This is a genomic window from Streptomyces sp. P3 (assembly GCF_003032475.1).
Taxonomy (GTDB): Bacteria; Actinomycetota; Actinomycetes; order Streptomycetales; family Streptomycetaceae; genus Streptomyces.
This window is the reverse complement of sequence record NZ_CP028369.1, coordinates 1947214-2408586: the sequence shown is the minus strand read 5'-3', so window position 1 is coordinate 2408586 and position 461373 is coordinate 1947214. Positions and strand designations below refer to the sequence as shown.

Below are 461373 nucleotides of genomic sequence, written 5' to 3'. Positions count from 1 at the left end.
CGGCCTTCACATCCGTCTCACAAGTCGGCTGATCCTACAGTCCTCCGGCAAGGCCGGTGAAAGGGGTTTCCGGACGTCGGACACGCGAAACGCCGTGGCCCCCACCGGAGTTCGGTGGGGGCCACGGCGTTCACTCACATGAGCCGGCGACTGCCTCGGCGTCAGCCGTTGCGCTTCCAGCGCGGCTTGTCGTCGCGGCGGCCGGCGCCGGGCGCGGTGCCGCGGTGGTCGTCACGACGGCCGTACGGACGCTCGTGGCCACCGGAGCGGAAGCCCGGGCGGTCGCCCTGACGGTCGCGGTTGAACGGACGGTCGCTGCCACGGTGGGTGGACGGACGCTCGTCACGACGGTCGCGGTTGAAACCGCCCGAGGGACGGTCGTCGCGGCGGAAGCCACCGGAGGGACGCTCGTCACGACGGTCGTCGCGGCGGAAACCGCCCGAGGGACGGTCGTCACGGCGGAAGCCACCGGAGGGACGCTCGTCACGACGGTCGTCGCGGCGGAAACCGCCCGAGGGACGGTCGTCACGGCGCTCGAAGGAACGGCCGCCACGGTCGTCACGGTTGAAGCCGCCACGGTCGCCGCGGTTGTTGTCACGGTCACGGTCGCGGTTGAAGCCACCGCGGTCGTCACGACGCTCGAAGGAACGGCCGCCGCGGTCGTCACGACGGTCGTCGCGGCGCTCGAAGGAACGGCCGCCGCGGTCGTCACGGTTGAAGCCGCCACGGTCACCGCGGTTGAAGCCGCCGCGGTCGTTGTCGCGACGCTCGAAGGAACGGCCGCCGCGGTCGTCACGACGGTCGTCGCGACGCTCGTAGTTGCCCCGCTCGTCACGGCGCTGACGCGGCTCGTACGCGGGACGCTCCTCGGGCTGCTCGGAGACCGGAGCCACCGCGGCCTCGGCCGGGGCCTCCACCGCGGCGTCCTGCTCGACGACAGCCTCGGCGGCCGCGACGACGGCCGTCTCCGGGTCCTCGCCGCGCTCACGCGCCACGCGGGCCACCAGACGGTCGGCCTCCTCGCGCAGCTCGGTCGCCCGGCGCTGCGCACGCTCCAGCTCCCTGGTGAGCTCGGAGACCTCACGCTCGGCCTGCTGCGCCGCGTTGCCCGCGGACTCGGCCTGGACCTCCGTCATCGAGCGGGCGCCGGTGATCTCGGCGACCGCCGGGTCGAAGGCCGCGCCGCCCTGGATGATGTGACGCCCCGCGTCGACGCCCGCGTCCTCCATCAGACGGAAGATCTGACGGCGCTGGTGCGGCAGCGAGAGCGAGACGACCGTGCCGGTGCGGCCGGCGCGCGCCGTGCGGCCCGCGCGGTGCAGGTAGTCCTTGTGGTCGCCGGCCGGGTCCACGTTCAGGACCAGGTCGATGCCGTCCACGTGGATGCCGCGGGCGGCGACGTCGGTCGCGACGAGCGCGTTGACGTAACCGTCCTTGAAGTCGGCCAGCGTGCGGGTGCGCGCGCCCTGGGTCATGCCGCCGTGCAGCGCGTCCGCCTTCACACCGGCGTCGCGCAGCTGCTCGGCGATACGGTCGGCGCCCAGCTGGGTGCGGACGAAGATGATGGTGCGGCCCTTGCGCGAGGCGATGGCGGAGGTGACCGGCGCCTTGTCCTTGGGCTTCACGATCAGGATGTGGTGCGACATGGTCGTGACGTTGCCCTGGGCGCTGTCGACCTCGTGCGTGACCGGGTTGCTCAGGTAGCGCTTGACCAGCGTGGAGATCTCGTTCTCCATCGTGGCGGAGAACAGCATCCGCTGGCCGCCGCCGGGGATCTGGTCGAGCAGCTCGGTGACCTCGGGCAGGAAGCCCAGGTCGGACATCTGGTCGGCCTCGTCGAGGACGGCGATCTGCACGTTCTCGAGGGAGCAGGCGCCGCGGTTGATGATGTCGCGCAGCCGGCCCGGGGTGGCGACGAGGATGTCGACGCCCCGCTCCAGGGCGTAGATCTGGTTGCTCATCGACGTACCGCCGCAGACGACCTTCATCTTCAGGCCGAGGACGTCGCCGTAGGGCTGCAGCGCGTCCGCGACCTGCATCGCCAGCTCACGCGTCGGCGTGAGGATGACGGCGCGCGGCTTGCGCTTCTCGGTGTGCCCGCCGGCCAGCGTGGCCAGGGTCGGCAGACCGAAGGAGAGGGTCTTGCCGGAGCCGGTGCGGCCACGGCCGAGGATGTCCTTGCCGGCCAGGGCGTCCGGGATGGTCGCGGCCTGGATCGGGAAGGGGCTGGTCACGCCGTTCTGCGCGAGCTTGCGCACGACGCCCTCGGGGAGACCGAGGTCGGCGAAGGTGAGTTCGGGGGTCTCGACGGAGGCCTCGGCGGCCTCGGTGACCTCGATCGCCGCTTCGTCGATCGACCCGCCGTCGTTCTCGGGCATGACGGCGTGATCAGTACTGGAAATGGACATGCGAATGCGAAACCTTCCGGAGTCTCTTCGGCACGCGCCCGTCAACTCCGTGTTCGCATTGCAAGGACCGCCTCTATGCGGTCAGCCACGGCAAGGGAGAGTACGCGCCACACGGCGCGCTCTGCAGTGGCGCCGGGCAAATGGGATCAAACGATCTACTACCATACGCACCCCGGTCGCGGAAGGCAAACCGAAGCCATCGTCGCAGCTCAGCCGCCCGTCCGAGCCGGCCCGCGGCCCGCGGGGCTCCGCCCGGCCGAGGCCCACGGACCCCGCCAGCCGGTGAACCCCACCGGTCCCGAAACACGCCCTACCAGACGGGCGCGCCGGCCTCCGGCGCCGGTTCCCGGTCCAGCAGCTGGGGCGCCGTCCCCCCGCCGCCCTCGTGCGCCGACGCCGACGGCTCGGCGACCGTCGGCTCCGGCGTGGGGGACGGCGGCTCCGGCGTCGGCACGGGCGGCACCGGGTCCGGGGACCGGGTGGGCGCGGGCGGCTGCACCCCGCTCGGCGTCGGCGCGCCCGGCCTGTCGGTCACCCCGGGCCGGACGGCCCCGGGTGAGGCCGCGGCGCTCCCGCCCGCCGACGGCGAGGCTCCCGCGGACGCCGACGCGCTCGCCCGCCCCCCGGCACCCTTCCCGTGTCCGTGCCTGCCGTCGCCGCCGGCCGCGCCCGCGCCGAACCCGCCGCCCGGGCCCCGCCCGTCGCCGCCCCCCGCCTCACGGCCCTGCCGGCCGGCCGAGTGCGAGGGCTTCGCCCGGCCGCCGTCGTCGTCCCCCACGCTCATACAGCCGGCGGCCGCGGCGACGGCCATCACCGTCACAGCCAGACGGACGGGAAGGTACAAGGGGCGCACAGGGCCACCTCCGGGGCAGACGCAAGAAGTCACGGTGCCCAACTCCCGCCGCCCGCAAGAGGACACGCGCGGGCCGCACGCACCCCTGCGCCGAACGGCTCAGCCGTACCCGAGCGCGTGCGGCCGGGCGTCGTCGATACCGAATCTCGGCGCCATGACAGGGCCCGCCATGGCCACGCAGACGGCGGAGACGGGCACCGTTACGAGCAGGGACACGGCGAGGACCTGCCGGCAGCCGGGCCGAACCGGTACACACCAACGGCCGGGACAGCCAAGACGGCTGAGCACCGGCTGTGTGCCTGGCGGAAGGTCAGGACTCCGTAAGTGCTCCGATCACGTGACCACTCACGGACAATGGGCCTGTGCTGGAGATGACACGCGACAGGTTCGAAGAACTGGTGAGTGAGGCCCTGGACCAGATCCCGCCGGAGTTGACGCGGGTCATGGACAACGTGGCTGTCTTCGTGGAGGACGAGCCGCCCGCCGACGACCCGGAGCTACTGGGGCTGTACGAGGGGACCCCGCTCACGGAACGCGGCGAGTGGTACGCCGGCGTCCTTCCGGACCGCATCACGATCTACATGGGCCCGACCCTGCGCTTCTGCGAGACGTCGGAGGACGTGGTGCACGAGGTGGCCGTGACGGTCGTCCACGAGGTGGCGCATCACTTCGGCATCGAGGACGCGCGGCTCCATGAACTGGGCTGGGGCTGATCTCCCAGCGCCCCTCCCCGCCGCCGGGGGGAGGGCACGAACGGCCCGCATAACCGCGCCCGCACCGGGGCATACGGCACCAATGGCCCGTGTCCGCCTCCCCGCAGCAGCCCTGCGACGCCTCAAGCCCGCCCGGCGCCGGAACACCGTCCCCGAACTCGCCGCTCCTCCACGGCCGTGGCTGCGCGCCTTCGGCATGACCGCCGTCGTCCTTCTCGGCGCCTGGCTCGGGCTGCTGGTCGTCGGGAACGTCCGTGTCCCCGTCGGCCCCATGGACACCACGATGACCCTGCGCCCCTCCCTCACCGGCGGGACGAAGATCAACGTCTCCCCGCTGGGCGCGCTCAGCCTGGACAGCCACCTCGCGCCGGTCCGCCTCGACGTCAACGTCGACCAGCTCGACCCCGCCCGCTCCCAGGCCCTGGTCGACCACCCCGAACGCCTCTCCGGGCTCCAGGACGAGGTCGCCCACGACGTCGAGCACGGCACCATGGACCTCGCGGTCCGCTCCTGCGTCGCCGTCGTCTCCGGCGCCACCGCACTCGGCCTCGCGGTCTACCGCCGGCCGCGCCGCGCCCTCGCCGCCGGCGGCCTGGCGCTCGCCCTGCTGGCCGCCTCGGGCGCCAGCGCCTACGCCACCTGGAACCCCAAGTCGGTGCTGGAGCCCCGGTTCTCCGGTCTGCTGTCCTCCGCCCCGTCGCTCGTCGGCAACGCGCGCAGCATCGTCACCGAGTTCGACGTCTACCAGCAGGAACTCGCCCGCCTGGTCACCAACGTCACCAAGCTCTACGACGTGACCTCCACACTGCCTGCCTACTCGCCGGACCCGACCACCGTGCGCGTCCTACACGTCTCCGACATCCATCTCAACCCCGCGAGCTGGAAGATCATCTCGTCGCTGGTGGAGCAGTACAAGGTCGACGTCATCGTCGACTCCGGCGACACCATGGACCACGGCAGCGCGGCCGAGAACGGCTTCCTGGACCCCATCGCCACGCTGGGCGCGCCGTACGTGTGGGTCAGGGGCAACCACGACTCCCTCGTCACCCAGCGCTATCTGCAGGGCATGAAGAACGTGCACGTCCTCGACGGCGGCCGCGCGGTCAGCGTCGCCGGTCTGCGTTTCGCCGGCATCGGGGACCCGCAGTTCACCCCCGACCGCTCCGCCGCGCCGGGCGCCGCCGAGTCGGAGGAGGCGGCGGGCGCGCGACTGGCCGGGGCCCTGCGCACGCAGCGGGCGGCCGGCGCCCCCGTCGACGTGGCCGTCGTCCACGAGCCCTCCGCCGCCCGTGGCACCGACGGCGAGGTGCCCCTCGTCCTGTCCGGTCACCTCCACCACGAGGGGATGGAGGTCATGAAGAACGGCACCCGGCTGCGCGTCGAGGGGTCGACCGGCGGCAGCGGCCTGCGCGCCGTGGAGGGCAAGTATCCCGACCCGATCGAGGCGTCGATCCTCTACTTCGACCGCGGCACCCGCCGCCTCCAGGCCTGGGACGAGATCAAGCTCGGCGGTCTGGGCCTGACGACGGCCGAGGTCAGCCGCCACCTTCCGAAGGAGAACCAGCCGGGCGCCGCTCCGTCCCCCAGCCCGTCCCCCAGCCCCTCCTCCGGCTCACCCTCCGGCCCGCCCTCCGCCCCCTCCCCGAGCCCTGCCGCCGTCCCCTCGGGGACCTCCTCCCGGAAGGCCCCGTAAACCGTTTTGGCGATACCCCCCGGCATCCCATATGCTCATGACGTCCCCGACGCGCTGAGAAGCGCCCAGGCGGGCCGATAGCCCTCATCGTCTAGCGGCCTAGGACGCCGCCCTTTCAAGGCGGTAGCACGGGTTCGAATCCCGTTGGGGGCACGCAACACCGTGTGCGACACTGTCGTACACAACAGCTTGGTCCTGTGGAGCAGTTTGGAGTGCTCGCCACCCTGTCAAGGTGGAGGCCGCGGGTTCAAATCCCGTCAGGACCGCTGAGGTTTCACGTGAAACCTCGTGGCTGGGTAGCTCAGTTGGTACGAGCGATCGCCTGAAAAGCGATAGGTCGCCGGTTCGACCCCGGCCCCAGCCACCAGAACGAAACCCTCTCCGGGCTCCGGAGGGGGTTTTCGTCATGACGGGCCGGGCGGCCGCGCCCAAAAGCGCTCGCCGCTTCTTCGGCCGGGATGAGATCCTGGATCGCGTATGTCTACGCACCCCGCCCCCGGCGCCTCCGTTCCGGGCACTCCCGCCGCCGACTTCGGCGGCCTCGCATCCCGCCTGGCCGAGCTGTCCCTGCGCGACGCGCACCGCCTCGGGCGCAGGCTCGAAGGCGCGCGCAGGATCCGCAAGCCGGAGGCCCGTGCCGCCGTCCTCGCCGAGATCGGGGCGGAGGTCGCACAGGTCGAGGAACGGGCGGCCCTGCGACGCGGCCGCGTGCCGGCCGTGTCGTACCCCGAGCAGCTTCCGGTCAGCCAGAAGAAGGACGAGATCGCGGCCGCCATCCGTGATCATCAGGTCGTCATCGTCGCCGGTGAGACCGGCTCCGGAAAGACCACGCAGATTCCCAAGATCTGTCTTGAGCTCGGGCGCGGTGTCCGCGGCATGATCGGGCACACACAGCCCCGTCGTATCGCCGCCCGCACCGTGGCCGAGCGCGTCGCGGAGGAGCTGCGGACCCCGCTCGGCGAGGCCGTCGGCTGGAAGGTGCGGTTCACCGACCAGGTGAACCCGGACGCCACCTTCGTGAAGCTGATGACGGACGGCATCCTGCTCGCGGAGATCCAGACCGACCGCGAGCTGCGCGCCTACGACACGATCATCATCGACGAGGCCCACGAGCGGTCCCTCAACATCGACTTCCTGCTGGGCTATCTGGCCCAGCTGCTGCCACGCCGACCGGACCTCAAGGTCGTCATCACCTCCGCGACCATCGACCCGGAGCGCTTCTCCCGGCACTTCGGCGACGCCCCGATCGTCGAGGTCAGCGGACGCACCTACCCGGTCGAGGTCCGCTACCGGCCGCTCCTCGAGGAGGACGCCGAGGACGCCGACCGCGACCAGATCACCGCGATCACCGACGCCGTCGAGGAACTGATGGGCGAGGGGCAGGGCGACATCCTCGTCTTCCTCTCCGGCGAGCGGGAGATCCGCGACACCGCGGACGCGCTGGAGAAGAAGAAGTACCCCCGCGCCGGGGGCGCTGACTGGCAGGGCACCGAGGTCCTGCCGCTCTACGCCCGGCTCTCGCACGCCGAGCAGCACCGGGTCTTCCAGCAGCACACGGGCCGCAGGATCGTTCTGGCGACGAACGTGGCGGAGACGTCCCTGACCGTCCCGGGCATCAAGTACGTCATCGACCCGGGCTTCGCGCGCATCAGCCGCTACAGCCACCGCACCAAGGTCCAGCGCCTGCCCATCGAGCCGATCTCGCAGGCCAGCGCCAACCAGCGCAAGGGCCGCTGCGGCCGCACCAGCGACGGCATCTGCATCCGGCTGTACGACGAGGACGACTTCGTCGCCCGCCCCGAGTTCACTGACGCGGAGATCCTGCGCACCAACCTGGCGAGCGTCATCCTGCAGATGACCGCGGCCGGCCTCGGCGACATCGAGAAGTTCCCGTTCATCGACCCGCCGGACCACCGCAACATCCGGGACGGCGTCCAGCTGCTCCAGGAACTGAACGCGCTGGACCCGGCCGAGAAGGACCCCCGCAGGCGGCTCACCCCGACCGGCCGCAAGCTGGCCCAGCTGCCCGTCGACCCGCGCCTCGCCCGCATGGTTCTGGAGGCCGACAGGAACGGCTGTGTGCGCGAGGTCATGGTGATAGCCGCCGCGCTCTCCATCCAGGACCCGCGCGAGCGCCCGGCCGACAAACAGACGCAGGCCGACCAGCAGCACGCCCGCTTCCGGGACGAGACGAGCGACTTCCTCGCCTACCTCAACCTGTGGCGGTACGTCCGCGAGCAGCAGAAGGAGCGGGGCTCCTCCTCCTTCCGGCGTATGTGCAAGCAGGAGTACCTGAACTTCCTGCGCATCCGTGAGTGGCAGGACATCTACTCGCAGCTGCGCACGGTCGCCAAGCAGATGGGCATTCACCTGAACGAGGAGGACGCGCCCGAGCAGAGCGTCCACGTCTCCCTCCTCGCGGGTCTGCTGTCCCACATCGGCATGAAGGACGTGAAGACCGCCGGAGCGGAGGGTGGGAGAAACACAGGCAAGAACGAGTACCTGGGCGCGCGGAGCGCCAAGTTCGCGATCTTCCCCGGGTCGGCCCTCTTCAAGAAGCAGCCCCGCTTCTTGATGTCCGCCGAACTGGTGGAGACGAGCCGCCTGTGGGCCCGCGTCAACGCGAAGATCGAGCCCGAGTGGGTCGAGCCGCTCGCCGGGCACCTCCTGAAGCGGACGTACAGCGAACCGCGCTGGGAGAAGGACCAGGCGGCCGTGATGGCGGACGAGAAGGTCACGCTGTACGGCGTCCCGATCATCGCCCAGCGCAAGGTCAACTACGGCCGGATCGACCCGGAGACCTCCCGCGACCTGTTCATCCGCAACGCGCTGGTGGAGGGCGACTGGCGCACGCACCACAAGTTCTTCTCCGACAACCGCCGCCTCCTCAGCGAGGTCGAGGAGCTGGAGCACCGCGCGCGGCGCCGGGACATCGTGGTCGACGACGAGACGCTGTTCGACTTCTACGACCAGCGGGTGCCGGAACACGTCGTCTCGGGGGCGCACTTCGACTCCTGGTGGAAGCACGAACGGCACGAGCAGCCCGACCTCCTCGACTTCGAACGCGAGATGCTCATCCGGGAGTCGGCGGAGGCGGTCACCAAGGCCGACTACCCGGACTCCTGGCGGCAGGGCCCGCTGAAGTTCCGTGTCACGTACCAGTTCGAGCCGGGGGCGGACGCGGACGGCGTGACCGTCCACGTCCCCCTCCAGGTGCTCAACCAGGTCACGGACGAGGGCTTCGACTGGCAGATCCCCGGGCTGCGGGAGGAGGTCGTCACGGAGCTGATCCGTTCCCTCCCCAAGCCGATCCGGCGCAACTACGTGCCCGCGCCGAACTTCGCGAAGCGTTTCCTGGACCAGGCGGTCCCCCTGCGGGAGCCCCTGACGACCGCCATGGCCCGGGAGCTCAAGCGGATGGTCGGCGTCCCCTTCGAGGCCGACGACTTCGACTGGTCACGGCTGCCCGACCACCTGAAGATCACGTTCCGGATCGTCGATGAGCGACGCCGCAAGCTGGCCGAGGACAAGGACCTGGAGTCCCTGAAGCTGCGACTGAAACCGAAGGCCAGGCAGGCCATCTCCCAGGCGGCCGCGGCCACCGCCGAGCGGCAGGGCGGCGAGTCCCTGGAGCGCTCGGGCCTGACGGACTGGACGATCGGCACCCTCACCCGCGTCTTCGAGACCCGCCGCGCCGGCCAGCCGGTGAAGGCGTACCCGGCACTCGTCGACGACGGACCGGCGGCGAACACCGTCTCCGTGCGCCTCTTCGACACGGAGGCGGAACAGGCCGAGGCCATGTGGAAGGGCACCCGCCGGCTGATCCTGCGGAGCATCCCGGTCAACCCGGCAAAGTTCGCATCCGAGAAGTTGACGAACGTTCAAAAGCTGGCGCTGTCCGCGAATCCGCACGGGTCCGTCCAGGCGCTGTTCGACGACTGCGCGATGGCCGCGGCGGACCGGCTGATCGCCGACTTCGGCGGGCCGGCCTGGGACGAGGAGTCGTACCGCAAGCTGTACGAGAAGGTGCGCGCGGAGATCGTCGACACGACCGTGCGGGCCGTCGACCAGGTGCAACAGGTCCTCGCGGCCTGGCAGTCCTGTGAGCGCCGCCTGAAGGGCGTGCGCAGCCCCGTACTGCTGGCGAACCTGACGGACGTGCGCACACAGCTGGACGCGCTCGTGAAGCCCGGCTTCGTGACCTGGGCGGGGCTGCGCCGGCTGCCCGACCTGATGCGCTACCTGGTGGCCGCGGACCGCAGGCTGCAGCAGATGCCGACCGGCGCGCAGCGGGACACCGCGCGCATGGAGAAGGTCCACGAGATGCAGGACGAGTACGCGTGGCTGCTGGAACAGCTGCCCGCGGGCCGGCCGGTGCCCCGGCAGGTCCTGGAGATCCGCTGGATGATCGAGGAGCTCCGGGTCAGCTATTTCGCCCACGCGCTGGGCACGGCCTACCCGGTCTCCGACAAGCGGATCGTGAAGGCGATCGACGCGGCGGCACCGTGACGGCTCGCTCACGGAGAGTGAGTTCGACCACCGGGCTCACCCTCCTGTACAGTCCTTCTCGCAGCGCAACGCAACATCAAGTGCCGCAAAAGCAAGGTCCTGTGGAGCAGTTTGGAGTGCTCGCCACCCTGTCAAGGTGGAGGCCGCGGGTTCAAATCCCGTCAGGACCGCAGTGAGAGCCCGGATCTTCGGATCCGGGCTCTTTCGCGTTCCCCCGAGAACCTTTCGCGTCCCCCACGGGCGTTCCGCGTGCCCCACGGGCGTGCCGCGTGCCCCTGTGCCGCGGCGAGCGCCCGGCGACGCCCTTGACGGCGTCACATTCGGCCGGTACCCCAGAACTCAGGGCCCGTTCCCCGCGGCGCCCGCGTGGAGGTGGGGCATGACGGCATCGGTCAGGCACGAGACGCGGGCCCTGCTCCGCGCGCACCTGTCGGCCGCGTCGTCCTACCGGCACCTGACCCGGCACTGCCCGATCTGCCACCGCTTGCTGAAACTGGCGATGGACGGCGCGCCTTGGGGCGCCCAGGCCCTCGAAGGGGCCGCTCCGGGGCCCGTCGAGGACGAGAGCCCCTCCCGCCGCGGCACGGACGCGGCCGGCGCCGCGCACCCGGCCCACACCCCACCCGCGACCGACCCGAAGGGCGCCCCCGATGCCCACCCGGTGTGACGCGGCGAGCCGCGGACCGTACCCACAACCGGACTCCTGTGGCACAGTGAAGTTCAATCGTCTACTAGCGCACGTGACTCACCGGTAACAAGCCCTTTGGTATGTGACGGGTGTCACTGCATGAGTTTTGAAAACCCGGGTTCTTACCACGCTCCTACAACTGGTCAATTTAATATGTGCAATTGCACCACTCCGGAGGATGCCCCCCGGAACCCTCCCAGAGCCTCCCCAGACTCCGACAAGGTCGCTCACAGAGCCACTTGATACCACCCGGGGAGCGACCCCAAGTGCGCTCGAGCGCACAAAAAAGATCGCGCCGGACTCGGCGGAGTCCGGCGCGATCGACGACGTTTCCCTAGGGATGCGGGGCCTGTTGGGGCAGGACCCACGTCGCTTGATGCCAGTTCTCGGGCGTGCGCTCAGGTGGGGGAACCTGACGGATTGCCCGATATGCGGTTGTCAGGCCTCGCTGCGCTGCTGCGGGATACCCGCGAGCAGTGCGCGGACCTCAGCCTCGCGATAACGGCGATGCCCGCCGAGCGTGCGGATCGACGTGAGCTTGCCGGCCTTCGCCCACCGCGTGACCGTCTTGGGGTCGACGCGGAACATCGTGGCGACCTCAGCCGGGGTCAGCAGCGGCTCAGCATCAGGGGTGCGAGCGGTCATGAGCGGCCTCCTCGGGAGAACCGATCGTTCTCGGTTCTTTCCTCTAAATTCTGCACCTTGACCCGCGTTGCCCGAAATGGCGGATGCGGGTCGAGTCGGTTATAGGACGAACGGCTTGTCCTCGGCACTACAACTACACCATCCGTCCAGCCGCGTCGGCCAAACCGATGGAATTGCCCCCCAGGTGTTCATCGGCGACGGAAGCCGATGGACCATGCCATAGCGGACAGTCACACCACTGTGACGATCAGTCACAGGGTGATCGCGAGCCGCCAGGCCCCGCAAAGCACGCAATACCGAGATTCCCCCCACGATGGAACATAAGTAGGCGGACGGAGTCCTCCCCGGACTCCTTGTCCTATTTTGGCACGAGGAGGGGCAACCGGCGCAAGGGCCGTGTACGTGCGCTCCATCACCCTTGCGACAAAAGCCCGGATCGGGACCTACGTCCCGTCAGTTCCGTGAAGTGCCGCCGACCGTACGCTGTTCGGCCTCCGCACGGCCGTGACGTACGTCACTTATGACAGCGTTGTCGTATCTGTCACACCGTCAGTTCACGGCTCGGCCGGTTCACAGCCCGGTCAGTTCGCCGAACGCCGGTCCCGTACCGACCGCCACCGCTCGACGAGCCGCGCGTACGCCTCACCGGCCGCCGCGCCGTCCCCGGTCCGCAGCGCCTCGATGCCCTCGGCCACGTCCCTCGCCGAGTGATCGTCCTCGAGATCACCGGCCGGAAGCACGTGCACGAGACCGCCGTAATCCAGTTCCACAAGCGAACGCGGATGGAACTCCTCCAGCCAGCGGCCCACGTCCAGCAGACCCTCCACGAGCGGCCCCTCGTCCATGGAGTCCTTCAGCGTGCGCAGCGAGCGGGCCACCCGGCGGCGCGCCTGCACCATCGGTGTGCGGTAGCGCAGCACCGGGGCGACCTCCCCGGTCCCCTTCTCGTACGCGCGCTCCTCGTCGGAGACCAGCACGAACCAGTGGAGCGGCACCTGCCAGACCGCCATGCGGATCCACGGGCGGGCGTCGGGGTTGCTCTCCAGCCAGCGTTCGTGGTCCTGGGCGGCCTGCAGGCGCACCACCTCGGGGAGCGCCGCCTCCAGAACCGGCCGGGGCAGTTCCTCGTCGAGTTCCGCCAGCGCCAGCCAGCCGCGCAGCCGGGTGCGCCAGGGGCAGACGCAGAGCACGCCGTCCACCTCGGTCACGAACGCGTCGCCGCTCTCCTGCACCGGTGCCGCGACCGGCGGGGTGGGCAGCAGGCCGGCCAGCGAGCGGCGCAGCTCGTCCTGGTAGGAGGGCAGGTCGGGGCGGCGGGCGTAGCGGGCCCAGTGGGTGCGCTCGGGCTCGGGGAAAGCCGCCAGCGGCTCGTACACGCGCAGATAGACCGCGTACGGAACGATCACCGAGGACACCTTGGGCACGCCTGCTCCCTCCCCCTTCGGCCGACGGGGAAACCCCTGCGAATCGTCCCACGGCGGCACGCCGCGAGAAGGTGATCCCACGCACTGCGAGATCGGCGGGCCGTGCAGGCTCTACGCTCAGAACACAGGTCCCGCCACCCTTACGGTGCCTGTGCCCCGACCGCCGCTAGTTACCCGGGAGTCACCACAGTGACCGACGTATCCGGCGCACCTGCTGATGTACTGCGCACCCTGTTCCACTCGGACCAGGGTGGCCATGAGCAAGTCGTGCTCTGCCAGGACCGTGCGAGCGGCCTCAAGGCCGTCATCGCCCTGCATTCCACCGCTCTGGGCCCCGCCCTCGGCGGCACCCGCTTCTATCCGTACGCGACCGAGGCGGAGGCCGTCGCCGACGCGCTGAACCTCGCGCGCGGGATGTCGTACAAGAACGCCATGGCCGGGCTGGACCACGGCGGCGGCAAGGCTGTGATCATCGGTGATCCCGACACGATCAAGTCCGAGGAGCTGCTGCTCGCGTACGGCCGTTTCGTGGCTTCCCTCGGCGGTCGCTATGTGACCGCCTGCGACGTCGGCACCTATGTCGCCGACATGGACGTCGTGGCGCGCGAGTGCCGCTGGACGACCGGGCGCTCGCCGGAGAACGGCGGCGCGGGCGACTCCTCCGTACTGACCGCCTTCGGCGTCTACCAGGGCATGCGGGCCTCCGCACAGCACCTGTGGGGCGACCCGTCGCTGCGCGGCCGCACCGTCGGCATCGCGGGCGTCGGCAAGGTCGGCCACCACCTCGTCCGGCATCTGCGCGAGGAGGGCGCCCAGGTCGTGATCACGGACGTCCGCGCGGACGCGGTGCGCAGGATCCTCGAGCAGCACCCGGAGGGCGTGACGGCCGTCGCGGACACCGAGGCGCTGATCCGGGTCGAGGGTCTCGACATCTACGCACCCTGCGCTCTCGGCGGGGCGCTCGACGACGACTCGGTGCCGGTGCTGACGGCGAGAATCGTCTGCGGCGCGGCCAACAACCAGCTCGCCCATCCGGGCGTGGAGAAGGACCTCGCCGACCGCGGGATCCTCTACGCGCCGGACTACGTGGTGAACGCCGGCGGGGTCATCCAGGTCGCCGACGAACTGCACGGCTTCGACTTCGACCGGTGCAGGGCGAAGGCGGCGAAGATCTTCGACACCACACTCGGAATCTTCGCACGTGCGAAGGAGGACGGGATTCCGCCGGCCGCGGCGGCCGACCGGATCGCCGAGCAGCGGATGCACGAGGCGGCTCGGGCGCGCGGCTGGTGATCTTCCGGCGGGGCCTCAGGGCGTCCCGTCCGGGGGTTTCGGCGGTACCGGCCGGTGGAAAGTTAGAGAGAACTCTCACTCCTCCCGGCGGGTCGCCCGCCGATAAGTGGTTAAAATCGCCACTGACCAGCGAGGACGGGGCGCTCGAAGGGTGCTGCGCACACGCGCGTGGTACGGGCGACGTACCGTACGGGCGTGGGCTCAGGTACCGTGGGAGCCCTACGACGGGCTCTCCATGGAGAGGCCGTCCTGGATCATGAACGCGTGTCAACCTGGGGCCGTCGAGCCCCGTCGTTGAGGGGGTCGAGCCATGGGGCGCGGCCGGGCCAAGGCCAAGCAAGCGAAGGTCGCCCGCCAGCTGAAGTACAACAGCGGCGGGACGGATCTCTCGCGCCTGGCCGAAGAGCTGGGCGCATCGCCATCGAACATTCCGCCGAACGGTCAACCGTTCGAGGATGATGACGATGAGCAAGACGACGACCCGTACGCACGGTACGCCGAGCTGTACGGGGACGACGACGAGGATGACGGCGAGGACTCCTCGCAACACCGTCGCGGCGCTTGACCTTGTACTGAGCACTCACCCGGTCGGTGACTTCGGTCACCGACCGGGTCTTGTGCTGCCTGCGTGGCCACCCGCCGTCCGGCGGTCCTACGCGGCGTAGTCCCCGACCAGCTCCGCGCCGGTCGGGTGCTCGGCGCGCTCGGTGATCTCGCCGGCGATCCAGGCCTCGACGCCGCGGTCGGCCAGCGTCGCGAGCGCGACGTCCGCCGACTCCTCGGGCACGATCGCCATCATGCCGACGCCCATGTTGAGGGTCTTCTCCAGCTCCAGGCGCTCGACCGAACCGGTCCTGCCGACCAGGTCGAAGATCGGGGCCGGGGTCCAGGTGGAGCGGTCCACGACGGCGTGCAGCCCGTCCGGGATCACGCGGGCCAGGTTGGCCGCGAGGCCGCCTCCGGTGATGTGCGAGAAGGCGTGCACGTCCGTGGTGCGGGTGAGGGCCAGACAGTCCAGCGAGTAGATCTTGGTGGGCTCCAGGAGCTCCTCGCCGAGGGTGCGGCCGAGCTCGTCGATCCGCGCCTCCAGCGACAGGCCGGCCTCGTTCAGCAGGACGTGCCGGACCAGCGAGTACCCGTTCGAGTGAAGGCCGGAGGCCGCCATGGCGATCACCGCGTCACCCGTACGGATGCGATCCGGGCCGAGCAGCCGGTCGGCCTCCACGACGCCCGTGCCGGCGCCGGCGACGTCGAAGTCGTCCTCGCCGAGGAGACCCGGGTGCTCGGCCGTCTCGCCGCCGACCAGGGCGCAGCCGGCGAGCACACAGCCCTCGGCGATGCCCTTGACGATGGCGGCGACCCGCTCGGGGTGGACCTTGCCGACGCAGATGTAGTCGGTCATGAACAGCGGTTCGGCGCCGCACACCACGATGTCGTCCATGACCATCGCGACCAGGTCGTGGCCGATGGTGTCGAACACGCCGAGCCGGCGCGCGATGTCGACCTTGGTGCCGACGCCGTCCGTGGCGGAGGCGAGCAGGGGGCGCTCGAAGCGCTTGAGGGCGGAGGCGTCGAAGAGGCCGGCGAAACCGCCGAGGCCGCCCAGGACCTCGGGGCGCTGCGTCTTCTTCACCCACTCCTTCATCAGCTCCACGGCGCGGTCGCCGGCTTCGATGTCGACGCCCGCAGCTGCGTAGCTGGCACCAGTTGTCTCAGACATGACGGTGAGAACTTTCGTGTCGTACGGCGGGTGTGACGGGCTGTCTACGGACGGCGGATCGCGTCGGCCGCGGCCGTGGCGGCCGGACCGGCGGCCAGCTCCGTCTCCAGGAGCTGCTTGCCGAGCAGCTCGGGATCGGGGAGCTCCATCGGGTACTCGCCGTCGAAGCAGGCGCGGCAGAGGTTCGGCTTGGCGATGGTGGTCGCCTCGATCATGCCTTCGATGGAGATGTACGAGAGCGAGTCGGCGCCCAGGGAGGTGCCGATCTCGTCGATGGTCATGCCGTTGGCGATCAGCTCCGCGCGCGTGGCGAAGTCGATGCCGAAGAAGCACGGCCACTTCACGGGCGGCGAGGAGATGCGGATGTGCACCTCGGCCGCGCCCGCCTCGCGGAGCATGCGGACCAGGGCCCGCTGGGTGTTGCCGCGCACGATCGAGTCGTCGACGACGACCAGGCGCTTGCCCTTGATGACTTCCTTGAGCGGGTTCAGCTTCAGGCGGATGCCCAGCTGGCGGATCGTCTGCGAGGGCTGGATGAACGTCCGGCCGACGTAGGCGTTCTTCACCAGGCCCGCGCCGAAGGGGATGCCCGACGCCTCGGCGTAGCCGATGGCGGCGGGGGTGCCGGACTCCGGTGTCGCTATGACGAGATCGGCGTCGACCGGCGCTTCCTTGGCGAGCTTGCGGCCCATCTCCACACGGGAGAGGTACACGTTGCGCCCGGCGATGTCGGTGTCCGGACGAGCCAGGTACACGTACTCGAAGACACAGCCCTTGGGCTTCGCTTCCGCGAACCGGGAGGTCCGCAGGCCGTTCTCGTCGATGGCGACGAACTCGCCCGGCTCGATCTCGCGGACGTAGCTCGCCCCGCAGATGTCGAGCGCGGCGGACTCGGAGGCGACCACCCAGCCGCGCTCGAGCCGGCCGAGGACCAGCGGGCGGATGCCCTGGGGGTCGCGGCCCGCGTAGAGCGTGTGCTCGTCCATGAAGACGAGCGAGAAGGCGCCCTTGACCTGCGGGAGGACCTGATGGGCGGCCTCCTCGATGGTCAGCGGCTTGCCGCCCTCGTCGACCTGGGCCGCGAGGAGCGCGGTGAGCAGGTCGGTGTCGTTGGTCGCCGCGACGCGCGGGGTGCGGCCCTCCTGCTTGGGCAGGTCGGCGACCATCTCGGCGAGCTGGGCGGTGTTGACGAGGTTTCCGTTGTGACCGAGCGCGATCGAACCGTGCGCGGTGGCGCGGAACGTCGGCTGGGCGTTCTCCCACACGGAGGCGCCGGTGGTCGAGTAGCGGGCGTGACCGACCGCGATATGACCCTGGAGCGAACCGAGTGAGGTCTCGTCGAAGACCTGGGACACCAGGCCCATGTCCTTGAAGACGAGGATCTGCGAACCGTTGCTGACCGCGATCCCCGCGGATTCCTGACCTCGATGCTGTAGGGCGTAGAGCCCGAAGTAAGTGAGCTTGGCGACCTCTTCACCGGGAGCCCAGACACCGAAGACGCCGCAGGCGTCCTGGGGGCCCTTCTCACCGGGGAGCAGATCATGACTGAGTCGACCGTCACCACGTGGCACGCCACCGAGTGTAGGCGAGATCGACCACTGGTCCGAATTGGGGATACCCGCCGGTAACTGGATCACCGGATGGCCGCGACGACCGCGGTCAAGGCGTTTCCACAGGTCAGGGACGAGATTCGGTGATCCACTCGGGGATCGGGTGGACCATCGGAGCGACCCGGTGGGCACCTGATGCGCGGGCATGAGTGAGCTGTCGCACACCAATAGGGGTGGTGGGCGCCGGCCTGGTCTCATTTCCTGGTCAGTCGGACCTGGTCGCCGTCGGTGGTGCCGAGGGTCAGCGTGGCGCCGTCGACCTCGGCGGTGAGGGTCCCGTCGGCGAGCGTGCCGGCCAGTGTGCGCTCGAACGCCATGGGCTGTTTCTCGCAGGCCATCCTCGTCGACCGCGCGTCGCTGAACCGGACGCGGTCGCCCTGGACGGCGGCTTTCGCGGTGAAGTGGTTGCAGCCGTAGTTGCCGGCCGCCTTCCCGTCCTCGATCTCGACGTACGCGCCGGAAGGGGCGCGCTGGACGGCCCCGTCGACGGTGACGCTGTCGACGTTCCACCTGACCCCGGTGACGGGCTGTTCGGCGCGCACCTCGCCGCTGCCGGGCTGCTCGCCGCCCGCCTTCTCGCCTCCGCAGGCCGCGGCGAGCGGGACGAGCAGGACGGCGGCGGTCAACGCCGTGCGGCGCCGGTACGGGTGCGCGTGCGTGGGGCTGTGCCTCTGCCTGGACATACCGGTTCGACGGGGCAGGTGGGGTGGTCGGTTCCGTCCCGGCCAGGGCCACCGCACCGGCGCTGGCACCGGCACCGGCACCGGCACCGGGTTCAGCCCATCAGGGGGAGCAGCGCCGCGAGGTCCGCCCGCTCGCCGCTCGCCGCGACCTTCGCCTGCTGGACGGCGTCCTCCCAGGTCACCCGGCCGGTGGCCAGCCGGATCCAGGTCAGCGGGTCGGTCTCCACGACGTTGGGCGGGGTGCCCCGGGTGTGCCGGGGGCCCTCGACGCACTGCACGACGGCGTACGGCGGGATCCGCACCTCGGTCGCGCCGCCGGGTGCCTTGGCGGCGAGGGCGTCGGCGAGGAGCCGGGTGGCGGCGGCGAGCGCCTGGCGGTCGTACGGGACGTCCAGACCGGGGACGGCCGCGTTCAGGTCGTCGGTGTGCACGGCCAGCTCGACGGTGCGGGTGACGAGGTAGTCGGCCAGGCTCATGGCGCCGGTGCGGGTCGCCAGCAGCCGGTCGCCGGGGACGGCGGCGAGGGCGGCGGCGAAGCGCTCCCCGGTGCGGGCGTAGAGGACGTCCAGATCGGGGTCGGCCGCGGCGAGCTCCCGGGTGCGCTCGCCGATCTCGGCGGCGCGGGCGGCGGTGGCGAACGGCCACTCCAGGAGGGTGAGCTCCGCCTTCGCGGGTTCGTCCCGCTCGATGTTGCGGCTGACGGTCTCCACCGCCATGGTCACGTGCGCGGCCAGCTCCCGCACGGTCCATCCCGGCAGCCGCGTGGGCAGTGCGAGCTGCTCGGGCGTGAGGGTTCCCACGGCACGTCGCACGTTCCCGAACTGGGCCGTCACCGCGGACCGGGTTTTGGCGGGGTCGTAGGTGCGGGCGCGCTTCTTGGCCGGAGGCATGACGGCGAGCCTATGCCTTGTGATGCAAGGCCTGCATCGGCCGGACGCACACGGATCAGAAGGCCCAGGTCGATCACCCGTGAGTGTGCTGGACGGCGAAAGCCGCCCCGCGACGCCGGGCCCGGACAACGCTGGCCTTCGCCTGGAAGGGGGTGCAACATGACGGTTATGGCCGAGCGCACGTCTCAGATGTCGGTGGAGGAGTTCGAAACGATCGCCTCCGCCGCTCCCGAGACCGTCACGTTGGAATTCATCAACGGACGGATCGGAGTCAAGAAGGTGGCGGACGGAGACCACGACACCATCGTCACCTGGCTGGCCCGGCGCTGCATGCAGACCAGGCCTGACCTGGACCTGTACCAGGGCCGAGGGCTCAGGGTGGAGGCATATCGGGAAGGCAGGGTGAAACCGGACGCGGTGCTCGTACCAGAGGCCCACTTTGCGGGCCAGGGCGAGTGGGCCGACCCGGACGGCGCGCTCATGGTCGTCGAAGTCACCTCGTACGACTCGGACACCGACCGACGGGACCGGCACGAGAAGCCGACCGCGTACGGGCAGGCCGGGATCCCCCTGTACCTCCTTGTCGACCGGGACTCCTGCACGGTCACGGTGCACAGCAACCCGGACCGGCAGGTCGGCGGCTACCGCACCATCGAGACCTCGAAGTTCGGCGAGAAGGTGTGCATCCCCGGTCCGATGAACGTCGAGCTCGACACGGAGATCCTCAAGAACTACGTCCGCTGAACGCCCGACAAGCCGAGAAGGCCCCGCCCGGCAACGTGATCCGGTGGGGCCTTCACCGTCGTACGACCGCCTACGCGAGCAGCCCCGGGATCGTCCCCTCATGGGCCTCGCGCAGCTCCTCCAGGGGCAGTTCGAACTCGCCCTGGAGCTCGACCGTGTCGCCGTCCACGACGCCGATGCGGGTGACGGGCAGACCGCGCGCCCCGCACATGTCGTTGAAGCGGAGTTCCTCGGACCGCGGGACGGCCACCACGGCACGGCCCGCCGACTCGGAGAACAGGAGCGTGAACGCGTCCAGCCCGTCCGGGACGACCAGCCGCGCGCCCTTGCCGCCGAGCAGCGCCGACTCGACGACCGCCTGGATCAGACCGCCGTCCGACAGGTCGTGCGCGGAGTCGATCATTCCGTCGCGGGAGGCGGAGATCAGGATCTCGGCGAGCAGCCGCTCCCGCTCCAGGTCGACCTTCGGGGGCAGGCCGCCGAGGTGGTCGTGGACGACCTGGGACCAGGCCGAGCCGCCGAACTCCTCGCGGGTGTCGCCGAGGAGGTAGAGCAGCTGGCCCTCCTCCTGGAAGGCGACCGGCGTGCGCCGCGCCACGTCGTCGATGACGCCCAGCACCGCGACCACGGGGGTCGGGTGGATGGCCGCCTCGCCGGTCTGGTTGTAGAGGGAGACGTTGCCGCCGGTCACCGGGGTGCCGAGCTGCTGGCAGGCGTCGGCCAGGCCGCGGATGGCCTCCGCGAACTGCCACATCACCGCCGGGTCCTCGGGAGAGCCGAAGTTCAGGCAGTCGGAGACGGCGAGCGGCTTGGCGCCGGTCGTCGCCACGTTGCGGTACGCCTCGGAGAGCGCCAGCTGCGCGCCCGCGTACGGGTCGAGCTTGGCGTACCGGCCGTTGCCGTCGGTCGCGATGGCGACGCCGAGGCCGGTCTCCTCGTCGATCCGGATCATGCCCGAGTCCTCGGGCTGCGCGAGGACGGTGTTGCCCTGCACGAAGTGGTCGTACTGCGAGGTGATCCACTTCTTGGAGGCCTGGTTCGGGGAGGACACCAGCTTCAGGACCTGGTCCTTCAGCTCCTCGCCCGTCGTCGGCCTCGGCAGCTTGTTCGCGTCGTCGGCCTGGAGGGCGTCCTGCCAGTCCGGGCGGGCGTAGGGACGCTCGTAGACCGGGCCGTCGTGGGCGACGGTGCGCGGGTCCACGTCGACGATCTTGCCGCCGTGCCAGAAGATCTCGAGGCGGTCGCCGTCGGTCACCTCGCCGATGACGGTGGCGATGACGTCCCACTTGTCGCAGATCTCGAGGAACCGGTCGACCTTCGCCGGCTCGACGACCGCGCACATGCGTTCCTGCGACTCGCTCATGAGGATTTCCTCGGGCGAGAGCGTGGAGTCGCGCAGCGGTACGTCGTCCAGCGTGACGCGCATGCCGCCGGAGCCGTTGGAGGCGAGCTCGGACGTGGCGCAGGAGAGGCCGGCCGCGCCGAGGTCCTGGATGCCGACGACCAGCTTCTCCTTGAAGGCCTCCAGGGTGCACTCGATGAGGAGCTTCTCCTGGAACGGGTCGCCGACCTGTACGGCCGGACGCTTCGACGGCTTGGCGTCGTCGAAGGTCTCGGAGGCCAGGATCGACGCGCCGCCGATGCCGTCGCCGCCCGTGCGGGCCCCGTAGAGGATGACCTTGTTGCCCGCGCCGGAGGCCTTCGCGAGGTGGATGTCCTCGTGCCGCATCACACCGATGGCGCCGGCGTTGACCAGCGGGTTGCCCTGGTAGCAGGCGTCGAAGACGACCTCGCCGCCGATGTTCGGCAGGCCCAGGCAGTTGCCGTAGCCGCCGATGCCCGCGACCACGCCCGGCAGGACGCGCTTGGTGTCGGGGTGGTCGGCGGCGCCGAAGCGCAGCGGGTCCACGACCGCGACCGGGCGCGCGCCCATCGCGATGATGTCGCGGACGATGCCGCCGACGCCCGTGGCCGCACCCTGGTAGGGCTCGACGTACGAGGGGTGGTTGTGCGACTCGACCTTGAAGGTGACCGCGTAGCCCTGGCCGACGTCGACGACGCCCGCGTTCTCACCGATGCCCACGAGCAGGGCGTCGGACTGGGGGGCCTTCTCGCCGAACTGGCGGAGGTGCACCTTGGAGGACTTGTACGAGCAGTGCTCGGACCACATCACGGAGTACATGGCGAGCTCGGCGCCGGTGGGCCGGCGGCCGAGGATCTCCACGACCCGCTCGTACTCGTCCTTCTTCAGGCCGAGCTCGGCCCAGGGCAGCTCGACGTCGGGGGTCTCGGTCGCGTGCTCGACCGTGTCCAGAGGCGTCCGGCTCATGCGTTGACCAGCTTCTTGAGGATCGAGGTGAAGAACGGCAGACCGTCGGTGCGGCCGGACCCGATGAGGGGTTCGACGGCGTGCTCCGGGTGCGGCATCAGGCCCACGACGTTGCCGGTCTCGTTCGTGATGCCGGCGATGTCACGGAGCGAGCCGTTGGGGTTACCCCGTTCATCGGCGACTCCGTCGCGGGCCAGGTAACGGAAGGCGACCCGGCCCTCGGCCTCCAGCTCGTCGAGCGTGCGCTCGTCGGCGACGTACCGGCCGTCCATGTTCTTCAGCGGGATGTGGATCTCCTGGCCGGCCGTGTAGTCGGTGGTCCAGGCGGTCTCCGCGTTCTCCACCCGCAGCTTCTGGTCGCGGCAGATGAAGTGGAGGTGGTCGTTGCCGAGCATCGCGCCGGGCAGCAGGTGGGCCTCGGTGAGGATCTGGAAGCCGTTGCAGATGCCGAGAACCGGCAGGCCGGCCTTCGCCTGCTCGATGAGGGGCTCCATCACGGGGGAGAAACGCGCGATGGCGCCGGCCCGCAGATAGTCGCCGTAGGAGAAACCTCCGCACAGCACCACGGCGTCGACCTGGTGGAGGTTCTTGTCCTTGTGCCAGAGGGCGACGGGCTCGGCGCCCGCGAGCCGGATCGCACGCTGGGTGTCCCGGTCGTCGAGGCTGCCGGGAAAAGTGACGACGCCAATACGAGCGGTCACTTCGCGGCCCCCGCGACGGCTTCTTCCGACTCGACCCGGACGGTGAAGTCCTCGATCACGGTGTTGGCGAGGAAGGATTCCGCAAGATCATGGATGCGGGCGAGGGCGGCCTCGTCGACCGGCCCGTCAACTTCCAGTTCGAATCGCTTTCCCTGACGTACGTCGGAGATGCCTTCGAAACCCAGCCGCGGCAGTGCGCGCTGCACCGCCTGGCCCTGGGGGTCGAGGATCTCCGGCTTGAGCATGACGTCGACTACGACGCGTGCCACTGGCACTCCCGGTGGTGTGGTGCTGAGCAGGCTCCTGCAGGTGTCTCCAACAGGTGTCTTCAGACTACCCGCACAAAATTTCTACGCGAGTAGAGTTGTAGGAATCTACGTGAGCGCCATCACGATCAGGTATCGGACCAGTGCCTTCGTGGAAATTTCAGGGAAAGATCCGGGGTGCGTCCGCGTTCCCTATTGCCCCGGGACACGCGGACAGATTTAGTCGGGCTTCACATTGCAATGCCGGGCACTGTACAAATGAATTGTCAATAGCCGATACTTTGCCCCATAACAGGCGAACAGTCGACATCTCCGTGGCGTCTCGGCACGTCACCGCAGAGCTGTCGCACGAAGGGACCGATATTCGTGGCGCAGAAGGTCGTGGTCACTCTCTTTGACGACATCGACGGCTCGGAAGCGGCGGAAACGATCGCCTTCGGGCTGGACGGCAAGTCGTACGAGATCGACCTGAATGAAGGCAATGCCGAGAAACTGCGTAAGGCGCTCGCGCCCTACGTGGACGCCGGCCGCAAGCGGTCGAGGTCCGGCAAGGCGTACAAGCAGACGGAGGTCGCCCCCGACCCCGCAGCCGTCCGCGCCTGGGCCCAGGCCAACAAGATGGACGTGCCCGCCCGCGGCCGCATCCCCAAGAAGGTCTACGAGGCGTTCACCGACGCACAGTGAACTCCGCTCCGAGTGCTGGGCCGACGGCCGGTCACCCGCCCCCGGCGGGAACCGACTTGCGCTGTACCCCTCCCGGTCGGCTAGAGTCTGGAGCACGCCGCCGGGCGAGGCCGAAAGGCCCAGCTCACGGAGTACACGCGGGTGTAGTTCAGTAGTAGAACATCCCCCTTCCAGGGGGAAGGCGCAGTGTGCAATTCCTGTCACCCGCTCCGCATCGCCGATCCGACCACGCTTGTGGATCAGGTAGGCTGGTGCTCGCGCCGATCGGTGAAAGCCGGTCGGAGGCAATGCGGACGTAGCTCAGTTGGTAGAGCGCAACCTTGCCAAGGTTGAGGTCGCGAGTTCGAGCCTCGTCGTCCGCTCGGGAATCAGACCCCGGTCCACTGGACCGGGGTCTTTTCGTGTGCCCGGGTGCTTACGGCGCCCGGATCGCCGTGGGCGCGCCGCAGCGGTCGTCTGACATTTGTCATACGCACCGGTGACACCTCGCACTGCCGGGCCCTCCCCTTCGCGGGGAGGCTCGGGACATGGACACGAATGAGCACGTGATCGAGGTCACCGGCCTCCGGCGTGTGTACGGGGGCGAGTTCCAAGCGGTCCGCGGAATCTCCTTCCACGTGCGCCGCGGTGAGGTCTTCGCGCTGCTGGGCACCAACGGGGCCGGGAAGACGTCGACCGTCGAACTGCTGGAGGGGCTCGCGCGTCCGGACGGCGGCCGGATCAGGGTTCTCGGGCACGACCCGTACACCGAGCGGACCGCCGTACGGCCGCGCACCGGCGTGATGCTCCAGGAGGGCGGCTTCCCCTCCGAACTGACAGTCGCCGAGACCGCGCGGATGTGGGCCGGCTGCGTGAGCGGCGCCCGTCCGGCCGGGGAGGCGCTGGCGCTCGTCGGACTCGCCGAACGGGCGGACGTCCGGGTCAAGCAGTTGTCCGGGGGCGAGCGGCGACGCCTCGACCTGGCGCTCGCGGTGCTCGGCGACCCCGAGGTCCTGTTCCTCGACGAGCCGACCACCGGCCTGGACGCCGAGGGCCGGCGCGACACCTGGGACCTGGTGCGCGCGCTGCGCGACGCCGGCACGACGGTCCTGCTGACCACGCACTACCTGGAGGAGGCGGAGAACCTCGCCGACCGGCTGGCCATCCTGCACCGGGGCCGCATCGCCGCCTCCGGAACGCCCGCGGAGGTGACCGGAGCCCAGCCCTCCCGGATCGCCTTCGAGCTGCCCGAGGGGTACTTCGTGGGCGACCTGCCGCCGTTGGGGGAGCTCGGCGTGTGCGGCCACGAGGTCGACGGTCGCGTCGTACGGCTGCGCACACGGGAGTTGCAGCGGACGGCGACCGGGCTGCTGGTGTGGGCCGACCGGGCCGGGGTGCGACTGCGCCGGCTGGACGTGCGGTCGGCCTCGCTGGAGGAGGCGTTCCTCGGCATCGCCCGGGAGGCGTCGGACGAGCCCGAAGGCGACCGGGGCCACCCGGGCGGCCGCGGCGGCCGACGCGACCGGGGTACGGAGGTCGCGGCATGACAGGGACGCACGGCATGGGCGAGGCGCGCGGGACCAACGGGACGGGTGATGTGAGCGGGGCCGATGGAAAAGGCAGTGTGGGCGGGACAGGCAGTGTGAGCGGGACGAGTGGAGTGGGCGGGACGGGCGGTATGAGCGGGACGAGAGGGGTGGGCGGCGGGAACCGCCTGGGCGGGACCACCGTGGAGGGCGCCGCCGGTCGGGCCGGCGGGCGGGCGGACACCACCCCCCTGGGCCGGATGGCCGCCCTCGGCCGGGCCGAGCTGACGCTTCTCGGGCGCGGCAGGAGCACGCTCGCCCTGGCCCTGTTCGTGCCGCTCGTGCTGCCGGTCGGCCTCGCCTCGGCGGTCGACGGCATGGACGTGGCGGACGTCGGACTCAGCGTCGGCCTGGTCCTGCTGCCCGCCGCCATCGGCTTCTCGCTGCTGTTCGGCGTGTACCAGACGCTGTCGTCCGTCTTCACCGCCCGGCGCGAGGAGTTGGTGCTGAAGCGTCTGCGCACCGGCGAGCTGAGGGACGCCGAGATCCTGTGCGGATCGGCGCTGCCGGTCCTCACCATGGGGCTGGTGCAGTCTCTGGTGCTGGTGGCCGGCTCCACCGTCCTGCTCGACGTACCGGCCCCGAAGGCGCCCCAGTCGGCCGTCCTGGGGCTGTTGTCGGGGCTCGTGATGTGCGCGGCGCTCGCGGCGCTCACCGCGGCCCTGACCCGGACCGTGGAGAGCGCCCAGGTCACCACGGCGCCGCTGGTGCTGGTGTCGATGGCCGGCTCCGGGATGGCCGTCCCGCTGGAACTTCTCCCCGACCGGCTCGCGTCCGTCTGCGAACTGCTGCCGCTGTCCCCGGTGATCATCCTGATCCGGGGCGGCTGGACCGGGAGCCTGTCCGCCCACGAGGCCCTCGGCGCCCTGGCGACCGTACTGGCCTGGACCGTCCTCGCGGTGTTTGCTGTACGGCGGTGGTTCCGGTGGGAGCCGAGACGCTGAGGAACGGTGGCGCGGTGTTCGGCTGGATTCGAGGGTGGCACGGACGCCACTGGCGCGAACGCAGCAAGGCGGAGCGGGTCGAGCTGCAGAGCGTGCTCACCTGGTACGTCACGACCTGGAGCTTCTCCCTGTTCTGGCTGGCGCTGCCGCTGGTGGGCGAGATCGACCGCAGACCCCTGCCGCTGGCGCTCGGCGGGTCGCTGCTCCTCGTGGGCGCCCTGCAGTGCGTGGAGACGAACCGGCTCACCCGGTCGGCGCTCGACCACTACCTGGGCCGGGCCGAACTGCCGTCCCGCGCGCTGCGCCCCGCAGCCGCCCTGCTGGCCCTGGAACTGGCGCTGGCCCTCGCGCTCGGCGTGCTGGGCGACACCGACGCCGTGGGCGTCAGGCTGTTCGTCGGGGCCGCGTTGCTGCCCTTCGGACTGCTGTACGGGCTCGTCGCCCCCGTCCCGGTGTTCCTGCGCAGGTCCGCCGTGCTCGCCGTGGTCCTCATGGTCGCGTTCGCCTGGACCGCACCGACCCCCGCCGGCATCCTGGCGGTCGGCGTGCTCACCGCGTTCGGGGCGCTGTTCTCGCTGCTGGTCTGCCGCTGCGGCGCCTGGAACCTGTCCGTGCTCTGGGAGGCGGAGCGGGCCCGCGAGGTCGAGGCCCGGCTCGCCGTCGCCGAGGAGCGGCTGCGGTTCGGGCGGGATCTGCACGACGTCATGGGGCGGAACCTGGCGGTGATCGCCCTGAAGAGCGAGCTGGCCGTGCAGCTGGCCCGGCGCGGGCGGCCGGACGCCGTGGAGCAGATGATCGAGGTGCAGCGCATCGCGCAGGAGTCGCAGCGCGAGGTGCGTGCCGTCGTCCGGGGCTATCGGGAGGCCGACCTGGCGGCCGAACTCGCGGGAGCACAGGGCGTGTTGGAGGCGGCCGGGATCGCGTGCGAGGTGACCGGGGACGTCGGGGCGCTGCCCGCCGAGGTGCAGTCGGCGCTCGGCTGGGTGGTGCGGGAGAGCACCACGAACGTGCTGCGGCACGGGGACGCCGAGCGGTGCTCGGTGACCCTGCGCAGGACGGACGAATACGTGGTGCTCACGGTGGAGAACGACGGTGTCCGGCCGGACGCCCCACCGGACACACAACAGGACGGCACCGTCCGGGACGGCACGGGCCGGCAGGACACCACCCACGGCGGCACGGGCCGGCACGACACCGTCCGTGACGAATCCGGATCCGGCGGCGCGGACAGCCGCGTCCCCGGCAGCCGCACGGGACCCGGGAGCGGCTCCGGCTCCGGCGGCGGCACGCGCTCCGGCAGCCGCACGGGACCCGGCGTCGAGGGCCGTGGTGGGTCGGGGCTCGCGGGGCTGCGGGAGCGGCTGCTCCGGGTCGACGGCACCCTGCGGGCGGACTTCGTCGGGAGCGGCGGGTACCGGGTGATCGCCCAGGTGCCGTTGAGCGGGAAGAGTGCTGTGAAAGAGGTCACTTCATGACGGTGCGGGTGCTGCTCGCCGACGACGAGCACCTCATCCGGGGCGCCTTGGCCGCGCTGCTCTCCCTGGAGGACGACCTGCTGATCGTCGCCGAGGCGGCCACCGGACCGGAGGCGCTGGCGATGGCCCGGGCCCACCGCCCCGACGTCGCCGTCCTGGATCTGCAGATGCCGGGCGCGGACGGTGTGAAGGTCGCCACATCCCTGCGCACCGAGCTGCCGGGGTGCCAGGCATTGATCGTCACCAGCCACGGACGGCCGGGGCATCTCAAGCGGGCGCTTGCGGCAGGTGTGCGCGGGTTCGTCCCCAAGACGGTGAGCGCCCAGCGGCTCGCGGAGATCATCCGCACGGTGCACGCCGGGAACCGTTACGTCGACCCGGAGTTGGCCGCCGACGCGATCTCCGCCGGCGACTCGCCGCTGACCTCGCGCGAGGCGGAGGTGCTCGAACTCGCCGCCGACGGCGCGCCCGTCGCGGAGATCGCCGAGCGGGCCGCACTGTCGCAGGGCACCGTACGGAACTACCTGTCGTCGGCCGTCTCCAAGCTCGGGGCGGAGAACCGGCACGCCGCGGTGCGGCTCGCGCGGGAGCGGGGTTGGGTATAGTTGGCCTCGCGCCACGGCACGTTCACGCCGGCGCAGTGCGGACGTAGCTCAGTTGGTAGAGCGCAACCTTGCCAAGGTTGAGGTCGCGAGTTCGAGCCTCGTCGTCCGCTCCATCGAAAGGCCCCGGTCACCGACCGGGGCCTTTTCCGTCACTCCCAGCCGACGCCGGTGAGGCGCTCGTAGGCCTCGACGTACTTCGCGCGGGTCGCGTCCACGATGTGCTGAGGCAGCGCCGGCGGGGGCTGCTCGCCGTGCCGGTCCCAGCCGGACTCGGCGGAGGTCAGCCAGTCGCGCACGAACTGCTTGTCGTACGAGGGCTGCGCGCGTCCGGGCTGCCACTGGTCGGCCGGCCAGAAACGGGACGAGTCCGGGGTGAGGACCTCGTCGGCGATGACCAGGTTCTCGCCCTCGAAGCCGAACTCGAACTTGGTGTCGGCGAGGATGACGCCCCGCTCCCGGGCGATGTCACGGGCTCGGCCGTAGACGGCGAGGGTCGCCCGGCGGAGCTGTGCGGCGGTGTCGGCGCCGACCTGACGGGCCACCTCCTCGTAGGAGACGTTCTCGTCGTGCTCGCCGACGGCCGCCTTGGTGGCCGGGGTGAAGATCGGGGCGGGCAGTTCGCTGCCGTCGACCAGGCCCTCGGGGAGGGCGAGCCCGCAGACCGTGCGCGACACCTTGTACTCGGCGAGGCCCGAGCCGGCGAGGTAGCCGCGGGCCACGCACTCGACGGGGACCATCCGCAGCGACTTGCAGACCAGGGTGCGACCGGCCCAGTCGGCGGGGGCGCCGGCGGGCAGCTCCGTGCTGAGGACGTGGTTCGGGACCAGGTCGGCGAACTGGTCGAACCACCACAGGGAGAGCTGGGTCAGGATGCGGCCCTTGTCGGGGATCTCGGTCGGCAGCACCCAGTCGAAGGCGGACGTGCGGTCACTGGCGACCATCACGAGGTCGCCCGCCTCGTTCTGGTACAGCTCGCGCACCTTGCCGGTGTGCAGATGCACCAGGCCCGGCACCTGAAGGGGTTCGGGCTTTTCTACGAATCCGGACACGGTTCCTCCCCGTGGTTCTGTCTCAGTGGGGTGATTGTCCCGTACATCGGGATCGGCCGAGGACAGCGGGTGGGGCGAGCGGGCGTACGGACGTCAGTCGCGTTTGCAGATGCGGTCCAGGAGGTTGGCCGTGGCGCGCTGGATACGGGGATCCGCATGGCCGGGGCGGTCCAGGGCCGGGGACCAGGCGAAGGTGCCGGAGGCGAAGACCAGGGCGCCTGAAGGGGCACGGTAGAGGGAGGTCTCCTGGTGACGCAGGACGCCGCGGCTGTCGCTGTACGGGGAGTGGGCGAGGAGGATGCGGTCCTCGTGGGGCGGTAGCGCGGTCCGCGGGAAGTAGCGGTCGGCCTCTCCCGCGACCAGGTGCTCGATGCCGTCGCCCTCCCCTGCTCCGGTCGCCTCCCACAGCCAGTGTCCGGCGTTGCGGACGATCAGCGGGTGCGGCTCGGGCACCCGCCCCGCGTACTGAATGCCGATCAGCTGCTGCTCGGCCCGGTCGACCTCACGCCACAGCACGGGCCGCCCGGGCCCCCTGCGTTTGCGGCAGGTGAGCAGACGACCCGGAACGCCCGACGGCGACGGACCCAACTCGACCTGCCAGTACAGGGAGTTGGCGGAGAGGAAGACCAACGAGGTGCCGCTGTCGCGGGCGAGTTCCACGGTGCGGCGCATGCGCGTCGACCAGTACTCGTCGTGACCGGGGAAGACCAGGCCCCGGTAGCGGGTGGGGTCGACGGCGCCGACGTGCAGGTCGCGGGCGTCGGCGTAGGCGACGTCGTAGCCGTAGCGCTCCGCCCAGCGGATGAAGTCGTAGGCGTGGCCGACGTGCAGCGGGAGGCCCGCGCCGGCGTACGGACGGTCGAAGGAGACAGTGGTCGCCGCGTCGGCCTCGCCGAGGAGCCGCCCGTCGTCGTCCCACGCGTGGTAGAGGCTGGCACCGGTGCGGCCGTCCTCGGGATAGAGGTTGTAGGCCTGCCAGGTGACATCGGGGAGGACCAGAAGCAGGTCGGCGGGCTGGTGGTCGCGGACCGTGAAGGGCACGTGCGACCGGTAGCCGTCGACGGTGGTGAGGACGGCGACGTACGCGCCCACGTTCCAGTACGACGGGACCTGCAGCCGCCAGGAGAGCCACCAGTGGTGGCAGGAGACCGTGCGGTCGGCGGTCAACGGCGGAGGCTGGACGATCCCGGAGAGGCGCGGACTCGTGGTGATCTTGGCCGCGCCGTCGCCGTCGTAGTGGCCGATGCGGTAGACGTCGACGCTGAACTCCTGCGGCGGGTCGACCGTGATGTGGAAGTCGAGGGCCTCGCCCGGGGCGACCGCGCCGGTGGAGACGAACCCCTTGATCTGACGGCGGACGTCGTCGGCAGACCGGGGAGCGCCGGAACCGGGCGCGGTGCGCGGGGCGGGGACGCGGGGACCTCCGGCGCCCCGCGCGATGCCGGGGGACGGGTTCGGGTCCACGTACCAGGGGACGACCTGGCCGGTGTCGTCGAAGTACGTCTCGCTGCCGCGCAGCCAGGGGACGGGGCCCTGGCCGAAGGGGTCCGTCACGGCGTGGGCCAGCGCTCCCGACTCCCATCGGCGGGTGTGCTTCGGTCCTGGTCCGGGTCCCATGGTGCTCCCCTCCCCTGTGCCCCTCGGTGGCTCGTGGCGACTCATGGCGGCTCGTGCTCGTCCTCTTGCTCGTCCTCGTGCTCTTGCTGCCTGGTGGTGGCTCCTGCGTGCGTACGTGACGTGAGCGCTGTGCGCGTCGCCGGGTGCGAGACGCCGGGTGGGCGACAGCGGCCGGCCGCCGCCCGTCAGCCCGCCGTCGCCCGTCGTGCGCCGCCCGCCCCTGCGGCTTGTCCTATGTCCCGCGCCCTTGCCATGGGCTCGTTCGATCCCAGCACATCACATAACGCGCGCAGACGGTCACGATTCGTTGCGGATTGGCCGAAAGTGGAAGACGGTGCTCCGGTGCGTCCCGCCGGGCGGGGCACCGTGCCCTTCGCCGCGCTCAGCCCAGCCGCACCGGCTTCTCGGGGCGTATCCCCAGCTCCACCAGCCAGGTCCGCAACGGGACCGCGTCGCCGTCCTCGACGAGGCTGAGGACCCGGGGGGCGAGGTCGGCCACCCGCTCGCCGTCGACCATGAGGGTCGGGCCGTCGAGCCAGTCGAGGCCAGGGGTCGCGCCGACGGTGTCCATCGCGGCGCAGCACACCATCGCCGTGACGTGGTCGGCGAGGAGCTCCCGGTCGGAGCGCGGCGGCTGGAGGGGGAACAGGGGGAGCGCGTCGTCGTCCCAGAGGGCCGCGTCGGGACCCTGCCCGGGGGCCGGAGGACCGACGGGTGCCGCCTCGGCGGTCGCCGCCTCCTCCTTGCCGACCTCCACGCCGATGCGTGCGGCGAGGGCGGCGCTGCGGGGGTTGGGGGCCGGCAGGTCGTCGCCGTCGCCGTCGGCCTCGGCCTCGGGTCGCGGGGACGCGTCCGGGGGCGGGAGCGGCGCGGGAGGGGGACCTGCGGCGAAGCGGGCGGCGGAGTCAGCGGCATCGGTGCCGACATCTGTGCCGGAAGACGTGCCCGGTGCCTCCGTCGGCGGCAGCGGCAGCGCCGGGGACGGGTCCTTCGGCGGGAGCGCGGGCGACGGACGGAGGGGGTCCGCCGGGAAGCGGCCGTCCGCCGGGGTTGCCGGATGGGTCAGGTGGTCCAGGACGCGGGCCAGGGTGGGCCCGCCGGCGTGTGCCGCGGTCGTGGCGTCGGGGGCCCGGCGGACCCCGAGAGCGTCCAGTACCCGGTGGAGGCGGGCCGCGTCGGTACGCCACTTACGGTCCACGACCTCGTCCGGGTAGTCGTCCCAGGCCACCGGCGACCAGTGCGGGCCGGGCTCGGCGGGACCGCCGTGGAAGAGACGGGCGGCGAGCAGCGACGCGGCCTCGTCGACCACGCCGGGCTCTTCCAGCAGGTCGCATGCGGGCCGTTCGCCGAGGCGGGACGCGAAGCCCTCGGCGAGCCGGTCGCGGCGGGACAACTCGGTGAGGGCGGCGACGACTCCCGCGTCCAGCCGGGAGGGCCAACGGCCCATCCGCCAGGCGGGCAGCGCCACCCGCGTCAGGAGCCGGTCCCAGCCCGCGTACGCCAGGCCCACCTGCTCCTGGGCGACGATGCGCAGCCCGTAGTCCACGGCCTGTGCGCGCTCGGCGGCCGCGGCGGCCACCCCGCGCTCCATCTCGCCGACGTGCACCTGGCAGCCGCGCAGCATCAGCCGCGCGGCCCAGCCGACGCCGGAACAGAAGGGGCGCAGGACGGCGCTCCGGCCGGCGCGCTCGGCACAGACGGCCACCGCGGCGTCCAGCCCGCGCACGTACCGCCGGGCGGCGGCTATGTCGGGGTGGGCGGACGGGCCGGTGCCGGCGACGACCGGGGCCAGGACGGCCCGCAGCTCGCCCACCCGCATCCACCACAGGAACGGGGAGCCGATGACGAGCACGGGCGCCGTCGCCGTACGGCGGTGCAGGGTGCCGCGGGAGCCGCCCGGGCCGGCTATCTCGTCGGCCCCGCGGGGCGGCGGCGAGCCATGGGCCCGGTGCGTGCGGTCCTCCAGCCAGCTGTCGCAGTCCGGCGTGAGGGCTATCGCGGAGGGCGCGGGGACGTCCAGCCGGTCGGCGAGGTCGCGGACCAGCCGGTACAGGTCGGGGGCCGCCCGCTCGGCGACGGCGACCGTGGGGCTGACCGCGGGCCGGGCGCGGGCGACCACCAGCGCGATCACCCCGGCCGAGAGCAGGACGACGACCGCGACGGCGGACACCGCCCAGCGCGCGGCCTCCCAGCCCGCGCCCACGAGATGCCCGGCCGTCCCGCCCACGAGCAGGATCACCGCGGCGGCCGCGGGCAGCAGCGCCAGGGCGAGAGCGCGGCTGCGGATGCGCAGCACGGCCAGTGCCCGGGCGCGCGCCGCCTGCGCGCCCATCTCCACACCCATACCGGTCATGACCGGAGCTCACCCCCTCCCTGCAGTCCTGTGTCCCCCGGCTGTCTCGCAGTGCTCACTCCCCCACTGTGGCACCCGCCACCGACATCGCAATGCCGGTGGGCCAAGTGCCGGAACGACGGCCGGGACGCTTGCGCCGCACCCTAGTTGGCGCTCCGGCCCCCGTCAGCCGGATAGCTCAGCGCTCACTCGATGGAATGGCTTTGGGGAAAGGTGTATGACACAGGGCAACGATCAGGCCCCGGGTTCCACGGCCCCTCAGTGAGGGGTTCCGTGGAGGCCCGGGGCCTGGATTCCGGCGGGAAATCGCCTGGTGGGAAGGGTGGAGCTGCCGGAGCAGCCCGCGGCGGAGCGGGGCCGGAGCGTTACGCGCCCGCCGCCCTCTCGGCGATGTCCGTGCGGTGCTGGGAACCGTCGAGTCCGATGCGCGCGACCGCCCGGTAGGCGCGCTCGCGCGCCTCACCGAGATCGGCGCCGGCCGCGGTGACGGACAGCACGCGCCCGCCTGCGCTGACGACCGCGTCGCCGTCCTGCTTCGTCCCGGCGTGCAGCACATACGCGTGTGGGGCGTCCTCGGCGGCCACCTCGGCGAGGCCGGTGATGGGGTCGCCGGTGCGCGGCGCGTCCGGGTAGTTGTGCGAGGCGATGACGACGGTGACGGCCGCGTCGTCGCTCCAGCGCAGGGGCGGCAGGTCGGCGAGGTCGCCGGTGGCCGCGGCCTTCAGGACACCGGCCAGCGGTGTCCTCAGACGGGCCAGGACGACCTGCGTCTCGGGGTCCCCGAAGCGGGCGTTGAACTCGATGACGCGGACACCGCGGCCGGTGATCGCCAGACCGGCGTAGAGCAGCCCGGAGAACGGGGTGCCACGGCGGCGCATCTCGTCCACGGTCGGCTGCAGAACGGTCTCCAGGACCTCGTCGACCAGCTTCGGATCGGCCCAGGGCAGCGGCGAGTACGCGCCCATGCCGCCCGTGTTGGGGCCCTCGTCGCCGTCGAGCGCCCGCTTGAAGTCCTGGGCGGGCTGGAGCGGGACGACGCTCACGCCGTCGGTGATCGCGAAGAGGGAGACCTCCGGGCCGTCGAGGAACTCCTCGATGACGACGCGGTCGCAGGCAGCCGCGTGCGCCGCGGCGGTCTTCAGGTCGTCGGTGACGACGACGCCCTTGCCGGCCGCCAGTCCGTCGTCCTTGACGACGTACGGGGCGCCGAAGGCGTCGAGTGCCTCGGCCGTCTCCTCCGGGGTGGTGCAGACGTAGGAGCGGGCGGTCGGCACGCCGGCCGCCGCCATCACGTCCTTGGCGAACGCCTTGGAGCCCTCCAGCTGCGCGGCCTCCTTCGAGGGGCCGAAGACCGGGATGCCGGCCTCGCGCACGGCGTCGGCGACTCCGGCGACCAGCGGCGCCTCCGGGCCGACGACGACCAGTTCGGCGCCCAGTTCGACGGCCAGCGCCGACACGGCCTCGCCGTCCAGGGCGTCGACCTGGTGCAGCTCGGCGACCTCGGCGATGCCGGCGTTGCCGGGCGCGCAGTGCAGCGCGGTGACGGCGGGGTCGAGGGACAGTGAGCGGCACAGGGCGTGTTCGCGGGCGCCGCTGCCGATGACGAGGACGTTCACGGGGGTCAGCCTAACGGGCGGAGCGCGCGACGCTTTGTGCGGGCTTCCGAAGAGCGGGGGAGTCCGCACTCGTGCGTTCCTCCAGTCACCCCGCTGCAGTCGCCCCGCTACTCGTTGGTGAACTCCTCCACCACTGTCGCGCCGAGCTCGCGCACGATCAGTTCGTAACCGGAGAGGGCCGACTCGTTGAGGTCGGGGTCGTCGTCCTCCGGGGTGTCGTCCTCGGGGGCCACCGGCTCGGGGACGGCCGGGCGGGGCGGGGCGGGTCTGGCGGCGTCGGCCGCCAAGGCCGCCGCCGGCCCGGGAGGGGACACCTGGCGAGCGGGACCGGGGGCCGCGGCCGACGCCGGCGACGCGGCCGACGCCGACGGCCCGGTCGAACCGCCGCCGTAGCCGCCCGGACCGCCGGAGCCGCCCTGCCCACCGGCGTTGCCGGTGCTGCCGTAACCGCCCGGGGCGCCGCCCGCGGCACCGCCGCCACCTCCACCGAATCCTCCGGCGGGCGGGGGCGCCGAACCGCCGGACGGGTCGACGACCGCGTCGATCTTCCACTGCACGTTGAACTGCTCGGACAGCGCCTGTCGCAGTACGTCCTCGCTGCCGCTGCTCGCGAAGTTGTCCCGGGCGCCGGCGCTGACGAAGCCGATCTGCAGCGTCGTGCCGTCGAACCCGGCGACGTGGGCGTTCTGGCTGAGCAGGATCCAGGTGAACCGACGGCGGTTCTTGACCGCGTCCAGAATGTTCGGCCAGAGCATCCGGGGGTCCGGGCCACCGGAGGGCGGCGGGTACCCGGCGGGTGCGGCGGCCGGTGCGGAAGGCGCGGCCGGTGCGGCTGCCGAGGCTGCCGAAGCGGGCGCCGCCGGTACCGCCGCAGGACGGCCGCCGCCTGCCGGCGTGGCCGTGGGCCAGCCGCCGGGCCGCCGCCCGCTGCCCGCCGCGGTGGCGGTCGGCCAGGCGCCGGGGGCGGGCGCGGCGGGAGCTTCCTCCGCAGGCGGCGCGGCCGTCTCCGAAGCCGCCGGAACAGCGGGCTGGACGGCGGGGGCGGGGCCGGCGGATGCGGCGGTCGGGCCCGATGCCGCCGGCGGGGCGGACTGTACGGGCGCCGGCACGTAAGCGCCGGCCCCCTGCGGCTGCCCCTGCCCCGAGCCAGGCGCCTGTGCCGATCCCTGTGCCGATCCCTGTGCCGGTCCCTGGCCCCGGACGGCCGCACGGGCCGCCGCGGCCCCGCCGCCGTGCACCTCCGGCCCCGGTACGTAGCCCATGGCCGGCGTCACGGGTGCCATCGGCGCCGTCGCCGTCATCGGCGCCGTCTGCGGGACGGGTGCGCCCTGCGCCGCCGCCTGCACTCCGCGCTCGATGCGGTCGAGGCGGGCCATGACCGATCGTTCGTCCCCATAGGCGGCGGGCAGCATCACGCGCGCGCAGATCAGCTCGAGCTGGAGACGGGGCGAGGTGGCGCCGCGCATCTCTGTGAGGCCCTCGTTGACGAGGTCGGCGGCACGGCTCAGCTCGGCGGCGCCGAAGACGCCGGCCTGGGCCTGCATGCGCTCGATGACGTCGACCGGGGCGTCGATCAGCCCCTTCTCCGCCGCGTCCGGGACGGCGGCGAGGATGACGAGGTCCCGCAACCGCTCCAGCAGGTCGGCGACGAACCGCCGCGGATCGTTGCCCCCCTCGATGACGCGGTCCACGACCTCGAAGGCGGCGGCCCCGTCGCCGGTGGCGAAGGCCTCGACGACGGAGTCGAGCAGCGAGCTCTCCGTGTACCCGAGGAGGGAGGTGGCCATGGCGTACGTCACACCGGCGTCGCCGGCGCCGGCGAGCAGCTGGTCCATGACGGACATGGAGTCACGCACCGACCCGGCGCCGGAGCGCACGACGAGCGGCAGCACGCCTTCCTCGACGGGGATGCCCTCCTGCCCGCACACCTCGCCGAGGTACTCCCGCAGGGTCCCCGGCGGGACGAGGCGGAACGGATAGTGATGTGTACGGGACCGGATGGTCCCGATGACCTTCTCGGGCTCGGTGGTGGCGAAGATGAACTTCAGATGCTCCGGCGGCTCCTCGACGACCTTGAGGAGCGCGTTGAAGCCGGCCGACGTGACCATGTGGGCCTCGTCGATGATGTAGATCTTGTAGCGGCTGCGCGCCGGCCCGAAGAAGGCCTTTTCCCGCAGGTCACGCGCGTCGTCCACACCACCGTGCGAAGCGGCGTCGATCTCGATGACGTCGATGGATCCCGGCCCGTTCCTGGCCAGGTCCTTGCACGACTCGCACTCCCCGCACGGGGTCGGCGTGGGCCCCTGCTCGCAGTTCAGGCACCGGGCCAGGATCCGCGCGCTGGTGGTCTTCCCGCAGCCACGCGGCCCGCTGAACAGGTACGCGTGATTGACCCGGTTGTTCCGCAGCGCCTGCTGCAGCGGGTCGGTGACATGCTCCTGCCCGATGACCTCGGCGAACGACTCCGGGCGATAACGGCGGTACAGCGCGAGAGACGACACGCGTACGAGGTTATAGGCGACCACCGACATCAGACCCACGCCCAGTGCCTCCGGCCCCGCCCGGTCCGGGCCGGGAACGCAAGCGCCCCCCACGCACCCGCCAGAGCCGACCTACCCTTGCTGCCTTCCGGCCCTGGGGGAGTTCAGTCAGATAGCGCCGCGTGAGGGGCTCCGCACAGGCTACAGGATCCGAGCGGGGGGAACGAGTTCGCGAGCACTCCTCAACGTCTTGTATTGTTTGCCGCGGAGGATTCGCCTAGTGGCCTAGGGCGCACGCTTGGAAAGCGTGTTGGGTTCACACCCTCACGAGTTCGAATCTCGTATCCTCCGCCAGTGCCTCACCGGGCACGATGTCGAAGGGCCCCACCGTTCGCGGTGGGGCCCTTCGTCGTGTGTGGTTGCAGTTTTGGTTGCAGTTGCCCCGTGGGCGATCGGCAGAGCCCGGCCCCAGCGGACTCATGGCACAGCTTGTAGAGCCCGAACGAGAGCCTGGTGCCCTCGAACAGCAGGGCAACCTCGCGCGGTCACCGGAACCGTACGTTCCTCCGGAACATGACACCCGTGGACAGATAGGCTCCCCCCGGAATTGATGCGTAGGCGAACGGCGGGCGCGGTCACGCGGCGGCGAAGGGGCAGGGGCTGTGACGACGACGGTGCACGAGGTCCTGAAGGTGATCCGCGAGACGTCTCAGGACAACCATGAGCGTGGTACGCGCTTCGAGCAGCTCATGGTCAAGTTCCTGCGCACCGATCCCCAGTGGACTGAGCAGTTCAGCCAGGTCTGGCTCTGGGCCGACTGGCCAGGCGCCGCCGCGAACAAGAAAGACACCGGAATCGACGTAGTGGCCCAGGATCGGGAAACCGGCGGCTTCTGCGCCATCCAGTGCAAGTTTTACGAAACTGCACACACAGTGCAGAAGCCGGATATCGACTCCTTTCTGGCTGCCTCAGGCAAGGGCGGGTTCACCCGCCGAATGATCATCTCTACGACTGAGAAGTGGGGCCCGAACGCGGAGGACACCATGGCTGGCCAGCAGCCGCCCGTAACCCGCCTCGGCCTGTCCGACATCGCCGCGAGCCCGATCGCATGGCATCTGCCGTCACAGTCCGGGGTGACCTTCGAGGTCGACCTGAAACTGCACAAGAAGAAGTCGCCACTACCGCACCAGCACGAGGCGATCAACGACGTCTTTGCTGGCTTCGCCGAGAACGACCGTGGCAAGCTGATCATGGCCTGCGGCACCGGCAAGACCTTCACCAGCCTGAAGATCGCCGAACGGTTGCAGAGTGAGCGCGCCCTGGCCGGCCAGAGCGAACACACCACAGTGCTGTTCCTGGTGCCTTCGATCGCCCTACTCTCGCAGACGCTGCGGGAATGGTCCTCAGAGACTCAGGTCACGCTGCGCCCGTTCGCCGTCTGCTCCGACGTCAAGGTCGGAAAGCAGCAGGCCGCGAACGACAGCCAGGACATGGCGACGCACGACCTGGCGCTGCCGGCCACGACCGACCCGGACAAGCTGATCAAGCAGATCGCCAGCGTGGCGGCGGGTCCGGGCTTGACCGTGGTCTTCTCCACCTATCAGTCGATCGACACTATCGCTGCTGCGCAGAAGAAGGGCCTGGACCGGTTCGACCTGGTCGTCTGCGATGAGGCCCACCGTACGACCGGCGTCACCATCGCAGGCGCCGACGAGTCAGCGTTCGTGCGCGTCCACGACGACGGCTACCTCGGCAGCGATCGCCGGCTGTACATGACGGCCACTCCGCGCATCTACAACGAGGACACCCAGCAGCAGGCCAAGGACTCCAGCGCTGCCGTCGCCTCAATGGACAGCAAGGCACTGTACGGGCCGGAGTTCCACCGCCTCGGCTTCGGTAAGGCCGTCGAAGGGGGCTTGCTGGCCGACTACAAGGTCCTGATCCTCGCCGTGGACGAAGGCATAGTCGCCAAGACCCTCCAGCAGGGCTTCGCGGGCGGGGCCTCCGAGCTGAATCTGGACGACGCCGCGAAGATCATCGGCTGCTGGAATGCCATGGCCAAGCGGACCGGAACCTTCGCCGACGGTGCGAGCTTCGGCAAGGACGAAGCCCCGATGAAGCGCGCTGTCGCCTTCGCCCGCTCCATCGCCGACTCCGAGGCCATCGCTGAGAACTTCAACGCCATCGTCGACGCCTACGACGAAGGCGACGACGAAGTGCTGCACTGCGAGGTCGAGCACGTCGACGGCACGTTCAACACGCTGCGCCGCAACCAGCGCCTCGACTGGCTCAAGCAGGACCCGGGGCCCGCGAACGCGCGGATCCTCTCCAACGCCCGCTGCCTGTCGGAGGGCGTTGACGTCCCCAGCCTGGACGCGGTGCTCTTTCTGCACCCTCGCAACTCCGTGGTCGACGTCGTCCAGTCGGTTGGCCGTGTCATGCGCCGCGCCGAGGGAAAGTCGTACGGGTACATCATCCTGCCGGTTGCCGTCCCTGCCGGAATGCCACCGGCGCAGGCGCTCGCCAACAACGATCGCTTCCGCACCGTCTGGCAGGTCCTGCAGGCACTGCGTGCCCACGACGAACGCTTCAACGCCACCGTCAACCAGATCTCACTCAACCAGCAGCCGCCGCAGAACATTGGCATCGGGGTCGTCGGCCCGGATGACGAAGCCATTGGTGATCAGGACGGCTCCACCACCCCGGCCGACGCCCAGAACGCGCAGCAGCAGGAAGCCCAAGGCGCGCAGTACGTTCAGGATGAGCTACTCAAGCTCGAGAACTGGCGCGAAGCGATTTACGCCCGCATCGTCGAGAAGGTCGGGCAGCGCCAGTACTGGGAGCTGTGGGCGAAGGACGTTGCTGCCATCGCCCAGGCGCATGTCACCCGCATCAAGGCTGCGCTGCAGTTGAGCGACAAGCGGGCCGCGTTCGAAGAGTTTCTCGACGAGCTCCGCGCGACCATAAACCCTGGCGTCACCGAGACCGACGCCATCGATATGCTCGCCCAGCACATCGTCACCAAGCCCGTATTCGACGCCCTATTCAGCGGCTACGCCTTCACCGAGCACAACCCGGTGTCCCAGGCCATGCAGAAGATGCTCGACGTCCTCGACGACCAGGGCCTGGAGTCCGAGACCAAAACCCTGAAGGACTTCTACGACTCGGTGCGCGTCCGCGCCAAGGGCATCGACAACCACGCCGGCCGCCAGCAAGTCATCGTCGAGCTCTACGACAAGTTCTTCAAGACCGCGCTCCCGAAGACCGCTGACGCCCTCGGTATCGTCTATACCCCGGTTGAGGTCGTCGACTTCATCGTCCGCTCCACCGAGCAGGCCCTCAACAAGCATTTCGGCCGCTCCCTGACCGACGAGGGCGTCCACATCATCGACCCCTTCGTCGGCACCGGCACCTTCCCCGTACGGCTGCTCCAGTCCGGCCTGATCAAACACGACGACCTGCTGCGCAAGTACACCAGCGAGTTGCACGCTAACGAGATCGTGCTTCTGGCGTACTACATCGCCGCCGTCAACATTGAGGCCGCCTACCACGAACTCGCCAACGAGGGCGACGAGTACCAGCCGTTCGAGGGCATTGTCCTGACCGACACCTTCCAACTCGCCGAGGGCGGCGCCGCCAAGCTCGACGGCATGGATGTGCTGGAGGGCAACAGCGAGCGCGCCAAGAAGCAGAAGGCACAGCCGATCACGGTTGTCATCGGCAACCCGCCCTACTCCGTAGGCCAGGACAGCCAGAACGATAACAACCAGAACCTCAAGTATGAGACGCTCGACGCACGTATTCAGCAGACCTATGCCACTTTGTCCACAGCCACGAACAAGAATTCTCTCTACGACTCCTATATTCGCGCCATCCGATGGGCTTCAGACCGGATCCAGGACGAAGGCGTAGTCGCGTTCGTCTCGAACGGTGGCTATATCGATGGAAACACGGCGGACGGACTCCGAAAGTCCCTGGTTGACGAATTCGACGCAATCTACTGCTACAACTTGCGCGGAAATCAGCGAACCGCAGGGGAACTTGCACGCAAGGAAGGCGGCAAGATCTTCGGCTCGGGCAGCCGGAATACCGTAGCCATTCTCGTCCTCGTAAAGGGTTCCTCCCCCACTGCCAGCAACATCCTCAACTATCGCGATATCGGCGACTATCTTAGCCGCGAAGATAAACTGCGCACCCTCGGCACGCAGAGCTTGGATTCTGTTGAGTGGCAGCACCTGCAGCCGAATGCAGATGGGGACTGGATCAATCAGCGAGACGAACAATTCTCACTCTTCCCAGCCATCGGAGCCAAGGGCAAGGGAGAGTCGTCTCCACTGTTCGAACTTTTCTCTCGCGGGCTGGAGACGGGTCGAGACGCCTGGGTATATAGGTTTTCCAAGCCGCAACTTGGCGAAGACGTGGAATCGTCAGTCGACTTCTACAATAAACAGGTCGCCCAGTTTGCTCAGCATTGCAACGAGAAGGGCGTAGCAGCGCCAGGCATTACCGATGTCGACGCATTCATCGACCGGGACCCCACAAAGATCAGCTGGAACCGAATTGACAAGACTCGGGCAACCAGGCGAAATCTTTACTCGTATGACGGCCAGCACATTCAGGTAGCCTGCTATCGCCCATTCACTAAAGAGTGGGTGTACTTCAACTCTCAGATGAATAGCTACGTCAACCAGTTGCCCAGAATGTTCCCGACACCGGAGCACGAGAACTTTGGCATCTACAACGTAGGCAACGGGTCCGCCGTCCCCTTCTCTGTACTCATGCTGAATGCCGTTCCAGACCTCCACGTGACAGGTGCTGGAAGCGGAGGCCAGTTCTTCCCCCGTTACACTTATCGCCAGCTCGGCCAGGGTGACGATCTGTTCGCCGCAGCCGAGGCTGATGAGGGTTATGAGCGTGTCGACAACATCACCGACGCCACGCTCGCCGCCTACCGCGAGACCTACGCCGACCCCAATATCGTCCAGGACGACATCTTCTTCTACACCTACGCCCTGCTCCACTCCCCGGCCTACCGCGAGCAGTTCGCCGCCGATCTCAAGAAGTCCCTCCCGCGCATCCCCAAGGTGCAGGGCTTCTACGATTTCGCCGCGGCCGGCCGCACTCTCTGCGAGCTGCACCTCGGCTACGAGCAGGCAGAGCCGTACGCGGGGATCGTCGAGCAGGTCTCCGGCGCAACATCGGCGACCCCGCCCAGCGAACTCTTCCGGGTCGGCAAGAAGATGAAGTTCCTCCGGGTGAAGAGCCAGGTCGACCGCACCGCCATCGTCTACAACCCCCGGGTCACCCTCACCAACATCCCGGAGGAGGCGTACCGCTACCAGCTTGGCGCCCGCTCCGCGATCGAGTGGATCATCGACCGCTACTGGGTGAAGACGGACAAAGACTCGGGGATCGTCAACGACCCCAACGACTGGTCCGAGGATCCCCGCTACATCATCGACCTACTCAAGCGCATCGTCACGGTCAGCGTGGAGACGATGAAGATCGTCGATGCCCTGCCCCCGCTCGACATCATCGAGTGACCCGAGTGCCTGCCGCCAGTTGAACGGGGCATGAGCAAAGACCGAGTCTCTGCCCATGCCCCGTGCGTGGCCTGCAGGTTGCATCGCGGGCCAGACCAGCAACGGGATTCACAACAGCATCATCGTGTCGCCGTACTTGCCGGGGTCCTTCGCGCGATCCACAGCCTGTGCACAAGCCTCGGCGTAGGCCGTAGCGACCGCGTCCTTGTCCGTGCCTCGCACCTGGGCCTCGACCTCCTGGCCGGGGCGGCGGGTGGTGTGCCAGCGGACCGGAAGGTCCGTGTAGAGGTCGGTCTCGAACTCCCAGGCCATCACGGACCATTGGGCATCGCGGCCGGTGTTGAGCCGGTCGCCGCCGGACAGGTACACCGCGTGGGCGTGGTGGACGATCCGGCGGTCGGGCATCTTGTCGCGGATGGCCCGCGCACCGCCGGGACCCTTGTCCTCCCACTTCTCCCGGCCCCATTCCTCCGCCTCTGCCGCGTGGTTGGGATGGTCAGCGCCCCACTGCACGGCCACCGCCTCCGCATGCTCGCGGTGCAGGAACGGGATGAGGTGTTCGCCGAGCCGGGCGACGTACACCGTCGGGTCCGCCGGGACGGGGGCCTGGCTCGGGCCGGACACGGGACTTCCGAAGGCCGATGCGGGCGTAGAGGGCGTCGGCCCCCACAGCAGGGCGCCGACCTTCGCGGCGGTCTGCTGGAGCACCGTACCGGTGAGGTGCTGGTAGCGGCGGCGCATCCGGGCGGACTTGCCGGGCTCCCAGCCCATGATGCGGTCGACGACCGCCTCCGGGACGCCGAGGATCAGCAGCACGGTCGCGGCGGTGTGGCGGGCGTCGTGGAGTCGGCCCTCGCGGACGCCGGCGGCCTTCAGCAGGTCCTTCCACCTGTGGTGGTCGGTGTTGGGGTTGAGCGGCTCGCCGGTCGGCGAGGTGAATACGTACCCCTTCTCCACCCACAGGTCACGGGCGAGGGTCCGCTCGCGGTCCTGCTCCTCCTTGTGCCGTCGCAGCAGGGTCAGCAGCTGCTCGGGTACGCCGATCGAACGTTTGCCGGCGCGGGTCTTGGTGTCCTTCGTCTCGCGTCGAGTGTTGATCTTCTGGGGGCAGTAACCGGGCTTGCGGCCGCACTTGTTGCCACAGCCGTGCTTGTAGCGGGGCCGCAGGCGACCCCGGCGCACTACGAGCACGCCTTCCCTGAAGTGCACGTCGTCCCACTTCAGGCCGAGGGCTTCGCCCTGGCGCAGGCCGAGCGCGAGTGCGATGACCCAGCGAGCGTGGTTGCGGTGCTTGCCCGCTTCGAGGAGGAGGTGCTGGATCTCCTCAAGGGTGTACGGCTCGACCTCGTCCTCTTCGACCTTGGGGGCCTTGGCGATGGAGGCCGGGTTGGCAGTGAGGTGGCGGCGACGTACGGCCTCGTTGAGTGCCGTGTTGGCCGTGCGGTGCGCCTGGTGGGCGGTGCCGGCGGCGCTGCCGTTCGCCTGCATCTTCTGGTAGAAGCGCTCCAGGTGCTCGGGCTCCAGCTTCTCCAGGCGGTGGGCGCCCAGGCCGGGTATGAGGTGGTGGTAGACCGCTACGCGGTAGCCGTCGATGGTGTTCTCACCGACGTTGGGCGCGGCGATGTTCTCCACCCAGTGGGTCAGCCAGGTCTCGACCGTCCAGGTCTGGCCGACCTTGCGGACGCCGGTGGAGTCGCGCTGCTTCTCTAGGTCGCGTACGGCCTTGGTGATCTCGGGGCGGGTCTTGCGGCTGACGTGGCGGCGGTCCGGGCTGCCGTCGTCCTTGACGCCGACACTGACGTAGCCGTGCCAGCGGCCGTCCTTGCCGAGGAAGATGGTGGAGGCACCATTGGGCTGGCGGGACTTCGGGGACTTGGTCATTCCGTCCCCTTCAGGCCGCGGTCGTGTAGTCCGCCGAGTCGGAGCGCCTGGCTAGGAAGTCGTTCAGCGCCTCGGCGGGTATGCGGCGCAGCCGGCCGATCTTCACGGAGGAGATCTCGCCGGAGGAGACGTACTCGTACAGCTTGGTGCGGCCGACGCCGATCCGCCGTGCGGCTTCGGCGACGGTGAGGCCGACGAGGGTGGCATCGCCGTGGGAGGCGTCGCGCTGGTTCATCAGAGCGCGCAGCTCAGTCTCGGAGACGCCGAGGAGCTGGGCGATCTGGGTGATGGGCAGGGCGTTTTCGGGCAAGGAGAAGTCCGTTTCCTGGCAGGCGATGGGGCGGCAACCCCGGCCTGGCCGGTTGATCTCGGGATGTGTGCGGTGGGTTCCGTGCCTGGGGGTTTGCGGGGCCCAGGTCGGGCGGCAGAAGCGCTACGCGTCAGGAGCGGAGTCTGCGTGATCAGGGTCGGATTGCGTGCCGGGCGGGGGCCCGTAGATCTCCGCGTTCATCTTCATGAGGCTTTCGGCGATGGCGTTGGAGACCATCGCTTCCGCCTCTTCGCGGATGTCGGGGTGTTCAGCGATGTAGGCGTCGAAGTCGTCACGAGCGCGGGTGAACACGTGCTGGGCGCGCTGGGTCTCCTGGTGGGCGGCGACGACCTTGTCGATGAGTTCCATGGCGCGGCCCTTCGCAGCGAGCTGCGGAGGGCCGGCAAGGTTTCGGAGGTCGACGCCGAAGATCTCGGCGAACCCGATCGCCTCATCGAGATTGATGCGTCGCTTGCGGTTCTCGATTCGCCAGACCGCGGACGGGTTCATTTCGAAGCCGGCCTCGTTCAGGCGGTCGGACAGAGCGGTCGTGCTCCAGCCGCGCCGCTCACGTTCGAGCTTGATCCGTACAGCGGCGTTCTCCTCGCCGCTGAGCAAGATCCCCTCGGGGGTCTCGTCGTCTGCCATCCACCCCCTCCTTCCTGTCGCAGGGAACCCCTGCGATATGCAGGGAATCAAAACTGTACCACACGCTCTGCGTTCAGCAGGGGATTTATGCGATACGCATAGACGGTGATCATCGACACTCTCTGCACTAGGCAGAGATGCATTGCATTTTGCAGATCGTGTGGCATCCTGGTAGTCCTGCCCAGACACCGACCGGAGACCCGACATACAGAAAACCCCTCGGCGCGACACCGAGGGGTTCAAAGCGCAAACCTCTGAAACCGCCATCCCTAGCGATCAACCTGCCTGGCCGGGATTGCCGTCCCATGTGGCCCGCAGGAGAGGAGCTTCATGCCACAGGGTACGCCCCTGACCCCGCAGCCGCCATCCCCCGCCGTCTCCGCTGACGCCGAGCCGCCGACGGACATGCTCCACGCCCCGTTCAATATCGACGCCGAGCGTGCGGTCCTGGGCGCCTGCATGCACAGGGCCGACGTGATCGACGCGGTGCGCCCGATCATGAGCGAGGACGCCTTCTATCGGCCCGCGCACGAGACGGTGTGGCGTGCGCTGCTCGCCCTGCACCGCGAGGGCAGGCCGACCGATCCGATCGTGCTGGCCGAGTTGCTCCAGCAGCAGGGGGACCTGCAGCGTGTCGGTGGCGCCAGCTACCTGCACCAGCTTGCCAGTGCGCTCTACGACGCCGGCAGCGCGGAGCACCACGCCGAGATCATCCGCGAGAAGGCGGACCTGCGCCGCCTGCTCGCCTCCGCCGTGCGGACCGTCCAGCGTGCCCAGGAACCGGGCGCCGACCCCGAGGCGATACGCAGCGAGGTCGAAGCGGAGATGCGGGCTGAGCGCGAGCGCGCCCTCGCCTCGGGTCAGGGACGTCTGAACCGCTTCGCCACCGACGGGTGGTCCTTCGTCACGGAGACCGGCGCAGACGCCGAGCCCCTGTGGGGAACGCGCGAGAAGACGGTCTGGGCACCGGGCGAGAGCCTGATGATCGTCGGCGCTCCTGGGGTCGGCAAGACCACCCTGGCCCACCAGGTGGTATTCGCCCGCCTGGGCCTGTCGGAGACGGTCCTGGAGATGCCGGTCGCGCCCAGCAGGCGGGTGCTCTACCTAGCCATGGACCGCCCCAAGCAGATCGCCAAGGCCATGGCCCGCCGAGTCTTCGACTCCGACGAGAAGATCCTGCGCGAGGGGCTCGTCGTCTGGCAGGGCCCGCTGCCCGCCAGCCTGGACAAGGAACCCGACCTCCTCGCCGACCTCGCCGCCGCACACCGGGCCGACACGATCGTGATCGACAGCCTCAAGGACGCTGTGAGCACGATGGTCGACGACAGCCTCGCGGTCGCCTTCCACAACGCCCGCAACCGCGCCCTGCGAGAGGGCGTGGAGATCCTGGAGCTGCACCACCAGCGCAAGGCCACCGCCGATGCCCCGCGCGGCCAGCGCCCCAGCCTGGACCAGGTCTACGGCTCCACCTGGTACGTCTCCGGCGCAGGCAGCGTCCTGTTCGTCACCGGCAAGGCCGGCGACCCCGCCGTCACCCTGCACCACCTCAAGACCCCCACCGGGGAGATCGGCCCGCTGGATGTCACCCACGATCACGTGCGCGGCACCACCACGGTCGACCCCACCAAGGACCCCGCCGTCCTGCTCCGCAACGCCCCAGGCGGACTGACCGCCCGGGAGCTGGCAGTGACCCTGATCGGCGGGGGCGACCCCGACCGCGCCGACGTGGAAAAGGCACGGCGCCACCTTGGTCGCCTGGTCGACAGCGGCCTGGCCACCAGGGCCGACGGCGTCGCCGGAGGAGCCGGAGGCGGACAGCAGACCCGCTACTACGCCTCCGCACGCCACCTCACCGCCGTCGGCTGACGCCCCAGCGACAGCGCCCGGAAGCGATCACGCGACCGTACACGCGGCCCTCACTCGAACACCGGGCCGTGAACCGCTCACAGCGCTCACGCTCATCGCGAAACCGCAGGTCAAGCGATCACGCGAGCGTTCACGCCGTACACGCACGCAAGCGATCACGCGCGGGGCCCCCTTTAGAAGGGGGCCCGCGTGAACGCCCCCTGCGTGAACGCCCCTCACTCGCACGCCACAAGCCTCACCGCACCACCCTGGAGCCCGCCCTTGCACTCCCCTGCCCCGAGCGCCCCGGCAGCCATACGCGGCAACCGAAGCAGCCACGCCGGCATCGCCCTGCTCCCGCTCAACCCAGCCGCCGAGCACACGCACCCGCTGCGGGTCGCCGCGTGAACCGCCTGGGACGCATCATCCTCGTCGTCGGCCTGGTGGCCGTCGTCCTCATGGCCTTCCGGGTCTCGTGGAACGCGCTGTCCGACGTGGCCGGCGCCATCGGCGCCGACTCCACAGCCGCCCTGCTCTACCCGATCGTCGTCGACGGGCTGATGGCCCTCGCGCTGGTCGCCACGCTCGTGCTGACCGGTACCGACCGCAAGTTCGCGCTGCGGGTCCTGGCGACCTACACGATCGCCAGCCTCCTGTTGAACTACGTGCACGGCCTCATTCCGGCCCTGCACAGCACGTCGACGCAGTGGGGCCGACTGGCCGACTGGGACCCCGCGAACTGGGCTCTCGTACTGCTGGCGACCTCGCTCCCGGTCGGGTCGATCTACTTCGGGTCGGACCTCGTGGCGAAGGTGCTGCACCACAACCCCGAGTCGGCCGACTCTGCCGAAACAGCCTCTGCCCAATCGGTGAGTCGGCAACCTGACGAGCAGGCCGCACGGTCGAGGTCTGACCAGGCCGCATCGGCCCCCGAGCATCCGACCGAGTCGACCCCCATGAAGGTCGCCGAGGCGCTCGTGACGAGGCCGACTGTGGCCGACGGGTCGGTCCCGGCTACCCGACCGCACCGATCGGCCGCTGCGGCGGAGTCGACTGGAGCCGCCCCGCGTCGGGCGACCGGTCGGGTCCCTGCCACCGCCAAGTCGATCGCCGACCGCACCCGCACCGACGCCGAAGTCCTCGGCGAGGCCCGGCGCCTGACCGCCGACTGGAGCGACGACCGGCTGAGCGCCGAGCGTCTGCGCAGCGCACTACGGATCGGGCAGAACCGCGCCCGCGCCCTGCGCGATCAACTGCAGGCCGAGCGCACTGGCCAGGCCGAGCCTCTCGACGAAGCCACCTCGGAGCGACGGAGGGAGCTCGACGCAGCCCCCGTCGGCACCGCCTGATCCGCCGCAAACGCACCGTTCGCCTCACCCATCCGAATCCCCCGGGCCCCGCGCAGAGCAGCACGGGGCACGGGGCCGCACAGCGAGGCAACCGGCACCACCACCCAACGGAGAACCGATCCATGCACGACCCTCACCACGAAACCCGCGCCGCCCAGCAGGCAATAACCACCACCCCTGCCCCAGACAGCACAGCAAGTTGGAGGTTCGGACACTCCCCCGTAGGGGGAGCGCCCGAACCCGACCCCGCCCCGGGGGTGGCGGGGCCCGTCCGGCACCAGGGGGCGCTGGACGGGGAGGCTGCGACCGAGGGCGGATCGCAGCCGGGAAAGGCCGGCCGTACGCGGCGGACCAAGATCAAGGGGAAGGCGCGTCCGCGCGCGAAGAAGCAGCGTCCTGCACAGAGCGTCCGCCTCAGCGATCACGAGCACGCCATCATCCAGGCCGGCGCCGATGCCGTCGGCATGAGTCTGGCCGGCTTCCTCGCCCACTCCGCGCTGGCCGCCGCCCGCGACCAGTCCCGTACCGCCGTCACCATCGCCACCGAACGCGATGTGCTCACGGAGTTGTTCGCCATGCGCCGGCAACTCGGCTGGGCCGGCAGCAACCTCAACCAGGTGGCCAAGGTGCTCAACTCCGGTGCCGATGTGCCCTACCTCAAGGAAGTGCTCGCCGACGTCCACCGCGCGGCCAATGCTGCGAAGAAGGCCGTCGACCGGGTCGCCAACCGCCAGGAGCAGGGGGGTGAGGCGGCTTGATCCCCAGCATCCACCGGCAGGGCAGTAGCACCCTCGGTCTGCTCCACTACCTCTACGGCAAGGGCACGCACGAGGAGCATGTCGACCCGCACCTAGCCGCCTCCTTCGACCATCTGGCCCCCGACCCCGGCCGCGACCCCTCGGCCACGAAGAAGGACCTCGCTCACCTCCTCGACCAACCTCTCCACCTGCTCGACGCAGACCAGCGACCCGAGCAGCACGTGTGGCACTGCTCGGTGCGCGCTGCCCCCGACGACCCGATCCTGACCGACGACCAGTGGGCCGACATCGCCCGCCGCATCGTCGCGGCCACCGGCATCGACCCCGGCGACGGCGCTGGCTGCCGCTGGGCCGCCGTCCGCCACGCGGACGACCACATCCACATTGTCGCCACCCTCGTCCGCGAAGACGGCCGCCGCCCCGACCACCACCGCTCCGGCAAACGCGCCCAGGCCGAAGCCCGCCTCATCGAAGCCGACTACGACCTCCACCGCGTTGCCCCCGGCGACGGCACAGCGGCGAAGCGCACCACCAGCGCCGAGCGGCACAAAGCCGATCGCCTGGGCTGGGACCGCGCTGCGCGCGAGGAGCTGCGCGAGACCGTGCGCCGCGCGGTCGCCGGTGCCGCCTCCACCGACGAGTTCCTCGACCGCCTCAAGGACGCCGGGCTGCTTGTACGCACCAGGGTCCTGCCTTCCGGCGACCTGAAGGGCTACACGGTCGCCTTGCCCGGTGACCGCAACGGGGACAAGGAACCGATCTACTACGCCGGCTCCACGCTCGCCCCTGACCTGTCCCTGCCCCGCATCCAGGCACGCTTCACTACCGACTCCACCCCACCGGGGACCGCCGATAGCGAGCGGCAGGAACGCGCTACCGCGTTCTCGGCACCCGCCGCAGCACGGCGCACGACCGCCCACGCGGCCTGGGCGGCAGTAATCGTCCTCGACCACAGCAGCGACGACGGCGCAGCCGCCGCCCAGATCGCCGCCGCCAGCGAGGTCCTCGACGCCCTCGCCAAGACTTCGGCCCTCCACACCCGCAACGAACTGCGGCAGGCGGCCTGGGATTTCGAGCGGGCCTCCCGCTCCCATACCCGCGCCGAGTTCCGCCACGCGCAGGGCCTGCGCCGTGCGGCCCGTGACCTCGTGTACAGCGGGCCCGCGTTCGGCCGGGGCGAGGACGGGGCCGGCACCGCGATGGTCCTGGACACGCTAGTCTTCCTCGCCATCGCCGCCGCCCACTGGCACGCCCAGCGACAGCACGCCCAGCAGGCCGAGGCCGCCCGCCGAGCCGCAACACACCTGCGGGCCGCCTACCAGCAGGCAGCCGCCGAACCCCTCATGGTGCTGCGCGAACGTGGCCGCCATATCGCTCCATCCCTGCGCCACCACCACGCCACCACGGTGCGCGCCGCCCTGCCAGGGCTCGCCGAGACCGTGCTGGCCGAGCCCGGCTGGGACGCCCTGGCCGCCACCCTCGCCGACACCGAACGCGCCGGCCACAATCCCCGCGCCCTGCTCGCCGAGGCCGCCGCCGGCCGGGAACTGGACACCGCTGATTCCGTCAGCGACGTTCTCGTCTGGCGTCTGCGCCGCACCGCGGATCTCCCGTTGTACGCCCCAGCCCAGGAAGCCACCCGGGCCAACCGGCCCAACGATCACATGTCTGCCGCGCGGACGATGCCAGTATCACCGGCATCGCGGGCACGGCGCCGTTGAGCACGGCACGACGAACGCGTTGAGGGTGCCCGAATAGCTCCTGGTAAACAGATGACGGGCCCGACCGCACCATGGTCGGGCCCGTCACCACCTGCACACTCCGCTCCTTGCTGCTTCCTCCAGCCGGGTGTCAACGGTGGGTGCGTCGGGCTTGTCGGATGTGGTTGATGAGAGCAGCGTCCTTCTGACACACGCACCCGGGGGTGGGAAGCCGGTGGTCGATCATCTGGTCGGGCCGGGGGCCGAAGCGGGTGTCGTACTCGATGCGTCGTGGAGGCCCGGTGACCAGGCCCGTGCTGCGTGCGATCCAGGCGCCGACGACCAGGCAGGCGGCCTGCTGGGCTACGAACGCGGCCGAAGGACGGAACCCGTCGTCCGTTCTACCAGTCAGCTCAGCCGAGTTGATCAGCCCGCACACCGGCCGTCCGAGGAACTGCCCGACGAGCTCCCGCTGTTGATCGTCCAAGCCTTCCAGGTCCCGTTCGGTCAGCGGCTTTTGCCCGAGGGCGATTCGGGACAGCGGGAGCCCGGTCAGTTCATGCAGTCGCTGCTCCGCGCTCTTCCCGGTGTGGTTGGCCTTGAAGTAGCAGCGCAGGCAGGGGCCGGTGGGCAGTGCCTCGTGCAGGGCAACAGTGGTGCCGACCGGGCCGCCGGTGCTGCCGTCCAGGGTGAGATCGGCCTGCAGCCGCTGCAGGTCGTGCCGGGCTGCGACGCTGTCCAGTCCGCCGAGGACGATCCGGGGCCACGGCAGGGTGCCCGCATCGACGGCCTCGATGGACGCCTGGATCGTCCCGTGGAACGGAGTCACCTCGATCCGCCGTAGGCGTGCGTCGATCAACCGCACCTTCGGTAGGCACGCAGTCGCGTCGGCCAGGATACCGATGCTGTACGAGGTGACGTTCGGTTTCTCGAAGACCTCCCTGTCCACCACCGTCAACTCGCCGGAGACCTGCAGCAGGTCCAGGACCAGGGCGATGCCGGTGCCGATCGCACCGCCCCCGCCCAGCAGGACCTGCTCCAGCGCAGGCAACGGGGTAACGACGAACCCGGGTTGCTCACCGGGGAGGACAGGGCAGAAGTCCACCACCGGGGTCACCTGGAACTTCCCCTCCGGCAGCCCGGCAACGACCTTGAACGCCTCGCCGGCCAGCATCGCCGCAGTGAGGACCGCGCCCAGCCCGGTGCCGGGCGCGTTGAGCCGGGGGAAAGGATGACCGGTGTGCCGCAGACGGACCCCGTGCCCGTCCGGCGCGCCAGCCACCGCAGTACCCAGCGGAGGTGCGGTTCCCACGTGGAGATGCAGCGGCGCCCTGCTCTGGGCCTCGCCGATGCGGAGCGGCCGGTCCGGATCGATCCCGGCCGCCGTTTCCACCAGCCTGCGGATGAGTTCGTCGTCGAGCCGTCCCGGTCCGCAGCCGGGGTCCAGACTCAGCCGGACCGGCCACCGGCGCAGGTCCGCCACCAGTACTTCGAGAGTCTCGGCGGCCGCAGGCAGGTGCCCGTCCGCCGTCAGGTGGATCAGGATGCCGTCCATCCGCTCCCGCAGGGTGGTGTCTTCCACGCCGGCGGCCAGGCCGCCCAGGCGTACGCTGCGGCTGTAGTCAGTACTCACGGACACCCTCCTCGTCGAACATCACCGTGCGCATCAGGGACAGCGCCGGATCGACAACCGGAGCGGTGCAGGGCACCCAGTCCTGCTCGAAACGCCACCACCCCCACGACGCCGGGTCGGCGGGCGGCGCTGCGTAGGTCGGGACGACAGCGCTGACGAACCCCGGCACCCGCAACGAGTACGCGCGGTCGGTCCGCGACAGGAAAGCCTTCTCAGGGTGCGAGTGGATCATCGCCCGCACCCGGTAGGACCGTTCCTCGGCGAAGGTGAACAGCCGGTCGTACGCGACCGCGCTCACCGTGAACAGCCCCGGACCCCGCACGATCCCCGCCGTCCCGGCCACCGCCACGACCAGCACGTGCATGTCCGACCGCCCGGTCAGCAGCAGCGCGCCGGTCTCCTGGTCGGCCAGCCCGTGGCGCTGAATCTCCTGGAGTACCGGGTCGACAGCGCCGGCCGGCAGCACCAGCTTCCTCGTGTCGGTGGTCATCCGGCACGCCTCCCGTCAACGCGATCGACGTCGTCCTGCAGGTTCTCCATCACGTACAGGAAGGGATTGCCGGAGCTCCGCCAGGAGTGCGGCCCGCTGCTCCACTCGGGGTGAAGCCTTTGGCCTTCGGCGGTGAACGGCTTGCACACGTCATTGGAGTCGTACCGGTAGCCGTTCGCTCCCGGCCAGGCACTGGATGCTCCGACTCCGGAGACGCCGACCGACTCGACGAAGATGAGGGAGGGCGGCCGGTCGGGGTAGACCGTCCACTCGATCCGGGCGATGAACGCTGCGCGCTCACCGTTGTTCGGTTGCACCTCGGCCCAGAACAGGCCGTCGGGGTCCTGGTCGCGGTGGTGGAGGCGGCCGGCGGTCGAGGAGAGGAACTCCTCGACCGCCGGGACGTCGCCCGCCAGCCGCAGACGGCTCTCGAGATCCACGACTGATTCCCGGGCTCTAGCCGTTGGTGGTCTCGGTGCGCAGCTTCAGGTGCAGGGCCTTGGCGTGCCCGGCCAGCCCGCCCACCGTTGCCTCGGGAGGGACCTCGTGCCCGTCGTGGAACAGGTAGTAGCGGGTGGTGCCGTCGCTGGCGAAGCCGAAGGCGGTGAGGCTGTCGGACAGAACGCTCGTGGCGGTCACTTGCGGGTCGTAGTCGTGCTGGTACGGGTGCTCGGCGAGGGCGGAGGTCACCGTGATCTTGATCTCGCGGGGCTGGGGCATACCGATCTCCTAAGGCGTTCGGGGTGACACAGGAGCACTCTACTGATTCAGCAAAGTGTCAGTGAGTCCAGTGTGATCACCTCGGGTCGATGCAGTCAAGCTTCACCGCCGTATTACTGCGCGCTACGCTGCCCGTATGAGCCCCGACCGGAGCCAGCTCCCCCTCCCGGACCCCGAAACGACAGGACCGGACGCTGTCGAACAGTTCGACATCGCCGAACTCGGACGCCTGCTGAAGGAACACCGCGGCCCCCTCTCTCTCCGGCAGGCCGCCGCCGAAGCGGGCGTCAGCTTCAGCACGCTCACCCGGGTCGAAGCCGGCGCTCAGCCCGACCTCGCCACCTTCACTCGCCTCTGCGCCTGGCTGGGCGTCTCCCCGAGCCGCTTCTTCACCCCGACCGCCACCCGCCAGGTGTCACCCCTCGACCAGGCCATCACCCACCTCCACGCAGACCCTCGGCTCACCGACGACGCGGCGAACAAGATCAGCTCTGTTCTGCGGGACCTCTACGACGCCCTCGCGAAGGAGGCGGTCCCCGCCGTACCCGCCCTTGCCTGCCACCTCCGGGCTGCCTCGGTGCTGCGTCCTGGCGTCCCCCAGCGGCTCGCCGACCTGCTCACCGACATGAACACCGAACTCGAACGACTCGTCGAAGCAGGCGAACTGTGACCCTCCCCCGAGGCTTCAAGGCCAACGCCGAACGAGAAGCCCTCCGACTGCGCCGCGAACTCGATCTCAGCGACACCGATGCCCTGAACGTCGACGACCTCGCCGACCACCTCAAGGTCAAGATCGTCAGCGCCGAGAAGCTCGTCAGCCACACCCGCCTCGAAGAACTCGAACGGGTCCAGGCGTACGCCTTCTCCGCCGCGACCTTCCAGGTCTCCGGCAGGAACATCGTCGTCACCAACCCGCTCCGAACCCCGGGGCGCAGGGCCAGCGACGTGGCCCACGAGCTCTCCCACCTCGTCCTGAAGCATGACCTCACCGAGATCCGCGAAGTCAATGGCATGCCCTTCAGGACCTGCCGCCCCGACGAGGAAGAACAAGCCACTGCCTTTGGCGGAACACTCATGCTTCCCCGCCCCCTGCTGCTCGGCGCAGTCCGCCGCCAGTGGGGGCCGGCACAGATCGCCGAGCACTACGGAGTGACCGAAGAGATGGCCCGGTACCGGTACAACACCACTGGGGTGGCCAAACAGGTCCGAGGCCGCTGACGGCGCCGGAGGTAGGCTCTGTCGGTCTGCCGCTTACCGCCGGGACGTGGCGCGGGAGCGAACAAGTACTTCGGTTGGCGGACTCCGTGGCGCATGCCAGACGGCCGCGAGCGATGAACGATGCGCGCGTACGAGCGGTGTGACGGACCGTCGATATTGAGCGGGTGCCAGGCGGCCCACCGGGCAGCTGCTCAAGGAGGATCGTTCAGCTGTCGTGCGACAGCAGAACGATCAGCAACGTCCGACGTACTTCCGTGACGGCGATGCTCATGCGTTCACCGTTGCCCGCGGGGCCAGCCCCGGCAATGTTGAGGCAGCTGCATGCGATAGCCCCAAAAAGCAGGCTCAGCCCGCGCCGTGAGCCTTGTCGACGGCCTTCGCCACCTGGGCGTCAACCAGGGCCCCGCTGCCAGAGACCACCACGACCACCGTCCCGGTACGGACGGCTGTCTGCTTGACCACGCTGCTGCGTCCGCCGACGGCGAAGGTGAGCAGCTGGCCCCACCTCTCCTCGCCCAGCTTCGGAGCGGGCAGCTTCAGGGTCGTGACCGTGGAAGCACGCTGGTAAGCAGAACTCCCGCAGGGTAATCCGCGAGAAAGTCGCACGTCGTTCTCCCAATTCGGGTGCCCTAACGCGCAGGTTAGTGGTTGGGCGTGGGTCTGTTTAAGAGCCGATGATCACGCGATAAATACGAGTGCGTCGCGGTAGGGGAACACCCCGCGCCTCTCAGGCGCGGGGTGTTGGGTCATTCATCCCTCTTCGTCCTCGGGAGCACACTCGCGAATAAACCACAGGTCGAGGGTGTATCGTTCCGCGACCGGTGACAGTTCCAGCACACGACGAACATCTTCAACGGTGTCGAGTTGCTGGGAGCCTCCCCGGATGTTCTGGTCGTAGTATTCCGCCGCAGCCTGTCGGCCAGTCCACCATGCATGACCGGCGTAGACACCCGGGCGGGGCAACCTGGTCGTGCCGACCGGACCGGAAGCGAGTTGGTTCACAACCAGTTCGCTGGTTTCTGACTCCAAGCAAATACTGATCCAGCCTTCGACGCCCTCGGGGGAATCCTGCGGGTCGTCCCAGACTCGGATGGCGACCTCGACGCGCAAATCGGGCTGCAGAGTGCGGAGATACAGGTGGTAGCCGTTCCCAGCGACCACTTCAGTCTCGGCCCGGTCCCAGGCTTCGGCGTCGCCTTCGTACGCATCGGCGTCATAGACCTCGATCACACAGCGGTCCGGCCGGGCACTCGTGCGGTACTCCGTGATGAGCGTCATGATCGGGAAATCTTCTCCGTGTTACGGGACGATGGTGACATAGAAGGCGTCACCGTCGAGGACGCGGTTCATCGTGTACATGGCGTTCAATCGATTGCCTCCCTTTCCGTTGTCGGTTCCGTCGATGAGTCTGGCCGAGTAGCGCTCGTTATCCTCTCCACGCTCCTTGGTGCTCGCGAAGGGGTATTCATCGCATTCCAGGCCGGTTCCAGAGTAGTCGCCCCACACGTCCTTGCAGGTCTTGATGGCCTGATTCCTGTTGGCATCCCTCTGCGTGGTATCGGTCAGCCGGTGGAGCGGCTCCTGCGCGCCGGGGACGGTTTTACCGGGCCATGAGGGGAATGTCCGCTCCGGGAACTGCTGGGCATCGAGGATGTGGCGAGCGCTCTGGTCGACTTCGGGATCGCTCAGGCTGAGCTGGAGTTCGACGCGGGCGTCGGTGAAGACGGTGCCCTGGTACTTGCCGGCCACCGGTCCGGCGTAGTCGAAGCGGATATTGGAGTGGGCCATGTCCGGTTCGATCCAGGGTACGGCGGTCGGTGAGGTGAGGGTCATCGCCAGGGTGATCCGGCCGGCGACGATCTGTGAGTTGGCCGGGTCGTAGCCGCCGGTGTCCGGCGAGGTGTAGGTGAGGATCCACTGCGGGAGGGCCACCCATTCGGCGAGTGGAGCGCTGCGCAGGGTGTCTGTCGGTGGGGTGATGACGGGGTTGGTGCCGGAGTCTCCGAGGTTGACGGTGTCGGAGTACTGCTGGCTGAGGACCCAGGTGGCGGGGTCGTCGCCGCTGACGGAGACCGGCACGATGTTTTCGATGCTGCTCACGTAGTCCACTCGGCGTGAGCCGTCGTAGGCGAAGCCGAGGACCCACAGATCGAACGTCAGGTGGCCGAGGATCTGCTGGTTGGCATTTTTGAGGGTCAGGTTGACGGGCTGGTGCACGCAGGTCTCGAAGCGGCTCTTGACCCAGCCTGTCTGGGAGTTGGCCTCAGGATGGTCGGCGCATTCAGCGCGGAGGTCATCGGCCTCGGCAGCCAGCGCAGCAGTCGTCCGCTGTCGCGGCGCAGCGTCCGTCGCTGCTTCTGCTTTCGACGTCGGCCCCAGGATGGCCACGAGGGTGGCGAAGGCGGCCAGGACTGTGGTGATCAGTCTTGGACGGACGGCGAAGCCGGGTGCTCGGCCTGCGAGCTGGGGGGCGGCGCAATGGTTTTCGTGGAGTCGTATCAGCTGCACATCGTCCCCCAGCAGGCGTCGAGGAGTCGGCCGGTCACTGCCGAGTAAGTGGCTCGGAAGCCGTGGAACAGGCGATCGCGCTGCTCCAGGCCGTGCGTCGAGGACGAGGACTCCACGGTCCAGACAGCGTCCGTTGAGGCGGAACCGGCGGCCGAGAGTGCGGTTGCGATGCTGTCCGCGGAGGTGATGTCCAACGCTTGAGCGGGCACGCCGAAGGACGCAGCCGCACGTTCCAGGATCTGCTCGCGGCTGGCGCCGGAGACGTTGGAAGCCGACGTCCGGGCTGCGTCTGTGTCCTTCGTTGCCAGCGCGGTCGCGTTGCACTTCTGCACGGTCTGAACACACTGTGCCAGTCCGGGAACGGCGGTCAGGCAGCTGTCAGGGTCCTGCGCCATGCATGCGGCGAGCGCCGTCTGGTCGACCCCGTTATAGGTCCCGCGCGGCACCAGCGGGATGGTTCCTGCTGAGGACTGCCCGTTGGGCACACGCTGTTCGAGGCCGGCCGTGCCGTCGGCTGATTGCAGCGTTGTCGGTCCCGGTTTGGCCACGGCGAGTTGCGTGAAGGTGGTGTTGTCGGTCAGCTGCATGTTGAAGCAGTAGGGCGCGGTGTTGCCCTGACCGCAGAGGCCCAGCGAGGCGACCTGTGCGGTGTTGGCGGTCGCGGCGCGGTACCAGGTCTTGTTCTCGGCCAGGTACTGCACGCGGTTGGCGACCTGCGGAAACGTGAGGTATTGAGGGCCCATCACTTCCAGGCCGATGTCGATCCGGTTCGCATTGCCCCGTGGTACGGCGAGCTGGTCGGTGGTGGTGCCGACCCAGTTGAAGTCGTAGAGCACGTCCCACTGGTCGGTGTTGTCCTGGCGCAGCACCATGTACGTGTGGTTCGTTCCGTCCGGCTTGGATGGATTGGTGCCGGCCGTGATGGCTTCTGTGCGTCCTCCGCTGTCGCCCAGTTCTGTCCAGCGCGGGCCGTAGGTGGATGTCGATGCACCGGTCTTTTCGGCGTAGAGACCGACCTGGACGTAGTTGGCGAAGAGGCCGCCCTCGGTGTTGGGCGTCATCGTGAGGTTGTTGGCAGCTGACACGGTCGTGTCGCCGGTCGAGCCGCTGGTGTACGTGATGGGTACGTTTCGCCAGGTGGCGAAGGCGCCGATCACCGGCTCTCCCGGCTGTGTGCAGGCGACGCCCCAGAAGATGATCCTGGCCTCGTGCTCGATCTGGCAGCTTGTCGTTGGCGGGCTCGCCGCCGCCGGGGACGCGGTGGTCAGCGGCAGAACAACGGCGGCTACGGCGGCGGACAGGGCGGTGAAAAGTCTTCTTCGCACGCGCAACGACCTTCCATTCGATGATCGAATAAGCGATCGAGGTCCTTTCCGGTACATGCAAAGGCCACACACACGTTTCGAAACCTGGCTGAAACTGCGGGATGGTTGCTTCGGCGCCCCGTTGCAGATCGAGGCTGCGCTGCCGTTCACAGATCGCGCGGGGGTTCAGACTTCGCCTTGCTGAGATGCTGAAACGCTCCCTTCGTAGAGGACTCGGCGCCTTGGGCACGTAAGCGATCGCCCGACGTCAAGGCAATGGGGGCAGCAAGCGAGCAGGGCTGAAAACAGTTGGGTGTGGCTCGACCACGCCCTCGTGGGTGGTCAGCTCTGGCAGCTGCAGCCGCTCGCAGCCCTCGTCTCGGCCGCCGTCATCGCGACAGCTTTGCTGTGCGCTCGGGGTGGGGGCGGCTTTGATGTAGCGCATGGCCGTCTGCGGTGATGTCGAACAGCCGCATCAGGTGCAGGGGATAGGCCCTGTTGAGCCTCTTCGCGTCGTCCAAGATGCGGTCCTGGCGCAGCCCGCCCGTCGTCGCGTCGTTAGGGAAGTCCATCCGCATGGTTCCGATGGACACCGGGTGGCTGCTCCTGGTCGAGCGCCGGGTGCTGGCTGACAGGCTGCGAAGGCAGACGGCGAGGTGACGTCCGAGGACAAAGGTGTGGGTGCCGGGGCACTCTGACCGTCCGAGTGCCCCGGGACGGTCGTGGAGGACCTCGGGCGGGAGCTAGTGCTTCCGTGGGAACAGCCCGCTCTGCCATCGGGCGGGCGCGGGACGCACCGCGCCTGGCCTGCTACCACTCGAAAGATCAGCGACGAACCGCACAACGGCGGCCTCTCTGGCATGGGGCGTCGTCAGCTGCAGCGGACGACGGTGAGCCGCCCCTCGGCGCTCTCGGGAACGGTGCGGCGGGGCACCGGGACCGGTGAGGCGAGCGAGGAGGCGAACGCCGCCACCAGCTCATGAGGGACGCCGGCGCTGAAGCTGGCACACCACAGATACGGCGCGCCGATCACGGGCTCCGCCCATGCCTGCCAACCCACCAAGTCAGGCCGTGGCTCGGCGTCCTCAATGAGCGGGGGCAGCAGCTCCAGAGAGACGCAGGAGGAGAACCCGGGGTCCGTGGCGGCGGCGCGGGGGCGGTCCACGTCGCGGATCCAACCCCGGGCGCTCAGCGCGTCGAGGACCGTCTCGGGCCCCTCGACGCCGACGTCGGGCGCCTCACGGGCATCGATCGCCGCGAGGAGGTCTGCAAGCGCCTCGTAGGAAACGCCCGTGGTGAAGTACGCGTTCCACTCCGGCATCGCGGAGGCGGCATGCCGGCGGGCGCTCAGCTGCCAGGCAACGGGCAGACCGCCCAGCTCGAACGGATAGGCCGCGAGGATCCACTCGGCCCCACGCAGCCCGTCCGGGCTTACATACAGAAGGGTGTGACGGGAAGTAGGCCACATGCGCCAGCCGAGGGCGGACAGGGTGTCGTCGATCCGCTCGGCGAGCACACCGTCGTCACCGGCCAGATGACGCGGGGTGACCCAGTAGACCGGGTCCGGCAAATTTGGTCGGGAGTGGTGCGGGAGCAGAGGCGCCTCCATGGGCTCGTGGGATGGAACACTGGTCGGCCAGGATCACCGGCATCACCTCGTTGACCAGGCCATCCGGCAAGATGTTGCAGGTTGACATGGCTGCACAGCTGCGCACCAGTCATTTTGTGATCTTTCCTGTCTGCCTGCGGTGAACTAGTGAATAAATGGACAGACTTACCCAAAGAAGCGAGTCGCGCCCACGCTGCTTTGATGTTTGATCGCCGGCGGCTTTCGCAGTGCGCCCCATGGCGCAGATGCGCCCTTGACCAAGGTCTACGAGGATTGTTCCGTTAGGGAAGTTGGGGCGTTCTACTCGGGGGTTGCCTTCGTGACCAGGTCGGTTGGCAGTGCGTGGTGTCTCGTCAGCGGCACCAGGGGGCAATCGGCAGCTCCCCTGGCTGCTGCCGGGGCCTCGGTATGAGACTCCGGCGCGGGATCGCGATCGCCGTCGTCGCCGGAGGCGGCGCTGTGACCACCATGCTGGTCGGGCTCGTGACGAACGCCGTGTCCGACGAGTCGCGGTGGCCGGGCTGGCTGGGGTGGTTACAGGAGCACGCCTGGTTCTCGTTCGTCGCGTTGGGGGCGGCGATGGCGGGGCTGACGGCCCTGCTCGCCGGGCTCTCCGAGACGCGGCCTCCCACCCCTCCGGGGCGACCGGAGGATGGAGCGGGGCCACCGGGGGCCGCCCAGGTGCTGCGTTCGTTGCCGCGCGACACCGCCGCGTTCACCGACCGGGCCGCGGAGCTGGAGCGGCTGGTGGGATCGGTGCGGGCCTCACAGGAGCGTGGCGAGGGGCTGCCGGTGCACGTGATCGACGGCATGCCGGGAGTCGGGAAGACCACCTTCGCCGTGCACGCAGGCCACCTGCTCTCCGAGCGGTTCCCCGACGGACAGCTCTTCGTGAACCTCAACGGGCATACGCCGGGGCGCACTCCGGTACAGGCCCGCGAGGCGCTCGCCTCGCTTCTCGCGGCCGCCGGCGTGCCGACGCAGCAGATTCCCGTCGGTGACGACGTCGGAGCGGTCACGGAGGCCCGGGCCGCCATGTGGCGGAGCAGGCTCGCGGACAAGAAAGCGCTGCTGATTCTCGACAACGCAGCCAGCTACCGGCAGCTGGAACCGCTGCTCCCCGGTGGGAGCGGGTGCCTGGTACTGGTGACCAGCCGCAAGCGGCTGGTGGCGAACGAGGAGGTGGTCATGTCGGTGGACGCGCTACCACCGGATCACGCGGTCGACCTCTTCGTACGGCTCAGTGGGCGGCCGACCGACGCTCTCGGCCGGGACGTGGTGGACGAGTTGGTGCGGCTGTGCGGATGCCTGCCGCTGGGGGTGTCGCTTCTCGCGGCACGGCTGCGGCACCATCCGTCCTGGAGCGCCGAGGACCTGCGCGGGCGGCTGGTGGCGGCACGGGACCGGCTGGGAGAGCTGCGCGCCGGGGAACGCGACGTCACCGCGACGTTCGATCTCTCCTACCGGGATCTCACGCCGGAACGGCAGCGCTTCTTCCGCCAGCTCGGGTTCTTCCCCGGCACCGATCTCGACCCGCACGTCGGTGCGGCTCTGGGCGAGGACTCGGTCGTGGTGACCCGTCGGCACCTCGAGGCGCTCTACGACGACCACCTGATCGACGAGCACGCGGGGAGTCGCTACCGGCTGCACGACCTCTTGCGCGACTACGCTCGCGGTCTCGCCGCCGAGGGAGACAGCATGGACCACGTACAGGCCGTCCAGCGCGTGGGCACCTACTACCTGGCCGCTCTCGCCGCCGCGAACGGACACACCGTGCGCAGCGGGGCCGCGGTGCCACCGGCGCCGGACGACGCCTCGCGGGTGGAAACGCCGGCCCTGGAGTCGCGGGCGGATGCCCTGAGCTGGCTGGAGACCGAGCGGGCCAACATCCTGGCCTGCGTCCGGCGGGCGAACGGTCTCGCCCTGTACGACCTCGTCGTCCGGCTCGCCGCGGCCATGGCGCCCTTCCTGCGCCAGGCCGGCCCCTGGGACCAGGCCGTCGCGCTCCATCGGACCGCCGCCGAGGCCGCCCGCCGTACCGGCGACCAGCGGGCGCTGGGCGATGCCCTCGCCGAGCTGGGTGTCGTACGCCGCTTCATGGCCGCCTACCCACAGGCGACCGAGGCCCTCAACGACGCTGTGACGGCGTACGAAGCCGTCGACGACCGGCGCGGCAAGGCGGAGGCACTGAACCAGCTCGGCATCGTCTGGTACCTGACCGCGGACAACGAGGACGCGGCCCGCGCCCAGACCGAGGCACTCGCGCTCTACCGTGAGCTGGGGTACCGGCTCGGGCAGGCGAACGCGCTCGCGGATCTCGGCATGACGCACCGGCAGTTGAGCCGGTTCGACGCCGCGGTGGAGGCCCAGAGTGAGGCCCTGGCGATCTACCGAGAACTCGGTGACCGGTACGGGGAGGCGAACTCCCTGCGGGACCTGGGCGTCGTGCACTGCCTCATGGGCGCGTACGACCTGGCCGCGCGGCATCACCAGGAAGCGTTCGACATCTACCTGGAGCTGGACGACCGTGTGCACCAGGCTTACGCGCTGAACGAGTTGGGCGTCGTCCGACGGCTGACCGGAGACATCGAGGGAGCGCGGACGGCACACAGCCAGGCCCTGACGCACTTCACCGAGCTAGGTGAACGGTTCGGCCGCACGACCAGCGTTCGCCACCTTGGCGTCGTGGAGCGTATGGCCGGGGATGCGCCAGAGGCGATCCGGCTTCTGGAGGAGGCCCTGGACGCCTACCGCGAGCTCGGCAGCCGCGGGGGTGAGGCAGCCTCGCTGAGCGAGCTGGGCGCGGCGCGCGGCATCGTCGGCGAGCGCGACGGCGCGATCGAGGCGTTCCAACGCGGTTTGGAGATCCTGCGGGTCCTGGGCGACCCGTGCGGGGAGGCAGAGGTACTCAACCACTGGGGGATGCTGCTGCTCACCTCCGATGAAGCGACGGCCGCGCGTCGGCGCTTTGGTCAGGCGCTCACGCTCGCGCGGGACATCCGCTGCCCGCTGGAGGAGGCGCGGGCGCTGGAGGGCATCGGCCGCTGCGCCTGGACGATTGACGGGCCAGGTCACGGCGTGGACTCGCTGCGAGCCGCCGTGACCGTGTACCGGCGGTTGGGAGTGAGCGCGTCCGTGGACGACATCGAACGGTTGCTGGTGTAGCGGTCCGGCCGGCGCCGACCATGTGGCCGAATTTCCTGTCCCAGGAAGGTAGTTGAGGATGCTACGTTTCCGGCTGATCTGTCGCTTCAGCCCCGTCGCACCGTGCCACCTCCGGCACGTACCTCACGAGGAGCGTCGAATGCCGTCACCCACGTCCGTCAGCGAGCCACGCGCCATCACGCCCGTCGGCCCGGCGTCCGCGGAGCCGACGGTGGCCGGCACCGCCGTCCTGGACCGCGTGGCCTTCCGCGTCCGGCAGCGGCTGGAGGCCGAGGAGGGCGCGACGGCCCGGGTAGGCGACGGTGCCCACGCGGCCTCGCTCATCTGGCCCTGGCCGCTGTGAACACGTCCCCTCGATGACAGAACCCGAAGGCCCCGTTCCTTTCCGGACGTTCATCCTCAAGGTCGCCAACCGCTGCAACATCGACTGCGACTATTGCTTCGTCTTCAACTCCAAGGACCAGGCGGCGCGGCGCCTGCCCGCCCGAATGGACCTCGCTGTGGCCCAGGCTGCGGCCCGGCGGATCGGTGAGCACGCCTCCACACACCGCCTTCGAACCATCCACGTCGTCCTGCACGGCGGGGAGCCGCTTCTCGTCGGCGTCGCGCACATGGCCGGTCTGTTGCTGGCCGTCCGGGACAGCGTGCCGGCCGGGACCCGGGTCCTCTTCGAGCTCCAGACCAACGGGACTCTTCTGTCCGGTGCCTGGCTGGACCTCTTCGAACGGTACGAGGTTGCGGTCGGCGTCAGCCTCGACGGGCCGCCACCTGCGAATAACCGGCACCGGCTGACGCACGCCGGGCGGTCGAGCGCCGCCTCCGCCGTGCGCGGCATCGAACTCCTGCGGTCGCGGCCACACCTGTTCGCGGGGCTGCTCGCCGTCGTGGACCTGGCCAACGACCCCGTGGAGGTCCACGACTACCTGGCGGCGTTCGAACCGCCCGTGATCGACTTCGGCCTGCCGCACGCGACCCACGACGACCCGCCGCACCGCTTCGACCCGAGCGTGCCCGAGTACGGACTGTGGATGAGCAGGGTGTACGACGCCTGGCTCGCCCGGCCCGCGTACAGGCACAGCGTCCGGATGCTGGAGGACATCGTGGCCCTCAGCTCTGGCGTTCGCGGCTCGGTGGAGACGCTCGGCCTGGCCCCGCCGACGAGCGTCGTGATCGAGTCCGACGGCTCCATCGAAGCCGTGGACACCCTGAGGTCAGTCGAAGAGGGTGCCACCTGGCTCGGGCTCGACGTCCTCCGCCACTCCTTCGACGAAGCGCTGTCGCACCCGAAGCTGCTGCACCGGCAGCACGGCAAAGAGGCGCTCGCCGAGCAGTGCCGGGCCTGCCCACTCGTGGACGTGTGCGGCGGTGGCTACCTCCCGCACCGCTTCAGCGAAGCCCAGGGCTACCGGAACCCGTCTGTCTACTGCGCGGACCTGGAGTACCTCATCCGACACGTCCAGGGCTCCCTGCGGCAGCACGGCTGGGACCCGTATGCGCAGGCGGCCTCCTCGCCGTAGACGCGTATGCCGTACCGCCAGGAGGGGATCACGCGTTGGAGCGAATGAGTGCAGCAGTGACAGAAGCTACAGAGGAACGACAGGAGGTGCCGATGAGCGTGACGATCCGCCCTGCGGAGAAGCGGGACGTCCCGGCCATGGCCGAGCTGATCGAGGAGATCGAGCGGTTCTACGGCGCGACCGACACCGACATCCAGCCACTGGAGGAACGCCGGACCCAGGTCGAAGAGGCGCTGTTCGGCTCGCCGCCGCTGGCCTCCGCGCTGCTCGTCGAGGACGAGACCGGGGACCTCGTCGGACTCGCCGCCTACTCGTTCCTCTGGCCGGCCGCCGGCTCCTCGCACTCCCTGTTCCTCAAGGAGTTGTACGTCCGTGGCACGCTCCGACGGCAGGGCATCGGTGCCCGCCTCATGGACGAACTTCGTGCCATCGCCGCGGCGCGCCCCGGGTGCAGCCGCGTGGAATGGATGACCGACAGTGACAACCCGGGGGCACGGGCCTTCTACAAGTCGCTCGGGTTCGCCGAGTTCGACGGGAAGATCGTCTACCGGGTCGACTCCGGCACCGCGTGAGGGGGGTACGAGACCAGTGGAGGCAGAGCGCTGCGACGAGTGCGGCAGCAAGGTCGTCATCGGGCTCGGATGCGAATGTCCGCCGGGCTCGTCCACGTCGGCGTCAGCGGCCCCGCGTTCGGTGAGCACGTTCGTCAAGACGGAGTGGCGTACTCACCCGGAGGACACAATCCTGATCTCCCCGGCCCACTGCGCGCACAGGCCCGGATGGTGCGACCACATGACCGAGGACGACGTACAGCCGCCGCGCTGGGGGTGGATCCCGAATCCTCCGCCTGGGCTCTGGGAGCGGTTGAGCAGTGCTTCTCCGGCGGCCGCCACCGCGGGCAACCCCAGACGGCGGGCCGTGCGACGGTGCACCAACTGCGAGGCGAACCTCGCGCAGAGCTGACCACCGCTCTGTGCATCGCCCTGTTCTCGCTCCGGTAAGCGCGGCCTCACCCGTCAACGGCCGCGCCCGCCGGCGTCAGGATCAGTAGCTGATGACGAGCCGCACGGAGGGCCGGTCGATCACGGCTCCGCCGGCGAGGTGCTCGTCCGCTGTGTCCGCCGGGTAGACCGTGACCACAGGTTCGGCGGTCCGGGCCGGACTCCAGGCGCGGATCTGCGCGCAGATCCGCTCGGCGAGATCGGCGCCGGCTGGGCCAAAGCCGACGGCTCCCAGCCGGAACCGGGGCTCCGCCCCCGGGTCTTCGGCGGTCCGCTCCAAGGTGAGGTACGCGATGGAGTCCCCCTCGACGAGGGCGGGGCTCAGGGCAGGTGACGCGGGCCGGTGGAGGCCGGCCTCCACCGCAGCGGGCTTCGCGGTGATGCGGCAGGTCACTCGCTCGGTGGCGCTCAACCGCAGCCAGACGCCGTCGAACGACTCGACGGGGCCGACCGTCACATCGGTCCAGACGACCGACTTCGGTCGGGTGAGCGCGTCGCGAAGGAGTTCCGGGGCGACGGACTGGTCCTCGTCCCAGTAGAGCCTGACGAGCCGGTCGTCGTCGATGTAATCGTTCCGCTCTCCGTTCTGGCCGATCACCGGGAGGAAGCCGCACATCTTGACGGAATCGGACCGCATCCGCCCCTCCTCGCGTTGGAAGGCCACGGCCCTGGAGAGCCCGCGCCACCGCAGGGGGACCACGAGGCGTCCGCCTACGGCGAGCTGGTCCCACCAGGCGCCGGGGAGGTCCCACATGCCGACCGTGGCGATCATTCGGTCGTACGGGCTGAACTCCGGGGCGCCGAGGGCACCGTCCCTCGTGACCACGCGAACGCCGTCGTATCCGTTGGCGTCCAGCGTCCGGCGGGCGTAGGCGGTCACGTCGGGGGCGATGTCGCATGTGGTGACCTGGCCGGACTTCCCGGTGAGGTGCTTGAGCAGGGCGGCGTTGTAGCCGGTGCCGGCCCCGATCTCGAAGACGTTGTCGCCTTCGCGGACGGCGAGCTGGACCAGCATGAAGTGCACGACGTCGGGTTGGGAGGCGCAGCTCAGCGGGAGTGCGTCCTCGTCGGGGTTCTCCTTGATCGTCACGCTCTTGTTGGCGTACGCCTCCTCGAGGGGCGCGTCGGGGAGGAAGGCGTGGCGGGGTACGGTCCGCATGGCGGTCTCGACGCGTCCGTCGCGGAGGCCGGAGAGGTCCTCTTTCAGGATGGCGTCGACCAGGCGGTTGCGCAGGTCCTCGGGGGAGGCGCCAGTGGCGGTGTTCATCGCGTCCTTTCGGAAGGTGCCCGGCTGTGCTTGCGGCAGGGGCAGATCGTTCTCATTTGTTCTGGTGTGTGGATGCGGTTCGCGGCGTCACCCTGTCAGGAGCAGGCAGCGGTCCCAGGGGGCGGTGATCGCCGTGTTGACGGGGTCGGTGAGTCGGACCAGGTGGATACCTGCCGTGCCGTCCATCAGGCCGGCGCCGTCCGGCAGCCCGTGGTGGTCCAGGTGCTTGTTGAGGCGGACGTTCAGGCGACGTAGATGCGACGCGAGTTCGTCTTCGAGGGCGTCGGCGGCGGCACGGGAGACGGTCTGTATGAGCCCCGCCCAGCCGTGGCAGAGGGATGCGTCAGTGAGCTGGGCGAGCTGCTGGTCGTCGGCCAGACATCCGGCCAGGGCCTGCTCGGCTTGCCGTTGCCGGTCACGGTCGCCGAGGGCGAGGCCGGCGAGTTGCTGGGCGCGGGCGATGCCAGGGGTGCCATAACACCAGGACGGGCGTTTCGGTCCTGGACGCTGGAGTTCGCCGCGTCGGTGTTCGGCTCGGGTGATCAGGTCCGGCCACCAAGCGCGCGAGCCGGTGCCGTTGCGCCACCGGTCGAGCCAGTCGCAGATCCGGGTGATGGCTTGCGTCTGTCCAGGCACCGTGTGGGCGTGGCACAGTGACGTGGCCAGCAGCGCCAGCGGCCCGGCGATGCCGTGGGCGAGGCCGAAGTTGCCGTGTCCGCCGGGCCACCGCGGCGTCGGTCGCAGATCGGGGCTGTCTCCCGTCCACCAGCCGGGCAGACGTTGCGCTTCGATGGTGATCGGTTCCGTCAGCCGCACCAGGTAGGCGAGGACGTCCCGAAGCTCCGTCTTGTGGCCGCGGTGCAGGTGGTACACGCCCAGCCCGGTCAGTCCGCTGATGAGGTCGAACTCGCCCAGGGTAGGCAACGCGCCACGATCGATGCGGGCATGTGCCCGCTTGAGTCGTTGGCCTGTGACGTCGGCGAGGTGTGTGTCCAGGGTCGCCAGAGCGCGCGTGGCGGTGTTTGTGTGCGTGAAGCTGAGGACGTACGCGACGGCCGGAGCGCCCTCGTACAGACCGCATGCTTCGGCGGCGGCCTGGATAGGGCCCTTGAGCATGGCGGCGGCCCATGGCCGGAGTGCTTCCCTCTCGCCTTCGCCGGTGTGGGCCCTGACGGCGTGCAGCAGCGCGACTCCCGCCGCGCCGGAGTACAGCGACTGCCCCCAGCCGGGCCCGGTGGGTGTGGGCGGCGCGTCGTAGTTCATCAGCGGCTCTCCCCCGGCCAGGCAGCCCATGCGACGGCGGACTGACGGGCAAGGCGGCGGCAGATCCTCTCGTCCTCCCGGTCCAGGCCACGCAGGCGGTTGTGGTGCATGTGCAGCAAGGATTCCAGGACGGAGTCGAGGTCCATGCTCTCGGCGAGGTGCTCGCGATACAGCGCCAGGGCCACGGCGCGACGGTGCCACGCTTGGGCGAGCTCTTCGCCCCAGTTTCGGGCCCGAGGCGTGGTGTGGCGGACGAGTTGAATGGCCTGGCCGCTGACGCCTTGCTCGACGCGAGCCGGAGGCGCGGGCCGGTTCGCCAGCCACCGCATGCCCTCGTCGGGGCCGAGCAAGCCGCAGGCGATGTCCACCATGCCGACCGCGGCCAGCGCCCGTCCGTCGACGCCGTCGACTCCGGGACCCTGCAAGGCGGCGAGGGCGTAGGCCGAGTCGGCCGTGAACACCGCCTCGGCACAGCGCAAGGCGGCGGCTGGGCCGTAACGGCCGATCTCGGGAGTGTACGTGTCGAACACGAGCCTGCTGCTGAGCCCCCCGCGGCGCAGCCCGGTGGCCCATCCAGCGACGAGCTCAGCGCAGGCGGCGTACTGTCCGGGGCTGCGGGTGCGGATGCGCAGGCGCAGGTGGTCGAGGTCGTGCGGGGTCCGGTAGCGGACGAACCACCACTCGGGCGTACCTGGGAGTTGGGTCACGAGCCTCGCGAGGTGAGTGCCGAGCAGCTCATCGAGCTGATCGGGGTGGCTGTAGATCTTGGCGTTCAGCCAGGGTGCCTGCACCGCCCCCGGTACGGGCCCGAGGGTGCTGTTGGTGAGCACGGGGAGGAAGCCGGAGAGCGGGTCGGGTATCGGCCGGCGGGTGCTGGTCATCGGCAGGGCGATCTCGTGGACGTGGCCGCCGATCCAGCCGTAGGTCTCCTCGGCCGGCGCCTCCGTCAGCACGGCATGGCCTTCCCGGTCCAGGTGGGCACGCAGGACCGTGACGTGTGCGGGCACGTCGAGTTGGAGCCGACGTGTCCGATCGTCCTCCCGCAGCTCGACGGCACCGTCGCAGTGCCACCGCTTCCGCCACCGGCCGAGGGCGTCAGTCCACTCCCGCATGTCCGCGCCACGGCTTGGAAGGTCGTCGGCGGTCAGGTTCCAACGACTGGGAGAGAGGATCACACGCCCGTAGCGGACGCGCGGCAGGAACGGCAGCCGTGCGCCGTGCGGCCCCCAGTCGAAGCTGGTCCAGGCAGGGCCGAAGGAGCGGGTCAGGTGCGCCAGGAACCTGGCCAGGGGCGGAGGTTGCTTGTCCAGGGCCATGGCGTGGAAGACCTGCGGGTCCACCAGGCGACGGCGGGAGATGCTGACCAGGTACAGCCGGGTGTGCGTGGCCGTGACCGCGAGGTCGTCGACGTCGATGACCGTCGGCGCGGTGTCATCCGGGCTGCGGTGCTCGCCCAAGGGGATCACGTGTGGAAGATAAGCGGGGATGCGGGCGACGTTCTCTGTGTGCGGGTACAGCGGCGGGAAGGAGAGCTGCGCGGTCAGCGCGTTCTCGACGCCCGTGGGAACTTGGCGGTAGACCTCGTCGAGTCCCGTGCCGGTGGCCACCGGAGTGAACCGGGAGGTGAGCGTGCCCGCGGCGCGGGCCGGTGTCACCGTGAGCGTGAAGTCCCCGTCCTCCAGGGTGGACAGGCTGTCGGCGTGCAGGCGCGCGCACATCTCCACGTGGGGTGGTGCCTCCTGCCCGGTCGGCGCATCGCCGGCCAGGCGGTCGATCAGGTCGTCGGTGACGACGATCTCTCTGCTGCCGTCGGCCAGTGCCTGCCAGGCCAGGGCCAGCAGCCGCTCGTCGCGCTCGGAGACTGTCGGGGGCGGTGCGGTCATGCGGCTCCCGGGGTACTCCGCCGGGTAGCCGAGCCCGGACGCCGGGTCGACGACCTCCTTCACCGGCACGAGCGTGCCGGTGCCGTACCGTTCCCAGAACGCGACCTGGTACTCCTTCCACACGCCCTGGCCCGTCGGTCGGCGCGTGAGCCGCAGTAGAGCATCGGCAGCTCTCTCCATCTCCTGCGCGACGCTCTCGGGGATTTGTACCTCGGCGTCCAGCCTCAGGTCGACGGCCAAGGGGTTTCGGCCCGCGTCGGAGAGCCGCCGCAGTCGGCCCGTGAGTTCCTCCCAAGCCGGCCCTTGCGCGCTCGCCGGGCGCCGGTTGTGCTCGTGTACGGAGCGTTGCACCGCTTCCAGCTCGTGCAGAACCTGCGCGACCTGCGGCACCATGCCTGCGTCTGCGACTGCGCCGTGCAGCCGCTCGATCAGGTGGGACAGCGGATCGGTGTCGGTCATCGGCGCGCGCAAGCTGGTGATCAGGAACTTCTCGCGCACCAGCGCGCCGAGCAGTGTGCGGATGTTCTGCGGCTCGGTTCGGGGGAACGCCGCGGCCAACTGCTCGGCGAGGGCGGCGAAGCGGACCGGCCCGCCCGCGAGGCGCTCGATCACGCGTACCGCACTGGTGCGCCGGACGGTGGCCCCCATCGGTCCGCCGTGCGGGACATGCAGCCGCCCGCCGCGACGCGCCGCCAGGTTGTTGAGGACGACATCCAGGCGCTCCAGCAGGATCGGGCACGCCTCCAGGCGGACGATGACATCGTCCAGCCACTCGGTATCCACCCGCGCCACGGCCTGGTGTGTGTCGCCCCACCTCACGTGCGGCGTCGAACCCACGCTCGCTGCGGTGACTCCCGCGAAGAGACCGAACGGGGTTGGTCGCCCGGTGGCGCGCAACAGGTAGCGAACCGTGGCTATGGCGGCGCGCCGGACCTGCTTGGAGCGTGTCGGCTGGCCGGCGCAGATCGCGTCGACCCGAGAGGCGAGATCGCCGCTTGCCTGCCGGACGGCGTCGGCGAACCGCGCATCGGCCCACACCTGCCTCAGCCACCTGCCGCACACCTCCGTGTCGGACGGGTCAGGCCACCATGTCGGCAGACCCGTCAGCGGCATCGCGGCAGCCCGGAGCAGCGCCGCGCCTGTGTGCTGGTAGAGCTTTCCGTCGCTTCCCATCCCCATGCCTCCGCCGTCAGTGCTGTGAACGAGCGGGGTCGGGGGCGGCTGCGCCCCCGACCCCCTGCACGAGCCGCCGTCAGACGGCGCTGGCGCAGGACGAGGCGCAGGACGGCGCACACCCGTCGCCGGTGCCGCACGCCTTGGGGAGCAGGTCGGCGCCGATCTCCGTGACGATCGTCAGGTCGACGTCGAACGGGTCGGCGGACGCTCCGGGGGCGGCCGTCGCAGCGGACGCCCCGGTGGTGGCCGTTGTGATCGGGGTGAGCATGGTTGCGGTCATCGCACTTCCTCTTCTGTCGGAAGGATCCGAACGGTTCGTTGTGCCGCCCGGCCTGCGTATGGATTGCCGCAAGGGCCGGGTTTCTGCGTTCGCACCTTGGGTGCGGCCCCTCTCCGGTTGACCGGATTCCGTGGGGGATATGGATTCGGAGCATCCGGAGAGGGGGGTCGAGGACACGGGCCGGGGCTACCGGAACTGGCCCGCGTAGAGCGTGGTCAACGTTGTGCCGGTCACCAGGACGGGCAGGAACAGAACCTGGAAGGTGCCGAAGCCGAACCGACCGACGTACGTCGCCGGATGCCGCAGCACCCATCCGACCTGGCCGAGCAGCCGCGGGAGCGGCCGTTGCCGTATCCGGGCCATCACGCCGCCGACCTCCGTGCGACCGTGGCGCCTGGGGCATCGACGACCGCCCACGGGGTCGTGATCAGCGCTCCGGTCCGAGCCTGCCAGGCAGCGAGGTTCGACTTGTCCTCATCCAGATGCCCCAGCATCACGAGCAGAGGGGTGACGATCCCGGCCGCCTTCCCCTGCTCGACCGTGGCCAGAGCGGTGTGCCAGCCCTCGCACAGGGCGCGGCTTCCGAACGGTGCCGCCCGGTCGACGTACGTCTCGATCGCCTCCCAGCCGGCATCGGCCACGTAGCGCCGTGCGCTGGCCACGCTGTGGTCGGCGGCCCCACCGAGTGACGCGGGCAGACAGGCGTACAACACCAGGCGCGTGTCCGGGGGCACCTCGTGTGGTGCGGTCTGCCTCGCACTGCCGCTCATTCCGCGTTACCTCCAGCCAGGTGAGCCGAGACGCCAAGGGTCCGGCGCCTCGACGAAGAGCCTCGTCGGGGGCAGTCGGCGGCGGTACGCCGTCAGCACGCCGTTTGTCCGCCGTCCGGCGGCGCGCGAGGAGGCGGAGCCGCGGCGTACCGCCGCGCCTCACGCGTGGCGAGGCTGATCGGTCCAGTGCCAAGCGGAAACGAGAAGCGGCGATGGACGCGGTGGACGAAGAGCGCCTCTGCAGGCGGACGCCAGTACGGCGTCATTGGGTGAAGCTGGCCGATTGCACCGAGCCTTCGGGCCTCGCGCGCAGACACGTACGAGAGCTCCTCGAAGGACGTGCCGCGCCCGAGCGGGTCGACGACGCCGTTCTGATCGCCTCGGAGCTCGTGGGAAACGCGCTCAGACACACAGCCGGCGGACCGGACTACATGTGTGTGGAGGTCTACCGAGACGTGGCGGTACTGCGCATCCATGACGCGGGACGGGATGTCTCCAGAGTCCGGGCACGCTCCGCGGAGGAGTCGGTGAACGAGTTGACGGGCAGTGGTCTCGGACTGCTGCTCGTCGGGGAGTTGGCCTCCGCGTGGTCCGTCCGGCCGACCGCGATCGGCAAGGAAGTGGTCGTAATTCTCGCCCTGGACGCCAGCGGGCTACACGAGCGTGACGTTCCTCCGTACATCCCAGCGGTACGTCCGCCCCTCACGGCGGAGCTTCACCAACTGGACGGCGGACACGGAGAGTTCGACGGCGGGGAGAGCGCGGAGGCTTGAGACCGCCTCCACGACTGGGGCCGCGGGGCGTCGGCGGTTGTTGTACGCGAGGCTCAGGTGCGGCCGGAATGCGGACGTCGGCTTCTTCGGGGGCAGACCGACGCTGCTCCCTGCCTTGGCCAGCGCGTGGTGCAGCCGGAGCAGGGGTTCCCAGGGGCCGAGGGACAGGCGGACGGCGCCTCGGGATCCGGCCAGCGGCATGGCGCGTACGGAGAACGCGGAGGGCAGCAGCGCCTCGGCGTCCTGCGCCAGGCTGTCCAGCTGGCCGGGGGTGACGACGCCGGGCGTTCCGACTCGGGCGAGGGTGATGTGCAGTCCGTCCGTCGGCACCGGGTCGAGGCCGAGGAGGGCCAGCTCCTCCTGGCAGTGCCCGGCGAGAGTTGCGAGCCGCTGATCATCCGGGAAGGTCAGCATCCAGTAGTACGCCCGGCTGCCGTCCGACCAGCCGGGGCGTGCCCAGTGGTCGGTCATCTCGTCGAGTGCGCTGAACGCCGCCCAGTCGTGGGCCGCGGTGACCGCCGGATCATGCGTGTCGGCAGGGGGCTCGGCGGGGAACGCGGCGGGATCGGCGCTGAGCAGGGGCACCCGTCGGACTCCTTCGGCTTCACACTGCCCCGGAGCACGACGACACCGACGGCGTCTACGACGCGGATGACGCCATGGCCAGGGCCGCTGGCTGCGAGCTCCAGGTCCGGAACTCCTCGCCATAATCGCGTACCGCCGAGTGATCACGCCACGGGCCGGCCTGCTCATGCAGGTCACGGGAGCGTTGGTAGACGGAGCTGATCGGCGAGTCCCCGCAAAACCGCAGGGCCTCACGGCCCAGCGCCATCGCGTGGGCGATGTCGGGCGTGCGCTGCTGCAGCAGCGCGGTGGCGACGTCGAGGCGCACGAGAGAGCGGCTCCAAGAGGAGACCGAGTGCTCCACCAGATCGTCGAGGTGCTCGGCGTCGTGCAGTACCTGCGCCGTGTTGCGCAGCGCCACGTGTGACGTGACGGCGTTGGCCAGCGTCCGGGCCCGTCCGTACGGCTCGAAGGAGATGCAGGAGGTCAGCCCGACGGGTACCTCATGGAGGTCGGAGAGGCGGAGTGCCTGTCCGACGGCCTGCTCAACGGCACGCCGGTCGCCGGTCTTGCCGAGGGCCCGGGCCCTGCCGTTGGCGAGCAAGCGGATGGACTGGGCGTGGCGCGGAGCTCGCTCGACGGCCGCGGCCGCGCAGGCGTCCGCATCGTCGTACCGGCCAGCGTAGTAGAGGCCGAAGGAGAGGGTCCCACACGCCCAGAGGTCGGTATCCAGGTCACCGATCTCACGGCTGAGATCCCGCGCTTCGGTGCAGTACGCCTCCGAGAGCGCGAAGTCGCCCGTGTTCACCGCCATGTAGCCGAGCAGGCCGGAGGCGCGGGCAGCGACGCGGAAGAGCTCCCGGCGTGCGCGTGGAGGCTGGCGGCCGTCGAGGAGGGTGTGGGCGAGCTGCCGTACCTGGCGGGCCTGGGGGCGGAGGAGGTACGGCCCGTCCTGTTCGTATCGGCTGGCGATGCCCTCCAGGGAGGAGTCGAGGAAGGCGAGCGTCGCGTCGTCGGCGTTGCTGGCCGTGAGCTGCCGGGTCCGGGTGACGATGTCCAGTGGGTTCTCGTCGTCCTCACGTGGCGGAGGCGCACTCGTCGCCTGCTGGCCCGTGCTCGACCCCTCGTCGCGGTCGTGCACGGAGTCGCCGTTGTACGCCGTGGAGAACAGCTCGGACACGGGTCTGCCCAGCATGTGCTCCAGAACTCGGCAGGCGTCAGGTCGGGGCAGAGTCAGCAACTCTCCGCCGTACCAGCGGTCGAACTGGCGTGGAGAAACCTGGAGGGAGGCCAGGCGGGGGTCTCGGTCGAGCTCTGCCAGCCGGGCGGCGGCCCGCACATACTGGGCGGCGAAAGCCTCGTGCGTCGTCAGGTGCAGTTGCTGGAGCAGCTGCCGGAGCAGCGTTGTCCGTGGCATGGCCCACCCTCCTGGTGCGGCGTGCAGGACCGACGCGAAGGCGCGTGCCGGTAGCGAGGTCGTGGCCTGCGCGCCCATCGGTCGGCTGCGGCGTACGCCCGTACGAACGAGCGCCGTGACTTCTGACAGCATGCCGATGCAACCGTCAACTAGGCAATATGTCTGGTGAAGTTGACCCGTATGGGTTGTAGAGATGTCACCGGTACGGAGAGACTTCCGGCATGGCCTTGAAGAGAAGCCTGGTCCCGCAGTCGGTGTACCGGCGACAGCTCGCGGCACGGCTGAAGGAACTACGTGACGCGACCGGGCTCACCCTCACCGAGGTCGCCGACCAACTGGAGGTCAACCAGGGGTCGCTGAGCCGGATCGAGAACGGCGAGCGCGGTACAACACCGGTCCTCGTCCGGGCACTACTGGACCTGTACGGCGTCGACGACGAGCACCGGCGGGCCGACGTGCTCGACCTCGTACGGGCGGACAAGGAGCAGCAAAAGCCCTGGTGGCGCAAGTACTCGACGGTGCTCACCCCGACCCGCTACGACGGCTACCTTGCGCTGGAGGCCGGCGCGACGCATCTCGCCAGCTACCAGCCGATGCTCGTGCCGGGGCTGCTCCAGAGCGAGGACTACGCGCGTGCCGTGATCTCCCAGATGAGGAAGGACCTGTCCGCGCCGCAGGTCGAGTCCCTGGTCAGGGTCCGCATGGAGCGGCAGAACAGCCGCTTGGGTGGTGAGACCCCAGCCAGGTTCTGGGCAATCCTCGACGAAGCCGTGCTGCGGAGGACGGTCGGCTCCGTCGAAGTGATGCGCGACCAGATGCGGAAGTTGGTGGAGGCGAGCGAGCAGCCGAACGTCACGGTACAGCTGCTGCCGTTCTCGCTCGGCGCGCATCCCGGGCTGTACGGCCCGTTCGTCATCCTGACCTTCCCGCACCCGACGCCGGACCTGGTGTGGCTTGAGAATCCCAAGAACTCCGTGTATCTGGAGTCCCCTGAGGACGTGGCCAACTACACGGACATCTTCGATCAGTTGAAAGACAGCGCCCTCGACCCGTCGGAGACTCGCACCCACATCGCACGCATCAGCAAGGAGCTCGAAGAGTGAGCACGCCCAGCATGGCCGCCACGCACGACGTCACGGCAGCTCCACACGACGTCGATCTCACACACGCGCGGTGGCGGAAGAGCTCATACAGCGGGGGGGCGAACGACTGCGTGGAAGTCGCGGAGCTGGGCGAACACGCCGCAGTGCGAGACTCCAAGGACATCGACCGTCGTCCGTTGCTGTTCTCGAAGTCGGCGATGGGCGCGCTGGTTAGCGGGATCGCCAACGGGTCAATCAGCGAGCGATGACAAGACCAGCGGAACGCCACATCCCGCACTCTCAGGTACGGCCTCGACCCCGCCATGTCCCCAGCCCGCCACGACCTCTACAGCCGACTCCTGACCGCTTCCACACCGACCCTGACCTGCGCACTGCCTTCGACGAGACGGCCGACGGCCTCGGACTTCGGGTGCTGACCGCCGATCGCTCAGCGGGCCTCGTGCTGATCGCCGAACCCACCTAGCCCCTGGCGGTGACGGACACCAGCCACTGGCTCCGCATCCGCGGAACAGCTGATCGGCTGGTGTACGGGCTGGCTCTCGGCGGAGCGACAGCTTGGTGCTATCCGACCCCTCGTGCGGTGCGCGAGCCAGGTACTCGGCGCGTCACCGCCCTGGATGTCGACCGTCTCGTACGCGAACACGCGGCGGCTATCGAGGCAGAAGAGATCACGCTCGACGGCGGGCTCGGCGAGGCATGGCGTGAGTACGCCACCAACCGCAAACAGGTCGCTCTGACATCGAGTGGCCGCCTCAAACGGGACTGCACGGTGCGGATGTGTGAGGACGTGCTGCTGATGCTCGCGGCCTTCGGACTGGTCATGGTCGACAGGACGATTCCGCCTCCGCGCGCTGAGCTGAAGGTGTGGCGGTCCACGGACCGCTTCCGCGCCCACGTCGCGAGCGCCGGAGGCCCTCCGATCACTACAGGTCACGACCCCAGCACACAACCACCATGCCCCAGCTCACGACCACCACCCCCTGGGGCGGTGCGGGATGCCTCAAATGCCCTTCACGGCCAGCGCGCCGCCGATAGCATGAGTGCCTGGTTGCCCTGGGGGAAGGCGTGCCTTGTCCGGAAGAGGAGTGCTGCTCGTCGAGTACGCAGCTTTCGATGACGGTTTGCTCGTCTTCGGGGTGCGAAAGGACTGGGACCGCCCGGAGATGGTGGCGCTGACCGTTGACGAAGCCGAGTTGACGTTGTTCATCGACGCGAATTTCTCTTCGCATCACACCGTGCGAGCCATGTTCGACTACGGCATGGAAGACCAGTGGCATGCCTATGACTTCCTGATCCAGCCGCTGAGTCGCTGGGCCCAGCCGGATGACATCATCTGCCTCATTCCGCACGGCCGGTTGCACTACCTCCCGCTACACGCACTGCGCATCGACGGCGCCTACCTGATCGAGCGCAATCCCGTGGTCTACAGCCCGAGTGCCTCGGTACTGCATCACTGCCGGTCACGCCGTCGGCCGTCCGGCCCCGCCCGGTCCGGTTGGGGCGCGGCGGTGTTCGCCGATTCCCGGTGCAATCTTCCGCAGGCCCGGGTGGAAGCGGCGCGCATCGGCGAACTGCTGGGGAGCGAACCGCTTCTCGGCGATCGGGTCACCCGGGAGAACCTGATACGCGAGGTGACCGGCGCGGACATCATCCACATCGCCGGTCACGCCGAATTCCACCGGGCGAACGCACTGGAGTCCGGCATCCAGCTGGCCGGGACCGATGTGATGACGGCAGCCGACGTATTCGGCCTGGACGCAATCGACACCGACCTGGTGACGTTGAGCGCTTGCGAAACCGGAGTCAGCGAGAATCACCCCGGCGACGAACTCATCGGCCTGACCCGAGCCTTTCTTTATGCTCGGGCGTCATCCGTCTTGGTCAGTTTATGGGCAGTAGCCGATGAATCCACCGCTTTCCTCATGGAAAGGTTCTACACCCATCTGCTCGGACGACCGGACGGACTCAAGGCCGATGCGCTGCGCCAGGCGATTTTGGACACCAAGGACCGGGCGGGCTGGGAATCATTCTTTTACTGGGCTCCGTTCGTCCTGATCGGCGACTGGCGGTGACGGGTGGCGGGGTGACCGGCAACAACGGAAGGCACGTGGGGGAAGACCGATGCAGGGTGATGCGACATTCCAGCCTCTGTTCGACACGGCGCTGGAGATCGACGACGCGGGTTTGCTGGCGCTGCAACGTGGCGGTGAGACGGTGATCGACGACCGGGATCTGGCTCTGTTCCAGCATCGCAACCGCATCGCCCTGGCGCACGGTCCGGTGTCGCCACTGGGCGCACTCCCGGACGATCTCGGCGCAGACCACTTCGACATCCCACTGTTGTGCGTGGTCCATCCGAGCCAGGGCTGCCACTTCCGCTCAACCCGGCTCATCGTGGATCTGAAAGCCACCCCGGGGGCGCTCGTACGCGACATGGCGCCGCGGGACGTACGCGGTGAGTCCCCGGTCGAGCTGACCACCACAGTCTCGACGGGCATGACGTTCGAGGTCATCGCCGGAGCCGGAGGCGAGGCCCGGCGGGAGCGGACTGCCACCCGCACTGTCTACCACCCGCAGATCCTTGCCTCCGGACGGGGATTCGCCCGCGCCTTCTGGGACTTCCGCTCCACTCCCGGCGAACACCTGCACAGCGAACGCGAGTTGCGGCTGCTGGTGAGCGCGCCGCCCGGCGCGCAGCTCCTAGTCAGGTTCAACCTGCTCGCCCAGGTCGCGCTGGAAGGTAGCGGCCGAATCATCCCGCTGCTGCGCAAGCGCCACGAAATAGACCAGACCCATCGGCTCGCGTAAAGGCCGCTGGTGAAAGGACCGAGATGCACCGGATCTGGCACTACATTGTCCTGCTCGCAGGGCTGGCGCTCATCGCCGTCCTCGGCGGCGCCGGCGCCGCGATCGTGGCGGCAGCAGCGGTGGCCGTGAGCGCGGCTGCGCACGGCCTCAGCCGCATGGTGCTGGCGGCGGACATGCGGCGGAGCCGTTCCGGCGCCACCGGCTCGATCCTCGCCCTGACCGTGATCCGACTCCTGGCGCTGGCAGCCGGCGCGGTCCTTCTACTGCTGCGCTCCGGCTGGGCGCCCGCGCTGGTCTACGTCGTCGCGGTACTGGCGTCCATCGCCCTGAAGGAGGACGAGTTCGGCCGCGCACGCCGTGAGGCGATCACGGTACGGACCGAACTGTGCGCCCTGATCGACGCTGGTAGCGCCGGCCGCGTCACCCAAGATCAGCTCACCACCCGCGCGGCCCGGCTGCTGAGGACCGATCTGCCGCACCATGCCTACGGGATCAAGTCCGTGTCGGCCGCGCTGATCAGTTCCGACGGGCTGTCCCCGGCGAAGCATCGCAAGTTGCTGGAACTGCTGGAACGCCACCTGACCGAAGCCGAGGAGTTCCGCGGCCTGCCGTCCCACCTCCACCAGGAGGTACGCGCCGGACTCGGACGCTCCTAGTGGCGCGCCGGATCCACGCCGCCGGGCAGTGGCTTCGGGACCGGCAGGCCGAAGGCGTTGTTCGAGTGATCGCCCGGTCGCCGGACCGCGCCGCCAGTCTGGACCGCTTGGCGGACCGGATCGACGACCGGGTGATCGGCGCACTGCTGAACGAGAGCTACCGGGCCGAAATCCAGCAGGACTGGGACGAGGCGGCAGGGTGGGCCGATCTCGCCAGCCAGGCGAGCCTACTCGGGGGCACCAGCCGGGGCCGGGCCGAAGCACTTACGTGGCAGGGCCGGCTGCTGCTGGACACCTTCGACCGAACCACCGCTCCGGGCCCGGGTAGCACAGGCAGCCCTGGTGGCGCCCTTCCTGACAGTGCGGCCGAGGCGGTCGGTGCCGCCCTGGAGATCTACCGCCGGATCGGGCCCCCGGAGGACCTGCTGACCGCCCAGCAGTTGACGGTGCGGATCCACCGGGCACGGGGCGCGGGAATGGCCGCGCTGGACGGACAGCTGCGATGCGTGCGCATAGCGGCCGACATCACCGATGAGACCCGCGCCACGGCGGTAACCGGCCAGCTCGCCACCATGTACTGGTCCCTCGCCGAGGATGATCTGCGGGCGGGAGCCGAACTCCTGCTGACCGGCGCCGACGACGCACTCGCGCAGGCCCGCGACCGGCGAACATCGGCGGATCTGCTGGACGCCATGGGGCACGCCCACCAGCAATTGGGCGCCGTGGAGCCCGCTTTCACCGCGTGGTCCGCCGCCGCCGGCCTCTACCGCGAGTGCGGCCCGCAGAGCGACGAGTTCCTGGTCCTGAGCAGGATGTTCGACTACGCGGTCGAACAGGAGCAGGTGGACCGCGCGAGGGAATACGGTGAAGCGTCGTTCCGGGCCGTGCCGACCGATATCAAGCCGGAACTACTTGCCGACCGGCTCCACCGGCTCGCATGCATCCATGTGTACCTTGACCGGACAGACGAGGCGATCAACATCCTGGGCAGAGCCGTCGAAGCCAGCCGCGACGTCCCGCACTCGTACGCGTCGACGCTGTTCCTCCTGGACAAGGCGCTACTGGAGGTACAACTCGGACGGCTCGGCGACGGCCGCCGCAACCTGGAGCAGGTCGCGGCGACCGGTCTGGAGTACCTGGCGTGGGTGGCGGACGCGCACCTCACCGATCTCCTCATGAACAGCGGCGACTTGGGCGCCGCAGCAGCACACGCCGACGCGGCTCTCCAACTGACCATAACGAGTATCGGCGCCATGGCCTGCCGTGCCCACTCCCTGCACCGCTCGGGGCTGGTGCACATGAGGGCCGGCGACGCCGAGACGGCCTACCGCCGCTTCAGCCAGCTCATGCCGATCCTGGCCAGGAATCCGGAGCCGACCGCGCTCAGGGGAAGCCGGCTGCAGGATCATCCCGTGATCCCGCCACCACGCGCGCAGTCCGCGTGGTGGGCCCATCTCGCCTGCGAGGCAACCGGACGCAAGGAGGAAGCGGCGGTCTATCTCCGCCTGCATCTGGAGCTGATCAGCCGCGCGGTGGAAAATCCGCAACTGCCCGGCGCGGAAGAACTCTGGGACACAGCCGAATATCAGGAAGCAGCCGCTCAGGTCAGAGAATTCAGCACCGGCATGTCCCTCTATCGCAGCGACCCGGGAGCGGCCTTGGCCTGTTTCGGTCGTGCCGTGGAAAGCACCGTTCTGTCGGACCAGCCCTGGCTCGTCGCGCAGGCCCACCAGCTGTCCGCATCGTGCCATGTCCGCCTCGGGGACGACCGGGCCGCGGCGGCCTCGTTCGGCCGCGCGCTGGAGACCATGCCTCCCGGAACTGAGTTCGAGATCGAATGGCCCAGCCGGGCCGGGCTGGCCGGAATCGCCCTGCGCGAGAAGCGCTTCGAGGTGGCATACAAGCAGCTCATCCGGTGTGTTCGGATCACCGAGGAATCCCGGTCCTCGCTGACCGGAGTCAATGAGCGTGCCGACTTCCTGTCAGCGATGCTGCCGTTCTACGACATGCTCGTGATGACGTGCGTACGCCTGGACAGACCCGAAGAGGCGCTCGATGCGGTACAGCAGATTAAGTCCCGCACCCTGCTGGACCTACTGTCCGTACCAACGCACCGGCCCATCGATCCCACCCTCGGGAAGCGACTCGCCGATCTCAAGCGGGATCAGGAGGACTGGCTGAGCGAATACGGCGGCGAACCTGTTGACCGTCGCGTCGATGTCGACTACCTCCAGTCCCGCGAATACCAGAAACTGGACAACATCGTCAGCCGGCAGAAGGAAAGAGCGAAAGTCGAGCAGGACGTGAAGGACCGCGGCCTGTTCCAGAAGCTCGAAGCGCAGGGAGCCCCGGTTAGCTTTGCGGCCATCAGAAGCATGCTCGACCTCTGAGCCGTCGTAGGCTGTGGAGCCAGGCGCGCCGTACTCGGCCAGGTCGGGGAACGTATCCGGGCGAGGGCGTGACGAGGCCCACCGTGGCCTTGGGGACAGCGAAGGTGCAAGCCGTCGCCCGGTCGGTCTCGGTGCCGCACACTCCGCCGCTTGGCGTTCGCAGTGGCCTTCGTCCGGCCCAAGGGACAGGACTTTGAGACGAACTCCCGTTTGGCTGTCTGGTCGCACCGGACCTGGCGGTGTCACGGAGCTCAGTTCCTCGTCTTCCTGGCCAGGGTCGAGCCTCCGAACACGGGCTGGCTGACCCCTGCCCATCGCCTGCACCGTCAGATCCCAACAAGCAGGACCTGACGGGCACCTGGAACACCCTGGCGACAATCCCGCTCAGGAGCACCTCGGGATGAGCGGGCAGATCGCAGTCGCAAGTGCAGTGGCGGAACGCCGGCCACCCGGCGATGTCAGGAGTCGGCGGGCTCGACAGGTTCCTGTTTCTTCAGCCCGTTCCGCAGCTTCTTCGCAGCAGGTTTCACCTTGTTGTTCCAGAAAGGCTTGACGTGAGGAGCGATGAGGAGAGCGCCCACGACGACGCCTCCGATCACCAGCCCCGTCCACCGGGGCTGAGGGGTTTCCCCACCGTCGTCGCCGTGGTCCGTGAAGGGCTCGTACCCGAAGACGTCTTCCTCTCTGGTGGAAGAGTCTTCTGCTACGGGACGACCTACAGGGGCGGCTGCCATGTCGGCCCTCAGTGCCGCTGCCGTGCCGTCGTTCCAGGTGCGGGTCTCCCAGTACGGGTTGTACTGCGCGTACCCGCCGGTGCCGCGCGAGTGGTATTGCTCCTCGCCGTACTGCTGCCCCTTATCCGTCAGCCCGTAAGCACCGGGGCTCCCGTCCAGGTAGCCATGTTCCTTGAGGAGTTCATTCATCTGACGGGCCGAAAGGCCGAACTCCTGGCCCAGCACCCGCGCCGACTTTCCCATGGATCAGCGCCCCCCTGTCTCCACTCAGCAGCCGCCCGCCCCAAGGCGTTCATGGTAGCCGTGTGGCACTCGGCGATGTCAGTTTCGCCAGGTCCACTCGGGCAAGGTCAGCGGATTCGCCGCAGTGGCCCGCTTCGGCAGGACTCCGTGGGCTGGGGCGTCTACGTCGGCAGGTGTAGCACCCGGTCGTCGTCCGTCACTTCGTACACGTCGATGCGCAGCAGCCTGCGGACGTGCGCGGGGACGCGTTCGACGGCCTTGACGGACGAGGAAGGCACGATGAGGGCGTACCGGCTGTCCGGAACTTCGTTCGTCATCCGGCGCAGCAGCTGTCCGTAGGCGATGTCGGCGTCGGTGCCCGGCTCGCTGGTTCGCCCCTTGGCCTCGCAGATCAGCCGCTCCCTGCCGCGAACCGCCTCGATGTCGGTCCAGCGGTCGGTGGGGGTGACCGGGGTCCAGCCCTGGGCCAGCAACCACGTGCGGAAGGCGTCAGCGACCCGGTCCTCGTCACTCTCACGTGCCAGGATCGCTCGCAGCGCCACGAGATCCGCTTCCCGGTCGCGGCGCAGACGCCCACGGCCGTCCCCGTCGAGATCCGCGGGACGGATTACCACCAGGCGCAGGCCGTGAGCGGGGATCTCGGCGTCACGCCGGGCGTCGTAGAGGGCTCGTTGCTCGCCCCGGTGGACGCCGCTGACGGTGAGCCGATCGGGCTTGTCGAAGTGTGGCACCGGCTGGTCGTGCTGCAACTCCCGGTACTCGATCACGAGCTGATGGCCCGGCCAGTAAGCATCGACGGGCAGTTTCGCTCGCCGCCCACCCGTCCCCGGATCTCCCAGCAGCCAGTCAAACTTGTGCTGCGTCAGGGCCAGTTCACCAAGTACCTGACTGCACAGATCAACGACGTATGCCTCGTCACTGCCGTCTCTGTTGCCCATGGCCGGGCATCATGCCACCCGCCATCGACATCAGAGAGGAGAGAGCCCCAAGTTTTCTATGCAGCAGGCCCCTTACTGTGCCGGGACCGGCGGCGCCGGAACACCTTCATCATGATCTTCACCGACAAGGAAGTTGCTTCACTCCGACCGGAGCCGACGGTCCCTCTACGCCGGCACGGCTACGCATTCACATCGTGCCGCTTGAGATCGGCAGGTACAGGCAGCGGCTCGGAGAGCGCCGTCACGCCCATGCTGGCTAGGAGTTGTCTTCAAATGTCACGCCCACATCAGGAGCGATGCGAGGGTGACGGCTGCTTGGTAGGACTCGGCGGTCTTGTCGTAGCGGGTCGCGATACCGCGCCATTGCTTCAGGCGGTTGAAGCACCGTTCCACCACGTTGCGCCGCTTGTAGAGCTGCTTGTCGAAGGCTGGCGGGCGCCCGCCCCGGCTGCCGCGCCGGAGCCGGTTGCGGACCTGGTCGGCCCGCTCCGGGATGGTGTGGCCGATGCCTCGCCGTCGCAGCCAGGTGCGGATGGCCCGGGAGCTGTAACCCTTGTCGCCCAGGACGTGGGCGGGCCGCACGACTCCCACTCGGCATCAGACAGTTCATGGCGACGTATCACCCGACCATGATCCACCACTCAAGATCATTTGAAGACACGACCTAGCACATTGATCCGGGGCTCGGGGGCTCGGGCCGGTGGCCCCGGTCGAGCGCGGCGTAGCTCCCTTACTCACCGCAGCCTCCCGCGGCCACGCCCTGGCTTCTCTGCCCATCCCTCCCCGGCCGCCGGCCGGGCCGATACAAACCCGTCTTGACCAGGCAGAACAGCTGCACCTCTGGTTGCAGTTTTGGTTGCATTCACCCCCGTCCGGAGGCGTCCGCCGACTGTCCAGCGAACCGCTCCACCGCAGGTCAGAACGCCCCCGACCCACCCCGAACCCCCAGACGAACATTTGGAAAGCGTGTTGGGGGCAACCCCTCACGAGTTCGAATCTCGTATCCTCCGCCAGTGCCTCACCGGGCACGATGTCGAAGGGCCCGCTGCTTGCAGCGGGCCCTTCGACGTTTCCTGTCTCAGCTTCCGTCTCAGTTCGCCTCTGAATCGGTTTCCGGGAGTTCTCAGAGAGCGTCGCCGACTTGCCGCCGACCGGCGAGGCGAAAGACGTACCCCTTGCCCCTCCCAGTCGGCACCGGCCGCGCGATCCGCTCCCGCTCGTGACCGAACCGGCTATGTGACGCACGCCTACGGAACCTTGCGGTAGACCTCGCGACGGTTGCCGACGACCAGGATCCACACGGTGAGCTCCGGTCGGGCCTCGCGCGCCGCAGTCGAGGCAGGCTACAAGCGCCGGCGTCCGCTGGGAGGAACCTGCCCTGATGCGGCACCCGCCGACCATGAGGTACGCCATTCTGGAAACCCGGCGCCGAGCCTCCCGCCCCACTGCGACTCCCCGGTCCGACGAGGTGCACCCCCATGAAGTCCCGATCAACGCTGGCGACACGCATCCACGGCGTCATGAGCCCCGTGCCCGAATGAGGGAAAGATGGTATCGATAGGGATAGTATCTATGACGATACTATCCCTATCGGGAGTCTTGCCATGCGTCGTTTCATCGGGCGGGATCGCGAGCTGAACGTGCTCGGCACCGCCTTGCGGGCGGTCCACGATGCCGTCGGGTCGGCGAAACCGGGGCAATGCGTCCTCATGCGGGGAAGACGGCGGGTCGGCAAGTCCAGCCTCGTCGAGGAGTTCCTCCGGCGTACCGAGACGCCGTACCTCTTCTTCACCGCTGCGGGCGGCACGGCGGAGGACGAACTGACGGAGCTGCTCGACGCCGTCGCCAGATCCAACCTGCCGGAGCGGGAACTGTTCTCCGAGGAGACCCCGGCGCAGTGGAACGCGGCCTTGAGGCTGCTCGCGGAGATGCTTCCCGACGACAGCCCGAGCGTGGTGGTCATCGACGAGGTTCCGTATCTCATGGACCGAATCGACGCCTTCGAGGGCATGCTCCAGCGGGCATGGGACCGGCTACTCAGCCGAAAGCCGGTACTTCTCCTCCTCGTCGGGTCCGATCTGTCGATGATGGAGGCGCTGAACAGCTACGACCGTCCCTTTCACCAGCGGGGGCGGGAAATGATCGTCGGGCCCCTGAACCCCGCCGACATCGGCGAGATGCTCGCCCTGTCTCCGGCGGCCGCGTTCGACGCCGCGCTGGTCACGGGGGGTCTCCCCCTGATCTGCGCGGAGTGGCAGGCCGGGGCCGACGTCTGGGAGTTCCTCCGCGAATCGCTGGACAACCCCATCTCGGCCCTGCTGGTCTCCGCCGAACGCTCACTGGCCGCGGAGTTTCCGCCACAGGCGATGAGCAGGGAGGTACTGCGGGCCATCGGATCCGGAGAGCGGACCTTCACCAACATCGCGCGCGCGGCCGGCGGCATCGCCCACACCACGCTCACCCGAGCCACAGACGTGCTGACCGAGAAACGGGTCGTGGCCGCCGAACTTCCCCTCTCCCTGAGGCCGTCGAAGGAACGCCGCTACCGGGTGGCAGACCCCTACCTGCGGTTCTGGCTCGCGTTTCTGGATCCGCACATGGCGGAGATCGAACGGATGCGGGGGGATCTCACACTGAGCCGCATCCAGGAGCAGTGGACGAGTTGGCGGGGCCGCGCTGTCGAGCCCCTGGTGCGGGAATCCCTCGCCCGTCTCCTGCCGGACGGGCTCCTGCCTGACACCCCGGCGATCGGCGGGTACTGGACCCGCAGCAACGACGTCGAAATCGACTTGGTGGGCGCCGACCGGCAACCGGTGGCCAAGCAGTTGCTCTTCCTCGGCTCGGTCAAGTGGCTGGAGAACTCTGCGTTCGACAGCCACGACCTGGCCGCACTGCAGAAGCACCGGGCAGCGATCACCGACCAGCCGGTACCGCTCGTCGCGGTCTCCCGCAACGGGGTCGGTTGTTCCGGCCTCCAGGCCGTGTACGGTCCCCAAGAACTGCTCGGCGCCTGGCTCAGGACGTGAGCGGGAACTGAACCCCGGTGGTTGCAGTTCTGGTTGCGTTCGCTGCCGTTCAGCACCGTCCACCACCTGCCCTCAGCGCCGCTCCGCCGCAGGTCAGAACGCCCCCGTCCCTCCCCGAACCCCCAGACGAACGTCGAGCGGGGAGCCGAGGGCCTCGTCCTCCGGGTCGTGGCGGGTGCCGCAGCGGCAGGGGGTCCGTCGGTGCGGCGGTTGTGGACCGGGCCGAAGCCGGGGGCGGTGAAGGTGGCGAAGGCGCGGCGGCTCGGCTGTCGTAGTCGGCGGGGAAGTTGCGTCGCCGCCCTGAGCTGCCAGCAGGCATTGCGCCCTGAGCGGCTTTGACACCGAACGCGGTCATGCCCCCGCATCCGTCGATGCCTCGTTCACCCATCGCGGGCTGAACTGCGGCGACTCCGGTTCTCGGCGGAGCCGCGCGGATTCGTCCATGGTCGCGGGACGACGTCGCGGTCAGGGCATGACCATCCGGACCTTGCTGCCGCACAGCCGGGTCATGTCATCGACATCCGACGTGAGGATGGCGACCGGGCCAGGCTGACGCAAGGCCGCTTCGGCGACGGTGGCGTCGATCGCGTACTTGTGTCCGTGCAGACCGGCGCCCTTGAGCAGTTGTGCCGCCGCCTTGGCCGCCGCCTCGGTGACCGGCTCCACCTTGACCCGGGAGAGCGCCCATTGCAGTCGGGGCAGGTTCACCCTGGCGTGACTCACCTCCACGATGGTGTTGGCGCTGACGACAAGGTCCGCTCCCATGTCGTGGAACACCTGGAACATCGCCAGAACCTTCCGGTCCTGCGCCACCCAGGCCGACAACCCGTCGCTGTCCAGGACGACGGTCTCGATGTGCCCGCTCACGCGGCGCTCGCGCCGCCGGCGGCCTGCGTGGTGCCGAAGATCCGCGCCCGCGCCTCGGCCAGCTCTTCCTCGCTGAAGGCCCCGTGTTCGTCTGTGTGGCCGCGCAGGTCGGCCCCCAGAAGCTGGTGCCGGATCTGCCTGGCGACCGCTTCGGCCACGTAGCCGGAGATGTTGTCCGTGATCTTCTTCAGCTCGGCCACCTGCTCGGTGGGGAGTGTCACCGTGATGCGTGTGGTGTCAGCCATACCAGTAAGCATACTGCGGTATGCGCGCCACGTCCTTGCTGTTTCCGGCAGTCGGTCCGGTCAGCGACAGCCGGGGCGCGGTCTCAGAGCCTGGCGCAACCGCCTCACCCTCACCCACCACGGCATCCAGTTGCGTCGGGGCCCCGACGCCCGCCGGTACCCCTACCGCCAGGACGACGACGGCGAATGGTGGCCCGCGGCACCACCCGACGGTGACCCGGTCACCGCGCTCACCGCGGCCCGGTCGCAGAACGGGGAGCAAGGGGGCGATTCCGCGCCGGCCAGAAGGTTCGCGGTGGGGCCCTTCTTCGTCGTCCGCCTCAGTTTCCGTCCCGGTTCGTCCCTGAGTCGATTTCCGGGATCCCTCCAAAAACCGTTCGAGGAGCCGGCTCGCTCCCTGTCGGCCGTCGAACACGGAACGCCACGCGATCTCCGGGTTCCGCTACCGGCACGTGAGGTGCAAGCTGGAAGGGAGACCGCCTCGCGATCCTGGAAGTGGGCTCGGGACATGCGGTCTCGCCACTCCGAGTGGGCCCCACGGGCCCGGCAGGAGGGATGCGAGATGACGGAGCAGGTCACCACCGGTACGCGTTGGCGCCTTGCCGGTGACTGGTTCGACGTGTGCAAGTGCGCCATACCGTGCCCCTGCACGTTCGCACAGGCCCCGACCTACGGCGACTGCGAAGGCGTGCTGGTCTGGCACATCCGGGAAGGCAGCTTCGGCGACGTGCGGCTCGACGGTCTCAACGTCCTGATGCTCGGCTCCTTCGTCGGCAATCCCTGGGCCGGCACGCACACCGACCCGTACGCCGCGGTCTTCCTCGACGAACGTGCCGACGACCGGCAACGCGGTGCGCTGGGAGCGATCTTCGGCGGTGAGGCGGGCGGCTGGCCGGCGCAGTTCGGGGAGATGTTCCACCCCGAGATGCGCGGTATGGACGTCGCCCCCATCCACGTGGAGATCGACGAGGACCTTGCCGCCTGGCGAGCCGAGATTCCCGGCCGGGTCACGGCTGCCGCCGAGGCGCTCACCGGCCCGACGACTCCGGACGGCGCGCGTGTCCAGGTCCACAACGCCCCGGGCGCCGAGGTCGGCCCCGGCCAGGTCGCGACCTGGGGACGGGCCACCACCGACCACGCCGACGCGTTCGGCTTCTCCTGGGAACGCTCGGGGAAGTCGAGCAAGCACTTCGGGTTCGACTGGAGCGGTCCCGACTGACGAAGAGCCGTCGCGTGCTTGTGGCGTTCCGGCCGGGCAGGTTCCCCGTCGACGATCATCGTCGGCTTCGGCGCTCCGGCCTCCGCCTCCGCCTCGGCCCGGGGCGGAGGCGGAGGCGGAGCACGGTGCTCTCGATCTGCGGATCTTCCCCGAGCTGCAGATCCTCACCGGGCCGCCGCGACCGGCGACTCAGGGAGACGAGGACGTCACATGCCGTCCATCGACGGCGTCGCCTCCTGCAGCCCGGGCAGCAGCCAGTCCTGGAACGGTGCGAGCACGGCGAGGACGAGAAACGCGATGCCCACGACCCGCCCGAGCAGCGCACCATGGGACCACAGCTTCTCCACGAAGATCACCACCGCCAGCAGGGCCATCGCCGCCACGTTCATCACGCCGAGCGGGATCAGGACGACCATCAGTCCCGCGCAGCAGCCGACACAGTAGGCGCCGTGATGGCAGCCGACCCGAAGATCGCGCGCCGGCTGCCCGAATCCCGCGTAGCGCACGAGGTGAGCCATGGGGTCGCGGCAGTGCCGCAGACAGACGTGCTTGAGGGGGCCGAGCTGATACAGGCCCGCAAGCAGGAAGGCGACCGCGCCGATCCAGCGTCCCGCGGTCGGATGGTCGTCCACCAGGCCGCCGGTGAAGGCCAGGGCCGCGTAGGCGAGCAGTCCGAAAACGGTCCACACCAGCAGATACCCGCAGGCGAACTGGACGGTACGCGCGGTCCGCGTCCAGCCGGAGGACTGCCGGCCGATCCCACGCGCCCACGTGATGGCCACCGGCGCCATGGACGGCAGCATCATGGCCGCCATCATCGTCACCCACAGCAGCAGGAACAGCGGCAGCGCCATCCCCATCGTGCCGGCCTCGACCCCCATGTCCCGCGCCTGCGCGATCGTGAGCGCCCAGGCGGGCACCGCGATCATGACCACCAGGAGCCAGGCGACCGCGAGATCCCGCGCCGGCAACAGGCCACCGCCCGCTCCGGTCGGCGCGGGCGACCGGGCGGGTACGAAGACGGAACTCCGGAAATGGCGCATCGGCGTGTACTCCTGCGGATAATTCCAGGACAGCACGCATCCCTCTGTGCCGCGACCCGCTCGCCCGGGGTCGGCCTCGCCCCGCGGGGACGAGGGCGGGAGGATGGCCGGCATGCGCATCCGCATCGACGCCGTCGACCTGCCCGGACTCACCCGCCCCGCCTCCGCCGACGGCAGAACGCCCGCCTACCGCAACATCCACGTCGCCGTGCAGCGCCGGGACCGTCCGGCCGAACTCCTCGACCCGCAGCCCGCCGACGCGTCGTCCGCGACCTGGACCCTGGAGTGCACCACGAGCGCCACGCCGGCCGGCACCGAGGTCGCCGGGCCGTACGTGCAGCACCGGCTGGGCCGGAGGTTCGTCTACCTGTCGTGGGGGACGGTCGACGAGGCGGGCGTCTTCACCATGTTCCGCCGCGCCAAGCTCATGCTCGACGTCGTCCCCGCCGACGTACTCGCCGCCGCGGCACGCGAAGGGCTGCTGGTCGGACGGCTCGGCCTGACCGACGCGCAGGGCGGTCCCCTGTGCGCACGAGTCGAGCCCCCGCACATCACCTGGACCGCCGCACCCGACGTCCGGGCCGCCTCCTAGGGCGTGTTTCGAAAGTAGCGTCGTCTGCCCGAAGGGCAGGCCGGGCGGCGTCTGGTGCGTGCGATCGCAAGCATGCCGCCCGTGTTCGGAAAAGCGCTCCGTTCCGTGCACCTGCGGACGCTCAGCCGGGCGGTGCGGTCCCGGTCCCGGTCTGCGCCGCCTCGCCCCCGGTGCTGCCGGGGGCGAGGCCGCAGGTGCCCGACCGGGTCGCGCCGTCCTGTCCCGTCAGGTCCACGGCGGTCCGGCCGTCGACGTCCAGGCCGTAGGCGATCGTGCAGGTCAGCTGGCGCAGCGCGGTGTCGTCCAGGCCGTCCAGGGCGAGGGGCACGCGGGCCGTGGCCCTGCCGTCCTTCGCGGATCCGATCCGGACCGGAACGCCGGGCAGGGCGGCGGGAAGCCGGGTGTCCAGGCCGGCGGCGCGGTCGTCCTCCTGCGGGCCGGCGAGCAGCATCGTGACGATCTTCTCCGTCGCCAGCTGCGCCGACTGCCCGGCGGAGCTCTCGTTCGCCGCACCCGACCCGACGGGCACGGTCAGGATCCGCACCGTCCGTATCACGGGCCGCACCCGGCCGTCGGGGGAGCGGAAGAAGAGCAGCACGTCGGCGCCGCGGGTGAGGAAGGCCTGGACGGTGGCGGGACCGCCCGCCTCGATGACGTCGGTCTCCGGGATGCCGCAGCCGCCGAGCAGCGGAGCACCGAGCACGAGGGCCACCGCGACGGCCGCGGCACGCCGGCGCATCCGCGCAACCCTCATCCGCCGGCCTCCTCCGCGTGGAGCGGTATCTCGACGGTGAAGACGGCGCCGCCGCCCGGCAGGTTCCCCGCGTCGATCGTTCCGCCGTGCAGCCTCACGTTCTCCTGGGTGATCGCCAGTCCCAGGCCGCTGCCGGCCGAGCGGGTACGGGCCGCGTCGGCCTTGTAGAAGCGGTCGAAGATGTGCGGGAGGGATTCGGGGCGGATGCCGGGCCCGCTGTCCACGACCTCGGTGACCAGCACGGGCGGGCCCGGGGGACGCTCCTCGGTGCGCAGGCGCACCGTGACGGGCGCGCCGCCGTGCCGCAGGGCGTTGCCGACGAGGTTGGCGACCACCACGTCGAAGCGGCGGGGGTCGAGGCGGGCCCGGATGCCGCCGGGAAGTTCGACGCGGACCCGGCCGTCGGTCCAGTGCCGGTGCTGCAGCGTCTTGCCGATGGCCTCGGCGACGTCGACCTCGTCGGTGTTCAGCTCGGCCGCGCGGGCGTCGAAGCGGGAGATCTCCATCAGGTCCTCGACGAGCACGGCGAGCTTCCCGGTCTCCGCGCTGACCAGCCGGACGGCCCGCGCGGTGTCGGCGTCCAGGTCGTCGGCGTCCTCGTCGAGGACCTCGGTGACGGCGAGCATCCCGGCGAGCGGGGTGCGCAGTTCGTGCGAGACGTCGGAGGCGAACCGGCGGGCTCGCTCCTCGGCCTCGCGCAGTTCCCGTACCGATCGCTCGAGTTGGGCCGCTGACTCGTTGAACGTGCGTGCCAGGTCCGCCAGTTCGTCGCTGCCGCGCACCGGGATCCGGGTGTCGAGCCTGCCGCTGCCCATGCTGCGGGCCGCCCGGCTGAGTTCCCGTACCGGGCGCAGCACGCTGCGCGCGGCGAGCAGGGCGGGGATCAGCGCGACGACGAGGCCGGGCAGGGCGCCGTCCCGGGCGGCGGTGAGGAGTGCGTCGACGTTGAGCTGCTCGTCGGTCATCCGCATGACGGCGTACAGGACGAGACCGCTGGGCAGCACGCTCGACGCGCTCGCCTTGAAGACGGTGGGCATGGCGATGGTGAGATAGGGGACGCCCTCCTTGACGACCCGCTCGAAGCTGCCGTGCGGATCGGCCGTCGCGGCGCGCCGCAGTTCGGGCGTGATGACGGTGGAGACGGGGTTCTCGCCCGAGGAGGCGCGCAGCGAGCCGTACTCGGCGAACACCACCCAGGGGTGCGGCTTGCCCTTGCGGGCGATGTCACGCAGGACCTCCTCCAGGCCCTCCCTCTGCACCGGCAGGGAGAAGCCCGTCTGCTGGACCTGGTCGCGGAACGACGTGATCGCCGTGTCCTGGGCGGTCTCCAGCAGCGCGTTGCGGGCCTCACGGTAGGTCAGCGCGGCCGTCGTGCCGGCGCTGACGGCCGCGACCAGCAGGAAGGCGAGCAGCAGGCGCGTGCGCAGGCCGAACGCCCTGACCCGCGACCGCTCTTCGGCGGGCGGGCCGCCTCGTCCCGCGTCGTCGTCGCCGCGGCCCGGCCGGCCGCGCCGGAGGCCGGTGATCACAGCGGCCCGAAGCGGTACCCGAAGCCCCGCAGCGTCTGGACGTAGCGCGGGCTGCCGGGCTCGTCCTCGATCTTGCCGCGCAGCCGTGCCACGCACGCGTCGACCAGCCGGGCGTCGGCGTGGTAGCTGTGCTCCCAGACGTGCTCCAGCAGTTGCTGCCTGCTGAAGACCTGCTCGGGGGCGGCGCACAGGTGCAGCAGGAGTTTGAGCTCCGAGGGGGCGAGGGCGAGCGGCCGGCCGGCTTTGGCGACGGTCAGTCCGACCCGGTCGACGGTGAGCGCGCCGTACACCTCGATGGCGGGGCGGCCCGGGTTGCCGTCGTCCAGGCGGCGCAGCACGGCCCGGATCCGGGCCTCGATCACCTCGGTGCGGGCGGGCTTGACGATGTAGTCGTCGGCGCCGGCCTCCAGGCCGATGACCACGTCGAAGTCGTCGCCGCGCGCGGTGAGCATGATGATCGGCAGCTGGCTGCGCTCGCGGACCTGCCGGCAGACCTGCACGCCGTTCATTCCGGGCAGCATCAGGTCCAGCAGCAGCAGGTCGGGGCGGAACTCGGCGAGCGCGGCGAGGCCGGCCTCGCCGGTCGCGGCCGCCCGTACCTCGTGGCCGCGGCGGCGCAGACCGAGTTCGACCCCCTCGCGTACCGAGGGGTCGTCCTCGATGAGGAGCACGCGGGGCATCGGCGGTTCTCCCTCGGTGGTGATCGTCGTGGTCAGGTCCGGCCCGGTCGCCGGCGCAGTCCGCGCAGCAGCGTGTCGAGTTCGGCGAGCCGCAGCGGGCGGGCGAGCAGGGCGAAGGTGAGGACGACGACGACGGCGCCGGCAGTTGCGGCGGCCAGGGCGCCCGCCGACGCCGCGCCGAGGGCCGCCAGGTACCCGAGGGCGGTGGCGGGGACGGCGGCGAGCAGCAGCCGTCCGTGCGCGCCGACGGCGGACGAGCGCAGGGGGTGCGCGACGCCGAGCCGGCGGCTCAGCACCCGGCCGGTCACCGCCCAGCCCGCGCACAGCGCCAGCGAGTACGCCGCCGCCATGCCGGTCACCGCCCAGCGGGCCGGCAGCAGGTGTGCGGCGGCCGCGGACAGTGCCGCGTTGAGGGCGACGATCACGAGGTTGAGCAGGAACGGCGTACGGGTGTCGGAGAGCGCGTAGAAGGTGCGGGACAGGACGTACTGGCCCGACAGGGCGACGAGCCCCGGCGCGAAGGCCATCAGGATCCCCGCCATGGCGACGGTGTCGTCGGCGGTGGTCCTGCCGTACCCGAAGACGAGGGCCATCACCGGCCGGCCGAGCGCGAACAGCGCGCAGGCGGCGGGTACGACGGCCGACGCGCTGACGCGCAGGGCGTGGGAGACGTCGCGCCGCACGGCGGCGGTGTCCCCGTCGGCGGCGGCCGCGCTCATCCGGGGCATCAGCGCGGTCACCACCGAGACGGTGACGATGCCGTGCGGGACGACCCACAGGACGTAGGCGTTGTTGTACGCGCCGTATCCGGGGCCGCCGTCGAGGCCCGCGGTCGTGGCCAGCCGGGTGGTGACCCAGTACGCGGCCTGGTTGGCCAGCACCAGCAGCACCAGCCAGCCGGCCGAACGCAGCGGGCGGGTCAGTCCGCTGCCGCGCCAGTCGAATCGGGGCCGCCAGCGGAAGCGGGCCGCGCGCAGCGCGGGGACGAGGGCGAGTGCCTGGACGGCGATGCCGGCGGTCGTGCCCCAGCCGAGTACGGCGGTCTCGGTCGCGGTGAGCGTGTCACCGCCGCCGAGGGCCAGCGCCAGGTACGTGCCGAAGACGGCCATGACGACGACGTTGTTCAGGACCGGCGCCCACATCATCGCGCCGAACCGGCCCCGGGCGTTGAGGACTTGTCCGAGCAGGGTGAACAGTCCGAGGAAGAAGATCTGGGGCAGGCAGTAGCGGGCGAACGCGGTGGTCATGGCCGCCTGCGGGCCGGTGTAGTCGGTGTACACGTCGACGATCGCGGGAGCCGCCCACACCGCGGTCGCGGTGATCGCCAGCAGCGCGACGACGCAGACGGTGACCAGCCGGTCGGTGTACGCCGCGCCCCCGTCGTCGTGTTCCTTGGCGGCCTTGACCAGTTCGGGCACGAAGACGGCGTTCAGCGCGCCGCCGAGGAGCAGCATGTAGACGATGGTGGGCAGGGCGTTGCCGACGGCGTAACCGTCGGCGGTCGGTCCGATGGTGCCCACCGCCGCCGCGACCACGGCGGACCGGACGAAGCCGGTGGCCCGGGAGACGACGGACCCGGCGGCCATGACGGCGCTGCTGCGTCCCGCGGAGGTCGCCTTCGCCCCCTTCGTCTCCTTCGCCTTCATCGCCTTCATCGCCCCAGGCGTCTGCGTCGCCGTCGGCGTGGTCGGCGCCTTCGCGGTCCCCGCGTCGGCCGTGTCGCCGGGTATCGGCGCCGGGAGCGCTCCCGTCGGCGCCGTCCGCGTGGTCGGCGTGGTCGGCGCCGGTGTCGTCCGCTTCATCGGCGGTTCAGGTATGCCTGGAAGGCGCGGTGGAGCGCGTGGTTGGCGCTGCCGGTCATCGGTGTCTCCCATTCCCCCAGCGTCTCGACGACCTGCCCCCCGGTGCCGAGCTTCCAGCGCAGCAGTCCGTACGCACGTTCGTCAGGATCGAGAGTGGAGGGTACCCCGCGCATGTCGTAGACGTCGGCGCCGAGAGCGTGGGCGTCCAGCAGCATCCGCCACTGCAGGGCGTTGGAGGGCCGGACCTCGCGACGGTGGTCGGCGGAGGCGCCGGTCTGGTACCAGGCGCGCCGGCCGACCGTGATCAGCGTGTGGGCGGCCAGGACCTCTCCCCGGTGACGGGCGAGATACAGCCTCATGCGGCCCGGTTCCTCGGCGTTGAGCGCCGCGTACTGACGCTCGTAGTAGGCGAGCGAGCGGCCCAGCCGGAAGCCGTCTCGCCGCTCGGTGATGCCGAGCAGCCGGTGGAACTCGGGAAGATCGGCCGCGCTGCCGACCACCACCTCCACACCCTCCTTCCGGGCCCGGCGCACATTGCGCCGCCATTCCTGGTTGAGCCCGGACCACAGGTCCTGCGGGGTGCGTCCGGCGAGCTGCACCTGGAAGACGTGCCGGGGCTGGGCGTCGCCGTCCTCGCCGGTCCCCTCGCCACCGCAGCGGCGCCAGCCCCGGGCCCGCAGCCGCTCGGCGACGGCGGTGCCGAGCGGGTCGACCTCGCTGGCGAGGACGTCGCCGAGGCGTCGGCCCGGACCGGTGAGCGGCTTGAGCAGGGCGGCGTCCCAGCGCCGGTAGGCGGGCGACGGGCCGATGCGCACGGCGAACGCGCCCGCGCGGCGCAGGTGTTCGAGGAGCGGGCCGAGCCAGCTGTCGACGTCGGGGGCGTTCCAGTCGGCGACGGGGCCTTCGGGAAGGTACGCGAAGTACTTGCGGGTGCCGGGGAACTGCCGCATCAGCACGAGGGCGACGCCGGTCAGCGCGCCGGCCTCCGGATCCGGTCCCCAGCCGAGGAGTTGGGAACGCCAGCCCTCCTTGACGTCGGCCCAGGACGGGCACTGGAGGAAGCCCGCGCCGAGGGCGGCCCCGTCGGGGGTCGTGAGGAAGGCGCGGTAGGTCTCGGCGGTGATGGGGCGCAACGCCACACCCCGGTCCCGGGCTTGGCACACACGGCTGGGCGGCACGAGCAGCGCTGACACGGTCTGAGCCTCTCCTTCTCCCCGGACCTGTCGCGGGGACACAGCAGATGCTCACAGCGGCCCATGACCGCTCCGCACGGCGAATGTGACCGGACCATGACCATTCCTCACCAGTCGCCGTCACATTGCCCCATAGCCGCTGACCTCGGGTTTTCCGGCTCTACAGTCACGACATCACCGATTCACCGACTCCGTTCCCATCCTTTTTGGAGGTCCTGTTGCCCCGCATACGCGTACTCGCCCACGCCCGTGTCCGGGCCGCCGTCGTGGCCGCCCTGCTGGCTCCGCTCGCCGCCTGCTCGGCGAGCGCCGACCCGAGCGGCCCCGACGCCAAGGGATCGTCGGGCACCCCCGGCCGCCCGGTCGCGATCACCGTCACGCCGACGGGTACGAAGATCGCGGCGGGCCGGCCCGTGACGGTCACGGCCTCGGGCGGCCGGCTCACCTCGGTGACCGTCACCGACGCCGAGGGCCGCCGGCTCGCCGGCAAGGTCGCCGCCGACGGCCGCTCGTGGGTATCCGACCGCAAGGCCGTGCCCGGCGCGGCGTACACGGTGACGGCGGCGACCCGGACCGACGACGGCACCGCGGGGAGCACCGGGGCCGCCTTCACCACGGCTGCGGCGGACAAGGTCAACAAGGTCGACTGGCGGCCGGGCGCCGGCGCCACCGTCGGTGTCGCCCAGCCCGTCTCCCTGGTCTTCGACCGCCCGGTCAAGAACCGCGCCGAGGTCGAGAAGCAGCTGAAGATCACCACGTCGAACGGCACCAAGGGCTCCTGGGGATGGATACGCGACTGGTCGGGCGGCGACCGGGTGGACTGGCGGCCCGAGGCGTACTGGAAGCCCGGGACCAAGGTCACGCTGAACGCCGAGCTGAACGGCATCGACTCGGGACCGGACGGCGGCTGGTTCGTGCGTGACTACACGACCGGCTTCACCGTCGGCGCCCGGCAGATCGTCAAGGTCGACCTCGACAGCCATCAGCTCACCCTCGAGCGGAACGGCGAGACGGTGCGGCGCATACCGGTCTCGGGCGGAACGCCCGGCGGCGACAAGCGCTCCTGGCACGGCACCGCCGTGCTCATGGCCAAGGAGGGCACGATCAACATGAACTCCGAGACGGTGGGCCTGGGCAACGCCTACGACAAGATGGTCGACTACTCGATGCGGCTGACCTGGTCGGGCATGTACGCGCACGCCGCACCGTGGAACGCCCGTTACTTCGGCTCCGCCAACCACAGTTCCGGGTGCATAGGAATGAGCGACGCGAACGCGGCCTGGCTGTACGGGCAGGTGCGGCCGGGCGACCCGTTCGAGATCACCGGCAAGGAGACCAAGGGCGTGGTCGAGCCCGGCAACGGCTTCGGCACGTGGAACCTCTCGTGGGCCCAATGGCAGCAGAAGAGCGCGCTGCGCTGAGGAGCCGCGCTTGGCGCGTCTCCTCGGAACGGCCGTCCGCTCCGCCACTCGCCGTACCACGAATGGCGCCCGGCGGATGCCGCTGGGCGCATACCTCCGGGCGCGTACCGCGGGCGATGCCTCAGCCGGTGCCGGGGTCTCCGCTCGCGCGGCCGGCCCGCAGCGCCGTATGGACGAGCCCGCCCACCGCCGCGCCCACCGCGTACCAGAGCAGGTCCGGGGCGTTGAAGGTGGAGCCGAGCACCAGGCGGGCGAGGGCGCTGCGCCGGGAGAGGTCGGCCGGCACGGAGCCGAGCTGGAGGAACTCCACGGCCCAACTGACGGCCAGCGCGCTGCCGGCGGCCGTCAGGGGCGACACCCGCGGCGCGAGGGCGACGACGAGCGTGAGCAGCAGGACGGTGTACAGCGCGTCCCCGCCGTACTTGGCCACGTCGCCGGCCGCCACGGCCCGGAGCCCGAGCCCCGCGCCGACGGTCAGCACCGCGGCGCCGGCCGCAGCCAGCCTGGTCCGCAGCGGGTCGGCGGCGCCACCGCGGGTCTCGGAGATGCCGGTCACAGGGCCTCATACTGCCTGACGGCCGTACGGTCGTCAGGCCGCCGGCCTGCTGCCGTCGGCGAGCCTGCTGCCCCTGTTCGCCCGGGTCGCCGACCTGATCGGCCGCAAGCGGCTGTTCACCGTCCGGCGCAGCCCGCCGTATGGACGTCCCCGGCGCGGTCCTCGCCACGTTCGGCCTGTTCGGCCTGTTCTACGGCATCTCCACCGGCGGCGACGAGGGCTGGACGCAGCCCGCGGCGTTCGGCCCGATCGTCGGCGGCCTGCTGCTGCTGGTCGCGTTCCTGCTGGTCGAGCGGCGCCACCCGGAACCGCTGGTGCCGCTGTCCGTGCTGAACCGGCCGTCCGTGAAGTGGTCGGGGCTGTTCGGCGTCATCACCTTCGGGATGTGCGCCGGCACGACCGTGCTGCTGAGCCTGTACATGCAGGACGTGCTGGGCTTCAGCGCCCCCTCCGGGCCGGTCTGAGCTACCTCGGTGAGGGCGCTGCCGCCACGCTCGGCGGCATGTACGTGGCCCGGCTGCTCGGCCGGTTCGGCGGGGTGAAGGTGCTGGCCGCGGGCCTGCTCCTCCAGGGCGTCGGCACGGTGGCGATGTTCGCCCCGCCCCAGGACGTGAATTTGGCCGCCCTGCTCGTCACCTCCTCCGTCATGGGGCTCGGCCACGTCTTCGGCGTCGTCTCCTTCATCACCGTGATGACCACCGGCGTCACCGAGGAGGACCGGGGCGTCGTCGGCGGGCTGTCGCAGCTGCCGCGGTACGTGGCCGCGATCGGCGTCTCGGGTCTGAGCGCGATCGCCGCCGCCCGCACCGACGCCCTCTCGTCGGGCGCCGTCCCGTCCCGCGCCGACATCCTGGGCGGCCTGCACGCCGGCATGGTCACCGCCGGTGTCGTCGCCCTCGCCGGCGCCCTGCTCGTCGGCGTCGTACTGGGCAGGCGGACCACGGTCCGGGTGTGTTGACCCGCAGCGTTGTCGACGCGGCCGATGGCGTCGGCCGCGTACGCGGTGCGCCGTCCGCCGCTGCGCACCGCCGACCGGGCTACAGCGGTTTCACCGCGGAGGCGTGTTGCTGCGGCTCCGCCTGCCGGGGCAGCACCGGCTTCGGTTCCCAGGCCACCGTGGTCCGCAGATAGGCGTAGACGACGGAGACCGTCGCCAGGACGAGGAGCGGGCCGTAGAACCACGGATGCCCGGCCATCTCCAGCGGCAGGTAGCGGTACGACAGCAGCAGCGCGGCGAAGACCGTCGTGCCGTACGCGACCAGCCTGATGCCCGACTGCGACCAACCGCGGTCGTGCGCGCGCAGGGCTCCCTCGATCGTGAGCGTGAACACCACCCCGGCGAGGATGTCCGCGCCGTAGTGGAAGCCGAATCCCAGCGTCGCGGCGAGCGTGGCGGCCAGCCAGAACGCGCCGGCGTAACGCAGCGCCCGCGGGCCCTTGCGGGTGTGGATGAAGATCGCGGTGGCCCACGCCGTGTGCAGGCTGGGCATGCAGTTGCGCGGGGTCACCCCGTCGAACGGCATCGGGTGCGGGGGGCTGATCGGCGGGGGCGTCGTCGGCCACAGATCGGCCACCGCCCACTGCAGGCTGGGGTGCGACTGCTGCCAGAGGCTGACCGCGGCCCAGTGTTCGGTGCCGTCGCCGTAGGCGAAGATCGGCCCGACCACCGGGAAGATCATGTAGATGCCCGGGCCGAGGAGCCCGATCGCCAGGAACGTGCGCACCAGGTGATGGCGCGGAAAGCGGCGTTCGACCGCCACGTTCCGGAGTTGGTACAGCGCGACGAGGACCGCGGCCACCGGCAGCTGGCCGTAGACGAAGTCGAGGACGTTGAAGCCGATCGAGCCGGTGGCCGTGACGGCGCGGCCCACGAGCCACGACGGGTTGCCCAGCGCGTGGTCGGCGATCGCCACGTACTGGTCGAGCACCGTCGGGCGGGTCGTGGAGGTGATGAGCAGCCAGGTGTCCCCTGTCTTGCGGCCGGCCATCAGCAGCAGGGCCAGCCCGGCGCCCTTCAGCAGCAGGGCGCGGTCACGGCCGGTGCGGCGCGTGAGCGCGACGACCGCGCAGCCGAGGGTCACCCACAGGGCCCCGTTGCCGAAGGGATGGCCCTCCGTCACCTTGATGTCGGCCGCCCACCGGACCAGCAGGAAGCCGACGTCTATGGCGATCGCGGCGCCGACCGCGATGAACCGCTGCCGCCAGTCCACCACCACCAGCATCAACGCCATGCTGGCGTACAGCAGTCCACCCGATTTGGGCGGGAATATCACCTCGCGCGCCTGGCTGGTGATCGGCCCCGGCAGACCGTAGTGACGCGCGACGATCTCCAGCGTGACGAAGAGCCCGAGCGCCGCCACGCCGACCGCCGCCCACAGGACGGCCTGCGGCCCCTTTATTCGCGAGAACACCCGTGATGACATAGGTATCAATTGTCTGACCAGTGTGTGAGATGCGGGCTGAACAGGTACTTTTCGCGCCGCACGGTATGCCCTTCCGGTAGGGGACAAGGAGGGGCGTTCGTCGCGAGTTCGAACATGTTATCGGAGCGGTGCGCGGACTTCGCCGGAACGCGTTTCGGTACCGACGACCCCGCACCCGGCGACACCGGCGGCGAGTCGGACGTCGCCGTCCGCCGCTCCGGCCGCTCAGCCGCGCGAACGACGCTGCGGCTCGAACGGAGCAGGGCCGCACGGACACTGCCGGACACGCTTCCGACCGGCCGTGAAGCATGAACGGACAGGGCCGCACGGACACTGCCGGACACGCTTCCGACCGGCCGTGAAGCACTGTCCGACGGGCCCCGGCCAAGGCTTCGCGGGCGGCGACCGGAGCGGCGACGGCGAGGCCCACAACGTCACGGCCCGGGAGAGCAATATCTGTTTTTGCGAAATGAGAAATGGGCGCAGCGCCCGAGGAATATTTCTGGGGCCGCGAACGGCCCGAAGTTATTCGCCGCACAGGGTCGATCACGACGTGCTACTGTCGTTGTCAGTTGCAGGTGTGGTTGCCAGAAGGTTTTTCCGACGGCTGATCATCACGGCGACACGGAATCCGCACAGGGCGTATTCCTGACACCGTCTCCGAAGGAGAAACACAATGGCTACTGGCACCGTGAAGTGGTTCAACGCCGAAAAGGGCTTCGGCTTCATCGAGCAGGACGGCGGCGGCGCCGACGTCTTCGCCCACTACTCCAACATCTCTGCCCAGGGCTTCCGTGAGCTGCTCGAGGGCCAGAAGGTGTCGTTCGACATCGCGCAGGGCCAGAAGGGCCCGACGGCCGAGAACATCGTCATCGCCTGACACAGGCACAGACACGTTCTTCGCAGCTGGGGCCCGCACCTGAGGGTGCGGGCCCCGGCTCGTTTTGTTTTCCAGGGCGTTTCCGCCCTGTCATCACCGGCTCGTTCTCGCGATTTTCAGCGCCGTTCACTTTGCTGCGGAAATCCCTTGATACGTGCCCGCATCGAGGAGATCCCGTATGAATCGCGACCGCACGAACCGCGCTTACGGCCGCCCCGGAGGAAGCCGTGGCACCGGCCGTTCCGGTGTTTCGCGCCGCTCCCACGGCTACGGAAACCGGTCGGCCGCGTCGGCCGAGTTCGCATTGCCGAAGACGATGACGCCCGCACTGCCGGCCGTCGAGTCGTTCGCCGAACTCGCGCTGCCGCAGCCGTTGTTGGCCGCGCTGGGCCAGGAAGGCGTAAGCGTGCCGTTCCCGATCCAGGGCGCGACGCTGCCGAACTCGCTGGCCGGCCGGGACGTCCTGGGCCGTGGCCGCACCGGTTCCGGCAAGACCCTCGCCTTCGGCCTCGCCCTGCTCGCGCGCACCGCGGGACAGCGGGCCGAACCCCGCCGGCCGCTGGCCTTGGTCCTCGTCCCCACCCGGGAACTGGCCCAGCAGGTCACCGACGCCCTCACCCCCTACGCCCGCGCGCTGCGCCTGCGCATCGCCACCGTCGTCGGCGGCATGCCGATCGGCCGGCAGGCGCACGCCCTGCGCGGCGGCGCCGAGGTCGTCGTCGCCACGCCCGGGCGCCTCAAGGACCTCATCGACCGCGGTGACTGCGGGCTGGACCAGGTCGCCGTCACCGTCCTCGACGAGGCCGACCAGATGACCGACATGGGCTTCATGCCGCAGGTCACCGCCCTGCTCGACCAGGTGCGCCCCGACGGGCAGCGGATGCTGTTCTCGGCGACCCTGGACCGCAACGTCGACCTGCTGGTCCGCCGCTACCTGACCGACCCGGTAGTCCACTCGGTCGACCCGTCGGCCGGCGCCGTCACCACGATGGATCACCACGTGCTGCACGTCCACGACGCGGACAAGAACCGGGCGACGACCGAGATCGCGGCACGGGACGGCAAGGTGATCATGTTCCTGGACACCAAGCACGCGGTGGACCGGCTGACCGGCCATCTGCTCGGCAACGGCGTCCGCGCCGCCGCCCTGCACGGCGGCAAGTCCCAGTCGCAGCGCAACCGCACCCTGGCCCAGTTCAAGGACGGACACGTCACGGTGCTGGTCGCCACCAACGTCGCCGCCCGCGGCATCCACGTCGACAACCTCGACCTCGTCGTCAACGTCGACCCGCCCGGCGACCACAAGGACTACCTGCACCGCGGCGGCCGCACCGCCCGCGCCGGCGAGTCCGGCACCGTCGTCACCCTCGTCCTGCCGCACCAGCGCCGCGGTATGGCCCGCCTGATGGCCGACGCCGGCATCGACGCGCGCGTCACCCCGGTCCGGTCGGGCGAGGCGGAGCTGAGCCGCATCACCGGGGCACGGACCCCGTCCGGCGTCCCGGTCGTCATCACCGCGCCGGCCGTGGAGCGCCCCCGCCGTACGTCGTCGCCCTCCCGGGGGCGCCGGGACCGCGCCGGCCAGGGCAGGCCGGTAGTCGCGGCGGTGCGCCGCCGGACGCCGCGCAGGCCCGACCTCGACTCGGCCGCCTGAGACCTGTTCCGCGCCGGGGCCCAGGGAGAGCGCTGCCTCCCTGGGCCCCGGCGTACCCACGCCCGTACAGGACCCCGACCCCTCATCGCAGGAGGCACCTTTGACGCCGGCTCAGACGCAGTACCGCACCACCGCGCACCCCGCCCCCGCGACCTTGGCCATGACCGCGACCAGGGAGGACGTCGTCGACGCGCACGCGCCCCGGGTCTGTGACGACATGACGGTCGAGGTCGCCCTGGCCGTCATTGCGGGCGCCCGTGTCGGGTACCTGACCGTGTGCGACGGGGACGACCAGAGCACGGGCGTGGTCACCCTGGCCCGGCTCGCGGCCCTCCGCGGCAGTTCCGCCTACACGGACCGGATCCGTCTGCGGGACGTCCTGGACGGATCGCCGCGATCGCACGGGATCCGGTCGGGCGCCCGACCCGGGGATGCGGGCGAGCACGCCCGGACCCCGGGCGGACTCGCCCTCTCCCACTGATCCGCGCGTGGTCCTTCGTGACCGTCGGCCGCCGCCGCGTCCCTCGGGACGCGCGGACGGGCCGGCGACTCACCGGTCGAAGTAGCTGAAGTCGCCCACGGTCCACGCGCCGACGTCCTTGATCGCGACCCGGTACATGCCTCCCGCCTCGGGGATCCCCAGGTTGCCCTGCAGGATGCGGGCCAGATGGAAGTGCAGGTGCGTGGGCGCCTCACCGCCGGTCCTGCCCTCTCGCGGGTCACGGGCGAAGATCTCGGAGAACGGGCCGAGCCGGTCGGAGTCCTTCAGGACCTCCGCCACCCGTTCCCTCCACACGGCCTCCGGCGCCAGCCGGCCGGTGATGACGGCGCCGCCCACGACCACGGTCAGCGACATCTGATTGCTCGGCTCGGACTCCACCGCGGCGGAGATGGCGACGAGCAGCTCATCGGGGTTCGACATGAGAGCACATTTTATGCAGTCGCCGCTCCGTATACCGCCCCGCGGTCGTGAACACGTGGACCGGGCGACGCGGCCGGCACCGGCCGGGCTGCTGATCGGAGCGGGGCGGGCCGGGGCCGCCACCCGCCCCGCACGCCCACCCGGCCGCGGCTCTTGTCGCAGGTCGGCGGGGTTCCTCCGGAGCAGCGGGAGTGACGCCCAGCGACGGCGCGCCGCGCCTCCCGCGCCGGGCCGACCGGCGGTAACCGAAGGGTCGGCACAGCGGCAAGACCGACAGATGGTGTTGAATTTCCCTCGGGGCCCTGGTGCCGTACGGCGCCGGGGCCCCTCGACGCGTTGCACAGCGAGGTGACATGACAACGGACAACCCTCTCGGTGATCGTCTGGACGACGACGACTACCCCGCATACACGATGGGCCGGGCGGCCGAGATGATCGGAGCCACCCCGGGGTTCCTGCGAGCCCTCGGTGAGGCGCGGCTGATCACCCCGCTCCGCTCGGAGGGGGGACATCGCCGGTACTCCCGCTACCAGCTGCGGATCGCCGCCCGCGCCCGCGAACTCGTCGACCGGGGGACGCCGATCGAGGCCGCCTGCCGCATCGTCATCCTCGAGGACCAGCTCGAGGAGGCCCAGCGCATCAACGCCGAGTACCACCGGGCCGCGAACGGGACGCCCGGCGGCACCGACTGATCGCCCGGGCGCAGCCCTCGAGGGACACACGTCCCGGACGCCGCGACGCCCCCGCGCGGACCGCTCCGCGGGGGCGCCGCCCGGACGTCGACGGCGCCCGGTCCGGATGCGCGTCACGCCGGCGCCTCGACCCCCGGGTCCGTCGAGTCCACCGGGCCGTTCGGGACGGGTGAACCGGTCAGGACGCGTGCCCCGACCGCATCGGGCGCACCGGTCGGGGCGGACGGGCTCGCCGGGGCTCCCGGGTTCGCCTGCTCCCGCACGGCCTCCCGCACGACGGGCCGGCGCCGGGACGGCCCGAGCAGCGGGTGGGCGACGCCCCAGGCCGCGCCCTTGCAGACCAGTTCCTTGTAGGCGGCGGCGAGCCGTCCCGTCAGGGCCCCCCGCACGGCGCGGTCGTCGCCGGTGACGTACTGGATCAGGCCCTCCCCGCGCCCCAGCGAGATGCACTGGTTGAAGTAGCGCAGCGGCGTGTCCGGGAGTTTCCCGCCGGTCAGGCGGGCCGCGACGGCGTCGGCGGCCTGCCACGCCATGGGGACGCCCGAGGCGCACGACATCCGCAGCGGCTTGCCGCCGACGCCCTTCGCCATGGCCGCGTCGCCGACCGCGTACACGTCCGGGTGCGAGACCGAGCGCATGGTGGCGTCGACCACGATCCGGCCGGTGTCGGTGACCTCCAGGGCGGTGGCCCGCGCGATCGGGTGGACGGCGAAGCCGGTCGTCCACACCGTGACCGCGGCCGGGACCGACCCGCCGTCGGCGGTGGTGACACGGTCGGCCTCGACGCCGGTGACGGCGGCGTGCTCGTGCACGGTGACGCCGAGCCGGTCGCAGACCTTCCGCAGATGCCCGCGCCCCTTGGCCGAGAGCCAGTCGCCGAGACCGTCGCGGGCGACGAGGGCCACGTCGAGGTCCGGGCGGGCCTCGGCGATCTCGGTGACCGCCTCCACGCCGGTGAGACCGCCGCCGACCACGACCACGGGCTGCCCGGCGGTGAGCCCGGCCAGGCGCTCGCGCAGCCGGAGCGCCCCGGGGCGGCCGGCGATCTGGTGGGCGTGCTCGGCGACCCCGGGGACGCCCTGGTCGTTCCAGTCGCTGCCGAGGGCGTACACGAGGGTGTCGTAGGCCAGCTCCCCGGCGCCGTTCGCGTCGACGACGGTCACGGCCCTGCGGTCGACGTCGACGCCGGTGACCCTCGCGACCCTCAGCTCGACGCCGGTGCCCGCGAACATCTCGTCGAGCGGCCGGGGCGGAAGATCCTGGCCCACCGCGAGCTGGTGCATACGGACGCGCTCGACGAAGTCGGCCTCGGCGTTGACGAGGGTGACGGCGACGTCTTCCGGGCGCAGCCGCCTGGCGAGGCGGCCCGCGACGACGGCTCCGGCGTATCCGGCTCCGAGGACGATGATGCGGTGCTGCATATCCCTGCTCCTGTCTTGAGCGGATTCGCCTCCTGAACCGGACGGCCCGCCGTTTCCTGACAGGTACGGAGTGTGAAGCACCTCACATCGACGCGGAGGGGAGTCAGAAGGGGACGACCAGGGGTTCGCCGTGGTCTGCGGCCGCCCACCGCTCGGTCGCGCGTTCGAGCTTGTCGGGGTTGACCTGGTTGCGGAACGCGGCGATGCCCTCGGCGGTGACCTCCAGGCACATGACGCCGATGACCCGTCCGTCGACGACCGCCACGACGGCGGGGCCGCCGTTGGCGGTCGCGGCGTACATCCCGGGCGAACCGCCGACCAGGGCGCGCTTGGCCTTGCCGGGCTTGAACAGGCCCCGCATGAACTTCGCGACGGCGAGGGCGCCCTCGAAGGCCCTGGCGCGGGCCGGGACCTTTCCGCCGCCGTCGCCGACCGAGACGACGTCCTCGGTCAGCAGTCGCACCAGCGGCTCGGTCCGGCCGCTGGTCGCGGCCTCCAGGAACTCGTCGATGATCCGCCGGGCGGCGGCCTCGTCGATCTCGGTGCGGGTCCTGCCGTCCGCGACGTGCTTCTTGGCGCGGTGGAAGATCTGCTGACTGGCCGACTCGGTGAGGTCGAGGATCGCGGCGATCTCCCGGTGCGGGTAGTCGAACGCCTCCCGCAGCACGTACACCGCCCGCTCGTTGGGGGAGAGGCGCTCCAGCAGGGCGAGCACCGCGTACGACACCGACTCGCGCTGTTCGGCCGTGTCGGCCGGGCCGAGCATCGGGTCGCCGGCGAGCAGCGGCTCGGGGAGCCACTGGCCCACATAGGTCTCACGCCGTGCGCGGGCCGAGGTGAGCTGGTTGAGGCACAGGTTGGTGAGCACCTTCGTCAGCCAGGCCTCGGGGACCTCGACGCGCTCGACGTCGGCGGCCTGCCAGCGCAGGAAGGTCTCCTGCACGGCGTCCTCCGCCTCGCTCGCCGAGCCGAGGAGACGGTAGGCGATCGCTCCCAGACGGGGTCGTGCCGCCTCGAACCGGTCCACGTCGCTCATGGTCAGGGCCATGACCGGAATTCTAGGCCGAACCGCCTACGGGGACAGCCGCTTCGATGCCGGGCACGTCCGGCCCGGCCCCGCACGCCCAAGATCCACCGAGCCGCCCGCAAAGTCGTCGTGCCGCTGCCAGACTGGACGCGGACGGACGCGTCAGGAGGTTCGGGCTCCGGACGGATGTTCCCCGGGCCGGGTGCGGGAACGGCCCGGTGGGGCGGCGGGCGCGGGCGGCCGGCATGCCGGGGCGCGGTTCCGGCGGCCCGGCCCGCGACGGCCGGGCGAGAGCGAGGCGGAGTGGCCCATGAACGGTAGAGGTGTCGCATCCCGGGGCACGGCGCCGGAACCCGTGCCGGAGGACTTCGCGGTCGTCGTCGACGCTCGTGGGGCGATCACGGCGTGGAGCGCGGGAGCCGAGCGGATACTGGGGTACGGGGCCGCCGAGGTCGTGGGCCGGCCGGCCGCCGGTCTGCTCGCCGCACGACTGCCCGAGTCGGCGCGGCGTCATGTCGCCGCCGGCCGCCGGACGGCCGGTGAGGTGGCGCTGCGGCACCGCGGCGGAGACCGGGTGGTGCTGCGGCTGCAGGGAACGCCGATGGCGGACGCGGGCTCCGGGCGGCTCTGGCTGGTGACGGGCGCGGGGCCGGCGAGCGAGCCCGGGCGGGCCGAGCCGGTCACGGCGGCCCTGTGGGACCTCACGCTCGCACAGCTTCCCGTGCCGGTGGCGGTCTACGACCGCGCGGCACGGATGGTGTCGGCCAACGCGTCGATGTCCCGCGTGATGGGCCTGACCGTCGACGAGATGCGGGGCCGCACCCTGTGGGAGATCGAGCCCACCAAGCCGTTCGACGAGTACGACCGTCTGCAGCGGCAGGTGCTGCGCACCGGCGAGACGGTGTTCCACGAGGCGCACGGCAGGGCCCCGGGCGAGACCCGGGAGCACGCCTGGTCGATGTTCATCTCACCGCTGAAGGACGAGGCAGGCCGGGTGCTCGGGGTCTCGGCGGCCGTCTTCGACACCACCGAACAGCACTGGGCGCGCCGCCGCCTCGCGGTCCTCAACGACGCGGGCGTGCGCATCGGCAGCGCCCTGGACGTGACCCGCACGGTGGAGGAGCTGGCCGACGTGGCCGTCGAAGGGTTCGCCGACTTCGTCACGGTGGATCTGCTGGAGTCCGTCCTGCAGGGCGACGAACCGGAGCCGCTGCGGCCGGACCGGCCCGTCGTGGTGCGCCGCGCGGCGCAGCGGTCGGTGCTGGAGGGCTGCCCGGAGTCGGTGGCGGCCCCGGGCGACGCCGTGCGCTATCCCGTCATGACACCGCCGACGCGCACGCTGACGGCAGGCCGGGGCACCCGGCACACGGCCGGCGAGCCGGGGATACAGGAATGGATCAGGTCCTCCCAGGCCCGCGCCGAGACCGTCTCGAAGTACATGATCCACTCGCTGATGCTGGTCCCGTTGCGCGCACGCGGGGTGACCCTCGGTCTGGTGCACTTCCTGCGGCACCGCACGGGGGACGCCTTCACCGAGGACGACCTGCTGCTCGCCGAGGAGATCGTCGCCCGGGCGGCGGTGAGCGTGGACAACGCCCGCCGCTACACCCGGGAACGCCGCACGGCGCTGGCGCTCCAGCGCAGCCTCCTCCCCGTGCGGCCGCGGGAGCTGACGGCGATGGAGGTGGCGTACCGCTATCTGCCCGCCGGGTCTGGCGCCGACGTGGGCGGCGACTGGTTCGACGTCATCCCGCTGTCCGGCGCCCGGGTCGCCCTGGTCGTGGGCGACGTGGTGGGCCACGGCATCCACGCCTCGGCCACGATGGGCCGGCTGCGCACCGCCGTACGGACCCTCGCCGACGTCGACCTCGCCCCCGACGAACTGCTCACCCAGCTCGACGACCTCGTCCTCAGGCTCGACCGGGAGGAGGGCCCGGAGGCCCGCGGGCGCGCGCAGGACGCGTCGGGGGAGGTCGGGGCGACCTGTGTGTACGCCGTGTACGACCCGGTGTCCCGGCGCTGCACCCTGGCTCGCGCAGGCCATCCGCCGCCCGCCCTGGTCACCCCCGACGGCGGCGTGCGCTTCCTGGACCCGCCGGCCGGACCGCCGCTCGGGCTCGGCGGGCTGCCGTTCGAGTCCGTCGAGGTGGAGCTCGCGGAGGGCAGCCTGCTCGCCTTCTACACCGACGGCCTGGTCGAGGCCGCCGACCGCGACATCGACGCCGGTCTCGCCCTGCTGCACCGGGCGCTGAGCGGCCCGGCCGCACCGTCGGCGTCGTTGGAGGAGACCTGCGACGACGTGCTGCGCACGGTGCTGGGCGACCGTCCCGGCGACGACATCGTGCTGATGCTGGCGCGCACCGCCGCGCTGGACGCCAAGAAGGTGCGTACCTGGCAGGTGGCACGGGATCCCGCGGCGGTGGCCGGGGCGCGCAAGCTGGCGGGCGAACAGCTGGCCGCGTGGGGGCTGACGGAGGCGGCGTTCGCCACCGAACTGATCGTCAGCGAACTCGTCACGAACGCCGTGCGGTACGGCGGCGACCCCATCGTGCTGCGGCTCATCCGCGACACGTCGCTCATCTGCGAGGTCTCCGACGGCAGCAGCACCGCCCCGCACCTGCGGCGGGCCCGGGTCTTCGACGAGGGCGGGCGCGGGCTGCTGCTCGTCGCCCAGATCGCGGAGCGCTGGGGCACCCGTCAGACGCCCGCCGGCAAGACCATCTGGGCGGAGCAGGCCCTGCCGGCCGACCCGGCCTGAGTCGGCCGGCAGGGCCGCCGGGCCGCACCGGTCCGGCTCCTGGACGGTCCCGGAGCCGGTCCTGGTCCTGGTCCTACAGGTAGTCCTCGAGGCGGGCGACGGTGAAGCCCTGTTCCTGGATGTGGCGCAGCATGTTGGCCGTCATCTCGGTCATCGTCGTGCCCTTGAGCTCGGACGGTCCGCGGAAGTGGGCCAGGATGATGTCGCCCGGGTGGAGTTTCCTGTCGCCGCGCTGGTACTGCATGTTCGTGATCTGCATGGACTCGCGCCACAGGACGATCGCCTCGAGGCCGCAGGACGCCGCCGCGGCCCGGGTGTCCTCGTTCCAGTTGCCGTAGGGCGGACGCAGCAGCCTGGGCGTGGTGCCGTACTCGGCCTTGAGCTTGGTCTGCTGGCCGCAGATCTCCTGCTTCTGGGCGCTCGCGCCAAGGGTGCGCAGGTTCGGGTGGGTCAGGGTGTGGTTCTGGACGCCGTCCCCGAGGTGCTGGAGCGGCTTGAAGTAGCCGTAGTCGGCGCGGATGGCGGCGTCCGTCAGGAACATCGTGAAGGGGATCTTCAGTTCCCGCATCATCGTCACGAACTTCGGGTCCTTCTCGGCCCCGTCGTCGAACGTGAGGAAGACGATCTTCTGCTGGGTGGGTATCTCGCTGATCACCGGCACCCCGCCGCCCTCGGCCGGCTTCCGGGACGGCTTGGTCGCGGGCGGCGCGGGGGGCGCGGCGAGCGGTTCGAGCCCCCACTTGCGGTAGGCGGCGGCGATGGCCGCCTTGGTGTCCGGCTCCTTGCCCGCTCGCGCGCCCGCCTCGCCCCGGCCGGGCCGCCCGGACGACGCGGAGGCGTCCGGGGTGGCCGAGGAGTCCGCGCGGGATTCGGTCGTGCAGCCTGTCGCCAGGCCCGCCGTCAACAGAAGGCAGGCCAGCGCCGCCCCCCTGATCCGCCTGTCCACCGCGCGCCCACCCCATGTCGTCCCGTGCGTTCATCTGTTCGTGCTTCGCCCTTCTTGACGGGGAACAGATGTCCGGGGTTCCGCCGTGACCTCGGATGTCACCTACCTCACCGGCCTCGATGAAGCAGGTGCGGCGCCTGTCGGGCAGCGCGTTCCACAGCCGCAACCGGTCGAGCGGCTTGAGGAGGGGCCACTGCTCGGACCGTTCCGCGTCACGGGTGAGTGAGCCTGCGGGCACCGGAGCGGCGGATCGGGCCGGGCCCTCGGCCCGGCCCGATCCGTGCGGTGAGACGGCGCCGGCCGTGCCCGTTACAGCGTCACCTGCCTGCCTCCCAGCGTCACGACCAGGCGGCCGTCCGAGGCGAAGGACCAGCCGAGGGCGCCCGAGTACGAGGCGCACCGGCTGCCGTTGGAGCCCGTCCAGAACTGGTTGGTGCCGTCCGCGTCGCCGACGGTCTTGTCGTTCGCTCCGCTCACCGTGAACCGGCACGAGGTGTTGCCGCGGAAGACCGCCGTCCCGGCGTCCCACGAGTAGTTGCGCTGGGCGTTGTCGACGCTCAGGTTGTTCGACACCGCCATGGAGCCCGGGTTGCTGTTGTAGGTGAACCCGTGCTTGCCGTTGTGGAAGGCGATGCTGCGCCGCACGACGTGGTTCACGGCGATGTCGTCGCCGCCGAGCTTGTAGCCGTTGCGGTCGCCGTTGGAGTTCACGGTCCCGTCGGAGAGGGTGCCGTTGTTGTAGGACAGGGAGTCCTCGACGGTCACCGGGCCGATGGCTCCGGTGTCGGTCTTGGTGTAGAGGTCCCAGCCGTCGTCGATGTTGTTGTGCGAGACGGCGTACCGGAAGACGTTGCCGGTGCCGGTGGTGAGCTTCGCGGCGAAGCCGTCGGCGTCCTCGCCGTCGGAGTCGGCGTTGTCGTGCGACTCGGCGCTCAGGATCAGGTTGCGGGCCGGCCACTGGGCGGCGGGTGTGGTGGAGGCGATCCGGCCGAGCTGGAGCCCCGTGTCCCGGTTGTAGCGGGTCACCGTGCGCTCGATGACGTTGTCGCTGCCGCCGACGTAGATCCCGTTGTCCCCGGCGCGTTCCACGACGAGACCCTTGACGTGCCAGTACGAGCCGAACAGCTGAAGCCCGCGGTTGGCCGAACTCTCGCTCTGCGCCGAGAAGTTCAGAACCGGCGTCTCCCCCGGGTAGGCGGCCAGCGTGGTGCGGGCGGACGCGGTGCCGTTGCTGGTGGCCGGGATCGTGACCGTCGACCCGTAGGCGTACGTGCCGCCGCGCAGGTAGATGGTTCCGCCGGCGGCGACCCGGCTGATCGCCGAGGTGAGGGTGGTCGGCGCGGACTGGGTGCCGGCCGCGCCGTCGATGCCGCCCGGGGCCACGTAGAGCGCGGAGCCCGCCGGCGGCGTCGTGGCGCCCGACACGTCGGCGTCGAGATGGTCGACGTTGGGCAGTCCGGCGGACGTGGTGGGATCGAGCCGGACCGTGTTGGCGCCGGCGACGAGCGACACGGTGAGCGTCTTGGTGACCCACGTCGACCAGGCGCCGGTGGCCTCGAAGGACGGCGTCTGCACGGTGGTGCCGTTGACGACCAGCGCGGCCGGGCGGGCGGCCGCGGCGCCGTTGGCGAAGCGGACGCTCAGCGTCGCCGTGCCGGCCGTAGCGGCATTGACGGTGAACTGGGCGTATCCGCCGGTCGAGTTGGCTCCGTTGCAGAAACCGCTGCCCGAGTACCCGGTCCAGTCGGAGTCGATGGTGCCGGTGCAGACCGCCGGGGAGGCCTCGGCCTCGTAGCGGGTGGTGGCGGCCTGCGCCGTGGTGCCGGACAACGCGACGAGCGCGCCTGCCACCAGGCCGGCGCAGGCGATGACGGGTCTCACAAGCATGTCGTTCTCTCCATCTCCAGGACGGTGCGGGTCGTCTGCCAGAGGTACGGAAAGCGCTTTCCCCGGGGAAGCTAGGGGCGTTGCCCTGAGCACGTCAATAGACGTGTACCTGATTTCTGTTCACATGGATGTACGGCAAGGGTGCCGGGGGCGGCGCAAAAGCCCCATGCCGCCCGGGGTGGGCCACGGCCGGGGCGTGCACGCCTCGCGTGCCGACATCCCTCAACACATTCGCGCAGGAGCATCACACAGGCTGCACACAGTCCTGCGCGCGACTCGTTAGCGTTGCTGGCCGTTCGACCCCCCGTGCGAACGTGATCAGGTCGCGGCCCCGACGGAGCGACGGCACGTCAAATAGGAAGACCGCAGATGGACTACTGCTCCTCGTGTCGTCGGCATCTCAACGGAGCCCTGGTGTGTCCGGGGTGCGGCGCCTACGCCCCGGACATCGCCCCGATCCCGACCCACGGACACACCGTGCGGGCCGGGATCGCACGGCCGACGTCGCCGTACGCGGCCACCGCGCACTTCACCCCCGCGCCCTACGCCCCCGCGTCTTCCGCCCCCGTGCCCGTCACCGCCGCGCCCCTGGCCGGCCCGCTCCCCGAACGCGTTCCGGAACGCGTTGCCGACCGGGCTCTCGATGTCGCCCTCGGTCTCGACGCCGACGCCGATGTCGACCTCACGAGCGAGACGGCCCCGACGGCCGTCGCGGCGGTGTCCGCGGCGCCGCAGGGCCGGGCGGCACGGCGGCGGCAACTGGCCCGCTGGAAGAAGAACCAGCGGCGGGTCGTGGTCGTCACTGCCGTCACGCTCGTCAGCGGGCTGGCGGTCGCCGCCCTGGAGCGGCAGAACGGCGACCGTACCCAGGCGGCCTCGGCGCCGGAGACCCCCACCACGGCCGGCGGCGAGGAACCGACCCTGGAGCACACGGTCCCCACGGTGAGCCGGTCCGACGGCCATCGGAACGCGCCGTCCGCCACCTCCCCCCGGCAGTCGCCTGCCAACGGGCACGCCCGGCAGCAGGACGCGCCGTCGGACCGCCTCCCGGACTCCGCCGCGGCGCCCGCCGGCACGGTGGCGCTCTCGACGCCGGCGTCCTCGGGGCAGCAGCGGGGTCACGGCTCGACGGTCGACGCCTTGTCCGGCGCGACCGGGCAGAAGTCCGCCACCTCGGCCACGGCCGGCGACCAGGGTGCCGCGGACTCGACGTCGGGGTCGGGCGGGGACACGGGCTCCGCCTCGGGCACGGGCTCGAACTCGTCGTCCTCGTCCTCCTCTTCGGGTACGTCTTCCTCGTCGCCCTCGTCCTCAGGGACGGGCTCCGGCACCGCGGCCACCTCGCCGTCCGACGTCTGCCTGCTGGGCCTGATCTGCCTCGGCTGACCTCGTTCGTCGCGGAGGGCCTGCGCCGGAGCCGGAACCAATCACGAGGGCCGCGAGTTTCCACGTCGGTGTAGATGCGCCGTGGTGCTGTCGCTGTTGCCGTGGGCGTTGTCGCGTCTGTTGCGCGGACAGCGGTCCGGCCCGATCGTCTGGAGTTCGCATGGCCCTCTGGGACCGTTTCAAGGAGTCCGCGTCGACGATGCAGACCCAGCTCATGGCGAAGAAGAACGACCTCAAGAGCGGTGCCTTCCGCGACGCGAGCATGGCCATGTGCGCCCTGGTCGCGGCGGCGGACGGCACCGTGGACCCGGCCGAGCGGCACCGCGTGGCGCAGCTGATCGCCACCAACGAGGTGCTGAAGAACTTCGACGCAGCCGACCTGCAGCGGCGTTTCGACGGCAACCTCGACAAGCTGGTCGCGGACTTCGCCTTCGGCAAGGTCAGCGTGTTGCAGGAGATCGCCAAGGCGAAGAAGAAGCCGGCCGAGGCCCGAGCGGTCGTGCAGATCGGCATCGTCATCGGCGGCGCCGACGGTGACTTCGACAAGACCGAGCAGGCCGTCGTACGGGAGGCGTGCTTCACCCTCGACCTGCCGCCGCACGAGTTCGACCTCTGATCCCTACCGGCCACACGCCCGCAACGCCCGCCGCACGGGACCGGACCTCGGGCACCGGACTTCGGGCACCGGACGGGCGTCGGGTGCCGGGCGTCGGGTGAGACGACGTCAACCGGCGTCCGTCGGACGCCGAACGCCGGGCATCGGCAGCGGAAGGGCTCCGGTATCGGAAGGGCTCGGGCGTCGGGCGTTCGGGTGAGTCGGCGTCAGCCGGCGTCAGCCAGGCCCGTCGCCCGGCCGTCCGTGTCCCAGCGGACCTCCAGGACGCGCACCACGGCGTCCCGGTCGAGCGGTCCGAACACGTGCGGGAACAGGGTGCCGGGGGAGACCCCGGGCGGCGGAGCCGGGTCGGCCGCCTCCCACGCGCACCTCGCGGCGAGCCGTTCCTCGTCGAGCACCAGCGCCAGCAGGGGCCGGCGGCCGGTCCGGTAGAACGCGTTGACGACCGCGAGCGTGGTCTCCACGTCGGGCGAACAGTGCACGAACCCGTCCTCGGCGAGAGAGTCGGGCGCGTAGGGCCGGTCGGCTCCGGCGTTCCACTCGTCCGGGTGCACTACGTGATAAATCATGATCCGTTTATACAGCGGCACCCGCCACGACACCCGTACAGCACCCGTAAGCGCGCGGACCCTCTCCCGGCCTATTCGCCCTCCGGGAGTTCCACGATCGCGCCCTTCCCGTCGAGCGTGCGTGTGCCCCCGTACACGTCCCACTTGTCGCCGACCTTCTCCGGGACCTTTCCGGCGGGATAGCGGGCCCAGCCCCCGGCCGGTTCCTCGCCGTCCGGCACACAGTCGCCGCCACTGCTGTTCACCGCGAGCACCGGGTACCGGCCGCGGCCGCAGACGGCCACCTCGATCTGCAGGGAACAGCCGGTGAGCGCCGCCGTGACCGCCACGGCCGCCACGGCCGCTCCGACCGGCACGAGTCCGCGACCAAATCGAACGTGCACTCGAAAGCCACTCTTCCTCACGATGGGCTCCTCTGACGGCCGAAGGTGTGGCTGTGGTGCGCTCAGCCTGCCGCGAGAAGGGCCCTCGCCTCCTGAGTACGGGTACTCACCACGACGCGTCCCGGAACCCGGAAAACTGTTCCGGCTCTTCATCCCGACCTGTGCTACCGTGAGAAAAGTGGCAGTTTCGGTTACCAGAGGCTTCAGAGTGCTCTTTCGACCTTCCGTCGACGGGCACTCTTTTTGTTTTTGGGGCTTTTCTGATGCTGCGACACCGGTTCCGCAAGGTGCGGGCACCGGGCATTGCCCCAAAGGAGATACAGCATGGCATCTGGCACCGTGAAGTGGTTCAACTCGGAAAAGGGCTTCGGCTTCATCGAGCAGGAGGGTGGCGGCCCGGACGTCTTCGCCCACTACTCGAACATCGCCACGTCCGGCTTCCGTGAGCTTCAGGAAGGCCAGAAGGTCACCTTCGACGTGACGCAGGGCCAGAAGGGCCCGCAGGCGGAGAACATCCTCCCCGCCTGAACCGTCGTCTGAGTCTGTTTCAAGCGGACGACAGGACCGGGGCCCGCACTCCTGAGTGCGGGCCCCGGTTCATGGCGTCCGGCAGTTTTCGAGAAAGGCACCGGATGAACCGCAACAGCTCGGTCCGCTCCCGTACGGACCGGCGCCAGGGCGCGCCCTCCCGTACGGCCAAAGCCGGGCGGAGCGGACGCGGGAGCCGACCCGCCGCGTCCGGCGGCGAGTTCGCGGTGCCGGTGACCCTCACCCCGGCGCTGCCGCCGGTCGAGGCGTTCGCCGAACTCGACATGCCCGAGCGGCTGCTGGCCGCGCTCGACGCCGAGGGCGTCACCACGCCGTTCCCGATCCAGGGCGCGACGCTGCCGAACTCGCTGGCCGGCCGGGACGTCCTGGGCCGTGGCCGCACCGGTTCCGGCAAGACCCTCGCCTTCGGCCTCGCCCTGCTCGCGCGCACCGCGGGACAGCGGGCCGAACCCCGCCGGCCGCTGGCCCTGGTCCTCGTCCCCACCCGGGAACTGGCCCAGCAGGTCAACGACGCCCTCACCCCCTACGCCCGCGCGCTGCGCCTGCGCATCGCCACCGTCGTCGGTGGACTGTCCATCGGCCGGCAGGCGAGCGCCCTGCGCGGCGGCGCCGAGGTCGTCGTCGCCACGCCCGGACGTCTCAAGGACCTCATCGACCGGGACGACTGCCGGCTGGACCAGGTCGCCGTCACCGTCCTCGACGAGGCCGACCAGATGGCCGACATGGGCTTCATGCCGCAGGTGACGCGACTGCTCGACCTGGTGCGTCCCGACGGCCAGCGCCTGCTGTTCTCGGCGACGCTGGACCGCAACGTCGACCGGCTGGTGCGCAACTACCTGCACGATCCCGTCGTCCACTCCGTCGACCCGTCCGCGGGTGCGGTGACCACGATGGATCACCACCTGCTGCACGTGGAGGACGAGGACAAGCACGCCACGACGACCGAGATCGCCGCCCGCGACGGCCGGACGATCATGTTCCTGGACACCAAGCACGCGGCGGACCGGCTCGCCAAGAAGCTGCTGGCGGTCGGTGTCCGGGCGGCGTCCCTGCACGGCGGCAAGTCCCAGTCGCAGCGCACCCGCACGCTGACCCAGTTCAAGGACGGGCACGTCCGGGTGCTGGTGGCGACCAACGTCGCCGCCCGCGGCATCCACGTCGACAACCTCGACCTCGTCGTCAACGTCGACCCGCCCGGCGACCACAAGGACTACCTGCACCGCGGCGGCCGCACCGCCCGCGCCGGCGAGTCCGGCACCGTCGTCACCCTCGTCCTGCCGCACCAGCGCCGTGAGATGACCCGTTTGATGGCCGACGCCGGCATCACCCCGCAGACCACCCAGGTCCGCTCCGGGGGCACCGAGCTGAACCGGATCACCGGGGCGCAGACGCCGTCCGGCGTGCCCGTCGTGCTCACCCCGCCGCCCACCGCGGAAGCCCGGCCCGCCCGCAAGAACGCGGCCCGTGGCGGCGGCTCCGAACGCGGCGGCGCCCAGCGCGGCAACTCCGAGCGGAACGGCTCCCAGCGCGGCAACTCCGAGCACGGCGGCTCGGCCTCCCGCCCCCGCCGGCCCGCACAGGGCCGCCGCCGCTCCCCCGCCAAGGGCAGCGGCACGGGCGGACGCTGAGGACACGGCCGGGCCCGGCCGACGCCGGGGCCCGCCGGACTCACACCCCGCCGGACTCACGCCCGGCGTCCTCCGCCAGGGTGTGCGCGACCAGCGCGTTGGCGTGACCGTGACCCATGGCGTGCTCCGTCTTCAGCCAGGAGACCAGTTCCATGTGCCGCGTCAGCGGCGAGGCACGGATCAGGGTCTTTCACTCGGCGACCGGACGGCCGTACTTCTTCTCGATGGACGGGAAGTAGGCGGCGGGCCCCTGCACGGATGCGGTCATCGCGATCGCGTCCCTTCGTCTCGGTCGACCGGGTCTTCCTCTCTTCGACTCGTGGCGGAGCGAAGACTGATCGGTGAGCGAACATGACCTGCGTCACTCCTGCCTGACCGGCGCCCGGCCGGGAGCGACAGGCGCATCCGCCGGCCCGAGCACCTCACCGGCAACCGCCGGGGATCGGGAAGCCGGCCCCGGCTGGTTCAGCGAGCCGGGAAGAGGGCGCGGACCTGCCAGCCGTGGCCGGACGGCAGCGGGCCGGTGCTCAGGTCGCCGCCCAGCGCCGTGACCCGCTCCCGCAGACCCACCAGACCGAAGCCGCCGCCGTGGGCCTCGGCGGGCAGGGGGGCGCCACCGTGGCCGTCGTCGACCACGGTGACGTCGAGCCGCTCGCCGTCGAGCCCCAGGCGGACGGTGACGGCGGAGGCGTCCGCGGCGTGCCGCCGCACGTTCGTCAGCGCCTCCTGGACGACGCGGAAGGCGGCGGCCTGCACCTCGTGCGGGAGGTCGTCCGAGACGGTGGGTGAACGGTGGAGGGCGACCTGCTGGCCGGGTCCGCCCACGAAGTTCTCGACGAGGCCGGTGATGCCGGCCAGGTCGCCGACGGGCCGCCGGTCGGCCTCGGGCGTGTCCCGCAGGACGCCGACCGTGCGCCGCATGGAGGCGAGCGCCTCGGTGGCGGCGCGTTCGATGCCGGCGAGGACGGGGTCGAGCTGTTCGCCCGGCTCCGGCCCCACACGCGTCATCATGCGCGCCACCTGCGTCTGCACGAGGATCCCGGTGACGTGGTGGGCGACGAAGTCGTGCAGGTCCGCGGCGATGGCGAGGCGTTCCTCGCGGCGGGTGTCGTCGACGGCGACGGTGCGGCGGTAGTCGAGCGAGCGCAGGTAGACGGCGAGCGAGCCGACGAGAAGGACGAACACCAGTCCCACGACGATGTAGGCGAGCCCCTCGCCCTCCTGGGACCACGGCGGCCAGAACTCACGGCACGGCGTGGCGAGGAAGGCGAGCGCGTCCAGCGCGGCACACGCGACGACCCGGTTCGGCGGGCAGTGCCGCACGGCGACGAAGAGAAGACACAGCAGGATCGCGAGCTCGCCCGGCCCGAAGGGGGCCAGGTGGCCCTGGACGACAGCGGCGGCCGTGTACAGGGCGGACAGCAGAGCGGGCACGGCGGTGCGCAGCTGCGGGGTGAGCCGTGCGGGGCGGCGCGAGGCGGGCCACAGCACCGCGACCAGGCCGACGGCGAGGAGGACCGCGGGACCCCAGAGACTGCCCTCCGAGTCGGCGATCACCAGGTCCAGGACGCAGGCTGCCAGCAGCGCGCCGACGGCCGCGCCCCGTGCACTGCCTCGTAGCCAGGTTGATCTCATGTCGTTCACGGTAGGCGCGGACGCGGCGGGCGGTATCGGCCGAACGGTCGAGGCGGCGCGGCCGGGGGCGGGGCCGCGGATGCCCGCGCGCGCCGGGAGATCCCGTGTGCCGTATCCGGCGGGGGAACGAGAACGAGCCCCACCCCGTGGAGCACGGGATGAGGCTCGTTCCGATGGAGCGCCGGGCAGGCCTTGCACCTGCATTTCCCCGCAGGAAGCGGGGCGTCTTTCCTTGGACCACCAACGCAGAGGTCGTTCACCGTTTTTTCTCTCCGGTGACCGGCTCAAGATCAATGTTACCCCATTTCCGGAGCCCCGTTGACCAGGAAGAGCCGCGAAGCGGTCAGGCGACGTCCTCGACCTTCAGTTCCGGTCCGACGACCAGGGTGACGACGCCGGCGGTGGCCGAACCGTCCGCCGTGGCCCGCAGGTTGGGCAGCCGGGACGCGAGGACGGCCGCCTTGCCCTCGAGACCCGACGGACAGGTGACGGTCGTCCTGGCCACCGTCCCGGGGGCGTTGCCCGTGCCGGTGACGGTGTAGCCGGCCTGCTTCAGCTTCTCCGCGACGGCCGCCGCGCGCCCCGGGACGCCGGTGCCGTTCAGCACCTGGACCCGCACGCTGGAGGCGTACACCACGTTCTTCCTCGACGCGTCCAACTGCGCCTTGGTGACCTCCTTGTCCTTGGCCAGGGAGGTGAACAGGTCGGCGGCCTGCGGGTACTGCCACACGACGTTGGCCTTGTCGGTGGGCTGGTCGGCGACGCGCCCGTAGTTGGGCACGGTGAGGAAGCTCAGACGGTCGCTCGGGATGCCCTTGAGCTCGTCCGCGAGCCCGTACAGCGGCTTGATGCCCGCCATGTCGGGGTCGGTGGTGAGGGACTTGGTGACCGACTGGAGGAAGCCGTACATGGCGTCGGGGCTCGTGAGCTTGGACTTGGCCTTCTTGGCCAGCGCGTCCATGAACTCCTGCTGGCGCCCGATGCGTCCGATGTCGGAGCCGTCGCCCACGCTGTAGCGGGTGCGGACGTATCCCAGCGCCTTCTCGCCCTTGACGGTCTGGCACCCCGCCTCCAGGTCCAGATGGGCCTTCTCGTCGTGGATGGCCTGCTTCGGGCAGACCTCGATGCCCTCCAGCGCGTCGACCATGCCCTTGAAGCCGGAGAAGTCCACCGTCATGAAGTGGTCGATGCGCAGACCGGTGTTGGCCTCGACGGTCTTGATGGTGCACGCGGCGGCCTCGCCGACCTTGCCGTTGCTGCCGCCGATCGCGAAGGCCTCGTTGATCTTGAAGTGGTGCGGGGAGGACGCCGTGCCGTCGCCCTTCTCGCACCCGGGTATCTCCACCCACGAGTCACGCGGGAAGGACACGACCGACGCCCACTTACGGTCGGCCGGAATGTGCAGCACCATCAGCGTGTCGGACTGCATGGTGGTCAGGTCCTTGCCGTACTTGGCGTTGGCGCCGTCACGGCTGTCGGACCCGACGACCATGATGTTCTTCGAGCCGGGGCTGAGGTTCTGCGGCCGGTCGCCGCCCAGCTTGTCGTCCACCTCGGCGGAGGTGATGTTGTCGTTGAGGTCGTACCAGATCCACGCGGCGGTCCCGCCGACCCCGAGGAGGACGACGGCGCTCACCCCCGCGCCCCAGGCGACGACGCGCCCGCGCCGGGTCAGCCGCGTCCCGCCGGCCCGTCCCGCCGCACCGCTCCCCCGCACCGGCACCTGCCCACGCCTTCTCGTTCCGCTCACCGGCGCTCGCCCCTCCGCCTAGGCCGTTTCCACCCCGTACACCGTGCTCGGATCGCCGGCGTCGGTCACCGCCGGACACCGGAACCCCGCACACACGCAGGAATACGTCCGAGAAGGCGCTGTCGCCTCAGAAGACCCCCGACTTCACACTTTCGGTTGCCTCGACCGCCCGTCCTTCGGCACCGGGCACGTGTGACCGTCGTCCGGCAGGCCCAGCGAGCGCGGCGTCGGCTCACCGTCCTCGGGGCGGCAGCGGAGCGGGCCGCCTCAGCCCGACAGTGCCTCGCCTAAGCGACCGGGGAACTGCGCGGTGCCGGATGTTCCAGGTGGACGACGACCGCGGAGTGGAAACGCTGTACGGCGTCGTCCACGCTGCGAATGAATCCGGACTCGGCATTGCCGCGACCGCTGCCCATGCCCTTGAAGAGGGTGAGCCGGAAGCCGGTGATCCTCGCCCCGTTCTTCGGCAACAGATCGGCCGGTTCCGGGCGGAGCCGCTCCAAGGTGCCGCGGGGGCCGCCGAGACCGTCTTCGACCAGGGTCTCCACATGCAGGTCCGCCGGAGCCTCCGCGAGCCGCCGGACGAGCCGTTTGACCCAGGTCAGCGGATATCCCTGATCGGGCGCGGGGATCTCGACGGACGTGCGCAGCCTGCCGGTGCGCAGATCGGCCCCAACCGCGAGCACCCCGGGCGTCCCCTCGATCCGAAGCTCCGCCTGCAGCTTTCCCCCGTCGCACAGGTCGTCGGCCATCCGCGCCCGGCGCGCCCCCGGATCGTCGCCGCGCCGAGCGCGCTGCACGGGCAGCACCTTCTGTCCGAGCTCGCCGCCGAGCCCGAGACAGACCTGCCGCACGAGCCGCTCCCAGCTTTCGACGACCTCCAGGGCGCGGGCGTCACCCCGGCACAGGGTCTCGTCGTCGATGCCCCTGCGCACGGGTACCCAGGCCGCGCCCATGTTCTGGAAGCCGTGGCAGCCGGAGTTGTCGTGCTGGAGGTAGTGCAGCAGTTCCTGGAGCAGCCAGGCGTGCGCGCTGTTGCCGACACCCTCGTGCCGAATGAGCAGCTGGGCGTGGTGGGCCACCTCGGCCCAGGACAGGTGACGGAGGGCCGCCTTGTGCTTGCGTCGGCCGTCTGTCTTGACGTCGACCAGTGGACTGCCCTCGAGCGCCACGTCGTTGGAGATCGTGATCACGGCCTCGTAGCCGCGCCGGGCGGCGATGTCCATGTAGGCCTGCACCTGCTCGGGCCTCAGGGGGTTGCCGTTGGTCTTCGTCTCGACCAACGCGGTCCACAGCTTGCCCGCTCGCTCGACGCGGATGACCCCGTCCGGTCGGCGCGGGGTGTCGCCGTGCGGCAGCGACACCTCGGTGAACGTCTCCATCCGACCCGCGGGAGCCCCGAACGCCGCGGTGAGCCGCCGCCCGAACTCAGGAACCTGCGCCATCACCGACAGCAGCACGGAGGTGGCCCGCGTCTCGCGGTCCCGGTCGCTCTTCAGCGCGGAGACCGGGAAGAGGCGGGCGCCCTTCCATGACTCGTTCTCCGCGAGCGACTTCTTCGCCGTCTTCGGGAGGGTGATCTTCTTCTTCGCGGTGCGGGGGCGCGCCGCGGCCTTGCCCGCGCCCGGGTCGTCGCCGGCGGGACGCGGGGCAGGCACGGCCGCGATGGAGTCGGGCGGGAGGGAGTCGTTCGGGTGCGGGTCGGCAGTGCGTGGGTCGTAATCGACGGCACGGGCGGTCGGCTCCGAGGAGCCCGCGGTCGTGGAACCTGGACCTTCGCCGAGGTCGGCGGGAGCTGCCCCGTCACCGCCGAGCCCACCGGCCTCGTCGGCATCCTCCGCGGAGAGGTCGGCTGCGTCGTCTTCGATGTCGACCCCGAAGTCGGACGCAAGACCCGCCAGACCGGCTTCATAGCCCTGGCCAACCGCCCGGAACTTCCAGTCCTCCGCACGCCGGTACAGCTCGCCGAAGATGAACGCGCTCACCGGCCCGGCGTCGTCGACGGCGAACCGCAGCAGTTCGTCCCCGTCGCCGTCGGCCAACGTGACTCGAAGAGCATCCAGTTCGTCGAAGCGGGCGCCCTCGTACCGGCTGGCGGCGACGACGATCCGCTCGACGTCGGCCGGTATGGCCGTCAGGTCGAACCCGATGCGGTCCTCACTGCCCTCGCCCGAGGGTGCCTTGCCCAGCAGCTGCACACTGCCGTCCGGGGCGACCGGGTGGTTGTAGAAGAAGAAGTCGGCGTCACTGCGCACCTTGCCGTCGGCGTTCAGCAGCAGCACCGAGACGTCCGCGTCGCCTTCCCCGGTCGGACTGGCCCATCCCAGGCTGACGACCACCGCGTCCGTGTTCTCGCTCAGCGCCGCCAGCCCCACGTTGGCACCTTTGACCATCTCGTGCACAAGCCCCCCTCACGGCCGCGCTCATGTGACGCGCACCACATGTGATACGCGGTCAGACTCTAATACCGGAAGGCCGGATCACGGGACGATCCTGCGGAAACGGCGCACGGCGGCGGCCGTGAGGACCGTCGCCGTGCGGGCTGGGCGGGGTGAGGTGGCGCCGTGCGGGCTGGGCGGGGTGAGGTGGTGCCGGGGGCGTCGGCTCAGAGGCCGTAGCGGGGTTTGAGGTGGCGCCAGAAGTCACGGAACATCCACTTGTCGAACTCGGTGATCTGGGTGGCGCTGCCGGCGTTCATGACGAAGCAGCACTGGCCGGTAGGGGTCCAGTCGTAGAAGTCGTCGAGGCCGAAGGTGTGGCCGACCTCATGCAGGTAGATATGGATGTTCTCCTGGTTGAGGGCCGAGGTGAAGTACTCCTGCCCGACGCGCTGGCCCCAGTCGCCGCCTGCGCCGCCCCCGAAGCCCTTGGTGAGCCAGAGGGACTGGTCGTAGTGGCGGGAGGTGCCACCGGGGCATCTGGAGTAGTTGGCGTCCTGGTGGAAGAACCGGCCGCAGTCGGGGGCGCACTGTGGGGCGCCGGCGCCGTCGAGTTGGTTGGTGTAGACGTCGACGGAGTTGTCCGTCCACTGGAGGGTGGAGCGGTTCTTCACCGCCCAGCCGACGATGTTGACCGGGACGGTGGTGTAGGGCCAGTTGTCGTATCCCCGGCCGTTCTCCACCTGTACGGCCATCCACTTGGCGAACTGTTTCCTCAGGGCCGCGTGGATCCGGTCGCGCAGGGCCGCGCTGACGGGTGCGTCGGACTCCCAGCGGACGCAGTAGTTGATGCTGCCGCGGTTGGCCATGACCTGGTCCCAGCCGTAGTTGCGGAAGCCGTAGAGGTCGGGGTAGGTCGTCGAGACATGGTTCCAGACCTCGTTGAGCGGCTGGACCAGGTTGGCGGGCGGGTTCCACTCGTTCGCGGCTTCGGCTCGCGGCGCGGCGAAGCCGGTGGCGTGGAGGAGGAAGGCGGAGAGCGCCGCCAAGACGGTCAGCAGTCTCGCGAAGGGACGTGGACGTGCTGGATGCCTGCGCATGGTGAACTCCTCGTGTGGGGTACGGGATTCACGTGCTGTGCGGTGCGATCGGTGACGTCGGTGCCATGGTGCGCTGTGCTCGGAGCGACGTTCAGTCGGCCGTTCCGGCCGGCCGTTGCTTCGTGGGTTGCCGCCGGGGGTGGAAAGGTTGCCCGGGAAGGGGGTCCCGTCCGGGTGATTCCGGGGCGAGTACGGGATGGGGAGCGGGCGGGGGCGTCATCCTTTGCCGGTGTTCCGCTCTCCACGCGCCCTCCGTGTCCTGAGCACGCTGCTCGCCGCCCTCGTGCTGCTGACCGGGCCCGCGTGCGTGCCCGTAGGGCGGGGGACCGGGGCGGCGACCGGGGCGTTCGGGGCGTACGTCGGGTACGACGACGCCGGGGTGCGGCGGATCGCCCGACTGGACGAGTGGCTGGGCGTCGCCACGCCCCGGGTCGGGCACGCGTATCTGCCGGGGGACCGGTGGAGCAACATCGAGGGGGCGCCCGGCTACCTGGAGTACTGGGCGCGGTGGCGGCAGGAGCGCTCCGACCGGATGTTCGTGCTCAACGTGCCGATGCTGGAGGGGACCGAGGACCACGTGTCCGACGCCGCCGTGCGGGAGGAACTGCGCCAGGGGGCGCGCGGCGACTACGACGGCCACTTCCGGGCGCTGGCCCGGCGGCTCGTCGGGCTCGGGCTGCCGGACACGGTGCTGGTGGTGGGCTGGGAGATGAACGGGACCACGTACACCCATCGGTGCGGGCCCGATCCGCAGGCCTGGAAGCGGTACTGGGTCAGGATCGTGGAGGCCGTGCGATCGGTGCCGGGCGGGCGGGGGTTCCGGTTCGAGTTCACGCCCAGCCGGGGACGGGACGCCGTCCCCTGGACCGCGTGCTATCCGGGTGACGCGCACGTCGACGTCGTCGGCATGGACGCCTACGACCAGCCCGCCGGCATGTCCTTCGCGGAGCAGGTCGCCGAGCCCTACGGCCTGGCCGCGCACGTCCGGTTCGCGCGGGCGCACGGCAAGCCGGTGTCGTATCCCGAGTGGGGGCTGTTCCGCAATGGTGACGACCCGGAGTACATGCGCGGCATGCTCGACTGGTTCGCCGAACACCGGCCGCTGTACCAGACCATCAGCGACTACTGTCCGCACGGCGTGTGGCGGTGCGCCGACAACCCCCGTTCCTCGGCCGTCTACCGCTCCCTGGTGGGCGCGGGGGCGGGACCGGGGGCGGCGGGGCCGTTCGGCTGAACCTCGGGCGCTCGTCCGGCCGGGTGCCGCCCCCGGACGCACCACCGGTCCGATGATCCCGAAATGGGACGAGAACATCATGCGCGCTTCCCGCGGACGCGGGCGCGCCTCAGCGCCGCGACCGGGGCCGCCCTCCTCGCCCTCCTCGCTTTCCTGCTGACGGCGCTCGCCGCCCCGCCCGCCGCGGCGGGGGGCGACGGACACCGCCACCGGGCCGTCCGTGCCGTCCGCACGCACGAGAAGGCGCGCGAGCGGGTCGACAGGCTGCGCGAGGCCGACGCCCGCCCCGCTGCCGTCGAACAGGCCGAAGAGCGCCGGAAGGCCGTCCGCGCCGACCTGTGGGACCTGCTGTGGGCGGGAGCCAGGGAATCCGGCGACCCCGTCGCCGTCGACCCGTCCGGGCGCGCGGGCCACTGTCCGTTCGGGAAGCGCAGCCGCCCGCCCGAGCGGCGCCCCTCCGCCTGGACGGCCCCGACCCGCCGCTACTGGCTCTCCGCCGGCTACGCCGCGAAGGGCTCCCGCTGGGCCCACCGCCACACCGGCCAGGACTTCGCGGTGGACTCGGGCACCCCCGTGTACGCCGTCGGCTCCGGCGTCGTACGCGTCACCACCTGCGGGGACGGCTTCGGCAACCAGGTCCTGGTGCGCCACCGGGACGGCTACTTCACGCAGTACGCCCACCTGTCCCGCATCGACGTGCGCCGGGGCCAGCGGGTGGTGGCCGGCCAGCGCCTCGGACTGTCCGGCAGGTCGGGCAACGTCACCGGCCCGCATCTGCATTTCGAGGTGCGGATCACCCCGTACCTGGGGTCCCAGGTGCCGCCCCTGCCGTGGCTGCGCCGCAAGGACGTGCAGGTGTCCGGAGCGTCGGCGCTCCGCTGACCCCGGACACTAGGGCGTGTTCGGGCGGTAGGAGGCCAGGGCCCAGATGACGAAGACGTCGATGGCGATCTGGATGACCGCCCAGACCGGTGCGTACGGCAGGAACAGGAACTGCAGGATCAGGCTCAGCGACGCCAGCACGATGCCGCTGATCCGGGCCCACTCCGCCTTCTCCACACCCATCAGCAGCCCCCAGCCGGTCGCCGTGGCCACGATGCCCACGATCAGCAGGACCCAGCCCCAGCCGGTGAGGTTCATCTCGTAGACGTAACTGCCGACCCGGGAGTAGACGTCGTCCTCGGCGATCGCGGCGATGCCCTGGAAGATGGCGAGGACACCGCTGACGAACATCAGCACGCCGCCGAAGACGACCCCGCCGGCGGCCAGTCCGCTGCCGGCCGGGGGCGAGGCCCAGGCCGGCGTGCCGGTGCCCTGGTGGGACGGGTCCCACACCGGGGACCCGTGCGACGACGGCTGGGAGTGCGGCTGGTCGCTCATGGGGATACCCCGTCTCTGTCTCGGCGACTGTCACTCGACCATCCGTCCGGGTGGGGGCCGCCACCACGGGGGGTGCGCCGTTCGGGTGGGCCGGCATGCGGGCGGGACGGTCCGCGCCTTCACTGGAGATTCGGAGATTCCGAGGGCATGGGTCCCCGGCCGACCCGCGACCCGACCCGGACCGACCCGACCCGGACCGGCCCGACCGGTGAACGACCCGCGGCGGACCCGCGAGCGATCTGGAGGCGTGATGGCAGCGAACCGCAGAAGCCGGACGAGGGAGCCCCGTCCGGCGGCGGTGCGGGGCGTGACCCTGCTGACGGGGCTCACCGCGCTTGCCGCACTCACCGCGCTCACCGGCTGCTCGGGGGACGACAGCCCGTCCTCCGTGGCCAGCAAGGCGGCCTCCGCCGCGCAGTCGGTGGGCGCTCAGGCCACCGCCGCCGCCTCCTCGCTCGCCTCGGAAGCCTCGGAGGCCTTCTCGTCGGCGACCGCGGAGGTGGGCCGCAAGCTCGACGGCATCGAGGGCGGCGTGGACGCCAAGGACGACGTGAAGCTCGGCACGCCGACCGCCGACGGCGACCGCAGCGCGGTCGAGGTGACCGTCGAGAACAGCGCCGACTCGACGAAGTCCTTCGCCGTCGAGGTGGACTTCAAGGACTCCGGCGGCAAACTGCTCGACTCCGTGCTCGTCACCGTCACCGACGTCCCGGCCGGCGAGAGCGCCAAGGCCATCGCCCGCAGCCACCGCGCACTCTCCGGCGAGGTGAAGGCGGAGGCGGCCCGGGCGGTGCGGTACTGACGCGGTCCGGGGAGACGTCCGCTCCGCCCTGGCCGCGCCGTCGCCCCGCCCGCGCCGTCGCCCCGGCGGCTCTCGCCTCCTCGGCGGGTAAACGCCTCAGGCCATCCAGAAGAAGACGGCCGTCATGCGCTTCTCCTCGAGCGTGGTGCCGGAGTAACCGGTCGCGCTGTGCACGAGGTTGGCGTTGTAGAGGAGCAGACGGTTGTACCGGTGCGGTACCCGTACGTCCTCCTCGAAGGCGTCCGGCGCGACGAACCGGGTACCGAGGGCCTCGACGAGGTTGTTGTGCGGGGCCTGGACGACGTTGCCGCCGAGCCGCCCGCCCGGCAGTGACTGCCGGTAGAAACTGGTGCCGCAGTCCTTGGGGACGGCCGGGTTGAGATACAGCACCGCCGCGTACCGGCACAGTGCCCGCGAGTCGGAGTGCGGGCGCGGAGCGCTCTCCCCCTCGCCGACGACCTGGACGCAGTTGTGGTTGAGGGTGCCGCCGCCGGGCGCCTGCTGCACCCACAGTTTCCGCGCCCCCGTCGCCCCGCGCACCAACCGCTCCACCCGGTCGAGTTCACCGGGTTCGAGACCGGGCATGGTGCGCAGTCCGGGCCAGCTCTCGGAGGTGTACGGATGGCCCTCGACCCAGTCGTCCCTGGCGAGGCAGCGCGCGCGGATCGCGGCGGCGTCGGGCTCGGGGAAGACGTCGTCGATCACCCAGTAGTCCCGGCCCCTCGTGGGTTTGCGGTAGGGGAGGACCGGGAGCGTGGCGGCAGCCCTGACGGGCCGATGGGGCCGCTGTGGCATGAACATGCGGCGAATCTAGGTCGGAGGATCCTCATGACTCGCCCTCCCGTTCGTCCGGACTCCGCCGTGAAGCGGTCAACGTTTCACCCGGGCGGTCAACGGTTCGCCAACTGCCCATGGGGCGCTGCCTGTCGGCGCCACCCCGCCTCCGGAAGTCCGACGCCCCAGCCCTCGCCCTCACCGCCCTCGGTCTCCGCCGCGGCCCGCGCCTTTCGCTCGCCTTCTTCACGTCATGCACACATCGACCCCGGAATTGTGGCGTCCGTCACAGCAGGGTGGGGCTGTGAGTGCTGAAGTGACCGAATGATCGGTCTCGTCATCCGCGTCCTCCCGTTCTGGGTGCGCGAACCCCTGCTCGTCGCCTTCGGCGTCCTCTTCAGCGGCTTCCTCTTCTACGCGGCCGTCCGGGACAGCGAGTGGAAGATGGCCGCCATCGGCGCGGCCGTCGTCGTCTTCACCGCGATCCGCGTGCACACCATCAACCGCGCCCTCCAGGACCGCCGCCAGGCGAAGGCCATGGACGGTGCGAAGCACGTCCAGCACGCGGAGGGCGTCTAGGAAATCCGGGACGTCCGCGGCACCCGGGGCGTCCGGGCACCCGGTCGCGTCCGGGGCGTCCCGGTCACGCTCCCGCGGCCGGTCCGCAACGCACCGCGACCTCGTCGCCCACCGCTATCCTCCCCGGCCGCCGGACCTGGAAGTAGGCGCCGAAGGCGATGCCGCGGGCGTCCGCCCGGCGGTAGTCCGCCAGGGTGCGCAGAGGTTCCGGACCGGCCCGGCGGCCGGTGCGCTGGTCGACCATGGTGATGGCGCAGCGGATCGTCTCCTCGGTGAAGGCCAGTTCCGTGCCGGCGACGCCGAGGCGGGCGGCGCGGTCCTCGGTGTGGGGGTCGTCCCAGCCGTCCACGACGAGGTTGGGGCGGAAGCGGTTCATCGGGAGGGGGGCGGCTCCCCGGGCGGCGAGGCGGCGGTTCAGGGCGTCCAGACTGGCGCGCGACACGACGTGCAGACGGTGGGCGTTGCCCGCCGGCGGCCGCACGAGGGTGCTCGGGACGCCCAGGAACTCCGTGAGCCAGGCGTGCACGTCCGGGCTGTCGGCCCGCACCGGGTCCCGGCCGGGGGCGCGCAGCGTCACCTCGCCGTCGCTCGGCTCCGGGGAGATCAGCGCCATCCGGGGGTCTCCCCACTGCCAGCGCAGCTCGCCCTTCTCGTCGGCGATCGCGTAGGCGCGGTCGTGCGGCAGACCGGTCGACGTCAGCGTCGCCTCGGTGAGCGTCGTCCCCGCGCAACCTTTCACGGGGTAGTACGTGATCTCCGTCAGCTGTGCGGTGCTCGTCCCCATGGCCGTCATGTCCCCCGTGTCCCGAGTCCCGTGTTCCGTCGTGTCCCGTGTCCCGCCGTTTCCTGCGTGTCCCGCGTGTCCTGCGTCCCCGTGGCCCGTGGCCCGCGGCCCGCATTCCCCCGCCCGTCGCGTCTCAGTCCGTCACCAGTGCCAGGACGAAACCGTCGTACCCCTTCTCGCCCACCGTCTGCACCGCCGTGGCCGTCAACTTCGGGTGCTGCGAGATCAGTTCGGTGAAGGTGCGGACACCCTGGACACGCGGGTCGGTGCTCGCCGCGTCCGTCACCGCGCCCTCGCGCACCACGTTGTCGCCGACGATGACGCTGCCGGGCCGGGTCAGCCGCAGCGCCCACTCCAGGTAGAGCGGGTTGGACGGCTTGTCCGCGTCGATGAAGACCAGGTCGAACCCCTCGTCGCCGAGCTCCGCCGCGAGGAGCGGCAGCGTGTCCGACGCCTTGCCCACCCGCAGGTCCACCACGCCCTCGTACCCCGCCCTCGCGATGTTCGCCGCCGCCGTCTCCGCGTGCCGTTCGTCCGACTCCAGCGTCACCAGACGGCCGCCCTCGGGCAGGGCGCGGGCGAGCCAGAGGGTGCTGTAGCCGCCGAGGGTGCCGATCTCCAGGATGGTGCGGGCGCCCCGGAGGCGGGCGATCAGGTGCAGCAACTTGCCCTGGTTCGGCGCCACCTGATGGGGCGGCAGACCGGCCGCCACACTGCCCTCCCCGGCCGCGCGCAAGGCGTCGTCCTCCTCCACCAGCAGGTCGTTGAAGTAGGCGTCGACGGCGGTCCAGGTCTGCTGCACGGCAGGTCCCCTCTCGATCCAGTGAGTTCCTTGAGGGAACTTACTCGCTCCTCCCGTGCACCGTCCATCAACTTTCTGGCGGAGTGGATGAGTCCGAACGGCTCCGCGTACGTACTTCTTCTCGTCCGGGTCCCCACCGGGCGACGACACGACGGCGGATTCCCCGACGGGCAGGAGGAACGGTGGCACTTTCGCGCAACATGATGGGAACTATTTTCGTGGGGGGCGCCCTCACGCTGACCCTCAGCGCCCTCGCGTACCCGTCGATGCTCGGTCTGGACACCGTGTCGACCTCGGGTGACCGGATCATCGCCAACACGCAGTGGGGACCCCTGACCGAGGGCGACAGAGACTTCGTGGTGAAGGTCCGGGCCGCCGGTCTGTGGGAGTACCCGCTGGGTCAGCTCGGGCTGCAGAAGAGCCAGACCCCGGCCGTGCGCACCGCCAGCAACCACCTGATCGACGGTCACGGCGCACTGGACACCAGCTGCCGCAAGATCGCGCCGATGCTGAACATCCAGCTGCCCAACGTGGCCAGCCCGCAGCAGGAGGGCTTCGTCACCCAGCTGAAGGCGGAGAGCGGCAAGCAGTTCGACACGGACTTCGCCAACATCCTGCGCATGACGCACGGTTCGATCTTCAACACCATCGCCAAGATCCGGTCCACGACGAAGAACACGCTCGTCCGCGCCCTCGCCGACCAGGCCAACGACACCGTGCTGGACCACATCACGGTGATGGAGAAGACCGGTCTGGTCGACTTCGACACCACGCTGTTCAACCAGACCACGCCGCCCAAACTGCCCCAGTCGGACATGACTCCCCCGGTCCCGCCGGCCGGCCAGCCCATGGTCGTCCTCCCTCCGCCGCCGACCGCCACCTCCACGCCGCTGGACCTCAGCGGCGTCGTGAACGGGAACGGCAACGGGAACGGCAACGTCCAGCCCGGCACCAGCCAGTAACCGGGCCGCCGGGCCGCGCCGCCGGGGCGGCTACGCCAGCCAGACCGTCGTGTCCGGGCCCAGCCGTCCGTCGCCGGGCAGCGGCGTGCTGCTCAGCAGCACCTCGCCCGGCGGCAGCGGCACGGGCGCGTCCGACAGGTTGGCCACGCAGCGCCAGCCGTCGTGGCGGGTGAAGGACAGCACGCCCGGCGCGCTCTCCCGCGCCCAGCCGAGCTCCTCGCCTTCGAGCAGCTTGCGGCGCAGGCGCAGCGCCGTGCGGTAGAGCTCCAGGGTGGAACCCGTCACGCCGTCCTGCGCCTCCACCGAGTGACGCGCGAAGGACGGCGGCTGCGGCAGCCACGCCCCTGCCGTGCCGAAGCCGAACGACGGGCCCGTCGTCGTCCACGGCAACGGCACACGGCAGCCGTCGCGCCCCTTGCGGACCCGGCCGCTCTGCTCCCACACCGGGTCCTGGAGGACCTCCACGGGCAGGTCGGCCACCTCGGGCAGGCCCAGCTCCTCCCCCTGGTAGAGATACGACGATCCGGGGAGCGCCAGCATCAGCAGCGTCGCCGCCCGGGCCCGGCGCAGTCCCGCCCGCTCGTCGACGCGTGGGGCGCGGCCGCCGGACAGCAGCCAGGCGTCGTGGTCCGTGCCCGGCGAGAGCACGAGGCGGGAGGCGTGGCGCACGACGTCGTGGTTGGACAGCACCCAGGTGGCCGAGGCGCCGACGGCCCGGGCTGCGGCGAGGGAGTCCGTGACGACCGCGCGGATCTCCTCCGCGTCCCAGCCGGCCTGCAGATACTCGAAGTTGAACGCCTGGTCGAGTTCGTCGGGACGGGCGTACAGGGCACGGCGGTCGCCCGGGACCCACGCCTCGGCGACGGCCGTGCGGGGCGGGGTGTACGCGTCGAGGACGCGCCGCCAGTCGCGGTAGATCTCGTGGACCTCGTCGCGGTCGAAGAAGGGGTGGGTGCCCGGAGCCAGCCGGGCGAGGCCGGCGTCGCCGCTGAGTTCCGGCGCGCCCAGGTCTCGCAGGGGGTCGGCCAGGTCCTTGGCGAGGGCGTGGGCCACGTCGACGCGGAAGCCGTCGACGCCCCGGTCCGACCAGAAGCGCAGTGTGGTGCGGAAGTCCTCGCGGACCTCTTCGCGGTCCCAGTTCAGGTCGGGCTGCTCACGGGCGAACAGGTGGAGGTACCACTGACCGTCGGGGACGCGCTGCCATGCGCTGCCGCCGAACACGGACTGCCAGTCGGTGGGCGGCAGTTCGCCGCTCGGGCCGCGACCGTCGCGGAAGACGTAGCGGTCGCGGGCCGGGGCGCCGGGGCCGGCGGCCAGGGCCTCCCGGAACCAGGGGTGCCGGTGGGAGGTGTGGTTCGGCACGAGGTCGACGATCACCTTCAGGCCGAGCCGGTGGGCCTCGGCGGCGAGGGCGTCGAAGTCGGCCAGGGAGCCCAGGCGCGGGTCGACGTCCCGGTGGTCGGCGACGTCGTAACCGCCGTCGGCGAGCTCGGACGGATAGAACGGGGAGAGCCAGAGGGCGTCCACGCCGAGGGCGGCGAGATGGGGGAGCCGTCCGGTGACGCCCCGCAGGTCCCCGAGGCCGTCCCCGTCGGCGTCGGCGAAGCTGCGCGGATAGACCTGGTAGACGACGGCCTGACGCCACCAGTCGGGACGGTGGGGGGAGAAATCGGTCATGCACGCAAGTCTGTCCACTGTGCCCGAAAGGTGAACGTCGGACTCTTCGGAACAGATCATTCCGTAGATGGGGAACATGTGGTGGAAACTTGAACTCCCTGGGTTTTGACGCAGGTTGACAGGCATCCGACATGCACACGACGATGGGAACACGCTGTGGCCTCTGTGACACGTGTGGCCTTCGTGGCAGCCGTGACCGATGAGCCCGGCGACCTACTCCGCTGCTCTTCCCCGCTGTCCTTCATCTCCGCTGTTCTTCTGCTCCGCCACACTTCTGCTCTTCTGCTCCGCTGCTCTTCTGACGCCTTGGGCTGCTGCCGTCTCCTGATCCGACCGGTCAGCCCCGGCGACTCGCCAAGAACGGGATCCCTATGTCCATAGCGCGAACTGTCACCGTCCGCCGCCTGCTGGGGGCGGGCGCCGTTTCCCTCACCCTGTGCGCCGCCTCCGTCGCCGCCGCCTCCCTCGCCTTCGCGGACACCGGGACGCCCGGCGGCGACGGCTGGAAGTCCGGCGGCCACTACCGGCCGGGGACGGGCGCGGGCACCGAGACGCAGACCGACCGCTGCCAGTTCTCGCTCGACGGAACGCAGTTCTTCGACTCGGTGCGCGTCGACGACCAGAACCTCAAGCCGACCGAGGACGGCAAGATCCACGTCAAGGTCCGCGCCGCCGGCGACGCGACGACGTGCACCGCCTCCCTGGCCTCCTACCTCGCCCACGGCTCCAGCTTCGGCACCTCCGGTGAGCAGGTCTTCGTCGACTTCGACACCGTGACGGTCAAGCCCGGCCAGACCGAGAGCCTCGACGTCGCCGTGCCCGACGCGGGCTGCTTCGCCCAGATCGACCTCTACCGGGGCGCGGTCAAGTTCGACGGCAAGCTCGACGCGAAGGACGGCCTCGTCCACGGCGACCTGCCGAAGGGCCCGAACCGTCCGGTCATCAAGGACAAGTTGATCGCGGCCTGGAACGGCGGCACGAAGGACTGCACGGTCACCGAGCAGCCGCCGCCGGTCACCCCGCCGGTCACCCCGCCGGTCACCCCGCCGTCGGGCAGTGCGTCCGGCACGCCTTCCGGCACGCCGTCGACCCCGTCCGTGAGCGACGTCCCGCCGCCCTCCGACAGCGGCTCGCCGACCCCGTCCGCCTCCGAGTCGACCACCGCGCCCGCCCCGACGCCCAACGGCGGCGGCGGCGACCTCGCGGAGACCGGCGCGAGCAGCGACACGCCCCTGATCGCGGGCGGCGCGGCCGCACTGCTGGCGGGCGGCGCGGCGATCGTCGTCGCCACCCGGCGCCGCAAGGCCACGCGCGCCTGACACGGAGGCCTACGCCGGTCCTGAGCCGGCGTAGGCCTCCAGGTCGCGCCGTCCGTGTCCCGCGACTGGACCGTGGCAGGCCGCCACCACACCGGACACGCGGGTGCGGGCGTCGGCGTGAGCCGAGTGCCGGAATCGGCGACGGCGTCGGTGACCGTGACGGTGACGGACGGTGAAAGCCCCGGCGCCGGAATCGACCCGCGCCGGGTGACCGCACGGCCGTACCGGGTGGCCGGACGGCCGTCGCGCTGCCCTAGACGCCCTCCACCGCGGTCAGCCACAGCTTCACGTACCGCTCCACGTCCACCTCCAACGCCACGTCCACAAGGGGCTGTTCGCGCGCACCCTCGTGGATCTCGGACTCGCCGGGGCGCGGCCTGCGGTCGACGACCGTCTGGCCTCGGGCGGGGCCGGGGGCGAGGGAGACCTCCACCGGGAGGAGCTCGGTGGTCAGGCCCGCCGGGTCGGCCACCGCGCAGAGCGCGCCCGCGTCGCCCAGGCCCCCGGTGGGCGTGGGGTCGCCGGAGCTCGCCGGGTCCCGGTGCGCGAGCAGTGCGCCCGCGAGCTTCAGACGCGGCTCCGGGCTCGCCCGCAGCCGCGCCACGTCCGCCGCCGGGACCAGGACCCGCTGGAAGACGTCCAGGCCGTACATCGTGATCGGCACGCCCGCGGTCAGCAGGATCGCCGCGGCCTCCGGGTCGTGCCACACGTTGAACTCCGCGACCGGGGTGGCGTTCCCCGTGGTCACCGCACCGCCCATGAACACGATCCGCTCGATGTTGCGGGTCACCTCCGGGTGGGTGCGCAGCAGCAGGGCGATGTTCGTCAGCGGCGCGGTGGGGACGAGGGTCACCGGGCGCGGGGAGGCCAGGATCTCCCGGCGCAGCAGGGTCACCGCGTCCACCTCGACCGGACGGCGGGTGGGGGCGGGCAGGCCCAGGTCGCCCATGCCGTCCTGGCCATGCACGTGTGACGCCGTACGGACGGGCTCGATCAGCGGCCGCTCGGCGCCCCGGGCGACCGGGATGTCCCCCGCGCCCGCGTGCTCCAGCACGGTCAGCGTGTTGCGGACCACCCCGTCCACGTCGGTGTTCCCGGCCACACAGGTCACCGCCCGCAGGTCCAGGCCGGGATGGCGTACGGCGAACAGCAGGGCGAGGGCGTCGTCGACGCCGGTGTCGCAGTCGATGATCACGGGAATGGGCTGCTCGGACAGTTCACTCGGCCCGTTCGGCCCGTTCCCCCTGCTCGGCCCGTTCGCCTCGTTCGCCCTGCTCGGCCCGTTCGCCTCGCTCGGCTTGTTCGCCTCGGTCACCAGGGACTCCTTCCGCACCACGGTCGTCCACCACGACCCTATGCGGGAGCGCTCACTCCCACAGGGCGGTACCGCGCGCCGCCGCCCGCTCGACGATCCGCCCGACCAGGTCGCCGACGGGCAGCTCACCGGGCCGGCGGCCGTCGCGCAGCCGCAGGGCGGCCCGCTCCGCGCGGGCCTCCCGCTCCCCGATCACCGCCTGGTACGGCGCGAGCCGCGCCGCCCGCACCCGCGCGCCCAGGCTGCCCTGCTCGGGACCCGCGAGTTCCGCCCGCAACCCGGCGGCCGACGCCCGGCCCACCAGCTCCGCCGCCGCCTCCCGCTGCGCCTGCGACACCGGCAGCACGACCAGCTGCACCGGCGCCAGCCAGACCGGGAACGCCCCGCCGTGCTCCTCGATCAGGTGGGCGACGACCCGTTCCACACTGCCGACGACGCTGCGGTGCACCATCACCGGGCGGTGCCTCGCCCCGTCGGCGCCGACGTAGTGGAGGTCGAACCGTTCGGGCTGGTGGAAGTCGATCTGCACGGTGGAGAGGGTCGCCTCGCGGCCGGCGCGGTCGGTGATCTGCACGTCGATCTTCGGGCCGTAGAAGGCGGCCTCGCCCTCCGCTTCCTCGTAGGCCACGCCGGCGCCGGCCAGGACCTCCCTGAGCAGCGCGGTGGCCCGCCGCCACAGCTCCGGGTCAGCCACGTACTTGCCGCCCTCGCCGGGCAGCGACAGCCGGTGACGGGAGGCGCGGATGCCCAGGTCGGCGTAGGCGCGGGCGATCAGGCCGAGCGCCGCGCGGGCCTCGTCGACCGCCTGCTCCAGGGTGCAGAACACATGCGCGTCGTTGAGCTGGATGGCCCGCACACGGGTCAGCCCGCCCAGCACCCCGGACGGCTCCGAGCGATACATGCCGCCCAACTCGGCGATACGCAAAGGTAGTTCACGGTAGCTACGGGAACGCGAGCGGTAGATGAGCGCATGGTGCGGACAGAGGCTGGGCCGTAGGACGACCTCCTCGGCGCCCAGCTCCATCGGCGGGAACATGTCCTCGCTGTAGTGCGCCCAGTGACCGGAGATCTCGTACAGCTCTCGTTTGCCGAGGACCGGCGAGTACACATGTCGGTAGCCGGCGGCCCGTTCGGTCTCCCGGACGTACTCCTCCAGGGTGTGCCGGACGATCGCCCCGTCCGGCAGCCAGTACGGCAGGCCGGCCCCGATCAGGGGGTCGGTGTCGAACAGGCCGAGCGCGCGGCCGAGACGGCGGTGGTCCCGGTCCTGACCCGGGTCGGGGCTCTCGCCGTCCCTTTCCGGACCGTGCCCGGGGTCGGGGCGGTGCCCAAAGGCGTGACCGGTGTCGGGGTGGTGGCCGCGGTCGGGGCGGTGGCCGGGGGCGGAGTGGTGGTCGTTCATGGGGGCTCCCTCGCTCGGGGCGGGGCGAGGAACCGGGAACGCGAAAGCCCCGGGGCACTCACCCCGGGGCTTCGGACATCCAGTCGTGTTTCAGCGCGCCGGGACGGTCTCCGGCGTCGTCGTGAGGGACGGCTGGGCGCGCTTCATGCCGGCCACGGTAACAACGGCGGATCACGGCACGCCATCCCTTTTCCCACCGCCGCCCACCCGCCCGCACCAACGCCGGTAACCCGTACGGACCGCCGCGCTGGTCACCCCGCTGCACCGATGCTGACGTGGGAGAAAGCACCCCGGCTCGCCCGGCGCGGGCGCCGTCGCCGGCCCCGGCGCCCGCGCCCACCCCTGGAGGCACCCCCGATGACCCGCCCTCCTCTCCTGGCCTCCACGCTCCTCCTCACCGCCGTCACCGCCCTCACCTCGGGCTGCGCCACCCTCGGCCTGGAGCATCCGCCGACCGCCGCTCCGGCCACCCCCACCGTCGAGCGGTCGTCGGCGAAGCCGTCCGCGCCGGCCGCCTCGAAGGGACTGACCAAGGCTCAGGCGCAGGCCGCCCTCATCACCGATCGGGACCTCGGCGCGCCCTGGACCCCGACCCGCGGCGCCGCGACCTGGCGGGACGGGATGCTCAAGGTGACGGCGTCGCCCGCCGACTGCCAGCGGCTCCTCGACGACCTCTACGCCGACGAGCTGCTCGGCGGACCGGTCCGCGCGGTCGTCGCGCTCGACGATCCGGACTCCGGCGCCCAGCTCCGCTACCAGCTCACCGGCAGCCGCCCGACGGACGTGGACCACAGCCTGGCCCGGCTGAGGACGCTGCCGCAGACGTGCGCCCGGTTCACCGCCAAGGCGGCCGACGACGCCGTGCTGGACGTGCAGGTCTCCGAGCTGCCCCTGCCGGAGGTGGGCGACGTGCGGCAGGGCCTGCGGGTCACGCTGACGCGCTGGGCGGGCGCAGGCGAGAACGCCGGGGAGAGCGCCGGCGGCGACCCGACGGTGCTCACCCTGGACGTCGCCGCCGTACGGGCCGGTGAGGACGCCTTCGCCCTCACCAACGGCGGTCTCGACGACGCCCCCAACGCCGCGACCCAGGCGGCCGTACAGCTGGGCGTACGCCGGCTGGAGGACGTCAGGAAGCAGGGGCAGGTGCGGATCTGACCAGGGCGGGGAGCAAGCGGGACCATGCGGGAGCAGCCGGATCGCGCGGGGGACCGGACTCCAAGCCGGGCCGGGAGCGGGCTGCGAGGAAGCGTGGAGCAGGCGGGCGGCAAGCCGGGAGTGGGCGGGAGCGAAGCTGCCGGCAGGCCGGAAGCAAGCAGGGAGCAGGGCGCAGAAAGCTGGGAGCAGGGAGCAGGGAGCAAACAGAGAAGAGCGGGCTGCGAGCCGGGTGGGGCGCGATGGGCGCTCCGGGGCGGTGATCCGCTCAGAAGTCCGGGTCGTCGTCGAACCGGGTGCGGTGCTCGACCACGTCGTGCGCGAGTTCCAGCACCGTGCGGTCCCCCGCGAAGGCGTGCCCCCGCAGGAGCGCCAGCGCCTCGTCCGCGGGGACGCCGAGCTGGGCCATCAGCATGCCGACGGCCTGGTACACCTCGCCGTGGTCGGTGGCCAGCGGGCTGAGCCAGAGGCCCTCGTCGCCGCCCGGGCCGGCCTGCTCGTCCCGGGGCAGCGCCAGCAGCGCCGCCGTCACGACGTCGGCCACCACCCGGGCGGTGCGCACCTCCCCGACGGCGAGCTCGCCGGGAACGTCACGGTAGAGGTCGAGCGTGCCCACGCACACCGCGCGGTCGCCCAGCGGCAGCGCGTACACCGACCGGACCCCGGCGGCCGCCGCCTGCTGCGCGAACACCGGCCAGCGGCCTGCGTCCCGCCTCGAGGTCAGGTCGGGAGCGACCACCACGACTCCGGTCTCGGCGGCCTCCAGACCGGGCCCGTCCCCCAGCGTGACCTCCATCTCCAGCACGTACGCCGCGCTCTCCCCACTCGCTCCCAGCGGCACCGGCATCCCCTCGCCGCGCAGCGACACGCTCGCGCCGCTCACCGGCAGCAGCTTCAGCACGGCGTCGCACAGCCGCTGCGGTACGTCCTGGGCGTCGGCGTCGCTCGTCTCCCGGGCGACGACGCCGACGATCCGGTCCCACTCCTGGTCGGTCACGCCGTCACCTCCGTCCGCCGGGCCGCCCGCCCGGCCGGCCGTCCGCCCGGCACGTGCTCCGCCCGCCGAGTACCCCGGGCACACTGCGAAAACTCGGAGCCGCGGGGCCGACCGGCGGGGGAGCCGGGAGGCGGCAGGGCGGGAGGACCAAGAAGCTGAAGGACCAGGAAGCGGGAGAACCAGGAAGCGGGGGCAGGAAGCGGGCGGGCGAGGAGGCGAGCGGGCGAGGAGCTACAGGGGTGGCTGTGCCGGGGCGGGGCCCAGCGTCGTCGTCCCGGGCGACGTGCGGTGGCCGAGGCCCGTGCGGTACGCGTCGAGGGCCGCCTCCACCCGCCCCGTGCGGCGCAGCAGGTCCCCCAGCATCCGGCACAGGTCGGCGAGGTCGCCTGCCGCACCCGCGCGCTCCAGCAGGCCGAGCGCGCGCACATAGTGCTCCTCGGCCGCCTCCGTGTCCCGGACGTCCTCGGCGATGATGCCGAGGAGGCGGTGGGCGCCGGCCGCGTGCACGGCGCCACGCTCGGGGGAGAGGTCGTCGAGGACCTCCCTCAGCAGCGCGGCGGCCTCCTCCGACCTGCCACGGCGGTGCAGCACGTCGGCCAGCTCGACGGCGACCTGACTGCGGTGGAGGGCGGCGCGCTGCGCCGGGAGCATGGCCTGGGCCTGCCTCAACTCGCCCTCGGCGCGCTCCAGTTCACCGTTCTGGGCATGGACGTGGCCGCGCATCCAGTGACAGCCGGCGAGTTCGGTGCGCAGTTGGAGCCGGCGGTACAGCTCGGCGGCCTTGGCCAGCGAGGCGTCGGCCTCCGCGAGACGCCCCTCGGCGAGCAGCGTACGGGCCACCGACCGGTGCATCCGGGCGACCAGCGCGGGGTCGGCGACCTGCGGCGCGAGCGCCAGGGCGAACTCGGCCGCCTGCGCCGCACGGGCCGCCGCCCCCATGTCCATGTACGGGCCGATGACCGAGGCATAGAGGAGCAGGAGAGCGTCAGGGTCGTGCAGTCCGCCCCGGTTGAGCTCGTCGAGGGTGGACTCCAGCAGGTAGACGGCGTACCGCAGTTCGCCGGCGAGGTAGTGGGCGACGGCGCGGCCGCGCAGGGCGGGGACGCGCGCGGGCAGCGAGGCGCCGGCGAGACAGCGCTCGGCCCGCTCGAAGAAGTCGCGGGCCGCGTCCAGGTCCCCGGTGTCGATCCCGCACTCGCCGAGCCCGAGCAGCGCGGCGGCCTGCTCCTCGTCCAGCCCGTGCTGCTCGGCCTCCGTGAGCAGCGCGCGGTACCGCCGCGCCGCCTCCTCGGCCTCCCCGGTGGCCAGCGCGTGCTGGGCCTCGGTGAGCCGCAGCCGCAGATCGGTGACGAGGCGTGCGGGCCGGCCGGTCGCCAGTTCCTCGAAGTCGACGCCGAGCCGCCCGGCGAGGTGCTTCAGCGCCTCGTCGGAGGGCCGCACCCGGCCCGCCTCCAGCGTGGAGACATAAGCGGGGGTGTAGGTAGGCTCGGCCAGCTGGCGCTGGGTCAGTCCCCGCTCGACGCGCAACCGTTGCACCCGGCGTCCGACGACCTCCGGTTCGTCCCGCTCCACCACTCCCGGCTCCCCCGAGCGCCTTTGCGCCTCTTGCCGTCGGAGCATCCCAGCCCCTAGGTTAAACAGCGAGTTAAGCACGCTTAACCGCGTGCTGACGTGAGTATCGCAGTCGCCGACGTTGCGAGGTAGCCGTGTCCGGAACTCCCTCCGCGCACCCTTCGGCACGCCCCTCCGCACGCCCCTCCGCGCCCTATGCGAGAGCCCTCGCGGCCGCACTGCTGACCGTCACCGCCCTGGTCGCCGCCGCCAACGCGGGCCCGGCCGCCACCACCGACACGGCTCCGTCCCCGTCGACGGCCCAGCAGGACGCGGCCGACCACCGCTGACACCGGGGCCGGGCGAGAAGCGGTTCACCCAGGGGTCGTCTGCAGCTGCCGCAACTGTCGCTGGACGTGGTCCAGCGCACCCTCACGCCGGCCCGGGACCCGGGCCCGCAACTCCGCGATCGCCCGCCCCAGCGCCCGGGCCCGCGCCACGTCGGGGATCCGCCCCCACTGGTGGTGCGCCCGGTCGGCCGCCGCCTCCACGGCGGGCGCGTCGGCCGACTGCCCGGCTTCCAGCCGGGCGAAGGCGACCGTCATCCAGGTACGGCAGCTGCGCTCGGCGTCCCCCGCGAACATCGCCAGGTCCGCGCGCACCTCGGCCCAGTGCAACGCCTCCTCGGACCCGGACCCGTACGACGCGGCGGCTGCGTGCTCCAGCCCCGCGGCGAGAACGTCCGCGTCGGCGTGCCGTCCGGACCGGACGGCGGTGGAGATGGCGGCGTGCGGATCGAGGTCGCGCCTCTCCCGCCCACCCCGGGACTGCCCCTCCCCACCGGGCACCGGGGAGGGCATCCGGGGGCGGGGGGTCGCGGGGGACACGGTCGCTGGGGCTGTGGGCACCCGGAGCTCGACGTGCGCGGCGGGGACGGGGGGTACGGCCTGCGGTGCGGCGGCCTGCGGTGCAGGGGCGACGGCGGCGGGCACCACGGACACGTGTGACCCGGCGTGAACAGAGCGGACGGGCTCGGGCACGACGGAGGCGGAGGCAGTGGGCACAGCCGAGTCGGCGGGCGCGGCGGACGCGGAAGCGGCGGGCACCGGGTGTGCCGCCGGTCCGGCCGAGGCGGTGGCTACAGCCGAGTCGGCGGGCGTGCCGGAGACGGGCGCGGCAGAGCCGACGGGCAGCCCCGGGGTGCCCGGCGCGACCGAGCCGACCGGCGCGACCGAGCCCACCGGAACGACAGGCACGGCGGGGGCGACAGGCACGGCGGAGCCCGCCAGGGCGACCGAGCCCACCGGCGCGGCGGGGACGACGGAACCAGCCGGTACGCGGGGGACTGCGGGAACACCGGGGGCTGCGGGGACAGCAGTGGCCGGCGGCGCGACGAAGGACGTGGGCCGGACCCCGCTCTCCGGGGCGACCGGCGCGACCGGGCCCCCTGGCACGACCGGGCCCCCTGGGACCGGGGCTACCGGGGCTACCGGGGCTACCGGGGAGGCTGAACCCGAGAGCACCAGGTCGCCGACCTCACCGTCCCCGGCGATCCGGGTCAGCGCCGCCTGGTGCAGCCGTTCGATCGCCGGACGGCCCCCGCTGCGCAGTATCGTCGCCACCGCCTTCATGTACGTCGGCGCGGCGACCTCCCGCCGGCCCGGTGGCGGCCCGATCCGTCCGTAGACGGCGGTGGCGGGCCCGCAGTCCAGCGGGTTGGCGCGCAGCCACTGCCAGGTTTCCGGGTCCGCGCGGAGATCGAGCACGGCCGTCGTGGACCCGGCCGCCCGCAGCCGCAGCTCCTCCCGGAACCAGTGCCAGGGGAACCCGGTGTAGCGCACGGTGGAGGGCGTCGTCCGGGCGAGCGCCAGATGCGGCAGCCGCTGCCGCCGGTCGAGCTGCAGCTGCCCCGCCACGAACAGGGTCAGCGGGCCCGGTGCGGCCGCGGCGGCCCGCAGCCGGGTGAGCACGGCCTGCGGCTCCAGCGGATCGGCGAGTTCGACGACGTTCGCGGTGTCGGCGCCGGCCAGCACGGGAGGCGGCACGGCCGCCAGCACGGGGAGCACGGAGGCCGCGTCGACCAGACACCCCTTGCCCCTGGGCGAGGCCGCGAGCAGCAGCACGGTTCCGGGCATGGTCCCCTCCCGCATGTCCCCTCCCCTGTCGATCACGTACCTCAGCACCGTAACCGCTGCTGCTGCGAAGGGGGGCCTCAGGACTGCAAACCTCCCCATACGGGGCCTTCGTCGCCCGCCGCGGACCGGCAGGCCCGGCCCGGCACGGGAGCCGGCCTGCAGTCCGGCGCGCCGGTCCGGCGCACGGCCCGGCGCACGTACTCCGTGCACCCGACTTGCCACCGCTCCCGGCCAGGTGTGCCCTGGAAGGCAGGGGCGAGGAGAGAGGAGTCCTCTCATGGCTCATGCGGCACCCGCGTCAGGCGTACGGACCCGGTCGGCACCGACCCGCACACCCGACGTATTCAGCGAACGGACCCACCGGGCCGCGGAATGGACGACAGCCGTGGGACTGGGTCTCGTCTACGGCTACTGGGTCGCGGCCAACAACCGCGCCGGAGGCCCCATCACCGGCTGGAACCTCCTGCTCGGCTTCGTGAGCGCGTTCGCGTTCGCGGCGCTCTGGACGGGGGTGCACGCCGTCGCCCCGCGGTTGCGGCGCGAACTGCACGCCCTGCTGTGGGCGGTGTTCGCCGGCTGCGCCTTCGGCTTCCTGTACAGCGAGACCGGCGCGAGTGTGCTGCGGTCGACCGGCTGGGCGCTGGCGGTGGCGGCGTCCACCTTCGCGGCGCTGTTCTTCCGCTTCTACACGCGCGAGGACGTGGACGGAAACCGCATCCGCTAGGAGGTCCGCAGGAGGGGCGGACACACTCGCGCCCGGGCCCCGGCGGTGTTCCGCCGGGGCCCGGGTCTTCCCTCATCCCTCCACTCATCGGCCGGCCGGTACCCACTCCCAGCCGTCCGACGAGGCTTCTGACGTCCCGGAGGCACTGAAGCTCCAGGTGCCGGAGAAGCTGAACGACCCGGAGCCCGACACACTGAACGAACTGTCGGTGAACGGGTCGTCCCAGTTCGTCCAGTCGCCGTCCTTCCACCGCGGGCACGGGTCGGCGCAGTCGGGCACGTGAGCGCGACCGACGTCCACGAAGGCGGCGCTCGCCCAGCCCTGGGCGCCGTAGAGCCAGTACCAGTCCGGGTCGCCGTTCACGCTCTGGCCCTTGACCCTGCACTGCACCAGGTCCTGGCTGCCGGGCGCGAGCGCCGCCACGACCGGCGCGTGGGCCGTGGGTTCCTGTCGCACGTTCAGCTCGGTACGCGAGACGACGGTGCCCCGAACCGGATCGTCGCCGCCGCCGCTGGTGGGCGGGGCCGGCGCGGCGGTGGCGCCGCTCGTCGCGACGGCGAGGGAGCCGCCGGCGAGCAGGGCCGCGGCAAGGGTCCGCAGGGCCACAGTGGTGCGCATGATCGGCCTCCTTCTCCCCAGAACCAGGAAACACCCGTTCGGGTGAACCCTCCACCGGAGGGCATGACCGGGACGCCACCCGTACGGCCGTCATGGGCTCGCGCTCCCCACCCCGGGCCCGTTGCCTGAAGGCGTGTCCCGAAGCCTGCGGACCGCTCTCTCGGCCGCCCTCATCGCCCTGTGCTGCCTGCTCGTGCCGTTCGGCGCACTCGCGGCCTGGGTCGCGTACGGCCTCACCGACACGCGCAGTTACGTCACCACGATGGCGCCGCTGGCCTCCGACCCCGGCGTCCGGGACGCCGTCGCCGACACGGTGAGCGACGAAATGGCGCGCGAGGCCGGGATGAACCCGCTCTTCCTGCGCGACGCGTTCCGCTCGTTCACCGCGACCCGCGCCTACCGCACCGCGTGGGACGCGGGCAACGAGGCGGCGCACACGGCGGTCATGCGGGCGCTCCAGGACGACCGGGCCGGCCGCGACGGACGTCCCGTCACCGTGGACCTGGCGACCGTCACCACGCCCCTCAAGCAGCGACTGACGCTGGATCACGTGTCGTTCGCCGCACGGATCCCCGTCGAGCACACGCAGGTGGCACTGCTCCCGTCCCACGACCTGGCCGCACTCCGGAGGGGCTACCACGTGCTCGACATCGCAGGCTTCTGGCTGCCTCTGGCGGCCGTCGTGTTCGGCGTGTCGGGCATCGCGGTGGCGTCCTGCCGCCGCCGGGCCGTCACGGCGACCGCCCTCGGCACCGCGCTCGGCGGCGCGTTCCTCGGCCTCGCGATCGCCCTCGGCCGCCGTCTGACCCTCGACGACCTCCCCGACGAGGCGCACCGGCCGGCCGCCGGCGCGGTCTACGACGCCCTCACCGCCACCCTGCGCACGGCCTCCTGGCTGCTGCTGGCGCTGGGCCTGACGGTGGCCGCCGCGACCTGGCTCAGCCGCCCCGAATCCCCCCTGGCCCGTCTCCTGCGACACCGGCGACACCCCGTGGCCCCCGCCACGACGTCCGCCCCGGCACCGCCTCCGGAGCCGACACACGTCAGGGTGTGACCACCCGGGGCGTAGTGGGCCCTGCCCCGACCGGAGGGCGACACGGCGCGGGGCGACGCGCACGCGCGGAAACCCGCACCGGGGCGGCACGGGCAGGGCGACGCGGCTCGCGGCGACGTTCGAGCCGCGGGCCGGGGACGGACACGTCCGCGGCAGGCCGGTCCGGTCCGGTAACCCGTCCGGTCCGGTATCCCTTCCGGTCCCGTAACCCGTCCGCTCCGGCAACCCGCCGGTCCGGTATCCCGTCCGGCCAAGCCCGATCCGATCCGATCCGATCCGGTTCGATCCGGTTCGATTCGGGTCGGGTCGGGTCAGTCCGGTTCGATCCGACTCGGTTCGGTCCGGCTCAGCCCATCCCGCTCGCCGCAGGACGGCCCGCCCCAGGACCGCCCGCCGCAGGACCGCCCGCCGCGACGCCGGCCAGCACCCGCAGCGCCCGCGCGAGTTCCCGCTCCGGGGGCGAGGCGAGTCCGAGCCGGACGGCGTCCGGGGTGCGGTGCGGGTCCACCGCGAAGGCGGTGCCGGGGGTGACGGCGATGCCGTGGGCGGCGGCCGCGGCCGTGAAGGCGTCCGCCCGCCACGGCGCGGGCAGCTCCCACCAGGCGTAGTAGGCATGTGGATCGGTGCGGACGGCGAACCCGTCGAGGTGCTCGCCGAGGATCGCCTGCCGACGTGCGGCGTCTTCCCGCTTGCGCTCGACGAGCTGCCGCACCACGCCCTCCCGCGCCCACCGCACGGCCGCCTCCACGGCGAACCGCCCCGCGCTCCACCCGCCGGACCGGACCGCGGCCGCCACCTCCCGGGTCCGGTGCTCCGGCACGACGAGGAAGCCGACGGCCAGTCCCGGCGCGACCCGTTTGGACAGCCCGTCCACCACGTGGACGAGCCCGGGTGCGTGTACGGCGAGCGGCACGGCGTCCGGGTGCAGGAAGGACCAGATGCGGTCCTCGACGACGGGCAGCCCCAACCCGACCGCGAGCAGCCCGAGTTCACGCCTGCGACCCTCGCCCGTGGTCGAGGACGTCGGGTTGTGGAGCGTCGGCTGGAGGTAGAGCGCGGAGAGGGGAGCCGTGCGGTGGGCGGCGGCGATCGCGTCGGGCCGCACGCCTTCCGCGTCTCCGTCGAGCGGCACGAGCACCACGCCCAGCCGCGCGGCGATCTCCTTGACCAGCGGATACGTCAGCTCCTCCACCCCGACCCGGCCGCCCGGCCGGACCAGCGAGGCGAGCGCGGCGGCGATGGCCTGGCGGGCGTTGCCCGTGAAGAGGAACCGGTCCGGCTCCGGCCGCCAGCCGGGGACGGCGAGCAGCCGGGCGGCGGCCTCGCGGGCGGCCGGCGTGCCGTCGGCGGCGCCCGGACCCAGCGCCTCGGCCAGCACGTCGGGCCGCAGCAGCGGCGCGAGCACCGGGGCGAGCAGTTCCGACTGGCCGGGCGCGGAAGGGTAGTTGAGCTCGAGGTTGACGGGTGCGACGGTGGCCGTCTCGACCAGCGCCCGCCCCTGCGCGGGCGGCGGCGCGGCCCGCACGAAGGTGCCCCGTCCCACCTCGCCCACCACCAGCCCGCGCCGCACGAGTTCGCCGTACACCCGCCCGGCCGTCGACGGCGCGATGCGGTGCCGTCGGGCGAACCACCGCTGCGGGGGCAGCCGTTGGCCGGGACGCAGCCGTCCGGCGGCGATGTCGTCGGCGATGCGGTCGGCGATCGACCGGAAGTCGGTCATCGGAACACGGACCTTCCTCGAGAGGGCGCCGGCGAGCCGATGACGCCATCGACGCCGCAGGCTCTCATTGCACCGAGAGCAAAGATCTTATTGCACCGAGCGGCGGGACCGACCTACCGTCGCCGCATGGCACCCTTCCTCGCATACGAGGACAAAGGAGCGGATACGCCTCAGGCGCTCCCCCTCGTCCTCGTCCACGGCCACCCCTTCGACCGCACCATGTGGGCCCCGCAGATCGAGGCGTTCTCCTCCTCCCGCCGGGTGATCGCCCCCGACCTGCGCGGCTACGGCGCGTCCCCGGTGGTCCCCGGAGTCACCCCGCTCTCCCGCTTCGCCGAGGACCTGGAGGAACTGCTCGACGACCTGAAGGCGGAGACCTTCGTCCTGGCCGGTCTGTCGATGGGCGGCCAGATCGCGATGGAGTGCTGCGCCCGCTTCGGCGACCGCGTCCGCGGCCTGGTCCTGGCCGACACCTCCCCCGCCCCGGAGACCACCGGCGGTCGGCTGGCGCGCAACGACATGGCGGACCGTCTGCTCGCCGAGGGCATGCGCGGCTACGCGAACGAGGTGCTGGAGAAGATGGTCGCCCCCACCGCGCACCCCGAGGTAAAGGCGCACGTCCACCGCATGATGACGTCCACCGACCCGGAGGGCGCCGCGGCGGCCCTGCGCGGCCGGGCCGAACGCCCCGACTACCGGCCCCTGCTGACCCGGGTCGCCGTGCCCGCCCTGGTCGTGGTCGGCGAGGACGACGCGTACACGCCGGTGTCGGACGCGGAGGCGATGCACGCCCTGCTCCCGCACTCCGAGCTGCACGTCGTCGGGGGCGCCGCCCACCTGCCGAACCTGGAACGGCCGACGGAGTTCAACGAGGTCCTGGCACGATTCCTGGCGACCGTGGAGCCGTAGCCCCGCATCGCCGCGGCACTCGCCCCCACCGTCGCCCCGACGCTCGCCCCCGGCCTCGTCTCGGCACTCGTCCCCCGGCCCCACCTCGGTGGGCCTCCCTCGCCGGTCGCCCGGCGGCCGTCCTCGGCCGTCCTCGGCCGTCCACTCCACGCCCATCCCATAATGGGCGCATGTCCCGCGAGTTCCCCATCGGCCTCACCCCTCCCGACTGGCTGGTGCGGAACCTCCAGCCGCAGCGGGCGGCCCCCGTCAACCGGCCCGCCGTCGCCCGCGCCGCGCTCGCGATGACGCTGCCGCTGGCCGTCGGCCTCGCCGTGGGACAGCCCGCGTACGGCGCGCTCACCTCCATGGGCGCCCTTTCCGGAGTCATCGGCGACACCGCCGACGCCTACCGCATGCGGATCCTGAACATCGCGGTCCCGCAGCTGTTCGGCGCGATCGGCGTGACCCTGGGATCCGCCGTGTACGGGCTCGGCTGGCCCGCGGTGGCCACCGTCACCGGCGTCGCCCTGGTCTCCGGGATGATCTCGACGATCGGGGCCGTGGCGTCCGTGTCCGGACTGCTGCTCCTGCTCAACTGCGTCGTCGGGGCCGGGCTGCCCATGCCCGGCCCCTGGTGGCTCGCGCCCCTGCTGATGACCGGCGGCGGACTGCTCGTGCTCCTGCTCGCCCTGCTGGCCTGGCCGCTGCGCTCCGGGGTCCCCGAGCGCAGCGCGGTCGCCGCCGCCTACCGCACGGTCGCCGACCTGCTGGCGGCCTGCGGCAGCGACGTCCCCGACGCGTACGAGGACGCCCGGCACACCGTCACCCAGTCGCTGAACCAGTCGTACGACCTCATCCTGGCCCGCCGCACCCGCCACCACGGCCGCAGCCCCGAACTGACCCGTCTGGTAGCCCAGTTGAACGCCGTCACCCCGGTCGTGGAGGCGGCTCCCGCGGCCCATCTGGCCGGCCGCCCGCTGCCCCGGGAGGTCCCCGAGGCGGTGCTGCACCTCGCGCGGGCGGTGGAGACCGGCTTCACCGGCCCGATAGACCTGCGGCTGCCCGCCCCCGACTCGGAGACCTCGCGCGCCGTCGACCACGCCCTGCGGCACGCCGCCGAGGTGGTCGCCGCTCCCGACATCGAACCGGGCGGCCCCGGCACCGGCGCGGCGGACGACCGGCTCGGCCGTCCGGCGGGGCTGCGGACACGGGCCGCCCGCGCCACCCGGGACGTCGCCCTGTCCGCCGCGTCCTGGCGTTACGGCCTGCGTCTGGCCCTGTGCATCGGGCTGGCCCAGGTCCTCGTCTCCACGGTCCCGGTGGCCCGCTCCTACTGGGTCGCCCTCACCATCACCTTCGTCCTGAAGCCCGACTTCGGCTCGGTGTTCTCCCGGGCACTGCTGCGGGCGCTGGGCACGGTGGCCGGACTGGTGGTCGCGGCGGCCGTGCTCTCGCAGGTGCCCAGGGGGTGGTGGGACGTGCCGGTGATGCTCGTGCTCGCCCCGCTCATCCCCGCGCTCACCCCTCGCGGCTACGGCTACCAGACCGCCGCGATCACCCCGGTCATCCTGCTCCTGTCGGACACCCTCAACCACCAGGGCGCCGCCCTGCTGCTGCCCCGCCTCGCGGACTCCCTCATCGGCTGCGGCATCGCGCTCGTCGCCGGCTACCTGCTCTGGCCGGAGAGCTGGCACACCAGGGTCGGCGACAAGCTGGCCGACGCGGTCGCCGACACCGCCCGGTACGCGGACGCGGCCTTCGGGCCGGACGTCGAGCCCGCCGCCCGCGCCCGCATGCGCCGGCGCCTCTACCGCGACCTGTCGGTCGTCCGCACGGAGTTCCAGCGCGCCCTGACCGAGCCGCCGCCGACCGGACGGCGGGCGGCCGCCTGGTGGCCGCTGGTCGTCGCGGTGGAACGGATCGTGGACGCGACGACCGCGGCCCGGGTCCGCGTCAAGCACGGGGCCGAACCGCCGTCGGGACAGGAGGTCGCCCAGGTCACGCTGCAACTGGACGAGCTGGCCGAGGGCCTGCGGGACACGGAGATCCTGTATCCGGTCCGCACCGACCTCACCGGACCGCCGGACAGCGTCCTGCAGCCGCTGCGCCAGGAGATCGCGGCGGCACGGGCCATCGCCTCACCCACCGCGTGACGGCGGGACGGCAGCACGGCGGGGGACGGCAGCACGGTGGGGGACGGCAGCACGGCGGGGGACGGGGGCTTTCCGAGGCGGTGTTGACACACCCGGATTCCGCACACTCACCCCTGCCCAAGATCACCGCCAGGGGCCGCTAACCTTACGTGTCCGTCCTGGCCAGGGATTGACGGCTACAACTCATGCGAAGGGTTGCGCAAATGGGCATTCTCACTCTCCTGCGGAATGCATTCGGCAGGTCCCGCAAGGGGCACACGGCCGAGGCAGAGGGTGCGGAACAGGTTCCTTCGCAGGAACAGACCGCCGCCGCGGAGCCGTCCGCGCCGACGTCGACACCGACGCGGGCGCAGGAACCGACACTCCCCTCCCCCTCTCCCGAGCCCGCCCCGACGGCCCAGGTCCCGGAACCCCGCACGGAGTCCGGCACGGAGTCCCCGAACGAGCACGACCTGGTGGCGGCCGCCTTCGACAACGTCACGGTCCCCAAGCCGACGAGGTCCGAGGAGAACACCGCCACGGAGGCCGCCCCCGAGCCCGAGGCGTCGATCGACACCGTTTCGGAGCCCGAGGCGACCACCGACGTGAAGCCCGAAGCCGACGCCACGACCGAGGCGTCCGCCGAGGCCGAGACCGGCGACGCGACCGAGGCAGCCGCCGAAGCCGAGGCCGACGACACGACCGAGGCCGAAGCGACCACCGACGCCGAGACCGAGACCCCTGCCGACGTGAACGCCGAGGGCGAAGCCCCGGCGGAGCCGACGGCGGACGCCGAAGCGGACGCCGAGCCGCAGGCGAAGGCCGACGAAGCCGGGGACACGGCCGAGGCCGAGGTCGAGGTCGAGGCCGAAGCGACCACCGAGGCCGAGGCCTCCGCCGAGGAGCCTTCGTCGGACGCCCTCGCGGAGCACGAGGCCGAGCCGAAGACCGAGACCGAGGCGCAGGACACCGCCGACGCACCGGCCGAGGCGGACGCGCCTGCCGAGGAGCCCGAGCCGACGACGCCGTCCGCCGAGGCCGAGCCCGAGGCCCAGCCGAAGGCCGAGGCGGAGGCCCAGCCGAAGGCCGAGGCGGAGGCGGAGGAGCCCGCGCCCGAGGCCTCGACGGAGAACTCGACCGAGGACGCCGAGGTGCCGGCCGAGCCGGTGGCCGCGGAGGAGCCGACGGCCGAAGAGGAGCCGACGTCCGACGCCCCCGCCGAGCCGGCGGCAGTGGCGGACGAGCCCGCGGCCGAGGTCCCGGCCGAGGCGGAGCCCGAGGCTGCCGCGGAGGCCGAGGCGGAGCCGGCGGCCGAGGTCGCGCCGACCGAGGAGCCGACGGCGGACGCCGCACCGGAGACGGACACCGAGCCCGCCCCCGAACCCGCGGCCGCCCCGCAGGGTGCACCCGCATCCGACGACGAGGCGGCCGAAGGCGAGGCCGAGACCGGCGCCGCGGTCCCCGCAACCCTCCGCACCGCATACACCGCCGCCGGCGCCGCCCTCGGGAACGTCGGCCTCGCCGACACCCGGGCCAAGGTCTACCTGGTGCTCGACCGCTCCGCGAGCATGCGCGCGTACTACAAGGACGGCTCCGCCCAGGCCCTCGCCGAGCAGACCCTCGCCCTCGCCGCCCACCTGGACCCGGCGGCCACGGTCCCCGTGGTCTTCTTCTCCACGGAACTGGACGGCACCGGCGAACTGACCCTCACCGACCACGAGAACAAGATCGACGAGCTGCACGCCGGCCTCGGCCGCATGGGCCGTACCAGCTACCACGCGGCCGTGGAGGAAGTCCTCGCCCGCCACGGCAAGGAAGCCCCGGACACCCCCGCCCTGGTGGTCTTCCAGACGGACGGCGCCCCGGACGCGAAGACCCCGGCGACCCAGGCCCTCACGGACGCCGCGCAGAACCACCCGGCCGTCTTCTTCTCCTTCGTCGCGTTCGGCGAGCACGACAACAAGGCCTTCGACTACCTCCGCAAGCTGAAGACCCCCAACACGTCCTTCTTCCACGCGGGCCCGACCCCGCGCGAGCTGACGGACGCCGAACTCTACGAGGGCGTCCTGGCCACCTGGCGCCCCTGACCCGCCGGCCCGGCCCGACAGCCGGCCCGGCTCGACAGGCCTGTCCGACCGGGGCCGCCGCCCCGCCCGTACCTCCGGCCGCCCGCCTCCCACCCCGTAAAACGGGAGGCGGGCGGCCCACCCATGTCGGCTACGATTTCAAGTTCAAGGCCCATAAGAGGACCGCCGAAGAACGACCGACTGGGAGCAGCCTCCGATGGCTCGACACCTCATCACCAGCGCCCTTCCGTACATCAACGGAATCAAGCACCTGGGCAACATGGTGGGGTCCATGCTCCCGGCGGACGTGTACGCCCGGTACCTCCGCCAGCGCGGCCACGACGTCCTGTACATCTGCGCGACGGACGAGCACGGCACCCCCGCCGAGCTGGCCGCCAAGGAGCAGGGCCTCCCGGTGGCCGACTTCTGCGCGCAGGCGCACGACGCGCAGAAGGCCGTCTACGACGGTTTCGCGCTGGCCTTCGACTACTTCGGCCGGAGTTCCTCCCCGCAGAACGTGGAGATCACCCAGCACTTCGCCCGCCGCCTCCACGAGAACGGCTTCATCGAAGAACGCGCCATCCGCCAGGTGTACAGCCCGGCCGACGGCCGCTTCCTCCCGGACCGCTACGTCGAGGGCACCTGCCCGCACTGCGGCTACGACAAGGCCCGCGGCGACCAGTGCGAGAACTGCACCCGCGTCCTGGACCCGACGGACCTGATCGACCCGCGCTCGGCGATCTCCGGCTCCACCGAGCTCGAGGTCCGTGAGACGAAGCACCTGTTCCTCCTCCAGTCCAAGCTGCAGCACGAGGTCGAGGAGTGGGTCTCCCGCCACGAGGCCGACTGGCCCCAGCTGGCCTCCTCCATCGCCCGCAAGTGGCTGACCGAGGGCCTGCACGACCGCGCCATCACCCGCGACCTGGACTGGGGCGTGCCGGTCCCGGCCGACACCTGGCCGGAGCTGGCCTCCGAGGGCAAGGTCTTCTACGTCTGGTTCGACGCCCCGATCGAGTACATCGCCGCGACGAAGGAGTGGTCGGACGCGGCCCCCGCCGGTGAGACCCGCGACTGGAAGTCGTGGTGGTACGAGGCCGACGGCGGCGAGAACCCGGTCCGCTACACGGAGTTCATGGCCAAGGACAACGTCCCGTTCCACACGGTGATGTTCCCGGCCACCGAGCTGGGCGTGCGCGAGCCGTGGAAGAAGGTCGACTACGTCAAGGCCTTCAACTGGCTGACCTACTACGGCGGCAAGTTCTCCACGTCCCAGAAGCGCGGCGTCTTCACCGACCAGGCACTGGCCGTCCTCCCGGCCGACTACTGGCGCTACTTCCTGATCGCCAACGCCCCCGAGTCGGACGACTCCTCCTTCACCTGGGAACACTTCACCGCCACGGTGAACAAGGACCTCGCCGACACCCTCGGCAACTTCGTCAACCGCGTCCTGTCCTTCTCCAAGAAGCGCTTCGGCGAGGAGGTCCCGGCGGGCAACGCGCCCGGCGAGGCGGAGGCGAGGCTCGGGGAGCAGATCGCCGAACTGCTCGCCGAGTACGAGTCGCAGATGGATTCCCTCCAGTTCCGCAAGGCGGCCGCCGCGCTGCGCGCGCTGTGGTCGGCGGGCAACTCCTACCTGGAGGAGAAGGCCCCGTGGCTGGAGATCAAGACGGACAAGGACGGCGCGGCCCTCACCCTGCGCACGGCGATGAACCTGATCCACCTCTACGCGGTGGTCTCCGAGCCGTTCATCCCGGCGACGGCGAAGGTCATGCGTGAGGCCTTCTCCCTCGCCGACGACACGGCGACCTGGGTGACGGCCGACGAGGCCCGCGCCCTCGCCTCCGTCCCCGCCGGCACCGCCTTCACCGTCCCGCCCGTCCTGTTCGCCAAGCTCCAGGACGAGGACCTGGCGGCGTACAAGGAGCGCTTCGGCGGCACCGGGGAGTGACACACCGCGCCCGGGGAGGGACGTACCGCGTCCCTCCCCGGGCGTCCGCGGGAGAAGCCGCAACGGAGAAGATGTAGAGGAAAAGGCGAAGAGGTTCCCCCCTCTTCGGCATGTTCTCGCCAAGCCGTATGGTTTCCGCCATGGCAGTCCCCGAGGTCATTCCGATCGCCTACGAACCGAGGCACCGCACCGAGTCCATCGGACGGTACGCGGACGGTCAGTTCCTCGCGTCGGTCACGTACGCCTTCCCCCAGGGCTTCCGTCTCGACGACGGCTGGGAAGAGCACAAACGCCTCTACACCGTGCTGCACACCTTCGACGCCGAGGGCCGCTACCGCGACTCGGACATCTGGTGCGCCGGCACCTGGGCCGAGCAGCAGCGCGACCCGCACGGCGACGACTCGGTCCTCACCCGTGCCCGCGTCCGCCTGGCCACCCTCCTGCGCAGCCTGCCCCGCCGCTCCTACACGGACATCGCCGTGCGCCCCTTCCGGCTCACCTACGAGAACGTCCTGTTCGGCCTGGTGATCCGCGAGGACGAGGACGAGGACGGCACCCCGGAATCCTGGGCGGAGCTGTACCCGGACCGCCTCGCCTTCGCGGAGCCGTGGGACGGCACGTACGACACCTGAGCCGACCCGACGCGAGACGTGCACATGGTTTCGCGAGCCTGGTCTCCCGGCAGGACACCGACCCGAGGTGTGTCAGTTTCCCGACGCGTGTGCCACAAAGTCGGCCCAGGCACAGCGCGTAAGCGCTAGCTGAGGTCCCGCCACGTTCTTGGAATCGCGGACGCGCACCACGTCAGGGGTCGTGGCGATCTCGATGCAGTCGTTGCCGTCGCCGCTGCTGCTGTAGCTGCTCTTGAACCAGACCAGCGCAGAAGTGTCCTGGCCTGTAGAGGTGCTGATCATGTCTCTCCAAGCATCTGCACGATGAGGGCCCGCGACTCTCGGGGCGTAAGAGCCTGCGCCCGGATCATGCCATAGCGCAGTTCAAGGATCCTGAGCTGCTTCGGCTCTGACACCGGGCGACCGCCGAACGCACCCTCGGAGCGCCCCATCGCCGTGCCGTCCGGAAACTTGAGCACCTCGATCAGTCCGCCCGTACCGATGTGCTCCTCGCAGTCAGTCGGCATCACCTGAATCGAGACGTTCCGCAACTGCCCAAGCTCCAGCAGGCGTTCCAGTTGTCGCCGCCAAACCATTCTCCCCCCGACCGGGCGGCGCAAGGTCACCTCTTCCTGGACAAAACTCAGCGCCGGTGCCGGTGACCGCTCGAAGATCGAACGACGGGCCATCCGGGCGGCGACCATGCGCTCCGTTTCCTCATCCGAGTAAGCAGGGAGCCACGCGTCGAAGAGCGCCCGCATGTGCTGCTCGGTCTGCAGCAGGCCGTGGATGTTGTGGTTGCTGTAAAGCGCCACCTCGACCGCCTGCGCCTCCAACTTCCCCAATTCCCGCACCCTCTTCGGATACCGGACCTTCTTCACGTCCTCCCAGGCCGCCGCGACAAGTCCGTCCGCGCCGAGCACCCCGTCGGCCTTGTCCAGGTACTCCTGGCGAGGGATCCGCTTCCCGCCCTCGACCTTGTAGACCAGGTCCTCCCCGTACCCGACCGCCACCGCGAAGTCGCCGGCCCGCATCCCGACCGCCTCCCGCCGCAGCCTCAACTGCCTTCCCACCGTGGCGAGTACGGCCACGCCCCACTCGTCGTCCGGGTCCACCTCCCACCCCGGCTCGTCCGCCTCGGTCCGGAGCCGTACCGCCTCGCCGTCCACCGACATACCGCACCCCTCTGTCGTACCGCCGTGCCCTGACGCCCTTACCCGCAGGCCCCTTTCCGGCGGTCCGGACAACGGCCGACAAGCTCCGGACAGTCACCCTAGGTATCAGCACTGTCACTTCTCACGGTAAGCGTGTGCGGCCACGCCCGGTCAGGTGAACAGCGAAAAGTCCACCCACGCCCCGCCGCCCGGCCTGCGGATGACGACACGGGCGCCGGAACCCGACCGTGTGGGTTCCGGTGCCGTCGGCCGTCTTTCCCAAGGACCGCGAGAGGGAAAGGACCCCCACCAAGCCCCACCCCTCCCGCCCACGACGCACGCTCACTCGCCCGGGTGAACATCAGCAACTGAGCTGGATAGGTGCCGGGTTGCCTGCTCTACGCTCAGCGCAGCACGACACGGCACAACGACCCCAGACATACAACGGCCCTCGCGGGGACTGGCATCCCACTGCGAGGGCCTGACCACCAAGGAATCCAACCTTCCCGATGGATACCCAAAACCCTAGCGTGCGCCCGCACGCCCAGTCCCGTATCAGCGGGAAAAACCACCCCTACCGGCATGCCCACGCGAAGGGGCACCCCGGCGGCGTCACCCACGACAACACCCGCCACACCACCCGCTTCACGGTGATCGGCAACCACCTCGCCCAGCACCCGGACCTGTCGCTGCTGGCGATCGGACTGGCCTGCCACATCCAGTCCCTCCCCACCGGCGCCCCCATCGGCATCAAGACCCTGGCCGCCCGCTTCCCCGAGGGCCCGACCCGGATCGCCGCCGCTTTGCGCGAGCTGGAGACCCACGGCTACCTGCGCCGCACCCGCGAACGCGCCCCGACCGGCCGCATCGTCACCCGCACGGTCTCCTGCAACCAGCCCGGCCGACGCGACGCCACGACCGAAACGGGCGAGACGTCCAAGCCCCCGGCCCGCCGCGCGGCCGCCGCCCCGCAGCAGAAACCCGCACGCCGCCGCTCCCTCCCCGCCGTACCGAAGCCCGCGTACACCTCCCCCGCCCTCCTCCAGACGGCCACCGACGTCCTCGCCGACCTCCGCCGCCACGATCCCCGCCTCCTCCTCTCCGCCACCGACGCCGAACACCTCGCCCCCGGCGTCGCCGCCTGGCTGGAGCGCGACCTCACCCCCACCGCCGTACGCAGGGCCCTGGCCGGCGACCTGCCCCTGGAGCCTCTGGTCCGGCCCGCCGCCTTCCTGGCCCACCGCCTGACGGCCAAGCTGCCGCCCCTCCCACCGTTCCGCGCACCGGAGCCGCCACCGCCCGTCCGGCACCCCATGCGGGTGTGCGACTCCTGCGACCTCGGCTACCGCGGCCCCGACCCCCGCCGTTGCCTGGGCTGCGCCTCCACGGGCCAGGGTTTCCGTGCCTCCGACACCGCTGTCGGGGAGCCCTCCCCCGCCGAACAGGGGCGACCATGACAGGCCGCTCGCAGCCCGTTCAGCCCCCGGTCCGGCTCCTCCGCGGCCTCGTCTCGATACCCTGGCCAGGGCACCCTGTGGAGGACATCATGAGCACTCAGGCCGATCACGGACACGAGCTGATCCCGCGTCCCGAGCAGAGTCCTGACGCCCTGCGCACGGCTCTCGCCTTCGTCGATCCCAGTCGCCTGGACGAGATGCAGGCCACGAAGGACGACGCCTTCGCCAAGGCCGTGGAGTGGCAGTCCCTCAGCCCCGTGCGGAGCTGGGTTCTCACCTGGGCCCGCGACATCGAGATCGCCCGGCGCCCCGACCTGTCCTCCCGCTTCGCACGGGCACAGAGCAGGCTGGAGCACGAAGATCCTGTCATCGCCCAGGAGGCTCTGCGGGAGCTGAGCGCCGTCCTGGACGCAGCCATGAAGGCAGTGCGCGGTTGAGCTGAAGTGGGAGTACGCCTTCGGTGCGGAGGAAACCGCCGACACCGCACCCGTCGAGTTCCTCTCCGGAGTTCAGCGGAAGGCGGACGAACTGGTAAGAGCCGCGGAAGCCGTCCACGTTCACGGCCGGGCCCATGAAGGCGTCGACCCGAAGGGCGGCGACGTCATCGTCCCCGGTGGCATGTTCAGGTACCAGGTCGTCGTACGCAGCGAACGGGTCTACGTCGTCCAGATCACCCACCTGGGGTACTGAAAGCGGTACGGAAAGCCGTCCCCGAAGCGCGGCGCGCGCGTGAACCACCCGGCGGCGTGGGGGCGCGAGGGCCGGGGGCTCGTGGTCTCCCGGCCCTCGCGCGTATATGGGGGGGTGCTACTTCAGGACGCCCGCGCCCGTCGTCGTCGCCAGCGAGGTCGGCAGGTTCTTCGCCGACGTCTCCAGGCCCGCCGTCAGCGTCGGGGTCCAGTTGACCGTCGTCTTGAGGTCCTTCGAGGACGCGGCGTTGTACGCGGCGACGACATCGGTCACCGTGCCGTTGACGAGGTTGCCGGAGCCCTTGACCGCGCCGGTGCCGTCGCCGCTGAGGAGCTTCGCGACCTTGCCGCCGGACGGCAGCTTCCAGTAGTTGTTCTCGGCGACGACCTGCGCCTTGGCCCGGGAGTTGATGCTGTACTGCGTCGCGTAGCCGTTGAGGGGCGTCACGTCGTAGAGGTTGTTGAAGATGTGCACCTGGCCGACGCGGGCCAGCGGGGCGCGCTGGACGATGCCCTTCCAGACGTTGTGGTGGATCGAGACGCGCAGCTTGCCGGCCGGCTCGCTGTCGCTGCTGCCGATCAGCATGGTCTTGTCGTGGTTGGTGAACTGGTTGCGCGAGACGGTCACCAGGTCGGAGCTCTTGGTGATGTCGAGGGAGCCGTCGTGGATCTGGTACTCGCGGCCGTAGTACTTCGGGTTGACGCTGTCCAGGTGGGGCGCGTCGGTGAACGTGTTGTGGTCGGCCCAGACGTGGGTGGCGCCGCGCAGGGTGACGGAGTCGTAGTTGGAGTTCCAGTTGCCGGTGGAACCGTCGGTCGGGTCCCACTGCGGGAAGCAGTCCTCGGTGGCGGCGAAGTTCAGGTTGCGGACGATGACGTTGTCCACGTTCTGGATCTGGAGCATGCCGCCGGATATCCCGGCCGCCGTGCCCGGCACGCCGACCACGCTCGTGTTCGCGGGCACCTTGAAGACGACGTTCTTCGCCTGCTTGGACTGGGCGGCGGCGCGGGCCTTCTCCTGGGTGCCGGAGGGCAGCTTCGACCTGCCGTAGGACGAGGGGTCGTACGCCTTCAGGTACGCCGAGAGCGAGTACCCCGTGCCGGACGCGTAGTTCGCGCAGGTCAGCTTCTTGCCCGAGTCGTCGGTGTTGGCGTCGATCGTGCCCTTGACCTTGATGATCCGGGGAGCGGTGTCGGACGCCGAGCCCAGCGCCTTCACCAGCTGTGCGCGGGTGGAGACGGTGAAGGTGTGCGCCGCGTCGGCCTTGGCTCCGCCGGTGGTGCCCGTGCCGGAGGAGGCCCAGCCGTCCTTGGCGGCGAGCGTCTGGTGGTACAGGTCGACGGGCTGGGCGTTCGCGTTCATCACGACGACACCGGCACCGACGCCCGCGGCCACCGCGGCTGCGGTGACCACGAGGACGCGGCGCGAGCGGAGGGACCGACGGTGGGAAGCAGCTGCCACGGGGAATCCTTAACGGGAGGAGCGGGCTTACGACCGGTCAGTGGTCGCCGTGCGGTGAAGAGTTGCCGCTGATCGAGAATTTTTTCGGCAGGCCCGCACGCCGCGCGATCAAACACCTTCACGATTCCGTCACCACCCCCTTAAGGTGCGCATCGGGGGCGAACGGCCCCCACGGGGGAGGGATCACCGCAGACCGGCGGACCGGACCGACCCCCGCACAAGAGGGCGGACGCGACACGGCGGCACGCCCGTCCCGCCGACACTCCCGTCCCGCCGACACGCCTGTACGCCGCAACGCGCACACATCGGCACACATCACCTGGGGACCCACATGGCACTCTTCGGCAACGCGCACCCCATCGACCCCGCACAGGCCCAGCAGGACTACGCGCGGCTGCTGGGTCAGGGAGAGCAGGTGCAGGCCGCGTTCCTGCTGATCCGCGACACCATCCTGTTCACGGACCGCCGTCTGATCCTCGTCGACAAGCAGGGCATCACCGGCAAGAAGACGGAGTACCACTCCATCCCGTACCGCAGCATCACCCACTTCGCCGTGGAGACCGCCGGCACCTTCGACCTCGACGCCGAGCTGAAGATCTGGGTCTCCGGCTCGTCCATGCCGATCGAGAAGACCTTCACCAAGGGCGTCGACATCTACGAAGTCCAGGCGATCCTCACGCAGTTCGTGGCGAAATAGCGTCCTGGCCCCGGCCGCCTGGTACGACTACGCGGTGGACCTTCTCCGACCCCACCTCCGTCTCCTCGCCGAGGTCTTCGGGACGGCCGCCCCCGGCGCCCCCTGGGCACTGGCGGGCGGCTACGCCCTGCAGGCGCACGGTCTGATCCAACGTCCGCACGCCAACGTGGACTTGGCGACGGAGAGCGCCGCGCCGATGCCCCGGCTCGCCGAGTCGCTGAGTGCGGCGCTCGCCGCCGTGGGACGTCACGGGGTGACGATCGAGGACAGGGACCCGCTGTCCGCGCACCTGTCCGTGCCGGACCCCGACGCGGACACGGTCCTCCGGTTGGCTCTGCACAAGGAGACATTCTGGAGCCCGCCCGTCGCGACCCCGTACGGGCCGGCGCTCGCTCCGGGGGACGCGGTGGGCACGAAGATCCGGGCGCTCTACGACCGGGGGCTGGCCGTCGACCTGATCGACGCGAGGGCGGCGTCCGCCCGCTTCACCCACCCCGAGCTGGAGGAACTGGCCCGCCGTCACGCCCGGGACGACTTCGACCTGCCCGCCCTGCGGACCCGGCTGGAGGGCACCGACCACTTCCCGGACTCGGCGTTCGAGGCGTACGGCCTGGCCGAGGACCAGCTCACGGACCTGCGGGCGTGGGCCCAGGCCTGGTCGACGGACATCGCGGAACGGCTGCTGGAGGAGGGGGCGTCACCGGACGAGTGAACGGGACGCCCTTGGGACGTGCCGACGATCAGCCGACCGAGGCCGCCACGTCCGACGAGGCCGACGCGGCTCACGAGGCCGACGGGGCTCGCGAGACCGGCGGGGCTCTGTAGGCCGGCGGGGCTCTGTAGGCCGACGCACCCGGCTGGACGCATCCTGCCCGGCCCGCCGCGCCGATCAGGTCCACCCGCGCGACGGACCGTGCAGCCGGCCCCTACTTGGCCGCGAACAGCGACGACCCGCGCGGAGCCGGAGCGGCCGGGCCCGGTCCCAGACCCGCACGTGCCACCGCGAGGTGCTCGAGTCCCGCCTTCGCCAGCCGGGTCGCCTCCTCGTACTCCTCGGCGGTGCGGGCCGTGGCCAGCCGGGCCCGCGCGGACCGATGGCATTGCGCCGCACGGGTCATCGAGCGCTCCGCCGCCGCGTCCGCCCCCGCCCAGGCCCGCACGTCCGGCGGGACGAGCCCCCCGGCCAGCCGGACCAGCCAGTGGTGGGCCTCGGCCTCCGCGTCCAGGCCCGACGGGGGACGCCGCCGGTCGCGGCGCTGGGCCACCACGCACCCCACCGCGCCGACGATCAGCAGCACCGACAGCATGATCGCGAACCCCGTGGAATCCATCGCCGCTCCCTTCGCGGCCCAGCCCTCGCCGGCCCCTGGTCTGGTCTGGTCTCTTCTCCTTCATGATCCGGTGGCCCGCTGTGCCCGCCCGGGGAGTTCCTGTGGGCTCCCGGTGAGGTCTCCAGGAGGGGGCGGGCGTCGCGCGCCTGGGTGGCGAGTACCCCGGACGTGGCATGTCCAGTCGGCTACCGGCCCTCCGGGGGGTGCGCGCCGGGCGGTCTTCCACCCGTCAGGGGGCGAAGGCGAGAGCCGTCGGTCGGCGGCGCAGAGAGGCGTGGCGCGGAACCGGCATGCGGTGCAAAGAGGTGTGGCCCGGAACCGACACATCGGTTCCGGGCCACTCCCGTTGGTCGCGCCCGCGCTGTCCGCTCGGGCCGGACACCCGCCTACTTGGGCTGCGGCTTGCGCACCGACAGGTGCAGCTCCCTCAGCCGGGCCTCCTCCAGCTCCGTCGGCGCGCCCATCATGAGGTCCTGGGCGTTGCCGTTGAGCGGGAAGGAGATGGTCTCGCGGATGTTCGGCTCATCGGCCAGCAGCATGACGATGCGGTCGACGCCCGGGGCGATCCCGCCGTGCGGCGGGGCGCCGAAACGGAACGCGCGCAGCATGCCGGCGAACTTGTCCTCGACGGTCTCCCGGTCGTAGCCCGCGATCTCGAACGCCTTGAGCATGATCTCCGGCTCGTGGTTGCGGATCGCGCCGGAGGACAGCTCGACGCCGTTGCAGACGATGTCGTACTGCCAGCCCAGGATGTCCAGCGGGTCCTGGGTCTCCAGGGCCTCCAGACCGCCCTGCGGCATCGAGAACGGGTTGTGCGAGAAGTCGATCTTGCCGGTCTCCTCGTCCTTCTCGTACATCGGGAAGTCGACGATCCAGCAGAAGCGGAAGACGTTCTCCTCGAAGTGACCGGCGCGCTTGGCGGCCTCGACGCGCACCGCGCCCATGATCTTGGAGACCTCGTCGAACTCGCCCGCGCCGAAGAAGACGGCGTGACCGGCGGCCAGCGACAGGCGCTTGGTCAGCTCGGCGACGTTCTCCTCGGTCAGGAACTTCGCGATCGGACCGGTCAGCGAGCCGTCCTCGGCCACGCGGACCCAGGCCAGGCCCTTCGCGCCCAGCGTCACCGCGAAGTCGCCGAGCTGGTCGAAGAACTTACGGGACTGGGCGGCGACGTCCGGCACCGGCAGCGCGCGGACGTGCTTGCCGGCGAACGCCTTGAACTCCGAGCCCTCGAACACGTCGGTGATGTCGACGAGCTCCAGCCGGGCCCGCAGGTCCGGCTTGTCGGAGCCGTACTTCAGCATCGACTCGCGGAACGGGATGCGCGGGAAGGGCGAGGTGACATGGCGGCCACCGCCGAACTCCTCGAACAGCTCGGTCATGAGCTTCTCGATCGGCTGGAAGACGTCTTCCTGCTCGACGAAGCTCATCTCGACGTCGAGCTGGTAGAACTCGCCCGGCGAACGGTCCGCGCGGGCGTCCTCGTCGCGGAAGCAGGGCGCGATCTGGAAGTAGCGGTCGAAGCCCGAGATCATCAGCAGCTGCTTGAACTGCTGCGGGGCCTGCGGCAGCGCGTAGAAACGGCCTGCGTGCAGCCGGGACGGGACGACGAAGTCGCGGGCGCCCTCGGGGGAGGTCGCGGACAGGATCGGCGTCGCCATCTCGTTGAAGCCCAGCGCCGTCATCTTGTGCCGCATCGCCGAGATGACCGAGGTGCGCAGCATGATGTTGCGGTGCATGCGCTCCCGGCGCAGGTCGAGGAAGCGGTACTCCAGACGCCGCTCCTCGTTGACCCCGTCCTCGGCGTTGATCGTGAAGGGCAGCGGGGCGGCCGCACCCAGCAGCTCGACCTCGCCGACCTCGACCTCGACCTCGCCGGTCGGCAGGTCCGCGTTGACGTTCTCGGCGCCCCGGGAGACGACCTTGCCGTCGATGCGGACCGTCGACTCCTTGGTCAGCTTGTCGAGGGCCTCGTACGCGGGCGTGCCCGGACGCGCGACGAGCTGTGTGATGCCGTAGTGGTCGCGCAGATCGATGAAGAGGATGCCGCCCAGGTCGCGCCGATTGTGCAGCCAGCCGCTCAGCCGGACGTCGGTGCCGACGTCAGAGGCGCGGAGCTCGCCGCAGGTGTGGGACCTGTACCGATGCATCTTCGTTCGTCCAGTCTTCGCGGATCGGGGGCGTGTTTCACGTGAAACAACCCCCAGAGTACCGGGCACGCCACGCACGCCTCCCCCCATTACCGGGCACCCGCGACGGCCCGCGCGCGGCAGGAACAGCCGGGGATCAGTGGCATTCTTCGTTCCCGTCTTCTTAAAGTGGGGCAATGCGCACTGGCGAGCCGCTGCCTGCCGTGGGGGATGTTCTCACCGCCCTCGCGACCGGCCTGTGGCACTGGGACACCGCCACCGGGCTGGTCACGGTCGACGCCGAGGCGGCCCGGCTGCTCGGTCTGCCCCGGGAGGAGACCGTCCTCACGGAGGCCCAGACCCGCGCCCGACTGCACCCCGTCGACTGGAACGAGATCACCGGAGTGATCCAGCTCGCCGTCGCGGAGAGCACCCTCGCCGAGGTGCGGATCCGCATCATGGACGACCGCGGACGAGTGGTCCGGGTCGTCCGCAGCCGCTCCAAGCCCTCCTTCGACCCGGTGAAGAAGGCGTACGAACTGATCGGCACCCTCCAGGAGGTGACCGAGCCGACCCCGGGCACCCCGGCCGGCCGGACCGCCGTCACCGGCGACTGGCGCCGCTCCCGGGAGGCCTTCCTGCTGGACGCGGGGCGGGCACTCGCGGAGGCGCGGTCCACGGCGGAGGTGCTGCGGGTCGCCGCCGGACTGTCGATGCCGGGCTTCTCACCGGACGGACTCGCCGTCTTCGGCGTGGAGGGCGACCGGCTGACGATCATCGGCCACCACGGACACCAGTCCGGCGACGAGGACCCCTTCACCCAGATGTCCATCCATACGGACTATCCGGCCGCCGAGGTCGTGCGCACGGGGCGCGCCGTGTATCTGTCCTCGCCCGAGCGGTACAAGGAGCGCTATCCGCTGACCTGGCCGCTGGCCGCGCCCTTCGGCCGTCACTCCTGGGCGTTTCTGCCGCTGACCGTGGCCGGCCGCACGATGGGCGCCTGGATGGCCGGCTTCGCCTACCCGGTGGCGTTCACCCCCGACGAACGGTCCGTGCTCACGACGGTCGCCAGGATGCTCGCCCAGGCCCTCACCCGCGCGAGCGCGGCGGAGACCCAGCGCGAGCTGACCGACGGCCTGCAACGCTCCATGCTCCCCACCCTCGGTCCCGAGATACCGGGCATGACCCTCGCCGCCCGCTACATACCGACCGGCGGCGGCCTCCAGGTCGGCGGCGACTGGTACGACATGATCCCGCTGCCCGGCAACGCCTCCCGGACGAACCCCGGGGGCGGCCGCTTCGCCCTGGTCATCGGGGACGTCCAGGGCCACGACGTCCGCGCGGCGGGTCTCATGGGGCAACTGCGCATCGCGCTCAGGGCGTACGCCGCCGAGGGCCACCGCCCGGACGCGGTCCTCTCCCGCGCCTCCGGATTCCTGCACGGCCTCGCCGACGCGGACGGCGGCGCCGATCTGCGCTTCGCCACCTGCCTGTACATCGAGGTCGATCCGGTGACCGGGGTGCTGGAGGCCGCCCGGGCCGGCCACCTGGACCCGGCGGTCCGGATGGCCGACGGCACGGTACTGGTCCGCGCCACCGCGGGCGGACTGCCCCTGGGCATCGACCCGGACGCCGACTACCCCACCACCCGGCTCGCCCTGGAACCCGGCGAGGCGCTCATGCTGTGCACCGACGGCCTGCTCGAGACCGGCGGTCACGACCTCGACACCGGCTGGCGGCGCGTCCACAAGATCCTGGAGGCGCACGAGGGCGACCTCGAGGAACTGGCCGACGCCCTGGTCCAGGCGGTGCACGGCCCCTCCTCCCACCACACCACGGGTCCGCTGGCAGACCGCCGCGAGGACGACATAGCCGTACTGCTGCTCTGCCGCCAGGGCGAGGGCGGCTGCGGTCCGAGCACCTCGCCGCTGCCCTCACGGCAGCCCGTGCGCCGCTCGATGCTGACAGTCGCGCAGGCCGAACCGGAGCGCATCGCCGTGGCCCGTCAGCAACTGCGCGAGCTGCTGCACGACTGGACCTGCGAGGACCAGGTCGACTCGGCCGTCCTGCTCGTGTCCGAGACGCTGACGAACGTCCTCGTCCACACCGACGCCGACGCGCTGCTGGTCGCCGAGGTCACCGGCGCGCCCGGCGAACGCCGGCTCCGCATCGAGGTCACCGACACCAGCGACGACCTCCCGCACATGCGCCGCCCCGGCGAGCTGGCCTCCTCCGGCCGCGGTCTGGTCCTCATCGAGCTGCTCGCGGACACCTGGGGCGTGGCGCCGCGGGGCGAGGGCAAGAGCATCTGGTTCGAGCTCTACGAACCGTCGGCGACAGCGCCGTAGCGCGTGCGCAGTTCGTGCAGGATCCCGAAGCCGGCCGCGGTCACGGGCACGGCGAGCAGCATGCCGAGAATCCCTGCCACGGACGCCCCGGCCGTGATCGCCACCATGACCACCGCCGGGTGCATCTGCACGGTCCTGCTCTGGATCACCGGCTGCAGCACATGCCCCTCCAGCACCTGTACCGCGAGCACCACGCCGAGCGCCCACAGCGCGATGACGAACCCCCGGTCGGCGAGCGCGACCAGCACCGCGACCGCTCCGGAGAGGAAGGCGCCGAGATACGGGATGTACGCCCCGACGAAGACGAGGGCGCCCAGCCCGACGGCTCCCGGCACATCGAGGACGAGCAGCCCGACGGTGATGCACACGGCGTCGATGAAGGCGATGAACGTCGTCCCCCGCATGAACCCCTCGACGGCCCGGAAGGCCCGCCGGGCCATGGCTTCGAGGACGTCGGCGCTGCCCCCCGGAGCGACGGAGCGCAGCATGCCGACGGCCCGGTCGGAGTCCCGCAGGAAGAAGAAGACGAGCAGCAGCGCCAGCACCGCCATGGCGATGCTCTCGCCCACGACGCTCACCCCGCTGATGACGTTGGAGGCTGCCGTCCCTCCGAACTTGCCGAGCAGTTCCTTCGCGTTGGCGGCGAGGTCGTCGAGCGAGGTCCCGGCCGCCCCGAAGTGATCGGCGATGCTGCGCCCCGCCGACCTGAGCGCGGCGACGATCTGGTCTCCGCTGTCGATCAGCGCGGCGACGACGATGTACACGGCCCCGCCGACCACGGCGACGACGGCGACACAGGTGATCCCGGCCGAAAGCGACCTCGGTACCCCGGCCGCCACCATCCGCCGGTGCAACGGCCGCAGCAACGCCGTCCCGAGCAGCGCGAGCAGCACGGGGGTGACGGCGGTGCGCAACTCCGCGCACAGCCGGATCCCGACGTACCCGACGCCCGACGCGAGCAGGATCACGCCGCACCAGGCGGCGAACCGGCGCGCGGGAAGCGGGAGCAGATGCACCGCTCCAGCGGATCACGGCCCTGCCGACTTGTCCTGACCTGACGGCCGCCCGGGTGAGCGGGGCATGACCCGGGCACGGAATCGAACGTCCGCTCCTAACGGGTGAACATCCTTGCCAGCGCGGCTCGTTGCCCCGGCATATGCCTACCGTCCGAGACGGAGGTTCTGCTCGATGTACGAGCAGAACAACACACCGCCGCCGACCCGGTCGGCGGCACACCAGGACGCGATCGACGTCAACGACTTCGTGTTCGCGGCGACGGGGGCGCGGCTGCGGCGGCTCACGTTGCCGGACGGGGAGCACTGGTTCGTGGCGGCGGACGTGGCCACGGAACTCGGGTACGTGAACACACGCCAGGCGCTCCTAGCGCATGTCTCACCAGATTGCACAAGGTCGCTGGGTGAGATTGCACAAGACGTCTGTACAGCAGACACCTCGCGCAAACTTGCAGGTCACAGGCTGCAGAAGTCGATGAGGATGGTGAGCCTGAAAGGCCTCATCAGGCTCGTCAACGGCTGCACCAAACCCGAGTGCGTCCCGTTCAAGACCTGGGTCGACGAGGTCATCCTGACCGTCCAACAGCAGGGCTCGTACTCCCTGGAGCCCGCGGCCGTACAGCCCGCCCCCGCCGGCGGCACCGCGTACGTCATGCCGGAGCAGGTCGTCGACGCCCTCGTGCGCCTCGAAGAACGCAACCTGCAGATGGACGAGAGCCTGGCCGCCTTCGCCGGGGAGCGCAACGACCTGCTGCGGCAGATCAACCGGAGCCAGAGCAGGATGGCGGACGCGCTGGACGACATCGTCCAAGCCCTCGGCCGCCGCGCCGACCGCTCCCGTCCCGTCTCCGAAGCGGTGCTGACGCCCCAGGAGCTGCTCGCCCGGTGGAAGGCGAAGAACCTCGTCGTCACGGACGACGTGCACGCGGTCGCCGCCGTCCTCGCGCCGACGCTGGTGCGCGGCGAGGCCCGGTACCGCGTGGAGGAGATCGCCACGCGCACGGGGCTGCCGCACGACCGGGTCCACGACTGCCTGCGGATGCTGCTCAAGCGGGGGTGTCTGCGGCAGACCGGCTGCGCCGCCGACGGAGCGCCGGTCTACGTGCGGCCGTAGTCGCCGGGGGACATGAGGCAGGCCCGAAGTCGCAATCCAACGTTGCGGCTTCGGGCCTTGTCGTACCGTACCGGCTTTCCGGTGGGCCGGAGGGTCAGATGCCCTCAGCCGTCATCCCGTGCACCGCGGGGATCGTGCCCAGGCGGCCCTTCTGGAAGTCCTCGAACGCCTGCTGGAGCTCGTCCTTGGTGTTCATGACGAACGGGCCGTAGTGGGCCATGGGCTCACGGATGGGCTGTCCGCCGAGCAGCACGACCTCCAGGTCCGGCGTGTTCGCGTCCTGCTTCTCGTCCGCGCGGACCGTCAGCGAGGAGCCCGCGCCGAAGACCGCGGTCTGGCCCAGGTGGATCGGGCGGCGCTCCGCGCCGACCGCGCCCTTGCCCGCGAGGACGTACGCGAGGCCGTTGAAGTCCTCCCGCCACGGAAGGGTGACCTCCGCGCCCGGCGCCACCGTCGCGTGGATCATGGTGATCGGCGTGTGCGTGATGCCGGGCCCCGCGTGCCCGTCCAGCTCGCCGGCGATGACCCGCAGCAGCGCGCCACCGTCGGGGGTGGTGAGGAGCTGCACATTGCCGCCGCGGATGTCCTGGTAGCGCGGCGCCATCATCTTGTCCCTGGCCGGCAGGTTCACCCACAGCTGCAGGCCGTGGAAGAGACCGCCGGACATGACCAGCGACTCCGGCGGCGCCTCGATGTGGAGCAGACCCGACCCGGCCGTCATCCACTGGGTGTCGCCGTTGGTGATGGTGCCGCCGCCGCCCTGGCTGTCCTGGTGGTCGAAGATGCCGTCGATGATGTAGGTGACGGTCTCGAAGCCGCGGTGCGGGTGCCAGGGCGTGCCCTTGGGCTCGCCCGGCGCGTAGTCCACCTCGCCCATCTGGTCCATCATGATGAACGGGTCGAGGTGACGGTAGTTGATCCCGGCGAACGCGCGGCGCACCGGGAAGCCCTCGCCCTCGAAACCGCTGGGCGCGGTCGTGACGGCGAGCACGGGGCGGGCCACGGCCTCGGCCGACGCGGTGACGCGCGGCAGGGTCAGCGGGTTCTCGACGGTCACTGCGGGCATGTCCGTACCTCCTTGGGCGGCGTACGTCCCATTTTAGTTGAGCATTGAACTTTCTGCCACCCATAACGGCGAAAGCCCGGAGGGCATTCCCTCCGGGCCGATCGCACCGCACGGGCGACCCGTCTCAGCCGTACATCCGACGCATCGCGAACTCGACCATCTGCTCCACGGCCTTCGCGTCGAAGACCATCCGGTGCTCGCCCTCCATGTCGAGGACGAAGCCGTAGCCGGTGGGAAGCAGGTCGATCACCTCCGCGCCGGTGATCACGAAGTACTTGGACTCCTTGCCCGCGTACCGGCGCAGCTCCTTCAGGCTGGTGAACATCGGGATCACCGGCTGCTGGGTGTTGTGCAGGGCGAGGAAGCCGGGGTTGTCGCCGCGCGGGCAGTAGACCTTGGAGGTGGCGAAGACCTGCTGGAAGTCCTCGGCGGCCAGCTGCCCCGTGGTGAAAGCCCGTACCGCGTCCGCGAGGGACGGCGGGGACGGTTCCGGATAGAGGGGCGGCTGCTGGCCGTACCCGCCATGGCCGCCGGGCATCTGCTGCTGCGGCGTCGCGTACTGCTGCTGTGCAGCACCGCCGTCCATGGGCTGGCCGTATCCGTACATGGGCGCAAGAGTACCGAGACGCGCCGACGGCGGAGCGAGGTAGACCCTTCTCACACTTGGCGGACTGGGGGTTGCAACTTATTACCGACGGGTAGCATCATCGTAGGTACTTGCTACTTGTCGGTATGTGAATTAGCGCGAGGATCCAGTGCCTCGCCCATCTCTCCAACGGATTCCGGGAGCCGTCGCCATGGGGCACTACAAGTCGAATCTTCGCGACATCCAGTTCAACCTCTTCGAGGTGCTCGGGCGCGACAAGCTGTACGGCACCGGCCCGTTCGAGGAGATGGACACCGAGACCGCGAAGAGCATCCTCGACGAGCTGACCCGCCTCTCGGAGAACGAGCTGGCGGAGTCGTTCACGGACGCCGACCGCAACCCGCCGGTCTTCGACCCGGAGACCAACACCGCGCCGGTCCCCGCCTCCTTCAAGAAGAGCTACCAGGCCTTCATGGACTCCGAGTACTGGCGGCTCGGCCTGCCCGAGGAGATCGGCGGCACCACCGCCCCGCCGTCCTTGATCTGGGCGTACGCGGAGCTGATCCTCGGCGCGAACCCGGCCGTGTGGATGTACTCCTCCGGCCCGGCCTTCGCGGGCATCCTCTTCGACGAGGGCAACGACGTCCAGAAGAAGATCGCGCAGATCGCCGTCGAGCGGCAGTGGGGCTCGACGATGGTCCTCACCGAGCCCGACGCGGGTTCCGACGTGGGCGCCGGCCGCACCAAGGCCGTGCAGCAGGAGGACGGCTCCTGGCACATCGAGGGCGTCAAGCGCTTCATCACGTCCGGTGAGCACGACATGTCGGAGAACATCCTCCACTACGTGCTCGCCCGCCCCGAGGGCGCCGGCCCCGGCACCAAGGGCCTCTCCCTCTTCATGGTCCCGAAGACGCTCTTCGACTTCGAGACCGGCGAGCTGGGCGAGCGCAACGGCGTCTACGCCACGAACGTCGAGCACAAGATGGGTCTCAAGGCGTCCAACACCTGCGAGATGACCTTCGGCGACCGCCACCCCGCCAAGGGCTGGCTGATCGGCGACAAGCACGACGGCATCCGTCAGATGTTCCGCATCATCGAGTTCGCCCGCATGATGGTCGGCACGAAGGCGATCTCCACCCTCTCCACCGGGTACCTCAACGCGCTCGAGTACGCCAAGGAGCGCGTCCAGGGTCCCGACCTGGCGAACTTCATGGACAAGGCCGCGCCGAAGGTCACCATCACCCACCACCCCGACGTGCGCCGCTCGCTGATCACGCAGAAGGCGTACGCGGAGGGCATGCGCGCCCTCGTCCTCTACACGGCCTCGATCCAGGACGCCATCGCCGTCAAGGAAGCGGCCGGCGAGGACGCGAAGACCGAGCACGCGCTCAACGACCTGCTCCTGCCGATCGTCAAGGGCTACGGCTCCGAGAAGGGCTACGAGCAGCTCGCCCAGTCGCTGCAGACCTTCGGCGGCTCCGGGTTCCTCCAGGAGTACCCGATCGAGCAGTACATCCGCGACGCCAAGATCGACACCCTCTACGAGGGCACCACCGCGATCCAGGGCCAGGACTACTTCTTCCGGAAGATCGTCCGCAACCAGGGCGCGGCGCTGAACTCCCTCGCCGAGGACATCAAGAAGTTCCTCGCGCTGGGCACCGGCGGCGAGCAGCTGGCCGGCGCCCGCGAGCACCTGGCCAAGGCGGCCGTCGAGCTGGAGGCCATCGTCGGCCTGATGCTGACCGACCTCGCGGCCACCGAGCAGGACGTCAAGAACATCTACAAGGTGGGCCTGAACACCACCCGCCTGCTGCTCGCCTCCGGCGACGTGATCGTCGGCTACCTGCTCCTCAAGGGCGCGGCGATCGCCGCCGAGAAGCTGGAGACGGCCTCCGCCAAGGACCGGCCGTTCTACACCGGCAAGATCGCGGCGGCGAAGTTCTTCGCGGCCAACGTCCTGCCGGGCGTCACCCTGGCCCGCAAGATCGCCGCCGACGTCGAGCTGGACCTGATGGAGCTGGACGAGGCCGCCTTCTAGGACGCCCCCCGGTCCAGCACCGGAGAGGCGTTCCGGGCCGTCCCCGGCCGGCGCCGGGGACGCGTTCCGGGGCGGCTCCGGAGGGTGGTCGGGGACGCCTTCGGGGAAGCTCCGGAGCGTGGTCGGAGGCACCTGCGGGGTCACACTCCGGGCGCCTCCGAGGCCATGTTCCGGGTCCGGTTCAGGTCCGCTCCTGCTCCGGTTCGCGTCCGCTCCGGTTCCGGCCCGGGTGTGTTCCGGGTCCGGTCCGGGTATGTTCCGGGTCCGCTCGGGGTCCGGTCCGGTTCCGTTCCGCGTCCGCCGCCGCGGGTCCGTTCCAGGACGCAATCGGACTCACCCGGACTCACCAGGACAACCGCGCAGCACTCCACACGGTCCTCACGAGGGCCCGCTCCCATCCCCGGGAGCGGGCCCTCGTACGTCGTTAAGGTGAACACCATGAGCGAACCCTCCCGCTTCGACCGCGGCCACACCGACGACCTCATGACGTATCTGACGGCGAGCCCGTCGCCGTATCACGCCGTGGCGAACGCGGCCGAGCGGCTCGAGAAGGCCGGATTCCGCCAGGTCTCGGAGACGGACGCCTGGGACGCCGAGACGCACGGCGTCTCCGCCTCCGGCAGCGGCGGCCGGTACGTGCTGCGCGGGGGCGCGATCGTGGCCTGGTACGTGCCCGAGGGCGCGGCGCCGCACACGCCGTTCCGGATCATCGGCGCGCACACCGACTCCCCGAACCTGCGCGTCAAACCGCTGCCCGACACCGGCACACAGGGCTGGCGGCAGGTGGCCGTGGAGATCTACGGCGGCCCACTGCTCAACTCCTGGCTCGACCGCGACCTCGGCCTGGCGGGCCGGCTGACCCTGCGCGACGGCACGACGCGCCTCGTCGACGTCGGCCGCCCGCTGCTGCGCGTCCCCCAACTCGCCATCCACCTCGACCGGGCGGTCAACGCCGACGGCCTCAAGCTCGACAAGCAGCGTCACCTCCAGCCCGTCTGGGGCCTCGGCGGCGACGTGCGCGACGGCGACCTGATCGCCTTCCTGGAGGACGAGGCCGGGCTGGCCCCGGGCCAGGTCACCGGCTGGGACCTGATGGTGCACTCCGTGGAACCGCCCGCCTACCTGGGCCGCGACCAGGAGTTGGTGGCCGGCCCGCGCATGGACAACCTGCTGTCCGTGCACGCCGGCACCGCGGCGCTGGCGGCCGTGGCGACGGGCGACGCGGAACCTCCGTACATCCCGGTGCTGGCCGCCTTCGACCACGAGGAGAACGGCTCGCAGTCCGACACCGGCGCGGACGGTCCGCTGCTCGGCAGCGTGCTGGAACGTTCGGTCTTCGCGCGCGGAGGCTCCTACGAGGACCGGGCGAGAGCCTTCGCGGGCACCGTCTGCCTCTCCTCCGACACCGGGCACGCCGTACACCCCAACTACGCGGAGCGGCACGACCCGACGCATCACCCGCGGGTCAACGGCGGGCCGATCCTGAAGGTCAACGTCAACAACCGCTACGCCACGGACGGCACCGGCCGGGCGGTGTTCGCCGCGGCCTGCGAGACGGCGGGCGTGCCGTTCCAGAACTTCGTCTCCAACAACTCCATGCCGTGCGGCACGACCATCGGCCCCATCACCGCGGCCCGGCACGGCATCCGCACCGTCGACATCGGCGTGGCCATCCTGTCGATGCACAGCGCACGGGAGTTGTGCGGCGACGCCGACCCGTACCTGCTGGCCAACGCGCTCACGGCGTTCCTGCGGGGATGACGGCCCGGCCGGCGAACGCGCCCGCGACGCATGGCAGTCGACCGCCCGGGTACCCGGAGTCCGGTGGTGACCGGAACGGCCGGTACACCGGACAGGAGGCAACACCATGGGCCTCGGCGGATGCATCATCCTCATCGCCGTGGGAGCCATCCTCACGTTCGCGACGGACTGGGACATGCAGGGCGTCAACCTCGACCTGGTCGGCGTCATCCTGATGATCGTCGGCCTGATCGGCGTGACGACCTTCAGCAGCATCGCCCGGCGCCGCCGCGTGATGGTGCCTCCCGCCTCGACCACGGTGGTCGAGACCGAGCGGCACCACCACCGCGACGGCTACAGCGACGGCTACGGCGCCTGACCGTGCCCGCCGTGTTCCCGGCCGGGCCGCAGGTCAGGCCTGTGGGTCCAGCCCGGCGAGAACCAGCGGCAGCCGGTCCGCCGCGCCCTCGGTGAGGCGGACCGGGACACCCCAGTCCTGCTGGTGGACATGGCAGGCCGGGTACTCGTTGGCCGGGTCGTCGTCGCACGAGGCCGCCATCGCGGAGACGTGCAGGACCCCCTCCGGCACGGCCGGATCGAGCTCCAGCGCGCGGGTCAGGTCCGTGCCCGCGCCCCCACCCTTCAGCAGCAGTTCGGGCGGGGTCGCGGAGACCAGCAGCCGCGTCGACGGACCGTACCGCGTGTCCAGCTTCTGGCCGGCCGGCGCCTGGAAGATCACGTCGAGCCGCAGCGATCCCGGCGCGACGTCGGTCGCCGCGCGCCGGGTGCGGTGGGCCACCGCGTCCACCGTGACGGCGTCCTCCGGCAGCCGCACCCGGGTCAGCCGGTGCCGGGCCGACTCGACGACCACGATGTCCTCGCCGACCAGGACGGCGTCGCTGGGCTCCCTCAGGTCCGTCGCCAGCGTGCTGACCTCGCCCGTCGCCGGGTCGTAGCGGCGCAGCGCGTGGTTGTAGGTGTCGCTGACGGCGACCGAGCCGTCGGGCAGCACGGTGACGCCCAGCGGGTGCTGGAGCAGGGCCTGGCCGGCCGGGCCGTCGCGGTGCCCGAAGTCGAACAGCCCGGTGCCGACGGCCGTGTGCACGGCGCCCGCCCGGTCGACCCAGCGCAGCGCCGACGACTCGGAGTCGGCGAGCCACAGTCGCTCCCCGTCCGGCGCGGCGGCCAGACCCGACGGCTGGGCGAACCATGCCTGGGCGCCCGGTCCGTCGACGAGCCCCTCGTTGGTCGTGCCCGCCACGACGCCCACCGTGCCGTCGGCCGGGTCGTACGCCCACAGCTGGTGCACGCCGGCCATGGCGATCCACACCCGGCCGCCGAAGAGCGCCACGTCCCACGGCGAGGAGAGGTCGACCTCGCGCGCGGGACCGGACGTCGGCGTTCCCTGCCACCACTGCCTGCCGGTCCCGGCCAGGGTCGTCACGGCACCCGAGTCCAGGTCGAGCCGGCGCAGGGCGTGGTTGACGGTGTCGGCGACGACCACGGCCCCGTCGTCGAGCAGGGCGAGGCCCTGCGGTTCGTTGAAGGCGGCGGTCTGCGCCGTGCCGTCGACGAGGCCGCGGACGCCGGACCCGATCCGGCGCACCACCGTCTCCCCGTCCTCCGCGAGTTCCACGAGCTGGTGCCGTGTGGTGTCGCTGACCAGGAGGTTCCCGCCGGGCAGCACAAGGACCTTGCCCGGGAAACGCAGGGCGGTCGGCTCGGGCTCCGGCGCCACGTACGGCCCGTCCCCGCGCCGCAGCGTGCCCTTCGCCGCGTGCTCGGCCTCCAGCCCCGCCACCAGCCGCTCGATGGCGTGCGCATGCCCCTCACCGGCGTGCTGCGCGACGACGTACCCCTCGGGGTCGATGACGACGAGCGTCGGCCACGCGCGGACCGCGTACTGCTTCCACGTCGTCAACTCGGGGTCGTCGAGCACCGGATGCTCCACTCCGTACCGCTCGACGGCGTCGACGACCGCCTGGTGTTCTGCCTCGTGGACGAACTTCGGCGAGTGCACGCCGACCACGACCACCGTGTCCCGGTGCTTCTCCTCCAACTCCCGCAACTCGTCCAGAACATGCAGACAGTTCACACAGCAGAACGTCCAGAAATCAACAACAACGCACTTACCTCGCAGGTCCGCGAGGGTGAGTTCCTTCCCACCGGTGTTCAGCCATCCACCCTTGCCGATCAGCTCGGGGGCACGGACACGGACGCGGCGGGGGGCCGGGGCGGGTGAGGAGTCGGTCATGCCTCAAGGGTGCCACCGGCCCCCGACAGTCACGCCCCGGCCCCCTTTCCGCCGGTCACTGCCGCAGTCGGGTCATTCCTCGCGGCATTTCCCGCCCGGGCCGGGAAGGTCCCGCCCGGCCGGGGAAGCGGTAGCGGTATGAGATTTCTCGTGCGTGACCGGCTGCTCGGGCTCGGAGACGACTACTGGATCGAGGACGACCGCGGCGAAAAGGTCTACCTCGTCGACGGCAAGGCGATGCGGCTGCGGGACACCTTCGAGCTGAAGGACACCCGCGGACGGATCCTGATCGACATCCACCGGAAGATGTTCGCCCTGCGGGACACCATGGTGATCGAGCGGGACGGCGAACCGCTGGCCACGATCCGGCGCAAGCGGCTTTCGCTGCTGCGCAACCACTACCGGGTGGCTCTGGCGGACGGCCGCACCGAGCTCGACGTCAGCGGCAAGATCCTCGACCGGGAGTTCGCGGTCGAGTACGACGGCGAACTCCTGGCCGTCGTGTCACGGCGGTGGCTGCACGTGCGGGAGACGTACGGCGTCGACGTCGTGCGCGAGGACGCGGATCCGGCGCTGCTGATCGCGGTGGCGGTGTGCGTGATCCACCTCGCGGACAAGGAGCGGCACGACGACTGAGGCGCGGGCGCCCGTCGGGGCGGACCGCCGCCGGAACCGCCGCCGGGGCCGGCCCAAGGACGACCGTCGGCCGTCGCGACCCGGACGTCGAGGACCGGCCGTCCGCGGCGACCGGCGTGCGACCGCCCCGGACCCGCGAACGGCGGGCCGGGAGGCCGGAAGGCCGGAAGGCCGGAAGGCCGGAAGGCCGGAAGGCCGGAAGGCCGGAAGGCCGACGGGTAGCAGGCAGCGGGGTCAGGGGGTCGGGGTGCGCAGGCCGAGGACGCGGTCCTTGAGGGCGGGGAACAGTTCACGGGTCGTGGCGACCGCGCCCGGGTCGAAGTCGACGGTCAGGGTCTCCTCGCCGGGGCCCGCCTCGGCCAGCACCTCGCCCCACGGATCGACCACGATCGAGTGACCCGCCTGCGGAACTCCGGCGTGCGTCCCGGCCGTTCCACACGCGAGCACGAACGCCTGGTTCTCGACCGCCCGCGCCCGGGCCAGCAGCGTCCAGTGCGCCCGGCGGCGCTCCGGCCAGCCCGCGGAGAGCACGAAGGTCTCGGCGCCGGCGTCCACGAGGGTGCGGAAGAGTTCGGGGAAACGGAGGTCGTAACAGGTGGCGACGCCGAGGGTCGTCCCGGGGAGGCGTACCGTCACCGGGTCCCCGCCCGCGCTCATCAGCACGGCCTCGCCCTTGTCGAAGCCGAAGCGGTGGATCTTGCGGTAGGCGGCCGCGAGCTCACCTGAGGGGGAGAAGACGAGCGACGTGTTGTAGAGGGGCCCCTCGTCCCCGCCGGAGCCGCTCCCGGCCGGCGCCCGTTCCGGGATCGAGCCCGCGTGCAGCCATACGCCCGCGTCGCTCGCCGCCTTCGCCATCGCCTCGTACGTCGGACCCTTCAACGGCTCGGCCTCGTCGGCGAACCGCTCGTAGGCGAACGCCCCGGTCGTCCACAGCTCCGGCAGCACCACGAGGTCGGCGCCGGCCTGTTCTCTTACCAGCGCGGCGGCCCGCAACCGTCGCGCTTCGACCGATTCGTCCTCATCTGCAGCGATCTGGAGGAGAGAGGCGCGCACACTACCACCGTCCTGGCATTCGAGTAGTCCACACGGGCCTACGATCGTCACACGAAAGCACTGCCGGGGTGCCTCACAGCAGCGTAACTTAGCGTTTCGTAGAGACCCGCCGACACCTGCCGACACCCGCCACCTCCCGCTGGCAACGCCGCCACAGCCCACCCGAGTACCGACCGCCGAGGGGTCCCGTTTCCGTGAGTCTGCATCCCACCCTCCAGCCCTACGCCGACGCCTGGACCCACTCCATCGAAGCGATATCCGAGCTGGTGCAGCCTCTGGTGGAGGCGGACTGGAACCGCCGGACGCCGTGCCCGGGCTGGTCGGTCCGCGACATCGTGTCGCACGTCATCGGGCTGGACTGCGAGATGTACGGCGACCCGCGCCCCATCCACACGCTCCCGCGCGACCTGTTCCACGTCACCAACGACTTCCAGCGCTACATGGAGATGCAGGTCGACGTCCGCCGTCATCACACGGCGCCGGAGATGACGTCCGAGCTGGAGTACACGGTCATCCGCCGCAACCGGCAGCTGCGCAACGAGACGCGCCAGCCCCACACGACGGTGCGCGGTCCGCTCGGCACCGAGCTCACGCTCGAGGAGTCGATGCGGCTGCACGCGTTCAACGTCTGGGTGCACGAGCAGGACCTGCGCACCGCCCTCGGCCGGCCGGGCAACCTCGACTCCCCCGGCGCGCACATCGCCCGTGACGCGCTGCTGGCCGAACTCCCGGCGGTCGTCGCCGAGAAGGCCGACGCCCCGCGCAGTTCCGCGGTCGTCTTCGACGTGCACGGCCCGATCGAGTTCCTGCGCACGATCCGCGTCGACATCCAGGGCCGTGGCACCCTGGAGACGGCGCCCGCGCTCGGCCCCGCCGCCGCGTTCACCCTCGACTGGGAGACGTTCGTCCGTCTGGCCTGCGGCCGGGTCACGGCGGAGGCGGTCGCCGACCGGGTGAAGGCGGAGGGCGAGCCGGAGCTCACGGCGGCCGTCCTGCGGAACTTCGCGGTCACCAGGTAGCCGACGCCGGCCTCGGCGGCCGGCCGGGACCCGACGACGGTGCGGCACTCGACGACAACGGGCCCGTCGTGCGATCACGACGGGCCCGTTCTCCGTGCTCAGCGGTCGACCGGAGGGTCAGCCCAGCCTGGCGAAGCCGTAGTTCAGCAGCTTGGTCGCGTCGGTGGCGCGCACCGTCACGCTGGTGGACGCCAGCACCGTGCCCACGACGGTCTTGCCGTTACGGGTGGCGGCGAAGACGAGGCAGTACTTCGCCTCCGGGCCGGAGCCCGTCTTCACGCCGATGGCGCCGCTGTAGCTGCTCAGCAGCGTGTTGGTGTTGGTCCAGGCCCCCATGGTGCGGACGGAGCCGGTCTTGGTGATCGTCTTGGCGGTGTACGACTTGGTCTTGACGATCGCGCGGAAGTTGCCGTTCCGCAGCGAGTTGCTGGCGAGCTTCGTCAGGTCCTTGGCGGTCGAGTAGTTCGCCCCGCTGCCGATGCCGTCGAACGAGTCGAAGTGCGTCTTCGTCATGCCGAGCGTCTTGGCCTTGGCGTTCATCTTGGCGATGAAGCTCTTCACGCGCGCGGCCCGCGTCGTGCCCGTGCCGAACTTGTCGGCCAGGGCGTACGCGGCGTCGCAACCGGACGGCAGCATCAGCCCGTAGAGCAGCTGCCGGACCGTGACCTTGTCGCCGACGATCAGCCGCGCGGACGACGCGGTGTTCGCGACGATGTAGTCGCTGTATGCCTTCTGGATGACGACCTTGGTGTCCAGGTTCAGGTTCGCCTGCGACAGCACGACGTTCGCCGTCATGATCTTGGTGGTGGAGCCGGTGGACATCTTGGTGTCCATGCCCTTGCCGTAAAGCGCCGCACCGTTCGCGTTGTTCATCACGAAGCCGGTCTTGGCGGCGATCGTGGGCGTCGCGACAGCCTGCGCGGGCGCCGCGGTGAGGGCTCCGGTCGCGAGCACTGCGCCGGCGGTGACGGCAACGGCGGCGGCCCTGCGGACTCGAATGCCCTTGATGGCGGTTATCAACTGAAATACCCCGATTACGTCGAATGCCCCTACGGTGCGGCCAAGTTCAAGGGGGAAAGAGATGGGCCGCACATGTGTGACACGTAAGTAGCACACAAAGTTGTGCGTCTGCCGGGCAGAATTTCCGATTTCTTGATCCGTTCCTTACCCAGCCCCGCGACCGGCACCCCCGATCGGCACGCCGATCGACGCCCCCGGTCGGCACCCGTGACCGATACCCGCCGGGTCCCGCGCTCCAGGGTCCGCATCCTGGACCGGCCCCCCGTTGCGTACGTGTTGTATCTATCCTGTGGCCATGCAGTCCACCGCTCCGCCCGCCTCCCTCTTCGCTCCCTCCAACGCTCCCGCTCCCGCCCCCGTCAAGCAGCCGCCCGCCGCCGACCGCGTGTACGCGCACGTCAAACAGGGTGTCCTGAACCGCCGTTACCAGGGCGGCGCCCTTCTCACCGAGGGGGAACTGGCCGAGGCCGTGGGCGTCTCGCGCACTCCGGTGCGGGAGGCGCTGCTGCGTCTGGAGGTGGAGGGGCTGATCAAGCTCTACCCAAAGAAGGGGGCCCTGGTGCTGCCGGTCTCCGCGCAGGAGATCGCGGACGTGGTGGAGACCCGGCTGCTGGTGGAGGAGCACGCGGCGCGCAAGGCGGTGCCCGCGCCGGCCGGGCTGATCGAGCGCCTGGAGGAACTGCTCGAGAGACAGAGGGAGCAGACGGCGACGGGCGACCTTGCCGCGGCCGCCACGACGGACCGTTGTTTCCACGCCGAGATCGTCCGCAGCGGCGGCAACGAGATCCTGTCGCGGCTCTACGACCAGCTCCGCGACCGCCAGTTGCGCATGGGCGTCGCCGTGCTGCACTCGCACCCGGACCGGATCGCCAAGTCCCTCGCCGAACACGAGGAACTGCTCCGGGCGCTGCGCTCCGGCGACGCCGACGCGGCCGTGCGGATCGTGCGCCGGCACATCGGCTGGTTCTCCCACCTGGCCCGCGGGGAGGTCCGATGAGCACCAAGGCCCGCGGCCCGAACTCCACTCTTCCGGGTGACCCTCCCCCGGAGGGGGCGCCCCCGGGTGGACGGCGCGCGATGGCCGTCTGGGGCATCGGCGTCTCGGTCTACTTCGTCGCCGTCATCTTCCGTACGTCGCTGGGGGTGGCCGGCCTCGACGCCGCCGACCGCTTCCGGGTGAACGCCTCGGCCCTGTCCACCTTCTCGATCCTCCAGCTCCTCGTGTACGCGGGCATGCAGATACCGGTGGGCCTGCTGGTCGACCGGCTCGGCACGCGGAAGGTGCTGGCCATCGGCACCCTGCTGTTCACGGCCAGCCAACTCGGTTTCGCCTTCTCCCCGTCCTACGGCACGGCGCTCGCCTCGCGCGCGCTGCTCGGCTGCGGGGACGCGATGACGTTCATCAGTGTGCTGCGGCTGGGCAGCAGGTGGTTCCCGGCGCGCCGAGGACCGATGGTGGCGCAGCTCGCCGGCCTGGTGGGGATGGCGGGCAACCTCGTCTCCACCCTGGTGCTGGCCCGCCTGCTGCACGGCGTCGGCTGGACGGCCGCCTTCGCGGGCAGCTCGCTGGCGGGTGTGGTCGTCCTGGTCCTTCTGCTGCTCTTCCTGAAGGACCATCCCGAGGGCCACGAGCCGGCGCCCTTCCCGCACCGGGGCGCCGCGTACGTGCGCCGTCAGATCGCCGCTTCCTGGCGCGAGCCGGGCACCCGCCTGGGCCTGTGGGTGCACTTCACCACCCAGTTCCCGGCGATGGTTTTCCTGCTGCTGTGGGGCATGCCGTTCCTGGTCCGGGCGCAGGGGCTGTCGCGGGCGACGGCCGGCGAACTCCTCACGCTGGTGGTCCTGTCCAACATGGCCGTCGGCCTGGTGTACGGGCAGATCGTCGCCCGGCATCACGGGGCGCGGCTGCCGCTGGCCCTGGGCACGGTGGGCGCGACGGCGCTGATGTGGGCGAGCACACTGGCCTACCCGGGCGACCGGGCGCCGATGTGGCTGCTCGTCGTGCTCTGCTCGGTGCTCGGCGCGTGCGGCCCCGCGTCCATGCTCGGCTTCGACTTCGCGCGCCCCGCGAACCCGCCCGAGCGGCAGGGCACCGCGTCCGGCATCACGAACATGGGCGGCTTCGTGGCCTCGATGACGACGCTCTTCGCGGTCGGCGTGCTGCTGGACGCGACCGGTGACGACTACCGGATCGCCTTCTCCTTCGTCTTCGTCCTGCAGGCCCTGGGCGTCAGCCAGATCCTGCGGCTGCGCGGTCGGGCGCACCGGCGGGAGCGGGAGCGGCTGGTGGCGAGCCGGGTGGAGACGGTGCACGTGCCGGCCTGAGGCCGAGGACGGCGCGGCCGCCCTTTCCTCCTGCCGCTGTCGCGCGGGCAGCCGCGCCCCGGGTGTCCGGGGCGCGGCTCGCGTCGGACCGGCCGCTCGGCCGGGACCGGCCGCTCAGCCCCAGGTGATCAGTTTCCTCGGCTGCTCCAGGATCGCCGCCAGGTCGGCCAGCACCTTGGAGCCCAGCTCGCCGTCGACCAGGCGGTGGTCGAAGCTGAGCGCCAGCGTCGTGACCTGGCGGGGTTTCACCTTGCCCTTGTGGACCCACGGCTGGAGCTTGATCGCGCCGACCGCGAGGATCGCGGACTCGCCGGGGTTCAGGATCGGTGTGCCGGTGTCGACGCCGAAGACGCCGACGTTGGTGATGGTCACCGTGCCGCCCTGCATGGCGGCCGGGGAGGTCTTCCCCTCCCGCGCCGTCGACACCAGGTCGCCCAGCGACTCCGCCAGCTGCGGCAGGGTCTTGGCGTGGGCGTCCTTGATGTTCGGGACCAGCAGGCCCCGCGGTGTGGCGGCCGCGATGCCCAGGTTGACGTAGTGCTTGACCACGATCTCCTGCGCCGCCTCGTCCCACGAGGCGTTGATCTCCGGGTTGCGCCTGATCGCGACCAGGAGGGCCCTGGCGACGAGGAGGAGCGGGTTGACCCTGAGGCCCTGCAGGTCCTTGTCCTGCTTGAGCTCCTCGACGAGCTTCAGCGTGCGCGTCACGTCGACCGTCACGAACTCCGTGACGTGCGGCGCGGTGAACGCCGAGCCGACCATCGCCGCCGCCGTCGCCCTGCGGACGCCCTTGACCGGGATCCGGGTCTCCCGAGCCGTGTCGTACGACGGCGCGGGCGCGGCCGTCGGCACGGTGGCAGGGGCGGTGCCCGGGGCCTGCGTCTGCGGCGACGCGGGCTCGGCCGCCGGTGCGGCCGGCGCCGTGGGAGCCGCCGGGGCCGCCGCGGCGTGGACGTCCTCGCGGGTGATGACACCGTCCGGGCCGGACGGGACCACCGTGGCGAGGTCGACGCCCAGGTCCTTGGCGAGCTTGCGGACCGGCGGCTTGGCCAGCGGCCGCTCCTTCACGGCCGGCGCTGCGCCGTGGCCGTTCAGCTCGGCCTGGAGCGTGTCCGGGACGCGCGCGACCGTGATCTCCGGGCCCTTGCGCGGACGGCGCTTGGTGGAGGACGCGGCCACGCCGTACCCGACGAGCACCGGCTGACGCCCCGAGCCGGCCGGCTTCGGGGCCGGCGGCGCCTCGGGTCGCTTCTCCGGGGCGGCCGGCGTCTGCACGGCGGCCTGCGCCGGCACCTCGGCGACCGGGGCGGAAACCGGGGCGGCGAGCGCTCCGGCGCCGCCCGCCCCGCCCGCCACGTCGACCGCGATGATCGACATGCCCACGTCGACCGTGGCGCCCTCGGGGAAGCGCAGCTCGCGCACCACCCCGTCGTAGGGGATGGGCAGTTCGACGGCGGCCTTGGCCGTCTCGACCTCGCACACCACCTGTCCGTCCGTCACGGTGTCGCCGGGCTGGACGTACCACTTGAGGATCTCGGCCTCGGTGAGCCCCTCGCCCACGTCGGGCATCTTGAACTCGCGTACGGACGCTTCCGTCATCGTCGTCACGACCCTCTCCTCAGTACGCCAGGGCACGGTCGACGGCGTCGAGCACCCGGTCCAGGCCAGGCAGGTACTCCTCCTCCAGGCGCGCCGGCGGGTACGGGGCGTGATAGCCGCCGACCCGCAGGACCGGCGCCTCCAGGTGGTAGAAGCAGCGCTCCGTGATCCGGGCGGCGATCTCCGCGCCCGATCCGAAGAACACCGGTGCCTCGTGGACCACGACCAGGCGGCGGGTCTTCTCCACCGACGTCTGGATCGAGTCGAAGTCCAGCGGGGAAACCGAGCGCAGGTCCAGGACCTCGAGGTTCTTGCCCTCCTCGGCGGCCGCGGCGGCGACCTCCTGGCAGAGCTTCACCATCGGGCCGTAGGCGACCAGTGTCAGGTCGGTGCCCTCGCGGACGACCTGGGCCTTGTGCAGCGGGCCCGGGATCGCCTCGGTGTTGACCTCGCCCTTGTCCCAGTAGCGCCGCTTCGGCTCGAAGAAGATCACCGGGTCGTCGCTCTGGATGGCCTGCTGCATCATCCAGTACGCGTCGGAGGCGTTGGACGGGGAGACGATCTTCAGGCCCGACACGTGCGCGAAGAGCGCCTCGGGGGACTCCGAGTGGTGCTCGACCGCGCCGATGCCGCCGCCGTAGGGGATGCGGACGACGACCGGCATCTTGACCTTGCCCAGCGAGCGCGCGTGCATCTTCGCGAGCTGGGTGACGATCTGGTCGTAGGCCGGGAAGACGAAGCCGTCGAACTGGATCTCCACGACCGGGCGGTAGCCGCGCAGGGCCATGCCGATCGCGGTGCCGACGATGCCCGACTCGGCGAGCGGGGTGTCGATGACGCGGCTCTCGCCGAAGTCCTTCTGCAGGCCGTCCGTGACGCGGAAGACGCCGCCGAGCTTGCCGACGTCCTCGCCCATGACGAGGACCTTGGGGTCCGTCTCGAGGGCGCGGCGCAGCGACTCGTTGATCGCCTTGGCCAGGGCCAGGTTCTTGGTGGTCGCGTTGTCCGCCATGTCAGTTACCCCCCGTACCCGCGGCGAAGCCGCTGTCGGACTCCGTCGCGAACGACTCCTGGTACGCGGCGAACTGGGCCCGCTCCTCGTCGACGAGCGCATGTCCGTCCGCGTACACGTTCTCGAAGATGGCGAAGTGGTCCGGGTCCGGCATGGCGCGGACCGCTTCGCGCACTCGCCTTCCCAACGCCTCGCTCTCGGCCTCGAGTTCCGCGAAGAATCCCTCGTCCGTGTGGTTCGACGCCTCGAGGTGGCGGCGCAGGCGCAGGATCGGGTCCTTCGCCTCCCAGGACTCGCGCTCCTCGTCGGCCCGGTACTTGGTGGGGTCGTCGGAGGTGGTGTGCGCGCCCATGCGGTACGTGTACGCCTCGACGAGGGTGGGGCCCTCGCCGTTGCGGGCGCGCTCCAGCGCCCACCTGGTGACCGCGAGGCAGGCGAGGACGTCGTTGCCGTCGACGCGGACGCCCGGGAAGCCGTAGCCCTGCGCGCGCTGGTAGAGCGGGACGCGGGTCTGCTTCTCGGTGGGCTCGGAGATCGCCCACTGGTTGTTCTGGCAGAAGAACACGACCGGCGCGTTGTAGACGGCGGAGAAGGTGAAGGACTCCGCCACGTCGCCCTGGCTGGAGGCGCCGTCGCCGAAGTAGGCGATCACCGCGCTGTCCGCGCCGTCCTTGGCGACGCCCATCGCGTACCCGGTCGCGTGCAGCGTCTGGGAGCCGATGACGATCGTGTAGAGGTGGAAGTTGTTGCTGTTGGGGTCCCAGCCGCCGTTGTTCACGCCGCGGAACATGCCGAGCAGGTTGGTCGGGTCGACGCCGCGGCACCAGGCGACGCCGTGCTCGCGGTAGGTCGGGAAGACGTAGTCGTCGTCGCGCAGGGCCCGGCCGGAGCCGATCTGGGCGGCCTCCTGGCCGAGCAGCGACGCCCACAGGCCGAGCTCGCCCTGCCGCTGCAGGGAGGTGGCCTCGGCGTCGAAGCGACGGGTGAGCACCATGTCGCGGTACAGGCCGCGGAGGTCTTCGGGGGTGACGCCGGCGACGTACTGGGCGAACTCGGCGTTCTTCGCGTTCTTGACCCGCTTGCCCTCCGGCGTCAGGAGCTGCACGAGCTCGGGCTCGGCGCTCTTGCCGGCGCCTGCGCGGGTGGTGCGCCCGGTGCCGGTGGTGCCGGCCTTGCTTCCGGCGCTGCGTCGCGGCTTGCGCGCGGCAGTGCTCTCCACGGTCACGTGTGCTCCTCCGTCGTTCCGGCCCCCGGGGTTGCCGGGTGGCTGGGGGTCCCCCGGCTCTTCAGGAGCCTGGGGGAGCGGCTCACCTGTTCCGACACCCGTGCACGGGGTGGGTGCCGCTCGGCCGGAACAGGCGTGACAGGTGCCCCGGCGAGCGCCCTGCAGTCATCACGTTACCCAGTGCTCCACATACTTGTGAAACCCCTCCTGACCTGCGTTTTTGCTTGGATTTCCAAGTAAATCGGCAAAGTCGGGAAGGAGCCTGGTCACAGCCTTGCAGGAGGCCGGAGCAACGGCACGTTAACCCGGCCACCCAGGCCACGGGAAGAGTCAGTATGTGAGACCGGGTGGCGGTACGGGCCCCGCGGGGCTCTTCAGGGCGCCGCCGAAGACCGCCGGACGCCACCCGCGGGCGGCCCGACGCGATCACCGACGACCAACTCTGACACGTGTTGACATCAGGTGACGTTCCGTGACTGTCTGCGACAACGCCCAGCTCACGGCCTCGCTCCGTGCCCTAGCATCGGGCGCGTGCCGCGCTCCTGTGTACCACCGTCCATGCCCCACGCGCCCCCTTTGAGCGCCCTGCTCCGTCGGTACGCCGCCGGTACGGCGCTCGCCTGCGAACCCGTTGACGAAGGCCTGCTCAACCGCGGATACCGGCTGCGCACCACCCGCGGCCGCTATTTCCTCAAGCACCATTTCGACCCCGACACCGCCGACCCCGTCTCCGTCGCCCGTCAGCACCGGGCCACCGAGCGGCTGGCCGACCTCGGCGTCCCGGTCGCTCCCCCGCTGTCCGCACACGACGGACGCACGGTCGCCGTCGTCGGCGGCCGCGTCTACGCCCTGCACCCCTGGGTCGAGGGCCGGCACCGCAACGGCGCCCAGCTCACCGCAGGCCAGTGCGGCCGTCTGGGGGCGCTGCTGGGGGTGGTGCACGCCAGCCTGGAGCACGTGATGCGCACGGCGCGCGAGCCGGAGCGCACTCCTTGCGCCGCGCAACGCGCTCCGGCACGCGGTCCCCAGACGTCCGCCCAGCCGAGCGCTGACCCCGCGGACACCTTCGTCCTCATCGACGACCTCCTCGCGCGCGTGCGCCGCCGACGCCCCGCCGACGCCTTCGACGAACTCGCCCGCCACCGCCTCCTGGAGCGCCGCACACTGCTGGAACGGCACGCGGACCGGCGGCCGCCGCACACGGGGCCGGTCGGCTGGGTGCACGGGGACTTCCACCCCTTCAACCTGCTCTACCGCGGAGACGCGCCCGCCGCCATCGTCGACTGGGACCGGCTCGGCGTGCAGCCCCGCGCGGAGGAGGCCGTCCGCGCCGCCGCGATCTTCTTCGTCCGGCCCGACGGCACACTCGACCTGCCGAAGGCGAGGGCGTACGCACGCGCGTACCGGCGCACGGCCGGCGCCGCACCCTGTGAACTCGCGGCGGCCGTGCATCGCGTGTGGTGGGAGCGGCTCAACGACTTCTGGATGCTGCGCTGGCACTACGAGCGCGACGACACGCGCGCGGACCCGCAGTTCCCTGCCGCCTCCGCGCTGGCCGTCTGGTGGACCCGGGAGTACGACGCGGTCTGCGGCGCGTTCACCGGCTGACCGGGACACCGGCGGCGCCCACGGACCACCGCCCCGCGCCGGACGAGCACGCGCGCGTGGAGCCCTTTCACGGGCTCACGTGTGCGTGGCAGACACGACGCGGGCGGGCCGGCACCCGCAGGGAACCGTGGCGGCATCCGCGGGGCCGGGCGGCCCGGTGTCGCTCAGTTGGGGAGGCCTGCGCCCCCGAGCGTGGTGTTGCCCTGGTCCGCGCCGCCCGTCGGGTCCTCCGAGGCCGGGGGGCTCGGGTCGGTCTCCGTGTCGGACGGCTTGTCCGACGGCTGGGTGGCCGTCTCGCCGTCCGTCGGCTCGCCCGTGGCGGACTGGGACGGCGAGGAGGACGGCGAGCGCGACGGCGTGTACGACGGCGAGTAGTTGTGGTTGTCGTTGGATCCCGTGCCGTCGTCCGTGCTGTCGCCCGTGGACGTTTCGGTCTCCTCCTGGCTCGGCTCCGCGCTCGGCGAGACGTCCGAGGCGGTCGGCGAGGCCGAGGGCGACGGGCGGGTCCCGCCGCCGTCCTTGTCGCCCACCTTGTTGTTCAGGGCGAGCGCGACGCCCGCGGCAATGGCGATCACCGCGAAGACTGCGAGGATCCACAGCTTGCCGCGGCCGCTGCCCTTGTTGCCGTGGCCCTCGAAGCCGCCGTCGTCGCCGCCGCCGTAACCGGTGGGCAGGATCGGCTGCGGGATCTGCGAGGTGCTGGAGCCGTCCGCGCCGTGCGGCAGCACGGTGGTGCTCGCGTAACCGCCGGGGGGCGTGCCGCGGCCGTCGGCGACGCCCACGGGCCCGGTGTTCCAGGTGCCGGTGTGACCGCCCTGGTCGTACAGCATCTGCAGCCCGTACTGGACGAGGCCGCGCATCTCCTCCGCCGTCTGGAAACGGTCGTCGGGGTCCTTCGCCAGAGAACGCATGACGAGCCCGTCGAGTTCCGGCGGGCACTCCCCGCCCGAGGTCTGCGACGGCGGCACCGGGATGTCCTGGACATGCTGGTAGACCACCGACAGCGGCGTCTCACCGGTGAAGGGGGGACGCAGCGCGAGCAGTTCGTACAGCAGGCAGCCCGTCGCGTACAGGTCGGAACGGTGGTCGACGGCCTTGCCGAGCGCCTGCTCCGGGGAGAGGTACTGCGGGGTGCCCATGACCATGCCGGTCTGCGTCATCGTCGTGGACGCACCGTGCAGGGCGCGCGCGATGCCGAAGTCCATCACCTTGACCGCGCCGTTGTGCGTGATGATCACGTTCGCCGGCTTGATGTCACGGTGCACGATGCCGTGCTGGTGCGAGTAGGCGAGCGCCTCGAGCACGCCGGAGGTGATGATCAGGGCCTGCTCGGGCCCGGGTGCCTCGGCGTTGAGGAGGAGGTCGCGAATGGTGCGTCCCTCGACGATCTCCATCACGATGTACGGCACGCTCTGGCCGCCCACGAAGTCCTCGCCGGAGTCGTACACGGCGACGATCGCATGGTGGTTGAGACCGGCCACCGACTGGGCCTCACGCGTGAAGCGGGCCTTGGACACCGGGTCCTCGGCCAGATCGGCGCGCAGCAGCTTGACCGCGACGGTGCGTCCGAGACGCACGTCCTCGGCTGCGAACACCTCGGCCATGCCGCCCCGGCCGAGTCTGCGGGTCAGCCGGTACCGGCCGTCTCCGACGAGCCCTCCGTTGCCCCAGTTCTCCGGCGCATCTGACATACCGCCGCCAGTCGCCTCGGGGTCGGACGGGCCCTGAGCGCGCTGCTGTGCCATCAGTCCTCGCCGTCGTTTCTGCCCGCGGTGCGCGCGGTGTTGTCACGGTCTCCGTCGGCCACGCTACAGCCTCCGCGCAATCCTCCGGTCCGGGACGATCGCCATGATGACGACCCGGACGTGCCCGGGCGCGGGTCCGGGACGGACGGGTCATGCAACCCCCACCCCGTGCCGACGTGCAAATCCTGTGTACCTGCCGTACGGCGGCTGTAACGCTTCCGCGACGCTTCTTCCTCCTAGGGTCACGGAACGGGCACCGAACTTGACGTGTCGGTGCCCTGCGGCAGACTTGGCCGGGAATAGCACTTTGGATCAACGGCAGTCAACGGTGCCGAAGGCCTACGGGGGACGCAGAAGATGAGCCACGACGGCGGGCAAGGCCGGTACGCGGGGCGGGCGCTCGCCGCCGGCCGCTATCAGCTGCGCGACCTGCTCGGCGAGGGCGGCATGGCCTCGGTGCACCTCGCCTACGACTCCGTGCTCGACCGGCAGGTCGCGGTCAAGACCCTGCATACCGAGCTGGGCCGTGAGCAGGCCTTCCGCGAGCGGTTCCGCCGCGAGGCCCAGGCCGTGGCCAAGCTCACGCACACCAACATCGTCTCCGTCTTCGACACCGGAGAGGACGAGGTCGACGGGCTGACGACCCCGTACATCGTCATGGAGTACGTCGAGGGCCGCCCGCTCGGCTCGGTGCTCGACGAGGACGTGCGACGGCAGGGCGCGATGCCCGCCGACAAGGCGCTGAAGATCACCGCGGACGTGCTGGCGGCCCTGGAGATCAGCCACGAGATGGGGCTGGTCCACCGCGACATCAAACCCGGCAACGTGATGATGACCAAGCGCGGCGTGGTCAAGGTGATGGACTTCGGCATCGCACGCGCGATGCAGTCCGGCGTCACCTCGATGACGCAGACCGGCATGGTGGTGGGCACTCCGCAGTACCTCTCGCCCGAACAGGCCCTGGGGCGTGGCGTGGACGCCCGGTCCGACCTCTACTCGGTCGGCATCATGCTGTTCCAACTGGTCACCGGAAGACTGCCGTTCGAGGCGGATTCACCGCTTGCGATCGCGTACGCGCACGTGCAGGAGGAGCCGGTGGCTCCCTCGTCGATCAACCGGGCGCTGCCGCCGGCCGTCGACGCACTCGTCGCGCGCGCGCTGAAGAAGAACCCGAACGAGCGTTTTCCGACCGCGGTCGCCATGCGCGACGAGTGCCTGCGCGTCGCCGCGTCCTTCCAGCCGGCCCCGCCGAGCATCGTCCCGGGCGCGCAGACGGCGAGCGGCGCGGGCGTCGGCTCCGCGGTGTTCCCGCCGGTCGGCCAGGGCACCCCGGCACCCCAGGGAAACGTCCAGACGCCCTACCAGCCCGCGCCGAACCCCAACCCGTACGGCACCCCGACGCCGTCGCCCTCCTACGGCTACCCGCAGCAGGGCGGCTATCAGACGCCGGCGCCGGCGTACAACCACCAGCATGCGCCCACCCCGCCCGGGTACCACCTGAGCCCGCAGGCGTCGACCGCGGTGGCCCAGAGCAGCGCCCGCCGGAGCAGGGCGGTGTTGATCTGCTCGGCCGTGGTCGCCGTGGTGGCGGTCGGCGGCCTCATGGGCAGCCTCGCCACGAACGGGGACGGCAACGGCGCCAAGGGCGGCAGGAGCAGCGCCTCGCCCTCGGCGACCAAGGCAGCGGGCTACCGCGCACCGGACCCCACCAAGACGATCGATGCGACGGAGTGCTCCGAGCCGAAGGAGTCGTACAACGACCCCGACAAGATCCAGGTCCCGAACTTCAGGTTCAAGTACATCGGCTCGGTCAAGGAGTGCTTCCAGGCCGCCGGCTGGAAAATCAAGGTCACGAACATGGACGAGAACACGTACGGCGCCGGGGCGGTCATGGACCAGTTCCCGTCCGCCGGGACGGACGTCGACCCGGCGGACATGCCCGAGATCGAGCTGAAGGTGTCCACGGGCAACCCGGCTTCCTGACGCAACGGTCCGAGGCAGCAGCACGAGGAGTGGGGCCCGGCGTCCTGGACGCCGGGCCCCACTCCTCGTCGGGTCGGTTCGGGTGGGGTCGGGCTCTACAGGTACGGTCCGCCGGTGCGGCCGCCCGCGCGCGGGTCGTCGCCGCCCTCGTGGCCGACGCCCGGCGGCAGGGCGCGGCGCATCTGCTCGAGTTGGGCACGCGCGGCCATCTGCTGCGCGAAGAGGGTGGTCTGGATGCCGTGGAAGAGGCCCTCGAGCCAGCCGACCAACTGGGCCTGCGCGATGCGCAGCTCCGCGTCGCTCGGGGTCGACTCCTCGTTGAAAGGCAGAGAGAGCCGCTCCAGTTCCTCGACCAGTTCCGGCGCCAGGCCGTCCTCCAGCTCCTTCACCGAGCTCGAGTGGATCTCCTTCAGCCGGGCCCGGCTCGCCTCGTCGAGAGGAGCCGCGCGCACCTCCTCGAGCAGTTGCTTGATCATGCTGCCGATGCGCATCACCTTCGCGGGCTGCTCGACCTGCTCCGTCACCGGGATCTCACGGGAGTCCTCGTCGGCGTCGATGCCGCCCAGCGCCATGCCGTCCTGGCCGACGACCAGGATCTTCTGGGCGTTCTCCGGCGACCTTTCGTTCCTCGACATCTCCATGCCGCCATTCTCGCGCACGCTCCGCACCGCCATGTTCCTGCCCCCGCGACAGTCGCCCGCCGTTCCCGTTCGGCGGAATCCGGAATGCGGTTCCATTTGACGAATGTGAGGCTTGTCGCGTCCTTATCTTGGCAAATAGGGCGTGTTTCGAAAGTGGTGTCGCCTGCCCGAAAGGCAGGCCGGGCAGCGTCCGGTGCGTGCGATCGCAAGGCGGAGGCTCGCCCCGTTACTGGTCGTATCGGGGCGATCCCGACAACGCGGCTGGGGATCCCCCTCCGGGAGAGCGCGTGCCGGACGCCGCCCGGCAGACGGGACTCTCGAAACACGCCCAAGGTCTCCTCTCGGCGACCGGGTACTGGGAGGGGGTCACTGACGTGACTCCATGGCAGCGGACGTCGGGCGCGACGCGTACCGGCGATCGAGGGCGCGCTGAGACGCGCGTACGGAAGCGGGCGAGGCGCACGGCCGCGCTCGCGCGGAGGCCTGCGGCGACGGGGGCGGTGGCCCTGGCGGGTGCGCTCCTGCTGCTGCCGGGCGGCGGCGCGCCGTACGCGGCCGCCCCCGCGCACTTCGTCGCACCGCGGCCCGTCGGCCCGTCCGCGTCCCCCTCCGCCCGTGAACCGGAACGGGCGGGCAGCCGGGCGGGCGAAGGCCGGCAGCGGCCCGGGCGGACGGCCGACGAGACCGACGCGGCGGACGACGCGTCCGGCGTGGGCGCGCTGCCCGACGAACCGGACGAAGCCGGCGACGGCGACACCGAGGCCGGGGACGGCGATCCCGACGACGACACCGCCGCGTCCGCGCCGCCGAAAGCCTCCGCTCCCGCGACCCCGGGCACGCCGCGGGACGACGTCCGGCAGGCGGCCGCCCAGGGGGAGCGGGCCGACGGTCCCGTGCTGCAGATCCTGCCGCTGGGCAGCGGCCTCGTCCTCATCGGCCTGGGCATCGCCCTGGCCCTCGCGGCGCTGCGTCTGCGGCGCGGGTAGCGCCGGCGCCGCGGGCAGGCCGCCCCGGGTGGCCCTCGAGGCGTCGCCGGAACGTCCTCACGGGTCCCGGGGTCCCGGGGTCCTCAGGAGGTCCGGGGGCTCTCGGGGGCCCTCATGGGGTGATCAGCAGCACCTTGCCGACATGGCCGCTCTCCTCGACGACTCGGTGGGCGGCTGCCGCCTCACTCATCGGCAGTTCGCGGTCGACGACCGGGCGTACGTGGCCGCTCGCGAGCAGCGGCCAGACGTGCTCGCGCACGGCGGCCACGATGGCGGCCTTCTCCTCCAGCGGCCGGGCCCGCAGCGAGGTCGCGCTGACCGCGGCCCGCTTCGCGAGGAGCATGCCGATGTTCAGTTCCGCCTTGACGCCGCCCTGCATCCCGATGATCGCGAGCCTGCCGTTGACGGCGAGGGCCCGCACGTTGCGGTCCAGGTACTTCGCGCCCATGTTGTCGAGGATGACGTCGGCGCCGGCGCCGTCGGTGGCCTTCTTCAGCTCGGCGACGAAGTCCTGCTCGCGGTAGTCGATCAGGATGTCGGCGCCCAGCTCGGCGCACCGGTCCAGCTTCTCGGCGGTCCCCGCGGTGACGGCCACCTTCGCGCCGACGGCCTTGGCCAGCTGGATCGCCATGGTGCCGATGCCGCTGGACCCGCCGTGCACCAGCAGCGTCTCGCCCGGCCGCAGGTGAGCGATCATGAAGACGTTCGACCAGACGGTGCTGGTGACCTCGGGGAGCGCGGCGGCCCGGCGCAGGTCGACGCCCTGCGGCACGGGCAGCAGCTGACCGGCCGGCACGGCGACCCGCTGCGCGTACCCGCCGCCCGCGAGCAGCGCGCACACCTCGTCGCCGACGTTCCAGCCGGACACCCCCGGGCCCAGGGCGGCGATCCTGCCCGAGCACTCCAGGCCGGGGTGGCGGGATGCCCCGGGCGGCGGGTCGTAGAAGCCCTGCCGCTGCAGGATGTCGGCCCGGTTGACGGCGCTGGCCACCACCTCGACCAGGACCTCGCCCTCCCCGGGTACGGGATCGGGGACCTCGTCCCAGACCAGCGCCTCGGGACCACCGGGTTCGGGAATCGTGATCGCATGCATGGGGCGACGCTACTCCTCCCCACTTCCCCTCCTCCGAACATGGTCCGCGGGCCCGCGGAGAGGGGCGCGGGCGAAAACCCACGTGCGATCACCGATGAGTTCCGGCGAAGGTAAAGGTCTCCCCATGCGTAGCCGAGTACGCGGAAGGAACCCCATGAGCGATCACACCGCCGGCCTGGCGATCGAGACCGCGGGCCTGGTGAAGACGTTCGGCGACACCAGGGCGGTGGACGGCGTCGACCTCGCCGTGCCCACCGGCACGGTCTACGGCGTCCTCGGCCCGAACGGCGCCGGCAAGACCACCACCGTCAAGATGCTGGCCACCCTGCTGCGGCCCGACGGCGGTGAGGCCCGGATCTTCGGCCACGACGTCGTCCGCGAGGCCGACGAGGTACGCGGCCGGGTCAGTCTCACCGGCCAGTACGCCTCCGTCGACGAGGACCTGACCGGCACCGAGAACCTGGTGCTCCTCGGGCGGCTCCTCGGCCACGGCAAGAAGGCGGCGCGGGATCGGTCCGGCCAGCTCCTGGCGGCCTTCGGGCTCGCGGAGGCCGCCGCGAAGCAGGTCAAGCACTACTCGGGCGGCATGCGGCGCCGCATCGACATCGCCGCCTCCATCCTCAGCACTCCCGACCTGCTCTTCCTCGACGAGCCGACCACCGGACTCGACCCGCGCAGCCGCAACCAGGTCTGGGACATCGTGCGGGCGGTGGTCGCCCAGGGCACCACCGTGCTGCTGACCACGCAGTATCTCGACGAGGCCGACCAGCTTGCGTCCCGGATCGCCGTCATCGACCGGGGCCGGGTCATCGCCGAGGGCACGAAGGGCGAACTGAAGGCGTCCGTCGGCGCCGGCTCCGTCCATCTGCGGCTGCGGGACGCCGGCCAGCGGGCGACGGCCGAGCAGGTGCTGCGGCTGACGCTGGACGCCGACGTCCAGCCCGAGCCGGACCCCGTGGCGCTGACCGCCCGGCTGAGCGCCGCCGCGCAGGACGGCGCCGCCGAACAGGCCGCCCGGGCCCTCGGCGAACTCGCCCGGGCCGGCGTCACCGTCGACAACTTCTCCCTGGGCCAGCCCAGCCTGGACGAGGTGTTCCTCGCCCTCACCGGACACGACACACAGGCCGACGCCGACAGCCGGGCGGCCCGGGAAGGCGAGGAGGCGGCATGAGCACCACGACCACCGCGGAGGTCCAGGACCTCGCGCCGGTCAGCGCCGAGTCGCTGGCCGCCCTGCTCGTCACCAAGGAGCGGCCGCCGCGCCCGAGCGCGCTGTCCGCCTCCCTGACCTTCGGCTGGCGGGCCGTCCTCAAGATCAAACACGTCCCGGAACAGCTCTTCGACGTGACCGCTTTCCCGATCATGATGGTGCTGATGTACACGTATCTCTTCGGGGGCGCCCTGGCCGGCTCCCCGGAGAAGTACATCCAGTTCCTGCTGCCGGGCATCCTGGTGATGTCGGTCGTGATGATCACGATGTACACGGGTGTCTCGGTGAACACCGACATCGAGAAGGGCGTCTTCGACCGGTTCCGGTCGCTGCCGATCTGGCGGCCGTCGACGATGGTCGGCTATCTGCTCGGCGACGCCCTGCGGTACACGATCGCGTCCGTGGTCATGCTCACCGTGGGCATCGTGCTCGGCTACCGGCCGGACGGCGGGGTCGCGGGAGTGGTCGCCGGGATCGCCCTGCTGATCGTCTTCTCGTTCGCGTTCTCGTGGATCTGGACGATGTTCGGGTTGCTGCTGCGCACCGAGAAGTCGGTGATGGGCGTCAGCATGATGGTGATCTTCCCGCTCACCTTCCTGTCCAACGTGTTCGTCGATCCGCACACCATGCCGGGGTGGCTGCAGGCGTTCGTCAACAACAGCCCGGTCACCCACCTCGCCTCGGCGGTGCGCGGCCTGATGGCGGGCGACTGGCCGGGGGCCGAGATCGCCTGGACGCTGGGCTGGGCCGGACTGTTCGTGCTGGTCTTCGGGCCGGTCACGATGCGGCTCTACAACCGCAAGTAGCGCGGCCCCAAGCCCGCTACGACCCCGGCCGTCGGCCCCGGCGCCTCCCGCTACGACCCCGGCCGTCGGCCCCGGCGCCTCCCGCTACGACCCTGGCCCTCGGCCCCGGCACATCCCGCCTCACCGAAGTCCGCGGCCCCAGGCAGCACCACAGACCCGCGGCAGCAGCACGGCCCCGCGACCGGCGCGTGGCTCGCCGGCCCGCCGTTCCCGCCGGCCCGCCTCAGGCCGGCGGGAGCGGCGGAACGCCGGGCATACCCGGCGGTCCGAGTGGGGACCGTCCGGGGCCGGGGCCGATCCGCACGATCGCGACCAGCCGGTCCGTCGGCTCCAGCACCCCGATCGCCGGATCGTCGTAGGCGAGCACCCGGTGGCCGCGGACGACGCTCACCACCAGGTCGGCCGTCTCCCGCGGCCCCCGGCCCACCTCGGCCTTGGTGACGGGTCGTTCCACGAGGTCGAGCCCGTCGCCCTGCCGGATGAGGTCCTCCATGACGCTGCCCGCCGCCGGGCTGAGCACGGACAGGCCGAGCAGCCGGCCGGCCGCCCCGGCACTGGTGATGACCTCGTCGGCGCCGGACTGCCGGAGCAGCGGCGCGTTCTCCTCCTCACGGACCGCCGCCACGATCTTCGCCCCGGGATTGAGCTGCCGGGCCGTCAGCGCCACCAGCACGGCCGTGTCGTCGCGCTGGGTCGCGATGACGATGCGCCCCGCCCGCTGCACCTCCGCCCGCCGCAGCACGTCGCTGCGCGTGGCGTCGCCGACGACGCCCTCGTAGCCCTCGGCCCGGGCCGCGTCGATCACCTTCACGCTCGGGTCGATCACCACGACCTGCTCCTTGCGCAGCCCGGAGGCACAGGCCGTCCGGATCGCGGACCGCCCCTTCGTTCCGAAGCCGACGACGACAGTGTGGTCGCGCAAGGGGACCTCCGGGATCATGGACATCTGCGGGCTCATGGACACGTGTTGCAGCATGACGGGCACCGGCCCGCCGGGAACCATGGTGCCCACCGTTCGGATCACCATCACAGGGGGCACGGGTTGAAGGACCACGAACGACCGCCGGCACGTCCGGTCAGGCTGTCCCTCTTCAGATCCCTCTGGTACCGCTCACACACCGAGGCCCGGGACGACGCCGAGGCGGGCCGCTCCATCACGATGCCCGTACGGATCGGCGCACCCCCGCTGTTGCAGGTGCTGCGCCGCCTCAGCGTCGCCCTGCTGGTGCTCGCGATCACCACACTGATCGTCTACGCCGACCACGACGGCTACAACGACAACTCGGACGGCTCCGTGAGCCTCCTGGACGCCGCCTACTACGCCACCGTCACGCTCTCCACCACCGGCTACGGCGACATCACCCCGGTCAGTGACACGGCCCGGCTCATCAACATCCTCGTCATCACCCCGCTGCGCGTCCTCTTCCTGATCATCCTGGTCGGCACCACCCTCGAGGTACTCACCGAACGCACCCGGCAGCAGGTCCGCATCCACCGCTGGCGGGTCCGCACCAGCGGCCACATCGTGGTCGTCGGTTACGGCACCAAGGGCCGTCACGCGGTGCAGACGCTGGTCGGGAAGGGCATCGCCAAGGAGAACATCGTGATCGTGGACGCACAGCGCAAGTCCGCGCTCGCGGCCGGCGACGACGGACTGGTGTCGGTGACGGGGGACGCGACCCGCTCGGAGACCCTGGTGAAGGCCGAGGTGCAGAATGCCTCACGGGTGATCGTGGCCCCTCAGCGCGACGACACCGCGGCCCTCGTCACCCTGACCGCCCGCCAGCTCAACCGGCGCGCCACGATCGTCGTCGCGGCCCGCGAGGACGAGAACGTGCCGCTGCTCAAACAGAGCGGCGCCGACACCGTGGTCACCAGCTCCAGCTCCGCCGGCCGACTGCTCGGCGTGTCACTGGTCAGCCCGACCGTGGCCCAGACGCTGGAGACCCTGATGACCCTCGGCAGCGGCCTGGACCTCATCGAGCGCCCGGTCGCCAAGGCGGAGGTGGGAGAGGAGCCGCGCTCCTGCGCGGACCTGATCGTGGCAGTCGTCCGGGGCAAGCAGTTCCTGGACTACGCCGACCCCCGGCTCGCACGTCTCCAGTCGGGGGATCGTGTGATCACCGTCAGCCGGGCCGCACCGGCCGCCGAGGAACAGGAAAGTTTCACGTGAAACACCGCCGGTTTCACGTGAAACAGGCGCCGACCCCGGCCGCCGCCCACGGCAGGTCGAGGAGTTCGGCCTCCTGACCTGCCCGCGCACCACCCGGCGGCACGATGGCGAGGGCATCGGCCGCCGCGATGCCGCGCAGCATGGCCGGCCCGTTGTAGTGCAGCGGCATGACGTGGTCGGCCCGCAGGGACACCGGGACGAGCCGGGTGTCGTGCGGATGCCCGTGCACCGTCTCCCGCAACGGCAGCGCGTACGGCTCGGGCGCAGGGCGGGCGGCCAGGGCCCGCAACAGCGGCTCCGCCAGTGTGAGCAGGCCGGAGACGGCCGCGAGGGGGTTGCCGGGCAGCCCGACGAGGTACTGGTCTTCCTTGGTACGGGCCAGCAGCATGGGGTGGCCGGGGCGCACCTTCACGCCGTCGACGAGAAGCTCGGCGTCGATACGGCGCAGTGTGGGGTGCACATGGTCGACGGGCCCCGCGGCAGTGCCTCCGGTGGTGACGATCAGGTCGGCGCTCGAACCGGTGACCGCCTTGTGCAGGGCCTTCGCGTCGTCGCCGAGCCTGCGCACGGCGACGACATCGGCGCCGAGCCCCCGCAGCCACGGGGGCAGCATCGGGCCGAGCGCGTCCCGGATGAGTCCGTCGCGCGGGCGGCCCTCGGCGAGCAGTTCGTCGCCGAGGACGAGCACCTCGACCCGGGGCCGGGGGACGACGGTCAGCGTGTCGTATCCGGCGGCCGCGGCGAGACCGAGCACGGCCGGCGTCACCACCGCTCCGGCGAGCAGCAGCTGGTCCCCGCTGCGGCACTCCTGGCCCCGCGGCCGGATGTCCTGGCCGTGCTGCATCTCGCGGGTGGGGTGCAGCCGGCCGTTGTCGTCGGTGCGGCCGTGCTCGCTGCGCAGCACGGCGGTGGTGTCCGGGGGGATCCGGGCGCCGGTGGCGATCCGGACGGCCTCTCCGTCGGCGAGGGGCGCGGGGGCCGCGCTTCCGGCCAGCACGCCCTCGTCCCGGACGTGCCAGGGACCGGGACCGGCGACCGCCCACCCGTCCATCGCCGAGGTGTCGAACGAGGGCAGGTCGGTGAGGGCGGTCAGCGGGGCCGCGAGGACGAGGCCGAGGGCGTCGCCGAGGGTCACCGAGACGGGAGCGCGGCGGGCGGCGCGGGATCCTGCCGCCCGGGCGGCGATCGCGCGGGCCTCGGGCCAGAGGGTCGCCCGGTGGCGGCGCTCCTGTGCGGCGGCCCCACGGCCCGTCTCCGGGGTGCGCGACGGCGGGGCACCCTCGCTCGCACGCCGTCCCGGACCGTGGTCGCCGGTCGGGCGGGCGGGGCTGTTGCCGTCCTTCACGAGGGCGAGCGCCTCCTCGACGTCGAGGTCCTCGGCGTCGAGGCCCTGTCCCGTGCCGCCGGGGGTCATCCGGCGTCCGGCCGGGAGCGGTTGCTTTCCGAGCCGGTGGGTTCCGCGCCGGCGGGTTCCGGGCCGGCGGGTTCTGCGGCTCGGTCCTGCTCGGCCTCCTGGGCCCAGCGCAGCGCGAGCGCGGCAGCCTTGCGGGCGGCTTCGGCGACGGCCTCGGGTCCGCCCTGGGCCTGCGCGGCCGCGTAGCCGACCAGGAAAGTGGTCAGCGGGGCCGCGGGCCGGGCCACCCCGTGCGCGGCGTCCCGCGCGAGGTCGAGCAGCACGCCGGTGTCGACGTCGAGGTCGATGCCCAGTTCGTCCTTGACTGCGGAGATCCATTCGTCCAACACGTGGCCATGCTCCCTGATCCGTGCCCTGGCGGAGGCGATGTCGTCCCAGGTGTCGCAGTCGAACGACGCGACGGGGTCGGGGACGTGGGTGAGTTCGAGCCCGGCGGTCAGCCGGCGCAGGGGCAGCCCGGCGAGGCCGCCCCGGTCGGCGGTGAGCACCGCCAGTTCGCGGCGGAGCGCCGCCGTACGGTACGCGGCGACGAGCGGCTGCTCATGGCCGTCGCCGTCGGTGAGCAGCACGCCCTCGCCCGTTCCGGTGCGCAGGGCGGTCAGCAGCCGGCGCACGGTGTCCGCGGTGAGGAACGGCAGATCGGCGGACAGGACGAGGACGTCGTCCGCCGCGGTGTGGCGCAGCCCGGCGTCGAGCGCGGCGACGGGGCCCGCCCCGGGCGGGTCCTCGCGCGCCCAGCGCACCGGCCGGGCGGTGGGGCGGTGCTCGGCGACGACGACGGTGGCGCGCGCGTCGACGCAGGCTCCGAGCACCCGGTCCAGCAGCGCGCGCCCACCCACCAGCACACCCGGTTTGTCGGCGCCGCCCAGCCTGCGGGCGCCGCCGCCGGCCAGCACCACGGCGTCGTAGACGACGGACTCGTTCGAGGTCACCCCACGAGTATGCGGCCCGCTCCGGGCATCCGGTTCCCCTGGATCACCGGGACCGCGTGGGCCCGTCCGGGATCACAGCGTGCGCAGCAGCACCGCCGGCTGTTCCACGCAGTCCGCCACGTGGCGCAGAAATCCACCCGCCGTGCCTCCGTCGCACACCCGGTGGTCGAAGGTGAGCGAGAGCTGGACGACCTGGCGCACGGCCAGTTCGCCCTCGTGCACCCATGGCTTGGGCACGATCCGGCCGACGCCGAGCATGGCCGCCTCGGGGTGGTTCACGATCGGCGTGGATCCGTCGACGCCGAACACGCCGTAGTTGTTCAGCGTGAAGGTGCCGCCGGTCAGGTCGCCCGGAGTGAGGCGTCCGGCGCGGCCGGCCTCGGTGAGCCGGGCGAACTCCGCGGTGAGGCCCTCGGCGTCCCGGGCGTGTGCGTCGCGGACGACCGGTACGACGAGTCCGCGCTCGGTCTGCGCGGCGAACCCGAGGTGGACGTGGTCGAACTGGACGATCTCGCGGGCCGCCGTGTCGACGCTGGAGTTGAGCTCGGGGAACCGCGCCAGGGCCGCGGTGCAGATCCGGGCGAGCAGCGCGAGGAGCGAGATCTTCGGTCCGCCGGCCGCGTTCATGGCGGCGCGGGCGCGCATCAGTTCCGTCGCGTCGGCGTCCACCCAGCAGGTGGCGTCGGGGATCTCGTGCCGGCTGCGGGAGAGTTTGTCGGCGACGGCGCCCCGGACGCCCTTGAGAGGGATACGGCGGCCGTCGGCGGTGACGCCCGCGACGGGCGTCACGACGGTGTCCGGCACGGGCCGCGCGGCGCGGGAGCCGACCGGTGCGGTGGGAGCGCGCAGGGCGTTCTCCACATCGGCCCGCAGGATCAATCCCTCGGGTCCGGACCCGGTGAGCTGCCGCAGATCCAGGCCGTTCTCCCGCGCGAGGCGACGCACCAGCGGGGAGATCACGGGGACGGGGCCGTCGGACGCCGTGTGCGGTGCGCCGACGGTACCGGCCTCGACCGGCACAGCCACGGGAGCCGGAGCGGCGTGGGACAGGGCGTGCGGCTTCGCCACCGGAGTCGTCGTCGCGGCCCGCGAGGGGTCGTGCGCCGTCGGCGGAGCGGCGGCCGGCCTCGTCGCCGGGGACGCGGTCGGCGGAGTGGGCTGGACCGGCCGCACCCGCCTGCGCCGTGCCGGGGCCTCTGAGGTGCCGTAACCCACCAGCACGTTGCCCGAGCCCTCGGCCGGCCCACCCCGTCCGGCCGGGCCGGCGGGTCCGAGCGCGTCGCCGGACGCGGGGGCGCCGACCGCGACCGTGATCAGCGGCGCGCCGACGGGCAGTTCCGTGCCCTCCTCGCCGAAGCGGGCCGTGACCACGCCGCCGTACGGGCAGGGCACCTCGACCATCGCCTTGGCCGTCTCGACCTCGACGACCGGCTGGTCGACGGCGACCACGTCGCCGACCTGGACCAGCCAACGGACGATCTCCGCCTCGGTGAGCCCTTCTCCGAGGTCGGGCAGCTTGAACTCCAGTACCTGTGCCATCAGTTCCCGCCCTCCCACTGCAGCCGCGCCACGGCGTCCAGGATGCGGTCGACGCCGGGCAGGTGGTGGCGCTCCAGCATCGGCGGCGGATACGGCAGGTCGAACCCGGCGACGCGCAGCACCGGCGCCTCCAGGTGGTGGAAGCAGCGCTCGGTGACGCGGGCCGCGATCTCTCCGCCGGGGCCGCCGAAGGAGCCCGACTCGTGGACGACGACCGCGCGGCCGGTGCGCCGCACCGACGCGGCGACCGTCTCGTCGTCGAAGGGCACCAGGGAGCGCAGATCGACGACCTCGAGGTCCCAGCCCTCGGCCCGCGCCGCCTCGGCGGCCTCGAGACAGACCGGAACCGACGGCCCGTACGTGATCAGGGTCGCGCTGCGGCCCGGCCGCCGCACGACCGCGCGCCCGATCGGCTCGACGGACTGCGGTTCCTGCGGGTTCCACGAGTCCTTGGACCAGTACAGGCGCTTGGGTTCGAGGAAGACGACCGGGTCGTCGGAGGCGATGGCGGCGCGCAGCAGACCGTAGGCGTCGGCGACCGTGGCGGGCGTGACGACGTGCAGGCCCGGAGTCGCGATGTAGTACGCCTCGGAGGAGTCGCTGTGGTGCTCGACGCCGCCGATACCGCCGCCGTAGGGAACGCGGACGGTGATCGGCAGCGGCATCCGGCCGCGGGTGCGGTTGCGCATGCGGGCGACATGGCTGATGAGCTGCTCGAACGCCGGATAGGCGAAGGCGTCGAACTGCATCTCCACGACCGGGCGCAGCCCGTACATGGCCATGCCGACAGCGGTGCCGAGAATGCCGGCCTCGGCGAGCGGGGTGTCCGTGCAGCGGTCCTCGCCGAACTCCCTCGCGAGCCCGTCGGTGACCCGGAAGACCCCGCCGAGGGCGCCCACGTCCTCGCCCAGGACGTGCACGGTCGGGTCGGCGGCCATCGCGTCACGGAGCGCGCGCGTGAGGGCCTGCGCCATGGTGGCGGGCTTGAGGGCGACCGTCGTCATCAGTGCGCGCCTTCCTGCTCGGCCTCGAGCTCCGCCCGCAGCATCGCCTGCTGCTCGCGCAGCTGCGGGGTGGGTTCGGCGTACACGTGGGAGAACAGGTCCATCGGGTCGAGGACAGCGTCCTGGTTCATCCGGGCGCGCAGGTCTGCGGCCATCTCCTCGGCGGCCTCCCGCACGGTGCGCCGGGTGTCCTCGTCGAGCAGCCCGCGCGCGGTCAGCTCGCGCTCCAGGAGCTCGATCGGGTCGTGCTCGCGCCAGGTCTCGACCTCGGCGTCGGCGCGGTAGCGGGTGGCGTCGTCGGCGTTGGTGTGCGCGTCGATGCGGTACGTCACCGCCTCCACGAGGGTCGGGCCGCCGCCTTCCCGTGCGCGGCGCACGGCGTCGGCCAGCACCTCGTGCACGGCCGCCGCGTCGTTGCCGTCGACCAGCCGGCCCGGCATGCCGTATCCGACGGCCTTGTGGGCCAGCGACGGGGCGGCGGTCTGCTTGGCGAGCGGCACGGAGATCGCGAAGCCGTTGTTCTGCACGAGGAAGACGACCGGCGCCTGCCAGACGGCGGCGAAGTTCAGCGCCTCGTGGAAGTCGCCCTCACTGGTGCCGCCGTCGCCGACCATGGCGAGCGCGACCACGTCGTCCCCCTTGAGGCGGGCGGCGTGCGCGAGGCCCACGGCGTGCGGGAGCTGGGTGGCGAGCGGGGTGCACAGGGGTGCGACCCGGTGCTCGTGGGGGTCGTAGCCGGTGTGCCAGTCGCCGCGCAGCAGGGTGAGGGCCTCGACGGGGTCCACGCCGCGTGCGACGACGGCGAGGGTGTCGCGGTAGCTGGGGAAGAGCCAGTCCCGCTCCTCCAGGACGAGAGCGGCGGCGACCTCGCACGCCTCCTGGCCGGTGCTGGACGGGTAGACGGCGAGTCTGCCCTGCTTGGTGAGGGCGGTGGCCTGGACGTTGTACCGCCGGCCGCGAACCAGCTGCGCGTACAGCCGGCGCAGCAGCTCGGGGTCGGCCTGTGCGGCCGCCTCGGTGCCGAGGACGCGGTACGGCTCCGCGTCGGGCAGCAGCGGCGCGGGATCGGTACGGGGCTGCCAGGCCGGCGGCGGGGTCGGCCGGTACGCGCCCCGCTGCTCCATGACCGTCATGACGGCACCTCCTCGGAGGAGTGGCTACGGGTGGCGCGTCAGTTGTGATGCGCCTCACCTACCGATTGTTCGGTCGTCGGCACATTTTGGCTACAGGGCCCCTCAGGCTGTGGACAAACGGTTCTCCACAACCTGAGATGGGTGCAGTACGTCCATACGGGAGAGGCGGGGGGACATGGCACCTGAACAAATGGCCGCAGGGCCGGAGAGCGGTGCCGCGCTCCCGTCGGGCGGTGCCGCGCTTCCGCCGGGTGGTGCCGGGTCGGGCGGCTCCCAGCCGCCGGGGGGTTCCGCGCCGGGCGGCCCCCAGCCGTCCGCGGGCACTGCTCCTGCGCCCTCGGCCGGGGCCCCGCTGCCGCCGCCGCGTCCGCTCGACGCCATCGACCAGGACATCCTGCAGATGCTCCAGGCGGACGGCCGCGCCTCCATACGCTCGGTCGCCGAACGGGTCCATGTCTCCCGGGCCAACGCCTACGCGCGGATCAACCGGCTCATCGAGGACGGCGTCATCCGCGGCTTCGGCGCCCGCGTCGACCACGAGCGGGCGGGACAGGGCACGAGCGCCTACATCACCCTGACGATCGTGCAGAACTCCTGGCGGACCGTGCGCGAGCAGCTCAGACGGCTGCCCGGCGCCTCCCACATCGCGCTCGTCGGGGGCGACTTCGACGTCCTGCTGCTGGTGCACACACCCGACAACCGGGCGCTGCGCGAGGTGGTCCTCACCCGTCTGCAGGCGATCCCCGAGGTGCTCAGCACCCGCACGCTGCTGGTGTTCGAGGAGGAGGACCTGGAACCGCAGGGCTGAGCCCTACGGGGCCGTGCGCAGCCCCTCGAAGACGAGCCGCACCACCGCGTCCGCCACATCGCTCTCGACCATTCCCCGGCCGCCGGGCCGGTACCACTCGACGATCGAGTTGATCATCCCGAAGACCAGGCGGGTGGCGAGCCGCACCTCCATGTCGCCGCGCACCTCCCCCTCGGCCGCGGCCGCCCTCAGCAGCTCGGCGACCCGGTGGTCGAAGTCCCGGCGCCGCTCCAGGGCCCACCGCTCGGTGTCGGTGTTGCCGCGCACCCGCAGCAGCAGCGTCACGTACGGCAGTTCGCCGATGAGGACCTCGACCATGCGCCGCACGACGTACTCGAGGCGCTCCGAGGCGTGCCCCTCGCGCGCGTGCTCCTCGTCGAGGATCCCGAACAGTCCGTCCAGCGCGCGGCTGACGGCGCGCCGCAGCAGCTCCTCCTTGCCGGCGACGTGGTGGTAGATCGACGACTTGGAGATGCCGGCCGCCCTGGAGAGGTGCTCCATGGAGGTGCCGTCGTAGCCGCGCTCGTTGAACACCTGGACGGCGACGGAGAGCAGGCTCTCCGGGGTGTACGTGTCGCGCTTGGCGGTGGTCACGAGGCGCCCTCCCGCTTCTCCGTGGCGTAGGAGTGCCGGTAGAGCGCGAGGGACGGCGCGTAGCGCCCGGAGGGGTCGCGCTCGTGCAGGTCGTCGAGGAGGGCGCAGGCCCAGGTGCGGCCGAGACGGCGGCTCCACTCGAACGGGCCGAGGGGGTAGTTCACCCCGAGGCGCATCGCGGTGTCGATGTCCTCCTCGGTGGCGACGCCCTTGGCGACCGCGTCGTGCGCGAGGTCGACGATCCGGGCGACCGTACGGGCGACGATCATGCCGGGGACGTCCCCGATGACGCTGACGTCCTTGCCGAGCGCCTGGAACAGGCCGACCGCCTCGGACATGGTCTGCGGGGAGGTGTCCTGGGAGGAGGCCAGGGCGATGCGGGTGGCCTTGCGGTAGTCCAGGGCCAGGTCGAAGTAGACGACGTCGCGGAACTCCACGGAGGTCTGGCCGTCGGCGAGGGCGAGCTGGCCGCCGCCGGGCAGCACCAGGCGGGTGCCGTGGTCCTCGTCCTCCTCGCGGACCTGGATGCCCGCCTCCCGGATCAGCGCGAGCAGCTCCGACGCGGGGCCCAGGTTGCCCTCGGCGACGACGTACGCGGGAGGCCGGGCCTTCTCGGCGGTGTGCGGCTCGGCGGGCTCGGCGCCCTCCCGGTAGTCGTACCAGCCCTGGCCGCTCTTGCGGCCGAGGCGGCCCGACTCGACCAGGCGCCGCTGGGCGAGCGAGGGCGTGAAGCGCACGTCCTGGAAGAAGGACTGCCACACGGAGTGCGTGACCGACTCGTTGACGTCCTGGCCGATCAGGTCGGTCAGTTCGAAGGCGCCCATCCGGAAGCCGCCCGACTCGCGCAGGACCGCGTCGATGGTGGCCGGGTCGGCGCCCTGCGCCTCGTAGACGGCGAACGCCTCGGCGTAGAAGGGCCGCGCGATGCGGTTGACGATGAACCCGGGGGTGTCGGCGCAGGCGACCGGCGTCTTCCCCCAGGCGCGGGCGGTCTCGTACGCGCGCGTGGCCGAGGTGACGTCGGTGGCGTACCCGGAGACGACCTCGACCAGCGGCAGCAGCGGCGCCGGGTTGAAGAAGTGCAGGCCGACGAAGCGCCCCGGGTTGCGCAGGGCGCCGGCGACCGCGGTCACGGACAGGGAGGAGGTGTTGGTGGCGAGCAGGCAGTCCTCGCCGACGACGTCCTCCAGCTGCCGGAACAGCTCCTGCTTGACGTCCAGCCGCTCGACGACGGCCTCCACGACCAGGGAGCAGTCCGCGAGGTCGGCGATGCTCTCCGCGGGCCGCAACCGGGCGCGTGCCTCGTCCCGGTCCGCGGCGGCGAGACGGTCCTTCTCGACGAGCCGGTCCAGGCGGGCGCCGATCGCGGCGGCCGCCTCGCGAGCACGGCCGGGAACGGCGTCGTACAGCCGCACGGGGTGTCCCGCGACCAGTGCGACCTGGGCGATGCCCTGGCCCATGGTGCCGGTGCCGACGACGGCCACGGCGCTGCTGGGGTCGAGTCCTGTCATGTGCGCGATCCTCCCGCACGGGGATTTCCACAGATGCGGCAGGCCCCCTTGTCCCGACCGATCGTTCGGTTACTCTAGCCGTGACTGGCTGTTCCTGCCCAGGTTTCCGCCAGGTCATGAGCTCGACGGAGAGTTCTCAAGACGAGGAGTTGGTCCCGCATGGCCGCCGCCGAACTGACCGCGCACGCTCTGATCGCCCAGCACCGGCCCACCCTCGACCAGGCCCTGGAAGCGATCCGCACGCGCGCGTACTGGTCCCCCCACCCCGAACACCCCAAGGCCTACGGGGAGAACGGCAGCCTGGACGCGGCAGCCGGGAAGGCCGCCTTCGACGCCGTCCTGAACACCCGCCTCGACCTCGGCCAGCCCGGCACGGACGGCTGGGTGGGCGGCGAGGTCTCGCCGTACGGCCCCGAGCTCGGCGTCTCCTACCCGCACGCGGACGTGGACGCTCTGCTGCCCGCGATGCGTGCCGGACAGCGCGCCTGGCGGGACGCGGGCGCGGAGGTACGCGCGGTGGTCTGTCTGGAGATCCTCAAGCGGATCAGCGACCGCACCCACGAATTCGCACACGCCGTCATGCACACGTCCGGCCAGGCCTTCATGATGGCCTTCCAGGCCGGCGGCCCGCACGCACAGGACCGCGGCCTGGAAGCCGTGGCGTACGCCTACGCCGAACAGGTCCGCACCCCCGGCACGGCGGAGTGGAGCAAGCCCCAGGGCAAGCGCGACCCGCTCGCGATGACCAAGAGTTTCACCCCCGTCCCGCGCGGCGTCGCCCTGCTCATCGGCTGCAACACCTTCCCCACGTGGAACGGCTACCCGGGCCTGTTCGCCTCGCTGGCCACCGGCAACGCGGTCCTGGTCAAGCCCCACCCGCGCGCGGTGCTCCCGCTCGCGCTGACCGTGGGCGTCGCGCGCGAGGTGCTCGCCGCGGCCGGCTTCGACCCGAACCTGGTCGCGCTGGCCGCCGAGCGTCCCGGCGAGGGCATCGCCAAGACGCTGGCCACCCGCCCCGAGATCCGGATCGTCGACTACACCGGCTCGACCGCCTTCGGCGACTGGCTGGAGGCCAACGCCCGTCAGGCGCAGGTCTACACCGAGAAGGCCGGCGTCAACACGGTGCTCGTGGAGTCCACCGCGAACTACAAGGGCATGCTCGCCAACCTGGCGTTCTCGCTGTCCCTGTACAGCGGCCAGATGTGCACCACCCCGCAGAACCTGCTGATCCCCCGCGACGGCATCCGCACCGACGAGGGCCCGAAGTCCTACGACGAGGTCGTCGCCGATCTCGCCCGCTCGGTCGACGGTCTCCTCGGCGACGACGCACGAGCGAACGCGCTGCTCGGCGCGATCGTCAACCCCGACGTCAAGGCCCGTCTGGAAGCCGCGGCGGGCCTCGGCGAGGTCGCCCTCGCCTCCCGCGAGGTCGGCAACCCGGAGTTCCCGGACGCGATCGTGCGCACCCCGGTGATCGTCAAGCTGGACGGAGCCAAGCCGGACGACGAGGCCGCCTACATGAGCGAGTGCTTCGGCCCCGTCTCCTTCGCCGTCACGGTCGACTCCGCGGCCGACGCGGTGGCCCTGCTGCGGCGCACCGTGCGGGAGAAGGGCGCGATGACGGTCGGCGCGTACACCACCGACGCCGAGGTCGAGCAGGCCGTCCAGGAGGTCTGCCTGGACGAGGCCGCCCAGCTCTCCCTGAACCTCACCGGCGGCGTCTACGTCAACCAGACGGCCGCGTTCTCCGACTTCCACGGCTCGGGCGGCAACCCGGCGGCCAACGCGGCCCTCACCGACGGCGCCTTCGTCGCGAACCGCTTCCGCGTCGTCGAGGTCCGCCGGGACGCCTAGGGAGCGTCCCCGAGGCGGCGTCCGCCCGAAGACCGGCAGGGCGCCGGCGTCTCCCCCGAGGGGCCCAGGCGCCCCCTGGCGACCCCCGGGGGCGCTTACGGGGCCGAGGCTCCGAAGAGGTGAGGAGCGCCCCCGGCGGCGCTCCAGTGGTACAGCGTCATGGCCACACTGGTCGCGAGGTTGTAGCTGGAGACCTGGGGGCGCATCGGCAGGGCGAGGAGACGGTCGGCCCGCGCGCGCAACTCGGGGGAGAGTCCGCTGCGCTCGGAGCCGAACGCGAGGAGGGCGTCGTCCGGGAGCTCTACGCCCCGGATGTCGTCGCCCTCCGGGTCGAGCGCGAACACCGGGCCGGCCGGCAGTTCGTCCACCGTCAGCCGCTCCACGGCCGTCGCGAAGTGCAGCCCCGCTCCGCCGCGCACCACGGTCGGATGCCACGGGTCGAGCGTGCCGGTGGTGACCACCCCGGTCGCCCCGAACCCGGCCGCGAGCCGGATCACCGCCCCCGCGTTGCCCAGGTTGCGCGGGTTGTCCAGAACCACGACCGGGGTGGTGCGGGACGCCTGCCCGAGCCGGTCCAGATGGGCCTCGCGCGAGGGCCGCACGGCCAGGGCGGCGACCGCGGTGGGATGCGGACGCGGCACCAGGGACGCGTACGTCGCCTCCGGGACCTCCGTCAGCAGCCCGTCCAGCGCCTCACGCACGTCGGGTGCGAGTTCCCCGGCCAGGGCGAGCGCCGCCTCCCGGTCGACGGCGACCGCCACCGGAACCTCCGCGCCGAAGCGCACGGCGTGCTTGAGGGCGTGGAAGCCGTCGAGCAGGACGGCGCCGTCGGCGAGCCGGCGCCACCGGCCGAGCGGGTCGAGACCTGCGGTCACGGGGTCGGTCATGCCGTGAACCCTACGTGGGCGCCACGGGCGCGGGACCCGGGCCGAAAGCGTCGGCCCGAACCCCACGCCGCGTGCCCGGCGTGGGTCCTACGCGCGCGTGCCCGGCGTGGAAGCCGCGGGTGCGTGCTCGGGATCCGGGCGGTCGGGGCCTCCCGGATCCCGCGGCTGCGGCTCGGCCTCCTCCGTCCGCGCGCCGTCGGGACCAGGCTGCCCACGGTCCGGGAGCAGCGCCTCGCGCGCGCGTGCCGCCCAACCGCCGACCCGGTGCAGAAACGGCGTCGGCAGGAAGACCGAGTCCGTCGCGATCATCGCCAGCGAGAAGAACGGCAGCCCGAGCAGGACCGCGATCACCGTGTGCTCCGCGATCATCAACGCCAGCAGCACGTTCTTCAGCCGGCGGTTGAACAGGGTGAACGGGAAGGCCACCTGCACGATGACGGTCCCGTACGTCGCGAGCAGGACCATCGTGCCGCTGGCGGTCACCAGATCGGCGAGCGCGGGCCAGGGCGAGAAGTAGTCCAGGTGCAGGGGGTAGTACGCGGCGGTGCCGTCCTGCCAGCGCGAGCCCTGGATCTTGTACCAGCCGGCCGTCGCGTAGATCAGACAGGCCTCGACCATGATCACGACGAGGGCGCCGTTGTGCAGGACGTTACCGATCACGTCGAGCAGGATCCGCGGCTGCACCGACTTCCCGAGGCGTCCGGCGGCCCACCAGAGCCCCTGCGCGGCCCACGCCGCCCACAGCAGCGCCGGAATGGTCCACTCACTGGGGAAACGGTCCGCCACGGTCACCGCGACCAGCACCGTCCCGGACGCCGCCCACAGAACGGGACCGACCCGGTCCGTGACCCGTTCACCCCGCGCGCGTGCCTCCCGTCCGCGCAGCGCCCGCCGGGCGTCCAGCGACCACACCTGGCCGCAGCGCATGAACATCAGGTAGATCGACATCAGGTGCAGGACGTTGTCGCCGCCGTCGCCCATGAAGACGCTGCGGTTCTGCAGCGAGAGCACGCCGACCATGAACAGCACCGACATCGCGCGCGTGCGCCAGCCCAGCAGCAGCAGCACGGCGGCGACCAGCGCGAGCGCGTACACGGTCTCGAACCACGCCTGCCCGTGCGACCACATCAGGACGGTGAACGCCCCGTTGCTGTCGATCAGCTGCCGGGCCAGCTCCCAGTCCCAGGGGCCGTCGGGGCCGTACAGCTCCTGGCGGTGCGGGAACTCCCGCAACAGGAACAGCAGCCAGGTACCGCTGAAGCCGATCCGGACCACGGCGCTCTGATACGGCCCGAGCGCCGAACCAGTGAGACGGGCGACGGCGGCGGACACCGATAGGGAGAACCGGTTCACCTCGCGCCTCCCTCGGTCGCACCGTCCGGCACGGACCACCAGGACAGTACGCGGTACACCGGAGTCGTCGACACCTTGTCGGTCCCCCACTTCGGCGGGGTCACGTTGGTGGTCCGGGAGCGGACCTGCACCCGCTCCACGACACCGCCTTCGTCGACCGAGCCGCGCTCCAGACGCATCACCACGACCCGGCGCAGATACGTCTCGGCGAGGGCGCCGCGCAGGCCGACGGGCCGGGCGGAGCTGTCGTGCGTGGCGGTGAAGAAGTCCCAGGCACGACGCAACTCGTTCTGCTGCGTGTGACTCGGCACCAGGTTGCCGTCGATGTCCCGGCCGTCCTGCGCGGACAGGTCGTACCAGCCGGTCGTCCGCGACCCGCCGTCCACGCCGCGGATCTGGGCGCGGACCTGGACGGCGATGTTCTGCTGCAGCGGGTTCGGCGCGAACAGCTTCCAGTTCTGTTCGAACTCCGGGTAGATCCAGTCGTCGATCGCCTTGCCGTGCGCCTTCGTGACGGTGTTCGACGGCGCGACGTGCAGGAACACCATCCCGACGTGCACGCACACGGCGACCGCGACGACGGCCACCGCCAGCGCCGCGCCGACCTGGTAACGCGGCGAGAGAGCGGCCACACCGGAACCGGGCGGGAGGTGGCGGGGCGCTGCCGCGGAAGCGGGCTCGGGTCCAGGGTCCGGAAGAAGGCCGGGATCCGGACTGGATTCGGAGTCCGGGCTGGATTCGGGGTCCGGGCCGGACTCCGGGCCGGGGCCGGCACCCGGGCTGGGGTCGGAATCCGGGCTGGGGCCGGAATCCGGGCCGAGGTCTGCATCCGGGCCGAGGTCTGCATCCGGACTGTGGCAGGGGTCGGCGTCCGGGCCGGTGTCGGCGCCGAGACCGAGGGCCGGCTCATCGGCGGCTTGCCTGCTTCGGACGGACCCGGAGTCCCGGAGTTCGGCGCGCGGCGCGGGCACGGCGGCCTTGACCGGCGGCGACTCCGCTTCCGGTCCGTCTGACGGGCTCGCCCCACCCGAGGGGCCCGCCCCGCCCGCCGTGTGCGGCACTCCGGAGGGATCAGGACCGTCCGACAGGGCCGCCCCCTCCGACAGGCCCGGTTCCTCCGCCGTTTCCGGTCCCTCCGCCGAGGTCGGTCCGCCCGGCGTGTCCGCCCGCCGTGGAGCGTCTGGGCCTCCGTCGTACGCGTCCATTCCGCCCCGTTCCCCGATACCGGTCCTCTTCGCGCGCTGCGTCACGCAATCGCGAACGGTACTCAGCCTCACCCGTCCGGCCCAGCCCTCCCCCGCGGTGCCCGGACCCCGGACGGAGGCGGGGCGGATCCTCCGCGGAGAACGCCCGCAGGTTATCCACAGCGGTTGACACCATACGACGGCCGTCCCACCATGGAATCGCACGGACCGAACGATCGGTCGGGAGAAGGCTCGGGCAGAGCCTAGGCCACGGCGCGAAGCCGAGGCCCGAGGTCAAGGGGGACCGCATGGCGACAGCAGCCGCCCACCGGACGGCCCGCACGGAGAAGGACGCCTCGCGGCGCGACGGCGGAGTGTCCGACGACGCGGCGCTCGAGGCGTACGAGCGCCTCTTCGACGCCACGGTGGCCGCGGACGAACGCATCGAGCCACGCGACTGGATGCCCGACGCCTACCGGGCGACGCTGGTACGCCAGATCGCGCAGCACGCCCACTCCGAGATCATCGGCATGCAGCCGGAGGCCAACTGGATCACCCGCGCCCCCTCCCTCCGCCGCAAGGCCATCCTCATGGCGAAGGTCCAGGACGAGGCGGGCCACGGGCTCTACCTCTACAGCGCGGCCGAAACCCTCGGCGCCAGCCGCGACGACCTCCTCGACAAACTCCACACGGGCCGCCAGAAGTACTCGTCGATCTTCAACTACCCCACGCTGACCTGGGCGGACGTCGGTGCGATCGGCTGGCTGGTGGACGGCGCGGCGATCACCAACCAGGTCCCCCTGTGCCGCTGCTCCTACGGCCCGTACGCGCGCGCGATGATCCGTGTGTGCAAGGAGGAGTCCTTCCACCAGCGCCAGGGGTACGAACTGCTGCTGGCCCTCAGCCAAGGCACCGAGGAGCAGCACGCGATGGCGCAGGACGCCGTCGACCGCTGGTGGTGGCCGTCGCTCATGATGTTCGGCCCGCCCGACGACGAGTCCGCGCACTCCGCGCAGTCGATGGCCTGGAAGATCAAGCGCCACTCCAACGACGAACTGCGCCGGCGCTTCGTCGACATCTGCGTCCCCCAGGCCGAGTCGCTCGGTCTCACGCTCCCGGACCCGGACCTGAAGTGGAACGAGGAAAGCGGGCACTACGACTTCGGCGCCATCGACTGGACCGAGTTCAAGGAAGTCCTCAAGGGCAACGGCCCCTGCAACGAGCAGCGCATCACCCAACGCAGGCGCGCCCACGACGAGGGCGCATGGGTACGGGAGGCGGCCGCGGCCCACGCGGCCAGACGCCTTCCCCGGACGACGGAAGCGGAGCAGGCATGACCCACACCGACTGGCCCCTGTGGGAGGTCTTCGTGCGCTCCCGGCGCGGCCTCTCCCACACCCACGCCGGCAGCCTGCACGCGCCGGACGCCGAGTTCGCCCTGCGTAACGCCCGCGACCTGTACACCCGGCGCGGTGAGGGCGTCTCGATCTGGGTCGTGCCCTCCTCGGCGGTCACCGCGTCCTCGCCCGACGAGAAGGACCCGTTCTTCGAACCGGCCGCCGACAAGCCGTACCGGCACCCGACGTTCTACGAGATCCCGGAGGGGGTGAAGCACCTGTGACCACGTCAGCGACCACGACCGCGCACACCCACGGCGGCGCCGCAGCCCACAGCGACACCGCCGCCGACACGCGCACCGCCGCCCTCGCCCTCGGGGACGACGCCCTGGTGCTCTCCCACCGCCTGGGGGAGTGGATGGGCCACGCGCCCGTGCTCGAGGAGGAGGTCGCCCTCGCCAACATCGCGCTCGACCTGCTCGGCCAGGCCAGGATCCTGCTCTCGATGGCCGGCGACGAGGACGAGTTGGCGTACCTGCGCGAGGAACGCGCATTCCGCAACGTGCAGTTGGTCGAGCAGCCCAACGGCGACTTCGCCCACACCATCGCCCGCCAGCTGTACTTCTCCACCTACCAGCACCTGCTGTACGCGCAACTGGCTGCCGGGACCGGTCCGTTCGCCGGGCTCGCGGCGAAGGCCGTCAAGGAGGTCGCCTACCACCGCGACCACGCCGAACAGTGGACCCTGCGCCTCGGCGACGGCACCGACGTCAGCCACGAACGCATGCAGCGTGCGTGCACGGCACTGTGGCGGTTCACCAAAGAGATGTTCCACCCCGTGACGGGCCTCGAGCTCGACCGGGCAGACCTGGAATCGGCCTGGCTGGAGTCGGTGCGGGAGATACTGGGGCAGGCCGGCCTGAGCGTCCCGGAGGGGGCGCGCGCCGGCGCCTGGAGGGCCGGCGCCGGCCGCGAGGGACTGCACACCGAGCCCTTCGGGCCGATGCTCGCCGAGATGCAGCACCTGCACCGCAGCCACCCGGGGGCGTCATGGTGACGACGACCACCGCCCTGGAGGCGGAACTCCTGGAGATCGCCGGCTCGGTCCCCGACCCCGAGCTCCCGGTGCTCACCCTCCAGGAGCTGGGCGTCGTACGCGCCGTCCACGTCCACGGCGCGGACACCGTCGAGGTCGAACTGACCCCCACGTACACCGGCTGCCCGGCCGTCGAGGCCATGTCCCTGGACATCCAGCGCACGCTGCGCGAGCACGGCATGCGTGAGGTGACGGTGCGCACCGTCCTCACGCCCGCCTGGTCGACCGACGACATCACCGCCGAAGGACGTCGCAAACTAAGGGAGTTCGGCATCGCGCCGCCCCGCGCCGTGCGCGAGCAGGGACCCGTACCACTGGCACTCGGGCCGACCCGCGCCCTCCGCGCCCCGGCGGCCGGTACCCGCGAACCGGAACCGGTGCACTGCCCCCACTGCGGGTCCGCCGACACCGAACTGCTCAGCCGGTTCTCCTCCACCGCGTGCAAGGCGCTGCGCCGCTGCCTGGCCTGCCGCGAACCCTTCGACCACTTCAAGGAGTTGTGATGGCCCGCTTCCACCGGCTCCCCGTGGCCGCGGTGGACCGGCTGACCGACGACTCCGTCGCCCTCACGCTCTCCGTCCCCGACGAGCTGCGCGAGGAGTACCGGCACACGCCCGGGCAGCACCTCGCCCTGCGCCGCCTGGCCGACGGAGCCGAGATCCGGCGGACGTACTCGATCTGCTCGCCCGCGCCCGACGCCCTTGGCGAGGGACCGAGCACGCTACGCGTCGGCGTGCGACTGGTCGAGGGCGGAGCGTTCTCCACCTACGCGCTGAAAGAGATCAACGTCGGGGACGAACTCGAGGTGATGACGCCGGCCGGGCGCTTCACCCTCGCCCCGGCCCCCGGCCTCTACGCGGCGGTCGTCGGCGGCAGCGGCATCACACCGGTCCTGTCGATCGTCTCCACCCTGCTGGCCCGCGAACCCCGCGCCCGGTTCTGCCTGATCCGCAGCGACCGCACGGCCGCGTCGACGATGTTCCTGGAGGAGGTCGCCGACCTGAAGGACCGGTACCCGGAGCGACTGCATCTGGTCACCGTTCTCTCCCGCGAGGAACAGCAGGCGGGGCTGCCCTCCGGACGGCTTGACCAGGACCGGCTGACCGCCCTGCTGCCGGCGCTGCTGCCGGTGACGGACGTGGCGGAATGGTTCCTGTGCGGCCCGTACGGACTGGTGCAGGGCGCCGAACGAGTGCTGAGAGAGCTCGGGGTCGGCCGTACCCGGATCCACGAGGAGATCTTCCACGTGGACGGCGCGGCGCCCACCGTGCACCCGACCGCGCCCGCGCACGCCACCGTGACCGCCCGGCTCGACGGCCGGGGCGGCAGCTGGCCGGTGCGGGACGGCGAGTCGGTCCTGGAGACCGTGCTGCGCAACCGTCCCGACGCCCCCTACGCGTGCAAGGGCGGAGTGTGCGGGACCTGCCGGGCCTTCCTCGTCGGCGGCGAGGTTCGCATGGACCGCAACTTCGCGCTGGAGCCGGAGGAGACGGAGGCCGGCTATGTGCTGGCGTGCCAGTCGCATCCGCTGACCGAGGCAGTGGAGGTCGACTTCGACCGCTGAGCCGCCGGGCCTCTCGGGCCGAGGCTGCTGTTCCCTTCTCCTGGAACCTGTTCTATCTTGACGCTCCGTCAGATCTGCCAGCCCTGTCAGATCGGCTGACCCGTCGAGAGGACCGGCCGTGGACTTCACCTTCACCGAGGAGCAGCAGGCCGCGGCCGAGGCGGCCCGCGGAGTCTTCGCCGGGGTCGTTCCGGACGGCGTGCCGAGCCCCGCGCTCACCCAGGGCGCCGCCGTCGCCGACGACCTCGACCGCGACCTGTGGAACAAACTCGCCGCGGCAGACCTGCTGAGTCTGCTGCTCGACGAGACGTCCGGTGGGGCGGGCCTGGACGCGGTCGCCCTGTGCCTGGTGCTGCGCGAGGCGGGCAAGGTGCTCGCGCGGGTACCGCTGCTGGAGACCAGCGCGGCCGCCGCGACCGTACAGGCCCACGGTGGACCGGAGTTGAGATCCGCCCTGCTCTCCCGCGCCGGCCGGGGCGAGACCGTGCTGACCGTCGCCGCGAGCGGCCGCACCGGCCATGATGCCGCCGAACTCGCCGTCACCGCCCGGCAGGACGACCCGAACGGCGCACCCGCCGACGACGCCGCGAGCGGCGGAACCTGGGTGCTGGACGGCGTACAGACGGCCGTGCCCTGGGCCTATGAGGCAGACCACATCCTCGTACCGGCACACACCGCCGACGACCGCAGCATCCTCGCCGTGGTCGCTCGCGGACAGGAAGGCGTCGAACTCGCGCCGCAGTTCTCCACCACCGGCGAGCGACTCGCGGAACTGCGGCTGGAATCCGCGCGGATCCCGGCCCGCGACGTCATCACCGCCGACGGCGCCTGGGACTGGCTTCGGTCGCTGCTGGCCACCGGCACCTGCGCGCTGGCCCTCGGCCTCGGCGACCGCGTCCTGGCCATGACCAGCGACTACGCCGGCAAACGCGAGCAGTTCGGACACCCGATCGCCAGCTTCCAGGCGGTCGCCGTCCAGGCCGCCGACCGCTACATCGACCTGCGCGCGATGGAGGTCACCCTGTGGCAGGCCGCCTGGCGGATCGCCTCGGGCACACCCGGCGCACTGCCCACCTCCGGGGACGTCGCCCTGGCCAAGATCTGGGCCTCGGACGGAGTACGCCGCATCGTGCAGACCGCCCAGCACCTGCACGGCGGGTTCGGCGCCGACGTCGACTACCCCCTGCACCGCTACCACGCCTGGGCCAAACACCTGGAGCTCTCACTCGGCCCGGCGGCGGCCCACGAGGAGGCCCTGGGCGACCTCCTGGCCGCCCACCCTCTCGCCTGACCGCACGACGACCCGGCTGCCCTCTCGCCTGACCGCACGACGACCCGAACCTGGCCGGCGCCCGGTCCGGCACTGAACCCCTGCCCACGGCACGAGACTCCCCTGCCCGGCACGAAACCCGTGGCCACGGCACGAAACTCAGCGCTTCAGCACGAAACCCACGGCCGCCGGACGAGAGTGCTCACCGCACGACGGGAGCGTCGGCTACAGGACGAAACCCTGCTCGCCCTCGTCCGTGACGACCGGACGCCCCACAGCCGCCCACACCTGCATGCCGCCGTCCACGTTCACCGCGTCGATGCCCTGCTGCACGAGATACATGGTCACCTGCGCCGAACGACCGCCGGAACGACAGATGACATGCACCCGCCCATCCTGGGGGGCGGCCTCGGTCAGCTCGCCGTAACGGGCCACGAACTCGCTGATGGGAAGGTGCAACGCCCCCTCGGCATGACCCGCCTGCCACTCGTCGTCCTCCCGGACGTCCACCAGGAAGTCGTCGTCCTTGAGGTCCCCGACCTCGACCGTGGGCACACCAGCTCCGAAACTCATGGCCCCGACGCTACCCGCAACCGGATCTAGCCGACCAGCTCGGCCAGCTCGGCCTCACGTGCGGCGACATCGGCGAGCAGCTTCTCGGCGATCTCGTCCAGAAGGGTGTCGGGGTCGTCCGGAGCCATCCGCAGCATCGAACCGATCGCACCGTCCTCCAGCTCCCTGGCCACCAGCGTCAGCATCTCCTTGCGCTTGGCCAGCCACTCGAGACGGGCGTAGAGCTCCTCGCTGGGGCTCGGGCTGCGCTCGGCGGGCACCGGGCCGGCCGCCCACTCCTCGGCCAGCTCACGCAACAGCACCTCGTCGCCACGGGCGTACGCCGCGTTCACGCGGGTGATGAACTCCTCACGCCGGGCCCGCTCCGCGTCCTCCTGCGCCAGATCGGGGTGCGCCTTGCGAGCCAGCTCGCGGTACAGCTTGCGGGCCTCCTCGCTGGGCCGTACCCGCTCAGGAGGCCGGACCGACCGGTCCGTCAGCATCGCCGCGGCCTCCGGGAACAGTCCCTCCCCGTCCATCCAGCCGTGGAACAGCTCCTCGACCCCTGGCATCGGCAGCACCCTGGCGCGGGCCTCGGCGGCCTTGCGCAGATCCTCGGGGTCGCCGGTACGGGCGGCACGGGCCTCGGCGATCTGCGCGTCCAACTCGTCGAGCCGGGCGTACATCGGGCCGAGTTTCTGGTGGTGGAGCCGCGAGAAGTTCTCGACCTCGACGCGGAAGGTCTCCACCGCGATCTCGAACTCGATCAACGCCTGCTCGGCGGCCCGCACGGCCTGCTCCAGCCGTGCCTCCGGCCGGGGCTGCTCAGCTTCGGGGGTCGTCACCCGACCAGCCTAGGCCAAGCCCCACGAACCGTCGGCGCACACCGCCCACGAAGGACCGCCGCCGGCCTCCGGGAAATCTCCCTCCACCGCACCCCACCGTGCCGTGCGGTGTCACACCCCCGTCTCGGCTGCGATCCGCCCCGCCCGTACCGCCGCGACGAGGTCCGTGTGGTCCGCCTCGGTGCGGTCGGCGTAGGCGACGGCGAACGCGGCGATCGCCTCGTCCAGCTCCTCGTTCTTGCCGCAGTAGCCGGCGACGACGCGCGGGTCGGCACTGTGGGAGTGGGCGCGGGCCAGCAGCGCGCCGGTCATGCGGCCGTAGTCGTCGATCTGGTCGGCGGCGAGGGCGGCCGGGTCCACGCTCCCCTTGCGGTTGCGGAACTGCCTTACCTGGAAGGGGCGTTCCTCGACGGTCGTCCAGCCCAGCAGGACATCGCTGACGACCTGCATGCGCTTCTGGCCGATCACCACCCGGCGGCCCTCATGGTCCACCTCCGGTGTCTCGAAACCGGCGGTCCGCAGGTGCGGGACGAGCGCCGAAGGGCGGGCCTCCTTCACCTGGAGGACCAGTGGCTCACCGCGATGATCGAGCAGCAGCACCACGTAGGACCTCGTCCCCACACTGCCCGTGCCCACGATGCGGAAGGCCACGTCGTGGATCGAGTGACGGGCGAGGAGAGGATGGCGGTCCTCGGACAGGGTGGTCAGGTAGTGCTCCAGGGACGCGGCCACCGCCGCGGCCTCGGTGTCCGGAACCCGGCGCAGCACCGGCACCGCGTCGACGAAGCGCCGGCCGCCGTCCTCCGTCGGTTCGGTCGACTTCGCCGCGAACCGCCCGCTGGTGTTGGCCCGCGCCTTCTCCGACACCCGTTCCAGGGTGCCCAACAGGTCATGGGCATCGGCGTGGGAGACGAGCTCTTCGTCGGCGATGGCGTTCCAGGCGTCCAGCACGGGCAGCTTGGCCAGGAGCCTCATGGTGCGGCGGTAGGAACCGGCCGCGCCGTGCGCCGCCCTGCGGCAAGTGTCCTCGTCCGCGCCGGCTTCGCGACCCGCCAGTACGAGGGAGGTGGCGAGGCGCTTGAGGTCCCACTCCCAGGGGCCGTCGACGGTCTCGTCGAAGTCGTTCAGGTCGATGACCAGTCCGCCTCGCGCGTCGCCGTACAGACCGAAGTTGGCGGCGTGGGCGTCACCGCAGATCTGGGCGCGGATCCCGGTCATAGGGGTGCGGGCCAGGTCGTACGCCATGAGTCCGGCGGAGCCCCGCAGGAACGCGAACGGTGTGGCGGCCATCCGGCCGACCCTTATGGGTGTCAGGTCGGGAATGCGGCCCCGGTTGGACTCCTCGACCGCGGCCACCGCGTCCGGCCGGCCGGCGTCCAGGTCGAGCCCGGCGTGCGCCGACCGCGGCACCACGTCACGCAGTGCCCTGCCCGACGCTTTGGGACTTTCCGCCTCGCCGGACCCCGCGGCGGAGCACTCACCTCTCCCCTCACCGGCCCGTTCGGCGAACCCGCGCACCCGGGGAATCCGGCGCGCCCCGACCGTTTCACTCGTTCCGGTCACGCCGCTCGTTCCGGTCACGCCGCTTGTCCCGGTCATGCCGCTTGTCCCGCTCGTTCCGGTCTCTGCTCCACCGGTCCCGGTCATCATGACCGCCTCCCCCGCACCCATACGCCCAGCAGCTCTGTGACGAGCCCGACGAAGCGAACATCAACTTGTGCAGACCGTACAGCCGCTGGCCGAAAGCCGTCATACCTTGTGGACAACTTCGAGAATGTGGACAACTCCCTCGTGACGGACTCCCGGGGGCACCCGCCGACAACCGGCATGTTTCACGTGAAACACTCTCCGCGCCCTGTCCGCGACCGCAAGGAGTTTCCGGAGACCTTCGAGGGCCGGCGGAGCGAGCTCCCGCCCCACACCCCCACCCGTCCCACCCCTGAGACGTTCATCACACACGGTGAGCGGCCACTGACTGACCCACAGTCTCCGGCCTCACTCTCACAACCGCCCGGGCCGGAGAAACGCGAAAGTCCCGCAGGTCTGAGACCTGCGGGACTTTCAGCTGGTGCGCGAGGGGGGAGTTGAACCCCCACGCCCTTGCGGGCACTGGAACCTGAATCCAGCGCGTCTGCCTATTCCGCCACCCGCGCATTGGGTGTGTCTTCGGGCTTGTGGGCTTTGCGGCCTGTCGCCTTCCGACATGCAGAACATTAGCACGCGCGCCAGGGTGCGTTCACATCCCTTCCGGGCGGGCAGGGAGCAGGTGGGAGGCCGCCGGGCGACCCCCTGCGTCCCCGTACGTCTCCGCAAGGACTGGTTCACGTATCAACCTCGTACCTATGGCGGCCGTCTCCCCAGGAGCAGGACGAGGAGCACAGCCAGGTGCGGGACACTGGTCCCGGGCCGCCTCTACGATCCTGGGCAGAAGCGAGCATGTGCAGCAGGCGCGGAAGCGGGCCGTCGACACCGGTCGACGGGGCCGACAGGGGGAACCAGCCGATTCACCGGCGCGTGGATACGATCAGTAAGCAGTACAGGTAAGCAGCACCAGGCAAGCAGCACGGCACGGGACAGCAGCCACGACGGAGGAGGTGCCCCATGGGAGTTCTGAAGAAGTTCGAGCAGCGTCTCGAGGGTCTGGTCAACGGCACCTTCGCCAAGGTCTTCAAGTCCGAGGTCCAGCCCGTCGAGATCGCCGGCGCGCTCCAGCGTGAGTGCGACAACAACGCCACGATCTGGAACCGCGACCGCACGGTCGTCCCCAACGACTTCATCGTGGAGCTGAGCACGCCGGACTACGAGCGGCTCAGCCCCTACTCCGGCCAGCTCGGCGACGAACTGGCCGGCATGGTGCGCGACTACGCCAAGCAGCAGCGCTACACCTTCATGGGACCGATCAAGGTCAACCTGGAGAAGGCGGACGACCTCGACACGGGTCTGTACCGGGTGCGCAGCCGTACACTCGCCTCCTCCAGCAGCCAGGCGCCGGAACAGCCGGGTGCCGGCGGCAGGCAGCGCTCCGGCGGACCGGGTGGCGCCGCCTATCCCGGCGCGGGCGCGGCAGGCGCTCCGCCGATGCCCTCCGCACCGCCGCCCGGCGCTCCCGGCGCCCGTCCCGGCGGCTACGGCTACCCGCCCGCCGCGGGCGCACAGCGTCCCGGCGCGGCAGGCGGCGGTCTGGCCGGGGCTCCGCAGCCCGGGTCACGCACCCGCCACTGGATCGAGATCAACGGCGCACGCCACCAGATCTCCCGCGCGACGCTCGTGCTGGGCCGCAGTACCGAGGCCGACGTGCGGATCGACGACCCCGGCGTCTCCCGCAGGCACTGCGAGATCCGGACCGGTTCGCCCTCGACGATCCAGGATCTCGGCTCCACCAACGGCATCGTGGTGGACGGGCAGCACACCACCCGCGCTACGCTCCGCGACGGCTCGCGGATCGTCGTGGGCAGCACCACCATCATTTACCGGCAAGCCGAAGGGTGAAGCGGGGGCAATGTCAGAGCTGACCCTCACGGTCATGCGGCTGGGTTTCCTGGCCGTACTGTGGCTGTTCGTGATCGTGGCCGTGCAGGTCATCCGCAGCGACCTGTTCGGTACGCGTGTCACCCAGCGCGGTGCGCGCCGGGAGGCCGGGCGGGCGCAACAGCAGGCCCAGCGCCAGCAGGCGCCACCGCAGCAGCGCCAGCAGCCCGCCGCCGCGGGCCGCACGCGCCGCAACGCACCGACGAAGCTGGTCGTGTCCGAGGGCATCCTCACCGGCACGACCGTCGCGCTCCAGGGCCAGACCATCACGCTGGGCCGGGCGCACGACAGCACGATCGTGCTGGACGACGACTACGCCTCCAGCCGCCATGCCAGGATCTATCCGGACCGCGACGGCCAGTGGATCGTCGAGGACCTGGGCTCCACCAACGGCACGTACCTCGACCGATCTCGGCTGACGACTCCCACACCGATTCCGCTGGGCGCGCCGATCCGTATCGGCAAGACCGTCATCGAGCTTCGGAAGTAGTGCTGCATCATGAGTGAGCGCGAGCGGAGCGAGCACACGGCGGCGGCCGGCACTCAGGGCCCCGGTGTGCTCCCGACCGGAGGGTGGGCAGTGTGGCTCGACACGACCGGCTGTACCCGGAGCCGACGGGCGAGGTGCGCATGAGTCTGTCACTGCGTTTCGCCGCCGGATCGCACAAGGGCATGATCCGGGAGGGCAACGAGGACTCCGGTTACGCCGGTCCACGCCTGCTCGCCATCGCCGACGGCATGGGCGGCGCCGCCGCCGGTGAGGTCGCCTCCTCGGAGGCCATCTCCACGATCGTCGCCCTCGACGACGACGTGCCCGGCTCCGACGTCCTGACCTCGCTCGGCACGGCCGTCCAGCGGGCCAACGACCAGCTGCGCTCGCTGGTCGAGGAGGACCCGCAACTCGAGGGCATGGGCACCACCCTGACCGCCCTGCTGTGGACCGGGCAGCGTCTGGGTCTCGTCCACGTCGGCGACTCGCGCGCGTACCTGCTGCGGGACGGCGTACTGACGCAGATCACGCAGGACCACACCTGGGTGCAGCGCCTGGTCGACGAGGGCCGCATCACGGAGGAGGAGGCCACCACCCACCCCCAGCGGTCGCTGCTGATGCGGGCGCTGGGCAGCGGTGAGCACGTGGAGCCGGACCTGTCGATCCGCGAGGTGCGGGCCGGCGACCGCTATCTGATCTGCTCCGACGGCCTGTCCGGCGTGGTGTCCCACCAGACGCTCGAGGAAACCCTCGCCAGCTATCAGGGCCCACAGGAGACCGTGCAGGAGCTGATCCAGCTCGCGCTGCGCGGCGGCGGCCCCGACAACATCACCGTGATCGTCGCCGACGTGCTCGACCTGGACACCGGGGACACGCTCGCCGGGCAGCTGTCCGACACCCCGGTCGTGGTCGGCGCGGTCGCCGAGAACCAGCTCCAGCTGCACGACAACGGCATCATGCAGACCCCGGCAGGCCGCGCCTCGGGGCTCGGCCGCAGGCAGCAGGGCCACGGCGGGGGCGGCCAGTTCGGCCCGCCCGGCTCCGGCGGCGACATCACGGGCTTCATCCCCACCGACGGCTTCGGCGACTACACCGACGACGACTTCGTCAAGCCGCGCAAGGGCCGCCGGTGGCTGAAGAGATCCTTCTACGGGGTGCTCGCGCTCGCCGTCATCGGCGGCGGCCTGTACGGCGGCTACCGCTGGACGCAGACGCAGTACTACGTCGGCACCAGCGGCGAGCACGTCGCCCTGTACCGGGGAATCAGCCAGGATCTGGCGTGGGTGTCGTTGTCGAAGATGGAGAAGGACCACCCCGAGATCGAACTCAAGTACCTCCCGCAGTACCAGCAGAAGCTGGTCGAGGCGACGATCGCCGAGGGCAGTCTCCCGAACGCCCAGAAGAAGATCGACGAGCTGGCCGTGCAGGCTTCCGCGTGCAAGAAGCAGGCGGGCGCCACCGCTTCGAAGACCAGTTCCAAGACCGGTTCGTCGACCGGTTCCAAGACCGCCGAGGGCCAGGGGGGCACCGCCTCGGGAACCACCACCGTCTCCCTCACGTCCAAGGCATCGCCGAGCCCCTCGGCAACCGCGTCCCCGTCCGCACCCGCGACCCCCACTCCCACCCCCGGTCCGAGCCTTTCGGAGGAGGAGCAGAAGGTCGTCTCGCGGTGCGGTGAGCAGTAGGCAAGCCGTGAGAGGCCCCGTCACACGATGAGCAGTACTACCAACTCGCCGACGCACCACACGTCCACGATCGGCTCGATCGGCACGCCGAGCCGGCGCAACACCGAGCTCGCGCTGCTGGTGTTCGCCGTCCTCATCCCGGTGTTCGCCTATGCCAACGTGGGCCTGGCGATCAACGAGCAGGTGCCGTCCGGGCTGCTGAGCTACGGGCTCGGACTCGGTCTGCTGGCCGGCGTCGCGCACCTCGCCGTCCGCAAGTTCGCGCCGTACGCCGACCCGCTGCTGCTGCCGTTGGCGACGCTGCTGAACGGCATCGGTCTGGTCGTCATCTGGCGGCTCGACCAGTCGAAGCGGCTTCAGCAGAGCAAGGCCTATGTCGAGGCCGCGCCGCGCCAGCTGCTGTACTCCGCGATGGGCGTCGCCCTGCTGGTAGCCGTACTGATCTTCCTCAAGGACCACCGCGTCCTGCAGCGCTACACCTACATCTCCATGGCCGGCGCGCTGCTCCTGCTGATCCTTCCGCTCGTACCGGGCCTCGGCGCGAACATCTACGGTGCCAAGATCTGGATCAGCATCCCCGGACTGGGCACGGTCCAGCCCGGCGAGTTCGCGAAGATCGCTCTCGCGGTGTTCTTCGCCGGCTATCTCATGGTCAAGAGAGACGCCCTCGCCCTGGCCAGCCGACGCTTCATGGGCCTGTATCTGCCACGTGGCCGGGACCTCGGCCCGATCGTCGTCATCTGGATGATCTCGATCCTCATCCTGGTGTTCGAGACGGACCTCGGTACGTCGCTGCTGTTCTTCGGAATGTTCGTCATCATGCTGTACGTCGCCACCGAACGGACCAGCTGGATCGTCTTCGGCCTGATGATGTCGGCGGTCGGCGCCGTCGGTGTGGCGAGTTTCGAACCGCACATCCAGACGCGTGTGCAGGCCTGGCTGGACCCGATGGGGGAGTACCTGCTCAGCCGCGCCGGGACCAAGGACGGCGTCATCCACTCCGAGCAGGCGATGCAGGCCCTGTGGGCGTTCGGCTCCGGCGGCACCCTCGGCACGGGACTCGGCCAGGGCAACTCCGATCTCATCGGCTTCGCCGCCAACTCCGACTTCATCCTCGCCACCTTCGGCGAGGAACTCGGCCTGGCCGGCGTCATGGCCATCCTGCTGCTCTACGGTCTGATCGTGGAGCGCGGTGTGCGAACAGCCCTCGCCGCCCGCGATCCGTTCGGCAAACTGCTCGCCGTGGGCCTTTCCGGTGCCTTCGCCCTCCAGGTCTTCGTCGTGGCCGGCGGAGTCATGGGTCTCATTCCGCTGACCGGCATGACGCTGCCGTTCGTCGCGTACGGCGGTTCTTCCGTCATCGCCAACTGGGCGCTGGTCGGCATTCTGCTGCGCATCAGCGACACCGCACGCCGACCGGCCCCTGTTCCCGCCTCCACCCCCGACGCCGAGATGACCCAGGTGGTCCGCCCGTCATGAACAAGCCCGTGCGCCGGATCGCGCTCTTCTGCGGTCTCCTGGTCCTCGCCCTGCTCCTCCGCGACAACTACCTCCAGTACGTGAAGGCCGGCAGCCTGGCGGACGACGACGAGAACCGCCGCGTCAACATCGCCCGCTACGCCACTCCGCGCGGCGACATCATCGTCGGCGGCAAGGCCATCACAGGGTCGGTGGAGAACAAGACCGGCGACTTCAAGTTCAAGCGCACCTGGACCAACGGCGCGATGTGGGCGCCCGTCACCGGGTTCTCCTCGCAGGCCTTCGGCGCCAACCAGCTGGAGAAGCTGGAGGACGGCATCCTCAGCGGCAACGACGACCGGCTCTTCTTCCGCAACACCCTGGACATGATCACGGGCAAGGAGAAGGAGGGCGGCAGCGTCGTCACCACCCTCAACGCCGCCGCGCAGAAGGCCGCCTACCAGGGCCTGGGCGACAAGAAGGGCGCGGTCGCCGCGATCGAGCCGTCCACCGGCAAGATCCTCGCGCTGGTCTCCACTCCGTCGTACGACCCCTCGAAGTTCGCCGGGTCCTCCGACAAGGACGCCGAGGAGTGGAAGAAGGTCCAGAAGAAGAACAACCCCGACGACCCGATGCTCAACCGGGCGCTGCGTGAGACCTACCCGCCCGGTTCCACGTTCAAGGTGGTCACGGCCGCCGCGGCGCTGGAGAACGGCGAGGTCGCCAGCATCGACGACAAGACCGACACCCCGGACCCGTTCAAGCTGCCGCAGTCCTCGAACAAGCTCACCAACGAGCACGGCGAGTGCAAGAACGCGAACCTGCGGTACGCGCTCATGGTGTCCTGCAACACCGTCTTCGCGAAGATGGCCGACAACGTCGGCAACGAGAAGATGATCGAGCAGGCGGGCAAGTTCGGCTTCAACGAGGCCGAACTGGACACCCCGGTGCGCGCCGCCGAGTCGATCTACCCCAAGGACAACGCCCCGCAGAACGCGCTGGACGGCATCGGGCAGGGTTCCAACCGGGCCACGCCGCTGCAGATGGCCATGGTCGCCTCGGCGGTCGCCAACGACGGCAAGCTGATGAAGCCGTACATGGTCGACCAGATCTGGGCCCCGAACCTGGACCCCCTGGACACCACGGAGCCCCAGCAGCTGTCCCAGGCCGTCTCGGCGAAGACCGCGCAGGCCCTGCAGCAGATGATGGAGACCGTCGTCGAGGACCCGCAGGGCACCGGCGGCAAGGCCAAGATCGACGGCGTGAAGGTCGGCGGCAAGACCGGTACCGCCCAGCACGGCCTCAACAACAGCGAGAAGCCGTATGCCTGGTTCATCTCGTACGCCAAGCTGTCCGACGGCAGCGCGCCGGTCGCCGTCGCCGTCGTCGTCGAGGACGGCGCGGCCAACCGCGGCGACATCACCGGCGGCGGTCTCGCCGGCCCGATCGCAAGGGACGTGATGAAGGCAGTCATCGGCAACAAGAAGTGACCCCCATCACGTCGCCTACACATCGGTGCACGTTGCGATACCGGTCTCGTATCGGGTGACGGGCTTGGCCAGGTCACACAGCTCCGTCCGGGTACGGTATGCCCGGACGGCAGCCTCCGTCCGCACATGTGTGCCGGGCGGGACCGACGGAGAGGGCTGGTAGGTAGCTATGGAAGAGCCGCGTCGCCTCGGCGGCCGGTACGAGCTGGGCCACGTGCTCGGCCGTGGTGGCATGGCCGAGGTCTACCTCGCGCATGACACCCGCCTCGGCCGCACCGTGGCGGTGAAGACGCTGCGCGCGGACCTCGCGCGCGACCCTTCCTTCCAGGCCCGGTTCCGCCGGGAGGCCCAGTCTGCCGCCTCGCTCAACCACCCCGCGATCGTGGCGGTGTACGACACGGGCGAGGACTACATCGGCGAAGTGTCCATCCCGTACATCGTCATGGAGTACGTCGACGGGTCCACGCTCCGCGAGCTGCTCCACTCCGGCCGCAAGCTGCTGCCGGAGCGGACGCTGGAGATGACCATCGGCATCCTCCAGGCGCTGGAGTACTCGCACAGAGCCGGCATCGTCCACCGCGACATCAAGCCCGCGAACGTCATGCTGACGCGCAACGGCCAGGTCAAGGTCATGGACTTCGGCATCGCCCGCGCCATGGGCGACTCCGGCATGACGATGACGCAGACGTCGGCGGTCATCGGCACGGCGCAGTACCTCTCGCCGGAGCAGGCCAAGGGCGAGCAGGTCGACGCCCGCTCCGACCTGTATTCGACGGGCTGTCTGCTCTACGAGCTGCTGACGGTACGGCCGCCCTTCGTCGGGGACTCCCCGGTCGCGGTGGCCTACCAGCACGTCCGGGAGGAGCCGCAGCCGCCGAGCGTGTTCGACCCCGAGATCACCCCCGAGATGGACGCGATCGTCCTGCGGGCGCTGGTCAAGGACCCGAACTACCGCTATCAGTCCGCCGACGAGATGCGCCTGGACATCGAGGCCTGCCTCGACGGCCAGCCGGTCGCCGCCACGGCCGCGATGGGCTCGGTCGGCTACGGCGGGTACGGCGACGACCAGGCGACGACGGCGATGCGCTCGGCGGACGCCGGCGCCACGTCGATGCTGCCGCCCATGAACCCGGACGACGGTGGCTACGGCTACGACGACCGCCCCGACCGGCGCCGCCAGAAGAAGTCGAACACCTCGACGATCCTGCTGGTAGTCGCCGCGGTGCTGGTCCTGGTGGGCGCGGTCCTGATCGGCAAGTGGGTGGTCAGCGACCGCGCCGCGGACAAGCCGTTCGCCGTCCCGAACTTCGTCGGCCAGACCCTGGATCGCGCCAAGACGATGGCCGACAACGTCGAACTGACGGTGCAGAGCACCGAGGGCCCCTGCGAGAACCAGCCCAAGGGCAGCATCTGCACGCAGGACCCGGCATTCGGCAAGAACGTCAACAAGGGCGACACCGTGAAACTCGTCGTCTCCACAGGCGCGCCGAAGGTGGTCGTCCCCACCGTCCTCGGCAAGACCCTGGACGAGGCGAAGAAGATCCTGGAGAGCGACCAGTACCAGTTCAACGTCGAGACGAAGGAAGAGGTGTCCACCGAGGAGGAGGGCACCGTCACGGGCCAGGACCCCAAGCTCGGTGCGCAGGTGGAGAAGGGTGCCACCATCACCCTCACCATCGCCAAGGCCGAGGAGAAGTCCACCGTCCCCGACGTCTCCAACAAGAGCTGTGACGAGGCCAAGGCACAGATGCAGCAGAACGGCCTCAAGGGCGACTGCGTCGATGTCGACACCCAGGACCAGAACCAGGTCGGCAAGGTCATCCAGACCGTGCCGTCGATCGGTTCGAAGGCCGACAAGGGCTCCAAGGTCCAGATCCAGATCGGCAAGAGCACCCAGCCCGAGCAGACGCAGGTCCCGGGCAACCTCCAGGGCATGTCCCTGAAGGACGCCAAGAAGGCGCTGCAGGACGCCGGCCTGAACGTCGGCAACATCGCCGGTTCCCAGGACGACGACGCCCAGGTCGTCAACTCCGACCCGGCCCCCGGCAGCACGGTCAACAAGGGGCAGACGGTCAACCTGTTCGCCTTCAAGAACAACAACGGCGGCAACAACGGCGGCGGCGGCTTCTTCGGCGGAGCCGGCGGCTAGCCGGGCACGGAAACCGGAAGCCCCGGCTCTCGAAGAGGGCTGACGGTCTCCACGGACAACAAGGTGCCGGCCCCCTTCGTGATCGGGGGCCGGCACCTTTTCATCGGGGTGAGGCGGTCCGGTTCGAAAGCGAACCAGGCTGAAGCGACGAGGACCGTCAGCTCAGTTCCTTCGGCGGGGTGCGGTCGGCGTCGACCTTCTCGACCCGTACCAGCTCCCCCCACACCACGTACCGGTACCGGGACGTGTACACGGGGGTGCAGGTCGTCAGGGTGATGTAGTGGCCCGCCTTCGTCTTCCCCGACTCCTTCGGGACCTGGGCGAGGACCTGCACGTTGTACTTCGAGGTCTCGTCGAGGATGTCGTACACCTTGTAGACGTACCACTTGTCCTTCGTCTCGAAGACGATAGGGTCGCCCTTCTCCAGCTTGTCGATGTTGTGGAACTTCGCGCCGTGGCCGTCCCGGTGGGCGGCGAGGGTGAAGTTGCCCTTCTCACCCGTCATCGGCAGCGTCGCCCTGCTCGGGTCCGTGTAGTAGCCGGCGACGCCCTCGTTGAGGATCTTCGCCGAGGTGCCCTTGGCGACCAGCACCTCCCCGTTCCGCATCGCGGGGACGTGCAGGAAGCCGATGCCGTCCTTGGTGTCGAGCGCTCCCGGGCCGGTGTCCTTCTGCGCCCAGGTGTCGCGCACCCTGTCGCCCTGCCGGTCCGCGTGCCGGTCGGCGACGACGTTGGTCCACCACAGGGAGTAGACGACGAACAGGCCGAGCACCAGGCCGACCGTGATGAGGAGCTCCCCGAGGACGCTGACGGCCTGGGCGACACGTCCGCCCCTGCGGCGCGGCGCCGGCCCGGACGCGTCCACGCGCGTGTGCTCTTCGTGCTCGGTGTCGCCGGTGGTCGCTGCCACGTTCATCTGCCCCTACTCGCTGCACACCTGAGGCCGCACGTCTACAGGACCGCACGCCTATTCGACGAGCGCATCCGGCTTGCCCTTGCTGCGCGGCCGTTCCTCGACCATCTTGCCCCAGACGATCAAGCGGTACTTGCTGGTGAACTCCGGCGTACAGGTGGTGAGGGTGATGTACCGGCCCGGCCCGGTGAGTCCGGAGCCCGGCGGCACCGGATCCAGGACGCTCGTGTTGCTCGGCGCGGTCACCGGCAGCGTCGACGTCATCTTGTAGACGAAGTACTCGTTCTGCGTCTCCACGACGATGGGGTCGCCCGCCTGCAGCCTGTTGATGTACCGGAACGGCTCGCCGTGCGTGTTGCGGTGGCCCGCGAGCCCGAAGTTCCCGGTCTTCGCGTCGGGCATCGCCGTCGCCAGCGGACCCTCGCCGTAGTGACCGACCATGCCCTTGTCGAGGACCTTCTTGTTGCTGACGCCCTCGGCGATCGGCACCACCACGTCCAGCTTGGGGATGTGCAGGATGGCGAAGCCCTGCCCCGGCGAGAACGCGCCGGGAGCGCGCTTGCCGCTGGCCCAGTCGTCCTGGAGGCTGCTCGCCTCCCGGTCCGCCTGCGCGTGGGCCCGCACGTTCGTCCACCACAGCTGGTAGGTCACGAAGAGCAGCATCAGCACGCCCGTGGTGATGAACACCTCGCCGACCGCGCGGCTGGCGACCACCGCCGGGCTCGGCTTGCGCGCCCGCTCCCGGCGGCGCGCCTCGACGCGTGACAGGGGCCGCTCGTCCTGCGCGGGCGCGTCGGAGCCGTTGTACGACTCGGACGCCTCACTCGGACCGCCGTGACGCCCACGGCGCCCCTTGGCAGCCTTCCTGCGGGCCGCTCGACCGCCCGCAGGGGTTCCGGGGGCCGGGGCGCGGACTGAGGCCCCAGGGGCGGGTACGGGCCCGCGGTCGAACGCGGCCGACGGGGGAATCCGCAGCGCCACCGTCTCCTCGTCGGCGGGCGGCCGGTACGACTGCTCCGTGTAGGGGTCGTCGCCGTACGGATCACCGCCGAAGGACTCGTACGACGCGGCGCCGTACGAGTCCTCGCGCTCGGGCCGCAGCGCGGTCACGCCGTGGCCCTGCCCACCACCGGGGCGAGCCCCGCCGACCTCGCCACCGCGCCCTCGTCGCCGCACTCCACCAGCCAGTTGGCCAGCATCCGGTGCCCGTGCTCGGTCAGCACCGACTCCGGGTGGAACTGCACGCCCTCGACGGGCAGTTCCCGGTGACGCAGACCCATGATGATGCCGTCGTGGGTCCGGGCGGTGACCTCGAGCTCGGCGGGCACCGTCGCCGGCTCGGCGGCCAGCGAGTGGTAGCGGGTCGCGGTGAACGGCGAGGGCAGACCGGCGAAGACACCCCTGCCCTCGTGCTCCACCGGCGAGGTCTTCCCGTGCAGCAGCTCCGGGGCGCGGTCCACGACCCCGCCGTACGCCACCTGCATCGACTGCATGCCCAGACAGACCCCGAAGACGGGGACGCCGGTGTCCGCACAGTGGCGGACCATCTCGACGCAGATACCCGCCTCCTCGGGCGTACCGGGCCCGGGGGACAGCAGAACGCCGTCGAAGCCGTCCTGCGCGTGGGCCGTGGAGACCTCGTCGTTGCGCAGGACCTCGCACTCGGCGCCCAGCTGGTACAGGTACTGGACCAGGTTGAAGACGAAGCTGTCGTAGTTGTCGACGACGAGAATGCGCGCGCTCACTGGTTGTCCACCGTCACATCGTTGAAGGGAAGCAGCGGTTCGGCCCACGGAAAGACGTACTGGAAGAGCGCGTACACCACAGCCGTCACCAGCACGATCGAGATCAGCGCCTTGAGCCACGCGTTTCCCGGCAGATGCCGCCAGATCCAGCCGTACATGCCGTCCCTTCCGTCGCACCACGGCACCTGACTCACGCCGTACAGCACCAGACTAACGGCGCAGAGCCTTCGGTTCGCCTGCCTCCACGGGCTGGGTGGAGTCCAGGTGCGCCCAGACGATCAGCCGGTGACTGTGGCCCCATTCGGGATCGCACGTGGTCAACGTCAGGTACCGGCCCGGACGCGTGTACCCCGACTTACGTGGCACAGCGTCGATCACCTCGACGTCCGAGGGCACTGTTTTGTAGGGCCCTTTGTCGATCCGATACGTGAACCAGGTCGTCCCGTCCGTCAGTACGACGGCGTCGCCCCGTCTGAGCTCGGGAAAGTCCCTGAACGGGTCACCGTAGGTCCGGCGGTGGCCGGCGACGGAGAAGTTCCCGGTCTGCCCGAGTCCGGCCGTCCCGGCGTAGTGGCCCAGCCCCCTCTTGAGGGTGCCGGTCGACGTCCCCTCGAGCACCGGCTTGTTCCACGTGAAACCGAGACGCGGTATGTACATCACCGCGAAGGGCCGGCCGCTGCGATAGGACGGCTGCCGCGTGGCACCGGTGGGGCTCGCGCCCGGGTCGGGTGCCGCGGCCTGCCGGTCCCACTGATCGTGCAGGGCGTCGATCTGGTCGTCCATGGCCCGGTCCGCCCGCACTCCCGTCCAGAACAGCACATAGACCACGAAGAGAACGATGACGGCGCCCACGGTGACGCACAGTTCGCTGAACGTCCTGACGATCACCCGCACCGACACAGGCGCCCCCCGGCGGCCGCTGCTCCGCTACTCCACAGGCTTGGCGTAGTGCAGATCCACTGTGCCCGAGTAACCCGGCAGAGTCACCGTCCCGTCCTCGGTGACTTTCCAGCCGAGGCCGTAGACGTTCACGTAGACCATGTAGTTCTGGATCGCCGGGGAGTCCGCGAGCGCCTGCTGCATCTTCTCCGGGTCCCCCACCGCCTGGATCTTGTACGGCGGGGAGTAGACGCGGCCCTGGAGGATCAGGGTGTTGCCGACGCAGCGGACGGCGCTGGTGGAGATCAGCCGCTGGTCCATGACCTTGATGCCCTGGGCACCGCCCTGCCAGAGCGCGTTCACGACGGCCTGGAGGTCCTGCTGGTGGATGACCAGGTAGTCCGGCTGCGGCTCCGGGTAGCCGGGGAGCTTGGCGGTGGCGTTCGGCGGGGCGTCGTTGAGTGTGACGGTGACCGCCCGGCCCTTGACCTTCTGGGTGCCGGCGCTCTTCTCCAGCCCGGCGAGCTTGTCGTCCTGGGCCTGGGTGCTGCCGTCGTCGGCCTCGGCCAGCGATTCCACGTCGTCGCGCAGGGCGCCGTTCGCCTCGTCCAGCTCGCCGTTCTTCTGGCTGCGCTCCTGGATGAGGTCGGACAGCTTCAGCAGGGAGGCGTCCGTGCGGATGTTGGTGCCCTTGGCGGTGGTGAAGCTGGTGAAGAAGAGGAGGCCGGCCAGGGCGAAGACGCCCACGGTGAGCAGCCGCACCGGCCGGAAGCCGCCGAAACCGCCCCTGCGGCCGGGAGGGGGAGCAAGCGGAGGGACCGCGTCCGGGGCCGCCGAGGACACTGATGAAGAATCGTGTCCGGGATCGGGCGTGGAACCCGTTGATCCCGTCCGGGGGGAGTCGGCAGAATTGCTCAACGTACCCTTATCTCCTTCAGCGCCGTAGAAGCACTACGCTAACGGACGCCCGGGGGAGCCCAGCAGCCCCCTAGTACGCAGCCCCCGAGCCCGACCCAGCACCTGCGCGGCCACGCAGCGCATCGACAGGAGAGACCCTCGTGCCGAAGTCACGTATCCGCAAGAAGGCCGACTACACGCCCCCTCCGGCGAAGCAGGCGACCGCGATCAAGCTGAACAGTCGCGCCTGGGTCGCACCGGTGATGCTGGCCATGTTCATCATCGGGCTCGCCTGGATCGTGGTCTTCTACGTCACCGACGGGACCCTGCCCATCGACCAGCTGAACAACTGGAACATCGTGGTCGGCTTCGGGTTCATCGCGGCCGGGTTCGGCGTCTCCACCCAGTGGAAGTGACGGGCGCCCGACGCCGCTGACCAGCTCTGCCCATGGCTCTCCACAGAGTTATCCACAGCGGTTTCCACACTTGGGGAAAGAACGACGATCTGTGGATAACTTCTGGGAGGTTGACGCCGGTGTGACGTAACTACCGGCTGTCACGTTCACTCGAAAGGCTGTTCGCCCCCTGCCTGAACTGCGGAAACGCGGTTCGACGGCAGGGGGCGCAGCTGTTCCCGCACTTTGTGCACAAGATTCGCCACAGACTGTGGACAACAGCGCGCTCAGGTGAGCTGGGCGGTCCTCAGGAGGGTGACGAGGAGGACCACGCCCAGCATCAGCGCACAGGTCCCGAACTGGACGAGGGCGCGGCGCTCGCGCGGCGCGTACACCATGGCGGCGCCGACGACGAGGCCGGCGACCAGGCCACCGACGTGCCCCTGCCAGGAGATGTTCGTGCCAGGGCTGAAGGTGAAGATCAGGTTGATCACGAGCAGCGCGATGATCGGCCGCATGTCGTAGCGCAGGTGACGCATCAGCACCGCGGTGGCTCCGAAGAGGCCGTAGATGGCTCCGGAAGCACCGTAGGTGACGGTACCCGGCGAGGCGAGCAGGTAGGCCAGGGCGCTGCCGGCGAGGCCGGAGACGAAGTAGAGCGCGAGGTATCGCGTCCGCCCCAGGGCCCGTTCGAGGGGGCCACCGAGCCACCACAGGCTGAGCATGTTGAACGCGAAATGCCAGATCGCCTCATGCGTGAACATCGAGGTGACCAGGCGGTACCACTCTCCCTCGGCCACACCTTCGGTCGGTCGGAAGGGCGCGGGCGGCCATTGCCCGATGATCGCAAGGTTTTCCAGCACCGAGGGACGCACCTGCACGAGCAGGAACACCGCCAGGTTGAGGCCGATGAGGACCTTCGTGACCAGGTGCGGGTCGGCGGCCACCGCGCCGCCCGCGATCGTGCGGGGCTGCGAGGCGTTCGGGGCGTGACCGGTGCCGGAGCCCTCGCGGACGCACGAAGGGCACTGGAAGCCGACGGAGGCGCTGACCATGCACTCCGGGCAGATCGGACGGTCGCAGCGGGTGCAGCGCACGCCGGTCTCCCGGTCGGGGTGCCGATAGCAGACGGGCAGGCCGCTGTGTGCGTCGTCCTGCCGGCTGCCGGACGCCTGGTCCATGTGGGCTCCCAGTGGGTGGTCTGAAGTCGTCGGAGCAGGTGAAGGAACCGCCCTGCTCATCCATACGGACCAGCAGGGTGTTTGGTTCCCGAAGGCCCGCCGGGCGTCCGGACTCAGGTCGCGCGGCGCTCCACGACGACCGACTCGATGACGATGTCCTTCAGCGGACGCTCCGTGCGCGGATTGGTCCGGACCGTCGCGATGGAGTCGACGACCTTCTGACTGGCCGCGTCGGTGACCTCGCCGAAGATGGTGTGCTTGCGGTTCAACCAGGCCGTCGGGGAGACGGTGATGAAGAACTGCGAGCCGTTGGTGCCCGGGCCGGAGTTGGCCATGGCCAGCAGGTAGGGCCTGTCGAATCGCAGTTCCGGGTGGAACTCGTCCGCGAACGAGTAGCCGGGGTCACCTGTGCCGTTGCCCAGCGGGTCGCCGCCCTGGATCATGAATCCGCTGATCACCCGGTGGAAGACGGTGCCGTCGTAGAGCCTGGCCTTGGACCTCACGCCCGTCGCGGGGTTGACCCACTCGCGCTCGCCGGTGGCGAGCTCGACGAAGTTCCTGACCGTCTTGGGGGCCTGGTCCGGGAAGAGCCGGATCTCGACGTCGCCGAGGTTGGTCTTCAGGGTGGCGTACAGGTGCTCGGCCACGATCTTGATCTGCCTTCCGTCGTCTTCCTGTGACCCCTCGATCCTCGCACGGTCCAGGGCACCGGAAGCCGAACCGCCGGTTCCGGGTCCCCCGGGTCCGTCCCGGTCCTTCTGGTTTCCCGGGGCGGGTCCGTGCCCGTGAGGGCGGGTCCGTCCGGGTTCGCAGCAGGCGCTTCCGGCAGGGAAAACGCGCCGGAGTTCCTCCGGGACGGGGCGAGCGGGGCCGATCCGTGGCATCGTCGGTTTTGTCGCTCTGTCTGACCTCTGTTGCCATTGCCCGGAATGTGTCCCGTATACGTCCGCTATCGCACGTGATCGGCACCCGTATGCCCGCCCGCACATGCCGCGAACGCACTCGGCAGGCATGATCCGTAAAAGGGTGGAAAGTCGAAATACCGTACGCCACCGAGGAGGAGGAACCCGTGACCCGCATCGACAGCGTGCGCGCCGCGACCGGCTCGGCGAAGGAAAGCGTGCTGCACGCCGCGGAAGTGGTGGCGCCCTACGCCGACACGGCCAAGGAACGGGCCGCGCTCTATGCGCATGAGGCTCGTGTACGGCTCGCGCCCAAGGTGTCGCTGGCCGCCGAACAGGCCCGCGTCCAGTACGGCGCCCACGTCGCCCCGCGCCTGGAGCAGGCCCTGACGCACGTCCCGCCGAAGGTCGACCTGGCCGCGCACGAAGCGGCCGTCCGTACCCGCCTTGCCGCCCGGCAGGCGGCCGACTATTCCCGGCCGAAGATCGAGCAGGCGGTGGCCGCGGCCGGCCCCGTGAAGGAAGAAGCCGCCGCCCGTGGCGCCGCCGCGCTGGCCGCCCTGCGCGGTCAGGTGACGCCGAAGGAGATCGAGAAACTGGTGCGCAAGCACCGGCGGCGTGCCAGGGCGGGCAAGCTCGCCAAGGCGCTGGCCGTGCTGGGCGCCGTCGCCGGTGGCGCGTACGCGGCCTACCGGTGGTGGGACAAGCAGGCCAACCCTGACTGGCTGGTCGAGCCGCCGGCTGCCACGGAGGTGCCTGCCTCGGGCACCACGCTGACGTCGGTCGACGGCAGCGTCGATCCGGCCGTTCTGGACCCCGAGGTCCAGGCCAAGCAGGCCGAGGAAGAAGCCGCGAACCGCGACGACCGCGGCTGAGCAGGCCGGCCGATGGCGGGCCGGTAGCCGCCGGGCGGCCGCGGACCGGATCAGCACCGCGCCCCAGCACGCCAAAAGACCCCTCCCATCTGCGTCACCGCAGGTGGGAGGGGTCTTTGTCGTGGAGCCTAGGGGAGTCGAACCCCTGACATCTGCCATGCAAAGACAGCGCTCTACCAACTGAGCTAAGGCCCCGGAAGGTGACGTCCGGCCGGATCGAGCTCGTCCCGGCGGGCGCCGCAGACCAGAGTACCGGGTCACCGGGGGTATCTCGCAAAAAGATTGGGGGTCCCCGCGGATGACCACTCTCCGTAAGATGCTCGGACGTGGTTCGCTACAGCGAACCGCGGTTTCTGGGGAAGCGATGGGGAGACGCAATGGACGCCGCACAGCAGGAAGCGACCGCTAGAGCGCGGGATCTGCAGCGGAACTGGTACGGGGAGCCACTGGGGGCGCTCTTCCGTAAGCTCATCGACGATCTTGGCCTCAACCAGGCTCGTCTCGCGGGGGTGCTGGGACTGTCGGCGCCGATGCTGTCGCAGCTGATGAGCGGTCAGCGGGCGAAGATCGGCAATCCGGCGGTGGTGCAGCGGGTGCAGCTGCTCCAGGAGTTGGCCGCACAGGTCGCGGACGGCAGCGTCAGCGCCGCCGAGGCGACCGAGCGCATGGACGAGATCAAACGGTCGCAGGGGGGATCGGTGCTCAGCAACGCCACACAGTCGACGACCGGTTCGGGGGCGCCCACGGTCAAGCGGGTCGTCCGCGAGATCCAGTCGCTGCTGCGCTCGGTGGCCGCCGCCGGCGACATCATCGACGCCGCCGACTCGCTCGCCCCGACCCACCCCGAACTGGCCGAGTTCCTGCGGGTGTACGGCGCCGGCCGCACCTCCGACGCCGTGACGCACTACCAGTCCCACCAGAGCTGAGCGCGGAGCCCGGTAGCCGAAGGGGGTTCGGCAGCCGGGAGATCGGCAGCCCGCGGGGGCGGCAGCCGGCACCGCGGATCAGCACCGGGAAACACCACGTGACGGGGGACACGGGCGCAAGAGGGACACGGGGGACACGGGGGACACGGGGGACACCAAAGGGTTCACGGGACGCGCGGGGCTCGTGAAGTCCGCGGGAGACACGGGGGTCGTATCGCCCGTCACGGGGGTAGCAAGGGGGAGAACCCGTAGGGGCGAGGGGGAGGAGCGACGCACTGCCATGGGTGAGGTCTTCGCCGCACGGTACGAACTGGCCGACCCGATCGGCCGCGGAGGGGTCGGCGCGGTCTGGCGCGCCTGGGACCATCGCCGCCGCCGTTACGTCGCCGCCAAGGTGCTCCAGCAGAGCGACGCGCACGCGCTGCTGCGCTTCGTGCGCGAGCAGGCGCTGCGGATCGACCATCCCCATGTGCTCGCGCCCGCCAGCTGGGCCGCCGACGACGACAAGGTCCTGTTCACCATGGACCTGGTGGCCGGCGGTTCACTGGCCCACCTCATCGGCGACTACGGGCCCCTGCCGCCGGTGTTCGTGTGCACGCTGCTCGACCAACTGCTCTCCGGGCTCGCCGCGGTCCATGCGGAAGGCGTCGTGCACCGCGACATCAAGCCCGCCAACGTCCTGCTGGAGGCCACCGGGACGGCCCGGCCGCGCCTCAGGCTCTCCGACTTCGGCATCGCGATGCGGCTGGGCGAGCCCCGGCTGACCGACACCGACCTCGTGGTGGGGACGCCGGGTTACCTCGCACCCGAGCAGATGCTGGGCGCCGACCCCGACTTCCCGGCCGACCTGTTCGCGGTCGGACTGGTCGCCCTGTACCTGCTCGAGGGGGCCAAGCCGGACGCCAAGGCCCTGGTCGAGCACTTCGCGGACCACGGAACGCCGGGCGCGCCCAAGAACGTCCCCGAGCCCCTGTGGCAGGTCGTGGCCACCCTCCTGCAGCCGGACCCGCAGGCGCGCTTCCGTACGGCCACCGGAGCGCGAAAGGCGCTCGCAGCGGCCGCCGAACTCCTTCCGGAGCCGGGACCGGACGACGAGCTGATCGAGATATTCGACCAACTCGGGCCGCTGCCCGCGGGGTTCGGTCCCGACGGCCCCGCGCCCCGGTCCGGTGACTCGACCACCCGTCGCGGGAACCCCGCGCCCCGGCCCGCCGACCCACCGGTTCCCACCCACCCGAACGCCGCGTCCGTGCCGTCCCGGCCGTCCACCGCGCCTGCTCAGGCTCCGCCCCGGCCCGCCGCCCCTCCGCCCGGTCCCGGGCACGTTCCGTGTCCCGCTCCCGCGTCCGCCACGCCCCCCGAGCCCATCCCGACCCCGACTCATTCGCAGGCCCCCTCGCCCGCCCCGTCGATGTCGGACTCCGGAAGCTTTCCTCTGCCGCCGCCGCAGCCGACGAGCGGCTCGTTCCGCTCCGCGCCGGCGTCCGGGCAGTTGCCCGCGTCCCGTCCTCCCGGCCACACGCCACCGCCCGTCTCCCCCGCTTCCTCTCACCGACAGCCCACCTACGAGCCCACGTACGAGCCCTCGTACCAGCCCACTTACCGGCCCGCGTACGAGTCCACGTTCGCCCTGCCCACCCGTGAGCCGGGGGCCGACACCTCCTCGACCGCCTCGTACACCGCCCGCGATCCCTGGCCCGCTCAGCACGTACAACACGTGCAGCACCCGCAGCACGCACCCGCCGCGTCGGCGGCCTCGTCGCGGACCGGCCGCCGGGGGCATCGCGCCGCCCGCCGGGGCCGCCCGGGGCCGCCGGTGAAGGTCGTGGTGCCCCTGCTGCTGCTCGCCCTGGCCTGTTACGCGGTGGGGTTCTGGGCGCTGGCCCGCATCTGAGCCGCGGCCCGGCGCCGCGCGGTCAGGGTCCAGACCCCGAGCACCGTGAGCAGCAGGCTGCCGGCGCCGATGCCGCCCACCGCCACCGCCTTCATCGCGGGGTCACCGCCCGGCGTCCCGCTGCTCGACGCGTCGACGGTGCCCGCGCTCCCGGCCGCCTCCGGCTCCCGGTCCGGAGCGCCGACGTCGAAGATCCCGCGCGGCGCCGACCGCGCCGCGTACCCCGGCCCGTCCTGTGTCCGGCCGCCCACCGTGACCCGCAGGGTCAGCCCGTAGGAGCCCTCCCCGAACCGGTCGCCCACCTGGGCCGCGAGGTGCACCACCAGGTAGTACGCGCCGGCGAAGCGCAGGGACTTGGTGGAGGTGGTGGAGGCGTAGCGGTTGGCGTAGCCGACCGGCGGGAGCGGGGGCAGCGCCGTCGACTTCTGGGTGCCGCCGTACCCCACGGCGGTGCCCTTGACCTCGGCTCGCACCGGGTTGTAGAGGGTCATGCCCAGGGCATCGGCCACATAGCCGGAGTCCTTGTCGGCGCTCCCCAGGTCGACCGCGGCGGACACCTGGCGGCCCCAGTCGACGGGCACCTCGTAGAACAGGGTCTGGCCGGGGAGGATCGCGTCGCGCCAGACGCCCTGCCGCACGGCGGTGGCGTCGGTGAAACCGGCTCCGCCCCGCACGGCCACCGGTTCGGCAACGGGTGGCGTGGGCGTCGCGGAGTCCCACGCCTCGGGCCCGCGTGTGGCGGCCGCCTTCCGCAGGGCGGGCTCGGAGACGGGCGCGAGCTCCAGCTCCCAGGGCGCCGCGACGGGAGCCGTCCCCTCGCCGCCGGCACCCGGGCCGACACCTCTGTCACCATCTCCGCGGCCGCTGCCCGCGCGGACGGCGGTGCGCTCCACGATCACGTAGTAGGTCCCGGCCTTCCGGCACAGCCCCCTGCCGGGGACAAGCTCGCGCGCGCCCCACGCGGTGATCGGCTGCGGGCTCTTGGACGCCCCGACGGTCGCCGTGTCGCGGGAGCAGGACGCGCCGTCGGCGTTCTGCACGGCGACGCTGACGCCGTCGCCGACGGAGAGCTCGGCGTCCGCCCGGGGCACGGCCGTGACGGCGACGTACGCGTTCGACGTGCCGTCGAGTTCGAGGCGGTAGTAGGCCTTCCCCTCGCTCTCGAGGGAACTGCGGTAGGTCGCGCCGGGGTCCAGGTTCACGGCGCCGGTGGTGCCCGTGGCCGCAGGTGCGGAGCGGACGTCGTCCGCGAAGGCGTAGGACGGGGCGCCCGGGGCCTTCGGCGTGGCCGTCGCAGTCGTCGCAGTCCTGGCGGCCGTCACAGTCCTGGCCGCTGTCACAGTCCTGGCCGCTGTCGCGGCCCTCACGGTCGTCGCAGTGGTCGCAGAAACCGCGGTAGTCGCGGCCGTCGGGGTCGTCGCGGGCGGACCGGGCAGTGTCGCCGGGGCCGCGCACAGCACCGCTCCCACGACGGCGGTCCGCACGGCCGTCCGCCATCGGGCCGTCCCAGCACTCCCACGCCCCGCACGCCGGGTCATCAACTCCGCCCCCTCCCCTTGGACCGAACGTGGGCCATCCTGCCCGGCACGCGCGCGTGGCACCCGCGCATTGCGTACGGGCGTCCGAAAAGCCCGCCTCCGGCCGCCCGTATCCACAGTGCGGGGGTTCCGCAACACAAGACCCCGACCGCGAGCTGCGGCCGGGGTCTGCTCAGTCTTCGGTGTCGGTACTCACGAACCCGTGGGCACGGAGTCGGTCGCCTCCGTCCACAGATCCTGCTCGGCGCGGTCCGCCTGGATCTGGCGGTACACGAGGAGCCCGCCGATGGCGGCCAGTGCGACCAGGAGAAGCTTCTTCACCGCGCTACCTCGTCTTTCCTTGGCGTAGGGGATCTCTGGCGCCCGACTATACACACCGACCGATACCGATCGGTGACCTGTGCCCGCCCTCAACTCCCGCCTTCGGTAGCGCAGTAGAAGCGGATCGGACCACTCCGATCGGAAGGTGATCACATCTCCACAGAGGGTGACTTTTGCCCCTGATGGCACCTGTTGGCTCACCCTTCAGACCATTTCTCCACTCCTGCACCCATCCGAGTGGTGTTCATCGGAACAACGCCACGCCGCGAGCGTCGGTCCACCACTTCGCGGCCCTCATACACATCATGAGGAAAGTACGCAAATCGCCCAACCTGAAAGTGAGGGACCATGACCGACAACCGCGTCATGAAACTGTGGACCGCCATCGTCACCGCCTTCCTCGCGCTGTGCACGGCGCTCGGACTCATCACGACGACCGCCGCGACGGCCGCGGCCCTGACCGGGCCGACACGCAGCGCGGAGGGCTTCGGCACCGCGCAAGAGCCGGCCTGGCCTACCGCGTCGTCGTCGACCTGGCTCCGGTCCCAAGCCCGCTCCCTGCCCCCCACGATGAAGCAGCGCATCCGCGCCGAGGCACACGGCAAGTCCCCCAGCTGCCGCCACCACGGCCTGCCGGACACGGAACCGGCCGAGCACACGACGTCCTGCACCCCCGAAAACCCCGCCGAACCGGCCGTCCCCCAGCAGAACTGAGTCCCCGCCCCTCCCCGACGTGACGGCGAACTTGCGTACAGCCCGCACGAGCAGGCCCGGCAGCTCCCCAGGAGCCACCGGGCCTTCGCCGTGCCCGCCGCCCGCCCCCTCCCCGCCCCTCACCCCCGCGGTCCCCCATCCCGGCGCCGTGCGTTCCTCATCCCTACGGGCCATCCCTGAACGCCACTCCGGCGACGACGGCCATGTCCGACCCGGGGGCCATGGTCAAGACGGCCGGCACACCGGCCGCGGCAGCGAATTGCACGAACACGAGCTTCGTGGCCGACCACTGCCGCTCGCGCCTTCGAGGTTTCACGGCTTCGGGACTTCACGGCTTCGAGGCTTCACGACACCGGGACTTCACGGCTACACGGCTTCGGGGCTTCAACCGCAGGCGCATCCCGCGCCGGCCGGGGCCGCCTCCTCGGTGATCTGGCCGGTGCAGCAGCCGTCGCCGGCGCCGTCGGGGTCGACGCCCTTGCCGAGGGTGTCGGCGTCGGCCTTGACCACGTAGACCTCCCATGGCTCCCGGCCCGGGCCGTGGACCCACACCTTGTCCTGGAGGGCGTAGCAGCAGGAGGTGTCGTTCTCCTCGACGGTGGCCAGGCCGGCGTCCCTGAGTCGGGTGGTGGCGGCGTGAACCTGGTCGGTGGACTCGACCTCGACGCCGAGGTGGTCGAGGCGGGTCTCCTCGCCGGGCCCGCCCTCGATCAGCACGAGCTTGAGAGGGGGTTCCGTGATGGCGAAGTTGGCGTATCCCTCGCGCCGCTTGGCCGGTTCGGTGCCGAAGAGCTTCGTGTAGAAGGCGATCGACGCTTCGAGGTCGCTGACGCGCAGGGCGAGCTGAGCACGGGACATGACATGACTCCCAACTGCTTGCATTGATGACTGTCGATATCGAGCTTGCATCCTGGATCGAAAAACGTCAACATAGAAGCATGTCGAATCAAGAACTTGTGGTGATCGGTCAGGACGACGAGTCCGTCGCCTGCTGCGCAGGACTGGCGACCGCGCCGCTCGACGACGTCCAGGCTGCCGAGCTGGCGAAGGTCTTCAAGGCGCTGGGCGACCCGGTCCGGCTGCGCCTGATGTCGATGATCGCCTCACGGGCGGCCGGTGAAGTCTGCGTGTGCGACCTGACCCCGGCCTTCGACCTGTCACAGCCCACGATCTCCCATCACCTGAAGCTGCTCCGGCAGGCAGGTCTGATCGACTGCGAGCGCCGGGGCACATGGGTCTACTACTGGGCGCTTCCCGGCACGCTGGACCGGCTGTCCGCGTTCCTGGCGCCCGCGCAGACGGCCGAGGCGACCGCGTGAGCGCGTCGCCCGGGCGCCGGGCTCGCGCTGAGACGGATCGTCCCGGAGGCGTAGCCATGAGCGCGGCCGACCGCATCCACCTCACCGCCATGAACCCCGAGCACGCCGACGGGATTCTGAAGATCTACCGACTCGGCATCGACGAGGGCAACGCCACCTTCGAGACCACCGCCCCCACCTGGGCAGAGTTCGACGCCGCCAAGCTGCCCCGGCATCGGTACGTCGCCCTCGACGACCTGGGCGAGGTACTGGGCTGGGTCGCGGCGGCGCCGGTCTCGGACCTGTGCGTGCATAGCGGTGTCGTCGAACACTCGGTGTACGTCCACCCCGCCGCACGCGGCCGCCGCATCGGCGGGGCCCTGCTCCGCCGACTGATCACATCGACGGAGGCTGCGGGCGTCTGGACCATCCAGTCCGGCGTCTTCCCCGAGAACGCCGCCAGTCTCGCTCTCCACGCACGGGCGGGTTTCCGGGTCGTCGGCACCCGTGAACGCGTTGGCCGGCACCATGGCGTGTGGCGTGACGTCGTCCTGATCGAACGTCGAAGCCCGGCCATCTGACCTGCCCAGCGCCCCGCCTGCCGGTCGTCAGGGAAACGCAGCCACGACCGCCGAGACGGCCGAGGAACGAGGTACCCGCACATCGGCTGACCGGAGCCTTCAGCGGCCGTTTGACGTCGGCCGTCCTACGGGCTCCTCCTGTCGGCCGCGGTGGCCTGGATCAGTCGAAGAGGGCCAGGACTCCGACCACCCAGACCCCGAGGAACGCAAGGGTTGCCACCAAGCAGCCGACGCCTGCCAGCACACCGCCGACCGACCAGGGTCCGGACGGCCCCTCGTGCTTGTCCTCCACATCGCCCAGGTAGGTGACGGGGTCGTCCCAGTCGACGGGGTGCCCGAACTCCTCGGCACAGGCGGTCCGCACCGCGGCCAGTTGCCCCATCGCGAACGAGGTGGCAGCCATCGCCTCCGGGCCGCGCCAGGCGAGGGCCTTCATCCGCAGCCCCGGAGACCCGTACCGGACCTCGAAGGCGGCTGTCTCGTCGGCGTCGCGGTCCTCTTCGAGGTACGTCCAGCGTCCGGCCTCGGCAGCGTCGCCGTAGAGCCGGTACACCTCGGCCAGACGCCGACGGAGCGTCAGGTCGGACGGGAAGGACGAGACGAGACCGCGCAAACGCTGGCGCGCGACCGGAACCCGGCCGGCGGCCAGGTCTGCGTCGACTCGGGCAAGGGTCTCTCTCAAGGACATGAACGCATGATCGAATACCGTGGAGACCCGTGTCGAACCGGTTTTCCCGCTCAGCACGCACTCGACGAAGTCACACGGAGTACCCACCGGCCACGACGGCCAGTGTCCAATTCGCGGTGCCACCGTGTATCTGGACGGAGAGCCTTTGGACGGTGGTGTCGGTATAGACACGCCCGACGGTGACGGGCCCGTTGCAGCCGATCTTGGTGGCGTCATCTCCCGGAGCGTTACGGTCGACGATTGCCATCCTGCCTTCGCCGGTGCAGCTAGCGTAGACGGTGTACACGTCTGTCTCCGGCGTGAAAACAGGCAGGTCGGTGTTGCCACTGCCCTTGGTCACAGGCACGAGGATCTTCGCATCGGCGGGCAGGTCGAGCGCCGATCGCGTGGCCGCCGGGCTGGGCGCCCCGTCGCCGCTGCTGCTCGACCTGGCGCTGGAGGGGACGGCGCTTGATGCGGCTGGGCTTGCGTCACCGTTGCCGGCTCCCGAGCAGGCTGTGGTGAACAGCAGGACGAGCAGGGCGGGCGCTGTGGTGTAACGGCCCAAAGGGCACTCTCCTCGGGGACACGCGCCACGGCCTGAGCCGGGACGCGCTGCGAGACGGTTGGCGGATGACCCAGCCCTTCGCGGTGCCCACACCGTCCTGTACTGCTTGGGGCCGGCCTTGCAACTGCGTTACAGGTATGCGGTGTTGCCGTGAACATTCTCCTACATGATCCCGTAGTCGCCGTACACGGCCTCCCGGGCCCTGAGCTTGCCACCGGCCTCGTTACCGAGCTTCGCGGTCCACGACTTCCAGGCGGGGAGGACCAGCTGATCGGCTGAGAGGGGCTGACCGCAGCCGTTCACCGCCGTTGGTGTCGACTGGACGTGTCAGAAGACCCCCGGACCGATGGTCCGGGGGTCTTCTGGCTGGTGGGGCTAACAGGATTTGAACCTGTGGCCTCATCCTTATCAGGTCGATCACGGTCCCCCGGAAGCTGGAAGGTTCCCAGCCTCGCGACGGCCTCTCGACCGCTGGGGGCCGCTCTCGTCCACTGGCGTTCGCCGCCGTTGGTGTCAGCCGTTGGTGTCAGGCTCCACAACGGGCTTGACACGCGGCTGCGGAAGGCGCACGTCGATCGCCTGCACGACGATCAGCACGATCACCGCGACCACCAGCCATGTGGCCTGGCGCAGAACGCCCGTCATCGTGTCGCCGTTGATCACGCACGCCATGGCCACAGCCAGCAGGAGCATGATTTTCTTGCGACTGTCAGTCCCTCGTGCGAGAGTTGCAAGCAGGTGGCTGTCAAGTACCGACAGTCCACCGAGACCCGGGATGGGCATAGCTCTCCTTGGTTGTCAGGAGGGCGCGCCCGGAGCCTCTTCCCAAAGGCGGGCGCGCCCTTCGGTGTTGATGCTCCAACGGTATGGCACGGGCCTGACAGTAGGTGCCTCTCGGGGTCAAGTCGCCGACGTGCACACGGTTGCTCACCGAGGTTGAACTCCACCTAGGTTGAAGCACTTTGAGGCACCGAGTGCCACCGCTTTGACCTGCTGCGATACGCGGTCATATCACACGCCACTGACATCGGACGCACTCTATAGCAACGATAGTCGCGCGTCCCACGGCTTATGGGGCATTTTTCCGACTTTAGCGAGTGACCGAGATCACGAAAATGGAAAAGTAGTCCGGACTCACAGAGCCCGTTTCTCAGGCCGCCCCAGCGCCCATTACATCCACTGCCCGACAGGCGCACCACGCAGCGGGGCCCATCACCTAAGCAGTCTTGACACCAGCGAAGCCATGTTTCACGTGAAACGTGCCCGCCACCCTCCACCGCTTAAGGGCACCGGACCTGCACAGATGTCGTCTCGACGCGATTGATCAGCTCGGCAGCGCAAGGATTGCGCATGTCGGCATCGCCCATGGGCTGAACTTCATCGCGCCCAAGGCCTCGGTCACTTGACCTGCACAGCCTGAGCCATCAACCACCCAAGCTCTCGTCCCGTCCGCCGTCGACCCACACACCGTGGAGCGGGCGTGGTTCAGGGGCGTCAAGGTGGAGCGCGCCACTGTACGAACGACCTTGACGCCCCTGAACCACGTCTGCTCGGCTCCGCCTGGGTCGGCGGTGGACGGGACGAGAGCTCCCCGCGCACGCCACTACGGACCCGCAGTCGGGAACGGTGCCCCCTCCATCCCGGTGCCGGCCGATCCCCCGCCGGAGGCATTGCTCTGACCATGGCCGTTCGCGTGCGGTACTCGCTCACCATCTTCGGCTCCTCCACCTCTGCGCGGTACGGACCCCGGCCGGGCTGGAGCGGGACGAAGGCAGGAGCGCAGGCCCGGCCGGGGTCCGGGCCGCGCGCGGGGAGCGGAGCGAGCCGCCTTGAACCAGTAGAGAAAGTTGTAACTCAGTTGGCCACTCGGGGGCTGTGAGGCTTGAAGTCGTACGCGCACGAGGGAAGTTCCCTGATCCGACGGTGTGCCATCGGCAGGAAGAGCGCTGGTCGAACCGTCCACGTGATGCGTGTGCTGACGTGCGTGATGGACACCGTCCAGGGCTCCCGGCGCAAGAGGGCTCGCCTCGTGTCGATGCGGTCGTCCTGGAGTCGCGTCCACGCCTCCTGAGAAGCGGCCGTATCGAGGGCCGGCGAGATGGTGCGCAGGATCGTCGCCACCCAGTTGTTCGCCTCGACCGCCGAGTACGCGTCGAAGGATCCGAAGAGCGCCGGCGGGCGTCGTCCGTCCAGCCGTTGCGTCCAGCACTCGCACCAGAAGCCGGGCCTGGTCATCGCCTTCAGCACGGGTGTCCTCCTCGGCGTACGTTCGTGAAGAGCTCCGCCGTGATCGTGTGACCGCCGCCGCTGTCGTGGACGACGACCCGGTGGGCGATCGCGCTGACCATCCCGAGTCCTCGACCGTGTTCGGCGTCCTGGTCCTGGTGCTCGACCTTGGGGGCCGTGCCCGTGCCTCCGTCGTCCGTCACCGATACCGCGACCACCTGCGTCGAGACGGCTACGGCCAGGTGGAAGCTGCCGGACTCCGAGCCGCTGGCGGTGTGGAGGATCGCGTTCGCGCTCAGCTCGCTCACGATCAGCTCGGCGTCCTCGGCAAAAGGGGAGCCACGCAGGACATCGCGCGTCCAGCGGCGGGCCCGGCTGACCTCTTCCGGGAATCCTGGGCAAGACAGTCCCCAGACCCGGGGAGTACTCGTATACTCGTGCATACAAGTTCCTTTATGCAGGTAGGCCGCCATGTGCAGCGGGTTCGGGCTAGACGAGTTTCACGCCGTCGTGGGCGCGGATGGCCGGCGGGGACGCCGCGTCCAGAGCGTCTATGACGCGGATCGCGTACGCCTCGTCGGCGAGCTCGGAGACTTCTTCACGGGTGACCCAACGCAGAGCGCGGGTCTCGTCGCCGGTGGTCGGCGTGCCGTCGGCCGCCTCGCAGCGGAAGACCAGCGAGACGATCAGGCCCGTCATGTTCTTGTAGATGCCGGTGAGGGTCGCGGGAAGCGCGATCTTGATGCCGGTCTCTTCGAGGACCTCGCGCTGAAGGGCTTCAGGAACGGTCTCCTCGCGTTCGAGGATGCCGCCCGGCGGTTCCCAGTGACCGTTGTCGCGGCGCTGGATCAGGAGGGCCCGGCCCTGGGCGTCGACGACGACCCCGGCCACGCTGACGGAGTGCGGGCGTTCTGTGCTCACGTTCCTCGGCCCTCTCGGATGGCTAGGCTCTCCACCGTAGCAACAAGCACTCGCCCACTCGTCTAGATACCTAAAGGAGTACACACGTGAGCCCTCTTTCCTCGGGCCTGCTCGGTGATCTCGACCCCACGAGTGATCGTGCGGTCTTCCGACAGATCGCCGACCAGCTGCGTGACGCCATCGACCGTGGGCGATTCCGGGAAGGCGAGAAACTCCCCTCGGAAGCTGAGCTCGTCGACCACTACGGGGTATCCCGCATGACGGTCAGGAACTCCTTCTCCATCCTCCAGGGGGAAGGCCTGGTCCACGCCGAGCATGGCAAGGGCGTCTTCGTCCGGCCACGTCCGCCCGTACGGCGTCTCGCCTCCGACCGCTTCGCCCGTCGTCACCGTGAGCAGGGGAAGTCCGCGTTCATCGTCGAGGCGGACACCGTCGGCAGTCACCCCCAGGTCGACAGCCTCGAGGTGAAGGAGGAGAAGGCCAGTCAGGACATCTCCACGCGGCTCGGTTCCGTGCGGCGGGTTCTCGCACGTCGGCGCCGCTACCTCCTCGACGGTCGGCCGGTCGAGTTCGCCACCTCCTACCTGCCGCTCGACATCGCCCGCGGCACGCAGATCGCCGAACCGAACCCCGGCCCCGGCGGCATCTACGCCCGTCTCGAAGAGCTGGGTCACCGCCTCGACCACTTCGAGGAGGAGATCCGCGCGCGGATGCCCTCGCCGGACGAGGTGCGCACTCTGCGACTGGCGGCCGGCGTACCCGTGATCCACCTGATCCGGACCGCCTTCGACACCGAGAAGCGGCCCGTAGAGGTCTGTGACACGGTCATGGCGGCGGACGCCTACGTCCTGTCGTACCAGCTCCCGGCCACGTGAGCGGGTGAGGGGCGGTGGTGCGCGGGGGTGCCTCCTCGACTCGTACACCCCAACACGCTTACTCGTATAGACGAGTGGGCAAGTTGTGTGTCAGAGTGATCGTCGTGAGCCCGGGAAATCGGGTTCGCAGATCGCATCTTGTATAGACGAGTAGATAGGAACGCAACTGTGCGTACCATCCGTGTCGAGACCTCTGCCGCGACGATCCTCCTGACGGAGGCTCCCGAGCCGAAGGTCCGCGACCGACAGACGGGCGAGATCGCCAAGGACGCCGTCAGCGGCGAGGCGCTGATGACCATGGGCGTCGTCTACATCGAGGACGGGGAGTCCTCGCTGATCAAGGTCACCGTCCCGGAGGGCGGTGTCTCGGAGGGGCTGAACCTCGGTGCGCCGGTCTCGCTGCCGGGGCTCGTCGCCCGGCCGTGGGAGTCAGTGTTCAACGGGCAGCAGCGTCACGGCATCGCCTTCCGCGCCGCCGCCGTCACCCCGGCCGCCTTCCCGGCCGCCATGGGGGCCACGGCCTGATGACCGATCTCGCGACACTTCTGGAGGTGGGTGGTCCTGTCGCCGCGCTCGGCGGTGGGGCCGCCTACACCCGGGCCAACCACCCGGCCCTGTACTGGTCCGCCGTCGGCGGGCCGATATCCACTGTCCGGCTGCTCAGCTCGTACGCCTCGGTCATGGAAGCCTGTGGCCTGACCGTCGCCCCGTCCCGGCTGCGCATCCTCGCCGTCAAGGCCACCACCCGGCGGGAGGTGCGGCCCGTCCCGCCCCGCCGGGGCATCATCCGGCCCACCTCGACCGGCTTACGGCTCCGCCTCCGCCTCGCGCCGGGGCAAGAACCTGCCGACGTCGCAGCCTCGGCCGAACGGCTGCGGCACGCCTGGGGCGTCCACGCCGTCTACGTCACCACCGTCAAGCCGGGCGTCGTCGAACTGCGGCTGGTCGGCTTCGACGTCCTGCGCAAGGTGCGGATGCCTCGCAAGATCGACGGCGGGTTCATCACGGTGCCGGTCGCGCTGAGGGAAGACGCCATGCCCTTCGTACGCGACTACCGGGCCGTCCCCCACCAACTGACCCTCGGCGCGACGCTGTCGGGCAAGTCCATGTACCTGCGCCATCTCGTCTCCGGACTCGCCCCGCAGAACGTCGCACTGGTCGGCATCGACTGCAAACGGGGCGTCGAGCTGGCCCCGTTCGCCGCGCGCCTGTCGGCGCTCGCCACCGACCCGGACGAGGCCGCAGAGCTCCTGCCTGTCCTGGTCAAGGAAATGGAGGACCGATACGACCTGATCAAAGCCCGGCAGGGCATCGCTCCCAGCACCCCTGAGGAAGAGATCACCTCGGACATCTGGGGCCTGCCCGAGAGCGAACGGCCCGTGCCCGTCGTCCTGTTCGTCGACGAGGTGGCCGAACTCTTCCTGACCGCCACCCGCAAGGACGAAGAACGGCGCGACGAGATGGTCACCCAGCTCATCCGCCTCGCCCAGCTCGGCCGCGCGGCCGGCATCTACCTCGAAGTCTGCGGGCAGCGCTTCGGGGCCGAACTCGGCAAGGGCGCGACCATGCTCCGGGCCCAGCTCACCGGCCGAGTCTGCCACCGCGTGAACGATGAAGCCTCCGCGAAGATGGCCCTGGGCGACATCGCGCCGGAAGCGGTCCTCGCCGCCTGCGCCATCCCCGCAGAACGCCCCGGCCTCGCCGTCGCGGGCGACACCTCCGGCGGCTGGTCCCGCATCCGCACCCCGTATCTCTCCCTCGGCGACGCCGCCGACGCCTGCCGGGAGACAGCCCACCTGGTGCCGGACCTGCCCGCGCTGAAGCCCTTCCGGCCCTACGTGCCCGTATCGCCGCCCGTCGAACAACCGGGGCCTGTCGTCCAGCCGCGCCCCATCACGGACTGAGCCCACTCCCACCCCGGTCGGCGTGACCGCCTCGCGCCACGTCCCTACCCCTCCCATGCCTGAACCCGGAAGGAGACGCCCTCATGCGCGCCCAACTGGCCCGGGTAGACGCGGTGCTCGTACAAGCGCTCATCGCTGCCGCGCTGTCCTTCGCCCACATTCACGACGTCGCCGTGGCGGCCGGACAGGACGGCTGGAAAGCCTGGGCCTACCCCGTCTCCGTAGACCTGCTGCTCGTCGCCGCCTGGCGTCGACTGCGCTCCGGGTCGTCCAAGGGTGCGGCCTGGTGCTGGTTCGTCATCGCGCTCGCCGCCTCCCTCGGCGCGAACGTCGCCACGGCCGGCCTCCTCGACCTCGGCGACGTCCCGGCCTGGCTGCGCATCCTCGTCGCGGGCTGGCCCGCCGTCGCCTTCCTCGGCGGCACCCTCCTCGCACACTCGCCCACAAAGACGACTGCGGCCGTGGAGACGACCGAGGACCAGGAGGACGAACCCGAACGGCCTGAACCCACACCCGATCCGCCCGACCGACCTGCCATCGAGGCATCACCGGAACAACCCGCCGTCCCGGTCCCGGCCGCCCTAATCGACCACGCCCGCAAGGTCGCCGCCGAGCACCACACCCGCACTGGTGCCCCGATCGACACCCCGACCCTGCGCGCCCGCCTCGGCGTCCCGGCGCCCATGGCCGACGCCATCGCCGCCCACCTCTGAGAGGAAGCCCGATGTCCGCGAACCGCCGCTTCCGCAACGTCACCCGCATCGGCCCCGTGCAGGTCGGTACCGCCTACGACCACCGGGGCCGTGAGAAGCACACTGCCGCCTGCACCGCCCCCCGCTGCAACTTCTCCGCCGACTACGACAGCCGCGCCGCCGCCGAGTTGGCCGCCCGCACCCACCGCTGCCCCGTCCGCTGAAAGGACCCGCACCCCGTGACCCTCAACCTCCCGCTCGTCGTCGTCCTCGGCTTCTTCGCCTGGGCGGCGGTCAAGTACCTCGGCGTCCGGACCTGGATCGTCGTCCTGATCGCCCTCTTCGGCTTCTGGCTCTCGCACACCTTCCTCGCCCCCGCCATCGAGTCCGGCACGCGCTCTGGCGTGACCGTCATAAACGGCCAACACATCTAGACGAGTAGACAGGAGATCCCGGTCATGTTCCTGCCCAAGTACCCGGAGAACCCCACCCCGCCGCCCGCACACACGCACACCCCGACCGACCCGGCACCCGCCCCGGTCCGGCGCTCGCTCCCGTCGGTCTCCCTCGATCAGAAGACCGTGGCGGCCGTGCTCGTCGGCGGAGTCGTCCTCACCGCGCTCCTGGCCGCCGTCGCCGTCACGGCCATCTCGGTCGCCGTCGCCGCCGTGGTCCTGCGCTCCCTGCTCCGCGACCACCACCGCCGCTGATCTGCGGCCAGACCTCCGGGGCGGCGTGACCCAGCCACTCATCCGCCGCCCCGGCGGCCCACCCCTCCTGAAGTGCCCGTCAGAAGGAGAACCGTCATCTTCGCCCGCGCCACCCCGCCCCCTCTCCCGGAACTCAGCAAGCTCGCATCCGGCGGCACCCTGCCCGGTATCCTCCGGCAGCTCTCCGGGCTCGGCGGCTGCACCCACCCCATCCGCCTCGACGGCCACCGCACCGAATACGACGTCGACACCACAACCGGCGAGATCGGCCGCATCCTCCGCCACCTCGACTCCTCGGACCTCCCGGCCGGCCAACTCCTCGTCCGCTGCAACAACCGCCGCACAACCCGCTGCCCGGCCTGCTCCGAGGTCTACCGCCGCGACACGTTCCAACTGATCACCGCCGGACTGCGCGGAGGCAAGGGCACCCCCGAACACGTCGCCACCCACCCCCGCGTCTTCGCCACCTTCACCGCCCCCGGCTTCGGCCCGGTCCACAACCGCCGCACCGACGGCCGCCCCTGCCGCTGCGGAGTCCGGCACGACCAGGAGGACGAGGCGCTCGGCACCCCGCTCAACCCGGGCACCTACGACTACGAGGCCGCCGTCCTCTGGAACGCGCACGCCGGTCCCCTCTGGCGGCGCTTCTCGACGTACCTGCGCCGCGAAGTCGGCAAGCGCGCCGGCCTGTCACAGCGGGAGCTCCGCGACCACGCCCGCGTCTCCTTCGCCAAGGTCGCCGAGTACCAGAAGCGCGGCGCGGTCCACTTCCACGCCGTCATACGCCTCGACGGTCCCGGCGGCGGCGAAACTCCGCCCCCGGCCTGGGCCACCGCCGAGCTGCTCACCGACGCCATCAACGCTGCCGCGACCAAGGTCCGCGTCGACGGCCCGACCATCGACAACCGCACCCATGCCTTCGCCTTCGGCCGCCAACTCGACGTCCGCACCATCCGGTCCGCCGACTTCAACGACGGCCAGGAGCTCACCGAACGCGCCGTCGCCGCCTACATCGCCAAGTACGCCACCAAGGGCGCGGAGACGGCAACGGGAGCTCTCGACCGGCCGCTGAAGTTCGTCGCCGAAGTCGCCCAGCTCGACATCAGCGAGCATGCCCGCCGCCTCATCCGAACCGCCTGGGCGCTCGGCGCACGTAAGGACCTGGAAGACCTCCGCCTGCGCGCCTGGGCCCACATGCTCGGCTTCCGCGGCCACTTCTCCACCAAGTCCCGCCGCTACTCCACCACCCTCGGCGCACTCCGAGACGCCCGCGCCGAATGGCAACGCGCACAAGCCGCAGCCAACGCGACCGACACCGGACCCGAGACGACCTACGTCCTCGCCCACTGGGCCTTCGCCGGCACCGGCCTCTCCGACGCCGAAGCCTGGCTCTCAGCCAGCCTCAGCAGCGACGGGCGACCCGACCACCAGACCGCCCCGGAAGGAGCCGCAGCATGACCACCGCCGCCCCTGAACTGCTCACCGTTCCTGAGGTCATGTCCCGGCTCAAGGTCGGCCGCACCAAGGTCTACGACCTCATCCGCACTCGCCGCCTGGTCTCCATCAAGGTCGACGGCTGCCGCCGTATCCCGGACGACGCCGTACGCGACTTCATCCGCCGGGGGATCGGGGAGGCGGCCTGATGGCCAGGAGGCGGCCCAACGGCGGGGGCACGATCTCAAAGCGGGCTGACGGCCGGTACATGGGGCGTGCGTACGTCACCGACACGGACGGCAACCGCGTCCGGAAGACCGTCTACGGGGCCACGTGGGACGACGCCAACGAAAAGCTCGGCAAGCTCCAGGACCAGGAGCGCAACGGCGTCCCGGTGCCGTCCCGCTCCTGGTCGCTCGGCGAGTGGCTGAGCTACTGGCTTGAGCACATCGTGGAGCCGGAATGCGAGCACAACACCTACGTCAAGTACGAGTCGAAGGTGCGGCTGTACCTGCTGCCCCAGCTCGGTAAGAAGCCTCTGGTCAAGCTCACCCCGGCCCAGCTCCGGGCCTTCATGGCCGTGCTGAAGCGGGAGAAGGTAGGCGCGGCCACCCGCTTCGAGGTGCTCCGCGTCCTCCGTAACGCGCTCAACCGGGCCATGCGTGAGGAACTGCTGACGCGCAACGTCGCCCTCCTGGTCGACATGCCCAAGGTCTCCAAGGACAAGGGCACGGCGTGGAATGCCCGGGAGGCGATCGCGTTCCTCCGCTCCGTCCGCGCACACCGCCTCTACGCGGCCTGCGTCCTGGTGCTCGTCCTCGGCCTCCGCCGCAGTGAGGTCCTGGGGCTGCGCTGGCAGGACATCGACTTCGAGGCCGGCCGGTTCACCCCGGTCAAGCAGGTGCAGCGCGAGAAGGGTGTCGGCCTGGTCCTCAAAGACCTCAAGACTGAGTCGTCACAGGCAGTGCTCCCGCTGCCTGAGTTCTGCGCCCGCGTCCTGGAGGAGCGGCGGGAGCTCCAGGAGCTGGAACGGAAGATCGCCGGTGCTCACTGGGCCCAGCAGGACGGGCACGATCTGATCTTCTCCGCGGAGCACGGCGGCATGATCGACCCGACAGGCTTCTCCCGGACCTTCGATCGCCTCGTGAAGCGGGTCGGCGTCCGCCGCATCACCGTCCGGCTCGCCCGGCACACCTGCGGCACCCTGCTGGCCTTCCTGAAGGTGCATCCCAAGGTCGCTCAGGCGATCCTCCGGCACAGTCAGATCAGCATGACCATGGACGTCTACACCCACGTGGTGGGGGACAGTGAGCGGGAGGCTGTGACGATGCTCGCCGAGCTGCTGGAGGACCCGCTGATCGGCTGACCGCCGGCGTCCACCGCCGTTGGTGTCAGATGGTGGTGTCAAAAGACCCCCGGACCGATGGTCCGGGGGTCTTCTGGCTGGTGGGGCTAACAGGATTTGAACCTGTGGCCTCATCCTTATCAGGGATGCGCTCTAACCAACTGAGCTATAGCCCCGCCGCGCTCTGCGGTGTGTGTCCCGCGCGCTGACTCCTGAAGATTAGCGCACGACGCGGGCAGTCCCAAAATCGATAGTCACGGGGCCTCGGCCGTGGTGCGCGACCGTGCTGACGAGCGAGGTCACTCGTCCTCGGCGAGGGTCAGTTCGACGCCGCCGACGAAGCCCGCGGAGAGGTTGTAGATGAACGCGCCGAGCGTCGCGAGGGCCGTCGCGAGGACGACGTCGATGACCGCGATGATCGACGTGAACATCAGGACGTGGGGGAGCGACAGGAACGACTGCAGGTCGAAGCCGTTCGACTCGTTCGAGCCGGTCGCCTCGGAGATGGTGCCGCCGACCGTCGAGAACACGCCCATGGCGTCCATGACCATCCACAGCATGGCCGCCGCGACGATCGTGCAGATGCCCAGCGCGATGGAGAGCAGGAAGCTGACCTTCATCACCGACCACGGGTCGGCCTTCGCCACCCGCAGCCGCGCCTTGCGCACGCGGGGCGTGGTGCGGGCCCCCGTCCGCGGGCGGCGTACCGTGCCGGCCCCCGGGGGCGCCTGGGTGGGATAGGCCTGCGGCGGGTGGTACGGCCCCGCCGGCTGCGGAGACTGCCGTTCGCCGGGAAGCGGCGACGCCTCCTGCTTGCCCTGCGCGCCTCGGGTGTCCGTCACGGTTCCCCCTTGGGTCCCCTGAGGGCCCTTGGATCCTGCCTGAGAGGTCTGGGCGGCCTGCGCGCCGGAGGATCCAGGGGACCCCTTGGGCGGCTGCGGGCCGGTGGAGGGCGAGGCCGAGTCGGCGGCAGGGGCCTTGATGGCCTTCAGCTGGGTGGTGTGGGTGTCGGCCACCCGCCCCTCGGCGCCCCCGGCACCCCGCGCGTCGGTCGTCCGCGCGTCCCCCGCCGATGCGGCGGAGCCACGGCCGCCGCCGTTCTTGCCCGTGCCGGCAGACGTACCGGCGCCCGTGGCTCCGCTCACGATGACTCTCTCCTCGTGCTACTCGGCCGAGGGCGACTCACCCTCGTCCGTGCCGGCGGTCGTGGTCGCCTCGGCGGTGTCGTCCACGGCGATCCCGCCGTCGACCTCTTCCGCCTCGCGCCCCGCCTCGGCGTTACGGGCGATGCCGACGACGGCATCGCGCTTGCCCAGGTTGATCAGTTGGACGCCCATGGTGTCACGGCCCGTCTCCCTGATCTCGTTGACTCGCGTACGAATCACACCGCCGCCCAGCGTGATGGCGAGGATCTCGTCGGTCTCCTCGACCACCAGCGCGCCGACGAGGGAGCCACGGTCCTCGACGATCTTGGCGGCCTTGATGCCGAGGCCACCGCGACCCTGGACGCGGTACTCGTCGACGGCGGTCCGCTTCGCGTACCCGCCGTCTGTGGCAGTGAACACGAACGTACCGGGTCGAACAACATTCATCGAGAGGAGCTGGTCTCCCTCGCGGAAGCTCATGCCCTTGACGCCCGAGGTGGCACGGCCCATGGGCCGCAGACTTTCGTCCGTGGCGGTGAACCTGATCGACTGTGCCTTCTTGCTGATCAGAAGCAGATCGTCGTCCGCCGAGACGAGTTCGGCTCCGATCAGTTCGTCGTCGGAACCGTCCTCCGTCTCACGGAGGTTGATCGCGATGACGCCACCGGAACGCGGCGAATCGTAATCCTTCAGAGGCGTCTTCTTCACCAGGCCGCCCTTGGTGGCCAGGATCAGATAGGGCGCCACGTCGTAGGTGCGGATCGCGAGGATCTCGGCGATCGCCTCGTCCGGCTGGAAGGCCAGCAGGTTCGCGACGTGCTGACCGCGCGCGTCCCGCCCGGCGTCCGGCAGTTCGTACGCCTTCGCCCGGTAGACACGGCCCTTGTTGGTGAAGAACAGCAGCCAGTGGTGCGTGGTGGAGACGAAGAAGTGGTCGACGATGTCGTCTTCCTTGAGCTTCGCTCCCCGCACGCCCTTGCCGCCGCGCTTCTGCGCCCGGTAGTCGTCCGTCTTCGTGCGCTTGACGTAACCGCCGCGCGTGACGGTGACGACGATGTCCTCCTCGGCGATCAGGTCCTCGATGGACATGTCGCCGTCGTAGGGCACCAGCATCGTCTTGCGGTCGTCGCCGTACTTCTCGACGATCGCGGCGAGTTCGGCGCTGACGATGCCGCGCTGGCGGACCGGCGAGGCGAGGATCGCGTTGTACTCGGTGATCTTCGCCTGGAGTTCGTCGTGCTCCTGGATGATCTTCTGCCGCTCCAGGGCGGCCAGTCGGCGCAGCTGCATCTCGAGGATGGCGTTGGCCTGGATCTCGTCGATCTCCAGCAGCTGCATCAGGCCCGTGCGCGCGATGTCGACGGTGTCGCTGCGCCGGATCAGCGCGATGACCTCGTCGATGGCGTCCAGGGCCTTCAGCAGGCCGCGCAGGATGTGCGCCCGCTCCTCGGCCTTGCGCAGCCGGAACTTCGTCCGGCGGACGACGACCTCGATCTGGTGCGCCACCCAGTGACGGATGAACGCGTCCAGGGACAGCGTGCGCGGGACGCCGTCGACGAGCGCCAGCATGTTGGCGCCGAAGTTCGTCTGCAGGTCGGTGTGCTTGTAGAGGTTGTTCAGCACGACCTTGGCGACCGCGTCCCGCTTGAGCACGATGACCAGGCGCTGGCCCGTGCGCGAGGACGTCTCGTCGCGGACGTCCGCGATGCCGCCGATCTTGCCGTCCTTCACCAGGTCGGCGATCTTCTGCGCGAGGTTGTCGGGGTTGACCTGGTAGGGCAGCTCCGTGACCACCAGGCACTGGCGGTTCTGGATCTCCTCGACCTCGACGACCGCCCGCATGGTGATCGAGCCGCGGCCCGTGCGGTACGCCTCCTCGATGCCCTTGCGGCCCACGACCAGGGCGCCGGTCGGGAAGTCGGGTCCCTTGATGCGCTCCATCAGCGCGTCCAGGAGCTCCTCGTGCGAGGCCTCCGGGTTCTCCAGGCACCACTGGGCGCCGGCCGCGACCTCGCGCAGGTTGTGCGAGGGGATGTTGGTCGCCATGCCGACCGCGATGCCTGCCGAGCCGTTGATCAGCAGGTTGGGGAAGCGGGCCGGCAGGACGGTCGGCTCCTGGGAGCGGCCGTCGTAGTTGTCCGTGAAGTCGACGGTCTCCTCGTCGATGTCACGGACCATCTCCATCGACAGCGGCGCCATCTTGCACTCGGTGTACCGCATGGCCGCCGCCGGGTCGTTGCCCGGGGAGCCGAAGTTGCCGTTGGAGTCCACCAGCGGCATGCGCATCGACCACGGCTGCGCGAGGCGCACCAGCGCGTCGTAGATCGAACTGTCGCCGTGCGGGTGGTAGTTGCCCATCACGTCGCCGACCACGCGGGCGCACTTGTAGAAGCCGCGCTCGGGCCGGTAGCCGCCGTCGTACATGGCGTACAGGACGCGGCGGTGGACGGGCTTGAGGCCGTCACGGACGTCCGGCAGCGCACGCGAGACGATGACGGACATCGCGTAGTCGAGATACGAGCGCTGCATCTCCGTCTCGAGCCCGACGGGTTCGATGCGCATGACGATGTCGCCGCCCTCTTCAGGGCTGACGGGGGTGTTCTCGTCGGTCATTGCTGGGGGGAATCCTTTCTGACGCGGTCAGCTGAGACCGACTCAGATGTCGAGGAAGCGGACGTCCTTGGCGTTGCGCTGGATGAAGGCGCGGCGCGCCTCGACGTCCTCGCCCATGAGGACCGAGAACAGGTCGTCGGCCTGGGCGGCGTCGTCGAGGGTGACCTGGCCGAGGACGCGGTGCTCTTGGTCCATCGTCGTGACGCGCAGTTCCTCGGCGTTCATCTCACCGAGACCCTTGAAGCGCTGGATGGAGTCCTCGCGCACCCGCTTTCCGCGCTGACGGCCCATCTCGATCAGCGCGTCGCGCTCGCGGTCGGAGTACGCGTACTCGATGTCGTCCCGGCCCCACTTGATCTTGTAGAGGGGCGGGCGGGAGAGGTACACGTGCCCGGCCTCGACCAGCGGCCGCATGAAGCGGAACAGGAAGGTCAGCAGCAGGGTGCTGATGTGCTGGCCGTCCACGTCGGCGTCCGCCATCAGGATGATCTTGTGATAGCGGAGCTTCTCGATGTCGAAGTCCTCGTGGACCCCGGTACCGAAGGCGGAGATCAGCGCCTGGATCTCCTGGTTCTGCAGGATCTTGTCGATCCGCGCCTTCTCGACGTTGAGGATCTTGCCTCGGATCGGGAGGATCGCCTGGTACTGCGGGTTGCGGCCGGACTTGGCCGAGCCGCCGGCCGAGTCGCCCTCGACGATGAAGATCTCGCACTTGGTGGGGTCGTTCGACTGGCAGTCGGAGAGCTTGCCCGGCAGGGACGCCGACTCCAGCAGGCCCTTGCGGCGCGTCAGGTCGCGCGCCTTGCGGGCCGCCACGCGCGCGGTGGCCGCCTGGATGCCCTTGCGGACGATGTCCGCCGCCTCGACCGGGTTGCGGTCCAGCCAGTCGTTGAGGTGCTCGTAGACCGCCTTCTGGACGAAGGTCTTGGCCTCCGTGTTGCCCAGCTTGGTCTTGGTCTGGCCCTCGAACTGAGGCTCGCTCAGCTTGACCGAGATGATCGCCGTCAGGCCCTCGCGGATGTCGTCGCCCGTGAGGTTGTCGTCCTTCTCGCGCAGCAGCTTCTTGTCGCGCGCGTACTTGTTGACCAGGTTGGTCAGCGCCGCACGGAAGCCCTCCTCGTGCGTGCCGCCCTCATGCGTGTGGATGATGTTCGCGAAGGAGTACACGCCCTCGCTGTAACCGCTGTTCCACTGCATGGCGACCTCGAGGGACAGGCTCTTGTCCTTGTCCTCCGCCTCCAGGTCGATGACCGTCGGGTGCACCGCCTCGCCCTTGCGGGAGTTGAGGTACTTCACGAAGTCGACGATGCCGCCCTCGTAGTGGTACGTGACGGTCTTGACCTCGTCCTTCTCGTCCGCACCCGCCTCGTCCGCCCCGGCGGTGGCCTTCGCCGACTCGCGCTCGTCGGTGAGCTTGATGGTCAGGCCCTTGTTGAGGAACGCCATCTCCTGGAAGCGCCGCGACAGCGTCTCGAAGGAGTACTCGGTGGTCTCGAAGATGTCGGCGTCGGCCCAGAAGGTGACCGACGTACCGGTCTCCTCGATGGCCTCGTGCTTGGCCAGCGGCGCCGTGGGGACGCCCATCTTGTAGTCCTGCGTCCAGCGGTGGCCGTCGGTCCGGACCTCGACGGCGACCTTGCTCGACAGGGCGTTGACGACGGAGACGCCGACGCCGTGCAGACCGCCGGAGACCGCGTAGCCGCCGCCGCCGAACTTGCCGCCCGCGTGCAGCACGGTCAGCACGACCTCGAGGGCCGGCTTGCCCTCGGAGGCCACGATGCCCACCGGGATGCCTCGGCCGTTGTCGGTGACCCGCACGCCGCCGTCGGCGAGGATCGTCACGTCGATGGTGTCCGCGTGGCCGGCCAGGGCCTCGTCGACCGAGTTGTCGACGACCTCGTACACGAGGTGGTGCAGACCGCGCTCGCCGGTCGAGCCGATGTACATACCGGGTCGCTTGCGGACCGCGTCCAGACCCTCGAGGACGGTGATGGCGCTGGCGTCGTAGGAGGCGGTGACCTCGTGGCTCGAGGTGCTCGCCCCGCTGTTCACGCCGGCGTCGGTGGACGGGATGTTCTCGTTGGGGTTGCCGGAATCGGCCACGAAGCGCCCTTTCTGGCACAGCACTAGCCAGGCTCTGGGGACCCCTCCGGGGAGGGTTGCCGGAGCGGCTGCGGCATGTTGCGTTGGTCAGCCTTGATCAGCGTTGCTCGACTTCTCCCGGGCGGTCCCCACGTTCGGGGCGGGATTGGCTTCCAGTCTACCGGTAGCACTGACACTGATGGGGGTTTGCCGGTACCTGAGTCCGCATGTGCCGCCCTCAACCGGCGTCTTCCGGGTCCCGATATACAGAAGGGGGCTCCAAGAGGCTCACAGCGGCACTCAGCGCTTTCGGATGTCAACCCTTGGCTACTTGGGAGTCAGGTCACCGCGCGCGCCCGTGCGCGGGCGCGCGAAACGAAGGCCGGGCGGTCACGACAGGACCGCCCGGCCTTGCGAAGACGTGACGCACCTCACCCGTAGGTGTCGCCCGGACCGGTGCTTCCGGGGGCCCTCAGGGGGCCGTAGCGGCGCACGGGGCCGCCCGGGCCCAGCACCTTGATCAACCGCACCGCGCCGTGCCCCAGATCCTCGTTGAGACGCGCCACCAGCGTCGGGGCGAGCAGCCGCAGGTTCGTCGCCCAGGCCGTCGAGTCACAGCGCACGATCAGCGTCCGCTCCTCGTCGTCGTACCTCTCGGGCACACAGTGCTTGGCCACGTCCTCGCCGACGATCTGCGGCCATCGGCCCATCACGCCGCCCACCGCGGCCGGCGCCTCCCAGCCGCGCTCGTTGAGCAGCCGGTTGATCGCGGCGCCCAGCGCCATCGGGTCGCGGCCGTCCGCGCGCGCCCCTGAGCGCAGCCCCGCCCCGCGCCGGACCTGCTTCTTCTGCTGCGCCGCGTCCCCACGCGCGCGTGCCTGCTCCCGCGCCGCCCTGAGCGCCACGCGCGCGAGGTCGACGCCGGACGGCTCGGGCGCCCGCTTCGGCGCGGGCTCGTCGGCGGCGCTCATACGCGCACCACCGTCCCCTCGGACACCGTGTACCGCGCTCCGGCGAGCACATGGGGCACGTCGTCGTCGACCGCGGCCGTCACCAGCACCTGCTCGCCGGGCGCGACCAGCTCCGCCAGCCGCTCCCGCCGGCGGGCGTCCAGTTCGGCGAAGACGTCGTCCAGCACCAGGACCGGCTCGTTGCCCTCCGCCCGCAACAGGTCGTACGAGGCCAGCCGCAGCGCCAGCGCGTACGACCAGGACTCGCCGTGCGAGGCGTACCCCTTGGCGGGCAGTTGTCCGAGCTTGAGCAGAAGGTCGTCCCGATGCGGCCCGACGAGGGTGACGCCCCGCTCGATCTCCTGCTTGCGGGACTCCGCGAGGGCGGCCGTCAGCTGTTCGTAGAGGTCGTCACGCGTGTGCGCCTCGCCCGGCGCCGACGGCCTGTACTCCAGGGCCACGGGCCCGCCGCCGGGCGCCAGCTGTTCGTACGCCTTGTCGGCGAGCGGCTGGAGGGCGGCGACCAGGTCCAGGCGCCGGGCCAACAGCTCGGCGCCCACGCGCGCGAGGTGCTGGTCCCACACCTCGAGCGTCGACAGGTCCATGGAACGGCCGCCGTGCCGGCGCGCGAGCGCGGCGGACTTCAACAGCGTGTTGCGCTGCTTGAGCACCCGCTCGTAGTCCGAGCGCACCCCCGCCATCCGCGGGGAGCGCGCGGTGATCAGCTCGTCGAGGAACCGCCGACGCTCGCCGGGGTCGCCCTTCACCAGCGCGAGATCCTCCGGCGCGAACAGCACGGTCCGTACGATGCCCAGCACGTCACGGGGTCTGACCTGCGACGACCTGTTGATGCGGGCCCGGTTGGCCTTGCCCGGGTTCAGCTCCAGTTCGATCAGCTGCTGCCGCTCGCCCTGTCTGACCTGCGCCCGGACGATCGCGCGGTCGCAGCCCATGCGGACCAGGGGCGCGTCCGAGGAGACCCGGTGGCTGCCGAGGGTGGCGAGGTAGCCGACGGCCTCGACGAGGTTCGTCTTGCCCTGCCCGTTGGGGCCCACGAAAGCGGTGACGCCCGGGTCGAGCGGAACTTCGACCCGGGCGTACGAGCGGAAGTCGGCCAGCGACAGATGCGTGACGTGCATGGTCGTGTCCCGACCTCCCCCAGGGTTGTGGATCGCGGGGCGACCCTGTGGATTACTTCTTCTCGACGGCGTGGCCGCCGAACTGGTTGCGCAGCGCGGAGATCATCTTCATCTGCGGCGAGTCGTCCTGCCGGGAGGCGAACCGCGCGAACAGCGAGGCCGTGATCGCGGGCAGCGGCACAGCGTTGTCGATGGCCGCCTCGACCGTCCACCGGCCCTCGCCGGAGTCCTGGGCGAAGCCGCGCAGCTTGTCGAGGTGCTCGTCCTCGTCGAGGGCGTTGACGGCGAGGTCCAGCAGCCAGGACCGGATGACCGTGCCCTCCTGCCAGGAGCGGAAGACCTCGCGCACGTCCGTGACCGAGTCGACCTTCTCGAGCAGTTCCCAGCCCTCGGCGTAGGCCTGCATCATGGCGTACTCGATGCCGTTGTGGACCATCTTGGCGAAGTGGCCGGCGCCGACCCTGCCGGCGTGCACCGCGCCGAAGTCGCCCTCGGGCTTGAGCGCGTCGAAGACCGGCTGCACCTTGGCGACGTTCTCCGCCTCGCCGCCGTACATCAGCGCGTAGCCGTTCTCCAGGCCCCAGACGCCGCCGGAGACACCGCAGTCGACGAAGCCGATGCCCTTGGCGGCGAGCTCCTCGGCGTGCTTCTCGTCGTCCGTCCAGCGGGAGTTGCCGCCGTCCACCACGACGTCGCCGGGCTCCAGCAGCTCGGCGAGCTCGTCGACAGTCGACTGGGTGGCGGCGCCGGCCGGAACCATCACCCAGACCACGCGCGGGCCCTTGAGCTTGCCCACCAGCTCTTCGAGGCTGTGGACGTCGGCGAGGTCCGGGTTGCGGTCGAATCCGACGACGGTGTGGCCGGCGCGGCGGATCCGCTCGCGCATGTTGCCGCCCATCTTGCCGAGGCCGACGAGACCGAGCTCCATCAGTTGTTCCTTAGGTCGCTGTGTGGCGTGTGAGGCACCTCGTGCCCCGGTCCGAGCCTAAACCCGGACCCTCACGCACACCTGTGGGCATACGCGCTCAGACGTACCACCCATCTCGTCGCTCACCTGCGGCTTCGTCCACAGACCGGGGACCGTTCGGCCACAGCCTGTGGACGACGTCGGGCGACCGGGCCGCCGACCGCTCAGCCGCTCAGCCGCACCGGCATGATCAGGTACTTGTAGGCGTCGTCCGCCTCCGCGTCCAGCGCGGGCTTGCCGCTCAGCAGCGCGGGCTTGGTGGACGTCGTGAAGGAGAGCTGGGCGACCGGGGAGTCGATGGCGCTCAGGCCGTCCAGCAGGAAGGTCGGGTTGAAGGCGATCGAGATGTCGTCGCCCTCGAGCTGGGCGTCGACCCGCTCCACAGCCTGTGCGTCGTCGCTGGAACCGGCCTCCAGGATGAGCACACCCTGCTCGAAGCTGAGCCGCACCGGGGTGTTGCGCTCCGCGACCAGCGCCACGCGCTTGACGGCCTCCACGAAGGGGGCGGTCTCGATCACGGCGACGGAGTTGAACTCGGTCGGGAACAGCGTGCGGTACTTCGGGAGGTCGCCCTCCAGGAGGCGCGTCGTGGTGCGCCGGCCCGCGCCCTCGAAGCCGATCAGGCCTTCGCCCGAGCCGCCGCCCGACAGGGCCAGGGTGACGCTGTCGCCGCTCGTGAGGGCCTTGGCGGTGTCCAGGAGCGTCTTGGCGGGCACCAGGGCGACCGCGGAGGCCTCGGGGTTCTCCGGCTTCCACAGGAACTCGCGGACGGCGAAGCGGTAGCGGTCGGTGGAGGCGAGCGTGACGGTGTCGCCCTCGATCTCGATGCGCACGCCGGTCAGCACCGGCAGCGTGTCGTCGCGCCCGGCGGCGATGGCGACCTGGGCGGCCGCGGAGGCGAAGACCTCGCCGGGGACCGTGCCGGTCGCGTTCGGCATCTGCGGCAGCGACGGGTACTCCTCCACCGGCAGCGTGTGCAGGGTGAACCGCGAGGAACCGCAGACCACCGTCGCCCGTACACCGTCTGTGGAGATCTCCACCGGGCGGTTGGGCAGGGCGCGGCAGATGTCGGCGAGGAGCCGGCCGGAGACGAGGACCGTGCCCTCCTCCTCGGTCTCGGCGTCCACCGAGACCCGGGCGGAGACCTCGTAGTCGAAGCTGGACAGGCTCAGCTGCCCGTCCTCCGCCTTCAGCAGCAGGCCGGCGAGGACCGGCGCCGGCGGGCGGGCCGGGAGGCTGCGCGCCGCCCAGGCCACGGCCTCCGCGAGTACGTCGCGTTCCACCCGGATCTTCACTCTTGCCGCCTCCTGCTGTTGCCGGCGCTTCTCGCCCTGCCTGGCTTCCGTCGCTGTCTCGGTGTGGTCGGCCCCGGTGTGGGGCAGGACCACCGGGGACCAGTCTGACGCACCGCACTGACAGTAGGTGCCCCTCGGGGTCAAGTCGTGACGAGGGGCAGCCGGGCACCGAAGAGCGAGTTGTGCACAGGACCCCCTTCTAAACGGATTTCTCGCTCTCTCTAGTCGGGAGTAGTAGTAGGGGCTGTGGAAACGGTGGATAACTGCGTTTTCGCAGCTCAGAGGCGATATTTTGTCCACCGACCCTGTGGGCGGAGCCGGTGGACAACTTGGGCCTTCTGTGGAGAACAGAAAGTTCTGCACACGCCGTGCACAGGGAGGGGCGAGTTCTCCCCAGCGCCGTCCCCAGGTTTGGCGCCGTTTCCCACAGGGCGCTCCGGCACCTTCGTGTGACGCCTTTCACTCGAGCCGGTGAGAACGCGCGCCGAGTTGCCGAACAGTGGACAGACGTGTGGAGAAGCCCAAGATCGCTGGGGACAACTGGCCGCAGCCTGTGGGCGGTCCGTGGACAACTCCGTGCACAGGCTGTGGACCGTTTCTTTATCCACAGCCTGTGGATATCCTTTGTCCACTAATCCACAGCCAGGTGACCTGGTGAGATCCTCCCTCGGCTCGTTCGTCTGTGGACACAGTCTGAACAACTTCCCGGTCCCCAGGGTGTGGACGGGAGAAAGTCACCGAATCTGTGGAGAGAGGCCGTAACCCGGGCTCTTATTCGAACAGTGGGTGAGCGGTGTACGGCCGGCGTACGACGGGCGGATGTGCCGCGAGAGACCTCGGAACGCCCGCGTAGGGGTCGCTGTCGGGCCGCGAAGGGGTCGCCGTCGGGCCGCGAAGGGGTCGCCGTCGGGCCGCGAGGGGGTGCGAAGGGGTCGCGGGCGGTGGTCGTGCGGGCCTTGGAGGGGCTGCGGGCGGCCGCCGGACGGTGGTGACGGCCGCCCGGCGATCGTCCGTGTGCCCCGCGGAACTCCTCCCCGGAACCGCACCCGCAGCACGACGAGAAGCGCCCCCGGAAGCTTCTTCCAGGGGCGCCCTCGGTGCGTACGGCGACGCGATCTCCGGCCGGATCAGCCGTTCTTGATGCGGTTCGTCAGCTCGGTCACCTGGTTGTAGATGGAGCGCCGCTCGGCCATCAGATTGCGGATCTTGCGGTCCGCGTGCATCACGGTCGTGTGGTCGCGGCCGCCGAACAGCGCGCCGATCTTCGGCAGCGACAGGTCCGTCAGCTCGCGGCACAGGTACATGGCGATCTGGCGGGCCGTGACCAGCGCGCGCCCGCGCGAGGTGCCGCAGAGATCCTCGATGGTGAGGCCGAAGTAGTCGGCGGTCGCGCCCATGATGGCCGTCGAGGTGATCTCGGGGGCGGAGTCCTCGCCGCCGGGGATCAGGTCCTTGAGGACGATCTCCGTCAGGCCCAGGTCCACCGGCTGCCGGTTGAGCGACGCGAACGCCGTCACCCGGATCAGCGCGCCCTCCAGTTCACGGATGTTGCGGGAGATCCGCGAGGCGATGAACTCCAGCACCTCCGGCGGGGCGTTCAGCTGCTCCTGCACCGCCTTCTTGCGCAGGATCGCGATGCGCGTCTCCAGCTCCGGCGGCTGGACGTCGGTGGTCAGGCCCCACTCGAAGCGGTTGCGCAGCCGGTCCTCGAGGGTCACCAGCTGCCGGGGCGGCCGGTCGCTGGAGAGCACGATCTGCTTGTTGGCGTTGTGGAGCGTGTTGAAGGTGTGGAAGAACTCCTCCTGCGTCGACTCCTTGTCCGCGAGGAACTGGATGTCGTCGACGAGCAGGATGTCCATCTCGCGGTACCGCTTGCGGAAGCTGTCGCCCTTGCCGTCCCGGATGGAGTTGATGAACTCGTTGGTGAACTCCTCCGAGCTCACGTACCTCACGCGCGTGCCCGGGTAGAGGCTCCGCGCGTAGTGTCCGATGGCGTGCAGCAGGTGCGTCTTGCCGAGGCCCGACTCCCCGTAGATGAACAGGGGGTTGTAGGCCTTCGCGGGCGCCTCCGCGACGGCGACGGCGGCCGCGTGCGCGAACCGGTTGGAGGCGCCGATGACGAACGTGTCGAAGAGGTACTTCGGGTTCAGTCGCGCGGTCGGCTCGCCGGGACCGGCCGTCGCCGGCGACTGCGAGGACGGGCCCGCGGAACCGCCCGCGCCGCCCTGGCCGGGGCCGGCCGGACCGCCGCGGTGCGGGTGCCCGGGACCGGCCGGCGGCTCGGACAGCTCACGCCGGCCGGGGTCGCGCTGGTCGTAGTCGGAGCGCGACGGCTCGTACTCCGAGCGCTTGCGGTCGTACGGCGGACGGTCCACAGGCTGGGGACGGTAGTCCTGCGACGGCGGGCCGTAGGAGTCCTGTGAGGGCGAGCCGTACGGGTCCTGGGCCGGGGGCCCGCCGTAGGAGTCGTGGGACGAGGGTGACGCGTAGGGGTCGCGCTCCGGGAAGCCGAGCCGCTGTTGCTGCCAGCCGTACTCGTCCTGCTGCGGCCGCGGCCAGGCGCCCGGCTCGGGGCGCTGGTACTCCGACGGGTACGCGGGGCGCGCGGTGGGCAGCTGGTCCGGGCGGGAGCCGGGCGGCTGGTCGGCGCGCGAACCCGGCAGCTGGTCGCCGGGCCCCTGCGGCAGCTGGTCGGCGCGGTGGCGGCCGTAGCCCTCGTAGCGGCCTTCGTAGGCGGACTGGTTCCCGGACTCGTACCGGCCGTCCTGACCGTCGTAGGGCCCGGCTGGGGGCTCCGGCTCGTCGTAGCGCACGTGCTGCTGTGCGGGGGGCGCCGGCGGGGAGGGGGGTTCGCCGACCGAGTCGTCGACGGTGATCGCGATGCGGATGGGGCGGCCGCACTCGCGGCTCAGCGTCTCACTGACGATCGGCGCGAGACGGCCTTCCAGGACGGTCTTGGCGAACTCGTTCGGCACGGCCAGCAGGGCGGTGTCGGCGACCAGCGCGAGCGGCTGGCAGCGGCGGATCCAGCGTTCGTCCTTCACCTCGACGCCCTGGGCGCGTCCCTCCCCGAGGAGCTGCTCCAGTACTCGTGGCCACACTGCGGCAAGATCGGCAGGCACGTCAGCCACAGGGCACGCTCTCTCGTGGGTCCCACGAACGTGTGAGTGTGGGACGGTCGGGATTCATTTCGGGCGGGGGCAGGGACAAAGGAACGAATCGGAGTCCAGTCACGGTAGTCAGGGCGACGGGTACGGTTCAAGTTGTTGTCCCCAGGCTGTGGACAGTGTCTCCCAGTGACCGCCGGTTTGACCGGATGGCGTAGCCGCGCGTACCGTAACCAGGTCGAGTTGTCGATGGCTGCTGCCGCCTGCCTCCGATGGGCACAGATCGCGTCAGGTGATCGGGAAGCGGTGCACTCGGGCGTTGACCGCGAGCTACCTCGTGGGCGCACGGTGACAGCCAGGACGGCACCCCGCCACCACCGATTGATTTCTGGAGCCCCCGAGTGAGCAAGCGCACCTTCCAGCCGAACAACCGCCGTCGTGCCAAGACCCACGGCTTCCGCCTGCGGATGCGCACCCGCGCCGGTCGCGCGATTCTCGCGAACCGCCGCAGCAAGGGTCGCGCGAACCTGTCCGCCTGAGCCTGATCAGGTCATGACGTCGTGCTGCCTACCGAGCATCGGCTGAGGCGGCGCGAGGACTTCGCGACCGCGGTACGACGAGGTCGTCGGGCCGGCCGCCCGACCCTCGTGGTCCATTTTCGAAGCGGTGCCACGGACCCGCACGCGCCTGGGGAGAGCGCTCCCCCGACGCGTGCGGGTTTCGTCGTGAGCAAGGCTGTGGGCGGCGCGGTCGTGCGCAACAAGGTCAAGCGCAGACTGCGTCACCTGATGCGCGAGCGAGTCACCCGGTTTCCCCCCGGTAGCCTGGTAGTCGTACGGGCGTTGCCCGGGGCGGGCGACGCCGACCACGCACAGCTGGCCCAAGACCTGGATGCCGCCCTCGAACGGCTACTGGGAGGGGGCACGCGATGAAGTACCCGCTGCTGGCTCTGATCAAGCTCTACCAGTGGACGATCAGTCCGCTGCTCGGGCCGGTGTGCAAGTACTACCCGTCGTGTTCCCACTACGGCTTCACGGCCATCGACCGACACGGTGCGATCAAGGGAACGGCACTCACCGCCTGGCGCATCCTGCGGTGCAATCCGTGGTCGCTCGGCGGCGTGGACCATGTTCCGCCGCGCAAGCGCCCGCGGTGGCACGAAATGTTGCGTGACGCCTGGCGTACACGCAGGGGCGGGACCTCCGCCGCCGAAACGGCCACCGAAGGCCCGACTGCCTCGAGCCCGGCCGCAGAGACACCGTCCCATGCCCAAGGAGCATGATTAGTGGACACGATTGCCAGCCTCTTCAGCTTCATCACGACACCTGTCTCCTGGGTCATCGTCCAGTTCCACAAGGTGTACGGGTCCATTTTCGGCCCCGACACCGGGTGGGCCTGGGGCCTGTCGATCGTGTCCCTGGTGATTCTGATCCGTATCTGCCTGATCCCGCTGTTCGTGAAGCAGATCAAGTCGACGCGGGCCATGCAGACGCTCCAGCCCGAGATGAAGAAGATCCAGGAGCGCTACAAGAACGACAAGGCGCGTCAGTCCGAAGAGATGATGAAGCTGTACAAGGAGACGGGCACCAACCCGCTCTCCTCGTGCCTTCCCATCCTGGCGCAGTCCCCGTTCTTCTTCGCCCTGTACCACGTGCTCAACGGCATCGCGACGGGCGACCAGATCGGCGTCATCAACGAGCAGCTGCTGGAGAGCGCGCGTAAGGCGCACATCTTCGGCGCTCCGCTGGCGGCGAAGTTCACCGACGGCGCGGCGAAGGTGGAGGCGCTCGGCGCCTCGCTGACGGACGTCCGCGTGGTCACCGCGATCATGATCGTCCTGATGTCGGCCTCGCAGTTCTTCACGCAGCGTCAGCTGATGACGAAGAACGTCGACACCTCGGTGAAGACGCCGTTCATGCAGCAGCAGAAGATGCTGATGTACGTCTTCCCGGTCATGTTCGCCGTGTTCGGCATCAACTTCCCCGTCGGTGTCCTCGTCTACTGGCTGACCACCAACGTGTGGACCATGGGCCAGCAGATGTACGTGATCCGCAACAACCCGACGCCGGGTTCCAAGGCTCAGGCCGCGTACCTGGAGCGCCTGTACAAGCACGTCACGCACCACGGCAAGATCCGCAGCCGCGGCGAGAGGGCCATCGTCAAGGCCATCGTGGCCAAGGGCCGCGACCGCAACGACGCCGAGCGCAAGTTCATCAACGGTCTGACCAAGGTGGGCTTCGCCGCCCAGGCCGACGGCACCGTGATCAAGGGCGAGGCCCAGGCCGTCGCGCAGGCCGAGGACGGTGCGCAGACGAGCGCGGCCGCCAAGCGTCAGCAGCCCAAGCGGCAGTCCAAGTCCCAGCGCCAGTCCACGGCCCCCAAGGCGGCCGGTGAGACCACCTCGCTGACCAAGTCCGACGAGCCGGAGGACGCCAAGCCCTCCCAGGCCGCCGGCGACGCCAAGCAGGCCACTTCCAAGCCCGGTAGCAGTGGCCGCAGCAAGGCCCAGTCCGGGCAGCGCAAGGGCGGCCCGCAGCGCCCCAAGTCCCCGTCCAAGAAGTAGAAGGAGCCCATCCCGTGACGGAAGGCACCACCTCCGCCGCCGCCGAGGGTGCAGACACCCTGACCCGCCTGGAGAACGAGGGCGAGATCGCGGCGGACTACCTCGAGGGTCTGCTGGACATCGCCGACCTCGACGGCGACATCGACATGGACGTCGAGGCCGACCGCGCCTCCGTGTCCATCATCAGCGACGCCGGCACCCGTGACCTGCAGAAGCTGGTCGGCCGTGACGGCGAGGTGCTGGAGGCGCTGCAGGAGCTGACGCGCCTGGCCGTGCACCGGGAGACCGGCGACCGCAGTCGGCTGATGCTGGACATCGCGGGCTACCGCGCCAACAAGCGCGCCGAGCTCTCCGAGCTGGGCGCCAAGGCGGCCGCCGACGCGAAGAACAACGGCGAGCCGGTGCGGCTGAAGCCGATGACGCCCTTCGAGCGCAAGGTCGTCCACGACGCGGTCAAGGCCGCCGGCCTGCGCAGCGAGTCCGAGGGCGAGGAGCCGCAGCGCTTCGTCGTCGTGCTGCCCAACTGATTCGGTACGTACATCACCCCGGCCCCGTCTGTTGTGCAGACGGGGCCGGTCTTTGTCAGCCTGGTAGTTCTGGTGGTCGGCGCTCGAAGCGCTGATGCGGTACGGAAGGACGGTCCCCGTGACGGAGGCAGCGGAGCTCCCCTCTGCGCCCGAGGTGGCACGCGAGGTATTCGGCGATCGCTTCGATGATGCGGTCCGATACGCCGAGCTGCTGGCCGAGGCAGGCGTGCAGCGTGGGCTCATCGGCCCGCGTGAGGTGCCTCGCCTGTGGGAGAGGCACCTGTTGAACTGTGCGGTGCTCTCCGAGGTCGTGCCGGAAGGCGTGACGGTGTGCGACGTGGGCTCGGGGGCCGGGCTGCCCGGCATTCCTCTGGCGCTCGTGCGGGAGGACCTGAAGATCACCCTGCTGGAGCCCCTGCTGCGGCGGACCAACTTTCTCACCGAGGTCGTCGAGCTTCTGGGCCTGGACCATGTGACGGTCGTCCGCGGTCGCGCCGAGGAGGTCATGGGCTCGATGTCACCGGTCCATGTGGTGACGGCCCGCGCTGTGGCACCCCTGGACCGGCTTGCCACCTGGGGCATCCCGCTGCTGCGACCCTACGGTGAGATGCTCGCTCTCAAGGGCGACACCGCTGAGGAGGAGCTGAAGAGCGCGGCCACCGCCCTGAGCAAGCTGGGCGCGGTGGGCACCTCCATCCTGCAAGTAGGCGAGGGAGTGGTCGACCCGCTGTCCACGGTGGTGCGGGTCGAGGTCGGGGAGAGCCCGGGCGGCGTGAGGTTCGCGGCCAAGCGGGCCAAGGCGGCGCGGACCGGCCGGACGCGACGACGCCGCTGAGGCGTACTCCACACAAGCTGCCCATCCCCTTGCCGCGGAGTGTCGCAAGGGCCCGGCCGCAGGCGCTGTGCATCGTGTTTCACGTGAAACGTCGCTCACTGCTCCACGGCATCATCAGTCGCGGTCGCGCCGCAGCCGAACCCCGCGACCGCAAGCCTCTCGGTTCACTCGATGAGGTGCGCGAGTTGTCCGCAGAGGCGGATTTCTCCACAGAAGACCAGGCCTCACTGGTTCATGACCCCGAAGACATGGGAGGCTCTGTTCATTGCGAGCCTGAAGTCGAGGAGAGTGAAGCCTTGCGGTCCGACGCCAACATCGCGGGACCGATGACCGATCCGGTCCCCGGTCCCCGTACCGAGTCGTTCGGGGAGGATGTTTCACGTGAAACACCGCCTCCGATGGATGACACTCCGATCGGTCGTGCTGCCCAGCTCGCGGTGGAGGCTCTGGGCCGCGCCGGCGAGGGTCTGCCACGCCCCGAGCAGACCCGTGTGATTGTCGTCGCCAACCAAAAGGGCGGTGTGGGCAAGACGACGACAACCGTCAACCTTGCCGCGTCCTTGGCCCTGCACGGCGGCCGCGTCCTGGTGGTCGACCTCGACCCGCAAGGCAACGCGTCCACGGCACTGGGGATCGATCACCACGCCGAGGTCCCGTCCATCTATGACGTACTGGTGGACAGCCGCCCGCTGGCGGAGGTTGTCCAGCCCGTCCCTGATGTAGAAGGCCTCTTCTGTGCCCCGGCCACCATCGACCTGGCCGGCGCGGAGATCGAATTGGTCTCCCTGGTGGCCCGTGAGAGCCGACTGCAGAGAGCGATTCAGGCGTACGAGCAGCCGCTGGACTACATCCTCATCGACTGCCCGCCGTCCCTCGGCCTGCTGACGGTCAACGCGCTGGTGGCCGGTGCCGAGGTCCTGATCCCGATTCAGTGCGAGTACTACGCACTGGAGGGACTGGGACAGTTGCTACGCAACGTCGACCTGGTGCGGGGGCACCTCAACCCCACCCTGCATGTGTCGACGATTTTGCTCACCATGTACGACGGCCGGACGCGCCTCGCGTCGCAGGTCGCGGAAGAGGTGCGTACCCACTTCGGTGACGAGGTGCTGCGGACGAGCATTCCCCGCTCGGTCCGCATCTCCGAAGCGCCGAGCTACGGGCAGACGGTGCTGACCTACGATCCCGGATCGAGCGGCGCCCTCTCCTACCTTGAGGCAGCACGAGAGCTCGCGCTGAAGGGCGTCGGGGTCAGCTATGACGCCACGCACGCCCATATCGGCGCTCAGAACAACCCGAACACGGTGGAGGGCGTCCAGTGAGTGAGCGACGGAGGGGGTTGGGCCGTGGTCTTGGTGCGCTGATTCCCGCTGCCCCGACGGAGAAGACGCCGGCTCAAGCCGCGATCGGCGGAGGGTCCACCTCCCCCGCAGCGATGCCGGTGCTGACGACCGACCGGGGGGTGGCCGCTGCGAAGGTGGCCACGCTGCCGGCGGTTTCACGTGAAACAGAGGACTTGTCCGCGAGTGGCATCCTCGAAACACCCGCACCGCCCCTCGGCGCATACTTCGCCGAGATCCCCCTCGACCACATCACGCCGAACCCGCGCCAGCCGCGTGAGGTCTTCGACGAGGATGCCCTGCACGAGCTCATCACCTCCATCCAGGAGGTCGGGCTCCTCCAGCCGGTCGTGGTGCGTCAGCTCGGCCCCGGGCGCTATGAGCTCATCATGGGTGAGCGGCGCTGGAGGGCCTGCCGCGAGGCCGGCCTGGAGGCGATCCCGGCGATCGTGCGGGCCACGGATGACGAGAAGCTGCTCCTGGACGCTCTTCTCGAGAACCTCCACCGGGCTCAGCTGAATCCGCTGGAAGAGGCGGCGGCCTACGACCAGCTGCTCAAGGACTTCAACTGCACGCATGATCAGTTGGCCGACCGCATCGGGCGGTCCCGTCCGCAGGTCTCCAACACCCTGCGCCTGCTGAAGCTCTCGCCGGCGGTTCAGCGCCGGGTCGCAGCCGGAGTGCTCTCCGCGGGTCACGCCCGGGCACTGCTCTCGGTCGATGACTCGGAGGAGCAGGACCGGCTGGCCCACCGCATCGTGGCCGAAGGGCTCTCGGTGCGAGCGGTCGAGGAGATCGTGACCCTGATGGGCTCGCGGCCTCAGGCGGCTCAGCGGGCCAAGGGACCGCGGGCCGGCGGCCGGCTGTCGCCGGCCCTTACCAACCTCGCGACGCGGCTCTCGGACCGCTTCGAGACGCGGGTGAAGGTCGATCTCGGACAGAAGAAGGGCAAGATCACCGTCGAGTTCGCCTCGATGGAGGACCTCGAGCGCATCCTCGGCACGCTCGCTCCCGGAGAGGGGCCCGTGCTCCAGAAGGGGGTCGTGGACGGCGGCGCGGAGGAGACGGAAGACTGAGCGGTGGCTCAGCTCGGCACAGTCGGGCGGGTTGCGGAGCCGGTGAGCGAGCCGTGTCCGGATGTGTACCGGAACACGGCTCGCTCTTTGCTTGCGGGCGGTGTCGATGGTCTCGCATGGTGGATACGATGCGGAGGGGTTGTGGCCCATCCACCTGGCAGTACCTCGGAGCGGGAGGCGAGGGCATGCGAACGATGAGCCGGACCGGACTGGTGAGCGCAGGACTGGGACTCGGGGCGGTCGGCGGATTCGTCGGCAGCCTGCTCAAAGAACGAGGCGCTTTGACAGCCGCTCGCGAAGCCGCGGGCGAAGGAAGCGAGGAACAGCCTTCATGGGGCGTCGGCTCGTACCGCTCACGCTGGACAACCTTCAGGACCTTCCCAGACGTTGTCGCTCGTGTGTCTTCTGGGAGTTGGACCCCGTCAGGGGTGAGGCCGCGGTAAAGGCGGGGACATCCGCCGTCGAGAAGGAGTCCTGGATCTCCGCCGTCCTGCTGGACTGGGGATCGTGCGGCAGGGTCGTCTATGTGGACGACGTCCCCGTGGGCTTTGTTCTCTATGCGCCGCCCGCCTATGTGCCCCGTTCGACGGCTTTTCCCACGAGCCCCGTCTCCCCGGACGCCGTGCAGCTGATGACAGCGTTCATCATGCCGGGGTACCAGGGGCAGGGACTCGGCCGTGTGATGGTCCAGACGGTCGCCAAGGATCTGCTGCGGCGGGGCTTCAAGGCGATCGAGGCGTTCGGCGATGCCCATTGGTCCGGGCCGGCCTGTGTACTCCCTGCCGATCATCTGCTGGCGGTCGGCTTCAAGACGATGCGCTCGCATCCCGCGCATCCCCGCTTGAGGCTGGAGCTGCGGACGACGCTCTCCTGGAAGGAAGACGTGGAGATGGCGCTCGACCGGCTGCTGGGGGCGGTCCAGAAGGAGCCCGCGCTGCGGCCTCTGTAGGGGCCGTCGAGACGCCGGCCTTTTCAGCAGGCCGAAGTTTCACGTGAAACACGTGTGGGCCGACCCGAGAGAGTCGGCCCAGACGCATGTCGTGCAGCTTGCGAGGCTTCACTCGCCACGCATCACTCGGAGATGAAGGTCTCCAGGTCGCGTACGAGCGCGGCCTTCGGCTTGGCACCGACGATGGTCTTGGCGACCTCGCCGTCCTGGTACACGTTCAGGGTCGGGATCGACATGACGCCGTACTTGGCAGCCGTGGCCGGGTTCTCGTCGATGTTGAGCTTGACGATCTCGATCTTCTCACCGTGCTCGGCGGCGATCGCCTCGAGGGAGGGAGCGATCTGGCGGCACGGACCGCACCACTCGGCCCAGAAGTCCACCAGGACGGGCTTGTCGCTCTTGAGGACGACCTCTTCGAAGTCGGCGTCGGTCACATTCTTCAGGGTGCCGGCCACAGGGGGCTCCTTACTTCTCTGTGCGGTGGGGCGGGGAGGTGGGTCAGACGGTGGTCTTCTCGGGCTCGGCCTGCTCCTCGTCCGCGAGTGCGGCGAGGTAGCGCTCGGCGTCCAGAGCGGAGGAACAGCCGGTGCCGGCTGCGGTGATCGCCTGTCGGTAGGTGTGGTCCACGACGTCACCCGCGGCGAAGACACCGGTGAGGTTGGTGCGGGTGGACGGGGCGGCGACCTTCAGGTAGCCCTCCTCGTCGAGGTCGAGCTGGCCCTTGAAGAGCTCGGTGCGCGGGTCGTGGCCGATGGCGATGAACAGGCCCGTCACCGCCAGGTCCGACAGCTCGCCGGTCTTGAGGTTGCGCAGCTTCAGCCCGGCCAGCTTCGGGTCACCGTGGATCTCCGCGACCTCGCTGTCCCATACGAACTTGATCTTCGGGTCGGCGAAGGCGCGCTCCTGCATCGCCTTGGAGGCGCGCAGCGTGTCCCGGCGGTGGACGATCGTCACGGACTTGGCGAAGCGCGAGAGGAAGGTGGCCTCCTCCATCGCGGTGTCGCCGCCGCCGATCACGGCGATGTCCTGGTCCTTGAAGAAGAAGCCGTCGCAGGTGGCACACCAGGAGACGCCGCGTCCGGACAGGGCGTCCTCGTTGGGCAGGCCGAGCTTGCGGTGCTGGGAGCCGGTGGCCACGATGACGGCCTTGGCGCGGTGGATCGTGCCGACGGTGTCCGTGACGGTCTTGATCTCACCCGTGAGGTCCACCGAGACGATGTCGTCGGGGATCAGCTCGGCACCGAAGCGCTCCGCCTGGGCGCGCATGTTGTCCATGAGCTCGGGACCCATGATGCCGTCCTGGAAGCCGGGAAAGTTCTCGACCTCGGTGGTGTTCATCAGAGCACCGCCCGCGGTGACGGCGCCTTCGAACACCAGCGGCTTCAGCGATGCGCGCGCGGTGTAGAGCGCGGCGGTGTAGCCGGCGGGACCGGAGCCGATGATGATCACGTTACGGACGTCGCTCACGGCTGGATTCCTCGTCTCTGGGGACTGCATCGGTCGAGCGGTGGGAGCTACTTGGACTCTCACCCCACCCAACGGATCCTAAGGGGCGCGCATTCCCGGTGTGTCCGGGCACACGGAGGGACGGACCGCAGGGAACGCCGAAGGAGAGACGAGGCAGGAAGGCGGGCGTCGGTGACGCGGGAAATCCGTGTCAGTGACGGGGGTAAGAGGTCGTCAGGAGAACGTCGGCCGGACTCGTCGACGGGTGATTCACACAGGTGCTGTCCACGATGTAGGCGTCGACCCGTGTGCGGTCCGAGGTGTCGGGAAGTACGACGAGCAGAGCCGCCCTCCCTTGATACGTGCCCACTTCGGTGGCGAGAGCCGTATCGCTGCGACCGATTCCCTGTTGTACACACGACGGAACCGTGGGCTGGCGCAGGATTCGGGGCGATCCGTTGCCGGTCTCGCTGCCGGTCTCCCCCAGGATGCCCTTGTTCTGCGGAGCGCGGGAGTCTCCGGCCTTGTTCAGGAGCGCGGCGACCTGGCCCTCGAGCTTGCTCGTGGAGAAGGTGTCCGGCACGGTGGTCTGATGCGCCGAGGTGCCCGGGCTCCCGCCGCCCGTGAGGGACGACACCAGGACCGAGCCGAGTCCCAGCATCGCCGCAGTGAAGACCGTGCCGAGGACGGCTGCCCGGCGGCGACCGAGCCGCTTGCGGTTTCTGCGGTTGCTCTGGCCCTCCTGCCCCTTGTGAAGTTTCCGGCCCGGCCCCGTGGTGGCGCTGGGGGCATGCCCCGAGGGGCGGCCCGACGCCGCCGGTGTTTCACGTGAAACACCGGCCGCTTCCGCGTCGTCTGTGACGGAGGCGGACGCCTCGTGGGCATCGTCGTCATGGTCACCGGGGGCCGTGGCGCTCAGCAGGGCCTCGGCGGCGAGAGCGGCGTCGATACGGCGGGCGACATCGTCCGGCATCCGCGGCGGCTCGGGCAGAGTGCCGAGGAGGCCTTGGATCTCCTCCAGCGAAGAGTGGACGTCCGCACAGAGGGCGCAGGAATTCAGGTGCCGACGGACCGCGGCGCTCCGGGCGGGATCGAGAAGGCCCTCGGTGAGGTCGGAGATCTCTGCGACATCCGGGTGCCCGGTCGTGTCCTTCGTCGATGTCACGCCCGCCCACCTCCGCCCTTCACAGCAGCTGAATCGCCTGTCCCGGCGCTGTCCGGCCCCTCGGCGTGAGGATCCGCTGCCGGTGGGACGGATGCACCCTGCGCCAGGTTCCGTCCTGGACCGCTTTCCCTTCCGGGGCCCTCGGAGTTCTTGTCTGCGCCACCACCGGCCGGCCGTAGATGGGCGAGCAGGGGCAGGAGTCTCGCTCTGCCACGGGCGCAGCGGCTCTTGATCGTCCCGGTCGGCACGTCGAGCACGCGGGCGGCCTCGGCGACGGGGTAGCCCTGCATGTCCACGAGGACCAGCGCGGCCCGCTGGTCGGGCGGGAGGGTGCCGAGCGCCTCGATGAGCTGACGGTGCAGGTCGTTGCGTTCCGCGGGCGCGGACGCGGACTCGTGCGGCTCCAGCAACTGCTCCAGCCGCTCGGCGTCGTCGACCGGCGAGGTCTTGCGGGAAGCGGCCTTGCGGGCGCGGTCCAGGCACGCGTTCACCGTGATGCGGTGCAGCCAGGTCGTGACGGCGGACTGGCCGCGGAAGGTGTGAGCGGCTCGGTAGGCGGACACGAGGGCGTCCTGAACGGCGTCAGCGGCTTCCTCGCGGTCCCCCAGCGTACGCAGGGCCACCGCCCAGAGGCGGTCACGATGACGCCGTACCAGCTCACCGAAGGCGTCGGGATCACCCTCGACGTGAAGGGCGAGGAGGTCCATGTCGCTCATTGCGTCGTGTGCGGCGCCGTCCGCCATGGGCCTCCTCCCCCTCCGGTGAGACGTCAGCCCGTGAACTTCACGTCGGTGATGGCCTGCTTGTAGCCGCCGTCCGTCCACTGGTCGCCGGCGTTCTTGGGCGCGGCGGTGATCCATACGAGAACGTACCGCGTCTTCACCGCCGTCTTGGCGGAAATCCTGAGTTCCCGACCGGACGTCCGGGCTTCCGCGATCTTCTTCATGGACGACAGAGGAGCCGACGACGAGAGCGAATTGGCCGCGTACAGGTCGGCGGCCGTGTAGTCGCCGCCGTAGAGAAGCCCTATCGAGACCGCCGAGACGTCCGTCTCCGAGCCCAGGTCGTAGACGATGCCCACCCCCTTCTTGTACGGCGCGAGCACGGGCCCGGCGTCGAAGGAGCGTGACCGCCAGTACGTCGAACTGTCGCCGTCGTAGGTGAGCTTCGCGTCTTTGGCGTGCTGCGGGGTGCCGTCCGGGTAGTACTCGGCGGCGTCGTGGATCTTGAGCACACTGACCGGCTTGGGGGCCGTGCTGCTCTTGTCGCCCTCGTCCGTCGTCTGTGTCTGGTTGGTGTCGTCGGGCTTGCTCCGGTCCATCAGGACGTCCGCGAGCTGCCAGCTGCCGAGTCCGAGCGCGGCGATGAGGAGGGCGGAGACCGCCCACTTCAGGGCTTTGCCGGTGCGGCTCTGCAGCGGGGGCGGCGGCACCGGCACCGGCTGGGTGGCGCCCGGGCGCGGCGCGGGGCGGCCGTAGGTGCCCTGCTGGTACGTCGTGCGCTGGTATTCCGGCGGTGCGGTGAACGCCGGCTCCGGCGGGCGGATGCGGGGCATCTCGCCGATCGCCTTCACCAGCTCCTCCGGCGTGGTGCAGGCGGCCTCGTGCCGGGAGGCGGTCGCGCCGTCGTTGACGAGCGCGCGCATGGACAGCTCCGACAGCCCGCGGTGGACGCCGGCGCGCACCTGGTCCGGTGCGATGAGCCCGACGTCCTTGGGCAGCCCGGACAGCCCGTAGGCGTCGTTCTCGTAGGGCCAGCGCTGCGTGAGCGCCGCGTAGAGCAGGGCGCCGACCGCCTCGGTGTCGGTGCGCTGAGGGGTGTCGGTGGCGACGCCGCGCAGGGCGGCGTTCACGGCGAGGCCGCGGATGCGCCACTGCCCCGAGGAGGTGCGCAGCACGGCGTTGGGGTTCAGCCGCAGATGCGACAGGCCTTCGCGGTGTGCCGCGGCCATCGCGGAGGCGATCTGACTGACCATCTGGTAGGCGTCGTGCGGCTCCAACGGACCGGCCACGAGCAACGCGGTCAGCTCGGTGGCGTCGGGCAGCCATTCGTGGACGACGTAGACGAGGTCGTTCTCCTCGACGGCGTCCAGCACCTGGACGAAGCGGGGATCGCCGAGCAGGGCGGAGGAGCGGGCCGCGGCCAGCACCGAACGGGCCCGTGTGTGGTCCGCGGGCAGGATGTGGACGCCCACGGCCCGACGGAGTTTCTCGTCGACCGCACGCCAACTGCTGAAACCGTCCAGACGGGTGACGCACTCTTCGAGGCGGTAGCGCCTGGCGAGCTTGTGACCGCTGTGCAGTTCTGGCGGTGAGGCCTTTCCGGGATGTTCCGTCCCGCTGCTCCCCTGTGCCTCGTCGCTGTCCGTGTCCTGCTCCCGGTTCTTGACCACCCCGTCGGCCGTGGACTGGTCCGCTTGTGCGGTCAGCGGCTCGTCACCGCTGTTGTCTGCCACGTCGACGGCAGCTGTGCTCCGTTCCGCCACCGTCGTTCCTGCCTCCCCATCCATTGCGCGCCGTCCGACCCCGTGCGCGCCGTCCGACGCCGAACCCAATTGTGCCCACAGTCCGCCGCTATGCACGACACGCGGCGGCGGCCGATGGTTGTGCGCCTACCCCTGGTCTCAGCGACCCAGGCGTCCGCGCACCATACCCACGAGCGAGTTGAGCTCCTCGATGCGCATGCGGCGGGCGGCGACGAAGAAGACACCGAGCAGCAGCGCCCCGCCGGCCAGTAGCGCGGCGAACGAGCCCAGGACGCCCTGGCCGAGGCTGTGGCCGATGCCGTAGCAGGCCGCGCCGCTGATCAGGGCGGCCGGCACGGACGCGATGCACAGACGGGCGTACGTGCGCAGGACATGGGAGCCGTCGAGGTCGCCGCCCAGCCGCTTGCGCAGCCGGTTCCAGGCGACGCCGACGCCGATGGCGTACGCCAGGCCGTAGGAGGCCGCCATGCCGACCACCGCCCAGCGGGCGGGAAGGACGAAGTAGCAGATCGCCGAGGCGCTCGCGTTGACCGCGGCCACGATGACCGTGTTGTAGAAGGGGGTGCGGGTGTCTTCGTAGGCGTAGAAGGCGCGCAGGACGACGTACTGCACGGAGTAGGGGATCAGGCCGAGGGCGAAGGCCATCAGCATGAAGCCCATGTTGGTGGCCTCACCGGTGCCCGTGGAGCCGAAGATCAGCGTGCACATCGGGATGCCGAGCGCGAGGAAGCCGAAGGCGATCGGCACGATCGCGACCGCGGTGGTGCGCAGGCCCTGCGAGATGTCGTCGCGGACCGCGCCGCCGTCGCCCTCCGCGGCCGAGCGGGAGATGCGCGGCAGCAGCGCGGCCATCAGGGAGACGGTGATGATGGCCTGCGGCAGGCCCCAGATGAGCTGGGCGTTGGCGTAGGCCGCGAAGCCGGTGCCTTCGACCGGTGAGGCCTTGCCCGCCGACGTGGACAACTGGGTGACCACGAGCGCGCCGGCCTGATTGGCCAGAACGAACAGGACGGTCCACTTGGCGAGGGTCGCGGCCTTGCCGAGGCCGTGGCCCTTCCAGTCGAAACGCAACCGCAGCCGGAACCCGGTCTCGCGCAGGTACGGGATCATCGCGAGGGCCTGCACCACCAAGCCGAGCAGGATCCCGACGCCGAGGAGCCGTTCGGCCTCCGGCGGGATGGTCGTGACCTTCATGCCCGAGTCGGCGGAGGTGCCGTAGACATAGATGAACATGCCCAGCGCCACGATGATGACGATGTTGTTGAGGACCGGCGTCCACATCATCGCGCCGAACTTGCCGCGTGCGTTGAGGATCTGACCCATCACCACGTGAACGCCCATGAAGAAGATCGAGGGCAGGAAGTAGCGGGCGAATGTGACGCTGACCTCGTTGGACGCCGGGTCGCCGGCGATCGACGGGGACAGGGCTCGGATCAGGAGGGGGGCGGCGGCGACGGCGGCGACGGTGAGCACGCCGAGCGCCGCCATGACCAGGGTGAGCAGGCGGTTGGCGAAGGCCTCGCCGCCGTCCTCGTCCTCCTTCATGGCACGCACGAGCTGCGGCACGAAGACGGAGTTGAGGCCGCCGCCGACGGTCAGGATGTAGATCATCGTCGGCAGCTGGTACGCGACCTGGAAGGTGTCACCGAGGACACCGACGCCCAGTGCCGAGGCGATCAGCGCGGACCGGACGAAGCCGGTGAGGCGGGAGACCATCGTGCCGGCCGCCATGACGGCGCTGGACTTCAGCAGGCCCGCGGCGCGCCCGCCCTTCTTCGGGGCGGCCGCGGCGTCGGGCACGGGCGCCGCGTCGGGCGTGGCGGTGAGGTTCATCGTCTGGTCCACCGCGGGGGACGGGGCGGCCGGGGCCTGGTAGCGGGCAGCCGCCGACCGTCCGCCGGGAGCCTGGGCCGGGCCCGGCACGGCCGGGGGCTCCGTCGAACCGGCCTGCTGTGGATGACCGCTCTGCTGCTGGTCCCGGAAGAGGTGGGCGAAGGCGTCGGGCTGGTGCTGCTGCTCGCCGGAGTGCGTCACCAGGTCGTCGACGCCGACGAACTGGGTGGTGCGCGGGTCGTCGCCGTAGGGCAGGTACTGGGTGGGGCCCTCCGGTTCGGGCGCCGGGGTCTGGGCCCACCTGCGCGGGTCGGGGGCGTACGGGGACTGCTCAGGCGTGCCGTACAGCGGCTGCGGCGGCTGCGGCGGCTGGTGGGCGCCCGGGGACGGCGGGGGGTGCGCGGCACGGTCGTAGAGCGCCTCGGCGACCGGGTCCTGCGCGGTGAGGTCCTGGGACCGGTAGGGGTCCTGGTCGTAGGCGTCCTGGAGGTACATGTCCGCGGGGTGCTGTGGCGGCACCTGCCCGTTCTCGGGCGGCATGCCCTCGGGAGGGCCCGAGCCGCCCGCGGCCTGGCCGCGGTCACCCTCGTACGGCGCGTTCATGGTTACCCCACCTCATCGTCCCGGGCCCACCGGCCACGACATCCTCAACGGTCCACTCTCTCACCCGTGCCGGACGGCTCCGCGCTTTCCGCTCCGGTGTCCGGTGTCCCGTCACTCGGCTGCTGCGCGCCGTCCACCCCGGCCGGGACGCCGGACTCCTCCTCGGCATGCTCCACGGAATCCCCGGGGTTCTCCGGGCCGGCGGGGGGCTCGCCCGCCGGCCCGGAACCGGTCTCCCCGGTCTCCCGGGCCTCGTCCGGCTCCTCGGTCTCCCGGGCCGCGGCGCGCTTGCGGTGGGTGTACATGCGGAAGCCCGCCAGCACGAGCAGCAGGACGCCTCCGCCGATGACCAGCATCACCGTGGCCGTGATCTCGGTCACCTTCACCTCGAAGGCGACCGCCGTGCCGTACTTGCGGCCGTCCTCGGTGTACAGCTGCGCGATCACCCGCGTCTGGCCGTTGACGTTGGCCGACGTGGTGAACTTCACCGTCGAGGTGTGTCCGCCGGAGACGGTGACCCGCTGCTCGGTGTAGTCGTCGCCGCCGATCTCCAGACGGGTCGGGTTGGTCGAGGTGAGCCGAAGGATCAGGTGGTCGACGCCTTGTACCAGGTTGTTCTGCACGGTCACCGGGATCATGGCGCTGCGCCCGGAGAGCTTCGTGTCCGACTTGTCGATCAGCTTGACCTGGCCGGTGAGCGTGTCGAGGTACGCCCGCACGCTTTGCCGGAACGCGCTCGCGGCCGTGCTGCGGCCTCGCCAGGACGTGGACATCTCGCGGTTTATGGCCCGCCCGAAGGGTGTCACCACGCGGGCTTCCCGGGCGAGGATCACCTTGAAGTTGTCGAGTTCTTCCTGGGTCTCGGCCATCTGCTCGAAGGCCGAGCGGGGCAGTTGCTGTTTGCGCAGCGCGGAGGGGTACGCCTTCTTCGACGGCACCGTGGTGCTGGCCCGCGGATCGGGCTTGGCCTTGGCGGCTGCCGTGAGCTGCTGGGACTGCGACCAGGTGCTGGTCTGGAGCGTCGTGAGGGCTTGCGCCAGTGCCCGGGCCTGGGAGGCGGTCTGCATGCGTTCCGGGGCGACGACGATGCTGCGCTGCTTGTCCGTCTGCAGGTTCAGCTCAAGGCTCTGTGCGAGGAACTCCTGCACGGCGAGCGTGGTCGCGGAGGCCCTCGTCAGATCGCCCTGGAACGCCGTCGACAGCCGCGCGTCCGCCACCACCGCCGTGGTCCCGCCGCCGATGGGCCGGGCCGCGGACGGAGTGTACGAGAGGTCGCCTTCGGTCAGGCTGTCGCTGCGTGCGATCACCTTGTCGGCACCGGCGGAGGTGGCCACCTTCACGATCGAGGGGTCGACCGCGCCTTCCACCGGCCAGGCGAAGTCGGTGCTCGGGGTCACGTGGAGCACCGTCTCCACCGTGGTGGCGGCGACGTCGGTGGCCGCCTTCAGCTGGTTCAGCGAACCGGTGACGCCGGTGCCGTTGTGCGCGAGCGAGGCCAGGTCTGGGTCGGCGAAAGGCAGCGCCACGACTTCCTTGCCGGTCACCGCGCTCTGCAGGTCGGCGAGCCACTGCTTGGCGACCGCCTGCCGGGTGCCGGCCGTTGTGGTGTCGCCCTCGCCGCGGATCCGGTAGCTGCCGGTCATGGCGTCGACGGACGCCAGCAGGTCCGGGTCGATCACCCAGGTGACGTCGAGTGCCCTGCCGAGGCTCAGGAGCTGGTCGAGACGGCCTCCGGGAGCGATCTCACGGGCCAGGTCGTCGTTGAGGAAGACCGGCGTCTGCTGGGCGTTCGAGCCGGTCTCAGCCGTCATGTGGACGCCGGAGGTCAGCGGCCACAGCACGGTCGTCCGGGTACGGGTGTCCGCGGTGTCGGGCTGCCACGGCAGGAAGGTCCGCTGGACGCCGAGCACCTGTTCCCACTGCCTGGCCGACGTCTCGCCGGACAGGGTGACGCTCAGCGGGTAGACGCCGTCCTTGTCGAGGTCGAGCTTGGCGACCGGGACGGCGATGGTGAAGTGCTCGGCGACGCCCGGCGTGAGCCTGGTGAACTCGGCGACGTACTTGCCGCCCACCTCGGTGCCGTCGGCGGGGAGAGCGTCCGTGTGGTCGGCGGCACTGTCGATCGCCGAGCGGGTGGTGAGCGGGGAGCCCACACTCAGGCCCACGTGGGCGTCGGTGACCGTCTGCTTGCCGTTGTTGGTGACCGTGCCGGAGACGGTCACGGTGTCCCCGTCGCCGGGAGCGGCGGGGGTGAGCGAGTCGACCGCGACGGCCACGGTTCCCGCGTCGGAGGAGTCCTTGACGCCGGACTGGCCGGCGGCCTGCGCGGGCAGCTGAAGGAGACCGGCCAGCAAGGGCGCCCCGGCGAGCAGTGCGCCGGTGCGCCGCAGCCACCGGCGGGCAGGTGAGGGATGCATCCCCGGGAAGTCTGCCGCCTCGGCCACGCGTTCGCCCGTCCCTCGTCGTCGTCAGTGGTCGTCGGAATGTGCGTCCACGCATGGTAACGATGCGCGCTGAGGGGAAGTGCCGTGGAGTGCGCCACAAGATCGCGAAAGAACCATGGGCCGCCCGCTGTGTGCCGGTATGCAGGCGGACGTATCTATAGATCTTTATGGGCGGCAAACACCGGGTTGCACCCTTACCCAAGCGTACGTCCGGCAGCGCCGAAACTGGGCGGCCCCGGCTCGCCGGGCCACGTACCCTCTTCTGTTGTGCCGAACGCCAACGAAGACAATCTCAGCGCCCTGAGTCAGGTGCAGCACCGCGCCGTGAGCGAGCTCCTGCGGGTCGCCCCCGTCGCCGACGACCTCGCCCGCCGTTTCCAGGAGGCCGGGTTCTCCCTCGCCCTGGTCGGCGGCTCGGTCCGGGACGCTCTGCTCGGCCGGCTCGGCAACGACCTGGACTTCACGACCGACGCCCGGCCCGAGGACGTCCTGAAGATCGTGCGGCCCTGGGCGGACTCCGTTTGGGAGGTCGGGATCGCCTTCGGCACCGTGGGGGTCCAGAAGGAGGCCCGCGTCGAAGGCGTCGACCGATGCTTCCAGATCGAGGTCACCACCTACCGCTCGGAGGCGTACGACCGCACCTCGCGCAAGCCCGAGGTGTCCTATGGCGACTCCATCGAACAGGACCTCGTCCGGCGCGACTTCACGGTGAACGCCATGGCCGTGGCACTGCCCGAGAAGGTGTTCATCGACCCGCACGGAGGTCTCGACGACCTCGCGGCGCGGGTTCTGCGTACTCCGGGCACGCCGGAGGAGTCCTTCTCGGACGACCCGCTGCGCATGATGCGTGCCGCCCGTTTCGCCGCCCAGCTCGATTTCGAGGTCGCTCCCGACGTCGTCACGGCGATGACGGAGATGGCCGGCCGCATCGAGATCGTCTCCGCCGAGCGGGTACGGGACGAGTTGAACAAGCTGATCCTCTCCACGCGCCCGCGCAAGGGGCTGGCCCTGCTGGCCGACACCGGTATCGCCGACCATGTACTGCCCGAGCTGCCCGCCCTGCGGCTGGAGAGCGACGAGCACCACCGGCACAAGGACGTCTACGAGCACACGTTGATCGTCCTCGAGCAGGCGATGGACCTGGAGGAGGAGGGCCCCGACCTCGTACTGCGGCTCGCGGCGCTGCTGCATGACATCGGCAAGCCGCGCACCCGGCGCTTCGAGAAGGACGGCCGCGTCTCGTTCCACCACCACGAGGTGGTCGGAGCGAAGATGACCAAGAAGCGGATGACGGCCCTGAAGTACTCCAACGAGCTGGTGAAGGACGTCTCACGGCTGGTCGAGCTCCACCTGCGCTTCCACGGTTACGGCATGGGCGAGTGGACGGACTCCGCAGTGCGTCGCTATGTCCGGGACGCCGGACCGCTTCTGGAGCGCCTCCACAAGCTGACCCGCTCGGACTGCACTACGCGGAACAAGCGCAAGGCGGCGTCGCTCTCGCGGGCGTACGACGGACTGGAGGAGCGCATCGCCCAGCTGAAGGAGAAGGAGCAGCTGGACGCGATCCGTCCCGACCTCGACGGCAACCAGATCATGGAGATCCTGGGCATCGGTCCGGGCCCCGCCATCGGTAACGCGTACAAGCATCTGCTGGAACTGCGCCTGGAACACGGGCCGATGGAGCACGACGCCGCGGTGACCGCCCTCAAGCAGTGGTGGGCCGAGCAGGGCTGAGACTGGGATGGCGGGCATGTTTCACGTGAAACATGCCCGCCATCCCAGCCGCCGCGACTGCTGAACATGCGAGTGCGCCGCACCGGGCATGGCCGGCGCGGCGCACTCGCATGTTCAGAGCGACGTTTCACGTGAAACATCGCTTGCCATTGCCTACTTGATCGTCTTCAGGCAGAGGACGACGTCGTGGTTGTCGCCCGACTGGGTGTACGCGATCTCGGCTTCCTTGGCGGTGGCACACTTCTTCTCGTCGCTCGTGTCGTCGAACTTGCCGACGACCTTGTACTGGGCGTCGCCGGAGGAACAGTCGACCGTCTTCAGGTCGGGGCTCGACTGGCTGCCCTTGTTGTGCATGCAGCTGCCGACAGACGTGGTCTCGGCGTCGGTCTTACCCATCTGCCACTTGACCACGGCGATGATTATCGCGATGACTATGAAGCCGACGATGCGCAGCACCTTCTTGCTGACGCGCCTGCCCGGGGCCGCCGGCGGGACAGGTGCCTGCGGTGCGGGGCCCTGCGGCGGGTAGGGCGCCTGGCCCTCGGGCTGGCCGTAGGGCTGCTGGCCCTGCTGCGCAAACGGGTTCTGGCCCTGGGGCGGCGGAGTCGACACTTGGGGGTCCCCCTAGAAACTTAGGTGTGGCGCGAAAACATTCGCGAAGTAAGACGCACGTAAGTTACCGGGCCCCACTGACAACGCCGTAGCCGAGGGGGAGTCTGTGTCATTGATGTGACACGCGGCTACGTACAAAGCGGGCTATAGCGCAAGCATTTGCTCCGTAGATAACGGCGATCGTGACCACCAGCGCAGCGGAACGGCCGTCAGGCGGCAGCATCAGGGCGGAGACAGCGGCGGCGCCGACGAACGCGACGTTGAACAGAACGTCGTAGAGAGAGAAGATCCGGCCGCGGAAGTCGTCCTCCACGGAGAACTGGACGACGGTGTCGGTGGCGATCTTCGCACCCTGGGTGGCCAGCCCCAGCGCGAACGCGGCGACGAAGGCGGCGGTCCGGGTGAAGGAGAGCAACAGCAGGGGCTCCAGGACGGCGGCCGCCACGGAGCAGACGACGATCCAGCGGAGCGGGCCCAGCCGTCCGGCCGCCGCGGGCGTCACCACCGCCGCGACGAAGAAGCCGGCTCCGGAGACGCCCACCGCGACTCCCAGCAGGGCCAGCCCGTCGTCCGGGTCGGACGACCAGGCGTACCGGCACAGCATGAGCACCATGACGGTCAGGGCGCCGTAGCAGAACCGCATCAGGGAGATCGAGACGAGCGCCCAGGCGGCCTCCTTGCGGCGCGGCTCGCGAAGATGCCGCACGCCGGCCGAGAGGCCGCGGGCGGTGCCCCTGAGCGCGGTCGCCAGCCGGGGCCGGACCAGCGCACGGTCGGGGCCGAGCAGATCCGCCGCCATGGACAGGGACATGAGCGCGCCGCACAGATACAGCGTGCACGCCAGCAGCACCACCGCCGCATCCGAGTCCGCGACCACCAGCCGTAGGGCGAAGGCGAGACCTCCGCCCGCAACCGTGGCCAGCGTCCCGGCCGTCGGTGAAAGGGAGTTGGCCAACACCAGGCGCTCGCCGTCGACCACGCGCGGAAGGGCCGCGGACAGGCCGGCGAGGACGAAGCGGTTGACCGCGGTGACGCACAGCGCGGAGGCGTAGAAGAGCCAGTCGGGCACCTGGGTGACCATCAGGGCGGCCGTCGCGGAGGCCAGCAGGGCGCGCAGCAGGTTGCCGTGGAGGAACACCTGTCGGCGGCGCCAGCGGTCCAGCAGGACGCCGGCGAAGGGACCGACCAGCGAATAGGGCAGCAGCAGGACCGCCATGGCGGAGGCGATCGCGGTGGCCGACGCCTGCTTCTCCGGGGAGAACACGACGTAGGTGGCGAGCGCGACCTGGTAGACGCCGTCCGCGCACTGGGAGAGCAGCCGCACGGCGAGCAGGCGACGGAAGTTCCCGAAGCGCAGCAGGACGCGCAGATCACGGACGACGGCCATGGGCACAGCCTCACATACGGGGAGGGTCCCCGGGTCGGATGACCCGGGGACCCTTCTCAGCCCTGGCAGGAGCGAATTTCCGTTCGGGGTCGGGTTAGCGCTCGACCTCGCCGCGGATGAACTTCTCGACGTTGGCGTAGGCCTCGTCGTCGAAGTACTGGACCGGCGGGGACTTCATGAAGTAGCTCGACGCCGACAGGATCGGGCCGCCGATGCCGCGGTCCTTCGCGATCTTCGCGGCGCGCAGGGCGTCGATGATGACACCCGCGGAGTTCGGGGAGTCCCACACCTCGAGCTTGTACTCGAGGTTCAGGGGCACATCGCCGAAGGCACGGCCCTCGAGGCGGACGTACGCCCACTTGCGGTCGTCAAGCCAGGCCACGTAGTCCGAGGGACCGATGTGGACGTTCTTCTCGCCCAGCTCGCGGTCGGGGATCTGCGAGGTGACGGCCTGCGTCTTCGAGATCTTCTTGGACTCGAGGCGGTCGCGCTCCAGCATGTTCTTGAAGTCCATGTTGCCGCCGACGTTGAGCTGCATGGTGCGCTCGAGTCGGACACCGCGGTCCTCGAACAGCTTCGCCATCACGCGGTGCGTGATGGTGGCGCCGACCTGGGACTTGATGTCGTCGCCGACGATCGGGACGCCCGCCTCGGTGAACTTGTCCGCCCACTCCTTGGTGCCGGCGATGAAGACCGGGAGGGCGTTGACGAACGCGACCTTGGCGTCGATGGCGCACTGGGCGTAGAACTTCGCGGCGGCCTCGGAGCCGACGGGCAGGTAGCAGACGAGGACGTCCACCTGCCGGTCCTTGAGGATCTGGACCACGTCGACCGGGGCTTCGGAGGACTCCTCGATGGTCTCTCGGTAGTACTTGCCGAGACCGTCCAGGGTGTGGCCGCGCTGGACCGTGACGCCCTTGTTCGGGACGTCGCAGATCTTGATGGTGTTGTTCTCGCTGGCGCCGATGGCGTCCGAGAGGTCGAGGCCGACCTTCTTCGCGTCGACGTCGAAGGCCGCGACGAACTCGACGTCACCGACGTGGTACTCCCCGAACTGCACGTGCATCAGGCCCGGCACCTTGGTCGCCGGGTCGGCGTCCTTGTAGTACTCGACGCCCTGCACCAGCGATGCCGCGCAGTTGCCCACGCCGACGATGGCTACGCGAACCGAACCCATTCCGGTTGCTCCCTGTGTGTACGAGTGAGGCCCTGAGTGGGCGCTCACGTGGCGGTGTCGTCGGGCGAATCCGTCCCGGGAGTGTCCCCGGGACGGGGCAGGACGCCCGTCGATCCAGATGTGGTGTTCTGCTGAGCGGGCCCCCCGGAGTCGGAACCCTTCAGGTCCCGTCCGGCCCGCTCGCTCTCGATGAGCTCGTTCAGCCAGCGCACTTCGCGCTCCACGGACTCCATTCCGTGGCGCTGGAGCTCAAGCGTGTAGTCGTCGAGGCGCTCCCGCGTGCGCACCAGGGAGGCGCGCATCTTCTCGAGACGCTCCTCCAGCCGGCTGCGGCGGCCCTCCAGCACGCGCATGCGCACATCGCGTGACGTCTGCCCGAAGAAGGCGAAACGAGCGGCGAAGGTCTCGTCCTCGTACGCGTCGGGGCCGGTCTGCGACAGCAGTTCCTCGAAGTGTTCCTTACCCTCCGCCGTCAACCGGTAGACGATCTTTGCGCGTCGCCCGGTGAGGGGAGCGGCAAGGGCGTCCTCGGAGGTGTGCCCCGGCTCTTCGATCAACCAGCCGTTGGTGACCAGCGTCTTGAGGCAGGGGTAGAGCGTGCCGTAGCTGAACGCACGGAACACGCCCAGTGACGTATTGAGTCGTTTGCGCAGCTCATAGCCGTGCATGGGGGACTCGCGGAGCAGCCCGAGGACGGCGAACTCGAGGATCCCGGAACGCCGGCTCATCGTCGCCTCCCTTCGGTTCGTCTCTGAGTATCTCGCCCTGATGTATCGACTCGATACATCACGACGATAGAACGGCCTTCCGGATGCGACAAGAGGGGAACAGGTGAACGGGATCACATCACGGATTAGTTGGAGGCAGGTTGTCTGATTTGGGGTGAACTTCGGGGCTAGGCAGGTTTTGGCGGTGCGTAGTCTGTGCGCCATGCACACCACCGGGACCCACGAGACGCCGGGGGGCGTCGAGGTCCTCGGTGCAGTACGGGTGAATGCGCGACCGACCGCGTCCGTACTTTGGGGGGACAGGAAACCAGCCGCCTTTTCCAGGCGCGCACGGATGCGCCTGCCCGAGGAGTAATCGTTCGATGAGCGAGCACCGTCGCAAACCGCCGCAGCCGCAGGGAGGCGGACGTGCCGCGGCCCGACGCGGCCAGTCCGGTCCGTCCTCCGGCCGCCGCGCGGCACCGCGAGGCGCCACCGGATCTCCTTCCGACTACGGGTTGGGGCCAGGGGCCGGGGGCGAGGAGCAGCCGCTCGGCAGCCGCGCCGACGCCCGACGCACGTCCCAGAGGAACGCGAGCGGACGGCGTAGAGCAGCCGAGCCCGCGGGAGGCCGCCGTGGCGGCTCCACCGGGCCGGGCCGCGGCCGAGGGCGTGCCACGCCCGACCGGAAACGTCTGATCGACTACCCGCGTGCCGGAAAGGACGGCTGGCAGCGCTGGATGCCGTCCTGGAAGCTCGTCGCCGGCCTGTTCGTCGGTTTCGTCGGCAGCCTGGTGGCCGTGGCGGGCATCGGATACGCGATGGTGGGCATCCCGGACATCGCCAAGACGGCGACGGCCCAGAACAACGTCTACTACTGGAAAGACGGCACCCAGATGGTTGCCACCGGTGGTGAGACGAACCGGCAGAACATCGACCTCTCGCAGATCCCGGAGGATATGCGCTGGGCGGTGATCTCGCAGGAGAACAAGACCTTCTACGACGACAGCGGCATCGACCCCAAGGGCATCGCCCGCGCCGTGTTCAACATGGCCCGGGGCGGACAGACGCAGGGCGGATCGACGATCACCCAGCAGTACGTCAAGAACGCGATGCTCAACGACCAGTCGCAGACGATCTCCCGGAAGTTCAAGGAGATCTTCGTGTCCATCAAGGTGGGCGCCGAGGTCGACAAGAACCAGATCATGGCCGGCTACCTGAACTCGGCGTACTACGGCCGCAACGCCTACGGCATCCAGGCCGCCGCTCGCGCCTACTTCGACAAGGACGCGATCAAGCTCGAACCGGGTGAGTGTGCCTTCCTGGCCGCCATGCTGAAGGGCGCCACGTACTACGACCCGGCCGGCGCGACCTCGGTCGACCCGGTCGGCGCCACATCCGCCGCCAACAGCAAGCGGGCTCTGCGCCAGATGCAGGACACGCTCGACAAGATGGTCGAGTACGGCCATCTGGACGCCTCTGTACGGGCCAAGTACAGGACCCTTCCCCGGTGGGAGAACCCCCGGTCGAACACCGACCTCAAGGGCCAGGTCGGCTACCTCGTCGACCTCGCCAACGGTTACCTGGTCACCAACAGCAAGAAGACCGGAATCACCGCGGACTCGCTGCAACAGGGCGGCTACTCGATCTACACGACCTTCGACAGGGACAAGGTCACGAAGCTCGAGGAGTCGGTGAAGAAGGTCCAGAAGGACAACATCAAACCGAAGCAACGGCCGGACACGGACACCCACGTGCAGTTCGGCGGGGCGTCCGTGGAACCGTCCACCGGCGCCATCCGGGCCATCTACGGCGGTGAGGACGCAACCAAGCACTTCACCGACAACGCCGACCAGACCGGCGCGCAGGTCGGTTCGACGTTCAAGCCGTTCGTGCTGGCGGCCGCGATGACCTGGGGTGTGCGCGACAAGGATCTGGGGTCGTCGCAGGCGCAGGACGAGCGCACCATCGTCTCGCCGAAGAGCTTGTTCAGCGGGCAGAACAAGCTCAAGATCAGAAACTACGACGGTACGGTCTGGAAGAACGAGAAGGGCGAGGAGTGGCTGCAGACGAACGACGGCAACGTCTCGCTCGGCACCCCGCCCAAGTTCAAGATCGACCTGCGTGAGGCGATGCGGGAGTCGGTGAACTCCGCCTTCGTGCAGCTGGGCATGGACGTCGGGCTGGACAAGGTGAAGGACTCCGCGACGAAGGCGGGTCTGAAGCCGTCCAGCCTGACCAACAGTGGCTTCCCGTCGTTCTCGATCGGCATCTCCGACCCGAGCGCGATCCGGATGGCGGGCGCGTACGCCACCTTCGCCGCCAGCGGCAAGCAGCGCGACCCGTACTCCGTGGAGAAGGTCACGAGCGAGAAGGGTCAGATCTTCACGCACGAGGACGAGACCGAGGATGCGTTCACGGACAAGGTCGCCGACAACGTCACGGACGTGCTGAAGACCGTGGTCGAGAAGGGCACCGGTACCAACGCCCAGCTTCCCGGCCGTGAGGTCGCGGGTAAGACCGGTACCACCGACGGCAACAAGTCGGCCTGGTTCGTGGGCTACACCCCGCAGCTGTCGACCGCGGTGAGCATGTTCCGCTACGACGACGACGAGTCGAACAAGAACCGGACGTTCCTGGAGATGTTCGGAACGGGTGGTCAGAAGAAGATCCACGGCGCCTCGTTCCCGGCGCAGATCTGGCACGACTACATGGCCGAAGCGTTGAAGGGCACCCCGGCGAAGGACTTCCCGGAGCCCGAGCCCATCGGTGAGGTCATCAACGCGGAGCCGTCGCCGTCGCCGTCGCCGTCGGCTTCCGAAACCGAGGAAGAGAAGCCGTCTCCGTCCCCGTCGCCCAGTCAGCCACAGGTCGAACCCTCGCCCTCCGCGTCGGAGACCTGCAACCGCTTCTTCGGCTGTGACGACGAGAGCAACGGCGGGACGAACAACGGGAACGGCAATGGCGGCAACGGCGGTAGTGGCGGCACCAGCCCATCGCCGAGTCCGTCGCCGACCGAGGGTGATCCCAGAGGTACGGGGTTCTTCGGGGGCCCAGCCGGTTAGCCGTAGACCGGCCGGCGCGTCGTCCGGCTTGGGTGTTTCACGTGAAACATGCGCATGTTTCACGTGAAACGAGGGCCGCTCCACCGCACCAGGTGGGGCGGCCCTCGGTTTTTACCCGGGTCTGTACGGCAGGATGTCGCCCATGCCCAGTGCAGAATCGATGCCGGCCCGCGTGAATGAGCCGGATCCGGTAAAGCCGACCAGTGACGACCCGGTGGCCGCGGCCGGCAGCGAGCTGATCGGCGGCCCTCTAGGCCGCCGAGCCTTGCTCGGGACGTCCTGGTGGACCCCCGTACGGATCATCGCGCTCGTGGCGATCGGGATGTTCGCCCTAGGGCTGATCCAGAAGGCGCCCTGCTACAACGGCGGCTGGTTCTTCGGTGCCAGCTCCCAGTACACGCACGCCTGTTACTCGGACATCCCGCACCTCTACCAGGGGCGCGGCTTCGCCGACGGACTCGTGCCGTACTTCGACAAGCTCCCGGGCGACATGGACTACCTCGAGTACCCGGTACTGACCGGCGTGTTCATGGAGGTGGCCAACTGGCTCACGCCGGGCAGCGGCAGCATCCAGCACCAGGAGCAGTGGTACTGGATGGTCAACGCCGGGATGCTGATGGCGTGCGCCGCCGTCATCGCCGTCTGTGTGACCCGGACGCACGCCCGGCGGCCGTGGGACGGCCTGCTGGTCGCCCTGGCACCCGCCTTCGCGCTGACCGCGACCATCAACTGGGACCTGCTGGCGGTCGCCCTGACGGCCCTGGCCATGCTCATGTGGTCCCGAGGCCGGGCGCCGGCGTTCGGTCTTCTGCTGGGGCTTGCCACAGCCGCAAAGCTCTACCCGGTCTTCCTGCTCGGTCCGCTGTTCGTGCTGTGCTGGCGTGCCGGGAAGTGGCGGGACTTCGGCAAGGCGCTGGGAGGTGCGGTCGTGGCCTGGCTCGTGGTGAACCTGCCGGTCATGCTCTTCGCCTTCGAAGGATGGTCCAAGTTCTACCGGTTCAGCCAGGAGCGGGGCGTCGACTTCGGCTCCTTCTGGCTGATCCTGGCCCAGAACTCCAGCGACCCGCTCACCACCGACAGCGTCAACACGCTCGCCACGCTCCTGGTCGTCCTGTGCGCCGTGGGCATCGCGGCGCTCACGCTGACCGCGCCGCGCCGGCCCCGCTTCGCTCAGCTGGCCTTCCTGATCGTCGCGGCCTTCATCCTGACCAACAAGGTCTACTCGCCGCAGTACGTGCTGTGGCTGGTGCCGCTGGCGGTGCTCGCCCGGCCGAAGTGGCGGGACTTCCTGATCTGGCAGGCGTGCGAGGTCGTCTACTTCCTGGGCATCTGGATGTACCTCGCGTACACGACCAGCGGCGACGCCCACAAGGGCTTGCCGACCGACGGCTACCACTGGGCCATCGCCGTCCACCTGCTGGGGACGCTCTACCTGTGCGGCGTTGTCGTGCGCGACATCCTGATGCCGGAACGGGACGTGGTGCGTCTGGGCGGCGACGACGATCCCTCGGGCGGGGTGCTCGACGGAGCGGAGGACGTCTTCGTCCTGGGTTCGGCCGCCCATCCGCCCCGGCACGCCTCACACTTCGACGGCCCTCAGGTGGACTGGGGCAAACAGGATGTCATCGACAGTTCGCCGTGAGCGAACACAGCGTCGCGCGGATGTGGCAGAGGCCGTACACGGAGGTTCCGCGTACGGCCTCTGTGCCGTCAGTAAGCCGCTCAGCGGTCCACGAGCCGGTCGAACTGGGTGGTGGTGTGCCGCAGATGGGCCACCAGCTCGTCGCCGACGTGCGGCTCCGGCGCGTCCGAGGGCACGAACAGGATGGACACCTGCATGTGCGGCGGCTCGGCGAACCAGCGCTGCTTGCCGCCCCAGACGAACGGCGAGAGGTTCCGGTTCACGGTGGCGAGACCGGCGCGTGCGACGCCCTTGGCGCGGGGCATGACGCCGTGCAGGGCCTTGGGGGCCTCCAGGCCCACCCCGTGCGACGTACCGCCCGCCACGACCACCAGGAAGCCGTCCGAGGCGGCCTTCTGCTGCCGGTAGCCGAAGCGGTCCCCCTTGGCGACCTTGGTGACGTCCAGGACGGCACCGCGGTACTCGGTGGCGTCGTGGTCTCCGAGCCACAGCCGCGTGCCGATCCGGGCGCGGAAACGGGTCTGCGGGAACTGCTGCTGCAGTCGGGCGAGTTCGTCCGCCTTGAGGTGGCTGACGAACATCGTGTGCAGCGGCAGACGGGCCGCCCGCAGCCGGTCCATCCAGCCGATGACCTCCTCGACGGCGTCGGAGCCGTCGGTCCGGTCCAGCGGCAGGTGGATGGCGAAGCCCTCCAGGCGGACGTTCTCGATGGCCGCGTGCAACTGCGCCAGGTCCTGCTCGCTGATGCCGTGCCGCTTCATCGACGACATCACCTCGATGACCACACGGGCACCCACGAGCCCGTACACGCCGTCGACCGACGACACCGAGCGCACGACCCGGTCGGGCAGCGGCACGGGCTCCTCGCCGCGCCGGTAGGGCGTCAGCACCAGGAGGTCGCCGCCGAAGAAGTCCTTGATGCGCGCGGCCTCGTACGTCGTGCCGACGGCGAGGACGTCCGCACCCAGCCGGGTGGCCTCCTCGGCCAGCCGGTCGTGCCCGAAGCCGTAGCCGTTGCCCTTGCAGACCGGTACGAGCCCCGGGAACTGCTCCTGCACGTGCTTGTGATGCGCCCGCCAGCGCGCGGTGTCGACGTAGAGCGTGAGCGCCATGGCCGGACCTGGGACCTTTCTCGTGGCTGCGGTTGTGGGGGAGGTGCGTCAGAGTGTCAGAGTCATGCAAGCACTGAACGTGACTGACGTCAGCGGCGCGACATGTAGATGTCGAGGGCCTTGTGGAGCAGCTTGTTCAGCGGGAAGTCCCACTCGCCGAGGTACTCGGCGGCCTGGCCGCCCGTGCCGACCTTGAACTGGATCAGGCCGAAGAGGTGGTCGGTCTCGTCCAGCGAGTCGGAGATGCCGCGCAGGTCGTAGACGGTGGCGCCGAGCGCGTACGCGTCGCGCAGCATGCGCCACTGCATGGCGTTCGACGGACGGAACTCACGGCCGATGTTGTCGGAGGCGCCGTAGGAGTACCAGACGTGTCCACCGACGATCAGCATGGTGGCCGCCGAGAGGTTCACGCCGTTGTGGCGGGCGAAATACAGCCGCATCCGGTTGGGGTCCTCGGAGTTGAGGGCCGTCCACATGCGCTGGAAGTACGACAGCGGGCGCGGCCGGAAGTGGTCGCGCAGAGCCGTGATCTCGTACAGCCGCTGCCATTCCTCGAGGTCGTGGTAGCCGCCCTGGACGACCTCGACGCCGGCCTTCTCGGCCTTCTTGATGTTGCGGCGCCACAGCTGGTTGAAGTTCTTGTGGACCTCTTCAAGGGAACGGTTCGCCAGTGGCACCTGGTAGACGTAGCGCGGCTGGACGTCGCCGAAACCGGCGCCGCCGTCCTCGCCCTGCTGCCAGCCCATGCGGCGCAGTTTGTCGGCCACCTCGAAGGCGCGCGGCTCGATGAAATCGGCCTCGATGTCGCGCAGCCGCTTCACGTCCGGGCTCTGGATGCCGGCCTTGATGGAGGTGGCCTCCCAGCGGCGGATGATCACCGGCGGACCCATCTTCACCGAGAACGCGCCCTGTTGCTTGAGGTGCGCCAGCATCGGTTCCAGCCACTCGGTGAGATTCGGCGCATACCAGTTGATGACCGGGCCCTCAGGCAGGTAGGCGAGGTAGCGCTTGATCTTGGGCAGCTGGCGGTAGAGGACGAGACCCGCGCCGACGAGTTCCCCGCTCCGCTCGTCGAACCAGCCGAGGCTCTCCGAACGCCACTCGGCCTTGACGTCGGCCCAGGCCGGAACCTGCATGTGGCTCGCCGACGGCAGGCTCTGGATGTACGCCAGATGCTGCTCGCGGCTGATCGTCCTCAGGGTCAGGCTCATTCGGGGCGCTCCTCGGGCTGGTGTGTCCCCATGGGTTCAGGGGCTCCGGCTCTCGCGCCGAAGCCTACTGCGCCTTTCGAGCGGCCTGACTGGGCGTGGGGAACCTGCGCCCCGGCCCGTGCGCGGCCGGGGCGTTCCGTCTGGGTTCGTGCGTGTTCCGGGTGTCCTAAGGGACGTGGGAGACCCGGGGCGCCGCGACCGGCGGCGCCGGCCGGGTCACCAGAGTCCGCCGAAGAGGCCGCCGTGCGCCATGCCGATGAAGAAGCCGAAGCCCGAGGCACCGAGACCCAGGATCAGGCCGAAGCGTTCACGGGTGGTCTCGGAGACCCACTGCCCGTACGCGCCCGTCAGGATCCCGACCAGGCCGGTCCAGGAGCTGAGCAGATGCAGGCTGTGGAAGAACGACGTGATGAAGGCCGTCAGTCCGAGCACCAGCGTCACCGCGAGCAGTGCGTCCTGGAGTGGATGGGGTCTGTCGTCGGTGGCGAAGAGAGATCCGGCGGTATTGGGTCGCAATGCCTGTGCCATACGGCACCTCCTGCGGAAGGCGGCGCATCGTAGCGCCATACACACCCGACGTGTACAGATTGACGGTCACCCACGCCGGATTTCAACCGGAAGCGCGTGTGCAGGTACTCTGTACCCTCTGCACCGGTGTCTGCCCAGGCCATGCCAGGGAGTCCGCCCAGCTCAGATCGAGGATGTCGCCAGCCGACCCCCGATTGTCAGTGGCGGCCGATACCGTTGCGTACGCATCACAACCCTCCTGCCACGGATCGACCGTGGCCGCTGAGTCCAAAGGAGGTGGGTTCCACATGCGTCACTACGAGGTGATGGTCATCCTCGACCCCGATCTCGAGGAGCGCGCTGTCTCCCCGCTGATCGAGAACTTCCTCTCCGTCGTCCGTGAGGGCAACGGAAAGGTCGAGAAGGTCGACACCTGGGGCCGTCGTCGTCTCTCGTACGAGATCAAGAAGAAGCCCGAGGGCATCTACTCGGTCATCGACCTGCAGGCCGAGCCTGCGGTCGTCAAGGAGCTCGACCGCCAGATGAACCTGAACGAGTCGGTCCTCCGGACCAAGGTCCTCCGCCCCGAGACCCACTGAGCTCACGCTCAGCTGATCTCGGGATTCCGAGTAGCAGCACCAGCAGCCAGCAGCAAACCCGCCGAGAGGTTCCCCCATGGCAGGCGAGACCGTCATCACGGTCGTCGGCAATCTTGTCGACGACCCCGAGCTGCGCTTCACCCCCTCCGGTGCGGCGGTCGCGAAGTTCCGTGTCGCGTCCACTCCCCGCACTTTCGACCGCCAGACGAACGAGTGGAAGGACGGCGAGAGCCTGTTCCTGACCTGCTCGGTCTGGCGTCAGGCGGCGGAGAACGTCGCGGAGTCGCTCCAGCGAGGCATGCGCGTCATCGTGCAGGGCCGGCTGAAGCAGCGGTCCTACGAGGACCGTGAGGGCGTCAAGCGCACGGTCTACGAGCTGGACGTCGAGGAAGTCGGCGCCAGCCTGCGCAGTGCCACGGCCAAGGTCACCAAGGCCTCCGGCCGCAGTGGCCAGGGCGGCCAGGGTGGTTACGGCGGCGGTGGCGGTGGCGGCCAGGGTGGCGGCGGCTGGGGTGGCAACTCCGGCGGCGGCCAGCAGGGCGGCGGCGCTCCGGCCGACGACCCCTGGGCGACCGGTGCTCCCGCCGGTGGCAACCAGGGCGGCAGCGGTGGCGGTGGCGGCGGCTGGGGTGGCAACTCCGGCGGCGCCAGCGGCAGCGGCTATTCGGACGAACCCCCCTTCTAGGCCTTCGGGCCCGGGTTTGTCCGGGCCCGATCGGGTCGAAGGCGGGTCGTATCCCAACTTCTTGATCACACAGGAGAAACACCATGGCGAAGCCGCCTGTGCGCAAGCCTAAGAAAAAGGTCTGCGCTTTTTGCAAGGACAAGGTCACGTACGTGGACTACAAGGACACGAACATGCTGCGGAAGTTCATTTCCGACCGCGGCAAGATCCGTGCCCGCCGCGTGACCGGCAACTGCACGCAGCACCAGCGTGACGTCGCCACGGCCGTCAAGAACAGCCGTGAGATGGCGCTGCTGCCCTACACCGCCCAGGCGCGATAAGGGAAGGGTGACCGACAAATGAAGATCATCCTCACTCACGAGGTCTCCGGCCTCGGCGCCGCGGGCGACGTCGTCGACGTCAAGGACGGCTACGCTCGCAACTACCTGATCCCGCGGAACTTTGCGATCCGTTGGACCAAGGGTGGCGAGAAGGACGTCGAGCAGATCCGTCGCGCTCGCAAGATCCACGAGATCCAGACCATCGAGCAGGCCAACGCTGTGAAGGCCCAGCTCGAGGGAGTCAGGGTTCGTCTGGCCGTCCGCTCCGGCGACGCCGGTCGTCTCTTCGGTTCCGTCACCCCGGCCGACGTCGCCTCGGCGATCAAGGCTTCCGGTGGCCCCGAGGTCGACAAGCGCCGCATCGAGCTCGGCTCGCCGATCAAGACTCTGGGCGCTCACGAGACGTCCGTGCGTCTGCACCCCGAGGTTGCCGCCAAGGTCAACATCGAGGTCGTCGCGGCCTGATCGCTGCGCTTGCCCGGTTCGTAGAGCTGGGAATCGGCTTGAGAGCTGAGGAGGGGCCGTACCCATGGTGCGGCCCCTTCCGCATACCTGTTTCACGTGAAACGTGGTCCGGGCGACCCTCTGTTTCACGTGAAACGGTCAGCGGGCGGCACCGGTGATGACCCAGCGCCCCGAGCGGGCCCGCAGCCAGAGGGTGACCATCCGCACGGCCATCATCAACGTCATCGCTCCCCATAGCGCGGTCAGACCACCGCCGAGGACCGGCACCAGCAGTGCCACGGGAGTGAAGACGGCCAGCGTGGCCACCATCGCCCAAGCCAGATAAGGGCCGTCTCCCGCACCCATCAACACACCGTCCAGTACGAAGACGATGCCGCAGAGGGGCTGGGAGAGCGCCACCACGAGCAGAGCGGGCAACGCGGCGTCCTTCACCGCCTGATCGCTGGTGAACAGCGGCAGGAACAGCGGCCGGGCGGCGACGACCAGCAGGCCGAGTGCCACACCCACGGCGATGCCCCACTCGACCATACGGCGGCAAACGTCCCGTGCGCCTTGGGGGTCATCGGCCCCCAGATACCGCCCGATAATGGCTTGGCCGGCGATGGCGATGGCGTCGAGGGCGAAAGCGAGCAGGCTCCACAGGCCCAGAGCGATCTGATGGGCCGCGATGTCGTCGTCCCCGAGGCGAGCGGCCACGGCGGTGGCAATCATCAGAATGGCTCGCAGGGACAGCGTGCGGACCAGAAGGGGGGCTCCGGCCTGAGCCGACGCCCTGATGCCGGCGGCGTCGGGCCGCAGTGACGCACCATGACGGCGGGCTCCCCGGACCACCACCGCGAGGTAGGCCGCGGCCATGGCCCACTGGGCGATGACGGTGCCCCAGGCAGATCCTGCGATGCCGAGATTCGCACCGTAGACGAGAGCGGCGTTAAGTGCGCCGTTGGCCACGAATCCGCCGACGGCGACGTAGAGAGGTGTCCTCGTGTCTTGAAGCCCGCGCAGAACCCCCGTCGCCGCCAGGACGACGAGCATGGCCGGGATGCCGAGGGCCGAGATACGCAGATAGGTCGTGGCGTACGGTGCGGCCGTGTCCGATGCGCCGAAGAGGTCCACGAGGGACGGGGCCCCGGGAAGGACGGCGGTGATCACCGCGGCGCCCAGCAGCAATGCCAGCCAGATGCCGTCCATGCCCTGCCGGATGGCGGCCGGAAGGTCGCCGGAGCCGACGCGGCGGGCAACGGCGGCGGTGGTGGCGTAGGCGAGGAAGACGAAGACGCTGACGGCGGTCGTGAGAAGGGCGGAGGCGATGCCGAGTCCGGCCAGTTGGGCGGTGCCGAGATGGCCGACGATCGCGCTGTCGGCCATGACGAAGAGCGGCTCGGCAACGAGTGCGCCGAACGCCGGCACGGCCAGTGCGAGGATCTCACGATCGTGTCGACGCCGTGGGGCCCTGGCGGGCGCGGGAGCCTGTGTCATGAGCACTAATCTAATCGTCCACAGGTAAGAGACACAATTGTGTTACGACCCTTACTCGATGATGTGTCCCGCTCCTTCTCGCCCGCCGTTCGAAGGGATCTTGGTCCGACCGGGAAACTTTTTCTTCTACACAGCCGGTGGACGGGGAAAGTGCAGGTCAGCGGCATTGGTCAAGAAAAATAGAGGGCTTGTTCACAGGCCTGTCCACCGGCTCGTGCACAGGTTTGACGGAGTTCTCCACAGCATCCGGGCCGTCGTCCACATGCCCTGTGGATAACCAGATTGGCTGACGGTGCCCGCGGGCCTACCGTGGTCCGGCGCCCGCTCCGTCCGTCGGCCGGTAAAAGCTCACAAAACCGACGCGCAACAACCGGAGTTGGGCCTCTCAATTGTCAGTGTCGTGCCGTAGAACAGATGCACGGCGAGGTCCGCTCGGCGGACGGGAGGAGGTGGCTCGGTGAGCATTTCCGAGCCCTTGGACGACCCGTGGGCCGACAGCGGTCCCAGTGATCGTCTGCCCGCCTCCCGCCGACGAGGGGACGGTGGCCGTGGCCGCGAGGAGCAGCACGAGCGGGGCCGGGACAGCGGCGATTGGGAGGGCGGCGGGACGCCTTTCGAGCGGGTGCCGCCGCAGGATCTCGACGCCGAGCAGTCCGTCCTCGGCGGCATGCTCCTGTCGAAGGACGCCATCGCGGACGTTGTGGAGGTCCTCAAGGGCCACGACTTCTACAAGCCGGCCCACGAGACGATCTACCAGGCGATCCTCGACGTCTACGCCAAGGGTGAGCCGGCCGACCCGATCACCATCGCGGCAGAGCTCACCAAGCGCGGTGAGATCAACAAGGTCGGCGGGGCCTCCTATCTGCACACCCTCGTCCAGACGGTACCGACGGCCGCCAACGCCGAGTACTACGCGGAGATCGTCCACGAGCGGGCGGTACTGCGCCGCCTGGTCGAGGCCGGCACCCGTATCACCCAGATGGGATACGCGGCCGACGACGACGTCGACGAGATCGTCAACCGGGCCCAGGCCGAGATCTACGCCGTCACCGAGCAGCGCACCAGCGAGGACTACCTGCCGCTCGGCGACATCATGGAGGGCGCTCTCGACGAGATCGAGGCGATCGGCTCGCGCAGCGGTGAGATGACAGGCGTGCCCACCGGATTCACGGACCTCGACTCGCTCACCAACGGCCTGCACCCGGGCCAGATGATCGTCATCGCGGCCCGTCCCGCCATGGGAAAGTCCACGCTCGCGCTGGACTTCGCGCGCGCGGCGTCGATCAAGCACAACCTGCCGAGCGTCATCTTCTCCCTCGAAATGGGCCGCAACGAGATCGCGATGCGTCTGCTGTCCGCCGAGGCCCGCGTCGCCCTGCACCACATGCGCTCCGGCACCATGACCGACGACGACTGGACCCGGCTGGCCCGCCGTATGCCCGAGGTCTCCTCCGCACCGCTCTACATCGACGACTCCCCGAACCTGTCGATGATGGAGATCCGCGCCAAGTGCCGCCGGCTGAAGCAGCGCAGCGACATCAAGCTAGTGATCATCGACTATCTGCAGCTGATGCAGGCCGGTGGCTCCAAACGCTCCGAGAGCCGTCAGCAGGAGGTCTCGGACATGTCCCGTAACCTCAAGCTGCTGGCCAAGGAGTTGGAGGTGCCGGTGATCGCGCTCTCGCAGCTCAACCGTGGCCCCGAGCAGCGTACGGACAAGAAGCCGATGGTGTCCGACCTGCGTGAGTCCGGCTCCATCGAGCAGGACGCCGACATGGTGATCCTGCTGCACCGCGAGGACGCGTACGAGAAGGAGTCGCCGCGCGCGGGTGAGGCCGACATCATCGTGGGCAAGCACCGAAACGGCCCTACGGCCACGATCACGGTCGCCTTCCAGGGCCACTACTCGCGGTTCGTGGACATGGCCCAGACCTGAGCCCGCGCCCGCCCTGGGCAGGGGCTCAGATTCGCGTTGGTGGTGTCCACGTTCGCGTGGACCCCGGCAGGCGGTCGAGTCGCCGGCCTCAGCGCCTCGTCTCGTACCTGGTCAGGATCACGCCGCAGGGAAGCGTCCGTGTCTCCAACAGGTTCAGGTTCACCCAGCTGTCCAGTGCGGTGAAGAACGGCGTGCCGCCGCCCACCAGGACCGGCGCAGTGACCAGCACGTACTCGTCGATCAGCCCGGCCCGCATGGCCGCCCCGGCGAGCGTCGCGCCGCCGATGTCCATCGGGCCGCCGTCCTCGGCCTTGAGCCGGGTGATCTCGGCGACCGCGTCGCCGGTGACCAGGCGGGTGTTCCATTCGACCTTGTCGATCGTCGAGGAGAACACCACCTTCGACATGTCCCGCCATCGGTGCGCGAACTCGATCTGCGCCGGGGTGGCGTCGGGCTGCTGGTCGCCGGTCGGCCAGTAGGAGCTCATCGTCTGCCACAGCTTGCCCCCGTACAGCGACAGGTCGGTCGCCTGCAACTGGTCGGACCAGAACTGGAACAGCTCATCGCTCGGCACGCTCCAGCCGATGTCGTCGCCGGGCGCGGCGATATAGCCGTCAAGGGTCAGGTTCATGCCGTAGATCAGTTTCCGCATGGCGCCAGCCTTCCTCGAATCCGTCTCCCGCGTACAGACCGACGCGGCGCGGGAGACTCATCGGTGCGCGATCTGAGCGCGCATGTAGTCCTCGTGCCCCGTGCCTCAGCCGCAGACTCATCGTTCCGCCGGAGTATGGGCATCGCTCTGCGACCGGTCCTGGGTGAGCTCGCGGTGAGACGACAGGAAAGCAGCGGGTCCCAAAAGATCGACATGCCATCGGCGAGCCCTGTACTTGAGCCCCGGACGAAATGAACTCGACGTCGAGGGTTCCGACGGGTGGACTGAGGCCATGACGACACCTCAGGAAGGCCTGCTGACCGGCACCCGGCGGGCGCTGCTCCACCGGATCGCCGTGGCCCAGGCGGAAGGCCGGGCCCCGTCGCTCGTCGCCGCGGTCGTACGGGACGGGCGGGCCGTGTGGCACGGGGCGCGGACCTCGGTCGAGGGACACGCACCGGACGAGAACGTGCAGTACCGGATCGGCTCGATCACCAAGACCTTCACCGCCGTCCTCGTACTGCGGCTGCGTGACGAGGGAGTGCTCGGCCTCGAGGACCCGCTGGAGAGGCACCTGCCCGGCACCGGCGCCGGTGAGGCCACCGTGGCCGAACTGCTGTCCCACACCGCCGGGTTGTCCGCCGAGTCGCCGAGCCCGTGGTGGGAGCGCACTCCGGGCTCGCTGCGTCCCGCGCTCACCGACGTCCTGGGCGACCAGGGCGCTTCCTGCGCGGCCGGACGGCGGTATCACTACTCGAACGTGGGCTACACCGTCCTGGGCGCCCTCGTGGAAAAGCTCCGCGGGGTGCCCTGGGAAGAAGCAGTGCGGTGTGAGGTGATCGAGCCTCTGGGGCTGGAGCGCACGGGCGTCCGGTCCCAGGTGCCGGCCGCGGGCGCCTGGGCCGTGCATCCCTGGGCCGACGTCATGCTGCCGGAGCCTGTCGAGGACTTCGGGCGTATGGCCTCCGCGGGACAGCTCTGGTCCACGACCGGTGACCTCGCACGCTTCGCCGCGTTTCTGACGCGCGGCGACGACCGGGTGCTCGGCGTGGAGAGCCTGCGCGAGATGCGGACGCCGTCCGCGCCCGCTGGGCCGGAGGACCTGGCCGACGGAGTCACGTACGGTCTCGGGTTGCAGCTCCAGCAACGTGACGGCCGCCTGCTCGTGGGTCACTCCGGGTCGGTGCCGGGCTTCCTTGCGTCCCTCACCATCGGGGTGGCGGACGACGTGGCCGCGGTGGTGCTCGCCAACTGCACCTCCGGCCTCATGGTGTCCCAGGTGGCGTCCGATCTTGTGCGCATCGTCGCCGACGCCGAGCCGCGGATCCCCGAGCCGTGGCGCCCGTTGTCGGAAGTCGACTCGGCCGTGCTGGAGTTGGCGGGGCCGTGGTACTGGGGTACGAGCGCCTTCGCCCTTCGGGTCACGGCCGACGGGCTCGTCTCCCTGGGGCCGCTGGCCGGCGGCAGCCGACGTTCCCGGTTCCGGCCGAACGGGGACGGTACCTGGACCGGGCTGGAGGGCTACTACGCCGGAGAGCTTCTGAAGGCGGTACGGCGGCCTGATGGGAGCGTGGACCACCTGGACCTGGGGTCGTTCGTGTTCACGCGCCAGCCGTACGACGAGGGGGCCGCAGTGCCCGGTGGAGTCGACCCCGGGGGATGGCGGGGGATCGCCTGACGTCCTGCGAGCGGAATGGGCGGGTGACCGGAGGCCGACGAAGGGGAGGCGCCCTGTTTCACGTGAAACAGGGCGCCTCCTCCGACTTGGTGTTCCGTTTCGGAAGCCCCGGTCTCAGAGGTGCAGCTTGAAACCGACGTGTGAAGCCGTGAAGCCGAGTCGTTCGTAGAACCGGTGGGCGTCGGTGCGGGTGCTGTCCGACGTCAGCTGCACGAGTTGGCAGTTCTCCTTACGGGACTCCTCGATCGCCCACTCGATGAACCGTGTCCCGAGACCGCTGCCGCGCTCGTCGGCGTGCACGCGCACCCCTTCGATGATCGACCTCGTCGCACCGCGCCTGGACAGACCCGGAACGATCGTCAGCTGCAGGGTGCCGACGACGCGTCCCTCGCGTACAGCGACGACCAACCGCTGGTTAGGGTCGGCGGTCAACCGGTCCAGAGCAGCGAGATAGGGCCCCAGATCGTTCGGCGACTCGCGCTGCGCGCCCAGGGGGTCGTCCGCGAGCATGCCGACGATCGCGGGAACGTCCTCAGGGGCGGCAGCTCGTATTTCAAGATCTTCCATGGCATCACCCTAGGTTTGATACGGCGGCAGCGGTGCCCTGAGCGACTCCACGACCCGGACCAGGGGGCCAGCTCTGGGGTCTCGGCAGCTTCGGCGCGGGCTTCCCGCAGGGCGGTGTCGTTGACGGGACGGGCTGCCGCAAGCAGCATCAGACCGGCTTCGGTGACGTTGGGTCGGTGGGGCAGAGGAAGCGCTCGAGGGGCCCGAGGTCATCGAGCCGGGTGACGGGCCGGGTAGTGCATCTCGCGATCGGGGCTTTCGGAGTCGGAGCGACCGAGTTCGTGATCACGGGTCTGTTGCCCGAGGTCGCCGGCGACCTGCAGAAGCGTGTCCTGGATCAGACGCACGACGTGCCGACACTCGCGTCGGCGGTGAACATCGGCGCCTTCAACCTGGGCAACGCGCTGTCCGCCTGGCTCGGCGGCACGGTCATTATCGCCGGTCTGGGATACACCGCACCGAACTGCGTGGGGGCTGCGCCCGCCGCGGGTGCTCTCGTCCTTGCCGTCGTCTCCGCCGCACTGGAGCGCCGTGGCGGCGGCTCCGGCCGATCCGGCGTCGTGGTCGCCGACGGCGCCGGATCTGACGGCAGGGTGCTGTCCGCCACCCTGTCCTGTACGCCCGCCTCTCTGCGCGCCCGCGTCTGCGCTGCGTCAGCCGGCGGCCACGGTCAGAGGTGCGAAGCGCCGACGCCAGTCCCCCGGCAACTCCGGGATGCCATAGGTCATCACGGAGTTGAAGGCGACCGACTTCAGTCCCTGTGCCTTCGTCCAGGCCAGCAACTCCTCGTGCCGTACGTCGATGTCCGTGCGCAGCGGGCGGTCGGTGCGGTCCGCGAGAGAGACCAGAAGGGATTGTGCGGTCTTCGTGTCCAGGGCGATCAACGGGCCGACGACCTGTGTGTCCATGTTGGGCCAGGCGGCCGCGTAGCCGATGATCCGGCCGGCCTTCTCGGCGACCCGCAACTGGTCGGCGAAGGCGGGTAGGCGGGTGATCACGTGCGTGCGGTCGGCACCGAAGATCTCCTCGTCGAGGCGGAGGATCGAAGGGAGGTCCTCGGCCGTGGCGGCGCGGGTGGCGCCGCCCGGAGCCGTGATGCCCGGCGTGAAACGCCCGCGCAGCATCTCCGCCCGGCCGGTGGTCTTGAAGCCCAGTTCCTCGTAGAGCGGACGGCCGTTCGGTGTCGCGTGCAGAGTCAGCGGTGTGGTGCCCATCAGGGAGACGATGTGCCGCATCAGGCGTCGGCCTACGCCTCGCCGGGCGTGCCGCTCGGCGACCAGCACCATGCCGACGGCCCCGAAGGAGGGACTGCCGTACGGGCCGTACTCGGTGACGACGCAGGCACTGACAAGGCCGCCGTCGGGATCGTCGATGCCGTAACCCGTTCCGGCTGACAGGAGGAGGCCCCACTTGTGCTCCTCGCGCGGCCACCCCCGATCCTCGGACAAGTCGGCGCAGGCGGCGAGATCGCGGTGCGTCAGACGACGGATGGGCAGATCAGAGAGGGAAGGAGTCGGCACGCCGCTCAGGCTGTCCGACCAGCACTGTCGGCGTCCACCCGTTTGCTCTCATGTGCACGTGCTTTTGGCCATACCCCTGTCCGCGAGTTGGAAGTGGCTAGGTGTTTCACGTGAAACGTGGAACGGCGCCCGAGGTCTCCCACGGATTACGCAACCACGTGAACTCAGCCACGGCGACGCTGCCGACTACGACACTCCTCGGAACGGGCCACTGCCGTCAGGCCCCGCACCCCCTCTACCTCGCGTCGCGCTACAGGATCCGGACGGTCAGCCGAGGTCGGGTGCGTGCATGGCGCGGACGCCCTCGATGTTGCCGTCGAGATAGTGCCGCAGCGACAGCGGAACCAGGTGGACAGAGGCGATCCCGATGCGCGTGAACGGCACGCGGACGATCTCGTACTCGCCGGCCGGTTCCTCGATCTCGGGGCCGTGCCGCTGCGCGGGGTCCATGGACTCCAGACGGCAGACGAAGAAGTGCTGCACCTTCACACCGGTCGCACCACCGTCGTCGCCGATGTGTTCGACGGTGTCCACGAAGCAGGGGACCACATCAGTGATCTTGGCACCCAGTTCCTCGTGGACCTCGCGGTGCAGGGCGTCCACGACGGTCGCGTCGTCCGGCTCGACCCCACCACCGGGCGTGACCCAGTAGGGATCCACGCCGGGCTTGGTGCGTTTGATCAGGATCAGGTTGTCGCCGTCAAGCAGAACGGCTCGTGCGGTGCGCTTGACCACGGGTCGGACGGTCATGGGAGAAATGTGGCCCGGCTGGTTCCACGTGAAACATCGTGATGCGTGACCGGACGGGTCCAGGCGGTGACATCGCACGGAAAAGGCGTCAGCACCACTCGGCAGCGGCCGTCAGTAAGCGCTCGTGGGCCCTTGCCACCTGGGGCATCGCCAGCGTTCCGGCGCGCACGACCAGGACGTAGGTGCGCAGCGGGGGCACCACCGGATCATGCAGCGCGACGACCTCGCCGCGCTCGAGAGCGGCCTCGCACAGATAGCGGGGCAGCACCGCCAGGCCCGCTCCGGCGATCGCGCAGGCGAGCACCGCGCGGAGGTCGGGAACGATGACGGATCCCGAGGCCGCCGGGCGGGAGTCGAAGACAGTGGCCCAGTAGCGGGACACCAGGGGAAGCGACTCATGAACCTCGACGACGGGCAGGTTCTCCAGCGCCGACGCGCCCTTGCGGCACAGCTTTCCGGCGTCGATCAGCTCGTCCCACTGGGGAGCGGCGACCAGGACGTGCTCCTCGTCGCACAGCGGGGTGGCCGTGAGGAGCCCTCCGCGTGGCCGGGCCGTACTGATGGCGAGGTCATGGTGTCCGGCGGCCAGGCCCTCCAGGACCTCCTCGGCGTTACCGAAGGAGGCGCGCACGGTGAACCCCTGTCCGTCGTCGAGGGGCGGCCCGGTGAGCGAGGGCAGGGCTCGCTCGGCGGTGAATTCGGGAGGTCCGGCGAGGTGGAGCGTGCGCTCGACGGACTCGTCGTCCAGGCCGGTGTGAGCGATCTCCGCGAGAGCGTCGAGATGGGGAGCGGCCTTGTGGGCGAGCTCGTCGCCGATGCTGGTCGGGGTGACGCCGCGAGCCTGACGCAGGAACAGAGGACGGCCCAACTGCCGCTCCAGAGTGCGGATCTGAGAGGTGACGGCCGGCTGGGACAGGCCCAGCAGAGCGGCGGCGCGGGTGAAGGATCCGGCCCGGTGGACGGTCACGAACGTGCGCAACAAAGCCAGATCCATGGCGCTTCCTCCTCTTTCCCGACTCCCTCCCGGCTTTGAGGCAGGGCTCAACTATAAATAAGTCGATAGGCCCCTGTCGCTAGAGTGATTGGACACTGACACAGAGTCAACTAGCCTTGTGGGCGCGGTTCTTCGCGCGCAGAACCGCGGGCGGTCCGAGCCACGAGGGGGGAGGCTCGGACCGTCCGTCGTGGTCGGCGGACGCCTGGAGGGGGTTCGTAAGCCGGTCATCGAGCCGACTCCTCCAGCGCACGTAGCACGTCCGCCACCAGGTCCTCGGTGTCCTCGGCGCCCACGGACAATCGGATGAACCCCTCCGGTACCGCGTCGCCGCCCCAGCGTCCACGCCGCTCCGCGGTGGAGCGGACCCCGCCGAAGCTCGTCGCCTCGTCCACCAGGCGCAGGGCCTCGAGGAAACGCTCGGCACGCGTGCGCGTGGGCAGCGTGAAGGAGACCACGCAGCCATAGCGCCGCATCTGCTGCGAGGCGACCTTGTGCGAGGGGTCGTCCGGCAGTCCCGGATATCGCAGCCCGCTCACCTCGGGCCTCCCCCGCAGAGCCACGGCCACGGCCAGGGCACCGGCGCTCTGCCGGTCGACGCGCAGCTGCAAGGTGGCGATCGACCGGTGCGCGAGCCATGCCTCCATGGGCCCGGGAATCGCCCCGACGATCTTGCGCCAGCGCCGTACGGCCGCCATCGACTCGCCGCTGTGCCCAGTGACGTAGCCGAGGAGGACGTCGCCGTGTCCCGTGAGCTGTTTGGTGCCGCTGGCTACCGAGAAGTCGGCGCCCAGCGCCAGCGGACGCTGGCCGAGCGGCGTGGCGAGCGTGTTGTCGACGGCCACCAGCGCGCCGCGCGCGTGTGCCGCCTCGACCAGTCGGCCGATGTCGCACACGTCGAGCCCGGGGTTCGACGGCGACTCGATCCACAGCAGCTTCGCACCGTCGAGGAGAGCGAGTTGCGCGTCGCCGGCCGTCGGCGCGGTACGGACCTCGATGCCGAACGCCTCCAGTTGTGCGCGTACCAGGGGCAGTGCCTGGTAGCCGTCATCGGGCAGCACGACGGCGTCGCCGGCGCGCAGCTGGGAGAAGAGCACCGAGGAGATCGCGGCCATGCCGGAGGCGAAGACGAGCGTCTCGACGCCGTCCTGCCCCGGCGCCTCGAGCTCGCCGATGGCGTGTTCCAGGAGGGTCCACGTCGGGTTCTCGTCGCGTCCGTAGGTATAGGGGCCCGTCGGCTCGCCCGGCAGGTGGAAGTGGGCCGCGAACACCGGACCGGGGAGGGTCGGCTCGCACTTCACGGGCTCGGGCAGCCCGGCCCGCACCGCGCGGGTGCCCTCTCCGTCGCCTCCCGAAGGGCCCCCGTTCGCAGCAGACTCGTTCATGCCACCTGTCCTTCCACGTCGTCCCGTACGTCGGCGAGCAGGCCGTCGCTCGCCTCCTCCACCATCTCAAGACACTCCTCGAAGCCGTCCCGTCCCCCGTAGTAGGGGTCGGGGACGTCGAGGTCGGCGTCGGCCGGGCCGGAGGACGCGGGCGACGCGGCCCGTGGCGGCCGGCCGGCCTCCGGACGGGCGTAGGACCGCAGCAGCCGTACCTTCGCCGCGTCCTCCTGCGTGGGGGCGAGCCCGCGCAGTGTCCTGAGGTGGCCGGAGTCCAGAGCGATCACCAGGTCGAGGCGGGCGAACCAGGACGGTTCGAAGCGCCGGGCCGTGTGATCGAGGGCGTACCCGTGTCCCTCCAGGACGGCGAGGGCGCGCGGGTCGGCGTTCTCGCCCTCGTGCCAGCCACCCGTGCCGGCGCTGTCGACCTCGACCAGTGCCTCGAGGCCGGCATCCGCCACGCGCGCGCGGAAGACCGACTCGGCCATCGGCGAGCGGCAGATGTTGCCGGTGCAGACGAAACAGACACGGTAGGTCATCGCCTGGTCAGTCCCCGTCCGGAAGGACGACGTTGAGCGCCCAGGACACGACCGAGATGATCAGACCGCCCAGGACCGCGGTCCAGAAACCCTCGACGTGGAAACTCAGGTCGAACGTGTCTGCCAGCCATGAGGTGAGCAGCAGCATCAGCGCGTTGACCACCAGGGTGATCAGACCGAGCGTGAGGATGAACAGAGGGAAGGTCAACACCTTCACTATTGGCTTGACCAGGGAGTTCACCAGGCCGAAGAGCAGGGCGACAAGGACGAGGGTGCCGATCTTCTTGCCCGTGCTGTCACCGGTCAGGGTGATCTTGTCGAGCAGCCAGACGGCGACCGCCAGGGCGCCTGCGTTGGCGATCGTCTTGACTACGAAATTCTTCATGTGTCTGATCGTGGCAGAGAGATCGGCAACGAGCACCGGACGAGGGCGGACTAGGTCGATGAAGGCATTCCGGTTGGATGAACTCGAGGCGGAACGTGCCGCCAACGACGGGGCCTACCTGCAGTTTCTGCGTGAACGGAACATGTCGGTCGGACTGTACGCACTTGACGCCGGCACGCATGATCCACAGAATCCGCACAACCAGGACGAGGTGTACTTCGTCGTCAGCGGACGGGCGTCGATCACTGTCGGCCTGGAGACCACGCAGGTGGCGCGCGGCAGTGTGGTGTACGTCCCGGCGGGCGTCGCCCACAAGTTCCATCACATCAGCGAGGACCTGCGGGTCCTCGTCGTCTTCTCGCCGCCGGAGGGCTGACCGTCTCCGCCTCGCAGCCGAGACCCGGCCTCGGGGTTCCCTAGGGGATCGGTCAGGGGAGGACAAGGGGTGCGAGGCCCCCGCGGGCACCCCCCTCGGCCCTAGCATCGACGGTAGGACATCGAAATGATCCGGCCCGACAGGGGTGCCGGACTTCGACCGAAGAGGATGAGGGTAAGGGCGATGCAAGAGATTTTCTCGGGACTGCCGTGGTGGGTGAAGTGGGTTGCGGTGCCGGTCATCGCCCTGGTCGTGTTCGGCGGGCTGATAGCCAGCGTCGTCGGGTTCGTGATCGGCCTGCTCTTCAAGCTGTTGGTCTTCGTCGCGCTGGTCGGCGGGCTGATCTACGTGGTGCGGAAGTTCCTGTCGAGTTCCTCCTCGCGCAGCGACTGGTGAGCGGTGCGGGAGACCGGTGAGCGGTAACACGATTCGCCGGTTCCCTCGCCCGGGGGAAGTTTTCCTGACAGCCCGTCTGCACGCGGTGGCAGCCGGTTAAAGTCCGGAACTCGACGCGGGGACGACCCCCGCGAGCGGCGTACACCCCTACCCGTGTTCCCCGCACGGACCGCCCCTCGCCCTTCGAGAGTGACCCTTGGCCATGGTTGACACCGCATCCGCAGAGCCGCACGCGCCTCCCGACCAGCCGCGATCCCCGGCGCCTCCCCTCCAACGCCCCCCGAACACGGGGCTTCCCGGCCCGCCGCACCCGGCGGCCACCTTGATCAGCTCGGTGCAGCGCGCCATGCGGCTGCTGGAATCCGTCGCCGAGCACGCATACGGCGCTCCGGCCAAACAACTGGCCCGGGAGACCGGTCTGGCGCTGCCCACGGCCTACCACCTGCTCCGCACCCTGGTGCACGAGGGCTATCTGCGCCGGGACAAGGGACTGTTCTTCCTCGGCGAGGCCGCCGAGCGGCTCGGCAGCAGCGGAGCGGCGCAGAAACGTCGCAGCACGGTCGCCGACACTCTCGCGCAGTGGCGCGATTCGATCGGTGTGCCCGTGTACTACGCCCGCTACCGCGACGGCGAGATCGAGATCATGTGTGTCTCGGACACCCCGGGAAACCCGGCGGTGGAGGAGTGGGCCGACTTCCGCGAGACCGCACACGCGCACGCCATCGGCCAGTGTCTTCTGTCCCAGCTGGACGAGGACACGCGTCGCGATCATCTGGACCGCTACCCGGCGCGGCCGATCACTCCATACACCGTGCGGGACAACCACGCTCTACTGCGGCGCATGGAACGCATGCGGCGCATGGACCTCGTCCTGGAGCGGCAGGAGTACGCGCTGGGCACGGTCTGCGCCGCAATTCCGATCACTGTGGGCACCACGGCCGCCACCATGGCGATCTCCCTTCCCGCCCATCACGCCGACCGGTTGCTGCCCGCGGCCCGGGAGCTGCAGAACGAGGTGGGGCGACTGTTGGGGTCACTCGCCATCTCTATCAGTATCTGAAAACTCACTCCTTGTGATCTGTTGTGTACTTTCTGCAAGATGCGTCCAGTGTCAGATGGTCCATTCCCGGACAGTCGAAGGCAAATGACGGGGTAAGGCGATGCGCGAGTCCGTGCAGGCAGTACAGGCAGAGGTCATGATGAGCTTCCTCGTCTCCGAGGAGCTCTCGTTCCGCATCCCCGTGGAACTGGGGTACGAGTCGTGCGATCCCTATGCCGTGCGGCTCACCTTCCATCTGCCCGGCGACGCCCCGGTGACCTGGGCTTTCGGGCGCGAGCTGCTCATCGACGGGGTGGGCAGGCCGTGTGGAGAGGGAGACGTCCGGGTTTCGCCCGTGGAACCCGACGTGCTGAGCGAGGTTCTGATCCGGCTTCAGGTCGGCGGCGACCAGGCGCTGTTCCGCTCCTCGGCAGCCCCGCTCGTGGCTTTCCTCGACCGCACCGACAAAGTGGTCCCGCTCGGCCAGGAGGGTGCGCTCGCCGACTTCGACGCGCATCTGGACGAGGCGCTGAACCGCATTCTGGCGGAGGAGCAGAACGCCGGCTGAGGTGACGGTGGCGGGCGGCGCCGGATCGGGCGCCCCGTTGTGGACGGCTTTGTGCAGGAACGGTTCTTCGGTTCCTGGCGGTGCGTGGCAGGGCTGTGAGCGCCGCGGGTTCCGACGCGGTCCGTACCGGCCCCTGGCGGCGTACCGCCCCTGCTGGGCGCCGTCGGCACCGTCCAGCCCTGTGGTGCACGACAGCCGTTCCACACCGTCGATCTCCAGGGCGAAGTCCTCGCCGCGTGTGCGGCCGCACCACAGGGCACCGCCCGCGCTGCTCGTGCTGTCCGCGCTGCGTCTACTGCATGAGCCGCGCGTGCTGGGCGAGCCACCGGGCCGCCTCCGGTCTCGGCTACCTCCGGTCTCGGCTGCCCCCCGGTCCGGCTGCCCCCGTCCGCCGTCCGGACGGATCGGCGCAGTCGGCCCCCGAGGGGCTTCCCGTACCAGCGGCTCGATCAGCGCTTGCGCCGTCTGCCCCGGCCGCCCCGGGCCTGGGACGAACCGGCGGGCACCGCGCCCGCCGAAGCCGTCGATGCCACTGGAGAGGCACTCTGGGTCGTTGTGGGCACCGCAGCCGATGACGGGCGGTCCGCGGCGACCACGAGGGCCGCCAGGGCCGTCGTGACGGGCACGGAAGCGACCAGGCCGATCGAGCCCACCAGCGTCCGCACGATCTCCTCGGCGACCAACTCGCTGTTGGCGACCGTCCCCACGCTGCTCTGCGCGATCGAGAAGAGCAGCAACAGGGGCAGCGCCGCGCCCGCGTAGGCGAGGACGAGCGTGTTCACCACGGAGGCGATGTGGTCCCGGCCGATCCGGATGCCGGCGCGGTAGAGAGCGCGCCAGCCCATCGACGGGTTGGCCTCGTGCAGCTCCCAGACCGCAGACGTCTGGGTGACGGTCACGTCGTCGAGGACGCCGAGCGAGCCGATGATGATGCCGGCGAGCAGCAGACCGCTCATGTCGATGGAGGGATACAGGCCGTGGATCAGGCCGGTGTTGTCGTCCGTGTTGCCGGTCAGGAAGGCCCAGTCGATGAACAGCGAACCGAGGACGCCGATCAACAGCAGTGAGATGAGTGTGCCGAGTACCGCGACGGAGGTGCGGGCCGACAGGCCGTGACAGAGATACAACGCGATCAGCATGATGGCGCTCGACCCCACCACCGCCACGACCAGCGGGTTGGAGCCCTGCAGGATCGCGGGGAGGACGAAGAAGTTCAGCACCATGAAGCTGATGGCCAGCGCGATCAGCGCCATGACGCCGCGGAGCCGCCCGACGACCACGACGGCGACGGCGAAGATGACGGCCAGCAACGCCATCGGAACACGGCGGTTCACGTCGGCGACCGAGTACTGGAGGTCCTTCGGCGCCGAGGGCTCGTAGGCGACCACGACCTTCTCGCCCTGCTCCAACTGCCTTGACTGGTCCGGCTGGACGATCTCGGTGAACGTGCGGCCCTTGTCGTCGCCAGTGTCCACCCGGATCGTGGCCTTCTTGCAGGTGCCGCTCGCCTGCTGCTGGGCGGAGGACCCTTCGGCCGTGGAGGTGTCCCCGGTGGGGGCGTCGCCGGAGGCGTTCACCGACGCGCAGCTCACCCGGAGCACCTTGGTGACCGTGGCCTGCTGGGTCTGTCGGTCGAAGCCGACGCCGGTGCGCTCGTGCGCGGGAGCCCCGCCGGGCCACAGCACCACGAGCCCGACCAGTACCGCGGCCCCGAACGGGATGAGGATGGCTGCGATGACCTTGCGCAGGTGCTGGGAGACGGGGGCGGCGGGACCGTGGCTGTGGCTGTGGCCGTGTGTATGCCCGGGCCCGTGTCCGCCGCTTCCGCCGCTGCCGTCGTCTCCGGCGCCGGGACCGGCACCGGAATCACGACCGTGGTCGGCATGATGACCGTGACGGGAGGCATGGCCGTGACCGTTGCCGGACCCTTGAACGTCGCCGTTGCCGGCCCTTTGCGCGTCGTCGTGGCGGTGCCCGTGGCCGCTGTCATGGCGCTCGCCGGGGCTGTTCCCCCAGCCGCTGGGTCGAGCCGCGTCGGGGAACGGTTCGTGTACGTCGCCTGGATTCTGCCCCCGCCCGTACCCGGACGGCTGTCCCTGCGGGTTGCCCCGCTCGGGTCGGGCGTGTCCGTACCCGGCCACGTGTGCGCGGTCCTGGTCGTAGCCGCTTGTGGGGCGGGAGCCGGTGGGTTGCCCGGAACCCGCCCCGGCCGCGGCCTGTGCCGGCCGGTTCGCCTGTCCGTCCCCGCGACCCTGCGCAGAAGCGCCGCCGGGAACCCGGTCCTGGCCGCCCGGAGCCGCACCACGACCCTGACGGCCCTGGCGGCGCAGACCGCTCAGCCCCCCCAACCCGCCGGCGTATCCCGGAGAATGATCTGGGCCGGAGCCGTGGGTGCGCTCGTGAAAGTGACCGCTGCCGACACCGGTGTCCATGCCGTCGTCGACACCGCGGTCTTCTCCGGGGCCGCGTGCGGGGCCTTGTTCGAAGCCGCTGGTGGCACCGGTGCCCGGGCCACCGCCGGGACCGTTTCCGGCGGCAGGCCGGCGGGGCGGCTCAGGCGGTGGGTACGGGGGCTGGTGTGTCGTCACCGCCCGATCATCGCAAGAACGAAAGAGGCCCACTGTTCACCGCGCCACATAAGCCGCTAGCGTGGAGCCACCTTTTGCACACGCGGGAGCTCGGAGCACCGGGCTGAGAGGACGCTGACCTCCGTCTTCGCGATGTTTCACGTGAAACGTCTCTCAAATCGAGTGATGTTTCCCATGAGCGTCGGGAGACGGTAGCCGCTGCGTCGACCGCCGAACCTGTTACCGGGTAATGCCGGCGTAGGGAGTAGGTCTCATGACCAACAAGGACGCACGCACGCCTGCCTCCATGCAGGACGTCACCAACGAGAACGCGGTCGACGTCAACGCGGAGGGCGGGAGGTCCATCGGTTGGCACAAGGGATACGTCGAGGGCGATCGCCCCGACCTCCGGGTGCCGGTCCGACAGGTGCACCTCACCAACGGCCGGTCGGTCACGCTGTACGACACGTCCGGCCCATACACCGATCCGCTCGTCGAGACGGACGTGCGCAGGGGATTGTTGCCGCTGCGGGAGAACTGGATCATCTCGCGGGGCGACACCGAGGAGTACGCGGGCCGTCCCGTTCGTCCCGAGGACGACGGCATCAAGCACACCTCGCCGCGTGGGGGCCTGCGCAACCTCGACGCGGTGTTCCCGGGCAGGCCGCGTCTGCCGCGCCGTGGACGGGACGGCAAGGCCGTCACCCAGCTCGCTTATGCGCGCCGTGGGGAGATCACCCCCGAGATGGAGTTCGTGGCGATACGGGAGAACGTCTCTCCCGAGGTGGTACGCGACGAGATAGCGGCGGGCCGGGCCGTGCTGCCGGCCAACGTCAACCACCCGGAGATCGAGCCGATGATCATCGGCAAACGATTCCTGGTTAAGGTCAACGCCAACATCGGCAACTCGGCGGTGACGTCCTCCATCGAGGAGGAGGTCGAGAAGATGACCTGGGCGACCCGCTGGGGCGCCGACACGGTCATGGATCTGTCGACCGGGCGCAACATCCACACCACTCGCGAATGGGTGCTGCGCAACTCCCCCGTCCCCATCGGCACGGTGCCGCTGTATCAGGCGCTGGAGAAGGTCGACGGCCGTGCCGAGGAGCTGACCTGGGACATCTACAAGGACACGGTCATCGAGCAGGCCGAGCAGGGCGTGGACTACATGACGGTCCACGCGGGCGTCCGTCTCCCGTACGTCCCGCTCACGGCCAACCGCAAGACCGGCATCGTGTCGCGCGGTGGCTCGATCATGGCCGCCTGGTGCCTCGCCCACCACAAGGAGTCGTTCCTCTACGAGAACTTCGAGGAACTCTGCGAGATCCTCGCCGCCTACGACGTCACCTACTCGCTGGGCGACGGGCTGCGGCCGGGGTCCATCGCGGACGCCAACGACGAGGCGCAGTTCGCCGAGTTGAGGACGCTCGGGGAACTCAACAGGATCGCCAAGCGTTTCCATGTACAGACGATGATCGAAGGCCCGGGGCATGTCCCGATGCACAAGATCAAGGAGAACATCGACCTTCAGCAGGAGATCTGTGATGAAGCTCCGTTCTATACGCTCGGCCCGCTGACGACGGACGTTGCGCCCGCGTACGACCACATCACCTCCGGTATCGGCGCCGCGATGATCGCCTGGTGGGGCACGGCCATGCTCTGCTACGTCACACCCAAGGAACATCTCGGTCTGCCCAACCGCGATGACGTCAAGACCGGTGTCATCACCTACAAGATCGCCGCCCACGCCGCCGACCTCGCCAAGGGGCACCCCGGAGCACAGGAATGGGACGACGCCCTGTCCGACGCCCGCTTCGAGTTCCGCTGGGAGGACCAGTTCAATCTCGCCCTCGACCCGGACACGGCACGGGAGTTCCACGACGAGACACTTCCGGCCGAGCCCGCGAAGACGGCGCACTTCTGCTCGATGTGCGGGCCGAAGTTCTGTTCGATGAAGATTAGTCAAAGCATCACAGCGCAGTTCGGTGGTACGGCTGCTGCGGGGGCGACGGCTGAGGAGGTCGCGGAGGGGATGCTCCAGAAGTCGAAGGAGTTCGCGGCGAGCGGGAACAGGGTGTACCTGCCACTCGCCGAGTGAGGCTCCGGGCGGTGCCTGCGGTCGACTGATCCGGGCACCGCCTGTCGCACTGCTCTCCACGGCAGCGCCGGCCGTTGTCGTATGCCGCCCCTATGGTTCCTCGAAACAGCAGGAGCGTGATCGGTGCAGCTCGGGAGGCATGGTGCGGGATGCTGGGCAGACGGTGAAGGTGTCTTTCGCCGAGGGGTGGGACCTGGTCTCCCGGACGGTGCTCCACCCGCTCTCGCCTGCTGCGGCCGAGGCACGGGACCGTGTGGGAAAGCCCTATGTGATGGTGCACTGGCGGGAGGGCCAAACCTCACCAGTCGAAGTGCACCTGGTGGCCTGGGGTGATTCCCACGTGGGCGCATGGGCGTACGACGATCGGGGACGGCGAATCAGGGAGGCGGACTGGCGCCTGCTCGAACCCGGGCGCCTGTTCCTGCGCCACCTCGGGGGATGGCGCTATGACACCGAGGAGCAGACCGAGTTCGCCCTCGAAGCCGGGCGCACCTACGTGGACCTCTTTCCGGGCGGCAAAGGGCGCAGGGTGAGCGAACCGAAGGGGGCGCGGGGACCGTCACGCCACATGCCCGCGGACATTCCCGAAGAGAACCGATGGCATGCCAGATCAGGGTTCGGCGTATGCGGTGTCAGGCAGCTGCTCCTGTCACAAACGTTGCCGCCAGGGGAGCAGCTGGACTTCGTGGACGCCACTCAGAGCGAGACCGAGGCATGGTGCGCAGACCGCTTCGCCGATGGCCGGCCTTCTCCCTGGGTGCCTCCGCGTCCGGCCCGACCAGCCCATCTCGAGGAGTTGTTCGAGTCAGGCACACGCATAGTGACGAGCTTCGAGCCGGAGATGACGGTCACCCCAATACGGAACATCGCGGCTCTGCGTGTGCCCAGCGGCAGGCTGGCCGTCGCGGACCCCCTCACCAAGGGCCACGGCGCTGGTCGTGAGCTGTCCGAGCGGATCCCTCCGGGCGAGTACCTCATTCAGGCTGCCGTGGTGGCCTATGAGAGCCAGTACGAGGACGAGCGCTTCCCCGTGGAGGAGGAAGTCGCTGTCCGTCTGCTGCTCGGGGAAGAACCGGTGTTGTCGTGGGAGCTGGCGCTCACCGAGAAGGACGACGTCAGGCTGTTGCGCGAGGATGAGTTCTTCGGCTTCGACACGGACGGCGCTGCGGGGTCCTTCGCCGATGCCTCGGGGTGGGAAGTGCTCGCGGACAAGTACCGACGCCATCTCGTGGAGCAGGAGGACGATGCAGGAGAGAGCATCAGCGACGGGTACATCCGCACCACGGACGAGGCGACCGGCAGTGACCTCGTCTCCTTCTGCACCGGCGGGGACGGCACGTATCCCGTGTGGCTGGGACGTGCGAACACAGGAAAGCCGGTGTGCGTCGTGGTCCTGACCGGCTATCTGCCCGACCTGCGGTTGCTCTGAGTGGATCGGGCCGCGACGAACCTGCGCGGCCTGCCACCTCACGGAGGCAGCAGGACGGAGATCGAGGAGGGCATGGCCCAGAAGTCCAAGGAGTTCGCGGAGGGTGGGAACCGGGTGTATCTGCCCCTGGCCACCTGACGGCGGTGGCCGACAGACGACCCGTGCCGTCCTGAGGCTCGGGTTCGGTTCAGGGAAGTTCCCGGTCGGGGAGGCTCACCCGGCCGGGGACCGGGGCCGTGGTGCTTCACTGTGCTCATGACTGCGCGATCCATGAGCAAGGGCGCGAACCTGGCCGTCGACTCGCACGCCGTTCGTGTGGAACTCAGCTGGTCCGAGAGGGCCACGGGGCCGGACGTGGACGCCTCGGCGCTGTTGCTGACCGCCGACGGACGGGTGCGGGGCGACGGTGACTTCGTCTTCTACAACCAGCCCCGCCACGCATCCGGCGCTGTGCGGCACCTCGGGAAGCAGCGCGACGGCGGCTTCACGACCGACACGGTGGAGGTGGACTTCGATGCGCTGGAGGGCGTCATCACGCGGGTGGTGCTGTGTGCGTCGGCCGACGGCGGCGTCTTCGGGCAGGTCACCGGTCTGACACTGCGGGTGCTGGACCCGGACGGGCGATCCGAACTGGCTCGCTTCGAGATGCAGGCCGACACCGAGACGGCGTTCATCGGCGGTGAGCTGTACCGGCGTGAGGGCCGCTGGAAGTTCCGGGCGGTCGGGCAGGGGTACGCGTCCGGGCTCGCGGGGCTGGCCACCGACTTCGGGATCACGGTGGACGAGGAGTCTGAGGAGGCGCCCGCTCAGTCGAGCGCGCCGCCTCGGGTTCGCCCCGACGCGCAGCGGGTCGCCGGCCCGGACGCGTCGCGGGTCGGCAGCCCGGGCGTGCCTCCGACTGTCCCGCCGGTCTCGAGGACACCCGTTCGCGCGGGTCTGCCGGATACGGGCGCGGGGGTCACCGGGCCCTCGGGCCCCCGTCTGACCATGGGGGAGGAGCGGCTTCCCGTGGACATGCGCAAGCGCCTGTCGCTGCGCAAGGAGCAGGTCGCCGTCAGCCTGAGCAAGCGGGGGGCGGCCGGGATCAGCGCCCGGGTCGTGCTCGTCCTCGACGCCTCCGGTTCCATGGCGTTCCTGTACTCCCGAGGGGTGGTGGCGGACGTCGTGGAGCGGATGGCGGCGGTGGTGGCGCAACTCGACGACGACGGCGAGATGCAGGCCTGGACGTTCGCCAGCGAAGCCGCACGCCTCCCCGACCTGAGCCTGGGGGAACTGCCCGAGTGGCTGCGGCTGCATGTGCGCGGAGGGGAGATGAGCCTGTTCCGGCGCGGCAAGAAGCCCCGCAAGGGGATGGAGCCCGGGCAGGTCGACATGCGCTCGGTCGGCATCCAGAACGAGGAGCAGAAGGCGATCGCGCAGGTCAGGTCCTACGTTCGGGAGAATCCGGCGCCGGTTCCGACGCTGGTGCTGTTCTTCTCCGACGGAGGGGTCTACCGGGACGCGGCTATCGAGCGGGAGTTGCGGGCCGCGGTCGAGGAGCCGATCTTCTGGCAGTTCGTGGGACTCGGGCGGTCCAACTACGGCGTCCTGGAGCGGTTCGACACGCTGCCCGGGCGTCGGGTGGACAACGTGGGCTTCTTCGCCGTCGACGACATCGCCGACGTCCCGGACCAGGAGCTGTACGACCGGCTTCTCTCCGAGTTCCCCAGCTGGATCACGGCCGCGGGGCAGGCCGGCATCCTCTGACCGCTTTTCCGGCCGTTCGACGCGCCCCGACCTCTCACCGCCGTCCGCCGCCCGGGGCCGGGCAGGCGACAGCCGAGCCTCGGCCCGGGCCGCGGTATCAGAACCTCGGCACCCTGCCTCACCCCACCCGGGCGTCGGCGCCCTGGCCTCACCCCACCCGGGCGTCGGCGCCCTGGCCTCACCCCATCCCGGCGTCGGCTCCATGGCACACCCGGCCCCCGGGTACTGCCTGAGCCGGCGTCAGCGCGGCCGGCGTGGTCCGGCTCCGCCGGCCACCCGGGCGTCGCCGCGTCCGCGGCCTGCGCTCCCGGCGCGGGGCAGCGGACTTCCCGGCACGGCGGCCGGGTTCGCCGGGGGCGCAAACCGGACGCCCGGATGCCCGGACGCCCTATTCCGGCTGGTGGTCCGGTCCGCCGAAGTCCGGGCTGGAGTAGTCCGGGCTGCTGAAACTGGGCCGTGAGCCGGCCGAGCGGCCGTCATCGGGGCTGCTGAAGCCCGGGCGGTCGTAGCCGATCTTCGGGAGGCGGCTGACGGGCGCGGGCCGAACCGGGTCGCTGTGCACGGGGGCCACCGCTCCGGGAGCGGTGAGGGCCTCCCGGAGGAACGGCAGGATGCCGCGCTCCAGCAGGGCTTCCCGCCAGGCTTCCCTGGCCTGGTCCACCTCTTCGCTCAGTTCGCCGTACGGTCCGGCTTCCAGGGAGGGCCGGTTGCGCAGAGCCGTGATCAGCAACGCGACGGTGGCGACGAGGATCGCGGCCGCGGCCACGGCCCCGAAGGCCCAGCCTGCCGTGAGCATCGTCCGGGCGAACGCCTGTTGGGGGTCGAGCACTCTGAGGATGTAGCCGACGAGGAGGAATATCCCCGCGGCGGTCCCGGCGAGGACGGGGGTGAGGACGGCGGCGACCGCGCCGGCCCCGGCGGCTTCGGCGGCCTGGGCCGCCTCCCCCATGCTGGTGGCGATGCCCATGGCGGTCGCGCCCGGCTCCGCGGGGCCGGTCCCGGCGGTGGCCGAGGGACCCGACGTCATCGTCGGGTCCGTCGGCGCGGGATGGCGCAGTTCCTCGCGGATCTTCACGTAGTGCTGGTACTCGGCCGCCGCGGCCACCGTGATGAGCGCGGAGGCGTTGAGGGCCATGGTGCGCAGTTGTTCGGGGTTGAGCCGCTGTCCGACAGCAGCCAGTTCCGGGTGGTGTGGGGCGGAGCGCAGCGCCTCGTCGAGGATCCGCTCGTACTCCTGGCGGTCCTCGCTGTGCAGGTGCTGCGGAACGCTGTTCATGTGCATCCCCCGATGCTCCGTAGGGCTTGGGGCTCGCATGCCAACGAGCCGTCGGGCAGAAACGGAGGGGAGCCTGCTACGGATGAACCGATGGTAGAGCGGCGACGGCATGGCGTGACAGGGGGTTCGCCGAAATTGGCCCCTGGCCTGCGACGCCGTCGACGGGTCGACAGCGGTACGGGTGACGCACCGCGAGCGGTCGGTAACGCTCAGATACTCAGGGGCAATTGCTGCACCAGGAGTTTCCCGGCCATCGTCACGCCGCCGTCCATCGCGATGGCCAGCCCGTCGGCGTAGACGTGCGGTCCCTCGACATGCGGCCCGCTGTTGTCCTCGCCCTCCTCGGAGCCGACTTCGCCGAGCAGGTAGGGAATCGGGCTGTGGCCGTGAACGATGCGGGTGCCGCCGTACGTATCGAGGAGGGAGCGCACGGCGTCGGCGCCGCCCTCGTCGCGGAAGGAGAAACGCTTCGTGAACTTGCGGAACAGATCCCACACCTCGTCCGCGTCGTTACGCGTGATCGTTTCGCGGACGGTGTCGTTGACCGCCTCGATCGAGTCGCCGTAGTCGAGGTAGGCGGTGGTGTCGGAGTGGACGAGCAGATGGCCGTCGACCTCCTCCATGGCGTCCAGACGGGACATCCACTGCAGGTGGTGGTCCTGGAGCCGGTCCATGTCGTGCTTCTGGCCGCCGTTGAGCAGCCAGGCCGCCTGGAAGGTGGCGGTACCCGCGCCGGAGTTGACCGGGGTGTCGCCGAAGCGCTTGGCACCGAGCAGCAGCAGTTCGTGGTTGCCCATGAGGGCCTTGCAGTATCCGCCGGCTGCGGCGGCTTCCGCGGACAACCGCATGACGAGGTCGATGACGCCGATGCCGTCCGGACCGCGGTCGGTGAAGTCGCCGAGGAACCAGAGGCGGGCCGTGCCCGCGCACCAGTTGCCGGCCGCGTCGACCAGACCCTTCTCCCGCAGGGCGGCCACCAGGTCGTCGAGGTAGCCGTGCACGTCGCCGACGACGAACAGCGGACCCGGACCGGTCGCGGTCACCGGCGCCTGGACGGCCGCCGGGTCCACGGTCACCTGGAGCGTGTCGCCGCGACGGTTGATGACGGGCAGGTCGCGCTGGGTCGGCGTGTAGCCCTCCGGGTGCTCGAGCGGCTCCTCGAGGGGCGGCGCGGCGTTCCCGGGATGGATGTCGTGGTCGTACGGACCGGTCTCGTGGACGTACGCGGGCACCCGGAAGTCACGCAACGTCGCCGTCCGCTCCACCTCGGGTCCCTGACCGGCCCCCTGAGTCATCAGACCCCTCCACCATCGCGCCGCATCTGCACCCTTCGGGCTGCCTGGTCGCAGCGGCCCGCGGTGCCGTGCGCCCATCATAGGAATGCGGATCGCGCCGTGTGATGACCCAGGGGTGGGGAATCGAGGCGGGGCTCCGGTTCGTCGCGGCTTTCGCCCCGATTGGCCCGGGCTTCGGCAGTCCCCGCCCATCCCCCGCACACCGTGTCCGCACCACCGCACCACCGGTGGGATCCCGCCGGTCGGCCGGGTGGGCGCGGGGCCGGGGACCGGTGGGGGCGTTGCGTCGGCTGGGGTGCATGTGACTTCGGTGACTGCTGAGGATGGGTGACCACCACGGACGAACGGGAAGCGCGGAGCAACCGCCGAGTTCTGCCGCGACGGCCGGCCGGGACCATGGCCCGTGCCTGACGGACCGTCGGAACTCCGGCCGGCCGAGCCGTTGCCCGCCCGCCGGAAAACGCCCATACGTGCTGCTCGCTCACGGGCGTTGACGCCGCGCGGTCCACCCCGGACCGAGTCCCGTGCTCCTGGTACCGCACCTCCCGCCCCCGTTATGTTCTTCGCGGTCCTGCAAGAGGGCCGCTGGCCTCCGGGCCCGGCATGACTGTGTCCCCCTGTCGAACGGATGACCTGGGGGGTGGTGTCACCGGGCTCGGGAGGTGCCGTCGGAGACGCTGATGAGAGGTCCGGCCACCGCCCGGTCCGGCGCAATGCCGGACAGCTCGCGGGCGGCAGGTCTGCATAACGTGGATGCGCGCGCACGACACCACTGCCGAGGCCGGCACGCTCAACACCCTGGAAAGGGCGCGATGTTCGACACCGAAGACGTGGGCGTGTTCCTCGGCCTGGACGTCGGAAAGAGTGCTCACCACGGCCACGGGCTCACCCCGGCCGGGAAGAAGGTCCTCGACAAGCAGCTGCCCAACAGCGAGCCGAAACTGCGGGCCGTCTTCGACAAACTCAAGGCCAAGTTCGGCACCGTCCTGGTGATCGTGGACCAGCCCGCCTCCATCGGCGCCCTCCCGCTCACGGTCGCCCGGGACACCGGCTGCAAGGTCGCCTACCTGCCCGGACTCGCGATGCGGCGGATCGCCGACCTGTATCCGGGCGAGGCCAAGACCGACGCGAAGGACGCAGCCGTGATCGCGGACGCCGCCCGCACCATGCCGCACACCCTGCGCTCGCTGGAGCTCACCGACGAGATCACCGCCGAACTCACGGTTCTCGTCGGCTTCGACCAGGACCTCGCGGCCGAGGCCACCCGCACCTCCAACCGCATACGCGGCCTGCTCACCCAGTTCCACCCGTCGCTGGAGCGCGTCCTGGGCCCCCGCCTCGACCACCAGGCCGTCACCTGGCTGCTGGAGCGCTACGGCTCCCCGGCCGCACTGCGCAAAGCCGGCCGCCGCAGGCTCGTCGAGCTCATCCGGCCCAAGGCCCCACGCATGGCCCAGCGGCTGATCGACGATGTCTTCGAAGCGTTGGACGAGCAGACCGTCGTGGTCCCGGGCACCGGCACCCTCGACATCGTCGTGCCCTCCCTGGCCCGCTCGCTCGCCGCTGTCCACGAACAGCGCCGGGCCCTGGAAGCCCAGATCAACGCCCTGCTGGAGGCCCACCCTCTTTCCCCGGTCCTGACGTCGATGCCCGGCGTCGGCGTCAGGACCGCCGCCGTCCTGCTGGTCACCGTCGGCGACGGCACCAGCTTCCCCACCGCCGCCCACCTCGCCTCCTACGCCGGCCTCGCCCCGACAACGAAGTCGTCCGGCACCTCGATCCACGGCGAACACGCACCCCGAGGCGGCAACCGCCAGCTCAAACGCGCCATGTTCCTGTCCGCCTTCGCCTGCATGAACGCCGACCCCGCCTCCCGCACCTACTACGACAAGCAACGCAACCGCGGCAAGACCCACACCCAGGCCCTCCTCCGCCTCGCCCGCCAACGCATCAGCGTCCTGTTCGCCATGCTCCGCGACGGCACCTTCTACGAATCCCGCACACCCGCGGACGTCGAGCTCGCCGCATGACCCCAGCAAGACCGAATCACCCCAAAACCGACAGGGGCGCCTTGACGAAGGACATAGAGGCACCCCCCCACACACACCCGCGCCTCCGGGTCCCCGTGGCCCCGTACCCCCGTTCCCTGAATTCCTGACCGCCGCACTGCCCTTGCCCCTCCGGGGCCCCGCCGTGGAGTTCTGCCCGGACCCGCCGACGGCTCCCGGCGGGTTCGCCGGCTTCCCCCGGCGGGTTCACCCTCCTGGCGAGCTCACCCCTCGACGGGTCGTGCCGCTCACCCCTTCTCCGGTGCCCGGGGCGGGCTGACCGTCGTGCGGGGCGGGCGGCGCTGGGACGACGTTCGCACCATCAGCTCGGTCGGTATCACCTGCTCGACCGTCCGTTCCGACTCCACGCCCTCGATCGCGTCGATGAGGAGCTGCACCGCCGCCGTCCCGATGCGGCGCGGCTGGAGCGAGAGGGTGGTCACGGGCGGCTCGGTGTTGGCGTACACCATGGACTCGCTGCAGCAGACGATCAGCAGCTCCTCCGGGACGCGCAGTCCGTAGCGGCGGGCGGCCGCGAGGAGGTCGGTGCCGTTGGGGTCGAACAGGCCGTAGACGGCGTCGGGACGGTCCGGGCGGGCCAGCAGCCGGTCGGCGGCCACGGCGCCCGCGCACGGGTCGTGTGCGGGGTAGGCCTCGTAGACGGGGTCCTGGCCCACCCGCTCGCACCACTGCAGGTAAGCGCTGGTCGACAGGTGCGTGTAGGTGTCGGTCGTGGTGCCGGTGAGCAGGCCGATGCGGCGGGCGCCGGCGTCGGCCAGATGGTCGAGGATGTCGAGGACGGCCGCCTCGTGGTCGTTGTCCACCCACGCGGTGACCGGGAGCGTGCCGGCCGGGCGGCCGTCGGAGACGACCGGTAAACCCTGCCGGACCAGCTCGCTGACCACCGGATCCTGGTCGGAGGGGTCGATGACGACCGTGCCGTCCAGGGCGACGTTCGACCACACGTCGTGGCGCGAGGTCGCGGGGAGGATGACGAGCGCGTAGCCGCGGGCCAGCGCGGCCGACGTGGCGGCCCGCGCCATCTCCGCGAAGTACGCGAACTCGGTGAAGGTGAAAGGTTCATCCCCGTACGTGGTCACGGTCAGGCCGATGAGGCCCGACTTGCCGGTTCGGAGGGTTCGGGCTGCCGCGGAGGGGCGGTAGCCCAGTCGGTCGGCGACCTCGCGGACATGGCGTCGGGTGGCGTCGGGGAGCCTGCCCTTGCCGTTGAGGGCGTCCGAGACGGTCGTGATGGACACTCCGGCGGCGGCGGCCACGTCCCTGATGCCCGCCCGGCCCGGCCGGCTGCCTCGGCGTGAGGTTTCCGCGCGGCTCACCTGGTGCTTCCCTGCTGCTGTCATGGCGAGCCGATAGTAGGGCTCATTCGGTGGGGTAGGGCGGACGCATATGCACGCATTGACAGGCACGTTTCTGCAAGGCCGTAGGGGGTCAAGTGCACTAGAAACAAAGTCAGTTGGTGGTTTCAACCCCAGGACGTGACGTGTCGGCACGGATGAGCCTGCCAACGTCCCGATGTTTCGAAGAGGTCTCAACTCACCTGCACGAGGGATGCGCGCCACGGCGCGAGCCACCGGCGCGTAGATATATGTACGGCGCGCCCCCGGGGTGCCCACCCCTTCGTCCGTCTTCGTCCTCAGAAGTCGCGGAGGTCCTCGCGTCCCGAGACGAACGGCCGGGCCGCTCCCTCCCGCTCGTCCTCCGTCACCGGCTCCCCACCTGTTCGCACCGGGCCCGAATCCTCATAAGGTGAGCAGTATTGAAGCCGGTGGTGTCACGAGGAGGACTGCGGTGAGCGAGACGAGCCCCAAGCTGCGCGCCGAGCTGGAGGGTATCCCCACCTACAAGCCGGGCAGGCCGGCTGCGGCGGGCGGTCCCGTGGCCTACAAGCTGTCCTCCAACGAGAACCCCTATCCGCCGCTGCCCGGGGTGATGGAGAGCGTGACGGCCGCGGCCGCCGCCTTCAACCGTTACCCGGACCTGGCCTGCACGGCGCTGGTGAACGAGATCTCCGAGCGTTTCGGTGTCCCGGCCGCCCATCTGGCCACCGGCACCGGCTCGGTCGGCGTCGCCCAGCAGCTGGTCCAGGCGACCTCCGGCCCCGGCGACGAGGTGATCTACGCCTGGCGGTCCTTCGAGGCGTACCCGATCATCACGCGGATCAGCGGCGCGCGCGCCGTGCAGGTGCCGCTGACGCCGGGGGACGTCCACGACCTGGACGCCATGGCCGAAGCGATCACCGAGCGGACGCGGCTGATCTTCGTCTGCAACCCCAACAACCCCACGGGCACCGTCGTCAGGCGGGCCGAGCTCGAACGTTTCCTGGACCGGGTGCCGAGGGACGTGCTGGTCGTGCTCGACGAGGCCTACCGCGAGTTCATCCGCGACCCCGAGGTGCCGGACGGCGTCGAGCTGTACCGCGAGCGGCCCAACGTGTGCGTGCTGCGGACCTTCTCCAAGGCGTACGGTCTGGCCGGTCTGCGGGTGGGCTTCGCCATCGCCCACGAGCCGGTCGCGGAGGCACTGCGCAAGACGGCGGTGCCGTTCGGCGTCAGTCAGCTCGCGCAGGAGGCCGCGATCGCCTCGCTGCGCGCCGAGGACGCGCTGCTCGGCCGGGTCGGCTCCCTGGTGTGCGAGCGTCTGCGGGTGGTCGAGGCCCTGCGCGCGCAGGGCTGGACGGTGCCCGAGACGCAGGCCAACTTCGTGTGGCTGCGGCTCGGCGAGCAGACGGCGGCCTTCGCGGGGGCGTGCGAGCAGGCCGGCGTCGTGGTGCGGCCGTTCCCGGGTGAAGGAGTGCGGGTGACGATCGGCGAGACCGAGGCGAACGACATCTTCCTGAAGGCGGCAGAGGGCTTTCGCAAGGAGCTGTAGCGTCCGGTACGGGTGTTCCTTGCCGTTCGGCGTACGTCGTAGCTGGTCAGGTGGGGTGTAGGGGGTTCTCGCGACAGGGCGGGGACCCCCCTTCTCATGTCGAAAGCCCGTGCGGCATAATTACTTGTGAATGTGAACGCATTCACAAGCGTGGAGTAAGGAGCGGCGACGTGGACCTGGCTTTGGCGCCGGAGACCCTGGCGCGCTGGCAGTTCGGCATCACCACCGTCTACCACTTCCTCTTCGTCCCCCTGACGATCTCCCTGGCGGCCCTGACCGCCGGACTGCAGACCGCGTGGGTGCGCACGGAGAACGAGAAGTACCTCAGGGCGACGAAGTTCTGGGGCAAGCTCTTCTTGATCAACATCGCGATGGGCGTCGTCACCGGCATCGTGCAGGAGTTCCAGTTCGGCATGAACTGGTCCGACTACTCGCGCTTCGTCGGCGACGTCTTCGGCGCACCGCTCGCCTTCGAGGCCCTGATCGCCTTCTTCTTCGAGTCCACCTTCATCGGTCTGTGGATCTTCGGCTGGGACAAGCTGCCGAAGAAGATCCACCTGGCCTGCATCTGGATGGTCTCGATCGGCACGATCCTGTCGGCCTACTTCATCCTCGCGGCCAACTCGTGGATGCAGCACCCCGTGGGCTACCGGATCAACGAGAAGAAGGGCCGGGCCGAGCTGACCGACTTCTGGGCCGTGCTCACCCAGAACACCGCGCTCGCCCAGGTCTTCCACACCCTGGCCGCGGCCTTCCTCACCGGTGGCGCCTTCATGGTCGGCATCGCCGCCTTCCACCTGTACCGCAGGAAGCACATCCCGGTGATGAAGACCTCGCTACGGCTGGGCCTGGTCACCGTGGTCATCGCCGGTCTGCTCACGGCGGTCAGCGGCGACGTCCTCGGCAAGGTGATGTTCAAGCAGCAGCCGATGAAGATGGCGGCAGCCGAGGCACTGTGGGACGGTGAGGCACCCGCTCCCTTCTCCGTCTTCGCCTACGGCGACGTCGAGAAGGGCCACAACACGGTCGCCGTCGAGATCCCGGGCCTGCTGTCCTTCCTCGCGAACGACGACTTCAGCTCGTACGTCCCCGGCATCAACGACGTGAACAAGGCCGAACAGGAGAAGTTCGGGCCCGGCGACTACCGGCCCAACATCCCCGTCGCCTACTGGGGCTTCCGCTGGATGATCGGGTTCGGCATGGCCTCCTTCACCATCGGGCTGGCCGGACTCTGGCTCACCCGCCGCAAGTTCCTGCTGCCGCAGCACCTGAGGGTCGGCGAGGACGAGGTGCCGCACGTGGTGCTGTTCGGGAAGAAGGCGCTCGGCCCCAAGCTCACCAGGCTCTACTGGCTGGTGGCGATCTGGACCCTGGGCTTCCCGCTGATCGCCAACTCCTGGGGCTGGATCTTCACGGAGATGGGCCGCCAGCCCTGGGTCGTCTACGGCGTCCTGCAGACCCGGGACGCGGTCTCCCCCGGAGTCTCCCAGGGCGAGGTCCTCCTCTCGATGACCGTCTTCACCGCGCTGTACGCAGTCCTCGCCGTGGTCGAGGTCAAGCTGCTGGCCAAGTACGTGAAGGCCGGCCCGCCCGAGCTCACCCAGGCCGACCTCGACCCGCCCACGAAGATCGGCGGCGACGACCAGGACGCCGACAAGCCGATGGCCTTCTCCTACTAGGCCGAGGGAGCTGCACAGTCATGGAACTGCACGACGTATGGTTCGTCCTCATCGCCGTCCTGTGGACCGGCTACTTCTTCCTCGAGGGCTTCGACTTCGGGGTCGGGATCCTCACCAGGCTGCTCGCCCGCGACCGGCCCGAGCGGCGGGTGCTCATCAACACCATCGGGCCGGTCTGGGACGGCAACGAGGTGTGGCTGCTCACGGCGGGCGGCGCGACGTTCGCGGCCTTCCCCGAGTGGTACGCCACCCTCTTCTCCGGCTTCTACCTGCCCCTGCTGCTCATCCTGGTCTGCCTGATCGTGCGTGGTGTCGCCTTCGAGTACCGGGCGAAGCGGCCCGAGGAGAACTGGCAGCGCAACTGGGAGACCGCGATCTTCTGGACCTCGCTCCTCCCGGCGTTCCTGTGGGGCGTCGCCTTCGGCAACATCGTGGGGGGCGTCAAGATCGACCGGAACTTCGAGTACGTGGGCGGCTTCTGGGATCTGCTCAACCCGTACGCGCTGCTCGGCGGACTGGTGACGCTTACGCTGTTCACCTTTCACGGGGCGGTGTTCACGGCCCTCAAGACGGTGGGCGACATCCGGGAGCGGGCCCGGAAGCTGGCGTCGAAGGTCGGCGTCGTGACCGCAGTCCTCGCGCTGGTCTTCCTGGCATGGACACAGGTCGACAGCGGTGACGCCAAGAGCCTGGTGGCCCTCGTCGTGGCGGTCGCCGCGCTGATCGCGGCCCTCGTGGCGAACCGGGCGGGGCGGGAGGGCTGGTCGTTCGCCCTCTCCGGCGTGACTATCGTGGCCGCCGTGGCGATGCTCTTCCTGTCGCTCTTCCCGAACGTCATGCCCTCCTCGCTCAACGAGAACTGGAGCCTGACGGTGACCAACGCCTCGTCGAGTCCGTACACCTTGAAGATCATGACCTGGTGTGCGGGGGTCGCCACCCCGCTTGTCCTGCTCTACCAGGGCTGGACGTACTGGGTGTTCCGCAAGCGGATCGGCACGCAGCACCTCGCCGAGCCGGTGCACTGAGCCCGAGGGCAGAGGGCGTGTTTCACGTGAAACACGCCCGTCGAGGAGAGGGTGTTTCACGTGAAACCGATCGACCCGCGTCTCCTGCGATACGCCCGGGCCACCCGCCTCTTCCTGGTGGCGGTCGTCGGCTTGGGCGCTGTCGGAGCGGCGCTGGTCATCGCGCAGGCCATGCTGATTGCCGAGGCGGTGGTCGGCGCCTTCCAGCACGGTATGACGGTCGCCGAACTGCGCACCCCGCTGGTGCTGTTGGTGGCGGTGGCGACAGGCCGTGCGCTGGTCGCCTGGCTCACCGAACTCGCCGCGCACCGCGCCAGCGCCGCCGTGAAGTCCGAGCTGCGGGGTCGGCTGCTGGAGCGGGCCACCGCCTTGGGGCCCGGCTGGCTCACCGGGCAGCGCACGGGTTCGTTGGTCGCCCTCGCCACGCGTGGCGTGGACGCTCTCGACGACTATTTCTCGCGCTACCTGCCGCAGTTGGGTCTGGCGGTGGTCGTGCCGGTCGCGGTGCTGGCGCGGATCGTGACCGAGGACTGGGTTTCCGCCGCGATCATCCTCGGGACGCTGCCGCTGATCCCGGTCTTCATGATGTTGATCGGCTGGGCCACGCAGTCACGGATGGACCGGCAGTGGCGACTGCTGTCCCGACTGTCGGGACATTTCCTGGACGTCGTCGCCGGTCTGCCCACGCTGAAGGTGTTCGGGCGGGCCAAGGCGCAGGCCGAGTCGATCCGCCGCATCACCGGTGAGTACCGGCAGGCGACCATGCGGACGCTGCGGATCGCCTTCATCTCGTCGTTCGCGCTGGAGTTGCTGTCGACGCTCTCCGTGGCCCTGGTCGCCGTGACGATCGGCATGCGGCTCGTGCACGGTGAGATGGACCTGTACGTCGGGCTGGTGATCCTCGTGCTCGCCCCCGAGGCGTATCTTCCGCTGCGGCAGGTCGGAGCGCAGTACCACGCGGCGGCCGAGGGCCTCGCGGCCGCCGAGGAGATCTTCGAGGTACTGGAGACGGCGGTGCCGCCGCGGGGCACGGCCGCGGTGACCGGAGCCGGCCTGGCCTTCGAGGAGGTGACCGTCCGTTACCCCGGGCGGACCGCCGACGCCGTCTCGCACGCGTCCTTCACCGTCCGGCCCGGTGAGACCGTCGCGCTCGTCGGTCCGAGCGGCGCGGGCAAGTCGACCCTGCTGAACACGCTGCTGGGCTTTGTGCGGCCGACCGAGGGCCGGGTGCTGGCCGGGGGAGTCGACCTGGCAGAGGCCGATCTGGAGCAGTGGCGGTCGCGGGTCGCCTGGGTGCCCCAGCGTCCGCACCTTTTCGCAGGGACGATCGCCGAGAATGTCCGGCTGGCGCGTCCCGATGCCGACGACACGGACGTGCAGCGGGCGCTGGCGGACGCGGGGGCGCTGGAGTTCGTCGACGCCCTGCCCGCCGGGGCCGGCACCGTGCTCGGTGAGGACGGCACCGGGCTTTCCGCCGGACAGCGGCAGCGGCTCGCGCTGGCCCGGGCGTTCCTCGCGGACCGTCCTGTGCTGTTGCTGGACGAGCCGACAGCGGCGCTCGACGGGGAGACCGAGGCGGAGGTCGTGGCGGCCGTGCGGCGGCTGGCCGCCGACCGGACGGTGCTGCTGGTCGTGCACCGGCCCGCGTTGCTCGCGGTGGCGGACCGCGTGGTGCGGCTGGAGCCGGCTGTGACCGGGACCGGCGGCGCCACAGCCGAGACCGAGGCCGGCCCTGGAGCCGGGCCGGACGCGGCAGCCGGGGAGGTGGCGCGCGGTCCCCTGGAGGCCGCCCCCGCGGACGATCACGTCTCTTCGGCGGAGACGGCGGTCGTGGCCGTCCCGGGTGCGTTCGGGACGCACCGCGGCGGGAACGGCGACGAGAGCGATGGCCCTGGCGGCGGCAGGCGCGGCGACGGCGTTCTCGCCCGGGTCCGTGCCATGGCCGGGGCGAGGCGCGGGCGGCTCACCCTCGCGCTGCTGCTGGGCAGCCTGGCTCTCGGCAGCGCGGTGGGCCTCATGGCCACCTCCGGCTGGCTCATCTCTCGGGCTTCGCAGCAACCGCCCGTGCTGTACCTGATGGTGGCCGTGACGGCGACCCGCGCCTTCGGTATCGGACGGGCAATCTTCCGGTACGCCGAGCGGCTCGTGTCGCACGACGCCGTGCTGCGGATGCTGGCCGACACCCGCGTCGCCGTCTACCGGCGGCTGGAGCGGCTGGCGCCCGCCGGGCTGCGCACGACGCGCCGCGGCGATCTGCTGTCGCGACTCGTCGCCGACGTGGACGCCCTGCAGGACTACTGGCTGCGCTGGCTGCTGCCCGTCGGCGCCGCCGTCGTCGTCTCGACGGGGTCCGTCGCCTTCACGGCGTGGCTGCTGCCCGAGGCCGGGGGCGTCCTCGCCGCCGGGCTGCTGGCGGCCGGGGTGGGGGTCCCGCTGATCACGGGTGCGGTGGCGCGCCGGGCGGAGCGTCGGCTGGCCCCCGCCCGCGGCGCGCTCGCCGCCCGCACGGCCGACCTACTCACGGGCACGGCCGAGCTGACCGTGGCGGGCGCCCTGCCCTCCCGTACCGCCGGGGTGCGCGAGGCGGACTCCGTGCTCACCCGGATCGCCTCACGCACCGCGACCGCCACCGCGCTCGGCGACGGACTGACCGCGCTGGTGTCCGGGCTGACCGTGACCGCCGCGGCACTCGTGGGGGCCCGGGCGGTCGCGGACGGGCGGCTGACCGGCGTGATCATGGCGGTGGTGGTCCTGACCCCGCTGGCCGCCTTCGAGGCCGTGCTCGCACTGCCCGCGGCCGTGCGGTACCGCCAGCGGGTGCGCCGGAGCGCGGAGCGGGTGTTCGAGGTGCTGGACTCCCCAGAACCGGTGCGCGAACCCGAGCGGCCCGGCACGGCCCCGACGTCGCCGTTCCCGCTCGTGGTCCAGGGGCTGGCGGCCCGCCACGCCGGGCAGGACCGCGACGCGCTCACCGGCGTCGACCTCACGCTGACACGGGGGCGCAGGATCGCCGTCGTGGGCGTCTCCGGATCCGGCAAGACCACGCTCGCGCAGGTGCTGTTGCGGTTCCTGGACCCGGGCGCCGGCTCGTACACGCTGGCCGGGGTGGACGCGCGCTCACTGGACGGTGACGACGTGCGCCGGTTCGTCGGACTGTGCGCCCAGGACGCGCACCTCTTCGACAGCTCGGTCCGCGAGAACCTGCTGCTGGCGCGGAAGGAGGCGAGCGAGGCAGAGCTGAGGGACGCGCTGGCGCGGGCCCGGCTGCTGGAGTGGGCCGACGGTCTGCCCGACGGGCTCGACACCCTGGTGGGCGAGCACGGGGCCCGGCTGTCCGGAGGACAACGGCAGCGTCTGGCGCTGGCCCGGGCACTGCTCGCCGACTTCCCCGTCCTGTTGCTCGACGAGCCCGCCGAGCATCTGGACCTGCCGACCGCGGACGCGCTCACCCACGACCTGCTGGCGGCCACCGAGGGCCGCACGACCCTGATCGTCACCCATCGGCTGGCCGGCCTCGATGCGGTGGACGAGGTGGTCGTCCTGGACGGGGGCCGGGTGGTGCAGCGCGGGCGGTACGCGGAGCTGACTGCCGTGGACGGCCCGCTGCGCCGTATGACCGAGCGGGAGGAAGCCGCGGAACTCCTGGCCGCGGCACGGTGAGCGGACGTCCCTGGCCGGGCGGCCCGGCGGACAGCCGCCGTCGGCACCGGCATACCGCACGGCGATCGGCCATGGCCGTCGGGACGACGATCGGCACGCCGTCGGGACAGCCGTCAGGACGGCCGGCCGCGGCGCACGGGGCTGCCCGGGAGGGGAGCCGTGCCCGCGAGCGGACGAGCCGGTCTAGCCTCGCTCGGCGAGCAGCCGCTCGATGACGACCGCGACCCCGTCCTCGTTGTTGGCGACGGTGTGTCCCGAGGCGGCCGCGAGCACGTCCGGGTGGGCGTTGCCCATCGCGTACGACCGGCCGGCCCAGGTGAGCATCTCGACGTCGTTCGGCATGTCCCCGAACGCGACGACCTCCTCGTGGGAGATGCCGCGCTCCGCACAGCACAGGGCGAGCGTGCTGGCCTTCGAGACGTCGGGGCCGCTGATCTCCAGCAGGGCGCTGGGGCTGGAGCGGGTGACGTTGGCCCGGTCGCCGATGGCCAGCCGGGCGACGGTGAGGAAGGCGTCGGGGTCGAGCGTGGGGTGGAACGCGAGGATCTTCAGCACCGGCTCACCGGCCCCCGGCGCGTCCGGGGCGAGCAGCTGCTCGGCCGGAGCGAGGTGGTCGGGGATCTCCATGTGCATCTTGGGATACTCCGGCTCCTGGTAGAAGCCGTACGTCTGCTCGACGGCGTACATGGTCCCGGGCGCGGCCTCGCGCAGCAGCCGGACCGCGTCCAGCGCGTTCTCCCGTGCCAGGTCGCGCACCTTGACGAAGCGGTGGGCGCCGGGGCCGCCGTGCAGGTCGACCACGGCGGCGCCGTTGCCGCAGATCGCCAGGCCGTGCCCGTGGACGTGGTCGCTGACGACGTCCATCCAGCGGGCCGGGCGGCCGGTGACGAAGAAGACCTCGATGCCCGCCTCCTCGGCCGCGGCGAGGGCGGCCACCGTGCGCGGGGACACGGACTGGTCGTCCCGCAGCAGTGTGCCGTCGAGATCGGTGGCGATGAGTCGGGGCGGGAGGGCGGTGGCCGGGGTCTCGGGCTGTCGGGTCGCTGAGGTCACCGGGCCATTCTCCCGCAGTTGCCCGCACGACCGTGCGAGGGTCCGCCTTCCGCGGGGGCGACGCGGCACGGTCGGCCCGATGCCGGGGGCCGGCGCGATCGCTCCGGTGCCCGCCGGGTGGTGGGTCGTGGCGCTCCAGAGTGGGCCCTGCCGGGTGTGTGGTCGTGGCTCTCCAGGGTTCCTGAGCGGGTGTGTGGCCGTGGCGCTCCAGCGAGTGGGCCCCTGCCGGGAGTGGGGTGGGGTCGAGGCGCTTCGGGGGTGCGGGGAGACACTTCCGGACCAGACGTAGGCTCGGGGGCATGAACCTGCGGCTGAGTACCGTGATCCTGCCCGTCGACCGCTGGCGCGAGGGAGGCCGGGCCAAGTGGCGGCGCGCCGAGGAGCTCGGCTTCCACGCCGCGTACACCTACGACCACCTGTCCTGGCGGTCCTTCCGGGACGGTCCCTGGTTCGGGGCCCTGCCCACCCTGGCCGCTGCCGCCACGGCCACGGACCGCCTGCGTCTCGGCACGCTGGTGACGTCACCCAACTTCCGCCACCCGGTGACCCTCGCCAAGGAGCTGATCTCGCTCGACGACATCTCGGGTGGCCGGGTCACGCTGGGCATCGGCGCGGGCGGCAACGGCTTCGACGCCGAGGTGCTGGGCCGGGAGGCGTGGACGCCGCGGGAACGCGCGGACCGCTTCGCTGAGTTCGTTCCGCTGCTCGACCGTCTGCTCACCGAGGACGCGGTGAGCCACCGGGGCACTCACTACTCCGCCGAGGAAGCCCGTAACATCCCCGGCTGCGTCCAGCGGCCCCGGCTCCCCTTTGCGGTGGCCGCGACCGGGCCGCGCGGACTGAAGCTGGCGGCCCGGTACGGGCAGGCGTGGGTGACGACCGGCGACCCCAAGCTGTACGAGGCGGGGACCGCGGAGCAGTCGGACGCGGCCCTGCGCGGCCAGCTCGACAAGCTCGCCAAGGCGTGCGCCGACGCCGGACGGGACGGCGCGGAGCTGGACAGGATCCTGCTGACCGGGTTCACGCCGGACCGGAGCCGGCCGCTGGAGTCCGTGGAGGCCTTCGTCGACTTCGCCGGGCGCCACCGCGAGCTCGGCTTCACCGAGATAGTGGTCCACTGGCCGATCGCGGACTCCGACTTCGCCGCGGACCAGGGCGTCTTCGAGGACATCGCGACCGAGGCGCTCACCCGGCTGGGCTGAGGGGCGGGCGCGGTCCGGTCGAGCTCGCCGACTAGCCGAAGCCCGCGGTCCGGCCGAGCTCGCGGTCCGGCCGCGGCCCGCGGACCGGTGACTTCGGGTGCCGGTCCACGGGCCTCGGCAGTCGGGCGCGCTCGCGCTCCGGACCTCGAGTCAGCTCAGCCAGCCCTTTTCGAGGGCGACGAGCGCCGCCTCCACTCGGTTGGCCGCGCCGAGACGGCGCATGATGACCGCCAGGTGCTTGCGGTAGGTGCGCACGGACACACCGAGGCGGCGCGCCGCCGTCTCGTCCTTGTCGGCTTCTCTGAGCATGACGAGGATCTCGCGTTCGATGTCGGACGGCAGGTCCGTGTCCTCACCGGGGAGTTCCTCCGCGGCCGCCCACATGCGCTCGAAGAGCGTGACCAGGGTGGCCACCAGGCCGGGCTCGCGCACGAGCAGCGCCCCCACCGAGGTGTGGGCCGGGTCGATGGGAGTCAGCGCGGCGGACCGGTCGACGATGATCACACGCTCGATCGGGTGGTGGGAGATCCGCACCTCGGCTCCGTGCGAGACCAGGTCACGCATGTAGGTGAGCGTGGTGTCGTGCTGCAGGATCGCCGCCCCCATGATCATGCGCATGCGCACGCCACGGCGCAGCAACCGCATGTTGATCGGGTGTGACACGGCGATCGACTCCTCGGTGAGGCGGCCGGTCGGCTCCGTGGTCAGGTCCTCGGTCCGGGCGAAGAAGGTCAGCTCGTCGATGGCCTCCCGGACCGCCTCGATCCCGTGCAGCTGAGTGATCATCCGGCTGTGGTCGTCGGTGTCCGCGCGGGGTGACGGAGCGGCGGTCAAGCGCTCCCGGAACAGGGACTCGATGACCGAGTGCCGGGCGGCCTCGCTCTCCAGGTCCTCCCGCAGACGGCACAGGCGCCCGTCGATCAGGGCGTCCACGGCCCGGGGCGGCGGGACCGGGCGTATCGCACCGTGGGTGTTCCGGGTGGCGAGCCCCAGCGCCACCAGCCTGTCCAGGGCGGACTGCTCGGACGACGTGGGCTCATCCCGACCGGGCTCCCAGGACCCGGATGCGGACGAGTCGCGGCGCAGCAGAGCGCGGTACAACCGCTCCTCCTCGTCGTTCACGCCTAGAAACGCGAGCAGATTGCCCATGTTTTCCCCCTGTTTGATGATCGATCACACCGCGGTCCCTGGAATCCTCAGACGCCCGTACTCGACTGTCAACGAAGGGTTGACGTCATACGTCCCCCCGGTTGCGTACCGGATGCGCGCTCGGCCCGGGGGCGGGTCCGGCGCGGCGGGAGAGCCGCTGCAGCTTGAGGAATCCGAGGGTGCAGCAAGCTGCGCGCAGATGGCCTCGTTCCGGCCCCCGCCAGACGGCAGAGTCGTTCTCGCAAGGAAGCACGAACACCGCAGAACGAACACCGCAGAACGAACACCGCATCGAGCATCCGAGGAGACATCCTGTGAACCGTTCCACGTCCCGCAGCGCGCTGTCGTCCCGTCGTCGTGGACACGTCGTCGCCGGTCTGCTGACCGCGGTGACGATCGCCCTGGCCGGCCAGGGAACGGCCGCCGCCGCCGAGCAGCCGGCGCAGAGCCGGACGGCGACGGAGACCGTGGCGGCGCACGGGACCGGGAACGAGACGGCGCACGGGACCGGGAACGGGGCGGCGTCCGCCGCCGGCCTCGGCGGGTTGCTCCACCTCCTCGGCGGTCTGCTGCCCGACGTGACGCTGCCGAAGAACAACAACGACTGGCAGTAGTCCGCGGCCGAGGCCGACCAGACCCGACCCGACGACGAGGAGAACCCGAAGCCATGACCGACTACTCCGTGCTCCTCCCCTGTGTCCCCCGCCGTCTGGAGCAGGCTCTCCCCTTCGCCGGACTCGTCCGGTGGACCGGGGCGGCCCGCCTCTGGCAGGGACAGGCCATGGTGATGGAGCCTCATCAGACCTTCACCGGTCTGGCCGGGGCCGGGTTCCGGGTCCCGACCGGCTTCGGGGTCACGCTGATGCCTCTGCGTCACCCGTACGAGGCCGCCCTGCAGGCGCGGTCCGTGGCGCTGGCCACCGGGGAACCGGTGATCGCGGGCTTCGGCCCGGGATCGACGGCCTTCCAGGAGAACATCCTCGGAGCCCCGTACGGGAAACCGCTCCAGGTGGCACGGCAGTACGTGACGGCGGTCCGCCGTCTGCTCGACGGCGAGACGGTCGTCATGGACGGTCCGCAGCTGACCTTCCGGGGCCAGTTGGCCCCGGTCGCGGCGCCCCGGGTCGACGTGGGTCTGGGAGTGCTGCGGCCGGCGATGGCCCGGCTGGCGGGCGAGGTGGCCGACGTGGTGATCACGTGGCTGACGCCGCCCGGATACCTGCGGGACGTCATCCTGCCCGCGGTGGCCGAGGGCGCCGAACGCGCGGGGCGGACGTCACTGCCCCGGATCGTCGCCATGGTCCCGACGGGACTGGAGAAGGAGGGGCGGGAGGGCGCCGGGCCCGCACGGCTGGCGCTGGCCGGAAACGCGGCGCACATGCAGGCCCCGCACTACCTGGACATGCTCGGCCGGGCGGGGGTCGACGTGGGCTCCGGGCGGCTCGAGGACGTGGCGCGCGGTGTCGTGGAGACCGGTGCGTTCGCGGGCGGTGACCTGCCGCAGGTGGTCAAGGCGCTCCGGGTCTACGAAGACGTGGGAGTGGACGAGATCGTCCTGAACACCACCGCCGTGTGCAAGCTCTTCGGCGCCCAGGAGTCGCTCGCGGACCTGTCGGCGATCCTGCGGTCCGTCTCGGCGCCGCACTGACCGACCGTTCGCCGTCGGCTGCCCGGCCGGCCGTCCGCCGGCAAGCGCTCGTCGCCGGCTGCCGCCGTCGCCCGGTCGTGTCGTGACCGGCACCCTCGCACCGCACCCCGATTCCCTGCTGCTCCGAGGCAGAAGGGGAAGCAGACCAGTAAAGGATCATCTGGCATGGACATGACTGATCGTGGGCGTCTGAAGCAGCACCTCATCTCCTGGGCCACCGCCTCCCCGCTGGCCGGGCCCCCCGGCGCAGGCGTCGGCACGCTCGTCCTGGCCGACGCGGCGCACGTTCCCGCCGTCACGGCCGCCGGACTCGTCGGCCCCCGCACCCTCCTCCTGGCACCCGGCGACGGCACCCGCGATCTCGCCTGCGCCGTCGGCTACCAGGGCAGCCTCACGGAGCCCGGCGACGAGTTCTCCAACGGCCAGGACTTCTTCCTGCAGACCCACGCCTACGCCGCCAGCCCTTTCATGACCGTCTTCGGGCCGACCGTCGTCCGCGTCTTCGACCGACACGACTTCGAGGTCTTCCTCGCCGACGCCGACCGTGCGCTCACCGAGGGCGTCTTCCCCGAGTTCCTCCTCACCTCCTCGGTGCTGCTGGCCGACCCGGCCGCCCTGAGCGGCGCTGACGACCCGGCGGACGGACCCGCCCTGCGCCTGTACGCCGACCGGGACGGGCGGGTGTCCACCAGCCCCACGGGAGCGGTGCTCGGCACGGTCGACGACGGCCTCGACGCCCTCGCCGGGCGTTTCGCCCGGGTCGGCAACGGCGCCGCCGCGCTGGACGCGGCACTGCCGGCGCGGATTCGCGCCGAAGCGCTGCGCAGCCGCCCGTTCCTGGCCCGCTATCTCGCGGCGGTCGCCGCACTGCGCAGCCTCATGGCACGCGGAGCCACCGGCCTGAAGGTCTCCGGGTTCGGTTCCCGGCTGACGCCCGGGCTCGCCGCGGCAGGCGACGACCTGGCGGACCCCTCGCTGCCGATCGTGCTGTACGGGGACGAGGACGCCTACATCGTGGCCGGCAGCAGGTTGTTCGCCGTCGACCGGCGGGCCGCCCGGACCCTGGAGTGCCTGCTCGCCACCTCCGGAGCGGTGGGCGACCTCGTCCCCGCCGGCCACGTGGACCAGCTGGCCGACCTGCTCGCCTCGCACGGCCTGGAGCTGCCCGTAGCGGTGCGCGTCCCGGCGGCCGCCCGATGAGCGCCCCGGCCATGCCCCTCATGACGACCGAAGGGGGCGTCCTCGCCGCCCGCCGGACGGCGGAGCTCGGCGACAGAGTTCGCGTCTGCGGCCTGTACGACGCCCTCGGCGCCCCGGTCTACCACGACCTCGCCACCTACGACGACCCGGAGACCCGGGCCCTGCTGACCGCCGTGCGGACGACGCCCGGCCCCCTGCTCGACCTCGCGGCCGGCTCGGGACGGTTCACCCTGCCGCTGCTCGCCACCGGCCGGGAGGTCACCGCCCTCGACCTGTCCACCGACATGCTGGCGCTGCTGAGGACCCAACTGGACCGGGCCCCGGCGTCGATGCGGGCCCGCTGCACCGTGGTGCGGGGCGACATGTCCCGGTTCGACCTGGGCCGGAGCTTCCCGCACATCCTGCTCGGCACCACCTCGCTCTCGCTCCTGGACGAGGACGGCCGCGCGGGTCTGTACCGCAGCGTCCTGGCACACCTGGCCGACGGCGGCCGGTTCCTGCTGACCGTCCTGGAACGGGGCGACGACGACGGCCCCGACGAGACGGTCGTCCGGGCCACCGGATCCGGCGGCACCGTCTACGAGCTGTACGAGCACTGGCCCGCCGGCGCCGACAGCCGCACCGTCACCCTCTTCCCCGCCGACCCGCCGCAGGACGACAGCCCCGTCACCGTCTGCACGGACCGCGTGGCCGTCCTCGACCTGCCCCGCCTGGAGGAGGAACTCGCCGCGTCCGGCCTGACGGTCACCTCCCGCCGGCTCCTCTCGCCGCCCGACGAGCGTCACCGCGTGACACTCCTGACCACGGAAGCCTCCCGATGACCGCGCTCTGGCCCTACCTCATACCGCCCTCCAGCCACGGCGACGACAGCCTCTGCGCCGTCGGCGCGGCCGGACACCGCGTCACCTTCGCGGACGGCAGCACCGCCCTCGACGCCGACAGCGGGCTGTGGAACGTGAACCTCGGCTACGGCAACGCGAGGATCGCCGAGGCCGTCGCCGAAGCCGCCGCGCACGCCTCCTACCTCGGGGCCTTCCGCTTCGAGAACAGTTACGCCCGCCGCGCCGCCGAGGACCTGCTGCGGGTCTGCGGGCCCGACCACTACGCCCGGGTGCTCTTCTCCACCGGCGGCGGCGTCGCCAACGACGCGGTCATGAAACTGGCGCGGATCCACCACGCCGTACAGGGCCGGCCCGGACGGAACCTGGTGGTCGCCCTGCGGGGCAGCTTCCACGGACTGACCTTCGGCGGCTTCGCCCTGACCGGGGAGGACCTGGGGCAACGGGTCTACGGAGTCGACCAGCGGCTGATCCGCCACGTCACCCCGAACGACACGGCCGAGCTGGGCCGGCTGATGACCGCCCTCGGCGGCCAGGTCGCCGCCGTCGTGGTGGAACCCGTCGTCGGCACCGGGACCGTCCCGCTCGACGAATCGTTCGTGGCCGAACTGGGCCGTCTGCGCGACGAGTACGGCTTCCTCCTGGTCGCCGACGAGGTCGCCACCGGCTTCGGCCGAACCGGAAGCTACTTCGCCTCCGAGAGCTGGCCCGGCCTGCCCGACGTGCTCGTCACCTCCAAGGGCCTGACCAACGGAGCCTGCCCCGCCGCCGCCCTGGTGATGTCCCACCGGGTGACCCGGGCCCTCGTCGAGCACGACACGGTGTTCGCCCACGCCGAGACCCAGGGCGCGACCGCCCTCGCCTGCGCCGCGATCAGCGCCACGATCGCCGAGATGGAGCGCCTCGACGCGGTGAACGCGGGCCGCGACGTCGCCGCGTGGCTCCAGCAGGGGCTGGCGGAACTGGTCGAACGGCACCCGCTCGCCACGCACGCCACCGGCGTCGGCTGCTTCCGCACCCTGCATCTGACCCACCCCGACGGCCGCGCCCTGGCCGGAACGGACGTCGCCGACCTCATCACCCGGATCCGTCACGCGGGCGCCCTGGTGCACCCCGGTCCCTCCGGCATCCAGCTCGTGCCCTCCCTGACGTACCGCCGCGCCGAGGTCGCCGAGCTCATGACCTGTGTCGAAGAGGGCCTCGACAGCCTGCTGCCGGCGACCTCCCTGGCCGCGAGGAGCTGACCCCATGCCCGTCTCTCTCGACGCCTACGACCGGATTCCCGGACTGCTGCGGGAACTTCGCCCCACCGGCGTGACCGTCCTGGCCGACCCGGCCGTGGCCGGCCACACCGTCACCCGGAACGTCACCGCCGAGATCGTCCGCGCCGGGTTCACGCCCACCGTGGCGGTCACCCCGGCGGACGGTGGGATGCGGGCCGTGGAGGCGCACGCCTCCCGGTTCTCTCCCGGTGAGCTGGTCGTCGGCGTCGGCGGGGGCAGCACCCTCGACTTCGCGAAGCTCTCGGCCGCCGTCGGCCGTCGCCCCGGACTCCTGCGCTACCTGACCTCCGCGCAGCGCAGCGGCCTCGTGGCGCTCCCGCTCTCAGAGGGAGAGCACGCCGAGGTCCTCGCGGTCCCCACCACCCTGGGCACCGGCAGCGAGGCGGGGCCCGTGGCCTGCTTCCCGCACCAGGACGGCAAACGCATCGCCATGGGGGAGTGCCTGCGCCCCCGCGCCGCGCTCCGGGTGCCCGAGGCCACCGAGACCCTTCCGGGGCCGCTCGTCCTGGACGGCGTCCTCGAAGCGATCTTCAGGACCGTCATCCCGTACAGCAGCGACACCCTCGACCTTCCGGAACAGGACGCCGCCGTAGAGGAGTTGGCGGGCGAACTGCTGACGGCCGGCGACGCCCTGGCCCGGCGCCTCGCCGCCGGCCTGCCGGCCCCCGCACCGGAGCGGCTGCGGGTCGCCCGGCTCAGCGCCGAGAGCCAGCGCGGAGCCATCAACGTCGGCCGCAGCCCCTACGCGGTGAAGTGCTGGGCCCTCGCCAACGAGCTCTCCACCACGCTGGGCCTGGCCAAGATGCGCGCGGTCGCCGCCCTGTGGCCCATCGTGTGGCGGCAGGCCCTGCGAGGGGACACCCGCTTCGGCAGCGCCGACCGCGTCCAACGCCTCTGGGAGCGCCTGGGGCAGCGGGCCCCGTGGCTCGCGTCACGGCCCGACGACGGCCTCGAGCAGCTGATGCGCCGCTGGCGGATCGACCGCACCGTGCACCTCGCCCCGCACCTGCGCCACCACGTCGCCCTGCGCAGCGTGCGCGCCTGGGGCGCCGGACTTCCCACCCTCGCCGGGTTGAGCGCCGACGACGTCGTCGCGCTCCTCGCCGAGGCCACCGAGCCGACCGCCTTCCCGGCCGGCTCCCCCGAACCCCTCCCGGCGGCCTGAGCGCCGACCGGGAGGAGCACCCGCACCACCCGCACCACGCACCACCCGCACCGGACAGCACCCCGGAGAAGCCGGGGCGCACCGAACACGAGGAGAACGTCATGGCGAAGCACACGCTGGTCGAGCAGGAGCTGCAGGAGCTCGGCACCGAGCTGGAGATGCAGGAGCTCGAGGCCGTGCAGGCCCCGGGCTGGGCCACCAGCGTCGGCGTCAGCGTCGGCATCTCGATCGTCTCCGTCGCCTGGAGCCTCACCTGATCGAGCCGGCTCCGGCCGTCCGATCCACCGTGCCGTGCCCCGAGCACGGCCGGACACCCCCCGACGGCTGCCGCACGGCCCCGTAGACCGCGCGGCAGCCGGGGGAACCCCGGAACCCCGGGTCAGCACGCAGCACATCCGCCGCAACAGCCGAGAGAGGCAACTGACATGAGCGAGAACCCGGGCACCGTCGAGAACTTCGACAACGCCGACCTGGTCGAGCTGGAGATGCAGGAGCTGGAGGCGCTCGAGGCTCCGGGCTGGGGCACCATCAGCGCCGTCTTCTCCGCCGGTGTCTCGGTCGGTGTCTCGATCACGCTGACCTGATCCGTTCCGCACCACACGGCACCACCCACCCGACACCCGCTGCGACAGCCGAGAGAGGCAACCGACATGAACGAGAACCCGGGCACCGTCGAGAACTTCGACAACGCCGACCTGGTCGAGCTGGAGATGCAGGAGCTGGAGGCGCTCGAGGCTCCGGGCTGGGGCACCATCAGCACCGCCTTCTCCGTCGGCGTCTCGGTCGGCGTCTCGGTCACCCTCACCTGAGCCGCGCCACCTGCGCTACCGGCGCTACCGGTGCCCCCCGCACCACCGGGTCCAAAGGGCACCACCCGCACCACCTGTACCAAGGCGCCACCCGCACCAAAGGCGCCACCCGCACCACTCACACCAACCCGTAGAACACCACTGAGAGGACACCATCATGGCTGAGAACCTGGGCGCCATCGAGAACGCCGAGCTCGTCGAGCTGGAGATGCAGGAGCTCGAGACCCTCGAGGCCCCCGGCTTCTGGACCGGCGTCTCCATCGGCACGGCCATCAGCGCCTCCGTCGCCACCTCGATCACCCTCACCTGAGAGCGACACCGGCGAGCGCACTGACGCGGTGGGAGACGGAGTAACCGGATTCCCTCCGCACCTCGGAACCCGACCCGGGTGAGACCGAGGATCTGCGGTGGTCCGGCCTGCTTCGGCCGGCCGGACCACCGAAAGGGTGCCGCGCGCTCTCCCACTCCCCGCCGCCGTCCCGCAAAGGAAACGCCAGTGAGCGCTGTCACGAGCCCCCCGCCTCCCACCGTCCCGGCCCACACGAGGCGCCCCCGCCTCGCCCCGAGCGCCGAGGTCCACTCGCCCGCCGACGGACAGGGCGACTGGGTTCTCCAGCACGGCGCCCGCTACGTGCGGATCACCGGACACGTCGCGGATCTCGTCCAGGAGCTGGACGGGGAGCGCGACCACGAGACCCTCGCCGCCCGGCTGGGCGGCGCCTGGAGCACCGAGCGGGTGGGCAGCGCGATCTCCCGGCTCGACTCCCTCAGACTGCTCGACGACGGCGAGACCAAGGCGCCCGCCGTCGCCCCCCGCTTCCAGATCGTCCCCCCGATGACGCTCCAGCTCACGCTGTTGCGGCCGGGACGCACGATGCAGGCCCTGCGCCCCGTGTTCGCCCGCCTCTTCTCCCGGGGGGTGGTCGCGGCCGGGATGCTCTGCGTCCTGCTCGGCGCCGGCGCCCTGATCGCCCAGCGGGACGCGGTCGCGGTGACCCTGAACAGCCCGCTCTCCGCGGTCTCGTTCACCGGAGTGCTCGTCGCGCTGCTGCTCGGCGTCTCCCTCCACGAGCTGGGCCATGCCGCCGTCCTCATCCGCTACGGGGGCCGGCCCTCGCGCATCGGCGTCATGCTCTTCTACCTGATGCCGGCGTTCTTCTGCGACGTCTCGGACGCCTGGCGGCTCCCCGACCGCCGGCAGCGGGTGCACACCGCCCTCGCCGGGCCCGCGGTCCAGACGTCCCTGGCAGCCGCCTCGGCCCTCGCCGCCTGGCCCCTCACGGACGGCACCGCCAAGACCTGCCTGCTGTTCTTCGCCGTCACCAGCTACGGAACGGCCCTGCTCAACCTGACGCCGTTCATCAAACTCGACGGCTACATCGCCCTGATGAGCCACGTGGACGTCCCGTACCTGCGCGACCGCGCCATGGCCGACGCCCGCCGCGCCCTCGCCCGCTTCCTGTTCGGCGGCACGTACCGGCGTGAACTGCCCACCCGGTGGACCGTGGTGTACGGCTTCGCCTGCCTCGCCTTCCCCGTCTACTTCCTGAGCACCGCCCTGCAGACCTGGCTCGGCACCCTCCAGCGGGTCGGCTGGGTCGGACTCCTCCTGGCCGCCTCCGGGCTCTCGTACATCGTGTGGATGCTGGTCCGCGGCGCCCTGCGGCTGTCCGCCGAGGTGAAGGCCGCCGGAGTCCGCCGGGCACGCGTCGGGGCCGTCTGCGCCGCGCTCGCCGCCGCCGGCTGCGCCACGCTCTTCCTGCCCGTCCACCAGACGGTGGCCGCCGCCTACGTCACCGACGCCTCCGGCACCCGGCTCGTCCTGCCGCAGGGCTCCTCGGCCGAGCTGATCCACGCCGGGCAGCGCGTGACGCTCAGGACGAACGGCCTGGTGCTCCAGGACGACGTCGCGACCGCCCGGGTGGGATCCGCTCCGGCCGCGCAGACCGAGGTCCCGGTCTCCACCTACTTCCCCGTCGACCTCGGAAGCGCCGTGGGCATGGACTCGACGGCCTTCTCCCTGGACCTCGACCGCACCCCGACGCCGGCCACCGGCACCGCCGAGGTCGAGCTGGGCAGCGTGCCCCTGTGGAAGTCCCTCCACCGCACCTACGTGCTCCCGTTCCTGCCCTTCTGACTCTGGAGACACCGTGCTCGACACCCGGTTCATCAACTTCTGCCGCGCGGACTCGCTCTTCTACGACGCCCCCGCCGCCGAATCCACCGGCGCGGACTTCCACGAGGGCCGGACCCTGCCCGAGGGCTGGACCGCCACCCGAGGACGGGAATGGACCGTCTGCGTACCGCCGGACTCCCGGATCCCCGACCAGGGCTGGAAGATCCACGTCGCGGCCTCCCCCGGCAACGCCGCCGAACTCCTCGACGCCGTCGTCCCGTACTGCGTCGAGCACGGGCTGATGTTCAAGTACATCTCCGACCTGGAGACGCTCGGCCGGCGCGGCAGCAAGTACGGGGACCGCACCGCCAGCGGGAAGTTCATCACCGTCTACCCCGTCGACGAGGCGGCTCTGCGCACTGCCCTGGACGGCCTCGACGACCTCGTCGGAGGGACGCCCGCACCGTCCGTGCTGAGCGATCTCCGTTGGAAGCAGGGGCCGTTGTACGTGCGTTACGGTGGCTTCGTGCTGAAGACCACCCGCCTCAAGGATGGCACCCTGGCACCCGCGATCACCGCGCCGGACGGCGAACTCGTCCCCGACGAGCGGCGCCCCGGCTTCCGTCCCCCGGCATGGGTCACCCTCCCCTCCTTCCTGCAGGAGGCGGCCGACGAACGGCGCCGCGGCACCCTCACCGACTTCCCCTTCCGTGTCTACAAGGCCCTCCACTTCTCCAACGGAGGCGGCGTCTACCGCGCCGTCGACAAGCGCGACGGAACCGAGGTCCTGCTCAAGGAGGCCCGCCCGCTCGCCGGCCTCGACGCGGCCGGCGACGACGCCGTCACCCGCCTCGAGCGCGAGCACTGGGCGCTGTCCCGGCTCTCCGGCCTCCCGTCCGTGCCCACCCTGCGGGACGTGCGCAAGGGCAACGAACACCTCTTCCTGGCGCGCGACTACGTCGACGGCACTCCGCTGACGGAGCTCGTCCGCCTGCGTCACCCCTACGGCACCACCGACAACACGGCACGGGCGCGGGCGGAGTACACGGCCTGGACGCTGCACATCCTCGACCAGGTCGCCGAGGGCGTGACCGCCATGCACGAGCGCGGGGTCGTCTTCGGCGACCTGCACCCGGGCAACGTCCTCGTCCGCCCCGACGACACCGTCGCCTTCATCGACATGGAGACCGCCACACCCGCCGAGGAGATGTGCGCGCAGGCCATGGGCTCCCTCGGCTTCCGGGCCCCCGACCACCTCCGGGGCCCCGACGTCGACCTGTTCGCGCTCGACGTGCTCCGGCTGACCATGTTCGTCCCCATGCCGCACGTCGTGCCGTGGGGCACCGAGAAGATCCGCACCCTGATCGACGTGGCCGCCCGTGACTTCCCCCTCCCCGAGTCCTTCGTCCGGCAGATCGAGCGCGGCCTCGGCGACGACGTCCTGGGCGCGCGGACGGAGTACGGCGTGCCCTGGCCCGCCGCCGGGGAGAAGACCGGGAACCTGATCGCGGACATCGCCGGCTCCATCGTCGAGGCTGCCACCCCCGAGCGGACCGACCGCCTCTACCCGGGCGACGTCTCGCAGTTCATGGTCGACGACGGTGGCGTGACCTTCGCGTACGGGGCGGCGGGCGTGCTCTGGGCGCTGCACCGCGCCGGCGCCGAGGCGCCCGCCGAACACGTCCGGTGGTTCCTCGACCAGGCCGAGCGGGTCACCGGCGACGGCCCTGGCTTCCTCACCGGCCTCGCAGGCGTCGCGTACACCCTGGAGGAGCTCGGTCATCCCGACGCCGCCGACGCGGTCATGGACCGCGCCTTCGCCGGCTGCGACGCCAACGTGGGGTCCACCCTGGCGACCGGCCTCTCCGGCCTCGGCCTGACCGCGCTGCACCTGGCCGCCCGGCGCGGCGACGACCGGCGTCTGCGCCAGGCGCTCGAACTCGCCGACCGGCTGCCCGACACCCCGGCGCCCCAGCGGGTGGGACTGCTGCACGGTCGCTGCGGCCGCGCTCTCCTGCTGCTGCGCCTGTACGAACACACCGGCCGCACCGACCTGTTGGAGCGGGCCCTGGCCGAACTCCACGCCGAACTGGAGCGGATCGGGGGCGACGACTTCGACGACCGCTTCCTCAGCGCCGGACTCGAAGGCTCGGCGGGCATCCTGATCGCCCTGCGCGCCGCACTGCGGCACACCCCCGACGACGAACGGATACGTGCCGCCGTGGACCGGCTGCGGACCCTGCGGCGTGGCGGCTTCGCCACCTCGTGCGGCCTCCTGCACGGCCGGAGCGGTGAGCTCCTCGCCCTCGAGGACGGCGGCAGCGAGGTCGAGCGGGACGTCCTGCGTTTCCACCTGGACGCCCTCGGCTGGGAGGCGATAGCCGCCGAGCCCGGCCGCGTCGACTTCCTCGGCAACTACGGCTACCGCCTCTCCACCGACCTGGGTACGGGTTCGGCCGGAGTCCTGCTGGCCCTCGCCGCCCTGCGGGACGGCGCTCCGGCCCTGTCCTTCCTCGCCCCCGCGGCCGCCGGAGTGCGACGGTGATCGACATTCCGACCACCCTCGACCCGGCGTCGGGCATCGCCCTGCGGTACGCGGTCACACCGCCGCACGACGGCGATCCGCTGTGGAGCAGCGCGGTCGAACTCCATCCGGTGGAGGGGTTCGAGGCAATCGTCGGCTCCCCCGCTCGTGCGGGCTCCGCGGGTGCGGGGGCCGCTCGCGCGGGTGTCACCGCCTCGGCCCCCGCCGGGCCGGGCGCCGACGTCCTCGACCTCCCGCTGTCCGCCCGGTTCGCCGGGGCCAGCGGCGCGTCCCGGGTCGACGCGCTGCTGCGCGGAGCGGGCGAGGCCGTCGAGCGGCGTGCCCTGCACCCCTCGGCCGCCCACCCCGCCCGCTTCGGCTCCGCCGCCGACCTGGCAGCCGCCGCCACGACGCTGTACGCCCACCACCCGGACCACGCCCTGTCGCACCCGGACGCCGAGACGGCCGCCCTGTCCTGGTACGAGGCCCGCGACCTGGACACCGATGGGCCCGTCCTGGTCCCCGCGGACCTCGTCGACTGGCCCGCGCGCCGGGCCGACCTGTTCGATCCGAGCCCGTCCGGGGCGGCGGCCGGCGCGAGCCACGAGACCGCTCTCGCCGCGGCGATGATCGAGGTGACGGAACGGGACGCCCTCACCGTCGCCTGGGGCCGCCGACTGCGTCTGCCGACGTACGTCCCGTCGCCCGCGGACACCGCGCTCCGGGCGATGTGGGCACGGGCCCGCGCGGAGGGGCTGACCCCCGTGCTCGCCCGCATTCCCACCGCCGTGCCCGGGCTCTGGTGCATGACCGGCTTCCTGATCGATCCGGAGGGTCCGGGCGCCCTGGCCGCCGTCGGCATGAAGGCGTCGCCCCGGCCGGCCGAGGCCGCCGCCAAGGCGTTCCAGGAGGCGTGGCAGGTACGGGCCGCGCTGCGGGCGCTGCGCGGCCGGGGTGAGACCGGGCGCGTCGCCCCGATCGTGACGGAGCACGACCGGCTCAGCCACATGCTGACCCGCCCCGCTTACGAGAGCGTGCGCGACTGGGTCGCCGGTTTCCGGGAGCCGGACCCGCTGCCGGCTCCCTCGCCCGCGCGGGACCTCGGGGCGGAGGAGATCCGGCGGGCCCTCACCGCCGACGGCGCGGGTCTTCTGACCGTGGACCTCACGTCGCGCCTCCCGCGGGCGGTCGCCGCCATGGGCTGGCATGTCGTCAAGGTGCTGGCGCCCGGCTACCAGAGCCTGCGGATGGACGAGACGCACCGGTGGAGCTGGCACCTGCCCCGTCTGGCGTCGGCGCCCGAGCGCACCGGCTGCGCCGCCGGGCTGGACGACCCGCGTGAAGCGGCGCCGCACCCGCTGCCCTGACCCGACGGCGGTCCGCCGCCGCTGGATTCCCCCCACCAGAGCAACCGTTCAACCGAGCTGAGAGAAGACACAGATGTTGGAACTGGAAGAACTCGTACGAGACTTCGGCGATCACCGTGCCGTCGACCGGGTGTCCTTCCGGGTGTCCAGAGGCCGGTTGACCGGATTCGTCGGCGGTAACGGCGCGGGCAAGACCACCACCATGCGCATGATCATGGGCGTACTGGCCGCGAACGGCGGCGAGATCCGCTGGGACGGCGTCCCCGTCACGGCCGCCGACCGCAGGGACTTCGGCTACATGCCGGAGGAGCGGGGCCTCTACCCGAAGCAGACGGTCCTCAGCCAGCTCGTCTATCTGGCCCGGCTCCGCGGCCAGAGTGCCGCCGACGCCCGCAGGCACATCCTCGAACTGCTCGACCGCCTCGGTCTCGCGGAGAAGAGCCAGGCACGGCTGGAGTCGTTGTCCCTGGGTAACCAGCAGCGTGTGCAGATCGCGGCCGCCCTGCTCGGCTCCCCCAAGCTGCTCGTCCTCGACGAACCCTTCTCCGGGCTCGACCCGCACGCCGTCGACACGATGGCCGAGCTGCTGCGCGAGTACGCCGCCGCGGGCATCCCCGTACTGTTCTCCTCCCACCAGCTCGACCTGGTCGAGCGGCTCTGCGACGACCTGGTGATCATGGCCACCGGTCATGTCGTCGGCAAGGGCACCGCGGACGAGCTCCGGCACCGCGACAAGCTCCGGTACCACCTGGTCACCGGTGCGCCGGCCGGCTGGGCCGGCGACGTCCCCGGCGTGACCGACGTCGAGGAGCTGCCCGACGGAGCGCGTGTCGGGCTCGCCGCCGACGCCGATCCCGGCGCGCTCCTGACGGAGGCCCTGCGCCGCGGACCCGTCCACGCCTTCACCCCTGTCGTTCCCAGCATCGCCGACGTCTACCGGGAGATGACTTCCGCATGAGCACCGTGACCTCGAACCCCGCGCACCGGTCCGGGACATCGCCCGATCCGCAGGGCACGCCCGCGGCTTCCGGTACCCCGACCCGTGCGGCCACCGCGTCCGCCTGGCGGATCGTCGCCGCCCGCGAGATCTCGGTGAAGCTCACCAACCGCGGCTTCCTGCTGTCGACGCTGGTCACCCTCGCCCTGATCGTGGGCGCGATCGGGCTGCAGCTCTACCTGGCCGACTCGATGGGCAAGATCACGGTCGCGGTGGCCGACCAGCAGGCCGGCCGGATCGCCGGCCAGGCCGAGCAACTGGCCGTCCGGGCGGACCAGGACGTCGAGATCACGGTCCGGCAGGAGTCGTCCGCCGATCAGGTCCGTGAGGCCGTGCGGTCCGGTGACGCCGAGGCCGGGCTCCTGTCCGAAGGCGGCCGCTGGGTCCTGCTCGGCGACACCGGTCAGAACGACATCGCCGCCACCTGGATCGGCGCCGCCGTGCAGTCGAACGCCCTCGCGGAGAACGCGAAGGCCGCCGGCACCAGCCTGACGGCCCTCAGCCAGGGGGCGGAGGTCAAGCACGTCCTGCTGTCGGCCGACAAGACGCCCGAGGGCGCGGTCCAGATGACGACGTACTTCTTCGGCTTCCTCTTCTATCTGGCTGCTGTCCTGCTCGGCGCGGCGCTGGCGACCAGCGTCGTGGAGGAGAAGCAGAACCGCATCGTCGAGCTCATCGCCAGCTCCGTGCCCCTTCGGTCGCTGCTCGTCGGCAAGATCGTCGGTTCCACGCTGCTGGCGCTCGCCCAGATGGCACTGTTCTGCCTGGTCGGCGTCGGCGGCCTGGTGGCCACGGGCGAGCAGGACTTCCTCGCCGACATCAGCTCGGGACTGGGCTGGTTCCTCGTCTTCTACGTCGTGGGCATTGCCGTCCTGGCCTGCCTGTTCGCCGCGGCCGGTGCGCTCGCCACCCGCAGCGAGGACATCCAGTCCACCACCACGCCGGTGAACGCGATCACCGCGCTGGTGTTCATCGTCGGCGTGACGGTGTCCGGCAATGTGCGCGAGATCCTCTCCTTCATCCCGCTGACCTCGACCGTCACCATGCCGGCCCGCGTCCTGGCGGGAGAGACCGCCTGGTGGGAGCCGGCCGCCGCGCTCGGCCTGTCGATCGCCGCCGCGGTGCTCATCGTCGGGGCGAGCAGCCGGGTGTACCGCCGGGCGCTCCTGCAGACCGACCGCAAGCTCTCGTTCCGCCAGGCCATGAAGCTGACGGACTGACGGACTGACGGACTGACGGGGAGTCGGGTGGCCGAGGCCCTGGCGCCACCCATGCCACCTCGCCACCCACGCCACCGCGCCACCCACGCCACCGCGCCACCCACGCCACCGCGCCACCCACGCCGCCGTGCCCCCACGCCATCGCGTCACCCACACCACAGCACCACCCGCACCACAGCACCACCCGCACCACCGCATCGCCGGCAGTACCGCGTCACCCGTATCACCCGCTCAGATCCGCCCGTACAGCGAGACACCCCCATCCACATCATCCGGAAGGAACTCCGATGACCGCCTCCCGTTCCCGTACCACCCTCGCCGCGCTTCTGGCCGTGCTCGCCTGCGTCGAGGTGGTGCTGATCAGCAGCGACACCTCCGACAGCGTCCGTTACGGCGTCGGCGCGGCGCTCGCCGTCGGCATCCTCGTGCTGGTCGGTCGGCTCGCCAAGGGCGGCTCGTCCGACTGACCGATTCCCAGAGGCCTTGTCCGGGGCCGGCCGTGCCCAGGTGGCCGCCCCCGGATCACGGTCGGCGCACGGACCCCGAGGGGTGGGGGACGGCAGCCTGCCCCACCACCCTCCTTTCACTTCGTCATGCGGAGCCGTCCATGAGCTTCTCCCATCAGGTGTCGATCACCGGTCCGTCCGGGGCACCACCAGAGACCGCGGTGATCCGGTTTGTGGCTCTCCTCCCGGAGGGCTGGCATGCCGAGGTCGGCGAGTTCCAGGGCGACCTGGCCCGCCTCCGGATCACGGCCCCGCCCGGAACCACCACGTCCGAAGCCACTCGGATGGCCGCCGACATCCTGTCCCGGCCGGGGCTTCAGGGCTGGCGTCTGGCCGACCACTGACGCGCGGTTTCACGTGAAACTATTCGTGGTGGTTTCACGTGAAACCGTCAGCGTGTGCGCCGGGCGAGCCACGGGCTGAGCCCGACCAGGATGAACTCCTTGTGCACCCGGTCCTGCGGCAGGGGCACCATCAGGAAGTGGGCCGGGGGAAAGCGCCGGCTCTTCACCCAGGCGTGACCGTCGTAGAGGGCGCGGAGGAAGGCGGGGACGTCATCGCGGTCGACGTCGGGGCACTCGACGCCGTCCACGGTGATCAGGGCGTCGTCGTCGGGGTAGAGCCGCACGCTCACGCTCGGCCGGCCGCCCAGTTCCACGTGGGCCTCGTGCGGCAACGAGCCGTCGGGGTCGGCGGTGACGCCCACGCCGACGGCAGTGCGACGGGAGGTCTGGTCGGCGCCGATGTCATGCGTGACCTCGATCTCCAGCGCGTACTCGGCGGCCAGGGCACGCAGGACGGTGACTGCCGCTTCGGTGGTGGGTAAGTGGTCCATACCTGACATCATGCCAAGGACCGTCCGGCGCGGCGGCCGGAACGCGCTTCAGTGGCGCTCGGGAAACCGCAGGTACTGCGGGGGCACGGCCTTCGTCAGCCACACGCCGTTGGCGCTGAGATGGAAGACATGGCCGTCCTGGTGCATGGCCCCCGCGTCGACGGAGAGCACCACGGGGCGGCCGCGGCGGGCGCCGACCCTGGTCGCGGTCTCCCGGTCGGCCGAGAGGTGTACGTCGTGCCGGTTCATCGGCCGCAGCCCCTCGGCCCGGATGGCGTCCAGTGAGCGGGCCACGGTCCCGTGGTAGAGGTACGACGGCGGGACGGCCGGCTCCAGCCCGAGGTCGACCTCGACGCTGTGGCCCTGGCTGGCGCGAATCCTGGTGCCGTCGATCGCGAAGCGCTTCTTGTCGTTGGCCGCCACGACGTGGTCCAGCTCTTCACGGGTGAAGCGGAAGCCGTGGGCGGCGCACGCCGAGATGAGCTCGTCGATCTCGACCCAGCCGGCCTCGTCGAGAGTGAGACCGATGCGCTCGGGCTGGTGGCGCAGGTGCTTCGAGAGGTACTTCGACACCTTCACGGTGCGTCTGTCGTCCCTGTCGTTGTCGGGTCCGTCCTTTTCGTTCATCCGGTCAGCATGACGGGGGAGACGCGCATCACGCATTCTGTTTTGACGGCGAGGTTTGATCCACAAGCAACTGTGGTTATCCACAGGCTATTTGGCGGTTCTGTGGACAACCGGCCTCCTCCTCACCGGACTTCCCCAACCACCCGGCGAATCCCTTTCACTTGGGGAAGCGCCGGGCATCGCTCCCGTGGGCGCGGCCTGTTCGGACGTGCGGGCACGTCACAGTGGCGCACCCATCCGCGCCAGCGCCCTCAACGCCCTGGGGAAGAAGCGGGACAGCGCGTTCGCGGTCTTCGCCTCCGGAGTGACCGTGACCATCGCCTCGTCGTCCACGACCGCGCGCAGGATCGCCTTCGCGACCTTCTCCGGCGGGTAGTTGCGCATCCCGTACAGGCGCGCGGCACGCTTCTGCCGACGTCGTTCCTCCGCCGCGTCGACTCCCACGAAGGTCGCCGTGGAGGTGATGGCGGTGTTCACCAGACCGGGGCAGATCGCCGTCACCCCGATGTCCCGGCCCGCCAGTTCGGCGCGCAGGCACTCGCTCAGCATCAGCACCGCGGCCTTGGAGGTGCTGTAGGCCGGCAGCGCCCTGGAGGGCTGGAAAGCCGCCGCCGACGCGATGTTGACGATGTGGCCGCCCTGCCCGCGTTCGGCCATCGGCCGGCCGAGAAGACGGCAACCATGAATGACGCCCCACAGGTTGACGTCCAGCACCCGGCGCCAGTCGTCGGACGTCGTGTCGAAGAAGGAGCCCGACAGACCGATGCCGGCGTTGTTCACCAGCACGTCCAGCACCCCGTGGTCGGTGTGCACCTTCGAGGCGAGCTTCTCCATCGCCTGCTCGTCGGAGACGTCGACTGCCTCCGCCCAGGCGTCCGGTGAGCCGGCCCGGCGGGACAGCTCGGCGGTGCGGGCCGCGCTGTCCGCATCCCGGTCGACGGCGATGACGCGTGCGCCCGCTTCGGCGAACGCGAGCGCCGTGGCCCGTCCGATGCCGCTGCCCGCGCCGGTGACGAGCACCAACTGCCCGGCGAATCGCTCGGCATACCGCTCGGCGGCACGCCCGCCGTCCGGTGTGCCGCCGTTCTTCCGGCGCCTCCCGACCACCTCGAGCCTCTCGACCGTCCCGACCGCAGCGCCGACCCCGCTGCCCTCGTCGTGCCCGGTCCCGGATCCGCCTTCCGTACCGCTTCTCTTCCGCTCGGTGTCGACCGACGTCACGAAGTCGTCGATCCAGGACGCGAGTCGGTCGGGACGGGTGCGCGGGATCCAGTGCCCGGCCGGAAGGGTGCGCCGCGTCAACCGCGGTACCCAGTGCTCCAGTTCGTCGTACAGCCGCTCCGACAGGAACCGGTCGCCGAGAGGCGTGATGAGCTGAACGGGCACGTGCGCGTGCGCGTCGGCGCGCGGACGGCGCAGCCGGATCCTGACGTTGTCCCGGTACAGCCAGGCGCCGTTGGCCGCGTCCGACGGCAGTGACGGCGTCGGATAGGCGTCGGCGGGAACCTTTTCCATCCGTCGCAGGATGCCCGGCCAGCGCTTGCCGAGCGGCCCCCGCCAGGCGAGTTCGGGCAGGGCGGGGGTGTGCAGCAGGTACACGTACCAGGACTTGGCTCCCTGGCCGAGGAGTTGGCCGACCCGGCGCGGGGTCGGCCTGTTCACGCGCGCGGCGATCCAGTGGCCGAAGTGGTCGAGGGACGGCCCGGACAGGGAGGTGAAGGACGCGATACGGCCCTCGGTGCGCCGGACGGTGACGAACTCCCAGGCCTGCACCGAGCCCCAGTCGTGCCCCACCAGGTGCACCGGCTCGTCCGGGCTCACCGCGTCCGCGACCGCCAGGAAGTCGTCGGTCAGCTTCTCCAGGGTGAACCCGCCCCGCAGCGGTTTCGGCGCCTCGGAACGGCCGTGGCCCCGGACGTCGTACAGCACCACATGGAAGCGGCCTGCCAGCCGGGACGCGACCTCGGACCACACCTCCTTGCTGTCCGGGTAGCCGTGCACCAGCACCACCGTCGGCAGCCGCGGATCGCCCAGTTCGACGACGCACAGCTCGATCCCGCCGGTTCGCACCCGGCGCTCGCGCGCGCCCTCCAGCATCGTCACTTCTCCTCCGCCCCGGCCGGCGCCGACCGCTGTACGCGTCCGTATCCCGACGACGCTGAATCTGGCACTTGTTAGAGAAGCCGTCAACAGGGCGGGCGTGAGCCGCTCCGAACCCGCTCCATAGCTCTCAGGCAGGGGATCCCCTACGGGCCCGTACATCTGAGGTCTGAGGCGAAGACGGCTCTGAAGTCTGACGAAATTCGTGGCCTGCGTCACTAATTTTGTGGACGTGACTGTGATCGCGACCGAAAGCCTGAGCAAGCGGTTCCCCCGGGTGACCGCTCTTGACCGGCTCTCCGTGGACGTCGGGCCCGGTGTGACCGGGCTCGTCGGAGCCAACGGGGCCGGCAAGTCCACACTGATCAAGATCCTGCTGGGTCTGTCGCCCGCCACGGAGGGCCGCGCCGAGGTGCTCGGCCTCGACGTCGCGACCAAGGGCGCCGACATCCGCGAGCGGGTCGGCTACATGCCGGAGCACGACTGCCTGCCGCCCGACGTCTCGGCCACCGAGTTCGTCGTGCACATGGCGCGCATGTCCGGCCTGCCGCCCGCCGCCGCGCGCGAACGCACCGCGGACACCCTGCGCCACGTCGGTCTGTACGAGGAGCGCTACCGTCCCATCGGCGGCTACTCGACCGGCATGAAGCAGCGCGTGAAACTGGCGCAGGCCCTCGTCCACGACCCGCAGCTGGTCTTCCTCGACGAGCCGACCAACGGCCTCGACCCGGTCGGCCGCGACGAGATGCTGGGCCTGATCCGCCGCATCCACACCGACTTCGGCATCTCGGTCCTCGTCACCTCCCACCTGCTGGGCGAACTCGAGCGCACCTGCGACCACGTCGTCGTCGTCGACGGCGGCAAACTCCTGCGCTCCAGCTCCACCACCGACTTCACCCAGACCACCACCACCCTCGCCATCGAGGTCACCGACACCGACGACCACCCGGACGGCACCCGCGCGATCCGCGAAGCGCTCCACGCGCGCGGAGTGGAGGTCGCGGAGGCCGGCAGCGGCCTGCCGGGCGCCGGCCACATCCTGCTGCTGACCGCGCAGGGCGAGGAGACCTACGACGTCGTCCGCGACACGGTCGCCGACCTCGGACTCGGCCTGGTGCGCATGGAACAGCGGCGGCACCACATCTCCGAGGTCTTCAAGGACAGCGACACCGGCAGCGACCAGCAGCGGAAGGAGGCCGTCGGCCATGGCAACTGAGCACCCGGTCACCGCCCCCTCGGGCGACCAGACCCGTATCCACAACATCGGCTACCGCAGCTACGACGGCCCCCGCCTCGGCCGCGCCTACGCCCGCCGCTCCCTGTACTCGCAGTCCCTGCGCGGCGCCTACGGCCTCGGCCGCTCGGTGAAGTCCAAGGTGCTGCCGATGCTGCTGTTCGTGGTGATCTGCGTGCCCGCGGCCATCATGGTCGCCGTGGCCGTCGCCACGAAGGCCAAGGAACTGCCGGTCGACTACACCCGGTACGCGATCATCATGCAGGCCGTCATCAGCCTGTACGTCGCCTCGCAGGCGCCCCAGTCCGTCTCGCGCGACCTGCGCTTCAAGACCGTGCCGCTGTACTTCTCGCGGCCCATCGAGACCGCGGACTACGTGCGCGCCAAGTTCGCCGCGCTGGCCTCCGCGCTGTTCGTCCTCACCGCGGCCCCGCTGCTCGTGCTCTACATCGGCGCGCTGCTGGCCAAACTCGACTTCGCCGACCAGACCGAGGGATTCGGTCAGGGAATCGTCTCCGTGGCTCTGCTCTCCCTGCTCTTCGCCGGCATCGGCCTGGTCATCGCCTCGGCGACCCCGCGGCGCGGCTTCGGCATCGCCGCCGTCATCGCCGTCCTGACCATCTCCTACGGTGCCGTCTCCACACTCCAGGCCATCGCCGAGGCCCAGAACAGCACCGGCTCCATCGCCTGGATCGGCCTCTTCTCGCCGGTCACGCTGATCGACGGCGTGCAGTCGGCGTTCCTCGGCGCCACCTCCGCCTTCCCGGGCGGGGTCGGCCCCTCCGACGGGGAGGGCGTGGTCTACGTCCTCGTCCTCCTCGGCCTGATCGCCGCGAGCTACGGCCTCCTGATCCGCCGCTACCGGAAGGTGGGCCTGTGACCACGCTCAGCATCGACCACGTCTCCCGCTGGTTCGGCAACGTGGTCGCCGTCAACGACGTCACCATGACCATCGGTCCCGGTGTCACCGGCCTGCTCGGCCCCAACGGCGCCGGCAAGTCCACCCTCATCAACATGATGGGCGGCTTCCTGGCGCCCTCCACCGGCACGGTCACCCTCGACGGACAGACCGTCTGGCGCAACGAGGACATCTACCGGCACATCGGCGTCGTCCCCGAGCGCGAGGCGATGTACGACTTCCTCACCGGCCGCGAGTTCGTGGTCGCCAACGCCGAGCTGCACGGCCTGGGGGCCAAGGCCGCCCAGAAGGCGCTGGCCACGGTCGAGATGGAGTACGCGCAGGACCGCAAGATCGCCACGTACTCCAAGGGCATGCGCCAGCGCGTGAAGATGGCGAGCGCCCTCGTCCACGACCCGTCGCTGCTGCTCCTCGACGAGCCGTTCAACGGCATGGACCCGCGCCAGCGCATGCAGCTGATGGACCTGCTGCGGCGCATGGGCGACGAAGGCCGCACCGTGCTGTTCTCGTCGCACATCCTCGAAGAGGTCGAGCAACTCGCCTGGCACATCGAGGTGGTCGTCGCGGGCCGGCACGCGGCCAGCGGCGACTTCCGCAAGATCCGCCGCCTGATGACCGACCGGCCGCACCGCTACCTGGTGCGCTCCAGCGACGACCGCGCCCTCGCGGCCGCGCTGATCGCCGACCCGTCGACCTCCGGCATCGAGGTCGACCTGGCGGAGGGCGCGTTGCGCGTCCAGGCCGTCGACTTCGGCCGCTTCACCACGCTGCTGCCCAAGGTCGCCAGGGACCACGGCATCCGGCTGCTCACGGTCTCGCCGTCCGACGAGTCCCTCGAGTCCGTGTTCTCGTACCTGGTCGCGGCGTAGGAGGCCTTGGAGATGTACGACCCCACAGTCGCCCGGCTCACATACCGGGCCCTGCTCGGCCGACGCCGGGCCCTCATCCTGGGCGCCCTGCCCCTGCTGCTCATCGCGATCTCCGTGGTCGTGCGCGGCCTGGCCGGAGCCGACGACCAGACGGCGTCGGACCTGCTCGGCGGGCTCGCGCTCGCCACGATGGTCCCGATCATCGGCGTCATCGCGGGCACGGGCGCGATCGGCCCGGAGATCGACGACGGTTCCGTGGTCTATCTGCTGTCCAAGCCGCTGAAGCGGCCCACGATCATCTTCACCAAGCTGATCGTGGCGATCGCGGTCACGATGGTCTTCTCGGCCCTGCCGACGCTGATCGCCGGCTTCATCCTCAACGGCAACGGCCAGCAGATCGCCGTGGCCTACACGGTGGCCGCGCTGGTCTCCTCCATCGCCTACGCCGCCCTGTTCCTGCTGCTCGGCACGGTGTCCCGGCACGCGGTGGTCTTCGGCCTGGTCTACGCCCTCGTCTGGGAGGCCCTGTTCGGCTCCCTGGTCGCGGGAGCCCGCACGCTCAGCGTCCAGCAGTGGTCGCTGGCCGTCGCCCACAAGGTGGCCGGCGGGGACCTGGTCACCTCGGACGTCGGACTTACCACGGCCACGGTGCTGCTGGTCGCCGTGACCGTGCTGGCCACCTGGTACGCCGGCCGGAAGCTGCGGACGCTGACGCTCGCGGGGGAGGAGTGAGCGGCCCCCGCCGGGAGTGCCCCGGTCGTTCTTGACGGCGGCTTCACCGGCGTCTGCGCACACCGTGCCGACGGACCCCGCTCGGCACGGCCCCGCACGACCCGGTCCGACACGACCCGGTCCGACATGACACGGCCCGACATGACACAGCAGGACACGGCAGGACACGGCCAGGAGGACGGGATGGCGGACGGCACAGCGGCTGACGACGGCCGTGGACGGTCCCGGGAGGGCGAGGCCTGGGACGACCTCGTCCTGGACGAGGACTTCGTACGGGGCGCCGGGACCTCGGAGCCGTCCGCCCGGGCCCGGATGCTCGCCGCACGGTGGCGGGCCGAGGAGCCGGAGCCCCAGCCCTGGCGGTCGGACGAGCCGCCCGCCGGATGGTTCTTCAGCAAGGCGCGACGGCGCAGGTGGCGCCGGCGGTAGGGCGGGCCCGCCCGGCCGGGACCACTTTTCGCACGGTTGTTTTATTCGGTGGCGTCCGGGTCGGCCCCTCGGGCAGAGTGGTCGTACGCGCAAGGCGCAGAGCGCGGACGGCCGGAGGAGATCCGGCGTCACCCGACCGGGAGAGGAGTTCGACGATGTCCATGCACGGCAGTGCGTCGAGCTCCCTTCAGGGCAGCCGGCGGCGGGTTCCGGAGTAGTTACCCCTCCGACGAACCGCACCGCTTACGGGAGCTGCCCGGGGCGGCCGCTTCGAGCACGCGATGTCGCTCTCGCGTGGGCCGCCCACCCGGAGGATTGGCCGAGAGGCAAGGCACCGGCTTGCTAAGCCGAGGTCGGGGGCGACCCCGCGCACGTTCGATCCGTGCATCCTCCGCGAGACGTTTGTCACTGGGACTGGGCGAGGTTCGACGCAGGCGCCGTTGAGGCGCGCCGAAAGCAGCGGGCAGGGGCGGCGGGCTTCGGGTATCTGGTCCGTGTGCGGGCCGGTGGGGGCTGGTCGCACGGTTCCCCGCGCCCCTGATCGCCCGCGGCGATCTTTGCGCGGTTCCCCGCGCCCCTCTCTCAGCGTCCCTTCCGTGCCGCTGATCGCACGCCCCTACCCGGGCGCTTCGGGTCAGGGAAGGAGGGCTTCCAGGGTGGCGGCGATGCCGTCGGCGTCGTTGGAGGCGGTGATCTCGTCCGCCACCGCCTTCAGTTCCTCGTGAGCGTTGGCCATGGCCACGCCGTGAGCGGACCAGGCGAACATCGGGACGTCGTTGGGCATGTCGCCGAAGGCGATCGTGTCCGCGGCCTTGAGACCCAGGCGGCGGGCGGCCAGCGAGAGGCCCGTGGCCTTGGAGAGGCCCAGAGGGAGCAGTTCCACGATGCCCGCACCGGCCACGGCGACGGTGACGAAACCTCCCGCGGCTCTGCGGGCCGCCTCGGCCAACGCGTCGTCCGAGAGCTCGGGATGCTGAATGAAGATCTTGTTCAGGGGCGCCGACCACAGGTCGGACGCGTCCGTCAGCGGGGTCGACTGCAGGGCGCCCCGGAGCGCGTAACCCGGCCCCACCAGCACTTCCCCGTCCAGACCGCCCCGGCTGGCCGCCAGGTGCAGCGGGCCGACCTCCGCCTCGATCTTGGCGAGCGCCACACCGGCCAGCTGCCGGTCCAGGGTCACCGACGTCAGCAGACGGTGCTCGCCCGCGTGGTACACCTGGGCGCCCTGTCCGCAGACCGCGAGGCCGTCGTAGCCGAGGTCGTCGAGGATGTGCCGGGTCCACGGGACCGCGCGGCCGGTCACGACGATGTGCACGGCCCCCGCCGCGGTGGCCGCGGCGAGGGCGTCACGGGTGCGCTGCGAGACCGTGTCGTCGGAGCGCAGGAGCGTCCCGTCGAGGTCGGTCGCGATCAGACGGTGGGGGAACCGTCCGGCGGCAGGCTCGGTGCTCACTTGGCGACCGGCTCAAGGACCTCCCGGCCGCCGAGGTACGGACGCAGTACCTCGGGCACGTACACCGAGCCGTCGGCCTGCTGGTGGTTCTCCAGGACGGCGACGATCGTGCGCGGGACGGCGCACAGCGTGCCGTTCAGCGTGGCCAGCGGGCGGACCTGCTTGCCCTCGCGGACGCGGATCGACAGGCGGCGGGACTGGAACTCGGTGCAGTCCGACGTCGAGGTCAGCTCGCGGTACTTGCCCTGGGTCGGGATCCAGGCCTCGCAGTCGAACTTGCGGGCGGCCGAGGAGCCGAGGTCGCCGGAGGCGACGTCGATGACGCGGAACGGCAGCTCCAGCGCGGACAGCCACTGCTTCTCCCACGCGAGCAGCCGCTGGTGCTCGGCCTGGGAGTCCTCGGGCGTGACGTACGAGAACATCTCGACCTTGTCGAACTGGTGGACGCGGAAGATGCCCTTGGTGTCCTTGCCGTGCGAGCCTGCCTCGCGGCGGAAGCAGGGCGAGAAGCCCGCGTACCGCAGCGGCAGCCGGTCCGCGTCGATGATCTCGTCCATGTGGTACGCGGCGAGCGGGACCTCGGAGGTGCCGACCAGGTAGAGGTCGTCCTTGTCGAGGTGGTAGACGTCCTGGGCGGCCTGGCCGAGGAAGCCGGTGCCGGCCATCGACTGCGGGCGCACCAGCGCGGGGGTGAGCATCGGCGTGAAGCCGGCCGCCGTGGCCTGCGCGATCGCCGCGTTCACCAGGGCCAGCTCCAGCAGGGCGCCGACGCCGGTCAGGAAGTAGAAGCGGGAGCCGGAGACCTTGGCGCCGCGCTCGACGTCGATCGCGCCGAGGATCTGGCCGAGCTCCAGGTGGTCCTTGGGCTCGAAGCCCTCGGCGCCGAAGTCGCGGATCGTTCCGTGCGTCTCGAGGGTGACGAAGTCCTCCTCGCCGCCCACGGGCACGTCGGGGTGCACGAGGTTGCCGAGTCGCTGCAGGAGCTCCTGGGTCTCGGCGTCGGCGGCGTCGCGCTCGGCGTCGGCTGCCTTGACGTCGGCGGCGAGCTGGCTCGCCTTCTTCAGCAGCTCGGCCTTCTCGTCCGCGGAGGCCTTGGGGATGAGCTTGCCGAGCGACTTCTGCTCGTTGCGCAGCTCGTCGAAGCGGACGCCGGACGACCTGCGCCGCTCGTCGGCGGAGAGGAGGGAGTCGACGAGCGCGACGTCCTCTCCACGGGCACGCTGGGAGGCGCGCGCACGGTCGGGGTCCTCACGGAGCAGGCGAAGGTCAATCACGCGGCCAAGGCTACCCGTGCGGGGTCGGCGCTCACGACTCCCATTCCGAGCCGTCGTCCGGTCTTCCGAATCGCTACTTACGTTGCGTTATGGGTGAATTGCCCAGCGTGTCAATAAATCGCGTCTCACTCCCTGGGACGGATTGTGTGACGGGCGTCTCATTGACCCGATTTCCTTGCGGTGCGCGGGATTTGGCGGCCGGGTTGTCCACAGGGGTTCGCACCTCGTGTGAGTTATCCACAGGGTGTGCGAAAGGTCTGTGGACACCAGAATGGATCATTCCGAAGCCTGTCCGTCCCGGGTCGAATTCCTTGCCCGAACGCCGCTCGCAGCCACTTTCGGGTGGAATTGGGTCACCCCGAAGGATTGATCGAAGGAAACAGGTGGACGAAGGGTGACGTGCGGGTTGCGACTCACCTTGAGGTGGCACAGGCCGATTTGTCGACTGAGTGGCACTTCGTTGTCGACTTGTCCCCAGGTCGAGAAGCGAGCCTGTGGATAACTTCTGTGGACAACGAAGATATGCAGGTAGGACTGGCTAGAAACGGCCGTCCTGGCAGCGCGCCACCCAGTCCGAGGCCGCCATGAACTCCCCGTCCGAGGTGCCCGGCAGTGGTGCCGGGACGTCCGCCGCGCTCATCTCCGCACGCGGGTACGAGCCCAGGAAGCGCACCTCGCGGCAGATCCGCTTCAGCCCCATGAGCGCCTCGGCCATCCGGCGGTCGGTGATGTGCCCCTCGGCGTCGATGCAGAAGCAGTAGTTGCCGATGCCGGCGCCCGTCGGCCGGGACTGCAGCAGCATGAGGTTGACGCCCCGGGTGGCGAACTCGCCCAGCAGGTCTCGCAGACCGCCGGGGTGGTCGTCCCGCTGCCACAGCACCACGGACGTCTTGTCCGCACCGGTCGGCGCGGCAGGCCGGGCGGGCCGGCCCACCAGCACGAACCGGGTCTGCGCGTTCTCCGCGTCGTGGATGCCCGTCTCCAGCGCGGTGAGCCCGTACCGGGCGGCCGCGAACTCGCCGGCGAAAGCGGCGTCGTAACGGCCCTCCTGGACCAGCCGGGCGGCGTCCGCGTTCGAGGCGGCCGACTCCCACACAGCGTCCGGCAGATTCGCCTTCAGCCAGTTGCGCACCTGCGGCTGTGCCGCCGGGTGGGCGGAGACCGTCTTGATGTCCGACAGGTCCGTGCCGGGCCGGGCGAGCAGCGCGAAGGTGATCGACAGAAGCACCTCGCGGTAGATCATCAGAGGTGTGCCCGCGACCAGCGCGTCCAGCGTGGTGGTGATGCCGCCCTCGACGGAGTTCTCGATGGGCACGAACGCGGCCTCGGCCTCGCCGGCGCGCACCGCGTCGAGCGCGGACTGCACCGACACGTAAGGGATCAGCTGGCGGGTGGCCGCCTCCGGAAGCGTGCGCAGGGCGACCTCCGTGAAGGTGCCCTCGGGGCCGAGGTAGGCATAGCTCGCTGGCATGACCTCACCCTAATGGCCCTTGCGTACCGGGGCGCATGCGTCTCACCACTCCCCCTCGCAGGAATGAATCCGCACGCGGAGGCGTAACCTCGCGCCGCCGCGACCGCCGTCAGGGTCGCGGTCGGCGGTCCCTCTCGTCGAGCCGGGTTCCGGACCTTCCGGTTCACGCCTCCAGCAGCCGCTGCCCCACGTACTCGCCCTTGGCCGCCCCGCCCGGCACCGCGAACAGTCCGCTCGACTCATGGCGGATGTACCGCGACAGGGCGTCCCCGCGGTCGAGTTTGCGCTGCACGGTGACGAAGCCGCGCAGCGGGTCCGCCTGCCAGCAGACGAACAGCAGGCCCGCGTCCGGAGTGCCGTCCGGGTCGATGCCGTCGTGATAGGAGAAGGGTCGCCGCAGCATCGCCGCGCCACCGTTCTGGTCGGGTCGGGTGATGCGGGCGTGCGCGTTGATCGGGACGACCAGATCGCCGTTCGCGTCCGTCTTCTCCAGATCCATCTCGGTCGTCTCGGCGCCCCCCGACAACGCCGCTCCATCAGCCTTCCGGCGCCCGATGACCTGCTCCTGCGCCTTCAGCGACGCCTTCTCCCAGTCGTCGAGGAGCATCCGGATCCGGCGGACCACGGCGTAGGAGCCGTTCGCCATCCACGCCGGGTCCTTCCGGCCGGCCGCCGGGACGAAGACGCGCTGGTCGAAGTCGGACTCGGCCGGTTTGGGGTTGCGGGTCCCGTCCATCTGTCCCATCAGGTTGCGGGCCGTCATGGGATGGGCGGTGGCGCCCGGCGTCCGGTTGAAGCCGTTCATCTGCCAGCGGACCTTCGCCGCGCTCCCCGCGTCCTTCTGGATCGCCCGGAGGGCGTGGAAGGCGACCAGCGCGTCGTCCGCGCCGATCTGCACCCAGAGGTCGCCGTTGCTGCGGGTCGCGTCGAGGTGGTCGGAGGAGAAGGCGGGAAGCGGGTCCAGAGCGGCCGGGCGCTGTTTCTCCAGTCCGGTGCGGGTGAAGAAACTGTTGCCGAAACCGAAGGTGACCGTCAGCGAGGACGGTCCGGCGTCCCGGGCCACATCCGTGTCGTCGTGTGCGGCCGCCTCGCCCGCCATCAGTCGCCGGGCCGTCTCCGACCAGCGGCGCAGGAGTGCGGCCGCCTCCTTGCGCCCGGCGCCGACCACCAGGTCGAAGGCGACGAGGTGGCCGCGGGCCTGGAGGCCCTGAGTGATGCCGGGCTGATGTTTCACGTGGAACATCGCCTGCCCTGCTCCGACCGACGACAACGGCGTCGCCTGGGCGGGCGCCGCCGCGTATCCCGCCGCCGCGCCCGCCGCGCCGAGGACGAGTCCGGAGGCGCCGGCCGCGCCGAGCAGTCGGCGTCGGGTCAGGTCCCTGGCGGGGGACTCCGACGAGGCGGGCCGCTGGGTGCTCTCGCCGTCCGGGCCGGCGGCGGGGGCCGGTGTTTCCGGCGCGCTGGCCCGGGTGGAACGGGTCACGGGGGTGGGTGCCTCGGGGAGGGACTGGTCGGGCATGTGAGGGTCAGCCGATCTGCGCGTTCTTGGAGACGGTCACCTGGTCGATGTCGGAGGTCCGCACGGTCACGGCGATCTTCCATTCGCCCGCCAGGGGGATCTGCACGGCGTTCGCCGACCAGTGGCCGGTGGTGATGTGGTCGGGGGCGACGGGCAGCGGCCCGATGCTCTTGGCCTCGAGGGTGAAGGCGACCTTGACCTCGGGCACGTCGAAGGCGCGGCCGTTGGGCCGCGTCACGTACACATGCATCTCGTTGGCGCCGGCGCGTGCGGGATCGAGGTCCACACTCACCACGCCCTTGCCGTCGGCGCCGCCCGTGTCGAACGGCATGTCCAGGGTCAGGGCGCCCGAGGCGGAGTCCGCCGCGGAAGCCGAGGACGAGGAGGACCGGGCGGCCCTGGCGGCGTCCTGCTCCGTACGGCCCGGCTCGGTGGACGTCAGGACGGTGGTGACGGCCAGCAGGACGACGGCGACCCCGGTCTCGGCGAGCACCGAGCGGCGCAGGCCGAACCGCTCGCCGTCCGCGGTACGCAGCCGCTTCTGTCGTGCCGCGTCCACGGCTGCCCGCTGACGGGCGAGCTGCGCGGCCCGCTCGCCGCCTGCGGAGTCACCCGGGACACGCTGCTCCAAGGCGTCCCCTGAACCGTTCTTCTTGCCCTGGGAACCCTGGGAGCCCTGGGAGTCCGTGGAGCCCTTGACGGGCTTGGGGTTCTCGACGCTCCCGGTGGGGTCGACCGAGGCCGCCCCGGCCGCACCGCCGCTTCCTCCGGTCGCCGCCGCCGGGACAGGCTCTTTCCCTCGCGCGGACTCCCCGGACGCGGACTCCCCGGCGGCCGACGTGTGAACCGCCGCCTCGGCGGCCGTCGGGACCGCCAGCCGAGCCGTCCACCGACGGGAGATCCAGGCGATGCCGACCAGCAGCGCCACGAGCCCGATCTTGACGAGCAGCAGCCGGCCGTAGCGGGTGTCGGTGAACGCGGACCAGGAGCCGAGCTGACGCCAGGACTGGTAGACGCCGGTGGCGACAACGACGAGGACGCTGCCGAAGGCGACCCGGGAGAAGCGCCGGACGGCGGCGGCGTCGACGGGGCGGTCGGCGGGTGCCCGGTACAGCGCGACGAGCAGTGCGGCGAGCCCGCCGAGCCAGGTCGCGACCGCGAGCAGATGCAGCACGTCGACCGGCATCGCGATGCCCGGTTGCAGTCCGGTCGAGGCGTGCTCGGCCATGGCCCAGCTCGCCGCGAGTCCGGCTGCCACGACGGTTCCGCCGATGGCGAGCCCGAAGGTCAGGTCCCGCTTCTCCTCGTCCTCCCGCTTGTCGTAGGCGCCGAAGAGCACGGCGATGAACAGGGCGGCCGCGGCGAGCAACAGCAGCCGGGAGACCAGGGCGGCACCGGTCTTGGTCTGCAGGGCCTCGCCCAGGAGGTCGAGGTCGAAGACGTCGCCGAGTGTGCCCGAGCGGCTGTAGGAGCCGCGCAGGAGCAGCAGGAACAGGGTGGCCGCGGTCATCGCGAGCCAGCCGGAGACGACGAGTCGCTGCAGGGACCGCACGCCGGTGCCGCGCTGCCAGCAGGCCAGCACGAAGGCGGCCCCGCCGACCATCACGAGGAACCCGGCGTACGACACGTAGCGGCCGAAGCCGTACAGCCGGCCGACGATTCCCCCGCCGGCCTCCTGGCCGGACACCGAGACGCTGGTCTCGGAGGGGGAGCCGATCGAGAAGGTGTAGGCGCCGGCGACGGGATGGCTGTCGGCGGAGACCACCTGGTAGGTCACGGTGTATGTGCCGTCGGGCAGCCCCGAGTGCAGTTGGACGGCGTAGGTGGTGCCGCTGACCTCGGAGGGCTTGCCGTCGTCGACCCGGGCGCCCTTGGGGTCGAGGACGCGCAGGGAGTCGTCGTTCATCGAGACGGTCTCGGAGAAGGTCAGCGTCACCTGCGTGGGAGCCTTGTCGACCACCACCCCCTGCGCGGGGTCGCTGCCGGTCAGCGCGGCGTGCGCGGAGGCGGGTCCGGCGCCGGCGAGGAGCGCGCCGGCGATCGCCAGGAACAGCAGCACGAGCATCCGGACGCGCGGGGCGATGGTCTGCGTCAAGGTGGTCCCTCCCTCAGTGGCCGGTGGTCGGGTCGTACGTGGCGGACTTCACCGGGATCTCGACCTCGAGCGGGTCGGACGAGGTGAAGTGGAGTTCGACGGTCACCGTCGCGCCCTGTACCGGCCTGCTCTTCAGCTTCTCGAACATCAGGTGGTTTCCGCCGCTCTTGAACACGAGTTGACCGTGGGCGGGGATGTCGAGGGAGGCGACCTCCCGCATCGACGACCCGACGGTCTCATGGAGGGTGACGCTGCCCGCCGCGGTACTGGTGACGGACGTCAGCTCGTCCTGCGCGTCGCCCTTGTTGACGACGGTCAGGAAACCGGCGGCCATGGTGGCGGAGACCGGCTGCGGAATGTAGGCGGCACGGACGGAGAGTTCCGCCCGGCCGTCCGCGTCCGACGCGCACCCCGCCGACAACAGCGTTCCGGTGACGACCGCGCAGGACGCGGCGAGCAACCGCGTCCGCCCCGCCCTGCCGGACCTGATCCGGCCCTCCCCCACCCGGCCGGACCTCTGCCGATCCGGCGGCGCCGGACTCACGGGTTCTCACCCTTGATGATCTCGGGCAGGTCCTTGATGTAGTCGTCGACCTTGGCGTCCTCGCCGTACAGCACGTATCCGCCGTTCGTCTTCGGGGAGAAGGCGACGACCTGGGTGCCGTGGGTGGAGACGATCTTGCCGTTCTTGTCCTTGTGCGGCGCCTCGACGGAGATGCCGAGCGAGCGGGCGGCGGCCTGGATCGTCGCGAACTTCCCGGTGAGGCCGACGACCTGGGGGTCGATGCCCTTGAGCCAGGCGCCGAGCGCGGCCGGGGTGTCGCGGTCCGGGTCCGTGGTGACGAACACGACGCGCAGCTCGTCCTGCTCCGCCTTGGGCAGCTGCTTCTTGGCGACGGCGATGTTGCTCATCGTCAGCGGGCAGACGTCCGGGCAGTTTGTGTAGCCGAAGTAGACCAGCGTCGGGTGGCCGTCCGTCTCCTTGCGGAGGTCGTACGCGGCGCCCCGGGTGTCGGTGAGGACCAGGGCGGGCTTGGCGAAGGGCTGGTCGAGCACGGTAGCGGCCTGCTGCTTGCCCTCCTCGGAGACCACGGCCACGGGGCTCGCGCCGTCGTCGCTGGCGCAGGCGGAGAGGGTGAGGGTGGCGGCGGCGAACAGCGCGGCCACGGCGAATGTCTTCTTACGCATAGAAAAATGTCCCAGATGTATGAAATCGGGCGGGCGTCGGGTGTACGGCGAGAACTCCGGACGGGCCGTGCACCCCGGTCGCGCGCCGTCGAGGAGCCGGCGCGGGCGGTGGCGGCCGCCCGCGCCGACCGGGGGCTCAGGCCTCGGTCGTGGTCCGGCGGCGGCCGGCGAGCACGCCGTACGCCACACCGGCGACGCCGACGACGATGCCGACCACGCCGAGGACGCGGGCCGTGGTGTCGCTGGCGTCCGCGTCGGAGGCGGCCTCGGTCGTCTTGGCGGCGGCCTTGGCGTCGTCGGACTCCTCAGCGGCGTCCGAGGCGGTCGAGCCGTGGTGGCCGTTCTCGGACGCGGCGCTCAGGGCGAGCACCGGGGCCGGGTTCTCCGGCTCCTCCGCGCCGTCCCCCTGGACTTCGATCCAGCGCACGACCTCCTTGTTGGAGTACGTCTGGATCGCCTTGAAGACCAGTTCGTCGGTGTCCTCGGGCAGCGCGCCCACGGAGACCGGGAACTTCTGGAAGAAGCCAGGCTTGACGCCGTCGCCGGTGGCGGTCCAGGTGATCTTGGAGACCGCCTCGGAGATCTGCTTGCCGTGCAGCTCGATGGGCTTGGCGAGCTTGGCCTTGGTGACCTGGATGGTCCAGCCGTTGATCGGCTCCGGCATCGCAGAGGCCAGCGGGTGGTCGGTCGGGAAGGCGACCTCGAGCTTGGTGGTCGAGGCGTTGTCCCGCTCGTTGGGGACCTTGAAGTCGACGACCGCGTAGCCGCCCTTCGCCGCGGCGCCCTCGGCGGCGACGCTGACGTGCGCGAGGGCGGGCGAGGACAGGACGAGCACGGCGCACCCGGCGGCAGCGCCTGCGGCGGCGATCCGGCAGGCGGTACGGGAAGCGATACGTGAGGCCTTCATGACAGCGAGCACTCCACTCTGAGTGAGTTCGAGGGTGAGGCGCGGGCACGCGGGTGCGCACGCGCGGATGCCCGCGCGACGGCGGCCGCCCCCGGGTGCGGAGTGCTGGTCGTGTCGCGTCAGGCAGTGAGGACGAGTACGGACCCGCCCGGCGGACCTCGTCTGATCACCGAGTGCTGGAGCGCGGTGGTCCCGGGTGGGTCCGGTGTGAGGAGTGCGGTGCGCGGGAGGCGCACTCCCGTGCCCGGCCCGGTGGGCAGCCCAGCGAGCAGGGCGCGCACCAGCGCGAGCGCTCCGCGCAGGGACCGCACGAGCGCCCCCTCGGCGACTCCGTGAGCGGACAGGGCGAGCAGTCGCAGCAGAGCCGTGTCGCCGCGCCGCAACAGCCACCCGGCGGCGACGGCCGCGAGGACGTGGCCGAGCAGCATGGGCAGGGACGGCAGCAGCGACATCGCCGAGCCGGCGGTGACGAGGGCGTCCGCGGGATGCCGCATCGAGCCCATCCCACCCATGCCGCTCATACCGGTGCCGCCCGTGACGTCGCCGGGGGAGTAGAGCCGCGCGTCGACGAGCATCTTCTGGGCCTGGGCCGGACTGATCGGCGCCGCCGTGGCCCCGCACACCAGCCGGGCCGCCCGTTCGACGAGCGAGGCGTCGGACGCGGACAGCGCGGCGGAGCCGGAAGCGGAGGAAACCGAATGCGAAACGGACGTCGACGCAGCGGCGGAGACGGAGGCGGCGTGCTGCCCGATCCCGAACAGGGTGTGCAGCGCGGTCTGTCCGACCGCGAGAAGCGCGGCGATGCCCGGCAGCGAGCGTGCGCGTCCCGCGAGCGGCGCCGCCACCGCGAGCACGGCCAGGAAGCCCGCGCCCAGGGTCCACAGCGGAACGGCGGCACAGGAGGCCGTCGTGTGCCCGACCGCGGCCAGCGTGACGCAGACCGCGGCGAACACCGCGGCCCGCAGCAGCCGGAGATCGCGACCGGAGCGCTCGCTGGAGGGGGCAGTCATGGCGGGCTCATCATCGCACTGGCCGCACCGCCGCCCTACGGCAGGTCCACACGCTCCGCACGGTGCGGAAGATCATCTTCTGTGATGAGCGGTGTGACTGGTGCTGCCGAGTCCCACATACACCGATTTCCCGCCTGCGGGCATCCCCCATATAGGCGGCATCACACGGAAATCACGCTTACATACGGCTGCGGGCGGCAATACGTATCGGTATGTCGAGCCGCAGCCAGGAGGCTGGAGCATGAGCATCTGGTGGTCACTCCATCTGCGGCGCGAAGCCGCGAGCGTGCCGCTCGCCCGCCGCCTGCTGCTCGGCACGATGGAGACGGCGGGCGTCGATCCCGACGTCAGCTACGACCTCTCCGTCGCCCTGAGCGAGGCCTGCGCCAACGCCGTCGAGCACGGCGGGGCCACCGCGATCGGCGGTTCTTCCGAGGCATACCGCGTGACGGCCTACCTCGACGGCGAGACGTGCCGCATCGAGGTCGCCGACTCGGGCCCGGGGTTCGCCGGTGAGCGCCCCGCTCCCGCGCCGGTGCGCACGAACGCCGACGCCGAACAGGGCCGGGGCCTGTTCCTCATCCAGGAGCTCGCCGACCACGTCCACATCGGCAACAAGCCGGGGCTCGGCGGGGCGGTCGTGAGCTTCGACAAGATCCTGAAGTGGCGCAAGGACGCCCCGCTGATGGCCGTGTGAGCCGACAGCGCGGCGTGAGCCGGCGGAGTCGTGAGCCGACAGCCCCTGTGTGCGTGGCCGACGCCCGCGCTTCGGGCCGTCAGACGCACCCGGCGGACGGGCGCTTCGGGTCTCTCGGCACTCACAGGTGCCTCCCAGCGGGCATTCAGCCCACTGACGGGCGGCGTTCCTACCTTCCTGTCCATGACAGGACTTCGCAAGGACACCTCCATCACCCGGCGGCGCGCCCTCGCGGTCACCGGCGGCACGGTCGCGGCCGGCGGACTCGCCGCCGCCGGCTACCAGGCCGCCTTCGCCGACACCGGCACGACTGCCGCCACGACTGCCGGGGCGAGCGCGTCGGCCTCCGCCGGTTCGACGGGCGGCGCCTGCATGACCCTGATGACGAGCGTCACGCAGGGGCCGTATTACCTGGACGGCGCCTTGGTGCGCAAGGACATCACCGAGGGCAAGAGCGGAGTGCCGCTGACCCTGCGGCTCACCGTCGTCGACGCCACCGACGGCTGCACCCCGGTCGCCGGCGCGGCCGTCGAGATCTGGCACTGCGACGCCTGGGGCTATTACTCCGGCTACACCACCGCCAACCCCGGCGGTTCCGCGCCGGCCGAGAGCGAGGACGGCTCCACCGCGAACGACGCCACCTATCTGCGCGGCTATCAGATCGCCAACGCCAACGGGGTCGTCAAGTTCGAGACGGTCTTCCCCGGCTGGTACACGCCCCGCACCTGCCACATCCACCTCAAGGTGCACACCGGTGGCCAGAAGGAGGACGGCACCTACGAGGGCGGCAAGGTCAACCACACCGGCCAGCTGTTCTTCCCCGACGACGTCGCCGAGGAGATCTTCGCCCTGGAGCCGTACGCCCGGCACACCGGCAGCTACACCGTGCTCGCCGACGACATGGTCTACGACGGCGGCGGCGCGTCCAGCGGGTTGCTGACCCTGAAGGCCGTCCACAAGGCCGACCCGTCCAAGGGCTACAAGGGGACCCTCACCCTGGGCGTGGACCCCGACGCCGAGAGCACCGGCGCGGGCGGTGGCGGCGGAGGCGGCGGCACGCCCCCGAGCGGCGCCCCCACCGGAACCCCGCCGAGCGGCGCCCCGACGGCGTCCGCGTCCACCTGAGGCGGAGCATGCACAGCCGTGAGGACGAGGCGCTCGCGCAGGCGGCGGTGGCCGCGCTGACGGGCCAGCTGGCACTGGCCCCCAAACCCGGCCTGCCCGATCCCCGCGACCTGGCGGCCCGGGTCACCCGCAGGGACCACCGTGGGCTGACCTGGTCGGCCAAGGCGCTCGCACCCGGACTCGCGGCGATGGCCGCGGCCGCCCGCCGCACCGGCGAGCCGACGCCCCGGCTCCGCGCGGAGTTGGGCGCGATCGGACGGTGCACCGAGCACTCGGTGGGCCTGGCCGGCGGTGGGCACCGGGGGGCCCTGTGGGCGCTCGGCCTGCTGGTGGCGGCGGCCGCCCTCGACCCCCGGGCGCGGGGCGTCGAGGTCACCGCGACCGCCAAGAGGATCGCCGCGCACCCGGACCGGGCGGCCCCGCGGCGGCCCTCGCGGGGTGCGACGGTCTCGGCGAAGTACGGCGCGGCCGGTGCCCGCGGTGAGGCCCGCGCCGGATTCCCGCATGTGCGCCGGGCGTTGGACGCGCTGGCGCTGGCGCTGGCGCGGGCGCGCACGGCCGGCGCCGGCGAGGCAGAGGCGCGGCTCGACGCCCTGCTCACCGTGATGTCGACGCTCCAGGACACCGAACTCCTGCACACAGCGGGCCCCTTGGGCCTGCGGCACGTCCAGTCGGGCGCCCGGGCGGTTCTCGACGCCGGCGGGACGTCGGCGGAAGCGGGCGCGAAGGCCCTGGTCGCCTTCGACACCGACCTCCACGCGCGCGCGTGGAGCCCCCGCGGCAGCGCGGGCCTCCTGTCGGGCGCCCTGTTCGTCGACTCCCTCCCGCCCGCCGCGGCGACCGGAGCCGCGTGAAGCGGTCACGGCGCGGTCCGGCCACCCCGCCACCCCTGTCGCCTCGTCACGCCGTCACGCCGTCACTCCCGTCACCCCGTCGCCGGGGCCGTCGCGGGGGCGGTCGCCGCCGCCCGCGCCCCCTCGGCCGGCGCCGGCGCCCCGTCCTCCTCCGCGCACCGTTGCGCCGCCGCCCTTCGCGCCGCCGGGCCCATGGCGTAGGACGCCGCCACCATCGCCGCGCCCAGCAGCAGCCAGCCCGGCGTGCCCCACTCGACCAGCAGCCAGGTCAGCACCAGCGGGCCGAGGGTGCGGGCCACGGTGACGCCGGTGCCGAACAGGCCCTGGTACTCGCCGACGCGGTCGGCCGGGGCCAGGTCGAAGGAGAGCTGCCAGGAACCCGCGGACTGCCCCATCTCCGCGGCCGCTCGAGATGCAGATCGACGCCGACCCCGGACCAGAAATCGTTAACCAAGTCCCCCCTGGACATGCCCCCCGGCGGTGCGGTCGCCCGGACACGGGAAGGGCCGGGCACTCACCGGTACCCGGACCCCTACCCGGCCGTCGTTCGAACCGTCAGCCCTTGAGCGAAGCCATCCAGGCCTCGACCTCGCCGGAGCGGCGCGGCAGGCCGTCCGACAGGTTCCGGTTGCCGTCCTGGGTGACGAGGATGTCGTCCTCGATGCGGACGCCGATCCCCCGGTACTCCTCCGGCACCGTCAGGTCGTCGGCCTGGAAGTACAGCCCGGGCTCGACGGTGAGCACCATGCCGGGCTCCAGCGTGCCGTCGACGTACGACTCCACGCGCGCGGCCGCGCAGTCGTGGACGTCCATGCCGAGCATGTGACCGGTGCCGTGCAGCGTCCAGCGGCGCTGGAGACCGAGCTCGAGGACGCGCTCCACCGGGCCCTCGACCAGGCCCCACTCGACGAGCCTCGCGGTGAGCACGCGCTGCGCGGCGTCGTGGAAGTCGCGGTACTTGGCGCCCGGCCGGACGGCCTCGATGCCGGCCTCCTGGGCCTCGTACACCGCGTCGTAGATCTTCCTCTGGATCTCGGTGAAGCGGCCGTCGACGGGCAGCGTGCGCGTGACGTCGGCGGTGTAGTAGGTGTGCGTCTCGACGCCCGCGTCGAGGAGCAGCAGGTCGCCCGAGCGGACCGGTCCGTCGTTGCGCACCCAGTGCAGGGTGCAGGCGTGCGGGCCGGCCGCGGCGATCGTGCCGTAACCGACGTCGTTGCCCTCCACCCGCGCGCGGAGGAAGAACGTGCCCTCGATGTAGCGCTCGCTCGTGGCCTCGGCCCTGTCCAGGACCTTCACGACGTCCTCGAAGCCGCGGACCGTGGAGTCGACGGCCTTCTGCAGCTCACCGATCTCGAAGTCGTCCTTGACCAGCCGGGCCTCGGAGAGGAAGACACGCAGCTCCTCGTCGCGTTCGGCGGTGACCTTGTCGGTCAGGGCCGCCTCGACGCCCGCGTCGTGACCGCGCACGACGCGCACCGGACCGGTGGCCTCGCGCAGCCGGTCGGCCAGCTCGCGCACGTCGGCGGCCGGGATGCCGTACAGCTTCTCGGCCTCGGTGAGCGAGTGCCGGCGGCCGACCCACAGCTCGCCGTGGCCGGACAGCCAGAACTCGCCGTTCTCGCGGTCGGACCGCGGCAGCAGGTAGATCGTGGCCGTGTGACCGTCGTCGACCGGCTCCAGCACCAGGACGCCGTCCTCGGTCTGGTTGCCGGTGAGGTACGCGTACTCGACGGAGGCGCGGAAGGCGTACTCGGTGTCGTTGGAGCGGGTCTTCAGGTTGCCCGCCGGGATCACCAGTCGCTCGCCCGGGAAACGCGCGGAGAGTGCGGCGCGGCGGGCGGCGGTCTCGCCGGCCTGGGCGATCGGCTCCAGGTCGCGCAGCTCCGTGTCCGCCCAGCCGGACTTCATGTTCTCGGCCAGCTCGTCGGAGACGCCCGGGTACAGGCCGTTCTTGCGCTGCTTGACGGGCTCCTCGGACTCGGTCTCCGGTCCCGCTGCGGTGGCAGCGTCATCCGGCGTAGCCGGGGTGGGCTCGTCGGCCATGGTCATCCTCCTAGATACGGCACTGGACCCCCTCCATCGTACGGTCGTACGGAAGGGGGCCCAGGCCCGAATGACCTCTTACCCGCTGTCGTCGCCGCCCTACTCGAAACGGGCCGCCAGCAGCACCACGTCCTCGTCGCTGTCCTGGTCGTACAGGCCGTCCGGCAGCATCGTGCGCAGTACGTGGTCGGCGACCGCCCCGGGGTCCCGGCGCAGCGGCTTGGGCACCCCGGCGGCCGCCGCGTGCAGCCGGGCGAAGGCGCGGTCGGCCAGGTCGCCGGCGCGGTGCAGCAGTCCGTCGGTGTAGAGCAGCACCGTCTCGCCCGGTTCGGCCTCCAGTTCGACGCTCGGCGCCTCCCAGCAGGCCAGCATGCCCAACGGCGCCGAGACGGAGGTCTCCACGAACTCCGTGCGCCGCTCCCCGACCAGCAGCGGCGGGCAGTGCCCCGCGCCGGCCAGGGTGATCTTGCGCAGCGCGGGTTCGCAGTACGCGAACAGCGCGGTGGCGGACCGCGCGGGCTCGGTCAGCCGCAGCAGCAGCTCCAGGTCGGACAGGACGGCGACGGGGTCCTCGCCCTCCATCACCGCGTACGCCCGCAGGGAGGCGCGCAGCCGGCCCATCGCGGCGACGGCGCTCGGCCCGGACCCGGTGACGGAACCGACGGCCAGACCCAGTGCGGCGTCCGGAAGCGGCAGCGCGTCGTACCAGTCGCCGCCCCCGCGCGGGCCGGTTCGGTGCCGGGCGGCGAGCTGGACGCCGGGCACCCGCGGCAGCCGGGACGGCAGCAGCTCCTCGGACATGGTCTTCATGCACGCGCGTGTGCGCTCGAGCTCCACCAGCCGCGCCAGGTGCTCGGCGGCGTACCGGACGTACAGGCCGATCAGGTGGCGCCGGCGTTCGCCCGGCTCGGCGGGCTCGTCGTAGAGCCACACGGCCGCGCCCAGCCGGCCGGACGCGCCGTCCGTCTCCAGTGGCAGCGCGTAGCTGGCGGCGTAGCCGAGGCGGGCGGCCACCTCGCGATGACGGGGGTCCAGGCCGTCCCCGGACAGCAGGTCGGGCTCGGTGATCTCGCCGTCGCCGCCGGGCAGCCCGTCGAGGATGCGGCCGTAGGACAGGGCGCTGCGGGGGACGGTCTCGATGTGGCCGAGGTCGGCGCGGCCGAGGCCCAGTCCGATGGTGGTGTCGGGGCCCAGCCGGTCGGCCGGTTCGAGGACGACGAGACCGCGGCGGGCGCCCACGAGGGCGGCTCCGGCGTGCAGCAGCTCCTGGAGGGCGTCCTGCAGCACGGCCGTGCGGGCCAGGCGTTCGGTGAGTTCGTGCAGTGTGGTGAGGTCCGAGACCCAGCCGGCCAGCCGGTCCGTCAGCAGGGCTCCCGCTCCCGGCATGCCGGGAGCGCCGGACGACGGATCCGGGGGGACGGAGGCGGCCGCGGGGGCGGCGGAGCCGCCCGGCACGGCAGGCGCGGGCGGGACAGTGTGTGCGGGCGACGGAACCGTTGGATCGATTCCGGCCACTTTCGGAGGGTGAGGGGCGTTCATGGCATCCGGCTCTCGGACCGGAGCGTATTGCTCAAAAGCATCGCAAACCCCCATGTCATTCTGCGCCGCTAGCGGTGTCTCCACATGTACACGCACTCGTGAGGGGATGTCCAGCATTGTCCTGCCGGGCTCGCTGGTGTCCGCGGGGTCTTTGGGAGAATCGCGCACGGTTCTTCCGGCTCCCTTGCGAAATTGCAAGATTGGCTTAAAACTGCCTCGGGTAACGGTTGATTGCGGTCGACTGGCCTTGCTCAACGGAGCGTCACAGCGGTCGTGATGGGTACGTACTCGGTAAGGGCCAGGGGTCGTCGGGAGCTCGTGAGGAGCCTCCGGAACCTGGTGACCGCACCGGGCGTCATAGTCATCGACGACCGTGCCCCATCCTCCCGTGGCGGAGGCGGAGAGAAATACGTGCGACGTTAAACGCCAGACTTCGCCACCCCACGCCACGCCCGGCATCAGATGGACGCGAGTCGGATCGAGTGGCCGCGCGAGCAGCCACCGCTCGACCCTGAGGGGTTCCCCTTGTCCGGTACAGGGGTGTGATGCGCCAAAAGGTACGCACAGTGAAGTGATCGACACATGGTGTGATGTGGCCCACGGTGTTGCCAGCGGTGCAACGGAAAGGAACGAGCGCTCATGCGCGAGATCCTCGGAAAGCGACGCAGGCTCCTGTCCCAGTCAGGCGACGCGGGACACGAGTTGATCGACTCGGCACTGACGTTCGCGACGGACTGGCAGTGGCCCGTCCTCCCGGGAGCGGCGGCCGACCAGCGGAGCACCTCCCGCTGCACCTGCCCCGACCCGGAGTGCACGGTCCCCGGTGCTCACCCCTTCGACCCCGGCCTTCTCGCCGCCACCTGCGACGCGCGCATGGTCCGCTGGTGGTGGGGCAACCGGCCGGCCGCACCGATCATCCTGGCCACCGGGGGCACGGCCCCCTGCGCGGTCAGCCTCCCCGCCCTCGCGGCGTCGCGGGCGCTCGTGGCGCTCGACGAGCAGGGCATGCGCCTCGGGCCGGTCGTCGCCTCGCCCACGCGCTGGTCCGTCCTCGTCAGGCCCTACTCGATGGAGCAGCTGGGTGAGCTGCTCTACGCCAAGGACTTCGTGCCGGGCTCCCTGCGCTTCCACGGCGAGGGCGGGTACCTCGCCCTGCCCCCGTCGGTGACGGGGGGCGGGGACATCCGGTGGGAGCGGGCTCCCCTGCCCGGCTCGGCCTCGCCCTGGGTGCCCGACGTCGAGGCCGTGGTGGACGCCGTGGTGGACGCCCTCACTCGTACGGGTGTGAACGCCCCCGAGTTGTAGGGGTGTCGGGTGCGCGCCGGTCGGGACGCCCGCGTCCGCCCTCTATCTTCCGCTACATGAACCTTCGTCTGCTCGCCCTCGGGGGCGTCGTGACCTGTGCGATCGCCCTGCCCCTGGCCATGGCGTCCGCGGGGCCGGCCGACGAGGACGGACGCGCGTCCGACCGGGCCGACGTGCACACGGCCGGCCGGCGCTCCTCAGACGCGGCCGGCGAATGGGCCGACGGCGCCGAGTGGGCCGACGGCTCGGCGGCCCGGCGCACGGGCGCTGTCGCCGTAGCGGGCGAGCCGCGTGCGGCCGAAGGGGCTGATGGGGTCGAAGGGGCTGATGGGGTCGAGCGGCGGGCGATCGCCGGGACCGCAGGTGCTGCCGGGCGCGGTGCCGGCGGTGCGGACCCCAAGGCGCCTCCCGGCGAGCCCTCCGGGTCGCCGCTGCTGGGGCTAGGCCTGACCACCGCCGCCCGGTGCGGCCCCGAGGTGACCTCCCCCGACGGAGTCGAGGCGCAGACCTGTGTGCTCTCCCAGGGTGAGGACACCTGGGCGCGCACCTACTACCGCAACGCCACGGGGCGCGCTCTGGACGCCTTCCTGAGCCTCATGGGCCCCGCGGGCCGCACCGTGCAGACGAGGTGCACGGTGGCCGCAGACGACGAGCCGGAGTCCTGTGAGACGCCCCACGAGCCGAGCCGCGGCGGGTCGGCCGCGTACACGGCGGTCACGGAGTTCGCCGAAGCGATCGCCGACGGCCCGCTGCTGCTGCGCTCCGGCAGTAACTTCCCCTCGGACACGGGCAGTTGACGTGCGGTGTAGGCGCGTGAGTGAGGCCGGAAACAGAAGAACCCGGTTGCTGGCGACGGGGGATGCACCAGCAACCGGGCTACTCGAACGGTAACAAGAGATCGCCGCTACGCAAATTCGATCTCTTGTTTTCGTCGGCTTTCCGGACATCGTCGAATCGGCGCTCGAGGCGTCGACTCCCCTTGTTCTGGGGGCAGTTGTGAGCGGGCTCACGCCGGCCGCCGGCGTCCGGGCCGCCGACCGGCCGGTCGGCGCGGCCGTCTCCCGGACCTCTGCGTCAGCTGAGCGTCACCTGTCGGTTGGTCAGGCCACCACGCGCGCGACGCTCGTCGGCGGTGAGCGGCGCGTCCGAGGCCAGCGCCTCGGCGAGGCGCTCGGCGAACTCGGCGGCAGGCTTCTCCACGTCGTCCGCGGTGACCGCGCTCGGCAGGTCCCAGACCGGCACCGTCACGCCGTGTGCCCGGAACGAGCCCACCAGACGCGTGCCCTCGCCGAGGCCGGAGCGGCCCGCCGCGTGCAGCCGCGCAAGGGCGTCCAGAAGCTGCTCCTCCGGGTGCGGCATGACCCAGCGCAGGTGGTTCTTGTCCGGGGTCTCGCACCAGTACGCGGCGTCGACGCCGGTCAGCTTCACGGTCGGGATCGCCGCAGCGTTGGCGCGCTCCAGGGAGGCGGCCACCTCCGGCGCGGCGTTCTCCGGGTCCGGGACCCAGAACTCGAAGCCACTGTGCACAACTGGCTCGAACGCGCCTTCGGGGTCGAGCAGATCCTGCATCCGCGAACCGTCCGCCGGGGCGCGGCGTGCCTGCACCGGAGTGCCGGGGTCCGACTCCAGTGCCCGCTGCAGGGTGTCCGCCAGGTCACGGCTGAGGTCGCCCGACGGCGTGTCGTTCTGCAGGCCGAGCAGCACCGAGCCGTCGTCGCGGCGCAGGGCGGGCCAGGCCATCGGCAGGACGGTGGCGAGCGTGACGGACGGGACGCCCTCGGGCAGACCGCCCTTCAGCGTCAGCTCCACCGTGGCGGCCGGCACCAGTTCGCGCAGCGCCACCCAGTCGCACTCGCCCGGCAGGCCCTCGAAGGGGCGCTGCACCAGCTCGGTCACCGCATGCGCGGCGGCCCGGCCGTGGCAGGCCTTGTAGCGGCGGCCGCTGCCGCACGGGCAGGGCTCCCGCGCGCCGACGACCGGGATGTCCGCGTCGGTGGGCTGCGGCCGCTTGGCGGTCGTCTGGGGTCGCTTCTTGGCCATCTGGGTGTCTCCCGGTTACGGCTCGTCTGGTACGGCGGGAGCCTAGCCGTTCGTACGCTCCGTCACGGGAACCTGTGGACAACGCGGCAGTCGTGCGCGACGCCCCGCGCGGCATCCGACCCCACGTGCCGGCCCCTCCGTCCCGGCTCTGCCCGTCCCGGCACTGCGCGTCCCCCGGCCCCTCGGTCCCGGTTCTGCGTGTCCCCCGGCCCCTCGGTCCCGGTTCTGCGCGTTCCGGTTCTGTGTCCCCCTGGTCCTGCCCTAGTCCAGGTCGTCGAAGGCGTCCGCGAAGTCGAGGCCTGGGATCGCGGCCACCGACGGTGCCGCGACCCGGCTCGCGAAGTCGTCGCGCCGACAGCCGGCGTCCGGGTCGTACACGTCGGCGTGGACGACGGCCCACACCGTCACCTCGCCGCGGGCGTCGTCCCGAACGCCCCAGTCGTCGGACAGCGCCGTGATGATGTTGAGCCCGCGGCCGCCGTGGGCGGTGACGGACGGGGTGGCCGGGGCCGGCCGGGTCGGGCCGCCGCCGTCGGTCACCTCGACCACCAGCCGGCCACTGGGGTCGACCCGCCACGCAGCCCGGACGTCGCCGTCCCCGGCCAGATCGTCGCCCAGTGGTCTGCCGTGCTTGCAGGCATTGCTCAGGAGTTCGGAAAGGATCAGTACAGCGTCGTCGATGACCGATTCCGACACTCCGCCTCTGCGCAACTGATCGCGCATGCGGTGCCTCGCGTTGCCCACGCCCGCAGGGCCATGGGATACGGCCATGCTCGACGACGCGGGCACCTCCTGTGCCACCACCAACGCCACCCCCGAGACCTCCTTCGCCCCACGCCACGGAGTGGATGCCCCATTGGCCTGTACCGGAAACCGGCCAATGCAGGTCCGGCGACGCATTCGGCACGGCCGAACACGCAGCGAACGCGCCGGAGCACTCCCTGTGAGCGCCTGTTCAGTGCGTGGCTGAATTTGGACGGTATGGCTGGAACGGAGAATGCTTCAGGTGGGCGGTGTGGTCAAGAGGTGTGGATGGGGCTTGTGGGACTTCTGTGACTTTCTCCGAACGGACTCCGGCTCCCCTCGGGCTTGGGGCTGGCGCCCGCGTGCGGAACAGGCGCGGGCCGAAGGAGGCACGGGCGGACGGAGGCGCGGCCGAAGCGGACGCGGGTTGAGGAGGCGCGGCCTGAGGAAGGCGCGGTTCGAGAGGGCACGGCACGGGCTGCAGAGGGAGGGGTTGAGGGGGTGCGGGCTGCACAGGGGAGGGGTTGAGAGGGTGCGGGCTGCACAGGGGAGGTGTTGAGAGGGTGCGGGCTCACGAGGCGTGGGCCCGCGGTCTCCGGGGTCAGCGGCCGAGTCGTCCGAGCACCGCGCGCGGGCGGTTGGTGATGATGGCGTCGACGCCCAGTTCGACGCAGAGATCGACGTCGCCGGGCTCGTTCACCGTCCACACGTGCACCTGGTGCCCGGCTCGTTTCAGCCGCTGGACGTAGGCGGGATGGCTGCGCACGATCCGCATGGACGGGCCGGCGATCCCGACGCCCGCGGGCAGCCGGCCGTCGCGCAGCCGAGGCGAGACGAACTGCATCAGGTACACGGTCGGCAACGTGGGAGCGGCGGCGCGCACCCGGTGCAGCGAGCGGGCCGAGAAGCTCATGATCCGCACCGGGGACTCGGCCCCCGAGGCCGGCGCGTCCAGGTCGAACTTCTTCAGCAGTGCCAGCAGCCGCTCCTCCACCTGTCCGGCCCACCGCGTCGGATGCTTGGTCTCGATGGCCAGTTCCACCCTGCGTCCCGCGTCGGAGACGAGCTCCAGCAGTCGCTCCAGGGTCAGGACGGAGGTCTCCTCGCGGTCCTCGGGCCGGACCTCCCAGTCCGGGTCCTCCTCGCGGGCCTGCCAGGCGTCGCGGGCCTCCTTCGTCTTCCAGGAGCCGAAGTCCAGCGCCGCGAGGTCGGCGAGCTCCAGGGCGGAGACCGCGCCGCGGCCGTTGGACGTACGGTTGACGCGACGGTCGTGCACGCAGACGAGATGGCCGTCCGCGGTCAGCCGTACGTCGCACTCGAGGGCGTCCGCACCGTCCTCGATCGCCTTCTTGTACGCGGCCAGGGTGTGCTCGGGGGCCTCCTCGGAAGCGCCTCGGTGAGCGACGACTTGAATGTGGTGCTGCCGTGCGTGAGTCACCGCGTCATCGTGCCACCGGCGCGCGGTCGTCTGAGAACCCTCTGAGATCTTTCGAAGATGCGCGCTTATTGTGCGTAATAGCCCTTATAAAGAATGGTCAAGGACCCACAGCCACCGCTTATGGTGCTCTGACGGCCCGTGGGAAAAGCTGAGACGTACACAGGAACACCTGTACTGCTTCAGCACGCGACGAGCGTGACCTGAGTACGACCGACGACAACAGCCGTGGATCGAGGAGAAGAGCTGTGAACACCGAGAACGAGGGCAAGAACGAGGGCACCCAGGTACCCCCGGCCCCGTCCGCACCCCCCGTGCCGGTGGATTCTCCCTCGGCCTCCGCGCAGCAGTCCGCGCCGGACGCGGGCGCGCCCACCACGGAGCTCCCGGCGACGCACGTACCGGCGCCGGAAGCGCCCGCCCACGCGGCGGGTGCTCCCGACGCCGGATGGCCGCCGCCCACCGCGCCGCAGGGCGCCCCGGTGCCGACGGACGGCGACTGGCCGCCGCCGGCCCCCTCGGCGTCGCACACGGCCACGGCCATGGCCCCGGCACCGCCCGCCGGCGCCCCACACGGCTCTCAGGCCACCCCCGGAGGCGACTGGCCGGGCCAGGCCCCGGTCACGCCGGCGTACGCCGATGCGGGCACGCACGCGTACGGCGACGGCGGGGCGGGCACGCACGCGTACGGCGACGGCGGGGCGGGCACGCACGCGTACGGCGACGGCGGGGCGGGCACGCACGCGTACGGCGACGGCGGGGCCGGTGGTGCAGAAGGCGCCGGTGGGGCCGTCTGGGGCGCGTCCTATCAGCAGCCCGCCCCGAAGTCCGGCCGGGGCCGTGGCGGGCTCGTCGCAGCGATCCTGGTCGCCGCGCTGGTCGCGGGCGGCCTGGGCGGCGGCCTCGGCTACACGCTCGCCAAGAACGGCGACGACACGGGCTCGACCACCGTCTCCTCCTCCACCAACGGCGGCGAGGTCAAGCGCGACCCGGGCACCGTCGCCGGCGTCGCCGCCAAGGCGCTGCCCAGCACGGTGACCATCCAGGCCGAGTCCAGCAGCGGCGAGGGCGGTACCGGCACCGGCTTCGTGTTCGACACCCAGGGCCATATCGTCACCAACAACCACGTGGTCGCCGAAGCGGTCGACGGCGGCAAGGTGACGGCCACCTTCCCGGACGGAAAGAAGTACAACGCCGAGGTCGTGGGGCACGCCCAGGGCTATGACGTCGCCGTCATCAAGCTCAAGAACGCCCCCTCCAACCTGAAGCCGCTCACTCTCGGCGACTCCGACAAGGTGGCGGTCGGCGACTCGACCATCGCGATCGGCGCGCCCTTCGGCCTGTCCAACACGGTCACCACGGGCATCATCAGCGCGAAGAACCGCCCGGTGGCCTCCAGCGACAGCACCGGCAGCTCGGCCTCCTACATGAGCGCCCTGCAGACGGACGCCTCCATCAACCCCGGCAACTCCGGCGGCCCGCTGCTGGACGCCTCGGGCAACGTCATCGGCATCAACTCCGCGATCCAGTCCACCGGCGGCGGCGGTCTGGGCGGCACCACGCAGTCCGGCTCGATCGGCCTCGGCTTCGCCATCCCGATCAACCAGGCCAGGTACGTCGCCCAGCAGCTGATCAAGACGGGCGAGCCCGTCTACGCGAAGATCGGGGCGTCGGTCTCCCTCCAGGACTCCTCCGGCGGCGCGAAGATCAGCCCCACGGCGGCGGGCGGTGCGTCCGCGGTCGAGTCGGGCGGTCCGGCGGCCAAGGCCGGCCTGAAGCCCGGCGACGTCATCACCAAGCTCGACGACATGGTGATCGACAGCGGGCCGACCCTCATCGGCGAGATCTGGACCCACCAGCCCGGCGACAAGGTCACGATCACCTACGAGCGGGACGGCAAGTCCCACACCGTCGACCTGACCCTCGGTTCCCGCAAGGGAGACAACTGACCGTCCGGCCCGCCAGGGGCGTACGCGCGCGTGACACCCGGCCACAGGCGGTGAGCCGGGCCCGCTCCTCCCACGCGGGGCGGCATGGCCGACGGATCTCACGGCCGTCGGTTCTCGTCGTCGCGCGGGGCCTCCCGACCCACCGCCCCACGTGTCTGCGTGTGGACCAGGCGTGGACCAGCGTTGCGAGACAAACAGCACGTCAGCGCCTGGTCAGAGGGTTTGCGCTGTTGCGGGCCAGAGGGCGCGGGGCGTCGTGAAATGGGAGGGGGAAAGCCCCCGCCCTCCGGCTCGTTCCGGATTGCGGGGGCCTCGGGTGCCCACGCGATCAGTTGTTGTTCTTCATGGTGGAGCCGGTTCCTCCCGGCTCCTTCGGCGCCCAGCTGGGAGCTTGGGTGGCGTCCTTGAAATCGGTCGACTTCATCAGAACCCGCCAGTCCTCCTTGCCCGCATCGCCGTCGAGCCGAACGGTGAACTCTTTGACCTGGTGGGTGCCATGGAAGTACAGGACCACGACCTGGCGTTCTGAACCGTCGTCATAGAAATCGCCTGTCACTTTGCCGCGGGCGCCGGCTCCGAAGCCCTTGATCCAGTTCTCGGCGGTCTTTTGGGCTACCGCATCGCTGCTGTCGCCCGTCGCCAGCTTGCGGAGCTCAGCCGTCCTGCCGTCGGCGATGTCCCACACGAGCTCTTGCATCACCAGCAACGAGCCGGTGGAGGGGTAGCCGACCACATGCAATGGCTCGTGGTCGGCGTACGCCTGCTCGTAGGACGCGCCCGGCCCTCTGGCGTCGGCAGAGCTGCTGTCGAGGACAGCACATCCAGACGTCAGCAGCACTGCTGCTGCCAGCCATCCGGCCGCTGCATGGCTCTGCTTCAACCTGGGCATCTCATGTTCCTTGTTGCTAGCGGGTCTTGGGCCTGACGATCGTGACCTTCTCGATCGGGTTCGAGGTGTGACTGTACCGAGTGATTACCTCGTGGAGGGTGGTCTGATTCTTCAGGCCGTGCTGCACGATCCCCGCGTGCCCCTGCACCATGGACGAGACGATCGCCACGTGGTTGTAAATCCTCTCCTTCTTCCACTTGAAGAAGACGAGATCCCCCACCTTGGCGTTGTACTCGTGCGGTTGGATCGCGCCGTTCCGCCACTTGGTCACGTGCCGCCGGAGGTAGTCCGCGCTCGTCCAACTCCAGCTCTTGCCGAACCCGTACCTACCCTGCCACCAAGCGTTGTCCGCCTTGCGGCCGCCGGGGCGCATCTTCATCCCGCCCCCGTGGTACAGAGCCTTCGAGACGAAGTTCGCGCAGTCCGTCCTGTACTCCCACCGAGTGTCCAGGTTGTTGTACGCCCAGTTGGCCGTTCCGTTGCCGCTGATCGCTGCGGCTGCGGCTGCGGCTGCGGCTGCCGAATCTGCCGAATCTGGCGACGTGGACGCCGGGTCGGCGTCAGGGCGATAGATGCCTTCGTCGATGAGCGGCTGCGGCTCCTCCCCCTGATCGGCGGGGATGTTGCCGTTTGCGTCAGGAAGGTGCGGATCGGTTGAAGGGGCGGGCCACCCTCTTGAGATCCACACGGAATCGGCAACCGCTGCGGAGGTGTTGTCGCCAACGTCTGTGGAGGCGTCGTCGGCAGCGCTTATGGAGGCGTCCGCTGTTTCTGTTATGGCTCCGGTGGCGTCGGGGACGTCTGTGGAGGCGTGCGCCGTTCCGGTGACTGCGCCGGCGGCGGTGAGGGCGAGCACTGCTGCGCCGGTGATCGTACGGCCGAGCTTGTTGCGCAAGAGTCGGGTCCTTCCCCCTGTGATGAATCCCGGCCGCCCGTTGGTCGGATCGGTGCGGCTTTCGGGACACGTTGACTATGGGGATGGAGAGACGGATGCGCAGGTTCCCGGTTTGCCGGTTTCGAGTGGCAGCCGAGCCGGAGCACCTGGGTGAAAGGCGGAGGCGTCACCTCTCCTCAGCAGGTGGGGTGACGCCTCGTAGCCGCGATGCGGAGGACTTTCGGAGCGGGAGCACCACGCTTGTCCTTGACCGGCTTCGGCGTGATGGCGGCGAGCGTGCCAGCGATGCTCGCGCGGTGGTTGGCTGAAGCGCCAGGCCATTACCTTTGCGGCGGTTCTCACTCTCGCCACCGCATGGACGGGCGCTCTCGCGCAGATCCTCTCCCGAGTCGTCACACACTGCGTCCCAACCGTCGGTGTGGCCGGGCATCCGGTCGGAGCTGACGCCATCCCCGACGCACGCGCGCGTGATCGCTGACCTCGGCGACTGGAGTGCGTGGCCGCAGGCACTTCTCATGGCGCGGCGCCCGACCCTACGGAGCGGAAGGTTGCAGGGCTTCGAGCGGAGGAAGGGGACAGCGGACTCCGCGTGGACCACGGCCCCCGCGCAACACTCGGTGCCGGTACGCTGTACCCGCTCCGCCCCAGGTGGGCAGGGGCGCAGGTGGGTTGCCGAGCGGCCTAAGGGAACGGTCTTGAAAAACGCGAGAGCGTGACAGCGTTCCGATGGGCCCGGGTGTCGACCACTCCGCAGGTCATAGACGTGCTGGTCAGAAGGGGTGCTTCTCGATGAGGGGCGCCCCTTCTGCGGGCGAGCTGTCTCACTTTGATCAACCTCTGTCACGGTGTGACTCAGTGCTGTGGACCAGACGTGGACCGGAGTCCGGCACAAGCGAACCTTGTACCCACTGGTCAGCACCCCTTGCGGTCTGGAGCATGGACCGTTGCCCAGAACCGTGTGAGGCCGGAAGTGCCAAGACACGGCAATGAGTGAGGCGGTCTGCCGGAAGTGTGGCTTCCGGCAGACCGCCTCTGCTCGTTGCGAGCTATCGGATCAGAGGAGCGCACCGTCGGTGATCTGAGTGGCTGTGCCGTTCTTGACCACGACCTCGGCCTCCACGCCCTTCTTGGCGGCCTTCTCCAGGTCGGCCTCCTCGCAGGGGGCGTCCACCTTCGAGCCGGCGGTGCCGCAGATCTGGCCCCCGCCCAGGATCACGGTGTCCTCGGCGAGGAAGAACGCCTGCTGCTCACCGCCGGAGCCCTTGGCTGCAGGACCGTCGACCAGGTACTTGCCGGGTGCCACGTACCGCACGATGCCGTACCAGGTGCCGCTGACGCCCTTGCCCTTGTTGAGGCCTTCCACGACGGTCTCGCCGGAATCGGATGTGCTCCCGGAACCAGACGTGCTGCCGCCGGACGTGTTCCCGGAACCGGACGTCTTGCCGCCGGACGTGCTGCCACCGGACGTCTTCCCGGAACCAGACGTGCTGCCGCCGGACGTGTTCCCGGAACCGGAGGGGGACGCGGAGGCACCGCTGACGCCTGTCGCACCAGACTTGCTCGCCGCCACAGACGCGTCGGCCTTGCCGGAGGAGCTGTCGGCGTCGCTCTGGTTGCACGCCGTCATCAGCAGGGTGCCGCCCAGGAGCGCGACGGAGACAAGGAAGGCCTTGCGGCAGTTGCGGATCATGTGTCAGTTCCCCTGCGTGATCTACTGGTTGGGGCTGAGGTGCGGGCGTCCCTCGGCACGTGCTTGATCATTATGAGGGGCCCAGGGGCCGAGCGGATGCCTCGCTCCTTGATCCAAGACGACGCCGTAACGGTCCCGTGACATGACCAACTCGACTTCACTGAACCGGGGTTGTTACTCCCCTCCGGACGCCGGGGGCATCGAGGGTTGCCGATCACCTGTGCGGGGTGCTGGCGGAGTGTCAGCCGGGCCGCCAGGCCCTTGCTCCAAGGGCTCCAGATCGTGCGGAACACAGGGCGTAGGCGATCGCAAGAAGGTGCCATCCCCTCCCCGTCAGGGGGGTGAAGATGGCACCTGTTGGGCGAACGGACGGCTCTCTCTATTCTCGTTCAGCAGCCTTCAAAGCCCGTTCGATCTGGTCGTTCGAGCGCTGTTGGTTGCGGTGAGTTGCCTTGGCGTAGAAGCGGAACAGGACTGCGATGCTGTGGCCCGCCCGGCGTGCGACCTCGGCCGGAGAGACGCCGGACTCAAGCCAGAGCGAGACGCCCGCGTGGCGCATGGAGTATGGGACGTCAGCCAGCGGCGAGGCTGCCTCGGACTGCGTCAGTACCGCGAGCCGGGCGATCTTCCACGCCTCTCCGTACTCCTTGGACAGGAGGTGGCCGCCCTGGGGCGCGCGAAAGAGCCGGCCGTCCTCGGCAGTGCCGAACTCCTTGATGTGCTCGCGGACGGTGCTTTCCGCGGACTGGCGTGAGGCCTGGCAGCCGCTGATCGCGGGAGGGCGCTGGTGACCGAAACAGAGCCAGTGGACCCCGTGTGGACCACGGGCCCCGCGAGCAGCCCGCGCCCGGTAGTCTGTACCCGCTCCGCCCCAGGTGGGCCGGGGCGCAGGTGGGTTGCCCGAGCGGCCTAAGGGAACGGTCTTGAAAACCGTCGTGGCAGCGATGTCACCGTGGGTTCAAATCCCACACCCACCGCAGCGCAGGTCAGAGACTTGCAGGGCGGAAGGGGTGCCACTCTCCGGAGCGGCACCCCCTCCGCGTTCACCCTGTCTCATCCTGATTCGCCGGTATCCCAGCTCTGACCAGTGCGTATGGGCCGTCTATGGGCCATCTGTGGGCCAGGATCCGGGGCGCGCGTCGCTTGTCACTCCTGGGCCCAGTCGAACGGCATGGGGGCGTCCGGCGGGATCACCCACGGGCGGGGGTACCGGGCGTGACAGCCGGTGCAGCGTGCGACAAACGGTCCTGCTTCGGGGTTGGTGAGAACGCTGTAGTGGCTGGACACCTTGGCGGGGAGCATGTAGCCGTTCGCTGTCGTCTCCAGACCAGGCCATGCCGGCGAGCACTGGCAGAGCTGTTCCACTGCGAATGACGCGCCCTCGGCAGTCTTCGTCGTGCGCTTGAACAGGTCGGTGAAGGTCTCACGTACGGACACGGCAGACTCGCTTTTCGATGCGGGTGATCCGGGGCGTCGAGATTACAGCGCGGTCGGCGGAACGGCTTCCGGCGGCAGCTGCAAGGGGGCGAGTGATGACGGCCCCTGAGCTTCCGGCGAGGCGGGCATGTAAGACCCCTCACGCTCCGTGACTGCCGGTCTCGGCAGTCACGGAGCATGGGGGCCGACACCACGGCGGCGCTGTACCAGCGGGCCTGTCCACTCTCGTCGTCCTCACCGGAGAGGCCAGCCGGACGACTCAGGAGCGACTGCCGCGCGGCGAAGCCGAGCATCGGCTCATTCAGTCGGAGGTACAGGTCGATGCGGGCCGGCGCGCCGGAGGGTTCACGGGGCCGGGCGGTGCGCCGTCATCCGGGCCGCGGACGCGATCGTCCCCCGGGCCTCCCGGGCCGTCAGCCCGGTGTGGACGGCCGCGGTGATCAGGTCCTCGGTCAGTTCCGCGCCGATGCCGTTCTCGTGGGCCCGGCAGGCCGCCCAGAACAGCCGGGTGTTGCGCTGCCCCTCGTGGGCGGCCAGGACGAACTGGATCAGGCCCCGGCCGTGCGCGCCGCCCGCCGGCGGCCGCCTGCCCTGGCGGGCGGAGCGCGGCGGTGGGACCAGCAGGCGCAGCAGGGAGGGCGGGCAGGGTGCCGGCGGGAGGTGGGCACTGCCGGGGTCGGCGGCGTAGACACCGTGTGCGGTGCGGGATCCGGGGCCGACCAGGTAGCCGCCGGCACCGCGGATGTCGATGCCGGGGGCGAGCCGGCCGGCCGAGTTGGGGACGACGACGTCCGGCGGGCCGGTGAGCCAGAGGTGCCGTCCACCGGACGGAGTGAGGACGACGACCGTCGGCGGGATCGTGAAGAGGTGCCGCATGGCCAGTTCGCGCAGGGCCGCCGAGGAGTCCGTGCCCGACTTGGTGTCCAGGTCGATGCCGACGAGATGGTGCGGCGGCAGCCCGCAGGCGATGCCGTACCCGGTGGCCCAGGGCGCGGCGGCGAAGAGTGCGCGGATGCGGGCGGGGTCGGTGGTGGCGTCGTACACGCCGTGGCCGGGGCGGCCGCATTCGCCGTGGCAGGGCGGGGCGGCGGGATCGTCCACGCGCACGTCTCGGTGGCCATGTCGGTGTTCGTCGAGGTGTTCGTCGCGGTGGGGGGAGCGCAGGGCCGGGAGCTTGGTCCTGGACAGGGGGATGACGGCCAGGCCGCGTTCGGCGGCCGACAGGGCGTGGGCGAGGGCCAGCGTGGTGGCCTGCCGGGGGAACCGGTCGCTAGTGGCCATGCCTTCATTGTCGTACACGCGTTCGAAATAGGGAAGGGGTGCGTGCCGGGGTGTGCCGCGCCGGCCGGCCCTGTCGGAGGCTTGACAGCGGTTCGTATCTGACGGACAGTCAGAAACCGTTCTGTCACCGGCAGTCCGCACGCATCGCCCGTCCCGGTCCTGGAAGGAGTGCGGTCGTGGACGACGACGATCTCCACCGGCGGCTCAAGGCCTACGAGGGCCGCCCCGCCGCGGTCGCCGGCACCGGCCGGGATCCCGTCAACGCGCCCATGATCCGGCACTGGTGCGAGGCGATGGGCGACCGCAACCCGGCGTACACCGGCCCCGGCGCGATCGCCCCGCCCGCCATGCTGCAGGCATGGATCATGGGTGGCCTGAGCGGTCACCAGGGGCGCGCGCAGGCCTACGACGAGCTGCTCACCCTGCTCGACGACGCGGGCTGCACCGCGGTCGTGGCCACCGACTGCGAGCAGGAGTACCTGCGTCCCCTGCGGCCGGGCGACGAGGTCGCCTTCGACACGGTGATCGAGTCGGTGTCGCCGCGCAAGACCACCAAGCTGGGCGCCGGGCACTTCGTCACGACGCGGACGGACGTCCGCGTGGCCGGGACGCTCGTCGGCACCCACCGCTTCCGCATCCTCAAATACGCCCCGGCCACGCGGAATCCGCGACCCCCCGAGCGTCGCCCCCGCCCCGTCGTGAACCGCGACAACGCCGGTTTCTGGGAGGGCGTCCGCGATCGCCGCTTCCTCATCCAGCGCTGCGCCGTCTGCGACACCCTCCGCTTCCCGTGGCTGCCCGGCTGCAACGCGTGCGGCGCGCCCGAGTGGGACGTCGTCGAGGCCGGCGGTGCGGGGACGGTCTTCTCGTACGTCGTGATGCACCACCCGCCCTTCCCGGCGTTCTCCCCGCCCTACGCGGTGGGCCTGATCGAGCTCGCCGAGGGTGTCCGGGTCATCAGTGACGTGGTGGACGTCCCCTACGACAAGGTGCGGGTCGGCATGCCCGTGGAGCTGGAGTTCCGCACCTACGACGACGAGTTGACGCTGCCCGTGTTCCGCGCGCGGGAGGGAGCCGTATGAAGGCCGGTGACGTGCTGCCGCCGCTGGAGATCGAGGTCACCCGCACCCTGATCGTGGCCGGCGCCCTCGCCTCGCGCGACTACCAGGACGTCCACCACGACCCCGAACTCGCCCGGCGGAAAGGGTCGCCCGACATCTTCATGAACATCCTCACCACCAACGGCCTGGTCGGCCGCTACCTCACCGACTGGTTCGGCCCGACGACCGTGCTGCACAGGGTGGCCATCCGGCTGGGGGCGCCCAACCACCCGGGCGACACGATGGTGTTGCGGGGCCGGGTCGAGGAGGTCGACGGGGACACCGCAGTGGTGCGGGTCACCGGGGACAACGGCGTCGGCCGCCACGTCACCGGCACGATCACACTCACCGTCCCAGGGTCGGGTTCGGAGTCGGGTTCGGAGTCGGGGGCGGGGATCAGATGAGCGTGCGGGAGCGCGACCGGCTCGGGGGGCGGGCAGCCGTCGTCGGGATCGGGGCGACGGAGTTCTCCAAGGACTCGGGGCGCAGCGAACTGCGGCTGGCGACGGAGGCGGTACGGGCCGCACTGGACGACGCGGGGCTCGTGCCGGCCGACGTGGACGGCATGGTGACGTTCACGATGGACACCAGCCCGGAGATCACCGTGGCGCAGGCCTGCGGGATGGGCGAGCTGTCCTTCTTCTCGCGGGTCCACTACGGCGGCGGGGCGGCCTGCGCGACCGTGCAGCAGGCGGCGCTGGCGGTGGCGGCGGGCGTGGCCGACGTCGTCGTCTGCTACCGCGCCTTCAACGAGCGCTCGGGACGCCGCTTCGGCTCGGGGGTGCGGCACCGCGAGCCGTCGGCGGAAGGAGCGGCGCTCGGCTGGTCGCTGCCGTTCGGGCTGCTCACCCCCGCGTCCTGGGTGGCGATGGCGGCCCAGCGGTACCTGTACGCCTACGGGCTGACCGGGCAGGAGGCCTTCGGTCCGGTGGCCGTCACGGCCCGTCGGCACGCGGCGCGCAATCCGGCCGCCTACTTCCACGGTCGGCCGATCACCCTCGCCGACCACGCGGCCTCCCGCTGGATCGCCGAACCCCTGCGGCTGCTGGACTGCTGCCAGGAGACCGACGGCGGTCAGGCCCTGGTCGTCACCTCGGTGGAGCGGGCCCGCGACCTGCCTTACCCGCCCGCCGTGATCGCCGCCGCGGCGCAGGGGGCGGGCCGGGCCCAGGAGCAGATGACCAGTTTCTACCGCGACGACCTGACGGGCCTGCCGGAGATGTCCGTGGTCGCCCGTCAGCTGTGGCGGACCTCCGGGCTGGCGCCGGCCGACGTCGACGTCGGAATTCTGTACGACCACTTCACCCCGTTCGTACTGATGCAGCTGGAGGAGTTCGGCTTCTGCGCGCCGGGCGAGGCCGCGGGCTTCGTGGCGGAGGACCGGCTGCCGCTGAACACCCACGGCGGCCAGCTCGGCGAGGCCTACCTGCACGGGATGAACGGCATCGCCGAGGCCGTACGGCAGCTGCGGGGCACGTCCGTGAACCAGGTGCCGGGGGCCGCACGGGCGCTGGTGACGGCGGGCACCGGCGTGCCGACCTCGGGCCTGGTGCTGGTCTCGGACGGCTGAGACCCCGGGACCCCGGGAGCCCGAGACCCCGAGACCCCGAGACCCCGGGAGCCTGAGGCCCCGAGAGCCTGACATCCCGAGGACGGCCCGGGAGCGCACGCCCCACGCGCGGTCCGGGGGCGGCCCGGGCGTACGGCAGGGAGGCCCACGCATGGCCCGGGCGTACGGCCGGGAGGTCAAGGGCCCGGGGACGCGCGGCTGGGAGGGCGGGGACGACGCCCGGGCGCCCAGGGTCATCCCCGACGGGCGGCGAGGGCTCGTCCACCTGTAGGGGTGGAGCAGGCGCCACCCCTACAACCTGAGGGGGACGCGTCTTAGGGACCTGCGGCCGATCCGCACGCCCGGCAGGCGAACCTAGCGTGGGAGCCATGACCACACTCGTCTGCACCAGCGCGTCGAACGGCAGGACGCGGCCCGCACCATACCCGTCCTTCGCGTCGTACGTCAGGGCCCGTCAGCCGGTGCTGCTGCGCACCGCCAGGTCGCTGACGGCGAACCCGAACGACGCGGAGGATCTGCTGCAGACCGCCCTCGCCAAGACGTACGTCGCGTGGGAGCGGATCGAGGACCAACGGGCGCTCGACGGCTATGTCCGTCGTGCCCTGGTGAACACGCGCACGTCGCAGTGGCGCAAACGCAAGGTCGACGAGTTCATGTGCGACGAGCTGCCGGAGCCGGAGCCGGTGACCGGCGGGAACGACCCGGCCGAGCAGCAGGCGCTGCACGACGCGATGTGGCAGGCGATCACGAAGCTGCCCGCGCGGCAGCGCGCGATGGTGGTCCTCAGGTACTACGAGGACCTCAGTGAGGCTCAGACGGCCGAGGTGCTCGGCGTCTCGGTGGGCACCGTGAAGTCGGCCGTGTCGCGGGCGCTCGGCAAGCTGCGCGAGGACCCTGAACTGGGGCTTGTGCGATAGCGGGCCGACATAGTGTTTTGACCGGGGCTTTAACGTGATCTGATCGATCACCGCCTCCTAGTGACATACCGAGCGGTATGTGCGCAGAATCAGCACAACCGTTACCACCGCGTAGGCAATGTCGCCGCCCTGGGAGGACGCCGTGCTGAGCACCATGCAGGACGTACCGCTGCTGATCTCGAGGATCCTGACGCACGGGGCCACGATTCACGGCTCGGCACAGGTGACCACCTGGACGGGCGAGGGGGAACCGCACCGCCGTTCCTTCGCCGAGATCGGCGACCGCGCCGCACAGCTGGCGCACGCCCTGCGCGACGACCTCGGGGTGTCGGGCGACGACCGGGTCGCCACGCTCATGTGGAACAACGCCGAGCACGTCGAGGCCTACTTCGCGATCCCCGCGATGGGCGCCGTGCTGCACACCCTCAACCTGCGCCTGCCTCCCGAGCAGCTGGTGTGGATCGTCAACCACGCGGCCGACAGGGTGGTCATAGCCAACGGGTCGCTGCTGCCGCTGCTCGCCCCGCTGCTCCCGCACCTCAGGACGGTCGAGCACGTCGTCGTCTCCGGACCCGGCGACCGCTCCCTCCTCGACGGCGCCCACGCGCGCGTGCACGAGTACGAGGACCTCGTCGCGGGCAAGCCGGCCGTCTACGACTGGCCCGAGCTGGACGAACGCCAGGCCGCCTCCATGTGCTACACCTCGGGCACCACGGGCGACCCCAAGGGCGTCGTCTACAGCCACCGGTCGATCTACCTGCACTCCATGCAGGTCAACATGGCCCAGTCGATGGGCCTGACCGACCAGGACACCTCGCTCGTCGTCGTCCCGCAGTTCCACGTCAACGCCTGGGGACTGCCGCACGCCACCTTCATGACCGGCGTGAACATGCTGATGCCGGACCGGTTCCTGCAGCCCGCGCCGCTCGCCGAGATGATCGAGAGCGAGAAGCCCACGCACGCGGCCGCCGTCCCCACCATCTGGCAGGGCCTGCTGGCCGAGCTCACCGCCAAGCCGCGGGACGTCTCCAGCCTCACGCAGGTCACCATCGGCGGCTCGGCCTGCCCGCCGTCCCTCATGACCGCCTTCGACGGGCTGGGCATGCGGGTCTGTCACGCCTGGGGCATGACGGAGACCTCCCCGCTCGGCACCATCGCCCGTCCGCCGGCCCACGCGGTCGGCACAGACGAGGAGTTCGCCTACCGCCTCACCCAGGGCCGCTTCCCGGCCGGCGTCGAGGCCCGCCTCACCGGCCCCGGCGGCGAACGCCTGCCCTGGGACGGCGAGTCGGCCGGCGAGCTTGAGGTGCGCGGCGCCTGGATCGCGGGCGCCTACTACAACGGCCCCGACTCCGAACCCCTGCGCCCCGCCGACAAGTTCAGCGAGGACGGCTGGCTCAAGACGGGTGACGTCGGCACGATCTCCCCCGACGGCTTCCTCACCCTCACCGACCGAGCGAAGGACGTCATCAAGTCCGGCGGCGAGTGGATCTCGTCGGTGGACCTGGAGAACGCGCTGATGTCCCACCCGGACGTCACCGAGGCCGCCGTAGTGGCCGTCCCGGACGAGAAGTGGGGCGAGCGCCCGCTGGCCACGGTCGTCCTCAGGGAGGGCTCCACCGCCGACTTCACGTCCCTGCGCGCCTTCCTCGCCGCAGAGGGCGGCATCGCCAAGTGGCAGCTCCCCGAGCGCTGGACGATCATCGAGGCCGTCCCGAAGACGAGCGTGGGCAAGTTCGACAAGAAGAAGATCCGCGAAGCGCACAGGCTGGGCGAACTCGACGTGACCAAGCTCAGCTGACCTCGCTGACCTCGCCGACCTCGCCGAACTCGCTGAGCGGCGAGAGCCCCCGGCCCTTGAATTGGCCCCGGCCGGGGCTCTCGCCGTTGCCACTGCTCCCACCCCGACACAGCCCGCCCACCGGCTCACCCGGGAGGCGGGCTGCCGCTTCTGCGAACCTCCCGCCGGGCGCGTCGTCCGCGCTCCGGCCCAGCTGGATCACGAGGGTTTCCCACCGCGGGCCACTGGCCACCCATCGGCACACCGCATGTCGTCAGGGAAGCACCGAGCAGGGCCATGGCCATGGCGGCCGACTCGACCCGAAGCCGTGGAGCAGAACGCTTGCTCGCCGAAGGCTTGGCAAGCCGACGACCAGGGAAGACCTGCACGGCGTTGATCACGGGGGTGCAGAGCAGCAAAGCACCGAGGATGCGTTGTGGTTCAGTCCAGCCGGGTGGCGCTGTTGGCCACCATGGCGTCGCGCTGGTATTCAGCGAGCCCGGGCGTGATGGCCTCGTATGCGGCGCGCCAGGTCTCGTTGTCGACGATGGAACGTGCGAGGGCCCGGTAGTCCTCGGCGGAGACAGCGCGCAGTTCGGCCAGGGCCCGGTACTGGGCATCGATCTCGGCCTGGACGGGGGCGGCGTCGGCCGGTTGGCCCGCGGCCAGGAGTTCGGCCAGCCGGATCATCTGCGCCGTGCGCTCACGGTGCGCGGCGTCGGCGCCGGCCTGGCTCATCGTGGTGGCGCGCTGTCCGACCTCGTGGGCGAGTTCGGGGTAGTCGCGCATGTTGTGCTCGTAGTGGGCGGGCGTCACGCCCTCGAAGAGGTTCTCCGGACGGTTGATGGTCATGGGACGGTCGTCCTTCCTGGACTGCTCCAGTTCGGCGATCGTGCGGGAGACGGTGCCGGCCAGGACGTCGATCCGGTCCCGCTCCGCGAGGAGGCGCCGGTGGTGGCTTCGCAGGGCGTCCACCTCGTCGACCTGCTGGGACAGAATCCGGCCGATCTCCGGCAGCCCGACACCCAGCGCCCGCAGTACGAGGATCTGCTGGAGCCGCAGGAGCTGGCGTTCCCCGTAGTACCGGTGACCGTTGGTGCCGATCCGGGCCGGTGGCAACAGGCCGGTCTCGTCGTAGTGGCGCAGTGTCCGGGCGGTCACGCCCGACAGCCGGGCCACCTCCGCGATCGGCCGGTCCATCACCACTCCCGCACGTGTGTCGCCGGGCCGGTCTCTCCGGCCCTGGTCACGACGGTAGAAGCTGCCGCAACGGCAACTTCAACCCCGAAACCCGGAGTCCTCGTTGGCGAACGGACATGACGGTCCGGCCCCGGTGGCGGGTCCTGCCGCCCGGGAAGATCCGGTCCACTGCCGGGTGGGGACTCGGGTGCGAAGCGGGTGGTCGACTCGGCGCCGGTGTTGTGCCGGCGGACAGGGGAGGCGTTCGAGGTGCCAGTTGCTTGATCGGGGACTGCGGTTGGAGGGCCGCCCCTTTCATCCGAGTTCAAAGACGTGTTGCAACGCGGATCAGGTCAGCAACCGTACGAAGGCGGCTGTGCGGCGGCCAGGCGATCACAGTTGTCACGGGCGGAGCGTCCAGGACCGGTACGGCGGCGAGGCCCCGGTGCAGGTCGGCGCCGGCCGACTCGGGAATGACCACGGTGGTACGGCCGAGCGCGACCAGCTGGAAGAGTTGTGTCAGGTTCCGTACTTCTGCGCCCGGTCCCTCTGGGTAGCTGCCGCTGGGACCGGGCCAGCGCGCCATCGGGAGCTCTGGCAGCGTGGTGACGTCGGCCATCCGGATCTGGGAGCGGCTGGCGAGCGGGTGTGAGGCAGGCAGGATCGCGACCTGTCCCTCGGTGTACAGGGTTTCGGTGTCCAGCCCGGCTGTTGAGTCGAAGGGCAGGTGCAGCAGAGCCACGTCGGCTTGCCCGTCCTGCAGCAGCAGTTGGTGCTGGTGTGCCTCGCAGAGCAGTAGCTCGACGGTGGCTGCGCCGGGTTCCGCGGCGTACGCGTCGAGCAGTTTCGTGAGCAGTTCGCCAGCGGTGCCGGACTTCACGGCGAGGACAAGGCTGGGGTGCGCTGTCGAGGCCCGCCGGGTACGCCGCTCAGCTGCGGTGACCGCGCTGAGGATCGTGCGTCCTTCGGCCAGCAGCACACCTCCGGCCGCGGTGAGCGTGACCTTGCGGCTGGTGCGTTCCAGTAGTGCGGTTCCGAGCCGCCGTTCGAGCTGGGTGATCGCGCGGGACAGGGGCGGCTGGGCCATCCCGAGACGCTGGGCAGCCTTGCCGAAGTGCAACTCCTCGGCGACGGCGACGAAGTACCGCAGCTCTCGTAGTTCCATGAGTCCAGGCTAATGACGGCAGACGGCAGACCGCAGATGGCGGGTGGCAGGCGGCAGATCAATACCGGCCCGGTATCGCTGCACTACCGAGACGGTGTTGGTCCCCGGCCGCAGCACGAGCATGCTCGCTCTCATGAGCGAGAAGACGATCGCGCTGGTCACCGGTGCGAACAAGGGAATCGGGTACGAGATCGCGGCCGGGCTGGGTGCGCGGGGTTGGAGTGTCGGTGTCGGCGCACGGGACGCGCAACGCCGGGAGGACGCCGTGGCGAAGTTGCGCGCGGCCGGCGCCGACGCGTTCGGCGTACCCCTGGACGTGACCGACGGCGAGAGTGTCACCGCCGCGGTCCAACTGATCGAGGAGCGGGCAGGACGGCTCGACGTACTGGTCAACAATGCGGGTGTCGCCGGCGGCTGGCCGGAGAAACCCACGACCGTCGACCTCGAGACCGTGCGGCTGCTGCTGGAGACCAACGTCGTCGGCGTCATCAGGGTCACCAACGCGATGCTGCCGTTGCTTCGCCGCTCGGAGCACCCACGGATCGTCAACCAGTCCAGCCACGTCGGCTCCCTGGCACTGCAGACCACGCCCGGCGTCGACCTCGGGGGGATCAGCGGGGGCTACGCGCCGACGAAGACCTACCTCAACGCCGTCACCATCCAGTACGCCAAGGAGCTGAGCGGCACCGGCATCCTGATCAACAACGCCTGCCCCGGTTACGTGGCCACCGACCTCAACGGATTCAGCGGAACCCAGACCCCCGAGCAGGGCTCGGCGATCGCCATCAGGCTGGCGACCCTGCCGGACGACGGCCCTACCGGCCAACTGTTCGACGACAAAGGGGTTGTGCCCTGGTGACCTGACCCTCGGATACGTCCGCGTCGACCAGGCCGCCACCGGTCGGACCACGTGCACCCGGCGAGCATCGACAGGACGCGCGGGGTGGTGTCGATGGCTGAGCGGGCCCGGTCCTGGGCGGCGGTCACGAGTGCAAGGCTGTCGCCCGGATCAGGCAGCGGGCCGACGGGCGCGCAGCCGGTGGACGCCCTTTATGGCGTAGCCAACGGACATGAGCACCCAACCGGGGACCGCGATCCACACCCAGGGGCCCGCCACCACGAAACTCAGAAACGAGCCACCAAAGAGCAGCAGGCCACCGACTGCATCCAGCAGGTCGAGACGCGCCTTGAAGCGCACCGCGGAGTCGAGTCCGCGCAGTCCGTGGAGGATGGGCACGAGACCGAGGACCTGTAAGACGACCAGGCCGAGAAAGATCCAGGCGAACCAATCGGGTATGTCCACGGCGCGCACTGTATCGCTCGTCCGGGACCCTGGAGGCGAAGATCCAAAGAGGCAGCACGCTGGGCGTTGATGTCACCAGTTGATGTCGAAGGCCACGTCAGTTGAACTGACGGGGCCTTCGACCTGTGTGCACTCGGCAGGATTCGAACCGGCAACCTTCTGATCCGTAGGATCGGGCAGTACGTTGTGAGCCGCTCGCCCAGGGGCGGCGAGCACGCGCCTCCGTGTGCCGTCGTTGCCGTCAGAGCTACCGTCAAATCTGCAACGGCGCGGCCAACATGACACTCTGCGGGCCAGCAACCGTGAAGCGCACGTGTTCTGCCTGGCCAACTGAGTTACAACCCTCTTCACGGGTTCAAGCCCCGGCTGCGCTCCGCTCCGCCGCGGGCGACGCTCCTGCCTTCGGCCCGCTCCGCCCGCGCTGCGCCGACGCGCGCCCACAGCGGGTAGGTCCGGGGGTCATGGGGTGATCACCACAGGGCGGCAGCACGTCACAGCAGTGCCTCCGGTGCTCAGGCTCCGAGATGGCGGGGGCACCGTCAGCGGGTGCCGGCCCGTGGAGAGCGTGCGCTGGAGGCTCCCATCCCGCCTGCCATCGACCCAGGCAGAGCCGAGCAGTCGCGGCCCAGGGCCTCCAGGTCGTTCGTACAGTGGCGCGCTCCACCTGGACGCCAGGAACCGCGCCCGCTCCACGGTGTGTGGGTCGACGGCAGACGGGATGGGAGCTGGGGTGAGTGGTGGGTTGAGGACGGTGCAATCGCTTGAGGCTCATGACAGTCGCCGAGAATCTCGGGTCAGGTCACAGCGAGCAGGACCACCAGCAGCATCAGGCCCGCCGCCGCCGGGCCGAGGATCTCGTACGCCCAGCGAACCTCCGGTTGACCCTGGCCCTCCTTGGTCATGGCACCTGCCTCATGGAGCGCACGCAGGCTCTCCATGGTTCTGTCGGACCTCGGCCGCAGACGTTCTGCCTCGGCGCTCGGCCGGTCGGGCGGTCCCGCATCGAAGAGCCCGCGGCGGTCCAGGATGGGGCCACCCGGATTCAGCGAGGACTCGGCCAGCCTGACCCGCTCGCGGCTGGCTCGCTTCAGGCCGCGCGCAGAGACCGGGATGGCCCACAACTGGTATTTGGTGCCGATCTGGTCGAAGACCTCATTGGAGTGACCAGCCCGCAAACCGGAGACGGCGCCCCAGGGCAGCGTAACGGTGCGGAAGGGGTTGCGGATACGCAGCCGGTGGTCGTTGGCGAAGATCGCGGGCCGCAGAGTCAAGGCGATCAGCAGCGGAATCACCAGCAGCATCCCCGCCAGGGCTTTCCAGGGCATACCACCCTCGGTGCTGACGACCGCGCTGAGGCCGAGCCCCAGGACGACGACAAGGAGCACTGCTCCTGTGGCAATGCCGGCGGGCGATCGGAAGACACGGTCAGCGGAGGCAGGCTGCGCGGCCCGGAGTGGGAACGGTGAGTCCGATGTCGACATGCGTACGATTGTGTCTGACACGTACACGCCCTGAACAGCAGTGCGGCCACCAAGTCCGGTGGCGGAAAGGCAACCACAGCGACTGCGTGGCATGGAAGTTGACCAAGACGTGCCCCTTGCGTGCCCGACCCAGCGGCGACCGGCGGGAAACACCGGGGAACGACGGTGAACGTCCCAGAAGCGCGCAGGTCAGCGTCTCGCCAGGTCAGCGCGCATCCGCGTACGCGATCTTCCAAACTGGCTACGTGATTGGCCAACCGCGCCTCTGGCCGCGTTGTACCCTCCGGTTTTAGAGAGGGGGATCTTCATGGTGCACCTGGCACGGCCAGACGCCCGCCTGCGGACCCGTCTTCGGGAGTACCTCCTGATGAGCGCATGGTTCGGCCTCATGGCGGTCGCGGCACACAAGTGGGTCCCGGAGACTTGGAGGCAGGCGATCGCAACTGCGATCACATTGTCCGTAGGCTGGGTCGCCTGGCTTGAGCTTCGCGCGTGGAAGTACCGGCGCCGAACCGGGGGAGGGCTCGAACCGTAGGCGCTGAGCAGTACAGCGAAATACCGCATCGAGGATTCGTGGCACGGTCTCCGGGCCGTGCCACTCTCATGCCAGAACGAGCCGGGAACAGCGGGGAATCAGGGTACGCAAGGCGCACCCGCCCAGCAGTCGCGCAAGGCAGAGAATCCGCAGGTAATAGCCATGATCGCCCAACCGCGCTCCTAAAGCGGTGCTTCCGTTCCTCGTTCATGGCCGGGAATCCGGCGGACCTGTCGAGGTGAATCGAGGCGCCTGAATCGTCGAGGTCCGCTCCGCGCCGGTGCCGGCTGAGCGTTCCTCGATGTTCCGGCGACATCGACTGCCCTCCGTCTTGTCCACGCAGCGTCAGAGCCAGGTGTGCAAATAGGGCAGAGGGGCGTTATGAAGTGCCTCTTGATCGGCATGTCCAAGAGGGGCTCGCGTGCTCGGCAGTGGAAGGACCCTGAGCAGCTTCAAAGTCGGAGACAAGGTCACGGTAAGAGTGCCAAGCGACAGGCCCTTCTACCACCATGGGTCACACGGGACCGTTGTCACCATAGGCACCAAACGCGTTCACGTGCGGATGGACAAGGCCGCATTCGAGGGCCACGACGGCGAGGTGGCGAACTTCCTCCCAGGTGACCTGGAGCCTGGGCATGTCGGAGCACCGCGAAACTCCGACCGCATGAACGATGCCGTTACCGCCATGAAGGCGGCGGTCGCGACGGATATCGTCGCCGTGGCGCTGGAAGCTGGCGCCATCACTGCCGCGCAAGGGGAACAGATCAAGGCTGTGTAGGCCAGTCACTTGCAGTCCCAACGAGCCGCGGACTTGTAGCCCGACGTGCACGGGGTGAGTGTCTGACTGCGTGACAACGCCGACGAACAACAGCGGACGCCCACGCACATCCACGGACCATCAGCGCAGGTGAGACGGACACCAGCTCAAGGCAGCGCCCCCACCCAAGTTGCTTCGGGACGAAGGGGTCGCTCCGTTAAGGTGCGCGGAATGACCGACGACACCCCGACCTGTCTCCAGTGCAGCCGGCCCATGAAATCTGGCGGCTTCGTCCTGTGCGCGCGAGAGGACGATGGCCGGCGCACCTGTCGGACGTTGTGGAGGTGCGCTGGTCGGCATGTCTGGTGGAACTGGGCCGACCGGCCGGATGAACCTTTGGAGCCCTGCCCCGTGCCGGAGCTCTTCCGCTGACATCCAACGTTGACATCAACGCCCCCGGACGGCGGCGTCACTCGGCACCCACGTTTGGCACCGGTGCCTGAGGTGGGCCCCATCCAGAGTGAGAGGACATCGAACTCCTAAAGCGGTGCTACGAGACCACCGACGCCTCATCAGCACGTACTCACTACGCTCGTATTCGTGAGCGAAGCCGCCCGACTCATAGCGAACCACCGAGTCCACGTCGTACCCGTTGTGCTGGCCCTGGCCAATCCACCATGGCAGCGGGACGTCTGGCTCGACCCGTCGGCGTTCGAAAACCTGGACCACGTCTTCCACACACTCTTCGACGACTTCTGCGACGCCGACGAGCCAGAGCGGTACCTCGGCATCAGCCTCCGAAGTGACGAAGAGGTCGTCCTCATGCGAGAACTCGGTGCCGCGCTCAACGCTGCGGCAGCCGAGGCGCCCAACGACACCGACGCGGAGCATCTCCAGTCATCTGCCTGGCCAGAGGTCGTGTCCATCGCCGGGCGCCTCGCCCAAGTCATGGTCACGAACGACCTACGAGAACTTGCCACACTGCTTGAGGACGAGGCCGTGCCAGACCCGTGCCAGATCGTGCAGGGAACCACGGGGAACAGCGGGGAGCAGGCGGGCGGCGATTCAGGCTCCGACACGGCGTCGCCACAGGTCGGCTCGGCAACCTCTCGCGAGCGCCCTTAGCTTCCCAAGCTGAGGGCTCGACAGCTCAGTACGGCCGCGGAATCTCGTACTTACCCAACGCAGCGTGAGCTTGCTCCCGCCCGCGGGTAGTCCTCACGCCAAGTTCCCGCTCGCGCTGCCGCAGATGGGGACTCCGCCCTAGGCGTTAGTTCTTCCGGCGACGCCCCTGCGCATAGGGGCCGTGGCGATCATGTTCCCGCCATTCCTCGTCATGAGGGTCACGGTCTTCCGCACCCGCGTTGTCTCCGGGGGTCGAAATGTGTTCCCCCTTGTTGACCTTGGCCAGCAGCGAGGCGAGGGGATCAGGGGGACCATCGCTGAAGCGATCGGAGCCGCGCCCGGGCGGCGGCTCCGGCTCTGTCCTGTCGTGCCGCGCCCGTGATGTATCGCTCATGAGCAGCCCCCTCCGACTCGCTGAGATGCACTCGAGGTCTTTCCCTGGAAGGTCGCGGGTAACCCGACTGAGGTCGGTAGGGATGCAGCGAGGCACATGCGGCGTGCCCGCCGTCGTGGCTGACTGTCGTCGGCTGAGGCCCAGGCGGGCCCCGGATCGGTATGGAGGATGACCGTGCCGCAGATGAGAGGGTGAGGGGCGCACCTGTCAAGTGCGCCCCTGGAGGCTGACACCACCGCCTGACACCAACAGCCCCGGACGGCAGCGATCAGCGACGAACCCTGGCGAACCATCGCCCGAGGACCACGGCCGGATCACCAACGTTGATGCCCCTCTGTGACCGACCTGATAAGGATGAGGACAGACCTCAAAGCCTTTGGCCACTCACTCCTGCCGGCCAGCAACCATCCACCGTGGCGGCCAGGTTTGATCACGGGCAACCGCGCTCCCGGTGATCCCCAGGCTCTTTCGTGCGCAGCGATGATATTCGTCGCGCGCATCGCGATACTCATGCCATGCCTGCGCCCAGCTTTCTCGCGTGGCCGGGACCTTGCCGTGTGCCATCCAGGACAACTGCCAAAGAGCGTGGTTGAGGACGCGCGCGGCCGTGATCGTATCTGTGTCGGTCAAGAGCCGAAGGTTCTCCAAGAGGTGACCGCGCCGGTCTTCGGCAGCCGCCGCCTCACTGAGGACCGCTGACGTAGGTTCCAATGGCGATGGGTAGTCAGTGAGGCCACGACCGGCCGCAAGGCGGAGGCTGATCATGCAAACCTCCTTCACGGCCCTGGCGTAGTCCGTGTACGCAGACAGGCGGCGTTCATCCCACCTGACCGCTTGCTGACGACGCCAGCGAGAGCGCTCAGTGGTCACAGTGACCAGGTAGGAGGTGGCAGCGCCTACCACCACTCCAAGCAGCGTGGGGACTTGGTCAACCAGCGCCATCTCGAAGCCTCTCCCCCGGTCGGCTCTGCCCAGACGTTGCGTGCCTAGGACATACCCGCCCGAAAGCTCTTCACGCCGCGCTCCGGATCTGGTCTGTACAGCAGCGGAGTACTGCAACCACCGCAACCGGAGCTGACCGCCAAAGCCCCTCAGTGGCTAGCTGACCAGCCCACCCGACCGCCATGACCCTCCAGCCGAGAGTTCGGGACGAAGAGGTCACGTGTCACAGTCCGGGTTTCGCCGGCCGGCGACAACTCTTCGTTGTCCTACAGCCCTGGACGCCGCATCCTCGGCGTATGCCGATTTCTCCCGACGCCCGCGACCTCTGCCAGTTCGTCTTTGAGCCGGGCCAGGTCGAGCTGGCCGTCATGGCTCTGGAGACCTACGCCGGGCCAGATGAGGAGTGGGTCCACCAGGCCGCCATCAGGCTGAGCGGAGGGCAGCTTCACCGTCTGGCCCACTGGCTGAACTCGGCCGAACGAGAGCTGGGCACCTTCCGCTGGTACGCCAGCGAACCCGCAGATGTATCACCCGAATCGCACCGGTTCGCAGTCGAGTTCATCAACGGGCTGATCGACAAGGATGTCCCTAGGCCACCAAAGCCACGGTGAGCCGCATGACATACGCGTGCCAGATCGTGCGGGGAACCACGGGGAACAGTGGAGACTGGCAGCGCAGGTGTCCCAGTCTTCGAAACCACTGCGCCGCAGGTCAGCGCAGCAATTATTGGCAAAGAACCCGAGCTTCCCAAACTGAGGGTTCAATGAGTGTCCTTGGCCGACACCTTCGGGACTTCGTCACTGGGCACTCGACTCCTCCCCACGGGCGCAAGCCTTGCACTACACCTCGTCAGTGTGACGCGAAATGAGGCTGAACCTGCGCCGTCCTCGGGGGGCGATCTGAGATCCTGGAGACCGGTCGAGAGGGTCCGCAGGTATGGAGTGGAAGACCCACGGTGAGCGACAGATCTACACCAACCCTTGGGTGAATCTGTGTCTGGTCGACGTCCAACAGCCTGACGGACGCAGGTGGGAGTACCACGTCGTTCGCCTGCGGCACCTGGCCGTGGCTGCCGTGGTCAACGACCGCCAGGAGGTGCTGATGATGTGGCGGCACCGTTTCATCACCGACTCCTGGGCCTGGGAGTTGCCCATGGGCCTGGTCGAGCAGGGGGAGACTCCTGAGGAGGCGGCGGCCCGCGAAGTCCTCGAAGAGACAGGCTGGCGGCCTGGGCCCATCAAGCCTCTGATCTACGCCGAGCCGGCCAACGGGATCACCGACTCGCAGCACCACGTCTTCCGTGCGGACGGGGCGACTTACGAGGGTCCGCCCACGGAGAAGAACGAGTCCGACCGCATCGAGTGGGTCCCGCTCAGCGAGATACGCGGGATGATCGACCGCCGCGAGATCGTCAGCGGCGGATCCCTCGTCGGTCTGCTGTACGTGCTCATGGATGAAGCGATCCGCTGACCGGTGGCAGGAGCTCCCGTAGCCGTGCCTCGAAGGCCAGGGCTACGGGCTCCTGCCTGTGCGGGGCCAACTGGTCGTAGAACTCCCTGAGGTGGCCTGACACTCGCTCCGAAGCAACCGCCGATGCGGGCTCCAGGGCTTGGGTGGCGGTGTGGCACGCCTGGTCGAGCTTGCCTTGATCCAGCTGCGTACGAGCCAGCCAGAAGGCGTGGAACGCGCGGCCGCGCTGATTGGCGTGGGCTTCCCGGCGCAAGGCGTCCGCGATCAACGGTTCGGCCTTCGCGGCCTGGCCCAGACGACCGTGAGCAATGCCGGTGTCCACGATGAGCTTCGGCTCGTCGAAGTAGGCCACCCACGACGGGTCAGGGTCGTGCGCCTGAATTTGCTCGAACTGGTTGTGCGCTTCCGTGATTGCCCGGTGAGTGGACGTCTGGCTGCCGAGGGTGGCGTGGGCGAATGCCTCCCGCATGGAGAGCATCGACAGGACGCGCGGGGGTGTGGCGGTGGCTGAGCGGGCCTGGTCCTGGGCGGCGGTCACGAGTGCCAGGGAGTCCGCGGGCTTGTCCTGGTAGGTCGCCTGCAAGCTCATGCAGGCAACGACGTTGGCCATGAACTGGCGGTCGTCGATGGCCTTGGCGGGAAACCGGAAGGCTGCCGGTGATCCGTGGCAGGAGACGTGCGGCCTGGTCTTCACCACGAAGTACGGGACGCCTATCGAGCCGGGAACCTCACCCGCGTGTTCGCCCTGCGGGCCCGCCGCGCCGACCTTCGCGTGATCCCGCTCCGGAACACCCGGCACACGTGCAGCTCGCTGCTCGTCGCCCTGAAGGTGCACCCCGAAGGTTGCTCAGCGCATCCTCCGTCACTCGCAGATCGCCGTGACGATGGAGGTCTATGCCGAAGCGAGCGAGGAGGAGGTGCGGGCAACACTGGGCAAGCTGTCCGAAGCCATGGGCGGCGCCGGCTGAGGACTCCTGACCATGACCTGCTCTCGAGGTGACCCCGAACTCGGGTTCCCCTGCACGTCGTTCGCCTATGCAGCATCCACGGTCAGGGAGTAGTCCACATCAACGGCGAAGTCCTGGGCCTGACCACGAATTGTCAGTGTGTGCTTTCCGGGCTTCAGCGGGGGCAACTGGACCCAGAGGCCGCACCCTGTGGTTGTGAGGCGCTCGTCCGTGCCTGTGACGGGGTTGAAGGCAACGCCCTGCACAGAGATCGGCTCTCCGCGGTTCGTCTCCGATTCGACCTTCTTGCCGTCCAGGACTGCGGACCCCTTGGCCTTGCTCATGAAGATTGCGCAGTCCGCCGGCTCACCCATCAGGTTCACCAGGGGAAACGCGACAGGGACCCGTTCGGGGACGTGGCAAGTGCGCTCGGCCTGAGTGCCGAAGGTACCTGCCAGAAACCACACGTCCTGCGGCTGGTTGCGCTCACAATCGCTCCCATCCTCGTCAGCGACCGGATTGGTGCTTTCGGGTTCCGACATCGCCCACGTCCACCATCGGCTCTGCAGATCCTCAGGTGGGAGACCGTCCTGCGCCGACGACGGCGCACCTGAAGCCCGAGCCGGCGAGTCCCCTGTTCCCTCGGTTGTGCTGCGCCCGCACCCCACCAGCGCCGCCAGGACCATGGTCATGAGCACCACTCTGCCGGTCTTGATCTTCACGAGTTCCCCTCCCCTGCCGCGCACGTGCGCGGCCCCCGGTCGCATACGGATTGCGCGGACCCTGTCCGCGAGCCGGCCGACTCCCTTGGGCCACCCGTTGCTGTACTTCGCTGCTGTACGCCCCCGAAACGACAAAGGCCCCGGATCTCTCCGGGGCCTTTGACCTGTGTGCACTCGGCAGGATTCGAACCTGCAACCTTCTGATCCGTAGTCAGATGCTCTATCCGTTAAGCTACGAGTGCTTGTTATTCGGTTTTTCTGTCTTTGCTTCCCGGCCCTTCCGGCCCGCTCGCGGCGACAGGAAGAACATTACATGACTGCCGCCGACATGTGAAATCCGTTAGTCGTACCCCTTGTGACCTGCGGAAACGGCCTGAACGGGCCCCGTGAGCGCGGTCGGGAACGACGAAGCCCCGATCGCGTGGACCGGGGCTTCGGTGATCGAGCGGAGGCGGAGGGATTTGAACCCTCGATGGGATGTAAGTCCCAAACCGCATTAGCAGTGCGGCGCCATAGACCGGACTAGGCGACGCCTCCAGCACAACCGCTCGCGTGCGTGCGAGTGGTGCGTGCAGATGATGACACAGTCGAGCGTCGTGTCACCAATCGACGTCCACGGTACTAGGCAGTCGGGCCGCAGGGCAAAGCACTTCCCCGGGCGCAACGTCGCCGACGGCGCGGCGTTAGTCCCGGCATGGTCCAGGTCACCCCGCTTCGACGCCTCGCCGTCACCGCCCTTGCCGTCTGTGTCACCGTGATCGCCTCGTCGGCCGCGGGCTCCGTCAGCGCGTACGCCGCGCGTCCCGGGAGCGCCGGCACGACGGCGGGCGTCCCAGCCGCCGCAGGCGGACGTGCGCCGCTCGCGCCGCCGCCGGTCCGGGAGGAGGACCGGAAGAGCGGCGATCACCTCACGGTCACCGTCCGGCACAGTGGCGGGCGGACGGACGGGACGTTCGAGGTGTACTGCCACCCCGGCCGCGGCAGCCACCCCGACCCGGACGGCGCCTGCGCGGCCGTGGACCGCAACACCAGGTGGGGCCGGGACGCCTTCGCACCCGTGCCGGGCGGCGAGCTCTGCGCGATGCGATACGGCGGGCCGGCCACCGCCCACGTCACGGGCCGCTGGGCCGGACGTCCCGTCGACGCGACGTTCGACCGGGGCAACGGCTGCCGGATCGAGCGGTGGGACCGGTTCGTGCCGCTCCTTCCCGGCCCGCCTCCGGCGCCGGTGCCCCCCGCTCGCTGACCGGGGTGGCAGCCGCCCGTCGGGGGCGAGCGCGGCGAGCATGGCGCAAGCACCGGTTCCGTAAAGGTCGCGCGGAGGTCCCGCGAAGTCGGGCGGTGCCGGAAACGCCACTCGGAGCGGGCCGACGTGCGCGGGGACCGGTCCGGGCGGGCCAGGACATACGTTCTGGGTCACTTCGTCGTGCGAGCTCGCTCTCATCCGGCGTCACCGGCGGGACCCCAGCCCTTAGACTCCCTCGCGTGACAGGCTGCGGACCGGTTGGCAATATGGCCCGAGCGGTCGGCAGAGTGCGGTAACAGGGAGGAAGCGACTCGTGAGCAGCAGGCCATCCCGAGGCGCTGCTCGCCTCGCAGCCATACTCGACGCGCTTCCCGACGCGTTGGTGCTGGTCAACGCCAACGGGACGGTCGTCAACGCGAACACCATCGCGCTCGAGGCGTTCGAGACGCCGGGTACGGCTCTGGTCGGGCGGGGGCTGCTCGATCTGCTGCCGCAGTTCGACTCCAAGCTCATCCCGGGGTCCATGCGGCGCCCCGACCACATGGACCCGCGCGGCCGGACCAAGCCGACCCGGATGGTCGCGCGCCGCACCGACGGCACCGAGTTCCCGGTCGAGGTCACCAGCGCCAACCTGGAGAACGGCCAGCAGGCCTACGACGGCTACGGATACTCCTCCGCCTCCGACGAGCTGCTGATGCTCGTCGTGCGCGACCTCTCCGGCACCGTCGACACCGAGGCCGAGCTGGCGCGCTCGCAGCGGCAGACCGAGATGATCCTGAGGGCGGCGGCCGAGGGGGTCGTCGGCACCGACACCGACGGGCGGATCGTGCTCGTCAACCCGGCGGCCGCCCAGATACTGGGATATCGGGCCAGTGATCTCGGCGGCAAGGAGCTGCACACCCTCGTGCTGCACTCGCGCGGGGACGGCTCGCCGTTCCCGTACGACGAGTCGCCGCTCGCCGACACCCTGCGCTCCGGGCGCAAGCACCGGGTGCGCGGCCAGGTGCTGTGGTCCAAGGGCGGTGACAGGGTCTCGGTCGACCTGACGACCGCGCCCGTGCGCGACGGCGACCAACTCGTCGGCGCCGTCATGACCTTCACCGACCGCCGGCCGTACGACGCACTGGCGGAGGAGAAGGAGTCCGTCGAGCAGCGGCACGCCAAGGAGCTGGAGAAGCTCTCCGAGGAGCACGCCTCCGACCTCACCGCACTGCGCCAGCAGCACGTCGCCGAGCTCGAGGAGCTGCGCGAGCTGCACGAGGAGGAGATCGCGGCCGGCGAGGAGCGCTACGCCGCGCTCGGCGAGCGGGAGAAGGACCGGTACGAGGCGCTCGCCGGGCGGCACGACCAGCTGCTCACCCTGCTCGGGGGCTCCCTGCGCGGACCGCTGGACGAGCTGCGCCGGGAGCTGGCCGCGCTCGCCGCGGACGACGCCGGACAGCTCTGGCCGGAGGCCAACCAGGTGCTGCACCACCTGTCCGCCGGCTATTCGCGGATCACCACCCTGATCGACAACGTGCTCGGATACCAGCGCCTCGACACCGGGGCGCAGACCGTCGTTCGGACGAAGGTGATGCTCGACGCGGTCGTCGCCGCGGGCGTCGACGGCGCGGTGGAGCTCATCGGGCCCGGCAGGGTCCAGTTCGCCGTGCACGCGCCGCCCATCGAGGCCGAGGTCGACGTACGGCTCCTCGCGACCGCGCTCGCGCATCTCGTCGCGGACGTCGCCGGCGTCGACGCCACCGGCAACGCGCCCGTCTCGGCGGGCGGTTACATGGACAACACGGTCGTGGTGGCGGCCGCCCAGCGCGGCGAGGTCGTGCGCATCGAGGTGCGCGGACCGTACGCCGGCGGCGACCCCGTGCACGAGCCGATCGTGCGGGGGATCGTCCGGGCCCACGGGGGCGTGCTGCAGACGCACGAGGTGCCGGGCATGAGCGGCAGCGCGTATGTGCTCGAGGTGCCGTTGGGCGGCGGGGCGGGGGCCGTCGCGGCTCCGCCGGCCGCCGCGCTGCCCGCCCTGCCGATGGGCGACGGCGCCGTGCGGCACGAGGTCCCGGGGGAGCAGGGCGTTGTCGGACGGCGGCGGGCCCGGCGGTCCTCCGTGGACGCCTTCCTGGAGAGCGACGTGCCCGCGGCGGAGGGCGGCGCCGACGCCGACGCGGCGGTTCCGACCGGACGCCGGCGCAGGCGTGGCGCGCCCGCCGCGGAGACGCCGGGCGAGTTGCCGTCGGCGGTGGCCGAGGCCGAGGGGCCGGAGGGCTCCGGCGGCACCGGACGGCGGCGCGGGCGCTCCGCCGAGCTCGCCGTGGCGGGGGCCGACTCCGGGGTGAGCGAGGGAGCCGTCGTGATGGCCGCGGAACACGCGTCCGGGACGGCGGCTTCGGGGACGGGACTCGGCGGTACCGTTCCGCCGCAGGGCGTGCCGGCTCCGGACGGACGACGGGCCCTGCACGCGCCCGACGGTCAGCAGCCGCAGAACGCCTTGCCGCCCGCGCTGCCGGCCCTCGCGGGCCCGTCGGCCGGCGCAACCCCCGGGACCCCCGGGACCACGGGCGCAGAAACGACCGGCGCGGACGCGGGTACCGGTACGGATGCGAGCTCCCAGGGCGACGCCGAGGCGGAGAACGGACAGCCGACCGGGCGCCGTCGGCGTGCCCTGGCCGCCGCGAACGAGCGTGCCGCCGCGCAGGAGGCGGGGCCCCGCACCGTCTTCGCCCTGCCGCCCGCGGAGGCGGACCGGACGGCGGATGTTGCCGGCAACGTTCCCGGCCCCGTTCCCGGCCCTGTTTCCGGCCCCGTTCCCGGTATGGAGCCGGGCTCCGGTTCCGGTTCTGTTGCTGCTCCCGTTTCCGGCTCTCCCGTTTCGGGTGTTTCCGGCGTCGGCCTCGCCGACGGTTCCGGTACGACGCACCAGGCCGGGCCGGCGCAGGCCCAGGCCCAGGGACAAGAGCCGGGACAGGGGCACGGGCAGGCGCAGGTGCAGCCCGGTGGCCCCGTTCCGGTCCCGGTGCCTGGCGTGATGCAGGCTCCGGGCATGGTCCAGACACCAGGGCAGGCACCAGCGCCGGCGCCGACGGCCGCGCAGGCCCCGGTTGCGGCACAGGCCCCGGTTCCCGATCAGGTCCAGGTGCCCGCGCCGGGTTCCGGCCCCTTCGCGGGCCCCGACGCCGACCACGGACGTCACGACGCCGTCCCGCACGACCAGGCCGACGACCACACCCCGCCGCAGCCGCACCCGACCAGCGCGCCCACCGGCCGCCGACGACGGGCGGTCGGTCAGCCCGCGGAAGCCGTCCCGGCCCAGCTCCAGACCCCACCGCAGGTCCCGGCCCAGGCCCAGGGTGTGCAGGCCGGTCCCGTCGCGCAGCCTGCGCCCGGGCAGGGGCTGCCACTCCCCGCCGCAGCGGCCGCCGCGGCGTCCCAGGCCGTGCCGGTCATGTCGACTCCCAGCACCGGCACGCCGCTCCCGCCCGAAGCCGTCGTCGGACAGCCGCGGGCGGCGCAGCCGTTGCCCGCCGAGGCTGCCGCGGTCCCGCCCATCGACCCCAACTCGACGCAGGGACGGGCGATCAGCGTGCGGACGCTGGGGCAGGGTGTGCCCTTCACCCGGCAGGCCGCCCAGGTGCAGCAGGTCCAGCACGCCCACCAGGTGCAGCACGCCCATCAGGCTCAGCCGGTACAGCGCCCCCAGCCCGGTCTGGCGTCCCCTCAGCCGACCACCACCCCCGCCCCGCACACCCCGGGCGGGTCCGGACGTCGTCGCAAGCTGGGTACCCCGCCCGACCCGGCGACGCGTCCGGAGCAGACGGCCCGGCCGCACCCGTCGGCCGAGCAGAGCGCCGTTCCGCAGCCCGCCGTTCCGCAGAGCGCCGTTGGTCAGCCCGGCCTGCCGCAGTCGGCCGGGGCGCCGCATGCCGGGGCGGCTCCGGCCTCGCATACCGTCGCGGCGCCCATGCCCGCGCCGGTATCCGCGCCCGTCCCCCCGTCGGGGCAGCCGGCACAGCAGCCCCAGCCGTCTCAGCCGTCCCTCGCGGGTCAGTCGCGGCTCGTGGCCGGTGGGACGGGCACCGAGGGGGCCGGACGGTCGTACGCGATAGGAGCCCCGGACGAGAACGCCGCCGAGGGCCCCGAACCGCTCGACGGGCCCGGCGGGGCCGTCGAGGTGGCGGATCCGCCGCGACCGCAGCCGCTGGACGACGAGTTGCCGCCGGAGCCGCTGGACAACCCGCGTCGGCTGCTGGTGTGGCCGGCGCCCGACGTCAGCACCCAGCAGGCGCTCAGCGACCGCGGCTACCGTCCCGTCATCGTGCACTCGCGCGAGGAGGTCGACGCGCAGATCGCCGCGTTCCCCGCGGCGCTGTTCGTGGACCCGCTGACCGGGCCGATCACCCGCACCGCGCTGCAGTCGCTGCGGACCGCCGCGGTCGCCGCCGAGGTGCCGGTGCTGGTCACGGCCGGGCTCGGGCAGGCGACGCGGGAGGCGGCGTACGGCGCCGACCCCGCCGTCCTGCTGAAGGCGCTCGCGCCGCGCGACAGCGAGCAGCATCCGCCGCGGGTGCTGCTCATCGAGGAGCACGCCGAGATCGCCCTCGCGCTGACCTCGACGCTGGAGCGGCGCGGAATGCAGGTGGCGCGTGCGGCGAGCGACGCGGACGCCGTCGCGCTCGCCGGGCAGCTGCGGCCGAACCTGGTGGTGATGGACCTGATGCAGGTGCATCGTCGGCAGGCCGGGATCCTGGACTGGCTGCGGGCGAACGGGCAGCTCAACCGCACCCCGCTCGTCGTGTACACGGCCGCCGTCGACCAGGCGGACCTGCCGCGGCTGGCGTCGGGGGAGACGGTCCTCTTCCTCGCCGAGCGGTCGACCAGCCCGGAAGTACAGAGCAGGATCGTGGACCTGCTGGCACGGATCGGCACCAACTAGGGCAGCCCTCGACCCGTCGGGGGCGGGAGCGCGTGCGCAGCCAGAGCCGGGAAGCGCGCCCGGAGCGGCGGAGCGCAGCCGGGGATCGAACCCGTGAAAGGGGTGGTGACTCGGTGCGCTTCCTCCCACCTCGCACTGACATCGCAAGGTGGAGCGTCCGGACGAAATCCCCTTGCGGCCAAGGGCGGTGGTCGCCCTACGGTTGCTTCCCGTGACCATGGAGATGCCCTACCAGCCACTGCCGATCGACCAGTCTGACGTGCGCTACATCCACGGACCTGATTCCGTTCCACAACCGGGAGTGCCCGCCGGTGAGACGGTGGAGTTCGAGTGGAGGGACAGCGAGGTCTACCCGGGAACCTTCCGGAAGTTCTGGGTACACGTGCCCGCACGGTACGACCCAGCGGAACCGGCATCCTTGATGGTGTTCCAGGACGGATGGTGGTACCTGGACCCCGCAGGAGAGGTACGCGGCGCGATCGTCCTGGACAACCTCGTTCACCGCGGCGAACTCCCCGTCACCATCGGAGTGTTCGTCGATCCTGGCGTCTTCCCCGATGAGGAGGACCCGAAGAACCGCAACAACGAGTACGACGCCTTCGACGACCGGTACGCCACCTTCCTCCTCACCGAGATCATCCCGCAGGTCGCGGAGCGCTATGCCATCGCCCGGTCGCCCGAAAGATGGGGCATCTGTGGCGGGAGCAGCGGCGGCAACTGCGCCCTTACCGTCGCGTGGTTGCGTCCGGACAGGTTCCGCCGCGTCATCGGCTACCTGTCCAGCTTCGCGCAGATACCGGACGGCAATCCCTACCCGGACCTCATCGCCAGCGCCCCTCGCAAACCGCTGCGCATCTTCATGCAGGGCGGCCACCGCGACCTGCACTGGAATGAGCCGCAGTGGAACTGGCTCGCCGAAAACCTGCGTGTGGCAGCCGCTCTCGCCGAAGCGGGCTACGACTTCCGCCTTGTCCTGGGAGACGGCGGCCACAGCCCCAACCACGGCGGCGTCCTGCTGCCCGACGCGCTGCGCTGGCTGTGGCGGCCCAACGAGCGTTGACCGCGTGGCGGGATGCTCCCCCCGGTTGCGCCGTTCATGTCATCCACGGCTGGGCCGACCGGACCGCCGACCGGGCCGTCCGAGTTTGCTCGACCGTGCCCACTGCCCACTGACGACCGACGACGGACGACGGACGACGGACAGACATGGCACCGCTCTTGCAGGGTGATGGGCGGTGAATCATATTTCCGGCCGGGGGTCTGAGAGGAAAATTCGCTCTGCTCATAACGTGCGAAGTGCGTGAATGACATTAATGACGAGACCTTGTTCCCATTAATTCCTTTACGCCCGGGTCACTCATTTGCCGCGCATCTGGAGGAGGGGCTGCGCCGTTAGCGGAATATGACGAAAGTAGGGTCCCAGAGTCTGCCTCAACGCAACACGAGGCCGGATAATCTGACTGCGGGCCATGATCGGACAATGGGGAAATTTATCTTTTCACCCGGTATGAAATACTCCGCGACTTCGGTGCGGGGCTCGGTGATCGAAGATAGCGTGTGGGCCGAACGTCACGTTGCCGAGCCGCTGCTCCGCGAGTTCCTCGCCCTGCTGGAGGGCATCCAGAAGGAACTCGATTTGCGGTGGAACGGCCAGGAACGCTCCGGCCGGCCGTGACGTGGACGACGCCCGACGGGCACATCCCTGTGAATCACGACTACGTGGACCCTTCGTACGCGCAGCGTGAATGGTATTCAGACGCCTACTCCTACGGGGCAGGCTCCGGTTGGAACGGTGGACCTGCCGACAGCGTGCGAGCGGGGGTTTCCCCGGCCGCGTCCGACCCGGGCTGGGATCCGGTCGAGGAACTCGCCTATCTCATGCAGGAGGCCGTCACGGCGGAGCAGACGACCAGGGTGCCGCCACCGCGCGGTGAGCCCGCGTCCGGCGATGACTTCCACGACCCGATGGAGAGCCTCGCGCAGATCACCGCCCAGTTGCCGCCTGCCCGTAGTTCTTCCGCCGGTCATCGCAGGAGCCGAGGTCGAAAACTCCGGCTCAAGTGGTTGCAGACCGGCAGCTTCGTGATCGTCGCACTCGTCGCCGTCATCGTGGCGATGGTCAGTGTCTTCGGTGGCATGGTCGCTTACAGGCCTTTGCAGAACATCACGTCGGGAGCGGACCCCGGAATGGTCCCGTCGTGGCCTCTCCTCGTGTACGGCCCCTGGATGGTGGCCTCCCTCTCCATTCTCCGGACCGCTCTGCATCAGCGCCGAGCCTTCCACTCGTGGTTCATCGTTCTGCTCTTCTCCTCCGTCGCGATGATGCTGTGCATTGCGCAGGCGGACCGAACCTTCACCGGTATCGCCGGAGCTTCCCTGCCCGCTCTCGCGTCCCTCGCCTGCTTCCAGCAACTCGTCCGCCAGATCACCCTGACCCTCCCACCGCGACAGGGCACGCGCCGGCACCGCCAGTAGCCGCGAAGTCCGGCCGCCGACCGAACGGGCCGTCTCGAATAGGCAGGGGAAGGGAGAAAAGGAGTCGCCGGCCGGGAGCGAGGCCGTCGCTACGGAGATTCCTGTCGACAGGTCTGGGCGGCGGAGCCCGGCGTGGGGCTCACGGGCAGGAGCCGGGGGCGTCTGGCGGTGCGGCCGTCGCCGGAGGACCGGCCGCGCAGACGGCGTCCGAGCCAGGGGCCGAGGTGGGCGGCCGCCCAGCGCAGTTCGGCCCCCGCGGCCTGCCGACGCGAGGGAACCCTCTGCGGCGGGAGGGGGAGGGTCCAGGTGTCGTCCGTTCCGGGCAGGTGGATGGCCTGGGCGAGGGCCGCGGCGATCCGTTCGTGACCGAGGGGGCTGGCGTGGAGGCGGTCCGCGGTCCACATCCGTGGGTCGGTGGTGACGGCCTGGCGGCCGGTTTCGGCGACCGTGACCCCGTGACGGGCGGCCGCGGCCCGGATACGGGTGTTGAGGTCGAGCACGCGGGACCTGACCGGCCGGGCCAGCGGCATGATCTTTCCGACGTCGGGGAACGTCAGTGTCACCACATGCGTCCCGGCCTCCGTGAGCGCGGCGAACATGTCCTCCAGGTGTCCCGCCACCTCCGCGGCGTCGTACCGGGGCCGCAGCAGGTCGTTGACGCCGGCGACGACGGTGGCCAGGTCGGGGCGCAGGGCCAGGGCGGGCCCCAGCTGTTCGGCGCGGACCTGGCCGGCGGTGCGTCCTCGTACGGCCAGATTGGCGTACTGGAGACCGGGGTTGACGGCTGCGAGGTGCTCGGCGAGCCGGTCGGCGAAGCCGCGCAGGCCGACGGTGTCGTCTCCGTCGCCCAGCCCTTCGGTCTGGCTGTCGCCCAGAGCGACGTAGCGCACGTAGTCACCGCTCGGCATGAGTCGTCCGCCTTTCCCGCAGGACGGTTGCGATCCGCAGGCACCAGTCCCGGTGGCCCTGCTCGAAGTCGAGGCCGCGCAGACAGGTCAGGTACGGCCCGATCCGCTCGCCTCGGCGAAGGAAGTCCTCTTCGTCCGTGTCGCCGCGCAGTTGTCGCAGCAACCGGCCGAGCAGTTCGATCTTGGCCTCGGCGGCAGAGGCCCGCTCCTCGAGCTGTTCGATCACCGATGCGGTGCCGACGCGGTCGGCGACCTGGACCTTGACCAGCAGATCGTCACGGATGAACGAGGGCTTCGCCACGGCTGCGGCGAACTCCTCCAGCTCGGCACGGCCGGCTTCGGTGACGTGGAACAGGCGCTTGTTGGGACGGGTCTCCTGGATCACCTGCCGGCCCGCGACCAGGCCTTCCTTCTCCAGCTTGGCCAGTTCGGCGTACAGCTGCTGGGGCAGGGCGTGCCAGAAGTTCGCCACGCCTACGTCGAACGCCTTCGCCAGCTGGTACCCGCTGTATTCGCCGTCCAGCAGCGCCGCCAGCACGGCATGTCGCAAGGCCATCGAAGCAGCCCCCTCCCTTGTCCGTCCGTCCCCTCCGCAGGTTACTCAAGAAAATGACTAATCGCATCCATGAGTACGGAGAGGGATGGATGTGGAGGTGGATGCGGAGGGCGAAGAGGGCGTTCAGGCGGACGTGGTGCGGCTCGTAGAGGGCGTAGGCCCTGGCCACCGCCGAGGGTGCGGCGCCATGCGGACCCGGCGGCGGTCCTGGGGAGCGGCGCGGCGGGTGACGTAGCCGGCGCCGGCGGTTGAGGATGCCGGTCATCCGTGGGCCCGGGAGGGTCATCCGCGGTGTGCCGGGTGCCGGCTCGCCGGGTGTGGGCGCACCGCCGTCACCGCGTTGTCGGTGCCGGGGCCTACCGTTGCGGGTGATGGCACAGGCATGGAGGTGCGCGGGGCTGCGGTGGTCGCCGGCGGAGGGCCCCGCGCTGATCTGGGACGGGGCCCGTCCCAGCCCGCTGACCTGGGGCAAGCGGGTCTCGTTCGGCGTGGTGGCGGGCGGTGTGCGGCAGTGTGTCGGGGCTCGGGGGCATCCGTGTCCGATGCGGGCGGCCGTGCCGGGGAGGAGCACGGGGGCCCGGTGCGAGGAGTGCGCGCGGCTGGACCGGGCGCACTCCGTCGCGGCGGACGGGATCGCCGACGACCCGCGCCCCTACCGGGTGTACCTCGCATGGTTCGGGCCCGGGCTCGTCAAGGTGGGGATCACGGCGGCGGAGCGGGGGCCGGTGCGGCTGCTGGAACAGGGCGCGGTCTGCTTCAGTTGGCTGGGCGTCGGGCCGTTGATGGCCGCCCGGCGCACCGAGGAACTGCTGCGGGCCGCGGTGCGCGTGCCCGACCGGGTCCCGTACGCCGTCAAGCGGGCGGTGCGGTCCACGCTGCCGACGGGGGAGGAGGAACGGGCGGGTGAGCTGCGCGAGGTGTACGGCCGGGCCGTCCGACTGGGCGACTGGCCGGAGTCGTTGGAGCGCACGCCGTTCCAACCGGTCGATCATGTAAGGGCCTTCGGGCTCGCCGGGGCTCCGGCCGCGCACGGCGAGGTGAGCGAGCTCGTGCCCGGCGGCTCCGTGAGCGGCGAGCTGGTGGCGGCCGCGGGCCCCGACCTGCATCTGGCCGTCGGCCCGCCCTCGATCGCCGCACTCTCTTCGATCGCCGCTCCGCCTTCGGCTGCCGCTCCGTCTTCGGCCGTCGGCCCGCGTCCGGTCGGCCGGGGCGGGGTGATCGTGCTCGACACACGGTTGCTGCGGGGGTGGCGGCTGGTTCCTGCGGGAGACGGCGAAGTGAGCTTCCCGGTGCGGCAGTTCAAAGTGGCGGAGCATCGCCAGGACGGCTTGTTCTGACGAAGTGGCGGAGCATCGCCAGGACGGCTTGTTCTGACGGAGTGGCGGTGCCGTAGGGCGGCTTGTTCCGACGGAGGGGTGAGCTCGTCCGTCCGGCCCCCGTTCCCTGCCCCGAACCCGCGTGTTCCTGTGCGTCGCCAAGGTGGAGCACAGCCGGGCTTCCCGTCGGCGGCCCGCGGGATCGTCGGGGAAGGGGCCCTCGACGTCGCGCCACGAGGCCGCGCTCACCAGGGCATTCACGGGCGGTCCGCCCCGCACGGCAAGAGCGGGTGAGAGCGGAGCAAGCGCTTCCCAGGTGTTGCCTGAGAGGCGCCTGTGCGTTTCTCAGGGAAATCACAGACGAGTGAAAGAGTGCTCTCAGCGGGCCCCGAGAGGGTGTTCACCATGACCACGACCTCGCCCCAGGGGCGCACCGAACTGCTGAGGCCGGACGGGAGCCCCGTCCGCGTGCTGGTGGTGGACGACGAGCTGTCGATCACCGAGCTGCTGTCCATGGCCCTGCGTTATGAGGGATGGCAGATCCGGAGCGCCGGTGACGGCACCGGCGCGCTTCAGACCGCCCGTGAGTTCCGGCCCGACGCCGTCGTCCTCGACATGATGCTGCCGGACATGGACGGACTGACGGTCCTGGGGCGGCTGCGGCGTGAGCTGCCGGACGTTCCGGTGCTGTTCCTCACGGCCAAGGACGCAGTCGAGGACCGGATCGCCGGGCTCACCGCCGGTGGCGACGACTACGTCACCAAGCCGTTCAGCCTCGAGGAGGTCGTGGCCCGGCTGCGGGGGCTCATCCGGCGCTCCGGCGCCGCCGACCGGCGATCGGACTCCATGCTGGTGGTCGGGGACCTGATCCTCGACGAGGACAGCCACGAGGTCTCCCGGGGCGGCGCCAACATCCATCTCACCGCCACCGAGTTCGAGCTGCTGCGCTTCCTGATGCGCAACCCGCGGCGCGTGCTCAGCAAGGCGCAGATCCTGGACCGGGTGTGGTCGTACGACTTCGGCGGTCAGGCCAACGTCGTCGAGCTGTACATCTCCTACCTGCGGCGCAAGATAGACGTCGGCCGTGAGCCGATGATCCACACCCGTCGTGGAGCCGGTTACCTGATCAAGCCCGCCGCGTGATGAACGGGCGACGACGGACGCGTCCGCAGAAGAGACGAGCGGGAAAGCCGCGCACCCTGCGGACCCGGCTCGTCGTCGTGTCCGTGACCCTGATCGCCGTCGTCTGCGCGGTGATCGGCACGGTGACCACTCTGGTACTGCGGGACCATCTCTACGACCAGCTCAACGAGCGACTGGGTGAGGTCGCGGCGCGTGCGGCACCCCGCGGCGGCTTCCCCGGGCCGCCCGGCCCGGCGAAGACCAACGCCACCGCGCTCAGCCGGCCGCAGACCGATAAACAGCCGATCGAGCTCGGTAAGTTGGTCGAGGGCCCCCAGTCGGACAGAACCATCGCGGCCAGGGTCGTGAACGGCACCATCACCGAGGCCGCGCGCGGCGTGAAGTCGCAGGACGACTTCTCGATGAGCCACAAGAAGCTCACGAAAGCCCAGAGCACGGTGCTCGGCTCCGTCTCCCGGGACGAGGAGACGCACACCGTGACGATCCCCGGACTGGGCGACTACCTCGTCAAATACGCCGACAACGACACCTCCGCCTACTACGTGGCCATCCCCACGGCCGACGTCGACAAGACCATCAACACCCTGATCATGGTCGAGATCAGCCTCACCGTCGCCGGTCTCCTCGCGGCCGGTCTCGCGGGCACCGTCATGGTCGGCGTCGCCACCCGGCCCCTGCGCAAGGTCGCCGCCACCGCCACCCGCGTCTCCGAACTCCCGCTGCACACCGGCGAGGTGAACCTCAGTGAGCGGGTGGCGGAGTCCCAGACCGATCCGCACACCGAGGTCGGGCAGGTCGGCGCGGCCCTCAACCGGATGCTGGACCACGTCCACGGCGCGCTGCACGCCCGCCAGGAGAGCGAGATGCGGGTCCGGCAGTTCGTCGCGGACGCCAGTCACGAACTACGGACGCCCCTCGCCTCCATCCGCGGCTACGCCGAACTCACCCGGCGCGGACGCGAGGAGGTCGGGCCCGACACCAGGCACGCGCTCGGCCGCATCGAGTCCGAGGCCGGCCGGATGACCTTCCTCGTCGAGGACCTGCTGCTGCTCGCCCGGCTCGACGCCGGCCGCCCCCTGCGGTTCGAGCAGACCGATCTCGTCCCCCTGGTCATCGACACCGTCAGCGACGCCCGCGCCGCCGGCACCGAGCACGTCTGGCGCCTCGAACTCCCCGACGAGCCCGCCCTGGTCTCCGCCGACTCGGCGCGGCTGCAGCAGGTCCTCGTCAACCTGCTCGCCAACGCCCGGACGCACACCCCGCCCGGCACCACCGTCACCGCGCGCGTGCAGCGCCGCGGGCCGTGGCTGTGCGTGGACGTCCAGGACGACGGGCAGGGCGTTCCGCCGGACCTGCTGCCGCACGTCTTCGAACGGTTCGCGCGCGGCGACTCCTCGCGCTCCCGCGCGTCCGGCTCGACCGGCCTCGGCCTCGCCATCGTGCAGGCCGTCGCGACCGCGCACGGCGGCGCCGTGACCGTCGACAGCGTTCCCGGACAGACCGTGTTCACCGTGCACCTGCCCGCGCTCGGGCCGGCCCTACCCCGGCCCGCCCCCGAAACGAACTGGCAACCGGACTCACAGGTCGGGCACAGTGCCACCACATGGGTGCAACAGGGCGCCTGACGAGAGTCGACGTCATGCGAACCGACTCTTCTCCCGGCACGCTGCCGGCGCGGGAGCACCTCCCGGCCGCCACAGCCGGTACGCCTGTCCTGGACGTAGTGATCCCCGTCTTCAACGAGGAGAAGGACCTCCAGCCCTGCGTCCAGAGACTGCACGAGCACCTGACGCGTACGTTCCCCTACTCCTTCCGCATCACGATCGCGGACAACGCGTCGACCGACACGACCCCCTCGGTGGCGCGCCGGCTGGCGGCGCGGATCCCGGAGGTGCGGAACTTCCGGCTCGAGCAGAAGGGCCGCGGCCGGGCCCTGCGGACCGTCTGGTCCGCCTCGGACGCCCCGATCCTCGCCTACATGGACGTGGACCTGTCCACCGACCTCAACGCGCTGCTGCCGCTGGTGGCGCCGCTGATCTCCGGTCACTCCGACCTGGCGATCGGCTCCCGGCTGGCCCACGACTCCCGTGTGGTGCGCGGGCCGAAGCGGGAGTTCATCAGCCGCGCCTACAACCTGATCCTGCGCGGTTCGCTGCAGGCCCGCTTCTCGGACGCGCAGTGCGGGTTCAAGGCGATCCGGCGTGACGTCGCACGGATCCTGCTCCCCCTGGTGGAAGACACCGGCTGGTTCTTCGACACCGAGATGCTGGTGCTCGCCGAGCGCGCCGGTCTCCGAATCCACGAGGTGCCGGTCGACTGGGTCGACGACCCGGACTCCACGGTGCACATCGTGAAGACGGCGACCGACGACCTGAAAGGGGTGTGGCGCGTGGGCAAGGCCCTGGCCTCCGGTTCGCTGTCCCTCGACCGGCTCCGCCGTCCGTTCGGCGACGACCCGCGCGACCGCGAGATCCAGGACGTGCCGGGGGGCCTGGCCCGTCAGCTGGTCGGGTTCTGCGTCGTCGGTGGTCTGTCCACGCTCTTCTACCTCGTTCTCTACAGCGGTTTCCGCCAGTTCGGCGGCTCGCAGATCGCCAACGCGCTCGCCCTCCTGGTCTCGACGGTCGCCAACACCGCGGCCAACCGGCGCCTCACCTTCGGGGTGCGGGGGCGCGGCGGGGCCGTCAAGCACCAGGCGCAGGGCCTGGTCGTCCTCGGCATCGGCCTGGCGTTGACCAGCGGCTCGCTCGTCGCGCTGAACGCGGCGACCTCCGACCCCGCGCACTCCACCGAGCTGGCGGTCCTCGTCGCCGCCAACCTCGCGGCGACGGTGCTGCGCTTCCTGCTCTTCCGCGTGTGGATGTTCTCCGACCGGCGCGACGGCGAGGACTCGGCGACGACGACCGGGGCCGCCGCTGCCTCAGCCCCCGCGGGGGCCCCCGCCGCTCCCGCGGGACCGTCCGTGGCGACGTATCCGACCTCGGACGGAGCCCCGGCGACGTACCCGACGACCACGCCCACGACGTACGGGACGATCACGTCCTCGCAGGCCGGCGGTCCCTTCGGGCCGCTGCCCCAGCGCTCGGGCCCGCCGCAGCGGCCGGTCGCCCGTCCGCACGGTACCGCCCGTACCACGACCCACCTCCGCGCCGGCGAAGCCGCGGACGCCACCTGGAGGGACGCCACCCTGCGGATGCAGCCGGTGCTCCCCCACGACTCCGAACCGGGGGACACCCGATGACCACCCACCTCGACCAGCCGACGGCCGCCTGGGGCGCGCCGCCGGACAACTCCCCGGCGTCCGCGCGCGAAACCGTCGTCCCTGCCCCCGGTTCGGGTGAACCGAAGCAGCCCCTGCACCGCAGACTGTGGCGAGGCCGCCTCGAGGACCCGCGCTGGGCCCGCCCGGCGTTCCTCGGTCTGCTGGCCGCCACGCTCCTCCTCTACCTCTACGACCTGAGCGCCTCGGGCTATGCCAACTCCTTCTACTCGGCGGCCGTCCAGGCCGGCAGTCAGAGCTGGAAGGCCATGTTCTTCGGCTCGCTGGACGCGGGCAACGCCATCACCGTCGACAAGCCCCCTGCCTCTCTGTGGCCGATGGCGCTGTCGGTGCGGATCTTCGGCCTGAACTCGTGGGCGATCCTCGCGCCGGAGGTGCTGATGGGCGTCGGCACGGTCGCCGTCGTGTACGCCTCGGTGCGCCGCCGGTTCAGCCCCGCGGCCGGTCTGATCGCCGGCGCGGTACTGGCTCTGACCCCCGTCGCCGCGCTGATGTTCCGGTTCAACAACCCGGACGCGATGCTGGCCCTCCTGATGGCCGTGGCCTGCTACTTCACGGCCCGCGCGGTCGAGGACGGCCGGACGAAGTGGCTGGTGTGGGCCGGGGTCGCGATCGGCTTCGCGTTCCTCGCCAAGACCCTGCAGGCGTTCCTGATCCTGCCGCCGCTCGCGCTCGTCCACGCGGTCTGCGCGCCGGTGCCGGTGAAGAAGCGGCTGGGTCAACTGGCCGTCGCCACGGGCGCGGTGATCGTGTCCGGCGGCTGGTGGGTCGCGATCGTCGAGCTGTGGCCGGCCTCCTCCCGCCCGTACATCGGCGGCTCGCAGAACAACTCCTTCCTGGAGCTGACCTTCGGCTACAACGGTCTCGGCCGCCTCAACGGCGAGGAGACCGGCAGCGTCGGCGGCGGCGGTGGCGGCGGGAACACCGGCCAGTGGGGCGAGACCGGCTGGGACCGGATGTTCAACTCCGAGATCGGCGGCCAGATCTCCTGGCTGCTGCCGGCCGCGCTGGTCCTGCTCGCAGGCGGTCTGGTGGCCACCCGGAAGCTGCGACGGACGTCGGCGACCCGGGGCCTGTTCCTGGTCTGGGGCGGCTCCCTGCTGATCACCATGGCCGTCTTCAGTTACATGGCGGGCATCTTCCACCAGTACTACACGGTGGCCCTCGCCCCCTACACGGCGGCCGTGATCGGCATGGGCGCCGGCGTCCTGTGGGAGAAACGGTCCGAGATCTGGGCCTCGCTCACCCTCGCGGCCTCGGTCGTGGCGGCGGCCGCCTGGAGCTACGTCCTGCTCAACCGCACCCCCGACTACCTGCCCTGGCTGAAGTGGCCGGTGCTGCTCGGCGGGCTGACCGCCGCGCTCGGCCTGGTCTTCGCGGGCCGGATCAACCGGCGACTCGCACTGGCGGCGGCCTCCGTCGGCCTCGTGGCCGCGCTGGCCGGTCCGACGGCGTACACCCTCAGCACGCTGCAGGAGGGCCACACCGGCTCCATCGTCACCGCCGGTCCGGCCGGCGCGAGCATGATGGGCGGCGGTCCGGGCGGCGGCGGTGGCCGGGGCGGCTTCGGCGGGAACGGAGGCGGTCCCGGCGGCCAGAGCCCGCAGAACGGCAACGGCACCACGCAGAACCAGGGCCGGAACCAGGGCCAGAACCAGCAGGGCGGCGGCACGACCGGCTTCCCCGGTGGCGGCATGCCGGGCCAGAACGGGCAGAACGGCAACGGCAGCACCCAGGGCCAGGGCCAGAACCAGCAGGGCGGCATGCCCGGCGGGCAGACCGGTGACGGCGGCCGCATGGGCGGCGGCGGTGGCGTCGGTGGCCTGCTGAACGGCGCGAGCGTCTCCGCCGAGGCCGAGAAGCTGCTGGGGACCGACTCGGGGAAGTACAGGTGGGCCGCAGCGGCGACCGGCGCCCAGAACGCCGCGAGCTACCAGCTCGCCACGGGTGACGCGGTGATGGCGATCGGCGGCTTCAACGGCACCGACCCGTCCCCGACGCTGGCGCAGTTCAAGCAGTACGTGGCCGACGGCGAGATCCACTACTTCATCAGCAGCGGTTCCGGCGGCGGTATGGGCGGAGGCATGGGCGGCAGCGGCAGCGGCACGTCCTCGCAGATCACGTCCTGGGTCGAGGCCAACTTCAAGAAGGTGACGGTCGGTTCGTCCACGTTCTACGACCTGACCCGGAAGGCGAGCAGCTGACGAGAGTCCCGTGGACGGAGGCCGAAGCCGACCCGGGAACGACCTGAGGGCGACCTGAGGACGACCTGAGGACAGGACGACGGGCTCGAGGAAGCGGGTTTGCGGCCGGCTCGAGGAAGCGGGTTTGCGGAGACAGGGCGGTGGCTCGGTGCCCCCGCCCTGTCTCCGTCTCCGTCTCCGTCTCCGTCTCCCGGGACGGTGACCGCGGACCGGTGGGGCCGACCCGCCGCGGAACGCCGGCCGCCGCTTAGCATCGTCGTCAGTGACCGGGAGTTCAGGAAGGTGCCGCGCGATGGCCGAGACCGTCAAGGATCCCGCCGCACACACCAGCGTGTGGCTGGGAGGCAGGGCGCGTCGCCGCGGTCGCGGCGGGGGCCAGCCCTCCGGGCTCGACCGGGACCGGATCACCGAGGCCGCCGTGCGGCTGCTGGACGCCGAGGGGCTGGCCGGGTTCTCGATGCGGCGGCTGGCGGCAGACCTGAACGTGACGGCGATGTCCGTCTACTGGTACGTCGACACCAAGGACGACCTTCTCGAACTCGCCCTGGACGCAGCCTTCGGCGAGCTGGCGGAGCTGCTGCCCGATCCGTCCGACGAGGACGCGGACTGGCGCGACCAGCTGCGCGCGCTCGCCCGGGCCTACCGCGACCTGCTGGTCCGGCATCCCTGGCTTTCACCGCTGGCCGGCACTTTTCTCAACGTCGGCCCCGAGCACCTCGCCTTCTCCCGCGTCGTGCAGCGCGTCGTCCGCCGCACCGGGATCCCGACGCGCGGCCTCGGGGCGGCCGTCGCCGCCGTCTTCCAGTTCGTGTACGGCTTCGGCACCGTCGAGGGCCACTTCCTCGCCCGCTGCACCGCCGTCGGCATGACGCCGGACGACTGCTTCCGCCGCGCGATGAGCGAGGTCAGCCAGGTCCCGCCGACCGCCGACGTGGTCAAGGAGGCCGGAGACATCATGGCGGCGCGTGGCGGGGACACGGTGGAGGAGATGTGGGAGCGCGACTTCGCATTCGCCCTGGACCTGCTGATCGCGGGTATCGAGGCGATGGCCGAGCGCGGCTGACAGACCGCACCCGGCGGCGCCCCGCGCTCCGCCGCTGTCCGGTTCACTCGTCCCGGTGGTCCCGGTGGTCCCGGTGGTCCCGGTGGTCCCGGTGGTCCCGGTGGTCCCGGTGGTCCCGGTGGTCCCGGTGGTCCCGGTGGTCCCGGTGGTCCCGGTGGTCCCGGTGGTCCCGGTGGTCCCGATGGTCGGGGTCCTCCTGGTCGTCCTACTCGTCGGCGCCGGTGACCAGGCGCGCCGGGAAGCCGCCGGTGGCCACCGGGCCCCACCGCTCCGGAGTGATCCTGATGATCGACTTGCCCTGCTTCCGCATGGCCTGGCGGTACTCGTCCCAGTCGGGGTGCTCGCCGGCGATGTTGCGGTAGTACTCCACGAGCGGTTCGACGGAGTCGGGGGCGTCGACCACCTCGGCGACGCCGTCGATCTGGACCCACGGCCCGTTCCAGTCGTCGCTGAGCACGAGGACGCCGACGCGCGTGTCCCGCTTGGCGTTGCGCGTCTTGGCCCGCTCGGGGTACGTGGAGACGACGATGCGCCCCGAATCGTCGACCCCGCAGGTCAGCGGCGAAGCCTGAGGGCTGCCGTCGGCACGCCGGGTCAGCAGGATCGCCCGGTGGCGTGGGCGGACGAAGTCCAGCAGCTCGTCCAGGGAGACCTTGGTGTTCGTCGCGATGTTCGGTGCCATGCCCTCAGCCTAGGCCGAGGGGCGCCCCGCCCGGCTGACCCTGATGTGCCTACGTCTGTGGCGGACCGTCGCCCGGCGCGTGGCCGCCACGACGCGCCTGTGGTTGTCGCCGTGCCTACGGCCGTCGTCCTGCGTGTGACCGTGGCCGTCCTGCGGCCGTCGTCGTTCCGCCTCCACCCGTCGTCGCCCTGCCTGGCCCGTCGCAGTGCCTCGGGCTGCGGCAGCGCGTCCTTCTCGCTGTGCCTTGGGCTGCGGCAGTGCGTCCCTCTCGCTATGCCTCGGTATGCGGCAGCGCGTCCCCCTGAACCGTCTGGATGTCCAGCTCCACCTTCAGCGTCGCCCCGATGGCCGCGATGCCGGCCTGGACGACCTGGTTGTAGTTCATGGCGAAGTCCTCGCGCCTTAGCTGCGCGGTCGCCCGGAAGGCGGCCCGGGTGCCGCCCCACGGGTCGGAGCCCGTGCCGAGGTAGGCGAGGTCGAGGTCCACGGGGCGGGCGACGCCGCGCATGGTCAGCTCGCCGTGGACCGTCCAGCGGTCGGGGCCGGCCGGGGTCAGTCCGTCCGAGCGGTAGCCGATCTCCGGGTATCGCTCTACGTCGAGGAAGTCCGCCGAGCGTAGATGGGCGTCGCGCACGGCGTTGCCGGTGTCGATGGAGGCCGCCCGGATCACCGCCTCCACCCGGGACTTCGTGACGTCGTCCGGGGCGACCTCGACGGCTGCCGCAAACTCCGTGAACCTGCCGTGCACGCTGGAGATGCCCAGATGCTGGGCGACCGCGCCGACGGCGGAGTGCGCCGGGTCGACGGTCCAGGGGCCGGGCGGGGGCAGCTCCGACCCGCCCTGCCGGGCCAGGGTCACGGTCCCGACCTCCGCCCGTCCGCTCGCCGTGACGATCGCGCTGGAGGCCACGGGCGCATACCCGACGGCGGTGACGATCACCGTGTAGGCCCCGGGGGCGAGTTCGGTCGCGTCCCGCACCGCCCCTTCCGCGTCCGCCTCGGCACGCAGCACCTGGCCGCCCGTCATGTCGGTCATCGTGACGACCGCGTGCGACACGGCCCACCCGTCCCGCGTGCGGATCTTCGCGGTCAGTCCCATCTCACGTACTCCTCGACTGGAACCGGCCCGGTGCGGAGGCGTACCCCCCGCACCGGGCCGGAGCGATATCTGCGACAAGTGGCCGACCGGCCTCGACCGGCCTCGACCGGCCTCGACCGGCCTCGACCGGCCTCGACCGGCCTCGACCGGCGGTCCTGCAGCCGGCGGCTGATGGCCGCTGACCGGCTGCAGGCCGACTGCCTGCCGGGTGCCTGGCGACTGCCTGCCCGGCACCCGCCCGCGTCCGGCGAGCGTCCCGGCCCGCGACTACTCGCCGGGGTGGGCGAGTTCGATGTCGTGGCCGTCCACGCCGGTTCCCGTGACGGTCAGCGCGGTGGCCACCGGCGGGTAGCCGGTCGCGATGACCGTGTACTCGCCGCCGTCGAGGTCGGCGAAGGCGTAGGCCCCGTCGACGCCGGTGGTGGCGGTGCCGACGACGTTGCCCGCCGCGTCCACGAGCGTCACGCGCGCGTCGGCCAGCGGCCCGTGCGGCGCCCGGACGACGCCGTGGACCTGGGCGCCCGCGTCGAGGACGATCTCCGCGCGGGTCACGCCCGTGACGCCGATCTCGACGGGCAGGGCGCGCGGCCGGAACCCGGCCGCGTTCACCGCAACGGTCACCGCGCCCGGCACCAGCTCCGCGAAGGAGAACCCGCCCTGCTCACCGGTGGTTCCGGTGGCCAGCAGGTCACCGCGCACATCGGTGACGATCACCATGGCGTCCTTGACGCCCTCGCCCGACTCGGCGGCCCGCACCACACCGCTGAGCCCGCTGGTCCCGCTGAGCAGGATGTCGTACGCCACGGGCTCCGCGCCGTTCACCACGATCGTGGAGGCCTGGGGCTGGAAGCCGTCCGCGGAGGCGATCAGCACGTACGAACCCGTGCCCGGCGCGTCCACCGCGTAGGACCCGTCGGTCTGCGCGACCGCCCGGCCGAGCTGCCGTCCGGTCAGCGAGATCAGGGTGACGGCGGCCTGCGGGACGGGTGCGTTCTCGGCGCCGCGGACGAAGCCGTGCACGGGGACGCCGTTCGAGGGTGCCTCCCGGGACTCGGCGGTGGCGAGGGCGGAGGACCGCCGCGCACCCTGCGGACCGGCCTCCCGGCCGGGTTCGCCGGCCGGCCCGGCGACCGCCCAGCCGGGGACGTGCTCCCCGCCGACGGCCGTGCCCGCATCCGTACCCGTACCCGTGCCCGCATCCGTGCCCGTGCCCGTATCCGTGCCCGTGGCCTCGGTGGCGACCGGGTTTACCGTGGCGGCCGGGGTGTCGCCCTCCGCCGCCTGCGCCAGCGCGCCCTTGGTCCGCAGTGGGACCTCCTTGATGAACAGGGTGATCAGGAAGGCGAGCAGCGCCAGCACCGAGGCGATCAGGAAGACGTCCGCGATGCCGTGGCCGTACGCGCTCTCCATGACAGTGCGAAGCGGCACGGGCAGCTTGTCCATGTCCGGGATCTGGCTGGAGGAGCCGGAACCGGACGCGAGCGCGGCGTACTTCGGGTCGAGGTCGGCGATGCCGTCCTCGGCGTAGTCGGTGATGCGGTTGGCCATGACGGCGCCGAGCGCCGAGACGCCGATCGCACCGCCGAGCGAACGGAAGAACGTGACCGTGGAGCTGGCCGATCCGAGGTCGGACGGGTCCACCTGGTTCTGCGTCGAGAGCACCAGGTTCTGCATCATCATGCCGATGCCGAGACCCAGCAGCGCCATGAAGACCGCGGTCTTCCAGTAGTCGGTGTCGTAGCGGATCGTGCTCAGCAGGCCGAGGCCCGCGGTGATGAGCACACCGCCGCTGACCAGCCAGGCCTTCCACTTTCCGGTGCGGGTGATGAGCTGCCCGGAGACGGTGGAGGAGACGAACAGACCGCCGATCATCGGGATCGTCATGATGCCGGACATCGTCGGGGACTCGTCCCGGGCCAGCTGGAAGTACTGGGCGAAGAAGACGGTTCCGGAGAACATCGCCACGCCCACGAACATCGAGGCGATCGACGACAGTGTGATGGTGCGGTTGCGGAACAGGCGCAGCGGGATGATCGGCTCGGTGGCCCTGGTCTCGACGAGCACGAACAGCAGCGCGAGCAGGACCGAGCCCGCGATCATCGTGTATGTCTGCCACGAGAGCCAGTCGTACTTGTCCCCGGCGAAGGTGACCCAGACCAGCAGCAGCGAGACCGCGGCCGAGATGAAGAACGCGCCGGCCCAGTCGACCTTCACGTCCCGCTTGACGACCGGCAGGTGCAGCGTCTTCTGCAGCACGACCAGCGCGATGACGGCGAAGGGGACGCCGACGTAGAAGCACCAGCGCCAGCCCAGCCAGGAGGTGTCCGTGATGACGCCGCCGAGCAGCGGACCGCCGACGGTCGCCACGGCGAACGTGGCCCCCAGGTAGCCGGAGTAACGGCCGCGCTCCCGCGGGGAGATCATCGCCGCCATGACGATCTGCGCCAGGGCGGAGAGACCGCCCACGCCGACGCCCTGCACGACACGGCAGGCGATCAGCATGCCCGGGTTCTGCGAGAGCCCGGCGGCCGCCGAGCCCAGCACGTAGATGACCAGCGCGATCTGGACGAGCGCCTTCTTGCTGTACAGGTCGGCGAGCTTGCCCCACAGCGGGGTCGTCGCCGTCATCGACAGCAGGGTGGCGGTCACGACCCAGGTGTAGGCGGACTGTCCGCCGCCGAGGTCACCGATGATCTCGGGGAGGGCGTTGGAGACGATCGTGGACGACAGGATCGCCACGAACATCCCGAGCAACAGCCCGGACAGCGCTTCCATGATCTGCCGGTGGGTCATCGGAGCGTCCGCGGCGGAGCCGTGGGTCCCTCCGCCGTGCTTCGCGTGGGCCCGCACACCGGCTGGTGTGGTCGTTGCCATGAGCTTCCTTCTCCTACGTCGCTTGTGCGGGTGTACGGGTGGTCTCGGATACCTGCATTCGTTCGCCTTCGCGAACGGGAGTCGGGGGTCCGGGAGGCCGGTGCGCCGCGGGCGGCGGCGACTCGGGCGGGGGCGGCGGCCGGTGGGTGACGGTGCGGCAGTCGCCGAAGCTGGTGCGCAGCCGGGTCAGCAGTCCGACGAGCCGGCCGACATCGGCGTCCGTCCAGTCGCCCAGCCGCTCGGCCAGGAGCTCCGTGGTGCGGCGGTGCAGGTCGGCGAGCATCGCCCGGCCCTCGGGCGTGAGATGCAGGATGCGTGAGCGTTTGTCCGCCGGGTCCGGGGAGCGCAGGATCCAGCCCCGCTCGGCCAGATGCGCGGCGTGCCGGCTGGTCACGGACATGTCGACGGCGAGCAGTTCGGACAGGCCGCTCATGCGCATGTCGCCGTGGCGGCCCAGCACCGTCAGCACCGCGGCCGAGCCTGCCGAGCAGTCCTGCGGCAGGATCCGCCCGAGGTCACGCTTCACGGCCCCTACGGCGCTGAGCTGATGCGCCAGCTCCGCGAACTGCGCCTGCTCGGCCATGACACCTCCCGAATTTGTTGCTTAGGGCAACCATAGAGAGATTGGTTGCTACAGGCAAATAAATCGGCCGGGTCGTCCGCCAAAAGTTGGCAAAGACAAGTATTGCGGTGGTAAATCTGCAGGTGGGAGCCTGGGTCGGAAGGAGCGGCCTCCCCGGCCGTCCCTCACCCGCACCGGTCGGACCGGGCCGAACCCGCTGCGGCAAGGCGCTCCACACGACCCCCACTTGGGTCCGACCGCCCGTTTTCGCTAGTGTCTCGGCCCATGGCTAACACCCAGGGCCCCCAGGGCAACCACGACCCCGCCGGCAGCACCCAGATGTTCCGCGCGTTCGTCGACGAGGGCGCTCCCCGGGCCGCCGCGCCGGCTCCCGCGCAGGCCGGCCCCCGTATCGGCCTGATCGTGGGCGTCGTCGCCGCACTGGTGATCGTCGCGGCGGTCGCCTGGCTGGCGCTGAAGTAGCGCGAGCGTCTCCGTGCACCCACGCGACGGGTGCACGGTGCACCCGCCTCCCCCGACTGCCGCGGCGGTCCCGGCGGGCGGGTGCACGGCACGCCGGGCCTGATACCGGGCCACCTTGCACCGGGCCACCTGGCACGTCGGCGAACGGTCCGCCGGGCCCGGCCGGCCCCCGCACCGGTGTCCTGCTCCGGCACCCCGCACCGGCGTCTCGCACCAGCGCTCAAAATTGGGCGCCGTCAGTGCCACTGCACGGTGACGTCCCGGGTCTCGATGTGCATGCCCAGCGGTACGCGCCACGCGTCGACGCACACCCTCCAGGTCTTCTCCTTCCGTGCGCCCGCGCTGATCGGGGTCGGCAGCGGGACCGTCGACTCGCGCGTGGCCCAGTCGATGCCGAGTCCGTCGACGACATGGGTGCCGAACGCGACCGTTCCCGAAACTACCGATCTGCCACCGGAGTTGTGGAAGACGAGGCTTACGTCCTCGCACCACCGCTGCTCCGTGCCCGCGCGGACCGGTTCACTCACGGTGAGGTCGGCTGGTGCGGGGGACGAGGGTCCGGACGGGCCGGTGGGGCCGGGCGAGGACGGGGTCGTGGGCGGATTCGGGGGCGTGCCGTCGGCGGGATCGCCGGCGGTGTTCGAGGCACCCGCCGCCCTGTCTTCCCCGGCGTCGGCGTCGGCACCCGCACCGCTGTCGGCGCCGGGGGCCTGGGTCGGCGTCCCCGGGCGAGGCCCCGAACCCGAAGGTGAACCCGGACCCGGACCCTGGTCCTGGCCCGGTTTCCCGGTGGAGGATCCGTTCTCGCCGTCCAGCGGAACGAGGCGTATTCCGCCCGTCGGCCCTCCGGGGCCGCCCATGCCCGGGCGGACCGAGTCGCCCGCCGAGCCGAGAGCGACGTAGTCGCCACCGCCGCCGTCTCCGCCGCATCCGGCGAGCAGGCCCGCCGCTCCCACCGCGAGAACGGCGGCCGCCGACGCGCCCCAGAGGGCGCCCCGGCGGCCATGTGTCCGTGTCGGACTGCGCATCGCGCCAGTGTGTCTGACGCACTGTCAGTGAGGAACCCCTGTGCGTGCGCCGACGGAACACGCCCTAGTCGGAGATGAGGCCCTCACGCAGCTGGGCCAGCGTCCGGGTGAGGAGACGGGAGACGTGCATCTGGGAGATGCCGACCTCCTCGCCGATCTGGGACTGGGTCATGTTGGCGAAGAAGCGCAGCATGATGATGCGGCGCTCGCGCGGCGGGAGCTTGGCCAGCAGCGGCTTCAGCGACTCGCGGTACTCCACGCCCTCGAGCGCGGTGTCCTCGTAGCCGAGGCGGTCCGCGAGGGAACCCTCACCGCCGTCGTCCTCCGGCGCCGGGGAGTCCAGCGAGGAGGCGGTGTAGGCGTTGCCGACGGCGAGGCCGTCGACGACGTCCTCCTCGGAGACGCCCAGCACCGTGGCGAGTTCGGCGACCGTCGGGGAGCGGTCCAGCTTCTGCGAGAGCTCGTCGCTGGCCTTGGTGAGCGCCAGCCGCAGCTCCTGCAGCCGGCGTGGGACGCGCACCGACCAGGACGTGTCGCGGAAGAAGCGCTTGATCTCGCCCACGACCGTCGGCATCGCGAACGTCGGGAACTCCACGCCCCGTTCGCAGTCGAAGCGGTCGATCGCCTTGATCAGGCCGATGGTGCCGACCTGGACGATGTCCTCCATCGGCTCGTTGCGCGAGCGGAAGCGGGCCGCCGCGTAGCGCACGAGCGGGAGGTTGAGCTCGATGAGGGTGTCCCGGACGTACACGCGCTCGGGGCTGTCCTCGGCGAGAGTGGCCAGTCGCAGGAACAGAGAGCGGGACAGGGTGCGGGTGTCGATGGCCCCCGTGGCCGTGAGAGCCGGGGCCGCGGGGGCCTCGGGGGCTGTGACGTCGTCGAGCACGTCGGGCTCGACAGGCGCGACGGGCGCGGACTCGCTCGGCGTGAGCGTGAGCGTGAGCACCTTCGAGCTGCCCTGTTCTGCGGACATGCCACCCCCTTTGGGTCGCGGGACGGTCGCGGCGCAACGCCCCCGCTTGAGGAACGTCAGCCTTCACCTGAATACCGGAGCCGAAGCCCCGGCAAACGCTCTTCCGGCAGAATGTCACATGTCGGCAACACGCTGTAGTGACATGTCGACATGTGAGTGACGAATCAGCCCTGGAAAGAGGGGGTGTGACGGTATTTCAGAGGAGATCCACCGGGAAGGGCGAAGGTGGACGATTCGCTCCCAGAGGTGACCTGTCGGTCGTGCTTGCGATAACCCATCGAGCGACGTGTCGAGCGACGCCGAAGGGGGATCCGGGAGCCGGGATCAGGGAGCTGAGAGCCGGGGATGAGAGCCGGGTGCCGGGTGCCGGCATCGGGAACCAGGGAGCCGGGATCAGGGGTCCTGGATCCAGGGGTCCGGGTCACGCCTCGATGCGGTTGGCGGAGCGCAGTCGCTGGAAGCTGCGCGCCAGCAGGCGGGAGACATGCATCTGGGAGACGCCGAGTTCCGCGCTGATCTGGGACTGCGTCAGGTTGCTGTAGTAGCGCAGCAGCAGGATGCGCTGCTCACGCTCCGGGAGCTGGACCAGGAGGTGGCGGACGAGGTCGCGGTGCTCCACGCCGTCCAGTGCCGGGTCCTCGTAGCCGAGGCGGTCCAGCAGGCCGGGCAGTCCGTCGCCCTCCTGGGCGGCCTCCAGCGAAGTGGCGTGGTACGAGCGGCCGGCCTCGATGCAGGAGAGCACCTCGTCCTCGCCGATGCGCAGCCGTTCGGCGATCTCCGCCGTCGTCGGGGTGCGGCCGAAGGCGGTCGTCAGGTCCTCGGTCGCGCTGTTGACCTGCACCCACAGCTCGTGGAGCCGGCGCGGTACGTGCACTGTGCGGACGTTGTCCCGGAAGTACCGCTTGATCTCGCCGATGACCGTGGGCATCGCGAACGTCGGGAACTGCACGCCCCGTTCCGGGTCGAAGCGGTCGATGGCGTTGATCAGGCCGATGGTGCCGACCTGGACCACGTCCTCCATCGGCTCGTTGCGGGAGCGGAAGCGGGCGGCCGCGTAGCGCACGAGCGGGAGGTTCGCCTCGATGAGCGCCCCGCGCACGCGGTTGTGCTCCGGTGTGCCCGGCTGGAGCTGCTTGAGCTCGCCGAAGAGCACCTGGGTCAGCGCCCGGGTGTCGGCGCCGCGGCGCCGCTCCGGGGCGGGAGCGGCCTCCATGGCCTCCACGGCCTGCGGAGCCTCGACCGCCTGGGCGACCTGGGGGACTTGGGCGACCTGGGGGGCCTGCACGGTCTGTGTGGCCTCCACGGCCTCCATGGCGGGCGCGGGAGCGGGGGCCGGGGTCGAGGCCGCGACCGGGCCCGGAAAGGACGCGGAGGCCGACGCCGTGACGGGTGCCGAGGGCGCCTCTGTCTGAGGCGGCGCAGTACTGGCCGACAAGGTCAACGCCACCTCTTCGTCAGGTCAACATCGGTCAACTCATCCGTCAAAAGCGGTCATAGCATCACAAGACATGTGCACTGTGTGCAAGCACCCCATAACGCCGTGTTGAGGGACGAGGCGGGCGTCGGCCTTGGGCGAGGGCACGCAAAACCCCCCGCCGGTCCGGCGGGGGGCTCCGTTCGACAGGAGGGGGCGGCTCAGACCTCGTAGTCGGCGACCACCCACGTGGCGAACTCCCGCCACAGCGTGACGCCCGCCTGGTGGGCCGGGTGCTCGAGGTACCGCTTGAGGGCGTCCGCGTCCTCGACCGCCGAGTTGATCGCGAAGTCGTAGGCGATGGGCCGCTCGCTGATGTTCCAGCCCAGCTCCCAGAAGCGCAGCTCGTCGATCTGCCCGCCCAGGGCCCGGAAGGCCGCCTCGCCCCGCACCACCCGGGGGTCGTCGCGCTCGACGCCCTCGTTGAGCTTGAACAGGACCAGGTGGCGGATCATGGGCACTCCCAGTGCGTGCGACGGTCTCGGCTACCGCGCCCCGTCGGCGAGCCAGGTGAAGAAGTCGCCGATGGCCTGGGCCGCGTCCGATATGCCCTCGAAGCCTATCTGGACGTAGTCCGCCGCCTTCGCCGGGTCTGTGATGATCACGTAGAGCACGAACACCACGAGCACGTAGACGGCGATCTTCTTGGCGTTCACCGCCACCTGGCCTCCCCTGTATGTGGCCGCTCGGGCCCCGCTGACGGCGGCGAGTGTATCTGTAAGTGCGATTTACGCACCGCTTTTGATCGTCTGCGGCGCGTTCGTGAACCGTTCCGGGGAGTGCCGCGGCCGGAAGGGTTCACCGGTTCGCCGGGATGCCGCCGCCTCGGCGCGGCTGCCCGGCGCGGCCGGGGCATCGTGACCGGTGCGGTATGTGGGCCGGTGGAAAACGTGCACGGTTACATGCCCAAGCGCAAGATCGCCGCTCGGAGGCACTTCATCCGGTCGAGCGGCGACTGATCTGCTGCTCCGCTCCCGGACTGTCCGGAGGTGGACGCGCGGTGACTTGCGCCACACTCGCTTTCGAGGTCTGTTCGTGCTGTTCAGCGCATGATCCGCACCCGTTCAACCTCGTTCATTCCCGTCCGCCCGCCCGAAGTGTGAACCGCTGTGGACGGCTCCGGACGGGAGTGAATGAGACGGAAACTGAGACGGAGCCGCCCCCGGCCACGTCAGGCCTGATCTGCGGTTTCCGGCGCGAGCCGACTCGTGAAGCCGCCGTCGCGTAGCCGCTCGAACGCGGCCCGGACGTCGTCGGGAATCTGCTGCTCGATCATGAACCCCTGCCGGGGGTAGATCATGAGTCGCTGCTGAGCACCGACCATCATGTCGAGTACAAGGCGCGCGTCCCCGATCGAGTCGACGTACTCGGGGAGTGTCATAGGGGTGGACGCACACACCCACTCGACACCCGGCCACAGCTTCCGGGCGGTCGCGTACGAACGCCGTTCCTCGTACGGCTTGCTGACCAGCAGAACGGACGAGACAGGCACGCCCCGCTCTTCCAGGACCGCGCGAGAAAAGCGGATGTTGTCTCCCGTGTTCCGCGCGTTGGGCTCAACGAGGATCGCCCCCGCCGGCACCCCCAGCTCTACAGCGCGCTCGCGGTAGTGCTCGGCCTCGCCGCGCGGCATCCGCTCCTGAGTCGTACGACTGGTCGCCCCGGTGAAGACGACGAGCGGGAACATGCCCCGGTGGTACAGCTCCGCTGCGGTGTCGGCCACCCCGAGGTCGTGACTGCCGAGACCGACAGCCACGGAGCATGGACGGGGCTCGTGGCCCATCTGCTGGAAGTCCCACAGTGTCTGAGCGTCCGCCCACGCCTGAGCCGAGATCACTTGCTCTCGCCCTCCACCTCTGTCTTTGCCGAGTCGGGCACCTTGAAGTCGTACGACCATGCGAAGCGGGTCGCCGCGTGCACCCCGATGGCGAACCCAACCACGGTTCCATCTGCCGTGCGCGTGTCCGGTGGAGCTCCACCACCCACTCACCCGGAGAGAGCTGGAGCAGCTGGGCCTCTTCGGCCGTGGGCACTCGTGCAAACAGTTCCTCGGTCATGTGGTCGATCTCGTACCCGGCGTCGTACAGGACGCGGAACCCGCCGCCCCGCCCGGCCGGACCCGGCTCCGGGTTCACGATGCGGGTTCCTTCCACGTGTTCAGGCCGGTAGTAGCTCGTCAGGGTGTGCGTCGGCTATTCAGGAGGGGCGAAGTAGCTGCTTGAAAGACGTGGGGGACCCGAGGCGACGGCCGCCGCGTATGCCGTATCCATCGCCGAGACGAATCGACGGAGGCGAGGGGTCCCGATGGCTTCGGCGAATCGCCGCCAGTCTGCGCCACCGTTCTCCCAGTGCTTTCGGGCTATCTCGCCTCGAAAGTGCGTCTCGCAGCGCACCCGTAGCGCTGCGTCGTTAAACCGCTTTAGACGGTGTCCTACGTGGTGATCGCTCGTTGGTCTGTTCATGGGGCGGGGTAAGTGGAGTTGGATTGTTCCGGACGGCTTGTGGGAGCTCGCCAGGCCGTTGATTCCGGAGGACCGGGTGCGGCCGCAGGGCGGTGGAACGCCGAACGCGCCTGATGAGACGCTGTTCGCGGCGATCGTCTATGTGCTGGTCAGCGGGTGCGCCTGGCGGGCCCTGCCGCCGTGCTTCGGGATATCGAAGTCGACGGCCCATCGCCGATTCCTGATCTGGTCGCGGGCCGGGGTATGGGGCCGGCTGCACGAGGCGGTCCTGCATCGGCTCGACGACGCGGGCCTCATCGACGTCTCCCGCGTGGTGCTCGATTCCGCCCACGTGCGGGCTAAAAAGGGGGCAGACACACAGGTCCGAGCCCCGTGGACCGGGGCAAGCCGGGTTCCAAGATGCACGTTCTGTCGGACGCGAACGGACTGCCCCTGGTCGTCGGCGTCTCCGCCGCCAACGTCCACGACAGCGAAGGGCTGAAGCCCATGGTGGCCGGTCACCAAACGAGACACGACCCCCACAACGGCCGCTACTTCAAGCCTCAGCGCCTACACGCGGACAAGGCCTACGACATTCCCCACCTACGGAAATGGTTACGGGGCAAGCGCATCGGCGTGCGTATCGCCCGCAAGGGCATCGAGTCCAGCGAACGCTTGGGCCGACGAAGGTGGGTGATCGAGCGCACGATCTCGTGGCTGTCCGGCTACCGCAGACTCAGCCCTCGCTATGAACGCGATCCACGCAACTACCTGGCCTTTCTCGGCCTCGCCGCAGCAATGTGCTGCTACAAGCGATTCGTCCGCCTCACCACGTAGGACACCGTCTTAGTCGGTAGTCCGCAGACCAGTTGCTGACGATCAGGTTCGTGTAGGCGATCTGTTTTGCGTCCAACGCTGTCACAGGGACAGTGAACGGCTCCCAGCAAACCATTAGCTCAGGGTCATCGATGGCCATGATCACAAGTTGCCGATGAGAGGCACGCTGGGCTTCCGCGTACGTGACGGCCGTTTGACGGGACTGATAGACCAACGACACCGCCACTCCTGCGAGAGCAGCTATGGACAGCGGGGTGCCGTAGGTCTGGCTGATGTCGCTCAGCCTCTCCCAGTTCGTTCCCGCTGGCGTCAATCTTCCGAGTAGCAGCGGTGCACCGACTAGTACGGCGACGGCCGCTAGGACTGTCGCAGTCCACTTGAAGATGATGCGATGTTCCGTGAGCGACTGGGACACGGTTCTCCTCTCAGGTTCAACTCGCTCGGCCTAGCGGTGCCTACCCGCCAGGCCGACCATGCGTGAGGTGCTGGAACCAGAACCAGTCGCCCTCAGTACGGGAGTGCTGCACCGGCCAACTGAGACGGAAACTGAGACGGGGATGCGCGAAGGGTCCGGCTCCATGAGCCGGACCCTTCGTCTACCTGCGGTAGCGGAGGGATTTGAACCCTCGGTGACTTGCGCCACACTCGCTTTCGAGGCGAGCTCCTTCGGCCGCTCGGACACGCTACCGAGGGAGACCTTACAGCAAGGTGGCGCGCGGTTTGAAATCGGTTCCGGAGCGGGCGGATCAGCGCTCGCGGAAGAAGTCCGTGAGGAGTTGCGCGCACTCCTTGGCGAGCACGCCCTCGATCACCTCGGGCCGGTGATTGAGCCGTCGGTCGCGGACGACGTCCCAGAGGGAGCCGACCGCGCCCGCCTTGTCGTCGCGGGCCCCGTAGACGACCCGGTCCACCCGCGACTGCACGAGGGCGCCCGCGCACATCGTGCACGGTTCGAGGGTTACGAGGAGCGTGCAGCCGGACAGCCGCCACCCGCCCGTCGCCTCGGCCGCCCGCCGGACGGCGAGCACCTCCGCGTGGGCCGTCGGATCGCCGCCGGCCTCGCGTTCGTTGTGACCTCTGGCGAGGACGGTGGTGCCGTCCGGGGCCAGCACCACGGCGCCGACCGGGACGTCTCCGCCACGGGCGGCCAGCCGGGCCTCGTCCAGGGCGAGCCGCATCGCGGCCCGCCAGCGGTCGCGTACGGGGTCGGCCGGCGCCTCCGGTGCGGTCAGCGGACCGTCTCCAGGACCGCCGACGCGCCCAGGGCGTCGGCGATCTCGGTGAGCGCGTCGTCGGACAGAGCCCTCAGTTCCTTCTCGGTGACGCCGAGGTCGTCGAGGATGCCGGCGTCGCCGACCGGGCCGTGCGGCACGGCCTCAGCGGAGCCGACGCTCGTGGCGCCGTCGGAGCCCTCGTCATCGTCCTCGTTCTCGTCCTCGTTCTCACCGTCCTCGGTGCCGTCGAGATCCAGGGCGTCCAGGACGTCGTCATCCGGATCCCTTCCGAGCAGTTCGTCGGTGAGCAGGATCTCGCCGTACGAGCTGCGGGCGGCGGCAGCGGCGTCGGAGACGAAGATGCGAGGATCCTCCTCGCCGTCGATGCGGACGACCCCGAACCAGGAGTCCTCCTGCTCGATCAGCACGAGCACCGTGTCCTCGTCCGGGGAGGCCTCCCGGGCCAGGTCGGCCAGATCCGACAGGGTTTCCACATCGTCGAGCTCTGTGTCGCTCGCTTCCCACCCGTCTTCGGTGCGCGCGAGCAGTGCGGCGAAGTACACCGTGACTCTCCCACTGGTCCTAGGCGTGCCGGTTGGGGTTCCCCCCGGCGGAGGTTACGGGCGGAGAGCTCGGCTCCGAGACCCGCCCACTCGGAATCGTGGCAGAAACAAGGCGTCCAGGGGACGTCTTCGGCTCCCTGTGTCCGGTGGTTTTGATCGCACGTCCGCGGTCACGTCCGTGAGCGACTCACCAGCGCACTCGTTGCCGCCACGAGCGGATCGTACGCGGCTTTCCCCTGCGGCCCCACGCACGCCTGCCCCGAGTGACACCGCGCGACACCCCTGACGGTGGTGATCTTCCCCGTATGCCCCAAGTCCGGTACGGCCGCTGCACGGCCGGGTCTACCAGCGGAACGTGCGCATACGCATCGCGTGGCGCAGGCGGGCGGTCTTGGCGCGTCGCGGCTGAACCCGGTCGCGCAGTTCACGGGCCTCGGCCAGGTCGCGCAGAAACCGGGCGCGGCGCCGGCGGCGCTCCGCGTCGGTCTCGGGCGGCCTCGTCGGCGAGTCGCCGTCGGTCGGGTCGGGCAGGTCAGGCATCAGCACACACCCCGGGTACCCCGGTCCGTCTCCATACCTGCCTCCCACTTTCCCTCCGACGGCCGGTGAGATGCCAGCGAACGGCCGAAGCCGGGGAAAAGTCCGGGGGAAAGGTTCACCGAGTGTGGGGGCGCCGGGCAGGACGGCCCCGGTTACTGTTGTCGACATGCGTCTCCACGTCGTCGACCACCCTCTGGTCGCCCACAAACTCACCACCCTGCGCGACCAGCGCACCGACTCCGCGACCTTCCGCCGGCTGGCCGACGAGCTGGTCACCCTGCTCGCCTACGAGGCCACGCGGGACGTGCGCACCGAACAGGTCGACATCAAGACGCCGGTCGCCTCGACCACCGGCGTCAAGCTCTCCTACCCGCGTCCGCTGGTCGTGCCGATCCTGCGCGCGGGCCTCGGCATGCTGGACGGCATGGTCCGGCTGCTGCCGACGGCGGAGGTGGGCTTCCTCGGCATGATCCGCAACGAGGAGACGCTGGAGGCGTCCACGTACGCCACCCGCATGCCGGAGGACCTCTCCGGCCGCCAGGTGTACGTCCTGGACCCGATGCTGGCCACCGGCGGCACGCTGGTCGCCGCGATCCGCGAGCTGATCCGGCGCGGCGCCGACGACGTCACGGCCGTGGTGCTGCTCGCCGCGCCGGAGGGCGTGGAGATCATGGAGCGTGAGCTCGCGGGCTCTCCGGTCACCGTCGTCACGGCGGCCGTCGACGACCACCTCAACGAGCACGGCTACATCGTCCCCGGCCTGGGCGACGCGGGAGACCGGCTGTACGGGGCGGCGGAATAACGTCCGGACGCGCTGACGGTCGGTGAGCCGGCCGTCAGCAGCCCTTCTTCGTGGTGGCGCCTGCCGTCGGGTGCGGGGCGGCCAGCGCCGCCAGGGCCTTGGTCGCCTCCGCACGGCCGGTGAGCGCCTTGAAGCCGTTGCCGATGATCAGATCGACCGCCGTGCCCTTGCGGGCGGCGTCGGTGCGGCGCTCGGCGGTGCCGAGCTGCGTCGCGAGGACCGGCAGCGAGGTGTTGAGCGAGGACGCGGGGCCGAGCAGCATCCCGGTCCCGGTGACCTTCTTGTCGTACTGCTTGGCGGCGTTGCCCACCTCGCCGATCTTGAAGCCGCGTCTCTTCAGCTCGTCCGCGGTCGTCTTCGCGAGGCCGCTGCGGGTGGTGGCGTTGAAGACGTTCACCGTGATCTGCGCGGGCTTGGGCACCGCGCCCGGTCCCGCACCCGCTCCGGCTGCCGTGCCCGTACCCGTACCCGTGCCGCCGCTCGTCGCAGCGGACGCGGAGGCGGAGGGGGAGGCCGCGAGTCCCGCCTTGGTCTTGTTCTTCGGGCAGCCGTCCGCCGCCGTGGCGGTGCCCCCGCCGCCCGTGAAGACGTCGATGAGCTGCAGGGTGCCCCAGCCGGCCACGCCGAGCACGGCGCCACAGGCGACGACCACGACGGCAAGCCGGCCGCGTCGACGATGGGGACGCATGCGGGGGTATTTGTCCCCCGTGATCCGGTATTTGCCGCCCATGCCGGGGGGAGTCAGCATGCTCATGGGCGCAGCGTAGTGCGCCCGGGCGGCCGTGACTAATAAACGATCATCGGACACCTCGCGGGGCACGAGAAAGAACCCGAAAGGGTCAATCCGGAGGCAGCCCGAGGCCTCGTCCGGGCCTCGACGGAGGTCCGGCCAAGCCCGACGGCGGCCCGGAGAAGCCTGACGGAGGTCCGGCCACGTCCGGGCAAGGTCCTGTGAGGGCCCGGCCGAGGTCTGGCGGAAGTCCGGGCGACGGCCCGGCGGGGCTCAGTCCAGCTCGAGGACGCGGGCGTGCAGCACCTGTCGCTGCTGGAGCGCCGCCCGCACCGCGCGGTGCAGTCCGTCCTCCAGGTACAGGTCACCCTGCCACTTCACGACGTGCGCGAACAGGTCGCCGTAGAAGGTGGAGTCCTCCGCGAGCAGGGTTTCCAGGTCGAGCTGCTGCTTGGTGGTCACCAGCTGATCGAGGCGGACCGGGCGCGGCGCGACGTCCGCCCACTGCCGGGTGCTTTCCCGGCCGTGGTCGGGGTACGGCCGGCCGTTTCCGATGCGCTTGAAGATCACACGGAAAGCCTACCGGTCCCGACGTTCCGGGCGCAGCCAGGGAGGCGGAGTACGACGCTGGAAAAGACGTGATGAACGGGGGGAAATGGGGACGAGGGGCTGCCGATGAGCGAGCCGACGCGCGCCGGTGACCTCGCGGACGGGTACGCCTTCAGCGGACCCGCCCCCGAGCTCGGCGCCCTGCTGTGGGACGGGAAATGTCTGCCCGGGGCCCCCGGGTCCGTGTCCCTCGCCATTGCAGGGCCCCGGCCTCGCCTCCCGGGTCCCAGGGGGCCCGGAACCCGGCTCCCCCATCGATGACCTCTGCAACGGCAACCGCAACGGCAACCGCAACCGCTACCGGAACCGTCAGCGCTACCGTTCCCGCTTCCTCAAGGGCTGTTGCGGGTGGGCCGGTTGCCGGGCGGGGGGCTTGGGGGCGGTGCGGGCGGCCTCCGCGCGGAGCAGTGCGCGCAGCACGGCGTACGGGTCTGTGGGCATGGTGATTCCTCGCAGGGTGCAGGAGTGCTTGCTGACGGGTCCGGGGGACGGCGTCGGTCAGCAGCGCAGAACCACCGTGCGCAGGGCGGTCAAGAGGTGCGGGCGGTGGTGCGGCGGCGAGGAGAGCGGCCGGGGCGCCGGGCCGCCCGGTGGGAGGGGGGCCGGCCGCGGCGGGGTGGCGGGGCGGTGACAGCAGGAGGCCGTGCGCAGCGGCGTGTCGGGGACGTCGTACTCGAGGGTCTCCGAGGCGGCGGCCGGAGGCGCGGCGAACTCGGCGAACTGGGCAGGCGCGGCCGGGCCCAGCACGGCGAGGAGCACGACGAGCACGCGCAGCCAGGTGTGGCTGCCGGGGCGCCTTCGTGCGGTGGTCATGGGAGGTCATCTCCCCGTGACACGCTCGTCGTTCAGCACGCCGGGCGGGAGAACCACCTGTTCGGAGCAGGGATGCGGGGGCACGAAAGCGTTACCGACGGGCCCGGTCCAGGCCAGGGGCAACGGCCAGGTCCAGGGCCGCGGCCAGGGGCCGCAGCAGCGGCCGGGGTCAGCCGGTCGTTTCCCGTTTCTCGGCCTGTTTCCCCGCTTTCCCCGCTTTCCCGGCCTTACCGGTCGCGGCCTTGGCGGCCTTCGCCGCCGCCTTCATCTCCTGTTTGTGCGCCCGGACCTTGTCCAGCGACTCCGGGCCGGTGATGTCGGCGACGGACCGGAAGGACTTCGGCTCCCCGTAGGAGCCGGCCGCCTCCCGCCAGCCAGTGGGCCGTACACCGAGCTGTTTGCCCAGCAGCGCGAGGAAGATCTGTGCCTTCTGCCTGCCGAAGCCGGGCAGCTCCTCGAGGCGCTGGAGCAGCGCCTCGCCGGTGCCGGCGTCCTTCCAGACGGCGGCCGCGTCCCCGTCGTAGTGCTCGACGAGGTACTGGCAGAGTTGCTGGATGCGCTTGGCCATGGAACCGGGGTAGCGGTGCACCGCCGGCTTGTCGGAGAGCAGCGCGGCGAAGGCCTCCGGGTCCCGGACGGCGATGTCCTGCGCGTCCAGGTCGTCGGCGCCGAGCCGGTCGGCGATCGTCCGGGGACCCTTGAACGCCCACTCCATCGGGACCTGCTGGTCCAGCAGCATCCCGACCAGAGCGGCGAGCGGTGAACGCCCGAGGAGCTCGTCGGCCTCGGGATCCTGGGAGAGGTGAAGGGTGACGTCCATGGGTCGATGATCCCGCCTGGGCGGTCAGCCCGCGCGGGGTGTCCGCCTGGGATGTCCGCCTGGGATGTCCACCTGGGCGGTCAGCCCGCGCGCCAGTACCCCAGGGCGTGCACCCGCTCCTTCGGGACGTCCAGCTCCTTGCGCAGGTACGCCGACAGTGTCCTGGTGGTGTGGGTGTCGCAGGCGATCCAGACGTACGGATCGGGGGTGGCCCGCAGCAGTCCGGGCAGCTCGGCCCTGACCCGCTCGACCAGCTCCGCGCCGGCGTCGCGGCGGGGCACGTGCCGTATCTCGTGGCGGGCGGGGTCGGTCCGGAAGGGCAGGCCGTCCGCCTCGCCCTCGAACCAGACGGTGGCCGGTGCGGAGCCGAGCGCGCCCTCGCCCTCGCCGAGCAGCGAGTTGATGGCGGGCAGCGAGGCCGGGTCGCCGATGACGAGGACGTGCGAGGGAGCCGCTGCGGGCGGTGCGAAGCCGGTGCCCTGGACGGTCGCCTCGATGGTGTCGCCGGGCTTCGCCGCCCGGGCCCAGTCGCTGGCGGCACCGTCGTGCAGGGCGAACTCCAGGCTGAAGGCACCGGCCACCGGGTCGGGGTCGACCAGCGTGTAGGCGCGCTGATGGGGCCGGCCCGCGTTGTCGAACCAGAGCCGCACCCACATCGTCGGGTGGACGCCGGTCGAGGCGAGCAGTCCGCCGTCCGACAGCTGCAGCCGGCGGTAGTCGCCGGTGACGTCCTCCGCGGCCGTCACGGTGAGGGTGAAGTCCTTCGCCCGCATCAACTTGAGGACCGCGCCCTCCCAGCCCCGCCCAAGTGCCATTCCTTCTTCCCCCTTCACGTACGATTCCGCCGCAAGTACTTAGGAAAGCCTAACCTTATGGGAAAGTTGGGGCGCAGGGTGACCACCGAGATCTACCGCGACGCGTGGGGCGTCCCGCATCTGCGCGCCGACGACGCCCGATCGCTCGCCCGCCTCCAGGGACTGGTGACCGCACGGGACCGCGCCTGGCAGCTCGAGGTCGAACGGCACCGCGCGCGGGGCACCTCGGCGTCGTTCCTCGGACCCGACGCCCTCTCCTGGGACCTTCTCGTGCGCCGCGCCCGCCTCGACGACACGGCGCGACGCTGCTTCGACGACCTGGCCGGGCGCGACCCCGAGACGGCCGACTGGACGCGCGCGTACGTCGACGGCGTCAACGAGGGCCTGCGGGAGACGTCCCGCGCCGGCCGCGCGCCCGAGTTCGCGCGTGTCGGCCTCGAGCCCGGCCGCTGGGAACCCTGGACGCCGCTGGCCGTCTGGCTGGCCACGCACCTCCTGTTCGCCGGGTTCCCCGCCAAGCTGTGGCGCGAGGAGGCCGCCCGGCATCTCGGCCCCGAGGCGGTCGGGCTGTTCGCCACGGACGGGCCCGGCACCTCCGGCAGCAACGGCTGGCTGGTGAGCGGCGACCGCACGGTCACCGGCCGGCCGGTCATCGCCGGCGACCCGCACCGGTTCGTCGAGGACCCCGGCGTGTATCAGCAGATCCGCCTGGCCTGCGACGAGTTCGACGTCGTCGGACTCGCGGTCCCCGGCGTCCCCGGCATCGCCCACTTCGGGCACACCGGCACGGTCGCCTGGGCCATCACCAACGCCATGGCCGACTACCAGGACCTCTACCGCGAACGCCTGCGCCGCACAGGTGCGGGCGTCGAGGCGCTCGGTCCGGACGGCTGCTGGCGGCGGGTGGCCCGGCACATCGAACTCGTGCGGGTGGCGGGGGAGGAGCCCGTCGAGGTGGAGGTGCTCGAGACCGAACGGGGCCCGGTGATCGCCGGAGGACCGGAAGGCCTCGACGACGCCACCCCCGCCACCCCAGCCACCTCCGACGCTCCCGCCACCCCTGGCGCTCCCGCCACTCTCGGCGCTCCCGCCACTCCCGGCGCTCTCGGCACTCCTGAAGTGCCCGGCACTCCTGAACCGTCCGGAGTCCCCGGAACGCCTGGCGGCCTCGGCTCACGGGACCGAGCCCCCGGCACCCCCGACGGCGCCCCCGGCACCCCTCCGCTCGCGGTGAGCCTGCGCTATCCGCCCCGCGTCACCTCCGACCTCGGCTTCCAGACCCTGCTCCCGCTGCTGCGGGCCCGCCGGGTCGCGGACGTGGACCGGGCTTTCGACCACTGGGTCGAGCCCGTCAACGTCGTGCAGGCCGCCGACACCGAGGGCGGTCTGCTGCACCGGGTCGCGGGCCGGGTGCCGCGCCGCGCCGCGGCCAACGGCACCCGCGTCGTGCCCGCCTGGGAGCCCGGCCACGAGTGGACCGGCTGGCACGAGACGCCCCGCGCGGGACTGACCGACGGCGTCGCGGTGATGGCCAACCAGCGCGGTCCGGCGGCACGGCTGGGCGTCGAGTTCGCCGCGCCGCACCGTGCCGACCGCATCCGGACGCTGCTGGCACGCCGGCGGCATTGGTCCGCGTCCGACATGCGGGCCGTCCACACGGACACCCGTCTCGCCTCCGCCGAGCCACTGCTGGACTGCGTGTCCGCGCTCGACGACCTGACCGGCCCGGCCGCCGCACTGCGCGAGCGGCTGCTGCGCTGGGACCGCCGGATGGACGCCGACAGCGAGGACGCCGGCCGGTACGCGGCCCTGCGCGGCGCCGTCGTCCGCCGACTCGCCGCGCACCCGGCCTTCGCCGCCCTGACGGCCCCGCCCGCCTACCCGGACGTCCTCCTCCCCTGGCTGGCGCTGCTCCCGCGGATCGGATTCGCCCTCGAGCACCTGCTGCGCGCCGAGGAGTTGTACGGCGTCGACCGGCCGCGACTGGTGCGGGAGGCCCTCGAGGAGACGGCCGGGCAGCCGGCCGCCCGCTGGGGCGACACCCACCGCCTCGCCCCCTGGCGGGCCCTGCCCGACCCCTCGTACCGGGGACCGGCCCTGGCGGGCGACCACGACTGCGTGCTGTGCACCTCGTCCGTGCCCGGCGCGACCGACCTCGCCGCCCGCGGCCCGGCCGCCCGCTACGTATGGGACCTGGCCCGGCGCGAGGACAGCCTGTGGGTCGTCCCGCACGGCGCGTCCGGCGTCCCCGGACACCCCCACCACCACGATCAGCTCCCCCTGTGGCTCGAGGGCGAGCTGGCTCCCGTCGTCACCGACTGGGCGCAGCTGAAGAAGGAGAGCGACCATGACTGACCGTTCCGTAATGGACTACGACCGCTCAATGACGGCGGACGACTCTTCGGCACCCGAAGGTGCACCCGTGCCCGCGCCTGACGACGTCCCCGTGTCCCACGAAGCCCCCGCGCCTCCCTACCTGCACCGGCAGACGGTCGGCGGGTTCGGCGTCGTCGGCATCCGCCCCGTCGACGCGGAGGCCGACGCGGACGTCGTCCACGGGTGGGTCCGCGAGGAGCGGGCCGCGTTCTGGGGCATGAACGGCCTGACGCGGGACCAGGTCGCCGACGTCTACGCGCACATGGCCGGCCTCGACACCCACCATGCGTTCCTGGTCGAGCTGGACGACGTCCCGGTCGCCCTCTTCCAGACCTACGAGCCGGCCGCGGACCGGGTGGGCGACTGCTACGAGGTGGCCGCCGGCGACCTCGGCATCCATCTGCTCCTCGCGCCGGCGGACGCGCGGGGCGCGCGGAGCGGCTGGTCGTCGGCGCTGATGGGTGTGCTCGCCTCGTACGTCCTGCTGGGCCTCGACCGGGCGCGGGTCGTGGTGGACCCCGACGTGCGCAACGAGAAGGCGATCGCCCGCTTCCTGCGGCAGGGCTTCGAGGCGGGCCCGGTCGTCACCCTGCCCGAGATCGACCTGCCGGACGTGTATCTGCCCGAGAAGAAGGCCCAGCTGGCGTTTCTGCGCCGGGAGGTAGCCTTCCCCGCGTGACGGCCCCGCCCACCCCGTAAGGCCTCGCGGTGAACCGGATGGCCCTTGCACGCGTACGTATCCGCAGTACGGGAGTACGTGGGTCTCGAGTCTCGAGCAAGACGGAGCGGTGACGTGAGCGAAGGGCGCGATGGCGGGCGACCCCAGGGCCGGCACGGCGACGGGCCCGGCCCCGGACCCCACGGCGTAACCCGCGGCGGACCCGACGGCGGAACCCGCGGCGGACCTCTCGGCCGCTCCCGCCGCAGGCGGTTCGGCGGCGCTGGGAGGTTCGGCGGCGCTGGGAGGTTCGGTGGTGGGCCGCTCGCCGGCCGTCGACTCCGGCTGCGGGGGCTGGTGCTGGTGGGCGCCGTGCTCGTCCTGCTCGGCCTCGGCAGCGGACCGGCCTCGGCCCACGCGGCCCTTCGTGGCGCCGATCCGGTGGACGGAAGCGTCGTCAAGACGTCCCCCGGCTCGATCACCCTCACCTTCACCGAGTCGGTGGGCCTGCTCGACGACTCCTTCCGGGTCTTCGACCCCGACAACCAGCGGGTGAAGACGGGCCGGGCGGGGCACGCCGACGGCCGCGCCGACACCGCGCGCGTCACCCTGCCCCGCAATCTCGGCACCGGAACGTTCACGGTGGCCTGGCGCGTGGTGTCCGAGGACAGCCACCCGATCGCCGGCGCGTTCACCTTCTCCGTGGGCAAGCCGTCCGCCGTCCCGCCGGTCCTGCCCAGCACCTCGGTGGAGGACCCGGCCACCAGCGGTCTGTTCAACATCGGCCGCTACGTCGCCTACCTCGCCGCCGCCCTTCTCGTCGGCACCGGCGTCTTCGTCGCCGTCTGCGGCCCGCCGGACGTCCGCCCGCTGCGCAGGCTGCTGCTGGCCGGCTGGTGGGCGCTCGCCGGATCGACGGTGTTCCTGCTCCTGCTCCGCGCCCCCTACGAGACCGGCACCGGCCCGGCGCAGGCCCTGGACCCCTCGGCTCTGACCCGCACCCTGGGCACCCGTCCCGGCCTGGCCCTGGTGGCGCGGCTCGTCCTGCTGGCGGCGGTCGCGGCGCTGCTCCTGCGGCAGCGCTCGCTTCCGCAGGGGGAGCGGCCCTCGCGCGCGTCGCTGGTGACCGGCGGCGCGCTGGCGGTGGCCCTGACCCTGACCTGGGCCGCCGCGGAGCACGCGTCGGCCGGCATCCAGGTACCGGCGGCGATGACGTCCTCGGTGCTCCACCTGCTGGCGATGGCGGCCTGGCTGGGCGGTCTGACGGCCCTCCTCATCCTGCTCCACCGCGCCTCCGTCCCCTCGTACGTGGTCACCCGCTTCTCCCGGACGGCCGGCCTCTCGGTCGTCGTCCTGGTGGTCACCGGCGTCTACCAGTCCTGGCGCGGCCTCGGCTCCACGTCCGCGCTGACGGACACGACGTACGGCCGGGTCCTGCTCGCGAAGCTCGCCGCGGTGACGCTCCTGCTGATGGCGGGGGCATGGTCGCGTCGAACGGTCCGCGACGCGACGGCGACGGCGGTGACGAGGACGGCGACGAGGACGGCCGACGCGGTGAGCGCGGCGACGACACCGGGGAACGAGGCGGCAGAGGCGACCGCGGCAGCAGAGGCGACCGAGGCGGATGCGGTCAGTGAGGCGACCGTGAAGAGGGAGGCCCGGGTGCCGCAACCGGTGGGAGGACGGGCGGCCGTGGCTGCCTACGTCGACGCGGACCGCGCCGCTCACCGGGCCGTAACCGACGCCGTAACCGACACCGTCGCTGACGCCGACACGGACCGGCCCCGGGCCGACGACGACGCGGGCAGCCGTCCGACGGACAGCAACGGGGAGAAAGCCGCGCCCCCGGCCGACGAACCGTCCGCCGACGAACCGTCCGCCGAGGACTCCCCCGCCCGCTCGGCCCACACCTCCGACCCCGCCGGCGCCTCCGATCCCGCCCGCACCTCGGCCGCCACCTGCAAGCCGGTCGACCCGCGCCGGTCGCTGCGCCGGTCCGTGCTGGTCGAGGTCGCCGTCGCGGTCGTCGTGCTCGTCCTGACGACCGTGCTCACCGGCACCCTGCCGGGCCGGGCGGCGGCCGAGGCGGCGGACCAGGCGGCGGCCGGGCAGGGCGTCGGACTGCCCGTGGCCTCCGTGATCGACGTCCCCTTCGCCTTCGGCTCACCCGGCGTCAGCAGCGTCCGGGGCAAGGCGCAGGTCACCCTCGACCCGGGGCGGGTCGGCGACAACAACCTGCAGGCCGTGGTCTACGGCCCCGACGGCGGCTTCGTCAGCGTGCCGGAACTGCGCATCTCCTTCACCCTCCCGGACCAGGACCTCGGCCCTCTCGACGCCAAGGTCACCGACAGGGGCGGCTACTGGGCCGCCGAGGCCGTCAACCTGCCCATTCCCGGAGACTGGGAGATGAAGGTGACGGTGCGGGTCTCGGAGGTCGACCAGGTGAGCGTGACGAAGCCGGTCCGCATCGAGCGCTGAGGCCGCCGGCGCCGCCCGGTGCGCACCCGAGGTCAGCGCCCCGGCTCCGGAGTGGCGTGGCGGGCCGCCAGGGCGAGTTCCTCCTCCTCGAGGCGGCGCGAGCGGCGCGCGTCGGGGTCGTACGCGACGGCCGTGCTGACGCAGGTGCAGAACACCCGTGCGTCACGGGTGACGCGGCTGGTGAGCCGGAAGGACGAGCGGCGCAGGTCGCCGATGGTGGTGACGATGGTGACGGGCTCGGGCTCCAGCACGAGCGGCTCGGTGTAGTCGAGTTCGTGGCGCGCGTACACGAACCGCGGGCGGATCTCCTGTCCGGGCAGCCCGGGGCGCAGGTAGAACAGGTCGATGTGGGCGTCCTGGATCATCTCGAGCAGCCGTGCGTTGTTCACATGCTGCATGGAGTCCAGGTCGCTCATGCGAACCTGACGGAGATACAGGTGCGGCCGGCGGTCCGGCGCGTCGTGGGGCGGGCGCGCCGCGGTGCTCGTGCGGCGGAGGTCGGACGCCAGGGCGTGGATCAAGGGTTCGCTCCTCGGAACAGGGTCGAGTGTGGGGCCTCGGCGGCGGCTCCGTGCTGGCGGCCCCGGTGACTGCGGTCTACAGGGCCCGCTCGATCAGATCGGCCGCGGCGCCCGCCCCTCCGGCCTGCGTGATCTCCCGGCGCATGTCCGCCACGCCCGTACGGACGTCCCGGTCGGAGGACACCCGCAGGACGGCCTCGCGCAGCGCCTCGGGCGTGACGGTCTCGCGCGGCAGATGGACGCCGAGCCGGAGCTGTTCGATCCTGGCGGCGTTGACCCGCTGCTCGGCCATCTGCGGCACCGCCACCAAAGGCACGCCGTAGTGCAGCGCCTCCATCGTGCCGCCCATCCCGGCGTGGGTGACGAAGGCGTCCGCGTGGGCGAGCACGGCCAGCTGGGGCACGTGCGGATGGACTTCGACGGTGTCCGGGAGGGGCCCCAGCTCGTCCGGCGCGACGGCGTGGCCGACGGACATCACCACCTGCCAGGGCAGTTCCGCGAAGGCCTGGACGCAGGACCGGTAGAAGTCCGGCCGCCGGGTGAACTGGGAGCCCAGCGACACCAGCAGGACCGGCAGGTCCGGCCGCGGGGGCTGCCAGGAGCCCTGGTAGGAGCGATCCCCGAGCGCGGGTCCGACATACGCCACGTTGCGTGCCGTGACGGTGTCGGCCCTGCGCTGGAAGGCGCGGGGGAGGAACGCGACGGCGTGCTCAGGGTGCACGAGCTCGAGGATCCGCGCACTGTCCACCCCGTGTTCCGCGAAGGCGGCCGACAGCTTCCCGAAGCCCGGGATCTGGGGCAGCCCGGGCACGCCGAAGAACTCGGGGACGATGCCGTCGTAGGCCAGGTGGGTGGGGGACGCCACGACGACGGGCGTCTGCCGGCTCGCCCCCAGCAGCAGTCCGGCGAAGGCGTAGACGTCGCACAGCACCAGGTCCGGACGGTCCCGGTCGAACGCCCGGGTCAGGACGGGAAGGGAGGCCAGCGCGGTGTCGACGACCCTGGCGAACCCCTCGCCCATCTCCTCCGGCGCCTCCGAGCCGTCCCCCGCGTCCGGGTAGAGCACGGGCTCGGCGCCGGCCGCCTTCACCTGGTGCACGAACTCCTCGGTGACGGCGTACGTGACCCGGTGCCCCCGCCGTACGAGCTCCTCGACGACACCCAGCGTCGGATTGACGTGCCCGTGCATCGGAACGTTGAACACGGCGATGTGCGCGGGATGCGGTTGAGGACCAGGCACGACAGACAACTCCTGTCCGGCGCGGGGCCGGGGCGGTGGACGGGGCGCCCGACGGCGGACGCGGAGTCCCGATTAAAGGCGCTCCGACACGGTCCGCGTCCGTAAACCTGCTGCAGGGTCACCCCATCAGGGAGCCGTCACGGCCGCGCGTTGACACCCGCGGGCCGCGCAGGACGTGACCGCCGCCCGGATCGGCCGTTGGAGGGACAGGACCCCCGTCCTCCGGGGGCCGGACCCGCGCGGGGCCGGCCCCCGTCGGGGACGCCCACGACAGGAGCAGTCTCATGCCCGGATCGCATCTGCCCTTGATGGAAGAGGGTATGGCCCGCTGGCCGTTCGGCC

409 protein-coding genes, 16 tRNA genes, 1 other RNA gene, 10 pseudogenes and 1 riboswitch (1 of these 437 only partly in view) are annotated in these 461373 nt (G+C 70.7%); of the genes and pseudogenes, 212 read left to right on the top strand and 224 right to left on the bottom strand.

Translation table 11 applies throughout. The annotated features are described in order from the left end of the window. Window positions 1-161 precede the first annotated feature (161 nt). Window positions 162-2408 carry a DEAD/DEAH box helicase gene (locus tag C6376_RS10825; RefSeq protein ID WP_107443223.1) on the bottom strand — a complete coding sequence of 749 codons (2247 nt, stop codon included), beginning with the start codon at window positions 2406-2408 and terminating at the stop codon, window positions 162-164. A 310-nt stretch (window positions 2409-2718) separates the two neighbouring features. Continuing rightward, complete coding sequence (locus C6376_RS10820; protein ID WP_107443222.1) at window positions 2719-3261, bottom strand: hypothetical protein; 543 nt, start codon at window positions 3259-3261, stop codon at window positions 2719-2721. Between the two features lie 362 nt (window positions 3262-3623). Here C6376_RS10820 and C6376_RS10815 point away from each other — a divergent pair, with 362 nt between their 5' ends. The 8 genes from C6376_RS10815 to C6376_RS10780 all read left to right on the top strand — a co-directional run bounded on the left by C6376_RS10815 (window position 3624) and on the right by C6376_RS10780 (window position 10843). Further along, window positions 3624-3974, top strand: coding sequence for a metallopeptidase family protein (locus tag C6376_RS10815; RefSeq protein WP_107443221.1), 351 nt, complete (start codon window positions 3624-3626; stop codon window positions 3972-3974). Between the two features lie 82 nt (window positions 3975-4056). Further along, on the top strand, window positions 4057-5667 hold the full coding sequence (locus C6376_RS10810; RefSeq protein ID WP_107443220.1) for a metallophosphoesterase: 1611 nt from the start codon (window positions 4057-4059) through the stop codon (window positions 5665-5667). An 80-nt stretch (window positions 5668-5747) separates the two neighbouring features. After that, window positions 5748-5820 (top strand) — tRNA-Glu (locus C6376_RS10805). A 38-nt stretch (window positions 5821-5858) separates the two neighbouring features. After that, window positions 5859-5933 (top strand) — tRNA-Asp (locus C6376_RS10800). Between the two features lie 24 nt (window positions 5934-5957). Beyond that, window positions 5958-6034: transfer RNA gene (locus C6376_RS10795), tRNA-Phe, on the top strand. A 110-nt stretch (window positions 6035-6144) separates the two neighbouring features. Continuing rightward, entirely contained in the window at window positions 6145-10176 is a 4032-nt protein-coding gene (gene hrpA / locus C6376_RS10790) for an ATP-dependent RNA helicase HrpA (protein WP_107443219.1), read from the top strand. Between the two features lie 95 nt (window positions 10177-10271). Further along, window positions 10272-10346: transfer RNA gene (locus C6376_RS10785), tRNA-Asp, on the top strand. 209 nt (window positions 10347-10555) lie between these two features. Continuing rightward, complete coding sequence (locus C6376_RS10780) at window positions 10556-10843, top strand: DUF6274 family protein (protein ID WP_107443218.1); 288 nt, start codon at window positions 10556-10558, stop codon at window positions 10841-10843. Between the two features lie 459 nt (window positions 10844-11302). Here C6376_RS10780 and bldC read toward each other — a convergent pair whose 3' ends face one another. Together bldC and C6376_RS10770 are read right to left on the bottom strand one after the other, a co-directional pair. Further along, the gene (gene bldC / locus C6376_RS10775) at window positions 11303-11509 is read right to left on the bottom strand and encodes a developmental transcriptional regulator BldC (protein WP_003949541.1); all 207 of its coding nucleotides are present in this window, start codon (window positions 11507-11509) and stop codon (window positions 11303-11305) included. A gap of 581 nt (window positions 11510-12090) precedes the next feature. Then, window positions 12091-12933, bottom strand: coding sequence for a hypothetical protein (locus tag C6376_RS10770; RefSeq protein ID WP_107443217.1), 843 nt, complete (start codon window positions 12931-12933; stop codon window positions 12091-12093). Between the two features lie 189 nt (window positions 12934-13122). Here C6376_RS10770 and C6376_RS10765 point away from each other — a divergent pair, with 189 nt between their 5' ends. Together C6376_RS10765 and C6376_RS10760 are read left to right on the top strand one after the other, a co-directional pair. Next, the gene (locus C6376_RS10765) at window positions 13123-14226 is read left to right on the top strand and encodes a Glu/Leu/Phe/Val dehydrogenase dimerization domain-containing protein (protein ID WP_107443216.1); all 1104 of its coding nucleotides are present in this window, start codon (window positions 13123-13125) and stop codon (window positions 14224-14226) included. A gap of 310 nt (window positions 14227-14536) precedes the next feature. Next, on the top strand, window positions 14537-14791 hold the full coding sequence (locus C6376_RS10760) for a DUF3073 domain-containing protein (RefSeq protein WP_057576334.1): 255 nt from the start codon (window positions 14537-14539) through the stop codon (window positions 14789-14791). Window positions 14792-14878: 87 nt separating this feature from the next. On the opposite strand, the gene purM is transcribed toward C6376_RS10760, so the two are convergent. From purM to C6376_RS10740, 4 genes are all read right to left on the bottom strand, one after another. Then, window positions 14879-15946, bottom strand: a complete 1068-nt coding sequence (gene purM / locus C6376_RS10755) for a phosphoribosylformylglycinamidine cyclo-ligase (protein ID WP_107443215.1) — start codon at window positions 15944-15946, stop codon at window positions 14879-14881. A 44-nt stretch (window positions 15947-15990) separates the two neighbouring features. Beyond that, a complete protein-coding gene (purF, locus tag C6376_RS10750; RefSeq protein WP_107443214.1) occupies window positions 15991-17517 on the bottom strand; it encodes an amidophosphoribosyltransferase in 1527 nt (508 codons plus the stop codon). Window positions 17518-17750: 233 nt separating this feature from the next. Beyond that, window positions 17751-18239: an META domain-containing protein gene (locus tag C6376_RS10745; RefSeq protein WP_107443213.1), complete on the bottom strand. Its 489-nt coding sequence runs from the start codon at window positions 18237-18239 to the stop codon at window positions 17751-17753. Window positions 18240-18331: 92 nt separating this feature from the next. Then, a complete protein-coding gene (locus C6376_RS10740) occupies window positions 18332-19129 on the bottom strand; it encodes a maleylpyruvate isomerase family mycothiol-dependent enzyme (protein WP_107443212.1) in 798 nt (265 codons plus the stop codon). Between the two features lie 159 nt (window positions 19130-19288). Between C6376_RS10740 and C6376_RS10735 the strand changes: the two genes are divergently transcribed. Next, window positions 19289-19873 carry a Uma2 family endonuclease gene (locus C6376_RS10735; protein ID WP_107443211.1) on the top strand — a complete coding sequence of 195 codons (585 nt, stop codon included), beginning with the start codon at window positions 19289-19291 and terminating at the stop codon, window positions 19871-19873. Window positions 19874-19943: 70 nt separating this feature from the next. On the opposite strand, the gene purL is transcribed toward C6376_RS10735, so the two are convergent. From purL to purS, 3 genes are read right to left on the bottom strand one after another with little or no spacing between them, the layout of a single operon-like run. Then, window positions 19944-22202, bottom strand: a complete 2259-nt coding sequence (purL, locus tag C6376_RS10730) for a phosphoribosylformylglycinamidine synthase subunit PurL (RefSeq protein WP_107443210.1) — start codon at window positions 22200-22202, stop codon at window positions 19944-19946. Continuing rightward, window positions 22199-22903, bottom strand: coding sequence for a phosphoribosylformylglycinamidine synthase subunit PurQ (gene purQ / locus C6376_RS10725; protein ID WP_107443209.1), 705 nt, complete (start codon window positions 22901-22903; stop codon window positions 22199-22201). Before purQ ends, purL begins: the two co-directional genes overlap by 4 nt. Further along, on the bottom strand, window positions 22900-23172 hold the full coding sequence (purS, locus tag C6376_RS10720) for a phosphoribosylformylglycinamidine synthase subunit PurS (RefSeq protein ID WP_057576348.1): 273 nt from the start codon (window positions 23170-23172) through the stop codon (window positions 22900-22902). The genes purQ and purS overlap by 4 nt, the downstream gene beginning before the upstream one ends. A gap of 363 nt (window positions 23173-23535) precedes the next feature. Between purS and C6376_RS10715 the strand changes: the two genes are divergently transcribed. The 8 genes from C6376_RS10715 to C6376_RS10675 all read left to right on the top strand — a co-directional run bounded on the left by C6376_RS10715 (window position 23536) and on the right by C6376_RS10675 (window position 28555). Further along, window positions 23536-23853, top strand: coding sequence for an Lsr2 family protein (locus C6376_RS10715; protein ID WP_107443208.1), 318 nt, complete (start codon window positions 23536-23538; stop codon window positions 23851-23853). A gap of 137 nt (window positions 23854-23990) precedes the next feature. After that, window positions 23991-24062, top strand: a tRNA-Gly gene (locus C6376_RS10710). A gap of 80 nt (window positions 24063-24142) precedes the next feature. Beyond that, window positions 24143-24215, top strand: a tRNA-Gly gene (locus tag C6376_RS10705). A gap of 165 nt (window positions 24216-24380) precedes the next feature. Beyond that, the gene (locus C6376_RS10700; protein WP_107443207.1) at window positions 24381-25379 is read left to right on the top strand and encodes an ABC transporter ATP-binding protein; all 999 of its coding nucleotides are present in this window, start codon (window positions 24381-24383) and stop codon (window positions 25377-25379) included. Window positions 25380-25618: 239 nt separating this feature from the next. After that, on the top strand, window positions 25619-26362 hold the full coding sequence (locus C6376_RS10695) for an ABC transporter permease (protein ID WP_254076361.1): 744 nt from the start codon (window positions 25619-25621) through the stop codon (window positions 26360-26362). Further along, window positions 26344-27837, top strand: coding sequence for a sensor histidine kinase (locus C6376_RS10690; RefSeq protein WP_254075903.1), 1494 nt, complete (start codon window positions 26344-26346; stop codon window positions 27835-27837). The genes C6376_RS10695 and C6376_RS10690 overlap by 19 nt, the downstream gene beginning before the upstream one ends. Further along, window positions 27834-28442 (top strand): response regulator transcription factor, encoded by a 609-nt coding sequence (locus tag C6376_RS10680; RefSeq protein WP_107443205.1) that lies wholly within the window; start codon window positions 27834-27836, stop codon window positions 28440-28442. The genes C6376_RS10690 and C6376_RS10680 overlap by 4 nt, the downstream gene beginning before the upstream one ends. Before the next feature lie 37 nt (window positions 28443-28479). Then, window positions 28480-28555, top strand: a tRNA-Gly gene (locus C6376_RS10675). A gap of 36 nt (window positions 28556-28591) precedes the next feature. Here the strand turns inward: C6376_RS10675 and C6376_RS10670 are convergent. The 6 genes from C6376_RS10670 to ffs all read right to left on the bottom strand — a co-directional run bounded on the left by C6376_RS10670 (window position 28592) and on the right by ffs (window position 37752). Then, complete coding sequence (locus tag C6376_RS10670; RefSeq protein ID WP_107443204.1) at window positions 28592-29491, bottom strand: phosphoribosylaminoimidazolesuccinocarboxamide synthase; 900 nt, start codon at window positions 29489-29491, stop codon at window positions 28592-28594. A 93-nt stretch (window positions 29492-29584) separates the two neighbouring features. Continuing rightward, on the bottom strand, window positions 29585-31108 hold the full coding sequence (locus C6376_RS10665) for a N,N-dimethylformamidase beta subunit family domain-containing protein (protein ID WP_107443203.1): 1524 nt from the start codon (window positions 31106-31108) through the stop codon (window positions 29585-29587). Between the two features lie 382 nt (window positions 31109-31490). Continuing rightward, entirely contained in the window at window positions 31491-33461 is a 1971-nt protein-coding gene (locus C6376_RS10660; RefSeq protein WP_107443202.1) for a hypothetical protein, read from the bottom strand. Between the two features lie 365 nt (window positions 33462-33826). Further along, entirely contained in the window at window positions 33827-35077 is a 1251-nt protein-coding gene (gene purD / locus C6376_RS10655; RefSeq protein ID WP_107443201.1) for a phosphoribosylamine--glycine ligase, read from the bottom strand. 107 nt (window positions 35078-35184) lie between these two features. Continuing rightward, a complete protein-coding gene (locus tag C6376_RS10650; protein ID WP_107448890.1) occupies window positions 35185-37578 on the bottom strand; it encodes a DNA polymerase III subunit gamma and tau in 2394 nt (797 codons plus the stop codon). 75 nt (window positions 37579-37653) lie between these two features. Beyond that, an RNA gene (ffs, locus tag C6376_RS10645) (signal recognition particle sRNA small type) lies at window positions 37654-37752 on the bottom strand. 71 nt (window positions 37753-37823) lie between these two features. On the opposite strand from ffs, the gene C6376_RS10640 reads away from it, so the two are divergent. Both C6376_RS10640 and C6376_RS10635 read left to right on the top strand, forming a co-directional pair. Further along, window positions 37824-37911: transfer RNA gene (locus tag C6376_RS10640), tRNA-Ser, on the top strand. Window positions 37912-38219: 308 nt separating this feature from the next. Next, window positions 38220-43100, top strand: a complete 4881-nt coding sequence (locus tag C6376_RS10635; protein WP_216825583.1) for a type ISP restriction/modification enzyme — start codon at window positions 38220-38222, stop codon at window positions 43098-43100. Between the two features lie 108 nt (window positions 43101-43208). Here the strand turns inward: C6376_RS10635 and C6376_RS10630 are convergent, their stop codons facing one another. From C6376_RS10630 to C6376_RS10620, 3 genes are all read right to left on the bottom strand, one after another. Next, a complete protein-coding gene (locus C6376_RS10630; protein WP_107443200.1) occupies window positions 43209-44981 on the bottom strand; it encodes a tyrosine-type recombinase/integrase in 1773 nt (590 codons plus the stop codon). Between the two features lie 10 nt (window positions 44982-44991). Beyond that, a complete protein-coding gene (locus C6376_RS10625) occupies window positions 44992-45291 on the bottom strand; it encodes a helix-turn-helix domain-containing protein (RefSeq protein ID WP_107443199.1) in 300 nt (99 codons plus the stop codon). A gap of 123 nt (window positions 45292-45414) precedes the next feature. Beyond that, the gene (locus C6376_RS10620) at window positions 45415-45939 is read right to left on the bottom strand and encodes a helix-turn-helix transcriptional regulator (protein WP_107443198.1); all 525 of its coding nucleotides are present in this window, start codon (window positions 45937-45939) and stop codon (window positions 45415-45417) included. Window positions 45940-46269: 330 nt separating this feature from the next. On the opposite strand from C6376_RS10620, the gene C6376_RS10615 reads away from it, so the two are divergent. The 5 genes from C6376_RS10615 (at window position 46270) to C6376_RS10600 (ending at window position 51612) form a co-directional block, all read left to right on the top strand. Beyond that, entirely contained in the window at window positions 46270-47805 is a 1536-nt protein-coding gene (locus C6376_RS10615; protein ID WP_107443197.1) for a DnaB-like helicase N-terminal domain-containing protein, read from the top strand. Between the two features lie 261 nt (window positions 47806-48066). Then, window positions 48067-48192: a hypothetical protein gene (locus tag C6376_RS46105; protein WP_301554692.1), complete on the top strand. Its 126-nt coding sequence runs from the start codon at window positions 48067-48069 to the stop codon at window positions 48190-48192. Then, entirely contained in the window at window positions 48189-49133 is a 945-nt protein-coding gene (locus C6376_RS10610) for a DUF2637 domain-containing protein (protein WP_107443196.1), read from the top strand. Before C6376_RS46105 ends, C6376_RS10610 begins: the two co-directional genes overlap by 4 nt. 122 nt (window positions 49134-49255) lie before the next feature. Continuing rightward, window positions 49256-49891: a mobilization protein gene (locus tag C6376_RS10605; protein WP_367881040.1), complete on the top strand. Its 636-nt coding sequence runs from the start codon at window positions 49256-49258 to the stop codon at window positions 49889-49891. Then, a complete protein-coding gene (locus tag C6376_RS10600) occupies window positions 49888-51612 on the top strand; it encodes a relaxase/mobilization nuclease domain-containing protein (RefSeq protein WP_107443194.1) in 1725 nt (574 codons plus the stop codon). The genes C6376_RS10605 and C6376_RS10600 overlap by 4 nt, the downstream gene beginning before the upstream one ends. A gap of 130 nt (window positions 51613-51742) precedes the next feature. Here C6376_RS10600 and C6376_RS10595 read toward each other — a convergent pair whose 3' ends face one another. The 4 genes from C6376_RS10595 to C6376_RS10580 are packed head-to-tail and all read right to left on the bottom strand — an operon-like array spanning window position 51743 to window position 54434. After that, window positions 51743-53224, bottom strand: a complete 1482-nt coding sequence (locus tag C6376_RS10595) for a ThiF family adenylyltransferase (RefSeq protein WP_107443193.1) — start codon at window positions 53222-53224, stop codon at window positions 51743-51745. Then, window positions 53214-53714 carry a hypothetical protein gene (locus C6376_RS10590; protein WP_107443192.1) on the bottom strand — a complete coding sequence of 167 codons (501 nt, stop codon included), beginning with the start codon at window positions 53712-53714 and terminating at the stop codon, window positions 53214-53216. Before C6376_RS10590 ends, C6376_RS10595 begins: the two co-directional genes overlap by 11 nt. Continuing rightward, window positions 53711-54154: a hypothetical protein gene (locus C6376_RS10585; RefSeq protein ID WP_107443191.1), complete on the bottom strand. Its 444-nt coding sequence runs from the start codon at window positions 54152-54154 to the stop codon at window positions 53711-53713. Before C6376_RS10585 ends, C6376_RS10590 begins: the two co-directional genes overlap by 4 nt. Window positions 54155-54170: 16 nt before the next feature. Continuing rightward, the gene (locus C6376_RS10580; protein WP_107443190.1) at window positions 54171-54434 is read right to left on the bottom strand and encodes a hypothetical protein; all 264 of its coding nucleotides are present in this window, start codon (window positions 54432-54434) and stop codon (window positions 54171-54173) included. Between the two features lie 136 nt (window positions 54435-54570). On the opposite strand from C6376_RS10580, the gene C6376_RS10575 reads away from it, so the two are divergent. Both C6376_RS10575 and C6376_RS10570 read left to right on the top strand, forming a co-directional pair. After that, complete coding sequence (locus C6376_RS10575) at window positions 54571-55104, top strand: helix-turn-helix domain-containing protein (RefSeq protein ID WP_107443189.1); 534 nt, start codon at window positions 54571-54573, stop codon at window positions 55102-55104. Continuing rightward, entirely contained in the window at window positions 55101-55652 is a 552-nt protein-coding gene (locus C6376_RS10570) for an ImmA/IrrE family metallo-endopeptidase (protein ID WP_159083194.1), read from the top strand. Before C6376_RS10575 ends, C6376_RS10570 begins: the two co-directional genes overlap by 4 nt. Window positions 55653-56402: 750 nt before the next feature. On the opposite strand, the gene C6376_RS10560 is transcribed toward C6376_RS10570, so the two are convergent. From C6376_RS10560 to C6376_RS10540, 5 genes are all read right to left on the bottom strand, one after another. Further along, window positions 56403-56930 carry a hypothetical protein gene (locus C6376_RS10560; protein ID WP_107443187.1) on the bottom strand — a complete coding sequence of 176 codons (528 nt, stop codon included), beginning with the start codon at window positions 56928-56930 and terminating at the stop codon, window positions 56403-56405. A 21-nt stretch (window positions 56931-56951) separates the two neighbouring features. Further along, window positions 56952-58160, bottom strand: coding sequence for a NucA/NucB deoxyribonuclease domain-containing protein (locus tag C6376_RS10555; protein ID WP_254075902.1), 1209 nt, complete (start codon window positions 58158-58160; stop codon window positions 56952-56954). Continuing rightward, a complete protein-coding gene (locus tag C6376_RS10550) occupies window positions 58151-59485 on the bottom strand; it encodes a hypothetical protein (protein WP_254076360.1) in 1335 nt (444 codons plus the stop codon). The genes C6376_RS10555 and C6376_RS10550 overlap by 10 nt, the downstream gene beginning before the upstream one ends. Before the next feature lie 368 nt (window positions 59486-59853). Then, window positions 59854-60057: a hypothetical protein gene (locus C6376_RS10545; protein ID WP_254075901.1), complete on the bottom strand. Its 204-nt coding sequence runs from the start codon at window positions 60055-60057 to the stop codon at window positions 59854-59856. A 278-nt stretch (window positions 60058-60335) separates the two neighbouring features. Further along, window positions 60336-61073, bottom strand: a complete 738-nt coding sequence (locus C6376_RS10540; RefSeq protein WP_107443184.1) for a DUF317 domain-containing protein — start codon at window positions 61071-61073, stop codon at window positions 60336-60338. A gap of 408 nt (window positions 61074-61481) precedes the next feature. On the opposite strand from C6376_RS10540, the gene haaT reads away from it, so the two are divergent. From haaT to haaN, 4 genes are all read left to right on the top strand, one after another. Continuing rightward, window positions 61482-64238 carry a cyclophane-containing RiPP biosynthesis TPR protein HaaT gene (haaT, locus tag C6376_RS10535; RefSeq protein ID WP_173985619.1) on the top strand — a complete coding sequence of 919 codons (2757 nt, stop codon included), beginning with the start codon at window positions 61482-61484 and terminating at the stop codon, window positions 64236-64238. Window positions 64239-64377: 139 nt separating this feature from the next. Further along, window positions 64378-64581: a HaaA family cyclophane-containing RiPP peptide gene (haaA, locus tag C6376_RS10530; RefSeq protein WP_107443183.1), complete on the top strand. Its 204-nt coding sequence runs from the start codon at window positions 64378-64380 to the stop codon at window positions 64579-64581. A gap of 13 nt (window positions 64582-64594) precedes the next feature. After that, entirely contained in the window at window positions 64595-65755 is a 1161-nt protein-coding gene (locus tag C6376_RS10525) for an FxsB family cyclophane-forming radical SAM/SPASM peptide maturase (RefSeq protein WP_107443182.1), read from the top strand. A 92-nt stretch (window positions 65756-65847) separates the two neighbouring features. Further along, window positions 65848-66327: a cyclophane-containing RiPP N-acetyltransferase HaaN gene (gene haaN, locus C6376_RS10520; RefSeq protein WP_107443181.1), complete on the top strand. Its 480-nt coding sequence runs from the start codon at window positions 65848-65850 to the stop codon at window positions 66325-66327. 472 nt (window positions 66328-66799) lie between these two features. On the opposite strand, the gene fxlM is transcribed toward haaN, so the two are convergent. From fxlM to C6376_RS45125, 6 genes are all read right to left on the bottom strand, one after another. Then, on the bottom strand, window positions 66800-68023 hold the full coding sequence (gene fxlM, locus C6376_RS10510) for a methyltransferase, FxLD system (RefSeq protein WP_107443180.1): 1224 nt from the start codon (window positions 68021-68023) through the stop codon (window positions 66800-66802). 87 nt (window positions 68024-68110) lie between these two features. Further along, complete coding sequence (locus C6376_RS10505) at window positions 68111-69286, bottom strand: lanthionine synthetase C family protein (protein ID WP_254075900.1); 1176 nt, start codon at window positions 69284-69286, stop codon at window positions 68111-68113. Next, complete coding sequence (locus C6376_RS10500) at window positions 69286-72342, bottom strand: lantibiotic dehydratase (protein WP_107443178.1); 3057 nt, start codon at window positions 72340-72342, stop codon at window positions 69286-69288. Before C6376_RS10500 ends, C6376_RS10505 begins: the two co-directional genes overlap by 1 nt. A gap of 79 nt (window positions 72343-72421) precedes the next feature. Further along, window positions 72422-72625, bottom strand: coding sequence for an FxLD family lanthipeptide (locus tag C6376_RS10495; RefSeq protein ID WP_107443177.1), 204 nt, complete (start codon window positions 72623-72625; stop codon window positions 72422-72424). A 186-nt stretch (window positions 72626-72811) separates the two neighbouring features. Beyond that, a complete protein-coding gene (locus C6376_RS44410) occupies window positions 72812-72988 on the bottom strand; it encodes a hypothetical protein (RefSeq protein ID WP_173985618.1) in 177 nt (58 codons plus the stop codon). Continuing rightward, window positions 72988-73395: a hypothetical protein gene (locus tag C6376_RS45125; protein WP_254075899.1), complete on the bottom strand. Its 408-nt coding sequence runs from the start codon at window positions 73393-73395 to the stop codon at window positions 72988-72990. The genes C6376_RS44410 and C6376_RS45125 overlap by 1 nt, the downstream gene beginning before the upstream one ends. 212 nt (window positions 73396-73607) lie before the next feature. Here C6376_RS45125 and C6376_RS45120 point away from each other — a divergent pair, with 212 nt between their 5' ends. Continuing rightward, window positions 73608-74168, top strand: a complete 561-nt coding sequence (locus C6376_RS45120) for an ATP-binding protein (protein ID WP_254075898.1) — start codon at window positions 73608-73610, stop codon at window positions 74166-74168. Here the strand turns inward: C6376_RS45120 and C6376_RS10480 are convergent. Next, a complete protein-coding gene (locus C6376_RS10480) occupies window positions 74049-74753 on the bottom strand; it encodes a 2'-5' RNA ligase family protein (RefSeq protein ID WP_107443176.1) in 705 nt (234 codons plus the stop codon). The two genes, C6376_RS45120 and C6376_RS10480, sit on opposite strands and share 120 nt — an antisense overlap. A gap of 55 nt (window positions 74754-74808) precedes the next feature. Then, window positions 74809-76149: a hypothetical protein gene (locus tag C6376_RS10475; RefSeq protein WP_107443175.1), complete on the bottom strand. Its 1341-nt coding sequence runs from the start codon at window positions 76147-76149 to the stop codon at window positions 74809-74811. Window positions 76150-76370: 221 nt separating this feature from the next. Between C6376_RS10475 and C6376_RS10470 the strand changes: the two genes are divergently transcribed. From C6376_RS10470 to C6376_RS10445, 6 genes are all read left to right on the top strand, one after another. After that, complete coding sequence (locus C6376_RS10470) at window positions 76371-77252, top strand: Scr1 family TA system antitoxin-like transcriptional regulator (protein WP_107443174.1); 882 nt, start codon at window positions 76371-76373, stop codon at window positions 77250-77252. After that, on the top strand, window positions 77249-77500 hold the full coding sequence (locus tag C6376_RS10465; RefSeq protein ID WP_254075897.1) for a DUF397 domain-containing protein: 252 nt from the start codon (window positions 77249-77251) through the stop codon (window positions 77498-77500). The genes C6376_RS10470 and C6376_RS10465 overlap by 4 nt, the downstream gene beginning before the upstream one ends. A gap of 837 nt (window positions 77501-78337) precedes the next feature. Then, the gene (locus C6376_RS10460) at window positions 78338-79324 is read left to right on the top strand and encodes a CHAT domain-containing protein (protein ID WP_107443173.1); all 987 of its coding nucleotides are present in this window, start codon (window positions 78338-78340) and stop codon (window positions 79322-79324) included. 49 nt (window positions 79325-79373) lie between these two features. Next, complete coding sequence (locus C6376_RS10455; protein WP_107443172.1) at window positions 79374-80060, top strand: hypothetical protein; 687 nt, start codon at window positions 79374-79376, stop codon at window positions 80058-80060. A gap of 23 nt (window positions 80061-80083) precedes the next feature. Further along, window positions 80084-80716, top strand: coding sequence for a hypothetical protein (locus C6376_RS10450; protein ID WP_107443171.1), 633 nt, complete (start codon window positions 80084-80086; stop codon window positions 80714-80716). Next, window positions 80716-83106, top strand: a complete 2391-nt coding sequence (locus C6376_RS10445) for a hypothetical protein (RefSeq protein ID WP_107443170.1) — start codon at window positions 80716-80718, stop codon at window positions 83104-83106. The genes C6376_RS10450 and C6376_RS10445 overlap by 1 nt, the downstream gene beginning before the upstream one ends. Window positions 83107-83564: 458 nt before the next feature. Here C6376_RS10445 and C6376_RS10440 read toward each other — a convergent pair whose 3' ends face one another. From C6376_RS10440 to C6376_RS10430, 3 genes and pseudogenes are all read right to left on the bottom strand, one after another. After that, window positions 83565-84065: a hypothetical protein gene (locus C6376_RS10440; protein ID WP_159083193.1), complete on the bottom strand. Its 501-nt coding sequence runs from the start codon at window positions 84063-84065 to the stop codon at window positions 83565-83567. A 179-nt stretch (window positions 84066-84244) separates the two neighbouring features. Then, window positions 84245-85021: a hypothetical protein gene (locus C6376_RS10435; protein WP_107443168.1), complete on the bottom strand. Its 777-nt coding sequence runs from the start codon at window positions 85019-85021 to the stop codon at window positions 84245-84247. Between the two features lie 276 nt (window positions 85022-85297). After that, a pseudogene (locus C6376_RS10430) lies at window positions 85298-85588 on the bottom strand (transposase); the annotation flags it as partial. 1037 nt (window positions 85589-86625) lie between these two features. Between C6376_RS10430 and C6376_RS10425 the strand changes: the two are divergent. Then, on the top strand, window positions 86626-88047 hold the full coding sequence (locus C6376_RS10425) for an ATP-binding protein (protein WP_107443167.1): 1422 nt from the start codon (window positions 86626-86628) through the stop codon (window positions 88045-88047). Window positions 88048-88512: 465 nt separating this feature from the next. On the opposite strand, the gene C6376_RS10415 is transcribed toward C6376_RS10425, so the two are convergent. Together C6376_RS10415 and C6376_RS10410 are read right to left on the bottom strand one after the other, a co-directional pair. Continuing rightward, window positions 88513-88914 (bottom strand): DNA-binding protein, encoded by a 402-nt coding sequence (locus C6376_RS10415; RefSeq protein WP_107443166.1) that lies wholly within the window; start codon window positions 88912-88914, stop codon window positions 88513-88515. After that, the gene (locus C6376_RS10410; protein WP_107443165.1) at window positions 88911-89159 is read right to left on the bottom strand and encodes a hypothetical protein; all 249 of its coding nucleotides are present in this window, start codon (window positions 89157-89159) and stop codon (window positions 88911-88913) included. Before C6376_RS10410 ends, C6376_RS10415 begins: the two co-directional genes overlap by 4 nt. Before the next feature lie 562 nt (window positions 89160-89721). Between C6376_RS10410 and C6376_RS10405 the strand changes: the two genes are divergently transcribed. After that, window positions 89722-90378, top strand: coding sequence for a DUF1326 domain-containing protein (locus C6376_RS10405; RefSeq protein WP_107443164.1), 657 nt, complete (start codon window positions 89722-89724; stop codon window positions 90376-90378). A 206-nt stretch (window positions 90379-90584) separates the two neighbouring features. On the opposite strand, the gene C6376_RS10400 is transcribed toward C6376_RS10405, so the two are convergent. Then, window positions 90585-91421 carry a DUF2182 domain-containing protein gene (locus tag C6376_RS10400; protein WP_107443163.1) on the bottom strand — a complete coding sequence of 279 codons (837 nt, stop codon included), beginning with the start codon at window positions 91419-91421 and terminating at the stop codon, window positions 90585-90587. Between the two features lie 112 nt (window positions 91422-91533). Here C6376_RS10400 and C6376_RS10395 point away from each other — a divergent pair, with 112 nt between their 5' ends. Beyond that, the gene (locus tag C6376_RS10395) at window positions 91534-92013 is read left to right on the top strand and encodes a DUF5990 family protein (RefSeq protein ID WP_107448882.1); all 480 of its coding nucleotides are present in this window, start codon (window positions 91534-91536) and stop codon (window positions 92011-92013) included. Window positions 92014-92134: 121 nt separating this feature from the next. Here the strand turns inward: C6376_RS10395 and C6376_RS10390 are convergent, their stop codons facing one another. The 5 genes from C6376_RS10390 to C6376_RS10370 all read right to left on the bottom strand — a co-directional run bounded on the left by C6376_RS10390 (window position 92135) and on the right by C6376_RS10370 (window position 97971). After that, window positions 92135-92767, bottom strand: a complete 633-nt coding sequence (locus C6376_RS10390) for a hypothetical protein (protein ID WP_107443162.1) — start codon at window positions 92765-92767, stop codon at window positions 92135-92137. Continuing rightward, on the bottom strand, window positions 92764-94194 hold the full coding sequence (locus C6376_RS10385) for a HAMP domain-containing sensor histidine kinase (protein ID WP_254076359.1): 1431 nt from the start codon (window positions 94192-94194) through the stop codon (window positions 92764-92766). The genes C6376_RS10390 and C6376_RS10385 overlap by 4 nt, the downstream gene beginning before the upstream one ends. Window positions 94195-94292: 98 nt before the next feature. After that, window positions 94293-94976 (bottom strand): response regulator transcription factor, encoded by a 684-nt coding sequence (locus C6376_RS10380; RefSeq protein WP_107443160.1) that lies wholly within the window; start codon window positions 94974-94976, stop codon window positions 94293-94295. A 32-nt stretch (window positions 94977-95008) separates the two neighbouring features. Further along, window positions 95009-96622 (bottom strand): murein biosynthesis integral membrane protein MurJ, encoded by a 1614-nt coding sequence (gene murJ / locus C6376_RS10375; protein ID WP_107448881.1) that lies wholly within the window; start codon window positions 96620-96622, stop codon window positions 95009-95011. A 152-nt stretch (window positions 96623-96774) separates the two neighbouring features. Continuing rightward, window positions 96775-97971: a peptidoglycan bridge formation glycyltransferase FemA/FemB family protein gene (locus C6376_RS10370; protein WP_107443159.1), complete on the bottom strand. Its 1197-nt coding sequence runs from the start codon at window positions 97969-97971 to the stop codon at window positions 96775-96777. Between the two features lie 218 nt (window positions 97972-98189). On the opposite strand from C6376_RS10370, the gene C6376_RS10365 reads away from it, so the two are divergent. Then, window positions 98190-99392, top strand: coding sequence for an Ig-like domain-containing protein (locus C6376_RS10365; RefSeq protein WP_107448880.1), 1203 nt, complete (start codon window positions 98190-98192; stop codon window positions 99390-99392). 121 nt (window positions 99393-99513) lie between these two features. Here the strand turns inward: C6376_RS10365 and C6376_RS10360 are convergent, their stop codons facing one another. Continuing rightward, window positions 99514-99948 (bottom strand): DUF2809 domain-containing protein, encoded by a 435-nt coding sequence (locus tag C6376_RS10360; RefSeq protein WP_254075896.1) that lies wholly within the window; start codon window positions 99946-99948, stop codon window positions 99514-99516. A gap of 140 nt (window positions 99949-100088) precedes the next feature. Here C6376_RS10360 and C6376_RS10355 point away from each other — a divergent pair, with 140 nt between their 5' ends. Then, window positions 100089-100412, top strand: coding sequence for a hypothetical protein (locus C6376_RS10355; protein ID WP_107443158.1), 324 nt, complete (start codon window positions 100089-100091; stop codon window positions 100410-100412). 38 nt (window positions 100413-100450) lie between these two features. Next, window positions 100451-100906 (top strand): hypothetical protein, encoded by a 456-nt coding sequence (locus C6376_RS10350; RefSeq protein WP_107443157.1) that lies wholly within the window; start codon window positions 100451-100453, stop codon window positions 100904-100906. 79 nt (window positions 100907-100985) lie between these two features. Here C6376_RS10350 and C6376_RS10345 read toward each other — a convergent pair whose 3' ends face one another. Then, window positions 100986-102371, bottom strand: a complete 1386-nt coding sequence (locus C6376_RS10345) for a phosphatase PAP2 family protein (RefSeq protein WP_107443156.1) — start codon at window positions 102369-102371, stop codon at window positions 100986-100988. 676 nt (window positions 102372-103047) lie between these two features. Between C6376_RS10345 and C6376_RS10335 the strand changes: the two genes are divergently transcribed. The 3 genes from C6376_RS10335 (at window position 103048) to C6376_RS10325 (ending at window position 105386) form a co-directional block, all read left to right on the top strand. After that, window positions 103048-103251, top strand: a complete 204-nt coding sequence (locus C6376_RS10335) for a cold-shock protein (RefSeq protein ID WP_057577987.1) — start codon at window positions 103048-103050, stop codon at window positions 103249-103251. 178 nt (window positions 103252-103429) lie between these two features. Further along, window positions 103430-104905: a DEAD/DEAH box helicase gene (locus C6376_RS10330; RefSeq protein ID WP_107443154.1), complete on the top strand. Its 1476-nt coding sequence runs from the start codon at window positions 103430-103432 to the stop codon at window positions 104903-104905. A 160-nt stretch (window positions 104906-105065) separates the two neighbouring features. Then, window positions 105066-105386 (top strand): hypothetical protein, encoded by a 321-nt coding sequence (locus C6376_RS10325; protein ID WP_107448878.1) that lies wholly within the window; start codon window positions 105066-105068, stop codon window positions 105384-105386. A 69-nt stretch (window positions 105387-105455) separates the two neighbouring features. Here the strand turns inward: C6376_RS10325 and C6376_RS10320 are convergent, their stop codons facing one another. Further along, the gene (locus tag C6376_RS10320; RefSeq protein WP_107443153.1) at window positions 105456-105827 is read right to left on the bottom strand and encodes a hypothetical protein; all 372 of its coding nucleotides are present in this window, start codon (window positions 105825-105827) and stop codon (window positions 105456-105458) included. 353 nt (window positions 105828-106180) lie between these two features. Between C6376_RS10320 and C6376_RS10315 the strand changes: the two genes are divergently transcribed. Continuing rightward, window positions 106181-106519 carry a MerR family transcriptional regulator gene (locus tag C6376_RS10315; RefSeq protein ID WP_107443152.1) on the top strand — a complete coding sequence of 113 codons (339 nt, stop codon included), beginning with the start codon at window positions 106181-106183 and terminating at the stop codon, window positions 106517-106519. Between the two features lie 113 nt (window positions 106520-106632). On the opposite strand, the gene C6376_RS10310 is transcribed toward C6376_RS10315, so the two are convergent. Together C6376_RS10310 and C6376_RS10305 are read right to left on the bottom strand one after the other, a co-directional pair. Continuing rightward, a complete protein-coding gene (locus tag C6376_RS10310) occupies window positions 106633-107940 on the bottom strand; it encodes an NAD(P)/FAD-dependent oxidoreductase (RefSeq protein ID WP_107443151.1) in 1308 nt (435 codons plus the stop codon). Window positions 107941-108043: 103 nt separating this feature from the next. Further along, entirely contained in the window at window positions 108044-108988 is a 945-nt protein-coding gene (locus C6376_RS10305) for an RNA polymerase sigma-70 factor (protein WP_107443150.1), read from the bottom strand. Window positions 108989-109277: 289 nt separating this feature from the next. Here C6376_RS10305 and C6376_RS10300 point away from each other — a divergent pair, with 289 nt between their 5' ends. Beyond that, complete coding sequence (locus C6376_RS10300; RefSeq protein ID WP_107443149.1) at window positions 109278-111725, top strand: SpoIIE family protein phosphatase; 2448 nt, start codon at window positions 109278-109280, stop codon at window positions 111723-111725. A gap of 73 nt (window positions 111726-111798) precedes the next feature. On the opposite strand, the gene C6376_RS10295 is transcribed toward C6376_RS10300, so the two are convergent. Beyond that, the gene (locus C6376_RS10295; protein ID WP_107443148.1) at window positions 111799-112671 is read right to left on the bottom strand and encodes a polysaccharide deacetylase family protein; all 873 of its coding nucleotides are present in this window, start codon (window positions 112669-112671) and stop codon (window positions 111799-111801) included. 309 nt (window positions 112672-112980) lie between these two features. Then, window positions 112981-114558, bottom strand: coding sequence for a carbohydrate-binding protein (locus C6376_RS10290; RefSeq protein ID WP_107443147.1), 1578 nt, complete (start codon window positions 114556-114558; stop codon window positions 112981-112983). Between the two features lie 369 nt (window positions 114559-114927). On the opposite strand from C6376_RS10290, the gene C6376_RS10285 reads away from it, so the two are divergent. Both C6376_RS10285 and C6376_RS10280 read left to right on the top strand, forming a co-directional pair. Then, window positions 114928-115944, top strand: a complete 1017-nt coding sequence (locus tag C6376_RS10285) for a hypothetical protein (RefSeq protein WP_107443146.1) — start codon at window positions 114928-114930, stop codon at window positions 115942-115944. A gap of 160 nt (window positions 115945-116104) precedes the next feature. Next, window positions 116105-116560 (top strand): tellurite resistance TerB family protein, encoded by a 456-nt coding sequence (locus tag C6376_RS10280; RefSeq protein WP_107443145.1) that lies wholly within the window; start codon window positions 116105-116107, stop codon window positions 116558-116560. A gap of 206 nt (window positions 116561-116766) precedes the next feature. Here the strand turns inward: C6376_RS10280 and C6376_RS10275 are convergent, their stop codons facing one another. Next, window positions 116767-117129, bottom strand: a complete 363-nt coding sequence (locus C6376_RS10275; RefSeq protein WP_107448877.1) for a DUF952 domain-containing protein — start codon at window positions 117127-117129, stop codon at window positions 116767-116769. Window positions 117130-117200: 71 nt separating this feature from the next. Beyond that, the gene (locus C6376_RS10270; protein WP_254075895.1) at window positions 117201-117467 is read right to left on the bottom strand and encodes an SCO0607 family lipoprotein; all 267 of its coding nucleotides are present in this window, start codon (window positions 117465-117467) and stop codon (window positions 117201-117203) included. Between the two features lie 369 nt (window positions 117468-117836). Between C6376_RS10270 and C6376_RS10265 the strand changes: the two genes are divergently transcribed. Both C6376_RS10265 and C6376_RS10260 read left to right on the top strand, forming a co-directional pair. Next, the gene (locus tag C6376_RS10265; protein WP_057577999.1) at window positions 117837-118040 is read left to right on the top strand and encodes a cold-shock protein; all 204 of its coding nucleotides are present in this window, start codon (window positions 117837-117839) and stop codon (window positions 118038-118040) included. A 104-nt stretch (window positions 118041-118144) separates the two neighbouring features. Continuing rightward, a complete protein-coding gene (locus C6376_RS10260; RefSeq protein WP_107443143.1) occupies window positions 118145-119689 on the top strand; it encodes a DEAD/DEAH box helicase in 1545 nt (514 codons plus the stop codon). Between the two features lie 40 nt (window positions 119690-119729). Here the strand turns inward: C6376_RS10260 and C6376_RS10255 are convergent. The 5 genes and pseudogenes from C6376_RS10255 to C6376_RS10235 form a co-directional block, all read right to left on the bottom strand. Beyond that, window positions 119730-119957 (bottom strand): annotated as a pseudogene (locus tag C6376_RS10255) (DUF4287 domain-containing protein). Between the two features lie 197 nt (window positions 119958-120154). Beyond that, window positions 120155-121324, bottom strand: a complete 1170-nt coding sequence (locus C6376_RS10250) for a sensor histidine kinase (RefSeq protein ID WP_107443142.1) — start codon at window positions 121322-121324, stop codon at window positions 120155-120157. Window positions 121325-121667: 343 nt separating this feature from the next. Further along, entirely contained in the window at window positions 121668-122960 is a 1293-nt protein-coding gene (locus C6376_RS10245) for an LCP family protein (RefSeq protein ID WP_254076358.1), read from the bottom strand. Between the two features lie 401 nt (window positions 122961-123361). Continuing rightward, window positions 123362-125467: a TerD family protein gene (locus C6376_RS10240; protein ID WP_173985876.1), complete on the bottom strand. Its 2106-nt coding sequence runs from the start codon at window positions 125465-125467 to the stop codon at window positions 123362-123364. Window positions 125468-125679: 212 nt separating this feature from the next. Further along, complete coding sequence (locus C6376_RS10235; RefSeq protein WP_173985617.1) at window positions 125680-126552, bottom strand: hypothetical protein; 873 nt, start codon at window positions 126550-126552, stop codon at window positions 125680-125682. A gap of 286 nt (window positions 126553-126838) precedes the next feature. Between C6376_RS10235 and C6376_RS10230 the strand changes: the two genes are divergently transcribed. Continuing rightward, the gene (locus C6376_RS10230) at window positions 126839-127786 is read left to right on the top strand and encodes a glycoside hydrolase family 26 protein (protein WP_254076357.1); all 948 of its coding nucleotides are present in this window, start codon (window positions 126839-126841) and stop codon (window positions 127784-127786) included. 63 nt (window positions 127787-127849) lie between these two features. Next, window positions 127850-128668, top strand: coding sequence for a M23 family metallopeptidase (locus C6376_RS10225; RefSeq protein WP_107443139.1), 819 nt, complete (start codon window positions 127850-127852; stop codon window positions 128666-128668). A gap of 9 nt (window positions 128669-128677) precedes the next feature. Here the strand turns inward: C6376_RS10225 and C6376_RS10220 are convergent, their stop codons facing one another. Continuing rightward, window positions 128678-129166 (bottom strand): hypothetical protein, encoded by a 489-nt coding sequence (locus C6376_RS10220; RefSeq protein WP_107443138.1) that lies wholly within the window; start codon window positions 129164-129166, stop codon window positions 128678-128680. Between the two features lie 307 nt (window positions 129167-129473). Here C6376_RS10220 and C6376_RS10215 point away from each other — a divergent pair, with 307 nt between their 5' ends. Continuing rightward, window positions 129474-129968: a hypothetical protein gene (locus tag C6376_RS10215; protein ID WP_254075894.1), complete on the top strand. Its 495-nt coding sequence runs from the start codon at window positions 129474-129476 to the stop codon at window positions 129966-129968. 96 nt (window positions 129969-130064) lie between these two features. On the opposite strand, the gene C6376_RS10210 is transcribed toward C6376_RS10215, so the two are convergent. Beyond that, window positions 130065-130769: a DUF6445 family protein gene (locus C6376_RS10210; RefSeq protein WP_173985616.1), complete on the bottom strand. Its 705-nt coding sequence runs from the start codon at window positions 130767-130769 to the stop codon at window positions 130065-130067. A gap of 297 nt (window positions 130770-131066) precedes the next feature. On the opposite strand from C6376_RS10210, the gene C6376_RS10205 reads away from it, so the two are divergent. Next, on the top strand, window positions 131067-131321 hold the full coding sequence (locus C6376_RS10205) for a hypothetical protein (RefSeq protein WP_107443136.1): 255 nt from the start codon (window positions 131067-131069) through the stop codon (window positions 131319-131321). A 64-nt stretch (window positions 131322-131385) separates the two neighbouring features. Here the strand turns inward: C6376_RS10205 and C6376_RS10200 are convergent, their stop codons facing one another. Next, window positions 131386-132105: an MOSC domain-containing protein gene (locus C6376_RS10200; RefSeq protein WP_254075893.1), complete on the bottom strand. Its 720-nt coding sequence runs from the start codon at window positions 132103-132105 to the stop codon at window positions 131386-131388. Between the two features lie 133 nt (window positions 132106-132238). Then, window positions 132239-132907, bottom strand: a complete 669-nt coding sequence (locus C6376_RS10195) for an O-methyltransferase (RefSeq protein WP_107443134.1) — start codon at window positions 132905-132907, stop codon at window positions 132239-132241. A gap of 203 nt (window positions 132908-133110) precedes the next feature. On the opposite strand from C6376_RS10195, the gene C6376_RS10190 reads away from it, so the two are divergent. After that, entirely contained in the window at window positions 133111-133869 is a 759-nt protein-coding gene (locus C6376_RS10190) for a DUF4142 domain-containing protein (protein ID WP_173985875.1), read from the top strand. A 30-nt stretch (window positions 133870-133899) separates the two neighbouring features. Here the strand turns inward: C6376_RS10190 and C6376_RS10185 are convergent, their stop codons facing one another. Next, the gene (locus C6376_RS10185; protein ID WP_107443132.1) at window positions 133900-135546 is read right to left on the bottom strand and encodes a glycoside hydrolase family 13 protein; all 1647 of its coding nucleotides are present in this window, start codon (window positions 135544-135546) and stop codon (window positions 133900-133902) included. 371 nt (window positions 135547-135917) lie between these two features. Between C6376_RS10185 and C6376_RS10180 the strand changes: the two genes are divergently transcribed. Then, on the top strand, window positions 135918-136865 hold the full coding sequence (locus tag C6376_RS10180; protein ID WP_107443131.1) for an LAETG motif-containing sortase-dependent surface protein: 948 nt from the start codon (window positions 135918-135920) through the stop codon (window positions 136863-136865). 253 nt (window positions 136866-137118) lie between these two features. Here C6376_RS10180 and C6376_RS10175 read toward each other — a convergent pair whose 3' ends face one another. Next, window positions 137119-138081, bottom strand: a complete 963-nt coding sequence (locus tag C6376_RS10175) for a nucleoside hydrolase (protein WP_107448873.1) — start codon at window positions 138079-138081, stop codon at window positions 137119-137121. Window positions 138082-138232: 151 nt separating this feature from the next. Next, a complete protein-coding gene (thrS, locus tag C6376_RS10170) occupies window positions 138233-139582 on the bottom strand; it encodes a threonine--tRNA ligase (protein WP_107443130.1) in 1350 nt (449 codons plus the stop codon). Between the two features lie 357 nt (window positions 139583-139939). Between thrS and C6376_RS10165 the strand changes: the two genes are divergently transcribed. After that, a complete protein-coding gene (locus tag C6376_RS10165; protein WP_107443129.1) occupies window positions 139940-140737 on the top strand; it encodes a hypothetical protein in 798 nt (265 codons plus the stop codon). Window positions 140738-141002: 265 nt separating this feature from the next. Here C6376_RS10165 and C6376_RS10160 read toward each other — a convergent pair whose 3' ends face one another. Beyond that, window positions 141003-141731, bottom strand: coding sequence for a GAF and ANTAR domain-containing protein (locus tag C6376_RS10160; protein WP_107443128.1), 729 nt, complete (start codon window positions 141729-141731; stop codon window positions 141003-141005). Between the two features lie 231 nt (window positions 141732-141962). Then, window positions 141963-143306, bottom strand: coding sequence for a helix-turn-helix transcriptional regulator (locus C6376_RS10155; protein ID WP_107443127.1), 1344 nt, complete (start codon window positions 143304-143306; stop codon window positions 141963-141965). Between the two features lie 131 nt (window positions 143307-143437). Between C6376_RS10155 and C6376_RS10150 the strand changes: the two genes are divergently transcribed. Then, entirely contained in the window at window positions 143438-143632 is a 195-nt protein-coding gene (locus tag C6376_RS10150) for a hypothetical protein (RefSeq protein ID WP_107443126.1), read from the top strand. Between the two features lie 24 nt (window positions 143633-143656). Here C6376_RS10150 and C6376_RS46365 read toward each other — a convergent pair whose 3' ends face one another. Further along, window positions 143657-145417 carry a hypothetical protein gene (locus tag C6376_RS46365; protein WP_107448872.1) on the bottom strand — a complete coding sequence of 587 codons (1761 nt, stop codon included), beginning with the start codon at window positions 145415-145417 and terminating at the stop codon, window positions 143657-143659. 277 nt (window positions 145418-145694) lie between these two features. On the opposite strand from C6376_RS46365, the gene C6376_RS10140 reads away from it, so the two are divergent. Next, on the top strand, window positions 145695-146141 hold the full coding sequence (locus C6376_RS10140; RefSeq protein WP_107443125.1) for a hypothetical protein: 447 nt from the start codon (window positions 145695-145697) through the stop codon (window positions 146139-146141). An 84-nt stretch (window positions 146142-146225) separates the two neighbouring features. Here C6376_RS10140 and C6376_RS10135 read toward each other — a convergent pair whose 3' ends face one another. Continuing rightward, window positions 146226-146759: a hypothetical protein gene (locus C6376_RS10135; protein WP_107443124.1), complete on the bottom strand. Its 534-nt coding sequence runs from the start codon at window positions 146757-146759 to the stop codon at window positions 146226-146228. A gap of 133 nt (window positions 146760-146892) precedes the next feature. Between C6376_RS10135 and C6376_RS10130 the strand changes: the two genes are divergently transcribed. Continuing rightward, entirely contained in the window at window positions 146893-147813 is a 921-nt protein-coding gene (locus C6376_RS10130; protein ID WP_107443123.1) for a hypothetical protein, read from the top strand. Window positions 147814-148159: 346 nt separating this feature from the next. On the opposite strand, the gene C6376_RS10125 is transcribed toward C6376_RS10130, so the two are convergent. Continuing rightward, window positions 148160-149533, bottom strand: coding sequence for a PLP-dependent aminotransferase family protein (locus tag C6376_RS10125; RefSeq protein ID WP_107443122.1), 1374 nt, complete (start codon window positions 149531-149533; stop codon window positions 148160-148162). 126 nt (window positions 149534-149659) lie between these two features. Between C6376_RS10125 and C6376_RS10120 the strand changes: the two genes are divergently transcribed. The 5 genes from C6376_RS10120 (at window position 149660) to C6376_RS10100 (ending at window position 157202) form a co-directional block, all read left to right on the top strand. Further along, window positions 149660-150442, top strand: a complete 783-nt coding sequence (locus C6376_RS10120) for an alpha/beta fold hydrolase (protein WP_107443121.1) — start codon at window positions 149660-149662, stop codon at window positions 150440-150442. 170 nt (window positions 150443-150612) lie between these two features. After that, window positions 150613-152577 (top strand): FUSC family protein, encoded by a 1965-nt coding sequence (locus C6376_RS10115; RefSeq protein ID WP_107443120.1) that lies wholly within the window; start codon window positions 150613-150615, stop codon window positions 152575-152577. A gap of 203 nt (window positions 152578-152780) precedes the next feature. Beyond that, on the top strand, window positions 152781-154643 hold the full coding sequence (locus tag C6376_RS10110) for a VWA domain-containing protein (protein WP_107443119.1): 1863 nt from the start codon (window positions 152781-152783) through the stop codon (window positions 154641-154643). A 196-nt stretch (window positions 154644-154839) separates the two neighbouring features. Continuing rightward, window positions 154840-156570, top strand: coding sequence for a methionine--tRNA ligase (gene metG, locus C6376_RS10105; protein ID WP_107443118.1), 1731 nt, complete (start codon window positions 154840-154842; stop codon window positions 156568-156570). Between the two features lie 140 nt (window positions 156571-156710). After that, window positions 156711-157202, top strand: coding sequence for a hypothetical protein (locus C6376_RS10100; RefSeq protein ID WP_107443117.1), 492 nt, complete (start codon window positions 156711-156713; stop codon window positions 157200-157202). 72 nt (window positions 157203-157274) lie between these two features. Here the strand turns inward: C6376_RS10100 and C6376_RS10095 are convergent, their stop codons facing one another. Continuing rightward, window positions 157275-157484 (bottom strand): DUF397 domain-containing protein, encoded by a 210-nt coding sequence (locus C6376_RS10095; RefSeq protein WP_107443116.1) that lies wholly within the window; start codon window positions 157482-157484, stop codon window positions 157275-157277. Beyond that, on the bottom strand, window positions 157481-158356 hold the full coding sequence (locus tag C6376_RS10090; RefSeq protein ID WP_107443115.1) for a helix-turn-helix transcriptional regulator: 876 nt from the start codon (window positions 158354-158356) through the stop codon (window positions 157481-157483). The genes C6376_RS10095 and C6376_RS10090 overlap by 4 nt, the downstream gene beginning before the upstream one ends. 488 nt (window positions 158357-158844) lie before the next feature. On the opposite strand from C6376_RS10090, the gene C6376_RS10085 reads away from it, so the two are divergent. Both C6376_RS10085 and C6376_RS10080 read left to right on the top strand, forming a co-directional pair. After that, entirely contained in the window at window positions 158845-159792 is a 948-nt protein-coding gene (locus C6376_RS10085; RefSeq protein WP_254075892.1) for a helix-turn-helix domain-containing protein, read from the top strand. Between the two features lie 89 nt (window positions 159793-159881). Then, the gene (locus C6376_RS10080; protein ID WP_107443114.1) at window positions 159882-160229 is read left to right on the top strand and encodes a hypothetical protein; all 348 of its coding nucleotides are present in this window, start codon (window positions 159882-159884) and stop codon (window positions 160227-160229) included. Between the two features lie 370 nt (window positions 160230-160599). On the opposite strand, the gene C6376_RS10070 is transcribed toward C6376_RS10080, so the two are convergent. Then, on the bottom strand, window positions 160600-161943 hold the full coding sequence (locus C6376_RS10070; RefSeq protein WP_107443113.1) for a polysaccharide lyase family 1 protein: 1344 nt from the start codon (window positions 161941-161943) through the stop codon (window positions 160600-160602). Window positions 161944-162274: 331 nt separating this feature from the next. Here C6376_RS10070 and C6376_RS10065 point away from each other — a divergent pair, with 331 nt between their 5' ends. After that, window positions 162275-162640 carry a PH domain-containing protein gene (locus C6376_RS10065; protein ID WP_057578027.1) on the top strand — a complete coding sequence of 122 codons (366 nt, stop codon included), beginning with the start codon at window positions 162275-162277 and terminating at the stop codon, window positions 162638-162640. A gap of 34 nt (window positions 162641-162674) precedes the next feature. After that, the gene (locus C6376_RS10060; RefSeq protein ID WP_107443112.1) at window positions 162675-163352 is read left to right on the top strand and encodes a nucleotidyl transferase AbiEii/AbiGii toxin family protein; all 678 of its coding nucleotides are present in this window, start codon (window positions 162675-162677) and stop codon (window positions 163350-163352) included. A 214-nt stretch (window positions 163353-163566) separates the two neighbouring features. Here C6376_RS10060 and C6376_RS10055 read toward each other — a convergent pair whose 3' ends face one another. Then, complete coding sequence (locus C6376_RS10055; protein WP_107443111.1) at window positions 163567-163971, bottom strand: hypothetical protein; 405 nt, start codon at window positions 163969-163971, stop codon at window positions 163567-163569. Window positions 163972-164357: 386 nt separating this feature from the next. Next, on the bottom strand, window positions 164358-166121 hold the full coding sequence (gene aspS / locus C6376_RS10050; RefSeq protein WP_107443110.1) for an aspartate--tRNA ligase: 1764 nt from the start codon (window positions 166119-166121) through the stop codon (window positions 164358-164360). Between the two features lie 176 nt (window positions 166122-166297). Between aspS and C6376_RS10045 the strand changes: the two genes are divergently transcribed. Then, window positions 166298-168451 carry a SpoIIE family protein phosphatase gene (locus tag C6376_RS10045; RefSeq protein WP_107443109.1) on the top strand — a complete coding sequence of 718 codons (2154 nt, stop codon included), beginning with the start codon at window positions 166298-166300 and terminating at the stop codon, window positions 168449-168451. Here the strand turns inward: C6376_RS10045 and C6376_RS10040 are convergent. Further along, window positions 168424-169467 carry an AI-2E family transporter gene (locus C6376_RS10040; protein ID WP_107443108.1) on the bottom strand — a complete coding sequence of 348 codons (1044 nt, stop codon included), beginning with the start codon at window positions 169465-169467 and terminating at the stop codon, window positions 168424-168426. The genes C6376_RS10045 and C6376_RS10040 overlap by 28 nt on opposite strands. Before the next feature lie 144 nt (window positions 169468-169611). After that, window positions 169612-169797 (bottom strand): hypothetical protein, encoded by a 186-nt coding sequence (locus C6376_RS46360; RefSeq protein ID WP_319593751.1) that lies wholly within the window; start codon window positions 169795-169797, stop codon window positions 169612-169614. Here C6376_RS46360 and C6376_RS10035 point away from each other — a divergent pair. Further along, entirely contained in the window at window positions 169715-170578 is an 864-nt protein-coding gene (locus tag C6376_RS10035; RefSeq protein ID WP_367881039.1) for a Bro-N domain-containing protein, read from the top strand. The genes C6376_RS46360 and C6376_RS10035 overlap by 83 nt on opposite strands. 94 nt (window positions 170579-170672) lie before the next feature. On the opposite strand, the gene C6376_RS10030 is transcribed toward C6376_RS10035, so the two are convergent. Beyond that, on the bottom strand, window positions 170673-171644 hold the full coding sequence (locus tag C6376_RS10030; RefSeq protein WP_107443106.1) for a pirin family protein: 972 nt from the start codon (window positions 171642-171644) through the stop codon (window positions 170673-170675). Between the two features lie 124 nt (window positions 171645-171768). Next, a complete protein-coding gene (locus tag C6376_RS10025; protein ID WP_107443105.1) occupies window positions 171769-172251 on the bottom strand; it encodes an SseB family protein in 483 nt (160 codons plus the stop codon). A gap of 190 nt (window positions 172252-172441) precedes the next feature. Here C6376_RS10025 and C6376_RS10020 point away from each other — a divergent pair, with 190 nt between their 5' ends. The 3 genes from C6376_RS10020 (at window position 172442) to C6376_RS10010 (ending at window position 176387) form a co-directional block, all read left to right on the top strand. Further along, complete coding sequence (locus C6376_RS10020) at window positions 172442-174268, top strand: acyl-CoA dehydrogenase (protein WP_107443104.1); 1827 nt, start codon at window positions 172442-172444, stop codon at window positions 174266-174268. A 438-nt stretch (window positions 174269-174706) separates the two neighbouring features. Continuing rightward, window positions 174707-176029 carry a M18 family aminopeptidase gene (locus tag C6376_RS10015; protein ID WP_107443103.1) on the top strand — a complete coding sequence of 441 codons (1323 nt, stop codon included), beginning with the start codon at window positions 174707-174709 and terminating at the stop codon, window positions 176027-176029. A gap of 106 nt (window positions 176030-176135) precedes the next feature. Beyond that, on the top strand, window positions 176136-176387 hold the full coding sequence (locus C6376_RS10010) for a DUF6458 family protein (RefSeq protein WP_057578039.1): 252 nt from the start codon (window positions 176136-176138) through the stop codon (window positions 176385-176387). A gap of 33 nt (window positions 176388-176420) precedes the next feature. On the opposite strand, the gene C6376_RS10005 is transcribed toward C6376_RS10010, so the two are convergent. Continuing rightward, complete coding sequence (locus C6376_RS10005; RefSeq protein ID WP_107443102.1) at window positions 176421-178262, bottom strand: NHL domain-containing thioredoxin family protein; 1842 nt, start codon at window positions 178260-178262, stop codon at window positions 176421-176423. A 138-nt stretch (window positions 178263-178400) separates the two neighbouring features. Between C6376_RS10005 and C6376_RS10000 the strand changes: the two genes are divergently transcribed. After that, window positions 178401-178898 (top strand): LURP-one-related/scramblase family protein, encoded by a 498-nt coding sequence (locus C6376_RS10000; protein ID WP_107443101.1) that lies wholly within the window; start codon window positions 178401-178403, stop codon window positions 178896-178898. A 234-nt stretch (window positions 178899-179132) separates the two neighbouring features. On the opposite strand, the gene C6376_RS09995 is transcribed toward C6376_RS10000, so the two are convergent. Beyond that, entirely contained in the window at window positions 179133-179951 is an 819-nt protein-coding gene (locus C6376_RS09995) for a carbon-nitrogen family hydrolase (RefSeq protein ID WP_107443100.1), read from the bottom strand. 194 nt (window positions 179952-180145) lie between these two features. On the opposite strand from C6376_RS09995, the gene C6376_RS09990 reads away from it, so the two are divergent. Beyond that, a complete protein-coding gene (locus C6376_RS09990) occupies window positions 180146-180970 on the top strand; it encodes a maleylpyruvate isomerase family mycothiol-dependent enzyme (RefSeq protein ID WP_107443099.1) in 825 nt (274 codons plus the stop codon). 117 nt (window positions 180971-181087) lie between these two features. On the opposite strand, the gene C6376_RS09985 is transcribed toward C6376_RS09990, so the two are convergent. Beyond that, window positions 181088-181990 (bottom strand): D-alanyl-D-alanine carboxypeptidase family protein, encoded by a 903-nt coding sequence (locus C6376_RS09985; protein WP_107443098.1) that lies wholly within the window; start codon window positions 181988-181990, stop codon window positions 181088-181090. 295 nt (window positions 181991-182285) lie between these two features. Here C6376_RS09985 and C6376_RS09980 point away from each other — a divergent pair, with 295 nt between their 5' ends. Together C6376_RS09980 and C6376_RS09975 are read left to right on the top strand one after the other, a co-directional pair. Beyond that, complete coding sequence (locus C6376_RS09980) at window positions 182286-182987, top strand: GntR family transcriptional regulator (protein WP_107448870.1); 702 nt, start codon at window positions 182286-182288, stop codon at window positions 182985-182987. A gap of 80 nt (window positions 182988-183067) precedes the next feature. Then, on the top strand, window positions 183068-184315 hold the full coding sequence (locus tag C6376_RS09975; protein ID WP_107443097.1) for a nitrate/nitrite transporter: 1248 nt from the start codon (window positions 183068-183070) through the stop codon (window positions 184313-184315). A 114-nt stretch (window positions 184316-184429) separates the two neighbouring features. On the opposite strand, the gene C6376_RS09970 is transcribed toward C6376_RS09975, so the two are convergent. The 3 genes from C6376_RS09970 to pdhA (C6376_RS09960) are packed head-to-tail and all read right to left on the bottom strand — an operon-like array spanning window position 184430 to window position 188151. Then, window positions 184430-185923, bottom strand: a complete 1494-nt coding sequence (locus C6376_RS09970; protein ID WP_107443096.1) for a dihydrolipoamide acetyltransferase family protein — start codon at window positions 185921-185923, stop codon at window positions 184430-184432. 10 nt (window positions 185924-185933) lie between these two features. After that, window positions 185934-186926, bottom strand: a complete 993-nt coding sequence (locus tag C6376_RS09965; RefSeq protein WP_107443095.1) for an alpha-ketoacid dehydrogenase subunit beta — start codon at window positions 186924-186926, stop codon at window positions 185934-185936. 1 nt (window position 186927) lies between these two features. Continuing rightward, entirely contained in the window at window positions 186928-188151 is a 1224-nt protein-coding gene (gene pdhA, locus C6376_RS09960; protein WP_107443094.1) for a pyruvate dehydrogenase (acetyl-transferring) E1 component subunit alpha, read from the bottom strand. Window positions 188152-188709: 558 nt separating this feature from the next. Here pdhA (C6376_RS09960) and C6376_RS09955 point away from each other — a divergent pair. Beyond that, a complete protein-coding gene (locus C6376_RS09955) occupies window positions 188710-189759 on the top strand; it encodes a phosphotransferase (RefSeq protein WP_107443093.1) in 1050 nt (349 codons plus the stop codon). 164 nt (window positions 189760-189923) lie between these two features. Here the strand turns inward: C6376_RS09955 and C6376_RS09950 are convergent, their stop codons facing one another. After that, on the bottom strand, window positions 189924-191507 hold the full coding sequence (locus tag C6376_RS09950) for a protein kinase (protein ID WP_107443092.1): 1584 nt from the start codon (window positions 191505-191507) through the stop codon (window positions 189924-189926). Window positions 191508-191861: 354 nt separating this feature from the next. Here C6376_RS09950 and C6376_RS09945 point away from each other — a divergent pair, with 354 nt between their 5' ends. Next, window positions 191862-193487 (top strand): protein kinase, encoded by a 1626-nt coding sequence (locus C6376_RS09945; protein WP_107443091.1) that lies wholly within the window; start codon window positions 191862-191864, stop codon window positions 193485-193487. 95 nt (window positions 193488-193582) lie between these two features. Here C6376_RS09945 and C6376_RS09940 read toward each other — a convergent pair whose 3' ends face one another. Then, complete coding sequence (locus tag C6376_RS09940) at window positions 193583-194128, bottom strand: bacterial proteasome activator family protein (protein WP_057578052.1); 546 nt, start codon at window positions 194126-194128, stop codon at window positions 193583-193585. 500 nt (window positions 194129-194628) lie between these two features. Between C6376_RS09940 and C6376_RS09935 the strand changes: the two genes are divergently transcribed. Then, entirely contained in the window at window positions 194629-195114 is a 486-nt protein-coding gene (locus C6376_RS09935) for a hypothetical protein (RefSeq protein WP_107443090.1), read from the top strand. A gap of 112 nt (window positions 195115-195226) precedes the next feature. Here the strand turns inward: C6376_RS09935 and C6376_RS09930 are convergent, their stop codons facing one another. Further along, window positions 195227-196207 carry an NAD(P)H-quinone oxidoreductase gene (locus tag C6376_RS09930; protein WP_107443089.1) on the bottom strand — a complete coding sequence of 327 codons (981 nt, stop codon included), beginning with the start codon at window positions 196205-196207 and terminating at the stop codon, window positions 195227-195229. 154 nt (window positions 196208-196361) lie between these two features. On the opposite strand from C6376_RS09930, the gene C6376_RS09925 reads away from it, so the two are divergent. Together C6376_RS09925 and C6376_RS09920 are read left to right on the top strand one after the other, a co-directional pair. Continuing rightward, on the top strand, window positions 196362-197378 hold the full coding sequence (locus C6376_RS09925) for an ATP-binding cassette domain-containing protein (protein WP_107443088.1): 1017 nt from the start codon (window positions 196362-196364) through the stop codon (window positions 197376-197378). Then, complete coding sequence (locus C6376_RS09920) at window positions 197375-198223, top strand: ABC transporter permease (protein WP_107443087.1); 849 nt, start codon at window positions 197375-197377, stop codon at window positions 198221-198223. Before C6376_RS09925 ends, C6376_RS09920 begins: the two co-directional genes overlap by 4 nt. Before the next feature lie 223 nt (window positions 198224-198446). On the opposite strand, the pseudogene C6376_RS09915 reads toward C6376_RS09920, so the two are convergent. Then, window positions 198447-199145, bottom strand: a pseudogene (locus C6376_RS09915) (TrkA family potassium uptake protein); the annotation flags it as partial. A 120-nt stretch (window positions 199146-199265) separates the two neighbouring features. Here C6376_RS09915 and C6376_RS09910 point away from each other — a divergent pair. Further along, entirely contained in the window at window positions 199266-200396 is a 1131-nt protein-coding gene (locus tag C6376_RS09910) for a TrkA family potassium uptake protein (RefSeq protein WP_107443086.1), read from the top strand. A 13-nt stretch (window positions 200397-200409) separates the two neighbouring features. On the opposite strand, the gene C6376_RS09905 is transcribed toward C6376_RS09910, so the two are convergent. From C6376_RS09905 to pdhA (C6376_RS09885), 5 genes are all read right to left on the bottom strand, one after another. Next, window positions 200410-201810 carry a molybdopterin molybdotransferase MoeA gene (locus C6376_RS09905; protein ID WP_107443085.1) on the bottom strand — a complete coding sequence of 467 codons (1401 nt, stop codon included), beginning with the start codon at window positions 201808-201810 and terminating at the stop codon, window positions 200410-200412. Further along, the gene (locus C6376_RS09900; protein ID WP_107443084.1) at window positions 201807-202742 is read right to left on the bottom strand and encodes an NTP transferase domain-containing protein; all 936 of its coding nucleotides are present in this window, start codon (window positions 202740-202742) and stop codon (window positions 201807-201809) included. The genes C6376_RS09905 and C6376_RS09900 overlap by 4 nt, the downstream gene beginning before the upstream one ends. 72 nt (window positions 202743-202814) lie before the next feature. Continuing rightward, window positions 202815-204281: a dihydrolipoamide acetyltransferase family protein gene (locus tag C6376_RS09895; protein ID WP_107443083.1), complete on the bottom strand. Its 1467-nt coding sequence runs from the start codon at window positions 204279-204281 to the stop codon at window positions 202815-202817. Next, window positions 204281-205285, bottom strand: coding sequence for an alpha-ketoacid dehydrogenase subunit beta (locus C6376_RS09890; protein WP_107443082.1), 1005 nt, complete (start codon window positions 205283-205285; stop codon window positions 204281-204283). The genes C6376_RS09895 and C6376_RS09890 overlap by 1 nt, the downstream gene beginning before the upstream one ends. After that, complete coding sequence (pdhA, locus tag C6376_RS09885; RefSeq protein WP_107443081.1) at window positions 205285-206418, bottom strand: pyruvate dehydrogenase (acetyl-transferring) E1 component subunit alpha; 1134 nt, start codon at window positions 206416-206418, stop codon at window positions 205285-205287. Before pdhA (C6376_RS09885) ends, C6376_RS09890 begins: the two co-directional genes overlap by 1 nt. 352 nt (window positions 206419-206770) lie before the next feature. Between pdhA (C6376_RS09885) and C6376_RS09880 the strand changes: the two genes are divergently transcribed. Beyond that, window positions 206771-207226: an Lrp/AsnC family transcriptional regulator gene (locus C6376_RS09880; protein ID WP_057578187.1), complete on the top strand. Its 456-nt coding sequence runs from the start codon at window positions 206771-206773 to the stop codon at window positions 207224-207226. 3 nt (window positions 207227-207229) lie between these two features. Here C6376_RS09880 and C6376_RS09875 read toward each other — a convergent pair whose 3' ends face one another. Together C6376_RS09875 and C6376_RS09870 are read right to left on the bottom strand one after the other, a co-directional pair. Further along, window positions 207230-207820 carry a TetR/AcrR family transcriptional regulator gene (locus tag C6376_RS09875; RefSeq protein WP_107443080.1) on the bottom strand — a complete coding sequence of 197 codons (591 nt, stop codon included), beginning with the start codon at window positions 207818-207820 and terminating at the stop codon, window positions 207230-207232. Beyond that, window positions 207817-209331, bottom strand: coding sequence for a 3-hydroxyacyl-CoA dehydrogenase (locus tag C6376_RS09870; RefSeq protein WP_107443079.1), 1515 nt, complete (start codon window positions 209329-209331; stop codon window positions 207817-207819). Before C6376_RS09870 ends, C6376_RS09875 begins: the two co-directional genes overlap by 4 nt. Window positions 209332-209490: 159 nt before the next feature. Here C6376_RS09870 and paaN point away from each other — a divergent pair, with 159 nt between their 5' ends. Further along, the gene (paaN, locus tag C6376_RS09865) at window positions 209491-211185 is read left to right on the top strand and encodes a phenylacetic acid degradation protein PaaN (RefSeq protein WP_107443078.1); all 1695 of its coding nucleotides are present in this window, start codon (window positions 209491-209493) and stop codon (window positions 211183-211185) included. Between the two features lie 95 nt (window positions 211186-211280). Here the strand turns inward: paaN and C6376_RS09860 are convergent, their stop codons facing one another. From C6376_RS09860 to C6376_RS09850, 3 genes are all read right to left on the bottom strand, one after another. Next, window positions 211281-212072, bottom strand: coding sequence for an RNA methyltransferase (locus C6376_RS09860; protein ID WP_107443077.1), 792 nt, complete (start codon window positions 212070-212072; stop codon window positions 211281-211283). A gap of 87 nt (window positions 212073-212159) precedes the next feature. Next, window positions 212160-213425 (bottom strand): HTTM domain-containing protein, encoded by a 1266-nt coding sequence (locus tag C6376_RS09855; protein WP_107443076.1) that lies wholly within the window; start codon window positions 213423-213425, stop codon window positions 212160-212162. After that, window positions 213422-214486, bottom strand: a complete 1065-nt coding sequence (locus tag C6376_RS09850) for a DUF5819 family protein (RefSeq protein ID WP_107448868.1) — start codon at window positions 214484-214486, stop codon at window positions 213422-213424. Before C6376_RS09850 ends, C6376_RS09855 begins: the two co-directional genes overlap by 4 nt. Window positions 214487-214917: 431 nt before the next feature. Between C6376_RS09850 and paaA the strand changes: the two genes are divergently transcribed. The 6 genes from paaA (at window position 214918) to C6376_RS09820 (ending at window position 219897) form a co-directional block, all read left to right on the top strand. Then, window positions 214918-215946: a 1,2-phenylacetyl-CoA epoxidase subunit PaaA gene (paaA, locus tag C6376_RS09845; RefSeq protein WP_107443075.1), complete on the top strand. Its 1029-nt coding sequence runs from the start codon at window positions 214918-214920 to the stop codon at window positions 215944-215946. Further along, on the top strand, window positions 215943-216230 hold the full coding sequence (gene paaB / locus C6376_RS09840) for a 1,2-phenylacetyl-CoA epoxidase subunit PaaB (RefSeq protein ID WP_107443074.1): 288 nt from the start codon (window positions 215943-215945) through the stop codon (window positions 216228-216230). Before paaA ends, paaB begins: the two co-directional genes overlap by 4 nt. A gap of 104 nt (window positions 216231-216334) precedes the next feature. Beyond that, window positions 216335-217003, top strand: a complete 669-nt coding sequence (gene paaC, locus C6376_RS09835) for a 1,2-phenylacetyl-CoA epoxidase subunit PaaC (protein WP_254076355.1) — start codon at window positions 216335-216337, stop codon at window positions 217001-217003. Beyond that, complete coding sequence (paaD, locus tag C6376_RS09830; protein WP_107443072.1) at window positions 216997-217545, top strand: 1,2-phenylacetyl-CoA epoxidase subunit PaaD; 549 nt, start codon at window positions 216997-216999, stop codon at window positions 217543-217545. The genes paaC and paaD overlap by 7 nt, the downstream gene beginning before the upstream one ends. Beyond that, window positions 217545-218606: a 2Fe-2S iron-sulfur cluster-binding protein gene (locus tag C6376_RS09825; RefSeq protein ID WP_107443071.1), complete on the top strand. Its 1062-nt coding sequence runs from the start codon at window positions 217545-217547 to the stop codon at window positions 218604-218606. The genes paaD and C6376_RS09825 overlap by 1 nt, the downstream gene beginning before the upstream one ends. A gap of 118 nt (window positions 218607-218724) precedes the next feature. After that, window positions 218725-219897 (top strand): acyl-CoA dehydrogenase family protein, encoded by a 1173-nt coding sequence (locus C6376_RS09820; protein WP_107443070.1) that lies wholly within the window; start codon window positions 218725-218727, stop codon window positions 219895-219897. 204 nt (window positions 219898-220101) lie between these two features. On the opposite strand, the gene C6376_RS09815 is transcribed toward C6376_RS09820, so the two are convergent. The 4 genes from C6376_RS09815 to C6376_RS09800 form a co-directional block, all read right to left on the bottom strand. Next, window positions 220102-220431, bottom strand: a complete 330-nt coding sequence (locus C6376_RS09815) for a rhodanese-like domain-containing protein (protein ID WP_107443069.1) — start codon at window positions 220429-220431, stop codon at window positions 220102-220104. A 44-nt stretch (window positions 220432-220475) separates the two neighbouring features. After that, window positions 220476-221273, bottom strand: coding sequence for a J domain-containing protein (locus C6376_RS09810; RefSeq protein WP_107443068.1), 798 nt, complete (start codon window positions 221271-221273; stop codon window positions 220476-220478). 111 nt (window positions 221274-221384) lie between these two features. Then, complete coding sequence (locus tag C6376_RS09805; RefSeq protein WP_107443067.1) at window positions 221385-222872, bottom strand: DUF2252 domain-containing protein; 1488 nt, start codon at window positions 222870-222872, stop codon at window positions 221385-221387. A 467-nt stretch (window positions 222873-223339) separates the two neighbouring features. Further along, window positions 223340-223426 (bottom strand) — tRNA-Leu (locus tag C6376_RS09800). Between the two features lie 448 nt (window positions 223427-223874). Between C6376_RS09800 and C6376_RS09795 the strand changes: the two genes are divergently transcribed. From C6376_RS09795 to pknB, 6 genes are all read left to right on the top strand, one after another. Beyond that, window positions 223875-224762 (top strand): DUF3662 and FHA domain-containing protein, encoded by an 888-nt coding sequence (locus C6376_RS09795; protein ID WP_107443066.1) that lies wholly within the window; start codon window positions 223875-223877, stop codon window positions 224760-224762. Between the two features lie 10 nt (window positions 224763-224772). Continuing rightward, entirely contained in the window at window positions 224773-225291 is a 519-nt protein-coding gene (locus tag C6376_RS09790) for an FHA domain-containing protein (RefSeq protein ID WP_107443065.1), read from the top strand. A 140-nt stretch (window positions 225292-225431) separates the two neighbouring features. Further along, complete coding sequence (locus C6376_RS09785) at window positions 225432-226976, top strand: Stp1/IreP family PP2C-type Ser/Thr phosphatase (protein WP_107448867.1); 1545 nt, start codon at window positions 225432-225434, stop codon at window positions 226974-226976. 27 nt (window positions 226977-227003) lie between these two features. Next, the gene (locus C6376_RS09780; protein WP_107443064.1) at window positions 227004-228455 is read left to right on the top strand and encodes an FtsW/RodA/SpoVE family cell cycle protein; all 1452 of its coding nucleotides are present in this window, start codon (window positions 227004-227006) and stop codon (window positions 228453-228455) included. Further along, on the top strand, window positions 228452-229924 hold the full coding sequence (locus tag C6376_RS09775) for a penicillin-binding protein 2 (RefSeq protein WP_107443063.1): 1473 nt from the start codon (window positions 228452-228454) through the stop codon (window positions 229922-229924). The genes C6376_RS09780 and C6376_RS09775 overlap by 4 nt, the downstream gene beginning before the upstream one ends. Window positions 229925-230093: 169 nt before the next feature. Continuing rightward, window positions 230094-232073 carry a Stk1 family PASTA domain-containing Ser/Thr kinase gene (pknB, locus tag C6376_RS09765; RefSeq protein ID WP_107443062.1) on the top strand — a complete coding sequence of 660 codons (1980 nt, stop codon included), beginning with the start codon at window positions 230094-230096 and terminating at the stop codon, window positions 232071-232073. A 157-nt stretch (window positions 232074-232230) separates the two neighbouring features. On the opposite strand, the gene C6376_RS09760 is transcribed toward pknB, so the two are convergent. From C6376_RS09760 to C6376_RS09735, 6 genes are read right to left on the bottom strand one after another with little or no spacing between them, the layout of a single operon-like run. Further along, window positions 232231-232989 (bottom strand): class E sortase, encoded by a 759-nt coding sequence (locus C6376_RS09760; protein ID WP_173985615.1) that lies wholly within the window; start codon window positions 232987-232989, stop codon window positions 232231-232233. Between the two features lie 51 nt (window positions 232990-233040). Beyond that, a complete protein-coding gene (locus C6376_RS09755) occupies window positions 233041-234096 on the bottom strand; it encodes a class E sortase (RefSeq protein WP_107443061.1) in 1056 nt (351 codons plus the stop codon). After that, window positions 234093-234731 carry an aminodeoxychorismate/anthranilate synthase component II gene (locus C6376_RS09750; RefSeq protein WP_107443060.1) on the bottom strand — a complete coding sequence of 213 codons (639 nt, stop codon included), beginning with the start codon at window positions 234729-234731 and terminating at the stop codon, window positions 234093-234095. The genes C6376_RS09755 and C6376_RS09750 overlap by 4 nt, the downstream gene beginning before the upstream one ends. Further along, entirely contained in the window at window positions 234728-234925 is a 198-nt protein-coding gene (locus C6376_RS09745) for a hypothetical protein (RefSeq protein ID WP_173985540.1), read from the bottom strand. The genes C6376_RS09750 and C6376_RS09745 overlap by 4 nt, the downstream gene beginning before the upstream one ends. A gap of 16 nt (window positions 234926-234941) precedes the next feature. Further along, window positions 234942-235625: a class E sortase gene (locus C6376_RS09740; RefSeq protein ID WP_107448865.1), complete on the bottom strand. Its 684-nt coding sequence runs from the start codon at window positions 235623-235625 to the stop codon at window positions 234942-234944. Window positions 235626-235658: 33 nt separating this feature from the next. Further along, window positions 235659-236372 carry a DUF881 domain-containing protein gene (locus C6376_RS09735; RefSeq protein ID WP_254076354.1) on the bottom strand — a complete coding sequence of 238 codons (714 nt, stop codon included), beginning with the start codon at window positions 236370-236372 and terminating at the stop codon, window positions 235659-235661. 296 nt (window positions 236373-236668) lie between these two features. Between C6376_RS09735 and crgA the strand changes: the two genes are divergently transcribed. Further along, window positions 236669-236923, top strand: a complete 255-nt coding sequence (gene crgA, locus C6376_RS09730; protein WP_057576664.1) for a cell division protein CrgA — start codon at window positions 236669-236671, stop codon at window positions 236921-236923. Window positions 236924-237189: 266 nt separating this feature from the next. Here crgA and C6376_RS09725 read toward each other — a convergent pair whose 3' ends face one another. Both C6376_RS09725 and C6376_RS09720 read right to left on the bottom strand, forming a co-directional pair. After that, window positions 237190-238083, bottom strand: coding sequence for a rhomboid family intramembrane serine protease (locus C6376_RS09725; protein WP_107443057.1), 894 nt, complete (start codon window positions 238081-238083; stop codon window positions 237190-237192). Between the two features lie 113 nt (window positions 238084-238196). Then, window positions 238197-238730, bottom strand: coding sequence for a peptidylprolyl isomerase (locus C6376_RS09720; protein WP_107443056.1), 534 nt, complete (start codon window positions 238728-238730; stop codon window positions 238197-238199). A gap of 422 nt (window positions 238731-239152) precedes the next feature. Between C6376_RS09720 and C6376_RS09715 the strand changes: the two genes are divergently transcribed. Continuing rightward, window positions 239153-239860, top strand: coding sequence for a DUF5324 family protein (locus C6376_RS09715; protein WP_107443055.1), 708 nt, complete (start codon window positions 239153-239155; stop codon window positions 239858-239860). A 122-nt stretch (window positions 239861-239982) separates the two neighbouring features. Here C6376_RS09715 and C6376_RS09710 read toward each other — a convergent pair. Further along, window positions 239983-240055: transfer RNA gene (locus C6376_RS09710), tRNA-Ala, on the bottom strand. 182 nt (window positions 240056-240237) lie between these two features. Between C6376_RS09710 and C6376_RS09705 the strand changes: the two genes are divergently transcribed. Together C6376_RS09705 and C6376_RS09700 are read left to right on the top strand one after the other, a co-directional pair. Continuing rightward, on the top strand, window positions 240238-240786 hold the full coding sequence (locus C6376_RS09705) for a DNA-binding protein (protein WP_107443054.1): 549 nt from the start codon (window positions 240238-240240) through the stop codon (window positions 240784-240786). A gap of 280 nt (window positions 240787-241066) precedes the next feature. Further along, the gene (locus C6376_RS09700) at window positions 241067-242680 is read left to right on the top strand and encodes a serine/threonine-protein kinase (RefSeq protein WP_107443053.1); all 1614 of its coding nucleotides are present in this window, start codon (window positions 241067-241069) and stop codon (window positions 242678-242680) included. Here C6376_RS09700 and C6376_RS09695 read toward each other — a convergent pair. After that, the gene (locus C6376_RS09695; RefSeq protein WP_107443052.1) at window positions 242644-244002 is read right to left on the bottom strand and encodes a hypothetical protein; all 1359 of its coding nucleotides are present in this window, start codon (window positions 244000-244002) and stop codon (window positions 242644-242646) included. The two genes, C6376_RS09700 and C6376_RS09695, sit on opposite strands and share 37 nt — an antisense overlap. Before the next feature lie 408 nt (window positions 244003-244410). Next, window positions 244411-244539 (bottom strand): DLW-39 family protein, encoded by a 129-nt coding sequence (locus C6376_RS44695; RefSeq protein WP_003999697.1) that lies wholly within the window; start codon window positions 244537-244539, stop codon window positions 244411-244413. 348 nt (window positions 244540-244887) lie between these two features. On the opposite strand from C6376_RS44695, the gene C6376_RS09685 reads away from it, so the two are divergent. Next, on the top strand, window positions 244888-245253 hold the full coding sequence (locus tag C6376_RS09685) for a DUF6344 domain-containing protein (RefSeq protein WP_107443050.1): 366 nt from the start codon (window positions 244888-244890) through the stop codon (window positions 245251-245253). A 384-nt stretch (window positions 245254-245637) separates the two neighbouring features. Here C6376_RS09685 and C6376_RS09675 read toward each other — a convergent pair whose 3' ends face one another. Continuing rightward, window positions 245638-246111, bottom strand: coding sequence for an ArsI/CadI family heavy metal resistance metalloenzyme (locus C6376_RS09675; protein ID WP_107443049.1), 474 nt, complete (start codon window positions 246109-246111; stop codon window positions 245638-245640). An 80-nt stretch (window positions 246112-246191) separates the two neighbouring features. On the opposite strand from C6376_RS09675, the gene C6376_RS09670 reads away from it, so the two are divergent. After that, complete coding sequence (locus C6376_RS09670) at window positions 246192-246572, top strand: helix-turn-helix transcriptional regulator (RefSeq protein WP_107443048.1); 381 nt, start codon at window positions 246192-246194, stop codon at window positions 246570-246572. A 56-nt stretch (window positions 246573-246628) separates the two neighbouring features. After that, window positions 246629-247132 carry a GNAT family N-acetyltransferase gene (locus C6376_RS09665; RefSeq protein WP_107443047.1) on the top strand — a complete coding sequence of 168 codons (504 nt, stop codon included), beginning with the start codon at window positions 246629-246631 and terminating at the stop codon, window positions 247130-247132. Window positions 247133-247292: 160 nt separating this feature from the next. Here C6376_RS09665 and C6376_RS09660 read toward each other — a convergent pair whose 3' ends face one another. From C6376_RS09660 to C6376_RS09630, 7 genes are all read right to left on the bottom strand, one after another. Continuing rightward, the gene (locus C6376_RS09660; protein WP_107443046.1) at window positions 247293-247820 is read right to left on the bottom strand and encodes a DUF6584 family protein; all 528 of its coding nucleotides are present in this window, start codon (window positions 247818-247820) and stop codon (window positions 247293-247295) included. 70 nt (window positions 247821-247890) lie between these two features. After that, window positions 247891-248367: a hypothetical protein gene (locus C6376_RS43780; RefSeq protein WP_159083192.1), complete on the bottom strand. Its 477-nt coding sequence runs from the start codon at window positions 248365-248367 to the stop codon at window positions 247891-247893. A 162-nt stretch (window positions 248368-248529) separates the two neighbouring features. Next, window positions 248530-248670: a hypothetical protein gene (locus C6376_RS43775; RefSeq protein WP_159083191.1), complete on the bottom strand. Its 141-nt coding sequence runs from the start codon at window positions 248668-248670 to the stop codon at window positions 248530-248532. Between the two features lie 210 nt (window positions 248671-248880). Next, window positions 248881-249060: a hypothetical protein gene (locus C6376_RS09645; RefSeq protein WP_254075890.1), complete on the bottom strand. Its 180-nt coding sequence runs from the start codon at window positions 249058-249060 to the stop codon at window positions 248881-248883. A gap of 1161 nt (window positions 249061-250221) precedes the next feature. After that, window positions 250222-250614, bottom strand: a complete 393-nt coding sequence (locus C6376_RS09640) for a hypothetical protein (protein ID WP_107443042.1) — start codon at window positions 250612-250614, stop codon at window positions 250222-250224. Further along, complete coding sequence (locus C6376_RS09635; protein ID WP_107443041.1) at window positions 250608-251036, bottom strand: ATP-binding protein; 429 nt, start codon at window positions 251034-251036, stop codon at window positions 250608-250610. The genes C6376_RS09640 and C6376_RS09635 overlap by 7 nt, the downstream gene beginning before the upstream one ends. Before the next feature lie 46 nt (window positions 251037-251082). After that, a complete protein-coding gene (locus tag C6376_RS09630) occupies window positions 251083-251514 on the bottom strand; it encodes an NUDIX hydrolase (protein ID WP_107443040.1) in 432 nt (143 codons plus the stop codon). Between the two features lie 86 nt (window positions 251515-251600). Here C6376_RS09630 and C6376_RS09625 point away from each other — a divergent pair, with 86 nt between their 5' ends. The 10 genes from C6376_RS09625 (at window position 251601) to C6376_RS09580 (ending at window position 258495) form a co-directional block, all read left to right on the top strand. Next, complete coding sequence (locus tag C6376_RS09625) at window positions 251601-252389, top strand: GntR family transcriptional regulator (RefSeq protein ID WP_107443039.1); 789 nt, start codon at window positions 251601-251603, stop codon at window positions 252387-252389. A 168-nt stretch (window positions 252390-252557) separates the two neighbouring features. Beyond that, window positions 252558-252914: a hypothetical protein gene (locus C6376_RS09620; protein ID WP_107443038.1), complete on the top strand. Its 357-nt coding sequence runs from the start codon at window positions 252558-252560 to the stop codon at window positions 252912-252914. Beyond that, window positions 252914-254293, top strand: a complete 1380-nt coding sequence (locus C6376_RS09615; RefSeq protein ID WP_107443037.1) for an FtsK/SpoIIIE domain-containing protein — start codon at window positions 252914-252916, stop codon at window positions 254291-254293. Before C6376_RS09620 ends, C6376_RS09615 begins: the two co-directional genes overlap by 1 nt. Before the next feature lie 83 nt (window positions 254294-254376). Further along, window positions 254377-255006 carry a DUF2637 domain-containing protein gene (locus tag C6376_RS09610; RefSeq protein ID WP_107443036.1) on the top strand — a complete coding sequence of 210 codons (630 nt, stop codon included), beginning with the start codon at window positions 254377-254379 and terminating at the stop codon, window positions 255004-255006. A gap of 11 nt (window positions 255007-255017) precedes the next feature. Next, window positions 255018-255209 carry a mobile element transfer protein gene (locus C6376_RS09605; protein ID WP_079661311.1) on the top strand — a complete coding sequence of 64 codons (192 nt, stop codon included), beginning with the start codon at window positions 255018-255020 and terminating at the stop codon, window positions 255207-255209. A 15-nt stretch (window positions 255210-255224) separates the two neighbouring features. After that, a complete protein-coding gene (locus C6376_RS09600) occupies window positions 255225-255419 on the top strand; it encodes a hypothetical protein (protein WP_037684464.1) in 195 nt (64 codons plus the stop codon). A gap of 24 nt (window positions 255420-255443) precedes the next feature. Then, window positions 255444-255695, top strand: coding sequence for a SpdD protein (locus tag C6376_RS09595; protein WP_107443035.1), 252 nt, complete (start codon window positions 255444-255446; stop codon window positions 255693-255695). A 159-nt stretch (window positions 255696-255854) separates the two neighbouring features. Further along, window positions 255855-257153, top strand: a complete 1299-nt coding sequence (locus C6376_RS09590; RefSeq protein WP_107448864.1) for a replication initiator — start codon at window positions 255855-255857, stop codon at window positions 257151-257153. Then, window positions 257150-257338 carry a helix-turn-helix domain-containing protein gene (locus tag C6376_RS09585; RefSeq protein WP_107443034.1) on the top strand — a complete coding sequence of 63 codons (189 nt, stop codon included), beginning with the start codon at window positions 257150-257152 and terminating at the stop codon, window positions 257336-257338. The genes C6376_RS09590 and C6376_RS09585 overlap by 4 nt, the downstream gene beginning before the upstream one ends. Window positions 257339-257397: 59 nt before the next feature. Continuing rightward, complete coding sequence (locus C6376_RS09580; RefSeq protein ID WP_254075889.1) at window positions 257398-258495, top strand: site-specific integrase; 1098 nt, start codon at window positions 257398-257400, stop codon at window positions 258493-258495. A gap of 78 nt (window positions 258496-258573) precedes the next feature. On the opposite strand, the gene C6376_RS09575 is transcribed toward C6376_RS09580, so the two are convergent. The 9 genes from C6376_RS09575 to dnaA all read right to left on the bottom strand — a co-directional run bounded on the left by C6376_RS09575 (window position 258574) and on the right by dnaA (window position 271796). Further along, window positions 258574-258650, bottom strand: a tRNA-Ile gene (locus tag C6376_RS09575). Window positions 258651-258773: 123 nt separating this feature from the next. Then, window positions 258774-259619: a DUF3566 domain-containing protein gene (locus C6376_RS09570; RefSeq protein ID WP_107443032.1), complete on the bottom strand. Its 846-nt coding sequence runs from the start codon at window positions 259617-259619 to the stop codon at window positions 258774-258776. A gap of 18 nt (window positions 259620-259637) precedes the next feature. Then, on the bottom strand, window positions 259638-262232 hold the full coding sequence (gene gyrA / locus C6376_RS09565) for a DNA gyrase subunit A (RefSeq protein WP_107443031.1): 2595 nt from the start codon (window positions 262230-262232) through the stop codon (window positions 259638-259640). Between the two features lie 42 nt (window positions 262233-262274). Continuing rightward, entirely contained in the window at window positions 262275-264335 is a 2061-nt protein-coding gene (gyrB, locus tag C6376_RS09560) for a DNA topoisomerase (ATP-hydrolyzing) subunit B (RefSeq protein WP_216825582.1), read from the bottom strand. 410 nt (window positions 264336-264745) lie between these two features. Next, the gene (locus C6376_RS09555; RefSeq protein ID WP_057576640.1) at window positions 264746-265285 is read right to left on the bottom strand and encodes a DUF721 domain-containing protein; all 540 of its coding nucleotides are present in this window, start codon (window positions 265283-265285) and stop codon (window positions 264746-264748) included. Further along, a complete protein-coding gene (gene recF / locus C6376_RS09550; RefSeq protein ID WP_107443029.1) occupies window positions 265282-266403 on the bottom strand; it encodes a DNA replication/repair protein RecF in 1122 nt (373 codons plus the stop codon). The genes C6376_RS09555 and recF overlap by 4 nt, the downstream gene beginning before the upstream one ends. 52 nt (window positions 266404-266455) lie before the next feature. Beyond that, window positions 266456-267331, bottom strand: coding sequence for a phosphogluconate dehydrogenase (NAD(+)-dependent, decarboxylating) (gene gnd / locus C6376_RS09545; RefSeq protein WP_107443028.1), 876 nt, complete (start codon window positions 267329-267331; stop codon window positions 266456-266458). Window positions 267332-267534: 203 nt separating this feature from the next. Continuing rightward, window positions 267535-268665, bottom strand: a complete 1131-nt coding sequence (gene dnaN / locus C6376_RS09540; protein WP_057576638.1) for a DNA polymerase III subunit beta — start codon at window positions 268663-268665, stop codon at window positions 267535-267537. A gap of 1127 nt (window positions 268666-269792) precedes the next feature. Continuing rightward, complete coding sequence (dnaA, locus tag C6376_RS09530) at window positions 269793-271796, bottom strand: chromosomal replication initiator protein DnaA (protein WP_107443026.1); 2004 nt, start codon at window positions 271794-271796, stop codon at window positions 269793-269795. Window positions 271797-272173: 377 nt separating this feature from the next. Here dnaA and rpmH point away from each other — a divergent pair, with 377 nt between their 5' ends. The 9 genes from rpmH to C6376_RS09485 all read left to right on the top strand — a co-directional run bounded on the left by rpmH (window position 272174) and on the right by C6376_RS09485 (window position 279062). Then, on the top strand, window positions 272174-272311 hold the full coding sequence (gene rpmH, locus C6376_RS09525) for a 50S ribosomal protein L34 (protein ID WP_018846094.1): 138 nt from the start codon (window positions 272174-272176) through the stop codon (window positions 272309-272311). Between the two features lie 21 nt (window positions 272312-272332). Next, on the top strand, window positions 272333-272704 hold the full coding sequence (gene rnpA, locus C6376_RS09520; protein WP_107443025.1) for a ribonuclease P protein component: 372 nt from the start codon (window positions 272333-272335) through the stop codon (window positions 272702-272704). Continuing rightward, window positions 272701-273054, top strand: a complete 354-nt coding sequence (yidD, locus tag C6376_RS09515; protein WP_107443024.1) for a membrane protein insertion efficiency factor YidD — start codon at window positions 272701-272703, stop codon at window positions 273052-273054. Before rnpA ends, yidD begins: the two co-directional genes overlap by 4 nt. A gap of 3 nt (window positions 273055-273057) precedes the next feature. Then, window positions 273058-274335: a membrane protein insertase YidC gene (gene yidC, locus C6376_RS09510; protein ID WP_107443023.1), complete on the top strand. Its 1278-nt coding sequence runs from the start codon at window positions 273058-273060 to the stop codon at window positions 274333-274335. A 14-nt stretch (window positions 274336-274349) separates the two neighbouring features. Next, on the top strand, window positions 274350-274862 hold the full coding sequence (locus C6376_RS09505) for a R3H domain-containing nucleic acid-binding protein (protein WP_107443022.1): 513 nt from the start codon (window positions 274350-274352) through the stop codon (window positions 274860-274862). Window positions 274863-274980: 118 nt separating this feature from the next. Next, complete coding sequence (gene rsmG / locus C6376_RS09500) at window positions 274981-275697, top strand: 16S rRNA (guanine(527)-N(7))-methyltransferase RsmG (protein WP_107443021.1); 717 nt, start codon at window positions 274981-274983, stop codon at window positions 275695-275697. Between the two features lie 248 nt (window positions 275698-275945). Then, entirely contained in the window at window positions 275946-277019 is a 1074-nt protein-coding gene (locus C6376_RS09495) for an AAA family ATPase (RefSeq protein WP_107448863.1), read from the top strand. Next, window positions 277016-278113: a ParB/RepB/Spo0J family partition protein gene (locus C6376_RS09490; RefSeq protein ID WP_107443020.1), complete on the top strand. Its 1098-nt coding sequence runs from the start codon at window positions 277016-277018 to the stop codon at window positions 278111-278113. The genes C6376_RS09495 and C6376_RS09490 overlap by 4 nt, the downstream gene beginning before the upstream one ends. A gap of 331 nt (window positions 278114-278444) precedes the next feature. Continuing rightward, on the top strand, window positions 278445-279062 hold the full coding sequence (locus C6376_RS09485; protein WP_107443019.1) for a GNAT family N-acetyltransferase: 618 nt from the start codon (window positions 278445-278447) through the stop codon (window positions 279060-279062). A 122-nt stretch (window positions 279063-279184) separates the two neighbouring features. Here C6376_RS09485 and trxA read toward each other — a convergent pair whose 3' ends face one another. From trxA to C6376_RS09450, 7 genes are all read right to left on the bottom strand, one after another. After that, window positions 279185-279517 carry a thioredoxin gene (gene trxA, locus C6376_RS09480; RefSeq protein WP_107443018.1) on the bottom strand — a complete coding sequence of 111 codons (333 nt, stop codon included), beginning with the start codon at window positions 279515-279517 and terminating at the stop codon, window positions 279185-279187. Between the two features lie 43 nt (window positions 279518-279560). After that, window positions 279561-280529 (bottom strand): thioredoxin-disulfide reductase, encoded by a 969-nt coding sequence (trxB, locus tag C6376_RS09475; RefSeq protein ID WP_107443017.1) that lies wholly within the window; start codon window positions 280527-280529, stop codon window positions 279561-279563. 190 nt (window positions 280530-280719) lie between these two features. Then, a complete protein-coding gene (locus C6376_RS09470) occupies window positions 280720-281673 on the bottom strand; it encodes an anti-sigma factor (protein ID WP_107443016.1) in 954 nt (317 codons plus the stop codon). Further along, on the bottom strand, window positions 281670-282416 hold the full coding sequence (gene sigM / locus C6376_RS09465) for an RNA polymerase sigma factor SigM (RefSeq protein ID WP_107443015.1): 747 nt from the start codon (window positions 282414-282416) through the stop codon (window positions 281670-281672). The genes C6376_RS09470 and sigM overlap by 4 nt, the downstream gene beginning before the upstream one ends. A gap of 26 nt (window positions 282417-282442) precedes the next feature. Continuing rightward, a complete protein-coding gene (locus C6376_RS09460) occupies window positions 282443-284158 on the bottom strand; it encodes a protein kinase family protein (protein ID WP_107443014.1) in 1716 nt (571 codons plus the stop codon). A 138-nt stretch (window positions 284159-284296) separates the two neighbouring features. After that, the gene (murJ, locus tag C6376_RS09455; protein ID WP_107443013.1) at window positions 284297-286594 is read right to left on the bottom strand and encodes a murein biosynthesis integral membrane protein MurJ; all 2298 of its coding nucleotides are present in this window, start codon (window positions 286592-286594) and stop codon (window positions 284297-284299) included. A gap of 44 nt (window positions 286595-286638) precedes the next feature. Then, window positions 286639-289038 (bottom strand): DUF6049 family protein, encoded by a 2400-nt coding sequence (locus C6376_RS09450; RefSeq protein WP_107443012.1) that lies wholly within the window; start codon window positions 289036-289038, stop codon window positions 286639-286641. Window positions 289039-289305: 267 nt separating this feature from the next. On the opposite strand from C6376_RS09450, the gene C6376_RS09445 reads away from it, so the two are divergent. After that, window positions 289306-290772: a CCA tRNA nucleotidyltransferase gene (locus tag C6376_RS09445; RefSeq protein WP_107443011.1), complete on the top strand. Its 1467-nt coding sequence runs from the start codon at window positions 289306-289308 to the stop codon at window positions 290770-290772. A gap of 153 nt (window positions 290773-290925) precedes the next feature. Here the strand turns inward: C6376_RS09445 and C6376_RS09440 are convergent, their stop codons facing one another. The 4 genes from C6376_RS09440 to C6376_RS09425 all read right to left on the bottom strand — a co-directional run bounded on the left by C6376_RS09440 (window position 290926) and on the right by C6376_RS09425 (window position 294676). Further along, window positions 290926-291384, bottom strand: a complete 459-nt coding sequence (locus C6376_RS09440; RefSeq protein ID WP_107443010.1) for a hypothetical protein — start codon at window positions 291382-291384, stop codon at window positions 290926-290928. A 109-nt stretch (window positions 291385-291493) separates the two neighbouring features. Next, entirely contained in the window at window positions 291494-292771 is a 1278-nt protein-coding gene (locus C6376_RS09435; RefSeq protein ID WP_107443009.1) for an MFS transporter, read from the bottom strand. A gap of 94 nt (window positions 292772-292865) precedes the next feature. Then, window positions 292866-293948, bottom strand: a complete 1083-nt coding sequence (locus C6376_RS09430) for an inositol-3-phosphate synthase (RefSeq protein ID WP_107443008.1) — start codon at window positions 293946-293948, stop codon at window positions 292866-292868. 44 nt (window positions 293949-293992) lie between these two features. Beyond that, entirely contained in the window at window positions 293993-294676 is a 684-nt protein-coding gene (locus C6376_RS09425; protein ID WP_107443007.1) for a PadR family transcriptional regulator, read from the bottom strand. A gap of 362 nt (window positions 294677-295038) precedes the next feature. Between C6376_RS09425 and C6376_RS09420 the strand changes: the two genes are divergently transcribed. Continuing rightward, on the top strand, window positions 295039-297720 hold the full coding sequence (locus C6376_RS09420; RefSeq protein ID WP_173985613.1) for a transglycosylase domain-containing protein: 2682 nt from the start codon (window positions 295039-295041) through the stop codon (window positions 297718-297720). Window positions 297721-297862: 142 nt separating this feature from the next. After that, on the top strand, window positions 297863-299362 hold the full coding sequence (locus tag C6376_RS09415; RefSeq protein ID WP_173985612.1) for a glycosyltransferase family 87 protein: 1500 nt from the start codon (window positions 297863-297865) through the stop codon (window positions 299360-299362). 80 nt (window positions 299363-299442) lie between these two features. On the opposite strand, the gene C6376_RS09410 is transcribed toward C6376_RS09415, so the two are convergent. From C6376_RS09410 to C6376_RS09400, 3 genes are all read right to left on the bottom strand, one after another. Then, a complete protein-coding gene (locus tag C6376_RS09410) occupies window positions 299443-300474 on the bottom strand; it encodes an alanine racemase (protein ID WP_107443005.1) in 1032 nt (343 codons plus the stop codon). An 89-nt stretch (window positions 300475-300563) separates the two neighbouring features. Then, on the bottom strand, window positions 300564-301685 hold the full coding sequence (femX, locus tag C6376_RS09405) for a peptidoglycan bridge formation glycyltransferase FemX (RefSeq protein ID WP_107443004.1): 1122 nt from the start codon (window positions 301683-301685) through the stop codon (window positions 300564-300566). Window positions 301686-301901: 216 nt separating this feature from the next. Then, a complete protein-coding gene (locus C6376_RS09400) occupies window positions 301902-302213 on the bottom strand; it encodes a hypothetical protein (RefSeq protein ID WP_107443003.1) in 312 nt (103 codons plus the stop codon). Window positions 302214-302500: 287 nt separating this feature from the next. Here C6376_RS09400 and rpsF point away from each other — a divergent pair, with 287 nt between their 5' ends. The 4 genes from rpsF to rplI all read left to right on the top strand — a co-directional run bounded on the left by rpsF (window position 302501) and on the right by rplI (window position 304261). After that, window positions 302501-302791: a 30S ribosomal protein S6 gene (gene rpsF / locus C6376_RS09395; protein WP_006604399.1), complete on the top strand. Its 291-nt coding sequence runs from the start codon at window positions 302501-302503 to the stop codon at window positions 302789-302791. A gap of 76 nt (window positions 302792-302867) precedes the next feature. Next, on the top strand, window positions 302868-303476 hold the full coding sequence (locus C6376_RS09390; RefSeq protein WP_107443002.1) for a single-stranded DNA-binding protein: 609 nt from the start codon (window positions 302868-302870) through the stop codon (window positions 303474-303476). Window positions 303477-303559: 83 nt separating this feature from the next. Beyond that, window positions 303560-303796, top strand: a complete 237-nt coding sequence (rpsR, locus tag C6376_RS09385; RefSeq protein ID WP_020130672.1) for a 30S ribosomal protein S18 — start codon at window positions 303560-303562, stop codon at window positions 303794-303796. 18 nt (window positions 303797-303814) lie between these two features. Beyond that, entirely contained in the window at window positions 303815-304261 is a 447-nt protein-coding gene (rplI, locus tag C6376_RS09380) for a 50S ribosomal protein L9 (RefSeq protein WP_107443001.1), read from the top strand. Between the two features lie 138 nt (window positions 304262-304399). Here rplI and C6376_RS09375 read toward each other — a convergent pair whose 3' ends face one another. After that, complete coding sequence (locus C6376_RS09375) at window positions 304400-305737, bottom strand: MATE family efflux transporter (RefSeq protein ID WP_107443000.1); 1338 nt, start codon at window positions 305735-305737, stop codon at window positions 304400-304402. A gap of 457 nt (window positions 305738-306194) precedes the next feature. Between C6376_RS09375 and dnaB the strand changes: the two genes are divergently transcribed. Next, window positions 306195-307673, top strand: a complete 1479-nt coding sequence (gene dnaB, locus C6376_RS09370; protein WP_057576581.1) for a replicative DNA helicase — start codon at window positions 306195-306197, stop codon at window positions 307671-307673. 88 nt (window positions 307674-307761) lie between these two features. Here dnaB and C6376_RS09365 read toward each other — a convergent pair whose 3' ends face one another. Beyond that, on the bottom strand, window positions 307762-308325 hold the full coding sequence (locus C6376_RS09365; protein WP_107442999.1) for a dihydrofolate reductase family protein: 564 nt from the start codon (window positions 308323-308325) through the stop codon (window positions 307762-307764). A gap of 292 nt (window positions 308326-308617) precedes the next feature. On the opposite strand from C6376_RS09365, the gene C6376_RS09360 reads away from it, so the two are divergent. After that, on the top strand, window positions 308618-310003 hold the full coding sequence (locus C6376_RS09360) for a serine hydrolase (protein ID WP_107442998.1): 1386 nt from the start codon (window positions 308618-308620) through the stop codon (window positions 310001-310003). 114 nt (window positions 310004-310117) lie between these two features. Here the strand turns inward: C6376_RS09360 and C6376_RS09355 are convergent, their stop codons facing one another. Both C6376_RS09355 and C6376_RS45100 read right to left on the bottom strand, forming a co-directional pair. Next, a complete protein-coding gene (locus C6376_RS09355; protein WP_107442997.1) occupies window positions 310118-310570 on the bottom strand; it encodes a GNAT family N-acetyltransferase in 453 nt (150 codons plus the stop codon). A gap of 9 nt (window positions 310571-310579) precedes the next feature. Next, window positions 310580-310808, bottom strand: a pseudogene (locus tag C6376_RS45100) (MarR family transcriptional regulator); the annotation flags it as partial. A 79-nt stretch (window positions 310809-310887) separates the two neighbouring features. On the opposite strand from C6376_RS45100, the pseudogene C6376_RS09345 reads away from it, so the two are divergent. After that, a pseudogene (locus tag C6376_RS09345) lies at window positions 310888-311106 on the top strand (MFS transporter); the annotation flags it as partial. Between the two features lie 117 nt (window positions 311107-311223). Here C6376_RS09345 and C6376_RS09340 read toward each other — a convergent pair. From C6376_RS09340 to C6376_RS09315, 6 genes are all read right to left on the bottom strand, one after another. Then, window positions 311224-312090: a GNAT family N-acetyltransferase gene (locus tag C6376_RS09340; protein WP_107442996.1), complete on the bottom strand. Its 867-nt coding sequence runs from the start codon at window positions 312088-312090 to the stop codon at window positions 311224-311226. Between the two features lie 267 nt (window positions 312091-312357). Then, window positions 312358-312840, bottom strand: coding sequence for an NUDIX domain-containing protein (locus C6376_RS09335; protein WP_107442995.1), 483 nt, complete (start codon window positions 312838-312840; stop codon window positions 312358-312360). Window positions 312841-312928: 88 nt separating this feature from the next. Then, on the bottom strand, window positions 312929-313834 hold the full coding sequence (locus C6376_RS09330; protein ID WP_107442994.1) for a LysR family transcriptional regulator: 906 nt from the start codon (window positions 313832-313834) through the stop codon (window positions 312929-312931). Between the two features lie 227 nt (window positions 313835-314061). Further along, window positions 314062-315219, bottom strand: coding sequence for a cystathionine gamma-lyase (locus tag C6376_RS09325; protein ID WP_107442993.1), 1158 nt, complete (start codon window positions 315217-315219; stop codon window positions 314062-314064). Then, window positions 315216-315755 carry a low molecular weight protein-tyrosine-phosphatase gene (locus C6376_RS09320; RefSeq protein ID WP_107442992.1) on the bottom strand — a complete coding sequence of 180 codons (540 nt, stop codon included), beginning with the start codon at window positions 315753-315755 and terminating at the stop codon, window positions 315216-315218. The genes C6376_RS09325 and C6376_RS09320 overlap by 4 nt, the downstream gene beginning before the upstream one ends. A 7-nt stretch (window positions 315756-315762) precedes the next feature. Continuing rightward, a complete protein-coding gene (locus C6376_RS09315; RefSeq protein ID WP_107442991.1) occupies window positions 315763-316140 on the bottom strand; it encodes a phage holin family protein in 378 nt (125 codons plus the stop codon). A gap of 58 nt (window positions 316141-316198) precedes the next feature. On the opposite strand from C6376_RS09315, the gene C6376_RS09310 reads away from it, so the two are divergent. From C6376_RS09310 to C6376_RS09295, 4 genes are all read left to right on the top strand, one after another. Beyond that, complete coding sequence (locus C6376_RS09310; protein WP_107442990.1) at window positions 316199-316516, top strand: cupin domain-containing protein; 318 nt, start codon at window positions 316199-316201, stop codon at window positions 316514-316516. A gap of 183 nt (window positions 316517-316699) precedes the next feature. After that, window positions 316700-316912, top strand: coding sequence for a DUF5326 family protein (locus C6376_RS09305; RefSeq protein WP_057576557.1), 213 nt, complete (start codon window positions 316700-316702; stop codon window positions 316910-316912). A gap of 334 nt (window positions 316913-317246) precedes the next feature. After that, window positions 317247-317972, top strand: a complete 726-nt coding sequence (locus C6376_RS09300; protein ID WP_107442989.1) for an IclR family transcriptional regulator — start codon at window positions 317247-317249, stop codon at window positions 317970-317972. A gap of 100 nt (window positions 317973-318072) precedes the next feature. After that, a complete protein-coding gene (locus tag C6376_RS09295; protein ID WP_107442988.1) occupies window positions 318073-318519 on the top strand; it encodes an SsgA family sporulation/cell division regulator in 447 nt (148 codons plus the stop codon). A 449-nt stretch (window positions 318520-318968) separates the two neighbouring features. On the opposite strand, the gene C6376_RS09290 is transcribed toward C6376_RS09295, so the two are convergent. Beyond that, window positions 318969-320660, bottom strand: a complete 1692-nt coding sequence (locus C6376_RS09290; protein ID WP_254075888.1) for a YibE/F family protein — start codon at window positions 320658-320660, stop codon at window positions 318969-318971. A gap of 519 nt (window positions 320661-321179) precedes the next feature. Further along, a riboswitch (TPP riboswitch) is annotated at window positions 321180-321368 on the top strand. Between C6376_RS09290 and thiC the strand changes: the two genes are divergently transcribed. The 4 genes and pseudogenes from thiC (at window position 321361) to C6376_RS09270 (ending at window position 326359) form a co-directional block, all read left to right on the top strand. Next, window positions 321361-323184: a phosphomethylpyrimidine synthase ThiC gene (thiC, locus tag C6376_RS09285; protein WP_107442987.1), complete on the top strand. Its 1824-nt coding sequence runs from the start codon at window positions 321361-321363 to the stop codon at window positions 323182-323184. Its footprint overlaps the riboswitch before it by 8 nt. 139 nt (window positions 323185-323323) lie before the next feature. Next, complete coding sequence (locus C6376_RS09280) at window positions 323324-324613, top strand: DUF4241 domain-containing protein (protein ID WP_107442986.1); 1290 nt, start codon at window positions 323324-323326, stop codon at window positions 324611-324613. A 39-nt stretch (window positions 324614-324652) separates the two neighbouring features. Further along, a pseudogene (locus C6376_RS09275) lies at window positions 324653-324751 on the top strand (thiamine biosynthesis protein ThiC); the annotation flags it as partial. Between the two features lie 117 nt (window positions 324752-324868). Further along, entirely contained in the window at window positions 324869-326359 is a 1491-nt protein-coding gene (locus tag C6376_RS09270; protein ID WP_107442985.1) for a VWA domain-containing protein, read from the top strand. Between the two features lie 388 nt (window positions 326360-326747). On the opposite strand, the gene C6376_RS09265 is transcribed toward C6376_RS09270, so the two are convergent. Both C6376_RS09265 and C6376_RS09260 read right to left on the bottom strand, forming a co-directional pair. Continuing rightward, entirely contained in the window at window positions 326748-327641 is an 894-nt protein-coding gene (locus C6376_RS09265) for a hypothetical protein (protein WP_107442984.1), read from the bottom strand. 203 nt (window positions 327642-327844) lie between these two features. Beyond that, complete coding sequence (locus C6376_RS09260) at window positions 327845-328930, bottom strand: metallophosphoesterase (protein WP_107442983.1); 1086 nt, start codon at window positions 328928-328930, stop codon at window positions 327845-327847. Window positions 328931-329742: 812 nt separating this feature from the next. On the opposite strand from C6376_RS09260, the gene C6376_RS09255 reads away from it, so the two are divergent. Beyond that, entirely contained in the window at window positions 329743-330960 is a 1218-nt protein-coding gene (locus C6376_RS09255) for an IS110 family transposase (protein ID WP_107442753.1), read from the top strand. A 266-nt stretch (window positions 330961-331226) separates the two neighbouring features. Here the strand turns inward: C6376_RS09255 and C6376_RS09250 are convergent, their stop codons facing one another. Next, window positions 331227-332339 carry a LacI family DNA-binding transcriptional regulator gene (locus C6376_RS09250; RefSeq protein WP_107442982.1) on the bottom strand — a complete coding sequence of 371 codons (1113 nt, stop codon included), beginning with the start codon at window positions 332337-332339 and terminating at the stop codon, window positions 331227-331229. Between the two features lie 448 nt (window positions 332340-332787). Here C6376_RS09250 and hisC point away from each other — a divergent pair, with 448 nt between their 5' ends. The 4 genes from hisC to cydD all read left to right on the top strand — a co-directional run bounded on the left by hisC (window position 332788) and on the right by cydD (window position 340231). Continuing rightward, window positions 332788-333867: a histidinol-phosphate transaminase gene (hisC, locus tag C6376_RS09245; RefSeq protein WP_107442981.1), complete on the top strand. Its 1080-nt coding sequence runs from the start codon at window positions 332788-332790 to the stop codon at window positions 333865-333867. 170 nt (window positions 333868-334037) lie between these two features. Beyond that, entirely contained in the window at window positions 334038-335546 is a 1509-nt protein-coding gene (locus tag C6376_RS09240) for a cytochrome ubiquinol oxidase subunit I (RefSeq protein ID WP_107442980.1), read from the top strand. A gap of 20 nt (window positions 335547-335566) precedes the next feature. Then, window positions 335567-336571, top strand: a complete 1005-nt coding sequence (cydB, locus tag C6376_RS09235; RefSeq protein ID WP_107442979.1) for a cytochrome d ubiquinol oxidase subunit II — start codon at window positions 335567-335569, stop codon at window positions 336569-336571. Between the two features lie 60 nt (window positions 336572-336631). Then, window positions 336632-340231: a thiol reductant ABC exporter subunit CydD gene (gene cydD / locus C6376_RS09230; protein ID WP_107442978.1), complete on the top strand. Its 3600-nt coding sequence runs from the start codon at window positions 336632-336634 to the stop codon at window positions 340229-340231. 183 nt (window positions 340232-340414) lie between these two features. Here cydD and C6376_RS09225 read toward each other — a convergent pair whose 3' ends face one another. Further along, complete coding sequence (locus C6376_RS09225; RefSeq protein ID WP_107442977.1) at window positions 340415-341284, bottom strand: Cof-type HAD-IIB family hydrolase; 870 nt, start codon at window positions 341282-341284, stop codon at window positions 340415-340417. A gap of 299 nt (window positions 341285-341583) precedes the next feature. On the opposite strand from C6376_RS09225, the gene C6376_RS09220 reads away from it, so the two are divergent. After that, window positions 341584-342486, top strand: a complete 903-nt coding sequence (locus C6376_RS09220) for an LLM class flavin-dependent oxidoreductase (protein WP_107442976.1) — start codon at window positions 341584-341586, stop codon at window positions 342484-342486. 150 nt (window positions 342487-342636) lie between these two features. Here C6376_RS09220 and C6376_RS09215 read toward each other — a convergent pair whose 3' ends face one another. After that, the gene (locus C6376_RS09215; protein ID WP_159083190.1) at window positions 342637-343635 is read right to left on the bottom strand and encodes a LuxR C-terminal-related transcriptional regulator; all 999 of its coding nucleotides are present in this window, start codon (window positions 343633-343635) and stop codon (window positions 342637-342639) included. Between the two features lie 314 nt (window positions 343636-343949). Between C6376_RS09215 and C6376_RS09210 the strand changes: the two genes are divergently transcribed. From C6376_RS09210 to C6376_RS09150, 17 genes are all read left to right on the top strand, one after another. Beyond that, on the top strand, window positions 343950-344249 hold the full coding sequence (locus C6376_RS09210; RefSeq protein ID WP_107442974.1) for a hypothetical protein: 300 nt from the start codon (window positions 343950-343952) through the stop codon (window positions 344247-344249). Window positions 344250-344302: 53 nt separating this feature from the next. Continuing rightward, window positions 344303-345283 (top strand): LLM class flavin-dependent oxidoreductase, encoded by a 981-nt coding sequence (locus tag C6376_RS09205; protein ID WP_107442973.1) that lies wholly within the window; start codon window positions 344303-344305, stop codon window positions 345281-345283. 165 nt (window positions 345284-345448) lie between these two features. Next, window positions 345449-346483, top strand: coding sequence for a daptide biosynthesis RiPP recognition protein (mpaB, locus tag C6376_RS09200; protein WP_107442972.1), 1035 nt, complete (start codon window positions 345449-345451; stop codon window positions 346481-346483). A 20-nt stretch (window positions 346484-346503) separates the two neighbouring features. Beyond that, window positions 346504-347304, top strand: coding sequence for a daptide-type RiPP biosynthesis methyltransferase (gene mpaM / locus C6376_RS09195; protein ID WP_254075887.1), 801 nt, complete (start codon window positions 346504-346506; stop codon window positions 347302-347304). Then, a complete protein-coding gene (mpaD, locus tag C6376_RS09190; RefSeq protein ID WP_107442970.1) occupies window positions 347301-348566 on the top strand; it encodes a daptide-type RiPP biosynthesis aminotransferase in 1266 nt (421 codons plus the stop codon). The genes mpaM and mpaD overlap by 4 nt, the downstream gene beginning before the upstream one ends. 4 nt (window positions 348567-348570) lie before the next feature. Further along, window positions 348571-349770, top strand: a complete 1200-nt coding sequence (gene mpaC, locus C6376_RS09185; protein WP_107442969.1) for a daptide-type RiPP biosynthesis dehydogenase — start codon at window positions 348571-348573, stop codon at window positions 349768-349770. 101 nt (window positions 349771-349871) lie between these two features. Continuing rightward, a complete protein-coding gene (locus C6376_RS44405; protein ID WP_173985610.1) occupies window positions 349872-350027 on the top strand; it encodes a daptide-type RiPP in 156 nt (51 codons plus the stop codon). 168 nt (window positions 350028-350195) lie between these two features. After that, window positions 350196-350354, top strand: coding sequence for a daptide-type RiPP (locus C6376_RS44400; RefSeq protein WP_173985609.1), 159 nt, complete (start codon window positions 350196-350198; stop codon window positions 350352-350354). A 66-nt stretch (window positions 350355-350420) separates the two neighbouring features. Then, on the top strand, window positions 350421-350579 hold the full coding sequence (locus C6376_RS44395; RefSeq protein ID WP_173985608.1) for a daptide-type RiPP: 159 nt from the start codon (window positions 350421-350423) through the stop codon (window positions 350577-350579). 157 nt (window positions 350580-350736) lie between these two features. Next, window positions 350737-350889 (top strand): daptide-type RiPP, encoded by a 153-nt coding sequence (locus C6376_RS44390; RefSeq protein ID WP_173985607.1) that lies wholly within the window; start codon window positions 350737-350739, stop codon window positions 350887-350889. 186 nt (window positions 350890-351075) lie between these two features. Beyond that, complete coding sequence (mpaP, locus tag C6376_RS09180) at window positions 351076-352716, top strand: daptide biosynthesis intramembrane metalloprotease (protein ID WP_107442968.1); 1641 nt, start codon at window positions 351076-351078, stop codon at window positions 352714-352716. 13 nt (window positions 352717-352729) lie between these two features. Continuing rightward, window positions 352730-355240 carry a class III lanthionine synthetase LanKC gene (gene lanKC / locus C6376_RS09175; RefSeq protein ID WP_107442967.1) on the top strand — a complete coding sequence of 837 codons (2511 nt, stop codon included), beginning with the start codon at window positions 352730-352732 and terminating at the stop codon, window positions 355238-355240. After that, window positions 355237-356586 carry a YcaO-like family protein gene (locus tag C6376_RS09170; protein ID WP_107442966.1) on the top strand — a complete coding sequence of 450 codons (1350 nt, stop codon included), beginning with the start codon at window positions 355237-355239 and terminating at the stop codon, window positions 356584-356586. The genes lanKC and C6376_RS09170 overlap by 4 nt, the downstream gene beginning before the upstream one ends. 73 nt (window positions 356587-356659) lie before the next feature. Beyond that, window positions 356660-357544 carry an ABC transporter ATP-binding protein gene (locus C6376_RS09165; RefSeq protein ID WP_107442965.1) on the top strand — a complete coding sequence of 295 codons (885 nt, stop codon included), beginning with the start codon at window positions 356660-356662 and terminating at the stop codon, window positions 357542-357544. Beyond that, window positions 357541-358803 carry an ABC transporter permease gene (locus C6376_RS09160; protein WP_107442964.1) on the top strand — a complete coding sequence of 421 codons (1263 nt, stop codon included), beginning with the start codon at window positions 357541-357543 and terminating at the stop codon, window positions 358801-358803. The genes C6376_RS09165 and C6376_RS09160 overlap by 4 nt, the downstream gene beginning before the upstream one ends. A gap of 287 nt (window positions 358804-359090) precedes the next feature. Then, complete coding sequence (locus tag C6376_RS09155) at window positions 359091-359270, top strand: hypothetical protein (RefSeq protein ID WP_107442963.1); 180 nt, start codon at window positions 359091-359093, stop codon at window positions 359268-359270. 140 nt (window positions 359271-359410) lie between these two features. Beyond that, the gene (locus C6376_RS09150) at window positions 359411-359653 is read left to right on the top strand and encodes a hypothetical protein (RefSeq protein WP_107442962.1); all 243 of its coding nucleotides are present in this window, start codon (window positions 359411-359413) and stop codon (window positions 359651-359653) included. A 47-nt stretch (window positions 359654-359700) separates the two neighbouring features. On the opposite strand, the gene C6376_RS09145 is transcribed toward C6376_RS09150, so the two are convergent. The 3 genes from C6376_RS09145 to C6376_RS09135 form a co-directional block, all read right to left on the bottom strand. Beyond that, window positions 359701-360144: a hypothetical protein gene (locus C6376_RS09145; RefSeq protein ID WP_107442961.1), complete on the bottom strand. Its 444-nt coding sequence runs from the start codon at window positions 360142-360144 to the stop codon at window positions 359701-359703. 48 nt (window positions 360145-360192) lie between these two features. Then, window positions 360193-360771, bottom strand: a complete 579-nt coding sequence (locus C6376_RS09140) for an RNA 2'-phosphotransferase (protein WP_107442960.1) — start codon at window positions 360769-360771, stop codon at window positions 360193-360195. Window positions 360772-360990: 219 nt separating this feature from the next. Further along, window positions 360991-362874: an SDR family oxidoreductase gene (locus C6376_RS09135; protein WP_107442959.1), complete on the bottom strand. Its 1884-nt coding sequence runs from the start codon at window positions 362872-362874 to the stop codon at window positions 360991-360993. Window positions 362875-363109: 235 nt separating this feature from the next. Here C6376_RS09135 and C6376_RS09130 point away from each other — a divergent pair, with 235 nt between their 5' ends. The 6 genes from C6376_RS09130 to C6376_RS09105 all read left to right on the top strand — a co-directional run bounded on the left by C6376_RS09130 (window position 363110) and on the right by C6376_RS09105 (window position 367448). Next, window positions 363110-364087, top strand: a complete 978-nt coding sequence (locus C6376_RS09130; RefSeq protein WP_107448861.1) for an ABC transporter ATP-binding protein — start codon at window positions 363110-363112, stop codon at window positions 364085-364087. Then, the gene (locus C6376_RS09125) at window positions 364077-364985 is read left to right on the top strand and encodes an ABC transporter permease (protein ID WP_107442958.1); all 909 of its coding nucleotides are present in this window, start codon (window positions 364077-364079) and stop codon (window positions 364983-364985) included. The genes C6376_RS09130 and C6376_RS09125 overlap by 11 nt, the downstream gene beginning before the upstream one ends. After that, window positions 364982-365893 carry an ABC transporter ATP-binding protein gene (locus C6376_RS09120; protein WP_107442957.1) on the top strand — a complete coding sequence of 304 codons (912 nt, stop codon included), beginning with the start codon at window positions 364982-364984 and terminating at the stop codon, window positions 365891-365893. The genes C6376_RS09125 and C6376_RS09120 overlap by 4 nt, the downstream gene beginning before the upstream one ends. Window positions 365894-365905: 12 nt before the next feature. Beyond that, window positions 365906-366625: an ABC transporter permease subunit gene (locus C6376_RS09115; protein WP_107442956.1), complete on the top strand. Its 720-nt coding sequence runs from the start codon at window positions 365906-365908 to the stop codon at window positions 366623-366625. Window positions 366626-366808: 183 nt separating this feature from the next. Further along, a complete protein-coding gene (locus C6376_RS09110) occupies window positions 366809-367054 on the top strand; it encodes a hypothetical protein (RefSeq protein ID WP_107448860.1) in 246 nt (81 codons plus the stop codon). Window positions 367055-367363: 309 nt separating this feature from the next. Continuing rightward, window positions 367364-367448, top strand: a tRNA-Ser gene (locus tag C6376_RS09105). Between the two features lie 240 nt (window positions 367449-367688). Here C6376_RS09105 and C6376_RS09100 read toward each other — a convergent pair. The 9 genes from C6376_RS09100 to C6376_RS09060 form a co-directional block, all read right to left on the bottom strand. Further along, window positions 367689-368507 (bottom strand): HAD family hydrolase, encoded by an 819-nt coding sequence (locus C6376_RS09100; protein ID WP_107442955.1) that lies wholly within the window; start codon window positions 368505-368507, stop codon window positions 367689-367691. Beyond that, window positions 368504-369781 carry a serine--tRNA ligase gene (gene serS / locus C6376_RS09095; protein WP_107442954.1) on the bottom strand — a complete coding sequence of 426 codons (1278 nt, stop codon included), beginning with the start codon at window positions 369779-369781 and terminating at the stop codon, window positions 368504-368506. The genes C6376_RS09100 and serS overlap by 4 nt, the downstream gene beginning before the upstream one ends. Window positions 369782-370319: 538 nt before the next feature. Further along, on the bottom strand, window positions 370320-371252 hold the full coding sequence (pheA, locus tag C6376_RS09090; protein WP_107442953.1) for a prephenate dehydratase: 933 nt from the start codon (window positions 371250-371252) through the stop codon (window positions 370320-370322). 163 nt (window positions 371253-371415) lie between these two features. Beyond that, window positions 371416-372771 (bottom strand): iron uptake transporter deferrochelatase/peroxidase subunit, encoded by a 1356-nt coding sequence (gene efeB, locus C6376_RS09085; protein WP_107442952.1) that lies wholly within the window; start codon window positions 372769-372771, stop codon window positions 371416-371418. A 7-nt stretch (window positions 372772-372778) separates the two neighbouring features. After that, on the bottom strand, window positions 372779-374866 hold the full coding sequence (locus C6376_RS09080; protein WP_107442951.1) for a copper resistance CopC/CopD family protein: 2088 nt from the start codon (window positions 374864-374866) through the stop codon (window positions 372779-372781). 13 nt (window positions 374867-374879) lie between these two features. After that, on the bottom strand, window positions 374880-375290 hold the full coding sequence (locus C6376_RS09075) for a copper chaperone PCu(A)C (protein WP_254076350.1): 411 nt from the start codon (window positions 375288-375290) through the stop codon (window positions 374880-374882). 116 nt (window positions 375291-375406) lie between these two features. Beyond that, the gene (locus C6376_RS09070; protein WP_107442950.1) at window positions 375407-376054 is read right to left on the bottom strand and encodes an SCO family protein; all 648 of its coding nucleotides are present in this window, start codon (window positions 376052-376054) and stop codon (window positions 375407-375409) included. A gap of 136 nt (window positions 376055-376190) precedes the next feature. Then, complete coding sequence (locus C6376_RS09065; RefSeq protein WP_107442949.1) at window positions 376191-376961, bottom strand: YcnI family protein; 771 nt, start codon at window positions 376959-376961, stop codon at window positions 376191-376193. Window positions 376962-377080: 119 nt separating this feature from the next. Beyond that, window positions 377081-377971: a hypothetical protein gene (locus C6376_RS09060; RefSeq protein WP_107442948.1), complete on the bottom strand. Its 891-nt coding sequence runs from the start codon at window positions 377969-377971 to the stop codon at window positions 377081-377083. A 241-nt stretch (window positions 377972-378212) separates the two neighbouring features. Between C6376_RS09060 and C6376_RS09055 the strand changes: the two genes are divergently transcribed. The 3 genes from C6376_RS09055 (at window position 378213) to C6376_RS09045 (ending at window position 380647) form a co-directional block, all read left to right on the top strand. Continuing rightward, window positions 378213-378668, top strand: coding sequence for an ATP-binding protein (locus C6376_RS09055; protein WP_107442947.1), 456 nt, complete (start codon window positions 378213-378215; stop codon window positions 378666-378668). Between the two features lie 183 nt (window positions 378669-378851). Further along, a complete protein-coding gene (locus tag C6376_RS09050; protein ID WP_107442946.1) occupies window positions 378852-379793 on the top strand; it encodes an intradiol ring-cleavage dioxygenase in 942 nt (313 codons plus the stop codon). Window positions 379794-379801: 8 nt separating this feature from the next. Continuing rightward, the gene (locus C6376_RS09045) at window positions 379802-380647 is read left to right on the top strand and encodes a triphosphoribosyl-dephospho-CoA synthase (RefSeq protein WP_107442945.1); all 846 of its coding nucleotides are present in this window, start codon (window positions 379802-379804) and stop codon (window positions 380645-380647) included. 71 nt (window positions 380648-380718) lie between these two features. Here C6376_RS09045 and C6376_RS09040 read toward each other — a convergent pair. From C6376_RS09040 to C6376_RS09030, 3 genes and pseudogenes are all read right to left on the bottom strand, one after another. Beyond that, window positions 380719-381048, bottom strand: a pseudogene (locus C6376_RS09040) (MFS transporter); the annotation flags it as partial. Between the two features lie 154 nt (window positions 381049-381202). Then, a complete protein-coding gene (locus C6376_RS09035) occupies window positions 381203-382696 on the bottom strand; it encodes an aminopeptidase P family protein (RefSeq protein WP_173985606.1) in 1494 nt (497 codons plus the stop codon). 93 nt (window positions 382697-382789) lie between these two features. Next, entirely contained in the window at window positions 382790-384346 is a 1557-nt protein-coding gene (locus tag C6376_RS09030; protein ID WP_107442944.1) for a PP2C family protein-serine/threonine phosphatase, read from the bottom strand. 522 nt (window positions 384347-384868) lie between these two features. Here C6376_RS09030 and C6376_RS09025 point away from each other — a divergent pair. Further along, window positions 384869-385534, top strand: a complete 666-nt coding sequence (locus tag C6376_RS09025) for a bifunctional DNA primase/polymerase (RefSeq protein WP_107442943.1) — start codon at window positions 384869-384871, stop codon at window positions 385532-385534. Between the two features lie 56 nt (window positions 385535-385590). Further along, entirely contained in the window at window positions 385591-386331 is a 741-nt protein-coding gene (locus tag C6376_RS46355; RefSeq protein WP_107442942.1) for a hypothetical protein, read from the top strand. Between the two features lie 277 nt (window positions 386332-386608). Here C6376_RS46355 and C6376_RS09015 read toward each other — a convergent pair whose 3' ends face one another. The 3 genes from C6376_RS09015 to C6376_RS09005 all read right to left on the bottom strand — a co-directional run bounded on the left by C6376_RS09015 (window position 386609) and on the right by C6376_RS09005 (window position 389756). Next, window positions 386609-387574: a DUF5926 family protein gene (locus tag C6376_RS09015; RefSeq protein WP_107442941.1), complete on the bottom strand. Its 966-nt coding sequence runs from the start codon at window positions 387572-387574 to the stop codon at window positions 386609-386611. 261 nt (window positions 387575-387835) lie between these two features. Then, window positions 387836-388474 (bottom strand): ATP-binding protein, encoded by a 639-nt coding sequence (locus C6376_RS09010; RefSeq protein WP_107442940.1) that lies wholly within the window; start codon window positions 388472-388474, stop codon window positions 387836-387838. A 445-nt stretch (window positions 388475-388919) separates the two neighbouring features. After that, window positions 388920-389756, bottom strand: a complete 837-nt coding sequence (locus tag C6376_RS09005) for a glycerophosphodiester phosphodiesterase (RefSeq protein ID WP_107442939.1) — start codon at window positions 389754-389756, stop codon at window positions 388920-388922. Between the two features lie 245 nt (window positions 389757-390001). Here C6376_RS09005 and C6376_RS09000 point away from each other — a divergent pair, with 245 nt between their 5' ends. Further along, the gene (locus tag C6376_RS09000) at window positions 390002-391702 is read left to right on the top strand and encodes a S1C family serine protease (protein ID WP_107442938.1); all 1701 of its coding nucleotides are present in this window, start codon (window positions 390002-390004) and stop codon (window positions 391700-391702) included. Window positions 391703-392030: 328 nt separating this feature from the next. Here C6376_RS09000 and C6376_RS08995 read toward each other — a convergent pair whose 3' ends face one another. The 3 genes from C6376_RS08995 to C6376_RS08985 all read right to left on the bottom strand — a co-directional run bounded on the left by C6376_RS08995 (window position 392031) and on the right by C6376_RS08985 (window position 395176). Continuing rightward, window positions 392031-392591 (bottom strand): hypothetical protein, encoded by a 561-nt coding sequence (locus tag C6376_RS08995; protein WP_159083189.1) that lies wholly within the window; start codon window positions 392589-392591, stop codon window positions 392031-392033. 16 nt (window positions 392592-392607) lie between these two features. Continuing rightward, window positions 392608-393486: an amidase domain-containing protein gene (locus C6376_RS08990; RefSeq protein ID WP_107442936.1), complete on the bottom strand. Its 879-nt coding sequence runs from the start codon at window positions 393484-393486 to the stop codon at window positions 392608-392610. Window positions 393487-394540: 1054 nt separating this feature from the next. Beyond that, window positions 394541-395176, bottom strand: coding sequence for a hypothetical protein (locus C6376_RS08985; RefSeq protein ID WP_107442935.1), 636 nt, complete (start codon window positions 395174-395176; stop codon window positions 394541-394543). Between the two features lie 550 nt (window positions 395177-395726). Between C6376_RS08985 and C6376_RS43770 the strand changes: the two genes are divergently transcribed. Next, window positions 395727-395930 (top strand): hypothetical protein, encoded by a 204-nt coding sequence (locus C6376_RS43770; protein ID WP_159083188.1) that lies wholly within the window; start codon window positions 395727-395729, stop codon window positions 395928-395930. Window positions 395931-396066: 136 nt separating this feature from the next. Next, window positions 396067-396153, top strand: a tRNA-Ser gene (locus tag C6376_RS08975). Window positions 396154-396322: 169 nt separating this feature from the next. On the opposite strand, the gene C6376_RS08970 is transcribed toward C6376_RS08975, so the two are convergent. Both C6376_RS08970 and C6376_RS08965 read right to left on the bottom strand, forming a co-directional pair. Beyond that, entirely contained in the window at window positions 396323-396613 is a 291-nt protein-coding gene (locus C6376_RS08970) for a hypothetical protein (protein ID WP_107442934.1), read from the bottom strand. A 345-nt stretch (window positions 396614-396958) separates the two neighbouring features. Then, the gene (locus tag C6376_RS08965) at window positions 396959-397894 is read right to left on the bottom strand and encodes a bifunctional DNA primase/polymerase (protein WP_107442933.1); all 936 of its coding nucleotides are present in this window, start codon (window positions 397892-397894) and stop codon (window positions 396959-396961) included. Between the two features lie 176 nt (window positions 397895-398070). Here C6376_RS08965 and C6376_RS08960 point away from each other — a divergent pair, with 176 nt between their 5' ends. From C6376_RS08960 to C6376_RS08940, 5 genes are all read left to right on the top strand, one after another. Then, window positions 398071-398976 carry a bifunctional MaoC family dehydratase N-terminal/OB-fold nucleic acid binding domain-containing protein gene (locus tag C6376_RS08960; protein WP_107442932.1) on the top strand — a complete coding sequence of 302 codons (906 nt, stop codon included), beginning with the start codon at window positions 398071-398073 and terminating at the stop codon, window positions 398974-398976. Next, window positions 398973-399398 carry a MaoC/PaaZ C-terminal domain-containing protein gene (locus C6376_RS08955; protein WP_107442931.1) on the top strand — a complete coding sequence of 142 codons (426 nt, stop codon included), beginning with the start codon at window positions 398973-398975 and terminating at the stop codon, window positions 399396-399398. Before C6376_RS08960 ends, C6376_RS08955 begins: the two co-directional genes overlap by 4 nt. Next, entirely contained in the window at window positions 399395-400564 is a 1170-nt protein-coding gene (locus C6376_RS08950) for a lipid-transfer protein (protein ID WP_107442930.1), read from the top strand. Before C6376_RS08955 ends, C6376_RS08950 begins: the two co-directional genes overlap by 4 nt. A gap of 368 nt (window positions 400565-400932) precedes the next feature. Next, entirely contained in the window at window positions 400933-401481 is a 549-nt protein-coding gene (locus C6376_RS08945; protein WP_107442929.1) for a SigE family RNA polymerase sigma factor, read from the top strand. A gap of 118 nt (window positions 401482-401599) precedes the next feature. Continuing rightward, window positions 401600-403282 (top strand): long-chain fatty acid--CoA ligase, encoded by a 1683-nt coding sequence (locus C6376_RS08940; protein WP_107442928.1) that lies wholly within the window; start codon window positions 401600-401602, stop codon window positions 403280-403282. Window positions 403283-403702: 420 nt separating this feature from the next. Here the strand turns inward: C6376_RS08940 and C6376_RS08930 are convergent, their stop codons facing one another. Together C6376_RS08930 and C6376_RS08925 are read right to left on the bottom strand one after the other, a co-directional pair. After that, window positions 403703-404461, bottom strand: coding sequence for a MerR family transcriptional regulator (locus C6376_RS08930; protein ID WP_107442926.1), 759 nt, complete (start codon window positions 404459-404461; stop codon window positions 403703-403705). Window positions 404462-404765: 304 nt separating this feature from the next. Then, on the bottom strand, window positions 404766-405605 hold the full coding sequence (locus C6376_RS08925) for a LysR family transcriptional regulator (RefSeq protein ID WP_107442925.1): 840 nt from the start codon (window positions 405603-405605) through the stop codon (window positions 404766-404768). A gap of 121 nt (window positions 405606-405726) precedes the next feature. Here C6376_RS08925 and C6376_RS08920 point away from each other — a divergent pair, with 121 nt between their 5' ends. Then, entirely contained in the window at window positions 405727-406464 is a 738-nt protein-coding gene (locus C6376_RS08920; protein ID WP_107442924.1) for an SDR family oxidoreductase, read from the top strand. 150 nt (window positions 406465-406614) lie between these two features. On the opposite strand, the gene C6376_RS08915 is transcribed toward C6376_RS08920, so the two are convergent. Together C6376_RS08915 and C6376_RS08910 are read right to left on the bottom strand one after the other, a co-directional pair. After that, window positions 406615-406908 (bottom strand): hypothetical protein, encoded by a 294-nt coding sequence (locus C6376_RS08915; RefSeq protein ID WP_107448857.1) that lies wholly within the window; start codon window positions 406906-406908, stop codon window positions 406615-406617. A 794-nt stretch (window positions 406909-407702) separates the two neighbouring features. Next, window positions 407703-408293, bottom strand: coding sequence for a PH domain-containing protein (locus tag C6376_RS08910; protein WP_254075886.1), 591 nt, complete (start codon window positions 408291-408293; stop codon window positions 407703-407705). Window positions 408294-409480: 1187 nt separating this feature from the next. Between C6376_RS08910 and C6376_RS08900 the strand changes: the two genes are divergently transcribed. Then, complete coding sequence (locus tag C6376_RS08900) at window positions 409481-409702, top strand: hypothetical protein (RefSeq protein WP_107442922.1); 222 nt, start codon at window positions 409481-409483, stop codon at window positions 409700-409702. 579 nt (window positions 409703-410281) lie between these two features. Then, window positions 410282-410806 (top strand): hypothetical protein, encoded by a 525-nt coding sequence (locus C6376_RS08890; RefSeq protein WP_254075885.1) that lies wholly within the window; start codon window positions 410282-410284, stop codon window positions 410804-410806. Window positions 410807-411584: 778 nt separating this feature from the next. Here the strand turns inward: C6376_RS08890 and C6376_RS08885 are convergent. Next, the gene (locus C6376_RS08885; protein ID WP_254075884.1) at window positions 411585-411965 is read right to left on the bottom strand and encodes a hypothetical protein; all 381 of its coding nucleotides are present in this window, start codon (window positions 411963-411965) and stop codon (window positions 411585-411587) included. A 473-nt stretch (window positions 411966-412438) separates the two neighbouring features. Here C6376_RS08885 and C6376_RS08880 point away from each other — a divergent pair, with 473 nt between their 5' ends. Next, a complete protein-coding gene (locus C6376_RS08880; protein WP_107442919.1) occupies window positions 412439-412753 on the top strand; it encodes a hypothetical protein in 315 nt (104 codons plus the stop codon). Window positions 412754-413078: 325 nt separating this feature from the next. Continuing rightward, entirely contained in the window at window positions 413079-413612 is a 534-nt protein-coding gene (locus C6376_RS08875) for an NUDIX hydrolase (protein ID WP_107442918.1), read from the top strand. On the opposite strand, the pseudogene C6376_RS08870 reads toward C6376_RS08875, so the two are convergent. Beyond that, window positions 413590-414249 (bottom strand): annotated as a pseudogene (locus C6376_RS08870) (hypothetical protein); the annotation flags it as partial. The gene C6376_RS08875 and the pseudogene C6376_RS08870 overlap by 23 nt on opposite strands. A gap of 1 nt (window position 414250) precedes the next feature. Here C6376_RS08870 and C6376_RS08865 point away from each other — a divergent pair. Continuing rightward, window positions 414251-414580, top strand: a pseudogene (locus C6376_RS08865) (site-specific integrase); the annotation flags it as partial. 65 nt (window positions 414581-414645) lie between these two features. Here the strand turns inward: C6376_RS08865 and C6376_RS08860 are convergent. From C6376_RS08860 to C6376_RS08850, 3 genes are all read right to left on the bottom strand, one after another. Beyond that, window positions 414646-415281: a signal protein gene (locus C6376_RS08860; protein ID WP_107442917.1), complete on the bottom strand. Its 636-nt coding sequence runs from the start codon at window positions 415279-415281 to the stop codon at window positions 414646-414648. Window positions 415282-415450: 169 nt separating this feature from the next. Beyond that, window positions 415451-415523 (bottom strand) — tRNA-Arg (locus C6376_RS08855). Between the two features lie 204 nt (window positions 415524-415727). Continuing rightward, a tRNA-Ser gene (locus C6376_RS08850) sits at window positions 415728-415818 on the bottom strand. Window positions 415819-415975: 157 nt separating this feature from the next. On the opposite strand from C6376_RS08850, the gene C6376_RS08845 reads away from it, so the two are divergent. The 5 genes from C6376_RS08845 (at window position 415976) to C6376_RS08830 (ending at window position 423929) form a co-directional block, all read left to right on the top strand. Further along, window positions 415976-416527: an SSI family serine proteinase inhibitor gene (locus tag C6376_RS08845; RefSeq protein ID WP_107442916.1), complete on the top strand. Its 552-nt coding sequence runs from the start codon at window positions 415976-415978 to the stop codon at window positions 416525-416527. 313 nt (window positions 416528-416840) lie between these two features. Further along, on the top strand, window positions 416841-421454 hold the full coding sequence (locus C6376_RS08840; RefSeq protein WP_107442915.1) for a PAS domain-containing protein: 4614 nt from the start codon (window positions 416841-416843) through the stop codon (window positions 421452-421454). A gap of 217 nt (window positions 421455-421671) precedes the next feature. Further along, window positions 421672-422514 carry an esterase family protein gene (locus tag C6376_RS08835; protein ID WP_254076349.1) on the top strand — a complete coding sequence of 281 codons (843 nt, stop codon included), beginning with the start codon at window positions 421672-421674 and terminating at the stop codon, window positions 422512-422514. A gap of 447 nt (window positions 422515-422961) precedes the next feature. Then, window positions 422962-423129, top strand: coding sequence for a hypothetical protein (locus C6376_RS43765; protein ID WP_159083187.1), 168 nt, complete (start codon window positions 422962-422964; stop codon window positions 423127-423129). Window positions 423130-423263: 134 nt separating this feature from the next. Beyond that, on the top strand, window positions 423264-423929 hold the full coding sequence (locus tag C6376_RS08830; protein ID WP_254075883.1) for a DUF2637 domain-containing protein: 666 nt from the start codon (window positions 423264-423266) through the stop codon (window positions 423927-423929). Window positions 423930-424018: 89 nt separating this feature from the next. Here C6376_RS08830 and C6376_RS08825 read toward each other — a convergent pair whose 3' ends face one another. Together C6376_RS08825 and C6376_RS08820 are read right to left on the bottom strand one after the other, a co-directional pair. Further along, complete coding sequence (locus tag C6376_RS08825; protein WP_107442913.1) at window positions 424019-424837, bottom strand: SGNH/GDSL hydrolase family protein; 819 nt, start codon at window positions 424835-424837, stop codon at window positions 424019-424021. Further along, window positions 424824-425393, bottom strand: coding sequence for a PadR family transcriptional regulator (locus C6376_RS08820; protein WP_107442912.1), 570 nt, complete (start codon window positions 425391-425393; stop codon window positions 424824-424826). The genes C6376_RS08825 and C6376_RS08820 overlap by 14 nt, the downstream gene beginning before the upstream one ends. 371 nt (window positions 425394-425764) lie before the next feature. Between C6376_RS08820 and C6376_RS08810 the strand changes: the two genes are divergently transcribed. The 6 genes from C6376_RS08810 (at window position 425765) to C6376_RS08785 (ending at window position 434399) form a co-directional block, all read left to right on the top strand. Further along, a complete protein-coding gene (locus C6376_RS08810; protein ID WP_107442911.1) occupies window positions 425765-426730 on the top strand; it encodes a DUF2797 domain-containing protein in 966 nt (321 codons plus the stop codon). A 384-nt stretch (window positions 426731-427114) separates the two neighbouring features. Then, complete coding sequence (locus tag C6376_RS08805) at window positions 427115-427852, top strand: response regulator transcription factor (RefSeq protein ID WP_173985605.1); 738 nt, start codon at window positions 427115-427117, stop codon at window positions 427850-427852. Continuing rightward, complete coding sequence (locus C6376_RS08800; RefSeq protein ID WP_107442909.1) at window positions 427852-429477, top strand: HAMP domain-containing sensor histidine kinase; 1626 nt, start codon at window positions 427852-427854, stop codon at window positions 429475-429477. The genes C6376_RS08805 and C6376_RS08800 overlap by 1 nt, the downstream gene beginning before the upstream one ends. A 14-nt stretch (window positions 429478-429491) precedes the next feature. Further along, window positions 429492-431093 (top strand): bifunctional glycosyltransferase family 2/GtrA family protein, encoded by a 1602-nt coding sequence (locus C6376_RS08795; RefSeq protein ID WP_107442908.1) that lies wholly within the window; start codon window positions 429492-429494, stop codon window positions 431091-431093. Continuing rightward, window positions 431090-433336: a glycosyltransferase family 39 protein gene (locus C6376_RS08790; RefSeq protein ID WP_107442907.1), complete on the top strand. Its 2247-nt coding sequence runs from the start codon at window positions 431090-431092 to the stop codon at window positions 433334-433336. Before C6376_RS08795 ends, C6376_RS08790 begins: the two co-directional genes overlap by 4 nt. Window positions 433337-433628: 292 nt before the next feature. Then, window positions 433629-434399 carry a TetR/AcrR family transcriptional regulator gene (locus C6376_RS08785; protein WP_173985604.1) on the top strand — a complete coding sequence of 257 codons (771 nt, stop codon included), beginning with the start codon at window positions 433629-433631 and terminating at the stop codon, window positions 434397-434399. A 205-nt stretch (window positions 434400-434604) separates the two neighbouring features. Here the strand turns inward: C6376_RS08785 and C6376_RS08775 are convergent, their stop codons facing one another. The 4 genes from C6376_RS08775 to C6376_RS08760 form a co-directional block, all read right to left on the bottom strand. Further along, window positions 434605-435081 carry a PPOX class F420-dependent oxidoreductase gene (locus C6376_RS08775; RefSeq protein WP_107442906.1) on the bottom strand — a complete coding sequence of 159 codons (477 nt, stop codon included), beginning with the start codon at window positions 435079-435081 and terminating at the stop codon, window positions 434605-434607. 271 nt (window positions 435082-435352) lie between these two features. Beyond that, complete coding sequence (locus tag C6376_RS08770) at window positions 435353-436180, bottom strand: YceI family protein (protein WP_107442905.1); 828 nt, start codon at window positions 436178-436180, stop codon at window positions 435353-435355. A 267-nt stretch (window positions 436181-436447) separates the two neighbouring features. Further along, window positions 436448-439054, bottom strand: a complete 2607-nt coding sequence (locus C6376_RS08765) for an MFS transporter (protein WP_107442904.1) — start codon at window positions 439052-439054, stop codon at window positions 436448-436450. A 13-nt stretch (window positions 439055-439067) separates the two neighbouring features. After that, window positions 439068-439637 (bottom strand): MarR family winged helix-turn-helix transcriptional regulator, encoded by a 570-nt coding sequence (locus C6376_RS08760; RefSeq protein ID WP_107442903.1) that lies wholly within the window; start codon window positions 439635-439637, stop codon window positions 439068-439070. A 264-nt stretch (window positions 439638-439901) separates the two neighbouring features. Between C6376_RS08760 and C6376_RS08755 the strand changes: the two genes are divergently transcribed. Beyond that, the gene (locus tag C6376_RS08755; protein WP_107442902.1) at window positions 439902-440099 is read left to right on the top strand and encodes a hypothetical protein; all 198 of its coding nucleotides are present in this window, start codon (window positions 439902-439904) and stop codon (window positions 440097-440099) included. 236 nt (window positions 440100-440335) lie between these two features. On the opposite strand, the gene C6376_RS08750 is transcribed toward C6376_RS08755, so the two are convergent. The 8 genes and pseudogenes from C6376_RS08750 to C6376_RS46350 form a co-directional block, all read right to left on the bottom strand. Further along, window positions 440336-441127 carry a hypothetical protein gene (locus tag C6376_RS08750; protein WP_107442901.1) on the bottom strand — a complete coding sequence of 264 codons (792 nt, stop codon included), beginning with the start codon at window positions 441125-441127 and terminating at the stop codon, window positions 440336-440338. A 64-nt stretch (window positions 441128-441191) separates the two neighbouring features. Beyond that, a complete protein-coding gene (locus C6376_RS08745; RefSeq protein ID WP_107442900.1) occupies window positions 441192-442100 on the bottom strand; it encodes an RNA polymerase sigma factor SigF in 909 nt (302 codons plus the stop codon). A gap of 421 nt (window positions 442101-442521) precedes the next feature. Continuing rightward, the gene (locus tag C6376_RS08740) at window positions 442522-443547 is read right to left on the bottom strand and encodes an RNA polymerase sigma factor SigF (RefSeq protein WP_107442899.1); all 1026 of its coding nucleotides are present in this window, start codon (window positions 443545-443547) and stop codon (window positions 442522-442524) included. Window positions 443548-443735: 188 nt separating this feature from the next. After that, window positions 443736-444029, bottom strand: coding sequence for a Dabb family protein (locus C6376_RS08735; RefSeq protein ID WP_107442898.1), 294 nt, complete (start codon window positions 444027-444029; stop codon window positions 443736-443738). Window positions 444030-444059: 30 nt separating this feature from the next. After that, complete coding sequence (locus C6376_RS44385) at window positions 444060-444236, bottom strand: hypothetical protein (RefSeq protein ID WP_173985603.1); 177 nt, start codon at window positions 444234-444236, stop codon at window positions 444060-444062. 509 nt (window positions 444237-444745) lie between these two features. Continuing rightward, on the bottom strand, window positions 444746-445411 hold the full coding sequence (locus tag C6376_RS08730; RefSeq protein WP_107442896.1) for a YdcF family protein: 666 nt from the start codon (window positions 445409-445411) through the stop codon (window positions 444746-444748). Next, window positions 445408-445766 (bottom strand): annotated as a pseudogene (locus tag C6376_RS08725) (UTRA domain-containing protein); the annotation flags it as partial. The gene C6376_RS08730 and the pseudogene C6376_RS08725, both read right to left, overlap by 4 nt. Next, the gene (locus C6376_RS46350) at window positions 445767-446036 is read right to left on the bottom strand and encodes a DUF6082 family protein (protein WP_367881038.1); all 270 of its coding nucleotides are present in this window, start codon (window positions 446034-446036) and stop codon (window positions 445767-445769) included. Here C6376_RS46350 and C6376_RS08720 point away from each other — a divergent pair. After that, window positions 446035-446852, top strand: a protein-coding gene (locus C6376_RS08720; RefSeq protein ID WP_107441902.1) for an IS5 family transposase whose coding sequence is annotated in 2 segments (ribosomal slippage) — window positions 446035-446377 and window positions 446377-446852 — 819 coding nt in all. Because the reading frame shifts where the segments join, the coding sequence is not laid out codon by codon here. The two genes, C6376_RS46350 and C6376_RS08720, sit on opposite strands and share 2 nt — an antisense overlap. On the opposite strand, the gene C6376_RS43760 is transcribed toward C6376_RS08720, so the two are convergent. The 5 genes from C6376_RS43760 to C6376_RS08700 form a co-directional block, all read right to left on the bottom strand. Next, window positions 446842-447267, bottom strand: coding sequence for a DUF6082 family protein (locus tag C6376_RS43760; RefSeq protein ID WP_159083186.1), 426 nt, complete (start codon window positions 447265-447267; stop codon window positions 446842-446844). The genes C6376_RS08720 and C6376_RS43760 overlap by 11 nt on opposite strands. A gap of 188 nt (window positions 447268-447455) precedes the next feature. Continuing rightward, a tRNA-Ser gene (locus C6376_RS08715) sits at window positions 447456-447540 on the bottom strand. Window positions 447541-447598: 58 nt separating this feature from the next. Next, window positions 447599-448030, bottom strand: a complete 432-nt coding sequence (gene tadA, locus C6376_RS08710; RefSeq protein WP_107442895.1) for a tRNA adenosine(34) deaminase TadA — start codon at window positions 448028-448030, stop codon at window positions 447599-447601. A 50-nt stretch (window positions 448031-448080) separates the two neighbouring features. After that, window positions 448081-448629 (bottom strand): hypothetical protein, encoded by a 549-nt coding sequence (locus C6376_RS08705; protein WP_107442894.1) that lies wholly within the window; start codon window positions 448627-448629, stop codon window positions 448081-448083. A 342-nt stretch (window positions 448630-448971) separates the two neighbouring features. Next, the gene (locus C6376_RS08700) at window positions 448972-449169 is read right to left on the bottom strand and encodes a hypothetical protein (protein WP_107442893.1); all 198 of its coding nucleotides are present in this window, start codon (window positions 449167-449169) and stop codon (window positions 448972-448974) included. Window positions 449170-449335: 166 nt separating this feature from the next. Here C6376_RS08700 and upp point away from each other — a divergent pair, with 166 nt between their 5' ends. Further along, a complete protein-coding gene (upp, locus tag C6376_RS08695) occupies window positions 449336-449971 on the top strand; it encodes a uracil phosphoribosyltransferase (RefSeq protein ID WP_107442892.1) in 636 nt (211 codons plus the stop codon). A gap of 34 nt (window positions 449972-450005) precedes the next feature. Here upp and C6376_RS08690 read toward each other — a convergent pair whose 3' ends face one another. From C6376_RS08690 to C6376_RS08665, 6 genes are all read right to left on the bottom strand, one after another. Further along, window positions 450006-450701 (bottom strand): LytR C-terminal domain-containing protein, encoded by a 696-nt coding sequence (locus tag C6376_RS08690; RefSeq protein ID WP_107442891.1) that lies wholly within the window; start codon window positions 450699-450701, stop codon window positions 450006-450008. Between the two features lie 273 nt (window positions 450702-450974). Beyond that, a complete protein-coding gene (locus C6376_RS08685; protein ID WP_004943146.1) occupies window positions 450975-451271 on the bottom strand; it encodes a type II toxin-antitoxin system VapB family antitoxin in 297 nt (98 codons plus the stop codon). A 354-nt stretch (window positions 451272-451625) separates the two neighbouring features. Next, the gene (locus C6376_RS46100) at window positions 451626-451751 is read right to left on the bottom strand and encodes a hypothetical protein (RefSeq protein WP_301554691.1); all 126 of its coding nucleotides are present in this window, start codon (window positions 451749-451751) and stop codon (window positions 451626-451628) included. Between the two features lie 57 nt (window positions 451752-451808). Next, window positions 451809-452123, bottom strand: a complete 315-nt coding sequence (locus tag C6376_RS08675) for a hypothetical protein (protein WP_107442885.1) — start codon at window positions 452121-452123, stop codon at window positions 451809-451811. Between the two features lie 169 nt (window positions 452124-452292). Beyond that, on the bottom strand, window positions 452293-452943 hold the full coding sequence (locus tag C6376_RS08670) for an HhH-GPD-type base excision DNA repair protein (RefSeq protein WP_107442883.1): 651 nt from the start codon (window positions 452941-452943) through the stop codon (window positions 452293-452295). Between the two features lie 80 nt (window positions 452944-453023). Then, window positions 453024-453758 (bottom strand): siderophore-interacting protein, encoded by a 735-nt coding sequence (locus C6376_RS08665; RefSeq protein WP_107442882.1) that lies wholly within the window; start codon window positions 453756-453758, stop codon window positions 453024-453026. Window positions 453759-453836: 78 nt separating this feature from the next. Between C6376_RS08665 and C6376_RS08660 the strand changes: the two genes are divergently transcribed. The 3 genes from C6376_RS08660 (at window position 453837) to C6376_RS08650 (ending at window position 459270) form a co-directional block, all read left to right on the top strand. Beyond that, complete coding sequence (locus C6376_RS08660; RefSeq protein WP_107442880.1) at window positions 453837-456113, top strand: penicillin acylase family protein; 2277 nt, start codon at window positions 453837-453839, stop codon at window positions 456111-456113. Beyond that, window positions 456106-456813: a GNAT family N-acetyltransferase gene (locus C6376_RS08655; protein WP_254075882.1), complete on the top strand. Its 708-nt coding sequence runs from the start codon at window positions 456106-456108 to the stop codon at window positions 456811-456813. Before C6376_RS08660 ends, C6376_RS08655 begins: the two co-directional genes overlap by 8 nt. 336 nt (window positions 456814-457149) lie before the next feature. Beyond that, a complete protein-coding gene (locus C6376_RS08650) occupies window positions 457150-459270 on the top strand; it encodes a copper resistance CopC/CopD family protein (RefSeq protein WP_107442878.1) in 2121 nt (706 codons plus the stop codon). 32 nt (window positions 459271-459302) lie between these two features. Here the strand turns inward: C6376_RS08650 and C6376_RS08645 are convergent, their stop codons facing one another. Further along, entirely contained in the window at window positions 459303-459791 is a 489-nt protein-coding gene (locus C6376_RS08645; RefSeq protein ID WP_107442877.1) for a thioesterase family protein, read from the bottom strand. A 76-nt stretch (window positions 459792-459867) separates the two neighbouring features. Further along, complete coding sequence (locus C6376_RS08640) at window positions 459868-461031, bottom strand: macrolide family glycosyltransferase (RefSeq protein WP_254075881.1); 1164 nt, start codon at window positions 461029-461031, stop codon at window positions 459868-459870. Between the two features lie 284 nt (window positions 461032-461315). On the opposite strand from C6376_RS08640, the gene C6376_RS08635 reads away from it, so the two are divergent. Further along, on the top strand, window positions 461316-461373 hold the 5' end (the start) of the coding sequence (locus tag C6376_RS08635; protein ID WP_159083185.1) for a wax ester/triacylglycerol synthase domain-containing protein. It continues 1286 nt past the right edge of the window; the window shows 58 of its 1344 coding nt (coding positions 1-58); its start codon is at window positions 461316-461318; its stop codon lies beyond the right edge, outside the window.

Bases quoted from the DNA above. Each gene is read 5' to 3' on its own strand.
- rpsF (WP_006604399.1), top strand. From the start codon at position 302,501: ATGCGTCACTACGAGGTGATGGTCATCCTCGACCCCGATCTCGAGGAG.
- C6376_RS46100 (WP_301554691.1), bottom strand. From the start codon at position 451,751: ATGCCCACAGACCCGTACGCCGTGCTGCGCGCACTGCTCCGCGCGGAG.
- C6376_RS09890 (WP_107443082.1), bottom strand. From the start codon at position 205,285: ATGACGACGGTCGCCCTCAAGCCCGCCACCATGGCGCAGGCCCTCACG.
- femX (WP_107443004.1), bottom strand. From the start codon at position 301,685: ATGAGCCTGACCCTGAGGACGATCAGCCGCGAGCAGCATCTGGCGTAC.
- C6376_RS08690 (WP_107442891.1), bottom strand. From the start codon at position 450,701: ATGGGCGGCAAATACCGGATCACGGGGGACAAATACCCCCGCATGCGT.
- C6376_RS10275 (WP_107448877.1), bottom strand. From the start codon at position 117,129: ATGATTTATCACGTAGTGCACCCGGACGAGTGGAACGCCGGAGCCGAC.
- C6376_RS09165 (WP_107442965.1), top strand. From the start codon at position 356,660: ATGTTGGAACTGGAAGAACTCGTACGAGACTTCGGCGATCACCGTGCC.
- C6376_RS10280 (WP_107443145.1), top strand. From the start codon at position 116,105: ATGGCCCTCTGGGACCGTTTCAAGGAGTCCGCGTCGACGATGCAGACC.
- C6376_RS09760 (WP_173985615.1), bottom strand. From the start codon at position 232,989: ATGAACGTGGCAGCGACCACCGGCGACACCGAGCACGAAGAGCACACG.
- C6376_RS10200 (WP_254075893.1), bottom strand. From the start codon at position 132,105: ATGGGGACGAGCACCGCACAGCTGACGGAGATCACGTACTACCCCGTG.
- upp (WP_107442892.1), top strand. From the start codon at position 449,336: ATGCGTCTCCACGTCGTCGACCACCCTCTGGTCGCCCACAAACTCACC.
- C6376_RS09265 (WP_107442984.1), bottom strand. From the start codon at position 327,641: ATGCACATGAACAGCGTTCCGCAGCACCTGCACAGCGAGGACCGCCAG.
- C6376_RS10045 (WP_107443109.1), top strand. From the start codon at position 166,298: ATGCGCACTGGCGAGCCGCTGCCTGCCGTGGGGGATGTTCTCACCGCC.
- C6376_RS09305 (WP_057576557.1), top strand. From the start codon at position 316,700: ATGCAAGAGATTTTCTCGGGACTGCCGTGGTGGGTGAAGTGGGTTGCG.
- C6376_RS10220 (WP_107443138.1), bottom strand. From the start codon at position 129,166: ATGAGCGACCAGCCGCACTCCCAGCCGTCGTCGCACGGGTCCCCGGTG.
- C6376_RS09255 (WP_107442753.1), top strand. From the start codon at position 329,743: ATGTTCGACACCGAAGACGTGGGCGTGTTCCTCGGCCTGGACGTCGGA.
- C6376_RS10335 (WP_057577987.1), top strand. From the start codon at position 103,048: ATGGCTACTGGCACCGTGAAGTGGTTCAACGCCGAAAAGGGCTTCGGC.
- aspS (WP_107443110.1), bottom strand. From the start codon at position 166,121: ATGCATCGGTACAGGTCCCACACCTGCGGCGAGCTCCGCGCCTCTGAC.
- C6376_RS08655 (WP_254075882.1), top strand. From the start codon at position 456,106: ATGACTGACCGTTCCGTAATGGACTACGACCGCTCAATGACGGCGGAC.
- C6376_RS10590 (WP_107443192.1), bottom strand. From the start codon at position 53,714: ATGACCACCGACACGAGGAAGCTGGTGCTGCCGGCCGGCGCTGTCGAC.
- C6376_RS10630 (WP_107443200.1), bottom strand. From the start codon at position 44,981: ATGACCAAGTCCCCGAAGTCCCGCCAGCCCAATGGTGCCTCCACCATC.
- paaN (WP_107443078.1), top strand. From the start codon at position 209,491: ATGGCCGCCGCCGAACTGACCGCGCACGCTCTGATCGCCCAGCACCGG.
- C6376_RS08920 (WP_107442924.1), top strand. From the start codon at position 405,727: ATGCTCGCTCTCATGAGCGAGAAGACGATCGCGCTGGTCACCGGTGCG.
- C6376_RS10325 (WP_107448878.1), top strand. From the start codon at position 105,066: ATGACCGCGACCAGGGAGGACGTCGTCGACGCGCACGCGCCCCGGGTC.
- C6376_RS10120 (WP_107443121.1), top strand. From the start codon at position 149,660: ATGGCACCCTTCCTCGCATACGAGGACAAAGGAGCGGATACGCCTCAG.
- C6376_RS08760 (WP_107442903.1), bottom strand. From the start codon at position 439,637: ATGGCCGAGCAGGCGCAGTTCGCGGAGCTGGCGCATCAGCTCAGCGCC.
- C6376_RS10285 (WP_107443146.1), top strand. From the start codon at position 114,928: ATGGACTACTGCTCCTCGTGTCGTCGGCATCTCAACGGAGCCCTGGTG.
- C6376_RS10825 (WP_107443223.1), bottom strand. From the start codon at position 2,408: ATGTCCATTTCCAGTACTGATCACGCCGTCATGCCCGAGAACGACGGC.
- C6376_RS08775 (WP_107442906.1), bottom strand. From the start codon at position 435,081: ATGGCACCGAACATCGCGACGAACACCAAGGTCTCCCTGGACGAGCTG.
- C6376_RS08880 (WP_107442919.1), top strand. From the start codon at position 412,439: ATGCCGATTTCTCCCGACGCCCGCGACCTCTGCCAGTTCGTCTTTGAG.
- C6376_RS08750 (WP_107442901.1), bottom strand. From the start codon at position 441,127: ATGCGCAGTCCGACACGGACACATGGCCGCCGGGGCGCCCTCTGGGGC.
- C6376_RS10505 (WP_254075900.1), bottom strand. From the start codon at position 69,286: ATGAACTACGACGCGCCGCCCACACCCACCGGGCCCGGCTGGGGGCAG.
- C6376_RS09670 (WP_107443048.1), top strand. From the start codon at position 246,192: ATGTCGAATCAAGAACTTGTGGTGATCGGTCAGGACGACGAGTCCGTC.
- C6376_RS09250 (WP_107442982.1), bottom strand. From the start codon at position 332,339: ATGACAGCAGCAGGGAAGCACCAGGTGAGCCGCGCGGAAACCTCACGC.
- C6376_RS08985 (WP_107442935.1), bottom strand. From the start codon at position 395,176: ATGATCCGCAACTGCCGCAAGGCCTTCCTTGTCTCCGTCGCGCTCCTG.
- C6376_RS09325 (WP_107442993.1), bottom strand. From the start codon at position 315,219: ATGAACGAGTCTGCTGCGAACGGGGGCCCTTCGGGAGGCGACGGAGAG.
- mpaD (WP_107442970.1), top strand. From the start codon at position 347,301: ATGACCGCGCTCTGGCCCTACCTCATACCGCCCTCCAGCCACGGCGAC.
- C6376_RS08670 (WP_107442883.1), bottom strand. From the start codon at position 452,943: ATGGACGTCACCCTTCACCTCTCCCAGGATCCCGAGGCCGACGAGCTC.
- hrpA (WP_107443219.1), top strand. From the start codon at position 6,145: ATGTCTACGCACCCCGCCCCCGGCGCCTCCGTTCCGGGCACTCCCGCC.
- C6376_RS09775 (WP_107443063.1), top strand. From the start codon at position 228,452: ATGAACAAGCCCGTGCGCCGGATCGCGCTCTTCTGCGGTCTCCTGGTC.
- C6376_RS10540 (WP_107443184.1), bottom strand. From the start codon at position 61,073: ATGGAGGCGCCTCTGCTCCCGCACCACTCCCGACCAAATTTGCCGGAC.
- C6376_RS10495 (WP_107443177.1), bottom strand. From the start codon at position 72,625: ATGACCGCAACCATGCTCACCCCGATCACAACGGCCACCACCGGGGCG.
- C6376_RS10250 (WP_107443142.1), bottom strand. From the start codon at position 121,324: ATGAGATCAACCTGGCTACGAGGCAGTGCACGGGGCGCGGCCGTCGGC.
- C6376_RS10000 (WP_107443101.1), top strand. From the start codon at position 178,401: ATGAGATTTCTCGTGCGTGACCGGCTGCTCGGGCTCGGAGACGACTAC.
- C6376_RS10605 (WP_367881040.1), top strand. From the start codon at position 49,256: ATGCACGACCCTCACCACGAAACCCGCGCCGCCCAGCAGGCAATAACC.
- pdhA (WP_107443081.1), bottom strand. From the start codon at position 206,418: ATGACGGTCATGGAGCAGCGGGGCGCGTACCGGCCGACCCCGCCGCCG.
- C6376_RS09015 (WP_107442941.1), bottom strand. From the start codon at position 387,574: ATGGCCAAGAAGCGACCCCAGACGACCGCCAAGCGGCCGCAGCCCACC.
- C6376_RS10080 (WP_107443114.1), top strand. From the start codon at position 159,882: ATGAGCACTCAGGCCGATCACGGACACGAGCTGATCCCGCGTCCCGAG.
- C6376_RS10235 (WP_173985617.1), bottom strand. From the start codon at position 126,552: ATGCGCAGGCATCCAGCACGTCCACGTCCCTTCGCGAGACTGCTGACC.
- C6376_RS09280 (WP_107442986.1), top strand. From the start codon at position 323,324: ATGGTGCGGGATGCTGGGCAGACGGTGAAGGTGTCTTTCGCCGAGGGG.
- C6376_RS09375 (WP_107443000.1), bottom strand. From the start codon at position 305,737: ATGACACAGGCTCCCGCGCCCGCCAGGGCCCCACGGCGTCGACACGAT.
- C6376_RS09140 (WP_107442960.1), bottom strand. From the start codon at position 360,771: ATGAACGAAAAGGACGGACCCGACAACGACAGGGACGACAGACGCACC.
- gnd (WP_107443028.1), bottom strand. From the start codon at position 267,331: ATGGAGCTCGGTCTCGTCGGCCTCGGCAAGATGGGCGGCAACATGCGC.
- paaA (WP_107443075.1), top strand. From the start codon at position 214,918: ATGGCGACAGCAGCCGCCCACCGGACGGCCCGCACGGAGAAGGACGCC.
- C6376_RS10390 (WP_107443162.1), bottom strand. From the start codon at position 92,767: ATGAGGGTTGCGCGGATGCGCCGGCGTGCCGCGGCCGTCGCGGTGGCC.
- rpsR (WP_020130672.1), top strand. From the start codon at position 303,560: ATGGCGAAGCCGCCTGTGCGCAAGCCTAAGAAAAAGGTCTGCGCTTTT.
- C6376_RS45125 (WP_254075899.1), bottom strand. From the start codon at position 73,395: ATGAGCGGCAGTGCGAGGCAGACCGCACCACACGAGGTGCCCCCGGAC.
- C6376_RS09610 (WP_107443036.1), top strand. From the start codon at position 254,377: ATGCGCGCCCAACTGGCCCGGGTAGACGCGGTGCTCGTACAAGCGCTC.
- C6376_RS10410 (WP_107443165.1), bottom strand. From the start codon at position 89,159: ATGGCTGACACCACACGCATCACGGTGACACTCCCCACCGAGCAGGTG.
- C6376_RS09790 (WP_107443065.1), top strand. From the start codon at position 224,773: ATGTCAGAGCTGACCCTCACGGTCATGCGGCTGGGTTTCCTGGCCGTA.
- C6376_RS08785 (WP_173985604.1), top strand. From the start codon at position 433,629: ATGGCCGAGACCGTCAAGGATCCCGCCGCACACACCAGCGTGTGGCTG.
- C6376_RS09010 (WP_107442940.1), bottom strand. From the start codon at position 388,474: ATGCGTCGCCGGACCTGCATTGGCCGGTTTCCGGTACAGGCCAATGGG.
- C6376_RS10100 (WP_107443117.1), top strand. From the start codon at position 156,711: ATGGCAGTCCCCGAGGTCATTCCGATCGCCTACGAACCGAGGCACCGC.
- C6376_RS10190 (WP_173985875.1), top strand. From the start codon at position 133,111: ATGGGAACTATTTTCGTGGGGGGCGCCCTCACGCTGACCCTCAGCGCC.
- C6376_RS09595 (WP_107443035.1), top strand. From the start codon at position 255,444: ATGTTCCTGCCCAAGTACCCGGAGAACCCCACCCCGCCGCCCGCACAC.
- C6376_RS08675 (WP_107442885.1), bottom strand. From the start codon at position 452,123: ATGACCACCGCACGAAGGCGCCCCGGCAGCCACACCTGGCTGCGCGTG.
- C6376_RS09420 (WP_173985613.1), top strand. From the start codon at position 295,039: ATGAGCGAGCACCGTCGCAAACCGCCGCAGCCGCAGGGAGGCGGACGT.
- C6376_RS09785 (WP_107448867.1), top strand. From the start codon at position 225,432: ATGAGTCTGTCACTGCGTTTCGCCGCCGGATCGCACAAGGGCATGATC.
- murJ (WP_107448881.1), bottom strand. From the start codon at position 96,622: ATGAAGGCGAAGGAGACGAAGGGGGCGAAGGCGACCTCCGCGGGACGC.
- C6376_RS10580 (WP_107443190.1), bottom strand. From the start codon at position 54,434: ATGCCCCAGCCCCGCGAGATCAAGATCACGGTGACCTCCGCCCTCGCC.
- C6376_RS08945 (WP_107442929.1), top strand. From the start codon at position 400,933: ATGACCACACTCGTCTGCACCAGCGCGTCGAACGGCAGGACGCGGCCC.
- C6376_RS09220 (WP_107442976.1), top strand. From the start codon at position 341,584: ATGAACCTGCGGCTGAGTACCGTGATCCTGCCCGTCGACCGCTGGCGC.
- thiC (WP_107442987.1), top strand. From the start codon at position 321,361: ATGACCAACAAGGACGCACGCACGCCTGCCTCCATGCAGGACGTCACC.
- C6376_RS09870 (WP_107443079.1), bottom strand. From the start codon at position 209,331: ATGACAGGACTCGACCCCAGCAGCGCCGTGGCCGTCGTCGGCACCGGC.
- C6376_RS10115 (WP_107443120.1), top strand. From the start codon at position 150,613: ATGTCCCGCGAGTTCCCCATCGGCCTCACCCCTCCCGACTGGCTGGTG.
- tadA (WP_107442895.1), bottom strand. From the start codon at position 448,030: ATGCGGCTCGCCCTGGACGAGGCCCGGCTGGCCGCCCGTGGCGGAGAC.
- C6376_RS10735 (WP_107443211.1), top strand. From the start codon at position 19,289: ATGACGGTTATGGCCGAGCGCACGTCTCAGATGTCGGTGGAGGAGTTC.
- C6376_RS10330 (WP_107443154.1), top strand. From the start codon at position 103,430: ATGAATCGCGACCGCACGAACCGCGCTTACGGCCGCCCCGGAGGAAGC.
- haaT (WP_173985619.1), top strand. From the start codon at position 61,482: ATGAGACTCCGGCGCGGGATCGCGATCGCCGTCGTCGCCGGAGGCGGC.
- C6376_RS10290 (WP_107443147.1), bottom strand. From the start codon at position 114,558: ATGCTTGTGAGACCCGTCATCGCCTGCGCCGGCCTGGTGGCAGGCGCG.
- C6376_RS09065 (WP_107442949.1), bottom strand. From the start codon at position 376,961: ATGAAGGCCTCACGTATCGCTTCCCGTACCGCCTGCCGGATCGCCGCC.
- C6376_RS09155 (WP_107442963.1), top strand. From the start codon at position 359,091: ATGACCGCCTCCCGTTCCCGTACCACCCTCGCCGCGCTTCTGGCCGTG.
- C6376_RS08800 (WP_107442909.1), top strand. From the start codon at position 427,852: ATGAACGGGCGACGACGGACGCGTCCGCAGAAGAGACGAGCGGGAAAG.
- thrS (WP_107443130.1), bottom strand. From the start codon at position 139,582: ATGAACGACCACCACTCCGCCCCCGGCCACCGCCCCGACCGCGGCCAC.
- C6376_RS09115 (WP_107442956.1), top strand. From the start codon at position 365,906: ATGTACGACCCCACAGTCGCCCGGCTCACATACCGGGCCCTGCTCGGC.
- C6376_RS08835 (WP_254076349.1), top strand. From the start codon at position 421,672: ATGGAGATGCCCTACCAGCCACTGCCGATCGACCAGTCTGACGTGCGC.
- C6376_RS09930 (WP_107443089.1), bottom strand. From the start codon at position 196,207: ATGCATGCGATCACGATTCCCGAACCCGGTGGTCCCGAGGCGCTGGTC.
- C6376_RS09410 (WP_107443005.1), bottom strand. From the start codon at position 300,474: ATGGCGCTCACGCTCTACGTCGACACCGCGCGCTGGCGGGCGCATCAC.
- C6376_RS44410 (WP_173985618.1), bottom strand. From the start codon at position 72,988: ATGGCCCGGATACGGCAACGGCCGCTCCCGCGGCTGCTCGGCCAGGTC.
- C6376_RS10305 (WP_107443150.1), bottom strand. From the start codon at position 108,988: ATGGCCCTGACCATGAGCGACGTGGACCGGTTCGAGGCGGCACGACCC.
- C6376_RS10680 (WP_107443205.1), top strand. From the start codon at position 27,834: ATGACGGTGCGGGTGCTGCTCGCCGACGACGAGCACCTCATCCGGGGC.
- C6376_RS08955 (WP_107442931.1), top strand. From the start codon at position 398,973: ATGAAGGCCGGTGACGTGCTGCCGCCGCTGGAGATCGAGGTCACCCGC.
- C6376_RS09310 (WP_107442990.1), top strand. From the start codon at position 316,199: ATGAAGGCATTCCGGTTGGATGAACTCGAGGCGGAACGTGCCGCCAAC.
- C6376_RS09965 (WP_107443095.1), bottom strand. From the start codon at position 186,926: ATGGCGGACAACGCGACCACCAAGAACCTGGCCCTGGCCAAGGCGATC.
- C6376_RS10470 (WP_107443174.1), top strand. From the start codon at position 76,371: ATGGCCTTGAAGAGAAGCCTGGTCCCGCAGTCGGTGTACCGGCGACAG.
- gyrA (WP_107443031.1), bottom strand. From the start codon at position 262,232: ATGACCGACGAGAACACCCCCGTCAGCCCTGAAGAGGGCGGCGACATC.
- C6376_RS10310 (WP_107443151.1), bottom strand. From the start codon at position 107,940: ATGCAGCACCGCATCATCGTCCTCGGAGCCGGATACGCCGGAGCCGTC.
- C6376_RS08930 (WP_107442926.1), bottom strand. From the start codon at position 404,461: ATGGACCGGCCGATCGCGGAGGTGGCCCGGCTGTCGGGCGTGACCGCC.
- bldC (WP_003949541.1), bottom strand. From the start codon at position 11,509: ATGACCGCTCGCACCCCTGATGCTGAGCCGCTGCTGACCCCGGCTGAG.
- C6376_RS10125 (WP_107443122.1), bottom strand. From the start codon at position 149,533: ATGACCGACTTCCGGTCGATCGCCGACCGCATCGCCGACGACATCGCC.
- C6376_RS10065 (WP_057578027.1), top strand. From the start codon at position 162,275: ATGGCACTCTTCGGCAACGCGCACCCCATCGACCCCGCACAGGCCCAG.
- C6376_RS10695 (WP_254076361.1), top strand. From the start codon at position 25,619: ATGGCCGCCCTCGGCCGGGCCGAGCTGACGCTTCTCGGGCGCGGCAGG.
- C6376_RS10095 (WP_107443116.1), bottom strand. From the start codon at position 157,484: ATGATCAGCACCTCTACAGGCCAGGACACTTCTGCGCTGGTCTGGTTC.
- C6376_RS10260 (WP_107443143.1), top strand. From the start codon at position 118,145: ATGAACCGCAACAGCTCGGTCCGCTCCCGTACGGACCGGCGCCAGGGC.
- C6376_RS08950 (WP_107442930.1), top strand. From the start codon at position 399,395: ATGAGCGTGCGGGAGCGCGACCGGCTCGGGGGGCGGGCAGCCGTCGTC.
- C6376_RS09415 (WP_173985612.1), top strand. From the start codon at position 297,863: ATGCCCAGTGCAGAATCGATGCCGGCCCGCGTGAATGAGCCGGATCCG.
- C6376_RS09805 (WP_107443067.1), bottom strand. From the start codon at position 222,872: ATGACCGGGACAAGCGGCGTGACCGGAACGAGCGGCGTGACCGGAACG.
- C6376_RS08700 (WP_107442893.1), bottom strand. From the start codon at position 449,169: ATGCCTGACCTGCCCGACCCGACCGACGGCGACTCGCCGACGAGGCCG.
- C6376_RS09705 (WP_107443054.1), top strand. From the start codon at position 240,238: ATGGACGCCGCACAGCAGGAAGCGACCGCTAGAGCGCGGGATCTGCAG.
- C6376_RS09060 (WP_107442948.1), bottom strand. From the start codon at position 377,971: ATGACTGCCCCCTCCAGCGAGCGCTCCGGTCGCGATCTCCGGCTGCTG.
- C6376_RS10300 (WP_107443149.1), top strand. From the start codon at position 109,278: ATGAACGGTAGAGGTGTCGCATCCCGGGGCACGGCGCCGGAACCCGTG.
- paaD (WP_107443072.1), top strand. From the start codon at position 216,997: ATGGTGACGACGACCACCGCCCTGGAGGCGGAACTCCTGGAGATCGCC.
- C6376_RS10025 (WP_107443105.1), bottom strand. From the start codon at position 172,251: ATGTACGGATACGGCCAGCCCATGGACGGCGGTGCTGCACAGCAGCAG.
- C6376_RS45120 (WP_254075898.1), top strand. From the start codon at position 73,608: ATGGACGCGGTGGACGAAGAGCGCCTCTGCAGGCGGACGCCAGTACGG.
- C6376_RS09555 (WP_057576640.1), bottom strand. From the start codon at position 265,285: ATGAGCGCCGCCGACGAGCCCGCGCCGAAGCGGGCGCCCGAGCCGTCC.
- C6376_RS10660 (WP_107443202.1), bottom strand. From the start codon at position 33,461: ATGACCGGTATGGGTGTGGAGATGGGCGCGCAGGCGGCGCGCGCCCGG.
- C6376_RS10180 (WP_107443131.1), top strand. From the start codon at position 135,918: ATGTCCATAGCGCGAACTGTCACCGTCCGCCGCCTGCTGGGGGCGGGC.
- C6376_RS09665 (WP_107443047.1), top strand. From the start codon at position 246,629: ATGAGCGCGGCCGACCGCATCCACCTCACCGCCATGAACCCCGAGCAC.
- C6376_RS09860 (WP_107443077.1), bottom strand. From the start codon at position 212,072: ATGACCGACCCCGTGACCGCAGGTCTCGACCCGCTCGGCCGGTGGCGC.
- C6376_RS08805 (WP_173985605.1), top strand. From the start codon at position 427,115: ATGACCACGACCTCGCCCCAGGGGCGCACCGAACTGCTGAGGCCGGAC.
- paaB (WP_107443074.1), top strand. From the start codon at position 215,943: ATGACCCACACCGACTGGCCCCTGTGGGAGGTCTTCGTGCGCTCCCGG.
- C6376_RS09615 (WP_107443037.1), top strand. From the start codon at position 252,914: ATGACCGATCTCGCGACACTTCTGGAGGTGGGTGGTCCTGTCGCCGCG.
- C6376_RS08925 (WP_107442925.1), bottom strand. From the start codon at position 405,605: ATGGAACTACGAGAGCTGCGGTACTTCGTCGCCGTCGCCGAGGAGTTG.
- C6376_RS10265 (WP_057577999.1), top strand. From the start codon at position 117,837: ATGGCATCTGGCACCGTGAAGTGGTTCAACTCGGAAAAGGGCTTCGGC.
- C6376_RS44405 (WP_173985610.1), top strand. From the start codon at position 349,872: ATGGCGAAGCACACGCTGGTCGAGCAGGAGCTGCAGGAGCTCGGCACC.
- C6376_RS10740 (WP_107443212.1), bottom strand. From the start codon at position 19,129: ATGCCTCCGGCCAAGAAGCGCGCCCGCACCTACGACCCCGCCAAAACC.
- C6376_RS10090 (WP_107443115.1), bottom strand. From the start codon at position 158,356: ATGTCGGTGGACGGCGAGGCGGTACGGCTCCGGACCGAGGCGGACGAG.
- C6376_RS09355 (WP_107442997.1), bottom strand. From the start codon at position 310,570: ATGGAAGATCTTGAAATACGAGCTGCCGCCCCTGAGGACGTTCCCGCG.
- C6376_RS10140 (WP_107443125.1), top strand. From the start codon at position 145,695: ATGGCTCATGCGGCACCCGCGTCAGGCGTACGGACCCGGTCGGCACCG.
- purM (WP_107443215.1), bottom strand. From the start codon at position 15,946: ATGTCTGAGACAACTGGTGCCAGCTACGCAGCTGCGGGCGTCGACATC.
- C6376_RS08745 (WP_107442900.1), bottom strand. From the start codon at position 442,100: ATGTCCGCAGAACAGGGCAGCTCGAAGGTGCTCACGCTCACGCTCACG.
- C6376_RS09780 (WP_107443064.1), top strand. From the start codon at position 227,004: ATGAGCAGTACTACCAACTCGCCGACGCACCACACGTCCACGATCGGC.
- C6376_RS10665 (WP_107443203.1), bottom strand. From the start codon at position 31,108: ATGGGACCCGGACCAGGACCGAAGCACACCCGCCGATGGGAGTCGGGA.
- C6376_RS10005 (WP_107443102.1), bottom strand. From the start codon at position 178,262: ATGACCGACTCCTCACCCGCCCCGGCCCCCCGCCGCGTCCGTGTCCGT.
- mpaC (WP_107442969.1), top strand. From the start codon at position 348,571: ATGCCCGTCTCTCTCGACGCCTACGACCGGATTCCCGGACTGCTGCGG.
- murJ (WP_107443013.1), bottom strand. From the start codon at position 286,594: ATGAACGCGCCGTACGAGGGTGACCGCGGCCAGGCCGCGGGCGGCTCG.
- haaA (WP_107443183.1), top strand. From the start codon at position 64,378: ATGCCGTCACCCACGTCCGTCAGCGAGCCACGCGCCATCACGCCCGTC.
- cydB (WP_107442979.1), top strand. From the start codon at position 335,567: ATGGAACTGCACGACGTATGGTTCGTCCTCATCGCCGTCCTGTGGACC.
- C6376_RS10560 (WP_107443187.1), bottom strand. From the start codon at position 56,930: ATGACGCTCATCACGGAGTACCGCACGAGTGCCCGGCCGGACCGCTGT.
- C6376_RS10500 (WP_107443178.1), bottom strand. From the start codon at position 72,342: ATGGGAAGCGACGGAAAGCTCTACCAGCACACAGGCGCGGCGCTGCTC.
- C6376_RS09205 (WP_107442973.1), top strand. From the start codon at position 344,303: ATGACCGACTACTCCGTGCTCCTCCCCTGTGTCCCCCGCCGTCTGGAG.
- C6376_RS09125 (WP_107442958.1), top strand. From the start codon at position 364,077: ATGGCAACTGAGCACCCGGTCACCGCCCCCTCGGGCGACCAGACCCGT.
- C6376_RS09320 (WP_107442992.1), bottom strand. From the start codon at position 315,755: ATGACCTACCGTGTCTGTTTCGTCTGCACCGGCAACATCTGCCGCTCG.
- C6376_RS10525 (WP_107443182.1), top strand. From the start codon at position 64,595: ATGACAGAACCCGAAGGCCCCGTTCCTTTCCGGACGTTCATCCTCAAG.
- C6376_RS09700 (WP_107443053.1), top strand. From the start codon at position 241,067: ATGGGTGAGGTCTTCGCCGCACGGTACGAACTGGCCGACCCGATCGGC.
- C6376_RS08735 (WP_107442898.1), bottom strand. From the start codon at position 444,029: ATGATCCGCCACCTGGTCCTGTTCAAGCTCAACGAGGGCGTCGAGCGC.
- C6376_RS10380 (WP_107443160.1), bottom strand. From the start codon at position 94,976: ATGCCCCGCGTGCTCCTCATCGAGGACGACCCCTCGGTACGCGAGGGG.
- recF (WP_107443029.1), bottom strand. From the start codon at position 266,403: ATGCACGTCACGCATCTGTCGCTGGCCGACTTCCGCTCGTACGCCCGG.
- C6376_RS09070 (WP_107442950.1), bottom strand. From the start codon at position 376,054: ATGCGTAAGAAGACATTCGCCGTGGCCGCGCTGTTCGCCGCCGCCACC.
- C6376_RS10315 (WP_107443152.1), top strand. From the start codon at position 106,181: ATGACAACGGACAACCCTCTCGGTGATCGTCTGGACGACGACGACTAC.
- mpaM (WP_254075887.1), top strand. From the start codon at position 346,504: ATGACGACCGAAGGGGGCGTCCTCGCCGCCCGCCGGACGGCGGAGCTC.
- C6376_RS10030 (WP_107443106.1), bottom strand. From the start codon at position 171,644: ATGCCCGCAGTGACCGTCGAGAACCCGCTGACCCTGCCGCGCGTCACC.
- C6376_RS09925 (WP_107443088.1), top strand. From the start codon at position 196,362: ATGAGCGATCACACCGCCGGCCTGGCGATCGAGACCGCGGGCCTGGTG.
- C6376_RS10745 (WP_107443213.1), bottom strand. From the start codon at position 18,239: ATGTCCAGGCAGAGGCACAGCCCCACGCACGCGCACCCGTACCGGCGC.
- C6376_RS10395 (WP_107448882.1), top strand. From the start codon at position 91,534: ATGCGCATCCGCATCGACGCCGTCGACCTGCCCGGACTCACCCGCCCC.
- C6376_RS10700 (WP_107443207.1), top strand. From the start codon at position 24,381: ATGGACACGAATGAGCACGTGATCGAGGTCACCGGCCTCCGGCGTGTG.
- haaN (WP_107443181.1), top strand. From the start codon at position 65,848: ATGAGCGTGACGATCCGCCCTGCGGAGAAGCGGGACGTCCCGGCCATG.
- mpaB (WP_107442972.1), top strand. From the start codon at position 345,449: ATGGACATGACTGATCGTGGGCGTCTGAAGCAGCACCTCATCTCCTGG.
- C6376_RS09945 (WP_107443091.1), top strand. From the start codon at position 191,862: ATGAGCCACGACGGCGGGCAAGGCCGGTACGCGGGGCGGGCGCTCGCC.
- C6376_RS10020 (WP_107443104.1), top strand. From the start codon at position 172,442: ATGGGGCACTACAAGTCGAATCTTCGCGACATCCAGTTCAACCTCTTC.
- C6376_RS08765 (WP_107442904.1), bottom strand. From the start codon at position 439,054: ATGGCAACGACCACACCAGCCGGTGTGCGGGCCCACGCGAAGCACGGC.
- C6376_RS09425 (WP_107443007.1), bottom strand. From the start codon at position 294,676: ATGAGCCGGCGTTCCGGGATCCTCGAGTTCGCCGTCCTCGGGCTGCTC.
- C6376_RS43765 (WP_159083187.1), top strand. From the start codon at position 422,962: ATGAAATACTCCGCGACTTCGGTGCGGGGCTCGGTGATCGAAGATAGC.
- C6376_RS10345 (WP_107443156.1), bottom strand. From the start codon at position 102,371: ATGTCATCACGGGTGTTCTCGCGAATAAAGGGGCCGCAGGCCGTCCTG.
- C6376_RS10320 (WP_107443153.1), bottom strand. From the start codon at position 105,827: ATGTCGAACCCCGATGAGCTGCTCGTCGCCATCTCCGCCGCGGTGGAG.
- C6376_RS10355 (WP_107443158.1), top strand. From the start codon at position 100,089: ATGGACGTCCCCGGCGCGGTCCTCGCCACGTTCGGCCTGTTCGGCCTG.
- C6376_RS09580 (WP_254075889.1), top strand. From the start codon at position 257,398: ATGGGGCGTGCGTACGTCACCGACACGGACGGCAACCGCGTCCGGAAG.
- C6376_RS09430 (WP_107443008.1), bottom strand. From the start codon at position 293,948: ATGGGTTCGGTTCGCGTAGCCATCGTCGGCGTGGGCAACTGCGCGGCA.
- C6376_RS09905 (WP_107443085.1), bottom strand. From the start codon at position 201,810: ATGACCCCCGGCGGCACGGGACAGGGCCTCGACGCCGAGGACCTCGAC.
- C6376_RS10010 (WP_057578039.1), top strand. From the start codon at position 176,136: ATGGGCCTCGGCGGATGCATCATCCTCATCGCCGTGGGAGCCATCCTC.
- C6376_RS08795 (WP_107442908.1), top strand. From the start codon at position 429,492: ATGCGAACCGACTCTTCTCCCGGCACGCTGCCGGCGCGGGAGCACCTC.
- C6376_RS10110 (WP_107443119.1), top strand. From the start codon at position 152,781: ATGGGCATTCTCACTCTCCTGCGGAATGCATTCGGCAGGTCCCGCAAG.
- C6376_RS08665 (WP_107442882.1), bottom strand. From the start codon at position 453,758: ATGGCACTTGGGCGGGGCTGGGAGGGCGCGGTCCTCAAGTTGATGCGG.
- C6376_RS09260 (WP_107442983.1), bottom strand. From the start codon at position 328,930: ATGACTCAGGGGGCCGGTCAGGGACCCGAGGTGGAGCGGACGGCGACG.
- C6376_RS09295 (WP_107442988.1), top strand. From the start codon at position 318,073: ATGCGCGAGTCCGTGCAGGCAGTACAGGCAGAGGTCATGATGAGCTTC.
- C6376_RS09675 (WP_107443049.1), bottom strand. From the start codon at position 246,111: ATGTCCCGTGCTCAGCTCGCCCTGCGCGTCAGCGACCTCGAAGCGTCG.
- C6376_RS08885 (WP_254075884.1), bottom strand. From the start codon at position 411,965: ATGATCAGCCTCCGCCTTGCGGCCGGTCGTGGCCTCACTGACTACCCA.
- C6376_RS10810 (WP_107443220.1), top strand. From the start codon at position 4,057: ATGGCCCGTGTCCGCCTCCCCGCAGCAGCCCTGCGACGCCTCAAGCCC.
- C6376_RS09315 (WP_107442991.1), bottom strand. From the start codon at position 316,140: ATGAAGAATTTCGTAGTCAAGACGATCGCCAACGCAGGCGCCCTGGCG.
- C6376_RS09150 (WP_107442962.1), top strand. From the start codon at position 359,411: ATGAGCTTCTCCCATCAGGTGTCGATCACCGGTCCGTCCGGGGCACCA.
- pheA (WP_107442953.1), bottom strand. From the start codon at position 371,252: ATGCCAGCGAGCTATGCCTACCTCGGCCCCGAGGGCACCTTCACGGAG.
- yidD (WP_107443024.1), top strand. From the start codon at position 272,701: ATGAAGTACCCGCTGCTGGCTCTGATCAAGCTCTACCAGTGGACGATC.
- C6376_RS08820 (WP_107442912.1), bottom strand. From the start codon at position 425,393: ATGGCCTTGCGACATGCCGTGCTGGCGGCGCTGCTGGACGGCGAATAC.
- C6376_RS10165 (WP_107443129.1), top strand. From the start codon at position 139,940: ATGACCCGCCCTCCTCTCCTGGCCTCCACGCTCCTCCTCACCGCCGTC.
- C6376_RS09045 (WP_107442945.1), top strand. From the start codon at position 379,802: ATGCACAGCCGTGAGGACGAGGCGCTCGCGCAGGCGGCGGTGGCCGCG.
- sigM (WP_107443015.1), bottom strand. From the start codon at position 282,416: ATGGCGGACGGCGCCGCACACGACGCAATGAGCGACATGGACCTCCTC.
- rplI (WP_107443001.1), top strand. From the start codon at position 303,815: ATGAAGATCATCCTCACTCACGAGGTCTCCGGCCTCGGCGCCGCGGGC.
- C6376_RS09025 (WP_107442943.1), top strand. From the start codon at position 384,869: ATGCGCGAGATCCTCGGAAAGCGACGCAGGCTCCTGTCCCAGTCAGGC.
- C6376_RS10760 (WP_057576334.1), top strand. From the start codon at position 14,537: ATGGGGCGCGGCCGGGCCAAGGCCAAGCAAGCGAAGGTCGCCCGCCAG.
- C6376_RS46350 (WP_367881038.1), bottom strand. From the start codon at position 446,036: ATGAACAGACCAACGAGCGATCACCACGTAGGACACCGTCTAAAGCGG.
- C6376_RS10225 (WP_107443139.1), top strand. From the start codon at position 127,850: ATGGGACGAGAACATCATGCGCGCTTCCCGCGGACGCGGGCGCGCCTC.
- C6376_RS09145 (WP_107442961.1), bottom strand. From the start codon at position 360,144: ATGGACCACTTACCCACCACCGAAGCGGCAGTCACCGTCCTGCGTGCC.
- C6376_RS09485 (WP_107443019.1), top strand. From the start codon at position 278,445: ATGGGGCGTCGGCTCGTACCGCTCACGCTGGACAACCTTCAGGACCTT.
- metG (WP_107443118.1), top strand. From the start codon at position 154,840: ATGGCTCGACACCTCATCACCAGCGCCCTTCCGTACATCAACGGAATC.
- C6376_RS10435 (WP_107443168.1), bottom strand. From the start codon at position 85,021: ATGGGCAACAGAGACGGCAGTGACGAGGCATACGTCGTTGATCTGTGC.
- C6376_RS08940 (WP_107442928.1), top strand. From the start codon at position 401,600: ATGTCGCCGCCCTGGGAGGACGCCGTGCTGAGCACCATGCAGGACGTA.
- C6376_RS09035 (WP_173985606.1), bottom strand. From the start codon at position 382,696: ATGACCATGGCCGACGAGCCCACCCCGGCTACGCCGGATGACGCTGCC.
- C6376_RS10185 (WP_107443132.1), bottom strand. From the start codon at position 135,546: ATGACCGATTTCTCCCCCCACCGTCCCGACTGGTGGCGTCAGGCCGTC.
- C6376_RS09390 (WP_107443002.1), top strand. From the start codon at position 302,868: ATGGCAGGCGAGACCGTCATCACGGTCGTCGGCAATCTTGTCGACGAC.
- C6376_RS09435 (WP_107443009.1), bottom strand. From the start codon at position 292,771: ATGGCCGTCGTCCGTGATCTGCGCGTCCTGCTGCGCTTCGGGAACTTC.
- C6376_RS09030 (WP_107442944.1), bottom strand. From the start codon at position 384,346: ATGCTGGACATCCCCTCACGAGTGCGTGTACATGTGGAGACACCGCTA.
- C6376_RS10620 (WP_107443198.1), bottom strand. From the start codon at position 45,939: ATGGCAGACGACGAGACCCCCGAGGGGATCTTGCTCAGCGGCGAGGAG.
- C6376_RS09400 (WP_107443003.1), bottom strand. From the start codon at position 302,213: ATGGCACAGGCATTGCGACCCAATACCGCCGGATCTCTCTTCGCCACC.
- C6376_RS10400 (WP_107443163.1), bottom strand. From the start codon at position 91,421: ATGCGCCATTTCCGGAGTTCCGTCTTCGTACCCGCCCGGTCGCCCGCG.
- C6376_RS10350 (WP_107443157.1), top strand. From the start codon at position 100,451: ATGTACGTGGCCCGGCTGCTCGGCCGGTTCGGCGGGGTGAAGGTGCTG.
- C6376_RS09495 (WP_107448863.1), top strand. From the start codon at position 275,946: ATGGGAGGCTCTGTTCATTGCGAGCCTGAAGTCGAGGAGAGTGAAGCC.
- C6376_RS08995 (WP_159083189.1), bottom strand. From the start codon at position 392,591: ATGCCCAGGTTGAAGCAGAGCCATGCAGCGGCCGGATGGCTGGCAGCA.
- purL (WP_107443210.1), bottom strand. From the start codon at position 22,202: ATGAGCCGGACGCCTCTGGACACGGTCGAGCACGCGACCGAGACCCCC.
- C6376_RS09975 (WP_107443097.1), top strand. From the start codon at position 183,068: ATGGCCGTCTGGGGCATCGGCGTCTCGGTCTACTTCGTCGCCGTCATC.
- C6376_RS09645 (WP_254075890.1), bottom strand. From the start codon at position 249,060: ATGCTCCTGCTGGCTGTGGCCATGGCGTGCGTGATCAACGGCGACACG.
- C6376_RS10015 (WP_107443103.1), top strand. From the start codon at position 174,707: ATGAGCGAACCCTCCCGCTTCGACCGCGGCCACACCGACGACCTCATG.
- C6376_RS08810 (WP_107442911.1), top strand. From the start codon at position 425,765: ATGGCACAGGCATGGAGGTGCGCGGGGCTGCGGTGGTCGCCGGCGGAG.
- C6376_RS44390 (WP_173985607.1), top strand. From the start codon at position 350,737: ATGGCTGAGAACCTGGGCGCCATCGAGAACGCCGAGCTCGTCGAGCTG.
- C6376_RS09335 (WP_107442995.1), bottom strand. From the start codon at position 312,840: ATGACCGTCCGACCCGTGGTCAAGCGCACCGCACGAGCCGTTCTGCTT.
- C6376_RS09605 (WP_079661311.1), top strand. From the start codon at position 255,018: ATGTCCGCGAACCGCCGCTTCCGCAACGTCACCCGCATCGGCCCCGTG.
- C6376_RS09940 (WP_057578052.1), bottom strand. From the start codon at position 194,128: ATGGAGATGTCGAGGAACGAAAGGTCGCCGGAGAACGCCCAGAAGATC.
- pknB (WP_107443062.1), top strand. From the start codon at position 230,094: ATGGAAGAGCCGCGTCGCCTCGGCGGCCGGTACGAGCTGGGCCACGTG.
- C6376_RS10475 (WP_107443175.1), bottom strand. From the start codon at position 76,149: ATGCCACGGACAACGCTGCTCCGGCAGCTGCTCCAGCAACTGCACCTG.
- C6376_RS09585 (WP_107443034.1), top strand. From the start codon at position 257,150: ATGACCACCGCCGCCCCTGAACTGCTCACCGTTCCTGAGGTCATGTCC.
- C6376_RS10455 (WP_107443172.1), top strand. From the start codon at position 79,374: ATGCAGGGTGATGCGACATTCCAGCCTCTGTTCGACACGGCGCTGGAG.
- C6376_RS44400 (WP_173985609.1), top strand. From the start codon at position 350,196: ATGAGCGAGAACCCGGGCACCGTCGAGAACTTCGACAACGCCGACCTG.
- C6376_RS08755 (WP_107442902.1), top strand. From the start codon at position 439,902: ATGGCTAACACCCAGGGCCCCCAGGGCAACCACGACCCCGCCGGCAGC.
- C6376_RS10240 (WP_173985876.1), bottom strand. From the start codon at position 125,467: ATGGTCAAAGGTGCCAACGTGGGGCTGGCGGCGCTGAGCGAGAACACG.
- C6376_RS08845 (WP_107442916.1), top strand. From the start codon at position 415,976: ATGGTCCAGGTCACCCCGCTTCGACGCCTCGCCGTCACCGCCCTTGCC.
- C6376_RS09055 (WP_107442947.1), top strand. From the start codon at position 378,213: ATGAGCATCTGGTGGTCACTCCATCTGCGGCGCGAAGCCGCGAGCGTG.
- C6376_RS09725 (WP_107443057.1), bottom strand. From the start codon at position 238,083: ATGGACCAGGCGTCCGGCAGCCGGCAGGACGACGCACACAGCGGCCTG.
- fxlM (WP_107443180.1), bottom strand. From the start codon at position 68,023: ATGAACACCGCCACTGGCGCCTCCCCCGAGGACCTGCGCAACCGCCTG.
- C6376_RS08875 (WP_107442918.1), top strand. From the start codon at position 413,079: ATGGAGTGGAAGACCCACGGTGAGCGACAGATCTACACCAACCCTTGG.
- C6376_RS09160 (WP_107442964.1), top strand. From the start codon at position 357,541: ATGAGCACCGTGACCTCGAACCCCGCGCACCGGTCCGGGACATCGCCC.
- C6376_RS09365 (WP_107442999.1), bottom strand. From the start codon at position 308,325: ATGCGGAAACTGATCTACGGCATGAACCTGACCCTTGACGGCTATATC.
- C6376_RS09920 (WP_107443087.1), top strand. From the start codon at position 197,375: ATGAGCACCACGACCACCGCGGAGGTCCAGGACCTCGCGCCGGTCAGC.
- C6376_RS09825 (WP_107443071.1), top strand. From the start codon at position 217,545: ATGGCCCGCTTCCACCGGCTCCCCGTGGCCGCGGTGGACCGGCTGACC.
- C6376_RS10425 (WP_107443167.1), top strand. From the start codon at position 86,626: ATGCGTCGTTTCATCGGGCGGGATCGCGAGCTGAACGTGCTCGGCACC.
- C6376_RS08770 (WP_107442905.1), bottom strand. From the start codon at position 436,180: ATGGGACTGACCGCGAAGATCCGCACGCGGGACGGGTGGGCCGTGTCG.
- C6376_RS10780 (WP_107443218.1), top strand. From the start codon at position 10,556: ATGACGGCATCGGTCAGGCACGAGACGCGGGCCCTGCTCCGCGCGCAC.
- C6376_RS10055 (WP_107443111.1), bottom strand. From the start codon at position 163,971: ATGGATTCCACGGGGTTCGCGATCATGCTGTCGGTGCTGCTGATCGTC.
- C6376_RS09330 (WP_107442994.1), bottom strand. From the start codon at position 313,834: ATGGATCTGGCTTTGTTGCGCACGTTCGTGACCGTCCACCGGGCCGGA.
- C6376_RS09050 (WP_107442946.1), top strand. From the start codon at position 378,852: ATGACAGGACTTCGCAAGGACACCTCCATCACCCGGCGGCGCGCCCTC.
- C6376_RS10575 (WP_107443189.1), top strand. From the start codon at position 54,571: ATGAGCCCCGACCGGAGCCAGCTCCCCCTCCCGGACCCCGAAACGACA.
- C6376_RS10210 (WP_173985616.1), bottom strand. From the start codon at position 130,769: ATGTTCATGCCACAGCGGCCCCATCGGCCCGTCAGGGCTGCCGCCACG.
- C6376_RS08790 (WP_107442907.1), top strand. From the start codon at position 431,090: ATGACCACCCACCTCGACCAGCCGACGGCCGCCTGGGGCGCGCCGCCG.
- C6376_RS09110 (WP_107448860.1), top strand. From the start codon at position 366,809: ATGGCGGACGGCACAGCGGCTGACGACGGCCGTGGACGGTCCCGGGAG.
- C6376_RS09215 (WP_159083190.1), bottom strand. From the start codon at position 343,635: ATGGGCAATCTGCTCGCGTTTCTAGGCGTGAACGACGAGGAGGAGCGG.
- C6376_RS09635 (WP_107443041.1), bottom strand. From the start codon at position 251,036: ATGCACGAGTATACGAGTACTCCCCGGGTCTGGGGACTGTCTTGCCCA.
- C6376_RS09685 (WP_107443050.1), top strand. From the start codon at position 244,888: ATGACCGACAACCGCGTCATGAAACTGTGGACCGCCATCGTCACCGCC.
- C6376_RS44395 (WP_173985608.1), top strand. From the start codon at position 350,421: ATGAACGAGAACCCGGGCACCGTCGAGAACTTCGACAACGCCGACCTG.
- C6376_RS10135 (WP_107443124.1), bottom strand. From the start codon at position 146,759: ATGCGCACCACTGTGGCCCTGCGGACCCTTGCCGCGGCCCTGCTCGCC.
- C6376_RS08965 (WP_107442933.1), bottom strand. From the start codon at position 397,894: ATGGCCACTAGCGACCGGTTCCCCCGGCAGGCCACCACGCTGGCCCTC.
- C6376_RS46355 (WP_107442942.1), top strand. From the start codon at position 385,591: ATGAACCTTCGTCTGCTCGCCCTCGGGGGCGTCGTGACCTGTGCGATC.
- C6376_RS09980 (WP_107448870.1), top strand. From the start codon at position 182,286: ATGCAGTCCACCGCTCCGCCCGCCTCCCTCTTCGCTCCCTCCAACGCT.
- C6376_RS46365 (WP_107448872.1), bottom strand. From the start codon at position 145,417: ATGCCCGGAACCGTGCTGCTGCTCGCGGCCTCGCCCAGGGGCAAGGGG.
- C6376_RS10205 (WP_107443136.1), top strand. From the start codon at position 131,067: ATGATCGGTCTCGTCATCCGCGTCCTCCCGTTCTGGGTGCGCGAACCC.
- C6376_RS10085 (WP_254075892.1), top strand. From the start codon at position 158,845: ATGGATACCCAAAACCCTAGCGTGCGCCCGCACGCCCAGTCCCGTATC.
- C6376_RS09270 (WP_107442985.1), top strand. From the start codon at position 324,869: ATGACTGCGCGATCCATGAGCAAGGGCGCGAACCTGGCCGTCGACTCG.
- C6376_RS10450 (WP_107443171.1), top strand. From the start codon at position 80,084: ATGCACCGGATCTGGCACTACATTGTCCTGCTCGCAGGGCTGGCGCTC.
- C6376_RS10615 (WP_107443197.1), top strand. From the start codon at position 46,270: ATGCCACAGGGTACGCCCCTGACCCCGCAGCCGCCATCCCCCGCCGTC.
- C6376_RS09360 (WP_107442998.1), top strand. From the start codon at position 308,618: ATGACGACACCTCAGGAAGGCCTGCTGACCGGCACCCGGCGGGCGCTG.
- C6376_RS09955 (WP_107443093.1), top strand. From the start codon at position 188,710: ATGCCCCACGCGCCCCCTTTGAGCGCCCTGCTCCGTCGGTACGCCGCC.
- C6376_RS09660 (WP_107443046.1), bottom strand. From the start codon at position 247,820: ATGTCCTTGAGAGAGACCCTTGCCCGAGTCGACGCAGACCTGGCCGCC.
- C6376_RS09895 (WP_107443083.1), bottom strand. From the start codon at position 204,281: ATGGCACAGGTACTGGAGTTCAAGCTGCCCGACCTCGGAGAAGGGCTC.
- C6376_RS10405 (WP_107443164.1), top strand. From the start codon at position 89,722: ATGACGGAGCAGGTCACCACCGGTACGCGTTGGCGCCTTGCCGGTGAC.
- efeB (WP_107442952.1), bottom strand. From the start codon at position 372,771: ATGCCCGACCAGTCCCTCCCCGAGGCACCCACCCCCGTGACCCGTTCC.
- C6376_RS09795 (WP_107443066.1), top strand. From the start codon at position 223,875: ATGGGAGTTCTGAAGAAGTTCGAGCAGCGTCTCGAGGGTCTGGTCAAC.
- C6376_RS08825 (WP_107442913.1), bottom strand. From the start codon at position 424,837: ATGCCGAGCGGTGACTACGTGCGCTACGTCGCTCTGGGCGACAGCCAG.